This is a genomic window from Streptomyces sp. NBC_01750 (assembly GCF_035918095.1).
In the GTDB taxonomy this organism is placed as follows: domain Bacteria; phylum Actinomycetota; class Actinomycetes; order Streptomycetales; family Streptomycetaceae; genus Streptomyces.
This window is the reverse complement of the sequence record NZ_CP109137.1, coordinates 7,373,273-7,834,645: the sequence shown is the minus strand read 5'-3', so window position 1 is coordinate 7,834,645 and position 461,373 is coordinate 7,373,273. Positions and strand designations below refer to the sequence as shown.

The window sequence follows — 461,373 nt, the reverse complement described above, 5'->3', positions numbered from 1 at the left end:
AATCCGCCGAAACTCTGGCCGAGTACGGTCCACGGTGCGCCGCCGGTGAGCCGCGGCCGGATCGTCTCGCAGTCGCGCACGATGCTGTCGGCCCGGAAGTTCGCAAGGTAGCCGGCCTGGGCCTGCGGTCCGCCCCGCAGCGGCAGGGTCTGGCGGTTCAGCGGAGTGGAGCGGCCGGTGCCACGCTGGTCGAGAAGCAGCACCCGGTACTCCTGCACGGCCCGTCCCAGCCACGCCTGTCTGCCGATGAAGCGGCGGGCGCCGAAGCCGGGTCCGCCCTCCAGATAGACCAGCCACGGCAGATCCGCGCCGGCCCGCGCGCTCGCGACGAACTCGCGGCCGTACAGCTCGAGCTGCTCCCCCGCCGGGTCGGTGTGGTCGAGCGGGACGGTGAAGTGCCGGTCGGTGAGAACGATTCCCGGCTGGCGATAACTGGTCACTGCTGCTCCTGCTCCTGTCATTCTGCGCCCCCGCCCGCCCATGGGATCACATGGGCGGGCGGGGGACATACGGAGCCGGTGTCAGCCTGTCGGGAAGTCGTCCGGGGGTCCTGGTCCGGTTGCGGACCCAGGCACCTGCGGCCTTGAGCGGCCCGGTGCCGCCGGAAGCTGTCTGGGTGCCGAACTCGGTGACGAACATGGGGAGTCTGTCCGCCGCACGGGAGAGCGTGCCCAGGTACTCGGCGCCGTGCGAGGCGGCGCAGAGGTGGAACGTGTACATGATGTGGGAGGCGTTGACCGGGTTGTTCACGATCTCCGTCCCGTCCGAGTCCTCGGACACACCGAGGGAGGACCAGGCGCGGGTGCCGACCAGAATCGGGGCCGACCGCACAAAAGCCTTCGGCCAGGGTGTATCGCACCCCGAGGGCGGCTTCGGACACGGCGGCGTCGGCTACGGTGCTGGGTGTGGTGATCAACGGAGGGCACACAGCAGAACCGGGAACCGCGCTGCTCATCGCAGCCGCCCCGGTCGGCAAAGGCCGTCTCATCGACGCGAGTTCGGTGCTGCCCGCGCTCGCCGCCGTACCCCCCAGCGCGCTGACGGGCACGCCGACCGCGACGGTGATCGAGCTCGCCGATCCGCTCGACCCCCAGACCGTGCTCACCCGGATCCGGGCCGCCGCGATCGCGGAAGGGCCGCTGTACCTGTACATCGCCGGACAGCTGCAGCTGGACCGCAGGCAGCGGCTCCTGCATCTCGCGCTCGCACGGACGACGCCGACGACCGTGCGCTACACGGCACTTCCCTGGCACTGGCTCGCGGGCGAACTCGCGGTGCGGCGTCCGGACACCACGACCGTGGTCGTCGATCTGGTCGCCGACCACGAGGCGTGGCAGCACATCGTGACGGAAGGCCTCGCCCTCGGACATGGTGTCCGTCTCTACGGCCGTATCGCGCCGGCGTCCCCGCGCCGCGGTACCGCGGTCCCCGCCTATCTGAAGGCGTGTGCGGCGATCTGGCGCAGCGGCGCACGGCCGGACCGTGCCGCGCTGCACGAACAGGCCGCGGCGCGGGCCGGCGCCGACGACGCGCTGCTGCTCACGGTCGGACCTCCGCCGCTCGTGGGCGTCCCCGCCGCGGAGACCGTGGCGGCCGTGGCGGTGGCCGACCCGCATCCGGCGATCCTTGCCGCCGCACAGGCGGGCCGGCACGGCGAGGCCGCGGCCGCGGCGGCGGCCTGGGAACAGCAGGAGCTACGGACCCACGGCCCCGGCTCGGTGCAGGCCATCCACTGGCTGGAGGTCCGGGCGGATCTCGCCCGGCTCGCCCACGATCCTGGTCTGAGCTGCGAATTGTGGATGGCCGCCGCAGCAGCCCGGCTCACACGCCGGCAGGCCCCGGACGATCCCGATGTCGAAGGGGCGGTCGACCGGGCCCACCACCAGTGGGAGCAGATCCGCGATCTGCCCCGGGCACGCTCACTCGCGCCGGCGCTCGTCAGGCTGCGCCAAAGTGTCCCGGGCCGTCAGCGAGGGGCACTGCAGGTGCTCCAGCGGCGCCTGGAGCACCTGCACGCCGGCCAGGCGTAGCAACCCTGGCGAGAGCGGGACGGGCCGGGCCGGGCCGGGCCGACGGTCGGAACTGACCCATGTGGCGGGCGGCCTCCGTCAGGCCCACGCTGGAGAGGGAGAGGTCTTCCACTGGCCGCCTGGTCACGCCCCGGAAGCGCTCGTGGACTGCGAGTGCATCCTCTTTCTTCCCGATTTCTTCCCGACAAAGGAGTTCAACGAGGTGATCGATCACATCGAAGCCCAGGTGGGATGTCCATCTCAGCCGGGACGTGTCATGTGATCATTTGAGAATTGTCTTGTTCTTGCACGAGTGGTGGAAACCCGCCGCCGAGGGTGTGCCATGAGCGCACCGAAGGCGGGTACGGGAAATGACATCCGCCCGGGTACCGGGCAAGCCTTTCCGCCCGTTCCCGAGCGGCCTGTTGGCCACAACAACGGGATACATGATGCACAACTCCTCGGACAACACCCCATCCGCGGCTCAGCAGGCTTTGCATGCCCTGGCCGAGAACGCTCAGGACGAGACGGCACTGGACACGCTGGCCGACAGCGATGTGCTGATTCCCGTTCCCGGTGACCCGGCCGCCGAGCCGGAATCGGATACCGGAGCCGTGACACTGCCGGTCCTTGAACAGCCTGGCGGTGAAAGCCTGGTACCCGTCTTCACCTCGGAACTGCGCATGGCCGAGCTGCTGCCGTCCATCTCGCGCTACCACCTCGTGCCTCTGGGCACGCTCGCCGCAGGGTGGCCGACCGGCGACCTGTCACTGACCATCGACGCCAGTTCCCCCGACGCCTTGACCCTCAGCGCCGAGGGCGTACGTACCTTGCTGGCCGGGCGCCACAGCTGAGTCCCCGGGCGGAGCCTGGGGCACCGGATCGGGTCAGGTGCTGGGTTCGGCCGCACTGATATCGGCCAGTGCTGACATCCATTCACGCTCGATGGCGAGATCACCCAGCGTCACGACACCCACGGGGCGGTCGTCCTCGGTGACGGGCAGTCGCCGCAGGGCGTGCCGGCGCATGAGGTCGAGGGCATCCTCCGGGCTGTCGCCAGGGTTGATGCTGATGACTTCGGTGGTGCAGATGGCGTGCACGGTCGTCTCGTCGGGGTCCTTCTGGTCAGCCATGGCACGAACGACCAGATCTCGGTCGGTGATGATGCCGCACAGTCGGCCGTCCTCGACGACGAGGGCATCACCGACGTTCTCGTCACGCATTCGGCGAGCAGTCTCCGTAAGAGAGGTCAGCGGGCCGACGGTGACCGGATGCTTGGTCATGAAGTCGCGTACTCGCTGGGTCATGGCTACCTCCGGAAGGTTGGCCTCGCCCCGCCGGCCGCAACAATTGCGCCGCACCAGCAGCAGCGGGCGCCACATCGGCTCGGCCACCCACGCCGACCACAGGCCACAGAATCGGGTCTCCTCGGTTCCGCTTCAACCCTGGCACTGGGCACGCTGTTCTGCACCCTGACCGAACGTTACCGTTCGCACCCATTTGCGCACTGTGAGCGATGGACGCAAGGTGGTTACGCAGTCCATCACCAAGCACGAAAGGACAACTGTCATGGGTAAGGCAAAGGCCAAGGCAAAGCAGGTCAAGGGCAGGATGAAGGAAACCGCCGGCAAGACCATGAACGACCGGGGCATACAGGCGGAAGGCCGTGGCGAGCGGATGGCGGGCAAGACCCAGGAAGCCGCGGAAAAGACTGCCGAGCGGATGAACAAGCCGTCCGGGCTGTAGGCGGCATTATTGCAAGGGGCTGGGCATGGGGCGGCGAGCCTCGGCCCAGCCCCCTTGTTCGCCGCCAAGGCAGCGGGGGGTACCCCGAGTTCCGTGGTCACCCCGGCTGACCTGGCGCCAAATGGGCGACATCACTCAGGCAGAGCAGGGGCCCGTTGATCCAGGCCGCTGACGGTGGAGGCCCGGCGGAAGACGTGGACGAGCATGGGGAAGGTGATCCGCCCCGTCGAAGTGTTGCGCCGGCTCGGGTGGTAGCAGCCGAACAGATGCAGCTCCTTCTTCGCGCCGCTGCCGGGCAGGGTCACCTCGGCACCGTGCCCGAAGGCGGGCCGTGGACGCGGCAGTTGCCACCCCGCGTGGCCGAGCACGGGCAGCAGCGCCTGCCAGCCGAAGGCGCCGAGGACGACCACCGCGCGCAGGCTGGGGCCGAGGAGTTCCAGCTCGGTCGCGAGCCACGGCCGGCAGGCGTCACGCTCCGCCGGAGTGGGCTTGTTCTGCGGCGGAGCGCAGTGTACGGGCGCCGTGACACGGACTCCTCGCAGCTCCAGGCCGTCACCGCGGTGCGTGGAATTCGGCTGGGAGGCGAGACCGACGGCGTACAGAGCGGCGAAAAGGATGTCGCCAGAGGCATCGCCGGTGAACATCCGGCCGGTCCGGTTGCCGCCGTGGGCGGCGGGGGCCAGACCGACGACGGCCAGCGCCGCGTCCGGCGGCCCGAATCCCGGCACCGGCCTGCCCCAGTACTCCCATTCCTGGAAGGCCGCACGCTTCGTGGCGGCGACCTCCTCGCGCCAGGCCACCAGCCTGGGGCAAGCCCGGCACTGGACCACGTGCGCGTCCAGCTCGCCCAGTTCTCCGCAGCGGGACGCGCTGCGCGCGGGAAAGTCAGCCTCAACAGGACTCGGCGGTGAGCCTCCCACTAGGCGGCGTCCTGCATCACGGCGTCGCGCAGTTGGCTACAACTGCGGCTGATCAGGCGGGACACATGCATCTGCGATATACCGGCCTTCTCCGCGATCCTGCTCTGCGTCATGTCCTCGAAGAACCGCAAGTAGAGGATCTCCCTTTCGCGTGCGGGCAGTTGCCGCAGCCGTGGCCTGATCGCCTCCCGGTCGACGACAACATCGAGTGCGGGGTCGAGGCCACCGAGGGAGTCGCCGAGGCTGTAGCCGTCCTCGCTTCCCCGCTGTTCCGCGTCGAGGGAGAGCGCGGTGAAACTGTCGAGCGCCTCAAGACCGGACAGCGCTTCCTCTTCCGTCATGGCGGCCTGCTCGGCGATCTCGGCGACAGTCGGCGCGTGGCCGGCGATCGACACAGTGAGCTCCTGCTGTGCGGTCCGTACCCGATTGCGCAGATCCTGGACACGACGCGGGACATGCACGGTCCACATGTAGTCGCGGAAGTGCCGCTTTATCTCGCCGGTAATGGTCGGCACGGCGTAGCTGGCGAAGGCGGTCCCGCGCTCCGGATCGTAGCGGTCCACGGCTTTCACCAGGCCCAGCGCGGCCACCTGTCGCAGGTCGTCGAGACTCTCACCGCGGCTGCGGAACCGGCCGGCGAGCCGGTCCGACATGGGGAGCCAGGCGGTCACCACTTCTTGGCGCAGCTTCTCTCGTTCGTCTCCCGGCGGCAGCCCGGCCAGCCGGGTGAACGCGGCGGCGGTGTCGGGTGCGTCGTCGTGCGGGTGCTTTCTGGCTTCCTGAGTGCGCATGATGCGTTTCAGTTCCCTTGACGGTACTGACGGAAGTGGTCGACCCTCGGGAGTCCGGATCGCACAGGGACGGACCCACACCTGGGGCGTCGAGCCGCTCCCCGGGAGTGCCTCCGGTCCGAAGCACATAAAGCACGTGCCCGCCGCCCAATTGGCCAAACGTATGGTTCCTGGAGAATTCGTCAAGGCCTTTCGGAACCGCCGAGTTCCACCGAGTCGCCGGCCCCGATCTATGCGTCCACGTGGCGCCGCGTCATCCGCAACGCGGCATCCGACGAATCGGGGTGGATATGGGCGACGGCGTCATCTGTAATGCTCACATTCAGGTGACGTATATCAGCGATCGCACCCCGACCTCAATTCCCGGTCACTACCAGCCTGACCTCGGGAGCCCGCCCACGCAACATACGCGTACCACCGCCCTCTGCCCGATCGCATCGTGGGCACGAAGACCACATCGTGAGCACGAAGAGGCAGCGCGCCGACCTGAGGGTTCCGCCGCGAGGTGGGGCCCGCCGGAGGTCTCCGGCGGGCCCCACCTCGGTATCCGAGTACGGTCAGGCGCGGTGGCTGCCGTAGTAGCCACCGATCTGTTCGAGGTAGCCCGGGTCGCTGGTGTGCTTCTCCTTGTCGAACTCGGGCGCGTCCTTGATCTGGGCCTTGGTGCGGCCGACGTGGATCGTCTCGGCGGCCGTGTCGACACGGATGACCGTGCCGGCAGGCAGCAGGACGTGCTTGCCGAAGATCCACGGCCCGGTGTCGACGACAAGATAGGCGGATCCGACCTCGTCGGAGTGCTTGTCGACCTTGCCGATGCTTCCGTCGGTTGCCTCGACCTTGAACCCGGCCAGAGTGGTGCCGGCGGTGTAACCGCTCGTCGGCTGGTAACCCCAGATGTTCTCGCTCATGAAATGACTCCTCATCGACTGCGGACGGCGAGGAAAACAGCCACCATTTTCCCGCGACTGTCACCCTCGACCTGCCGAGTGCCCCGGTCCGCTTTCGTTACACACCTTGATCGTAAAATGCGCTGCCGCGTCGGCGTGATTCAGCCGCCGAGTGACGCGTCGGATTCGGGCCGGGCGGCGCAATGATTTCGGGGCAATCGAAGAACACGGAAGTCGATGAAAATGGTTCCGCTCCGGTTTCGAGTCGAACAGCCGGCGGCGCACAGCGGCTTCCTCCGGCTGGACACGCCGGCGCGCCAGGACCGGTGCCCGGCTTGCACCACGGCAGTCAGGAGCTGGCCGCTCAGCGCGTCGACACCGCTGCCGGGCCGGCCGTCACCCCCCAGCGGTGTGCCGAGCGGCTGAACTCTGATGAAATCGTGTGCACGATGACGACCGGCGGGTACCCGTGTCCTGTCCGCACCCCCATGCGACAAGAAAGGGCGTTCTGCACCGTGGCCGACTTCCTCATCGACATCGAGACGATTCGCGCACGCGCCCGCGAGGAGATGGGTAAGGGGCCGGTGACGGACGCGTACGGCGCTGATCTCGCGCGTGTGCTCCAGGTACTCAATGACGCGCTGGCCACCGAGATCGTCTGCACCCTGCGCTACAAAAGGCACTACTACACGGCTTCCGGGATCTACTCGGAGCCCGTGGCAGCCGAGTTCCTGGAGCATGCGCAGGAGGAACAGCAGCACGCCGACAAGCTGGCTCAGCGGATCGTGCAGCTGGGCGGCGCGCCGGACTTCAATCCGGACACGCTGACCACGCGGGCCCACGCCGAGTACGACGCCAGTTCCGACCTGATCGAAATGATCAAAGAGGACCTGGTGGCGGAGCGAGTGGCCATCGCGTCGTACACCGAGATCATCCAGTGGCTCGGCGAGGACGACCCCACCACGCGTCGTGTGTTCGAGGACCTGTTGGCGCAGGAGGAAGAGCACGCGGACGATCTCCGTGGACTGCTGGCGCGCATCCCGCCGGACGGTGGCTCCGCGGCGGGCAGGACGCGCTGACCCCACCAGCACGACTGCCGTCGATCCGCACCGGCATACGGGTACCGCGGCCGCCCCGGCCCCGCCCCCAGGAGCGGGCGCGGGCAATCGCGCTCGGCAACGGGCCGTACTCACCGCTTCCCCGCAGCCGTACCCGCTCCTACCGCCGGGCGGCGGCGCGGGAGGTTCGGCAAACCGCTGGAGCGGCGGGGCGTCGCGCGCCGAAGGCGGATGACGGCCCTGAGGCCGCCGCCCGGGGCAGGGAGGAGCAGCGCCTCGCCGCCGCCGGCCAGCGTGAGGCGCTGAACGATGGCGAGGCCGAGGCCGGTGCCACCCTTGGGGGCGCCGGGGGCGCGCCAGAAGCGGTCGAACGCGCGGCCGCGTTGTTCGTTGGTCATGCCCGGGCCCTGGTCTTCGACGTGCAGTTCCGCCCCGGCGGCCGAGAGCCACCGGGAGACGGTCACCACGCTGCGCGTGGGGGCGACGCGCAGGGCGTTGGAGAGCAGGTTGTCCAGAATCTGCTCCAGGGCGCCAGGCACCGCGAGGACGGTGCCGACCGGATTGCCCTTGAGGACGAGTCGGACGCCTTCCCGCGCGTACAGCCCGGACCAGGCGAGGGTTCGGTCCCGCAGAACCCGGTCCAGGTCGACGGGTTCGGGCGTGAGCGCGGTCTCCTCCATCAGGGCGAAGGCGAGGAGGCCCTCGACCATTCGGGCCAGCCTGTCCGTCTCGGTCATCGCCGCGTTCAAGTTGCCGCGCACGGTTGGCAGGATGTCGGGTTCCATGTTGTCCAGGCGCAGCCGCAGCGCGGCGAGCGGGGTCTTCAACTGGTGGGACACCTCGCCCGCGAAGGCGCGCTGTGAAGCGAGCAGATGCTCCAGCAGGGCGGCTGTGCGGTTGAAGGTGGCGGCCAGGCTGCGTACTTCGGGCGGTCCTGTGGTGACGGAGGCAGGGGTGGTGAGGCTGCCACCGGCCAAGGTACGCGCGGCACGCTCCAGTTCGAGGATCGGGCGGCCGATCCAGCGGGCCAGCGCGAAGGCGGCCAACGCGACAACGGCCAGCACCCCGAGCCCGCCGAGTCCCAGCACCAGCCATACACGGTGGACGTTGCTCGCTATCGCGTCGGTGGGGACGGTGAGGTGTACGGCGCCGTGAAGCGTCGCGCCGTGGCGTACCGGAACGGCGACCGACAGCCACTGGACACCGCCGATGGTGGAGGTACGCGCGTTGGCTCCGTCACCGCCGAGCAGCGCGGCAGCGATCTCCGGGCGCCGGGCGAGGGCGGCCTGCTGATCGCGGCCCAGCGGGTGCGAGGTGACGAGCAGGGTGCCGCTGCTGTCCACGACCAGGATTCGGCCACCGATGCGTTGTGCGCAGACGCCGACCCGTTCGGCGAGTTCGCCGGGGCGGCCGTAGGTGAGGGAGAGAGCGGCGTAGTCGGCCACCGATTCCGCCTCTTCCGTGGCTGCGTTGGTGGCTCTCTCACGCTCGGCCCGGGTGTAGACGTAGCCGAGGGGGAACTCCAGGCAGACGAGGACGAGGGTCGCGATGGTCAGATAGCTGAGCAGCAGTCGGCGTGTCATCGGGGCTGTGATTCGGGGTGGTTGGTGTCGCTGCGGGGGCGTACGGCGAGGCGCAGGCCCACCCCGCGCAGGGTCTGGATCCAGGCCGGGTCGCCCAACTTGCGCCGCAGGGTGGCGACATGGACGTCCAGGGTCTTGGTGGGACCGTGGAAGTGCAGATCCCAGACCCGGTCGAGGATCTCCTGACGCGAGTAGACAGCTCCGGGGTCCTCGGCCAGCAGGGCCAGCAGGTCGAACTCCTTGGGGGTGAGGATGATCGGCCTCTCCCCGATCCAGACCTCGCGGGTGCGGCGGTCGACGACCAGCGCCCCGGTCGGGGAGGACTGCGGCGCTGTGCGTCCGGGTTCGGGCACGGGTTCGGGGCCCTGCCACTCCAATGCCCCCGGGGCCCGGTCGGGTGCTGTCGCGGGCAGAGCCGCCGCAGCCGCTCGGGGTAAGGCCCTGAGACGGTTGGCGGCTTCCGCGGCACCCGACCATGCCGCGGTGCGGCGGGTCACCGCCCGGATGCGTGCGATCAACTCCCGGATGCTGACCGGTTTCGCCAGGTAGTCGTCGGCACCCAGCTCCAGGCCCAGCACCCGGTCGGCCTCCGTACTACGTGCGGTGAGCATGATGATCGGCACCTCGGAGACCTGGCGGATACCGCGGCAGACGTCGATGCCGTCCATGTCGGGCAGTCCCAGATCGAGCAGGACGATGTCGCCGTAGGGGCCTTGCAGCCCGGCGGCTCCGGTGGACACATGGCTCACCGTCAGGCCGTAGCGGCCGAGGCCCTCCACCAGGGGTTCGGCGATCGTGTCGTCGTCCTCGACGAGCAGGGCCCGCAGTGTCATTGAGTTCCGTCTTCCCGTGAATGCAGAGTAAATCCTGAGTAAATCCTCACGACATGAATTCCCGATAGTCCGCACCCGGGACGATCACCGTACATTGATTGAAATCAACGGCACGCGGGTCCAGGGACATTGGGAGACAGGTCACAGCGCCTTGCCCGATTCTGAGGTGGCTCTAGCGTTCCTCTAACCTCCGCCTTGCATCCCCCTCTCTACGGTGTTGAGCCAGGTCCAGGCCACAACCCACCCACCGAGGAGGCACCATGAAGGCTCTGCTCGAACGCGCCCGATCGTTCCGGCGCCGGGTAGATTTTGAAAGCCACACATATCGGAAACTGGCCGAGGGGCAATTTCCGCAGGCACTCTTCATCGCCTGTTCCGATTCCCGCGTCATACCTGCATTGATCACGGGGGCACGGCCCGGTGAAGTCTTCGAAATACGCAATGCGGGCAACATCGTGCCGCCGCACGGACAGCATCTGGTCTCCGGGGAGGCCGCCACGGTGGAGTACGCGCTGGAGGTGCTGGACGTCCGTGACATCGTCGTCTGCGGGCACTCGCACTGCGGCGCGATGGGCGCACTGTCCTCCGGCAAGGACTTCTCCGCACTGCCCCGCGTAGGGGCGTGGCTCGAGGTCGCCAGGCCGGGGCTGGCCCCCGTGCTGGAACGCGAGCCGACCGGTCCGGTCAACTCCACCGGCGAGAGCGAAGATGCGCGCCTGACAGAACTGGCGCAGCTCAACGTGCGGGTACAGCTGGCCGCGCTGCGGGAGAACCCGGCGATCCGGCGAAGGCTGGCGCAGGGCGTGCTGCGGCTGCACGGCTGGTACTACGAGGTGGACACGGGCGAACTCTGGGAACTGAGCGAGGACGGCGACACCTTCCGGGTGCACGCATGCTGAGCCCCGGTCAGGAGCGGGACTCCGGTTACGGCCAGGACCACGGCGGCCGACGGCGCCAGGGCGGGACCCGAGGCGGCAGGCACCGGGCTCGGCGCTCCGGGCGCGGACCGAGTCCTGCGCAGGCGATGCCGTCCACGCCCGGCATCGCAGGGCCGCCCGCGTACGACGCCGACGGTTCGTACGACTCGTACGGCAACGCGCCCCCCTCGTACGGAACACCGGCGCCGCAACCACCGGACCCGCAATCACCGCCCCCGCCGGAGCGGCCGCGGCCGCAGGGCGGAAACAAGCGTGAGACCCGTCAGAAGGTGGATCTCGCCACCGAGATCACCGCCTCCTTCGTCGTCTTTCTCGTCGCCCTCCCCCTGTGCATCGGCGTGGCCGTGGCCTCTGGCGCGCCGCCCGAGCTGGGCATCATCTCCGGGGTCGTCGGCGGCCTGGTGGTCGGCATGGCGCGCGGCAGTACGCTTCAGGTGAGCGGCCCCGCGGCCGGTCTGGCGGCACTGGTCGCAGAGGCGGTGCTGGAGCACGGCCTGGCCACGCTCGGGGTGATCGTGTTGGCGTCCGGGGTCCTGCAGATCGGGCTCGGGCTGATCCGGCTGGGCCGGATGTTCCAGGCGATCTCCATCGCCGTGGTGCAGGGCATGCTGGCCGGGATCGGGCTGCCGCTGATGTTCAGCCAGGCGTACCCGCTTGCCGACGCCAAGGCCATCGGCAAACCGGTCGAAAATATCCTGGGAATACCGGAGTTGATCGCGAACACCGCCGCTGATCCGCAGAAGTCGATCGCGGCCGGGCTCGGTCTCGGCACCGTCGTGCTGAGCTTCCTGTGGAAGAAGTTGCCGGGTCCGGCGAGGAAGGTGCCGCCCGCACTGGTCGCCGTGGCGGGCGGTATGGCGGTGGCCTCGCTGCCAGGGGTCCGGATCACCACCCTTCAGGTCGGCAACCTGCTGGCCTCCGTACAGATTCCGGGACCGACACAGTTCGCGGCGCTGGCCAGTGGCTCGGTACTGACCACCGTCGTCACCTTCACCATCATCGCCTCGGCGGAGAGCCTGTTCACCGCAGCTGCCGTGGACCGCATGCACACCGGCCAACGCACCCGCTACAACTCCGAGTTGATCGCCCAGGGTGCAGGCAACACCCTCTGCGGCTTCCTCGGCGCGCTCCCGATGACCGCGGTGGTCGCACGCAGCTCGGCCAATGTGCAGGCAGGGGCCACGACCAGGCTGTCCCGCACGCTGCACGGCCTGTGGCTGCTCGCGTTCGCCCTGCTGCTGCCGAGTGTGCTGGCTCTCATCCCGATCTCCGTACTGGCGGGTGTGCTGGTGCACAGCGGCTGGAAGTTGTTCGCGCCTGAGGAGTTCCCGAAGATGTGGCGCCAGGACCGCGGCGAGTTCGTGGTGATGACCCTCACCACGGTCGCGATCGTCGCCACCGCCCTGCTCGAAGGCGTACTGGCGGGTCTCGCCGCGGGGATCGTGCTGGCCGCGCTGCGCATGTCACAGACCTCGGTACGCACCAGCGTGGAGGGCGACACCGCGATATTGGTCATGGCGGGCAATGTGACCTTCCTGCGGCTGCCGAAGCTGATCGACGCTCTGGAGACGGTCGCCGCCGCAGGGACGCCGGGGATACGGCTCGATCTGACCGGCGTGGCGCACTGGGACCACGCCTGTCGCAGCCAGGTGGACGAGTTCGTGGCCCAGCACCGAGGATCGGACGTACGCGTGGAACTGCTGCGCCCGGACACCCCGAACGCGCCGCCCCCGCCGGCCCCGTCGGCATCCGGGGCGGAGCCGCTGCCCGACAGCGGCCCGGCACATGTGCCGGGGCCGACGGCGCAGTGGTCCTACCGCGACCCGACTCCGGTGGAGGACCCATTGACCTCAATGAACTCAATGAACTCAATGGACTCGACGGTTTCGACGGTTTCGACGGGCTCATCGGACGCATACGCGGCCCGGGTGCGTATGCGCTGAGACCCGGTCGACTCAGCCGAAGGCGCCGTCCGCTTCCCGGACGGCGCCCTCGGTGTGCGGCGCGGGCTCGCACCCCGACGAGGCCGGCGGCACGCCTGGGCGATGGTCCTCGTTCGTGCACCTGAATTTCGGGCCGCCCAGGTCCAAGTCGAGGACCTGCCGCGGACACACGGGCAGGTGCTTGCTCAATGCTGTCCGAGCAGGCGGTGGAAGAACGACCGATACTGCCGTAGGGCCATACGCAGATCTTCGGTATCCGCTTCCTCGCCCCGCTTCCACTGTCCCTCGAGATCCTGCTTGTGCTGAGCGAACGTCGCGGCCAATGTCTGCATCACGTCTGCGACCAGGGAGTCGGCCGCATGCACCGCGTCGCGTGGGTCGTCGACGAACCGGTTCTGAATCTCCTGCCAGCGCACGCGGAAGCTCTCTTCGTCCTCCGTCGTCAGCAGCTGCGGTGATTCATCTTCGGCTGGTCCTGCCGCCTCCTGAGCCGGGGATTCAGCGGGTTCACTTGCCACTGGCGCGGCCTCGCCAGGAAACGAAGGGGCCTGGGACCCGCGTTCGGGCTCGGCCACGTCCCGGTCACGCGGCGCTGCGAGGTCCTCGGTGGACAGGCCGCTCTCGGTGGATTCCGGTCTGGGTTGGCGTTCCATCTCTCCTCCGTTCGGCCAGTCCATCGCGTCGAAGGTCTTCGGCACCTGGGAGCGGTCAGGCCGGGGCATGACGGGCCTGACCGCCATCGGTGAGCAGCTCGTCGAACAGAACGCGGTAGTGCACCATGGCGCCCCGCAACTGCTCGGTGGTCGCCTCGTGTTTCACTCTGAGCTCGTTGACCTGGTGAGCGGCGCGATAGTGCTCGATCGTGCGGCCGTGCTCGACAGAAAGATCGTCGAGCCGCTGCGCCAGGCCCTCGGTCGGGTAGCCGCGCTCGTGCATCAACGAAGTGACCAGCAGGTCCGCGTCATGCACGGCATCCTCCGGGCGGTCCACGAACTCTCCCTGCACGCTTTCCCAGTCCCGGGCGTACCGATCCCGGACACTGCTGGGCAGTGGCTTGATGTCCAGAGAGTCATGGCGCTTCTCGCGTGCGCTCAATTCACGCTCGGCGGCACGCCGACTGCCGGTGTCCTCGACCGTGCGTTCATACTCCGGGCCGAAACGCTCGCGCAGGTGCCGACGGCGCCGGACGAAAGCGGCTGCCACGGCAAGCACAGCGACAACCACGACGATGGGAATGATGATCGCTAGGAGGGTTCCTGTTGACATCTGACGAACCTCACAAAATGCCGATTATCCTCCTTTTTAGAATATTTGATTATCGCCACGGTGGCGAGCTGACGGGCCCAGCCGGCCGGGGGGCCACCAGGTCCCGGTAGTCACCGGCCCGGGACACAGCCCCCCATGGGAACGCTCCGGCGAAACGGGTGCCGGAGGCGACTACCTACCACCGCGGGAATTCGAGGCAAAACACAACCGCGCCAAGCCCCGGACGCCGCCGGAGCACGCGCAAACCGGCCGACCGAACTCATGGGCGGGTTCACCATCTGTCCGCTGGGCAGAAGTAACCAAATCAATAACCTTGTTCAAAGGTTAACTTGACACTCCCGTCACTCAGTTGCACACGCCATCGAGGGAGCGAGAACAGGAAAGCAGAATACGCCGGTGGAGTTCTGGAGCACGTTTGGTCTTTCCAGTGCTTCGAGCGCCGCCTCCTCAGCTCATCGGTAACAGACCTTCCTCACGATAAGCTGAGTACAGATTCGCAGGATGAACCTTTGGTAGGACTTTCTCAGGTCGCGGCGCGCAGGAACACCGGACCGTCCCGCCACCCGCCATGACCAGACTCCAGATGCGTTCGGCAGGTCACGGCGGCGAACCGGGCCACTTCTCGCGCCTCCTGCGGTTTGGGTCCGGACGGACCAAGCCCCAGTAGCGGTGTGGTGATTCGCCATGCCATCCACGTGCTCGGAGGTGGGATATGAACGGTCGAGCGGCGGCAGCGCAAAGTGGCGTCGGAGCAAGCGCACGGGATGTCGTGGTGACCGGTATGGGATTCTGCCTGCCGAGTGACGGACGGCCCGTCTTCACCGCGGCGGAGGTCTGGGACATCGCCTCGCACGGACGCTCATGCCTCTTGCGTGATGGCGTCTACCACGGCCCGGTAAACCTCACGAATGAAATGTTCGAGGAACGTTTGCCCGATTTACCGGGAGTTTTCTCCCGCACTTCACTGCCGCACATCGATTCGGTCTGGTGTCACTGGCAGAGGCGTGCGTGGACGCCGAGTTGAACCTTAATGCCGGGGATCTGGCGGCTTCAGCGATTCTGGCCGGGCGGGGCGGGGTGGACGCCCAAGTACACAGCTATCTGGCGGTATTGGAGGCCGACTCCGAAAAGATCACCGCCCGGCAGGCGACGGACTTGTTCATCGGCACCGAATTGGCCGTTTCCCCCTCCGACGTAGCCCTGGTCCAAGGAGCCCTGACCCGCTCAACCGGTCCTTGCTACACGGTGCTCCGTGTCGCCCAACGAGCGAATACGTCGATCGGGCCGATGGGCAAGCCCGCCGCCGTCGTTCGATCGCCTCATGCGGCCCTATGACCGGCGCGCGGACTGCGTGAACTACGGCGAGGGTTCAGTGACTTTGATCCTGGAAAGCCGCGACCACGCACACCGGCGCGGTGCGCATGCCTACGGCCAGATCCTGGCACAGGCCACGACCCGGGACGGTCTCGCCAACCCGTTGTCGAGCGACGAGAGCGGCTCCGGGCTGGTGGCCGCTGTCCGTAAGTGCCTCGGAGACCGGTGGTCCATCGACCAGGTGCCCTACATCCACGGCGGCAGTGACGGTGACGCGCTGGTAACCGCCTTTGCCGCCGGTCCTCGCTCCTGACCCGGATCGCCGGAGCGGGAGCCATGGCAACCGTGGGCCTGGACTGCGCCACGGCAGAAGACGAACTCATCGCCGCCGGGTCCACCGGATCGGTCTCGGTGGCTGTACTTGCCGCCCCCGGCTCAACCGTCGTCGCCGGCGAGAGGACCGAGGTGGAACGGCTGGTTGCCGCCTGGGGCCTGCGAGGTATTCCCGCGCATCTGATCGCCGTGGACGTCGCCTCGCACTCCCCCCAGGTGGATCCGCTGCTCGACGACCTCGCCGCGGCTCTGGCCGGCTTGACACCCCAACAGCCCCAAGTCCCGTTCTACTCAACGGTCCTGCCCGACCCACGAGGCATTCCGGACTTCGACGCCGCCTACTGGTGCGCGAACCTGCGTCGCCCCGTCCGGTTCAGCAACGCGATCGGCGCCGCAGCAGCGGACCGGCACAACGTCTACGTCGAAATCTCTCCGAACCCGGTCGTCACCCGCTCCATCACGGACAGCCTGCCCGGTCTCATCGACAACCCTGTCGTCCTGCCCACCCTGCGCCGTGGTGAGTCGGAACTGGCCACCTTCCGGACCCAGCTCGCGGCCCTGCACTGTGCCGGCGTGAACGTCGACTGGTCGAAGCTCTACGCGGACGCTGACCTCTCCGACGTACCCTCCATCACCTTCGACCGCCAGCGTCACTGGGCGGACCTCACGGCCGATCCGGGCACTGCCGCGGCAACGGCCGGCAACCTGCCCGGCACACATGCCGAGGTCCCCGGCGAACAGGTGCGCCACTTCTGGCGGGGAGACGCCGGGACCGCCGCGCTGCCATGGCTGGCCGACCACCGGGTGCACGACAACCCGGTGTTCCCCGGCGCCGCCTACTGCGCCCTCGCGCTGACCGCGGCCTGCGCAGTGTTCGACGCACCTGCGCAGGAAACCGAGGTCACCGATATCCGGTTCCTGGAGTTACTGCAGCTGTCCGACCACGCCGAAGTGGTCACCACCGTGACCGTGACCGCCCCGGACCACGCCTCGTGTGAAATCTTCGGTCGCGGTGGCGACGGAACCTGGGTACGACAGGCGACGGCCGAACTGCGGCATGCCGCCGTACCACAGCAGCCTCCCACGGCAAGGCTGACCGCCCTGCCGGGACAGCATCCGGTCGCCCTCGACCCGGCTTCGCTGTACGCGAGCATGCGCGCCCGCGGCATCGAACACGGCCCGGCCTTCACCGGCATCACGAACCTTCGCATCTCGCGCGACGGCGAGAGCACCTGGGCCCGCGTCGAGATACCCGCCGCGGCGAAAACAGCGCCACACGCCTTGCGTATCCACCCGGTCCTGGTCGACTCCTGCGCGCAAGCCCTGGTGGCAGGGCTGACCCGTGGGCCCGGCCAGGGCCTGGTCCTCCCGGTCGGGGTCAAGGCGGTACGCATCCTCGGCGATCCCACGACCGCCGTGTACTGCCACGCCCACATCGAGGAGGAGAAGACCGACAGTGTCACCGGACATGTCAGCCTGCTGGACGAGGCGGGCAAACCCGTGTTCAGCATCGACAGCCTCCAACTGGTACGCCACGAGGTGACCGACGCCGCCGACGTCGACAGCTGGTTCCTCGAGACGCGCTGGCAACCCGGACCCCGCTCGGAGACGACGGGGACGATTCCGCCGGGAAGCTGGCTCGTCGTCGGCGAGGCGGACGGGTCCGCCCAGGCGCTTGCGGCCGTTCTGCACGCGGCAGGGGCGACGGCCGACGTACTCGACACCCCGATCGGCGACAGCCCGCTCGGGTCGCACAAGGACATGCTCGTCGAATACCTGGACGCCCACCCCGCGTCCCCGCACGCGCTGGTGCTGCTGTGCGCGCCACCCACCGCAGGCGGAGATCCGGCAACGGATGCGCTGGGACGCACCCGACGGTTGCTCGACACCGCCCCAGCGGTCGCCTCCGGCTGCCCCGAACCTCCTCGCCTGTACGTGGTGACCCATGGCGCCCAGACCGTCGAACCCGGCGAGACAGTGGATCCCGGGCAGAGCGCCCTGCGTGGACTGGTGCGCGTCCTCGCGTTCGAACACCCGGAAATCCGCGCCACCCATGTGGACGCCGACCCGGACGACGCCGGGCTGCACGACGTGGCGGCCGAACTCCTCGGGACAGCCCCCGAGGACGAGGTCGCCCTGCGTGGCGGCACGCGCCACATCGCCCGGCTGGACTACGCCCCGCTTACGGACGCCGAACGCACCCGGGCCGGCACACGCACAGTGCGCTACGGAACGGACCGCTTCCGGCTCCGGGTCGGCCGCTTCGGAGACCTCGACGCCCTCGAACTCACCGTCGGCGACCGACGCGCCCCGGGACCGGGAGAGGTCGAAATACGTGTCCACGCCGCGGCCGTGAACTTCCGGGACGTGCTGACGGCCATGGGCCTGCTTCCCGGCGACAAGGACGTCCGATACCGGATGGGCTTCGAATGCGCAGGGACAGTGACCGCGGTGGGGCCGGATGTCGAGGCCGTCCACGTCGGTGACCCCGCGCTCGCCATCGACCTGCGGGGCGGTGCCTTCGGCTCGTTCGTCACCGTGCCCGGCGCTGCCGTCGTGCCCGCGCCGGCCGGAATCGACCGCACCGCAGCGGCAGGGCTCCTCGCCGTATACCTCACCGCCTGGTACGCCTTGCGTCACGTCGCCCGGCTCTCCGCGGGGGAACGGGTACTGATCCACTCTGCCACCGGCGGGACCGGCCTGGCCGCCATCGGCGTCGCCCGGCTGCTGGGCGCCGAGGTACTCGCCACAGCCGGTAATGAGGAGAAGCGCGGATATCTGCGGGGCATGGGAATCGAGCACGTCATGGACTCCCGGTCGCTGGACTTCGCCGAGCAGACCCGCGCCGCCACTGCGGGCGAAGGCGTCGACGTCGTCCTCAACTCCCTGTCGGGCAAGGCGATCCGGGCCGGACTGGAGACTCTGCGTCCTTTCGGGACTTCGTCGAGCTCGGGGTTCGCGACATCCTCTCCGACGCTTCCCTCGGGCTGTTGCCGTTCCGGCACAACATCACTCTGAGCACCGTCGACCTCATCGAACTCCAGCAGAATCGTCCAGAGCTGTTCGCCCTGGTACTGCGCGAAGTGCTCACCGAGATCGCCCGTGGACGGCTGGAGCCCCTGCCCTGCCAAAGCTTCCCGCTCGCCGACGCCGCAGCGGCCGCCCGGCGGGTGCGGCGAGCCGGTGAAGATCTTGCACCACAACGCCTACGAGCATTTCGAGTTCACGCACGAGTACTGCGACCTGCACGGTGTAACACTGCCGGTCTACCGCTGGTCCTACCGCACGTACATCGCCGAGTGAGCGCCGGGGACGCGAACCGCCACCGACAGGCCGGGGCGGTTCCGCTGCACCGGACGCCAGGGAATCGCCGGCCAACTCGACACCGTGGAGCCGGCGTTCGACAGCCGCGGCGTTCAACGCAGCTCCGGCACCGAGGAATTCAAAACCGACGACCGGCAGCGCCGGATCGGTCTCAACCTCACCGGCTGCTGTGCGTCGGGCTACGGCCCCAGGATGGTCCGGGTCGCCGGCACCGGACCGGGCACCACGGTCGACACGGAGCTGCCCTCTTCCTCCGTCCCGGCGCGGACCGCCGCCCCACGGGGCGTGCGCACTTGAAGCGTCGGGCCGGGGCGCATCACGTCTCCCCCGGCTGTTCGTACTCCGGGATGAGCCGGCGTCGCGACAGCCTGGCCGCAATTGATCGTCAAGGGGTGGGCGGGTCCACGTCGATGGGGCATGAGGCGTCCACGACCGCCTCGGGAAAGGGTCCTTCAACTCTCACTCGTACGGGCTAGAAACCGAGTGAGAGCCCTTGTCCCCGTTGGGCTCTCCCCACGTCGGAGTTGCGTGGCCGCGGGAGCCATGAGTCGGTGGGAATCGGGTTCTGTCAGATCTCACCACCAGGAGGAGACATGAGCACTGCGCAGAAGGGCCAATCGGCCGAGCGGCTGTCCGTCGTGTACGCGGTCCACGTCATCGAGGGCGGCGAGCAAGGTTTTCTGGACGTGTATGAGCGAATACGCAAGTCCGTGGCCCGCGTCCCCGGACACCTCATAGACCGGCTGGGAAAGCCCCTCGACGGCTCCCGGCAGTGGGTGATCACCAGCGAGTGGGAGACGCCCGAGCACTTCTTCGCGTGGCAGCAGGGTGAGGACCACCGCGCACTGGTGGCTCCGCTGCGCGAGTGGGTCGACGAGACCCAGTCGCTGCGGTTCCGGGTCATTCAGGAGACCGTGGGAGGGAAGGCATGAAGCGCCCCGACGGCCCGGTGGCCGTCCTCGGTCTCGGCACGATGGGAACCGGCCTTGCCACCCGCCTTCTCGACCAGGGCATCCAGGTGCGGGTCTGGAACCGCACCGCGGAGCGGGCCGGGCCGCTCGCCAAGGCGGGCGCCTTCGCCGCGGCCCATCCGGCCGATGCCGTCGAGGGTACGAGCGCTGCCATCTGCACCGTGGCCGACGGCGAAGCCCTCGAAGCCGTGCTGCGCGGACCGGACGGGGTGCTGGCCGGGGGCCCGTACCCCGGATCCCTGGTGTGCGCCAGCACAGTCGCCCCGGAAGAGGTCGTCCGCCTCGCCGGTAACGCACAGTCCGTTCTGGACGTCGGCATGCTGGGAAACCGGGAGCACGCCCGCACCGGCGAGCTCCGGCTGTTCGTCGGCGGCGAGGAGCGGGTCTTCACCGCGGGCCGGCCGCTGCTCGAACTGCTGGGCAAGGATGTGGTCCACCTCGGCGAACTCGGTTCCGGCATGCGGATGAAGCTGCTCCTCAACCTGCTGATGGGGATCGAGGTGCAGGCTCTGGCCGAGGCCGTCGAGTTGGCGGTGGCCGCCGGACTCGACCGGAAACTCGTCCTCAGCACGATCGCGGGCAGCGGCTTCGCCTCGCCGGTCATGGCATTCAAGTCGAAGCGCCTGGCAGCCGGTCGCTTCGACAAGCCCGACTTCCGGCTGCGCCTGATGGCCAAGGACCTCATGCTCGTCGCGGACCAGGCCGCGGAGGCCGGACTGCGACTTCCGCTCGCCGCCGCAGCCGCGGAGACCCATGTCCGCGCCACCGAGCAGGGATTCGGCGACGAGGACTGTGTCGCGGTCACCCACGCACTCACACCGAAACCGGGAACTCACACATGATCATCGATATCCACGGGCACCTGTCCCCACCGGAGGCCGCCCGACGCTTCCCCATGCCCCCCAGCCTCACCGACGTCGACGGCATGCTCGCCGCCCGCGCTCAGGCCGGGATCGACCTCACCATCATCGGCAGTCCGGTCGGCGCCGGCGCGATGGCGCGGGTCCCGGGCGTCGACAACTACGCGCAGCCACGAGACCGGCTGCGGGGCTTCCACGACTGGATGTCGGGCCTGATCGCCAACTTCCCCGACCAGTTGCGCGGATACGTGTACGCCAACCCGTTCGGCGACGACGATCACCTGGAGGGAGTCCGGGAGACGCTGGCGGATCCCGCCTTCGTCGGCCTGATCACCACCTCCAGTGTCCACGGCGAGCTGCTCGGCTCTCCGCGAGCCGACTCCTTCTTCGCGCTGGCCGCCGAGACGGGAGTGCCCGTCCTGGTGCACGCCCCGGCCGAACCGATCGGCACGGAGCGGGTCGACGACTTCGGCTTCGTCGAGCAGATCGGCCGGTTCGGGGACATCTCGATGGGCATGGCGATGATCGCGTTCGCGGGGTGGCTGGACAAGTATCCCGGCCTGCGACTGATCGGTGCCACCGGCGGCGGCTCGATGGCACTGCTGACGGAACGCCTGCAGACGGCGGCGCGTCCCCGGCACTGGGGCGGGAGCGGGGGCGCGCCGACGGCGCCGCCCTCCGCCCCGCCGGCTGCGGACCCGGGTGCGGCGCTGCAGCGGATGTACGTCGACACCAGCACGTTCAGCCCGGCGCACCTGGGCCTCAACGCGGAGGTGCTCGGGCCGGAGCGGATGCTGTTCGGCACTGACTCGCCGCCGATGTCCGTGCCCCTGGAGGAGTTCATGCGCATGATCGAGAAGCTGCCGATCGACAAGGCGTCCCAGCAGCTCATCCTCGGCGGCAACGCCGAGGCCCTCTTCGACCTCAGGAGCCGTCCGTGACAACAGTGGATGACCCAGCCGCCGCAGCCGAGCGGTGCACCCCCGAGTTCCGGCGGAACCCGCACCCGGTCTATGCCAACCTCAGGGATTCGGCGCCCGTCTGCCCCATGCGGCCGCCGCACGGCATCGACACGTACCTGATCACGCGGTACAAGGACGCGCGGGCCGCCTTGACGGATCCGCGGCTGAGCAAGGACATGTACGGGGCCATGGACGCGTACCGAAGGATCTTCGGTGACTCGTCCGTGGCTCTCGACGACCACATGCTCAATGCCGACCCGCCCAAGCACACCCGGCTGCGCAAGCTGGTCAACTCCGAGTTCACCCCGCGTCGTGTGGAGGCGCTGCGGCCCCAGATCCAGGACATCGTCGAGACACTGCTGGACGGATGCTCGACCCGGGAACCGGTCGACCTGCTGCCCGCGTTCGCGTTCCCGCTGCCGATCACCGTGATCTGCGAGCTGCTCGGCGTGCCGTCGGACGAGCGGTCCCAGGTGCAGGGCTGGTCCACCACGGTGGCGCACACCGGGTTCAGCAAGGAATCCAGGCAGGCCCAGCAGAAGGCGGAGGAGAGCCTGCACGCGTACTTCGCGGATCTCCTCACGCGTAAGCGCAGCCGTCCGGGTGACGACCTGCTCAGCGCCCTCATCGCAGCCCGGGACACGGACGGCGGCCTCACCGAGCAGGAGCTGATCTCGACAGCGTTTCTGCTGATGTTCGCCGGTCACAAGACGACCGCGTACCTCATCGGCAACGCCGTCTACCATCTCCTCTCCCATCCCGCTCAGCTCCGCGCCGTGAAGGAGAACCCGGAGCTGGTGGGCCAGGCGGTGGAGGAGCTGGTGCGCTACGACGGCTCGGTGGAGAGCGCGACGTTCCGTTTCGCGACCGAGGATGTGGAGATCGCCGGGACGCGGATTCCGAAGGGCGCCCTGGTTCAGATCGCGCTCAGTTCGGCCAACCGCGACCCGCAGAAGTTCGACTCCCCGGACCAGTTCGATGTGACGCGCCCGGAGAACGCGCAAAGCGCCCACCTGGGGTTCGGGCACGGCATTCACTACTGTCTGGGAGCGCCTCTGGCCAGACTGGAGATGCAACTCGCTCTCACCGGTCTGTTCAGCCGCTTCCCAATGGTGGCTCTGGCCGACCCCGCGCGTGAGGCGCCGTGGATGGAGGTTCCGTTCCCGGCCTTCCGCGGCCTCGCTGAGCTGCCCGTCGTGCTGGAGCCTGCTGCGCTGTAACCGACAGCGGGGGGGATGTCGGCATCCTCGTGCCGTCGCGATGCCGTCGCCGAGGAGTCCCGTGGTGTGTCGCCGGTGCGTACGGGGCGTCGGCGGCGGTCGGGGCGCCTGTGAGTCGTCCAGGCACCCGGCGTCCAGGGCTCTTGCAGGGCTCAGGCGACCCGGGCCGCGGCACGACAGAGCGGGATCAGCGCCGCGCCGAGGCCGAGCCAGGCCAGGGCGAACAGCCATCCGCCGAGGACATCGCTGGGCCAGTGCACCCCGAGGTAGACGCGGCTCAGGCCGACGGCGATGGCCCAGCTCACCAGGAGCACACAGCCGGCGTGCGCGAGGGCGGGACGGGCCCTGCCGGCGATGGCCCAGGCCAGCAGTCCTGCCACGAGTGCGGACGTGGTGGCATGACCGGAGGGGAAGGCGAAGCTGGAGGCGTGGGTGGCCCAGTCCGCCGTGGCGGGCCGTGGTCGCCCGATGAGGTGGAGGAGGCCGGAGCGGGCGGCCTGGCCCAGGGCGAGGAATCCGACCGTGCCGACCACCGCGTATATGCGCCCGCGTGTGTCGCGTCCCGCTATGAGTCCTGCGGCCACGGCGCACGCATACGGGAAGACACCGGTGCCGGTCGCGGTGATGCCCCTCGCGAGGGAGACAGCGAGAGCGGGGCGGTGGCGTACGGACCAGACGTGCATGCTCCGGTCCAGGGGCAACGGCAGACCCTGGTGGAGGGTGACGACCATGGCCAGCGCCGCGAAGAGCGTGGCGCAGAGCACCGTGACACCCAGCGCGGCTGTGCGGCTGATGTGCTTGGCCGTCAGAGATGTTTCGTTCATCGCGGTGCCACCAGCGGGCGCAGTGGGGTGTCGCGGAGGCGGTCGACGAGTGGGCCGGTGCGGCGTGCCGCCAGTGCCAGGGGCCCGGCGACAGCGGCTCCGACGATCAGGCCGAGGATGACGTCGTGGGGATAGTGGGCTCCCACCCACACACGGGAGAACGCCATCAGCAGCGCCGCGGGAATGGCGATGGCTCCGAGGCGGCGGTGGGTGAGCCAGATGGCCACGGCTGCCGCGGCGGCGATGGCGGCGTGATTGCTGGGGAAGGACCAGTCACCCAGGGCAGGACACGACTCCAGTGTGACGGTGTGCAGTGTCCGGCAGGGCCGCTGCTCACGCACCAGCGACTTGATCACGGTGTCGGCGGTGAAGGCTGCGACCACGACGAGGGGGGCGGCCAGCGCCATGGCGGTCTGCGGCGAGGCACCGGGCCGTGCGCGCCACCAGGCCACCAGCATGAGCACGGCGAACAGCGCGAGGCCGTAGGTGGACCAGGCGGAGAGCACGGAGTCCAGCCAGGCAGGCGCGTTCCTGGCGACGTCGGTGATGGACATGTACGCGCCGCCGTCGAGGGAGCCTCCGTCCATGGCAATCGGCATCAGCGCGAACCGCCCTCGGATGTACGGCGGGAACGGCCGCGCAGCGCTTCCACGGCCAGCGGGAGGAGGGAGATCATCACGACCAGGCCCACGATGGGCAACAGATAGCGGTCGACGCCGGCGACCGAGGAACCCAGCGCGTATCCGGCGAGCACGAGACCGACGGTCCAGATGAGGCCGCCGACGACCTGCCAGAGTGTGAACAGACGGGCGGGCACGTTCAAGGCTCCGGCCAGCGGATTCAGCACCGTGCGCACCACAGGAACGAAGCGGGCCAGCACGATCGCCTTGGCATACCCGTAGCGGTTCAGCAGGCCCTCGGCCCGCTCCGCGCCGTCGTGGAGTTTGCGACTGCGGCTGCGGGCCAGCAGCGTCCTGCCGCCGCGGCGGCCGATCCAGTAGCCGGCCTGGGCTCCCAGCAGGGCTCCGACGGCAGCGGCGATGAGGACCTGGGGAAGCGAGAGGTGCACCGGGCCCTGCCCATCGGGCACGCACAGCAGGCCCGCGGTGAAGAGCAGGGAGTCCCCCGGCAGGAAGAAGCCGACCAGCAGTCCGGTCTCGGCGAAGAGGACGGCCGCGATACCGAGAGCGCCGAACGCGGACAGCAGTGATCCCGCGTCGAGGAGGTTCACGGCCTGCGGCACTGCCACGAGGACGGATACGGCCATGGTGGGCTGCTCCCATAATGGTGGGCAGGGCCGGTCGTGGCGACGGCCCGATTGACTACAGCAATGTAGACGGTCTACTTCACTGTAGACGAATGATGGGGGAGGATCGTTCCCATGAGTGACAAGAACACGGATCGGCGACCCGCCGGAGAACTGGAATCCGGTGTGCTGGCGGCCCTGTGGGCCGCCGAAGGCCCGCTGACCCCTGCCCAGGTGCAGAGCGCGCTGGGCACGTCACTCGCGCGGACCACCGTCACGACGATCCTTTCCCGCCTCTACGAGAAGGGCACCGTGACCCGTATCCGCTCCGGTCGCGGATACGCCTACACGCCGACCGCGGATGCCGCCGGCCTGACGGCCCGGCGAATGCATTCGGAGCTGGCCAAGGACGACGACCGAAGCGCCGTACTGACGCGCTTTGTCTCCCAGCTCAGCGACGACGACGAACAGCTGCTGCGCTCCCTCCTGGATGGGGGCGCCGCATGATCTACATGGTGTGGGTGCCGCTGCTCGTGCCGTTCCTCGCGGGCCCCGCGGGCCGACGACTCGTCTCCTGCCTGCCCCCGCGGCAGTCGGCCTGGCTGCTCACCCTCACCGCGGCGGGTCTTGCCGTGAGCAGTACGGCCGCTCTCGCCCTGCTCGTCGTCCCCGGCGCCACCCACGTGCACGCCGTCGCCGCTATCGGTGAACTTCTCACGCCCCTCTCGACGGGCTCACCCGACGCGGTCGTGGCCGTGGCGATGGTGGCCGCGGTCCTCCTGCTGTGGTGCGCCGCAGTGCTGGCGCGCCGGCTGCACCGGCGCGGCGCCCAACTGCGTCAGGCGAGGCGGCTGGCAGCCGGCGCGGACGGTGAACTGGTCGTACTGAAGGACGACAGCCCGGACGCGTACGCGCTGCCCGGGCGCCCCGGCAAGGTGGTGGTGACCTCCGGCATGCTGCGCGCTCTTTCCGCCGCCGAACGGGAGGCTCTCTTCGCCCACGAGCGCGCCCACCTGACCGGCCGTCACCACCGCTTCCTCACCGTGGTGGAGCTGGCGGGCCTGTGCCATCCCGGGCTGCGCGCCCTGCGTGAGCCCCTCAGCTACGCGCTGGAGCGCAGCGCCGACGAAACCGCGGCCCGGGCCGTCGGCGACCGCCACCTCGCAGCCCGGGCCGTCGGCAGAGCCGCCCTGGCTGCCCGCGCCACCCGGTCACCCGGCGCGGGACGCCCCGGCTTCGCACTGGCTGCCACGACGGGCCCCGTCCCACGCCGCGTGGCCGCCCTGCTGAGCAGCGGTGCGCCGACGCGCGGTCGGCGAAGGACCAGCCACGTCATTGCCGCTGCGCTGCTGGCGTGCCTTGTGCTCTCGGCCGCTGCCGCGCTGGAAGCCGCCGACGACCTGCACGCCGGCATCGAAATCGCCCAGGGCGAAAGCCCCCGGGACTGAATCCCCGCACGGGGTGTGGGCTCGTCGGCGGCCCTGCGGGTTCGCTCAGGCCGGGACCGGCTCACTCCTGCGGCTGCCCAGTGCTTGGTTGTACCGGCGCAGCAGGAGTACTGCGGTGGTGGCCAGGCCGGTGAGCAGGCCGAGCCAGATGCCGAGAGTGTCGACGCCCAGGGGGTAGGCGAGGAGCCACGACGCCGGGAGCCCCACGGCCCAGTAGCCGATGAGGGTGATACGGAATCCGCTTTTGGTGTCGTCGAGACCGCGCAGGAGCCCGACGCCGATGTTCTGCGCGCAGTCGAAGAACTGCAGGAGGGCGGTGACCATGAGCAGCTGGGTGGCGATGGTGAGTGCCTGGTCGGAGCCGGAGTCGAGGAAGGGCCGCAGGACGAGTTCGGGCACCGCCAGGTAGGCGATGCCGACGACGGTCATGACGGCGCCGGCGCAGGCGAGTGCGGTGTTCTTGATGCGGCGTGCGTCGTCGTGGCGGCCGAGGGCGAATTCGCGGCTGACATTGATGGATGCGGCGTGGGAGAGGCCGACGGCTACCTGGAAGACGATGTAGACGAGCTGGTTCACGGCGGTGTGCGCGGCCAGCGCGGCGGGCCCGAAGGATCCGGCCATCAGCGCGGTGATGGAGAAGAACCCCGCCTCCGAGCCGTATGTGGCCGCGATCGGCACGCCGAGACTGATGAGCCGCCTGACGGTGGCCCGGTCGGCCTTGGCCACGTTCAGAGTGAGCAGCGGCGCCAGCTCGCTGTCCCTCTTCGCCGAAATGTACAGAGCGAGGAAGGACAGGAGGTAAACGGTGGAGGTCGCGATGCCGATACCGGTCAGGCCGAGACGCGGCAGCCCCCATGTGCCGTGGATGAGGACCCAGTTCAGGCCCGCGTTGACGGCGATGGACGCGATGGTGATCTGCAGCAGGGCCTGGGGGCGCCGCATGCCGACCGTGAACTGGCGGATGGCCTGGAACCACAGGCAGGGCAGCAGACCGGGAGCCAGGGCCATCAGCATGGTCCGGGTGCGTTCGACGACGGCGGAGTCCTGCCCGAGCCAGGTCAGGGCGGGGCCGATGAGGATCATGAGGATCGCTCCGGCGATACCGGCGAGAGTGGCCACCGCCAGGCTCGCGCGGACGATCGCCCGGACCTCCTCGCCGGCTGCCCCGCCGTCGTCTGCGTCCTTTCCAGCGGTGGCCACGGCCTGCTCGGCGCGGGCAGCGGCGGCGGCTATCTGGTTGCCGACGGAAGTGACCAGGCCGACGCCCATGGTGCGCAGCTGGTTGAAGATGACGATGGCCAGGCCACCGGCCGCCAGTTCCCGGGTGCCGAGCATGCCCATCATCACGGTGTCGGTGGTGGTCAGGGCGACCTGCGCGAGCTGGGTGAGGATGAGCGGTACGGCGAGGGTGGCCAGCGCGCGGCTGTCGCGGAGCAGAGTGGTCAGCATGGGGGTTATCGGTTCCTGCGGAGTTTGGTGAGGAGCTCGTCGATTTCCCGTTCCGCTGCGGGATCGAGGAGGTCGCGGGCGTGCATCCACTCGTCGTTGAAGACGGTGTCCATGTACTTCTCGCCGCCGTCGTTCACGAGCGCGACCATAGTCGTGCCAGGGGGAAGTGAGGACAGTCGGGTCAGAGCCTCGTGGACGACACCGCCTCCGGAGCCGCCGATGAGGAGTCCGGTGCGGGCGACGGCGCGGCAGGTGGCGAACGCTTCGACGTCGCCGACCTTGACACCCTCGTCGATGAGGCCGAAGTCGACCAGCGCGCCGATCTCGGCGCCCTCGGGGGTGCCGGTGCCGGACTGGTAGTAGTCGTGGGCCGGGCCGCCGAACGCGATCGACCCCTTGGGCTCGACCCCGATGGTGGAGAAGTCGGGTATGAGCTTGCGCAGTTCGCGGCTGGTGCCGCACAGGGCCCCGCCGGTACCGACCGCGCCGATCAGGACATCGATACGTCCGTCGAGGGCCTCGTTCAGTTCATGGGCGACGGGGAAGTAGCCGACGCCGTTGCTGGGGTTGTTGTGCTGCTCGGTGAAGATGGTGTTGTCCTGCCCCCGGGCCATGTCCTCGGCCAGCTCTTCGCGGGCAGCGGTGGCCAGCTCTTCGGTGCCGTCGTCGACGACGTAGACGAGTTCGGTACCCAGGGCCTTCATGCCGCGCAGCTTGTCGGTGCAGGCGTGGTGGTCGACCACGGCCGTGAAGGTGTAGCCGCGTTCGGCGGCGATGACGGCGAGTCCGAGGCCGGTGTTGCCCGAAGTGGACTCGATGATGCGGCCGCCGGGCCGCAGCTCGCCCCGGTCCTCGGCATCGGTGACCATCTGGCGGGCCATGCGGATCTTCGCGGTGCCGGTGGGGTTGAACATCTCCAGCTTCAGCAGCAGACGGCTGCCGGTCTCTGTGGCGGCCAGTTCGAGCAGCGGGGTGTAGCCGATGAGGTCGGACACGCGGGAGACCACGGCGGGGCGCTGAAGTGCTCCGGGCATCGAATGCTCCTGTGAGGGGGGGTCGGTGGTGAGACGGCTCAGGGTCAGCCGAAGTGACGGTCCAGCCGCCAGCGCGGGCGCGGGCGCTCGGTGTGGTCGATGACGACCTTCGGCGGAAGGGCCAGGTCGTGGAAGGGCGACTCGTTGGAGTCCATCTGGTATCCGGCCGTGTTGGGGTAGACCAGCAGGTCGCCGGTGCGCGGCTGTCGGGGGAAAGGGATCTTCCGCCAGGTGAGCATGTCCGACTCGAGGCAGGTCGCGGCTCCGACAGCGGCGGGGTACGTGCCCGTTGACGCGTCCGGGCTCCGGGAGAGCAGGTACGGGTCGGGCAGGTACTCGCTGTTGAACCACTGCTCGGACAGGCTCAGGCTGGTGCCGTCGACGGTCAGGAGCTGATAGCCGTCGCGGTCCTTGACACCCTGGATCCGGAACACGGTCGCGCCCGCCCGGTCGAGCAGAGCCCGGCCGGGCTCCATCAGCACGACGACACCGGCTTCCCTCAGCAGCTCGGCGAGGCTCTCGCCGTGTCCCTCGGGCCGCGCGGCGAGCAGCGCTCGCAGCGCCCCGGCTCCGGCGGCCGGCGAGTGATACGGATAGAAGTCGCCGGTGCTGAACGACTTGCCCGCGTGGTAGTGGCCACTGTTCTGTTCGCCGAGGAAGGTGTGCCAGGCGTCGGCGTCCGTGTAGCTGACCGCCAGGCCCCCGCCGATGCTGATCCGGCTCGCCTCCAGGCCCAGGACGCGGGCCTTGAGACACAGTTCGACCAGGTGTCCGGCGAGGTCGGCGCGCGGCTGGATGGCATAGCCGGACAGATGGAAGCTGAACCCCTCCATGCGTACGGCATCGCCCGCACGCACGCAGCGGTCCATGGCGATGGCCAGTTCGGCGTCGTTCATGCCGAAGCGGCTGTGCGGCTGAGCCGGCGGCAGACAACGCAGGAGCAGCCGGGCCGGGCGCACCCTGCCGGCCAGAGCGGCCGAGATGAGGTTCTCGAGTTCGTCGAGCGCGTCAACGGCGATCAGCGCCCCCTGCTGCACCGCCAGGGTCAGCAGGTCCTGCCCCTTGGCCGGGCCGGTGACCACGATGTTCTCCCCGCGCACACCGTGTCCCAGGGCCTCACGCAACTCACCGAGGGATGCCACATCGACGCCCGCGCCGCCGGCCGCGCACCGTTCGATCCACACCGCGGCCTTGTTGGCCTTCTTCGCGTAGTACACGACACCGTCGGCGCCCGCTTCCGCCAAGGCGGCCCGCATCGCTACCAGATTGGTGTCGAAGGCGTCGGGCAGCAGGAAGTGGAAGGGGCCGCCGAAGGCGTACGAGAGTTCCTCGACGAGCCCACTGGCCAGAACCGCGTCGGTGGCGGTGTCCGGCAGCGCGGGGAGGGTGGGCAGACCGGTGTCGCTCACTGCCACAGCGGTACCTCGGTGCCCAGGCCCTGAGCCAGCGCGAGCTGCGCGAAGCGGTGACCGAGGGCGATATCGGTGACGACCAGGCCGCTGTTGTAGGCGAAGATCCGCTCCTCGGCCGAGTGGCGGCCTGCCACGACTCCCGCGATCACGGGCGGGAACTCGCTGTCGACTGCCGGGAGTTTGCCGTCGGCATCGGCCATGTCGGTACCGGTGACGTTCATCTGCGCCTCGCTCGTGGCGATGACCCGGTCGGCCTGGTGGAGGGTCGAGGGGGCGAGACCGTGGCCGACCAGGATGGACAGCGCGCCGGGCCCCAGCCAGCCCGCCTCGACGGCGGCAGATGTGTGCCCTCCGGCCGTGGCGACGATGACGTCGGCGTCCGCGGCCGCGGCCCGCAGATCGGTGACGATCTCCAACTCCCGCTCCGGGAAGTATGTGTGCAGCTGCTCGCGGACCGCTGTGATGCCCTCGGCGTGGGAGCCGAACAGCATCAGCCGGTCGAGTTCCGGGAGCGTGGTGAGCAGGAACGGCAGAGCAAGGCGGCCCTGAGTCCCGGTGCCGATGACCAGCGCACTGCGGGCGCCGGGGGCCGCGCATTCGCGGGCCAGCAGCGCGGACACGGCCGGGGTGCGCAGAGAGCCGATACGGGAGCAGTCCATCATCGCCACCGGCAGGCCGGTGACATCGTCGTAGAGGGTGAGCGACGTGTAGTAGTGCTGTTCCTCGCGGCCCTTGTCCAGGCCGTGCTTGTAGGAGGTCTTGATCGCGACGACGTTGCGGGAGCCGTCCCGGCCCAGCATCGCGTACGAGACCGAGTGCCCGTCCCGCGGCTTGACGGTCAGCTTCCGGGGGTTGTCGGACTGACCGGCGTGGAGGGTGCGGTAGGCGTCCTCCACGGTGGCGACCACGTCGGCCAGGGATATGTCGATCCCGGCCAGGTCGGTGGTCGAAAGGATCCGCAGGTGCTTGTCATCCCCGGATACGGGGGCGCCGGCGGCGGGCGAGGTGTCGGTCATGGTATTCCTCCGGTCCGTGGGCGGGTGTTCAGCCGACGTGCGCTTCTAGGGCGGCCTGGCCGTAGCCGTGCTCATCGGCTTCGGCCAGAGGGCGGCTGCGCCGCCCGGGGACACGGATGGAGGCCCGCTTGAGCCACCGGTCGGTTCCGTCGTAGCGGGCCTGGAAGGGCACCCGGCCGTGGACCACGAGGTCGTTGTCGACAACGAGAACCTCGCCCGGACTGAGGCTGACCGCGACCGATACGCGGGCGAGTTCGGCCTCCAGGCGCCGGTAGGCAGCCCGGTAGGTCTCGTCGGCGTCTTCCACCGGCGTGTAAGCCGGGTCGAAGCGCAGTGTCACGCCCTCCTCGGTCGCGAACAGGGTGGGCACCGCGGGAGGCGCCTGGTCGGCGTAGCCCTGTGCTTCGGCGTAGGCGTCGTCGGGGAGGATCGGCAGCGCGGGCCGCGTCAGGATGTCGAAGTCCTCGTCCGCGAGGCGGGTCCTGCGGATGCTGGCGGCGGTGGTGGCGATGTTGTCGTGATTGCGCATGCAGCCGAGCATCAGCAGATGCGCACGGCCGGGGTGGAAGGCGTCCTCGGTGTGGGGGCTGAGGAGCACCGTGCTGCTGGCGCCGGTCTGTGCGGTCTCGTGCCCGGGCGAGGGAACGATGTTGTGGACGAACCGGCCGTCCTGCTGGCCCTCCCAGGCGATGGGGTTGCCCATCACGGTGGCGAGCAGCAGCAGCGCGATGTCGTAGACCGCCCCGCTGTCGCCGGCGGTGGCCCAGCCCGAGGGCGTACGACCGACCACTTCGTCGTCGACATCGAGGCCCCGCAGGACGAACAGTCCGTCGGCGGTGTCGACGGGGCGGCAGTGGTGGCGAAGGGCGTCGCTGAACTCGTCGGCGCTCTGCGCAACCCGCTCAAGGAGCTGGGGAGATGTGGCAGATGTGCCGAATTCGGCAAGTATTTTCTCTGCGGCCTGGCGGAGTTCGCCCACTGCGTGGGCGTCGAGCTGGCGGACAGGTGCGGCTGCCGTGCTCATGGCGAAGTAGTCCGTTTCCGTCGGATGGCAGGGATGGTCGAGCCTGCTGCGACACCTGGCGTCACCCGCAACCGGCGCCGCGGTTGCGTAACGGGCAGGCCTGAGAAGCCGCTTGTACAGCGACTGAAGGGCTGGGGGTTGTCGGCGACTCGAACGCTTTCATATTACTTAGGTAAGCCAAACCTTACTCCACTGTGCCCGGTCCGACAATCTCTCAAGTCATGGCCCACGCCGAGCAGTTCGCCCCACGCAATACGCGCTGCACTATTCGCTCATGTGTCCACCAGCAGCCCGGGGACTTGCGGAAGCGATTGTCATTAGGATAGGCAAACCTAAGGACATCCTAATGACTCTGATCGTGGATCGAGGACGTACGTGGACTTCAACAGGCGTCAGGTGTTGTGGGCCGGCGGAGCGATAGGCGCGGCGGCACTGCTTGCCGCTTGCTCAGGGGACGGAGACACCTCGGCCAAGGCCAACGCCGCGGGCACCAAGCCGAAGAAGGGCGGCACCCTCCGGGTCGGCGCGCTCGGCCGCGCTTCGGCCATCACCAGGGACCCGCACGGCACACAGGCCAACGAGAGCGACTACCTGATCATCTCGCTGGTCCACGACACCCTCACCACCCCGGGCGCCAAGACCAACACCGCCCCCCGGCTCGCCTCCGGCTGGCAGGCGTCGGACGATCTCAAGACCTGGCGCTTCACCATCGCCAAGGGCGCGAAGTTCCACGACGGCGCTCCGGTCACCGCCGAAGACGTCGTCTGGTCGCTGCGCCGGCTGCGCGGCACTCCTTCCGGCGCCTCCCGGCTGCCCGGTATCAAGGCCGAGAACATCAAGGCCGATGGCCCGGCCACCGTCGTCCTGGTCTCCGACTACGCCAACGCCGAACTGCCCCTGCTCACCCGTCTGACGACCTTCGTGCTCAAGAAGGACACCAAGGACAAGGAGATCGAGAAGGCACCCGGCACAGGCCCGTTCAAGCTGGAGTGGTTCCGCTCCGGCAATGCCCGTCTCGTACGCAACGAGGACTGGCACGGCGGTGAGGTTCTCCTCGACGCCATCGAGGTCAAGATCTTCGAATCCCCGCAGGCTATGGCCAACGCCCTGCTCGCCGGGCAGATCGATGTCGCCTCCAACGTCGGTGCGGTCGCTGCCCGTACGGCCGCGAGGCGCAAAGACATCCAGATCGTCCGGCGCCCCAACGACATGGCGATGCCGATCGTCATGCGCACCGCGTCCGGCCCGTTCGCGGACCCGAAGGTGCGCGAGGCGCTGCGGCTGGCCGTGGACCGTGAGGCCATGGTCAAGCAGGTGCTGTCCGGTTACGGCACCGTCGGCAACGACATCCTCGGCACCGGCGACCCCGCCTACGCAAAGGACATACCCCAGCGCGTCCGTGACCTCGCCAAGGCCAAATCACTGCTCAAGGAGGCGGGCTTCGACACCTCCAAGACGTACAAGCTGCTGACCACCGAGGACATCTCCGGCCTCGCCGAGTCCGCGACCCTGTTCGCCACCCAGGTCCGCGAGGCCGGTGTGAAGATCGAGGTGGTCAAGCAGGAGTCCGCCACGTTCTGGGACAAGACCTGGCTCAAGGGCGACCTCTACACGACGTACTGGGGCACCAACGACTCCGTGGTCTTCCTGGCCAGCAAGACGATGGTCTCCGACTCCGGCCAGAACGAAGCCGGCTGGAAGAACACCGCGTTCGACGCGGCGTACCGCAAGACCATCGGTACCAAGGACGCGGCCGCACGCGCCAAGGTGCTGCGCGGCCTTCAGCAGATCGAACACGACGCGTCCGGCTACCTGTTGTGGGGTGTGGCCGACGGCATCGACCTGGCCGCAACCGCGGTGCGCGGCCTGCCCACGCTGCCCGGCTACGGACGCGTGCAGCTCGAGCGGGCATGGCTGGCTCGCTGAGCAGTCCGGCGACGCAGTCCCCGACCGGGTCGGCCGCAGGAGAAGACCTCCGGCCGACCCGGCCCGTGCTGTCCTGGGTCCTCCGGCTGGGCGGCCTGCTCGCCCGCCGGGCGCTGCTGCTCGCCGTACTGCTCGCCACCGTTTTCGCCGCCGTCGAACTGCTGCCCGGCGACGCGGCCAACGCGACCTCGGAACGCGGCGAGAGCGCGACCGATCTCGCACAGCGACGCGAGCTGCTCGGTCTCGACCGCCCCGTCCTCACCCGCTTCACCGACTGGATGACCGGCCTGCCCGTCGGCGATCTCGGCACCTCCGCCCGCGGCGAGTCCGTCGCCGACCTGCTGTCCCGCCCCTTCCCCAACACCCTTCTCCTCGGCGGTCTTGCCCTGCTGACGACTCTCGCCGTCTCGCTCGCACTGGGCTGCTGGGCGGCACTCAAGCCCGGCGGTAAAGCCGACCGCGCCGTCTCGGCCACGGCCACCGGCGTCCTCGCGCTGCCCGAATTCGTCGTCGCCGTCGCCCTCGTCCTGGTCTTCGCGCTGTGGACCGACTGGCTCCCCGCCGTCACTCTCACCGATGCCGACGGCTCGCCCGCCTCCTGGCAGATGCTCGTTCTGCCCGTACTGGCCCTGTCGATCCCGCAGATCGGCTGGAACACCCGCATCGTGCGCGCCGCCCTTGCCGACGAGGCCAAGGCACCGCATGTGGAGACCGCGGTGATCGACGGACTGCCGCGGCACCGCGTCCTCATTCACCATCTGCTGCCCGGGGCGACGCCCACCATCGCGGCGGGCATCGCCACCTCGACCGGCATGCTGCTGGGCGGTGCCGTCGTGGTGGAGACCATCTTCAACTACCCGGGTATCGGCTCGGTGCTGGCAGGGGCCGTCACCGACCGGGACAGTCCGGTCGTCGCAGGCGTCGTCGCCGTCACAGGGGCCGTCATCACCGGCGTACTCCTGCTCGCCGATCTCGTACGGGCCTGGGCTTCCGGAGGCCGCATATGACCGTCCCCGAACGGGCTGTACGCCACCGCCCACGACAAGCCGTCGCCCTGCGCATCCTGCCCGCGTTCCTGCTCATCGCCCTCGCCGTCGCCGGACCCTGGCTGGCCCCGCACACCATCGACACCCCGGTCACCGCTCCGTACGCCGAACCGGGCGGAGGAACACCCCTCGGGGGCGACCAGCTCGGACGGGATGTGCTCACCCGACTTCTCGCCGGAGGTCGTGAACTCATTGCCACCTCCCTCCTCGTAGCCGTCCTCGTCACCGGGGTGGCCGCTCTGCTCGGCGCGGTCGGGGCCCTGCGTCCGGCCGTCGGGCGGATCGTCGAGCGTTCCGCCGACGTCCTCATGCTGCTGCCCGCCGTGCTGGGCATCCTCCTGGTCGCCCTGTCCTGGCCGGGCGGCGGCCGGTTCGCCGTGATCGCCGCCGCCGTCGTCATGGGCGTGCCCTATGCCGTGCGGCTCGTCGCCGGCGCGGCGGCGCCTGTCGCCGCCTCGGGCTACGTCGAGGCGTCCGCGGTCGGTGGCGAGCGGCTGTGGCATCTCGTGGTGCGCGAAGTCCTGCCCAACCTGCGCGCCACCTTGCTGGCACTCTTCGGGCTGCGCTTCGTCGCCGCCGTCTATGTCGTGGCGACCGCGGGATTCCTGCAGGTAGGCCCCCAACCACCCGCCGCCGACTGGGCGCTGATGATCCGTGAGAACGCGGGTGGGATCGTCCTCAACCCATGGGCCGTGCTGGCTCCCAGCATCGCCATCGGCCTCCTGGCCATGAGCGTCAACCTGGCGGCCTCGGCACTCGTCCCGCAGACCGGCCGGAAAGCGGTGACCGCGCTGTGAACCACATGCCCCACTGGTACCCCGAGGGCCAAGTCCCCTCCGCCGAAGCAGCGGTGAGCGTCACGGATCTGACCGTCACCGCCCAGGACGGCCGCCTTCTGCTGGAGGGCGGCAGCCTGGAGGTCCGCCCCGGGCGCGTCACCGCGCTCACCGGCCCCTCCGGCTGCGGCAAGACCACGCTGCTCCGGGCCGTGGCCGGTGTCCTGCCGCCGGGCGCGCGGCGAACAGCCGGTGGTGTCGAGGTCCTCGGCCAGGACGTGCTGTCGCTGGGCTCAGCAGAGCTGCGCGCGCTGCGCCGCCACCGCCTCGCCTACCTCGGACAGGACCCGGGCTCCGGCCTCAACCCCCGGATGAAGATACGCCGCCTCCTCGGCGAAGTCGCCGTGGACCGCAGCCCTGAAGCAGTGCGTGCCCTGCTCGCCGAGGTCCAGCTGCCCACGGACAACGGCTTCGTGGGACGTCGCTCCAAAGAGCTCTCCGGTGGCCAGCAGCGGCGCGTGGCTCTGGCCAGGGCACTGGCCCGCCATCCGGCCGTACTGCTCCTCGACGAACCCACCGCCGGCCTCGACCCGGCGCTGCGCGACGAGATCGCGGAACTCCTGCGGCATCTGGCGGTCGATCACCAGCTCGCCGTCGCACTGTCCTGCCACGACGCGGACCTGGTCGCCCGGTTCGCGGACGACGTCGTGGATCTGACCCGAGGCGCGACCGCACCGCCACCCGCCCCGCGCACGGTCGACCGGCGCCTTCCCGAAGGCGGTCCGACCCTCGAAGTGTCCGGACTGCACGCGGACTTCGTGCAACGCGGGCGCCGTGTCCCCGTCCTTCATGACGTCGACCTCGCCGTTGTCGCCGGATCCAGCACGGGCATCGTCGGTGCCTCCGGCTCGGGGAAGACGACCCTGGTGCGCGCCATCGTCGGACTCCACCGCCCCAGCGGCGGCACGGTCACTCTCGACGGAGTACGCCTCACCCCCTCGGCCCACGGCCGTACCCGCGAACAGCGCCGACGCGTCCAACTCGTACCGCAGGATCCGCTGGGCACCCTCAACCCGAGCCGTACGGTCGGCGCGGCGATCGGCCGCCCGCTGCGCCTGCACCGGCGCGCCGACCGCGAGCAGGTCCCGGCCCGCGTCCTGGAACTCCTGGACCATGTCGGCCTCCCGGCAAACTTCGCGGACCGCTACCCGCACGAACTCTCCGGTGGCCAGCGCCAACGCGCCTCCATAGCCAGAGCACTGGCGGCGGACCCCGATGTACTGGTCTGCGACGAAGTGACCTCTGCCCTCGACGCACCCACCGCCGGTGCGATCATGGACCTGCTCGAGGGCCTACAGGACAGTCGCGGCCTCGCGCTGGTGCTGATCAGCCACGACCTGCGTCTCGTCGCGAGCCGTACCGACACCCTCCTCGTCCTGTCCGCCGGCCGGGCCGTCGAATCGGGCCCCACCCAGCAGATATTCACGTCCCCGGCGCACGCGGTGACGGCCTCCTTGATGGCCGGCACGGTCCAGCCGACCTGAGGAACCGACGACCGACCGGTCTCAAGCCCGCCCGGTGTGGCGCGGTCTCCATGTGTACTGCACTTTCGCCACGGCAGGCCGGTCGAGACCGTGGTGGCCGTGGTCAGGACCGCCAGCCGAGTCGGCCCCCCGCGCCGGGCACCCGAGGACACACGGAAGCCGACCGCCGGGCCGGCCGTATGTACGTACGCCCACAGTTCCGGCGGGCAACATCGCTTTCCCGCGTCGGTCATCCTCCGGGTGAGGGGTGCATCGCGCGGATCCACGCCACGCCGGTGAAGCTCTTGGCCTCGACATGAATCTCCACGCGCCGAAATCCGGTGGCCGGCAGGCCTTCGTAACCGGTGGCGACCAGATCCTGGTACAGCGCGTCGGAGAACGCGACCACCAGGTGGGTGGAGTGGGTTTCGGCGAGTGCACTGCGTACGGGAGCGGAGTCGAGGACGCGGAAGAGGGCAACCACGGCGGAGCCCGCGTAGCCGCTGTCCGCCTCATGGACGATGCCCTGGTGCAGGCTGGCTCGCATACGGATTCTGCCGGGGGCCCGCACGTCCGCGGCACGCCCACCGGGTTTCGTCCTGCCCTGGGCGATGGCCGGCGTATTGGCCACGGCCAGGCCCGCGGCCAGGCCGTCCAGGAGCCCCGGCACGACCCGTGTCTCGTCGATGCCGGGCTCCAGCACGAGCAGATAGCCGTCGCCCTGGGCCTGCCGGCCGCAGCGCCGCCACTCGATGCCCGCCTGCTCGCAGGCGGCGCGCAGGGTTCGCAGCAGGACGCGCTGCAACCGGACCATGTCCGCGTTGTCACGCGCGCTGTACTTCTCGATGTCGACGGCGAGGCAGAGCCGCCGCAGGCCAGGCGGCAGTTCCTCGCTGTCCGGGCCCTCCTCGCCGTCCGCAGAGGCGCCGTCCTCGTATGCGGAGAGCGCCCAGGCGCCGGGGAGGGCCCCGAGTCGCGCCGGCGGGGTGGCGGCCGGCCAGATCTCGGCCACCTGGAGCCGGAACGGTGTGTCGTACGGGGTTTCCGCCTCCCTGCGCAGAAAGGTCCCGCCGAGCATGGGCTGCACGGTGACCGTGGTCAGGCTCAACCGGCCGGACACCTCGGCCGCGGTTCTCGGCAGGCGTACGACGGCCTGTGCCCAGCGGCCGTCGGGGCGGAGCGCGCCGCTGCGTCCCGGGGCCCGGAAGGTCCAGCGGAGCCTGCTGCTGCCGAGTCCGAACGCGGCAACCTCCGTGCCGTCGGCACCGGTGGTACCAGGGGCCGGATGCAGGGCGAGAGCGTGCGTTGCGCCATCGAGCCGGACGGCGACGGTCACCTGCTGGTAGCCGCGTCCGTCCGGCAGTTCCTCCAGGTCGAATGGGAAGCAGAGCAGGATGTCACGGTGCGCGGCGGCTGCCGCGGCGCCGTCGTCTGTCGCCCCGGGGAGGTCCGCCCCCGGAAGGGCATAGCCGAGAGGGCGCCCCAGGGAAGCACCGCCGATCCGGTCGTGGACGGGTTGCCCCCCCTTGGACACCGCACCGTCGACGGCGAACAGATCCGTGGTCGCCAGCACGTCGTCATGGGCCTGGTGGTCGTGGGCCTGGTGGTCGTGATCCGGGGTGACAGCCTCCACGCCGTCCTGTTCCTCGTACTCCGTACGCTCGTCCCCCACGTTCCTGACTCCCCATCATTTTCTGTGCGGTGAGCACCTCTTGTCAGTCGCCCGGCTCCGTCAGACGGGCGGCGTGGTGCAGTCCGGCCGGGGACAGGACGGTCACCCGGCTGTAGCCGACCCGGATGACTCCTTGCCCGGCCAGTGCCCCGAGCACGTGGTGCACGCGGCGTTCCTTGGCGCCGACCAGTCCGGCGATCTCCGCCTGGGTGAGCCGCGGCCCGATCAGGACGTGGCCGCGCGAGGGCTGCCCGTAGTCCTCGACCAGGTCGACGAGCACCCGGGCGACCCGGGTCGCCACCGGACAGCCGCTGAAGTCGCCCCGGCGCCGCACCGACCACCGGTTCTTGCGCACCAGCATCCGGCTGACCGCGAGGGCGGTGGCGGGCCAGCGGTCGAGGCAGCCGAGGAAGTCCTGTTGCCCGATGCGGCGGGCGGCCACCGCGCTCGCGGCGGTGACCGTGGCCGACCTGGGGCGGTTGTCGAAGGCTGCGAACTCTCCCACCAGATCACCGCCGAGCCGGACGGCCAGCAGTGCGATGTCGCCGTTCTCCGTGACCGCGGTGACCTTGGTGACACCGCTCAGCAGCAACAGGACGAAGGTCTCGTGCAGCCCTTCGGCCAGCAGGATCTCGCCCGGTTCGTACAGGCGTGGAGTCCCCAGCGAGAGCAAGGTCTTCGCGGCCTCCGGGGAGCCGGCCAGCTCCGCCAGGAGGGTGCCGTGCGGCCATCGGTCGGCGGAGCCCGCGCCTTCCGCGTACTTCTCCGGCATCACGGCCACCCCCCGGGCCTCTCGGACTTCTCCGGCACTTACGGCAAACCGATCGTAGCCGTTGAGACATGGTGAACACCCCTTTTCCCACAGGAGAGTTGTGGCTGGCGGCCTTCGGAATTCCGCACCGCTGCGGAGTGGGCGACACCGCGGTCGGTGCATGCTGTCGGCACGGGGGACGGCACGGGGACCCAGGCCGTCGGCGGCCGACCGGGTCCCCGTAGTCCCCTAGCTCGCACCGCGGGCCGCGCTACTGGCGGAGTTCAGGACCTCGGCTCCCGAGCCAGCCGCACATCCGGGGAGCCCAGCAGGGTGAACCCCGCCCAGTCCACCGGCCGCGTGTGACGGCGCCTGGTCTCCCGTACGGCATGGCGCAGCGCTTCCCCGGTGGTCGCTCCCGCCGCGAGGTGCTGGTGGAAGGCGGTCATCAGGCGGGCCGTGGCCGTGTCGTCGACGGGCCACAGGGATACCACCGCACAGTCCACGCCTCCTGCCAGAAAGGTCCTGGCCAGGCCGAGGTTGCCTTCCGGCGAGAGCCGGCCCCAGCCGGTCCGGCAGGCGCTGAGCACGACGAGGTGACAGCCCGACAGGTCGAGCGGCTGGATGTCGTCCGCCCGCAGGTACGGACCGCCGGCGCCGCTGTCCTCCGCGCCGGCGGGGTCCGCCGGGGCGCTCGGCGAGAGGCAGAGCGCGCCCGGGATCCGCAGGGTGTCCTCGCCGGGAAGGGCGTGCGTCGCGAAGTGCGCGAACCGGGCGTACGGCAGCCGGTCGAGGACGGCTTGCCGGGTGGCCCGCGCGCCGAGCAGCGCGGGGGCGTCGTACAGCTCGGCGATGGCCCGGGCCTCCCGTTCGGCGGCGGGCAGGGCGGGCAGCACGGGTGTGGACAGCCCCGGCAGCAGAGGTTCCGTGGGCGGGTCGGGGTTGCCGACAACGAGCGCCTCGGACGGGGCGACCGTGACGGGCACGGTGCCCTGCCTGCCCGTGGGCTGCAGACGGACGGAGGGCGCCATGGCGACGGTGTACCGGTCCACCAGAGGTGTGTTGTCCTTCAGCGGCAGCGCGTTGAACGGCACGTAGTGGAGAGATCCGTCGGGCACGACCACCAGCCGCCGCGTCCCGGCCGCTCGCAGGTCTTCCTCGACGGGCCGCAGAAGGGTATCGGCGAGCAGGCGCAGGTCCGCGTCGGTGATGTAGCTCCGGTCGGGGTCGGCGAGCGGGCGGCTGTCCCGTCCGGCGGCCGGGACCGCGGCTCCCTGGGACAGTGCCCGCAGAAGCCGGGACTCCGGAGCTTCCGCCGCCGGAGCCCGTTCGCCGCCGCCGGCGACCTGGCCGAAGGGGATCCCGCGGGCATCGGGCGAGTCGGTGAGAATCTCGTCGGCAGGAGCCCCGTCGGCGGACACGGCGCCCGGCATCGCCGAGCCGGTGCCGGAGAGGTCGACTTCGTGGTGCCGCCGTGTGCCACTTGGGGAGATGACCCAGACATAGGCGGTGGTGGCGCCGCTTGTCACGCTGGGGCGGGCGGGCCCGAGCAGGCTGTAGACCAGAGTGACCGTGTTGTGCCGCGTGGCCAGTTCGGACAGCTGCTGTGCCGTCCGTGCTCCCGGCGATGCCGGGGCCTGCGCGGTGGTGTCGGCCCTGGAGGATCTTGTTACCAGAAGACGCTGTTCGAGCAGAAGGCCGCGGACCCGCTCCGCGGCCTCCAGCGCGCCGTCGGTGTCGTGACGTGCGACCCGGCAGCGCTGGAGGGCCCGGTACACCTGGGCCTGTTCTCCGAGCAGGTCGATGTGCTCCCTCTCGCTGCGGGTGGTGGCCCGCACCCGCTCCCACAGCGTCACCGCCTCCAGCAGGTGGCCCTCGGCGTCGGCATGCTCGCCCCGTACGTGAAGTACGGTCCCCAGCGTCAGCAGCGCGACGGCGACGAAGCTCGGCCCCTGGCCGCCGCGCGCCGTGTGCACAGCTCGTTCCGCCCAGGCGAGCGCCTCGTCCATGGCATCCATCACCGCATGGGCATTGGCGAGATTGACGGCGCCTGAGGTCATGACGATGGCGTCGCCGCGCTCGGCGGCCTCTGTGTGAGTGCGGGTCAGCAGCTCCACCGCCTCCGACATCTGCGTCGGCTCACCGCAGAAGACCAGGGAGATGGCGAGTCCCTCGCGAATCTGCGCGAGCCCGGGATCGTGCTGCTGAGCTGCGCCCGACATCAGGGAGAGTGCCTCGCGACCCTTCGACACCGCCTCTTGAAGGCGGCGCTCGCGTCGCAGCACAAGTCCCTGAAGTCTGAGGGAGGAGGCAAGCAGCCGTATGCGATCGGCCTCGGAGGATGCCCGGGCCAGCCGCTCGGCCTCGGCGGCGCAGTCCCGGGCGGTCGCGCCGTCGCCCACCGTGTTGGCGGTGATTCCGAGGCTCAACAGCTCCTGGGCGAGCTCCAGCCCGGTCCCGGAGGTCCGTGCCGTCTCGGCGGCACGGGCGAAGGCCGTGAGGGCGCCTCCGATCTCTCCCTGGAGCAGCTGGCACTGTCCGAGCCGGTGGAAGCAGTCCGCGGTGAAGTCGGAGTCGTTCTGGGCAACCAGCTCGAAGACCTGCCGCACGACGTGCTCACCACCGGTGAGGTCACCGGTGCGGTAGAGCGCCTCGGCCAGAGCGAGCAGTGCCCTGATCCTGGTTCTGCGCACCAGAGGGGTGTTGCGCTTCATGCCGTGCAGGAGGGAGAGGCTGAACCTGCTGCATTCGGCCTCGTCGGAGTAGCGGGCGAGCTGTCCGGCGGCGGCCGCGGCGTCCTGCCAGCAGGCGGCGGAGAGCAGCCGGTCCGAGAAATTGACGGCGGCCTCGCGGTACAGCGTGTACGCCTCCGCCCAGCGGCGCTCCTCGGCCATGCGGTCCGCCTTCCTCATACGGACCATCGAAAGCAGCTGTCTCACGCCTCGGACTCCCGCGACTGCGGCAGCGCGTCCGCGTGCACGGTCCACACGCGGTAGTGGAACTCCTCGCCCACGTCCAGCAGTTGGTCCCGTACGCCGTACCAGAGCTCCTGCAGCAGCGCGCCCAGGGCAGGATCGGTCGTGCACGCGGACCGGGAGGGGGCCTCCCGCGAGGCCAGGCCCCTGAGGTCCATCGGGCGGTCGCCGACGAGGAGATGCACGGTCTCCGGCCGCGGACCCTGCGCGGGCACGTCGGAGGGCCAGTAAATCCTGACGGAGGCCGTGGTGCGGGTGCTTCGGTGCTCGTCCCCGTAGGGTTCGAGCCGGTAACCGCTGGGCTGGTCGTTGGTCACCAGGGCGGTGCGGCCGCTCAGCCCGACCCCGATCACCCAGAAGTACAGGGGCACACCGGAGAGGTTGGCCACCGTGACGCGGTAGCTGTCACCGCCGTACAGCCGCTCGCCCACCGGGCGCAGCATCCGCCAGTCGCCGCTCCCGGCCGGATGCTCGGCCTCGAACCGCACCTCCAGACCGGCGTCCAGACGGCCGGCGCCCTCCGGATCGCGCAGGCTTCGTACGCGTTCGCCCCGGGCCAGCTCCTCCAGCAGGGCGGTCAGCCGGGCCGGATCCGAGTGCGCGGTACCGGCGGGCTTCCGGAAGGGATGCCCCTCCGCGTTCAACACTTCACACCTCCCGGGCTGCGTCGCGCGCACGGTGGCGAAGGCATCCCGCTCGTCGTCGGTCTCGGCCAGCCGTGGGCAGCGGGCGAGTTCCTTGCGCAGCGCCTCGGCGAAGGGGGCCCGGGCGTCTATGAGCACATTCCGGCGGTCGTGGACCCGCACCACGAGCGCGTACGCGCCGGGCGGAAGCGCCGCCGTGCGCAGGTCGCCCGCCAGGGACGGGGAAGCGGCGGACGGCGTCGTACGCAGCAGCGCGTCCCCCGCCTTCATCGCGTCCACGGTCGCCGGTACGGAGAACTCGTGGCCGGCGTCCTTTTCGTGACCGCCGGGGAACATCATGCTGACGCTGTCCTCGAGGCCGAGCCCGAAGACGGCGCCGCCGGGAACGACGAACCGGCCGTCCCGACGCACCAGCGGGAGCCGTTCGGGCTCGGAGGGCTCCTCCAGGGAGAACGGCAGCCGCCCCGAAGGTCCTCCGGCGTCGGGCCACTGCCGTACCTGCTGTTGTTTGATGCGGTCGCGGGCGTGTGCGACCAGCACCGACCAGGGCACACGTGGGTGCCGTCGTGGATCGAGCACCTTGGCCAGGGCCGCGGTGAACACGCCCTGCCGCCCGGCTCCGGGGCGGAGTTCGGCCTCGTACGCCGAGTCGTGCTGCTGGCATGCCGTCAGCCGTACGACATCCGGGACCAGCGGGTCGCCCGGCCGGGAGAGAGCGGCCGCGCGCTCGAGCCCGGCGCCCCGGGCGACCCGGGGCAGCTCCACCGACTTCAGCGCCCACCGGCCGGACTCCTGCGCCGCCTCCCGTACCGCGCCGCCGGAGTGACAGCAGTCGAGGATGACGGTGACATTGGGGGTGACATCGGTGAGGGTACGGACGGCGGCGGTGAGCTCCTCGGCCAGATAGCCGCGGAAGTCGGTGGGAGTGCTGTCGGCCATGTCGACGGGCACCAGGTACTGCAGTTCGCCCAGCAGTGCGCCGTGCCCGGAGTAGTACACGACCACGCCGTCGCCCGGCCTGGTGGCGGCCCGGAGCCGGCTCAGGGCCTCCTTGATACCCGCGTAACGGGCCAGCTCTTTCGTGCGGGTCACGATGTCCGTGAAACCGTGTTTCCGCAGCACTTCGTGCATCAGCCGCACATCGGCGTGCACCCCGGTCAGCCCATAGGTCTGGGCGCCGATCAGCACCGCTCGCAACGTCATCTCATACCCCCACATGGATGAAGGGCGCCCAGTGGTACGGGTGCCGGTCGTCTGCGTCCGGATTGCGCAGCGGTTCGCTGTCCCGGGCTGCGGCCCAGGACCGGGCGCGGGACGCAGGCCCCGGCGGGACTCCGGCCCGGTCGGTCAGCGCCCGGAACTCCTCGTCCCTTTCGGCGCCGGACAGGTCGCGCACCTCCCGCTGTGCGCGGGCCAGCGCCCCCCCGACGGATGCTGCCGGGTCCTGTACGAGGTGCCGGTATGCCTTGGTGACGACCAGACAGCCCGTGCTGTCCCGGACCGGCCAGAGCGAGACCACGGCATGCCGCGCCCCGGTGATCAGGGCGGCCCGGGTCAGCCCGAGGACATCGCCGCCCGCGGTGGCACTGCCGCGCCCGGTGTCGCAGGCGGACAGCACCAGCAGCCGCGGCTCATGAGCGGCGGCCAGCAGGTCGGCGAGGCCGAGGTGGTCGTCCCCGGCGAGCGGCAGCCGGCTGCGGTTCGGGGCCAGTTCGTCCACCAGACCGTGCGCGGCGAGATGCAGCACCTCGCAGCCGGGCGCCGCGTCCAGCACGTTGGCACGGGTGGCGTCGGCCCCGGTCAGCAGTCGGTGACGGGGCAACAGCCGGGCGATCTCGGCGGTTTCGGCGGCGGTGCCCGGCAGCTCCCGAAGCCCGTGCCGGGGGTGGCAGGCCGGGGCGCCCACCAGGAGAGCGCCGAGCTCCGACCAGGGCCCCTCCGGCGCCTGGTGCCGACGCCGGGTGAGGAGCGAGGCCGCGGGAAGGTACGACATCTCGTGGGTGGCACCGAGTGCATCACCGTTCCAGGGCAGGACGTGGAAGGGCAGCAGCGAGAGCGCGGCCGGGGGAACCACGATCACCCGCCGGTAGTGCTGGAGTTGAACGGCGAAGGGCCGCAGCAGCAGCTCGGCCAGCTCCCGGCCGTCGGCTTCGCCGGCGCTCCCGCCCGCCGTGGAACACCAGTCGTGGAAGCGTCGCGCGGCTGCCACCAGGGCGTGGGCCCACCGTGTGTGGCGCTCGGCGAGCAGCTTCTCCCGGGTCATCGCCCAGGCGACGAGGGCGTCGTCGAACAGGTGGTAGGCGAGGAGCAGCGTGTCGGGAGGCAGTGCCGCGGCCACGGCGGCGGCGTCCGGAAGCGCGCTGCCGCCGGACGCGGTGAGCGCGGCCGGAACCAGCCTCCGTACCTCCGCCTCGGCGACATCCAGCGCCCGCTCCGCCGTCTCGATGCGCCCCCGCCGCACTTCCTCTTCCGTCCCGCCGGCCCCGTGCGTCCACGCACCGGGTTTCCCGAGCGCCTCGTCTTCCGCGACCGCCTCCTCGTCTTCCGCGACCGCCTCCGGCCCGCTTCCCGCGGCCCCGGCCTGGCGTCGCGCGCCCACGGGTGCCGTCGCACCGGCGGCGGGCCGTCCGCCGCCTCGGTCGGACGCGCCGGCCGGGCCCGGCGGGACCGGCCGGCTGCGGATGGTGGCCGCGTGTTCCTCGAACTCCGCGGACCAGCGCACCTCCGCTGCCAGCCAGTTCCTGACGGCCGCGCGGGCGGCCCGGTCCGTGCCCGCGGCGTCGAGGGCGTGGACGGCGCCGAGGAAGCCGGCGCGGCTCCGCTCGGCCCGGTCGAAGGCGGCGGCGGGCGCGGCCGGGCCGCCGAGTGAGAGGAGGGAGAGCACAGCGGTGTGCTGCAGGCCTGCCACCACTTGGTCGTCGGCGAAGGAGGCGCGCAGCGCGTCGCGGGCCAGCCTGACGTGATGTTCCTCGTAGGCGTCGAGTCCCAGCACGGCGTGGCCGGCGGCCTGGCCGTACGCACCCCGCGCCAGGGCGAGGTCGGCATGAATCCCCGGCCGTTCCCAGGGGTGGTCCTGGTCCGGGCCCCCTGCACCGATGAACGGCACATGAGGCGCGGCGCGTTCGGGCCGGCGCAGACGCAGCCACAGTCCGGCGGCCTGGATGGCGGAGAGCTTCGGCTCGACCGCCTCCATCTCGGCCCTTGCCCTGCCCCATTCGCGCAGATCGACGTGAACGGCACAGCGCAGGACGCGCCGGATCATCTCGTCCGGGATCCGCCCGGCCTCCCCCAGGGCCTGCCGGGCGAGGCGGTCGGCCTCTTCCTCCAGACCTGCCGAACGGGAGCGGCGGGACCGGAAGAAGGTCTCCTGGGCCGGGCAGGACGCGAGGTCGGAGCGGAGCACTTCGAGGATCGTCCCCACCGATTCGACGCCCGCCGGGAAGCGGGTTCCCACGTCGATCGCGAACTCGATACGGGATCGCGAGGCGGCCATCATGTCGGGGTCCCGCAGGGCGGACGCCTGGTCGTGGAAGATCTTGGCGCAGTGGATGACGCCGAGGCAGTCCGCCAGTTCGGGCGGCGCGCCCCGTTCGGTGCCGCGCCGGAGCCGTGCGAGACGGTCCTTCTGCTCCAGGTCGGTCAGGACGATGCCGGCCAGCCGGTGCCGGGCCCGCAGGTAGGTGCCCGCCACCGGGGCCGCCGCCGTGCCCTCGGCGGTGCCGTCCGGCTCCGGGGTCAGGCGGTGAGCCAGCAGTGCGGCCCGCCTGCTCCGGACGACGTCCCCGTGCGCACCCCAGAACTCGGCTCGCTCCAGGACGAGTTGCCGCAGGCCGCGCAGCCAGGACGTGCTCCCCGCCGTACTCGCCCAGCTCACGACGGACTCGACGGTCCCGGCCTCCGCCCCCGGATCCGTGTGCGCCCCGGACTCGGCGCCGGCCGCGATGAGGTCGAGCTCCTGATGGACACCGAGTAGCGCGGCGTACGCTCCGTCACCCGCCGCGACCGCCAGCTCCCGTGCGCGGACGACGGTTCTGCGGCATTCATCCAGGTCGTCCCGGAGGCGATGGATGTGTGCGAGGCGCAGCAGCACCGCGGCCCGGCCGCGCAGCGATTCCGCCTCCTGGTACGCCGCGCCGGCCCGCTCGTAGTGCCCGGCAGCCAGGGACAGCGTTCTTGGGTCCGGCGGCTCCGGTACGGCGGCGCACTGTTCCGCCGTACCCGGCGTTCCCAGACACCAGTCGCCGGAGAGAAGCGCGGCGAAGCCGGCGGTCGCGGGGCTCAGGGCGCTGTGCCCCGCGTGCTGCAGCAGTGGTGCGGCCGCCTCCCGGTCGCCGGCCCGGACGCGGAGGTCCGCGGCGAGCAGCAAATGACAGGCCACGGCATCCGCGTGGCCGGTGGCGGCGATCTCCTCGTACAGGCCGTCGAACCACTTCAGCGGTTCCAGGGTGCCGGCCGAGAGATCCCGGTCCGTCCGGCGGACGCGCATTCCGTACTGAACCGCTCGCGCCTGGGCGTCGGCCGCCCGCGCGGCGTGTCCGAGCGTCATACGGGAGGAGAGCAGGACCGGAGCGAGCCGTCCCGCGAGGTGCGCGCAGAGCCGCAGCCGCGGGTCGGTGACCGCGGTCGTCCCTTCCTCGATTCCCTGCGCGGCCCTGAACCGCGCGGCCTCCGCCTCGGGCCGCAGGGGCACCAACGAGGTGCCGGGCTGCCAATTGCAGTCCATGGCGACAGCGGCGGTCCGCAAGGCCCGCGAGAGCGGCGACCGCTGTGACGGCCGCACGTGATCGTGAGCCCGGGGCGGGGCGGTCCCTCCTGAGCCGCCCGGGGTCGGTTCCTCCAGGAGGGCCAGAGCCCGCTTGGGTTCGCCGCCCGCGAGTGCGGCCGCCGCCGCGAGCCATGTGCCCAACGGCTCGTCGTCCTGGGGGGCCACCTCGGCGGGCCGACGAACGAAGGGATCGGTTCCCCGCTGCTCGATGAGCAGCAGAGCGGTCAGCCGTCCGACGGCATCACCGTTCCCGCCATCTCCCGCCGCGATACCCGGCCCGGTTTTGGCCATGGCTTACCCCTCCCCCTCACCCCCCGCATTCCGCGTCAGACGGAACGCCAGGTCGCCGACCGTAGCGGCAGATACGCGGAATGGGCCATGCCCGCGGATTCCACAGACCGCCCCTAACAATTCCGATCACTCAATCGGTCATTGAACGACACGTTCAGAATCAATTCGCAGGCAAAGCAAATAGAGACCTGACATCGCCCGAACCACCTGCCGAGCTGCGTACATCTGTGCCACATGAGACGTCGGCCGCCACACGATTCCTTGCCACCCTGGATATCGCAGATCCCCACTACCAATTCCGCAATACGACTGGTTGTCCCCCGCCGACCGATGGCATATTTCAGACCCGGTCAAGGCCCGGCGGGGGGAGCACCATGGGTTGGCTGGAACAATGGCGCGGGCCGTCGGCCCGCGCTCGCGGCCATGGCACCACCACGGTCGCCGGGCACTTCACAGCGGGCCCCACACACCACGAACCCAAGCGCCTCGCGGCCGAGTTGCGCGATCTGGCCGGCCACCCGCTCTGCGCGGTGCACGGCGATGCGCTGCGCCGTCTCGCGGACGCGGTGAGCAGCGGCAGCGAGGACGAACTGCGCATGTGGGCGGGCGGCGGACTGGTCGCCGCGTACTGCGGACCGGACGCGCTCACCGCCGTGACCTCGCCAACCGCCACGGAGTCCGGCCGAGCACGGCGGCTCCTCCATGCGCTGCCCTCGGTACTCGTCTTCACCCCGCTGCTGGTCACCTGGGCAGGGCTGGGGGCTGCCGCGTACGCATACCAGCGGATGCGGGACTCCGGCGGAGGCACGGGCGCCGGAGCCGGCCCGTCCGAGTCGTTCCTCACCCTGTGGCAGCAGGGCTTCGACGGCCATCTCTGGCCCGTCCTGCACTTTGACATGATGATCGTCTACACCGTCGTCGCCCTGCTGGCGCTGATGGGCACCACCGTGCTGAGCCGCCTCAGGGACGTGGCGGAGGAGACGGAACGGCGGCTGATCGTCCCACGCCTGTCGGGGGCACTCGCCCAAGTCGAGGCGCTGGCCGCACGAGCCGCGCACTCCTCCCCCGCCCTCTTCGCCCAGGAACTCCAGGGCGCGGCCGCGGGATTGCGGGCCCTGCTGCTCCAGACGGCCGATGTCCAGGAACGCGCACACGACCTCCTCAGCGAGGCCGGTACGGCCACGGAGCAGCACCTCGCCGCCGTCAAGGCCCTGGAGTCGGCCGTGGCGGAGCTGCGGGCGGGAACATCGGACGTACGGGAGTCCGTCCACTCCGCCACACAGGCGGCCGGCGAGGTGGCGGCCGGTACTCGGCTGCTGACCGACGAGCTGGCCAAGTCGGGCACCGCCATGGCGGAAGGCGTGGACCGCGCCGGCCGGCTCGCCGCGGAACGGATAGGCGGCGCCGGGCAGCTGACGGCCGACCGGATCGACCAGGCCGCGCGCGAGGCACGGGAACGGGAGACCGCGGCGGCCGGCCGCACGGCGGAGTGGATGCGCCAGGCCGTGCAGGAGGTGACCGGCGCCCTCACCGCCGTGCGCGGCTCGACAGCCGAGTCGGCCCAGGTTCTGACCGCGACACTCGGCGGTCTCGACCGCACACTGGCGGTCCTGCCGGCCGCCCTCGAACGCGCGGCCGCGGAGGGCGCCGAACGCATCGGCACCGCGTACGACCTCGCGGTCGCGGCCCTGGCCGTCTCCCTGCGCGAGGAAGTGCGCACCGTCACCACCGAACTGGCGGCGCGCATCGCGGAACTGCGCGAAGCCACGCTCACCCAGCAGAACGGCCAGACCCGGGCGCACACCCGGCTGCTGGAAACGGTCGAGAAGTTGCACGGCGCTCTCCGGTCCCTCGCGGACACCCTGGCCGCGGGGCCGCCCGGCCGGCCCTCAACGCCGACGCTGAGCCTGCCCCTGCCCGGACTCCGTCCACCCGCCGGGCAGGGACCGGGCTCCGAACGGAAGTCGGCCCACCCCGAACCCGCCGACGATCCCCGGAGCGCGCGGGTGGCCGGCGAGGGGGGCCGATGAGGAGGAACGGCATGTCGGGGGCGCGGGTGGCAGGGTGGCTCTTCGCCGATCTGCTGCTGGTCATGGTGGTCGTGGCGCTGGGCGGCGAGACGACGACAAAGGGCGCCGGTGCGCACATTCGTCCGGAGCTAACGGCAGGGCCCACCGGCACGCCGGCGCCCGCGGTCTCCACCCCGGCGCCGGGCACCCCGGCCGGCGGGCTCGATCCCCACACCAAGTCCATCTCCGTACGCACCGACCCGGGAGACCTCGTCGGCGGCTCGGACGCGGCCGCCGCGAGCATTCGACGCCAAGTCGTCCGGAAGGCCGAGCAGTTCCAGGGCGAGCGGGCCGCCTTCGTCATCGTCTTCGGCAACGCCGGCCGGCTGCCGGGCGGCGCGGTCGACACCCGGTCCAGCACGGAGTACGCCGAGGCCGTCGCCAGACTGCTGCCCTCCGCCAAGCCGGATTTCTTCCCGCCCTACGACGAGAAGATCATCCGCAGCTACCACAACACGGACCCCCGAGTTCCGTCCGGCACCGCCGAGATCGAGCTGTTCTTCCTGCTCCACTGACCCACTCACCGCACTCACCGCGGAGTCGCCGTGCCTCACTCATCCGCATCAGCCGCCACAGGTCCCCGCGCGTCATCGCCCACCGCTCTCGCCGACCTGCGGCGGTACGCCGAGGACGCCCAGGCCATGCTCAGGGACCAGGAGATACCCGACACTCCGGAGTGCCACGCCGCCCGGGACCGGGTCCGGGAAGCCGCCCAGGAGCTGCTGGACCGGGCCCTCTCCCCCGTCACCATCGGCGTCGTCGGGGAGTACAGCGTGGGCAAGTCCCTGCTGCTCGGCACCCTTTTGGGCTGCCCCGACCTGCTGCCGGCCGAGGAGCGCCCCACCACCGGCAACATCACCGTGCTGTCGCTGACCGCGGGCGAGCGCGGCAGCCCCACCAGGGCGGCAGAGGACACCGAGATCCGCTATCTGAGCGAGGCTCAGCTCAGCCGCTGCGTACAGGACATCCTCTCCAGTCTGATCACCAAACTGGACAAGAGGCACCCGGAGCTGGGCGCGGGCACCGCCCTCGCCGGCTACGACCCGGTGACCGATCCGCGTGGCTGGGCGCCGTTCGACAGCTGGTACCCGTCTCTGTGGCCGGCGCCACCGGGCGGGGGCACCCGCCCGGTGGCGCCCGAGGTCATCGACGACACCCACCGGGACACCGTGGTCGAGCTCTGCCGGATCAGGGACGCCCTGCTCAGCCAGCAGGGAGAGCTGAGCGTCCTCGGGCAGAGCGTCTCCGTCAAACGGCGGATCGTCAGCGAGGCCCTCAAACTCCCGGCCGAGAACGTCACTCCTCCCACACCACCGAAGCTCACCATCCAGCCGTTCAACCGCGAGAGCGTCCGCAGCGAGAAGGGTGATGCGCTCAGCCGCAGTTTCCCGCTGATCGAGCGGGTGATCCAGGACGTCGCGGTCTCCCCCGACCACTGGGCCCTGGGGGGTCTGCTGACCGAACACCCGCTGCGGTTACTGGACTTCCCCGGCATCGGAGCGGCGGGCTCGTACGGCAGGGACAAGTCGCTGAGCCGGCGCGTGCTCGTCGACGTGCACACGATCCTGCTGGTCATTCTCTCCGCCCGCCCCCAGTCCAAGGGCGCCTCCGAATTCTGGGACATGCTCCTGGAGGACGGCCGCTCCCCGGAGGCCCTGGGCCAGGCCGCGCTGGTCGCGGCCAATATCTTCGACAGGACGCATCTCCCGTCCCTCGCCGCCCTCCCGGGCTCCGAACTGCCGCTGCCCCAGCTGCTGCGGCACGCGGACGAGCTCAACGGAATCCATGTCTACGGGAGCAAGTTCGTCCGGGGACGCCAGGACGGCATCGTCGTCACCTCGGCGATCCCCGCGATCCGCCGCTACGAGCTCTCGTACACCAACCTCTCCGACCACACCCGCGACCGCGTCCGCGCCGCCATCGGCAAACTTCCGCCGCCCGGCGAACGTCCATGGGAGCCGATCTCGGTCCGCCTGGAGGCCACTGAGCCCGCCAATGCCTGGACGCCACGGCTGCGCGCGTACGACGACGACGGCGGCATCGGCCGTCTGCGCACGCTGATCGAGGAGCATGTACGGAAGAACGGCGTGGCGCAGAAGCTGGAACGCGCCGAGCGCTCACGGCGGAGGCTGGACGCGGCGCTGCTCACACTCCAGCGTCAGATACACCGCTCGGCGGCAGGCGAGAACGCCGCGTACCGGGAGATCACCGAGATGTTCGCCGAGCTGCGCTACCTGCTGGACAAGCGAGTGCGCCCCGCCCTGCACGCGCTGCACAGCCCCGACCCGCTCGCCGAGGACGGCGGGGAGGAGTACGGCGAGACCGGTGGCGCGGGGACCCTGGCCCGGCCGCCGGGTCTGGCGGCGACCGCCGCCGCCGTGCACCAGGACGTCTTCCAGTGGACGCAGTGGCACCAGCTGATGGAGCGCGCCGACCGGGACCAGCAGCATCTGGTCACCAAGAGCAGGCCGGCCGCGACCGACACGAACGCCATCTGGGAGGACTACTTCGACGTCACGGACGTGGTCTCCGACGCCCCGGACGACATCTTGGGGGACGCTGACCCGGCGGAGGACTCGTCCGGCGTCTTCGTCGAGAACTTCCGGCAGACGGTTCAGGAGTGGAGCAGGAACGGCAACGACGGGCTGCGGGAGTGGTGCCAGGACTGGGCTGCCCACTGGCAGCAGGAGTTCGCCGCGCTGCGTGAGTGGTTCGCCGAACCCGCTACCCGCTCGCTGCTGATCGAGCTCTACTCCCGGCGGCGCGGTGGAGCGGCGAAGGCCCGCCGGCAGCTGGGGCATCTGTGGACCTGTCTCGACCCCGAGAAGACGGTCGGAAAGATCATGCCGAGGCTCGATCACCGGGAGTGGGACAGGGCCGAGCTGGACCGCCGTTTCCCCGCCCGGCCGCACCACGCACTGGCCTGGCACCACCTGATGCGGGACCTCGAGGAGCACATCGAGGAGCGGGAGAGGCATCCGCTGCGGGTGGTGGAGCTGCGCCAGCACACGGCGGTGGCCGCGGCCCGGACGGTCACGGACCATCTGGACGAGCTGCTCGGTGCGGTCACCGAGCAGCTCATCCCGGTGTACGACCAGGCGTCCGCGGCCCTCCTCAAGGAGAACGACGTCGTGCCGCCCCGTCAGGACCCGCCCGCCGACGGCCCCTTCGGCGGGCCGGCCGGCCACCCGCCCGGCGGCTCACCGGACGGTGGCGCGCCGGACGGCGACGGCGGAGCGGGCGAGTACCGCGAATACGTCGAGCAGCCGATCGACCACCTCATCAGAACCTGGAGCGTCGACTGACCATGAGCAGCGCACTGGAGATCTCCTTCCGTGTCCCGCCGCGCACCGGGACCGACGCCGGCACCACGCCCCACCCGGGAGTCGTAGCGCTCGGCCGGCGGCACTTCCGCGTCTACGCCGACCAGGACGGCTTCGCCCTGCCCGAAGTACTGGTGGAGCGCGAGCCCGGCAACTTCGGCTACCTCACCGTCCATCTGCCGCCCCGTGTCGAGGTCCGCGCCGAACCCGGGGAGCCCATACCGGCCCAACTGGCGCACGCCCTGGAGACGGTCTGGGTCCCGCAGGAGTACACCATCGTCAGCGTGGACGGGCTCCGTGTCCTCTCATCGAACGGCCGGCTGCCGGTGAGCCTGGTGTACGGCGATCCTCGTACGGCGACACCGGGTGCTCCGTTCCCCGGGAGGCACCTGCGGGTCGATGTGCACTGGTCCCTCGACTACACGGGCCCGGCGGGCAACTACACCGCTCCCGGCAGCGTCACCGTGGACTTCGCGCCGCCGGGTGAGCAGCCACCGACGACGGCGGAAACGGCCTCCGGGTTCGCCTCCGGCTTCGAACCCGAGGACGACGGCGAGTTCCTGGCACTGCGGACCCCGCAGCCGGCGGGCGACCACTTCCAGCAGTTCGTCGTCGTCGATCTGGGCTCGACAGCATCCACGGCGACGCTCTGGGACCTGGGCAACATCACCCACCGGCTGGTCGACCCCGATCAGACGGCGGCTCTCGCCGAGCTGATGGGAGAGCTGCTGGAACCGCCGCCCGGCGCTCCCGCCGAGTGGCTCAAGGTGGTCGAGTCGATCATGTCCAGCCGACTCGTACTGGGCCGCCGGGGCGGACAGCGGATCACAGGGCGGGAGGCCCTCGCGCGGCTGAACGACGCCGATGTCGTCGACGCCCTGTTGGTGAAGGTGGAGCAGAGCCTGCATCAGGACAGCCGGCCGGCGCTGCGGGACTGGCTGGTGTCGCGCCTCTACGACGGTTACGCCCGCGTCATGAGCACCCCGGCGCTGGACCGCCACAAGCTACGGCCGGTGGACTACGCGGATGTCACCGGCAAGCGCACCCATGCCCCGGCGAGCGCCCTGATCGAGCAGCTGAAGCCGGCCGAGGACGGGCCCGGCGTCGATCCGCTGCCGCAGGACCGGCGTTTCGAGCTCTGCGGGGAGAACTCCGACGGCGCCATCACCGGTATCAAGCGCGCCCTCCTGGAGCATCCGCCGCGCCCTGTCGGCGGCACCGACATGAGCGCCGTCCATCTGGCCCAGCACATGTATCTGCGGCTGGTGGAACGGGCGGAGGAACTGACCCGCCGCGAGGGGGACCGGTCGGAGCCACGGCTGCGCACCGCCGTCATCACCTATCCGACGAGCATCCTGCCGGAGATCAAGCTCCGGCTGGAGACGCTCGTACGCACCGGGCTCGGCATCCCGCAGGTGGTGATGGACTACGACGAGGGGCTGGCCGCCAGTCTCTTCTTCGTGATGCGGGAGCTGTCCGACAACCAGAACCTCGGTCTGGAGGCGCTGCGTTCCCGGTCGCGGCACGTCAGCGACGACCCGCCGACCTGGCATCGCATTCTGCTGGCCATCGACATCGGCGGCGGCACCACGGACATCGCGCTGCTGCGGCTGGCGCTGGTGGACCAGACGCCGGAGCTGGCGGCGGAGGAGGAGTTCGTCTCCGGCCGGGACTACCGGCTCGAACCGCAGCTGCTCGGCTCGACGGGACACGGTCAGCTCGGCGGCGATCTGCTGACTCTCCAGGTCTTCTACTGGATCAAGGCCTGCTTCGTCGACCAGTTGCGCTCCGGCGGCAGCAGCCCCGGCACGGCATCCGGTACCGGCACGGACGGTGAATCCGTAACCCGTGCCCTCTCGACCCGGATCGCCGACCAGGCCGCCGAGATGCTCAATGTCATCGTCGCCCCGGACGTCCACCGCACACTCGACGAGTACCTTCCGACGCGCTGGGACAATGTGCGCGACGAGGCGGAGCGCGATCGGCGACGGCGCCGTTTCACTCTGCTCTGGCAACAGGCCGAACTGCAGAAGCGCGCGCTGGGCAAGGGCGCGGACATCGACGGGGGCGAGGGCACTGCGGCTGCCGGGACGATCAGGACCGATCATGTCCAGGCGATTCTCGATGCCTGCTCGCACGGGCTCGGCCAGGCGAAGGAGGTCCGGCTCGACCCCGCCGACTTCCGGAAGCTGCTGCAGCCGGTACTGAGCCGGGCCGCGGAGATGGGCGGCGACCTCGTACGTACGGTCTTCACCCGCATCCACGAGGAGAACACGAAACGCGTCGCCAAGGGCCTGGACCCGCATCCGGTGCCGGCCCTCGACCAGGTGGTGCTCTCCGGCCGCAGCAGCGCTCTGGAGCAGGTGCGGGAGAACGTCATCGACGTACTCACCAAGGTCGACGCGGACTCGCAGGTCCGGCTGGGCTGGAACCCCACCGCCCTCGCGGTCGAGAAGGGGTTCATCGCCAAACAGGCGACCTCGCTCGGCGCGGCCTGGGCCCATTCCACCCACGCCCTCGCCGGCGTGCTGGGCGGACAGCGGACGCGGCTGCGGGCCACGGACGCGGTGATCCGGCTGAGCGATCTCGACATCAGGACCCAGGGGCTCTTCTCCGCGCTGCCGAGCGATTTCGGTCCGGTGACCGGCGAGGCCAGGGTGCTGCCCGTGCTCCGCGCCGGTACCCCCTTCATCGAGCTGGACGCGCGGGGCACCCGCGGGGTCCGTACGGACTGGCAGCCGCTGAGCGACCTGGTGCTGCTGTATCGGGCCGTCTCGTCGAAGGACTCGATCCAGTGGGGAAGCTTCAATCTGTTCCTGGCCGCCGACGCGGAGTCGATGAAAGAGCCGCTGAGCGAGGTCTGGCGGAGGATGGACGGCAGTGGGGTCAACTACCAGCTGGAGATGGACCACCGGCTTTTCTCCTACATTCTGCTCTGCAACGGCACACCGCATCTGCTGGTCACCGGCCAGTACCTGGAACTGAACGACGCACTGCCGGGTCTGGCCTTCAACGCCTCGCTCGGTCAGTGGTCGCTGCCCGGCAGCCTGTGTGTGTCGCTGGGCGCGCCGGACGCGGGCCCGCCGGACCTGGTGGAGGTGTTCCCGGCCCCTCAGGCGTCCGGTGCGGGCGCTGGTGCGGGTACAGGCGCAGGTGCGGGCGCTGGTGAGACGTATCTGGGCGAGCTCTTCCACGACACCACCGATTCCGAGGAGCCACCGGTGCCGGGCCGGGTGGCGGTTCTCGACGCGCTGCCGGTCCGGGGCAACTACCACTTCCATCTGCTGCGCGACGGCAGCGGCCAACCCGAATATCTGGGCCGGCTCCCGGCTCCGGGCCAGGGCGAACACTCGGCGACGCTGGACGCCCACGGCCGGCTCCGCGTGCACCGGGGCACCGTCCCCTATCTGCCCGCGGAGACACTGCGGCAGGTCGAACAGCGTCCCGGCCGGGTACTGCACCGGCCGATGAACCGCGGTGTCAGCAACTTCAACAAGCACTGGGACCCCACGAACGGGAGCCACTGATGCCCGCCACCAGCACCGCCACCGACCACTGGCACACATTCGCCGAAGCCGTCGCCGACACCTTCAGGGCGGGCCCCTCGGCGAGCCGCGACACTCTGCTGGACGCTCTGCGCCGCTGCGAGGAGACGCTGAAGGAGGTGACGCCGTCTCACGAACGGTACGACGGCGACTCCGACGAGGTGATCTCCCGCGTACTGGAGGCCCGCAACGCCCTCGGTCTCGCGATCCGGGCCGCCACAAGGCCGCCGGCCACGGACGGCCACGGGGCGGACAACCGGACCGGGGCCGCCCGGCGCACGAGCGAGGACGGTAGCGGCACCGGCACCGGGACCCAGTCCCAGGGCGCGACCGCAACGCCGCCCGATCCCGGTCCGGTCCTCGACCGGGAGGCCCGGTGTGCCGCCCGCCTGGTCGAGTTGGGCGATGAACTGCACAGGGACCGCGACATGTATGTCGGCACATGGCGGCGCCGCCCGCCAGGGCCCGTCACCGGGAAGGACATAACCGGTGCCTGGGAGTCACTGCACATCGCCCTGCTGCGCCTGCCCGAGAAGGACGTCGCCACCTGGCGGAACAAGTTGGCCGCGGCCGCACGCGAGTACCTCGGCACCGACTGCGCCGCAGCGGCCGCTGAGCCGGACGACCAACCCGTTCCCGCGCTCGGTGATCTGCACAGCGGGGTTGTCCTGCCGCTCGCCCTCACCACCGAGGGGGCGCTGAGAAGGGCCGCCGCCGAGGCGCCGCCGGACGTTCTCGACGCACTCGGCATCGGCGACGTCGCGACCGGGGACGTGGGCGGCCCGAGGCTCCAATGGGCCGCACGGGCGGCACAGGCACTGCTGCTGGCGGAGCTCGACCCTGAGCTGCGAGCTGTCCTCGGCCCCGACGGCGCTCCTGCCGGCCTGCGGCACGAACGGCGGGACCGGTACCGGAACGCGCTGGTGACCAGCTTGAAGACCGCCGCCAGCGCACTGAGCGGCGGGGCAGGCTGGACCCCCTCGACACAGTTGGGCCCCGCGCTGCAACTCGACCTCGTGCTGGGCGGACTGCACCACGAACCGGCGGCCGCCGCCCCGGACAGCTGGTGGTGGCGGTGGCGCAGGCAAGTGTCGGGCATCCTTCAGCCCCTGGCCCAGAAGGCGGGCCATGAGTTGGTCTTCGACGAGACCCACACCTGGCACGAGCCCGAGCTCTCCGCATTCACCAGGAACAATGTGGGCGGCGACAAGAGGCGGGACGAACAGTTGGTGCACTGGGTGCTCCAGACCCCGCTGCGCCGGCGCGGTGGAAAGGGGACGGAGTGCCCGGGCCGGGTGGTCTGGCGCCCCGACCCGCCGAACCCCGGCGGGCTGTGACATGGCGGAGCCGGCGGGGATCCATCGCCACATGGGGAGCGGCCCATGGTGGGTGCGCGCGAGCGCGGTGCTCGCCGCGTCCGAGGTGGGACGCGCCGCCGGACTGTCCCGGCAGCTCGCGGCCGATGTGGCGATGCTCGGTGCACAGGACGGTGCCGCGAGGCGGGTTCCGCTCCGGGTCGTGGTACCCCGTACCGGCGACGGCCCTGGGCTGGTTCCGCTGCTGACCGGGCTGCGCATCGCCGATCCGCCCTTCGCCACGGACCTTCTTCCGGTCTCCGTGCTCCACACCGCCGTCGACCGCCCCCAACTCCGTTTGTCGCCCGCCCAGTCGACGGCGCTCGACCGTCTGGCCCGGCTGCTGACCGCCCGTCCTGAGCTGCTGGGCGAGGCACTGCGCGCCTCGCCCGGCACGATGGCCTGGCTCCGCGTCCGTGCGTCGGAGGCCGGCGCCGGTCCCTACTTCCGCCCGGGCTGCGCGGGCGCCGAAGCGGTCGCCCGTACCTGGCGCCGCTGCCAGGACCTCACCGCCGCCGGTCCCGTGTCGGCGGTCCTGGACGCCTCCGTGGCATCGGTGCCGACCGCGCCGGCGGTGATCCACGCGCCGTTCCGCGCCGCTCTCCTGCCCTGGCCGGCTCCGGGCGAGCGCGGCGGGGACGGCCTGTGCATCGAGATCGTCGATCTACCCGTCGTAGCGCCGGACAGGGCCGGACCCGCGACCCGGCGCGCGCTGCGCCTACTGACGCTCGAAGTGCTGCAGACCGCGCACCTCGTGCTCGCCGCGCTGCCGGCCGACGAGCTCGGTGGGGACGCGAAGCCCTCGCCCGCAGTCGCAGTGCTCGGGGGACTGCTGGACCGGGTCCGGCGGGCGCCGCACGCGCCGCCGGTCGTGCTGGTCGCGACCGTGGCCGGGCTGCGCGGGAGGCATGGCATGACGGATCTGGGCAGCTGGTTGCGCGGGCGCGGCGGCCGGACCGTCGGGCCCGCGGCCGAGGGGCTGCCGGTGTACGCATTGGCCTTGCCGGAGGCCGGACTGGCGGCGCGGCTGCTCGACGGGACGGTCCGGCGGCCCGGGTACGCCGTGCGGCAGGCGGAGGCGGACTGGGCTGCCTCCGGGCTGGCCGCGTTGAGCGATGGCGTTCTGCGTCCGCTGATCGGCGAGGTGCCTCGCGAGGTTCCCGTGCTGACCGTGCGGCGGTTGCGGGCCGCGTGCCGGGACGTCCGGCTCGGCTGTCACGACCTGACGGCACGCCATGAACGGCCCACGGCCGACCCCGCACTGTCGCCCGGGTCCGGGGAACCACTCCGGCCGGGCGACGGACGCGAGCTCTGGGACCGTCTCGAAGCATTCGCCGCCTCCGCGCTCGCGGAGCGAACCGTGCGTCGGCTGGCCACGGAGGAAGGTCGGCCGCGTGGAGACTGAACCGGTCGTTCTGGTCGCGCTGTTCGTCGCGCTGTTCGTCGCGCTGTTCGTGTCCCTGGTCGCGTGCGGCGTACTGGCCGTCGCGGCCCGTCGTCGCGGATCGCGCCACACCGTCCTGCCCGCCCAGCGCCAGAAGAAGCTGTTGGCCCCGGAACTGGAGCGGACTCGCGGGGCCTACGAGGTCCAGCTCACCAGGGTCCTGGGAGAGCGGGAACAGGCGCTCGTGGAAAACCGTGCCCTGCGGTCGCGGCTCGCCGAGGTGGAGGGCGGCGTGGAGGCGGCCGTCGCGGCGCAATTGAAGGTGCGACTGGCTGCCGCGCTGGAGGCAGAGGTGGAGGCGAGAGTGGCTGCCGCACTGGAGGCACGGGTGGGGGCGCGGCTGACCGCCGCCTTCGAGGCGAAGGTCGAGAGGGGAGTGGCTGCCCGGATCGCCGAGGCGTCGGCGGCCACCGCTCGGAACCGCTCGCAGGACGGAGCCGAGGTCGCCGACCCGCCCGGCGGGCCGCCGCTTTCCCCGGCCGTACCCAGCCGACTGCCGCTGGGCAGGGACTCCGGGGCCGACAGCACCGTCGACGGTGCGGACCTCGGTCCGCTGATCGTCCGGTCGGCCTCCGTCCGGGGCGACCGGCAGCGCGAGGACGGTGAGCACCGGCGGGACGCGGTCCACCTCGGGCTGGTGGAGGAGATCACCTCTCCGACGCTGCTCAGCGTGGTGGCCGCGGGTGCACCGCGCGGACCGTGGTCGCGTTCGGCCGCGGAGCGGGCCTGCCGGAGTCTCGCCGCGCAGCTCGGCCACTACGGCGAGCGGCTCGGCACCGAGCTGTATCAGGCTGCGTACGCCACCACGCGTGTCCCGGCCGATGACAGCGAGCTGGGGGGCCTGCTGCGCACCGCCGTTCAGGGTGTGGCTCACTCCGTGCGTCTGGTGGCTCGCAACGAGACGGGCGGCATGAGTACCGGTACCGGCAGCACCGGTGCGGCCGGTGACGCTGCGGTCGAGCTCGCGCTCACCGGACTGCTGTCCCGCCTGGGCGACCATCAGCTGCGTGAGCATGTGGCTTTCGGTATCGGCGACGGCTCCGTACTGCGGTTGCGGGAAGGCGTCTGGGACGGGGTCTTCACCGGCGCTCGGCAGGCGCGGCTTCCCACCGGCTCGCAGGAGCTGCGCTGGGCCCGGCTGGAGACCCGGCCGGGTGACCTGCTGGCGGTGTGCAGCGCGCCCATGGCGGAGTTGCTGCTCCGCGAGGATCTCGGTGACTGGTTCGCGGAGCGCTGGGTGGACCGGCGGCCGTTCCTCACGACGTTCTTCTCCGATGTGAACGTTCGGGTGAGGTCGGCCGGGGGCGACCGGTCGGTTGTCTGTCTGTGGGATTTCGGGGAGGCCCGCCGCACCCGCGATCAGCCATGAGCGTCCGGAGTGTTGATGGTTCGCGGGCCGGCTCGCGGGCCGACCGGGGTCAGAGGCGGATCCTCCAGCCGGTGGTGGACTTCAGCGTCCCGGCGATCTTCGGGTCTCGCACCGCAGGCGTACGGTCCTCGGCGGTGACCGACAACGTGTGCGTGCGCAGGTCGAGCAGCCATAGGGCCAGGTCCGACACCCGCACCCGGGTACGGCCCGCGAAGGGCTTCAACTCCCTGCCGTCCAGATACCAGCGGATCCTGAGCTGACGCCCGTCCGCGCCCCTCAGCCGGGGTACGGCGGCCTTCGCGGTGTCTGTGAGCCGGAGGGTGCGATCGGTGGGCGTGACCGCGGTGACGACGTTCGCGTGGCGGTAGAAGCCGGCGATCATCGCCTCGATACCGGGCAGGTTGAAGGGCTTGCCGAGAGTACGCATCAGGGAGTTGTCGGTGGGCCGGTACAGGCCCGTGACGTAGTACCCCCCGCCCTCGTATGTGCCGACCGAACCGCCGTCGGGCGATTCCTCGCCGAGCCAGCGGTGCCACTTGGCACGCTGTCCGGACATGTCCCCGGCGGCCAGTGTGGAGCTGTTGGACTCGGCGGGCTCGGGGCCCGTGTACTCCTCGTAGCCCGGGTAGCCGGGGTAGTAGTACTCGTCGGCGAGCTTGCCCAGCGAATGGCCGGTCTCGTGGATGGCGACCTGGCCGGACTTCTCGTTGCCGGCCGAAGCGGTGGAGATGCCCTCGTAACCGAGGGTCCCGCTCGGCTCGTTGTAGCCCGCGCCGCCGTACTTGGCGCTGTTGGCGAGGACGAGCACCAAGTCGGCCTCGGGCGCCTTCGCCACATACCCGTCGACCTTGTCCTGGTCGACGCACAGCAGCCGCTCGATGTCGTCGCACCAGAAGTACGAGCCCAGGGCGGTGTCCCGGACGATCTCCGGACCGGGGTCGCCCGAGACGCCGGACTGGTTCGACACGGCGTCGACCGCCCATACGTTGAAGAGTCCCTGGTACGTCGTGTACGGCTCGACGGCCGCCACCTCAGCCCATTTCTCCCTGGCGTCGGTGTGGAACCGGTCGAGCTCGGCGGCGGTATAGCCGTCCCCGACGACGACGATGTCCAGCCGGTCGGCGGTGGAGCCGTTGTCCATCAGCTTGGTGACCTCGCCGTCGGCGGCCTCCTCGGCCGCCGAGAGCCGGGAGGAGGGCCGGGCCCGGCCCTCCTGTGGTACGCGTGTGCGGCCGGATCCGGCGGCTGTGCCGTGTTCCGGCCCGGGTATCTCGACCTCGACCCCGGCCCTGCCGGGCGTCGCCGGATCCGCTGTCGCGCTGCCGGGTGTGGCGGCCAGTACGGCCGCGAGGGCGGCGGCCGCGCCGACCGCCGCCATGACTCTGCGCCGTGCTGAACGCATGAAAATTTCCCCCTGACACGGAAGTTAAGTAACTAAGTAAGCGTGATGAACGAGTTGCTTAAACTAGGCGGAGGTACAGGAGGTGCGCAATCCCTACTGCCCCTGAATACTGGGGAGTTCGAGAACCAGGGGGTTCCCATGGACGAACCGGCCGAGATCGGCCTCCGGGTGCAGCGACTGCGTAACCAACGCGGGCTGACGCAACGGCAGTTGGCCGAACCCTCATACACGCCCGCGTACGTCTCGACACTGGAGTCCGGCAAGGTCCGGCCCTCCGAGACCGCGCTGCGCTTCCTCGCGGAGCGGCTCGGGACATCGTTCGAGGAGCTGGCCACCGGACGCCCCGCCCATCTGGCGACCGAGCTGCGGCTCGCCCTCACCGACGCCCAGCAGCAGCTCGCCACCGGCTCCGCCGACGAGGCCGCCGTCCGCTACCGCCGTCTCCTCACCGACGCTGAACACCTCGAACTCGCTCCCGAGCAGGCCGAGGCGCTGCTCGGACTCGGCGACTGCGCTCTGGAAACCGGTGAACTGGCCAATGCGGGGCGGCACTTCGAGGCGGCGGAGCGGCTCCTGGCCGGTGAACCGCTGCCCCGCCGCGCCCGCGCGATCCGGGGCCGCGCCATCGCGCACCTGCTGGCCGGGGAGCTGCGCTACGCCTGTTATCTCCTTGAGTCCACCATCGCCGAGCTGGGCGCGAGCGGCCTGGCCGACCCCGAGGCGCTGGTGCTGCTGTACGCGGCCGTCATCGGCCCGTACATCGACATGGGCGCCCACGCCCGCGCCGCGCACGCCGCCGAACTCGCCCTGGCCCTGGCGCCCCAGGTCAACGACCCGGCGCTGGTGGCGAGCATGCACCGGCAGGTGGCCCGTACGTTCCTCGCCGAAGGACGCACCGCCGACGCCGACGCCTCGCTCGCCAAGGCCCAGGCGATCTACCGGCAGCTGAGACTGCGGACCGACCTCGCGCACTGCCACTGGATGCGCGGCTACGTACAGGCACAGAACGGCGAACTCGCCCTCGCCGAAAAGGAGTTGCGCACAGCACGCGACATGCTGGCCGCCAAGCGCGCGGTGCTCTACACCGCCCAGGTGGAGGTGGAGCTGGCCGATGTACTGCGCCGGCTGGGGCGGCACGACGAGGCGGCCGGCCTGCTCTCGGCGCTACTGGAACTCGGCGACCGGCACGGTGCGGTGCACGCGGGCGGCGCGCACCGGCTGCTCGGGCTGATCGCCGAGGAGCGGGGAGAGGCCGAGGCCGCCGAGGAGCACTACGTCCTGGCGCTGGCCCTGCTGGAGCGCAGCGGGGCCAGCGGTGATCTCGCCGACCTGTGCCGCCTGCTGGGCGACCTACTGCGCCGCGGCGGCCGCACCGAGGCCGCTCTGGACGCGTACCGCACGGGACTGGGCCATCGGGCAGCCCCCGGCACGACGACCCTGGGGCCGGCCCCGGCGGGTCCGTCGATCCCGCAGCACTGAGAGCGGCCCCGCGGGACCGGTCGCAGCCGTGGCCCCGCGCGCAGCCGTGGCCCCGGCGTGTCCCGGCGTTCACGTGAACGTGCCCGGTCACGGTCCGCCGGGACAGCGCTCAGCGCTCCGACCCATGTCGTCCTGCGCCGCCCGGCAGAGGTTCACCGGCGTACCTGGCCACCCCCGCATCGCGCAGGCGGCGGGCCCGTAACACCAGCTCCAGTTCGAAGCGCCGGTCCGGATCGTCCACCTCGTCGCCCAGCAGTGCGCGGATCTGGCGTAATCGGTAGCGCACCGTCTGCGGATGGACCCCGAGCCGTGCCGCGACCTCGGGGGCGCCGCCACGTGTCTCCAGCCATGCGAGCAGCGTCTCGACGAGCCGTCGGCTGTGCGCGGGGGCGCACTTGTCGAGCGGCGCCAGGCAGCGACGGGCCAGGTCCTCGATCAGCTCCTCGGGCGGCAGCAGGACCAGCGCCTCGGTGTGCTCCGTGCACCGCAGGACCTGGCCGGCCGGGAGCAGGCCGCGCTCCATCAGGCGTACGGCGGCGCAGGCCCAGTGCAGCGACTTGGCGGCCTCGGCGAGCGGAACCGGCGGTCCCATCGCGCCCGACCAGCCCGTCATCGCGCGCCCCAGGAGTTCCGGCCGGCCTGCCGCGTCCGGCTCGGGGACGACCATGCGCGGCTGCTCGTACTCCATGTCCAGCAGCACGTCCTGACCCACGGCCGGGGCGACAGACTCCGGGGCCGGCCGCAGCAGTACTCCGACGGCGACCTGTTCGGGCAGTGGCCAGCCGATGCGTTCGGCATGCCCGGCGAGGGCATCGGTGGGATCCGTGCGGTGCTCGCTGAGCATCAGGCCGATCAACCGCCGCTGCAGCCACAGCCGTTCACCGGCCTGGCGGGCGGCGGCCTCGACATAGCCGCGTACGGACTGTGCGACGAGCCCGTCGAGATACTCGAATCCCGACTCCACCAGCTCGTACATGGCCGGCGGCGGGATCTCGACCTGCTGGCCGATCTCGGCGAGGCGACGCCACGCAAGCCGTACGCCGAGCCGGTAGATGGCCTGGAGGGAGTCCAGGCTGCGGCCTTGCAGCACCTCCCCGCGGCCGAACTCCCGGAACACCTCCATCTGACGCCTGTGCGGCCGTTCCTCCTCCACCACGAGGTGGTCCACGAAGTCCTCCAGCGCGCCGCGGATGCCGATCAGGGCCATGGGCTCGCCCGAGTCGTCGACGACGAGCGGCAGGCCGGGAAACTCCTTGCGGATCTCGACCAGGATGACCTGGGCGAGTGCGGGCACCTCGGCCATAGCCAGGGACGCGAATCTGCGTGCCCGCAGGCGGGGTACGTCCCGCCAGGCCGTGCGCACGGGCATGGGTTCCTCCCTCGCTGCTGGTCGGCTACGGCTGCGGGGACGATGTCGGCCGACCCGTCTCGAAGGAGACGAGAGGCACATTGGGCTGCTCGGGTGTGGCGTTCAGGGCGGCAACGATGCCGAAGGCCGCCCCTACGGCGAGGACGGCGGCGGCCATGGTGGTCAGCACGGCGGCGATCAGTCTGTGCATGGTTCAGCGAGCCTTTCGGTCGGAAGGCACCCCGCCCCACGGCTCCGGCTCGGCGACTGCTCAGTCTGCGAGTGTCATTGACACTCCGTCAAGAGGACGCATACGGTCCCGGGCCGTACAGACGCGCACCGTCCTGAACCCGTCCTCGCTCCCAGGGAGTGCCCCCATGCGTCGTACCGCTTCGCCATTGTCGCTGGTCCTGTTGGGTGTCGGCGTCTTTCTGCTCGTACTGGCGCCGATGCTCGCCCGGTATGTGGAGCCACGCGCCGAACGCACCCCGACCGATACCAATGTCACGACGGTGTTAACCGGCACCGGGGAATATTTCGACACGACGAGCCTGCGAACCGTCCGGGCCCAGCCGATCACCATCACGCGACGGGTGCTGGGGGATGTCGCCGCGAGCGAGCGCAGCGGGCGGGCCGTGTGGGACGTGTCCACGGCCATCGACACCCCCCGGACGCTGGCCTTCCGCGACCCCCGCCGCTCCTACCAGTGGACGCTGGAGCGCTGGGTGACCGACCGCAGGACCAACGCTCCGGTGCACTGCTGCGGGGAGACGCCGGAGTATCAGGGCGAGGCCTACCTCAAGTTCCCCTTCGACGTGCAGCAGCGCGACTACCTCTGGTGGGACAGCACACTGGGAGCCACTGTCCGGCTGGAGTTCAAGGGCACCAAGAAGGTCGCGGGCTACGAGGGTTACCGGTTCACCGGATCCGTGAAGGACACCCGGACGGGCACCCGCCAGGTACCGGGCCGGCTGGTCGGCCTGCCGAAGCGGAGCCAGGTGCACGCCGAGGAGTGGTACGCCAACCAGGGCATCGAGCTCGTCGTCGACCGGCGGACCGGCCGCATCATGAACGCCAGGATCGCTCCCCGCAAGACGCTGCGCGCACCCGGTGCCGATGAGGCGAAGGTGGTCCTGCTGGACAGCCCGGGGCTGGAGTTCACGGCGGACACCCAGCACCAGCAGGTGGCACTGGCGAAGTCGGACAGCGGCAGACTGCGGGCGCTTGGTGACACCGCGCCGATCGGCGCGGGAGCGGCCGGACTCGTACTGGCGGCCGCGGGTGGCGTACTCGTCGCGCGCGGCAGGAATCCGCGAATCCACAGCAATGCGAACAATGTGATGGAACGTCAGTCCGAAAGCAGGCCAAATTTGTCACCGCCGTGAGTAGCGGCATCGAACACCGGGGCGGACACTACCAACCCCACCCCGTCCCAGACCGCTCGCGCACCAACACCCCCCACCGTCCCGCACCCCGAGGCGAGTTGGAGCTCGAATGCCCCAGCACGTACCCCCCATGCTGCGCGCGCCACTCCCCCACCACCGTCCGAAATCCCCGCAACACGAACCTCCCTCCGGCCCTCCGCCGCATCCCCGCCGGATCGTCTTCCTCGCCCGCCGCGACCTCGGCAACCCGGCCGCCGGCGGCTCCGAACTGCTCATCGACCGTATCGCCGACGGGCTCACCGCCCACGGACACCAGGTCACGCTCCTGTGCGGCGGTCCCGCCGCCTTCCGCGACTACCGCGTGGTCTCGGCGGGCGGCGACGCCGGACACTTCCTACGCGCCCGCCGCGCCTTCGAACGGCAGGTCGGTGACTGCGACCTGTTCGTCGAGGTGTGCAACGGCATGCCGTACCTCGCCCCGCTGTGGCACCGCGGACCGACGCTCTGCCTGGTCAACCATGTCCACACCGACATCTGGACCGAGCGTTTCCCCGGCCCCGCCGCCCGGCTCGGCAGAAGGCTCGAGCGCTGGGCACTGACCCGCGCCCACAGCGGCAATCTGCTGGTCGCCGTCTCCCCTTCCACGGCCGATGCCCTCCATGGCCTCGGTGTCCCGCGCGAGCGGATCCGGCTCGTCCACAACGGTGTCGAGGAACCGGGTCCGCTCGCCCCCACATCGGCGGAGCCGCTGTTCCTGGCTGTGGGACGCCTCGTCGAGTACAAGCGGATCGAGCTGCTGCTGCGTCTGTGGGAGAGAGTCAGACCGGTCACCGGAGGCCGGCTCGTCATCGTGGGTGACGGGCCGGAACGGGCCAGGCTGCAAGCCCTCGCCGGGCCCGGCGTGACCTTCACCGGCCGGGTGTCGGAGGCCGAGAAGCACCGGCTGCTGTGCGCGGCCTGGATCTTGTTGCACCCCTCGCTCGTCGAGGGCTGGGGACTGGTGGTGACCGAGGCGGCGGCCCGGTCCACACCCGCCATCGGCTTCGACGTGCCCGGGCTCAGAGACTCGATCGACGACGGAGTCACCGGTGTGCTGGCCCGCGGCGAGAGCTCGTTCGCCGCTGCCTGGTGCACGCTGGCACTCAGCCCCGAGCGACGCGAGACGCTCGGCCGGGCGGCCGGGCAGCGCGCCGCGCACTTCCGCTGGGGCGCCACGGTCCGGCAGTTCCGGGCGGCGGCCGCGGAGGCCGCGCCGCAGCGGAGTGACCGGCTGTGAAAGACCCCTCCATCCGCAGGTCCCTCACTCTCTTCCGGGCGTTCATGGGCGAGCGGACCGACCCGGACCGGTGTTACACCCTGCTCGCCCATGACGCGGCCGACCAGCTCGAGCGGCACATGCCCCTGAACGACCGGCTGGTGGTGGATGTGGGCGGCGGAGGCGGCCACTTCACCGAGGAGTTCAGGCGGCGCGGAGCACAGAGCTATCTCTTCGAGCCCGATCCGCGGGAACTGGGCGCGCGGGGCACCATTCCCCTGGGCTCGGTGGTCGCCGACGGCTATCTGCTGCCCCTGGCCGACGGCATCGCCGACATCTGCTTCTCCTCCAATGTGCTGGAACACGTCGCGGACCCGCAGACCTTCCTCAGCGAACTGATCCGCGTCACCCGGCCGGGCGGGCTGATCTACGTCTCGTTCACCAACTGGCTCTCCCCCTGGGGCGGTCACGAGTGGGCTCCCTGGCACTATCTGGGCGCGGACCGCGCCCGCGCCCGGTATCTGAGGCGAACCGGGCGCCCCGCCAAACATGCCCTCGGCGACAACCTCTTCGCGATCCACATCGGTCCGACCCTGCGTCAGGTACGCGCCCGCGAGGACGTGTCCCTGATAACGGCCCGCTCACGGTACTGGCCGTTCCTCGTGCAGGCCGTCACCCGTGTTCCGGGCCTGCGCGAGATCGCCACCTGGAACCTCCTCCTCATCCTCCGGCGCCGAACAGAAACGGCAGCAGCGATGGACAGCCAACTGCGAGCCACCCGTGGCTGAGACGACGTTGACCCTCCCCCCGGGCCGGCCCGGCCGGCCCCGGCCCACCACCCCGCCGCCCCCGCCGCCGGCCGGCGGACCGCGCCGCAGAGCGTGGCTGCTGGCCTTCTGGGCGGCGGTCCTCGTCGCGTTCCTCTCCGTATCACCGGGCAGGATGACCTTCGAGACCAAGCTCGGGGTGGTCGCCGACCCATGGAAGTTCATCGGTGATCTCGGGGAGCTGTGGCAGAGCCGCGCCGGTTTCGGCGGGCTCTCCAACCAGTACGCCGGATACGCCTTCCCGACCCTCCCCTACTACGCACTCACCGACCTCGCGCACATCCCGGTGTGGCTGGCCGAGCGGCTGTGGCTCTCGCTGATCGTGGCCTGCGCGTTCTGGGGCGTCCTGCGGCTCGCCGAGCGCCTGGACATCGGCAGCGCACGGACCCGGCTGCTGGGCGCCGTCGGCTACGCGCTGTGGCCCACCTTCACCATCGTCGTCGGCTCCACCTCGGCGGCCGCGCTCCCCGGCGCGCTCCTTCCGTGGGTGCTGCTGCCGCTCACCGGCACCGGCACCGGCCCGCGGGTGGCCGCGGCCACGTCGGCGCTGCTGATCCCCTTCATGGGAGGGGTCAACGCGGCATCCACGCTCGCCGCACTGCTGCCCGTGGGGCTCTATCTGCTCAGCCGTCCGGCAGGTCCCCGCAAGCGCGCACTGATCGCCTGGTGGGTTCCCGGTGTCGTGCTCGCCACTGCCTGGTGGGTCATCCCGTTGCTGCTGCTCGGCGTCTACGGCGACGACTTCATGCCGTACGTCGAACAGGCCGACACCACCACCGGCACGATGTCGGCGACCGAGCTGCTGCGCGGTACCGGCAACTGGGTCGCCTACCTGCACTTCGGCGAAGCCTGGCTGCCCGCCGGCTGGACCGTGGTGACGGCGACTGTCACCATCCTCGGCTCGGCCTTCGCCGCCGCGCTGGGGCTCGCGGGCCTGGCCCGGCGCGATCTGCCCGAGCGCCGCTGGCTGCTGCTCACCGTGCTGGCCGTCGTCCTGATCGCGCTGGCCGGATACGCCGGTTCCTTCGGCGCCCCCTTCCACGACACGGTCCGGGACTGGCTGAACGGGCCACTGCGGCCCTTCAGGAGCATCTACAAGTTCCAGCCCGGGCTCGCTCTCGCGCTCGCCTTCGGCCTGATGCACCTGGTGGCGACGGCGAGCGAGAGCCGCGGTGCCCGGCCGTTCCCCCTGCGGCGTCACGCCCCCGCACTCGCCGCGTTGCTGATACTGCCGGGTCTGGCCTGGCCATACGCGAACGGGACGATCCTGCAGCCCGGCGCCTTCAAGAAGCTGCCCGGCCAGTGGACGCAGGCCGCCGACTGGCTGGCGAAGAACTCCCCCGACAGCCGCGCCCTCGTCGTCCCCGCCACCGCCCACGGCCTCTACACCTGGGGCTCTCCCATCGACCAGCCCTTCGACGTGCTCGCCGACTCCCGCTGGGCCCAGCGCGACTTCGTGCCCTTCGGGACGCCGGGCTCGCGGCGTGCGATGGACGCGGTGGATCAGGCACTCATGAGTGGCGGCGAAGTGCCGGGCCTGCGCGACTACTTGTCCCGCGCCGGCCTCTTCTTCGTCGTCGTACGCAACGACCTCGACCCGGACCAGATCGGATACGTCCCGCCGATCACCGTGAAGCGCACCCTGGAAGCCTCCGGGTACCGAAGGGTCGCCGGGTTCGACCCGGTGCTCACCGGCGGCCGGATCCCCAGCGGCACACCACTGCAGGTCCAGGGCATCTTCCCGCGTATGCAGGCCGTCGAGATCTACGAGCCGACCGGCATCCGGCGGCCCGGCCAGGTCGGCCTGCAGGCGGTCGCGGACACCGCGGTGGTCAGCGGCGGCCCCGAGGCACTGCTGCAACTGTCCGCCGATCCCCGCCTGCGGAACAGGCCCACCGTGCTCACCGGGGACAACCACCCGGGGCTCGGCACACCGGCGGCGCAGTACGTCGCGGACGGGCTGCGCCGCGCAGACACCCGCTTCGGACTGGTCAACAGCAACACCTCGTACACCTATACCGCGGAGGAACGGAACCCCACCGGGAGCCTGCAGGACCCGGGCGAGCGACCCCGGCAGATCCTGCCGGTGAAGGGCACCGGTCACCAGACGACGGCCGTGTTGCGCGGCGCGGCCTCGGTGACCGCCTCCAGCAGTGGCAACTGGCTCTTCCACCTGCCGCAGTACGACCCGGTGAACGCCTTCGACGGCAACCCGGGGACGGCGTGGGCCGAGGGCAGCGCCGGGGACGCCGCGGGCCAGTGGCTCCGTATCCGCTTCTCCTCGCCCACCGACATCCCCGCCTCGCTGCGGCTCACCCCGCTGCCCGGCGACGGAATGCGGGCCGCCCCCACATTCGTACGGGTCGAGACCGACCGGGGCCTCGAGGACAGCCCACTGGCACCGAACGGAAACCCGCAGCCGGTCAAGGCGCCTGCGGGACGGGCGACTTGGCTGAAGATCACCGTCCTGGCGGCCCAGTCCCCGAAGGCCGGACTGGGCGGCGCAGGATTCAGCGAGGTCTCCCTCCCCGGCGTCCAGGTGACCCGGCTGCTCCAGCTGCCCACCGACGCGCTCGGCACCGGGGCCCGGGCCGAGGTCCTCTCGCTCCATCGTGGCAGCGACCCCGGCGGCCTTTCGCCGGTCTCGGCCGAGGAGGGCCTGCACCGCCGGCTCAGCGTCGGCAGGGGCGCGGATTTCGCCGTCACGGTACGGGCGCTGCCGGTGCCGGGCGAGGCGCTGGACCGGCTCGTCACGGGCGCCGATCCGCGTCGGGGGCGGCGGATCACGGCGACCGCCGACTCGACCAGCCGGCTGGGGAACGGCCTCAGCCCGCGCAATCTCGTCGATGAGGATCTGACCACCGCATGGATCGCCGGCGACCGGCCGGTCATCCATCTGCGCTGGCCCGGCCGCAGGACCATCGACGAGATCGTCCTCGCAGCCGCCGGCGGACTCTCCACCCGGCCCGAACAGATACTGATCAGCACCCCGAACGGCGCCGTGACGGCCGCCGTCGACGAGAACGGCGTGGCACGCTTCGAGCCGGTGACCACGGACCGGCTCGACATAACCGTCAGCCGGGCCGCGCCGCTGACCGTCCACAACCCCGTTGCCGGCAACCGGATGCAGTTGCCGGTCGGCCTCAGCGAGGTTTACGTTCCGGCACTCGCCGATCTGCGCACACCGCCGCCGGCCTCCTACCTGAGGTTCTCCGTGCCGTGCGGCGAGGGGCCGCCCGTCGCCGTCGACGGCACGCTGCACGCGACGAGCGCGTCGGGAACCGTGCGCGATCTGACCGAGCGCCGGCCCGTCGACGTCACGCTCTGCCGGACACCTGGCGGCACTCTTGCGCTGGGCCGAGGGCCGCACCAGGTAGAGGCGGGCGACGAAGGGCCCCTCGCACTCACCGACATCACCCTGACCCGCGGCGAGTTCCGGCCGACCGCCGCGAAGGAACAGCGGGAGGCGACCGCGGTCGACTGGCGCGGCGACCGGCGGTCCGTGACCGTCGGTGCGGGCGAGGCCGGCTACCTCCAGATGTACGAGAACGCCAACGACGGCTGGAAAGCCACCCTGAACGGCAAGCCGCTGATCCCGTTGCGGATCGACGGCTGGCAGCAGGCCTGGCTGATCCCGGCGGGCGAGGGTGGCAGGGTCGAGCTCGAGTACGCACCCGTGCTGCTCTACGACATCGGGATGATCGGCGGCGCGGTGGCGGTGGCGCTGCTGGCGGGTCTCGCACTCGTGCGCCGTCGGGGCGGCGGCCCGGCCTCCGTCGCGATGGTCCCGCCTGCGCCCGGATGGGTTCTGGGCTGCGTCGCGCTGACCCTCGTGGTCGCGGCCGTCGCGGGTCCCTTCGCGCTGATCGTCCCCGCGCTGGCGGTAGTTGCCCGGCTGCGGCACTCCCTGCTGGTGCCGATCGCACTGGTGGCGATGGCTGGTGCGGGGATCGCGGCCGCGACGGGGGCGGGCGATCCGGTCTCCGCCGGGCGGGGCGCGTTCGGTCCGGTGGCCCAACTGCTGGCGCTCATCGCACTGTGCGCGGCCGTGGTCACCGTAGGCCGGCGGGTACGGGCGGTACCTGCCTCCGCGGCACCGGACCCGAAGCCCCTGCCCCAGCGGGTGCGGCCGGCGAACCGTCCTGCCGGGCGCCTTGTTCCGGGCCCGGCGCCCCACCCTGATCCGCCCGGCATCGCACCGCCCGACCTGAGGGAGGCCCCGCCGAGATGACCGCCCTGCAACCCGCCAGGCCCGGGCCTCCGGCCGAACCCCCTCCGGGTCGCATTCCGTTTCCGGTCGTCGATGAGATCTCACGGCACTGTCTCCGTGCGGAGGAGCCCGAGACCGTGCACATAGAGGTGCACCTGCCCCGGCAGCCGGATCCGCAGCGGCTACGGGCCGCGTTCGGCGAGGCGCTGCTACGGCACCCGCGGATTCTGGTGCGTGAGGCACCCGGCCCCTGGTACCGGCGGCGCTACGAATGGGAGCTGACGGGCACCCCGGACGTGGATCCGGTCGGCTTCCCGGAACGGGGGCCCGGTGCACTGGAGCGGGCCAGGGCCGGAGCACTGGCCGAGGCTCCGCCGCTGTCGGTTTCCCCACCCGTCCGGCTGGAGGTGGTGAGACCGTCGTCGGCGGACAGCTCGTGTGTGCTGCTGCTGACGCTCAACCACACCGCCCTGGACGGGCCCGCCTGTCTGCGCGTGCTGGCCACGGCCGCCGAGTTGTACGGCGGCGGCGCCGCCTCCACGCCGCTTGTCCGCGATCCGGTCGGCGGGGCGGGGCGGCCGGGGCCACCGTCGCCCCTCCGCACCGGCGGGCCCGGCCGGCCCGCCCGTGTGGCACCGGCGACCGATGTCCGGGGCGCGGGCGGAAACGGACTGCTGCTGGCCGAGCTGCCGGTGCCGCGCCGACCGGCCGGGGCCGGCTACACCGTCAACGACCAACTCCTCGTCGCCACCTGCCTGATGATCGTCCGCTGGAACCGGCTGCACGGTGCCCCGCTCCGGCCGGTGCGTATCACCATGCCCGTCGACGACCGGCCCCGCGGCGCCGAGATGCCCATCGGCAACGGCACCCGGCTCGTGGAGGTCGGATTCGGCGCGCGGGAGTGCGCGCGGGAGCCCGGCCCCGAGACTCTCGCCGGCCTGCTCCACCGCACCGCCGCACGCACCCGCGCCCTGAAGTCGGCACCCCGCCCGCAGCTCGGCCACGCCGCCACCCTCCTCACCACACCCGCCCTGCCCGTCGGGATACGGGCTGCCCTGACCCGTGGCGTGCGGCGGGCTGCCGCTCCCTGGACCTCGACGACGCTGCTCAGCAACATCGGGCGCATTCCGTACCCGCTGGACTTCGCGGAGGCGGGCCGGGCGGAGGCGGTCTGGTTCTCGGCTCCCGCCGCGATGCCGCGCGGGCTGACCGTGACCACCGCCAGCACGCAGGGACGGCTGCATCTGGCGCTGCGCTGGTCGCGCGCCCTCCTCGACGACGCTGCAGGGCAACAGCTGTCCGACTTCTTCACGGAGTATCTGGCTGCGATGGCGACCCTGCCGGCCGTTTCAGGAGGCGACGGGTCATGACGGGAACTCTCCCCGCGGGGCTGCGCGAGTTCTACGAGAACCCGGCCGTCCCCGTCGCCTCCGGAGTCGAGCGCAGCCGCCGCCAGGCAGTGATGCTGGCCCGGGTGCTGCCCCCCGAGCCCTCCCTCGTCATCGACGTCGGCTGCGGCGACGGCTCCGCGGCGGCCACCGCCGGCCCGCTCCTGGGCAATCACCGGATTGTCGGTGTCGACTGGTCCCAGGACGCGCTGCGCCGGGCCGCAACCCGGATGAACCATGTCGTCCGGGGCGAACTGACCGCGGGCGGGCTGCCATTGGCCGACGCGAGCGCCGACGCCGTGCTCTTCAGCGAGGTGATCGAGCATCTGGTGGACCCCGACAGTGCCATGGACGAGCTGCGCCGCATCCTCAAACCCGGCGGCCATCTGATGCTCTCCACCCCGAACCTGGCCGCCTGGTACAACCGGGCGCTGCTGGCCGCCGGTGTGCAGCCGGTGTTCTCGGAGGTCAGCCTGCGCGGTATTCACGGCCGTCCCGGATCACAAGTGGTGGGTCATCTACGCCTGTTCACCGCCCGCGCCCTGCGGGGATTCCTCACCGCCGCGGGCTTCGAGGTGGTCACCCTGGCCGGCGGGCCCTTCCACGGTGTCCCCCGCCCGCTGCGCCTGATCGACCGAGCCGCCTGTGCCGCGCCGTCCGTGGCCTCCATCCTCCTGGTGCACGCCAGGCGGGTGTAGCGCCATGTGGTGGGGTGTGGCCTCGGCTCTGCTGGCCAACGTCTTCTACAGCACCGGCTTCGTGCTCGAGAAGCGGGCGCTGTCCGGCCTGCCGCGACTGAGTACGGGACAGCCGGCCCGAGTCGTGCGGTTGCTCATCGGCAGCCCGTTGTGGGTCGGCGGTTCGCTCGCGCTCGCCGCCGGCTTCGCGGCACAGCTCGCTGTCTACCGCACCCTTCCCATCGCAGCCGCGCAGGGCATCTTCGTCTCCGGCCTGGTGCTGTTCGTTCTGCTCTCCTCCGTCGTGCTGGGCGAGCGCCCCAGCGGCCGTGAGCGACGCGGCGTGGCTGTGATCACCCTCGCCCTGCTGATGGTCGTGGCCTCCCTCAAGCGCTCCGACGCCGTGAGCGGTCATGCCTCGCCCGGCCGGTTGCTGCTGGTGTGCCTGCCCGCGCTCGCGGCCGGGCTGTGGCTGTACCGGTCCGTGGAGCGCCGGACCCGCCGCCGTCACCGGCTGCCGACCGCGGGCGTCGAATACGGCGTCGCCGTCGGCCTCCTGTACGGCGTCAGCTCACTCGCCATCAAGGGCGTCTCCGGTCATCTGACGACCAGCGGTATCAAGGACGCGGTTTTCGCCCTGCTGCGGTCTCCGTATCCGTACATCCTGCTCTTTACCTCGGCCACCGGCCTGATCCTGTCCCAGACCGCGCTGCAGCGCTGCCGGGCATCTCTGATCGTGCCCGTATGCACCACCGTCACCTGCCTGTTCACAGCCGCGCTCGGCACATTCGTCTTCGGCGAGTCCCTGCCGCAGGACCCACTGCGACTCGCGCTGCGGCTCGGCGGCACCGCACTGGCCGTCTCGGTCCTGCTGATGCTTCCGCGTCATGACGAACCCCCCGTACCGGCAAAGGAGTCGGCCCATGAAGCCTGACGATCCGCTGCTCCGGATCATCGCCTGCCCGATCGACAAGGGGCAGCTGACGCTGCTCCTTCCCGAGGAGGTCCTCTACAACCCGAGGCTGCGCCGGCGCTATCCGATCATCGATGGAATCCCGCAATTGCTTCCCTCCTCCGGTGCCCGGGTCCCCGACGAGGAGCACGAGCGGATCCTCAGGCGAATCGGGCCATGACACCCGCCGCCGCCGGGACGGCGTGCGACTTCACCACGCGTGTGCTGCTCTTGATGGAGTGGACGACCCGCGGCGCTACCCGGGCCCGCCCGCCTGCGGGCCCGGCCCCGCGGGCGCTCTCCGCGCAGGAGCGGAGACGGGCTGTGAGAAGGAGGAGCCATGTCCCACACGACGAGAGCCTCCCGGCACCTGAGCGGTCTGCGCGACGCGCGCTACGGCGAGATGCTTCTCATCTCGCCGGGCGAGGACGGTCATCTCAAAGCGGCCGTCTATAACACCTTCGGTCTCAACGACTGTCCGCCGGAGCAGTGGAACGCGCTCGACGCCCGTGCGCTGGCGGAGCAATTCCAGGTGCCGATGGTGTTCCTGAACGGACCCCGCTTCTGGACGATCGACGAGGTCACGACGTTCCAGTGGGGGGACACCGAGATGTTCGGCGGCCTGGAGGCCCGCTGGGTGGCCGAGGTCCGCATCCCGGCGGAGATCGACCTCACCGGGGCGACGGCCAAGAAGTTCTACGTCGATTCCACGGTGAAACGGGACACCGAGTACATCCTGTCCGGTGGCCGACCGGTGCATGCGCTGAGCGCCCCCGGCGACCGCACATACATCCTGCAGGCGTACTCCCACACCGTGGACGACAGCCAGACGATGGAATCACTGGCCACGCTCGGCCGGCGCCTGCGACTCCCGCAGGGCTGGCAGTATCAAGTCCACACCCCGCAGGACGACCTTGTCGTGCGGACGGTCGCGGGAGATGCCCACGTCGTGCAGGACGAGCTGGAGAACACGTACATGCTCCTCGCCCACTGAGTAGTGGCCCACCCACCGTGCTGCCTGCGGCATGCGGCAGGATGACAGGTCGCGCCGAGCGGACTCCGTTCCGCCCGACGCGACCGCACAACCGCCCTCCCAGACTGCACAGGTGGCATGGTGACGACACATCACATCCGGCTCACAGCGGCAATCCCCGCCGTCCGCACTCTTCGCCGCGCAACGGGAGGGAAGCGGTGAACCGGGACCTCACGCTGCACGACGTGATCGTCGCCGGAATCGCGGTGGCGGCAGGCATCGCGGCCGCCCTGCTGCTGCTCGTGATCCTCAAATGGCTCGGCGAACGGGCCGGCAGAACGCGTTGGAGCGGCGACGACATCCTTGTTGACGCGCTGCGGGCACTGGCCCCCTGGGCAGCGATCACCGGTGGCGTGGCGATCGCGGCGTCGGTGCTGCCGCTGAACGCCAGGGTCGGACGCAACGTCACCATGACGCTCACCGCCGTGCTCATCATGGCCGCGACCCTCACGGCCGCGAGGATTGTCGCCGGGATGGTGCAGGCCGTGGCGCAGTCCAGATCCGGTGTCGCCGGATCGGCCACCATATTCGTGAACATCACGCGCGTCGTGGTGCTGGCAATGGGCTTCCTCGTCGTACTGGAGACCCTGGGCGTCTCGATCGCCCCGCTGCTCACCGCGCTGGGCGTGGGAGGCCTGGCAGTCGCCCTGGCCCTGCAGGACACTCTTGCCAACCTCTTCGCAGGTGTGCACATCCTCGCTTCCAGAACGGTGCAGCCCGGTGACTACATCAGGCTCAGCAGCGGCGAGGAGGGCTACGTCGTCGACATCAACTGGCGCAACACCGTGGTGCGCCAGCTCTCCAGCAACCTCGTGATCATCCCCAACACGAAGCTGTCCGGCACCAACATGACCAACTTCCACCGGCCGGACCAGCAGATGACGCTCAACGTCCAGGTGGGAGTCGGCTACGACAGCGACCTGGACCACGTCGAGCGGGTCACCACCGAGGTTGTCGAGAGCGTGATGGCGGACATCGTCGGCGCACTGCCCGACCATGAACCGGCGGTCCGTTTCCACACGTTCGGCGACTCCAGGATCAACTTCACGGTGATCCTGGGGGTCGGCGAGTTCAGTGACCAGTACCGGATCAAGCACGAGTTCATCAAGCGGCTGCACCGGCGCTACCGTGCCGAGGGCATCAGCATTCCCGCTCCGACGCGGACCATTGCCGTGCAGCAGGGAGACCTGCCGATCCCCCACCGGCCCTCCGCCGAGGAGCCGATGACCGCACCGACGTACCGGGTCCCCGTGGTGTGAGGACGGCGGGCAGGTCACATCCAGTCGTCGGGACCCGGATCTCCGCCCGCCCCGAGTGTCGCGAGCCGCTCCACGTAGTGCACCCAGCCCTCCCTGTGCGCGGCGCACGCCTCCGGGGAGGGCAGGCCACGGTGGATCAGGCGCAGCAGGGTGCCGTCGGCGACCGGTTCCAGGGTGATTTCCACCGTTGTCGAGCCGGGCGGTACGGCCAGGTCGCCGCCCTCCCAGCCCCAGGTGAAGACCAGGCGTTCGGGCGGGGCGATCTCGAGGAAGCGGCCGGAGGCGATGTGCTCGCCGGTGACTCTGGTGCGGTAAGCGCCGTCACGGGTGAAGTCGAACTCGCCGTCCCGGCCCATCCAGGACAGCCACTTCTCCCGGTCTGTGAAGAACGAGAACACGGTCTCGGGCCGGGCTGCGATGTGCCGTTCCAGCGTGACCACGTCCGTGTTCGGGGGCTGGGATTTCCGGGCCTCGTCACTCACGGGCTCGTCCCTTCGGACTTCTCGGCGCGTTCCGCCGCTTCCGCCAGTTCAGCGAGAGCGTCGATCCTGGTGGCCCACATGGACTGCAGGTAGTCGGCGAGCGGGCCCATGCCCTCACGGTCGGCCCGGTAGAAGCGCTTCTTGCCGTCCTGGCGCAGCGTAACCAGACCGGAGTCCCTGAGCACCTTGAGATGCTGTGAGACCGCTCCGAAGGTGACGTCGAACCGCTCTGCGATCTCGCCCGCGGACAGCTCTGTGTCCCAGACCAGGCGAAGAATCTCGCGCCGTCTGGGCTCGGCGACCGCCCGTACCGCATCCATGGACTCATTTTAGCCGCCACTTCAACTTGCCATCGAGGCGAAGTCATTTTAGTGTCGACTAAAACGACTGAAGAGGAGCAAGGGCCATGGCGGACATCGCGATGCAGCTGCACATCGAGGCCGACGCGGACACCGTGTACACGGCGATCTCCACGACCGAGGGCATCCGGAGCTGGTTCACCACGACCGCCACCGCGGACAAGGAAGTGGACGGTCTGCACGAGCTGCGGTTCCCGGGCGTGCCGGAGGCGTGGCGGCTGCGCATCACCGAGGCAGAGCCCGGCAAACGGCTCGTCCTGGCGGCCGAGAACGGCCCCTGGACCGGCACCCTGCAGACCTACGAGGTTCTGGCTCGCCCCGAGGGCGGCGTCACTCTGCGCTTCACGCACAGCGGCTTCCCGGCCGCCGACGACGCCTACCGGGACTTCACGTACGGCTGGGCGACCAAGTTCGCACAGCTGAAGGCATACGCCGAGACGGGCAAGCCCGCGCCCTTCTTCACCGGCTGACCCTGCACCGACCCCCGCCGGAAGCACCGGCGAACCGAGGGAGAGATCTCATGAACACCCGGCACAGCACACTGTCCACCGCCATCCGGGACTGCGCCGACGCCGTCGCGGCGACGGCCTCCGGCATCTCTGCCCAGCAGCTCGGCGACCGCACCCCGTGCGAGAAGTTCACCGTCGCCGAGCTCCTCGACCACCTGGGCCAGACCCTGTCCTCCTCCGCCCGCGCCGCCCGGAAGGAGCCGCAGTCCGCCGAGGCCGCCGCCCCGGGCACATCGCCGGCGTCCGTCGCCGAGTCCGCCAACCGGGCCGCGGCGGCCTGGGGTGACCCCGGGGCGTACGAGGGCACCACCGAGTTCGGCCCGGGCGAGATGCCGTCCGGCTTCGCCGCCACCATCACACTGGAGGAACTCGCCCTGCACGGCTGGGACCTGGCCCGCGCCACCGGGCAGGAATTCGCGATTGGCGAGGACGCCGCGCAGGCCGCCCTCGGCGCGGTGGAGCAGATCGCCGAGCAAGCCCGGACGAACGGCGCCTTCGGCCCGCCCGTCCCCGTATCCGCCGACGCACCCGCCTTCCACCGCGCGCTCGGCGCCAGCGGCAGGAATCCCGAGTGGAGCGGCTGACCGCCCGGCGGGAGACGACCGGCAGGGGGTGACACCTGCGCGAACTGGAACGCAAGCCGCTGGAGCCACCGCAGTCCGCAGCGTCCGAGCGGCGGATCCAGCGATCGCCGTGCGTGTTCGGGTTCGGGTTCGGGTTCGGGTTCGGGTTCGGGTTCGGGTTCGGCGGCAGGGTGCGGGCATGGGCCCGGCCCGTGCCGCCCACTCTTCGAGCCCAGGCCCCACCAGTGCGCCGGGCGCCACGAACACGGTGGAGGCGCAGCCGCCCGCAGCACCGGAACTCGTACCCGACCCTCCCGAGCTCACCGTGCCCGTCCCCGCGGGCCCGATGCGGTCCGGGGGTGCCGTCGGCACTGAACTCGCTGCTGAAACACCACCCCCAAGTCTCCGAAGTCTCCGACATACCGAGCGTAACGGACAGTTACCAGGTGGTAGCGCCTTGTTGAACTCCATTTGTTCCCGTGCAGAGCTTGAAGCCTCCCGTCGGACCTAGGATGATCAGGCACTCCAACGCCCCTTGGTGGACGTGGGTGATCCCTGGCATCACCAACGCCACGGTGCCGCGTCCGGCCCGGGCCGATCGAAATCCGATGGGTCCTCAGAGCCGGTTTCTGCGTGTCCCGCTTCCTCCGGGCCTGCCGCCCCCTTCATGAGGACCTGATGACACAACACATACCGGAGGCGGCGTTCTGGTGCCTTGTCGCGGTCACGCTCGCCGGACTGTTGCTGCTGGTACGCCAGCACCGGATCGCCGCCACCCTGCGCCGCCGGCTGACTCTCCACGAAGCCGGCCTGCTCGCCCGTGAAGAGGAGGCCCGGCACCTCGCCGAGGTTCGGCTTCCCGCTCTGGTCGAGGCACCCCAGGGCACCGCACTCGTGCCCGGGCCGGTCGACGCCGATCTCGCCGGAACGACATACGGAAAGAACCTGCTGAAGATCGTCGAGCAGTTCACCGGGGTCGCCGAAACCGCACAGTCCCGGGCGGACAAGTCGGCGAGGGCGACGCTGAAGGCGACGATGCGCGCCTTGCAGGCCTTGGCCAACGAGCAGCAGTTGTCGATCTCGAACATGCAGGACCGGCACGACGACCCCGATGTACTCCAGGATCTCCTGGAGATCGACCACGCCAACTCGCAGTTCGGCCGGAGGGCACAGGCCATCGCCGTGCTCTGCGGCTCATGGCCAGGACGCCAGCGGGCCGCGTCACCGCTGCTCGACGTCGTACGCGGTGCGACGTCGAGGATCAGGGACTATCGACGCGTCAAGCTGCACTCCCGGGTCGACATGGACGTGGTGAGCCGAGCCGTCGAGCCGGTCGTCCTCGCGGTTGCCGAGCTGCTGGACAACGCGGCGCGGCACTCCCAGCCCAACACCACTGTCGAAGTCGGCATCCAGCCCGCCCACAACGGCGTCAGCATCGTCGTAGACGACGCCGGCGTCGGCATGGACGCGCGCGAGACCGAGGAAGCCGCTCGGCGCCTGTCCGGCCGGGAGGCCATCGACATCAACCGGCTGGGCGACCCGCCGCAGTTCGGCTTCGCTGTCATCGGCGTACTCGCCGCCCGGTACGGATTCCGCGTCTCGGTCGACACGGTGTCTCCGTACGGCGGTGTGCGAGCCGTGCTCTTTCTCCCCAACCCGCTCCTCAACCGGGTGCGTTTCAAGGGCCCGCCGATCCCCCTGCTGGGGGCCGGGACGCCGCCTGCCCCGGAGCCGGCCTCCCCCGGTGTGCCCGAGGCCGAAACCGTCGGGGACGCAGCGGCCCGGACGGGTGCCGCCGAGGCACCTGCCCACCCCCCGGCGTCCGCCGAATCGTCGCCCTTCCCCGAAGCGGAGGCAGCACCGTCGTCCACCGCGGGAGGCCTGCCCAAGCGCCGCCGACGTACGGCGCAGCACCAGGCATCCGGCGACCCCGAGGCCCCGGCCCGCTCCGATCCCGCGTTGGTCCGCCCCGCCGCCGAGACCGCCTCCCGCATGAGCGCGTTCGCCCGCGGCACCCGCTCCGGCCGCGACACCTCCCCCGACAGCGAAGGGAATACCCAGGAATGACCGGCCATTTGACCAACGAGCTCGGATGGATGCTCGATGAGGTCCTGAAGGTCCCGGAAGCCCGCCACGCGATCCTGCTCTCCGCGGACGGCATGCTCCGCGCACACTCCCAGGGCATCAAGCGCGACGAGGCAGAACGGCAGGCCGCGGCGTTGTCCGGACTGCAGTCGATCAGTCGTAGTACCGCCGAGTTCTGCGCACAGGAGACTTCGCCGTGGCAGCAGACACTGGTCGAGTTCGTCGACGGGTATGTCTTCCTGGTGGCCGCCGGCACCGGCGCCTATCTGGCGGTCTCCGCCGGCCAGGACGTCGACATGGAAGCCGTCACCTACAGCATGCACAAGCTCGTCGACCGGCTGGGCAAGGAGCTGACCAGTCCGCCGCGGCGGAACTCCGTACCCGGCGGGCCAGACGACTCCGGTACGGCATGACCCCGCCACGCCCCCGGCGTGAAAAAGGACTTGTAAGGCCGTACGTCGTCACGGAGGGCCGCGCCCATCCGACGCGCAACACACTGGACCTCGTCACGCTGGTGACCGCTGTGAACAACCGTCCTCTGAACGGGCTGAGCCCGGAGAAGCGCGGCGTCATGGAACTGTGCCGAGGGGGAGCGCTGTCGGTCGCCGAAGTGGCCGGCCACCTCAATCTGGCGATGAGCGTCACCAAGGTTCTGCTCAGCGACCTCATCGACAGCGGTCATGTCACCGTCCGGCCTCCCGTCCCCAAGGCACAACTGCCCGACGCCCAACTCCTGCAGGAGGTGCTGAATGGGCTCCGCTCCCGTTTCTGACCCGGTCTACGTCGCGGACACGGTCACGACCGCCGTCAAGATCCTCGTCGTCGGCCACTTCGCCGTCGGCAAGACCACGTTCGTCGGCACCCTCTCCGAGATCCGGCCGCTGCGCACCGAAGAAACGATGACGCAGGCCGGCGAACTCGTCGACGACCTTGCGGGGATCCCGAACAAGACCACGACGACCGTGGCCATGGACTTCGGCCGCCTCACCCTCAGTGAGTCCCTGGTGCTCTATCTCTTCGGCGCCCCCGGGCAGAAGCGCTTCACCCAGTTGTGGAAGGACATGCTGTACGGAGCGCTCGGCGCACTGGTGCTGACGGACACCCGCAGGCTCGACCAGTCCTTCGACATCATGGGTCTGCTGGAAGAGCACGGTTTGCCGTACGCGGTCGCCGTCAACCAGTTCGACGGCGCGCCGGTCTTTCCCGAGGCGGAGATCCGCGAGGCTCTCGACCTGCTCCCGGAAACCCCCATGGTCACATGCGACGCGCGGGAAGCCACGTCCTCCGCGAAAGCGCTGATCTCTCTCATCGAGTACCTCCAGACCCGCACCCATCAGGAGCAAGGATGACGACACCTGGGCCCGCGAGCGACGCGGTACCTCCTCCCGGCTGCCCGGCGCACGCCGGTGCGCGCACGGTTGAGCCGCTGTACGGCCCGGAGTTCGCCGCCGACCCCATGGCGTCGTACACCCGACTGCGCTCCTACGGATCCGTCGCGCCCGTGGAAATAGCACCCGGCGTACGCGCCAGTCTGGTCACCGGCTACGAGACCGCTCTGGAAGTGCTGCGCAGTCCGGAGCGCTTCTCCAAGGACCCACGCCGATGGCGGGCCCTCGCCGACGGGACGGTGCCGGCGGACAGCCCGGTCGTGCCGATGATGATGTACCGGCCGAACGCCCTGTGGACCGACGGGGACGAGCACAGCCGGCTGCGCGGTGCCATCACCGACAGCCTCGGCCGCGTGGACCCCAACGCGCTCAGGGGCTACGTGGAGCACAGCGCCGACACTCTGATCGACCGGATCGGGCCCAACGGGCGAGCGGATCTGCTCAGCGAGTACGGTGCCGTCCTGCCCCTGCTGGTCTTCAACCAGCTCTTCGGCTGCCCGCCCCGGACCGGGGACAAGCTGGTCGAGGGCATGTCCGGGATCTTCGATGCCAACGCCGACTCCGAGAAGGCGAACGCGGTGCTGACCGAGGGCGTCGCCGAGCTGGTCGCACTCAAGCGGAGTCAGCCGGGGCCGGACGTCACGTCCTGGCTGATGGCCCATCCCGCGCAGCTCACCGACGAGGAGATGATGCATCAGCTCGTGGTCCTCATGGGCGCAGGCACCGAGCCCCAGCAGAACCTGATCTGCAACGGGCTGCGGCTGCTGCTGTCCGACGACCGGTTCGGCGGTGATCTCGCAGGCGGCAGCATGCCCGTCGAGGACGCCATCGACGAGGTGCTGTGGACCGATCCGCCGATCGCGAACTACGCCATCCACTACCCGATCCACGACCTGGAGCTCGACGGAACCCTGGTGTGCGAGGGCGAGCCCATTCTGATCAGCCTGGCGGCCGCGAACACCGACACCGGCCTCGCCGGCGACCGCCGGACCGGCAACCGCGCGCACCTCGCGTGGAGCGCGGGCCCGCACACCTGTCCGGCGAAAAGCCCTGCCCGGTTGATCGCCGCGGTCGCCCTGGAGAAGCTCCTCGACCGGCTCCCTGACATTGAACTGGCCATTCCCGCAGCGGAGTTGAGGTGGCGGCAGGGACCCTTCCACCGAGCTCTGACCGCCCTGCCCGTCCGCTTCCCGCGGATCAGCCCCGCTGATCGGCCTTCCGAAGGCAGCGAAGGGAACACACACCCGGTCCTGTCGCCATCGGTCCCTCCGGCGCCGACATCCGCGGCGAGGGAACCCGGATCCGCGGACATGGCCCGGCAGCGCTGGTGGAGCCCCCTGGCAAGGTGGTGGCATGGGCGATAGGCGCTCGTGCTGAGTTCTCTCATCCACTCGGCCACGTCGGTGATCGGACAATGTCCGCACGGCTCCGCGGTCACGAGGCACCCCGGGACCCCCTGGCATCGCCCCACGTAGCCAGGGGGTCCGAGCACGACACCTCAAGGCATGTACGCAGTTCAGCGCACCCTGCCTCGCGGTTTCAGCGCCACCGGCGGCAGTTCGGGAGCAGACAGCCGGTCGCCGTCGTACCCCTTCACCTCGCCGAACCGGGAGCCGGTCATCCAGTCCGAGCGGGCCTGCTCGATCTCCTCATGCGAACGGCCCACGAAGTTCCACCACATGACGATCTCCTCCTCGAAGGGCTCACCGCCGAGAAGCATCAGACCCGCGTCGGATTCGGCACGCAGGGGCAGTTCGGTGCGGCCGCAGCCGAGGTAGAGCATCGAACCGGGCAGCACGGGCACGCCGTCGACATGGGCCTCGCCGGACATGGCGAGCACGGCGTACTCGAAGTCGGGGTCCAGCGGCAGGCTCGTCGCGGCGCCCCGGGCGAGCGCCAGGTCGGCGCCGACGAGCGGGGTGTAGGTGGCGCCGGGCGAGACGGCGCCGTCGAGCCGACCGAGGATGACGGTGGCGGTCAGACCGGGGCCGCTGACCGTCGGCAGGTCCGTGTGGTGCTGGAAGTGCGGCTCGACGTTCCGCTCGGCGCCGGGGAGTGCGACCCAGAGCTGGGCTCCGTGCAGAAAGCGGGCGTGCGGCTTGGGGCTCTCCTCGGAGTGGCTGATCGCCCGGCCGGAGGTCATCAGGCCGAGTTCGCGCGGACGGATCGTCGCCAGGCTGCCGGTGCTGTCACGGTGCAGCACCTCGCCCTCGTGGAGCCAGCTCACGGTCTGGAGTCCCATGTGCGGGTGGGGCGGGACCTGCATGCCGGGCTCGTCGGCGATGTCGTCGGGGCCGTAGTGGTCGACGAAGGCCCAGGCTCCCACCATGCGGCGGCCGAGGTTGGGCAGCAGCCTGCGGACCGCGGTTGATTCGCCGAGCTGGACGTGGCGCGGGCTGAGGAGTTCGCGAACGGGTTCGGCGACGACGAAGCCACGACCGCCGCAGACGGACAGGGCGGCCTGACGATCGAGATTGCTCATGGCGCTCAACCTATTCCTGTACGGGCGCGCGCCGTCAGCCTTCCACGCCCGGAAACGATAGTGGAATATTCAACCACTGGCGTATGTTGAGAACACCGCAGGAAGCAGGCCGAGTCCTTGAGAAGGAGGACAAGTGAACGACACGTACTACGAGTTCGGCACCGCCGCCGAGCGGTGGGACCGCGCACAGCTGTTCTTCGAGGCCAAGGAGTACGTCACGGCGGTCCGCATCCTCGGCGGTCTCGTCGACGAGGCGCCGGAGCAGATCGCGCCGCGGCTGCTGCTCGCCCGTGCCTACTACCACTCCGCGCAACTGCGCAGGGCCGAGGCCGAGCTGCGCGCCGTACTGGAGCTCAGCCCGGTGGAGCACTACGCACGGCTGATGCTGGGCCGCACGCTGGAGCGTCAGGGGCGCGCCGACGACGCCGCGCCGCATCTGCGGCTGGCCGCGGCCATGTCCGGAGAGCTTGTGCCGGAGGCGGTCGACCGGTAGCGCGGTGGCCGGGGCCGTCCGGCGTATCAGACTGGGGTGTTGGTGGGCGGAGGCCGTGATGCCACACCTTCCGAGAAACTCATCAACTCGCCTAACCTTGACGGCATGAAGACCTCCGCCAGGGACCGTGTCCACCGCGTCGGCATCTAGAGCCTGTTGTGAAAGTAGATCTTGGTCGTGAAATGATCACGTGCTGTGGCACGTGGCGATCTGACGGACGAACAATGGGCCCGGTTGGAGCCGTTGTTGCCGAAGGGCAAGAAGTCAGGCCGACCGCCGATATGGCCGAGGCGGCAGCTGATCAACGGCATACGGTGGCGGACCCGGGCAGGAACGCCGTGGCGGGACGTGCCCGAGCGGTACGGGCCGTGGGACCGGGTCTACGACGTGTTCCGGCGCTGGCAACGGGACGGCACCTGGAAGCGCATCTTCACCGCGCTGCAGTCCCAGGCGGACGCGAAGGAGCTGATCACCTGGGATGTCAGCGTCGACTCGACGGTGTGCCGTGCCCATCAGCACGCCGCCGGGCGGTAAAAGGGGGATCTCCAGAGGGAGCCGCCCGGGGGCATCGAGACCGAGCCGGACGACCACGGCCTCGGGCGCTCACGGGGCGGGCTGACCACCAAGGTCCATCTCGCGGTCGAGCAGGGGCAAAAGCCCATGTCGATCGTCATCACGGCCGGGCAGCGCGGGGATTCCCCACAGTTCGAGCCGGTCCTGGAGCGGATCCGAGTGCCCCGGCAGGGGCTGGGGCGTCCACGCAAACGGCCCGACAAGGTGCGCGCCGACAAGGCATACGGATCCCGGAAGAACCGCTCCTACCTGCGCCGACGCGGGATCCGCTGCACGATCCCGGAGAAAAAGGACCAGATCCGCAACCGCAAGAAGCTCGGCTCCCGCGGCGGTCGGCCACCGAGCTTCGACAAGACCCCCTACCGCGAGCGCCACGCGGTCGAGTGCGGCATCAATCGCCTCAAACGCCACCGTTCTGTGGCCACCCGATATGACAAACTCGCGGTCCGCTACGAAGCGACTGTGCTGGTCGCGGCCATCAACGAGTGGCTGTAACCAGCACGGCTGCACCACTGCCTACAGAGTGATCCAGTAGCGGCGCTTGATGCCCGCGTCGGTGGTGCGGACATCCTCCAAGACGCCACCGTTGCGCTCGATGCTGCGCGCCGATCCGACATTGTCGTCGTCGCAGGTGACGAGGACCCGCCCCAGACCGAACGCACGGGCCTCGAGTAGAACCGCCCCAAGGGCCCACGTGGCCAAGCCGCGTCTCCGGGCGGAGGGCCGGATGCTATAGCCGATGTGCCCGCCGACATCGAGCAGAAAGGCGTTCAGATAGTGCCGCAGATCGATGGCTCCCAGATAGCTGTCGCCCTCGACGATCCACCAGTGGGTGGCGTGGACGCGCTCTTCTCCCACGGCAACTGACCTGTCCGACTGCTGCTGCAGTTGCTCAACCCACGCCGAGAAAACCTCGGGGGTGTCGAGGCCGGCTTCAGGTGCGAGACGCAAGCCGGTCCCGTCCTGATGGGCACCTGGAGACCACTCGTCACGCGCCGCGAGCCATGAGGACTGGAGCCGACCTGTGGGTGTGATCAGTTCAGGCATGCGGGCGACGATAACACTCGTTCGTCCCCTGTGATCAGGCATTTTGCGCTGGTCCGGGCCCACGACTGCTCGCGCATCACACCCGCATGACGCGTGATCATCCACAACCAAGATCTACTTTCACAACAGGCCCTAGTCCGCATCTCAGATGACCGTGAGGGAGGCGGACTTGGCGTGAAGCGCCAGGAGGACGACTGCCGCCTCCTCGCCGCCTCGCTCGGCTGGAAGGTCGTGGAGGTGTACGTCGACAACGACGTGACTGCCGCTGACCGCCGGAAGAAGCGTAAGGACTACCTGCGGATGCTGGAGGACGTGAAGTCCGGCCACATCGACGCCATCGTGTCCTGGCACCCGGACCGCCTGTACCACCAGCCCGCAGAGCTGGAGGACCTGATCATCATCGTGGAGGAGCACAAGACCGAGATCGCGACCGTCAAGGCGGGCGACCTCGATCTGAGCACCCCCACAGGCCGCCTCGTGGCCCGGATGCTCGGCGCCATCGCCAGGCGCGGGGTGGAGCACAAGCAGGAGCGCATCCTCCGCAAGGTCCAGGAGCTGGTGGCGACCGGGAAGACGGAGGCGTTGCGGCAGCGGCGCTTCGACAGCCTTCAGGAGAGGCGGGGCCCCCGCTCACAGGCATACGCGGAGTTCGTCACGGCTGGCCAGGAACTGGTGGACTCTTTCTACGGGCAAGCCGATGAGTTCCACGCTCAGTTCGACGCCCTCTACACAAACATCCGCAAGCGCCGTTCCACCGTCGCCGTTGCGGGGCCAGAAGCTGTGGTCCAGGCAGCGGCCGAGCTTGCCAACGAAGTCAGGATGCTGCGGAACAACCTGATGCACGCAAGGGTCGGCCATTTTTTCAACGAAAAGGGCAAGATCGAGAAGCGCCTGGATGCATTCACCAAGGCGGCGCGGACAGCCCTCGAAGACGAGGGCCACCAGACGTAGTCAGTCGTCCAGGTCGATTACGAAGTCCACCACGGTGGAGTCGCCCCGCCGGACGATCGGATAGGCAACCTCAACGATCCTGCCGTTGTCGGCAATGTGGCGCCGGGTGAGACGCAGCACCGGGACTCCGGACCCGATCCGGAGCGTCTCGGCCTCGTGTTCGGTCGGCATGCCGCAGATGAAGGACTCGGTGATCCTCGTGACCCGGATGCCGAGGGAGGCCATCTGGGCCCTCGTCCCTCCCGGCCACGGCTCATGGATCGGGTCTGCGACGGGAGTCCCGTCCACGTCGCTCCAGCGGACGTACGAGGTGCTCATCTGGGTGGGCTGGTCGCTGTCATAGAAGATGAAGTGGCGGGCCAACAGCCGCTCCCCCACCTCGCATTCGAAGAGAGCCGCCAGCTCCGCCGTGGCCGCCACCCGCTCGAACCGCTTGTCGAGCCGGTACTCACTCCAGCCGATGCCCTGGTCCTTGGTGAACGGCGTGGAGGGCGCCCCGACCTTGTTCCGGTACCGGTCGGCCGCCATCCGGTGCACGGGAGGCGTCTTGCGTACGAGGGTTCCGGCTCGGGCCCTGGTCTCGATCATGCCCTCATTGCGGAGCAGGGCAAGGGCGTTGCGGATCGTCGTCTCCGACACCCGGTACTGCTCGGAGAGCGCCGGGAGGGTCGGGAGTTGGTCGCCGGGCCTGAACTCGCCGGAAGAGATACGGCGACGGAGCTCGGCAGCGATCCGCAAGTACTCGGGCTGGGCCACTGAACTACCACCGTTTCGAGTGATCACCGCAATCTGTGCACACATATTGCCCCGTCCCGCTTGACCCGCGCCAACCCACCCCGTTGACACCGACCGGACCGGGATCGTCACGGACGTGAGCGGCGGGACGTACATGCTTCGGCCGCTCACCGGCTTCAGAGAGTGGACCCAGAGCGACTCCGACCGCCTGACGGTCATCGTGCCGCGCGCCAGTCGGCGTGACTGAGCTGTCCCCACCGATCGCCTCGTGAGGAGTTGCCCGTGGAGAGCAGCACGTTCCCCTGGTTGAGCAAACTGACGGACGAGCAGGCGTACGAGTTCCTTGACGAGGTGGTCGAGGCTGCTGAAGGGGCCGAGACCCGCACCGCATTCCTCCGCCCCCTGGACGCACTCGTCCCTCGCTGGGCGGTCACCGCCGAGGCGCTTGCTGTCGTCCAGCAAGCGATGGAGGAGGCCGACCCACCGCAGGAGCCCCCGCCATAGGGAGAGGAGCCCCGGCTGTCCACTCAGGCGGTCGGGGCTCTTTCGTGTGTCAGCCCTGCCCCTGCTCCGCGACGTCATTGCCATCCCGCTCGAACCGGACGTGCCGCCCGTAGTCCCACCGGTAAGACCAGTCCATCTCAGTCGTGATGTTCTTGACGCTCCCTTCGGGCAGATGCTTCATGGCGGCCACGATCGCCGCCTTCGCGGCTGCCTCGTACGCAGCCCGGACCCTCGCGGCCCCTACCGTCGATCCTGCGGTCTGGAGGTCGAAATCCATCGTGATCGTCAGATGCTTCGGTGCGGGTTCCTCGGCCATCGGTCCCCCTTGGTGAATGACAGGGCCGCCAGTATCAACCGCACCACCGGACCGTCGCCATCGAACAGGCGAAAACCCCCAAGTAGACGTGCTTTTCCAAAACTGTGGTGGGCGACTTTGAGGACGTCGACCGGCGGAAGTGATGGGTGGGCCGACAATTGCCGGTCCGTCCTCAGTCGCCGGACGCCGCGGTCACGCCAGCAGCCAGGCGATCAGCGACAGGGAACCCATGGACAGCAGCGTGGACAGCAGGACAGTGTCCCTGGCGAGGTCGGTGTTGAGCCGGTACTCGGACGCGAAGATGAACGCGTTCTGTGCCGTCGGCAGGCCCGCGCACAGCACCACCGCGAACAGCTCGTGCCCGCCGAGACCGAACGCCCAACGGGCGAGTGCGTAGGCGAGCACGGGCTGGACCGCGATCTTGAGCGCGACCAGCACCCGCCGTTCGGTACGGCCTGCCGAGTCGGGCCGCTTCGCGGGTGCGTTGAGAGACATGCCGAGTGCGAACAGGGCGGCGGGCACGGCCGCGCCGCCGAGCATCTGGACCGGCGCGGTCACCTCGGCCGGCAGTCGCCAGCCAAGGGCCGCGACGGTCACCCCGGCGGCGGACGCCGCGATGATGGGGTTGCGCACAGGCAGCTGCAGGATGCGGCCCCATCGGTCGGGCGCCCCGCGCCGTACGTCGAGATCTATGAGGACCAGGATCAGTGGCGTGATGAACAGCGTCTGGAACAGCGCCGCGGCTATGAAGAACGTGGTGTCGTTCAGGACGTGCACGGCCACGGGGATGCCCAGATTGGCCGAGTTGACGTACGCCCCCGCCATCGCGCCTATGGCACGGTCGGCCTGGCGCCGCCGGAACACCCACCGGCCGAGCACCAGGCCGAGCGCGAAGACGATGAGCAGGCTGGCGGCGAACACCGCCACACCCGGACTGGCGAGATCGGACACCCGTGCCCTGGAGAGTGTCAGGAACAGCAGCGCCGGCATGGCGAACGCGAAGGCGAACCGCCCCAGCACGTGCTGCGCCTGAGCGCCGAGCACATCGAACCGGCCGGCGGCCCAACCGACGGCGGTGATCGCCCAGATGGGCAGGAAGCCGGAGAGCACGGTCACCCGGCCAGCATGCATGATCGCGATCATCGCGCCGCGGCCGCCCCCGGCGGCGCTCAGGCATCCAGGAAGTGGAAGCCCGGCCGTGGATGCATCAGGAAGTCGTGGTGCGAGATGTTCCACGCGTACGCCCCGGCCAGCGCGAACACCACACGGTCAGCCGCCCGAAGACCCCCCGCCGGGACCCGGCGGGCCAGGACGTCCTTGGGCGTGCAGAGCTGGCCGGCCAGGGTGACCAGCTCCTGCCTGGCCGCGGCCCGCGGCCAGGGGTGCGGCCAGTCGTCCACCGAAAGCACCGCGCAGGGCTGGTCGTGGCCCTTTGTCGCCGGGGTGCGCAGATGGTGTGTGCCGCCCCGGACGACCGCGAACTCCTCGCCGTGGCTCGGCTTCACGTCGAGCACCTCGGTGGCGTACCAGCCGCAGTACGCGGTCAGCGCGCGGCCCGGCTCGATGCGCAGCGTCAGGCCGGGGTGGGCGGCAGTGAGGCGGGCGAGGCCCGCGCCGTAGGCGGCCCAGTCGAATCGGGCGTCGGGGTCGGTGTAGTCGACGGTCATGCCGCCGCCGACGTTCACCTCGCGCAGGTCGATGCGGTGGCGGGCGGCGAGGTTCGTGGCCCAGGTCACGATGGACTCGGCGGCGGCGAGCTGCTGCGGAGCCCGAAGACCGCTGGCCAGGTGGGCGTGGATGCCGAGCAGCTCGAGGTGTGGGCAGCTGCCGTCGGTGAGGAGGCGGACCGCGTCGTCCGCCTGGGACGGGTCGAGACCGAACGGCGTCGGCCGGCCACCCATGGACAGGGCGCTTGCCTCCAACGAACCGCCGTCCAGAGGAAGATTGAAGCGCAGCAGAACTCCGACGGGCGCGTCACAAGCCCGCCGGGAAGCGAGCTCCGCCAGCATGCGGAGCTCGTACGCGCTCTCGACATGGAAGCGTTCCACGCCCATGTCCAGCGCCGCGGCGATCTCGTCAGGCGTCTTCCCCGGGCCGCCGAAGGCCAGCGGACGCCCTGGAACAGCCTTTGCGACATGGGCGAGTTCGCCGCCCGACGAGACCTCATAGCCGTCCACATACGGGCCGAGTGCGGCCAGGATCTCCGGTTCCGGGTTGGCCTTGGCGGCGTAGTACAGCTCGACTCGCCCGGGCAGCGCCGACCGGATGGACGCGGCATGCTCCCGCAAGGCGCCGAGGTCGTACAGGTAGGCGGGCAGACTCCGGGCCGGGAGGGACAGGGCCCGGTCGCGCACCGGCTCGGTGGGGGCGGTCATCGGGCACTCCGGACGTCGTCGGTTCGGGTCGCTCTGGACAGCATGTCCTCGGCGAACGGGGAAGGAAGGCGGACATAGCCCGCCTCGCGGTCGGCCGTGCGCTCCCAGCGGGTGAGCAGATTGGCCTTGGCGGGCAGCGGCGCGCCGGCCAGCAGGGCGCCGAGGCGGGCAGGGCAGCCGTGCTCGTCCGCGTACTCCTGGAGCGCCCGGCGGACCTGGGCCCACAGCTCTGGTTCGGTCTGTGGGTGCAGATCGGCGAGCGCGGCGAGCATGTCGGATACGTGATTCACCACAAGGCAGTAGACGACTCGGTCCCAGCCGCGCTCGGCGTCGTACGTCAGCGGGCCCGCGACCTCGGGCGACAGCGCGGCGAGGGTCTCGGCGTGGTGCTCGGGGAGGAGTTTGGTGCCTTCCAGATCACGGAAGAGGACCTTGGCGGGTCTGCCGTCGGCGTCGACGCAGACGACGACGTTCTGAAGATGCGGTTCGAGGACGAGGCCGTGGTCGAAGTAGGCGGCCAGGACGGGCGGGAGGAGCAGCGCCAGGTAGTCCCGCCACCATCTCAGGGCGCTGCCGGGGTCCGAGTCCGCAAGAAGCCGGGAGACCTGGGCGGGGCCCGTGGGGTACTCATCGGCGATGGCGGCCGCCAGCAGAGGTGTCGTGCCGGGCCGGAGATGGCCGTCGAGCCCTTCGCGGACGATCACGCCGAAGCCTTCGAGGAGAGTGAGGTCGGGCCGGCCGTCCGGGCCGGGGATGGCGAGGCTGCGGTAGGCGGGCTCGCGGAGCACGCCGCTGCCGGGGAAGCGGGTGGCCAGCTCCGCGAGGGCCGGTCCGAGCAGGCGGGTGAGGGCAACCGCGCCTGCCAGTTCGTAACTGGCGTTCTTGCGCAGGCAGTTGGTGATGCGGACGTTGAGGCTGAACTTCAGGAAGGTCTCCCCGTCGTACAGGGTGCGCACGGACGCGGTGGCGGTGAACAGGCTTCGGCCGCGGCCCAGGTCGAGGATGTCGCGCCGGGCGACGGCCGCCCGCAGCGACGGGTGCCCGTGGAGCAGTTCGTACTGCCAGGGGTGTGCGGGCAGCAGCCGGTATCCCTCGGGCACCGGGTGCAACCGGTCCAGCGGGTCGGTGGCGCCTGGTTCGGCCGACTCCTGGACGGTCAGATGCTCACGTACGGCGAGCATGAGCAGTGGGAAGGCCGCCGCGGCTTCAGGGGCGTAGGCGGACCAGAGGGCCGGGTCGCCGCTGCGGGCCTTCGGGGTGGGGTGGAAGCGGTGGCCGAGTCTGAGGGACTGCTCGGACGCCAGGTAGGTGGCGAGCCGGCCACCGTCAAGGGCGGGACGCGGCGCGGCCAGGGCGGCACGGACGCCCTGATGGCTCGCGTCGACCTGGGCCAGGAATTCGTCGTTGCGCGCGCCGGTACGGAGCGTGAGCTCGGCATGCGTGTACTCGGCGAGGCGGCGCCAGCCGAGCTCGGACCATCCTGTGCGGGTCTGTTCGGCCACCGGGCCCGTGAAGCGGTGCGCTCCGATGAGGGACGTACGGCGCAGGGCCACCCTCAGCAGCACCCCGCGGCGTGGCAGGCGCAGCAGCAGATGGCCGTCGATGACGGCCGTCTCGTGCTCGGGGCCGCAGACCTCGCGGAGAAGACAGTTGAGGAGGGTGTGGGCCACGGCGTCGTCGGCGCCGGGCAGCCCGGTCCGGGCGGCGGAATGGGGGGCTGCAGTGCCCATCGGCAATGACATCAATGGCTCCGGCGGATGCGGCGAGCGGCAGGTGTGTTGTGTGCCGGGCATCGCCCCTCACACCTCCCGCAACAGGTAGTTGGGACCCGTGGTGTAGTGCTTGTTGATGTCGGACGCCCCCGAGCGCTCCTTGGTGAGCAGCGTGCCCGCGGTCACCATCGCCTTGACCGGCAGGCGCGCCGCGTCCAGGACGTGTTCGCGCAGTACGGCGCCGGGCTGCCCCGGCCGGGCCCCGAGCCGCGCCACGGCCTCACCGAGCCGGTCGCGCACGAGACTTAGCAGCCGGTCGAGCGGGGCGCGGCCATGGCGGGCGAGCCCGAAAGCGTACGCCCCCGCGCAGAGATGGACCGTGATGGTGGTGAACAGGTCGACGACCGGCGCGTCCTTGTCCCCGAAGATCCGCGCGTCGTCGAACTCGGACGGATCGGGCGCGTCCGCGCCGAGGGCGGCGCGCATCCGGACGGTGTTGATGCGCGGTCCGTCGTTGTCCTTGAGCAGCAGTCTGAGCCGGGTGCGGCCCGCGTGCTCGTCCAGCACCAGCGAAATGTTCTGCTGGTGGGACTCAAGGGCGATCCCGTACCCGAACAGCGTTGTCTGCCAGTCGAAGAGCAGGCAGAGTACGTCGTCGAGAAGGGCGAGTGGCAGGCCGCCGTGGAAACGGTCGGCGAGATGGTCGATCAGCAGCCGCCCACCGGGGGCTTCGCTCAGCAGGGCCGCCATCGGCACGACGACCGCGTCGTCCAGACCGGCCGGCCAGCGCCGGACCAGTACCGCGAGGAGTTCATGACCGGCGTGGGCGAACCGGCTTTCGTCGGCGAGCAGGATGCGGTCCCGGAAGCGGGGCTCGTGGGCGATCACGGTCTGCAGCAGGCGCTGCACCGCCGCGCCGTCGACGAGTGTGCCGGGCTTGATCGTGCGTCGGTTGCGCATGCCCAACGTGGCTGTGGCCAGGGGCAGTTTGAGATGAATGCGGGGATGCTCGGCCAGGGCCACGGTCCGCATCGACAGGGTCGGCAGGGCCTGAAGGTACGGCCGCTCGGACAGCACCGCCCGGCTGTCGAGTCCGGTGGTGCGCAGTGCCTGCCGCAGTGGTTCGCCCACGGTCAGCGGATGGACGGGGAGGGCGAGGTGGCTGTCGTCGAGGTCCGGCAGACCGAGCGCCGAAGGTGTGGGCCATGGGCCGGCCGGGTCCGCGGAGCCGTTCACGCCCCGTGCGGTGACCGCGTCCTTGGGAAGGGTGATCCAGCGCAGGGCGAATCGGGGGTGGAACTCCGGTGCGTACGCGTGCAGTTGTGGCGCCTTGAGTCCCAGGCGGCCACGCGCCGTGGGGTAGACGGGGTGGTCGAGGCGGGCGGCGAGGGTGTCGTGGGCGAGTCCGCCCGCCAGTCCGGTCCAGTCCGCGGGATCGTTGCCGTACCGGGCGCCGAGCATCGCGATGACCTCGTGGTGCGTGACGGCGTGCAGCCGCAGGGTTGCGAGCGTCTGGCGGCATTCGTCGGCGAGGGCGTCATAACCGTCACGGTCCACGGGATCGGCGAGCGCGCCGAGGGCGGCCAGGATGCCGTCGGCGGTGCTCAGTTCCACGCCGTCGGACTCCCGGCGCAGCAGGGGCAGCCGGGCGCCGGTCTCGTACTGGAATCCGTCCTCGCGAATGGGCAGCTCAAGCGCGTCCCCGTCCGCGGTCCCCAGACGCAGCCAGGCCCCGTCCGGGTGCTCCAGCGCGGTGGAGCGGCTGCGCAGGCCGACGACGTCCTCGCGCAGGAGGGCGCTGAGCAGACGGAGGAGGAGTTCCCTCTCGGCCGGGCCGGCGACTGTGTTCGTCACCGTCACGGGGTGATCTCCCAGCGGTGGGCGGAGACGAAGTCGGTCACGACCCGGTCCACGGTCTTCTGATCGCCGCCGATGGCCCGGACGACGCCGAGGAGATCGCGGTTGGTGCGGTGGAGTTCGTGCCGTTCACCGGTCCGGCGCAGCGGCCGGTAGGTCAACTGAACGTCGCCGAGCGTCAGTTCGGTCGCGGCAGGTGCGGCCGTGAGTGTTCCGGAGCGCTGGGCGCACGGGTAGTCGAGCCGCGCCGCGCCACCGGTCCGTGCCTCCAGGTCCGCCGGCAGCGGCACGCCCAGATGCGTACGGAGGATGTGCTCGAAGAGCGGGACGTCCAGCAGCCGGGCGAGGAGCAGGTCGCACTGATCCCCGATGGCACGGTAGTTGACCTCGATGATGCGCGCGCGTCCTTCGTGCACGACGAACTCGGTGTGGCAGGCGCCGAGTCCGACGCCGAGGGCGTCCAGCCGGGCAAGGACCTGCGCGACGACGGGCTCCGGGTGGGCCTCTACGTAGGTCAGGCGCTCCTCGATGAAGTACGGCGGTGGGGACAACGCGGTATGGAAGCCGCCCAGCACATGAAGGACACGGCCGTCGCCGAGTGTCTCCAGGGTGTACAGCTCCCCGGGCAAGTACTCCTCCACCACCAGGGAGGCTCCCGGCCGGTGTGCCCGGATCTCCTTGCACCGCAGCACAAGGTCCCCGGGCCCCTCGACCAGGACGACGTCCTCGCTGGCCACACCCTCGCGCGGCTTGATGACGCACGGGTACGGCAGATCGAGTGCGGCCAGGGCGGTTACCGGGTCCTGCCCGGCGGCGAGTTCCACCGACCGGACGGTGTCCTGGCCGGCGGCGGCGAGGTGGCGGCGCATCTCCGCCTTGTCCTTGGTGCGCAGCGCGGCCTGCCAGCTTTTGGCGGGGAGGCCGAAGTAGTCGGCTGCCAGGGCGGTCTGGGTTTGCAGATGGTCGCTGTTGCTGAAGACGGCGTCCGGCGGGCGGTGGGCCGAGATCCGGGTGATGACCGCGCGGAAGTCGCGCACGTCGCACTCGAGGAGCTCGATGTCCGGGCAGGCGGCCCGGTGCGCCTCGGGCTGGTCGGTGAGCAGCGTGATGTCGAGGCCGAGCCGGCGGGCGGCGGGGAGGAATCCCTCGGTGACCGAGTCGGTCGGGTTGAGGGCAAGCAGGTACAGCTGCATGAGGGGATCACTTCCGCGCACAAGGTGGGACCGGCCGAGAAGGTGACCCATTCTTCCGGGACACGACGGAGAGCCTAAGTTAGGCATACCTAACTCTGTCAATTCGTCGCCACGCGGCCCCGGTTCACAGTCAAGCACTTCATTGTGGTTAAGGTGAGCCTTGCCTTATTTCCATGTGGCCTCCCCTGTGATCTCTGTGTCCGCTCCTGGTGTTGAGGAGTACCCGTGACCCTGGCCCCGGCATTTCCCCTGGCCGGACCCGCCGTGAGCTGCTCCGCCCTGCTCTCCTCGACATACCGGGGGCTTACCGCGCTCTGCGAGGCGTTGAGCGTGGACGTCGTATCCCCCTCCTCGTCGGCCGCCCAAGGGTGGGCCGACGGCGCCGAACTGGCGGAGCGTCCGGAGTTCCTCGACGCTTTTCTCGACGCCGAGGCTCGGCGTATCCAGGAACGTCACGGACACACGGCTCGGCAGGATGTCGCCGCGTCCCGTGCGCTGCACGACTACCTGTGGTCCGTCTGCCTGTTGATGAGCGGCCCCTGGTACCTGGAGCGGCGTGTGCCGCGGATCCGCCCGCGCGACGTCCGGATCAGTCTCACCACCGGAGCGTTCGGCATTGTCCCCGGCGGCTTCGCCTGTCTCCCCGACGACCCGGCGGCCTCTCTCCCCGGGGCCCGGGTACTGGCACACGAGGAGGCGCTGCGGGCGGAGTTGCGCTCCGCGGTCGCCGACCACGTACGGCAGCTGCTCGCCGCGATCGGCCCGCAGGCGCGGCGCGGGCCGCGGGCGCTGTGGGGCATGGTCGGCGACGACCTGGTCTCCGGCATCTGGTACCTCGGCCGCATGCTGGACCAGGAGGAGCGTGCCGTGCGGGCAGCCGGCGAGTTGCTTCCGGGACCCGTGGCACCCTTCCCCGGCGGCGCCGGCTTCCGTCGGCTGACGGGCCGGGAAGGGCAGTCGTATCCCACCCGGACCCGTCTCGGCTGCTGTCTCTACTACTCGATCCGCCCTGCCGAGGCGTGCGGCACCTGCCCGCGAACCTGTGACACCGAGCGGCTGCGCAGGCTCGAGGGCGACGCACCCGCCCATGCCGGTGCGTCAGTGCCGGTATGAACGCCGGTGTCGGTGCCGGCGTGTCTCCAGCGGCGCGAAGGGCCGTGAACAGCCCGTTCAGGACGTACTGCGCGGTCTTGCGAGGCAACGGGCTCAGCCGCGGTACGTCTCCAGCAGCCGCAGCCAGACCTCGCTGATCGTCGGGTAGGCGGGTACGGCGTGCCACAGCCGGTCGATCGGTACCTCGCCCGCGACCGCCACCGTCGCCGAGTGCAGCAGTTCCCCGACTCCCGGACCCACGAAGGTGACGCCGAGCAGGATCTCGCGGTCCAGATCGACGACCATCCGGGCACGGCCGCGGTAGCCGTCGACGTACAGGCCCGCCCCGGCGACCGATGCGATGTCGTAGTCGACGGCGCGTACCCGGTGGCCGGCGGCCTCGGCCTCGGCGTACGAGAGGCCCACGGCAGCGGCCTCCGGGTCGGTGAAGACGACCTGCGGGACCGCCGCACGGTCGGCGGTCGCGGCGTGCGCACCCCAGCGGTCCGTCTCCAGCAGCGGAACCTTCCGGGCCCTGGCCCCGATGGCGGCTCCCGCGATACGGGCCTGGTACTTGCCCTGGTGGGTGAGGAGCGCCCGGTGGTTCACATCACCGACCGCGTACAGCCAGTTGCTGCCGTCGACGAGGCAGCTGTCGTCGACGGGCAGCCATGAGCCAGGCTCCAGGCCCACCGTCTCCAGGCCGAGGTCATCCGTGCGCGGAGCGCGGCCGGTCGCGAAGAGCACCTCGTCGGCCTCGATCCGTTCACCGCCGTCCAGGACGAGGGTGACGGGGCCGGAGCCGTCGGAACGTTTCACGGAGGCGACGGAGGTCCGTGTACGGATCCGGGCGCCGGCCTCGGTCATCGCGTCGGCCACATGCTCGCCGACGAAGGGTTCCATCCGGGGCAGCAGGCCCCCGCCGCGCACCAGCATGGTGATCTGCGAGCCGAGTGCCTGCCAGGCGGTGGCCATCTCCACTCCGACCACTCCCCCGCCGACGACCGCGAGCCGCGGCGGCACGCGCTGGGCGCTGGTCGCCTCGCGGCTGGTCCAGGCCTTGGCGCCGGCCAGGCCCGGGACGTCGGGCAGGACGGCGCGGCTGCCGGTGGCCACGGCGACGGCATGCCGGGCGGTCAGCACATGGTGCTCGCCCTCGGGGCCCTCCACGACGACCTTCTTCGGTCCGTTCAGCCGGCCCTGTCCGCGGTAGAGGCGGGCGCCGATCGAGTCCATCCAGTTGACCTGGCCGTCGTCCTTCCAGTGGGAGGTCTCCTCGTCACGGTGGGCGAGGACGGCTTCCGCGTCGAGCGGTCCCTGTACGGCCTGGCGCACACCCGGGACCCTGCGCGCGTCGGCGCGGGTGATCACCGGGCGCAGCAGCGCCTTGCTCGGCATGCACGCCCAGTACGAGCACTCACCACCGACGAGCTCGCTCTCCACGACCGCGGCACTCAGTCCTGCCGCTCTGACCCGGTCCGCAACGTTCTCCCCGGCGGGGCCGCTGCCCACGACCACAACGTCGTACTCCACAGGTTCCGTCATAGAGCCAGTCTGGTGCCGGGTGTGCCTCCTGGCCACATGGGCAGAGGAGGAATAGCACGGCCCTGGGCACCGTTGTCGGGGGCGAGTCCGTCGGACATCAGGAAGAGGTAGTACGTCATGAGCACTGTTGAGCTCACCAAGGAAAACTTCGATCAGGTCGTAACCGACAGCGACTTCATTCTGATCGACTTCTGGGCTTCCTGGTGTGGTCCTTGCCGACAGTTCGCCCCTGTCTACGAAGGTGCTGCGGAGCGCCACACCGACCTGGTGTTCGCGAAGGTCGACACGGAGGCTCAGCAGGAGCTCGCCGCCGCCTTCGAGATCCGCTCCATCCCCACCCTGATGATCGTTCGTGACAATGTCGCGGTCTTCGCCCAGCCCGGCGCGCTGCCCGAGGCCGCACTCGAGGACGTGATCGGTCAGGCGCGCGCGCTGGACATGGACGAGGTCCGCAAGACGATCGAAGAGGCACAGCCCGCCGCTGCCGAGACGGAGCCCTCGGCCGAGGCCTGACAGAGTCCGGCCCTGACAGAGTCCGGCTCAGCGCTCGAGGACCAGGGCGAGACCCTGGCCCACGCCGATGCAGAGGGCGGCGAGGCCGGTTCCGGAACCCGCGGCCGCGAGCTGATGGGCGACGGAGCCGGCCAGTCGCGCGCCAGAGGCGCCCAGCGGGTGACCGATGGCGATGGCGCCGCCGCGCGGGTTGACCAGGGACGGGTCCAGCTCCGGCCATTCGGCGAGGCAGCCGAGCGACTGGGCGGCGAAGGCCTCGTTCAGCTCAAAGGTGGTCAGGTCGGCGAACGACGCGCCGGCCTTGGCCAGCGCCCGGTGGACCGCCTCGACCGGGCCGAGGCCGAAGAGCTGCGGCTCGATACCGGTGACGGCGGACGTACGGATCCTGGCGAGCGGCTCACGGCCGGTCGCGCGCAGCCCCTCCTCGTCGACGAGAAGCAGGGCGGCGGCCCCGTCGTTGAGCGGCGAGGAGTTGCCCGCCGTCACAGCGCCGTCCGCACAGAAGGACGGCTTCAGCCTGGCCAGCGCCTCCATGGACGTGGAGTCGCGGATGCACTCGTCGCGTGCCAGGTCCACTCCGTCGTACGGGACGACCTCACCGTCGTACAGCCCCTTGTCCCAGGCCTCGGCGGCCTTCTGGTGGCTGGCGAGCGCGAAGGCGTCCTGCTGTTCGCGGGTGATGCCGTGTTTCCTGGCAACGAGTTCGGCGCTCTCACCGAGCGGAATGGTCCACTCGGCGGGCATTCGCGGGTTGGTCATACGCCAGCCCAGAGTGGTCGAGTGCAGCTGCTGGTGGGCGGCCGGGAAGGCCCGCTCGGGCTTCTGCAGCACCCAGGGCGCGCGGGACATCGACTCCACGCCGCCCGCGATCGCGATCGACGCGTCGCCGAGCGCGATCGCGCGCGCGGCTTGAATGACGGCCTCCAGGCCAGAGCCGCACAGGCGGTTGACGGTGACGCCGGGGACGGAGACGGGCAGCCCGGCGAGGAGAACTGCCATACGCGCGACGTCGCGGTTGTCCTCTCCAGCGCCGTTGGCGTCGCCGAAGACCACATCGTCGATACGGGCCGGGTCCAGCTCCGGGGCACGGTCCACCAGTGCCCTGACGACACGCGCCGCCAGATCGTCGGGACGTACGGAGGAGAGCGCGCCCCCGAACTTGCCGATCGGGGTGCGGACGGCGTCGACTATGTAGACGTCGCGGATGCTCATCGGATGTCTCCCAGTGCCCGGGCTGTTCGGCTATTGCCTGGTGAACGATGGTTCACACATGCCTCGCCCGAGTCTCTGCCGGGTGCTGTCCGCTGTCAACGGCCGGAGGAAGCGCTGCCAACGGCTGGAGGAACCGCTGTCGACGGCCGGAGGAACCCGCCGTAACGCGGCCACCGGCAATGGCGGGATGTCAGGTGTCCCGCGCGTCGAGAACTCTCGCCGAGAGCCCGTAGTCCAGCTCGAACCCGTCCACCAGCAGCGCCTCGACCGTGCGCGTCGCCGGATCGATGTCGGCCTCCACGCCGTCGCCCGCGTAGCGCGGGTACCCGGAGGATCCGTACTCGCCCGTCGCGGCCACGACCGCCGAGCGGATGGCACTCCGGGCGAGCGATGCCACATCGTCGCCCTCGATGTGCTCGGGCACCAGCAGGATCTCGAAACGCTGCGGATCAGTACTCATGCAAGCGACGCTAGACACGCCCCGCCCGGCCCGCATGTCGTTCTTGGCGGACCGGACGACGTCCTCGGCACGCGGGGTCAGCTGGACTCGCGGTGGACGGCCCGCGTCACCATCAGATCGTGCCGCTCCGGCTCGGCGCCGGGGTCCCGTACGACCCGGTCGACGAGTTCGGCCAGGCGCTGACCGGTGACCAGGTCGATCTGCACCGTGCTCAGACGCGGCCGCAACAGCCTGCCCAGCAGCAGATCGTCGGCGCCCACCACCGCGGTCTCTCGCGGGACCTCGATGCCCGCGTCCTGGAGGGCACGCATCAGGAGCATGGCGTACTCGTCGTTGTAGGCGTAGACCGCATCGAGGCCCAGTTGCCGCCAGCGGGCGGCGAGTGCGCCGGCCGACGCCTCGTCGTACGCCAGGGACAGCGGTTCGATCCGGGCGCCGGTCCGCACGGCGGCCTCGGTCGCACCCACGAGCCGGGGTTGGGAGAAGAGCTTGCGGCCGGGTTCCTCGGGCATCACGACACCGATGTCGCGGCAGCCACGGCCGATCAGATGCGTGGCCGCGCAGCCGCCGATCTCCCGCTGGTCCATGACGAGGGAGTGCGCGCCGTCGACGCGTTCGGGTCCAAGCGTTATGACGGCCTTCGCGCCGGAGCGTTTGAGGAGGTCTACGCCCTGCGAGGTGAGCGCGACCTCGCCGAGCGAGACGACCGCGACGGGCCTCAGTTCGGCCCAGGCGCGGGCGGCCTCGTCGCCCTCGAGGCCGAGGCTGCCGTACTGGACGACGGTGTAGTCGAGACGGCGCAGCGCCCACTGGAGTTCGTTGAAGAAGCGGTTGTAGAGCGGGCTGACCGAGACATGGGCGGTGGGCAGCAGGACCATCCGGGTGTGCCCGGCGCGCAGGCTGCGGGCCGCGGCGTGCGGCACATAGCCCAGTTCCTCGGCGGCCTCGCGGACCCGCCGCCGGGTGGGCTCACTGATCCGGACGGCCGATGTGTTGTTGAGTACGTACGAGACGGTGGCGCGCGAAACTCCGGCCAGCCGGGCGACATCGGCACTGGTGGGGACAGGGCGTTCTGCGGACTGCTTGGGTGTCTGGCTCATCGCCCTCGGCATCCTTCCAGACCAGTTCCGCACCGGATTTCGCGGATGGCCGGAAACGAGTGCCGTACCGTGTTTACACGAGTCATCACCACCTGTCGCACGGCTCGCCGCGTCACCTCCCTCCGGGTACCGGGCCATGCGCCCTGAGCCCGGTCCCCAGGCCCCGGTTCGCCGGGCGCCGCCGCGTATCGGGGGACCACAGGGGGAAAACACGGCGGACGGGCACCACCGCGCAGCTGCACGCCGCCACTTGGGACAAGGGCGACCGCGTCGCGAAGGACTTCAATGACCTCGCTCGACGGCTGGATCCGAGGTGCTCCCGCGTGGGTAGGCTCCCCACCATGGACGACGAGTCGATGGTGGGGCTGCTCGGGCGGGTGACCGGCACGGTCGGACCCGGGCTCGTCGGTGAGGTCATCGTCCGCATCCGCGGCGGCGCCGAGCACTTCCTCGCCTATCCGGCCTCCGCGAAGGACCGCATAGAGACCGGCACGGTGGTGACGGTGGTGGAACATCTGCCTCCGCGCACCGTCTATGTCACGTCCGCGTACGGCAGTTGAGACCCGTCCCGATCAGGAGGACACTCCCGGTCATCCGGTGCCGGACGGCACCGGGCGAAGGGGGCTGTGCCGATGGTCGTCGGCGTCGCGGCGGGACTCGTACTCGCTGCCATCATCATCCTGATCGGTCTGTTCAAGCTCATGTGGCGAGTCGCCGAGCCGAACGAAGCGCTGATCATTTCTGGCTCCACGCACCGGACCGAAGGGCTCGGCGAGGGCATGGGGTTCCGTATCGTCACCGGCCGCGGAACGCTCGTTCTGCCCGGCATCCAGGCGGTACGCAAGATGTCGCTGGACCTCAACGAGACCGAACTGTCCGTGGACTGCGTGACACATCAGGGAATTCCGCTGAAGGTGCGCGGGGTGGTCATCTTCAAGGTCGGTGACGACTTCGTGTCCATCGCCAACGCCGGGCGCCGCTTCCTCGATCAGCAGAAGCTGATGGCGGAGCGCGTCCACAATGTCTTCGCGGGCCATCTGCGGTCCATCGTCGGCGGGTTGACGGTCGAGGACATGATCCGCGACCGGGAGAAGCTGACCGGTCAGACGCGGGCGGCGTGCGGCACCGAGATGGAGAAGCTGGGCCTGATCGTGGACTCGCTGCAGATCCACGAGATCGAGGACCCGACCGGTTACATCAAGAATCTCGCGGCACCGCACGCCGCCGCGGTGCAGCGGGACGCCCGCATCGCACAGGCGGAGGCGAACCGGCGGGCCACGGAGGCCGAACAGCAGGCCGCGGCCCGGATGTCGGAGGCGACGAGGGACAGCGAGATCCTGCAGGCCGGCTACCAGGCGGAGCGTGACAAGGCGTCGGCGAAGGCGAAGCAGGCCGGCCCGCTCGCGGACGCGGCCGCGCGCCAGCAGGTCGTGGTCGAGATGACCCGGGTCGCCGAGCTGGAGGCGCACCGCCGCGAGCAGCAGCTCCAGGCGGATGTGCGCAAGCCCGCGGACGCCGCGGCGTACGAGAAGCGGACGCTGGCCGAGGGCGAGCGCGACGCCCGTATCTCCGCGGCGCAGGCAGCGGCGAAGGAGACCGAACTGGCGAGCGCGGCGAAGGCCACGGCGACCCGGGTGACCGGTGAGGCGGAGGCCGCGGCGAACCAGGCGCGCGGGCTCGCGGTGGCCGCGGCGGTGAAGGCGAAAGGTCTGGCGGAGGCCGATGCGATCAAGGCACGTGCGGCCGCGCTCGCCGAGAACCAGGAAGCCGTCGTCGCCCAGCAACTGGCCGAGAAGTGGCCGGAGATCGTCGAGGCGGGCGCCGGAGCGTTCAGCAATGTGGATCACATGATCCTGCTGAACGGGGCCGACGGGATGTCGGACATGTTTGCAAAGGCACTCACCATGGGCGGTACGGGTCTGGGTCTGGCACGCCAGCTGCTGTCGAACATGAACCACAACGGCAACCAGAACGGTGGCCAGAGCGCTGTGGGCGGCGCGGTGAACGGCATGGTGCCGCCCGCACCACGCACCGAGAAGATCCCGGTGACGGACGACCCGAAGAACTGAGTCCCGCCGGGTAACGGCACCCGCCCTACGGATCGGACCGCACAGGTCCTACCGTGTGGCGGGTGACGATCTTCTCCGGCGCAGCGGGCGTCTCCGATGCATCCGACGCCGTTCACGGCCCCTCGGCCCTTCCCGGCAGCAGCGGCCCCGCCGCCACCGCCGAGGCCGATCCCAACGACGTGGGCCCGGTCCGTACCTCGTACGCTCCGGATCGCGACGGCGATCCCGATCCCGGCGAAATCGTCTGGACCTGGGTGCCCTTCGAGGAGAACGACGGTCGCGGCAAGGACCGGCCGGTGCTCGTGGTGGCCCGTGAGGCGGCCGGCACGCTGCTGGCCGTACAGCTCTCCAGCAAGCGCCATGACCATGACCGCGAGTGGGTGGCGATCGGTGTCGGGCCGTGGGACCGCGCGGGACGCGAGTCCTGGGTCGATCTCGACCGGGTGCTGCGGGTGCACGAGGACGGTATGCGCCGCGAGGCGTGTGCGCTGGACCGGCCGCGTTTCGACGCGGTCGTACAGCGCCTGCGGGAGCGCTACGGCTGGAGCTGACCGGCGAAGGTGCGCCGGAAGGCCTCGAGTGCCGGCCCCTCGGCCGTACGGTCCAGTACCGCGAAGACGACCTCCTCGAAGTGTCCTGCGAACCGTCCGCTGCCGGTGAGCAGGGCGCGGAAGGCGCCGGCGACATCGGCAGGGTCGTTACGGAAGACCCCGCAGCCCCAGGCCCCCAGCACAAGGCGCCGGTAGCCGCCCGCCACGGCCGTCTCCAGGACCCGCTCGGCCCGCGCGGCCAGGGCTGCCGGGATGCGGTGCGCCCGGTCGGGGCTGCGGCTGGTGATCACTCCGGCGTTCGGCGCGGGCGAGGTCAGAAAACCCACGGTGTACGGCGCGTCCAGCAACCTGCCGCGGTCGTCGCGGAAAACCGGGACACCGGGCGAGTGGATCACCCGGTCTGTGTAGAACGGGTCGCGCTCGGCGCGGTGATGCTCGTAGAACTCCGGTGCGCGCAGCAGTGTGGCGTAGAGCGCGGAGGCGCGGCAGAGCGCCTCCTCCTGGGCCTGTGCGCCGTTGAGATAGCCGCCGCCCGGGTTGCGCGCGGAGGCGAAGTTCAGGACGGCGACCGGCGCCGGGTCCGCGGCAGTCAACCGGCGGGCCGCTTCCGTGCTGCTCTCGGCCGTGACCTCGAAGGCTGTCGTACGGTCCGTGTCGGGCGTCACTCGAACGGCCTCAGGCCCGTACATCCTGGTGCCCGCCAGGGCGGCGGTCACCGCACGCCCGATCCGGACCTCGCGTCCGTCGGACCCGAGGTAGTTGCCTGTATCAACGATCGCCTCGGTCTGCTTCGCGATCCCCCGCAGTCGTGCACTCATGAGGAACATCGTCAGTGACCGGCGACAGACGCGGCAAGCGTATTTCCGACTGTCAAGGGCACTCTTGTGCGGAGCGGCGGCCGTGGCCTTAGGTTGGCAGAGTGCCTTCTACAGGAGGATCCGATCATGCAGCCACCCGATGCCGGCGACTACAGCCGGCCGATATCCGAGGATGAAGCGGAGGACCTGCTCCGATGTATTTGCTTCAAGAACGGCCCGCCCCGCACCGTGGGTGTGGAGGTGGAATGGCTCGTTCTTGACCTGCAACGACCCGAGCGCCCGGTCCCGGCCGACCGCCTGACAGCCGCCTTCGACCAGGTGCGTTCCCTGACCCTCAACTCGGCTCTCACCTTCGAACCAGGCGGCCAGCTGGAGCTCAGCTCGCCACCCGCCGCCTCCCTGATGGAGTGCATCGACTCCACCGCCGCCGATCTGGACGCCGTACGCGCCGCGCTCCGCCCGGCAGGCCTCACTCTCACCGGACTCGGCCTCGACCCCTGGCATCCGCCGCGCCGGCTTCTCCATGAACCTCGTTACGACGCCATGGAGGCGTTTCTGGACCGGACGGGTCCGGCCGGCCGCGCCATGATGTGCAGCTCCGCCTCCGTCCAGGTCTGCCTCGACGCGGGCCACGAGGAGCCGGGACCGCTCGGGCACGGCAGGCGCTGGCAGCTCGCGCATCTGCTGGGCGCGGTGCTGACGGCCGCCTTCGCCAACTCCCCCGCACGGGAGGGGCGCTACACCGGCTGGCGATCGACCCGGCAGGCCGTGTGGGCCGAGCTCGATGCCGCGCGGCCGGTGGCACCGCCCCTGGACATGGAGCCGCGCTCCGCCTGGACCGCCCACGCACTCGACGCGCCGGTGATGTGTGTCCGGGCCGCCGACGGGCCGTGGGACCTGCCGGAGGGACTCACCTTCCGGCAGTGGATGCGTTCAGGGGTGCCGCGTCCGCCGACCCGGGAGGACCTCGACTACCACCTGACCACGCTCTTTCCACCCGTGAGACCGCGCGGCCATCTCGAGCTGCGCATGATCGACGCCCAGTCGGGAGAGGACGGCTGGATGGTGCCGCTCGCTGTCACCACGGCCCTGTTCAACGACTCCGAGGCGGCGGAGACGGTCTATCGCGTCGTCAAACCGCTGGCGGAGACGGCAGGTCCGCTGCCCCCGCCGCGCAATCCGCTCTGGATGGTTGCCGCCCGGGACGGACTGGCCGATCCCGAACTGCACGCGGCCGCGGTGACCTGCTTCTCCGTCGCGCTGGAGGCACTTCCCCGGATAGGCGCGTCGGACGCCGTGCGGGAGGCGGTCGCCGCCTTCAATGAGCGCCATGTCCTGCGGGGCCGATGTCCCGCCGACGATCTGCGCATCCCCTCCCTCGGGAAGGAACTCCGGACATGACCGAAGAACTCCGGCGGCGCGCCCTCGACGCGCTGACCGCCGCCAGAGCCAGGACGGCCACACTCACGTCGTGCGTCGACGACCATGAACTGACCTCCCAGCATTCTCCGTTGATGTCCCCCCTGGTCTGGGACCTGGCGCACATCGGCAACCAGGAGGAGCAGTGGCTGCTGCGTACGGTCGCCGGGCGTGAGGCACTGCGGCCCGAGATCGACTCCGTCTACGACGCCTTCGAACACCCGCGCGCACTGCGGCCCACGCTGCCGCTGCTGGCCCCGGCCGAGGCGCGTGCGTACGCCTCCGACGTACGCGGCAGGGTCCTGGACGTCCTCGACCGCACTCCGCTGGAAGGCGGGCGTCTCATCGATGCCGGTTTTGCCTTCGGGATGATCGCGCAGCACGAACAGCAGCACGACGAGACCATGCTGATCACCCATCAGCTGAGGAAGGGGCCGGCCGCGCTCAGCGCGCCCGAGCCGCCGGCGGGCAGCGTCGAGGGGATGCCGTCCGAAGTCCTGGTCCCCGGCGGCCCGTTCGCCATGGGCACCTCCACCGAGCCATGGGCGCTGGACAATGAGCGGCCCGCGCACCAGCGTCTCGTACCGGCGTTCTTCATCGATACGGTGCCGGTGACCTGCGGCGCATACCAAGCCTTCATCGAGGACGGCGGCTATACCGACCGCCGCTGGTGGGCGCCCGAGGGCTGGGACCAGATCCGGCAGCACGACATCACCGCACCGCTGTTCTGGCGGCGTGAGGGCGGTCAGTGGCTGCGCCGCCGTTTCGGCGTGACGGAGCCGGTGCCGGCGGACGAGCCGGTACTGCATGTGAGCTGGTACGAAGCCGATGCGTACGCCGGCTGGGCGGGACGGCGGCTGCCCACGGAGCCCGAGTGGGAGAAGGCCGCGCGGCATGATCCGGACGCCGGCCGTTCGCGCCGCTTCCCGTGGGGCGACGACGACCCCACGCCGTCTCACGCCAACCTCGGCCAGCGCCATCTGCGGCCGGCTCCCGCCGGCAGCTATCCGGACGGTGAATCACCGCTCGGCGTACGGCAGTTGATCGGCGATGTGTGGGAGTGGACGGCGAGCGACTTCCTCCCCTATCCGGGCTTCGCCGCCTTCCCGTACCGCGAGTACTCCGAGGTCTTCTTCGGGGGCGCGCACAAGGTACTGCGCGGCGGTTCGTTCGCCGTGGACTCGGTGGCCTGCCGCGGCACCTTCCGCAACTGGGATCTTCCGGTACGCCGCCAGATCTTCTCCGGGTTCCGCACGGCGCGGGACGCGGCTCCGCAGGAAGGCGGCCTCGCCTGATGTGCCGGCATCTCGCCTTCCTCGGACCCGCGCTGCCGCTCGGGCAGTTGCTCGTCGAGCCCTTGCACGGGCTGTACCGGCAGTCCTGGGCGCCACGTCACCAGCGGCACGGCACGGTCAACGCCGACGGTTTCGGGGTCGGCTGGTACGCCGAGGACGATCCCGTGCCCGCCCGCTACCGGCGTTCCGGCCCGATCTGGGCCGATCTCTCCTTCGCCGACCTGGCCCGCGTGGTGCGCAGCGGGGCACTGCTCGCCGCCGTCCGCGACGCCACCGAGGCGGGCGCGGACGGCGAGGCGGCGGCCGCGCCGTACGCCGCCGGGCCGTGGCTGTTCAGTCATAACGGCGCGGTGCGCGGCTGGCCAGGCTCCCTGGAACCGCTCGCCCTGACGCTGCCCGCGGCCGAGCTGCTCTCGCTCGAGGCCCGCTGCGACTCCGCGCTGGTGTGGGCGCTGGTGCTGCACCGGCTGCGCGACGGCGACGAACTGGGCCAGGCGCTGGCCGACACCGTCCGGGAGATCGCCGCGGCCGCGCCGGGTTCCCGGCTCAATCTGCTCCTCACGGACGGCGAGACGATCGTGGCGACCGCATGGGGCGACACGCTCTGGTATCTGGCCGAGCCGGGCCGCCGCACGGTCGTGGCCTCGGAGCCGTACGACGACGATCCGCACTGGCGCGAGGTTCCCGACCACAGCCTGCTGGCCGCGACCCGCTCCGATGTCCTGCTGACCCCGCTCAAGGAGCCCACCGCGTGAGCCCGTTCCTGCTGACCCGAACCCTGCCCGAGGACGCGACGGACGCCGCCCTGCGCGCGGATGTGCTGCACGGCCTGACCCGTACGCCCAAGACTCTGCCGCCGAAGTGGTTCTACGACGCCCGCGGCAGCGAGCTGTTCGAGGAGATCACCCGGCTGCCCGAGTACTACCCGACGCGTGCCGAGCGGGAGATCCTGGCCGCCCGCGCATCCGAGATCGCCGCGGTGAGCGGGGCACGCACCCTGGTGGAGCTGGGCTCCGGCTCCTCGGAGAAGACCCGGCATCTGCTGGACGAGCTTCACACTCTGCACAGTTATGTGCCGGTCGATGTGAGCGAGAGCGCTCTGACGGGCGCGGCTCAGTCGCTGCTCGCCGAGCGGCCCGGGCTGAACGTCCATGCCCTGATCGCCGACTTCACGCGCGGCCTTGTGCTGCCCGGCACCCCGGGGCCGCGGCTGGTCGCCTTCCTGGGCGGCACGATCGGCAATCTGCTGCCCGCCGAGCGCGCCGTGTTCCTGCGCTCCGTGCGGTCACTTCTCGCACCCGGCGACAGTCTGCTGCTCGGCACTGATCTGGTGAAGGACGAGGAAGTCCTGGTCAGGGCGTACGACGACGCGTCCGGTGTGACGGCCGCGTTCAACAAGAACGTGCTGTCCGTCATCGCCCGGGAGCTGGGCGCGGACGTCGACCCCGCCGACTTCGACCATGTGGCGGTGTGGGACCGCGAACAGGAGTGGATCGAGATGCGGCTGCGGGCCCGCTCCGCGCTGACCGTGAAGATCCCCGAGCTGGATCTGGCGGTCTCCTTCGCAGCGGGCGAGGAGATGCGTACGGAGGTGTCGGCGAAGTTCCGTCAGGAGGGTGTACGCACCGAACTGGCCGAAGGCGGGATGGAATTGACGCACTGGTGGACGGATACGGAAGGCAGGTTCGCGCTCTCTCTCGCGACGGCGCGCTGAGCCGCGCGGGCCAGTGAGCGGCGGTCGGGGCAGCTCCCCGCCGGGATGACCGGCAGCAGCCGGATCTCCGCGGTGAGGCCGCCGGCCGCCGCGACCCGCCACAGGGACGCGGCCAGCGGGTCGTCGCCGACGAACGCGGCCGCTCCGGTGGGCAGATAGGTGATGCGTACGGGCTGGACTGCGGCGCCCGCGTCCAGCGCGGCCTGGAAGACGGCGGGCCGGAACCTGCCCTGACCGCGTCCGCACCAGGTGGACCCTTCGGGGAAGGCTATGACGCGTGCCCCGCCGTCGAGCGCGGACGCCATCTCGCGGACGGTGGCGGGCAGCGCACGGAGCCGGTCGCGCTCCAGGAAGAGGGTGCCTCCCCGGGCGGCCAGCGGCCCGAGGACGGGCCAGCGCCGCACCTCGGTCTTGGCAAGCATCCGTCCGGGCAGGGCCGCCGCGATCAGCGGTATGTCCAGCCAGGAGATGTGGTTGGCAACGACCAGCGAGGCCCGGGGGCCGTGCGGCCTGCCGACGATCCGGACGCGCACGCCGAAGGCGCGCAGCACCGCACGCGCCCAGCTCCGGGTCATGACGTCCCGGACCCGGGCGCCGAACAGTGCGCCGAGCAGCGCGGCCAACGGCGCGAGCAGCAGACCCGCGACGACGGCCAGCGTCCCGGCCAGCAGCCGGGCAGCCGCCCTGAGCGCCCCGGCCGCCGGGCCGTGGTGTGTCGCGCAGCCCCGCGGGGTGCAGGGCGCGCTGGGCAGCCAGACGCTCATCGCACCGGGGCGAGGGAGAGGAAGTGCCGCAGGTATCGGGGGTTGGTGCGGCGCAGCGAGAGCAGGACGTAAAGGTCCGCGACACCGAAGTCGGGGTCGTGGGCGGGCGCTCCGCAGACCCAGGCGCCCAGTCGCAGATAGCCGCGGAGCAGGGCGGGCAGCTCGGTGCGCCCGGCGGGCCGCTCGACGGAGTCGGGGTTCCAGAGCTTGTGGGGCGTGACCCAGTACTCCTCGGGGGCGAGGTTCTTGGCCTTCACGGTGTCCCAGGTGGCGGCCGCGAGGGTGCCGCCGTCGGCGAGCGGGATCGAGCAGCAGCCGGCCAGCCAGTTGTGTCCGGTGCGGACCATGTAGCGGGCGAGTCCGGCCCAGATGAGCGCGATGACGGCGCCGTTGCGGTGCAGGGGGTGGACGCAGGAGCGGCCGACCTCGACGAGGTCGTCGCGGATCGGGGAGAGCCTGGCGAGATCGAACTCGCCCTCGGAATAGAGGCGTCCGGCGACCCGGGCGCGGTCGGGCGGGAGCAGCCGGTAGGTGCCGACGACCTCACCGGTGTCCGCCTCACGGACCAGGAGGTGGTCGCAGTACGCGTCCAGGGCGTCTATGTCCAGGCCCGGCTCGGGGCCGTCGAGCCTGGCTCCCATCTCCCCGGCGAAGACCTGGTGACGCAGCCGCTGTGCGGCCCGTACGTCCTCCTGGTCGCGGGCGAGGGAGACGACATAACGGGGCTGGTCGGTTTCCTGGCCGGGAGCGGGGAGGGGTGAAGGCAGGGGCGCGGAGAGCTGTGTGTGGAGAGGGGCGGGGACGACGGCTGGCGATGCGGTCATGGCGGTCTCCTGTGCCGGACGGTGAGGGACGGACCGCGGGTGCGGCGGCCCGGCTCCTTACTTCTTCCGTGGCCGGCTGGATTCGACATGACCGCTCGGCGGAGAGGGGATGTGCGACGGCTGAATGCCGGGGAATGCGGTGCCACCGAGCGTGCACAGACGGTAGGGACGGCTACCGGCTCAGTGGGGCGCGAGTGCGGCGGTGATGCGCTCGGACGCGGCTCGCGCCGCCCGTCCGGGCTCCTTGCCCTGGAGTACCGCCGTCATGTACGGCTTGATCGGGTTGTCGGCCTCGACGCTCGCCCACTGCGGGGAATTGGGTGTGGCCCTGCCGTGTGCGGCTCCCGCGGCCATCGCCGCGGTGCTCTCCTCACCTGTGAGGACAGCCGCGAGGGTGGTTTTGTTGGGCACGTAGTGCATCGTCCTGGCGAGGTCCGTCTGCCACTTCGCGCCCGCCAGCGCCTTGACGACGTCGAGCGCGGCCGACCGCTCGCGGGCGTTCTCCGGGATGATCAGATCGGAGCCGCCGGTGAAGACGGCGCCCGGCCGGCCGGCCGTCTTGCCCGGCACGGGAAAGAAGCCCAGCTTTCCCTTGAGCCGGGGATTGCGCTTCTCGATGACGGTGGCGGCGCTCGGCACCGCGATCATCTGGGCGACGTCACCCTTGGCGAAGACCTCGGCCTGCGGTGGTGTCTCCTCGTCCGCGTCCTTGGGTCCTTCGCCGTACGACTGCAGCTTCTTGTAGAACGCCATCCCTCTCAGCGCCGCGGGAGTGTCCAGGGCGCCCTCCCATTCGCCTCTCTCGACGGCCAGTTCCCCGCCCTCGTCCCAGATGAAGCCGGCCAGGCTGTACCAGTCCTGGCCGGAGAGGTAGATGCCCTGGACGCCGCCGCGGTTGAGTTTCCCGGAGTCCTCGAGCCACTGGGAACGGGTCGTGGGCGGCTGTTTGATCCCGGCGCCGGCGAAGAGGTCCTTGTTGTAGATGACGACACGGTTGGCCGCGTACCAAGGGATGCCGTACTGCGAGCCGTTGATGCTGCCCGGCTCCGCGAGGCCGGGCAGCCAGTCGTCACTGCCGAGGTCTCTGACCGATTCGAGCGTGAGGTCCCACAGTGCGTCGCTCTCCGCGTACTGCGCGACCTGGGTGTTGCCGACCTCGATGACGTCCGGCGCCTTCTTGCTCTCCAGCGCGGCGGTGACCTTCTTGCCGATGCCGGTCCACTCCTGGAAGGTGAATTCCAGCTTCACGGACGGGTTTTCCTGCTTGTAGGCGCTGGTGAAGCGTTTGAGGAAGTCGTCGGTGACGCTGTCCTTCATCAGCCAGATCCTGACCGTGCGGGTCCCGGATCCGCCACCCGGGAGAAGCCCGCAGCCGCCGACTGCGGCGGCGGAGACGAGCGCGACGGACACGGCGAGTGAGCGGTTCTTCACGAGGGCCACCTTCTGCGTGAGAGCACGGGAGCATGAACCCGACATGGGGGGAAGCGCGCTCCGCGCTTGCACGGGTGTGGCTGGAGTTTGGTATGTACCAAAGAGCCGGTCAAGACCGGGAAAATGTGACCGGGTTACTTCGGCGGACGGATGCCCGCCCGGAGTGCGCCCCTTCGGGCATGGTCACCGGCCGCCCGGCACGGTGTCCTCGACAGCCGGTCCGGCCGCCCGGTGGGCGGCGATCCGGGCGGTGACCTGAGCCGGCGTCAGCACCTCGTCCCGCCCATGCAGTCCGCACCGCGCCACCAGGCACACCTCATGGACGCGTCCAGTGGACGCTGTGCCGATGCGCATACCCATGTTGATCATGACAGCCATCGCGAGACGCCTCCCCGTGGGACCGTGCGGGTGATGGCCGCCACGCCGCGGCACGCCACCAGTAGGGCGGCTGGGCTCGACCGGGTTCAATGGCTCGCAGCATCAAGCTGGTCTTTTTGCACCGGGCACCGGACACCTTGTGGCGCGGCGAAGTGACCGGTCCGGGTGAGCCACGCCAGTCCCGGTCGCGCACCAGCACCAGTGGGAGAACATCGGCAGCCCAGTAGAGGTGGTGTCCGTCAGTGGACCAGCGGGTGACGGTGCTCAGCGAGAGCCGGGATGATCCGTTCGCGCTGCACCTGGCCGCATCGGCGGTGCTCGACGACCGGGGAACCGTGGTCGGCTGGAGCCGGCTGGCCCAGGACCTGCTCGGCTACCCGGAGACAGCTGTGCTCGGCCGTCCGGCGCTCGAAGTCCTGATCGATCCCCGCGACCTGCGGGCCGCCAAGGACGCCGCGGCGACGTGCAGGAGAGCGGGAGGCTGGTTCGGTGTCCTGGCGGTGCGGCACCGCAGCGGGCGGCTCGTCGAGATGGCGTTCAGGGCACGTGCCCTCCTGCGCGGTGGCGATGTCCACGAGTGGTTCCTTGTCGGGGCGCCGGCGACGGAGGTACTCGAGTGGCAGAGGGATCGCGCGGTTCTCGACGGGCTGTTCCGCCGGTGCCCGATCGGCCTTGTCGTCCACAGTCCCGAGATGACGATTCTCCGGGTCAACCGGGCCGTCGAACGGTTCACCGGCGTTCCGGCCGTCTCATTTCGGGGAATGCCCACCGGCGCGTTGCTGGTCGCCGAGGACGCCCGGAACTCCGTGGACCGGGTGCGCCGGGTGATGCAGACCGGAAGATCACTGGTCTCCACCGAGCAGTACGCCCGCCTCGAGCGGGATCCGGCACGAGAGCGGGCCGCGTCCGTCTCGGCCTTCCGGCTGGAGGATCCCGCGGGCCGGGTCCTGGGAGTGGCCGAGACCGTCGAGGACGTCACCGAACGTCATCGGGCTCGACTTCGGCTGGCGCTCCTCGCCCAAGCCGGCGCCCGCATCGGAACCACGCTCGATGTGGGAGAAACGGCCTGGGAGCTCGCTGATGTGATGGCCCCTCAGCTGGCCGACCACGTATCGGTGGACGTGGCGCAACCGGTGACGCGCGGTGAGGAGCCGGCGCAGGGCTCGATGGATCCTGTCGTACGGGTGGCGGTTCGCAGCGTTCTGGCCCAGCAGCCCGGACTGCCGCAGCCGGGAGGGGAGCCCGTCGAGTTCCCACCGGACACCCCACAGGCCAGGTGCCTGGCCGACGGGCAGGCCGTCCTGGAATCCGTTCTTCCCACTGACTGGTTCTCCATGGAACCGCGCCAGGGTGAGCACATTCCCGACCCGGATGTCCATTCCCTGATCGTGGTGCCCCTGGCCGCACGGGGCATGGTGCTGGGCACGATGAGCCTGTGGCGCTCGCGGCGCCCCGACCCGTTCGAAGCGGACGACCTCACCCTGGCCCAGGAAATCGCCTCGCGCGCCGCCGTGTGCATCGACAATGCCCGGCGCTACACCCAGCAGCAACAGACCGCGCTCACCCTGCAACGCAGCCTGCTGCCGAGGGCGGTTCCCCACCAGCAGGCCGTTGAAGTGGCCCACCGCTACCTCCCCTCCAGGGCGGCCTCGGGGCCGGGCGGCGACTGGTTCGATGTCATCCCCCTGTCCGGGGCCAGGGTCGCGCTGGTTGTCGGCGACGTGGTCGGCCACGGCCTCCACGCCGCAGCCACCATGGGCCGACTGCGTACCGCCGTGCACACCCTGGCCAGCCTCGACCTGGAACCGGACGAGGTCCTCTCCCGCCTGGACGACCTGGTCAACCTGCTGGCCGCCGAACAAGAAGCAGTCGGTGAACAGTCCGTGGGCGACCAGGTCATCGGCGCCACCTGTCTGTATGCCCTCTACGACCCGGTCTCCCGGCTGTGCTCCGCGGCCCGCGCCGGCCACCCGCCACCTGCGGTGACCACCCCGGACGGTCAGGTGAGCCTGCTCGAGCTGCCCGCCGGCCCACCGCTCGGCCTGGGCGGCCTGCCGTTCGAGGCCCGGGACATCGAACTGGCCGAGGGAAGCCTGCTCACCCTCTACACCAACGGACTCATCGGTGAACGCCACATCGACGTCGACACGGGTCTGGCACGGCTGTGCGCGGCGCTCACCCGCCCCGCCGACCCCCTGGAACGGACCTGTCAGGCGGTGGTCGACTCGCTCGTACCCGCTCACCCCGCCGACGACATCGCCCTGCTCATCGCCCGCTCCCGCGTGCTCCCCCCGCAGAACGTCGCCTCCTGGCAACTTCCGCTGGAGCCGACCTCCGCCGCCCGGGCCAGGACACTGACGACAGCTCAGCTGACCGAATGGGGCCTGGAGCACCTGGCCTTCACCACCGAGCTCGTCGCCAGCGAGTTGGTCACCAACGCCTACCGGTACGCCAGCGGTCCGGTGACCCTGCGGCTCATCCGTGAACGATCCCTGATCTGTGAGGTCACCGACACCAGCCACACCTCGCCGCATCTGCGCCGGGCACGCACCACTGACGAGGGCGGGCGTGGCCTGTTCCTGGTCGCCCAGCTGACCGAGCGCTGGGGCACGCGCTACACCCGCGAGGGGAAGACCGTCTGGACCGAACAATCGCTGCTGGGGCAGTAGATCGTCCGGCACGACGGAGACGCACCGACGAACGCGACAAGGTGACCGGGGTGCCGTCAGGTGGACGTCACGGGACGGAGGGGTGATGCCCTGATCAAGCCCCCGGCCCGGCCGCGGACGCCCCTCGCCGCTCCCGACGCCTCGCGCAGCGCCTCCTGGTGGGGCACCGTTGAGTGAACGTATCGAGAGGAGTGCGGCACCCATGTCGAATCACACCTACCGGGTCACCGAGATCGTCGGCACCTCACCGGAGGGCGTCGACCAGGCCATCCACAACGGCATCACCCGTGCGGCCCAGACCCTGCGGGGACTGGACTGGTTCGAGGTGACCCAGGTCCGCGGCCAGATCGTCGACGGGCAGATCCAGCACTACCAGGTCGGCCTCAAGGTGGGCTTCCGCCTCGAGGACGGCGAGTGACCGGCTGACAGGAGGACGGTCCGCCGGCCGTCGGGATCAGGGCGGGTCAGGTACGGCCCTCGCGCTCCTGCGCGTCCTTCAGCGCCTCGGTCGTACCGGTCGCCCACCGGGCCCGTACGACCGGGAAGCCGGCCCATTCGGCTTCGTCGCACACCAGCTCGTCGTCGTCCACCAGCATCCGGATCTCCCGGTCCCGGCCCAGCCGCCGCAGGATCTCCAGCTTGGTGGTGCGGGCCGGCCGGCGGTCGTCGTTGCGCCGCATGAAGACCCTCCCCTCCGGCAGCCCCTGCGCCGCCAGCCAGTCGAGGGTGTCCCTGCGGCACCGTTCCGGCCTGCCAGTGAGGTACCTGACCTCGCATTCCTCGGCGGCCTGCAGGCACAGCTCGACGCCCTTCGCCAGCGGCGGGTCGTCGGGGGCGGCCCTGAAGAAGGCGTCCCAGTCCCGCGGCCTGCGCTCCAGGAAGTGCTGGCGGTGCCCGGAGTCGGCGAGCGTCCCGTCCAGATCGAATACGGCCAGTGGCCTGCTGCTTCGTGTCACGGCCCCAAGCGTAGGCAACGCCGGGGAATCCTCGCGTGGCGAGAGCGTTGTAACCGGTTGTGAGCTCAGTGATCGCGTCCGTCCGCCTCTCCGTACTCGACCGTTCGCGCACCCGCGAGGGGCACGACGGGCCCGAGGCCCTGCGCGACACCGTCCGGCTCGCCCAGCAGCTGGAGACGCTCGGCTATCACCGCTTCTGGGTCTCCGAGCACCACAGCGTGCCGGGCGTGGCGGGCTCCGCGCCGACCGTCCTGGCCTCGGCCGTCGCCGCCGCGACCGCCACGATCCGCGTCGGCACGGGCGGCGTGATGCTCCCCAACCATCAACCGCTGGTCGTCGCCGAGCAGTTCGGGGTGCTGGAGTCGCTCTTCCCGGGGCGGATCGACATGGGTCTGGGCCGCTCGGTCGGCTTCACGGACGGGATACGCCGGGCGCTGGGCCGCGACAAGAAGGACGCGGAGGACTTCGCCGGGCAGCTGGAGGAGCTGCTCGGCTGGTTCACGGGCGAACAGACGGCACATCCGCAGGTGCACGCCCGTCCGGCGGAGGGCCTGCGTGTCCCGCCGTACCTCCTGGCCACCGGCGGAGGGGCGGGGATTGCGGCCGGGGCCGGGCTGCCGCTGGTCGTCGGCGACATCCGGGGCCGAGACCGGATGCTGGCCGCCATCGACCGCTATCGGCAGGAGTTCCGTCCTTCCGCCTGGTCCGAGCGGCCCTATGTCGTCATCGCGGGCACGGTCGCGGTCGCCGCCACGGAGGATGCGGCCCGCAGGCTGCTGATGCCGGAGGCATGGTCGCTGGCGTACTCCCGTACGCACGGCGAATTCCCGCCGCTCGCCCCGCCGGAGCGGATCGAGGAGCTGACGATGACGGCGAAGCAGCGCGAGTCCTACGAGGCCGGGCTCACCGGCCATATAGCGGGGACCGAGCAGCAGGTCACGGACGCGCTGGAGGCGGTGGTGAAGGACAGCGCCGCCGATGAGGTGCTGGTCACGACGAGTACGTACGACCGCGGGGCTCTGCTGGACTCGTTCCGGCGCCTCGCCCGGATCACGGGGGCTGACCAGCGCGGACGCCTGGAATGATCCGTCGTGCGCAGGCGTCACGACGAGCCGGCGACCGGGCCGGGTCCCGCCGCTGCCGAGGGGCTGATGCGGCGCCGGGCCGGGCGGCGACGAAGGGTGGTCGCATCGCCGCCGCCGGCGGACCGGGCGAAGGGACGGCACGGCCCGCAGCCGTACCGCCGCCCGCCTCGTGCGGTCCCTTCGCTAGGCCACTGTGTCGAATGTGTAGTGGGGGGTGTGGTCGAGCATGTCGGCGGGCGTCACATCGTTCCACGGGCGCATCGTGTCGTGGAGGTCCACGACATTGGCCGTCCCGGCGGCCGGCAGATAGGCGGAACCCGGGTGGCGGGCCTGCCAGTCGGCCCAGAGCTTGTCGATGAAGGCGTGGTGCAGCCAGAACACCGGGTCGTTCGGGGAGACCCCTGTGGCCATCTGACCGCCGACCCACACATGCACCCGGTTGTGCAGGTTGACGCCGCGCCAGCCTTCCAGGTGATTGCGGAAGCTGTCCGACGCGCTGTTCCACGGCGGTGCGTCATAGGTGGCCATGGCCAGCACGGAGTCGACCTCGGCCCGGGTCGGAAGCTGCCGCCCGCCCGCGCCGAGGTCCCGGCGCAGATAGCCGCGCCCGTCGACGCGTACGGACACCGGCCACTTGCCGGAGACGGACGCGAACGGGCCGTCCATCACCTGGCCGTCTCTGCTGCGGCCGGTGCCACCGAGGAAGTCGGCCGCCCAGAGGGAGGAGCCAGCGGTGCGGTCCGCCGTCCAGTCCCAGTACGGGAGCGCCACGGACGGGTCCACGGCCTGGAGTTGCTGCTCGAACTGTATGAGGAACCTGCGGTGCCACGGCAGGAAGGACGGCGAGCGGTGTCCGACCCGGTCGCCGTTGTCGGTGTCGCTCATGATGAAGGCGTTGTGGGTGGTGACGAAGGTGTCGTACCGCCCATTGCGCTTGAGCTCGAGCAGCGCGTCGACGAAGCGGCGCTTCTCGGTGGCGGTGAGCAGGGCCTGGTTCTTGCGTACGGTCATGGTGGTGCTCCCGGATCAGGCGAGGACGAGGGGGACGAGCTCGGCGCCCTGGAGTTCCACCACGGCGGCGCGGGCCACCGCGCGGGGCGTGGCGAACGGCTCGTAGTGGTTGACGACGCTGATCCAGGTGCCATCGGCGTTGCGCATCACATGCAGCTCATCGCCGTCTATGCGTACCGCGTAGCCGCCGTGTTCTCCGTTTCCGTGGTGGCCACCGCCGTGGTGGCCACCGCCGTGCGAGAGCGCGCCCTGTATACGGCGTCCCTGGTAGACCTCGTCGAACGGCGCGGGGTCGGAGGCGTTCGGGGCGGCCGCCGCCGGCTGTGCCGATGCTGCGGTCGCGAGATCCGCGACGGCGAGTCCGGCGAGTGCGCTCGCGGCGGCGCCCAGGGCGCGTCGGCGGGTGAGTTCAGGCATGGCAAACCCCCAGAGATGGCAGTGCTTCGGTAGGTGGCGGGCGTGGTCGGCGCCCGTTACCCGGCCATACCTACCGGCTCACCCGAACACCGCGGAAATCTCCGGGTACTGGTTGGCCGCTATGCGGACATGTCGCGATACACAGTGCAGAGTTGAACGAAGTTGATCTTGCTGTCCTCGCGCTCGATCAGCCCTCAGGACACAAATCCTGCGGCCAATATGACAGTTTCATGAAAAATTTGTTGCCCGGGGCGAGGAAGCGTGGGCGGCCTCACACAGGAAAGCTGTCCTGAATCTCCCGTCCCGGGCGCAACGGCGGCCTCAGCGACGAACTTTCCGGGTCGCCCGCAGCCACTCCTTGTTCATCGCCGCGATCGACGGCAGCGGGATCCCCTTCGGGCACGCCGTCGCACATTCGCCGGTCAGCGTGCAGCCGCCGAAGCCCTCCTCGTCCATCGCCGCGACCATGTCGAGCACCCGGGTCTCGCGCTCGGGCGCGCCCTGCGGCAGCACACTGAGGTGGTTGATCTTCGCCGAGGTGAAGAGCATCGCCGAGCCGTTGGGACAGGCGGCGACGCAGGCGCCGCAGCCGATGCACTCCGCGTGCTCGAAGGCGAAGTCGGCATCCGGTTTCGGAACCGGCGTGGCGTGGGCCTCGGGCGCGGAGCCGGTCGGGGCGCTGATGTAGCCGCCGGCCCGGATGATCCGGTCGAAGGCCGAGCGGTCCACGACCAGGTCCTTCACCACCGGGAAGGCGGAGGCCCGCCATGGCTCGACGTCGATGGTGTCGCCGTCCTTGAAGGACCGCATATGGAGCTGGCACGTGGTGGTGCGCTCCGGACCGTGGGCGTCGCCGTTGATGACCAGGCTGCAGGCGCCGCAGATGCCCTCGCGGCAGTCGTGGTCGAAGGCGACCGGCTCGTCGCCCTTGAGGATGAGCTCCTCGTTGAGGGTGTCGAGCATCTCGAGGAACGACATGTCCTTTGAGATGCCGTCGACCTCGTACGTGGCCATGGCGCCGGTGGCGTCGGCGTTCTGCTGGCGCCAGACGCGCAGGATGAGCTTCATGCGTAGCTCCGCTGAGTGGGGTGGACGTACTCGAAGACGAGGTCTTCCTTGTGCAGGACGGGCGGCTCGCCGGCCCCGCCGCCTCCCGGGGCCCGCCCCCCGGCTGCCCCGTATTCCCAGGCGGCCACGTAGCCGAACTCCTCGTCCCTGCGGGCGGCTTCGCCGTCCGGGGTCTGGGACTCCTCGCGGAAGTGGCCGCCGCAGGACTCGGCGCGGTGGAGTGCGTCGAGGCACATCAGCTCGGCGAGCTCCAGATAGTCGACGATCCGGTTGGCCTTCTCCAGCGACTGGTTGAACTCCTCACCCCTTCCCGGCACCTTGATGCGGCGCCAGAACTCCTCGCGGATCTGCGGAATCCGCTCGAGCGCCTTGCGCAGCCCCTCGTCGGTCCGGGCCATTCCGCAGAACTCCCACATGAGTTGGCCGAGTTCGCGGTGGAAGGAGTCGGGCGTGCGGTCGCCGTTGACGGCCAGCAGGAGGTTCAGCCGGTCCTCGGTCTCGGCGAGCACCTCCGCCACGGCCGGGTGCGAGGCGTCGACAGTCTCCGGGTGCGGATTGCGGGCGAGATAGTCGTTGATCGTGGACGGCAGGACGAAGTACCCGTCGGCGAGGCCCTGCATCAGCGCGGACGCGCCCAGCCGATTCGCGCCGTGGTCCGAGAAGTTGGCCTCGCCGACTGCGAAGAGCCCCGGGACGGTGGTCTGCAGGTCGTAGTCGACCCACAGGCCGCCCATCGTGTAGTGCACCGCCGGGTAGATCCGCATGGGGACCTCGTACGGATTCTCGGCAGTGATCCGCTCGTACATGTCGAAGAGGTTTCCGTACCTCTCCGCGACCCTGTCCCGGCCCATCCGCCGGATGGCGTCGGCGAAGTCCAGGTAGACACCCTGGCCGCCGGGGCCGACGCCGCGGCCCTCGTCGCAGACGTTCTTCGCGGCGCGCGATGCGATGTCGCGTGGGACGAGGTTGCCGAAGGAGGGATAGATCCGCTCCAGGTAGTAGTCGCGCTCGTCCTCCGGGATCTCGTTCGGCGGCCGCTCGTCGCCGTGCGCCCTGGGCACCCAGATACGGCCGTCGTTGCGCAGCGACTCGCTCATCAGGGTCAGCTTGGACTGGTGCTCGCCGGTGCGCGGGATGCAGGTGGGGTGGATCTGGGTGAAGCAGGGGTTGGCGAAATACGCGCCGCGCCGATGGGCCCGCCAGATCGCGGTGGCGTTGGAGTTCATGGCGTTCGTCGACAGATAGAAGACATTGCCGTAACCGCCGGAGGCGAGCACCACCGCGTCCGCGAAGTGGCTGGAGACCTCGCCGGTGATCAGATCGCGTGCGACGATGCCGCGGGCCCGTCCGCCGACGACGATCAGATCGAGCATCTCGGTCCTGGCGTGCATCTCCACGGTGTCGGCGGCGATCTGCCGGGAGAGCGCCTGGTAGGCGCCGAGCAGCAGCTGCTGCCCCGTCTGGCCGCGGGCGTAGAAGGTGCGGGAGACCTGGACACCGCCGAAGGACCGGGTGTCGAGAAGGCCGCCGTACTCGCGGGCGAACGGCACACCCTGCGCCACGCACTGGTCGATGATCTCCACCGAGATCTGGGCCAGGCGGTGGACGTTGGACTCGCGGGCGCGGAAGTCGCCGCCCTTGACCGTGTCGTAGAAGAGGCGGTGGATCGAGTCGCCGTCGTTGCGGTAGTTCTTGGCGGCGTTGATTCCGCCCTGGGCGGCGATGGAGTGCGCCCGTCGCGGTGAGTCCTGATAGCAGAACTGGACGACGTGGTAGCCCTGTTCGGCGAGGGTCGCGCCGGCGGCGCCGCCGGCGAGGCCGGTGCCGACGACGATGACGGTGTGCTTGCGGCGGTTGGCCGGGTTGACCAGTTTGGCCTCGAAGCGCCGCCGGTCCCAGCGCTCTGCCACGGGTCCTTCGGGGGCCTTGGTGTCGGCGACAGGAGCGCCCGTCCTGTAGTTCAGGTAGTTCATGTCAGCTCACCACTCCGGTCATGACGGCGACGGGTACGGAGATGAAGCCCGCGGTCAGCACCAGCGCGAGGACTCCTGCGACCGCCTTGAGCACCCGGTCGCGGGCGGCGTTGCCCACGCCGAGGGTCTGGGCGGCGCTCCAGAAGCCGTGCCGGATGTGCAGTCCGACGGCGAGCATCGCGACGATGTAGATGACGTTGCCGTACCAGGTGGAGAAGGTCGCGACGACGTTCTCGTACGGATGGCCCGGCTGCGCGTTCTCGTTGACCGTGAGCGTCGTCAGATCCAGCAGATGCCAGACGATGAACAGCGCGACGATGACGCCGCCCCAGCGCATGGTGCGGGTGGCGTAGCCGGCCCGGCGCCGCTTGTGCGCGTACTGGACGGGCCTGGCCTTCAGATCCCGCTTGCTGAGCTGGTACGCCGATATGCCGTGGCCCACGACGGCCGCGAGCAGCACCAGGCGGACGATCCAGAGCGCCCAGGAGTAGTGCAGGACGGGCTCGCCCATCGTGCGCAGCCAGTGGCCGTAGGCGTTGAACTCCCCCGCCCCGAAGAAGACTTTGAGGTTGCCCATCACATGCGCGACCAGATAGCCGAGCATGATCAGGCCACTGACGGCCATGACCGTCTTCTTGCCGACGGTCGATCCCCAGAACGTACGCGTAAGAGACGGTTTTCGATCCGTCCGCTGTACCAGAGCCATGTACAGAGACGCTAGGGCCGGAGGACCCAAGAGGTCCAAGACATGATTCGGCTCATTTCCATAGGCATGCCCTATCGTGAGGGGATGCAGTTCCAGCAGCTTCTGTACTTCGTGGCGGTCGCCGAGACGCGCCACTTCACCCGCGCCGCCGAGCGGGTGCATGTCGCCCAGCCGTCCCTCTCACAGCAGATCCGGGCGCTGGAGAAGGAGCTCGGGGCGGAGCTGTTCAGCCGGGCCCGCGGCAATATCGCGCTCACGGACGCCGGGGAGGCGCTGCTTCCGCTGGCCCGCCGCATCCTGGCCGACACCGACACCGCACGGCATGAGGTCCAGGAGCTCGCGCAGCTGCGCCGCGGCCGGGTCAGGCTGGGCGCGACGCCCAGCCTCTGCACGGGTCTGCTGCCGGATGTGCTGCGGACCTTCCACGATCGGCACCCGGGCATCCAGCTGCTGATCGAGGAGAGCGGTTCGCACGATCTCGTACGGGAGCTGGCCCGCGGGTCTCTCGATCTGGCCCTGATCGCGCTGCCGCTGCCGCCCGCCTCCCCCGCGCTGACCACGGTCGAGCTGCTGCGCGAGGATCTGGTCGTCGTGTCATCGGCCGCGGCGAAGGCCCCGCACCGGCCGGTGCGTATCGCCGATCTGCAGGACGAACCGCTGGTGATGTTCCGGCACGGCTACGACCTGCGCGAGCTGACGGTCGCCGCATGCCGCGCGGAGGGCTTCGAGCCGGCCTTCACCGTGGAGGGCGGCGAGATGGACGCCGTACTCGGTTTCGTACGGGCCGGGCTGGGCATCGCGGTGGTGCCGAGCATGGTGGCGGAGCGCGCCGGGCGCGATCTGCGGGTCACTCGGCTCGCCCGGCCGGGACTGCGCCGTACGATCGCGCTCGCCCACCGCAGCGATGTCGCCCCGCCGCGCGCCGCCCGGGAGCTGCAGCGGGTGCTGCTGAGCTCGCGGGCAGCGGTGCTTTAGCAGTGCGGCCGGTGGCGGGTGCGGGAGCGCCTGCCACCGGCCGCCGCGTCGGGGCGCGGTCTTCGGCTGTTGACCTCAATCGCCTCACGGACTTGATGGCGCGGCCGTGGCCCACATTTCAAGCCTCGTGGGGTTCCCCGGACGAAGTCTGGGGGGAGATTGAGGCGCGGGGTCCGGGGCGGAGCCCCGGGAAAACTACACCGCGTCGGCCAGCACCAGGGCGTGGATCCGGTCGGGCGCGCCGGGCCGGGCGTAGTACCAGCCCTGTGCGGTGTCGCAACCGAGCTCGCGCAGTTGCTCGGCCTGGGCGCCGGTCTCCACGCCCTCCACCGTCACGGCCAGCTGCAGACTGTGCGCCAGCGAGACGATCCCCTCGACGATCTTCAGATCGACGGGGTCGGCCGGGTGCCGCTGCATGCCCTGGGTGAAGGAACGGTCCAGTTTGAGCACGCTCACCGGCAGTCGGCGCAGATTGGCGAGGTTCGAATAGCCGGTGCCGAAGTCGTCGAGCGCTATGTCCACGCCCATCTCGGCGAGCTGGCGCAGCGGCTTCAGCAGATCCTCGTCGGCTCCTATCAGCGCGGACTCAGTGACCTCCAGGCACAGGGCGCCCGGTTCGAGGCCGGAGCGCTGGAGGACGTCGACCGTGTCCGCGACCAGTCCGGGGTGGTGGAGCTGGGCGGGCGAGAGATTGACGTTGATCCGCAGCGGGCCGCCGTCGGAATGGCGCTTCTGCCAGTAGCGGGCCTGGCGTACGGCCTCCTGGAGCACCCAGCGGCCCAGCGGCACGATCAGTCCGGTGTGCTCGGCGAGCGGAATGAAACGGTCCGGGCCGAGTACGCCGTGCTGCGGATGGCACCAGCGCACCAGCGCCTCGGCCCCGTGCACGCTCCCGTCACCCAGGTGCACCAACGGCTGGTACTCGATGAAGAACTCACCGCGGTCCAGGGCCGCCGGCAGCGCGGTGGTCAGTCCGTGCCGGGTGATGGCGCGGGCGTCCGCCTCCGGGTCGGCGAGCTCGAAGCGGTTGCCCCCCGCCGACTTGGCGCGGTACATGGTGATGTCGGCGCTGCGCAGTACTTCGGCGGTGGTGCGCTCACCGGCGGGCCCCTCGACGATGCCGATGCTTCCGCGGACGGTGAACTCCCGGCCGTCGACACGGATGGGCGAGGCAAGCGCGCCGAGGATACGGGTGGCGAGATCGTCCACCTCGCGCTGGGTGTCGGGTCCGGTGGTCAGCGCCACGAACTCGTCACCGCCGAGCCGTGCCACCATCTCGCCGGGCGCGGTGGCGCAGCTCTGCAGCCGGTCCGCGACCTCGACCAGCAGCCGGTCGCCCGCCGCGTGGCCCAGACTGTCGTTGATCGCCTTGAAGCCGTCGAGGTCGAGGTAGCAGAGGCCGAAGCGGGCGCCGTCGCCGGTGGCGGAGAGCGCCTTCTCCAGCCGCTCGAAGAAGAGTGTGCGGTTGGGCAGCCCGGTCAGCGCGTCGTGCGTAGCCTCGTAGCGCAGCCGCAGATTGAGCAGCCGGCGCTCGGTCGTGTCCTCCATGAGCGCCAACTGGTACTCCGGCCGGCCGTCGGCATCCCGCAGCAGAGAGACCGTCAGATTGGTCCACAGGACCGTGCCGTCGTTGCGGAAGAAGGGTTTCTCCACACGGTAGTCGTCGCGCTCGCCGCTCACCAGCTCCCGGTACAAGTCCCAGACGTGCGGCCGGTCTTCGGGATGGGCCCAGTCGGTCACCTTCCTGCCGCGCACATGGTGCTCGAGCCCGCCGAACATCCGCAGCAGGGTCTCGTTGACCTCGAGCACATTGCCTTCGAGATCGGCGATCCCGATGCCGATCGCGGCGCCCTCGAACACGGCGCGGAAGCGTGCCTCGGTGGCGTGCAGCGCCTGCACCGCGTCGCTGCGGGCCACCAGCGACGAGCGCGCGATGGCCTCCTGCTCGGCCAGCGTGCGCTCGCGCAGCCCCTGGGCGAAGCCTGCGGCCACCGCGTGCTGCAGCCGGGCACAGCGGGCCCGGCTCTCCTCGGCCGACTGCTCCGGGGCGCCCACACCGCAGTACAGGACCAGATACGCGTCGACGACGCCGAGCGTGCGGCTCAGCGCCTCGGGGTCCGTGCAGTGGGCCTCTACGAGGGCCGCTCCGGCCCGCTGCGCGGCCTGCGGGTCGAAGGGCCGCGCGTGCAGCGATTCCCTCAACCGCCGGGCCAGCGGCAGCAGATGCTTCTCGAGCTCGACCCGGGTCATCGATGTGGCCGTCACCGGGAAAATGGCCCGGCTCCAGATCGTCGCGAACCGGCGGAGTCTGTCCTCCAGTCCGTCCGGGTCCACCGCGGAACCCGTCACCTCCGGCGCCATCACGCCTTGCGCCCCACCCCGGCGAAGCCCGAGAAGGCATATGGGTCCTCATGCTCGGCGGGAGCGTCAGGCCTCCAGTGGGGCATGGACACCAGACCGGGCTCGATCATCTCGTACCCCTCGAAGAAGCGCGCGATCTCCTCGCGCGAGCGCATGACCAGCGGGTTGCGTATGTTCCTGTAGACGCCGACCGCGCCGCCCGCATGCTCCTCGGACAGCGGTATTCCTTCGAACGAGGCGTGGGTGACGATGATGAGGCTGCCGGGCGCGAGTGCGTCACGGAGCTGAGCCACGGCGCTCCGTGGATCGTCCTGGTCCTCGAGGAAGTGGAGTACCGCGACGAGGAGCAGCGCCACCGGCCGCTCCAGGTCGAGCAGTCCACCGAGCTCGGGACTGTCGAGTATCTGCTGCGGCTTGCGCAGATCAGCGGAGACGACGACGGCCTGCTCGTCGCCGTCCAGAACGGCCCTGCTGTGCGCGACGGCGACCGGATCGTGGTCGACGTAGACCACGCGGGAGGCGGCGTCGGCCTTGTGCGCCACTTCATGGACGTTGCCGAAGGTCGGAATGCCGGAGCCGATGTCGAGGAACTGCGTGACACCCTCGCTCACCGCGTAATTCACGGCCCGGCGCATGAACGCCCGGTTCGCCTGCATGATCTTCGGGAGGCCCGGCATGAACTCCATCGCCTTGCGTGCGGCTTCCCTGTCGACCTCGAAATTGTGCGAGCCGCCCAGGTAGTAGTCATAAATGCGAGACACGCTCGGCACCGATATGTCGATGCCTTGCGGGGCCCAGGCGGGACGCTCCATCGATGTCTCCAACAAGTCGCCACGGGGGAGTTCGGCCATGTTCATGGCCAGTGTTCGAGCCGAGGCTACTGATCGCCCGCCAAGAGAGCGAGCCCAAACGGAAATTAGCGGTCCGTTCTTGGTCACACGCCGGTGGCATAGCAACCGGCCCGCCATCACGCGGGGGGCGTGAGACGGGCCGGCCGGGCCGGACGCGCAGCGTGGGGACTACTTGGGCGCTCCGACCAGCTTGGCCTGGGGCGAGACGACGTACCAAGTGCCGCCCACACCCTGGCCGTTGGTGTCGCCCGGCTTGCTGTCGCCCGAGAAGGTGTAGATCGGCCAGCAGTCGATCGACTGCTGCTTGATGCCGTCAGGACGGCTGAAGGTGACGAAGCCCTTCTTGATGATTCCCTCGGTGTCGTTCTTGTCGACCGGAGCGACAACCGGCCATTTCTTGAGGCACTCTCCAGTGCACGCCGACTTCATCGGCCAGGCCGAGTCCTTCTTGAACCGGTAGACCGTCATGCCGTTCTTGTCGACGATGATCTCGCCGAGCTTGGGGTCCTTGCGGACGGAGAGTCCGGCGAGGTCCGCGGCCTGGCCACCGGCCTCTTCACCACCGTCGCCGTAACCCGATCCGGACCCGGCGCCTTCGCCACCGCCGAGTGCCTTCTTGCCGTCGGGGGCCGACGCGAACCAGGTTCCGCCGACGCCCTGGCCCTTCGCGTCACCGGGCTTGGCGTCCTTGGCGTAGCGGTACATCGGCCAGCCACCGATGGTGAGTTGCTTGGAACCGTCGGCGCGGGTGACCTCACCGATCAGCGAGGCGTCGGTGCCGGGCGCGGCCGAGGCGCCGCCGGCGGCCACGGCGGGCCATGCCTTCGCGCACTCGCCTTCGCAGTTCGACTTCGGCGGGCTGGCGGTGTCCTTGTCGAAGCGGTAGAGCGTGAAGCCGGCGCTGTCGGTGACGACCTTGCCGAGTTCCTTGCTGTCCCAGACCGCGAGTTGACCGGCCGGCTTGGCCGCCGCCTGCTGCGCCGCACCGGCGCCGTAGTCCGAGCCGTAGCCACCGTTCCCGGGCTGGGCCGGATTGGCCGCACCGACCGCCTGGCCATTGGGTGTCTCAGTGCCCTTGTCCTGACCGCACGCCGTCGTCAGCGCGAGTACGGCCGCCGCAGTCACCGCGAGCGAGGCGTTACGCCAGGTGTTCATGTCCACTCCTGTTATCCATCGAACCCGTTGCGACGCCAGGTGCGCCGTGTTCATGGCCCTAGGTACGGACAGGGGGGCGCCGTGTGTTCAACGCGCTGGAAAAAATCTTCGGAGCGGCAAACGCGAATCGTCGAAATCCGGCTTCGATCAGGGGAATTCACCCCAAGACGGAATGGCTTGATCTCATCCGCACCACTGGCTCCACCAGTCACTTCGTCCCTCCGTCCTCCGTCCTCAGTCGCCAGCCCTCAGCCCTCAGCCCTCAGTGAGGGAACCGAGGGGGTCAGATGCGCCGCGCACTGGAGGCGATCCGTGCCGGCGCGAGCGCGCGGGGCGCGGATGGTCGCGGTAGGGATGGGGCTGACGTTCGGCTCCTGGGACAGCACGGCGTCCCCCGGACGCACCAGTCCTCGGCGGCTTTCTCCCGTCTGCGCGGGCGAGGAGCAGCGTCGATCCCCACGATCGGCCGACCGGCCCGCCGTGGACGACACCTGCGGGCTTGCCGTTGGGGATGCCGCGGACCTCCCGGTACAAGAAGTCGACGCCGCCCACATCGATCGTCCGCCGCTCGTACGGCTCAATCGGCGGGAAACGCGCATCCATGCTCCATTGCCCCGCCATACCGCCCTCGACCCGGGAGGGCTCCGGCGACGCCGCAAGGCGTCGCCCCACCTCATCCACCGCCGGAACCCGGCACCGCGACACGACTGACTGTCCGCCGCATGGGGGACATCGATGCCCCATTCGCGCGACAGCGATCGCGGGCGATCCTGCCCACTCCTAGCGTTTCGGTCATCGAGGTGCATTCCCCGACCTTTGTGGAAACCAGTTCCGCAGCTGCTCCTCGGAGACCCGGAGGATTGACCATGCGCGCGATTCGTGTCGCATCCGCCGCTCTGCTGGGAGTGGCCTCACTCGCACTGACCGCCCCCACCGCGGCGGCGAACGACAGCAGACTGACTCAGCCCTTCTTCACCGTCAGCCCCTCGACCGTCGCGCCGGGCGGCCGGGTCACCCTGTCCGCCAGCGGATGCACCACCCCGGCCACTGCGACGTCCGGGGTCTTCGACCCCGTCACCATCAACCCCGGCACATCCACCTCGACCATGGTCGACGCGGACGCCAACCCGGGCACCGTGTACACGGTGCGCTTCACCTGCGGATCGCAGGTGGGAACGTTCGATCTCACCATCACCGGCAGCACTCCCACCATCAGCTCCACCGTCAGCGTCTCGCCCGGAGCCGTCCGAGGCGGTCTCGGCGGCAGCATCGGCGGACTGAACGGCGGGGAGCTGGCCGCAGGCACCGCGTTGATCGTCGCCGCGGCCACCGCCACCATCTATGTCGTACGCCGGCGCTCGTCGAGCCGTCAGCACTGACGCAACCGCCTGCAACCGTCGCTCGTATGCCCGTCGCCCCGAGTCCTGGCCAGGACTCGGGGCGACGGGCGTGGGACCGACCGGGAGGTTCGGCCGGTCAGAGCTTTCCATTGGCCATACGGCGGCGGCGGGCGATGAACAGGCTGCCCCCGATTGCCGCCGTGGCGACCAGGCCGGCGCCGATCGCCATCTCGGTGGTGCTGGGAGCGACCGAACCGCCAAGACCGCCGAGCGCGCCACGGCCCGGCAGCACGGTGAACTGCGCGGTAGCCACCGTCCCGGCGACGTTCCCGACGCCGTTGGTGCCGAGACCGTTGTTGATGACGCCGTTGTTGATGATGCCGTTGTTGTTCCCGAGACCGTTGTTGTTCCCGTCCCGGCAATCCCGGCCGTTGTTGTTGCCGTCCCGGCCGTTGTTGTTGCAGTTCCGGCCGTTGTTGTTGCCGAGACCGTTGTTGTTCCCGTCCCGGCCGTTGTTGTTGCCAAGACCGTTGTTGTTCCCGTCCCGGCCGTTGTTGTTGCCAAGACCGTTGTTGTTCCCGTCCCGGCCGTTGTTGTTGCCAAGACCGTTGTTGTTCCCGTCCCGGCCGTTGTTGTTGCCAAGACCGTTGTTGTTCCCCTCCCGGCCGTTGTTGTTGCCAAGACGGCCGTTGTTGTTCCCGAGACCGTTGTTGTTCCCGTCCCGGTCGTTCTGGTTGCCGTTCAAGCCGATCTGGTTGCCGTTGCACCTGACCGCCAGGTTGTACTGACCCGGCGCCGCATTGTTGTGGATCCGCGCGATGGCGTTCGAGATGCCCGAGCGCTGATCGGAGAGGTTGGCCTGCGGGAAGGCGTTGGACGCGACCGTGCCACCGCGGCTGCAACCCCGGACCGTGATCGTCAGGGTGCCGCCCTGGTGGATCGACTGCGGGCCGACATTGACACTGATGGGATCGTTGTTCCGGGTATCGCCGCCCGCGGCGGCCAGCGGGGCAGAGAGCCCGACGGCCACGCAGGTGGCGCCGGCCACTGCGAGAGCGCGTGAAGCACGCATCGTTGAACCTCCAGCGGAAGACGCCCCAAAGCGGGCGCTCCGGGAAATTCGACGAGTACGTCTTCCATGACGAACCCTCACTGGGGCGCGCAGCCACCGCATTTCGGCGCTGGTCCACCATGGTGAGGCGACACGCCGACGACACGCCGAAAGATCTGATGGAGTCGCAGGTCACAGACTGTCGGAATTATTATCCGCCGATTACTCGGATGGGCCATCACCGCAGGCCCACCACCCGTTCGCCTCTCCCTCCTCGCAGGTTGTGCCGAGCCCACTTAGCGTGATGACAGATGCCACGGAGGGAGAACTATGGGCCAGCAGTACGGCGGCTGGAAGTCGAGGAGGCGCTCACCCTGGGGCGTACTGACGCTCGCCCTGCTCAGCGGGATCGCCATGATAAGGAATGGCGCGGACGTCACCCTCGGGCCGCCGCAGCCTGCCGCCGCGGCCGCGCTGGCCGGCCGCGCGGCCGGCGAGACGTTCATCCCTGTCTCCGTCGAGCCGCTGACGTACGCCCCTGCCGCACGGGTGAAGATCCCGGCACTCAACGTCGACGCCCCGGTCGTGGATGTGGGCGCCGACCAGGACGGCTGGATCGCCGCGCCGCCGCCACAGGACCCCAATCTCGCCGGCTGGTACCAGAACGGCGTCTCCCCCGGCCAGCGCGGCACCGCGGTCATCGTCGGCCATGTCGACAACCTGTCGGGACCCGCCGTCTTCTACGGTCTCGGCTCCATCCAGAAGGGCCATCACATCGAGGTGGACCGCTTCGACGGCAAGACCGCGATCTTCGAGGTGTACGGCGTCGAGGTCTTCCCCAAGGATCAGTTCCCCGGCGCCAGGGTGTACGGCGACACCGGGCAGCCGGAGCTGCGTGTGATCACCTGTGGCGGCGGCTACTCGAAGGCCGGCGGGTACACCGGGAACGTCGTGGTCTTCGCGCGCATGGTGAAGACCCGCTGAACCAGGATCGGCGGCCGGCGGCCGCCGGTTCAGCGGCGCGGGACGGTGATGCGGTATCCGGCGGCCAGCAGCTCGGGCAGAAAGCTGCGCAGCGCGGCGACGCTCTGCGAGCGGTCTCCGCCCGCGTCGTGCGAGAGCACGACGGCTCCGGGACCCGCACCGTCCAGCACGTTGCGGACGATCGATCCGGTGCCCGGCTCCGTCCAGTCGAGGGAGTCGACGGTCCAGCCCAGCGGCTCCATGCCGAGCTCCGCGCCGATCTCGAAGGAGAGTTTGTTCCAGGCGCCGTACGGCGCCCGGTACCACAGCGGCGCGGAGCCCAGCGTCCGCTCGATGACGTCGCTGGTACGGCCCAGTTCGTCGCGGATCTCGGACGGCGGAAGCTTGGTGATGAGCGGGTGCGACCAGGAATGGTTGCCCACGACATGGCCGTCGTCGGCCATCTGCCGGAGCAGGTCGCGGTTGTCCCTGGCCAACTCGCCGCAAACGAAGAACATCGCCCGCACCTCGTGCTCGCGCAATGTGCTCAGGATGGCGGGGGTGTATGTGGGGTTGGGCCCGTCGTCGAAGGTGAGCACCATGGTGCGGCCCGCCTCCGACATCCTGAGGAACGGGCGCTGTCGCACCGGTGGCAGTGCCCGCCTGAAGCGCGGTGGTGTGTACGCGGTCATGGGCTGCAGCCGGTAGGACGAAGTGTAGACCGGCGGGCTCGCGGCGACCCGGGAACCGCCGGCCGGGTGTGGGGTCTGAGCGGGAGGCTGTGTCCGCTCGGTGCAGAGCAGCCCGGCGGTGACGGCCGCACCGAGGCAGGCGGCGATACGGAGTACCGACCGGCGCCCCGGCGACATCTGATCCCTTTTCATGACCAACTGCTCGCACGACTGTCACTCCGGGTGCCCCATCCACACCGGTTCCGCAGGCGAAACCACCCGATGGGAGCAGCGGAAGGAGACATGCGACGGAGCTCAGTTACGGCGGACCAGGGGGAAGGGCAATGTCTCGCGGATGGTCAGCCCGGTGAGGAACATGACGAGCCGGTCCACCCCGATGCCGAGCCCACCGGTCGGCGGCATCGCGTACTCGAGCGCGTCGAGGAAGTCCTCGTCGAGCTCCATGGCCTCCGGGTCGCCGCCCGCGGCGAGCAGCGACTGAGCGGTGAGTCTGCGGCGCTGCTCCACTGGATCGGTCAACTCCGAGTAGGCGGTGCCCAGTTCCGTTCCGAAGGCGACCAGGTCCCAGCGTTCGGCGAGCCGTGGGTCACGGCGGTGCTGGCGGGTGAGCGGGGAGACGTCGGTCGGGAAGTCCTTGTAGAAGGTGGGCATCTTGGTCCGCTCCTCGACGAGACGCTCATACATCTCGAGAACCACATCGCCGCGGGTGTCGTCCGGGGTGTGCGGGATGCCCGCCCGGTCGCAGAGTGTTCTGAGCATGGTCTCTTCGGTATCGGCGTCGACCTCCTCGCCGAGCGCTTCGGACACCGCCCCGTACAGCGTCTTGACCGGCCAGTGTCCCGAGATGTCATGCTCGACGAGCTTGCCGTCCGGGCCCGCCTTGTGCGCGATCGCGGAGCCGAAGGCGGCGGTGGCCGCTCCCTGGATCAGTTCGCGGGTCAGTTCGAGCATCACGTCGTAGTCGGCGAAGGCCTGATAGGCCTCCAGCATCGTGAACTCGGGGTTGTGCTTGTACGAGACGCCTTCGTTGCGGAAGGTGCGGCCCATCTCGAAGACCTTCTCCAGGCCGCCCACGCACAGCCGCTTGAGATACAGCTCGGGGGCGATGCGCAGATACAGGTCGAGGTCGTAGGCGTTGATGTGGGTGGTGAAGGGGCGGGCGTTCGCGCCGCCGTGGATCTGCTGCAGCATCGGCGTCTCGACCTCGAGATAGCCGCGCTCCAGTAGCCCCTGACGCAGCGCCTGGACGGCGGTGGAGCGGTGGCGTACGACATCGCGGGCGGCGGGACTGGCGACCAGGTCCAGATAGCGCCGGCGCACCCGTGCCTCGGGGTCGGCGAGTCCGCGCCGTTTGTCGGGCAGCGGGCGCAGGCATTTGCCCGTCAGCTGCCACTCGGTCACGAAAACCGAGAGCTCGCCCTTGTCGCTGGCGCCGATCTCGCCGGTGGCGGTGATGTGATCGCCGAGGTCGACGTCGGAAGTGAATCCCCTGATGACGTCCGGGCCGGAGCCGTCGCGGGTGAAAGCGAGCTGCAGGTCGCCCGACCAGTCGCGCAGTACGGCGAAGACAACGCCGCCGAGGTCGCGTACGACCATCACGCGCCCTGCCACGGTGGTCTGCCGGCCGGTGCGGGTGCCGGGGGCGGGCGTGGGGTGCGCGGCGCGGATCCCGGCGAGCGTGTCGGTGCGCTCGGCGATGCCCACGGGATACGGGTCGGTGCCGTCCGCGCGCAGCCGCTCCAGCTTGCGGTGGCGGATGAGAACCTGCTCCGGCAGCCGCTGTTCCCCCGTCGGCGCGCCCGGCTCGGGCCCCACCAGGCCGAGCGAGTCGATGGGCGGCAGCCCCTCCGTGGTGACGGGAGTGACGACGCCCGGCCGGCTCCTGCCCTTCCCCCAGAGCTTGCGCAGGCTCGGTACGGAGACGAAGCCCTCGGCGATTCCGGAGGCGAGGCCGATCCGGGCGAGCGAGCCCGCATCGCCGTAACAGAGGAAGCGTGGATACCACTCGGGCTGATATTTGACGTTGGACCGGTAGAGGGCCTCCAGCTGCCACCACTTGGAGAGGAAGAGGAGCAGCTTGCGCCACATCCTCAGGACCGGGCCCGCGCCGATGCGGGCGCCCTCCTCGAACGCCGAGCGGAAGACGGCGAAGTTGAGTGAGACACGGCGGACGCCGAGTTTGGGCGCGTGGGCGCAGAGATCGGCGACCATGAACTCCATGACGCCGTTGGGGGCGGTGCGGTCACGGCGCATCAGGTCGAGCGAGATGCCGTCCTTGCCCCAGGGCACGAAGGAGAGCAGCGCCATCAGATTGCCGTCGCCGTCGAAGGCTTCGACGAGGAGGCAGTCGCCGTCGCCCGGGTCGCCGAGGCGGTCGAGCGCCATGGAGAAGCCGCGTTCGGTCTCGGTGTCCCGCCAGGCGTCGGCCCTTTCCACGATCTTCCGCATTTCCTCGTCCGTGAGGGCGGAGTGCCGGCGGATCTCGGTGCGCGCCCCGGTCCGCTTGACGCGGTTCACGGCCTGCCGGGTGACGCGCATGTCGCGGCCGTCCAGGTCGAACCGGGCGACGTTCAGGATCGCCTCGTCACCGAGCTGGATGGCGCCGAGGCCGGAGCGCGCGAACACTTTGGCGCCCTCCTCGGACGCGCCCATGACGGCGGGGGCCCAGGCATAGCGCTTGGCCACCGCCAGCCAGGCCTCGATGGCGGGGGTCCAGGCCGCCCGGTCGCCTACCGGGTCGCCACTGGCCAGGCAGACACCGGCCTCGACACGGTAGGTGACGGCGCCCCTGCCGCTGGCCGAGAAGACGACGGCCTTGTCGCGGCGGGTGGCGAAGTAGCCGAGGGAGTCATGGGAGCCGTACGCGCCGAGCAGTGCGCGGATACGGGGCTCCTCGTCGCCGTGCAGGGCGGCTTCCAGACGCTGCGAGCGGAACAGTGTGCTGGCCGCGCTGAGCAGGGCGATCGCGCCGAACAGTCCGAGGAGGAAGAAGAGCAGGCGTGGCGGGCGACCGTCGAACTGGTCGCCGGAGACCAGTCCGCCGAGCACCCGGTTGGCGGCCCACAACAATCGCTGCCCCTCCGGCAGCGAGCCGGGGAAGAGCTCGACCAGACCCCAGCCGACGAGTACACCGACGGCGAGCCCGAGAACCAGGACGAGCAGCGCGCGGCGCAGCGCACCGCGCCGGGTCTGGGCGTAGAACTCCCGGCGCGCGATGACCAGCACCACCAGGACGATCACGCACAGCACCAGGTTGGGGATCCAGGACACGTCCCCGTCGAAGATCACCACCAGTACGTCCGCGAGCAGCAGCAGTACCAGATAACCGACGACCAGCCACCACGCGGCCTTCTTGCGGGCGCCGATGGCCGCCGCGAGCAGCAGAAGGAAGACCGCGTAGGCGAGGTTGGCGCTGACCGGGACGGCGACGCGGTCCAGGAACAGGGTGACAGGACTCAGCAGACGCCGCAGTGGAGGGACGAGCGAAATGATGACGCAGAACACGCCCAGTGCGGCGAAGAACATCGCGAACGCCCCCGGCACCCTGCTGAGCCGGCCGCCGCGGGCGGACGTGGGGGCCTCCACGGTGACAGTCATATTTCGCACTCTAAGGAGACCACCGGCGGGCCGCCTGTCGGGAACGGATAGCCTCATTGGTGTGACAGAGCAGCAGCCACACCAGTTCGAACGCGGTACCGACGGCCCCAAGGTCATCGTCGTCGGTGTGGACGGATCCGACTCTTCACTGCGTGCGGCGTCGTATGCGGGCGGCCTCGCGCGACGGCAGAACGCTCTGCTCGCCATCGTGTATGTCCAGCCGGTGATGCCGGCGGGTGCGGCGCTCGGGGTCCCGGTCCCGCTCGGGGACATGACCGGCGAGATCGCCGAGGGGCTGGTGGCCGAGATCCGCTCTGCCACCGAGCGGGTCAAGGGCATATGGGAGGTCCGCTGGGAGTTCCACACCTTCCGCGGTGATCCCTACAGCGGTCTTGTCACGGCGGCCGACGAGCTGAAGGCGGACGCCGTGGTGGTCGGGGCTTCGGAGTCGGCGGGCCACCGGTTCGTCGGTTCGGTCGCGGTCCGGCTGGTGAAGGCGGGGCGCTGGCCGGTGACCGTCGTTCCGTAGCGGACGAGCCGCCGCGATGGCCCGGCCCGTGATCGGTACCCTCGCCGGCGGCGCATGGTGAGACCTTGCCCCGGCGGGGCGGATGATCGAACGCGCGGGAGTACGCCCGCGGAGCGACTGCCTCCATTTGCTTCCGGCGGACCGTTCACCGCACCACTCGTCGCTCCGTGCGACCGCTCGCCGAAGACAACTGTGCGCCGTCTGTCCCTGCGCGCCCTGATGCGTTCGTATACGCCACGTGGCATCGACCTCAGCGCGAAAGGGTGTTGGCAATGGCGACGGCGACCGCGACGACCGACGATCGAGCCATGGCGGAGCTGCAGCGTGAACACGGCCCCGCGCTGCTGAGCTTTCTGCTCGGACTGACCTACGGGGACCAGCAGCGCGCCGAGGATCTGCTGCAGGAGACGCTCGTACGCGCCTGGCAGCACCCTGAGGCGTTCGACGGTCCGTACGAGTCGATGCGGCCCTGGCTCTTCACGGTCGGGCGCCGCCTCGCGATCGACGCCCGCCGGTCCCGGATGGCCCGTCCCACCGAGATAGGCGACGGCGTACTGGCCACCACGCCTGACCCGGCGGACGTCACGGAGAGCGCTGTCGCCTCTCTCGACGTCCGGGCTGCGGTCGGATCGCTCAGCCCCGAGCACCGCGCCGTGCTGGTGCAGATCTACTTCCACGGGCTGAGCGTCAACGAGGCCGCGCAGGCACTCGGCATACCCGCCGGCACGGTCAAGTCGCGTTCGTACTACGGGCTGCGCGCGCTCGCGCGCTGCCTCCCGGGCTACAGCAGGCCCACCTCGTCGGCGACCGGCGGCCGCTGAGAACCAGCGGTCGGCCTGCCCTTGGGCAGTCGACCGCGCACCGTCCGCGGCACCACTTGTCGTGCCGTTCGACCGCTCGTCGCCGTTCGACGCCGCACTCACCCGGGTTGCGGTCACTCGCGACACCCGAAGGCGACTGACACCGATGAGTTTCCGCGGCCACCGCGGTCTCTTCAGTCAGTCTCCCCCGCATGCGGAAGGAACCCCGGCCATGAACGCGATCGCCGATCGTTACCGCAGACACGCCGATGCCTTCGAACTCAGGATTGCCGCGGTACGTCCCGAACAATGGGCCGACCGGTCTCCTTGCGCGGCGTGGAACGCCCGCGACGTGGTGGACCACATCGTCACCATGCACCAGGTCATGCTGCGCCCCGTGGACCGCAGTCCCAGTCCGGCGCCTTCGGTGAAGGACGATCCGCTGGGCGCCTTCCGGGCCGCACGTGCCGATGTGGAGGCCGTGCTCGACGATCCCACGCTCGCCGGCACCGACTGCGACACGCCCACCGGACCCATGTCGGTCGAACGGCACATCGACCTGGTCGTCAGCGACGACCTCGTACTTCATGGGTGGGACCTCGCCCGGGCCACCGGACAGGACGAGACGATCCCGGCCGACGATGTGGCGCGGCTGTGGGCGAGCACCACAGCCATCCCCGCCGAGCTGATGCAGAAGTACCGGACACCGGGCGCCTTCGGTCCGGGGATCGAGGTGTTCGGACCGGAGGTGAAGGTCCCCGAGGACGCCTCGCTGCAGGACCGTCTGCTCGGGTTCATCGGGCGAGACCCTTCCCACTGAGCCCGGAGGCGCGGCCGGGCGGCCGTACGGCGCAAGGGTTCGGCCGCCGCTGTCGCGCGGGGCCCTCTGCCAGGTCTTCCTCAGGAGCCAACGGTGAGTGTGGTGTGCTCACGGGACGCTGCGGCTGAACCCGGGCCCGGTGGTGCGCGTACTGACACGACGTACGGACTGACACAACGTACGGACTGCCTGTTCCGAGCCACCCGAGGACGGTACCTGTGACCGAGACGCCCCCAGCACGGCGGTCGGCGATCGCCGAGACGGCGCTGGCCTGCCTGGCGTTGAGCCGCTGCCCCGACACCGCGGCGGCCCGCGCGGCCCGGCGCGCGCGCCGCTGGCTGCGTGGCGCGGGGCCCCAACCCGGCGCCCCTGTGACCGAGTTGATGTTGATCCAGTCGGCACTGCGGACGCTGGCGCTGCGCGAGGGGGAGCGCGTCGATCTGAGCCATCCGCTGCTCGCCGCGCCCGGGTACGCGGCTCTGTCCCGGGTCGTCCAGGCGGTGGCCCTCCATGTCGATCTGGCGGTCGTCGGCGGTGCGCCGCCCGGCAGGCTGGCCGGGCTGCTCGCCCACGACATCGCGACCGCCACGCCCTGCCCGTTCACCGGGCGGTCCGGCTCCCCCGCCCTGTGGGCGGCGCGGCTCCTGGTGGAGCATCCGGCGGCCGGCCGGCAGCCGGTGCGTGAGGCGGTGGCCCGTATCGCGGCGGCGCGGCGGGACGACAGCCGCATCGAGGACGAGCCGCCCGCCACCGCGCTCGCCCTCCTCGCGCTGAGCGCGGCGGACGCGGGCAGCCCCGCGTGGCGGCGGTGCCGCGCGGGGCTGTTGCGCTTCCAGCTCCACGACGGCAGCTGGCGGTCCGGATGGGGCAGCCGTGGCGGCCTGACGTCGCGGCTCACTCCGGACAGTGCCGAGTTCACGTCCACCCCGGCCACCCCGGTGGTAGCCAGCTCCCCCTAGGACCACGACGAAGGGGTGACCGTATGCGAAACCTCACGCTCAAGTTGAGTAAAGACGGGCCCTCAGCCGTGTTTCTCGGTGGAGGCTCGTGGTCGAGTCGGCATACGACGTCGTCCGGAAGGCAGGTGAGAAGAGTGCAGCCCGAGAGTTCGAACGGCACCAGCAGCGGCGGGCTGGCAGTCCCCATGGCATGGCTCTGCGCCGAGTACATCGCTGACGAGATGCTCCGCACCGGCGCTCTCGTCGAAAGTGGCTCGCTCGAGTTCCGCGCGGGAAGACAGACGCTGGCACTCACCATCTATCTCTGCCACAGCGCGGACGAACTCGCGGGTGTCCGGGTGGTCTCCCGGATCGACGAGTGGCTGTCCCTCACCTCGTACGGCCATCCCTGGCAGGAGTGGGTGCAGGAGCGGCTGGCCGCCCAGGAGGACGGACGGCGCGACCTCGGCGACGGGGCCGATGTGGATCTCGCGCTCGCCAGGGACGCCTGGAGCTGGCTGCGGCAGACGGAGCTGCTGGCCGCAGACCTGGGCAACAGCGGACCGTGGGCCCCGGCAGGTCCCCTGGACCTGCCCGTGGACGAGTACGAACAGATATGGACTCCGGCCTGGCAGTTGGGTCTGCCCCTGAGCCATCTGGCCATCCACCTCTTCTGAGGGCGACCGCTCCCCCGCGGCTCAGGCGGCGTCGAGCTCCACGACTGAGCAGCCGCACCGCGTGCGCGCCCCGCAGGAGGGCCCCAGGGTGCTCATCTCTCGTACACCTACGCATCGTCGCTCAACGTCACCGGTTCCTACGAAACAGGTGGTGGGGCGACCAAACGCGGAGCGGCCATCTCATCCGCCGGCCCGGCGGCCGGCCGACCAGTGCACACCCGCCCGGTACTTGGGGATCCGCATCGTGATTTTCATGCCCGCGCCGACGCCTGTCTCGATGACGAGTCCGTAGTCGTCCCCGTACACCTGGCGCAGCCGGTCGTCGACGTTGGACAGTCCGATGCCCGACGAGGGCGGCCGCTCCCCCGCGAGGATCCCGCGCAGCACTGCCGGGTCCATGCCCACACCGTCGTCCTCGATGGTCACCACGGCCTCGGCCCCGGCGTCCCGCGCCGCGATGGTGACCCGGCATTCGTTCCTGGAGTCCTCCAGACCGTGCTTGACGGCGTTCTCGACGAGCGGCTGCAGACACAGGAACGGCACGGTCACCGGCAGCACCTCCGGTGCCACCTGGAGCGTCACCTTGAGCCGGTCGCCGAACCGGGCCCCGGCGAGCGCCAAGTACTGCTCGATGGAGCGCAGTTCATCGGCGAGATTGGTGAAGTCACCGTGCCTGCGGAAGGAGTAGCGGGTGAAGTCGGCGAATTCCAGAAGCAGTTCGCGGGCACGCTCCGGGTCGGTGCGGACGAACGAGGCGATCGCGGCGAGCGAGTTGAAGATGAAGTGCGGCGATATCTGGGCGCGCAGGGCGCGGATCTCGGCCTCGATCAGCCGGGTGCGGGAACGGTCGAGCTCCGCCAGTTCCAGCTGTACGGAGACCCAGCGGGCGACCTCCGTCGCGGCCCGCACCAGGACGGCCGACTCCCGCGACCCGTAGGCGACGAGCGCGCCGAGCACTCCTTCCTCCCCGGTCAGCGGGGCGATTACGGCCCAGCGCAGCGGGCACTCCAGGTCCTCGCACTCGGTGCGCACGCTCTGGCTGCGCCCGGAGTCCAGCATTTCGGCGACGCGCACCATCACCCCCTGGCCATGGTGGTCGGCGCCGGGGCCGTCCCAGGCAAGCACCGATTCACGGTCGGTCAGGCAGAGTGCCTCGGTTCCGAGCAGTGAGCGCAGCCGGCGGGCGGCCTTGCGCGCGGTGTCCTCGGTGAGGCCGGCGCGCAACGGGGGCGCGGCCAGCGAGGCGGTGTGCAGGGTGTGGAAGGTGGCCCGTTCCACGGGCGTACCGAGATCGAGGTCGGCTTTGGCGCCCCGTCGTGCGGTCAGGCGTCCGATGGCGATGCCCGCCGCGAGCAGTACCGCTCCTGCCGCGGCGAGTGCGGCCATACCGATCCCGGTCATCGTTCGGCTCCTTCGGGCTGCGGCCTGCCGGCGAAGTCTTCCGGCAGATGCAGCCGAGCGAGGATGGCGGCGGCTCCGGGAGGTACGTGTCCCGGGGTGGCCAGTGACACCACCACCATGGTCAGGAAGCCGAGGGGCACCGACCACACGGCGGGCCAGGCCATCAAAGTGTGCGGCCAGCCCGCCGGCGCGAGACCCGCGCGGGTGGCCATCACCGCGGTCAGCGCGGCGCCCCCGCCGGTCACCAGTCCGGCGGCGGCACCGGGCGGCGTGAGCCCGCGCCACCAGATGCCGAGCACCAGCAGCGGGCAGAACGAGGAGGCCGAGACGGCGAACGCCAGCCCCACCGCGTCGGCGACCGGCACATTGGTGGCAACGACGCTCACTCCGAGCGGCACCGTCATGGCGAGGAGAGTCGCGAGCCGGAAGCTCCGCACACCACGCGCGGGCAGCACATCCTGCGTGATCACACCGGCGACGGACATGGTCAGTCCGGAGGCGGTGGACAGGAATGCCGCGAAGGCACCGCCCGCGAGGAGCGCCCCGAGCAGATCCCCCGCGATGCCCCCGATGATCCGTTCGGGCAACACCAGCACGGCGGCATCCGCGTCGCCGGTGAGGGCGAGTTCGGGTGCGTAGATCCGCCCGAGCGCTCCGTAGACCGGCGGCAGCAGATAGAACGCGCCGATCAGTCCGAGGACGACCAGCGTCGTGCGACGCGCGGCGCGTCCGTTGGGGCTGGTGTAGAAGCGGACGGCGACATGCGGGAGTCCCATCGTGCCGAGAAAGGTGGCGAGGACAAGGCCGTACGTCGCATAGAGGTGGTAGCCGTCGCGGCCGCCGGAAAGGGGCTGGGACCAGCCGGCCGGATCGGACCCGGAGGTGGCCCGCGCGGGCACTTCGGCACCCTGCGGGAAGCGCAGCGTGGTGCCCGCCTCGACACGGTGGGTGCCTTTGCCGAGGGTGATCCGCCGCTCCTCCTCGTACGGTGTGCCGTCGATGTCACCGGAGACGGCGAGGGTGAGCGGTCCCTCGAGATCGATCCGGACGGTGTCGTCGACGCGTACGACGGTGTGTTCGCGGAAGAGCGTGGGCGCGTCGAAGCGGGCGCGGGGTGCGTCGTCACCGAGCCAGGCCGCGACGAGAAAGAGCGCGGGCACCAGCAGCGCGGTGAGCTTGAGCCAGTACTGGAAGGCCTGGACGAAGGTGATACTGCGCATGCCGCCCGCGGCGACGGCCCCCGTGACGACAAAGGCGACAACTAGGCCGCCGACCCAGTTCGGCGCGCCGGTGAGGATCTCCAGGGTCAGTCCCGCGCCCTGGAGTTGGGGCAGCAGATAGAGCCAGCCGATGCCGACGACGAAGAGGCTGGCGAGCCGGCGTACGGCGGCGGACTCGAGCCGGGCCTCGGCGAAGTCGGAGAGGGTGTACGCCCCCGAGCGGCGCAGCGGTGCGGCGACCAGCACCAGCAGAACGAGGTGGCCGGCGGTGTAACCGACCGGGTACCAGAGCATGTCGGGGCCCTGGAGGAGCACCAGGCCCGCGATCCCGAGGAAGGACGCGGCGGAGAGGTACTCGCCGCTGATGGCGGCGGCGTTGAGGCCGGGCTTCACCGTGCGGGACGCGACGTAGAAGTCGGAGGTGGTGCGGGATATTCGCAGGCCGAGCGCGCCGATGAGCACAGTGGCGAGCACCACGACGGTGACAGCGGTCACCGCGTAGGTCTGGTTCACGTCGTATCCTCCGGGAGCGCCCTTCAGCGCCCTTCGACGAGCCTGGTGAAGTCCTGCTCGTTGCGCTCGGCCCGGCGTACGTACCGGCGGGCGGTCAGCCACATCACGGGGTAGACCGCCACGCCGAGCGCTGCCCAGACGAAGGGCTCGGGCGAGGAGAGGGTGCCGTCGAACGCGGCAGGGAGCGCGAAGAGCAGCGGCAGTGAGCCCACGAGCAGAGCGAGTGTCCCCAGTGCGTAGAGCGCGGCCCGCAGCTGGCTGCGCATCAAGGAGCGTACGTAGGTGGCGCCGAGGGTGGTCTGCTCGCTGATCTCGGACCGGGCGGGGGCGTGTCCGGGCGGCCGTTTGGCGCTGCGCGGCACACCGGTGACGACCTCGCGGCGGGGTGGTTGCTCTGCAGACATCGTCGTCCGCTCCAGCGTCTCTCGGCGAACCTCGGGGCGTGTGGAGTCTACGCAGGCGCGATTACCGACGGTAGACGCCGGCCGCTCAGTGGCTCGTCCGCCGGGCGGCGCAGTCGCTCAGGGCGATCTCGAGCTCGACGTACGACTCCTCGGCCCTGCGAAAGGCGACTTCGAGGGCGGCTTCGGCGCGGGGGCCGACGAGTCCCTGGGCCGATTCCTGGATCTCGTAGAGCACATCCGCCCAGCGGCCGGCCGCGCTCCTCACTGTCGCCAGGAGCGCCTCGAGGTCACGAGGGCTGGACACCCGGGTGGCCGGAAGGCTTCTGAGCTCCTCCAGCAGTGCTTCGATATCGGACATCAGGCCCCTTCGCCGCTTGCCCGATCAAGGCTAGGCGGCGGACGGGGGCGGCTGCCGCCGAATCCGGTGGCAGCGCTGTCAGTGGATGACGCCCGTCGCCGTACGGCCACGCCGGGACGACGAGCGGCTCTCCACGACCGTCGAACGGTCGTCGCGCTGTCGCGGTCGGGGACGGAGGCCTCGAGGGCGGAGGCCGGTCGGGATCTGGGGCCGGTCGAGGGCGGGGATCGGCCGCGGCTCAGCCCCTGGCGTGCCGCATCAGCAGATCACGCAGCTGACGCGCATGGCGGCGGCTTACGGCGAGTTCGGCGGCGCCCACGCGGACGGTGGTGGCCCCGGCGTCGAGGCGCAGTTCGTCGATGCGTGCGAGGGCGACGAGATGGCTGCGGTGTATCCGTACGAAGCCGCGGGAGGCCCAGCGCTCCTCCAGAGTGGAGAGCGGGATGCGCACCAGGTGGCTGCCGTCCTTGGTGTGCAGGCGTGCGTAGTCCCCCTGTGCCTCGACGTAGGCGATGTCGTCGATCGGCACGAAGCGCGTCACACCGCCGAGCTCGACCGGGATCTGTTCCGCGCCGGCGACTGTGCCCGGCAGGTCGTGCTGTGCCACGGCGGATGCGGTGTGCGGTACATGGGCGGGTACGGCAGGTCCCAGCGGGTCGGGCTGCCGCGCCTCGCGCGCCGCGACGACCAGGTCACGGACGCGCCGTACCGCTTCGGCCAGCCGTTCCCTGCGCACCGGCTTGAGCACATAGTCGACGGCCTTGAGGTCGAAGGCCTGGACGGCGAATCCCTCGTGCGCGGTGACGAAGACAATGAGCGGCGGCCTGGCGAAGCCGGCCAGCAGTCTGGCGACGTCGAGTCCGGTGAGCCCGGCCATGTGGATGTCGAGGAAGACGACGTCGATGCCGTCCTCGCCGTCCGGGCCCGCGTCCAGGGCGCGGCTGATGCGGCGCAGCGCCTCGGTGGCGTCCGTGGCCCCTTCCGCGCTCCTGATGCGTGCGTCCGAGCGGAGGAGGTAGAGCAGTTCTTCGAGTGCCGGTTTCTCGTCGTCGACAGCCAGTACGCGCAGCATGCTGCGGAGTGTATGCGCGGCTCGATTCCGGGACTACGGGCTGTCGTCGCCGTGACCGTCGAGCAGGTCCTCCGGCGAGAACATCGCCGCCATCGCTGGTGCGTCGGGCTCGTCGAGGTACGCGGTCCGGTACGGGTCGCAGAGCTGCGGGTGGCCTCGGGAGTTCGGCGATCGAGCCCCGTCGCACACCCCCACGACCCGAACCACAGGGGCGGTTGCGCTCATCGCGCACAAAGTTGAGCAGAGCGGCGGCCTGATCCGTACTCCTGGGCGACAGACCGCGTCAGACGCACCACCGCAAGTGACGAATCGAGGACCCATGAGCATGCAGGAGCGGCACCGGGACGTGGCCGCCTATGCGCTGGGCGTCCTGGAGCCCGCGGACGCTTTCCGCTTCGAGGAGCATCTGTCCGACTGCGTCACCTGCACCGTACAGCTCTCCGACTTCGCCTCCCTCGCCGCGTCCCTGTCCGAACTGGGCGGTCCCGGCCGGGTCGAGCCCCCCTTGCCCTCCGGGCAGCTGCTCGAGCGGCTCGCCGCCGAGGTCACGATGGTGCGGCGACGGAGCAACGGGCGCCGGCTGCGGCTGGTCGCGGCGGCCGCCGCGCTGATCGTCGGGGCGCCCGCCGCGGTGGTGGCACTCCAGGACGCCGCACCCCCTGCCGGGCGGCAGGTGGCGGCGAAGGACGCCACGACCGGTGTCACCGCGTCCGCCGCGATCCAGGACCGTGCATGGGGCACTTCCGTCGCACTGCGGCTCGCGGGCCTGACCGGACCGAGCAAATGCCGGCTGATCGCCATCGGAAAGGACGGCATCGAGCATCCTGTCCTCAGCTGGGCGGTGCCGGCGGGCGGTTACGGGAATCCGGACACGCCGGGGCATGAGCAGCCGCTGGACATCCAGGGAGGTACGGACGTGCGGATCGGCGAGATCGGCCGGTGGGAGGTCCGTACCCTCGACGGACGGCCTGTGGTCACACTCAGGGGATAGCTCCGGAACTCCAGGGACTCCGAATTGCCGGAGTCAGGATTTCGGCACTCCGAATTGCCGGAACTCGGAATTGCCGGCCGAACACGGGGTTTTCGGGCCGGGCGGTGCTACTTCAGCAGCCGGGAGAGCCTGCGGTCCGCGAGCGGCTTGCCGCCGGTCTGGCAGGTGGCGCAGTACTGCAGCGAGGAGTCGCTGAAGGAGACCTCGCGGATGGTGTCGCCGCAGACGGGGCACGGCTGTCCGGTACGCCCATGGACCCGCAGGCCGCTCTTCTTCTCGGCCTTGAGCCGGCCCGCCGCCACGCCGCGCGAGCGCTCGACGGCTTCGCGCAGGGTGGAGCGCAGCGCCTCGTACAGCACGGTGATCGCGTCCTCGTCGAGGTTCTGCACGGGCTTGAACGGCGACATCCTGGCGACGTGCAGGATCTCGTCGCTGTACGCGTTGCCGATGCCGGCGATGAGGCTCTGGTCGCGCAGAGCACCCTTGATCTGCCGGCGTTCCCCGGCGAGCAGCGCGGCGAAGGCGTCACGGTCGAAGTCGTCGGCGAGCGGGTCGGGGCCGAGCCGGGCGATGCCGGGCACCTCTACCGGGTCGTGCACGAGGTGGACGGCGAGGCGTTTGGTGGTGCCGGCCTCGGTGAGGTCGAAGCCGCCGCCGCCCGTCAGGATGGTGCGCAGGGCGAGCGGGCCCCTGCCCGGGCGTGGCGGCGCGGCCGGGAATTCGTCCTTCCACTGGAGCCAGCCCGCCCGGGCGAGATGGGTCACGAGATGGAGGCCGCCCGCGCCGATGTCGAGCCATTTCCCGTGCCGGTCCACGGCGGTGACGGTGGCGCCTTCGACGGCGGTGAGTGGCGGGTCGTACGTCTTGAGGACGCTGATCGCCAGCGGCAGGACGCGGGCGATCTCCTGTCCCACCAGGTGGCTGTCGAGGAACTCTCTCAGCGCTTCGACTTCGGGCAGTTCCGGCATGCATCCAGGGTGCCGCAGGGGCACGGCGGCCGCAGGTTCACACCTCCCGCAGACCGTAGACGCGGCTCGCCGTGGTCCCGAACACCGCGCCGCGTTCGCCGTCACCCAGCCGCCGCGTGAGCGCGCGGGCCGCGGCGACCACCTCGCCGTAGCCGGCGGCCAGCCGGCACACCGGCCAATCGGATCCGAACATCAGCCGGCCGGGGCCGAAGGCGTCGAGGACCGTGTCTGCGTACGGACTCAGATCCGGCGTTGTCCAGGTGGACCACGCCGCTTCGGTCACCAGGCCGGAGAGTTTGCAGACGGTGTTCGGCCGGGCCGCGAGGGCGCGCACATCGCTCGCCCAGGGCTCCAGTTCCTTCGAGGCGATGGACGGCTTGCCGAGATGGTCGAGTACGAAGGTGAGCCCGGGCAGCCGGGCCGCCGCCTCCGACGCCGCGGGCAGCTGCTTCGGCAGCACCACAAGGTCGTAGACGAGTCCGGCGGAGGCGACGGCGGAGAGACCGCGCAGTACGTCGGGGCGGAGCAGCCACTCGGGGTCGCTCTCGCCCTGGACCTGGTGGCGGATGCCGACCAGCCGGTCCCCGCCCGGGCGTTCGCGCAAAGCCGCCAAGGTGTCGGCGACATCGGGAGCGGTGAGGTCGGTCCAGCCGACGACTCCCGCGACGAGGTCGCTGCCGTCGGCGAGGGCGAGGAACTCCGGGGTCTCCTCGGCGACGGCGACCGTCTGGACGAGGACGGTGGCGCGTACGCCCGCGGCGTGTGCCTCGGGCCTGAGGTCGTCGAGGGTGAAGTCGCGGCGGATGGGCGCCAGGTCGGGACCGGTGATCCAGTCCTGGTCCCGTACGGACAGGTCCCAGACGTGGTGGTGGGCGTCGATGATCGCCATGGCTCACAGCTCCCAGACGACGGGGAGTCCGGCCGCGGCGCCGTCCGCGGAGTAGTCGTGTACGACGTCGAGCAGTTCGGCCATCCGCGCCTGCCAGGCGATATTGGCGGGGAGCTCTTCCAGTTCGGCCAGCAGCCGGGCGTAGTCGGCGCAGTCGAGGAGGTGGAAGAGGTCGGTGCCGCTGCGCCAGATCGTCCAGGAGGTGACGCCGGCGGCACGGATCGCGGCGGTCAGCTCCTCTGGGACCTCTCGGTGCGCCGCCTCGTACGCGGCGATGCGGTCGGCGCGGACCGTGGTGTGCAGGGCGACTCTCATCGGGCATCCCCGTCCTTCGGCAGCAGTCCTTCGGCGCGCAGTTCGTCCCAGAGCCCGGGCGGGACAGAGCGGCCGAGCAGCTCGGCCGCGTCCCGTACTTCGTCGGCGGACCGGGCTCCGACCAGCACGCCGGCGACGGCCGGATGGCCGAAGGGATAGTGGAGCGCGACGGCGCGCAGCGGTACGCCGTGCCGCTCGGCAACGGCCTTGAGCCGCAGGGCCCGCCGCAGGACCCCGTCGGGCGCGGCCGTGTAGTCGTACCGGGCACCGGGGCGCGGATCGGCGAGCAGCCCGGAGTTGAAGACCCCGCCGACGACGACGCTCTTGCCGCGGGCGGCCGCTTCGGGCAGCAGGTCGTCCAGCGCGCTCTGATCGAGCAGGGTGTAGCGGCCGGCGCACAGGACGGCGTCGACGTCGGTGTCGCGGAGGAAGCGGGTGAGCATCGCGGTCTGGTTCATCCCCGCGCCGATAGCGCCGACCACGCCTTCGGCGCGCAGCTGTTCCAGCGCCGGGTAGCCGTGGCGGAAGGCGGCTTCCTCGTGGTCGTCCGGGTCGTGCAGATAGACGATGTCGATCCGGTCGAGACCGAGCCTGACGAGGCTCTCTTCGATGCTGCGGCGCACGCCGTCGGCGCTGAAGTCCCATACGCGGCGGTGATCGGCGGTCACGGCGAAGCCGTCCGCGAGGTCGTCGCCGCGGGCCTCGCAGGGTTCGAGCAGCCTTCCCACCTTGGTGGACAGGGTGTACGCGTCGCGGGGCCGGGTGCGCAGCGCCTCGCCGAGCCTGCGTTCGGAGAGGCCGAGCCCGTAGTGCGGCGCGGTGTCGAAGGTGCGGATTCCCGTGTCCCAGGCGGCGTCTATCGCAGCCGCGGCCGCCGCCGGGTCGACAGGGGTGTACAGATTGCCGATTCCGGCCGCACCGAAGGACAGTTCGGTGATGTCGACGCCGCTGCGTCCGAGCGTGCTCCATCGCATCCCGCTGCTGCCCCTCGCTCAGGCCTTCACCGATCACGACGAATATTCATCGGATCACTTCAGGGCGTCAACACCCTTGAGGCCGCGAGATGTTGTACTCGGCCTCCGAGCTGTCCGATCTCTTGCATCCATCCTGTCGGATCCACCGGAGAGACTTCCGGGGTCTACCCGGTGACGGCGATGCCGAGAAGTTCTTCGAGCTCCTCACTCAGACTCTCCGCGAGCCGGTCCAGATCGGGCACGGCCTTACCGTCGGCGACCAGGCCCACATGCACCTGACCGCCGTAGGTCGACATGGCGATCGCCAGGGACTGTCCGCGGGCCAGCGGCGCCATCGGGTAGACCTCGCGCAACGGGCAGCCGCCGAGCGAGAGGGCCGAGCGCGGCAGCGGCACATTGGTGACCAGGACGTCGAACAGCATCCGGGCCGCACCTCCGGCCAGAGGCGCACCGAACCGGTGGGCCAGCGGCGGCAGTTGATCGGCGAGTACGGCCAGCGCCCCGGCGCCGCGCGATGGGCCCGCCGCCTTGTTGCGGTCCATGGCGGTGCGTACGGCGTCGAGCCGCGAGCGCGGGTCGGGGTCGGAGACGGGAAGCGGAAGCAGATACGCGGAGAACTTGTTGCCGGAGCCGGACGGACTGCCGGGCCTGCGCCGGGAGACAGGCACCAGGGCGCGCGGATCGGCGGCGGGCAGCCGCTCGTCCCGGGCTCCCATCCAGCGCCGCAGCGCGCCCGCCACGGTGGCGAGCAGTACGTCGTTCGCCGTGCCGCCCACCGCCCTGCGCACCTGCTGCACATCCGCCAGGTCGAGCACTGCGGTGCCGAGCCGTCGCGTGCCGCTGGAGCCCGCGGAGAGCGCGGGCAGACCCCGGGGGTCGAACCTGCTGGCCCGTACGACGGAGGCACCGACGCCGACGGCGCGGCCCAGCTCCTCGATGCGGGCCCGGGCGAACCCGGCCACCTGCCAGGCATCTCCGGTCCACGACCGGGGCGGTACTGTGCGCGGCCGCCGTACGCCGACGGTGCGAGCGTCGGCGATCTGATCGAAGATGCCTGCCCCGATGGCGACCGCGCGCATACCGTCGGCCAGCGCGTGGTGGAGCTTCACCAGTACCGCGAACGGCCCTTCGCCTTTGTCGTCGGCGCCCGTGAGGAGGTACATCTCCCAAGGCGGCAGGCCGCGCTCGAGGGGCCGCTCCATCAGCTCGGCGGCGATGGCGGTGGCCTCGGCGGCGAAGTCGCCCCCGGGGAGGCGGACGTGGTGCACATGCCGTCGTACGTCGAAGTCCTTGGCCATGGCCCAGGCGGCGCCGCCGACGGGCAGCAGGACGTCCCGCACTCGCATCCGCAGGCGGGGGATCGCCGCTGCACGGCCGGCGAGCAGTTCGAGGAGGCGGCCGCCGCCCCGCGCGCCCGGCCCGGCGGCCGCCGCGGAAGCGGAAGCGGGAACGGAAGCGGGAGCGGGAGCGGGAACGGGAACGGAAGCGGGAGCGAAGAATGCCAGGGCGCCGAGATGCATCGGGTGCCCGGCGGACTCAAGGTGCCAGAACGCCAGGTCGAGAGGTGCGAGAAGCTCGCTGCTCAATGGTTCCTCATGTCCTAGAAGGCCAGTTGTGCGAAGTCAATCGCCTACGGTCGGTTACGGTCAAGTACGATCAGTTCACGGACAGTTAACAACTGGTAATAATCAAGATTTCGGCCTCTCCGGAATCATGAACTCGCACCACACGCATTTGCCGCTTCCTCGCGATTCCACGCCCCACGCCTCAGCCAGCCGGTCCACCAGCATCAGGCCGCGCCCTGACACACCCGACTCTCCCGCATCGCGCCTGCGCGGCAGCGCACTGGAGCGGTCCTCGACCTCCACCCGCAGCCGCCGCTCCGCCCCGGACAGCACCCGGATGGTGACGATCGCCCCGCCGTCGGTGTGCATCAGCGCATTGGTGATCATCTCGTCGGCGGCCAGCTCGATCTCGTCCGACCGTTCGCGCGCTCCCCAGGCCCCGGTCGCCGCCCGGATCATGTGCCTTGCCGAGCGCAGCGCCTCGGGGTCGTTCTGCGCGACATGCTGCTGCAGCCGGCCCCCGGTCTGCGGGGTGTACGCGCCCTTGCGGCGGAGCAACAGGATCGCCACATCGTCGTCGCCGCTCCGCTCGTCCACCACATCGCACAGTTGGTCGGCCAGCAGCTGCAGATCGCGCGGGCCGGCGCGCACCAGCGCGGTCAGCAGCTGCATCCCGTCGTCGAGGTCCGCGCCGGGCACCTCGACCAGTCCGTCGGTGTAGAAGAGCAAGGTCTGTCCGGGGTCCAACTCGATGGTGGTGACGGGGTATTCGAGTCGGCCGAACTCCGCGGAGAGCCCCAGCGGCAGCCCGCCGTCCACCGGCAGCCGACGGGTGCTGCCGTCGTTGTCCCGGACCAGCGGGTCCACATGCCCCGCGCGCACCAGCTGCATCACCCCCGTCGACAGATCGACCTCGGCGTACATACAGGTCGCGAACCGTTCGGTGTCGAGTTCATGCAGGAAGACGGAGGCGCGTGCCATCACGGTGGCCGGAGTGTGCCCCTCGGCGGCGTACGCCCGCAGCACGATGCGCAGTTGCCCCATCACCGCGGCCGCGTGGGTGTCATGGCCCTGCACGTCGCCGATGACCGCGCCGACGCGCCCGCCCGGCAGCGCGATGACGTCGTACCAGTCGCCGCCGATGTCCCGGCCCAGCCGCGCGGAGCGGTAGCGCACGGCGATCTGCGACCCGGGCACGGCGGGGATCCGGCGCGGCAGCATCGCCTGCTGCAACCCCTGGGCGAGATCGTGCTCCTGGTCGTAGAGCACGGCGCGCTGCAGGCTCTGCGCGATGCTGCTGCCGAGCGCGACCAGCACATTGCGCTCCTCGGAGCTGAAGCCGGTCTTGTCGCCGTAGAGGAGGCCGAGGGCTCCGATGGGGCGGGCCTGGGCAATCAGTGGCAGATAGACGGCGGAGGAGATGCCGAGTCCTTCGATATGCGGCCACAGCAGCGGATAGGAGTCGGCGAAGTCCTGCTTGGACTCGATGAAGCGTGGCGTGAGCGTACGGACGACCTCGCTCATCGGGTACTCGTCGTCGACCCGGGTGTAGCGGGTGCCCGGCACGAAGGAGCCCTCGGGGCCGTCGGCGACCAGATGGATCCGCCCGCCCGACTCCAGCAGCCCCATGACCAGACTGGTCGCGCCGAAGTGCTCCAGACCGTGCGAGTCCCTGAGTACGTCGATGACTTCCTGCACGGTCCTGGCGTGAGCGAGGGCGGCCGTCGTGCTCTCGACGACGCTGGTCTGCCGGCGGCGCTCCACATCCGCTTCGAGACGCGCGGAGGAGTCGGCCAGCTCGTCGGTGGCGTCGCGGATGATGCCGATGATCCGCAGCGGCCGACCCGCACTGTCGCGCCGGATGAAGCCCTGGGTGTGGGTCCAGCGCAGACTGCCGTCGCGGCGGCGGATGCGGAAGTACGCGCCGTAGTGCTGGCTGCCGCTCTTGAGCGCCTGCGCCACCAGACTGTCGAGCCGGCTCGCCTCGTCCGCCGGCACCCGGCGCGCCAGGCTCGCCGGGCGGCCGTCGTACTCGCCGGGGCGCAGATCGAACACTTCGTGTCCGGCCGGGTCCAAGTTCATGAGCCCGCTGGCCAGGTCCCAGTCGAAGCTGCCCATGCGGTTGAGGTTCAAGCTCAGATCCGGTCGGGCCGGCCAGTCGTCGGGAAGCGACAGGGCACCCGCTGCCCGATCAACCATGGAGCCACTCTGCCATCATTTGTCGGATTCTTCGACCGTTCGAACGATCAGTTCAGCCCTGGAACGTGTCCGGCTTCCTCACCCCCGAAGAGGGGTGAAGAGCTCCGGCCGGGAGGGCATGAGCCAGTCCACCGGCGGCACATCGCCGGATACGGACGGGTCATCCACAGGGTCGACGGGCGGACCCACGGGCGGGTCGACCGGGGCGTCGCCGGGCGAGTCCAGCGACGGATCCACCGGCTCCGTCAGGGTCGACGTGGAGCAGCCGGGCTCGATCGCCTCGCCGGATGCCGGCTCCTCCCCCGGCGCGAGGGCGGCCGGTGCCGGGCAGTCCGGAGTCGACGGGTCGCCGCCGAGCTGCGTGTCGAGGCCCTGCCCGGTCGGGTTGCCCGGCTGGGACTGGTCACCCGGTTGCACCTGATCACTCGGCCTGGTCGGGTTGCCCGGCTGGGACTGGCCGCTCGATGGGGACCGGCCACTCGATTCCGGCGGATTGCTCGGCCCGGTCAGTTCGATGGACGGCGGGTTCGTGAAGACGGCGTCCGGGCTGACGGGCGGGAGCACCTCGGGCGACCTGTCCTCTTCACCGTCGGTTCCGATCCTCCGCTCGATCCACGAGTTGTTGAGGACGCTGACGATCACAAGGTTGTTGATGGTCGTGGTGGTGGGCTTGATGACGATGACCTGATCGGGCCGGTAGCCCGCCCACGGCCGGCCTTTGTGCACCACGGTGCCCTTGACGGCGACCGGCGGTTTCAGCGGGTTCCCGCCGGCGCACCGGACGCGCGGCGCGCCGTACTGGTCCACCAGCACGGCCGTGCCCGCCTGCAGCACGGACTGGTAACTGGTGGCGGAGCCGTCGCGGAACCCGTGGCCGGTCACCCGGGTGTCGGCGCGCAGGACGACGGGCGTCAGCCCGCGCAGGAAGTTCGGGACGTCGGCTTGAGCGACCCCCAAGCCCTGCGCAAACGCACGCACCTTGGCCCGGTCACCACTGACGAGGGCGATCTGCTGCCCCACGTCGCAGCTGCCGATGGCCTCGGTGCCGCCGTAGAGACCGGGCGTCGAACCCAGGAACGTGTTCATCGCCGGCCCCGCGCCCGCCGGGTTGGCCGGCGCGCTCGACCGGGGCGGCGGAGGCGGCGGCTGCTGCGCCACGTTTCTGGCCGTCGACGCCGTGTACGGGTCCGGCCCCTGGGCTGCGACCGGCTGGAGAACGATCTCCCGAGAGCCGGAGTCCGAGCCCGCGCCCGAAGAAGCCGCACCGCCGACGACGCCGCAGCCGGCAGCGAGAAGCGCGACGGACGGTGCGGCGACTGCCGCGTACCAACGTCGAATTGGTGAGCGCACGTTAGTCTCCCGACTCTTCACCCCGAGATGTCACTCAAGTTCTGCCGGATTCCCGCAACCCCCGCGACTTGAACGCGTTCAAGTAAGGGCATAGTCTCGCCCCCAGGGAATTGAACACGTTCAAGACCGGGGGTGGGGTGCGATGTCCGTACTGGTCAACCTGATCGTGATGCTCGGGATGCTCGTGGTGGTCCCCACGGGACTGCGTCTCATCGACGGTGACGAACTCACGTCCATTCGGCGGACATGGCTCCTGTTCGCCGTTCCGGGAGCGGTCGCTCCATGGCTGCCCCGCTCGGCTTCAGCCGCGGCACTCGCGGCCGTCTACGCGCTCGGCACACTGGCCCTCGCTCTGCAGGCACCACGGCGGCTGAGCCGTACGCGCTCTTTCGCACCCGCCGAGATCGCGGTGCTCACCGCGCTTGCGACACCCTCGGTCGCCGGCCTGGCACTGGTCGCGGAACGCTCGGGACACGAGCTCTTCGGCTTCAGTCTGCCGATCCTGGCGCTGACCGTGCCGCACTTCCACTTCGCCGGGTTCACCGCCGCGCTGGTCGCGGGCCTGCTCTGCCGGGCGGCAGCGGGACCGGCCGGGCGCTTCGCGGCGCTCAGTGTGCCGCTGGGCACCCTGCTGGTCCTCGGCGGCTACTTCGTCGACGACTGGGCAGAGCTGCTGGGGGCACTGGTGCTGACCACGGGTATGTGGGCCGTGGCCCTGCTGACGTGGCGGGATGTCCGGACCGGCAGTCGGGACCGGTTCACCCGCATGCTGCTGACCGTCTCGGCCGCCGTACTGGGGGCGACCATGCTGCTCGCCCTGAGCTGGGCGCTCGGCGAGGCCACCGGACTCCCCCACCCCACTCTGACCTGGATGGCCGCCACCCATGGCCTCGGCAACGCCCTGGGCTTCGCACTCTGCTCGGTGCTGGCCTGGCGACAACTAAAGGAGAAAGCCGCATGAACAGCGTCCGCAGACAGACCGGCCGCACGCTCAACTACCCGGAGACCGGTGCCACCCGGCTCGGCCCGCTGCCCGCCGGCTACCACCACCTCCACCACACCACCCGGATCGGCCGGGGCCGCGCCGCCTTCGAGGCGGCCGGCACGGCCGTCACCACCTGGCGGATGCACCGGGGGACGGGCGCCCGGGTGCACACCGCCGCGGGGCGGGCGGAGCCGGGCGCCCGCCTCACGGTCTCGGCCGGTCTGGGACCACTGCGATTCACCGCGCCCTGCGAGGTGATCTGGACGGCGTACGAGAGGGACCGGACGGGCTTCGCGTACGGGACGCTGACCGGGCATCCGGAGTGCGGCGAGGAGTCGTTCATCGTCGACATCCGGGACGACGGCTCGGTGTGGTTCACGGTGATGGCGTTCAGCCGCCCGGCGACCTGGTACACCCGGCTCGCCGGTCCGCTCGTGCCCGTACTGCAGAAGGCGTACGCCGGACGGCTCGGTCACACACTGCGGGAGATCGCCGCTCCCTGATACTGGAGGTAATGGAGTGGTTCAGCGACAGTGACTACTGGCTCAGTCGGCTGGTCTTCCAGCGGGCTCTGGCCGGCGTGTATCTGGTCGCCTTTCTCACCGCCGCGCTGCAGTTCCGGGCGCTGATCGGCGAACGGGGCATGCTGCCGGTGCCCGCGTACGTACGGGAGATATCGCTGCGCCGCGCGCCGAGCATCTTCCAGCTGCACTACTCGGACCGCTTCTTCGCCTGCTGCGCCTGGGCCGGCTGTCTGCTCTCCGCGGCCCTGGTCGCGGGCGCCGCCGACCGGATCCCGCTGTGGGCGGCGATGGCGTGGTGGGCGCTGCTGTGGGTGCTGTACCTGTCCATCGTCAATGTCGGGCAGACCTGGTATGCCTTCGGCTGGGAGTCACTGCTGCTCGAGACGGGCTTCCTCGCCGTCTTCCTCGGCAATGACCGCACGGCCCCGCCCGTGCTGGTGCTGTGGCTGCTCCGCTGGGTGCTGTTCCGGGTGGAATTCGGCGCGGGACTGATCAAAATCCGCGGCGACGAGTGCTGGCGCAACCTCACCTGTCTCGACTTCCACCACGAGACCCAGCCGATGCCGGGGCCGTTGAGCTGGTTCTTCCACCATCTGCCGAAACCCTTCCACCGGGTCGAGGTGGCCGCGAACCATGTGACCCAGCTACTGGTGCCCATCCTGCTGTTCACACCGCAGCCGGTGGCGAGCGCCGCGGCCGGCTTGATCGCGCTGACCCAGCTGTGGCTGGTGCTCTCCGGCAACTTCGCCTGGCTGAACTGGATAACGATCACGCTCGCGCTGGCCGCCGTGGATGGTTCGATGCTCGCGGATCCGCCCGCGCTGCCGGCGCCACCACTCTGGTACGAGATCGTCGTGATCGCCGTAACCGCCCTGGTTCTGGTGCTGAGCTACCGTCCGGCGCGCAATCTGCTCTCCAAGCGGCAGTCGATGAACCGCTCCTACGACCCGCTCCATCTGGTCAACGCCTACGGCGCGTTCGGCACGGTCGGCCGGGTGCGCCATGAGGTGGTGATCGAAGGCACGGAAGAGACGGTGCTCCACCAGGACACGGTGTGGCGGGAGTACGGTTTCAAGGGCAAGCCGGGCGACGTCCACCGGATGCCACGCCAGTTCGCCCCGTACCATCTGCGGCTCGACTGGCTGATGTGGTTCGCCGCGCTCTCCCCCGCCTATGCACGCGCCTGGTTCGGCCCGTTCGTGGAGCGCCTGCTCGACGGCGACCGGGACACGCTGCGGCTCCTTGCCCACAATCCGTTCCCGGACGCCCCACCCGCGTATGTCCGCGCCAGGCTGTACCGCTACCGGTACACGACCTGGCGCGAACTGCGGGAAACCGGCGCCTGGTGGCACCGGACCTACCTGCGCGATTACCTCAGGCCGACCAGGCTATTTTGAACACCCACACGTGCTTGCCGGCCCGGCGGGCCGCGACGGGCACGTCGATCACCAGCCTGCCGCCGGTCGTACGCCAGGTCAGCGGCCGGCCGTGGCCGAGCATCGTCACCTTGTCGCCGGGCCGGACGGGCACCGGCGCCTCGACGGTGAGCGTGCCGCCGGGCGCGGCGAGCGAGTGGATGTAGAAGGCCTTGTCCGGGCGGATCGTGAAGCGCAGATCCTCGCCGAGCTGCGGCATCCTCGCCCAGTACGTACTTCCGTAGATCGCCTCGCCGTTGACCTTCAGCCACTCCCCTGTTTCCCGGAGCCTGCGCTCCATGATCTCCGGGATGGTGCCGTCGGCGCGCGGACCGATGTCGAGGAGGCAGGCCGCGGTGGAGCTCCGGGGTGTAGCGCCGCGAGGCGTCGAAGAGCTCCTTGATGAGGTCCCGCTTCGGACCCATCTTCACCGAGTTGCGGTCGCTGACCTTGGTGTCCCAGAGCGCGAATCCCTCATGGTGCTTGGAGGTCAGTACGTGGTACCGCGCGCCGGCGTCGCGGAACAGCTCGACCCAGGAGCGCGGGTTGAAACGTTCGGCCGTGAAGCGCGGGATGAAGTCGTCGTAGGCGAAAGACTCTCCGTACCTCTGGCGGTGATAGGCGTACGTCGGGTTGTCCGGGGCCTGCAGATGGCTCCAGTACCACTCGGCGTACTGCTTGCCGACCGGCGCCCACGCGGGCACGGAGTAGACGCCCCAGTGGATGAAGATCCCGAACTTCGCGTCCTGGAACCAGTACGGCGCCTGATGGGTGCTGAGCGAGGCGTCGGTGGGCCGGTAGTCGGGCACCCCGAGGGTGAGCGCGCGCCGCGTGCCACGACGGCACAGTCCTGGCTGGTGCCCGGCGGGGTGCCGGGACTGCGGCGGATGCCGATACGGACCCTGGCCTGCTCGCCGGGGGCGAGGCGGGCGACCGGGGCGGGAGCGACCGTGCGGGCTCCGGGCACGTCCACGGAGAGGGTGAGGTGGTCCGGGGCGAGGATGCCGATGGTGCCCGCGTTGATCACGGTGGCCTCGACGCTCTGGGCGCCCGAGTCGAGCAGGGAGGTCGTGGCGTGCGCCGCCCGTAGCGTCAACGCCCGTCCCTGGGCGGCTGGTTGGAGCGTGAGGGCGAAGATGTGGAGTGCGCTCTTGTTCGGCTCGGCGGGGTTGGTGACAGGCAGGGTGAGTGCCACCGCGTCCTTGGCGGGGTCCATGGCGACTTCGGCGGTGGCGATGACGACCTGGTGCGGATCCTTCTGTCCGGCCGGGTTGCGGCGGTACGGGGCGGTGAGCGTGCCGCTGCCCGAGTACCAGTCGGGGCCGCCGAGGGCCGCGGTCTGCGTGGTGCCGTCCGCGTAGTGCACGGTCGCCTTGCCGGACGCGGCCCCATAGCTGCCGGCGACGAGGAACAGGCCGGAAAGATAGCGGCCCTCGGGGAGTTCGACGCGCTGTCCGAGGGCGACGATGTTGTTCCTGGTGCCCGCTGTGGCGGCGGGGAAGAGATAGGCGATGCCGTCGATCTCCAGCCGTCCGGCAGGGAGTTCCTCGCCGGGGAAGGTGTAGCCGGAGCCGTCGAAGTCGCCGCCGGGGGCGTCCGCGGTGTCGATGCCGTCGTTGTCGAACCAGCGCTCCAGCGGTACGGGAACGGCGGCGGGGACGGTGCCCCAGTCGCCGTCTCCCGCTTCCTCGTTCACGTGTGCCGCCGCGGTCCGGGGGCTCGCATCGGCCGTGGCCGGGTGGATGTGGGCGGCGCCGACAGCCGCCCCCGCCGTCATTCCGAGTACATGGCGCCTGGGAAGTTCGGTCATGAGGTCCGATGATTGAAGCGTGACAGTCACCTGTCAATGCTCTCAACCGGACACAAGCGAAACCATTTCCCCGACCCATCGGATGAATCAGCGTGACCTGCGGGATCGTCCACGGAGCGCGAACCGCCCCCGAACGCCCCGTACCCCCTGCCGGGTGCGGCAGGGGGTACGGGGCGAAGCGATCCGCTCAGTCGATGCCGGGCAGGATGTGCGGCTCGGCCAGGTCGTCCTCGTAGCCGGCCAGCCTGATCGGGGCCGATCGAGCCCAGACTTCCAGACTGCCGAGTTCATCGGGCCGGCCGGCCCGTTCGCCGCCGCGTTCCGGCGGTCGCTTCTCGTGCTTCTTCACATCTGATGTCACCGCGCACTCCTCTGTGTCGCGCAACTGGGACAAGGGCAATTCGGTCGCGGTGGCGCCGGTGGTCGGGCGGGACCGCAGCCTGGTTGCAGACCTGTCCCAGGACGGCCAAGGGGGTTTCGTGGGCCCTTTGGTGGCGTCCGTTCACCCCAGAGTAACCAAATGAGCAGAGCTCCGCTCGATGGGGCCTGTAAATCTCCTGTAAACCAACTCAATTCCGGCCAACGATCTTTCCCTGTACGGGGCTTCGTGGGATCGTGCACAGATGGTTTCCGGGCCCGCGCAAAACTGCCTCGAAGGCAGGACAGCCCTGGTGACAGGGGCTTCCCGTGGCATCGGCCTCGCCGTCGCCGGAGCACTGGCCGGGGCGGGGGCAGATGTGGTGGTCACCGCGCGGGACCCGGATGGAGTAACAGCGGCCGTTGCCGAGCTGCGGGACGCGGGAGCGCGGGCGGCGGGCTGCGGGCTGCGCGGGCAGCGTGGCCGACCCGGCCCATCTCGATCGCTGCACCGCCTTCGCCGTGCGGGAGTTCGGGCGGACATTCTGGTCAACAACGCCGCCACGAACGCGCCCTACGGTCCGCTGATGGATGCCGATCCCGACGAGTGGCGGCAGGCGTTCGCGGTGAATGTGGAGGCGGCGCTGCGGCTGGTGCAGCTCGCCTGGCGGGCCTGGATGCGCGAGCACGGCGGGGCCGTGGTCAACATCTGCACCGAGGGCACCCACGGAGTGGGCCCGCGGGTCGGCGCCTACGGCACGAGCAAGGCGGCACTGCTGCATCTCACGCGTCAGCTCGCCGGCGAACTCGCCCCAACGGTACGGGTGAACGCCGTCTCACCGGGTCTCGTACGTACTGAGATGGCACGCTTTGTCTGGGAAGGCGCCGAGCGGCGGATCGCCGACGGGATGCCGCTGGGCCGGATCGGCGAGCCCGGCGATGTGGCGCGGGCGGTGCTGTGGCTGGTCTCGGACGAGTCGGCGTGGGTGACCGGGGCCGATCTGCTGGTGGACGGCGGTACGCGGGTGCGCGCGGCAGCGGACACCGGCTCGTACGCCGTCCACCAGCAGCTGCGGACTACCAGTTCGCCGGAGCGTAGTCCTTGAGGAAGCAGCCGTAGAGCTCCTCGCCGTCCTCGCCGCGCACGATCGGGTCGTAGACGCGAGCGGCGCCGTCGACCAGGTCGAGGGGGGCGTGGAAGCCCTCGTCGGCGAGGCGCATCTTGTCGGGGTGCGGGCGCTCGTCGGTGATCCAGCCGGTGTCGACGGCGGTCATCAGGATGCCGTCGGACTCGAACATCTCCTGGGCGCTGGTGCGGGTGAGCATGTTCAGCGCGGCCTTGGCCATGTTGGTGTGCGGGTGGCCCGCGCCCTTGTAGCCGCGGCTGAAGACGCCCTCCATGGCGGAGACGTTCACCACGTAGGTGCGCTTGGCCGCGGCGGCGGCCATCGCGGGGCGGAGCCGGCTGATCAGGATGAACGGCGCGGTGGAGTTGCAGAGCTGGACCTCGAGCAGCTCGACCGGCTCGACCTCGGAGACCGTCTGGACCCAGCTGTTGGTGTCGTGCAGATCGGGAACCAGGCCGCCGGCGTCGATGGCGGTGCCCGCCTCGATCCTGGCGAGCGAGGCGGATCCTGTGACCAGCGCCAGTCCGGTGACGTCCTGGGCGGTCAGGGCCTCGCCGCGGCCGACGGGCAGCGCGGCCTGGGAGCCGCTGCCGAACGCGCCGATGACGTGGGAGGTGGGCAGCTCACCCGCGGGCAGCGGTGCGGACTCGGCGGCGAGGAGTTCGCTGTACGCCTGCGGGGAGCGGCGTACGGTCTGCGCGGCGTTGTTGATCAGGATGTCCAGCGGGCCCTCGGCCGCCACCGAGTCGGCGAGCGCGACGACCTGCGCCGGGTCACGGAGATCGATGCCGACGATCTTGAGGCGGTGGATCCACTCGTCGCTGTCCGGCATCGCCTTGAAGCGGCGGATGGCGTCGCTGGGGAAGCGGGTGGTGATGGTGGTGTGGGCACCGTCGCGGAGCAGCCGCAGCGCGATGTACATGCCGATCTTGGCCCGGCCGCCGGTGAGGAGAGCGCGCTTGCCGCTGAGGTCGGTGCGGGCGTCGCGGCGGGCGCGGTTCTCGGCCGCGCACTTCTGGCACAGCTGGTGGTAGAAGGCGTCGACCTCGACGTAGCGGGTCTTGCAGATGTAGCAGGACCTGGGGCGCTGGAGTATTCCCGCGATCTCGCCGGTGACCGACGAGGACGGCAGCAGGCCTTCCGTCTCGTCGTCGATCCGTTCGGCGGAACCGGTCGCGGTGGCCTCGGTGACGGACTTGTCGTGGGCGGTCTTGGCGGCGCGGCGCTCCTGGCGGCGGCGCTGCTTCACCGTCCGGTAGATCCCGGCCGTGGCCCGGCGTACCGTGATCGCGTCCGGGTGGTCGACGTCCAGCTTGTCGAGCTCGTCGAGCACGCTCAGGCAGACGGCCAACCGTTCCGGGTCGATGCCCGGGCCGAACACCGGGCTGTCCTCTGTCACCGTCATCGCTTTGCCGTTCCTCGATCACTCGTACGCAGTAGCGCCCACGCAGCAGTTTCAAAAGCGCAACTTTACTGAGTGATGAGGCGTGGGCAAAATGCCGGGACCCGCACCGGTCCGTGGCACGGCGAGGGGCCCGGCCGGGTGCGCCCCGACCCGGCCCCTCCTTCCCGGGTCACACATACCGGGCCCCTTCTCCCCGGGCCCCTTCTCCCCGTGTCACGCAAAGAGGCCGGCGAGCCAGGTTCGCCAGGCTTCCTCGTTCTGCCCGGCGTCCGCGCCACGGGCGAAGTCGTGCACGCTGACGCCGACCGGAGCACCGAAGTGGTTCCGGCCGAAGACGCGGTACATCGCCTCGTCCGTGCGCAGCCCGACGAAGTAGGGGTTGCGGAAATCGAGGACCGCGTCGACCTCACCGGCGCCGGGCACCTCGACCCGCACCGTGGCGCCCTGGGCCGCGTCGTCCGGCAGTCCGAGCCCGCGGCTGACGACCTCGAGCCCGCCCGGGGTGTTGGAGGCGGCGGGAGCGTCCAGGGTCACGAACGTGGCAGTACGGCCGGTGAAGTGCTCGAGGTACTGCCGCAGGGTGTGCAGATAGAAGTCGGTGTGCTTGTCGGCACCGTCGTACTGGTTGTCCCAGTCGTCGACGAAGACGCCGCTGTGCACATAGCGCACCCAGGAGCCGCCGCCCTCGCGCGGCTCGATGACATGGTCGAGCTGGTTGAAGGACTGCTGAGGCACGTCCTCCAGGCTCTCGGTGCGGCCGGTCAGATGCCGCGGCGGGTCCCATGCGGTGACGGTCCCGCCGAAGGGCGCGGCGCCGCCCTCCCTCGGCTCGTACTCCATGGGCCAGAGCCAGCCGGCCGTGCCGGTGGTGATCGCGTCCCACACCTGCTCGGGACTGGCGTCGACCTCGAACTCGCGGACGATCTCGAATTCCTTGGACATGATGACTCCTGATGTTCAGGCGCCCCTGGGCGCGTGGATCACGTGGTGGACGCCCGGGCCGAACGTCCTGGACCGGACGACCTCGAGCGGGGTCGGGGCAAGCCCCTCCTGGAAGAGGCGCTTGCCACCGCCGACGGCGGGGGCGACGAGCAGCTCGATCCCGTCCACGAGGCCCTCGTCCAGCAGCCGGCGCACGAGTGTGACCGGCTTCCTCATGACGACTCCTCGATGGCCTTGGCGGCAGGGGGATCGGGTTTGACGGTGGGGTGGAGCGCGACGACGATCCGGTGCTCGCGGCCGCCCTCGGCGTTCTCGTCGTGGTACTTGGCGATCAGGGCGCCGACGCCGTGCGTCAACTCCTCGACGAACGCGGCCCGGTCGGCGGCCGAGGCGAAGCGCACCTCTCCGTCCAGCGCATAGGTCGCGAGCCTCTTGCGGGCCTTGGCCGCCCCGGTGATCAAGGTGCCGACATCACGTACGAGACGGGCGGCGACGGCGAGCATCCAGCGCGCCGAGAGCTGGTCGCGGAAGCGGGCCGGATCCGGCTGCACCGCGGCCAGGGCGAGCGGCGAGATCACATACGAGGCCGCCGTGGCCCGCATCAGCCGCTCGGTGACATTGCCTTTCCTGCGTTCGCCGGCCAGCTCGACCAGACCGTGCCGCTCCAGCGCCCTGAGGTGGTAGTTGACCTTCTGTCGGGGCAGTCCGACACGGCCCGCGAGCATGGCCGCCGACGCGGGCCCGGTGGCGAGCTCGGCGAGCAGCCGGGCACGCATGGGGTCCAGCGAGACGGCAGCAGCCGCCGAGTCCTCGATCACGGTCACGTCCAACATGACTCCACCCTCCCACCGACAAATAAATTTGTCCAGACTGAATCTCTTGTCGGTTACGCGCGCCTCCCACCGGCGCAGGTGCCTCTGATGCCGCGCGGAGTGCGTGGGGCGAGGCGCACCGGGAGAACCGCCTGCGGGCAGTGCCCGAATAGCGCGGCGCACCTCTGCCTTGGCGGCCGGTGATCGACGCGGCCTTCCTCGCCAACACCGTCGACGGCCGTCCGCGCGCCAAGTACCAGGCCGTGGTGCTGCCCGGCGACAGTCCCGCCGGAGTGGACGCCGCCGAGCTGGCGGCGCCGGCCTCGTACGAGCAGAGTTTCGCGATCCCGCAGGTCGACGCGTACACCTACGCCCGTCCCCAGGTCGGTCTGGACCACCCGGTCAACGGCGGGTACAGCGGCCCGCTGGTAGCGCGCGCCCCGGCTGCGGACCCTGATCCCCGGTCCCGCTCTCCTGCTGCCGGCCGCCTGCTCGGCCCCGCCCCCGGACCCCACTCCGGCACCGCGCCGGCTGCCGCGGCCCGGTACCGCCTGGCAGTGGCAGCTCGACGGGCCGATCGACGACCGCGTCGACGTACCGGTCCATGACATCGACGGCTTCGAGAACGACGCCTCGACGGTCCGCAGGCTCCACCGGGCCGGCCGCAAGGTCATCTGCTATCTCAACGCCGGCGCGTGGGAGTCCTTCCGCCCCGACCACAAGAACTTCTCCAGCGCCGTCCTGGGCTCCCAGAACGGCTGGGAGGGCGAACGCCGGCCGGACATCCGCCGGCTCGACACCCTCCGCCCGCTGATGGCCGAGCGCATGGACATCTGCCGGTCGCCAGGCTTCGACGCGGTCGGGCCCGATCTGCTGGACGCCTGTCTCAACGACACCGGCTTTCCGCTGACCGCCGCGCATCAGGTCGCGTACAACCGCATGATCGCGCGTCTCGCGCACGACCGCGGCCTGTCGGTCGGACTGAAGAACGATGTGCCTCAAGTGCCCCAGCTGGTGGACGATTTCGACTTCGCCGTGAACGAGGAGTGCGCACAGTACGACGACTGCGCGGAGCTGACACCTTTCGTGAAGGCCGGCAAGGCGGTCTTCCATGTCGAGTACGCACTCCCGGTCGACAAGTTCTGCGAGCGGGCTCGCCGGCCGGGGCTCGGTTCCATGCGCAAGAGGCTCGATCTGGGGGTGTGGCGCCAGCCGTGCTGAGGGCGCGACTCGAGGGAGAGCCGCGGTCTCTCAGCTCGAGGCGAGCACGGCCTGTACCGTCTTGCCGCCGCCGGGTCCGCCGCGGACGGCGAAGTGCTGCGCGAGGTGACGCACCATCGCGATGCCCCGCCCGCCCTCGTCCGCCTCCTGCGGTGAACACAACCGCGGCAGTACCGGACTGCCGTCCTCCACTTCAACGGTGACCAGTCCCGTGTCGACGCGCAGCCGCAGCCGGCAGCCGCTGCGGCCGTGCCGGGTGGCATTGGTGACAAGCTCCGAGACGACCAGCGTCACGTCTTCCACCTGGTCCCCGGACACCTCCTCGACGCGTCCGCTGGTGAGGAAGGCGGTCGTCAGATGCCGCGCCCAGCGGGCCGATGTCTCTGCCTGCGGCAGGATGTACGTCGCGCGTGCGGCTCGCCGACGGGCTTGCCTGTGCGCACGCATGGGATCACTCCGTTCTGACTAGGCAGCCGGTTCCGGCCAAGAAAACCGGGTGGGAGAGCCGTTGGCGGCATCCACGCAACGACAGGCCCCTCACCCCTGTGATTCCCGCGCGGCACGATCGGCAACCGGCCGCGGGCCCAGTCTTCGGGCCGGCAAGCCTCACAGCACGTGCCGGCCCTTCCCCAGCGCGATGACTCCGTTCTTCGAGACGGTGTAAAGCTCCTGGTCGCGCTCGGAGTTGACGCCGATCGTCGCGCCGGGCGGCACATCCACGTTCTTGTCCAGGATCGAGCCACGCACCACCGCGCCCCGGCCGATACGAACGTTGTCGTGGAGGACCGATCCCTGCACCACCGCTCCCTCCGCGACGACGACGCCGGGCGAGAGTACGGACCGGGTGACCTGACCGCGGACCACACAGCCGGGGCTGATGATCGACTCACTCGCGATGCCCGCGCCGGTGAAGCGGGCGGGCGGCAGCTGGCCGGAGTGGGTGTAGATGGGCCAGTGCCGGTTGTCGAGGTCGAAGACCGGACGGTCCGGAATCAGATCCATATGGGCTTCGTAGTAGGTGTCGATGGTGCCCACATCACGCCAGTAACCGTGCTCCCGCGCGTTCTCACCGGGCACATGGTTCTCATCGAAGTCGTAGAGCTGCGCCACCCCGCGCTCGGTGAGCATCGGCAGGATCGAGCCCCCCATGTCGTGGACCGAGCGATCGTCCTCGGCATCCCGGTGGAGAGCGTCCACGAGCACCTTGGTGGAGAAGAGGTAATTGCCCATGGAGGCGAAAACCCGGCCCGGGTCGCCCGGCAGCCCCGGAGGGTCGGTGGGCTTCTCCAGGAACCGCTCGACCCGGGCGCCGTCGGACGCGGGGGTGATGATCCCGAAGGAGGACGCTTCTGCGCGCGGCACCTTGATCCCGGCAACGGTGACCCCGGCGCCGCTCTCGATATGCCGCTGCAGCATCTGCCGCGGGTCCATCCGGTAGACATGATCGGCACCGAACACCGCGATGTAGTCCGGCTGTTCGTCGTTGACGAGGTTGAGTGACTGCAGGATCGCGTCCGCACTGCCGAGATACCAGCGCCGGCCGAGCCGCTGCTGGGCCGGTACGGGCGTGACGTAGTTGCCGAGCAGACTCGACATCCGCCAGGTGGTGGTCACATGCCGGTCCAGCGAGTGCGATTTGTACTGGGTCAGTACGCAGATACGCAGGATGTCGCCGTTGACGAGGCTGGAGAGGACGAAATCGACGAGCCGGTACATGCCCCCGAAGGTCACCGCCGGTTTTGCCCGGTCGGCGGTGAGCGGCATCAGCCGCTTGCCCTCCCCGCCGGCCAGTACGATTCCGAGCACCGAAGGTCCACCGCGCATCGCGCCCCCTCTATGCGTGCCATGCCCGCTATGGCTGCTATGACTTTTCGAGCAACTTCTCGTACACCTCGTACGTACGCCGGGCCACCTGATCCCAGCCGAACTCACGTACCGCGCGATCCCGCCCGGCCGCGCCCATCCTCGCGGCCTCCCCGGCGTCGTCGAGAACCCGGTTCACCGACTGGGTGAGACCCGACTCGAAGGCTTCGGGGTGAGCCTCGTCGTAGGGCACGAGCAGACCCGTGCGGCCGTCGTCCACGACCTCGGGAATGCCGCCGACCGCCGACGCGACGACGGCGGTTCCGCAGGCCATGGCCTCCAGATTGACGATGCCCAGCGGCTCGTACACCGAAGGGCAGACGAACACCGCGGCATGGCTGAGGAGTTGGATGACCTGGGGGCGCGGCAGCATCTCGGGAATCCAGTGCACCCCGTCGCGTGCGTCCTCCAGCTCCTCGACCAGCTGCCGGAATTCACGTCCGATCTCCGGGGTGTCGGGGGCGCCGGCCGCCAGCACCAGCTGGGCGTTCGGGTCGAAGGAGCGGGCGGCACGCAGCAGATGAGGGACGCCCTTCTGCCGGGTGATGCGGCCGACGAAGAGGACGAACGGGCGGTCCGGGTCGAGGCCGATCCGCTCGAGTACGGCCGTCTCGTGGTCGGGGCGGTACATGCGGGTGTCGATGCCGTTGTGGACGACACGCACCCGGTCAGGATCGAGGGCCGGATAGCAGGCGAGGATGTCGGCGCGCATACCGCGGGAGACGGCGATCACCGCGTCCGCGGCCTCGATGGCCGTACGTTCGGCCCAGCTGGAGAGGGCGTAGCCGCCGCCCAGCTGCTCGGCCTTCCAGGGGCGCAGCGGCTCCAGCGAGTGGGCGGTCATCACATGCGGTACGCCGTAGAGCAGCTTGGCGAGATGACCGGCGAGATTGGCGTACCAGGTGTGCGAGTGGACCAGTTCGCGGCCCTGGAGCTCGGCGGCCATCGCGAGGTCGACGGAGAAGGTGCGCAGTGCCTCGTTCGCGCCGTCGAGTCCGGCGAGCGCCTCGTGGCGCAGAACGCCTTCGGCGGCGCCCTCGCCCCAGCAGTGCACCTCGAGGTCGGCGAGAGCTAGTAACTCCCGGGCCAGAAACTCCACATGGACCCCGGCGCCCCCGTAGACGTCCGGGGGATATTCGCGCGTGAGCAGTCCCACCTTCACGAAGATTCACCTCGCGAAGGCCGTCGGCCCAGCACCATCGGCCTGTTTTTCAGCCGGGGGTCCGGCCCGCGGCAGAGCCGCAATCGGGGACAGCGTCCCCCGGGAAGACACAGCACCCCATGATGGTCACTCACATACGGCGTGCGCGGAAGACCGCGGTCAGGACCGCTGCGCGGAGCGCCGCGGCGGACGGTCGAAGACGCAGTCGCCGCACAGCCCGGCAGTCGGGCAGCGATAGTAGAGACAGCAGGTGCGGCGCCGCAGCGCGGGACCGTGGACCGTGCCGGACAGATCCGGATGGGCGAAGAGTCCGGCGGCGAGCGCCGAGGCCCGTTCGCCCACTTCCGGCCGGCCGCTGCGCCGCCCCCAGGCGTGGAGTTCGCGTACGGCCCCGGCGAGTGCGGAGCCCGCGTTGCCCCACAGCAGCTGCCGTGAGAGCCGTACATCGCCGCGGACCGCGTCCGCCAGGGGTACGAGATGGCCGTACTGCACCACCTCGCGGACCGTCTCCGCGGTCGCGGGCAGCGGATCTGCGGCGGTCAGCCGGAGATCGTCGGGCGCGCTGCGGTCCGGGTCCCAGTGCAGCCGCGCGGGGTCTAGGTCGGGCAGCTGTCCGTGCAGCACGGCGGAGCCGAGCGCGACCGACCAGAGCCGGGAGGCGAGCCCCAGGTGGGCGATGGAGGCGGCGACCCGTCGCTCGGGGGTGCGCAGGCGGGCTGCGACCGTGTCGATACGGGCCGTGAGCGGCGCGGTGTCGCCCGCGTACAGCCTCGCGAGTGGGAGCTGCCGCTCGCCGGGCGCGCCGATCCGCAGGGCGAAGAAGCCGCCGACCGAGCCCACCTCCTCCAGATCCACGCCCACGCTCCGCTCTCTGTCATCCCCCGTACGGGCTGTCATCACCCGTACGGGCTGTTTCCTTCCGGGCGGCCGGGATGTCCGCACCAGGTCACCGTAGCCACCGCTCGCGATGCACGGGCCTGACGAGGAAACTGGGTGGGGAACGCTGTATGCGTCCATATGGGCGCGTACGTCCCGGACCCGGGCGGGTCGGTCTCCACCTCACCGGCCCGCGCCCCCGCCGAGAGGGGGACTTCAGACCTACGCGCGTACTACGTCGGCAGTAGGCCCAAGTGCCTGCTCAAGGACGACGACGTAGACGCTGAAGAGGGAGATCGTGGTCTCTATGAGTTCCCTCGCACTGGCCGTGGTGCTGTCACTGGTCTCCGCGGTCGCCTATGCGGCCGGGGCGATCATGCAGGAGCATGTCGCTGCCACCACTTCGGCCAGGCCTTACGCCCCGCTGCACCACGCCGCGTGGTGGGTCGCCGTCGCTCTCAACACGCTCGGCGCCGTGCTGCATGTGGTGGCGCTGGCGTACGGGCCGCTGAGCCTGGTCCAGCCGCTCGGAGCCCTGACGATCGTCTTCGCGCTGCCGATGGCGGCGCTGTTCGTGCGGCGCAGGGCCGGGGCCGCCGCCTGGCGCGGCGCGATCCTGGCGACCGCCGGGCTCGCCGGGCTGCTGGCGCTGACCGGCACCTCCGCTTCCCATTCGCTGGACGGCGGCCAGCGTGGGGTGCTGGCAGCCGCGACGTTCGGCGGGGTGGCGCTGCTCTTCCTGGTCGCCCAGACCGTGAACCGGCCGATCATCCGCAGTGTGCTGCTCGCCGCCGCCGCGGGTGTGGCGTTCGGTATCGCCTCGGTGTTCACCAAGACCGTCGCGGTGGACTGGACCTGGTCCGCGCCGCTCGACCAGTGGCCGAGCCTGCTGGTGATCGCCGCCCTGGCCTGCGGTGGTCTGCTGCTCTCCCAGTCCTCGTACCACGGCGCGGGCCTCGCGGCCCCGTTGGCCACCGTCACGGTCGTCAATCCGGTGGTGGCAGCCGTTGTCGGCATCACGATGTTCGGCGAGACCTTCCGGTACGGCGTGCCGGGCACCGTGTTCGCGATCGGCTTCGGGGTCGTGGCGGCGGGCGGGCTGATGCTGCTGACGACGGAGCGGATCAAGGCGACGCGCGCGGAGGCGGAAGCACGGTCGGAGTCGAACGCGCAGGCACGCCCCTCGCAACAGCCGGTGCGCCGCTCGGAACCTCGGATGCGCCACGTGGAACCCCGAGGGCGCCACGTCCCTTTGCGCGGGCGTCCGTCAGACGGAGACGCCGCCCGACCTGAGGTAGGCGACGGGGTCGATGTCGGACCCGTATCCGGGCCCCGTACGCACCTCGAAATGGAGATGCGGCCCTGAGCTGTTGCCGGTGGACCCCGAGCGCGCGATCCGCTGTCCGCTGCTGACCTGCTGGCCGGAGCGCACAGTGAGCGCCGACAGGTGCGCGTACTGGCTGTACTTGCCGTCCGCGTGGCGGATGACGACCTGGTAGCCGTACGCACCGCCCCAGCCGGCCGAGACGACACGGCCGGAGGCGACGGCCTGCACCGCGGTGCCGGTGGGAACCGGGAAGTCCACGCCGGTGTGGTAACCGCTGGCCCAGGAGGAGCCGGGCTTGCCGTAGGGGGTACCGGGGCTCGCTTGTACGGGTGCGCTGAGTCCGGTCCTGTGCGCGGGCTTGGTCGCGTGCGCCTGCTTGGACGCCGGCTTCCTGGGCCGCTCCTGCTTCTTCTTGGGCGGCTCGTGCTTCGGCGCCTGCTGCTTGGGCTGGGCCTTCGGCTTCTGCTCGCCCGGCGCAGGGGACGACGGGTTGGGCCTCGGGTCGGGCTTGGGAGCCTCGACGCGCAGGATCAGCTTCTGGCCCGGATGGATGAGGTCGGGATCGGGGCCGACGACGGTGCGGTTCTGTGCGTACAGCTGATGCCAGCCGCCCCTGACCTGCTCGGAGTCCGCGATCTTGGAGAGTGAGTCGCCGCGGGCGACCGTGTAGCCCTCGCGATGCGTGGGCAGGGTGGTCGGCGTGGCCTTCTTCGGCGCTGCCTTGCGTTCGTACCGGTGCTCGCTCTGCGGCGCTAATCGCCCGGCCGGTGCGATGTCGGGGGCTTCACCGCCACGGGCGAGCCCGGCGCGGGCGGAGCAGGCGGGCCAGGCCCTCGGCCCCTGGCTCCCAAGGACCCGCTCGGCGACGGCGATTTGCTGGTCCTTGCTGGCGAGATCCGCGCGCGGGGCGAATTTCCTGCCCCCGTACGCCTCCCAGGTGGACTGGGTGAACTGCAGGCCGCCGTAATAGCCGTTGCCGGTGTTGATCTTCCAGTTACTGGTGGACTCACAGGCCGCGACCTTCTCCCAGACATCCACGGAGGCCGCGTGGGTCGTGCCCGCGCCGATGAGCGGCAGAGCCATGCCCGCACCGCCCGCGGTGACAGTGAGCGAAGCACGGTTGATGCGGCTCGGCTGGTATCGACGGTGCCGACCGGTTGCGGCCATCTTGAGACTCCCCCACTGATCTGCAGGTCACATCGCAATCGGCCAAACTAGGCGCAGGGCAGGCGCCATGACAAGAGGTCAGCTCCCGCGCACTGTGGCGCGGGCTGCGGCCGGGGGCCGGCTGCCGCCGCGCGCCAGGAAGTCGGCGAGCGGCAGTGTCGCGGCGCCGACGGTGACCGCGTCCGGACCGAGCCGCCCGAGTTCGATGGTGGTGCGGGCGCCCGCGTGGCGCAGGGCGTACTCCCCCGCGTACCGGCGCACTTCGGGGAGGAGATGCGGGCCGAGCAGCAGTCCGGCCCAGCCGCCGAGCAGGATGCGTTCGGGCCGGAAGAGGTTGATCAGGTCGGCGACGGCCGCACCCAGGTACTCGGCGGTGTCATCGAGCAGTGAGAGTGCCACCGCGTCGGGCTCGGGTCCGTCCGGGCCGGGGAAGGCCGCGGCGAGCAGCGCGGCCAGCGCGGTCTCGTCGTCGGCGTCGGCCGCCGGCGGTCCGCCCGCCTCCTGCCAGCGCTCGCGCAGCGCTTCCGCGCCCGCGTACGCCTCCAGACAGCCGAGAGAGCCGCAGCGGCAGCGCCGCCCCCGGATCCGTACGGTCGTATGGCCCCATTCGAGCGCGCTGCTGCGGGCATGTGCGTCGGGCGTGGCGGCATGCACGACACAGGCGCCGACTCCGGAGCCGATGAGTGCCACGGCGGCCTCGCGGGCGCCGCGGCCGCCGCCGAACCACATTTCGGCCTGGCCGAGCGTCTTGGCACCGTTGTCGATGAACAGCGGCACTTCGGACGGCAGTTGGACGGAGGCACGGAGGAGCTTCTCGAAGGGGACAGCGCTCCAGCCGATGGTCTGGCCGTGCACGATCGCGCCGTCGGGGGTGTCCTGTTCGATGATTCCGGGGACGCCGATCCCGACGCCGAGAAGGCTCGTCGCGTCGGCGCCCGCGTCCCGCAGGACGTCGGCGACGCCGGTACGGACATGGGCGACGATGCGCTCGACGTCGTAGCCGTGCTGGGCCAGCGGGCGCTCGGTGCGGGCGAGTTCGGTGAGGGAGAGGTCGAAGAGTTCGACGCGTACGCGCGTCTCGCCGATGTCGATGCCGATCAGCAGTCCGCCACCCGGGGTGACGCGCAGCAGTGTGCGCGGCCGGCCGCCGTCGGAGTCGACCACTCCGGCTTCCTCCAGCACTCCCTCGGCGATGAGTTCCGATACGACGTTGCTGATGGATCCTGAACTCAGCCCGGTGGCGGGTCCGAGTTCCTGGCGGCTCAACGGGCCGTGGAAATACAACCGTTGCAGTACCCGGGCGCGGTTGCCGCGCCGCAGGTCACGCACTGTCCGTCTGCTGCGCTCCGCCATGGTGCTCCTTCCGTGGACGCAACATACCCCGGCCGCAGCCCTTGACGCGACCTTCCCTCACCTCTTAAATCACGACATGAATTAAGCCAGGGAGACCGTTCGGGAACCGAACGCAGCCACCCCCGGGAAGGGGCCACCTCTCATGCGCACGAGCAGAGCCGCAGCAGCCGTCACCGTCGTCACCGCACTCGCCGCCGTCACGGGTTGCGGCGGAGGCACCTCCACCGACGGAGGAGGCAGCAACGAATCGCCCAGGACGCTCACGTACTGGGCCTCCAATCAGGGCCCGAACGTCGAGGCCGACAAGAAGATCCTCACGCCCGAACTCAAGAAGTTCGAGAAGCAGACGGGCATCAAGGTCAAGCTCGAGGTGGTCCCCTGGTCCGATCTCCTCAACCGGATTCTGGCCGCCACCACCTCCGGCCAGGGCCCCGACGTCCTCAACATAGGCAATACCTGGTCGGCCTCCCTCCAGGCGACCGGCGCGCTGCTGCCCTGGGACCGGAAGAACTTCGACGCGATCGGCGGACGTGACCGCTTCGTCGGTTCGGCTGTCGCATCGGCCGGAGCCCAGGGCAAGGACCCCGCGGCCGTACCGCTGTACTCGCTCGCGTACGCGCTCTACTACAACAAGAAGATGTTCGCCGATGCGGGGATCTCGCAGCCGCCGGCCACCTGGGACCAACTGATCGCGGACGGCAAGAAGCTCTCGAAGAACGGGAAATGGGCGCTGGGCACCGAGGGCGGCAACCTCGCGAACAACATCCACCAGGTCTTCGTGCTGGGGAAGCAGCACGGCGCGGACTTCTTCGACTCCTCGGCCAGGCCCACCTTCACCTCGGACGGCGCGGTCGCCGCGGTGAAGCAGTACGTCGACTTCATGGCCAAGGACAAGATCATCGCTCCGGGCAACGCGGAGTACGCCCAGAACCAGTCCCTCCAGGACTTCGCGCGCGGCATGACGGCCATGGTGCTGTGGCAGGCCGCCGCCTCGACGTTCGCCGCACAGGGTATGAAGCCCGCGGACTGGGGCGTGGCGCCCGTACCGGTCCCGGCCGGCGCTCCCGGCACCGGCCGGAACACCAACTCCATGGTCGCGGGCATCAATATGGCGGTCTTCAAGAACACGAGGAACATCGACGGCGCCAAGAAGTTCGTGAAGTTCATGACGAGCGACGCGGAGCAGAAGCTGCTCAACAAGACGTATGGATCCATTCCGCCGGTCAAGGCCGCCCAGCAGGACCCGGCGTTCTCCGCACCCGATCTGAAGATCCTGCGCGACACGCTGACCGCCAGCGCCGCACCGCTGCCCCAGGTGCCGACCGAATCGCAGTTCGAGACGGCCGTCGGCACCGCCGTCAAGGAGCTGTGGGCGGATGCCGCGGCCGGACTGCCGGTGACGACCGAATCCGTCAAGGCACACCTGGCCAAGGCCCAGCAGCAGATGCAGCAGTGAGGGCCGCCGGATGACCACCGTGGCTCCCGGCCGGACTGACCGGGCCGACAACGGTGCGAGCTCGGGCAAGGGGGATCCGCGCGGACGACTGCCACGTATCCCGGACCGGATCCGCCACGGCGGCCTGCCCTATCTCCTGCTCCTGCCGGCCGTCGCACTCGAACTGCTCGTCCATCTCATCCCGATGGTCATCGGCATCGTGATGAGCTTCCGCCGGCTCACGCAGTTCTACATCCGCAACTGGGGCGAGGCACCGTGGGCCGCGCTCGACAACTACAAGGTCGCCGTCGACTTCGACGCCCCGATCGGCCGGGCCCTGCTCCACTCCTTCTACGTCACCTGCCTGTTCACCGTCTTCGCCGTAGGACTGTCCTGGCTGTTCGGCGTCGCCGCGGCGATCATGATGCAGGAGAACTTCCGCGGCCGCGGCTTCCTGCGGGCGGTCTTCCTCACCCCGTACGCCCTGCCGGTGTACGCCGCCGTCATCACCTGGGCCTTCATGTTCCAGCGCGACAACGGCCTGATCAACCACGTCCTGCACGACCAGCTCGGCCTCACCGACCAGCCGTCCTTCTGGCTGATCGGCGACAACAGCTTCGTGGCGCTGGTCGTGGTCGCGGTCTGGAAGTCCTGGCCGTTCGCCTTCCTCATCGTCATGGCGGGGCTGCAGAACATCCCGCGCGAGCTGTACGAGGCCGCCGCGATCGACGGCGCCGGCGTCTGGCAGCAGATCCGCAAGATCACTCTGCCGTCGCTGCGCCCGGTCAACCAGGTACTGGTGCTCGTGCTGTTCCTGTGGACCTTCAACGACTTCAACACGCCGTACGTGCTGTTCGGCAGGGCTGCTCCGGAGGCCGCCGACCTGATCTCGGTCCATATCTACCAGTCGTCCTTCGTCGCCTGGAACTTCGGCTCGGGATCCGCGATGTCCGTCCTGCTGCTGCTGTTCCTGCTGCTGGTGACCGCCGCCTATCTGCTGCTCACCTCACGTGGAAGGAGGGGCGCCGATGCCTAGGCCACCCAGGTCTCCGAGCGCGCCGCCGCAGTCGTTCCTCTGGACGCGCCGCGTCGTACTGACGTTCCTCGCCGCGTTCGCGCTGCTGCCCGTCTATGTGATGGTCAGCAGCTCGCTCAAACCGCTGCAGGACGTGTCGGGGAAGTTCCGGTGGATTCCGTCGACATTCACGATCCGGCCGTACTTCGACATCTGGGACACCGTTCCGCTCGCCCGCTACTTCCTCAACTCGCTGATCGTGGCGGGCGCGGCGACAGTCCTGTCGGTGGTGATCGCGGTGTTCGCCGCGTACGCCGTGAGCCGCTACCGATTCCGCGGCCGGCGGGTCTTCACCATCACCGTGCTGTCCACCCAGATGTTCCCCGGCATCCTGTTCCTGCTCCCGCTGTTCCTGATCTTCGTCAATATCGGAAACAGCACCGGCATCGCCCTGTACGGCTCACGCGGCGGGCTGATCCTCACCTATCTGACGTTCTCGCTCCCCTTCTCCATCTGGATGCTGATCGGCTACTTCGACTCGATCCCGCGGGATCTGGACGAGGCGGCGACGGTGGACGGCTGCGGACCGCTCGGCGCGCTCTTCCGGGTCGTGGTGCCGGCCGCTGTCCCGGGCATCGTCGCCGTGGCCGTCTACGCGTTCATGACGGCCTGGGGCGAAGTTCTGTTCGCCTCCGTGATGACGAACGACGTCACCCGCACGCTCTCCGTCGGGCTCAAGGGCTACGCCACCCAGAACGACATCTACTGGAACCAGGTCATGGCCGCCTCGCTCGTCGTCAGCGTGCCCGTGGTCGCCGGTTTCCTGCTGCTCCAGCGCTATCTCGTCGCCGGCCTCACCGCGGGCGCCGTCAAGTGATCCGTCCCCCGAGCCCAGCAGAAAGGCAGTTCGTGAACGACCTCAACGCCCTTCCGGCCGATTTCACTTGGGGCGCCGCCACCGCCGCGTACCAGATCGAGGGTGCCGTGGCCGAGGACGGCCGCTCCCCGTCGATCTGGGACACCTTCTCCCACACGCCGGGATCGGTCGCGGGCGGCGACACCGGCGATGTGGCGTGCGACCACTACCACCGCTGGCCCGAGGACATCGCTCTGATGAAGCAACTCGGCATCGGCGCCTACCGGTTCTCGATCGCCTGGCCGCGGGTCGTGCCCGGCACAGACGGGCAGGTGAACAGGGCGGGCCTCGCCTTCTACGACCGGCTGGTCGACGGTCTCCTCGACGCGGGCGTCACGCCGTTCGCGACGCTCTACCACTGGGACCTGCCGCAGGCGCTCCAGGACCGGGGCGGCTGGCCGGCCCGCGAGACCGCGGAGCACTTCGCGGCGTACGCCTCCGTCGTCGCCGAGCGGCTCGCCGACCGGGTCAAGGACTGGGCGACACTCAACGAGCCGCTGTGCTCCGCGTGGATCGGCCATCTGGAGGGCCGGATGGCGCCGGGTCTGACCGATCTCAGGGCCGCGGTGCACGCCTCGTACCATCTGCACCTCGGTCACGGTCTGGCCGTCCAGGCGATCCGCGCGGCCTCGTCCGACGCGCGCGTGGGCATCGTCAACAATCTCAGCCCGATCGAGCCGGCGAACGACCGCGCGGAGGACCACGCCGCCGCGGTCCGGGCGGACGGCCACACCAACCGCTGGTGGCTCGACCCGATCCACGGCCGCGGCTATCCCCAGGACATGCTCGAGCTGTACGGCGTGGAACTGCCGGAGCGGGCAGGCGACTTGAAGAGCATCGCGACGCCGCTGGACTGGCTGGGGCTGAATTACTACTTCCGCCAGATCGTCACCGCCGACCCGACGGGCCCCGTGCCGTACGCCAAACAGATCTATCTGCCGGGAGCCCGCCACACGGCCATGGACTGGGAGGTCCACGCGGACGGCCTGGAGCTGCTACTGCTGCGGCTGACCGAGGAGTACGGCGCGCGGCGCATCTACGTCACGGAGAACGGCTCGGCCTATCCGGACGTCGTCCGCGCGGACGGCACCGTCAACGACCCCGAGCGCGTCCAGTACCTGGAGGAACACCTGGCCGCCTGCGGACGGGCCGCGCGCCGGGGAGCGCCGGTCGCGGGCTACTTCGCGTGGTCGCTGCTGGACAACTTCGAGTGGGCGTACGGCTACGACAAGCGGTTCGGTCTTGTTCATGTCGACTACGCGACGCAGCGCCGCACGATCAAAGGCAGCGGGCACAGGTACGCGGAGATCATCCGCGGCGCGTCGCGCAGGGCACGCAGGGCGGCGTGATCGGGTGCCTGTGCGTTCTCGAGCTCTCCCGAGCCGTGGCGCTGACCTGGCTGTTCAGCGGCCCGAGCAGCGATCCCCCTGCATCTGCAGGCCCATTGCAGGGGGTCATCGCGGCGCTCACATCGTCAGGGACTGCTGGTGTCGGCGGCGCCGAGGTGGGCGGTTTTCGTGCGCCTCTGCCCGGCGCTGCGCCCGATCCCTCGGCTCTCGACGACATACGCGAGCGCGTTGAGGGCCAATATGGCCGCGGCGAGTGCGGGCTGAGGGGCGAAGGTCCTCGGCGGGTCGACGAGCGCCGTGCCGGGGTAGAAGATCGCTGACAGCTGGGTGATCCAGTACAACGATGCGGCGCCGGTGGCGAGTTGAAGCCGGGAGTGCGACCAGGCGCCGCGGCGCATCCACAGGACGTACAGACCCACCAGACCGAGCGCAGCGCCGACGCTCATGGTCTGGGCGTTGTGGAACTTCGCGTGCGACGTCCAGTCGGGGTTGTAGATGTGCGTTTCATTCCAGTCCGCCACGTACGCGAGGCACATCGTGGCGAGCGAGGTCAGGGTCAGCAGGGCTCGCCCTGTACTTGTCTTGGGCATGGGATTCCTCCGCGGGGATGCGGCAGGCCGGCCAGTAGGCTGCCTGCCGGGCAGGTGCCACTTCACGTGGTGTGCGCCGATGAGCGCCGGCCGCGCTGCTGTTGTCAGGCGGCCCGGGCGGTCAACGCGCGGCCGCGGGCGTAGATGAGTGCCTGTTCGGCGACGCGACGGCCGAGGTGGGTGGCGGTGCTCAGGTCGGCGCCGTGGACGGCTTCGATGCCCTGGTCGATGTGGGTCGCCGCTCCCGCGCCGAGGTAGAAGCCCAGGCGGTTGTTCTCGTGCTCGGTGGAGGTGCTGGTGTTCCAGCCCGAGGGCAGGTCCAGGTTGACCCAGTGCATGCCATGCTGTGCGGCCAGGATGGTGAAGTACTGGAGGGTGTGAAGCTTGTCGCCGCTCTTGGAGCCGGAGTTGGTGAAGCCCGCGGCGAGCTTGTCCTGCCAGGCGCGGCGGATCCACCGCTTGCTGGTGGCCTCGGCGAAGACATGGAAGGCGCCGGAGGCGGTGCCCATGTAGGTGGGGGAGCCGAAGATGATGGCGTCGGCTTCGTCCAGGAGCGCCCACTGCGCGTCCGTGAGCGCGGTGATGTCGAGCAGGTGGACCTCGCTCCCCTCAACGGAGGCGGCGCCGGTCCGGACGGCGGTGGCGAGCTGGGCGGTGTGGCCGTAGCCGGAGTGGTAGGCAATGGCGATCGAGACAGCGGACACGGTCAATTCTCCTTGATGAACGAACTCGGGGGTTGGGGTGGCGGCGCCTTCAGCGCGCCGCCGGGCAGGCAGGGGCCACGGTCAGGCCGCAGCGGTCGTGACGGTCGGAGCGCGGCCGGTCGCGTACTGGTAGGAGGCGGCGATGGCCTTCTTGGCCACCTCGAGCTCGGCCTGGTCGCGGGGGGCGTAGAACATGACGACGTTGACGCCGCGGTCGTACAGAGGGTGCTTCTCGCCCCACCCGGAGGCCAGGAACGCGGCGTGGTCGGCCGGGTCCAGCGCCAGGTGGAGGCTGCCGTCGGCGTGCAGGTGCGCGAACTCCGCGTTTCCCCGGGGCAGGAACAGCCGGGCGCCCTCAGCCGGGGCGACGCCGCTGAGGAACACCGCCCAGGTGCTGGGGACGGATATCTCGCTGCGGCCCGGGACGATGCCGGGCAGCGCGGTGGTCATCCACTGCCGCAGTTCTTCCTTGATCTGCGGCGGGCTGGTCTGGGTGTACTGCAGGTGAGGGACCTCGGGCCCGGTCTCGGGCCGGTCACCCTCACGCGTGGGGAGTGCTGGGTACGTCATGGTGGTGCCTTCTTCGCGTCGGGGATCATGCCCCACAAAGCTGGGCTTGATCCGGTTCGGCGGGAGTGCCGGGCTGCTGTCTTCAGCAACACCACCAGGCTACTTTCCTCGATATAGTGGTTACCTCGGAGATAGTGCCCGCCAGGTTCGCGGGCCCAGGGCGGTAAGGAGACGGCCATGGCCGAGCCCGTGGAGCAGGCATGCCCGATCAATCCGGTGGTTGACCTGGTGTTCAGCCGCTGGACCACCCCGATCCTGTGGGTGCTCGAACACCATGGGCGGCTGCGTTTCAATGAACTGCAGCGGCTCGTGCCGACCATCACCCCCAAGGTCCTCACCCAGCGCGTGCGTCAGCTGGAACGTGACGGCATGATCGTGCGCACCTACCACGCGGAGATCCCGCCCCGGGTGGAGTACGAGATCAGCGACCTGGGCCGCACCCTGGTACCGGTCTTCGACACCCTCGTGGGCTGGTCCGAGGCGCACCTGCCACAGGTCGCCGCCGCCCGACGCGCCTATGACGCCGCCCGGGAGGAAGAGGAAGCCTGGGCCGAAGGCTGACTGCGGTCCCGCTCCAACCTGGACTCCCCTGCCCGCCGGCCCGGATCACGGGACGAACCGGCGCGGCGAGCCGTCAGGCATGGGCCGGCCCCGGGGGTTCGGTGCCCGGCCCGCGCGAGGCATGGGCGGCGAAGGAAGCGCGGTACGCGCGCGGGCTGGTGGCGAGGCGCGAGGCGAAGTGCTGGCGCATCGTGATCTCGCTGCCGAAGCCCGTACGGCGGGCGACCTCGGGCATCGGCAGGTCGGTGTGTTCGAGGAGCTTCTGGGCGGCGGCGATGCGCTGGTCCAGGAGCCAGCGCAGCGGCGTCGTGCCGGTGGCCGCGGCGAAGTGCCGGGCGAAAGAGCGTGCCGACATGCCCGCGCGGGCGGCGAGGTCGGCGACGGCGAGCGGTTCGCCGAGGTGGTGGAGGGCGTATTCGCGTACGGATGCGAGTGCGTCGGCGTCGCGGTCGGTGCGCGGGGTGGGGTGCTCGATGAACTGGGCCTGGGTTCCGGTGCGGAAGGGAGCGGTGACCATCGAGCGGGCGATCGACGCGGCCGCCTCGGCACCGTGGGCCGTGCGGACCAGGTGCAGGCACAGGTCGATGCCGGCGGCCGTACCGGCGGCGGTCCAGATGTTTCCGTCCTCGATGAAGAGGGCGTCGGGTTCGACGGTGACGCGCGGGTGCTCGGCGCGGAGCAGATCGACGAGGTTCCAGTGTGTGATCGCGCGGCGGCCGTCGAGGAGGCCGGCCTGGGCGAGGGTGAAGGCGCCGCCGCACAGGGCGGCGATGGTGGTGCCGCGGGCGTGTGCCCGGCGCAGGGCTTCGAGTACCGGCTGCGGTGCGGGGGTGAGGTGGTCGTCCAGGCCGGGGATCAGGATCAGGTCGGCACGGGCCAGCCAGGCGAGGGTGCGGTCGGGGGTGAGGCTGAGGCCCCCGCGCATGGGGACGGGCGTGGCGTCGGCGGCGGCGCGGCGCAGGTCGAAGGCGGGGACGCCGCGGTCGGTGCGATCCGTGCCCCAGACCTCGGTGATGACGGAGACGTCGAAAGCTCGGATGCCCGGGAAGCTGACGAGGGCGACACGGTACGGAACGGAGTCGGTGGCCACCGTGGCAGTAAATCATCGATCGCTGACTTGTACCCCTCTGGGGTCCGGCCGACCGGGGCGGCAGCATCGTAGGCATGGAGATCGCAGAGAACGCAGCACTGGTCGTGGTGGACGTACAGAAGGGCTTCGATGAGCCGGACTTCTGGGGTCGGCGGAACAACCCGGAGGCGGACGAGAACATCGCCTCGCTCATCGACGCCTGGCAGGCCACGGGGCGGCCGGTCGTCTTCGTCCGGCACGACTCGTCGAAGCCGGACTCGCCGCTGCGACAGGGGCATGAGGGAAACGGCTTCAAGGAGTACGTCGAGCAGCGGCGAGGAAAGGGGCCCGGGGCGGAGCTGTTCGTGACGAAGACCGTGAATTCGGCCTTCTACGGGACGCCGGACCTGGACGCGTGGTTCAGGGCTGAGGGCGTCTCGCAGTTCGTGGTGGCCGGGATCCAGACCAATATGTGTGCGGAGACGACGGCGCGGATGGGTGGAAACCTCGGGTACGAGGTGCTTTTCGCCCTGGATGCGACGTACACATTCGATCTCGAGGGTCCGTTCGGCTGGCAGCGGTCCGCGGACGAACTGGCGCAGGCGTCGGCCGTGTCGCTGCACGGCGGAGGTTTCGCGACGGTGGTGACGACCAAGGAGATCGTGGCCGCAGCGGCCTGACCCCGGCCCCGCACACGGACGCATGGGCGGGACCGGGACCGTACCTGACCCGCCGGACCGGATCCGGGGACGGGTCAGGTACGGGCAAGTGCCGTCAGACGTGGGCAGGCGCCGAGGGCTCCGTGCCGGTCTGGGTGACCACGGACGCGGCCACCTGGGAGGCGAAGGTCAGCATGTGCTCAATCCGGCCCGGGGACAGCGCCCGCTCCCAGCCTCGCTCCCGGCCTCCTGCCCTGCCGAGCCAGGCGAGGACTCCCGCCATGAACGCGTCTCCGGCGCCGATGGTGTTGACCACGTCGACCGGGACGGCCGGTACGGACACGGGAGGGGCGCCGGGGGTGTAGCCCGTACTGCCCCGGGCTCCCCGGGTCATGACGACGAGTCGTCCCTCCGCGGCCAGCCGCCGGCAGCTCTCGTCCGGATCCCTGTCCGGCCACAGCCGCAGCAGATCCTCGTCGCTGGCCTTCACCACATGGGCCGGCGCGCACAGGTCACGGAGCAGCCCGAGGCCCCGGCGGGGATCGATCGTGCGGTCCTCGCGCACATTGGGGTCAACCACCAGGAGCGAGTGCCGGGCGGCGGCCCGCGCCGTCGACGCGACTGCCTGGGCCGCCGGTTCGACGACGGCGGCCAGGCCTCCGACGTACACAGCCCCGAAGCGTCCGGCGTCGGCCGCCCGGTCCGGGAACCGGAACGTCGCCGTGTCATGGAGGTGGAAGTGGTAGCCGGTCCCCGTCTCCCCCGGATCGGCGACCGCCAGCGCCGTGGGGAGTTCGGAGCGGGCGCAGAGGCTGAGATCCACACCGGCGCCCGCGAGCCGCCGCTCGATGCTCCGCGCGAAGCCGTCGCCGCCGAGCGCTCCGGCGAAGGCGACAGACGTGCCGAGGCGCGCGAGGCCGACCGCCACATTGGCCGGTGCGCCGCCGGGCTGCGCGCGCCTGGCCTCCGGCTCACTCGGCACGGGGACGAGATCGATGAGCGCCTCGCCCAGTACCAGGACTCCGCCGGGGCCGCCGGGGCCGCCGCTCACGGTTCCACCACGATCTTGCGGCCGATGCCCGCCTTGAACCGGTCGACGGCCTCGGGGTACTGGTCCAGCGGCAGCCGGTCGCTGATGAAGACGGACGGGTCGAGCACCCCGGTCGCGAAGAGCGCGGCGGCCCGCTCATAGCTGTGCAGCACCGCCATCGAGCCGGTGATGGTGATCTCCTGGTTGTAGATCCGGTACGGCTCGACCACCGCTGTCGTCGCATAGTCGGCGACCCCGAACTGCAGGAAGGTGCCTCCCTTCGCGACCCGTCCGAGGCCGTCCTGGATGGCGCCCGCATTGCCGGTCGCGTCGATGACGAAATCCCAGCCGCCCGGCTGCTCCAGCTCCTCGGCGCCCGCTGCCGAGCGGGAGCAGCCGAGCAGAGAGGCCGTCGCGAGGCGGTCCGGATTGATGTCGAGTATGTCCACGCCCGCGGCGCCCGTGCGCTTGGCGAGTTCCAGCATCATCAGGCCCATGGTCCCCGAGCCGTATATCAGCACGCTGGCGCCGAGGGTGCTGCTGTTCAGCACGTCGTATCCGCGCACCGCGCAGGACAGCGGCTCGATCAGCGCCGCGTCCTTGACGTCGATATGGCCGGGCAGCCGTACGCAGTTGGCGACGGGGGCGACGGCGAACTCCGCCGCACCACCCGGCACGGTGACGCCGATGGCGGCCCACCGGTCGCAGAGATTGCCGCGTCCGGCCCGGCAGTACCGGCATTCGTGACAGTGCAGGGACGGGTCGACCGCGACCTTGTCGCCGACGGCCAGTTCGGTGACGTCGCTCCCGATACCCACGATCTCACCGGCGAACTCATGACCGGGCACGATCGGCAGCGTGGGCGCGAACTCGCCCCGCAGAATGTGCAGATCGGTGCCGCACAGTCCGCACGAGGCCACCGAGACGACGACCTCCCGCGGCCCCGGGGTGGGGTCGGGAACCGTCGTGACGGAGACCTTGCCGGGGGCTTCGACGATCGCTGCCCTCATTTAACAGCTCCAAGGGAAAGGCCCTGGACGAGCTTGTCCTGGGCGGCGTATCCGGCGGCGAGCACCGGCAGGGAAACAACGACGGAGGCGGCACACAGCTGGGCCAGGAAGAGGCCCTGACTGGTGACGACTCCGGACAGATAAACCGGAGCGGTCTGGGCCACGACCCCGGTGAGCACCCGGGCGAAGAGCAGCTCGTTCCAGCTGAAGATGAAGCAGATCAGGGCGGTGGCCGCGATTCCGGGACCGGCCACCGGCGCGACAATCCGGGTCAGCACAGTGGGCAGCCGGGCGCCGTCCACCTGGGCCGCCTCGATGATCGAGACCGGCACGTCCGCGAGGAAGGACTGCATCATCCACACCGCGATCGGCAGGTTCATCGAGGTGTAGAGGATGACGAGGAGCCAGATGTTGTCCAGCATCCCGGCGTTCTTCGCGAAGAGGTAGACGGGCAGCAGACCCGCGACGACCGGCAGCATCTTGGTGGACAGGAAGAAGAACAGCACGTCCGTCCACTTGCGTACGCGCCGGATGGAGAGCGCGTACGCGGCCGGCAGCGCGAGAAGGAGCACCAGCACTGTGGAGAAGACGGAAGCCGAGAGTGAGTTGATCAGCGAAGGCCAGGGGCTCGGACCGCCGTCGGCGCCGAAGAACTGCCGGTAGTTGTCGAGGGTGAGCGCCGCCGCGAGCGGGGGCGGGTTGGTGGCCGCGTCCGCCTCCGAGTGCAGGGAGGTGAGCAGCATCCACATGGCGGGCAGACAGAAGCCGAGCCCTGCCACCCAGGCCACCAGGCCCAGTGCGGCGGAGCGTCGCCGGGCGCGGCGCGCGGCGGGCGGCAGCAGTTTCGAAGGAGCCAAGGTGGCTGTGGTCGCGGTCATGCGCGGTTCGCCTCCTCACGGAAGAGGGACGAGACGACCCGGAGAGCGAATGTCGCGATGATCATCGTGCCGATGACGACGACGACTCCCGCGGCGGACGCCAGCCCGTACTCGTGAGCGTTGTAGAAGGTCTGGTAGATCGTGTACGGAAGGTTGGCGGTGTCCAGCCCTCCGGCGGTGATGGTGAACACCGCGTCGAAGTTCTGCACGATGTACACCGAGCCCAGCAGCACGCCGAGCTCGAGGTACCGGCGCAGATGCGGCAGGGTCAGATAGCGGAAGGTCTGCCAGCTGCCGGCGCCGTCCAGGCGTGCGGCTTCCATCATCTCGGCGGGCCGGCTCTGCAGTCCCGCGAGCAGGATCAGCATCATGAACGGCGTCCACTGCCACACGAGCGCGGCTTCGACGGCGATGAGAGGCATCCCGGAAATCCAGTCCGGCTGCGGCGGGGACGTATCGCCGAACAGCTCACCGATCCAGGTCAGCGCCCCGTTGAGCAGTCCGTACTCCGGGTTGTACAGCGCGTGCTTCCACAGCAGCGCCGCGGAGACGGGCACGATCAGGAAGGGCGTGATGAGCAGGGTGCGCACCATGCCGCGGCCGAAGAAGGAGCGGTCGAGGAGCAGGGCGAGGAGCAGCCCGAGCACCACGGTGGCGACGACGACACTCGCGGTGAGCAGGACGGTGGTGCAGACCGAGTCGCGCAGCTCCGGGTCGGTGACCACGGAGGTGTAGTTGGAGAATCCGGCGAAGTCGCGCTCGTCCGGGCTGAGCGGGTTCCAGTCGAAGAGCGATATCACCAGCGTTGCCACGAACGGCAGTTGGGTGACCGCGATCAGGAAGACGAGGGCGGGCAGGAGCGGAGCCCGGGTGGCCCAGGCCCGTACTCCCCGCTTCCGCTCCTTCGGCTGCCGCGCCTGCTCCGAGCGGATCTGCGGGGACAGCGGCCGGCCGGTGACGGATGTGCTCACTGGTACTCCTTGCCGATCTTCTCGGCCAGCTTCTGGGAGGCGGCCAGGGCCTGGTCGACGGACTGGCGGCCGGCGATGGCCGCACTGATCTCCTGCGAGACCTTGGTGCCGAGGTCGGTGAACTCGGGGATGCCGACGAACTGGATTCCGGCCGCGGGGCGGGGCTGGGTGCCGGGGTTCTCCGGGTTGGCGCTCGCAATGGCCTTCTCGGTGATGCCGGCGAAGGCGCCCGCGGCCTTGCGGTACTCCGGGTTGGCGTAGGTGGAGGCGCGCTTGCCCGCGGGCACATTGGCCCAGCCGCTCTTCTCGCCGACCAGCGACTCGTACTTCTTGCTGGACGCCCAGGAGATGAACTTCCAGGCGCTGTCGGCCTTCTTGGACGCCTTCTGCATGCCCCAGGCCCAGGTGTAGAGCCAGCCGGAGCTACGGGTCTTGTCCACCGGCGCCGGTACGTATCCGATCTTGCCCTTGACCGGGGACCCGGCCGCCTCCAGGGAGCCGGCCCCGGCGGTGGCGTCGTACCACATCGCGGTCTTGCCCTGGGTCATGTTGTTGAGGCACTCGGCGTACCCGGACTGGGCCGCACCCGCTTCACCGTGCGCCCGTACCAGGTCGACATAGAACTGGGTGGCCTTCTTGAACTCCGGGGAGGTGAGCTTCGCCTGCCAGTCCTTGGTGAACCAGGTACCGCCCATGGTGTTGACGACGGTGGTGAGCGGGGCGATGACCTCCCCCCAGCCGGGGAGCCCGCGCAGACAGATGCCCTTCATGCCGCTCTCTGCGCCGTCCGCCTTCGCCGCGAGATCGGCGACCTGCTGCCAGGTGGGCTGCGCCGGCATCGTCAGCCCCTTCCTGGCCAGGACGTCCTTGCGGTACATGAGGAAGGACGACTCGCCGTAGAAGGGCTCGGCGTAGAGCTTTCCGTCCTGGGCGGTGAGCGATTCCCGCAGCGGCTTGAGGATGTCGTTCTGGTCGAACGCGGTGTCCTTCTTCGCGTACTCGTCGAGCTCGTGCAGCCAGCCGTTCTTGGCGTAGAACGGCACTTCGAAGTTGCTGATGGTGGCGACGTCGTACTGGCCCGCCTGGTTGGAGAAGTCCTGGCTGATCTTGTCGCGGACGTCGTTCTCCGGGAGCACGGTGAAGTTGACCTTGATCCCGGTCTCCTTGGTGAAGTTGGCAGCGGTCAGCTTCTGCAGTTCGGCCATCTGCGGGTTGTTCACCATGAGTACGTTCACCGCCTCGCCCTCTCCGGAGGAGGAGGCGCCTGCTCCGCTGCACCCCGTGAGCAGGGCCATGGCGGCCGTGGCCGCCCCCGCACTCAGGCGGATTCCACGTGGTCGTCGCTGAAGGGGCATGATTTCTCCTGATCGGTCGTAGCGGCTCGGTGATCGGTGGTTCAGGGCATGACGACCCTGCCCCGGCCGGGCGGCCGGGGATCAATGCGCTTATGGGGTAAGGAAGTCGGGCGTCGGTGGGGCGTCGGGGTTCAGACGCGGATCATCTGGGGGCCGAGGAGGGAGTAGCGCTGCGCCTCGGCCGAGGGCAGGCCCGCGTCGGTGACGATGGCCTCGAAGTCGCCGACGTCGGCGAAGCGGCAGAAGCTCACCGCGCCGAACTTCGGATGGATCCCGGCGAAGATCCGCCGGCGGGCGCTCCGCACGGCCTGTGCCTTGACCTCGCTGACCGCGGGGTCGGGCGTGGTCAGTCCGTATTCACGGGAGATGCCGTTCGCGCCGATGTACGCCAGATCGATGACGAAGCCGGCGAGCATCCGGGTGGCCCAGTGGTCCACCGTGGCCATGGTGCCGCCGCGGACACGTCCGCCCAGCAGCAGCACGGAGGTCTTCTCGGCGTCCGCCAGGACGGTCGCCACCGCCAGGGACGCGGTGACGACGGTCAGCGGCCGGTCCCGCGGCAGCGCTTCGGCGACGAGCTTCGGGGTGAAGCCCTCGTCGACGAAGACCGTCTCCGCGTCACCCAGCAGATCGGCGGCGGCCGCCGCGATCCGGGACTTCTGCGGCACGTGACGGGTGGTACGAACGGCGAGCGTGGTCTCGAATCCGGCGGACTCGACGGGGTAGGCCCCGCCGTGCGTGCGCCGGACCAGGCCGTGCTCCTCCAGGGCGTGCAGATCCCGCCTGATGGTCTCCTTGGCCACCCGGAACCGGCCGGCGAGCCGGTTGACGTCGACCGACCCGTCCCGCCGGGCCGTCTCGAGAATGCCTCGTCGGCGTTCCTCGGTGTCCACGACACACTTCCTTGCTTCTGCTGGTGCTGCGAGCCCGGCGTCCGTTCGGGCTCATGCGTCGTTTGTACAAGCAGGCACGGCCGCTCGACCAGGCTCTTCACAGGATCTGCTGTGCCCGTATCTGCCCGTTTCCGCGAAGCCGTCGGCGCTGGTCGGGCCCCATCGGGCTGTCATCGCGGTGGATGGCGCTGCCCGCTTCCCGCCCTGGCGGCGTCCGAACCCTGCCCGCGGGCGGACACTTGGGCCCCGGCGCGATGCGGGCGGCCCGGAATGCGGAACAATCCGAAGGGCTTGAGGATCAATGAATGGCTGACTCCGTCCCTACGTATGCGTAGAGGTGGAGATGGATTTTCCGACGGACATCCAGGAGCACACGTATGAGTGGTACAGCCCAGATCGGCGTCACGGGGCTCGCGGTGATGGGCCGCAATCTCGCCCGTAACTTCGCCCGCAACGGCTTCACGGTGGCCGCGCACAACCGCACAGCGGCGAAAACACGGGCGCTGGTCGAGGAGTTCGGTCACGAGGGCACATTCGTGCCCGCGGAGTCGGCCGAGGAGTTCGTCGCGGCCCTGGAGCGCCCGCGCCGCCTGATCATCATGGTCAAGGCGGGCGATCCGACCGACGCCGTGATCCAGGAGTTCGCGCCGCTGCTGGAGGAGGGCGACGTCATCATCGACGGCGGCAACGCCCACTTCGCCGACACCCGGCGCCGCGAGAAGGAACTGCGGGAGCGCGGCATCCACTTCGTCGGCGCGGGCATCTCGGGCGGCGAGGAGGGCGCGTTGCACGGGCCGAGCATCATGCCGGGCGGCTCCCCCGAGTCGTACGCTTCCCTCAGCCCGCTGCTGGAGAAGATCGCCGCGAAGGCTCCCGACGGCACACCGACCGTCGCGCACATCGGCCCGGACGGCGCCGGCCACTTCGTGAAGATGGTGCACAACGGCATCGAGTACGCCGATATGCAGCTGATCGCCGAGGCGTACCACCTGCTGCGCGCGGTCGCGGGCTACTCCCCCGCGCAGATCGCCGAGACCTTCCGCACCTGGAACACGGGGCGGCTGGACTCGTATCTGATCGAGATCACGGCCGAGGTGCTCGCCCATACGGACGCTGCGACCGGAAAGCCCTTTGTCGACATCGTCGCCGACCAGGCGGAGCAGAAGGGCACGGGCCGCTGGACCGTCCAGATCGCGCTCGATCTGGGTGTGCCGGTCTCCGGTATCGCGGAGGCGGTCTTCGCCCGCTCGCTGTCGGGCCACGCGGAGCTGCGCAACGCCTCGCACACCCTGCCGGGCCCGACGGCCGAGCCGCTGAACGAGGCCGAGGCCGCACGCTTCGCCGACCAGGTCGAGCAGGCGCTGTACGCGTCCAAGATCGTGTCGTACACCCAGGGCTTCCACCAGATCCAGGCGGGCAGCGAGGAGTACGACTGGAACATCGACCTCGGCTCGGTCGCCGCGATCTGGCGGGCCGGCTGCATCATCCGGGCGGCGTTCCTGGACCGGATCCGCAGCGCTTACGACGCACAGCGTGATCTGCCCAGCCTGCTCTCGGACAAGCAGTTCGCCGAGGAGATCGGCGCGGCGCAGGACGACTGGCGCGAAGTGATCGCGTCAGCCGCCCGGCAGGGCGTCCCGACGCCGGGCTTCTCGGCGGCCCTCGCGTACTACGACGCCCTGCGTGCCGAGCGGCTGCCCGCGGCGCTCACCCAGGGCCAGCGCGACTTCTTCGGCGCGCACACCTACCGGCGGACCGATCAGGAGGGTTCGTTCCACACCCTCTGGGGCGGTGACCGCTCGGAGGTGCGCACCGACTGATTCCGCGTCCACGGCGGGCGGGCCACCGGCGGGCGGGTCAGCCCGCCGCCGGTGGCCCGCGGGCGATTCAGCCCGCCGGTCCCGGCGCGGGCTCCGGCTCCGGTACGGGGTCGGGGTCAGGGCCCGGCGGCCTCGGAATGGGGTCGGGCGCGGGTCCGGGCGGGGGCGAGGGAGTCGGCACCGGGCCGGGCAGCGGGCCGGGATCGGGTCCGGGCGGGCCCGGCGTCGGGACCGGCGAAGGGGGTACGGGCGGCTGGGTCATGCCTGCCTCCAGAACGGTACGGAGTGGTGCGTTCCCAATGTCTCCCGTTGCGCGTGCCCACGCGCGCCACGTCCACGCGTCATGATCCGTTCGCGACTGCCTCCGCGGCCGCCCGCAGCCCTTGCCGGGGACTGGAGAGGACCGGGACAGCCGTCCTCGTACGGTCGGCGGCGCCCGCCATCGATGCCTGGGCCAGAACGATGACATCCGCCTCGCGCACCGCGTCGACGGCGGCTGCCACCGCGTTCAGAAAGCCGTCACGGTCGCCCGCCTCGAAGCGCTCCCAGGCACCGTCGACGAGCAGCGTGCGCAGGTCGACATGACGGCCTGCGGCCTCTTCGCGGATCAGCGCGGCTGTCGGGTCCAGGGTGCTGTGCACAGTCGCGACCACGACGACACGCCCCTTTCCGGCCGCCGCCGCGGCCATCGGACGGTCGACCCGCAAAACCGGTACGCCCGGGTCGGCGACGCATGTCTCGGCGACGCCACCGATCGTGGAGCAGGTGCACAGCACCGCGGTCGCACCCTCGGCGACGGCTCCGGCGATCACGGCCGCGACCGCGGGTGCGACCGCCGCGGGGCCTTCCTCGCGAGCCCTTTGCAGTAGTTCCTCGTGGACGAGGTGACGCAGCGCGAGCCCCGGGTGGTCCTCGTCCCGCAGGACTTCGAAGACGGGGACATGGACCGGGGAGGTGTGCAGCAGCGCCAGCATGACCGGCATGCTAACGCCGCTGCTGCGGTCACCAGAGCTGCGGATTCGCCTTCAGCTGCTCCTGCGCGGCCCGTACCGGTTCGGCCGGGGCCTCGGGGGCCTCGTCGGGGTGACGGAGGGCCCACTCGGCGGCGTACGGACACAGCGGTACGACGGGAACGCCCGCACGTGCCGCCATCGCGTAGAACTCCCGTACCAGCGCGCTCGCGATGCCCTTGCCCTCGTGCCCCGGCTCCACCACGGTGTGCACGGCGACCAGGGCGGCCGGGGTCGCGTCGAGGGTGAAGTAGACGATGCGACCGGCGACCTGGCCGTCCTCGTACGCCTGGAGGAGTCCCTCCGGACGGTTGTCGCGGATATCGGGATCTGCCATGGCGGGTGCCTCCTTCGGTCGGGCCCGGACTTCGGGGAACGGTCACACGGCGGCATACGGCGACGCGTCGCGTACGGCGACACCTCGGCGTGCTGATCGGACACCGGCGTGAGGTCAGACGACGGCGTGCGGGCTGCGTTCCGTCCGGCTGCCGGGCACCGGTGCGGAGGCGTCCGAGCCGAGGGCGACGATCCGGTTCTCCGCGTCGACATGGACGACGCTGGGCACCAGGGTGCGCGCCTCGGCGTCGTCGACCTGGGCGTAGCTGATCAGGATCACCAGATCGCCGGGGTGCACAAGGTGAGCGGCCGCGCCGTTGATACCGATGACTCCCGAGCCGCGCTCGCCCTCGATGACGTACGTCTCCAGCCGGGCGCCGTTGGTGATGTCGACGATGTGGACGAGCTCGCCGGGGAGCAGATCGGCGGCTTCCATCAGCGCGGCGTCGACGGTGACCGAGCCGACGTAGTGCAGGTCGGCCTGGGTCACGGTGGCCCGGTGGATCTTGGACTTGAACATGGTACGCAACATCGAGGCACTCCCGAATCTATGCTCCCTGCCTGCATTTTTGCAGGTCAAGGGCGGTTTCCATACCCAATCACGAGTCGCGTCCTCGGGCAGATTCACGAGGTTTTCAGGACTCATGCTGACCGATTGCCGACTTGTCCGACACCACGTCAGTTGGGTGCGGAGGCGCTGTCGGCAGCCTTCCGCCCCACCCCACGTGGACCGCCCCAGCCTACGCAACCACTCCTGGGATGCCCAGCCGTGGGTGGGAGCGGGCGACCGGGGTAGGGGTGTGACCGAGAGGCGCCCCCGCCTCCGTGGCCGAACCCGCCATCGAACCCGCCATCGAACCCGAGCGTGTGTGCGCCTGACCCAGGCTTCTGCCGTCAGGCGCCTTTGCTCAGCCTGCTATCGGCCGGGCCTGCCGGCAGGTCCCCAGCCCGGCACCGTGCAGGGTTCCCAGGCGGGCGATGACCGGCACGAAAACGCGGGCACGGACCTGGTCGCGGTAGATGTCGTGGACGTGTCTGCGGAGCGCGGCTCGATCAGCGGCCCGGCCGAAGTGCCGACGCCTCCCTCCACGGCTTCCCCGCCCCTGGGCCTCAGGGGGCGATCTTGTCCAGGCGGGCAGACAATGAGCGCCAGGGACCCGCTCGCGGCTGTGGCGGGATGTGTGGTTCTGCGGTCTGGAGGTCGTGGGACATGGGTTCGGTGGGGCCATGACGGTCGAAGGGCAGACTCCTCAAGTCGGCGCATGCCTTCCCGTCGAGGGCTTGAGTCGCCGCCCCGGGCCGGTGGAGCGCGCCGATCCCACAGCACCGCCGAACCTCCCGTCACCCGGCTCGCACGACGAACTCGCGTCCGTCCGGAACATGGTGGCACGGCTGAGTGCTGCCTACCCCTCGGTCGACGCGGTCACCGTCGAGGCGACGGTCAGGACCGCGTACGACTCGTTCCACCAGGCCAGGGTCAGAGCCTACGTCCCGATCCTGGTCGAACGCCGGTCCCGGAGGGTGCTCAGTGCCGCCTGCCGCACCGCTCCCGGTCAGGCCAACGACGGCAGGGCGGCTGCGGCCGGCCCAGAGCCGGACGCAGCCGCCCGCGCGGGTGGTGGAGGTCGTGAACGCTCCGACGGCCCCGGAAGCGGTGAGGAGCGGGCCATGACCGTCCTGGCCCCCGAAACGCGCCGTGCTCACCCCCGACCAGCGAAGGACTGATGGGCGATGTCGGACGAGAGAGCCGAACGCATCGCGGATTTCATCGAGCCACTACGGGTGGAACCGGGGTCGAAGGTGCGCCTGGACCGGGACTTCGATCCTCGCTACAAGGCCGGCCTGAAGAAGCGGGACGGGATCGAGCTGCTGCGGACCGGGGTGTCGTTGCTGGCCGAGTACCAGGAGCGGCTGGCTGCCCAGGACACGTACGGCGTGCTGCTCTGTCTCCAGGCACTCGACGCCGGAGGCAAGGACGGGACGATCCGCCACGTGATGAGCGGCGTCAATCCCCAGGGCGTACGGGTCAGCAGCTTCAAGGTGCCCTCCGCCGAGGAACTCGACCACGACTACCTGTGGCGTTACGCCCGGCGGCTGCCCACGCGCGGCGAGATTGCCATCTTCAATCGCTCGCACTACGAGGAGGTTCTCGTCGTGCGGGTCCACCCCGAGAACCTGGTCCGGCAGAAGCTGCCGGAGAACGCACGTGGGCCGGGCCTGTGGGACCGGCGCTACCGGGAGATCAACCACTGGGAGCGCTACCTCACGGACAACGGGTTCAAAGTGGTGAAGATCTTCCTGAACCTGTCCAAGGAGGAGCAGCGCACCCGCTTCCTGAAGCGGATCGACCTGCCGGAGAAGAACTGGAAGTTCTCTGCGGCCGACGTCCGGGAGCGGCGCCGGTGGGACGACTACCAGGACGCGTTCTCCGAAATGCTGTCGGCCACGAGTACGAAGTGGGCGCCGTGGTACGTCGTGCCGGCGGACCGGAAGTGGTTCGCGCGGATCTGCGCGGCGGCGGTCCTCGCGCACGCCCTGATGGACATCGATCCTCGGTACCCCGACGTGGGGGAAGAGGCGCGGAAGGATCTGCTCGTCACCAAACGGGAGCTGGAGCAGGAAGCCCCAGCCGGGGCCCCGGCCGATCCGTACGCCGACCGGCATCCGTCGGCCGCGCGAGCCACTGGGCGCAGCGACGGGCCGACGGGGACCAGAGGCACGTCCGGCGTCGGGCGGCCGACGAAGAAGAAGCGCGGCTAGGTGTACTGCCCAGGCAGGTTGGTTGAGTTTGTGCGACGACACGCATACGGGCCTCACCATTCGCGTGCCGCCCTTCGCCGTGCACGAACTCCCGACTCCCGTGGTGCCGGCCGGAGAGGACCGGGAGCAGCGAGGCAGAACGGAAGGACGGTCTGTGACAAACCAGCACAAGAGACGCAAGCTTCTCTCCCGGTTGCGGGCTGTTCCCGGGATCCGTGCGGTGTCGTCCTACCGGCGCGAGTGGCTGGTCAAGGACCTGGTTGCGGGAGTCGTCCTGACCACGCTGCTGGTGCCGCAGGGCATGGCGTACGCCGAGTTGGCGGGCCTGCCGCCCATCACCGGCCTGTACACGACGATTCTCTGCCTGCTCGGATACGCGGTGTGCGGGCCGTCCCGGATCCTGGTGCTGGGCCCGGATTCCTCGCTGGGGCCGATGATCGCCGCCACCGTGCTTCCCCTGGTGGCGGCCGACGGGGATCCTGACCGGGCTGTCGCGCTGGCATCGATGCTCGCGCTCATGGTGGCGACCATCATGATCCTGGCCTCGGTGGCGAAGCTCGGTTTCATCGCCGATCTGATCTCCAAACCGACGATGATCGGCTACATGAACGGCCTGGCCCTGACCATTCTGATCGGTCAGCTGCCCAAGCTGCTCGGCTTCAAGGTCGAGGCGGACAACCTGATCGGCGAGTGCGTCGGCTTCGTGCAGAAACTCGCCGACGGGGCGGCGGTGCCGGCCGCCGCCGCGGTCGGCGGCTGCGGGATCGTCCTGATCCTGGTCCTGCAGCGCCTCGTGCCGAAGGTCCCCGCGGTGCTCGCGATGGTGGTCCTGGCGATCGCCGCGGCCACTGTCTTCGACCTGGGTGAGCACGGCGTCGGATTGGTCGGAGAACTACCCGAGGGTTTCCCGCCGTTCACGATCCCCGATGTGCGGCTCGCCGACCTACCGCTGCTGCTCGGCGGTGCGCTGGGCATCGCTCTGGTGTCCCTGGCCGACACGATCTCCAACGCATCGGCCTTCGCGGCCCGCACGGGGCAGGAGGTCCGCGGCAACCAGGAGATGGCGGGGGTCGGTGCGGCCAACCTGGCGGCCGGTCTCTTCCAGGGCTTCCCGGTCAGCACGAGCGGATCCCGTACGGCGGTGGCGGAGCGCGCGGGGGCCAGGAGTCAGCTCACCGGGGTCGTCGGAGCGGCGCTCATCGTCCTCATGCTCGTGCTGGCTCCGGGCCTGTTCCGCAATCTCCCCCAGCCGGCCCTTGCCGCCGTGGTCATCACCGCGTCACTGTCCCTGGCCGACGTCCCGGGGGCAGTACGGCTGTGGCGACAGCGCCGGACGGAGTTCCTGCTGTGCTTCGCGGCCTTCGTCGGCGTGACCCTGCTCGGCGTGCTGCTCGGGATCGCCATCGCCGTGGCCCTGTCCGTCCTCAACGTCTTCCGGCGCGCCTGGTGGCCGTACAACACCGTGCTGGGGCGGGTGCAGGACCTGGAGGGCTACCACGACGTCCGCTCCTACCCGCAGGCCGAACAGCTGCCGGGCCTGGCGATCTACCGGTTCGACGCCCCGCTCATCTTCGCCAACGCCAGGGCCTTCCGCGACGAGATCCTGCGACTGGCCGACGCGGACCCACGGCCGAGCTGGATCGTGGTCGCGGCGGAGCCCATGACCGACGTGGACACCACCGCCGCCGACGTTCTGACGGAGCTCGACGAGACGCTCAACGCAGACCACGTACACCTCGTGTTCGCCGAGCTCAAGGACCCCGTGCGGCGCAAGATCGAACGGTACGGGCTCACCCGCACCATCGACCCGCGGCACTTCTTCCCCACCGTGGAGGCCGCCGTCGCCGCCTTCCGCCTGCACACCGGAGCGGAGTGGACGCCCCTCACCACCGCCGAACAGCCCGCCCGGCCCAAACCCGACGCCCCTGCTCCTCCGCCCGCCAACGAGTAGTGACCGCCCTCCGGATGGGAGAAATCCGGTGGTCTCCCGGACGACGAACCCGGGCGTCGCCGCACCCGTAGCGCACCCGTACCGCACGCCGTTCGTCCGCCGGACCGACACCAGCCGTTGATCAAGCGGCACCGCGCCCTGCCGCGACCCGCCCCATCGTCAGCGCCAGACGCCGCACCCGGCGCCAGTCCATCGGCGGCGCGCCGTGCGGCACGCCGGGCCGGTGCCGGGGCACGCGCACGCGCAGAGCGCCGGACGCGAGACGACAGTGCACCGGAGTAGGCAGCATCAAGGCCTCGCCGTCGACACCGACCGGGATGACGGGAGCGTCGGCGTCGACGACGACCTCTCGGGCGGTGACCTCCGTCAGCCCGCGGCCCTGCCCGCCCCGCATCAGGAGCTCCGTCGCTTCGGCGGCGTTGCCGACGGCGACACCAAGCACCCCCAGCTCGCCGGAGTCCAGACGCTCTCGGCGCCCCAGTCCCGCCGGGTCGCCACTCTCATAGGGGTTGTTGCTCACCAGCACGGCCTGGGTACCGTCCATGGTCACCGAACCGGCACGGACACTCAGCCGCGCGCCGCTGCGGCGAGTCAGCAGATCCGGCAGCATCTCCAGGATGGTGCGGGCCTTGTCGTCGCGATAGGCGGGACTCTGCACGATTTCCGCGTACACGCCGAACGAGGCGTTGTTGATGAAGGCGCGCCCCGCGCTTCGGTCCGCAGGCTCTCCCGCATGGAGGTAGCCGAGGTCGACGCGCAGCTCGACGCCGTCGGTCAGTGCCTCCAGACACCTGGAGGGATCCTGCCGGTCCAGGCCCAGATCCATGGCGAAGTGGTTGCGGGTGCCGGCGCTGATCACCATGAAGGGAATGTCGTGCTCTGCGGCCACACGAGCGACCAAGGCCTGCGTACCGTCACCACCCGCGACGCCGAGCAGGTCGGCTCCATCCTGGACGGCCCGCCGCGCCAGCTCGGCCACATCCTGCCGCCGGTCCGGATCCAGCACGACGACCTCGGCCCCCAGTGCCCTGGCTCGCTCCGCCAGATGAAACCTCTCGACCTTTCCGCCACCTGAGTGCGGATTCATGATCAGGAACGGTCGCGCGGCCCGGCTGACGGAGCACTCCGGCATGCTCGGTGCGGTGTCTTCGACAAGTGCAGCCCTGCCTGCGGAAACGGCCAGCGCCCACAGGCCGAGCGAGACCAGCACGACCCACAGCAGCCCGGCGGCCGCGTACAGAACCAGGACACCGAGCGGCGCGACGACCACCAGCAGCACGGCCAGCACCCTGATCCAGCCGGTGTGGGTGAGCATCCACCACCCGCCGGCCGCCGTGAGCGCCAGCCCTGCCCACCCCACCCCCATGAGCACGAGGCTTCCGAGCCCGGCGAAGACCACCAGCACCAGAAGCGCCGCTGCGCCCGCCGCCAGGGCCAGTCGCGCGGTCCAGCGCCTGCTCATGGGACAACCTCCCGCCGCTTCACCGAGTACCGGACAGGAATCTCGACCACTGCGCGCCTGGTGAGCCGACTTCCCGTGGAGATGGACGTCCGCAGGCATCCACTTCAGGATACGAGCGGTCACCCTGCGCGGCATGCGGCCTGAGCAACAACGAGGCGTGCCGGATCATCGGTATCAACCCGAAGACCGGGCGGCGATGGCGCCACGGCCGCAGCGCCGACCACAAGCAGAAGGCGAGCGCGGGCTTCTTCAGCCACCCCGGGTACGGGCTACTCCCCGGTGGCGTCCGCGCGGGCCTCGCCGGACTGCGCGGCGGACTGCCTCGAGGCCCGCTTGCCCAGCACCGCGGCCGCGGCGAGCGCGCTGCCGAGGAAAGCCACGGCCACCACCCACGGCTGGTCGAGGCGGTGATCGGTCGCGTGGTCGAGGGAGTAGCGGCCGGCCCCGGCGAGTCCGATGGCGGCCGAGGTGAAGCCCAGGAAGGCCGGGTACTCAAAGCCTCCGGCCTGGTTGAAGAACCCGGCGGGCACGTGCACCGCCACCGCGCCGGCCATGGCGCCCGCGGCCGCGGCACCGGCCGCCGGGGTGGCCAGGCCCAGCGCGAGCAGTGCGCCACCGCCCGCCTCGCCGAGCCCGGCGGCGACGGCGCTCTCCCGGCCCGGGTGGAATCCCATGGCCTCCATGCCCTTCGCCGTGGCGTCCAGCCCGCCACCCCCGAACCAGCCGAACAGCTTCTGCGAGCCATGTGCCGCGAGGACCGCGCCGGTGCCGACGCGCAGTACGAGCAGTCCGAGGTCACATCGGTTGATGCAGGCCATGGGGTCTCCCGGATCGGACACGGTGGGGTGGACGGCGTACGGGATCCACTCTCGCCCGGTTCGGGCCGCCGTACCCCGTGCTGCTGCGCCGTACGGGTGATGCGGGCTCGTGATCCACTGGCCGGAACCATGCGGTAGATTTTGCGCGCCCTTGACCAGCGTCAACTACTCGACATGGAGACCGGCCCCTCAATGAGTGACATCGTCAACGGACTTGGCCGCGCGAGCGCGTACGGCGCCCTCGGTGTGGTCCTCCTGATCCTCGGCATAGTCCTGATCGACGTGCTGACGCCCGGGAAGCTCGGCAGGCAGATCTGGGAGGACCGCAACCGCAACGCCGCGCTGCTGCTCAGCTCGGCTCTGCTCGGTATCGGCGGCATCGTGTTCACGTCGATCTGGACGACGTACGACAACTTCGGCAAGGGTCTCGCCTCCACTGCCGCGTTCGGTCTGCTGGGCCTGGTGATGATGGCTGTGGCGTTCCTGGTGGTGGACCTGGTCACGCCGGGCAAGCTCGGCGCGACGCTGGTCGAGGTGGAGCCGCACCCGGCGGTGTGGGTGACCGCCTCCTGCAATCTCGCCGTGTCCGCGATCGTCTCGGCGTCCATCGCCTGAGGTCTGCAAACAGAGCGGATACACACCGCGATCAGCAGGCCGGTTGATATTCTCGGAGCTCGCCCGGGGCACCCGGGCGGGGGCTTTCGGGGGGAATCATGAAGCCGCGTCTGGTGTTTGTGCACGGCATCGGCGGTCCGCGGGACGCCGCCGCCGAACTCGACGCCTGGTTACGCGCGTTGGCCGACGGCGCCCGCTCCGCGGGCCATTCGCGCCGGGTCCTGGATCTGGTGCGGGGCTGGGCGGCGGATGCCCGATTCGCGTACTACGCCGATCTGTTCCCTTCGAGCGGCGCCCAGGGTGCGAGGGGCGGCCCCGAGTCGGACGAGGAGACGCGGCTGGTCGGCCAGTGGCTGCTGGAAGCCGTCGCCGAACGGCTGGCCGAGCCCGGCACCGACGAAGAGGTGCGCATGCTGCGCCACGCCCGGGCCCAACTCGTCCCCGAGGGCGCATCGCAGGGCCTCGGTGAGGCCGGCCGGCATGTGCTCGACGCCGCGAACACGCTGCTGTCGCTGCCCGGGCTGCGCACCTTCGGCGGCTGGGCCGGCGCCCAGCTGATGGTCCTCCAGCTGCGCCAAGTGGCCCGCTATCTGCGCCGCGCCGAACCGGACGAGGAGGGCCTGACCCTCGACACACGCATCCGCCGCCGCGTCGAGGAGGCACTGGACCCCGCCGGGCTCACCATCGTCGTCGCCCACTCTCTGGGCACCGTCGTATCGCTGGAGACGCTGCACACATACCAAGGGCGCGTGCCGCTGCTGGTCACCCTCGGTTCGCCGATGGGGATGCGCACGGTGGTGCAGCCCAAGGTGCGCCCGCAGCCGTTGCGGGTGCCCGGCATTGTCGAGCGGTGGCTCAACTTCTGGGACCGGGACGACTTCATCGCGGGACGGCCGCGGCTGGAGAAGTTCGTACGGCCCAACGACCGGTCCGTACTGCCCGTCAGCAGGCGCATCGACTCCGACGGCGTGTGGGTGCACCCCGCCGCCAAATATCTCGCGCAGCCCGCCATCGCCGGACCGGTCGTCGAGGCGATCGAGGCAGCCACGATCGCATGACAGCGCCCACTCCCCGCCGCCACACTCTGGTCATCGCGCCGCAGTGCGCGGAGTTGGGGCTGCTCGACGGTCTGGAGGAGGTGGCGCGGTCTCTGCACGGCTCGTTCACGGACCGCTGGACGGGCGGGTGCACTCCGGCCACCGCGTCGTCACTGCTGTACGGCCCGACCGTCGGCCAGGCGCAGATCGAGGCCGCGATCCGCGGCGCTGCCCAGCGGGCGGGCGAAGCGGGTGCGGTGCTCGTCCTCGCATTGATCGGCCACGGCATCACGCCCGGCCAGAACCCCACGCTGTATCTGATGGCGGGCGACTCGCGGGCCGATGTGATCGGCTCCGCGGTCAACGTCGGGGAGCTGCTGACCCAGGTCCTTGAGACACCGGGACTGCCCGGCGTGATCGCGCTTGTCGACACCTGCCACGCCGGGGGCGCCACGCCTGACCTCAAAGCGCTGGACGCCGGGTTGCGCCAGGGCGCGACCCGGTTCTCGCTGCTGATGTCCGTCGGTGCCGCGCAGACCGCGTACCGGCTCGGCTTCACCCGGGGCCTCGTCCATGTGCTCGCCGAAGGCGTCAGCGGCGCGGGCGAGTTCCTGCGGCCCGCGGTTGTGCTCGATGCCGTACGGGACGCCGTCCCGGGCCAGGACGCGCGCCTCGTGGAGTACGACGGCGCGCAGTTCGGCGAACGCCCCTGGCTCGCGCGCAACGCCGGCCACCTCCTGCGGTCCGGGTCGGTGCTCGGGCCGCTGGCGACCGAGGAGCTCGACCAGGCGCTGGAACCGCTCGGCGGCGCTGCCCTGCTGACCGCGCCCGTCACCGGTGCCGATGTGCTGGAGCGGCTGCGCGTCAGCCTGCGCGAGCGTGCTCCAGGGAGCGCCGCCGAGCTGGCCTGGGCGCTGCGCGTCGTCGACGGTCTGCTCGACGGCCTGCGCACCATTGACCTGCTCACTTCCTGGCCGGGCCGGCCGCTTACGTCCGAGCGGCTGCGGCGTGCGATGTCGGCCGCGGCGGGCCGGTCCGGTGCACGGCTGCCCGACGCCTCGGGGAGCGAACTGCTGCGGGACGCCGTGGAGTACCTGCGACTGCGCGCCCCGCGTGTCGACGAGACGCGCACCACTCCCCTGGCGGCCTTCGTCGCGGCGCTCGCCACCGAGGACCAACCGGCCCCGGACAGTCCCCGGCTCACCGCCTGGGCGCACTCCGTCGGCGCCGAAGTCGAACTCAACGACGCCTTTGAGGCGTTGCGGCAGCAGGGCACCAGATCGCGACTGCGACTGGTGGTCAGCCTGCATGCCGCAGTGGCCGACGAATGGCCTGAGACCCTCGACGCCTGGCTTCTCGACCGCGGCGATGTGCACGCACACAAGGAGTTCGGCTGCACCCCCGACCAGACCGGGGTCGAGCAGCGGCTGGTCGGCGTGCTGAAGTGGGCCTCCCTGCAGGCGAGAAGGACGGGAGTACGGCTGCAGCGGGTCGAGGTCGCCGCCTCCGCCGCGCTGCTGCTGCGCTGGCGGCCCGAGGAGACGGACTTCGGCGAGCGGCTCGGTGTCGCGTACGACGTCGTACTGCGCTGGAGCGAGCGGCTGTGCCCGCCGGACCATCTGTGGTGGATCAATGAACGGGCCAGGGAGAAGCTCGAGGCGATGAGCGCGTGCGGAGCGGGCGGCGCGCCCGTGGACTGGCTCGGCGAGCAGGAGACCGGACAGGCCCAGGAGCTCAGGAAGCGGCTCGGGCACGGCGCGTACGCGCGAGCGGTCGCTCTGGAGCACCGGCCGGCGCGGTTCGAGCAGGTGATGGAGGTGCTCCTGGCGTACGCCCCGATCGTGCTGTGGCCGGGCGGCGACGGCACAGTGCCCGACAGGTCCCGGGACAGCCTCGACAGGTTCTGGCATCTGCTGCCCACGGAATTCAGCGAGGCCTACCGCCGCAGCTGGGGAAACACGCCGGCCGAACCGGACGGCCGGGAACATCTGGCGCAGTGGCGCTCGGTGTGGCACGACGCCGAATGGCTCGACTTCTGCGACTGGTTCGAGCAGTTCACTACCGAGGGGGAGAACTCCGCATGACCTGGCAGCCTTTCTACGTCGGGGACGGCACGCCGCGCGATGTCGACCTCGGCGAGCCGCCTCCGTGGCGGAGCTTCCCCCGGCAGGCCCTGCACAAGCAGTTCCAGCCGCCGCCCGGTCTGGTCAAGGCGGTCAACGCCGCGCTGGCGCTGCGCCGGCCGCTGCTGGTGACGGGCGCGGCGGGTTCCGGCAAGTCCACGGTGATCGAGCAGGTCGCGACGGAGCTGAAGCTCGGCGACGTACTGCGCTGGCACATCACCTCGCGAAGCACCCTTACGGAGGCGCTGTACCGGTACGACGCTCTGGGCCGCATCCACGCCCAGCGGCTCGACGGCCCCGGCGGCAGCGACGACATCGCGCCCTTCCTGCAGATGGGCCCGCTGGGCACGGCACTCCTCCCGGCCGGGCGTCCGCGGGCGCTGCTGATCGACGAGATCGACAAGAGCGATCTGGATCTGCCGAGTGATCTGCTCGACGTGCTGGAGCGCGGAGAGTTCGAGATCCCCGAACTCGCCCGGTACAAGAGTGAGATCGTCGAGGTGCGCGAGTGGGACGGCGAGGCTCGCCGCCCGGTGGAGCGCGGGCTCGTCCAGTGCGACAGCTTCCCGTTCATCGTGATGACAAGCAACGGCGAACGGGACTTCCCCGCGGCCTTCCTGCGGCGCTGCATCCGCTACACCATGCCGCAGCCGACGGTCGACGCGCTGCGCCGGGTGGTCGAGGCGCATCTGCGGATCGGTACGGATACGGAACGGTCCGGGGCGGTCGACCTGCTGATCGAGGCCTTCGTCGGGCGTGTAGCGGCGGGCGAGAGCCTGGCGATCGACCAGCTCCTCAACGCCGTACACCTGCTGAGCGGCGGCAGTGCTCCTGCCGGAGAGGACAAGCAGGAGGTCATGGACCTGGTCCTGCGCGAGCTGTCGCGTGCCTGAGGAGGCGTCGCTGGCGCGGGCGGTGGCGGCGCTGCGGGCCGCGGCGCCGGAGCTGGACGGGACTGCGTTGGCCGATGCGCTGTGGCTGGCGTCCCGGATGGCGGAGAACGGACAGGCGGAGGCGGTGTCCGGTGCGCCTTCGCCGGAACAGTCCACCGACGCGGCTCGCGCACCGGAGCCGGTGGCGGAGGCTGCCGCGCCGCCGTCATCGGGTGCGGGAACCACTGCCCCCGAGCGTCCCCTGCACGAGCGGCTCGCCGGCGCGAGCTCGCGCATCCGGGGCGACGCGGTGGCCGCGCCACGGGCCGCGGGCCTGCCGCTGGCGCTGGAGGTGACCCGCGCCCTGCGGCCGTGGAAGCGAACGTGGCGTCAGGGCCGTCGGGCCGCACTGGACATCGACGCCACGGTGGACGGCTATGCGCGCAGCGGGGAACTGATCCCGGCGTTCAACGCGGCGCCGGAGCGGTGGTTCGACCTCGTACTCGTGGTGGACCGCTCCCCCGCGATGCAGGTGTGGCAGGAGACGATCGCCGACTTCGCCGCCGTACTGGACCGCCTCGGCGCGTTCCGTACGCTTCAGGTGCGCTATCTCGGCTTCGGGGACGATGGTCCCGAACTCCGGGACACAAACGGTCGGTTGACCGGCCCGGGACAGCTCCGGGCGCCCGACGCGCGTCGGCTGGTGGTAGCCGTGTCCGACTGCGCGGCACCGGGCTGGCGAGAGCCGACGGTGTGGCGGCAGCTGCGGGAGTGGTCGCTGTCGACGCCGGTCGCGCTGCTGAATCCCCTGCCGACGAAGCTGTGGCGCAGGACGGGTCTTGATCTGCCGACGGTGCGGGTCGCGCCGGGCGCTCCGGGATCGGTCAATTCACATCTGGTCTTCGATCCACCGCCATTGCTGCCCGACGGGGACGAGGGCGCCTGGCTGCCCATCCCCGTGCTGTCGCTGTCCCCGCACTCACTGGACCGCTGGTCGCGGACACTGATGCGCGCGGCCCCGGAGGGATGCGGTGCGGTACTGGTCCCGCCCGGTGGCCGCACGGCGACTCGTCGCCGAGCTTCTCGTTCGGCGGCTGCCGACGCCCGTGCCGATGGCTTCCTGCGTACGGCTTCGCCCGCGGCGGCGCGCCTGGCTGTGCTGGGCTCCGCCTTCGACAGGCTGAGCATGCGCCTGCTGCATCTCATCCGCCAGGAGCTGGTGCCCGAGGCGGCAACGGCGGATGTCGCGGAGCTGCTCACCAGCGGGCTCTTCTCGCTCGGCACGGATCTCGGAGGAACGGTCGAGCTGGCCCTGCCCGAAGAGGTACAACGACGGCTGAGGCGGGAGCTCGCGGAGCACGACGTGTGGCGTATCAACCGGGCGCTGAGCCGGCATGTGTCGTCCCAGGGGGACGGGGGCGGGCAGCTTCCGTCGGTGGCGCACGACCCGGACGGAAGGACAGAACTCCCGGCGGAACTCCAGCCGTTCGGGCAGGCGTCGCGGCGGACGCTGGAGCTGCTGGGGCTGCCGGCGGAGGTCCGCGAGCCCCGTCGGGCGGGATCGGGACGTCCGATGCCCACTCAACTTCCGGCAGAGTCGGCTGAGTTCTTCATCGACCGGAAAAGACCTCTTCAGGAACTGCTGCGCATCCTCACACCGCACCAGTCCCCGGTGGTGTGCATCGGGGCCGCCGGCGGTGCTCCCGGCGCCGGGAAGACCACGCTCGCCATCCGCGCTGCGCATCTGGTGAAGCAGCACTTCCCGGACGGCCAGCTCTTCGTGGACCTGCGGGGTTCAGGTTCCCGTCCGTTGGATCCGTCGTCCGTGCTGGTCGGCTTTCTGCAGGCCTTGGGCGTTCCGCTCGAATCGCTTCCGGCGGACCGGGACGAGCTCTCCGATCTCTACCGGACGACCATGGCGGGGCGCCGTGTGCTGGTCGTACTCGACAACGCCCACGACGCCTCTCAAGTCGCTCCGCTGCTGCCCGACGCCGGAACTCCCGGCTGTGCGGTCGTCGTCACCAGCAGGACGGCGATGCCTGACTGCGCCACGCATGTGGTCCAACTCGGCCCGCTGACTGACCAGTCTGGGGTAAGCCTGCTGAGCCACCTGATGGGGAAGAGGCGGAACTACCTGGCACTCGACGACGGCGTCGAAATTGTTCGGGGTTGTGGCGGATGGCCGCTGCCCATTGCGCTGATCGCCAAGTGGATCGCCGTCGGACGTACACCTCCTGCGAACCGGATCGCCCCGGGGCTCAAGAGCACCGACCCCACCGATTCGGCCTTGGACGCCGCACTCAAGCTGCACTTCAGCCATCTGGACCCCGGGCTCGCGCGGGCTTTGATGCAGCTCGCGCTGATAGACACCGCGCAGCTGACGATTCAGGAGATCGCCGCCGTGGTCGACATGCCTCTCCGGTCGGCCGTCGAGACCGTCAACGAACTTGTCCTTCAGGGGCTGCTGGAGCGCTCCGGACTGCCTGATCGATACCCGTACCAATTCCACGACGAAGTACAGCGCTTCACCCGGCAGCGGGCCTGGGGCGAGTCGGATGCCATGGAACGGCTCCTCAGCCTCTACGGCAGGGAGGCCGTGCGTGCCTGCACGGCGGACCGCCCGGGTGATCTGCTCGCCGACCGCCTGGGGCTCGTCGGCTCCGACAAGGCCGCCGTCGCGAGGGGCACCGGCCTGGAGCGGCTCCTTGAAGAGTTGCCCCATGTGCTGACCGTGCTCTCCGCCGACGACGTCGGCCGCAGCGTCGCCCCGCGCATCCGGGCGAATCTGCTCCTGCTGCTCAAGGGTCTCGCAACCTCCCCCCTCCACGCGGCGCAGTACCGCGGCGCCGCGCTCACCATCTCCGACGACGCCATGACGGCCGGGGACGACGTGAGCCGTGCGAGGGCTCAGGTCGCCCTCGCCCACAGCCTTTTCTCAGCGGGGCTGATGTCGGAGGCGCGGGCCGCCCTGGAGACGGCGGTTGGTGTGGAAGATCCCGCGACAGCAGGGACCGTCGCCCATCTCTTCGGGGCCATCGCGCAGCGGGAGGGCGACTACGCGCGCGCGGCGGACCACTACACACGGGCGCATGCCATCGCCGGTTCCTGCCGTGACCGGTTCGCGGAGGCGGCGGCGCTCGACAGCCTTGCCCGGCTCCACCTGGAGCACGGGGCGGCCGCTCACGCGGTCGATGCGGCCACCGGCGGGCTGGAGCTCCTGCGAGCATTGGGCATGTCGCTCCGCGTCGCCGAGCTGCTGGGTGTGCTGTCCGACGCACACCACCGACTCGGCCATCACACTGAGGTGTTGGAGTGCCTCTCCGAGGCCGTGAGGCTGTTCCGGGAACATCGCAGTCACCAGGCCGTAGGCCTGGCGCTGCTGCACATGGCCCAGACCCACCTGGACGTGGGCGATCTTGAGTCGGCGCACAGTGCCGCCCAGGCGTCGGCGTTGACACTCGTGCAGACCGGCAGCGCCTCACAGGAGGCGGAGGCCCTGACCGTACTGGGGCATATCCTCCATCGCTCGGGTGACACGGACACCGCCCGACAGCGCTGGCGAGAGGCGCTGGCGCTCCTCCTGACGACCGGTGACAGCGGCCGGGTAGCGGAGCTCCAAGAACTGCTGGGGCTCGAGCAGGCGGAGCCGCCGCCAGTCGCCGTCCCGGAACAACCCCGGCCCACGGTCGTCGCCGTCGACGTCCAGGACTTCGCCACGTTCCGGAGCGCGGACCGACCGATCCTGCTCGATACGCTGGACGAGGTCCTGGCCGCTGTCGGCGTGGACACGAGTCGGCGCAGGCCACGCTTCTGGGACGGCACGGTCGTCCTCGCCGTCGACGCGGACGTACCGATCGCTCATATCCTGACCGGGCTGGTGGACGACCTGCCGAGGGTTCTCGACGCCGTCAACGAACGGCGGGGCTCTCCCCGGCTCAGCCTGCGGGTCGCAGTACACGCCGGTGGGGTGAGGAGCGGGGTGACGGGGCTTGCCGTGGACACGGCACTCAAGCTGCTCCGCTGCGATGACCTCGACAGCGTTGCACGAGCGTCGGGCGCTCCCCGCACGCTGTGTGTCTCAGCGACAGCCATGGAGGACGCTCTGCGACACCCCGGCACCACCTTGTCGACGGAGCGTTTCGCGAAGCTTCGCATCAACGACGAGAGCGGCACGCTGAAAGCGTGGCTCCAAATCCCGGACCCCGGACCGCCGATGGACGAAGAACTCCAGCGCCTGCGCGAAGCGTTGCAGGCCGAGGATCCGGACGGACGCCGCCTGGCGAATGTGCTCAGGGACTGCATCGACAAGGCCCTCGACGGCCCCCGGACCGGTCGCTTCGACGTCGAAGAGCTGACGTCCTCCGAGCACGGCCGCCTTTCCGAGTCCGTGGAACTGGCCGTACGCGCAGGGTTCGACCTGCCGGACATCCCATTCGACGTCCACTTCACGCTCTATGGGCCCCAGGGGTTGTTCTTGCCTGAGGCGCAGGCCGGGCTCTCGCTCGCCCTGTACGCCAACGAAGGGAATTCCACGTGGTGGGCCGGGCTGATCCGGGCAGGACACGGGTTGCCGGCAGACGTGGTCGACCAGGACGGGAAGCGAGCCCTCCCCCGTGATGCCGACCCTCACGTGGAATGGCTCCATCGCAGAGCCGAGCTCCCTGAGAACCTCCTGTTGCACCTCCCCGAAGCAGACCGTACGGCGATCCTGTCCATGCCGACCGGCACCACCCGGACGTCCGAGCTCTTCAGGCGGGTGACTGGCCGCAGGATCACCACCGCCACGCTGCGTACGGTGACCGGACTCCGCGACATCTCCCGGCGGGTCCGCGAGGCGCGCCGCTTGCTCGACAGCGAAGGCATGGTGATCCTCAGCCATCTGCCGGATGACCGTGAGCTCTGCCGCGAGTGGGGACTTCCGGTCGCCGAACCGGGCGAGTGGGTGAGCGTTCGAAGGCCCTGACCGGGACAGCCTCACGTGTTCCAGAAGTGATGCATGGCGTACGAACTCCACGGCCGCCACCTCTCCGCGTCCTGCGCCGCCACCCCGGCGCGACGCATCCCCTCCCGGACCGCCACGTCCTCCGCCAGGAGTACATCCGGGTCGCTGAGGGCCCGCATCCGGATGTAGCCCGCCGTCCAGGGGCCGATGCCCGGCAGGGCGAGCAGCTGCCGCTCGGTCCCGTCCCGGTCGGCGCCCGGGTCCAGTACCACCGTGCCCTTTGCGAGCGCGGCCGTCAGCGTACGGAGCGTGGCCCGCCGCGCGTCGGGCGTGCCGAGCTCGTCCAGAGAAGCCTCCGCCAGGCTCTCCGCCCGCGGGAACAGATGCGTAAGACCGCCGCTCGGCTCGGGGAGCGGCTCCCCGTACGCCGCGACCAGCGCGTCGCCGGGCTTTTGCCCCGCGGACACCGAATCCTGCTGCCCGAGCACAGCCCGTACCGCGAGTTCGTGCGGGTCGGCCGCGCCCGGGGCGCGCAGCCCTGGACGGGCTGCGACCAGCGGGGCCAGCGCCGGGTCCGTACCGAGGCGTTCGGCGACGGCGCACGGGTCGGCGTCCAGGTCGAAGAGGCGGCGCATCCGCTGTGTGGCCGTCGTCAGATCACGCAGGTCCGCGAGGTGCAGCCGGCACTCCAGCCAGCCGCCCGCGCCCGGCTGTTCGCCCACCTCGGCAATGCCGGGCCCGCACGGCAGCCGCAGGGTGCGCCGGTAGAAACGGGAGCCGCGCTCGCCGACGATCTCCTCAATGCCCGTGATCGCGCGGCTGCCCAGATAGTCGAAGACTTCCACGGCGGCGTACGGACCGCGGTAGGCCAGCCGCAGCGGCACTCCGGCGGCGGCCCCGTTCTCCTGGGCGACCGGGCCGAAACGGGAGGTGCGGCCGGGCCGGGCGGAGCGGAGTTCGCTGGGCGTGGCCGCGTAGATCTCCCGCATGGTGTCGTTGAACTGCCGTACGCTCGCGAACCCCGAGGCGAAGGCGATCTCCGCCGCCTGCATGGTGGTGGTCTGCAGCAGGACCCTTGCCGTGTGGCCGCGCTGGGCGCGCGCCAGCGCGATGGGGCCCGCGCCGAGTTCTGCGTTCAGCTGCCGCTGCACCTGCCGGGCGCTGTAGCCGAGCCGGTGGGCAAGGCCTGCCACACCTTCCCTGTCCACGATCCCGTCACCGATCAGACGCATGGCACGCCCGACGACATCGGCGCGGGCGTTCCATTCCGCGGAGCCCGGCACGGCGTCGGGACGGCAGCGGCGGCAGGCCCGGAAGCCCGCGCCCTGGGCCGCCGCGGCCGTTCGGTAGAACGACACGTTCCGGCGCTTGGGTGTGATCGCGGGACAGCTCGGCCGGCAGTAGATCCCGGTGGTGGACACGGCGAAGAAGAACACCCCGTCGAACCGGGCATCCCTGCTGCTCACCGCCTCGTATCTGCTGTCCTCGATCGTCATACGGCCAGTATGGGCACCGCGCCGGGCACCCGCTGGCGGAAATCGGACGTAGCGTCCGGCCGTCCCGTGCGGGCGCCGGGTCCGGGGTCCCGTGCGGCCGTCGCGTCCCGTGCGGCCGTCGCGTCCTGTGCGGCCGTCGCGGCCCCGGGTTCGGACGTCGCGTCCGGCTACCGGCGGCGGAGGAACCGTCCGGCTACCGGCGGCGGAGGAACGCGGACACGCCCAGCGCGAGAAGCGCGAGCACGGCGGCCACCCCGCCGAGGAGGACGGCCGTGCTGCCGCCTTCCGCCGACGCCGCGGCCGGCTGCCCGACGGGCTCGTCGGCAGGCGCCGAACCCGGCGCGGTGACCGGCTGGGAGGCCGTCGGCTCCGCGGGGGGATCGGAGGCAGGCTGCGAGGCCGGATCTGCGACCGGCTCGGAGGACGGCTCGGCAGCGGGCTGAGAACCCGGCTGCCGAGCCACAGGCTCACCGCCCCGCTCCTTGTGACCCGCAAACTCCACGTCGGAGCATGAGTAGTAGGTGTCCGGCGTGCTCGAGTTCCGCCACACCGTGTAGAGCACATGGCGGCCCGTCAGTCCGGCCGGGAGCCGACCGGAGATCCGGTACGCGCCGTCCACGACCTGCGGATCGGTGGCCGTGGCGAAGGGCTTCGCCGACAGATCGGCCCACCGCAGCGGCGCTGCCGGGTCGTAGCCCTCCTTGGTGAGATACAGGTCGAACGTCCCCTCGTGCGGGATCGTCGTCCGGTAGGTGAGGGTGAACCGGGCGCCGGCCTTCAGGGCCGTCGCCGGCCAGTCCGCGCGGGCGATGTCCAGGCCCCTGTACGCGTCGAGGCCCGCGCTGCACAGTTGCCCGTCCGGGACGACCTCGCGGTCTCTGCCCCGTACGTCGGCCACACGCAGGTTGTCCCACTGGTCGAACGCCGATCCCCCGTTCGCGGCAACGGCGGCGCGGCAGGCGGCCGACGCACCCTGGGCACCCTCGGGACCGCATGCGGCCACCCGGCTGACGGGATCGGTCGGCGCCCCGTGCGCCTGCGCAGTCCCGGCGGCCACGGCCGTCAGCAGGAGCGGCAGGGCACCGGCGAGCGCAGCGGCGGCGGCAGTTCGATGGGCAGTCATCCGCGGCAGACCTCCTTGATGGGCTCAACAGCCTGCCGTGTATTACGGCTTCTCCGGCCCGAGCGTTCACCGCGGCCGGTCCCACGGCCTCAGTAGGCGGTGATCTCCACCGGGCCGCCGCCCGGATCAGCACTCCCGATCCAGTCGGCGCGGAGGTGGAGTCCGCCGCCGGGCAGTGCGGTACGCAGCAGACGCTGCCGGCGGAGCACCCGGCCGTCCTGGCTGACGACGAGGACAGGCCGGGCGAGGGGCTCGCGGATGCGCAGGAGGAAGCGGCCCCGCAGCGGACGGGGGCCGTCCGGGGCGATGCGGTTCGGCGCCACCCACTGCAACGGTCCGGCAACCTGGACCCGCAGCCCGCCGTCCGGCCACGCGTCCCCGCTCAGGTGCCGCAGCACCCGGTCCGCGACGTACCGGCCCTCCTCGGACGCGGTGCCGGCCGACTCGACTCCGTGCAGCAGGTTGCCGGCGGCGAAGACGCCTGCCCCGGCGGTGCGGAACGCGGTGTCGACGGCGGGGCCGCGGGTGCCGGGGTCGAGCGGGATCCCGCCGCGTCTGGCCAGTTCATGGTCGGGGATCCAGTCGCCGGTGAACACGACCGTGTCGCAGCCGACGGTGGTGCTTCTGCCGTCCCGGTGCCGCAGTCCCACTCCCGTCAGTCTGCCGCGGCCGGTCAGTTCGGTCACGGTGGCGCCGGTGAGCAGCGGGACACGGCGCTCCAGCAGCGGGCGCGGTGGCCGGCGCTCCTGGTCGGTCACCATGGCGAGGACCTCGACTCCGGCGGCCCACAGAGTGCGTACCGCGGAGAAGGCGATCGGCTCCGCTCCCACGACGATCGCGCGGCTGCCGACCCGCCGGCCGTGGAGGTGGACCGCCTGCTGCAGTTCGCCCGTGGTGAGCACACCCGCCGGCCGGGTGCCGGGCACCAGCCGGGCGCTGCGCGGCCGTTCGCGTGCGCCGGTGGCGAGCACGACGGCACGCGCGGTGATCCGTTCCAGCCCTGCCGGGCTTGTGGTGTCCAGGGTGCGCGGGCCGGACCAGCCGGTGACGGTGACGCCGGTGCGCAGGTCCGCTCCGGCACGTACGGCGTTGTCGACGAGCTGGCGGGCGTACTGCGGACCGCTCATCGCACGGCGCTGTTCGCGCGGCCCGAAGCCGCCGTGGCCGCAGTGGCGCGGGATGCCGCCGGCCTGTTGCTCGCGCTCGACGATCTCGACGGCGCCCGCTCCCGCCCGGCCGAGCCGGGCGGCTGCCGCGAGACCGGCCGGTCCCGCGCCGACGACGAGGACGTCGACGGTACGCGCGGGCCGGCTCATCGGCGTGCCTCGAAGAGCTCGCGCACCGCGGACCCGCAGTAGAAGCCCTGGCAGCGACCGCCGCGTGCGCGCGTACGGCGCCGGAGTCCGTCGAGCGAGCCCGGCGGGACCGTACTGGCCAGCGCGTCGCGGATCTCTCCGCGGGAGACGTGTTCGCAGTGGCAGACGAGCGTGCCGTACTCGGGATCCGCGGCGATGAGATCGGCACTCCGGTACGGGCGCGGGAACGCCTCCCCGAGGTTCGGCATACGTACGGGCTCCGGTTCACCCGCGTCCCCGAGGTCGAGGCCGACGTCTCCGAGCAGGTCGGTGACGTGGGCGGCGATGGCCATCGAGGCGGTCAGTCCCGTGGAGCGGATGCCGCCGACGGCTATGTACCGCTGCCGCGCGTGGGCCCGGATCCGGTAGTCGTCGTGCTCGGTGGCGGCGCGCAGGCCCGCGTAGACGGCAGTGATCTCCTCATCGAGCAGCTCCGGCACGATCCGTCGGCCCTTCTCCCTCAGGAAGTCGAGTCCTTCTGCGGTCGATCCGGTGGCTTCCTTGTCGCTGAGGTCCTCGGCCGTCGGGCCGAGCATCACATTGCCGTACACGGTGGGCGCCACCAGTACGCCTTTGCCGAGCGCGGTCGGCACCGGCAGCAGGATGTGGCGGACCAGCTCCCGGGCAAGCTTGTCGAAGACGATGAGCTGACCCCGGCGCGGAGTGACGGTGAAGTCGGTGTGGCCGAGCTCCCGGTCCAGTTCGTCGGCGTACAGTCCGGCCGCGTTGACGAGGTAGCGGGTGCGCAACAGGCCGCGGTCGGTTGCGAGTTCATGGTGGCTGCCGCCACTGGTCACGCTCTCCACCCGGCAGTTCAGATGCAGGTCGACGCCGCCGCGGACGGCTTGGGTGGCGTACGCGAGTGTGGTGGTCCAGGGACAGATGATGCTCTCGCCCGGGACGTCGAGCGCGCCGAGCGCCCCCGGCCCGAGGTGCGGCTCGCGTGCGCGTACCTCGTCCGGGCCGATGAGCCGTGCGTCGTGGTAGCCGTTGCGCTCCGCCTTGGCGGCGAGGGCGGGGAGCGCGGCGAGCTGCTCCTGGTCCCAGGCGACGAGGAGCGCACCGAGCGGTTCGACGGGGATGCCTGTTTCCGCGGCGTACGTGGCGAGCCGCCGCTGTCCCTCGCGTACGAGCCGGGACTCCAACGAGCCGGGGACGGCGTCGAATCCGGTGTGCAGGATCGCCGTGTTCGCTTTCGACGTGCCGTTGCCGACGTCGTCACAGGCGTCCACGAAGGCGGCACAGAGCCGGTGGCGGGCGAGTTCGCGGGCGATGGCCGAGCCGACCACGCCGGCGCCGACCACGATCACGTCGTGCATGGCGTCCGGCAGCGGCCCGGCGGTCGTGACGGTCATGGCGCTCCTGGTCCTGGTCGTGCGTACGGGCCCCGGCGCGGCTTCATGGAACAGGCGGGATTCATGGGGCAGTCGGCGTACGGTCCAGCAGCGCGGCCACCTCCGCGCGGAAGGCCGCGAGGCGCTCGGCCGCCTGTGCCGCGCTGATTCCCGGCTCATAGACGGCGGACGGTTTCCAGGCGGGTACCGCCTGCTCGACGGTCAGGCCCGGTTCCAGGCCCAGCCGCGCCACCGCTCCGACCCCGAGTGCGGTCACATCGGGCAACGCCGATACCTCGACGGGCAGTTGAAGCAGATCGGCCTGTGTCTGCATCAGCAGGGCCGAGCGGGTCAGGCCTCCGTCGACGCGCAGACCCGTGAGAGGCGTCCCGAGGTCCGCGGCGACCGCGTCGGTGAGCCCGACGACCTGAGCGGCGATGCCTTCGCACAGCGCACGCACCAGATGTCCGGGGCCGGTGTCCAGTCCGAGGCCGGTCAGCGAGCCGCGCAGATCGCCGCGCCACCAGGGGGCCGCGAGGCCGGCGAGGGCCGGGACGAAGGTGACTCCGCCACTGTCCGGCACGGCCGAGCCGACGGGGTCCAGGTCCGCGGCCCCGGAGATCACTCCGAGCTCGGTCAGCCAGCGGACGGCGGAGGCGGCCGTATAGACCTGTCCGTCCAGGCAGTAGCTGGTGCGTCCACCGAGCCGCCAGGCGACACAGCTGACCAGGCCGTTGCTGGTACGGCGCGGGCGGGACCCGGTCTGGGCGAGGAGGAACGCACCGGTGCCGTAGGTGCACTTGGCGGTGCCCGGTTCGGTGACGCTCTGGGCGAGCAGCGCGGCCTGCTGGTCGACCAGGAGTCCGGTGAGCGGGATTTTGGTGCCGAAGGCTTCGGTGATGCCGACGGGGCCGTCCGAGTCGACGATCTCCGGCATCCGTTCGCCGGTCAGGCCGTGGATGTCGAGTGCCCGCGGCGACCAGGCGACACGGTCGAGGTCGAGGAGCTGGGTGCGTCCTGCGGTCGCCGCATCTGTGACGAAGGCGCCGGTCAGCCGGTGGATCAGCCAGGCGTCGCTGGTGGTGACGACGCCTTCACGGGTGAGCTCGCGGCGCACCCAGGCCATTTTGGGTGCGGCGAAGTACGGGTCGAGCGGCAGTCCGGTCAGCTGCGCCAATTCTTCGGCGTGCGGGGCGAGTTCCGCACAGATCGGCTCGGCCCGCCGGTCCTGCCAGACGATCGCCTCGGTCAGCGGTTCGCCCGTGTCCGGATCCCAGGCCAGGACGGTCTCGCCCTGGTTGGCGAGGCCGACAGCAGCGACCGGCTCTCCGGCGCGGGAGAGGGCCTGGCGTCCGGCCTCGACGACCGAGGAGAGCAGCGAGGCGGGGTCGACTTCCACGCGCCCGCCGCTCTGGTAGCGGGGGTTCACCGGCGCGGAGCCGGTGCCGATGACACCGCGCTCGGGGCAGATGACCAGTGCCTTCGTGCCCGACGTGCCCTGGTCGACGGCCAGCACTGGGCCTGTCATCGGGCCACCCCTCTTCGGTAGAAGGAATCCGGCAGAAGAAACGCAGAGAAACCTTGATCGCTTACGGAAAGCGTGGAGCAGGTCCGGGCCCGCAGTCAAGTGTCCCCCGGCGGACCTGCGACCCCCCGACATGTCCAATCCTCAACCGGTTCCTGATACATCATCAACTGCTTGCCGCCACCCCATGGTTGAGTAAGATCACCGCAAAGAACCGCCTCAACTGCTCACCGTCACCAGAGGGCTTATGACCACCATGACGAGACCTGTAGCGGGCTGATGTCCGACGACGAGTTACGCCCGGTGTACCACCCGGCGGGTCACGACAGTGAACTGCGCACCGTCATGCAGGACTTACGCACCGGCCGGTGGATGTCGATGCGGAACCTGCTGACCGCCACCTCCGACTGGGCGCTGTGGACCCAGCGGACCCAGGTGCTCGCTGCGGTGGCCGCCGGTTCCGACGCGGTGCAGGCCTGGCGCACGGAGGAGCCCCGCTCGCTCGCGGCGACCGTGATGCACTGCCGGGTCGTGGTGGAGCGGGCACTGCGCGCCCACCGTGAGGGCCACCGGCGCACTCAGGAGCTGTGGCACGAGGCCTGGGAGGCCTGCCGGATCGCCGCTCACCAGGCTCCGGAGGATCCGGTGCCGTGGGTCTGTCTGCTGGCGCTGGCCCAGCTGGACGAGAAGCAGCTGATGGAGGAGCACCGTACGGCACCGCCGGGTCCGATGCTGTTCCCGGGCCCGTGGGGTCTGCTGGCGGAGGCCGACAAACGCGATCCGTTCAACCGCGAGGCGTACCACCGGATGCTGCAGTTCGTCTACGCACGCAGGTCCGGCGGGCAGCTGTCCGAGGCAGTCAACTTCGTTCAGTGGGCGGCGTCTTCCGCACCATCCGGTTCACCGCTGCACGCGCTCCCGCTCTATGTACGCGTGGAGCGCTACCGCCGGGAGCAGGGTCAGGAGAAGGCGCTGGATCTCCACTGGGTGACGGAGGACGCGGCCCGGGACGCCCAGCGCGCCCTGCACAGCTGGTTCAACCAGGTGCGCCCGGCCTGGCGTTCGCTGCTCGATCTCAACTACCTGTCCCACGCCCTGTGGGGCGCGCTCCAATTCCTCGACGCCGCACCGGTCTTCGAGGCTCTGGGCCCGTACTACACCACCCTGCCGTGGGCCTACCGCACTCACACCCCCGCTGACGCGGGCCTGGCGGAAGAAGTATTCCTGCGCGCCCGCGGCCGTTGTCTCGCCGCCGCGCGCGGCGCGGGCCCCTGACCGCGCACCGGCCGCACGGCTGATCCACCGTCCTCCCGGCACGCGTACGAGAGACGGGCACCCGTACCCCGTACCCCGCACCTCGCCCTGCCCCTGCCCCTGTCCGCTCAGTGCATCACCCTTTCCCCGGAGGTTCTTCGATGTCCATATCCCCGCCGAAGTGGTCGAGTCCGGACCGGACTCCCCCCAAGGACGAGGAGGAACGCCTGCGGGAGCTCGGTTATCAGCCGGTTCTCGCGCGCCGTATGGGTGGCTTCGGCAATTTCGCCATCAGTTTCTCCGTCATCTCGATCCTGTCCGGCTGCATGACCCTGTACGGCTTCGGGCTGAACACCGGCGGCCCCGCGGTGATGCTCTGGGGCTGGGCGGGCGTCGGCCTGTTCGTCCTGTGCGTCGGCATGGCGCTCGCCGAGGTGACCAGCGCGTACCCCACGTCGGGCGCGCTGTACTACATGGCCGACCGGCTCGGCGGCCGCAAGTGGGGCTGGTACACCGGCTGGCTGAATCTCCTCGGCCTGCTGGGTGCGATCGCCGGTATCGACTACGGCTGCGCCCTGTTCACCGGCGCGTTTCTGAATCTACAGTGGGGATTCCACCCCACACCCGGCTCCACCATGATCATTTTCATGTGCATTCTGCTGCTCCACGCCGTCCTGAACCTGTTCGGGGTGCGGCTGGTCAGCCTGCTCAACTCGGTCAGCGTGTGGTGGCACCTAGGCGGCGTCGCCCTGATCGTCGGCGCACTGGCCATCGTGCCTTCCGACCACCAGTCGCCCGAATTCGTCTTCACCGAGTTCGTCAACGGCACCGGCTGGAACAGTCCCATCTATGTGGCCGCGATCGGTCTGCTGTTGGCGCAGTACACCTTCTCCGGCTACGACGCCTCCGCGCACCTTTCGGAGGAGACCTCCAACGCGTCCGTCTCCGCCGCCCGCGGCATCGTGCGATCCATCTGGGTCTCCTGGATCGCCGGTTTCGCCCTGCTGGCCGGTCTCACCTTCGCCATCCAGGACTACGAGGGCACCCTGACGAGCGCCACCGGCGTACCCCCGGCCCAGATCCTGCTCGACGCGCTCGGCACCGGAGGCGCGACGGCCCTGCTGCTCGTCGTGATCGTGGCGCAGCTGTTCTGCGGCAACGCCGAGGTGGCAGCGGCCAGCCGCATGGTGTTCGCGTTCAGCCGCGACAACGCGCTGCCCGGTTCCGCGCTGTGGCGGAAGGTCAGCAGCCGTAGCCAGACCCCGGTCCCCGCGGTATGGCTGTCGGTCGTCTTCGCCTGCCTGCTGGCCCTGCCGTCCCTGTACTCCACGACCGCGTACGGCGCGGTGACGGCGATCAACGTCATCGGCATCACGCCGGCGTACGCGATCCCGATCTATCTGAAGCTGCGCGCCGGAGACCGTTTCGAACCGGGCCCGTGGAGCCTGGGCCGCTGGAGCAAGCCGGTCGGCTGGGTAGCCGTGGTGTGGGTGGCGTGTGTGACGGTGCTGTTCTGCCTGCCGCAGTCCAACCCGGTCACCGTCGACACGATGAACTACGCCTCGATCGCGCTGGTCGCTGTGCTGGTGCTGGCCACCGTGGGGTGGTTCGTGGCACGCCGCTCGTACGGCACGCCGTCCGCGTACGGATCCGCCCGTGAGCAGGCGGAGATCGCGGAGAACATCGTCTGACGCGTCACTCGGCACCACGCTCGACTGCCACGCCGTCAGGGCCCGTCCGAAGAGGGGCCCTGACGGCGTGGTGCCACTTGCCGGCAGGCTTCCCGGTGACCTTGAGGTCGCGCAGGCTGCCCACGTTGTCGCACGAGCCGAAGCCACGCGCCTCCACCTCGATGCCGCCGGCTTCCGTCCTCCCCGAACAGGCTGTGGCAGTCCCGCTCAATGACCCCCAGCGCTGGGTGAACGATGCGCCCGTGGTCCACCCGGCGCCGCTGCCGTGGCAGTTGGCACGACCGAGCCAGTCGAGCGACACATCGGCCGCCGTGCCGGCCGTCGCCCGTCAGTCCAGCCGGAACGCGTCCGCGAGTGCGTCGACCTGGGCGTCGAGCAGAGTCCCCGGATCGTGCCCCATGCCGGTGAACTGACCGGCCACTTCGAGGCTGACCGCGCCATGCATCTGGGACCAGGCGAGCACGGCTCCCGCCAGCGCCCGGCCCACACCGCCGGCTGACACCGGCACCTCTGTGTACTGCTCCGCCCACGACGCCACGGCGGGCTCCCGCTCCGCCCAGGCGGTCATCTGCTCGACGAGCTCAACCGCCGGTCCCGACGGCTCCCCCGCGACGAAGACACTCAGGAACGGACCGAGCGCCGCCCGCGCCCGCGTCACCGTGTCGGCCGGTGCGCTGTAGCCGGGCAGGGGCGGCCCGGCGATCAGCAGATAGCGGTGCGGCTGCTCGACGCCCCAGGCCCGGAACGCGGCGGCCAGCGCGTGCAGCCGTACGCGCGGCAAGGCGTCGGCGCAGGCCTCCGCGGCGACACCGATGGCCGCGGCGAGGTCGTCGTACGCATCCCGGATCAGCGCGCTCAGCAGGTCGTCACGGTTGGCGAAGTAGCGGTAGAGAGCGGGCCCCGACATGCCCATTTCCTTGGCGATACGGGTCAGAGCGATGGCCGCCAGGCCGCCTTCGGCCAGCTGTCGCAGCGCGGCTTCCTTGATCTCCGCACGGGTCTGCTCCCGGTAACGAGCCCGGGGGCCCTGCGTGGTCGGCGCCACAGCCACGTCCTTCCCTCGATGACGCAAATCATCCTAGCGTCTGTTACGGTGCATAACTAACGCGATGACGCCTGACAACGAGTCGCTCGAGGCCTGGCTCCGGCAGCTGAAGACAGCGGCGGAGCAGGCATAGAGACCCGACCGCCGCAGGCGCCTCACCCGGTCGCGGCGGCCTTGGGGCGCAGCGGCGAGAGCGGGACCGAAACGATCACGGCCCGACCGGCCGGTCCGCGGCCCGTGGTTCCGCCGGGCCCGCGGGAAGTCTTCGAACGGCTGTGACATTTCCGCAGGTCCAGGCGCTGTCATCTGTGGGGGACATCGGCAAGGGTCTGCCGTGCGGCGCGACGAAGAGGAACGAGTGGGCAAGGTGGGGAGCGGCCGCCGTGCGGAGACGTACGACGCGGATCTCGGTGAATATGTCGCGCGAGCACAGGAGGGGGACGAAGGTGCTTTCGCCGCTGCCTACAGACTCGTACACCCTCCTCTGCTCGGCTATCTGCGTGGCCTGGTGAGGGACGATGCCGAGGACGTTGCGTCCGATGCCTGGCTCGAGATCGCGCGTGACCTGGGGCGGTTCCGAGGGGACGGTGCCGGTTTCCGTGCGTGGACGGCGAGCATCGCGCGCAACCGGGCCATCGACCATCTGCGACGGCTGAAGAGCAGGCCGCGCGGCACGCTTCTCGAACAGGATCTGCGGGAGCTGCCGGCCGCGCAGGACACAGCCGGAGAGGCCTTCGAAACCATCTCGACGGAGCATGCCCTCGCGCTGATCGCGACCCTGCCCCGACAGCAGGCGGAAGCGGTGCTCCTCCAGACCGTCATCGGACTTGACGGGGCGGCGGCCGCGCGGGTGCTGGGCAAGCGGCCCGGCGCGGTACGGTCCGCCACGCACCGCGGGCTGAGGCGGCTGGGGAAACACCTGGCGACGCGCGAACGAAACCGTGTGACAGATTCGGACTCCCGTGCGCTGGGAGATGCGACATGACCGAAAACCGATCCAGAGGTGCCATGGACTCCGGGGACGAGCCGCCGACGCCAACTCCGACGCAGACGCAGGCGCAGGCGCTGGATGAGCTGCTCGCTGCTGCCGCCCGCCCGGCACCCGCCGCACCGGAGGCCGAGGAGCGAGCCGTCGCCGCCTTCCGGACGGCGCGCGACGAAGGTGGGCCGACAGCGCCCACCCGGCGCATGGACGACTGGCGGCCCGTGGCGCCGCGGATCGGCACCCGCTGGATCAAGGTGGGACTCGGCACTCTCGTGGCCGGGCTGGCGCTGGGCGGGGTGGCGATGGCGGCCGGCGCGATCCCCACGCCGTTCGGCGATACGCTTGAGAAGCCTGGACCGAGGCCGGGCGCTTCCTCGCCCCAGGACATGGAGAGCCCGGGCCGGGTGCGCCCCTCCGGCCCCGTGCCGTCGGCGGCCGGACCGGCCGCGCGCCCTCCCGGCGAGCGTCCACCCACCGCGCAGGACCAACTGGCTCAATGCCGTGTGTACGGGTCGAAGCAGGGACCGGGCCGGGCGCTGGACAGTACTGCGCGGCAGCGTCTCGAAAACGCCGCCGGCGGTCCCGGCGCCGTTGCCGCGTACTGCGCGCGGCTGTTGAGCGAGCAGCCTCTCAAGCGGCCACCCCGCACAACTCCGTCCCCGGACGAGAAGAAGGACCCGCCCGTGCCTGCCGGGCAGCCGAAGGGACCGGAGCAAGGTGGCGCTCCCGGGCAGAGGCCGCCCTGGACCCGGGCGAACTGACGAACTGACGCAGGCACCCTGTGCCCGTGTGCGCGCGGCCGGGATCCCCTTCTCCGTGGGACCCCGGCCGCAGTCCATGAGCGGCCGTCGGGCTACGGCGTCAGTACCAGGCCGACGCGTGCGCCTGTCGGCGCGCCGAGAACCGTGACGCCGTAGTAGACGCCCGACGAGGGGATCACGCCGGACGTACCGCTGTTGTCGATCTGAAGGACCGCGCCGTCGTTCGCGTCCTCGCCGTCCGCGCCGATGGCCAGATCCGCCCGCGTGTAGCCGGACAGGTCAGTCAGTGAAACGGATGAACCGAGACGGTCGTTGGTCTCGGTGTCACCCGGCACACCGGCGGTGTCCTGGTGATACGCGACCGAGCCCGTGGCCGTCGGTCCCGTGGCCGAACCGCGGAGCAGGATCACCTGGCCCGCATTGGTCCGGGCGACTCCGCCGCGGGTGATGTCCTCGCCCGGAAGTCCGGTGAGGATGTCGCCGTATCCGTCGAGGTTGACGTCGCCGATGGAGATCGACGCACCCATGTCGTCGCCGGTCTCGCCGGTGTCCGGGACGCCGGTGGTGTCCTGGCTGAATGTCAGCCTGCCGGTCGAGGTCAGCCCGGTCGCCGAGCCGAACACCGCGGTGACCGCTCCGCCCTTGGCGGTGTGACCGGACTCGGCGGCGACGGGCTGGCCCACGGCGAGATCGGCATAGCCGTCGCCGTTGAGGTCACCGGCGGCGAGGGAGCGGCCGCCCTTGGCGTCCAGGATGCCGACCCGCTGCAGACCGGTGGAGGAGCCCTTCAGCCAGAGCAGGCGTGCGATACCGCCCGGATCGCGGAAACTGATCGCCACATCGGCATAGCCGTCCCTGTTGAAGTCACCGGTCACGGCGGAGGAGAGGCTCGTCGCAGCGGTGTACGCGGAGGTGCCGAGGAAGCCGGCCTTCGTGGCGTACTCGGACTTGTCCTCGAACACCCACCAGCGGCCGGGCTTGCCCGGAGCGACGGTCAGAACGTCGGCCCTGCCGTCCGCGTTGAAGTCGCCCACGGTGACGGCGGAGCCGAGCTTCTCGCTGATCAGCCGGTACGCGGGAGAGGTCATGTACTGCTTGCCGGTGTCGAGCCCCGGACCGTACATGACTGTGACCGAACCGGTGTCTCCATGGCCGGAGTCGTCGTCCTCACCGAGCGCGCCGATGGCGAGGTCGGCGTAGCCGTCACCGTTGACGTCGCCGTACGCCGACGAGGAACCGAAGTTGTCGCTGGTCTCGTTCTCGCCGGGGACGCCGGGTGAGGCCTGGGTGAGGGTGCGTCGGGCCGTGGCGACCGGCCCGTTCGTGCCGCCGGGCAGGACACTCACCGTGCCACCGGTGGCAGCGATCTTCGGCAGGCCGACAGCCAGGTCCGTGATGCCGTTCCGGTCGAAGTCGGAGGTGGGGATCGCGGAGTTGCGGCCCGCGCTCACAGCGAAGTCACGGATCGACGAGAGCTTGGCGTACAGGTTCTTGCCCGGGCACGCGGTCGCGAAGGCATCGCGGTGGCCGGAGATCACATTCATCGTGGCCTGCTGGCCCTCGGTCCACTTGCCGGTGTTGCCCTGGGCCGTGAGCGTGACCGTGGCCTTCGGGTTGCCGCCGTACTGGCCGAGCTTCCAGGCGGCGAGACGGGCGGCCGACTGCAGAGCGGCCGTGGTCGGCTTTCCGGCAGGCTTTGCGGTGGCCGTATCGCCCTCGAAGTCACCGAGCAGAGCGATGCCGGTGGAGTAGCTGTTGAATCCGTAGGTGTGCGCACCCTTGACCGGCAGGTCGACGCCGCCGGCCCGGCCCTCGAAGATCTGGCCGCACTTGTCGACCAGGAAGTTGTAGCCGAGGTCGTTCCAGCCCTCGGTCTTGACGTGGTAGGTCATGATGCCCCGTACCAGGGCGGCCGACTCGGCGCAGCTGTAGTTGTTCGTGCCGACGGTGTGGTGGATGAAGACCGCCTGCACCTTGTCGATGTACTCGGCGGGGTCGTCGACCATCGCCTCGTCGGCACCCCACTGGGCGCGGCCGATGATCGGCGGCTGCTTCACCGTCGACGGCGGTGCGGTCGGCTTGGTGGGCGTCGGGCTCGGCGTCACTGTGGGAGTCGCGGTCGGTTCGGCCGTGTCGGTCGGAGAACTCGTCGGCGTGGCCGAGTCTGTGGGAGCCGCGGTGTCCGTCGGCGACGCGGGAGCCGTCGGGGTGACCGGATCGCCCGGGGATGCCGACGGAGTCTCGTCCACGGCGAACGCGGCGTTGTCCATGACCGTGGCGGCGGGGTTCTTGGCCTCGGTACCGCTCACACCGGGGTCGACCATGTGCAGCTTCAGGTTCTTGGGCAGCGCCTTGCCCGAGTCGACGCGTACCTGCACCCCTGTGGACGGTCCGACCCACAGCGGCTCGGACGCTCCGTGTGCCGTGGCCTCGGCCCCGTCCGGTCGGTGTGCGTCCAGTTCGAGCGCCTGCCAGCCGGACCACTTGCCGGTCTCGGCATTGCGCGTACGGACCTGTGCCGTGCCTTTGACCTCGACCGTGGCACTGTCCCAGCCGATGCCGACGAGGGAGAACGGATCGGTGCCGGTGGCCGGCAGCTCCCGCTCGGTGACTCCACCCTTGTCCAGCTGGAGCGTACGGAGTTTCGCCGCACGCTCCTGCTGATGCGGCTTCTTGGGCGGGTCGGACGGGTTGGCCACGGCGATCGTGACCACCCCCGCCCCGCCCAGCACGACGGCGCCGACGGTCAGCCAGGCTCGGCGCTTCATGCTCAATGGTCTGTACGCATGCGACGTACGCGGGCTCAAGTGCCCCACCTCTCCAGAAAGTTCACTTGCGGCGCACCCGTCACATGGGCGGCCTGAGCTACCCAGCGCACCGAGCTGACGAAACATCACGGGTCAGCGGTTGAATGTGATGTGGATCACGCATTACTGGTGTCAGGGCGTCAGGCGCGAGAAGTCCGGCGCCGGCCGCCAGTTCGCCTTCGCCTTCGCCACCGAGCGGGCGGGAACACGGCCCGCCACTGGTCCGCAAAACGGTCAGAGGCCGCATCGAATCTCTTCGATGCGGCCTCTGACCTGCGACTTCGAAAAGTCGGGACGACAGGATTTGAACCTGCGACCCCTTGACCCCCAGTCAAGTGCGCTACCAAGCTGCGCCACGTCCCGGTGTGCGTTTCTTCCGGATTTCCGGCCGAGCACGCAAGAGAACATTACCCCACTCCGCAGGGCCCCCCGACGTCCCGCCTGCGGTCATGCGGCCCGCACAGGCCACGCCAGTGAGGGCCCCACCCCCGCTCCTCGGGGGGCCAGGGTTCGGCGGGCCACTCGACAACCGGCGGCTCGACCGGCCGAAGCGCGGAGGGTGCTCGCTGTACGGCAGCCGGACGAGGACGCCGGCGGACTCCGGATGACGCAGGCGCACGGCGAGAACATCGCGGGGAGCGCCGACGTTGCGGGCGATCGCGGCGCACCGGCGATTGCCGAAGCCGATCTCCCTGATGGCCGGCAGCGCCCACTTCTCAGCGACGACCTGCAGCGATGCCGCGATCGCACACGGCCTGCCGCGCGAGTCCGGCGGCAGCGCGGGAAGCGTGCCGTCCTCTCTGGTGCACGCCTTCACACCCACTGGGTTGCCACACACTGCCTCCGGCATCGCGCCCGGCGCCCGGCAGACGTCGGACGCCCGACGGCAGGCGTCCGACGGACCACGGTGGACAATCGATCCGACGGACCACGGTGGACAATCGAGGTGTGGACAACGCACCGAGGGACCGCGACCCCGAAGGGCGCGCACGCAACGCCCGTCCTCGCGATGGACTGGGACGCCCACTCCCCTACGGAACACCGGGGGTGGAGCGGCAGCCCGAGGGTGTGGTGCGTACACCCGGTCAGACACTGACGGAGGCGCAGCGGCTGCTCGACGCGGGCATGCCCTTCCACGCGCACGAGGTCTTCGAGGACGCCTGGAAGTCCGGTCCCGAGGCCGAGCGTGAGCTGTGGCGAGGACTCGCGCAGCTGGCGGTGGGGCTCACCCATGCCGCCCGCGGCAATACGGCGGGCGGCGCGCGGCTGCTGCTCAGAGGCGCGGACCGGATCGCCGGCTACCGCGACCCGTACGACATCGATGTGACCGGGCTGACCGCCTGGGCGCGTGAACTCGCGGCCCGCGTCCAAGGACCGGTGGACGCGGGCGCCGAGGCACCCCGGCTGACCTCAGCCCTGTAGCAGGACCACTTCAAGGGTGCGCGGGCCGTGGACGCCCTCGACCCGGTCGAGTTCGATGTCGCTGGTCGCCGAGGGTCCCGAGATCCAGGTCAGCGGGCGGGTCGGGTCGAGGCGGGACATCGCCTGCGGTACGGACGCGACGACCTGGTCCGGGACGCGTACGACACAGATGTGATGGTCGGGGATGAGCGTGATGCGCCGACGGCCCTGTCCGGGGCCGGCGTCCAGCACGATCGTGCCGGTCTCGGCGATGGCGAGCGCGCATCCTGTGACGACACTGTCGACGGCGTCGAGTTCCTGTGCGGTGGAGACCGAACGGTCGTGGATCCGGGTCGCGTCGGCGGCGGAAAGCCACTCGGGCGGGAGTCCGGGCGGTACGAGCACGGTCGCTGAGCCCCGCTCCGCGAGCAGCCGCATGAGCAGCCACGGCATTTCGTCCGGGGTGGTCCGGTGGACGATGGCCCGGTAGTCCGCGAGGTTCTCGTGGAGGAGGTCGAGGACCGCGGCCGGGTCGTCGGGAGTGTGGGTGGTGAGGTAGTCGCGGGCCGGCTCGGGGGCCTCGGGCGCGTCGGCGACCGCGCTGCGCACTCGGGCGAGGATGCGGTCGCGGGAGCTCGTACGGGAGTAGGGTCCGGCGCTCATGTGCGGTTCTTCTTCCACCAGTCACGGAAGGATTCGGCGGGCAGTTCGGGCAGTTCGCGGGCGGCGGTCCAGGCACCTGCGCCCGGCAGTCTCTTCGGGTGCAGCTTGCGGGTCCTGGACGCGGCGCGTTCCCCGGCGGCGAGCGCGGCGGGATGGTCGAGGACCCAGCCGGCGGCCTTGATCGCGGCCTTCTCCAAGCGGTGGCCCTTGCCTCCCTGGTCGGCGACCTTCTCGCGGAGGTGGACGAGGACTTCGGGAATGTCGATGGCGACCGGGCACACCTCGTAGCAGGCCCCGCAGAGGGTGGACGCGTACGGCAGCGAGGCGTCGATCTCGCTCTGGATGCCGCGCAGTTGGGGGCTGAGGATGGCGCCGATCGGGCCGGGGTAGACCGAGCCGTACGCATGCCCGCCGGCCCGCTCGTACACCGGGCAGACATTGAGGCAGGCGGAACAGCGGATGCAGCGCAGCGCCTGCCGGCCGACCTCGTCGGCGAGTGCGTCGGTGCGGCCGTTGTCGAGGAGGACCAGATGGAAGGTCTGCGGTCCGTCGGTATCAGCGGTGCCTGTCCACATGGAGGTGTACGGGTTCATGCGCTCGGCGGTCGATGAGCGCGGCAGCGTCTGCAGGAAGACTTCCAGATCGCGCCAGCTCGGCACCACCTTCTCGATGCCGACGACCGAGATCAGCGTTTCGGGGAGGGTCAGGCACATCCGGCCGTTGCCCTCGGACTCGAAGACCACGAGCGTGCCGGTCTCGGCGACCATGAAGTTGGCACCGGAGATACCGACCTTCGCCCGCAGGAACTTCTCGCGGAGGTGCAGGCGTGCGGCCTCGGCGAGTTCGGCGGGGCTGTCGGAGAGGCCGTCGGGGGCGGGCCGTCCCCAGTTCGCCATCTTCTCCGCGAAGATGTCGCGGATCTCGCCACGGTTGCGGTGGATGGCCGGCACCAGGATGTGCGAGGGCCGGTCGTCGCCGAGCTGCACGATGAGTTCGGCGAGGTCGGTCTCGTAGGCCGAGATGCCTTCGGCCTCCAGGGCTTCGTTGAGCCCGATCTCCTGTGTGGCCATCGACTTGACCTTGACGACCTCGCGCTCTCCGGTCGCCTTCACCAGATCGGCGACGATCCGGTTGGCCTCCTCCGCGTCGGCGGCCCAGTGCACGGTGCCTCCGGCCTCGGTGACCGCCGTCTCCAACTGCTCCAGATAGCGGTCGAGATGCCGGAGTGTCCGGTTCTTGATCTGCTTTCCGGCCTCCCGCAGCTCGGCCCAGTCGGCGAGTTCCGCCACCGCACGGGCCCGCTTGTCGCGGATGGTGTGGGTGGCGTGCCGCAGATTGGCGCGCAGCGTCACATTGTGCAGGGCCTCCCCGGCCGCCTCGGGGAAGGACGGCATCCCTAGATACGTAGCGCTCATACGTAGGGCTCCTCTTCGGTACTGGCGAGGATGTCCGCGATGTGCAGGGCTCGCAGCGGCACACCCTGCGTGGGCACAGCCTGGCGGCGCAGGATGCCGTCGATGTGCATCAGGCAGGAGTTGTCGGCTCCGCACAGCACATCCGCTCCGGTGGAGACCGCATTGCGGACCTTGTCCCGCCCCATGGCGGCGGAGACCTCGGCATTCTTGACGGCGAAGGTGCCGCCGAAACCGCAGCACTCCTCGGCGCCGGGCAGTTCGCGCAGCTCAAGGCCCTTCACCGCGTCGAGGAGCTTTCGCGGCCGGTCGCCGAGGCCGAGCATCCGCAGACCGTGACAGGAGGGGTGGTAGGTGACGGTGTGCGGGAAGTAGGCGCCGACGTCGGTGACGCCGAGGACGTCGACAAGAAACTCGGTGAGTTCGTACGTACGGGAGGGGAGCGAGGTCTCACCGAACTTGGGGTAGTGGTCACGCACCATGGCCACGCACGATCCCGACGGCGTCACGACGTACTCGTACCCCTCGAAGGCCCGCGTCGTCCGGCGTACCAGGGGCTCGGTCTCGCGCCGGTAGCCGGTGTTGAACTGCGGCTGTCCGCAGCAGGTCTGCGCGGCCGGGAAGTCCACCTCTACGCCCAGCCGCTCCAGGAGTCTCACCGTCGCGATGCCCGTGGCCGGGTACAACGCGTCATTGACGCAGGTGACGAAGAGTGCGACACGCATGGTCGGAGGATATGCCGCTTCTGACGGACCCGGTAGCTCCCACGAACAGCCGGGTACGGCAGACTCGACAGGGTGAGAAAGATCTATGTGATCGGCATCGGCGCGGGTGACCCCGACCATCTGACGCTGCAGGCAGTCAAGGCGCTGAACAAGGCGGATGCGTTCTTCATCCTCGACAAGGGCGAGGAGAAGTCGGATCTGACGCGACTGCGGCGCGACATTCTGGACGCGCACATCGAGGATCCTTCGTACCGTCTGGTCGAGGCGCGGGATCCGGAGCGGGACCGGAAAACATCGGACTACTCCCCCGCGGTCGACGACTGGCGCCACCGCCGGGCCGACCTCTATGAGCGGTTCATCGCCGAGGAGCTGGGCGAGGACGAGTGCGGGGCCTTCCTCGTCTGGGGCGATCCGGCGCTGTACGACTCCACCCTCGGCATCCTGGAGGAGATCCTCGAACGCGGCGCGGTCGCCTTCGACCATGAGGTGGTTCCGGGCATCAGCAGTGTCTCGGCGCTGCTGGCCAGACACCGTACCGGTCTCAACCGGGTCGCGCGTCCTGTGCAGATCACCACAGGCAGGAGGCTCGCCGAAGGCTGGCCGGACGGCGTCGACGATGTGGTCGTGATGCTCGACGCCCGGCAGGCCTTCACCCGCCATCTCGACCAGGACCTCTTCATCTACTGGGGCGCCTATGTGGGCACCGAGGACGAGATCCTGGTGTCGGGGCGGCTGGCGGAGGTCTCCGGCCGGATCGAGGAACTGAGGGCCGAGGCGCGCGCCCGGAAGGGCTGGATCATGGACACCTATCTGCTGCGGCGCGGCTGAGCGGTCCGAGCAGCTCGAGCCGTCAGAGCTGTCCGAGCCGTCCGAGCAGCTCGAGCCGTCAGAGCTGTCCGAGCTGTGCGAGGAACTCGAGTACGCCCGCCACGTCCGGCGCGAAGGGCACCTCGGGCGGCGCGGACGGACGCCGGACCACCACCACGGGCACGCCGAGCTCACGCGCGGCGACGAGCTTGGCGGAGGTGGCGGGTCCGCCGCTGTCCTTCGTCACCAGGACATCGATTCCCTGCGTACGGAGCAGCTCCCGCTCGCCCTCGACGGTGAACGGTCCGCGGTCCAGGAGAACCCGGGTGTGGCGGGGCAGCGGCGGCTCGGGCGGCTCCACCGACCGCACGAGAAATCGCAGCTGGTCGAGGCCTGCGAAGGCGGCGAGGCCGAGGCGACCGGTGGTGAGGAAGACGCGCCGGCCCAGCGCGGGCAGCTGCGCGGCGGCGTCGGCGAGCGAGAGGGCCGAATGCCAGAAGTCCCCGGGGCCGGCGCTCCAGCCGGGCCGCCGCAGCATGCAGAGCGGGATGCCGACGGCTGCCGCGGCCTGCGCGGCGTTGGCGCTGATGACGGCGGCAAACGGGTGCGTGGCATCGACGACGGCATGGACGCGGTGCTCGCGCAGCCAGTCTGCGAGACCTTCCGGCCCACCGAAACCGCCGATGCGTACCTCTCCGGCGGGCATCCGGGGCTGCGCCACCCGACCGGCGAGCGAGGTGGTGACACGGAGGCCACCGCGCCCGGTCAGCTCGGCGGCGAGCTGCCGGGCTTCGGCCGTGCCGCCGAGGATCAGGATGTACGTGCCGGGCATGGCGTCGAGGCTACTTCGCCCACAGATCGCGTACGTGCGCGAGGTGACGGGTCACGACCGCGCGTACCGCCCCTTCGTCGCGGGTCAGGAGCGTTTTCGGCAGCTCGTGATGCTCCTGGGCGGAGTGCTGCGGCAGCCCGAGTCCGGCCGCCGCCGTCAGTGCGTACAGCGGTGAGGCCGCCCGGCATCGGCCCGGTGGGATCAGGGGCGCTCGCAGGGTGCCGACACGCTGCCGGCCGACACGCACCGTCCGAGACGGATCGTCCGAGACGGATCGGTTCACCAGGTCAGATGGAGTGCTTCGGGCGAGCGATGGATCAGGGTGGGCCGCATCGCGACCGGCAGCCTGTCCTCCTCGACCCGCAGGCCGGGCAGCCTGCGGGCGAACAGCCCAATGGTCAGCCGGAGCTGCTCACGGGCGAGCTGGGAGCCGGGGCAGCCGTGGGCCCCGTGGCCGAAGGCGACATGCTGCCGGGAAAGGGGCCGGGTCATGTCGAAGACCTCGGGCCGCTCGTAACGTTCCTCGTCGCGGTTGGCCGATCCGTACGCCACGAACACCGTTTCCCCGGCGGGGAGTTCGGTGCCGGCGATCGTCACAGCCCGGGTGGTGGTCCGCCTGAAGCCCTGGACCGGACTGTCGAACCGCGCGGCCTCCTCCACGGCTGCCGGTATCAACTCCCGGTCGGCGCAGACCAGTTCCCACTGCCGTCGGTCGCTCAGCAGATGAAGCAGCGTCGTACCGATGAGCGCGGTGGTCGTGAGATGTCCGGCGATCAGGAAGTTCTGGAGGTTCGACACCAGCTCGTGGCGCTGGTCGAGGGTGAGATCGCCGCTTCCGGGCGCGAGCGCGGCGACCATCGCCGAGCAGAGGTCGTCGCGCGGGCTCATCCGCCGGTCCCTTACATAGGTGTCGAGGAGCTGCTGCAGCGCGACGACATCCTCGGCGGCCCGGACCTGCTCGTCCGGGTCCAGCGGCCGGAACAGCAGTTCTTCGGCGCGGTAGCCGCCGTGCACCGCGGCCGGCACGTCCGCCGGGTCGAGCCCGATGAGCCGCCCGATCACCTGGCCGGGCAGCTGTCGGGCGTACGCCTCCATCAGTTCGACTCCGCCGTCCTGCGCGAAGCCGTCGACCAGTGCCTCGGCGCGCTCGGCGGCGTACGGCACCAGCGCGGCGATCCGGACGGCGGACAGGCCGCTGTTGAGCGGAGCCCGGTGGCGCTGATGGGCGGGGCCGTCGGTGGAGACGACGGTGGGGCGCTTCCCGTAGCCCTTGGCCAGGACCTCCAGCGCGGCGGGCGAGGGCATGACATCGGGGAGCAGCGCGCGCACCGACGAGAACTCCTCGGGCCGGCGCAGCACTTCCCGTACGTCCGTGTCCCGCGCGACGAGCCAGGCATCCAGCTCGGGAACGAAGGTCAGGCCCTCGGCCCGGCGCGCCCGCGCGTAGAGCGGATAGGGATCGCGTTGCAGCTCGTCGAGCCTGGCGTGATCTTTGCTCGCCACGCGGCGCCTCCGGGTCGGAAGGAAGGTTCCTGCACTGGGCGCACCGGTCGTCCGGATGTCCGGCCAGGGCACGTCCGGCCATGGTGCCGGAGCCCCGCCGCATCGGGAAGGGGCACTGCCGGTCTGTGGCATCGTCCGCGGCGCGCATGAACTGCCGAAGCAGACACGGTAGTTGGTCGCCGAGCCGGCCGGGCGACGAAGTCGTCCGTGATCGGCTGCCGCATCGACCACTCCGAGAACTTGCGACTGACCGACCGGCTCGGCGAGCTCCACGGCCCCTTCCGACCCTGCGGTTGAGGGGCTACCGCCCTGGGGCCCGCCCCCACCTGTCGCACAAGCTCCTCGGCGCGCCGGGCTAGGGGGGCGGCGGGACCGGGCGGGCGGACCACATGCGGGCCAGCAGCAGGAGAGCGGAGAGGCCGAACAGTACGGCGGTGATCAGTAGCCAGCGGCCGAGGAACACGTCATCGGGGAGGCCGGTGTAAGCGGTGAAGTTGTCCACCTGTCCCAGGATCAGGGGAAAGTAGGTCAGCAGCAGGATGCCGGAGAGGAAGACCGGCACCCGGACGTAGTTGATCCATCCCCGCATCGGCGGGTTGCCCTCAACCGCCGGTTCCCGACGGCGGCCCAGTACGGTCTGGGCGGCGCGGTCGGTGACCGTGTAGAGGGGCAGCAGGACCAGATCGTGCAGGAGAGCCGCTCCGACGAACCACACCACGACCATCCAGGGTTGGTCTCCGGCCAGCAGCCGGATTCCCGCGTAGGCGGTCAGAGCGAAGGAGCAGAGCACCAGCAGCAGGTGCAGGGGGGAGGCTCCGTAGCGCGCCCGGAAACCGCTCATGCGCTCTCCCCGAAGGTCAGCCGGGTGACCCATTTGGTGTTGTGGACACCCGGGTTGGCCGGGACGATGACGCGCGCCGGATACCCGTGATCCGGCGACAGGTCGGCTCCATTGACCCGCAGGGCCAGCAGCGAGCGCACATCGCGGACCTGGTTGTCGCGCAGCATGGCCGAGCGGAAGGCCCCGCTGCGCTGGGCGGATTCGACGAACACACCCGGCACTCGGTCCGCGAAGCCGACAAGTGCGGCCAGGTCGGCCAGCCGCACCCCGCTCCACTCCTGGTCGTCGGTGGACCACCCTTCCACGCAGGCGATGGGCAGCGCCGCGCCGTGTTGCGGCAACGCCAGCACCTGTTCGCGGGTGAAGATCCGTTCGCGGCCCCCGCCCCGTACGACCAGGCGCCACCCGGGGCCGATGTCGCGGGCACGAATTCCCACGCCTGCCGCGGTCTTGTTGATCTGGAAACCGTTCGGACCGGGCCCGGGCTCCTGGCCGTGCGGGGCAAGCAGGGCGGTGGATCTGAGGGAGCCGCCGATGCTCTGCCCGGCCGTCACTGCGAGCAGTACCAGGGAGCCCGCGCCCACCATGCCCAGAGCACCCCGCCGCGAGATTGTCGGCGGGGTCTGGTTGGGGCTCACGAGACCGGTTTCGTCCCCTGGTGCTGCGTTCGTGCGGCCGGGCATGCGCAGCTCATTGCGGAGGGCGCGGCTGCGCAGTGTCCGGATCACCAGGGGCACGCGGAAGGCGATATGCACGACGAAGGCGCCGATGAACACCCAGGCCCCGTAGAAGTGCAGAACGTAGAAGGAGCCGGGGAAGATGTAGTCCAGCTGGATATTGAGCACACCCGTGGCGAACTCGAACAACACCCCGCCCACGAGCAGGAGCAGCGACAGGCGTTCGAGCGCCTGGCTGACCGAGCTCACAGGAGGCCAGGCGAACAGTCGGGGGATCACCGACCACAGCTTCGCCAGGAGCACTGGGATCAGGACGATGCCGAGCGTGACATGGACGCCCTGGTTGAGGCGGTAGAGCCAGTACGGATCGGTCGGCCAGGCGAACAGACAGAAGCCCAGCCACCCCCTGTCGGGGGTCTGGTCATTGCCCGCAAGATCCGGGTTGTAGGCGGCGTAGGAGAGCAGCCCGGTCACGAACAACACCGGGATGCCGACGAGCAGAACCGCGCCGAAAACAGAGGTCAGCCACGGCCCCCGCAGAGGACTGCGCCAAAAGCCCGGCCGTGACGGACCGGTCGGCGGGCCTTCCCGCAGCAAGTCCGCAAGGCGCGCCCTCGACACTGTCGGGCGCGAACCGGCCGCCGGAGTCGCCGGGGAGCGGGCACCTCTTTCGGGCCCGTCGGGCCCGTCCCCCGCGGCGGGACCGTGACCCCGGCCGCCGGATCCCTCGTGTCCCGCAGACGACGCGGCGCCGCTCACCCCGCCCGGGTGCACGTTCGTCGCCTCCTCTCGCCGCGTTGACCTCTCGTCCGCGCCGCGCGCACCCGGCTCGCCTGTGCTCGCGGCCGGCTCATTCTTCGGGGAAGGCTCGTCCTTGCCGTGTGTGTCGCCCATGGGATCCCTTGTGCGGTTCACGGAACGGCAGGCCGCCGCCCGACGTCGAACACTAGGCCCAAATATCACGTATTGATGGTATTTGGTCGGATGGAGTGCCTGGGGCCCAGATGCCGACCGACAGTCCGCGAGCAGACCGCCCGGACGCAGCCAACTCGCCGCTCGAACCGGCCAAGACCGCGCAGCCCGCCGACCGGTCCACCTCCCACGGGAAGGAGTGGCTCACACCCGGGGCGACAGCGGCGTCGGCACCGCCGGCTTCCTCGACGAGTCCCCGCACGACGCTCGCTCCAGGGCTCGGAGCCCAGAGTGGACCACGTCGGTGCCCATGACTCACCACGTGCACGGCCAGGGGACGACCGCTTTGAGTTGGCGGAAGATTGGCCAATTCACGGGGGGAGCGGTGACGCACGGAGACCCTAGGGTCGGCCGCATGCCCCCACACCCCCCGCGGACCCCGGCGCTCCCGGTACTCCCCTACCGCAAACCCACACCCGGCCGGGACTATTGGGTGCTGAACGATGTGCTGCCCGACGTGGATGCCGTCCGGGCCCGCTGCCTCGCCAAGGAGGACTGGGTCGAGGGCCACCCGCACAAGCCCCAGAGCTGGCCCGGCCTGCGCACGATGCCGGGGCTCGAACCGGAGGAACTCTCCCAGGTCGAAGAACTGGTGAAGAGGGCCATCGGCGCGCGCCGGATATGGCAGCAAACGAACCCTGGTGGCGGCACGCTCAACCACAACTGCATCCAGATCGTCGGCAAGGACGAATGCGAGCCGCGCCCACACACCGATTCACGTGCGCTGTGTCGTTACGCCGCGGTGCTCTATCTCAATCCGAACGTGCCCAAGGGCTGCGGAACCAGTTTTTACCGGCAGAGTCTGCCTGGCGGACGACTCGGCGGAAACCTGGTGACAGCGCCACACAACGACCTTGTCGACGCCCTGGGCACACGCTTCGTCCCGCCCGACTCTTTCACCGAGGATGTGCGCGTGCCGCACCGGTACAACCGTCTGCTCCTCTACACCGCAAACATGATGCACAGCGCCACCGGTTACTGGGGCAGGGCCTTGGAGGACAAGCGCATGACAGCGGTCTTCTTCTGGATGGCCTGACACGTCGGTCCGGACCGGCGGGAGGCGCCCGCGGCAGCCACGGCACTGCCCAAATCCGGTACGCCCACCCACCCTCGCCCCGCCGTAGGGACCCTATGGGGAGTGCCTGTCCGACCTCGCTGTCGCCGGCGTCCGGACTGGACATGAGCGACACACCCGACCCGACATCCGGAGCCAGGACACGAAGAGAGGGCCTCCACAGGCTCTGACCTGTGAAGACCCTCAGCACCGTCGGGACGACAGGATTTGAACCTGCGACCCCTTGACCCCCAGTCAAGTGCGCTACCAAGCTGCGCCACGTCCCGGTGCCCGTCTGACCTGGGGTTTCCCCCGGCCGAACACGCATGAGAACAATACCGCACTTCGGCGGGTGGTCACGAACCCCATTCCGCCGGCCGGACCGGATGATCACCGTCGGCGAGCAGCCACTGGTCGGCTCGGGTTTCCACCGCCCTCACGTGAGGCTATCGAGCACGCACGGAGAGTGGTCAGCGAACTGATGGGCCCCGGGCCATCACGGCCCGTACGGACCAGGCGCGGTCACCCTGCGGAAGGCCGTCCGAGCTCGGGGTGTGCGTCGACCAGTCTGCGAGGTGCGGCCTGGCGCCAGGAGTCGAGCAGGATCGCGTACAGCTCCTCATCGTCCTCCACGGCGGCCAGCCGCACCCGCAGCCAGGCGTAGTTGTCGTCATGTCCCGCGCGCATGAAGAACTTCTCGGGCTCGGAGGCGATCAGCTCCTCCCGGTCCTCCTGGGGGCACTTCACGCCCATCACCCTGTCGTCGTCATCGAGCGAGGCGAAGATCTTGCCGCCGCCCTCCAAGCGGAACGTGGGCCTGCCCCAGGCGAGCTTCTCCACCGCGCCGGGGAGGCCGAGCGCGAGCCTGCGCACATCGTCAGCAGTGGCCATGCGAAGACGGTACGACGCGACACTGACACTCGCCCCCATTGCCACACAGGACCCCTCAGGCCCTTTGACCCCCTGTATAGCCGCAACCTACGCTGCGCAACGTTACAGATAGCGCTTTCTGCACCACGTTCCGGGCTGCCGGGCGGCAAACCGGTGACATACGCCTGGGACTCCGACGGGAAGGCCACCGTCGACTCGACGGAGGCGAACCCGACCCATGTCATGCTCAGCTTCGGCGACACCATCCCCTTCACCGTGGAGCACCGGGCGTGACAGCGCCCGCCTGTTGTACGCGCCGGGGCGCGCGCCTCTGGCACCCTCTTGTGCTCCGAGCGCCGGACGGGCGCGTATGAGCGCCGGTGCCCAGCCGGTCCGCCGGGCCGGAGTGCGTTCTTTTCGGTCCAGGTCTGAGCCGTATCGGTTCTGCTGGTGTTCCCGGATGTCACCGCTGTGCAGGTCCGAGGTGCCTTCTTGTCCCTCAGTGCCATATACCCACGAAACCTTTGCCGTTGGCATGTGGCAGAAAGACACAGACGGGGAATGCCGTACGGCAGGACCGGACGGGCCCGTACCACACGGAAAGCAGCCTCAATCAAACGTCAACGGTCCGCAATTTGGCCAGAGTTGGCGTCGATCTTGTGCCACCCTGAAACGATCAACACCATGATGTGGTCGGCCTGTTCGGGACGGGACCACTGCCGATGCACCACCTGCTCGAACAACCGCCCGAGCAGGCGTTTCGCAGAGGAGGGCTCGCGATGGACGGTTACTTCGCCAGTCGACTACATCAGCAACTACGTGATCATGTGCGTGACTTCGCAGAGAAGGAGATACGTCCGCGGATCCCAGCGATGGAGGCAGCCCGTGCCGTCCACCACGAACTGTCCCGGCTCATCGCCCGGCAGGGCTGGCTCGGCGCCACGATCGGCAAGGAGCACGGCGGGATGGGGATGGGACACCTCGCCAAGACCATCATCATCGAGGAGCTGTCCCGGGTCAGCGGCGCGATGGGCGCGATGGTGCAGGCCTCCCAGCTGGGCGTTGCCAAGATTGTCCACTTCGGCAACGACGAGCAGAAGAAGACCTGGCTCCCCTCCATCGCCGCCGGCGACTGCCTCCCGACGATCGCGGTCACCGAACCCGAGTCGGGCGGCCATGTGCTGGGCATGAGCGCCACCGCCGTACGGGACGGCGACGACTACGTTCTCAATGGCCGAAAGGTGTTCGTCGGCAACAGCCATATCGGTGATCTGCACGGCGTGGTGGTCAGGACCGGACCCGGATCCAGGGGGTTAACGGCCTTCCTGGTCGAGTCGGACCGGCCGGGCTTCGGGATCGGCGAGCAGCGGCCGACCATGGGTCTGCACGGCTTCAGCTTCGGCGAGTTGCACTTCGACAACTGCCGTGTCCCCGCGCCGAACCGCCTCGGCGAGGAGGGCGACGGGCTGGCCGTGGCGTACTCCTCCAGCGTGCTCTACGGACGCGCCAATCTCACCGCCGTATCGCTCGGCATCCACCAGGCGATCCTGGAGGAGACCACGAGGTTCTGCTCCGATCGGCGGCGTTACGGCAAGCCGCTCCATGAACTTCCGTCCGTCAAACTGAAGTTGGGGTCGTTACAGTCCCGGTTGATGACCTCCAGGCTCGCCGCGTACCACGCCGTGCATCTGCTCGACGAGGGGCTGCCGTGCGATGCGGAGCTGATGAACGCAAAGCTGGTCAATGTCGAGTCGGCGATCGACTCAGCGCGTAACGCCATGGAGATCCATGCCGCGGCAGGGCTCTTCACCGACCGCCCCATCGAGCGGTATCTGCGGGACGCGCTCCATATGTTCGCCCCGGCCGGCACGTCCGACGTACAACTGCTGCGCCTGGCGGAGGTGGCGCTGGGCACGGCGAAGGGCCAGTGGTCGCAGCAGCTGTCCGACGTGGTCCGGCTGGACGCCGCCGTCTGACCGACCCGCAGCGGGTGACGTCCCCGGGAGCGCGTCGGGCAGCCCGGGGACGTCACTTCACCAGAATCGGTGGGACTTCAGATACTGCCGTCCTCACGCCGGTGGATCTGGTCGATCAGTTCCGCGGCGAGCGACTTGATGGTCTCGAGCCCCGCCCGGCCCCAGGGCCGCGGCTCGGTGTCGACCACACAGATCGTGCCCAGTGCGATCCCCGTGCGGTCGATCAACGGCGCACCGAGATAGGAACGGATGCCGATCTCGTCCACCACCGGGTTTCCCGCGAACCGCGGATAGTCGCAGACGTCCTCCAGGACCAGCGCCTTGCGCCGTACGACCACGTGCGGGCAGTAGCCGTGGTCCCGCGCCATGAACCGGCTGACACCACCGTCGCCCGTCGCGGCCGTCGCACCCAGGTCGGTGCCGGAGTGCGCACCGGACGGGGTGTGCAGACCGGCGAAGAACTGCTGGTTCTCGTCAATGAAGTTGACCATGGAGTACGGCGCGCCGGTCACCTCGGCGAGTTTGTGCGCGAATTCGTCGAAGGCCGGGTCCGGCCGGTCCCCGAAACCCAGCTGACGCAGCCGCCTTACGCGGACGGGCGCTTCGCGGTCTACGGGCGTGAGCAGCAGATGGCCGGTCGGGTCGTACGTCATGTTGGTGCTCCGTAGCTCGGTGCCATGGCCGGCACCGCGGTGGTGGTGAGCAGATGCTGGACGAGGGTGACCAGGGTCCCTATCCCCGAGCTGGCGATCCGCGCGTCGCACAGCACGACCGGCACCTCCGGTTTGAGGTCGAGCGCGGCCCGTACCTCTTCCGGTTCATAGCGGTAGGCGCCGTCGAACTCGTTGACGGCGACGACGAATCCGATGCCGCGCCGCTCGAAGAAGTCCACCGCGGAGAATGAGTTCTCGAGGCGGCGCGTGTCGGCGAGAATGACCGCGCCGAGCGCGCCTTCGGAGAGCTCGTCCCACATGAACCAGAAGCGCTCCTGGCCGGGTGTTCCGAAGAGATAGAGCACATGACTGCGGTCCAGGGTGATCCGGCCGAAGTCCATGGCGACGGTTGTGGTGGTCTTGGACTCAATGCCGTCCAGGCTGTCGGTCGCCACGCTGACCTGGGTCAGGAGCTCCTCCGTACTCAGTGGTTCGATCTCACTGACCGCTCCCACGAAAGTCGTCTTGCCGACCCCGAATCCGCCCGCGACGAGGATCTTCAGTGCGGCGGGAAAGGGGTCGGCAAGCTCACAGTCGTCGTCGTAGGCCATCCAGCACCGCCTCCAGCAAAGATCGGTCGGTGGGTGAGTCGTGGTGGCGGCGGGGTGCCCGCGCTGTGACCGCCCCGCAGTCCACGAGATCGGAGAGCAGCACCTTGGTGACCACCGCCGGGAGCCTGAGGTGGGCCGAGATCTCGGCGACCGAGGTCGGCCCGTCGCACAGCCCGAGCGCCAAGGCGTGCTCGGGGCCGAGATGCGTCTGCGGCACGCTTCCCGTGGCCATCACCAGGGAGAGCAGATCCAGCGTGGCCGTGGGGCGGGTGCGACCGCCGCTCACCGTGTAGGGGCGGATGAGCCGGCCGGCCGCGTCGTCGAGCAACGGCCCGTCCTTGGGGACCGGCACGTTCATTGCCCCGCGGCGCTCGGCGCCCCCGCCGATTGTCTGGCCGGGGTGGTCAGGTACGGCCGTACGCTCTTGACCAGCATCGCCATCTCGTATCCGAGGACCGCTGCGTCCGCCTCGCGCCCGGCGAGCACGGCGAGACAGGTGCCGGAGCCGGCGGTGGAGACGAACAGCAGCGTGGAATCCAGCTCCACGACCACCTGACGCACCTCGCCGCCGTCGCCGAAACGCGCTCCGGCGCTGCGGCCCAGTGAGTAGAGGCCGGAGGCAAGTGCCGCCATATGGTCGGCGCTGTCGGCATCCAGGCCGTGCACCGATTTCACCAGCCCGTCGGAGGAGAGCAGCACCGCATTGCGTGTGTACGGCACACGCTGGACCAGGCCGCTGAGCAGCCAGTCGAGGTCCGAGACATGGCCGTTAGGCGCATCGCTCACCATGGTGCATCTACTCCTTGGGGGTGTTGTCGCGGCGCTGTGGGGCGGGATCCGCGACGGACTGGGACTCGGCCAGGCCGATGCCGCGCTGGAAAGCCGCCATCAGGCCCGGGTCGTGGAGGGTGTTCTCGTCGTCCTTGCGGGGCGTTGGGGCGTCCCTGAGCTGGGGCACGAGGTGTTCCTGGCTGCGGCGCCTGGGCAGCTGGGGGCGGCCCATGGGGCCGGGCACCGTTCCGCCGGAAGGCGGTCCTGCGGTGGTGTGGACAAACTGCTCGGCGGACGAGGTCTCCGCGGGCGCCGTGTGGTTGACGCCGGGGCGGGCGGCGGCAGGGTTGGGGCGGTCGCTCTGTTCTCCGCGTACGTTGAGCAGGCCCGCGCCGAGCGCGGCGTGCACCGGTGCGCGCTGCGGCTGTTGAAGTGGCGGTTGCGGTTGCGACTCCGGTTGTGAGTGCGGTTGCGGTTGTGAGTGCGGTGGATGTTCGGGTGGTTGAAAGGCCGGTGGCTGGTGAGGCGTTGAGTGAAGCTGGTGCGGGATCAGCGGCGGGGCCACGGCCGCCTGAGCCGCGTCGGGCTGGGCCGCGAGGTGGTTCGCGCTCTCGTGCGCCGCGGCGGCCTCGGACTGCGGGAGTCCATCGGGCTCGGCACCGAGAAGTCCCTGCGGCAGTACGAGGATGGCCTGCACACCGCCGTAGATATTGGTCTGAAGCCGTACCGCGATGCCGTGTCTGCGGGCGAGCGCGGAGACGACGAACAGGCCGATCCGGCCGTCCTGCAGCATATGGGCGACATTCACCTGGTCGGGGTCGGCGAGCAGGGCGTTCATCTTGTTCTGTTCGGCGGCGGGCATACCGAGGCCACGGTCCTCGACCTCGACGGCGAGCCCGGCCGTGACGTGCTGGGCGCGCATCAGCACCTGGGTGTGCGGGGCGGAGAACAGCGTGGCGTTCTCGACCAGTTCGGCCAGCAGGTGGATCACGTCGGCGACGGCGTGGCCGCGCAGGGTGCCGTCGATCGGCGGTACCAGTTTGACTCTCGGGTACTGCTCCACCTCTGCGATGGCAGATCGGAGCACCTCGGTCATGGTGACCGGGTTGGACCACTGCCGGCGGGAGATGGCGCCGCCGAGTACGGCGAGGTTCTCGGCGTGTCTGCGGATGCGGGTGGCCAGGTGGTCGACGTGGAAGAGGCCCTTGAGCAGCTCGGGATCCTCGACCTCGTTCTCCAGCTCGTCGAGCAGCTGGATCTCGCGGTGGACCAGTGACTGCAGCCGGCGGGCCAGATTGACGAAGACTTCGACCTTCTGTTCGTTGCCGACGCTGCTGGAGAGCCGGGACGCCTGCACCACCGCCGCCACAGCGGCCTCGTGGGAGCGGCTCAACTCCTCCGTCAGCAGATCGAATTCGTCCCCGCCCGGCGCTGCGGGCTGTGGTGTCCGGCGAGCGGGCGGCCCTTCGCCCCGTCTGAGCTGCTCGACCACGGTGCGCAGCTCGGTCTGTCCACGGACGGTGGACCGGCGCAGCTCGGCGCAGCGGTCGTGTACGGATCTGGCCATGCGGTCCGCGCCCATCGCCGCCGCCACCACGGAAGCGATGGCCAGCACGGCGGAACCGGTGAGCACGGCCCACAGGTTGGTGGAGGGCTGGGAATCGTCGTAGCGGATCGCGAAGATCACCGCGATCGTGCCGCTGAGCGCGGTGACGACCGCGGGCAGGACTGCGGTGCGCAGGAGTCGAGGGCGTATGCGGGCTTCCGGTGACGACGGCACGGAGTGCGGCCTCCCCGCCGATGACAGGGAGCGGGCGCCTGGCCGGTGGCGCCCGCCCTCACGGCGGTCCGGCCGCGCGGCGGGTGCGCGTAGTTGAGACATCAGCGTCCTTGGTACGTGGGCCCCAGGAATCGGCGTACTGCAAGTGGTCAGCTTCGGCTCCCGGAGGACTCGTCATGCACAACATGAGCCCACCGCTGATCACCGGCAACACACGGTAGTCGCCAAGCGCGCACGTGCGACGGGCAGTTGACAAACTTGCCCGTCATTCGTCCCGCTCTGGTATGAGGCCTCGTACGCCAGCCCGAAAATGCGGAGTGCCCCCTCTGGTCGCTACGGCGGCCAAAGGGGGCGGATGCCGCGGGACGGACGCCACGGGGTCCGTCCCGCGCGTCGAACGCGCAGAATCGGGCGCTACGGCTCGGCCGCCGCGGCAGGGTCGGACGCCGCGCGTCGGAGGCCGCGGCAGAGTCGGACGCCGCGGTGCCAGGCGTCGCGGGTCGAGGTCCGCAGGGCCGGGCGTCGCGGGTCAGGCGCTCGGTGCCACCTCGTGGCTGCCCGTACCGGCCGACTCGGTCCAGCCCGTGGCGGGCGCGGTCGCCACCGCGCGCCACCACGGCTCGGACGGAATGCCCTGGACCGTCGGCTCGAACGGCTCGCCGGGCCGGGGCAGCGCGATGCGCGCCCCCTCCACGGCCGCTGCCGCGACCGTGCCCTCGCCGGGCTCTGCCCACGGGTGCGGCGCGAGATTGAACGTCCCCCAGTGGATCGGCAGCATCGCACCGGACGCCTTACCGCCCTGCAGATCGAGATGGGCGCGCATACCTTCGGCGGGTGTCATATGGATGTCGGGCCAGTACTCGCTGTACGCACCGATCTGGATCATGGTGGCGTCGAACGGGCCGTGCTCGGCGCCGATGTCCTTGAAGCCGGGGAAGTACCCGGTGTCGCCGCTGTGGTAGATCCGGTGCTCGGGACCCGCGACGGCCCAGGACGCCCAGAGGGTGTGCTGCTGATTGCGCAGACCACGACCGCAGAAGTGGCGGGCGGGGGTGGCGGTCAGCCGGAGACCGGCCACCTCGGTCGACTCGTTCCAGTCCAGCTCGCGCAGCCGGTCGGCGGGGACACCCCAGCGCTCCAGGTGCGCGCCCACGCCGAGCGGCACGGCGAAGACCGTGTCCGTGGATGCCAGAGCGCGGATGGTGGGCAGATCGAGGTGGTCGTAGTGGTCGTGGGAGATCACGACGATGTCGACCGGGCCGAGGGCGGCCAGTGGTACGGGCACGGGGTGCAGCCGCTTGGGGCCCGCGAAGGGGAAGGGGGAGCAGCGCTCGCCCCAGACCGGGTCGAAGAGCACCCGCCGGCCGTCGATCTCGGCGAGAACGCTCGAATGCCCCATCCACGTGAGCCGCAGCCCCGAGGCCGGAGGCTTCGCGATATCGGCGAGAGTGGTGGCGTGGATGGGCACGAGCCCGATCGGGGACCGGTGCGCCCGCGCTTCCTTCCGGAAGTAGATCTTCGCGAATTCGATCATGGAGGCGCCGGACGGCCTGGTCCTGGCCCCTACAGGGTTCTGGAAGACGCCGTCCACGAAGTTCGGCGAGCGGCGGATCCGCTCCCACCGCTCTCCGGACGGGTCCGCGCCGAATGCGGCGGGCCGCAGCGCGCGCAGCCGGGAGCTCAGCGGATGGTGGGGGGATCCAGTGCCGGTCACGGCACCTCCTGGTGTCGGTGTCTTGTTCATTATGAGCGGGGGGTACGTCAGGACGGGAACGGGCCCGTTACGGGCCTCGGCGCCATCGGCCTCCCTGACGGGACATCGCAAGTGTCGAGGCCGGAGCGCGGGCGCCATGACCGGCTCAGCCGCGGGGCTGGCCATAGGCCCGTTCGACGCGCAGCCGGAGAACGAGGCGCTTGTCGCGGACCATCGCACGCCGGTAGTCGTCCCAGTCCGGGTGTTCGCCCACGACGTCCCGGTAGAGGGTGATCAGCTCTTCGACGGTGGCGTCGTACGGGTCTGCCGCGACCGGCGAGAGCTCCGCGGCGCCCTCGACGACGGTCCATGCCCAGCGGTCGCCGCTGGTGACGTGGTACCCGGCGCGCGGGTCGCGGCGCAGGTTCCTGGTCTTGGCCCGGTCATCGGTGACGGACACCCGGATGGTCCGCTCGTCGGGGTAGTACGCGTGGTTCACATTGGAGAGCTGGGGCCTGCCGTCCCGCTTGAGCGTGACCAGTACCCCTCCGTCGCACTCGGAGACCAGCTTCAACAGGGCTTCCTGCTGCGGGTCTCTTTCGGGGTCCTGCGGAGCGCCGATGTCCGTCATGACCACAGCAACGTCTCACCCGGCACGGGTGTTCCTGAAGATCTTTCCTCTCCGATGTCACATCCGGGTGCACCCGGACCGTCGTACGCGTGCAAGGACATTGTCCAAACTTCTGGAGGCCCGTCATGGCCCGTATCTCACTCACCCCGCGCCGTTCGCTCCTGTTCCGCGCAGTGGAGTGGTACTCCAGGCGCGCGTACGGAAAAGTCATCGACCCCGCGAGGGCGCTGGCTCACAACCCACGGGTGCTGTGGAGCGATCTGCGTTTCGAGCAGTCGCTCGCCAAGTGGAAGGAGCTCGACTCCGGTCTGAAGGCACTGGCCGTGATGGCCTCGGCGGCGTCGATCGGGTGCAGCTGGTGCATGGACTTCGGGCACTGGGAGAGCCAGGAGCGCGGCATGGACGTGCGCAAGCTCCGCGATGTGCCGGTGTGGCGCGACAGCGACGTCTACACCCCGCTGGAGCGCGATGTCATGGAGTACGCGGAGGCGATGACCGCCAATCCGCCGGAGGTCGGGGACGAGTCGGCGGCCAGGCTGCTCAGCGCCCTCGGCGAGGCCGCGTTCGTCGAGCTGACCGCGATGGTGGCGGTGGAGAACCTGCGCTCGCGGATGAACGCCGCACTGGGTCTGACCAGCCAGGGCTTCAAGGATCACTGCGACATTCCGGCCGGTGAGGGAACCCCCGCCCGCTGAGCCGCGTGCCGCGGGACCCCCGCTCGGCAATCTGTTGACGATCATGTTGACAGGGGAGCTCCCAGCTCCGGATACTGACTGACGATTCAGTTAATCGTCGTCGCGTCCGGAGGCAGCATGTCCGAGCTCCCCACCGAGCTGGTCCCGCCCATCGCAGAACAGCGCGACATCGCCGAAGCCGGCCGCACCTTCGCATCGAGCAGGCGCGGCCGATGACCTCGGAGACGACGGCCTCGGACATCGTGCGGCTGGTCCTCTCGAGGAGCATGTGAGATGGCGTCGACGGTTCTGACGGGCGGCGAAGCCGTCGTAGGGGCGCTGGCCGCGCACGGCGTCACGCAGGCCTTCGGGATTCCTGGCACACACAACCTGGAGATCTACCGGCATCTCGCGGTCTACGGCGTCGCGCATGTGACGCCGCGCCATGAGCAGGGCGCGGGATACGCGGCGGACGGGTACGCCCGGGTGACCGGCCGGCCCGGCGTCGCGATCACTACTACCGGGCCCGCGCTGCTGAACATCGCCGCCGCCGTCGGCCAGGCGTACTCGGACAGCGTGCCACTGCTCGTCGTCTCTCCCGGGATGCCGCTGCGCCACCCCCGCCAGTCGACCGGGCTGCTGCACGAGATGCGCAGCCAGACCGAGGCGCTGCGCGGTGTCGCGGCGTTCAGCCACCGGGTGTCGACGGTCGAGGAGATAGGTGCGGCGGTCGCCCGCGCCTTCACACTCTTCGGCTCCGAGCGGCCGCGGCCCGTGCACATCGAGATCCCGCTCGATCTGCTGGAGACGGCGGAGCCGGTGGGAGACGTACGGATCGCCGCACCGACCGGGCCGGCCGGGCCCGCGCCCGGCGAGCTCGGGCGGGCCGTCGACGCTCTGCGTACGGCGAGCCGGCCCGCGCTCGTACTGGGCGGCGGCGCGCGCACCGCCGCCACCGAACTGCTCGCTCTGGCCGAGGAGTTGGCCGCACCGGTGGTCACCACCGCCAATGGCAAGGGCATCGTGGACGAATCCCATCCGCTGTCGCTGGGCGTCTCGCTGCACAGCCCGGCCGTACAGACATGGCTGGCGGACAGCGATCTGGTGCTGGCCGTCGGCACCGAGCTGGCCGAGTCCGATCTGTGGTCCGCACCGCCGGAGTTGAGCGGCACACTGGTGCGCATCGATGTGGATCCGGCGCAGATGTACGCGGCGGTGCCGGCGGATGTGTCGCTGGTCGGCGACGCACGGCACTCGGTGCGCGAGCTGCTGGCCGCGTATCGGAACGTCGGACCGGTTCCGGACCCGGGCTCGGCCGCCGCCGGCCGTGGCAGGGCCGAACCGCACCCAGCCGGGGACACCCACGCCGCAGCTGTCCTACCGCGTGCCGCGGGTCTGCGGCTCGTACGAAACGTCGAGGCCGACGACCGGGACCTCCGCATCCGGGCCACGGGCTCCGCGGACCACGCCGTCAACGAGCTGCACTTGGCCCGCGACGTCCGCGCGGAAGCCCTGGGTTCCGCCCACCGGACCGTCGCCGAACTGCGGCGCGCCCGCGACGCCGAGACCAGTGACAGGGACGCCCGCTGGCTGCCGTACCTCCGGGCCATACGTACCGTCCTCGACAGCAACGCCGTCATCACCTCCGACAGCGCCCAGTGCTGCTACTACGGCGCGCTCCCGCACCTTACCGTCGGCCCGGACGCCCGCTATCTGCATCCGACCGGGTTCGGCACGCTCGGCTATGCGCTGCCCGCGGCGATCGGCGCCAAGACCGCGCACCCGGACCGGCAGGTGATCGCGCTCAGCGGCGACGGCGGGCTGCAGTTCTCCATACAGGAGCTCGGCACCGCCGCCCAGCTCCGGCTTCCGCTGCCCGTCGTGGTGTTCGACAACGGCGGCTACGGCGAGATCCGCGACGAGATGGCCGCACGCGGCGACACTCCCGCCGCCGTCGATCCGGCGCCCGTCGACCTGCCCGCCCTGGCCCGCGCGTACGGCGGGCACGGCGAGCACGCCGGAACCCCCGAAGCGCTCGCAGCCGCCCTCACCCGGGCCCTCGCCGCACCCGGCCCCACCGTGATCACCGTTCCCGAGGAGACCACCAGATGACCACTCCCCTGCTGTCGCTCACCTGGACAGACCATGTCACCGGCCGCCGGGGCCACCTGGTGATCGACCGGCTGGTGCGCGGGGTCTCCAGCGGCGGCCTGCGGATGCGCGAGGGCTGCACGCTGGACGAGGTGGCCGGGCTGGCCCGCGGGATGACGATGAAGGAGGCCCTCCACTACAACGCTGACGACCCAACGGTCAGATACATCCCGCTCGGCGGCGCCAAGGGCGGCATCGACTGCGACCCGCAGGATCCGCAGGCGTACGGAATCCTGGTCCGCTATCTGCGCGCCGTGCGCCCGTACATCGAGACCATGTGGACCACCGGCGAGGACCTCGGGCTGACTCAGGACATCGTCGACAGGGCCGCGGCCGAAGCCGGTCTGGTCTCCTCCATCCAGGCGGTCTATCCGCTGCTGGACGACGAGGCGACGGCCCGCCGTCGCCTCGCGGACGCGTTCGCCGTCGAGGTGGACGGCATCGGTCTCGACGAACTCGTCGGCGGCTGCGGTGTCGCCGAGTCGGTACTGGTCGCACTGGACCGGGCGGGCGTGGCGTACGAAGGGACCCGCGTCTGTGTCCAGGGCCTCGGCACGATGGGCGGGGCGACAGCACGGTTCCTCGCCCGCGCCGGGCTGAAGATCGTGGCCGTCGCCGACATCAAGGGTACCGTCGCCAATCCGGCCGGGCTGGATGTCGATGCGCTGCTCGCGGCCCGTGACTCGTACGGGACGGTCGACCGTACGGCGCTGCGCCCGGACGATCTCGAGCTGCCGGGCGACGCGTGGCTGTCGGTCGACGCGGAGGTGCTGGTGCCGGCCGCGGTCTCGTACGCCGTGGACACCACCAATCAGGCGCAGATCACCGCGCGTTGGATCGTCGAGGCGGCGAACATGCCGGTGCTGCCGGACGCGGAGGAGCTGCTCACGCGGCGCGGCATCACCGTACTGCCCGACGTCGTCGTCAACTCCGGTACGAACGCCTGGTGGTGGTGGACCCTGTTCGGGGACATCGGGGCCGACGCGGACGAGGCCTTCGCGTACACCCGTCAGTCGATGCGCGCGCTGATCGGCCAGATGCTGGCGCGCGCGGAGGCTGACGGGACCACGGCGCGGGCCGCCGCGCACGCGATCGTCGCCGAGCGGCTGCCGGTCATCGCCGAGCGCTTCGGCTGGTACAGATGACGGCTTCGCTCGCCGAGGCGGCCGCCGAAGCCGCTCGCGGCACCGGGTATCCGCCCGTCCTCGAGGCGATGGGACCGGCTCACAGGACCAAGGCGGCGGCGGGGCCGTGCAGATCGCCCACGTGGGCGGGCCACCGTCACCGGCGGTGAGGGATGATATCCAAGATCGCCTGTGTAGGGTGACGATGTGACAAGAGTCCGGTTGAGCGTGGCGGAGCGGCGGGAAGAGCTGCTGAGGGCTGCCGTCGAACAGATCGAGGAACACGGTGTGGCGGCCGTGCGGATCGCCGACGTCGCGTCGGCCCTCGGTGTGAGCAATGCCCTGGTGCTCTACCACTTCTCGACCAAGGAGAAGCTGGTCGCGGCCGCCTTCGCCTACGCCGCCGACGGTGACCTCGCGCATCTGCGCAAACTGCTGGGCCGCCGCACCTCGGCACTGCGCCGGCTGCGCGCCGCGGTCCGCTGGTACGCGCCGACCGGACAGGCCAAGGGCTGGCGGCTGTGGATCGAGGGCTGGGCGGCCGCGCTGCGCGAGCCGGCGCTGCGGGACGTCGCCCGCGATCTGGACCAGCAGTGGAAGGCGGCCCTGACCGAGGTCATCGCGGAGGGTGCGGCGGCGGGCGAGTTCCCGTGCGAGGACCCGGCGGCAACGGCCTGGCGGCTGACGGCATTCCTGGACGGGCTCGCCGTGCAGATGACTTCGTACGCGGGGTCGCTGTCGCGCGCCGCGATGCTGCAGTGGACGGACGACGCGCTCGCCCGTGAGCTCGGCGTCCACCGTGACGCACTGACCGCCGCGGCACGCTGAACGCCTGAACGACGAACGGCTGAACGCCCGGGCCCGCAGCCCCCATACTGGGCAACTGTGTCTCACCAGTCGCAGCATCAGACGTATCAGCAGCCCGAACAGCCGACGGATCGCCTCCCGCACGATGTGCTGGTGGTCGGCGGCAGCGGTGTGGACACGGTCGTCCGTGTCGACTCCCTGCCGGTCCCGCTCGCGGATTCGGTCGGCGTCGGCCCGATCCGTGAATGGCCGGGCCACACCGGTGGCAATGTGGCCCTCGGCTGCCGGGCCCTCGGGCTGAATGCCACCCTCATCGACTACATCGGCGACGACTGGCCGGGCCGTCAGGTCAGGGAGCAACTCGCCTCGGGGGGCGTGAATTTCGAGCCTCTGATCTCGCCGGCGGGGACGCGGCGCGCGGTCAACCTCGTCGACCCGGCGGGCCGTCGGATGTCCTTCTACGACGCCCGGGATCCCGGCGAGCTGCGGATGCCGCGCGACTTCTACCTCCCTCATCTGCGTCGCGCTCGCCACATCCATCTCTCGATCATGAACTTCGCGCGGTTCCTCTACGACGACATCGAAGCGCTGGGTGTGCCGGTCTCCACCGATCTGCACGACTGGGACGGACTGGCCGACCACCAGAAGGAGTTCGCACTCCGCTCGGACCTGGTCTTCCTCAGCGCTGCCGGCGCGGGCGAGCGGATAGCGTCGGTGATGCGGGAGATCCTGCGCGACGGCCGGGCGCGGGCGGTGGTCGCGACGGCGGGTGCCGGCGGCTCGTATCTCCTCAGCCGCGACGGGGGAAGCACCCCGCGCCCGGTCCCGGCGGTCGTCCCGCCCGCTCCGGTGGTCGACTCCAACGGCGCGGGTGACGCCTACGTCTGCGGCTTTCTGTACGGGCAGCTGTCGGGCCGCGATCTGGAGGAGAGCGCGAGGCTGGGTGCGGTGGCCGGTGCCCATGCCTGTACGGGCGAGGGCAGTACGGCGCTGATCGGACCGGCCGAACTGTTGTCGTCGGTCGTGGTCTGACGCACCGGTTCGTACGCCACCGAGCCTCATTCGTCGCACGGCCTCAGTCGTCGTACGGGGCGGGAAAGGCGAGCCCTGTCAGCCTCGCGCCACACCTGTCACAGCCGGCGCGCGACCGCGGGATCCTGTGCGCGCGGAGAACGTGGTGTGCTTCGGCGCGCCTTCGAAGGAGCCGAGGCCGGAAGGGCCGTAGTGCTCCCCGGCCCGCGCGTCCGGGTCGGCGGCGGCCCGCAGCGCCGGGAGGGCGCCGCCCGCAGCGTCCGAACCGAAGGTGCGCACCGCGCAGTTGATGATCCGGTGCGGCGGCGGGGCGGCGCGATCACTGCCGGTGCGGCCGCTCGACGGCGGCCGCACCGCGCTCCGGGTCGCGGGCGCAAAGGAGCAGCCGCGCTCCTGCTCCGGCGAGTCCGTGGCGACCGCGAGGCCGATCCCGCGGCGGGCACCGGTGACCAGGGCCGTACGTCCGGTGAGCCGGGGCAGGTCCGCTACGCCCCAGCCGTCCGCTGTCACAGAGGCAGCAGGTCCGGGCGCTTGGCCTCGACATGGTCGCCGGAGCTCTCGCCGCGCAGCCGTCGTCCGATCCACGGCACCAGGTGCTCGCGCGCCCAGTTGATGTCGTCGCGGCGCACCTCGAACGGTCCGCGCGGCGGCAGGGGCGGCCACGCCTGGTCGGGGTCGGCGGGCACCTCGAGTCCGAGCACCTGGGCGGCACGCAGTGCGACCCGGGTGTGGCCCTCGGGCGACAGATGCAGCCGGTCGGCGTCCCAAGCCCGCCTTTCCTGGATGGACTTGAGCGACCACAGGTCGAGTACGGGGCAGTCGTAGCGGTCGGCGATGGCCCGTACATGCGCGGTGTACGTGGCGATCTTGCCGCGCAGATGACGCAGTACCGGCACGCCACGGGTGTCGAAGCCGGTGGTCACCATGACGGTGCCGACCGAGCTGGTGAGGTCGGCGACGGCCCGCTCGAAGCGCTCGGCCACGTCGTCGGGGTTGCTGCCGGGCCGGATGATGTCATTGCCGCCTGCGCAGAAGGTCACCAGATCCGGGGCGAGTTCCTTCGCCCGCGGGACCTGTTCCTCGACGATCTGGTCAAGGAGACGGCCGCGTACGGCGAGATTGGCGTACCGGAAGGTGTGCTCCGGCATCCGGTCGTCGAGCAGGACCGCGAACCGGTCCGCCCAGCCGACGTACATCCCGTCGGGGCCCGGGTCGCCGACGCCCTCGGTGAAGCTGTCACCGATCGCCGCGTACGACCCGAATACGCCACTGTTCTCTGTTCTCGAATCGTCTGCCACGAGACCTCATTTTTCCCTTACGGATGTGACCTACGCGACCGTAAGGAGGGGTTGACGAGGGGTGATATAGACCACCGGTCAAGATTCGTCCAACCCGGAATACGCCGACTCCCCCCACGCCGCGGGCGGCGGCACGAGGGGAGGAAGGGCGACGACGCGCATCGGCCGGATCAGATGGAGACACCGTGCTGGCGCAGGTAGGCCACCGGGTCGATGTCCGAGCCATAGCTGGGGCCGGTGCGGATCTCGAAGTGCAGGTGCGGGCCGGTGGAGTTGCCGGTGGTGCCGGAGAGGCCGATCGGCTGGCCGCCGCTCACGCTCTGGCCGGAGGAGACGGCGAGGGAGGAGAGGTGGGCGTACTGCGAGTAGGTGCCATCGCTTTGCTGGATGACGATCTGGTTGCCGTACGCACCGGCCCAGCCGGCGGAGACGACGGTGCCCTGGCCGACTGCCTTGACGGTCGTGCCGGAGGATGCCGCGAAGTCGAGACCGGTGTGGTAACCGCTGGACCACATGGCGCCGGCGAGGTGGTACGGGGTGATGACGGTCGCGCCGTCGACGGGGGTGGTGAAGCCGGAGGCGCTGGTCTGCGTGGCGGCGCCGCTGCTCGCCGAGTCGCCGGACGAGGACGGCGCGGAGGACTGCACGGCCGAGCCCGAGTCCGAGGAGCCCGAGTCCGAGGACGGCTTCGAGGAGGACGGCTTCGAGGAGGACCGCTCCGGGCTTGCCGGGCTCTGCGACTTCTCCGGAGCCTTCGCCTTCGCGCCGAGGGTGAGCTTGAGCCCGGGGTGGATCAGCGACGGGTTGTCGCCGACCCGCTCCCGGTTGTCCGCGTACAGCTTCTTCCAGCCGCCGCGGACATCGTGCTCGTCGGCGATCTTGGCCAGATAGTCGCCGGGGACGACTGAGTACGTGGTGGGAGAGGCCTTCTTCTGCGCCACGTGGGTCGCGGCGGCGGACCCGGCAGAGAAAGGAGAGGATGCGGCGGCGGTCACAGCCTTTTCCGGGGCCACGGCCGGAGCGGCCTTTTCCGCCGCGTGGGCGCCGGCGGCGCCTATCAGCGGAAGTGCGATGGCGGCGCCACCCGTACCGGCGGTGACGAATCCGCGCGTGATCGGGCTGACCTTGGGGCGGCGGTGCTTGCCCTTCTTGGGCATGGCGAATTCCTCTCCGGCGCCGGCGTGGTGAGCTGTCGGGTTCGGGCTGGAGATGCCCGGCCGCGCAGTTGCGCGACTTCACCCCAAGCCGTCCGGAAGTCCGGAATCGGCGTACTACCTGGGTCCCCCGCTCCTGCCGCACGTTGTTGGGTGGAATTCCGGACGGCGGCAGGATTAGGCGGTCCGTCCGGATTGGTCGTGACCGTAAACGAATGGGTGGACCGGGACAAGCTGTCGCTTTCGCCCGCCAATGATCCGTCTGATATCGCCGCGAAATTCCCGTCACCCTCCGTAAATAGATGATCTTCGCCGTCCGCCCAGGCAACGGAATTAACCCCCGTCGCACCGTCGCGCACCGTCACGAATATGATCCCGCTCACGGGCCACGCCCCCACTCCCCTACAGGCGGGGCACGTTATGCCTAATCGTCCAATTCGGACATAACAGGCATTTAATGGAAATGGTCTGTTTATAGCCTGCGATCCCCCTTACTGCCCAATTCATGCCACGCCCATCGGAATTTCGTCGGGGATTGAGCCGGAGCAGCCACCGGAATGCGTTGTAGCCGGGTCCGCTCCTGTCAGCCGGGCCGAAGCGGCCGCGCTCACTCAGCGGCGCCGGAGCCGGATCACCGTGGCGTCCATGTCCCCCTTCAGTCCGGTGTGCAGCCCCTGGTGCAGCAGCAGGGATCCGCGATGCGCAGCACCGGAGTCCGGGCACTCGTACACGGCTGCCGGATCGAGCCCGCGCAGCCTGAGCCTGGGCGGCTGTTCGCCGTAGTGCTGCGCCTGGAGCCAGGCGAGGACGACTGTCTCGTCACCTCGTAGGTACTGCACGGCACTCAGTCCGCCCTCCGGCGCCCGCAGCCGGTACAGCTCGCCGTGCTGCACCACAGGCCTGATCTTCTTGTAGAGCTCCACCCAGACGTGTGCCTCGGCGAGCTCCTCCGCGCTCCACTCGGTGAGATCGCCGCCGACTCCGAGCACTCCTGCCATGGCGCTCACAAAGCGGAAACGGAGTGTGCTCACGCGGCCATTGAGCTGGACGTTGGGGCTGTCGGTCACCCAGGCCGCCATGGCCCGTACCGGGTGCAGCTGGGTGAAGCCCTGCTGGATGGCGAGCCGGTCCAGCGGATCGGTGTTGTCGGAGGTCCACACCTGATCGGTGCGGGAGAGGATCCCGAGGTCGATCCGGCCGCCGCCGCCCGAGCAGGACTCGAAGGCGACCGAGGGATGCGCGGCGCGCAGCCTGTCGAGGAGCGCGTACAGCGCGTGCACATGCTCGACCCACAGCCTCTGCGGATATCTCTCGCCGGGCCAGCCGGCGTCCGTGAAACAGCGGTTGAAGTCCCATTTCACATAGTCGATGGGCGCGCCGGCGAGCAGTCCGTCCAACTGCTCCCAGAGGTGGGCCTGTACGTCCTCGCGCGCCAGGTTCAGTACGAGCTGGTTGCGGAACTCCGTCCGTGTCCGGCCCGGGTGGTGCTGGACCCAGTCCGGATGCGCGCGGTAGAGATCGCTGTCGGCGTTGACCATCTCCGGCTCGACCCAGATCCCGAACTGCATGCCCAGCGCGTGCACTTCGTCGGCGAGCGGCTCCAGCCCCCGCGGAAAGCGCTCGGCGTTGGGGGTCCAGTCGCCGAGTCCGGCGCGGTCGCTGGTGCGCTGCCCGAACCAGGCGTCATCCACCACGAACAGCTCGACGCCCAGGGCCGCGGCCCGCCGCGCGAGCGCCCGCTGCTGCTCCTCGGAGATATCGAAGCCGGTGGCCTCCCAGGAGTTGTAGAGCACGGGCCGGTCGGCCTGGGCGTCCGGGATCACATGCGCCAGCTGCCAGGCGTGCCAGGCCCTGCTGGATCCGCCGAACCCTCCTTCGCTCCACAGTCCGGCGAAGACGGGCGAGGTGTACGACTGGCCCGGTGCGAGCCGCAGCAGCCCGGAGTCGTCGTAGCCGGCCCCGCCGGTTATCTGTACGAGTCCGTCGGGCAGCCGCGCCACGGAGATCCGCCAGGACCCGGACCAGGCGAGGGCGACGCCGTACACCTCGCCCCGCTCCTCCGTGGCCCCTTCCGCGTCCAGCGCGACCCAGGGCAGATGCTGGTGGCCGGTGTGGCCGCGCCTGCTGCTCAGCACTTTCTCGCCGTACGTCAGCTCCGAGCGTACGAGCAGCGACTCGGCCGCCCACCGGCCGTGCAGCTGGCTGAGCCGCCAGCTGTCGCGCTGCGGGAGTGTCCACGTGGCGGCGTCGGCGCGCAGGAGTTCCAGGTCGGGGCCTTCGCCCTCATGTGTGAGGGTGACCCAGCGCTCGATGACGTCCGTGTCGTCGCGCATCCGGTGATGCAGGGTGAGGCCGAGGCCGTGTACGGCGTCGGTGAAGCGGAGCCTCAACTCGTCGCCGGCCACCTTCTCCGCGCCGGCGAAGGTCCACTCGGTGCCGCGCACCGTGTCCGTACGGATGGAGAGCGCCGGTCGTACGAAGCGTGGCCCGCCCTCGACGGGATACTCCTCGTGTCCGTCGAGCTGTGACTCGAACGGCCAGTAGGGCGGCAGGCTCTGGGCCGCGAGGGCCTCCGCGTCGGCGCCGGAGATCCGTGGCCCCCAGTGGAGATGGAGCAGTTCGTCGGCTTCTGTGAGGCACAGCGCATAACTGCTCGTCGGTCCGGAGAGAACCCACGTACGGCCCTTGCCAACGCTCTCGATCATCCCAACCCCTCAGATTCTCACAGGTCCGCACAGGCCCGAACATCATCCGACGGAAGCCGCCGCCGGTGCAACGCCCTTGCGGGAACGGACCGAGATGATTGCCCGATGAAGCAATGTCGTATCGTCGGGAAACGCGCCATCGTCGGCGAGCAGCGCCGACGGCTGTCACTTCAGGAGCCCCCGTGACACAGCAGCTGCCGCAGGTCCCGTCGACAGAGCCTGAGCTGTCCGGAGTGCGCAACTTCCGGGATGTGGGCGGCCTGCCGACCGTGGACGGCCGACGGGTGCGGTTCGGACAGCTCTTCCGCAGCGGCCATCTCGCCAGCGCCACGGCGGGCGACACCGCGTTCCTCTCCACCCTTGGCCTGCACACGATCTTCGACTTCCGCAATGCCGCGGACCAGAAGCTGGAGGGCCCGGACGTCGAGCTGCCGGGCGTGCGCAATGTGAATCTGCCGCTCACCGACCCGGCCGACGGCGCCCAGTTCTGGAAGATGGTCCGGGAGGGTAATCTCGACGAGCTGAAGTCGATCCTCGCGGACGGCAAGGCGGCGGGCCGGATGTCGGCGTCGTACCGGGCGATCGTCAAGCAGCGCACCGCCGAGCACAGCCGCGTACTGCACGCGCTCGCGGAGGACAGCGTTCCGGCACTGATGCACTGTGCGGCGGGCAAGGACCGCGCCGGCATTTCGATCGCCGTGTCGCTGCTCGCGGTCGGCGTTGAGCGCGAGGCCATCGAGGCGGACTACCTCAAGTCCAATGACCCGCACCGCCGTTACCTGGTGCGCCGCAGCGACAACTCCCCGGCCGGGATGTCCCCCGAAGTGATGGAGCTACTGAGCCCGCTCTTCGACGCGCGCGCCGAGTACCTCGCGGCGGCCTTCGAGACGATCGAGCAGACCTGGGGCACGACGGAGCGGTACCTCACCGAGGGCCTGAAGGTCACCCCGGAGACACGCGAGCGCCTGCGCCTACGCCTCATCGACGAGGCGTAGGCGACCGCGGAGCCGGAGAGCTAGCTCTGACCGCCCAGCGTGAACAGAAGGTAGAGAAACCCGGCGAACAGATGGCCCGCCACCAGATAGGCGAAGAGCCGGATCACCAGCCCTCGGGGAAACTTCCGCTCTTCATTGTCACTTTTGGTCATCGCGGTCTTACGTTCGGACATCGCGGGCCTCTCTGAAGTCAGTTGTGCGCATGGAGGTCGGGGCTCTGCAGCAGTGTGTGGACGAACAGCAGCTCGGCCCCCTCACGCCCGGCCGCCGCGAGGCGGTGCGGGGTCAGTGAGTCGAAGTGCGCGCTGTCCCCGGGAGCCAGCTCGTGGACAGCGTCACCCAGACTCAGGCGCAGTCGGCCCTTGAGGACATGGAGCCACTCCTCCCCGGGGTGCACCCGGACGAGCTCGCCCTGGCTGCCGTACGGGACCACCAGCCGCAGGGCCTGCATCGCCCGGCCGGCGCCGCCGGTCTGGTGGTAGGTCCAGCCGTCCGCCTCGGAGGGCTCGCGGCTGCCGGCGCGGATGATCGGCTCGCGCTCCGGCGCGAGCTCGCCGAGGAGCTCCGCTACTGTCGAACCGTAGAGTCTGGCGAGACCGAGCAGCATCGGCAGCGACGGCTGACGATGGCCTGTCTCGAGCCGGGAGAGGTGGGCGGGAGAAAGCCCCGCACGCTGGGCTGCGGCTTCCAGGGTGAGGCCGCGGCGGCGGCGCAGATCTCGAAGCCGCGGCGCGACATCCGGCAGCGGGGTGGCTGCTTCTTCGGGAGAGCTCATGCCTCCATTGCGCCAGGGACTTTCCTCCGAGGCAAATTTCTTGCCCCGGAGGCAAAAGTCAGCGGTTGGCGACTGCCTGCTTCACCAGCGTCTTGCCGAAGTCCCACATCAGCCCGCCACCCCCGTGCGCATCGTCCATCACCGCGGTGAAGGCCACCACGAACCGCTCGACCTCCCGCTCTCCGATGGTCAACGGCGGAATCAGCTTGATCACTTCCATGTGGTCGCCCGAGACCTGGGTGAGGATCCGGTGCTTCTGCAGCAGCGGCACCACCACCATCTGCGCGAAGAGACCCTTGCGGGCCGCCTGCAGCATGGTCCAGCGGCTGCGCAGCTTGATCGAGTCCGGACGGCCGAACTCGATGCCGATCATCAGGCCCCGGCCGCGCACCTCGTGCAGCAGCTCGTAACGGTCGACGAGCGCGGCCAGCCGTGACCTGAGCAGCTCTCCGGTCACCCGCGCGTTCGCCACGACATGCTCGTCCTCCAGCACCGAGAGCACTGCGAGCCCGGCAGCCATCGCCTGCGCGTTGGAGCCGAAGCTGGCGGAGTGCACCAGCACCCGGTCCATCGACGAGTAGACCTTCTTGAAGATCCAGTCCTTGCCGAGGGTCGCACCGACCGGCACATACCCGCCCGAGAGCGCCTTCGCCACACAGACCAGATCCGGCTCGACCCCCGCCTCGTACTGGTACGCGTAGAAGTCACCGGTCCTGCCGAGGCCGGTCTGCACCTCGTCGGCGATCAGCAGCGCCTTGTGCTTGTGCAGCAACTCCTGTGCGGCGTAGAGGAATCCGGGAGGCGTCGCATGCACGCCCTTGCCCTGGATCGGCTCCACCACGAGGCCCGCCACATCGCCCCGCGTCAACTCCCGCTCCAGCGCGGCCAGGTCGCCGAGCTCGATCGCGGTGTCGGGCAGCAGCGGCGCGAAGCCGTCCCGGAAGCCGGCCTCCCCGTTGACCGACAGCGACCCGGTGGTCAGTCCGTGGAAGGCGTGCGAGCAGTAGAGGATCCTCGGCTTCCCGGTCGCGTACCGGGCGAACTTCAGCGCCGTCTCCACCGCCTCCGTACCGCTGTTGCCGAAGAACACCCGCTCCAGGTGCGGACTCTGCCTCAGCAGCTTCTCCGCCAGCAGCCCCGGCAGCGGCTGGCAGTCGAAGCGGGTCAGGTCCGCGAGCGAGGCATCGAGCACGTCGTGCAGCGCCTTGCGTACAACGGGATGGTGCCGCCCGAGCCCCATCACCCCGAAGCCCGCGAGCATATCGAGGTAGTCGTTGCCGTCGGCGTCCCAGAAGTACGCCCCTTCGGCTCGCTCGTAGACCTTGTCGAAGCCGATGGTGTGCAGCATGCGCGGCAGCTGGTGGTTGAGATGTCGCGCATGCAGCTCGTAGCGCTCGGCTCCGCGCTCCGCGAGGAGTCTCGCCAGATCGAAGCCCTTGAGCGGCTCGGTCATTCCTCAGCTCTCCTTGACTGCCATGGCGGCACTGATCCGTCCCGCGATCTCGACCGGGGTGAGTCCGATGTCGGCCAGCACCTCGCCGCGTTTGGCGTGCGCGAGGAACTGTTCGGGGATGCCGAAGGTGCGCAGCGGCACATCCACGCCGGCGTCGCGCAGCGACTGCCCGACGGCCGAGCCGACACCGCCGTTGCGGCTGTTGTCCTCGACCACCGCCACCAGCCGGTGCTGGGCGGCGAGCGGCGCGAGCTGTTCGTCGACGGGCTTGACCCAGCGCGGGTCCACCACGGTGCAGCGGAGACCGCGGCCCCTGAGCAGCTCCACCGCCTGCAGACAGACGGCGGCAAGCGCGCCGACCGAGACCAGCAGCACCTCGGCGTCGTCGGCCCGGTGCAGTACGTCCATCCCGCCGATCCGCCCGATCGCCTCGATGGGCTCGCCCACCGACTCCTTGGGGAAGCGCAGCACCGTCGGGGCGTCATCCACGGCGACGGCCTCGCGCAGCTCCTGGCGCAGCCGGTCGGCGTCGCGCGGCGCGGCGATCCGCAGCCCTGGGACGACCTGCAGGATCGACATGTCCCACATGCCGTTGTGGGAGGGCCCGTCGACCCCGGTGACGCCGGCCCGGTCCAGCACGAAGGTCACCCCGCACTTGTGCAGGGCGACATCCATCAGCAGCTGGTCGAAGGCGCGGTTGAGAAAGGTGGCGTACACGGCGACGACCGGGTGCAGTCCGCCGGTGGCCAGCCCTGCCGCCGAGACTGCGGCGTGCTGCTCGGCGATCCCGACGTCCCACACCCGCCCGGGGAACCGCTCGGCGAACTTGGTCAGCCCGACGGGATGCAGCATCGCGGCGGTGATCGCCACGACGTCCGGCCGTTCCGCGCCGATCTCGGCGATCTCCTCCCCGAACACCGATGTCCAGGAAGGCCCGTTGGAGGGTGCGAGCGGTTCGCAGGTGAGCGGGTCCATCATCCCGACGGTGTGGAAGCGGTCGGCCTCGTCCTCCAGCGCCGGCTGGTAGCCCCGCCCCTTCTCGGTCAGGCAGTGCACCAGCACGGGCCCGTGGAAGCGTTTCGCCCGGCGCAGCGCGGACTCGACGGCCGCTATGTCGTGCCCGTCGATCGGCCCCACGTATTTCAGGCCCAGATCCTCGAACATCCCCTGCGGCGCGAAGGCGTCCTTGAACCCCTTCTTCGCGCCGTGCAGCGATTCGTACAGCGGCTTCCCGACCACGGGTGTGTGCTGGAGGACGTCTTTGCCCCAGGCCAGGACCCGCTCGTAACCGTCGGTGGTACGCAGTGTGGCGAGGTGGTTGGCGAGACCGCCGATGGTCGGCGCGTAGGACCGCTCGTTGTCGTTCACCACGATGATCAGCGGCCGGTCCCTGGCGGCGGCGATGTTGTTGAGCGCCTCCCAGGCCATACCGCCGGTGAGCGCGCCGTCGCCGATGACCGCGACGACATGGTCGCTGCTGCCCAGCACCTGATGCGCCTTGGCCAGGCCGTCCGCCCAGCCGAGCACGGTCGAGGCGTGGGAGTTCTCGATGACGTCGTGCTCGGACTCCTCGCGGGAGGGGTAGCCGGAGAGACCGCCCTTGCCGCGCAGCTTGGAGAAGTCCTGCCGGCCGGTGAGCAGTTTGTGTACGTAGCTCTGGTGCCCGGTGTCCCAGAGGATGCGGTCGACGGGCGAGTCGAAAACCCGGTGCAGGGCGACGGTCAGTTCCACCACCCCGAGGTTCGGTCCCAGATGGCCCCCGGTTCGGGCCACCGCCTGGACCAGGAACTCTCTGATCTCCTTCGCGAGTTCTTCGAGTTCCGCATCTGTCAGCGCCTTGAGATCGCGCGGCCCCCGGATGCTCTCAAGAATCGTCACGGTCCGTCCCCCTTCACATGCTGTTCAGCTCACGGTGACGGCGGGCTGCCCGGAGGCAACCCCCGCGTCCTCCATGGATTGGGCGATCTTCATCGCCTCTTCGATGAGGGTCTCGACGATCTTCGACTCGGGGACGGTCTTGATGACCTCGCCCTTCACGAAGATCTGGCCCTTGCCGTTTCCTGAGGCGACGCCGAGGTCGGCCTCGCGGGCCTCGCCGGGGCCGTTGACGACGCAGCCCATGACGGCGACGCGCAACGGCACCTCCATCCCCTCGAGACCCGCCGTGACCTGGTCGGCGAGCTTGTACACATCCACCTGCGCGCGGCCGCAGGAGGGGCAGGAAACGATCTCCAGACGGCGCTGCCGCAGATTCAGCGACTCCAGGATCTGGATACCGACCTTGACCTCTTCGGCGGGCGGGGCGGAGAGCGAGACCCGGATGGTGTCGCCGATACCCTCGCTGAGCAGCGCGCCGAAGGCGACGGCCGACTTGATGGTGCCCTGGAACGCCGGTCCCGCCTCCGTGACGCCCAGATGCAGCGGATAGTCGCAGGCGGCCGCGAGCTGCCGGTAGGCGCCCACCATCACCACCGGGTCGTTGTGCTTGACCGAGATCTTGATGTCGCGGAAGCCGTGCTCCTCGAAGAGGGACGCCTCCCACAGCGCGGACTCGACGAGCGCCTCAGGCGTCGCCTTGCCGTACTTGGCGAGAAGCCGGGCATCGAGCGATCCGGCATTGACCCCGATACGGATCGGGGTGCCGGTCTCGCCGGCCGCGCGGGCGATCTCCTTGACCTTGTCGTCGAACTGCTTGATGTTGCCCGGATTGACCCGGACCGCCGCGCAGCCGGCGTCGATCGCGGCGAAGACGTACTTCGGCTGGAAGTGGATGTCCGCGATCACCGGGATCTGCGACTTGCGCGCGATGGTGGCCAGCGCGTCCGCGTCGTCCTGGGTGGGACAGGCGACCCGTACGATCTGGCAGCCGGACGCGGTCAGTTCGGCGATCTGCTGCAGCGTCGCGCCGATGTCGGAGGTGCGCGTGGTCGTCATCGACTGCACCGATACGGGAGCGTCCCCGCCGACGGCCACGGTGCCGACCTCGATGCGCCGCGACGTGCGGCGCACCGCGATCGGCCTGGCCGGCAGCTCGGGCAGCCCCAGTGCGACTGGCTTCCCTGCAGACATCACGTCACCCGCGGTTTCCCGAGACGGTGTCGCGCGCCGCCCGGAGAGACTCCTTGAGGGAGCCCATGGTGGCGAGGACGGCGGTGGGCTCGTAGCCGCAGTGCGCCATGCAGTTGGCGCAGCGCGGGTCTTTGCCGCGGCCGTACTTGCTCCAGTCGGTGTCCTCGATGAGCTCCCGGTAGGTGGGGACGTATCCGTCGGCCATCAGATAGCAGGGGCGCTGCCAGCCGAAGAGTGAGTAGTTGGGGATCGCCCACGCCGTGCACGGGAAGTCCGCCTTGCCCTCGAGGAAGTCGAGGAAGAGCGGCGAGTGATTGAGCCGCCAGCGTCGCCGATTGCCGCCCGCGAAGGACTTCTTGAACAGCTCACGGGTCTGCTCTACGCCCAGGAAGTGCTCCTGATCGGGCGCCTTCTCGTAGGCGTACGCGGGCGAGATCATCATCTCGTCCACCTTCAGGTCGTCATTGAGGTAGTTGAGTACCTCGATGACGGTCTGCGGCGTGTCGGTGTTGAAGAAGGTGGAGTTGGTGGTGACCCGGAAACCGCGCTTCTTGGCCTCCTTGATCGCCTCCACCGCCTCGTCGAACACGCCTTCCTTGGCGACCGACTCGTCGTGCCGTTCGCGCAGCCCGTCGATGTGCACGGCAAAGGCGAAATAGCGAGAAGGAGTGAAGTTCTCGATCTTCTTGCGCAGCAGCATGGCATTGGTGCAGAGGAATACGTACTTCTTCCTGGCCACCAATTGCCGGACGATCTCATCGATCTGAGGGTGCATCAGCGGCTCGCCGCCCGCGATCGAGACCATCGGGGCCCCTGACTCGAGCACCGCCCCGACCGCCTGCGCGACCGGCATGCGCTGCTTCAGAATCCCGGCCGGGTGCTGGATCTTCCCGCAGCCCTCGCACTTCAGATTGCAGGCGAAGAGCGGCTCCAGCTCGACGATGAGCGGAAACTTCTCACGCTTGCGGAGCTTCTGTTCAAAGAGGTACGTCCCGACCCTGATGGTCTGACGGAGCGGCATGGCCATCTAGCTCACCTCCTGGGGAGCAGCAAAGAACGGTGCCATTCATAGAAAGCGGGAAGGACGGCGCGAAGAACGCGGAAGGCTGATATTCCACCGCGCACCGTGCTGATACGGACCAGTTCATGCTCCGGAGCGTCCACGACCACCCGGACGGCCGCAACCGGGCGGGGCCCGGTGCTCAGAGCGCCGCGCAGCGTGGCCGCGGACTCCATGTCCACCGCAATCGCCCCGGTGGCACGCAGCTCGGCACGCTCCTGACCGCGTACGACATGGTCGGACCCGGTCAGCGTGCCGGTGTGCACGGCGCGTCCGGGCACGGCCCGGGCCACCGCCTTGACCAGCACGTCCGTGTTTGTGCAGGCCGTGACGCCGGTAGTGTCGCGAGTCTCGTCGGCCACGACGAGATCCCCCGGGTGCATGCCCGGGGCGAGGCCCGCACAGAAACCGGACGCGACCACGGCCGCTCCGCCCAGCAGACCGTCGCGCAACGCACCGAGAACCGCGCGCTCCGCGTTGTCCGGCCCCATACCCGTACGGAGCACGGTGACCGGGCCGCGCGCGCCACCGCGGTTGCCACTGTGGTCGCCGCTGCGAAGGGCGAGCTTCTCGATGCCGAGCGCACAGGCGATCAACAGCGGCACGGCGGAGCCGGACAGCTCCGAGGACGCTTCCATCAGCCCCCCTTGCGGCTGTCCGTAAGACCGGTGAACAGCTCTCCGTGCACATAGCGGCCGAGCGCCGTGAGCGGGAAGACCTGGCGGTAGAGGTGGTAGTTGATGGAGAAGTCCCAGGGGAAGCCGGTACCGGTGAAGTGCGGCTCGTCCCAGGAGCCGTCCGCCTGCTGGGTCTCGACGAGCCAGGCCACTCCCCGCTCCACCGACGTGCTCTCCCGCTCCCCCGCCGCGAGCAGGGCGAGCAGCGCCCAGGCGGTCTGGGACGCGGTGGAGGCGCCGTGGCCGATCCCCTGCTCCATGGGGGTCCCCCCAGGACGAAGTCTCTGGGGGAGGTAGGAGCGCAGATCCTCGCCCCAGCCTCCGTCGTCGTTCTGAACGGATGTGAGCCAGCGGACCGCACGGCGGACGGCGGGGTGCGCGGCGGACATTCCGGCCGCGATCAGCGCCGGCACCACCGACCCTGTCCCGTATACGTAGTTGACACCCCAGCGCCCGAACCAGGCGCCGTTGGTCTCCTGTTCGGCGAGCAGCCACTCGATGCCACGCCGGGTACGGGGGTGGTGGGCCATGCCCTCGTGGGCCAGCATCTCGACGACATGCGCGGTGACGTCGGCCGACGGCGGGTCGATGACCTCGCCGAAGTCGCAGAACGGCAGCCGGTTGGGGAACGCGCTGGTGTTGTCGGCGTCGAATGCGGCCCACGCACCGTTCCTGGACTGCATGCCCATGGTCCAGCGCGCGCCCCGCCCGATCACCACATCGACCTGCGCCGGGTCGGGGTGCTTGACCCTCCTCAGGGCGAGGATGACTTCGGCGGTGTCGTCGATGTCCGGGTAGTTGTCGTTGTGGAACTCGAACGCCCAGCCGCCCGGGGCGAGTCCGGGCCTGCGTACGGACCAGTCGCCGGGCCGTACGATCTCCTCGCCCAGCATCCAGTCGGCCGCCTTCACGAGCGCGGGGTGGTCCGCTGTCACCCCGGCGTCGGCGAGCGCGATGGTGGCGAGGCAGGTGTCCCAGACCGGTGACTGGCAGGCCTCGATCATGCGGGCGCCGTCCTCGCGCCACACGGCGAAGCGGTCCAGCGACTCCAGACCCGCCCGCATGACGGGATGCTGGAGGTCGTAGCCGAGGAGATGCAGGGCGATCACGGAGTACACGGCGGGGGGCTGGATTCCGCCCCAGCAGCCGTCGTTCTCCTGACGCTCGATGATCCAGCGAGCGGCGGCGTTCATAGCGACGCGCCGCAGCCGGCGCGGTGCGAGCTTGTGGTACGCGTGCAGCGCCTTGTCCGCGCGCTGGAAGAACCCGTCCCAACTCGCTGCGGGCGCAAGCGGTTTGGGCGGGTTCGGCACCCGGGCGTCGATGTGCAGCTCATCGAGCGCGAACGGCGCGGGCCGCACCGGCCGCTTCGCGGAGACCACGGTGAGCGGAACGATGGTCTGCCGGGCCCAGCAGCCGAAGTCGTAGATGTTCAGCGGGAACCACTTGGGCAGGAAGATCAGCTCGGGCGGCAGCTCGGGCAGGTCGTCCCACTTCCACCAGCCGAAGAGGGCCAGCCAGATCCGGGTGAAGACCCTGCTCGCGGCGATGCCCCCCTGCTCGCGGATCCAGCCGGAGGCGCGAGCCATGTGCGGGGCCTCGGGCAGGTCGCCGGCCAGCCGCAGGGCGACGTACGCCTCAATGGTGGTGGAGAGTTCACCGGGACCGCCGTAGAAGGTGGCCCAGGTGCCGTCCTCGCGCTGCTCGCCGCGGATGAAACGGGCGGACGCCTCGGTGGTCAGCGCGTCCTGGATGCCGAGGAACTGACGGAGCAGCAAATCCTCCGCGTCCATCGTCACATTGGTTTCGAGGTCGCCCTTCCACCAGCCCTGGGCGTCCTGGCGACCCAGCAGATGCTCCACTGAGCGCTCCGCGGCCCGCCCGGCGGCTTCGAGAATGCCGCTCGCTGCGGATGTCGTCCCGGTTGTTTCACTGGCCGCGGTTACGGCGGCCCCCGCGGGCCCGCTGCTTCCGTCGGTCGTCGCTGTCATGGCTTCCCCTTCGATGCAGTGGTTCTCTGCCGTGCTGGGGTCTCCGTCGGCCGGTGCACGGATGCCCGTGCACCGGCCGGCGACTGCGATTCATATGAGGCAGGCGATATCGATCATCTCTTCCGTACAACGACGAAGTCCGCGAGCGCGACGAGCTGCGCACGCACCTGTTCCGGCATGTCGACACCGCTGAGGGCCTCGATCGCGACGGCGTGCTGTCTGCGGGCCTCCTGCGAGGTCCACTCGCGGCCGCCCGCCTGCTCGATCAGGGCCGCCCTGGTGGCGAACTCCTTCTCGGAGAAGCTGTCGAAGTCATGGCTCTTGGCGTCGGCCGCGAGCAGCTCTCCGAGACGCTGTGAGGCCGGACCGCCCGCGGCGAGCGCGGCGACGACCGGCAGGGACTTCTTGCGCTGGCGCAGATCGCTCCAGGTCTGCTTGCCGGTGGAGACGGGGTCGCCCCAGATGCCGAGCAGATCGTCGACGGCCTGGAAGGCGAGGCCGAGGTGGTAGCCGTACGCCTCCAGCGTGTCCGCGGTCTTGTCGTCCGCCCCGCCGAGCACCGCGCCGATGGAGACGGCACAGGCCAGCAGCGCGCCGGTCTTGTTGCCCTCCATCTCCAGGCACTCCTCGACGGTGACCCGCTCGCGGTGCTCGTAGGAGATGTCCTGGGCCTGGCCGTCGATCAGCTTGCGCGTGGCGGTGGTCAGCCTGCGTGTGGCGCGCCCCGCCTCGACCGTGCCGAGCTCGAGCAGGACCTCGTTGGCGAGCGCGAAGAGCGCGTCGCCGACGAGGATCGCCTGGGCCGGGCCGTGGACCTTCCAGACGGTGTCGCGGTGGCGGCGCTGCTCGTCGCCGTCCATCAGGTCGTCGTGCAGCAGCGAGAAGTTGTGCACCAGCTCCACGGCGACCGCGCCGGGCACGCCCACCTCGGGCGCTGCTCCGGCCGCCTCCGCGGAGAGCAGTGCGAGCGCCGGCCGTACGGCCTTGCCGCCGTCCCCGGCCGAGGGACGTCCCTCCGCGTCGATCCATCCGAAGTGATAGGCCGCGACGGTGTCCATGGGCGGCGCGAGCCGGTCCACGGCGGCGCGCAGCACCGGGGTGGACATGGTCCGCCCGCGTTCGAGCAGCGCAAGGGTGTCCAGGCTCTCTCCTCCGGCTGTGGTGTCACAGGCCGGATTCGCCGAGGGCACAGTCGGCACGGTCTCTCCTCTTGTTCCAGTACTCAGGCTCACGCCGCCTCCTTGAGCGGATGTTCATGGGGGCGGCCGAGCGCGGAGAGTGCGGCACCCGCGGCACTGAAGCCGCTGCGCACGGCACTCTCCATGGTCGCGGGCCAGCCGGTGGCGGTCCACGAGCCCGCAAGGTACAGGCCGGGGGCGCGGGTCCGCGCGCCGGGTCGCAGCCTGCCGACTCCCGGGGCCGGGGCGAAGGTTGCCGTCCGCTCCCGGGTCACGAAGAAGTCGCGTACGCCCGCGCCTCGCGCGGCGGGCAACAGCCGTTCCAGCTCGGGAAGATACCGCTCGCGCAGTACGGGTACGGGCGTGTCGATCTCGGCCTCGGCGGCGGACTGGGACAGCGCCAGATACTGGCCGTGCCGCAGCCCCGAGGCTTCGGTGCGGTCGAAGACCCACTGGACCGGAGTACCGAGCGCGGCGAAGAAGGGCCGCCGCAGCACCTTGCGGTCGTACAGGACATGGATGTTGAGGATCGGCGCGGTGCCGATGTCGAGCAGCCGGTCGGGGTCCTCGAGGGCCCCTTCGGGCAGCAGCGCGTGGGTCTCACGCTGCGGTACGGCGAGCACGACGGTGTCCGCCTCCAGCTGCTCGCCGTCCACTTCGACGTGCCAGCGCCCGTGCCCCGCCCGGGAGATGCCCCTGACGCGGGTCGACAGTTCGGTACGTACTCCTGCCGAGTCGAGGGCCTTGCGCGCCAGCGTGTCATGGAGTTCGCCGAGCGGCACACGCGCCCAGCCGATGTCGGCGGCGCCGGGCTCGGAGAGCAGCCCGGTCTTGAAGACCATCGCGGCAAGGCCCATCGAAGCGTTCGGCGCGGTGGCGTTCAGGGTCGCCACGCCGACGAGGTCCCAGAGGGCGTCGATGGTGCGCTGGGACTGGCCGTGGCGGCCCAGCCAGGTGGCGAAGTCGATACCGTCCAGCGCCGGGTCGGCCGGGTCGAGCTTCCCCAGGGCGAGCGCGGCGCGCCCGACACTCGCCCGCTCGGCGAGCGAGAGGTGCGGGTAGGAGGCAAGGCCGGCCGCCAGGTGCAGTGGCACGGGCAGCCCGGTGCGGCGCAGCCGTCCGAGCCGCGGGCCGCGCGCGGGCGCGACATCCAGTACGGGTACGTCCAACCGGTCCTGGAGCGGGGCGAGATGAGCACCCCCGACCCGCTCGAGAAACCAGCGGTACGCGGTGCAGCAGCGCAGATACACATGCTGGCCGTTGTCGACGGTGAGGTCGCCGCGGCGGAAGGAGAAGGCGAGGCCGCCCAGACGAGGACGGCCTTCGACCAGCGTGACGCGGACTCCCGCGCCGGCGAGCTGCAGTGCCGCGGTGACTCCGGCGAGTCCCCCGCCGACCACCACCGCGTGCCGGGACCGCATGTTGTCGTCGTCCGTCATGCGACCTCCCCTCCGGCCGTTGCAGTCAGGGACGCCGCGCCGCGGCGGACGGTTGCCCGCCGTCTGTGCGCGTACGCCGGCATCAGGAACGCCCCCTGAGGGTCCGCCGGGTGATGTGGCGGGCGTCGAGTCCGGACAGGCCGCGCACGGCGACGTACGCCTTCTCGCGTCCGGGCAGGGACACGCGGCCACGCAGCACCGCCTCGGGGTCGCGCTCGATGCGGTCGAGCAGGCGGCGGTAGATGCCCGCCATCGCCGCTACACAGGCGCCGCTGCGCCGGTCGAGCATCGGCAGCAGCCGGTAGCCCTCGGCGAAGAGTGTGCGGGCGCGCCGGACTTCGAAGTGCACCAGGCCGACGAAGTCGGACCCGGGCGGCGGGGTCGCGGTGTGGAAGCCCACGGAGCAGCCGAACTTGGCGAGGTCGTCGGCGGGGAGGTAGGTGCGTCCGCTGCCCGCGTCCTCGCGAATGTCCCTGAGGATGTTGGTGAGTTGGAGGGCGAGTCCGAGGGTGTCGGCGTACTCGGCTGCGCGCTCGGCGCCGGGCGCACCGGGCTGGGTGCCGAACACGCCGAGCGAGAGCCGCCCGATCGCACCCGCGACACACCGGCAGTAGACCTTGAGGTCGTCCCAGGTCTCGTACGTCCCGCCGTGCACGTCCATCAGCACGCCGTTGATGAGTTCGTCGAGCCCGCCGAGCGGGATCGGGAAGCGGCGCGCCGCGTCCGCGAGCGCCACGGCGACCGGGTCGATGTCGTCCTCGTCGACCGCGTCCTGCCGGATCCGGTCCAGCAGGTCCCGGGTGCCCTCGAGCCTGTCCTGCTTGGCCTTCGGCTCGAGCGAGCCGTCGCCGATGTCGTCGACGCGTCGCGAGAACGCGTACAGCGCCGACATCGCCTGGCGCTTCTCGGTCGGCAGCAGCCTGATGCCGTAGGCGAAGTTACGCGCCTGCTGTCCGGTGACGGCCTCGCAGTAGCTGTACGCGGCCTGCACCGGTGCGGACACCTCCGTCGGTCCCTCCATCGTCCGGCTCACCCCTCTCTACGCGCTCTTCGCAAGACCGCTCCCACTTCACGCAGCAGATTCGCCTTGGTGGGCTTGGGCGGTCCTGGCAGGACATCGTGTCCGGCGTCCGCGATCGCGGTGAGGGCGGCGCGCCCGCCGGCCACGAAACCGGCAAGCAGCAGCCGCAGCCTGCCGTGGACGCTACCCACCAGCGGGGTGCCTTCATTCAGCAGGCGCCGGGCGCGTTCGGCTTCGTATGCGACCAGGACGCGCACCGACGCGCTCCCGGTTCCCGCGGCCAGGTCGGCCTCCGTGACGCGGAACCGCTGCATGTCCTCGGCCGGCAGATAGACGCGGTCGCGCCCCAGGTCCTCGGTCACGTCCTGGAGGTGCTCGATGATCTGGAGCGCGGTGCACACGGCGTCGGAGCGGCGTACACGCTCGGGGGTCGCGGTCCCGGTGATCTGCAGCACCAGGCGGCCGACGGGGTTGGCGGACAGCTCGCAGTAGGCGACGAGCTCGTCGTACGTCTTGTAGCGCCGTACCAGCTGGTCCTGGCGGTTGGCCTCGATCAGGCCGAGGAAGGGCTCGGCGGGGAGCGAGCTGCGGCGCACCGTCGGCTGAAGGGCACGCAGCAGGGGGTGACGCGGCGTGGCGTCGAAGACGCGCCGCAGATCGGCCTCGAAGGCGTCCAGCACGGCCAGCCGGTCCTCGGCCAGTGCCGGGTCCACGCCTAGGTGACGGGCGTCCGCGCCGCCGGGAGCGAGGTCACCGTCGCCGATGTCGTCGACGAGGCGGGCGTAGCCGTACACGGCCATCAGGTCGTCGCGCCAGGCGCGCGGCAGGAAGAAGGGGGCCACGGGGAAGTTCTCGTCCGCGGCCTTGTCGAGTGTGGCGCGCGCGGATGTCTCGGGGCGCGCCTCCCGGGTGCCAGTCATGGCGCGCTGCCCGGTGCGGGGACGGCGAAAGCCTCGCGGAGCTGGAGATTTTCCGTCATTGCCGTCACATCTCCCGTTCTACACTGCCGACCCAATACATCCTATTTCGGACACGCCGCCCGTCCTCCCCGCTGAGAGACCGCCCGGCGGACAGGATTCCTAGGGAGTATCGCCCTACTTGCCGCAATTCAGCACCGGTACAGCTTACGTTGTACAACGCCCAGTGATACGTCGGGGTGTTGCGCGCGTTACAAGAACACGTCAATCCCGTCCAACCATCCCTGGCACCCCGGAACTTGACCTTGATGTGACGGTCCCCGCCCGGTGCCGTCGACGGCTCCTGTCCGGCCGTCGCCTCGAAGGACGCGAAAGGCCCCCGCCTGGATGTCACGACGGGAGCCTTTGAACGCGACTGTGAACGGAACGTCGGGCGGAACCTTGATCGAGGCTCCGGGGCCGGACTACTTGCCGGTCTCCTTCTCGTACGCCCTGATGACCTCATCGGTCGGGCCGTCCATCAGGAGTTCGCCCCTCTCCAGCCACAGGACGCGGTCGCAGGTGTCCCTGATCGACTTGGCACCGTGAGAGACCAGGAAGACCGTTCCCGCCTCCTGGCGGAGCTCCCGGATCCGTTCCTCGGAACGGATCTGGAACTTGCGGTCACCGGTCGCCAGAGCCTCGTCGATCATCAGGACGTCGTGGTTCTTGGCCGCGGCGATGGAGAAGCGGAGCCTCGCTCCCATGCCGGAGGAGTAGGTGCGCATCGGAAGGGTGATGAAGTCCCCCTTCTCGTTGATACCGGAGAAGTCCACGATCCCCTCGTAGCGATCGCGGATCTCCTCACGCGTCATACCCATGGCCAGTCCACCGAGAATGACATTGCGCTCGCCGGTCAGATCGCCCATGAGCGCGGCATTGACGCCGAGCAGGGACGGCTGACCGTCGGTGTAGACCTTGCCGCTCTCCGTCGGCAGCAGACCCGCGATGGCCCGCAACAGGGTCGACTTGCCGGAGCCGTTGGTGCCGATCAGACCGATCGCCTCGCCGCGGTACGCGGTGAAGGAGACACCGCGAACCGCGTGCACCTTGCGGATGCCGCGGGCCTCGCCCTTTTCGCGGCGGAGAATGCGGCTCAGCGCCGCGGTGGCGCTGCCCTTGCCGCCGCTGCCGCCGCTGACCCGGTAGACGATGTGCACATCGTCGGCGATGACGGTCGGGATGCGTCCCTGGTTGTTGTCAGCCACGGCCGTACCGCTCCTCAGCCTTCCAGAAATACACAAAGCCGGCGATGCCCAGCAGCACGGCCCAGAGGGCACCTGCCAGCCAGACGTGCGACGGCAGGTTGGACGAGTCGTACCCGTCGATCAGCGCGAACCGGATCAGGTCCATGTAGATGGCCGCCGGGTTGTACATGAGCACCTCGGCGATCCAGGGCGGCTTGCCCTCGAGCATCACCGAGATGGAGAACATGACGCCCGAGGCGTACATCCAGGTGCGCATGATGAACGGCATCAGCTGCGCCAGGTCCGGCGTATTGCTGCCCAGCCTCGCCATGATCAGGGCCAGTCCGATGTTGAACACGAACTGCATCGCGAGCGCGGGCACGATCAGCAGCCAGCTGAGCGACGGATAGCTGCCGAACGAGGCCGCGATGACGAACAGCACGATCATCGAGAACATCAGCTGCTGCAGCTGCTGCAACGCGAACGAGATCGGCAGCGCCGCGCGAGGGAAGTGCAGCGCCCTCACCAGCCCCACATTGCCCGAGATCGCCCGGACACCGGCCATCACCGAGGTCTGGGTGAAGGTGAAGACGAACACACCCGTCACAAGGAAGGGGATGAAGACGGCCTTGTCCATCCCCCGGCCCGAGTTGAGGATCAAGCCGAAGATCATGTAGTAGACCGCCGCGTTCAGCAGCGGGGTCGCCACCTGCCAGAGCTGGCCCAGCTTGGCCTGGCTGTACTGCGCGGTCAGCTTCGCCGAGGAGAACGCCAGGATGAAGTGGCGTCGGCCCCAGAGCTGCCCGATGTATTCGACGAGCCCCGGTCGGGCACCGCTCACCGACAGGCCGTACTTGGCCGCGAGCTGCGCCGAGGTCAGGCCTTCGTCGGGAGATGGCGGGGCGCTCATCGCAATCGCACCGTCATGGGTTGTGTCACTCACAAGTTGAAACTTTCGTGTTCAAGATGCGCGGCAGGTCGTGCTCTGCTTCGGACGTCCCCGGTCCTGGGAGTACGCCCGATGGTCCCAGACCCGAGCTTGTCAGACGATGGGAGGTCGGCCCAGTCGGGTGAGCCGCCATACCGTACGCCACTTCATGGGCCGACGGGGACCGCAGGGCGTCCGCCAGCCCTCTCCGAAGCCGCGGAACCAGGCCTTCAGCGCGGACACCGAAGGGCGCCGGGCCAGCGTGAGAAGCACCCAGACACCGAGATAGACGGGGACCAGCGGCGCCGGGAGATTCCGGCGGGCGAGCCAGACCCGGTTGCGGGCCACCATGCGGTGGTATACAGCGTGCCGGGAGGGCGGCATCGTCGGGTGGAACAGCACCATGTCCGAGCGGTAGTCGATCGCCCAGCCGGCATCCAGCGCCCGCCAGGCGAGATCCGTCTCCTCATGAGCGTAGAAGAACTCGTCGGGCAGTCCGCCGACCTCGGCGAGGACCTCCGTACGCACGGCATTGGCGCCGCCCAGGAAGGTCGTCACCCGCGAGGAGCGCATCGGGTCGGAGGCACGCAGCCGCGGGACGTGGCGGCGCTGGGTGAGCCCGGTCTCCGGGTCGGCGATCCGGAAGCTGACGATGCCCAGCTTCGGATCGGCCTCGAAGGCCTGGCGCACCAGCTCGCCGGTGTCGCTGTTGGGCAGCAGTCCGTCGTCGTCCAGGAACAGCAGTACGTCGACGCCTGAGCCGGACGGGCCGAAGGCCTCGATGCCGACGTTGCGACCGCCCGGGATGCCCAGGTTGTCGGGCAGGTCCACGGTGCGTACACCCTCGGGGACATCGGTCACCGGGGCGCCGTTGCCGACGACGACCACCTCGATCGGGTCGCCGTCCTGCTTGGCGACCGAGTCGAGGAGAGCGCGCAGATCGTCGGGGCGGTTACCCATCGTGATGATGACCGCGCCGAGCTTCATGGGCGTACTCACTTGAGCCTGCTCGAGGCCAGGATGGACACCAGGTGCAGCAGCGTCTGGAGCAGCGCGATGCCGGCCAGCACGGCGACGCCGAGGCGCGAGAAGAACAGGTCGCCCCGGACCGCGTCCAGGACGGCGAGCACCAGGATGAGCAGGGACGCCTCGATGCCGAGGACGAGCCGGTGGAACTTCAGCGCGCCGGCGGCCCGGCGGGCCAGTGCCATGCCGGACGAGCGGGGCTCGGACGCCGCCTCCTTGACCGGCGGCAGCCCGCCCTGGTGGCGGGCGACCCCGACCAGGTCGGTCTCGGCCTTGATCAGGATCGCGCCGAGCGCGGCGAGGGTGCCGAGGAAGGCCCACAGCCAGTCGATCCGCCCGGGGCCCCACAGGTCGGAGGCGCGCAGGCCGAAGCCGACCAGGACCGCCGCGTCGCACAGGTAGGCGCCGACGCGGTCCAGGTACACGCCGGAGAGCGAGAACTGCTTCTTCCAGCGGGCGACCTCGCCGTCGACGCAGTCGAGCAGCAGGTAGAGCTGGACCGCCACGACGCCGAGGACGGCGCCCCAGACGCCCGGGACGAGCAGGGCGGGGGCCGCGAGGACGCCGCAGAGGGTCATCAGGTAGGTCAGCTGGTTCGGCGTGACCTTCGTGGTGACCAGGCGGCGGGTGATGCGCAGGGAGATCTCGCGCATGTACAGGCGGCCGCCCCAGTGCTCGCCGCTTCGCCGGTCCTTCACTCCCTCCGGGTGAACGACCGGACGGAGTTCAGCTACTGATGGTCTTGGCATAGTCGGCGTACGCGTCCCTGATCTGATCGGTGGTGAGGTCAAGGTGCTCGAGGATGGTGAAGCGGCCCGGACGGGTCTGCGGTGCGTACTCCACGGCCTTGACGAACTCGTCCGTGGAGAACCCGATTTCCTCGGGCAGCACTGGCAGGCCGTGTCTGCGCAGCACCTCGGCGAAGAGTCCCGCGTCCTCGCGGGCACCGCGCAGATGCATCGCGAAGGCGGCGCCGAGGCCCACCTGCTCGCCGTGGAGCGCTGAGCGCTTGGGGTACAGCAGGTCGAAGGCGTGGTTGATCTCGTGGCAGGCACCGGAGGCGGGCCGGCTGTCGCCGGCTACCGACATCGAGATACCCGTCAGGACCAGCCCTTCGGCGAGGACGGTGAGGAAGGCGTCGTCACCGATGCCACCGGGATGCCGGAGCACTGCCTCGCCGGCCTGACGGGCCATTGCGGCGGCCAGTCCGTCGATGGATTCGCCGGTCAGCCGGTGGGAGAGCTCCCAGTCGGCGACACACGAGATGTTCGAGATCGCGTCACCGATGCCGGAACGCACGTAGCGCACCGGGGCGTCGCGGACCACATCCAGGTCGATGACGACGGCGATCGGCGTGGGGACTCCGTAGGAGCCCCGGCCGTTGTCGTTGTCGAGCGTGGCGACCGGGGAGCAGAGCCCGTCGTGCGCGAGGTTCGTGGCGACTGCGACCATCGGCATGCCGACGCGGGCCGCGGCGTACTTCGCCACGTCGATGATCTTTCCGCCGCCGAGGCCGACGACCGCGTCGTATCGCTTGCCCTTGATGTCGTCGGCCAGCTGTACGGCCGAGTCGATCGTGCCGTCGGCGACCGAGTACCAGTCGGCGCCGGGCAGGACCGGTGCCAGCCGTTCGCGCAGCGCCTTGCCGGAGCCGCCGCTGATCGCGACGGCGAGCCGGCCGGAGCTGGAGATCCGCTGGTCGGCGAGGAGACCGGCCAGGTCGTCCAGCGCCCCTGGTCCGATGTCGACGACGACGGGGGACGGGATCAGTCGGGTCAGTACAGGCACGCGATCTCACGGCCCTTCGCGAGGTCGTCGTGGTTGTCGATCTCGACCCACTTGACGTCGCCGATGGGGGCCACGTCGACGGTGAAGCCGCGGTTCACGAGCTCCTGGTAGCCGTCCTCGTAGTAGAGGTCGGGGTCCCGCTCGAAGGTGGTCTTCAGCGCGTCCGCCAGCTCGTCGGCGGCCTCGGGCTCGATGAGGGTGACGCCGATGTACTCGCCGGTGGCGTCAGCCGGGTCCATCAGCTTGGTGATGCGCCGAACGCCCTTGTCGCCGTCCGTGATGACCTTCATCTCCTCGTCGGCGAGATGCTTCACCGTGTCGAGGGCGAGGATGATCTTCTGGCCGTTGCCGCGGGCGGCGAGCAGGGTCCGCTCGACGGAGACCGGGTGGACGGTGTCGCCGTTGGCGAGGATGACGCCCTGCTTGATGACGTCACGGGCGCACCACAGGGAGTAGGCGTTGTTCCACTCCTCGGCCTTGTCGTTGTCGACGAGAGTCAGCTTGAGGCCGTACTTCGCCTCGAGGGCGGCCTTGCGCTCGTACACGGCCTCCTTGCGGTAGCCGACGACTATGGCGGCCTCCATGAGTCCGATCTCCGCGAAGTTACCCAGGGTGATGTCGAGGACGGTGGTGGACCCGACTCCCGCGGGGTCCACGGGCACGAGGGCCTTCGGGAGCGTGTCGGTGTAGGGGCGCAGACGCCGTCCGGCACCGGCTGCCAGTACAAGGCCGATCATGCGGGTTCTCCTTCGTCATGTACGGCGGGTGCTCCGGAGGACACCCAGAAGCGGATGCTCTCGACGAGCACCACGAGTGCCACGGCCACAGCAAGAACCGTCAGCGCGGTGGTGAAGTCCGAGTTGTTGAGCAGGGCGGCCAGCAGCGCGACTGCCAGGATCCGTCCTTCGTGCCCGCCGGTCGCCCGCACCAGCCAGTGCGGGGGCGCGCCCGTACCGCCGCGGATGCGGTACACCGTGTCGTAGTGATGGTAGGCGACTGCCGCCACCAGCCCGAAGGCCGCGGGCAACGCCCCGTTCACGTCGGCGCGGGCCGCGAGCACCAGGATGGTGCCGTATTCGGCGGCCCTGAACACCGGTGGGACGAGCCAGTCGAGTGCGCCCTTGAGGGGGCGGGCGACGGCGAGGCCCGAAGTGATGACATACACCACAGCGGCGAGGACGGGCCATACGGTGCCGTAGCCGGTGAAGGCCGCGGTCGCCACGAGAACGGCGCCGCCGGTCACGGCGGTCGCGAGCGGCAGGAACCCGGGAAGGCTCCGCGCGCGCGTCGCGGAGGAGCGCGCGACGGCTTCGGCGAGCGGGCCCGAGTCGGCGAGGTCCGCGAGCGCCCGGGCGGCGCGGTCGGTCCTCTGTGCCTTGCGGGTCAGCGAGCGCAGGACGCGGCCGGCGGTGGTGTAGCAGGCGGCCAGTCCGCAGCCGATGAGCAGCGCGTAGAAGACGATCCGAGGGGTGGTCACGGCGGTGAGCACGGCGATCATCGCCCAGCGCTCGCCGATCGGCAGCACGATCATCCGGCGCACCCAGACCGTCCAGCCGACGCTGTCGAGCTTGTCTGAGAGGGCAGCCGTGGGACTGGTGTTGGCCGTCGCGTCGTGGTTCGCCTCGTTGAAGGAGAAGTCGACGACGTGCCGACAGGTCTGCAGCACCATCGCGCCGAGCGCCAGCGCCCAGACGTCATCACCGCTGCGGGCGGCGCCGAGGGCGAGGCCCGCGTAGTAGGCGTACTCCTTGGCACGGTCGAAGGTCGCGTCCAGCCAGGCGCCCATCGTCGAGTACTGCAGCGAGTAGCGGGCGAGCTGCCCGTCGGTGCAGTCCAGGACGAAGGAGAAGAGCAGCAGCAGGCCGGCCGCGATGTATCCGGCGCGGGTGCCTGTGGCCGCGCCGGCTGCCGCTATCAGTGCGGTGAGCAGCGAGGCGGTGGTGACCTGGTTGGGGGTGAATCCGCGGCCGGCGCACCAGCGGGCGAGGTAGCGCGAGTACGGGCTGACGCAGAAGGTGGTGAAGAACCCGTCGCGGGCCTTCACGGCCGAGCGCAGGCGTACGGCTTCGTCATCGACCGAGGCGACGGCCTGCCTGGCCTCGTTCCGGGCCTGGGGGTCGCCGGGGACGGTCGCGACGAGCGACCCGAGCTCGGGCCGGTGCACGGCCGGGCCGTCGGCGTCGAGGGCGGCGGCGAGCACATCGGGCAGCACCGCGGTCTGGACGGCCGACAGGGTGTCGCTGTCGTCGCTCACGCCGTCGGCCCGTGCGGCGGCCGACAGGGCGCGGCTCAGGGCAGTCCGCGCCTCGGGCCGCGCGGTGAGCGCGCCCGGGACCGCGGCAGCCGGGAAACGTGGATCGGTCAGTGCCAGCCGCAGGGCGTGGACATGCCCGACGAAGTGGGGATCGACGACGGCGACGCGGTCGGCGACCGGTACGGCGTCGATCAGCGCTGCGGCGCCCTCGGCGCCGGAAGCTACCCGTACGTCAAAGCCCAGCGACCGCAGATCGCCCTCGAGCGACGATCCGGGTACCGGCGGACCGGTGAGGATGGCGGTCGACAGACGAACTCACTCCTTGGAACTGACAGTGCGGGTGCGCGGCGGCTCGGCCCGGCCTACCCGGGCGGCGGCACGTCGGCAGAGGCTATCGGATGTACGGAAGCGGGATTTCACTGGCCGTTTACGTTCCGCTCGGCATGGACCGGACCCGAAGGGCCCGCCGCGATCATCATCGTCGATCCATGCCTCGCCCGACAAACCGCGGCAGGGCAGGGCCTAGGGTGGTCGGCATGACGTGGCTGATCACAGGTGGGGCGGGGTACATCGGAGCGCATGTGGCGCGGGCCATGACGGCGGCAGGTGAGCGGGTCGTGGTCCTCGACGATGTCTCGTCGGGCGTCGTGGAGCGGCTGCCGGAGGGAATCCCGCTGGTGCGCGGGGCGGTCCTGGACCGGGAGCTGCTGGACCGCACGCTCGCCGAGCACGCTGTGACCGGTGTCGTACATCTCGCGGCGAAGAAGCAGGTGGGAGAGTCCGTCGAGCAGCCGCTGCACTACTACCGGGAGAATGTGCACGGTCTGACGGTGCTCCTGGAGGCGGTCGTCGAGGCAGGCGTGAAGCGGTTCCTCTTCTCGTCCTCGGCCGCCGTGTACGGCGTACCGGAGATGGACCTGATCCCCGAGTCCGCTCCGTGCGAGCCGATCAACCCGTACGGCGAGACCAAGCTGGCGGGCGAGTGGCTGGTCCGGGCCGCCGGCCGGGCGCACTCCCTGTCCACCGCCTGCCTGCGTTACTTCAATGTCGCGGGCGCGGAGCGGCCGGAGCTGGCCGACACCGGGGTGTTCAACATCATTCCGATGTTCTTCGACCGGATCACCCGCGGTGAGGCTCCGCGGATCTTCGGCGCCGACTACCCGACCCCGGACGGCACCTGCATCCGCGACTACATCCATGTCTCGGATCTGGCCGACGCCCATCTCGCGGTCGCGCGCAGGCTGGCCGAGCAGGAGGGCGGCGGAGATCTGACGGTCAACATCGGCCGTGGGGTCGGCGTCTCGGTGCGCGAACTCGCCGATCTGGTGGCCGATGTCACGGGATACGCCGGCGAGCCGGTCGTCGAGGCGCGCCGTCCCGGCGATGCCGCGAAGGCCGTCGCCTCGGTCGATCTGATCGCCAAGGAGCTGGACTGGACGTCCTCGCGAGGGGTGCGCGAGATGGTCGAGTCGGCCTGGGACGGCTGGTGCCTGCGGCACCCTGAGGCCCGGATCAAATGATCTTGTCAGCGCCCTGACCTGCGGTCATTTCCGCAGGTCAGGCGATATGACAACGGTGTTCAGTGCCGTGTTTGCCCGATACCCCCCACCCGTAGTTCACTGAGGTCTCGGCAGATCGTTTCGACGACCAGGAGGCGTCCTCATGGGGGCTGGGCACGACCACGGGCACTCGCACGGCGGACCGCCGCCGACCGGCACCGCGGCCGCGGCCTACCAGGGACGGCTGCGCATCGCGCTCGCCATCACACTGAGCGTGATGGTCCTGGAGATCGTCGGCGGCTTCCTCTCCGACTCCCTCGCCCTGATCGCCGACGCCGCCCATATGGCGACGGACGGGGTCGGCCTCGCGATGGCGCTGCTGGCGATCCACTTCGCCAACCGCCCGGCCGTACAGAACCGCACCTTCGGCTTCGCACGGGCCGAAATCCTCGCGGCCCTCGCCAACTGTCTGCTGCTGCTCGGAGTCGGCGGGTATCTGCTGTACGAGGCGGTGCAGCGCTTCATCACGCCGGCCGAGACCAAGGGAGGGCTGACCATCGCCTTCGCCCTCATCGGTCTCGTCGCCAACATGATCTCGCTCTCCCTGCTGGTGCGCGGCCAGAAGGAGAGCCTCAATGTGCGCGGGGCGTATCTGGAGGTGCTCGCGGACACCCTCGGCTCGCTCACGGTGCTGGTGTCGGCCGGCATCATCCTCGCCACCGGCTGGCAGCCGGCCGACCCCATCGCGTCGCTGGTCATCGGCCTCATGATCGTGCCGCGCACCTGGAAACTGCTGCGGGAAACCCTCAACGTGCTGCTGGAGGCGGCTCCCAAGGGCGTCGACATGGGTGAGGTGCGGGCGCACATCGTCGCTCTTCCCGGGGTGGAAGACGTGCACGATCTGCACGCCTGGACGATCACCTCCGGCATGCCCGTGCTCTCCGCGCATGTGGTGGTGAGCCAGGACGCCCTGGACACGGTCGGCCACGAGAAGATGCTGCACAATCTGCAAGGCTGCATCGGAGATCACTTCGATGTCGAGCACTGCACCTTCCAGTTGGAGCCCATCGGTCACGCGGAGCACGAGGCCAGGCTCTGCCACTGAGCGCTGCCAGTCTTGCCGCCACGCTTGAGAGGAGCTGAGTTGATGACCGTCGCGGTGAAGGCTGCCCCGCGCAGCGCCCGGCCCATCCTCGCTTCCGGGCTCTCGGCCGACAGGTGATCCCGCGTCACGCGATCACGTGCGTCTGACCCGATCGGGCACTTCCGGCCTGATCCGGTACTTCCGACCTGATCGCGTAGGCCCGACCTGATCTCACATGTCGGCCGGAGCCCGCACACATCAAGGATTCCCACGTTGTCCGACAACGCTCTCCACAACGCTTTCTTCGCCCTGCACCACGGTCTTCCGCGGCAGGGCCCCGGTTCCGACGACACCTCCCGTCGGCTGCTCGCCCTCACCGGGCCGCTGCCGGCACGTCCACGCGTGCTCGATCTGGGCTGCGGCCCGGGCCGGTCCGCCCTGCTGCTGGCCGCCGAGGCCGGTGCGCAGGTGACCGCGGTCGATCTGCACGAGCCGTTCCTCGACGAGCTGCGGCACACCGCCGGGGCCCGCGGGCTCGGTGACGCGATCCGTACCGTCAACGCCGACATGGCAGAACTTCCCTTCCCCGACGGCTCGTTCGACCTCGTCTGGGCGGAGAGTTCCGCGTACGGGATCGGCTTCGACAACGCTCTGCGGCAGTGGCGGCGGCTGCTCGCGCCGGGCGGCTCGCTGGTTCTCACCGAGTGCGAGTGGACGGCCGGGGACCCCTCCGCCGAGGCCCGTGCCTTCTGGGACCAGCACTACGCGCTGCGCACCACCGTCGAGAACACCTCGGCGGCGGTCGTGGCGGGCTACACCGTCCTCGGGGTACACCGCCAGCCCGAGAGCGACTGGGACGAGTACTACGGCCCGCTCGCCGAGCGGGCCGACACCGCGGACGCCGCGGTTCCCGGCATGGCGCAGGCGCTCGCGGCCACCCGGGCGGAGATCGCCATGCGCCGTGAGCACAGCACCGAGTACGGCTACACCGGCTACGCGCTGCGTCCCACCGACACACGCTGGCGCACCCGGCCGGAGACCGCGGCCGACATCCCGGCCGTGCACGCCGTCAATTCCGCGGCGTTCGGGACCACGGAGGAGGCGGCCCTGGTGGACTCGCTGCGTCTGGACAGTGCGGCGTGGCTGCCCGGGACGTCGTACGTCGCCGAAGCGGCGGACGGCACGGTGGCGGCGTACGCACTGCTCACCCGGTGCCATGTGGGGGACGTTCCCGCCTTGACGCTCGCGCCGGTCGCGGTGGCTCCCGAACACCAGCGCAAGGGCGCCGGGCAGGCGGTCGTCCGGGCCGTGCTGGATCTGGCCAGGGTGCGCGGGGAACGGCTCGTCCTGGTCCTCGGACATCCCGGCTACTACCCGAGGTTCGGTTTCGAACCGGCCGAACGGTACGGAATCAGGCCAACCTTCGAGGTGGCCGAGGAGGCGATGATGGTCCTCGTGCTCGACGGCTCGGGGGGCGTGCCGCGCGGCACGATCCGCTATCCGGCGGCCTTCGGGGTCTGATGAGTTCTGATGAATTCTGGTGAGTAGGGTCGCCCTCGCCGCGTGCACGCGGCGAGGGCGGACATGCCCGACCTGCCGAAGTGCGGACAAGCCGCTTTTGTACGGCAGACTGGGCAGGCCCCGCAGGGCCGAGGACCACAGCGAAGGATGGGTATGCCGACCACACCAGCCACCGCGGCGAACAGCTCGTCGAACGGCGCACCAGAAGCGATCCTGCTCGAACTGGTCGACGAGTACGGCACCACCATCGGCACCGCGGAAAAGCTCTCCGCACATCAGGCGCCCGGACAGCTGCACCGGGCGTTCTCCGTGTTCCTCTTCGACGAGCAGGGGCGGCTGCTGCTCCAGCGCCGTGCGCTGGGCAAGTACCACTCCCCCGGCGTCTGGTCGAACACCTGCTGCGGCCACCCGTACCCCGGCGAGGCCCCGTTCGCGGCCGCCGCCCGGCGAACGCACGAGGAGCTGGGCATCTCGCCCTCGCTGCTCGCCGAGGCGGGCACGGTCCGATACAACCACCCGGACCCGGACTCGGGCCTGGTCGAGCAGGAGTACAACCACCTCTTCGTCGGGATGGCGCAGGCTCCCCTGCGGCCGGACCCGGAGGAGGTGGGCGAGACGGCCTTCGTGACGCCGAAGGAGCTGACCGACCGGCACGCGGAGGCGCCGTTCTCGGCGTGGTTCATGACCGTGCTGGAAGCGGCGCGGCCGGCGATCAGGGAGCTCACAGGGCCGTCCGGGGGCTGGTGAGGCAAGCCGGTGCGGCGGTCTACAGCGGCGCGCTGTCGCCGACCGGCTTCAGCGGCAGCGCGACCCAGATGATCTTGCCGCCGCTCGCGGTGTGCTCGACGTCGCACGATCCGCCCGCCTCCAGGGTGATCTCCCGTACGAGCAGCAGTCCGCGGCCGCCCGTCTGTGCGTAGTCCGTCTCCAGAGCCTTGGGCCGGTAGGGGTGGTTGTCCTCGACGGAAACGCGGATCCACTCCGCGCCGATGGCGACCTCGACGGCGACCTCGGGCGAGAGCAGCGCCGCGTGCCGTACGGCATTGGTGACCAGCTCGGAAACGATCAGCAGCAGTCCCTGGACGAGATCGTCCTGGGCCGGTACGCCCTGGCGGTTCAGCAGATCACGTACGGCATGCCTGGCCTGCGGAACCGATACGTCGACGGCAGGAGCGGTGAATCGCCAGACGCCCTCGTACGACAGTGGCCGGGCCGGGACGCTCCCGCGGCTCTCCATAGGCCGGCACCCACCCTCGGATCGATTACCGCTGACCATCGAGTAATAAGTGTTGGGAGTCAGTTGGTCCGGACCGGGTCGCTGAACGGAAGTCAGCGCCAATCGACGGTTTTTGACCGGGTGCGTATGACAGCGTCAGGAGTGCGACTGTTCCTGATCTTCTTCTGGCCGCTTCGCCGGCTCCGTGACGACGCTCTCCAAAGGATCATAGGTTCGGGTCCGGCGGATAGCATCCGGCTCATGGAGCCGCCCCAGTCGTCCGAGCCGCACGCGCACTCGCACTCGCACTCGCACTCGCACTCGCCGCAGTTGACGCACACCGTCGCGGACGGTGTCGCCACCGTCCGCATCAGCAATCCCGCCAAGCGCAATGCCATGACCGCCGGGATGTGGCGGGCGCTGCCCGAGTTGCTCGGACAGCTGGCGACGGACGAGGCGGTACGGGTGCTGGTGCTGACAGGCGAGGGCCCGACCTTCTGCGCCGGCGCCGACATCTCCTCGCTGCGTGAGCCCGGCGAGGCCCCCCAGTCGCTGGCCGTACGGGCCGAGGAGGCGCTGGCCGCGTTCCCGAAGCCCACGCTTGCTGCGGTGCGCGGCTACTGCGTGGGCGGCGGCTGCCAGCTGGCCGCGGCGTGCGATCTGCGGTTCGCGGAGGAGGGCGCTCTGTTCGGCGTGACGCCGGCGAAACTCGGAATCGTCTACCCGTCCTCCTCCACCCGGCGGCTGGTCTCGCTGGTGGGTCCGGCCGCCGCCAAGTATCTGCTGTTCTCCGCCGAGTTGATCGATACACAGCGGGCGCTGCGGACCGGTCTGGTGGACGAGGTGCTGCCGGGCGCCGAACTGGGCAAGCGGGTGGCGGAGTTCACCAGGATCATCGCGTCGCGCTCCCAGCTCACCCAGGCCGCGGCGAAGGAGTTCGCCACGGGCCGCACCGACCGTGACACGCACTGGGAGGAGCAGGCGCGCGGCAGCGGCGACCCCGCGGAGGGGGTCGCCGCCTTCCTGGAGCGCAGAGCGCCCCGGTTCACCTGGACCACCTGATCGCCCGGCCGATGGTCCGGCCGATGGTCTACCGGAGGATGAAGCGGCTCTTTGTACGGAACTCCTCGACCAGCGCGGCCGGGGCCTTCTGCGGCGATCCGGCGTCGTACGGCGGCTGAGGGTCGTACTCGGTGAGCAGCTGTACAGCCTGCGCGTGCTCCTTGTCCGCGATCCTGCCGACCAGCGTCAGCCCCATGTCGATGCCGGACGAGACACCCGCGGCGGTGACGTACTTGCCGTCGGTGACGACACGCTCGCCGGTGGGCTCGGCGCCGAACCGGCGCAGGAAGTCCAGCGCCAGCCAGTGCGAGGTGGCCGGGCGGCCCTTGAGCAGGCCGGCCGCGGCGAGCAGCAGCGAGCCTGTGCAGACCGAGGTCGTCCAGGTCGTGGTGGCGTCGACGGCGCGCAGCCAGCCCAGCAGTGTCTCGTTCTCCATCTGGTCGCTCTGGCCGGGGCCGCCGGGGACGACGACGATATCCGGGCTGTTCACCTCGGCAAACGTCTTCGTGGCGACGAGCGCGAGGTCGCCGCGGTCGTTGCTGACCGGTCCGGTGTGCTCGGCGACGAAGACCACCTCGGCGCCGGGAAGGCGGCAGAGCATTTCGTAGGGCCCCACGGCGTCCAGGGCGGTGAAGCGGTCGAAGAGGACAATGGCGATCTGCATGCTGGTCGGTCCCTCTCGGTTCGGGTTCTTACCGGTCTTCCGGACTGCTTCGGCTCTTCCGGCTGCTTCGGCTCTTCCGGCTACTTCGTGGTCAGGGCGCGGAAGCGGCGCCGGTATTCGGCCGGTGCCGTGCCCAGCGCCTTGACGAAGGCGCGGCGCATGGCTTCCGGAGTGCCGTAGCCGCAACCGCGCGAGATCTCTTCCACGCCGTCGGGGCTGTCCTCCAGTAGCCGGCGCGCATGCTCCAGACGGACCCGCTCGACGTAGCGACCCGGTGTCGTACCCGTCTCCTCCTGGAAGGCGCGGGCGAAATGGCGGGGCGAGAGCCTGGCGCGGGCGGCGAGTGCCTCGACCGAGAGATCCCCTTCCGGATGCTCGGTGATGTGCTGCTGCACATCACGCAGCGGCTCGCGGCGCGCGGTCTGTACGGCGAGCTGGACACTGAACTGCGCCTGGTTTCCCGGTCGCCTGAGGAAGACGACGAGATGGCGGGCGACGGTCAGCGCGATGTCCCGGCCGAGATCCTCCTCGACCAGGGCGAGGGCGAGGTCGATGCCGGAAGTGACACCGGCCGAGGTGGCCAGCTTTCCGTCGCGTACGAAGATCGGATCCGGTTCGACGTCGACGGCCGGATAGCGGCGGGCGAGATGGTCGCAGCTGGCCCAGTGCGTGGTGGCCCGGTGGCCGTCGAGCAGACCGGCCTCGGCCAGCAGCAGGGCTCCGGTGCAGACGGAGACCAGACGCTCGGCCCGCGGGGCGTGGACGCGCAGCCAGTCGACAAGGCGCGGGTCCGGGGTACGCGTGCCGTTGCCGCCGGGTACCAGCAGCGTGTGGGGGCCGACGGCGTCGGCGAGGCTGGTGTCCGGGACGAGCGTCAGCCCGCTGGAGGTACGGACCGGGGCACCGTCCAGGGAAGCGGTTCGGATCCCGTACGCGCCGCCGGCCGCCTGGCTCGCGCCCGCGAAGACTTCGACCGGGCCGGTCACATCGAGGCTCTGCAGGTCGTCGAAGAGAACGACGAGTACGGATCGCTGGGTCATGGTGTCCATGCTTGGCCGTGGCGGAGATGTCCGCAATGACGAGTACCCCACCTTTCCTGCCATGGGCCTGGACTTCACTACGTACCGACCAGTCGGTAACGTTCTTCTCATGAGTTCTCCGACATCGCGCGCCGGACGCCGCTGCCACAATGCCCTCAACCCGCTGCACTCGACGGTCTACTTCTCGCCCGACTTCACGCAGCAGCTCGCGCAGCTCGGCATCGAGGACGCGAGTGCCGCCTACTTCGCCGGGCGCGGCGCCGCGATGGGCGCCGTGGGGCCGGGTGTGGTCGCCGCGGCCTTCTACAACTTCAACCACGAGCTGATCGCCCGGCATCTGCCCGCAGTGTGGGACACCGCATCCCCCGGGGCCGTGCTCGAGGCGCGGCTGCGTGCCGTGGACAGCACGCTGCGGCGGCTGCTCGGCGACGATGTCGTCGCGTCGAAGGAGCTTGCGGAGGCCGCGGAGCTGGCGCTGCGCGCCGCCGAGGCAGGCACCCGGCACGCCCGGCCCCTGTACGCGGCGCACGCCGATCTGCCCGTGCCCGAGGAGCCGCATCTCGCCTACTGGCATGCCGCGACCCTGCTGCGCGAACATCGCGGGGACGCCCATCTCGTGGCGCTGCTCTCCGCGGAGCTCGACCCCGTAGAGGCCCTGGTGAGCCACACCGCGACCGGCAAGGGCATGGCGCCGCGCTGGATTCTGGCCACGCGCGGCTGGCGGCGTGCGGACTGGGAGGCGGCCGAGGGACGTCTGCGCGAGCGCGGGCTGCTGGACGGCGATGGCGAGTTGACCGAGGCGGGCGCGGGACTCCGGGCCGAGCTGGAGGAGCACACGGACCGCCTCGACCGGGCACCGTACGAGCATCTGGGCGCCGAGGGCGTCGAGCGGCTGACCGAGCTCGGGCGCGGCTTTCTGATGGCCGCGGTGAGCGCGGGCGCCTTCCCCGCGGACATCAGTGGCGGCAAGGGCTGACGATCACCGAGGAGGGCTGACGTTTACCGAGGTCCCGCGGGGTACCCGAGCGGTGACAGACACCCGTCTTCGGAGGTTCCCTTGTTCAGCGCCATCGCAGATGTACTCCGGCAGATCGGCTCGGCGATCGCCACCGTGGTCACTCTGCCCTTCCGGGCACTGGCCCGGCTCTTCGGCGGAGCCTCACATGGCGGCGGCCGGACGCGCCACGGCTGAGGCTACGGGCGACACGGCGCCCGGCCACCCGGCACAATGCACTTTCCAGCACAGCCAGCATGAGAAGGCGAGTCGGGGAACCGTGACGACGTCCATCGAAGGCAGGATCGCCGAGGAGCTCGGCGTACGCGAGCGGCAGGTGAAGGCGGCCGTCGAGCTGCTCGACGGCGGGTCGACCGTGCCGTTCATCGCGCGCTACCGCAAGGAAGCGACCGAGATGCTCGACGATGCGCAGCTGCGCACGCTCGAGGAGCGGCTGCGGTATCTGCGGGAGCTGGAGGAGCGGCGGACCGCGATCCTGGAGTCCGTACGCGAGCAGGGCAAACTGGACGAGGCGCTCGAGGCGCAGATCCGGGGCGCCGACACCAAGGCGCGTCTTGAGGACATCTACCTGCCGTTCAAGCCGAAGCGGCGGACGAAGGCGCAGATCGCGCGCGAGGCCGGTCTCGAGCCGCTCGCCGATGGCCTGCTCGGCGACCCGTCGGTGGAGCCGCTCGCGGCCGCGGCGGCCTTCGTGGACGCGGACAAGGGTGTGGCGGACGCCGCCGCGGCGCTGGACGGCGCACGGGCGATTCTGACCGAGCGTTTCTCCGAGGACGCCGACCTGATCGGCGAGCTGCGCGAACGGATGTGGACGCGGGGCCGGCTCGCGGCGAAGGTACGCGAGGGCAAGGGCGACGCCAAAGAGGGGCCGGGCGCCAAGTTCGCCGACTACTTCGACTTCGCGGAGCCCTTCACCAAGCTGCCCTCGCACCGGGTGCTCGCCATGCTCCGTGGCGAGAAGGAGGAAATCCTCGACCTGGTGCTGGAGCCGGAGGAGCCGTCCGAGCAGCCGGGCCCTTCGGCGTACGAGGGCATGGTCGCCCGGCGCTTCGACGTCGCCGACAGGGGGCGGCCCGGCGACAAGTGGCTTCTGGACACGGTGCGCTGGGCCTGGCGAACCCGGATCCTGGTCCATCTGGGGATCGACTTGCGGCTGCGGCTGCGTACGGCCGCCGAGGACGAGGCGGTACGGGTCTTCGCGGCGAACCTGCGGGATCTGCTGCTGGCCGCGCCGGCGGGTACGCGGGCGACGCTCGGACTCGACCCCGGTTTCCGTACGGGTGTGAAGGTCGCCGTCGTCGACGCGACGGGCAAGGTCGTCGCGACGGACGTCATCCACCCGCACGTCCCGGCGAACAGGTGGGAGGAGTCGCTGGCGAAACTGGCGCGTCTGGCCAAGGAGCACGCGGTCGATCTGATCGCGATCGGCAACGGCACGGCGTCCCGGGAGACCGACAAGCTCGCCGGTGAACTGTGCGCCAAGCACCCGGAGTTGGGCCTCACCAAGGTGATGGTCTCGGAGGCCGGCGCTTCGGTGTACTCCGCGTCCGCGTTCGCCTCGCAGGAACTGCCCGACATGGATGTGTCGCTGCGCGGAGCCGTCTCCATCGCGCGCCGTCTCCAGGACCCGCTCGCGGAGCTGGTGAAGATCGACCCCAAGTCGATCGGTGTCGGCCAGTACCAGCACGATCTGTCCGAGGTGAAGCTCTCCCGCTCGCTGGACGCGGTCGTGGAGGACTGTGTGAACGGCGTCGGCGTCGACGTCAACACCGCGTCCGCACCGCTGCTCTCACGGGTGTCGGGCATCGGCACCGGCCTCGCCGAGAACATCGTCGCGCACCGTGACTCCAACGGTCCGTTCCGTTCGCGCAAGGCGCTCAAGGAGGTGGCGCGGCTCGGCCCGAAAGCGTACGAGCAGTGCGCGGGCTTCCTGCGGATCCGGGGCGGGGACGACCCGCTGGACGCCTCCAGCGTGCACCCGGAGGCATATCCGGTGGTGCGGCGGATGGTGAAGGCCGTGGGTGACGAGGTGGCCTCGCTGATCGGCAACGCACCGGTGCTGCGCTCGCTGAAGCCGGTGGAGTTCGTGGACGAGACGTTCGGTCTGCCTACGGTGACGGACATCCTGCGGGAGCTGGAGAAGCCGGGGCGCGACCCGCGGCCTGCGTTCAAGACCGCCACCTTCAAGGAGGGCGTGGAGAAGCTCGGCGACCTTGCGCCGGGGATGGTTCTGGAGGGCGTGGTGACCAATGTCGCTGCGTTCGGCGCGTTCGTGGACGTCGGTGTCCACCAGGACGGTCTGGTCCATGTGTCGGCGATGTCCAAGACCTTCGTCAAGGACCCGCGGGATGTGGTGAAGCCGGGCGACGTGGTGAAGGTGAAGGTCATCGACGTCGACATCCCACGCAAGCGGATCGCCCTGACACTGCGGCTGGAGGACGAGGCCACGCCGAAGGCGGGCGGTGGCCCGAAGCAGCGTGAGCGGGGTGAGCGGGGCGGCCGTCCGCCGCAGCAGCGCCGTCAGCAGGGCGGGCAGGGCGGCCAGGGCGGCCGCGGCGGGGACCGTGGCGGCGACCGCCAGGCCCCGGCGCCGGCGAACAGCGCGATGGCGGACGCGCTGCGGCGCGCAGGCCTTGCGGATCCCAAGCGGCGCGGCTGACCGCGTACTCGGGTCCCGCCACCGTCCGGTGGCGGGACCCTTTTGCGTCGTCCTGCGTCGCTCAGCTTTCCGGCGAGCCGTGGAAACCCACGTCCACGCCCGCGCCCCCGCCTATGCCCACGCCCACGCCGAGCAGCTTCAGCGGCTTCTTTCCCGTCCAGGTCCAGGAATGCCGGAAAGGCCGCGCTCAGTGCTCCGTGATCTTTCCTCCGGACACCTCGATACGGCGCGTGGTGTGGACCGCATCGAGCATCCGGCGATCGTGCGTGACCAGCAGCAGTGTGCCGGTGTACGAGTCGAGCGCGGACTCCAGCTGCTCGATCGCCGGCAGGTCGAGGTGGTTGGTCGGCTCGTCGAGTACGAGGAGATTGACGCCGCGGCCCTGGAGCAGCGCCAGCGCGGCGCGGGTGCGCTCGCCCGGGGAGAGCGTGGTCGCCGGGCGCATCACGTGCTCCGCCTTGAGGCCGAACTTGGCCAGCAGGGTGCGGACTTCGGCCGGTTCGGTCTCCGGGACGGCCGCGCAGAAGGCGTCGAGCAGGGTCTCGGTGCCGTAGAAGAGGCCACGGACCTGGTCGACCTCGCCGACCACGACGCCCGAGCCGAGCGATGCGTGGCCCGCGTCGAGGGTGAGGCGGCCCAGCAGAGCGGCGAGCAGTGTGGACTTGCCCGCGCCGTTGGCTCCGGTGATGGCGACCCGGTCCGCCCAGTCGATCTGGAGGTCGGCCGGGCCGAAGCTGAAGTCGCCGCGGCGGACCTCCGCGCCGCGCAGCGTCGCGACGACCGATCCCGATCGGGGGGCCGACGCGATCTCCATACGGAGTTCCCACTCTTTGCGGGGCTCGTCCACCGTGTCCAGGCGTTCGATCATGCGCTGCGTCTGGCGGGCCTTCGAGGCCTGCTTCTCGCTGGCCTCGCTGCGGAACTTGCGGCCGAGCTTGTCGCTGTCGGTGGCCTTGCGGCGGGCGTTCTTGACCCCTTTGTCCATCCAGGACCGCTGCATCTGCGCCCTGCCCTCGAGCGCCGCCTTCTTGTCGGCGTACTCCTCGAAGTCCTCGCGGGCATGCCTGCGGGCGGTCTCCCGCTCCTCCAGGTATGCCGCGTATCCGCCGCCGTACAGGGTGATCCGCTGCTGCGCGAGATCGAGTTCCAGGACCTTGGTGACGGTGCGGGTGAGGAACTCGCGGTCGTGGCTGACGACCACGGTGCCGGCGCGCAGGCCCTTGACAAAGGTTTCCAGGCGATCGAGACCGTCCAGGTCGAGGTCGTTGGTCGGCTCGTCGAGCAGGAAGACGTCGTAACGCGACAGAAGAAGCGAGGCGAGACCGGCGCGGGCAGCCTGGCCGCCGGAGAGGCCGGTCATCGGCTGGTCGAGCCCGACGGTCAGACCGAGCGAGGCGGCGACCTCCTCGGCCCGCTCGTCGAGGTCCGCGCCACCGAGGTCCAGCCAGCGCTCCAGGCTGGTCGAGTACGCGTCGTCGGCGCCGGGCGCGCCGTCGACGAGCGCCTGGGTCGAATCGTCCATGGCGATCTGGGCCGCGGCGACGCCGGTACGGCGGGCGAGGAAGTCCCGTACGGTCTCCTCCGCCCGCCGCTCGGGCTCCTGCGGCAGATGGCCCACCGCGGCGGTGGGCGGGGAGAGCTTCAGCTCGCCCCGCTCCGGACGGTCGAGTCCGGCGAGCAGACGGAGCAGGGTCGATTTGCCGGCGCCGTTGACACCGACGAGGCCGATCACATCGCCGGGCGCGACGACGAGGTCGAGCCCGGAGAAGAGCGAGCGGTCACCGTGTCCTGCGGCGAGATCCTTGGCGACGAGGGTTGCAGTCATCAGATGGGTGATCCTAACGGGGCCCTTCACAGGAGGCCCGCCAGCCGGTACAGGGCAAGGGATCCCGCGACCGCGACATTGAGGCTGGCGCCGGTGCCGACCATGGGGATCTCGACGCATTCGTCGAGCAGATCGAGCGCCTCGGGCGGGATGCCTCTCTGTTCGTGGCCCACGACCATGACGGTGGGCTGCCGGGCGGCGGGCAGGTCACCGAGTCGTACGGCTTCGTCCGCGAGCTCCACCCCGATGATCCGCACGCCCCGCTCACGCTGCCGGGCGAGCCAGCCCAGCGGGTCGCCGGTCCAGTGCACGCAGAGCGGTTTGCGCAGGGTGTTGCCGCGGGCCAGGGCCTCGGGCACCCACGGGAAACGCGGCACGGTGAGACAGGCACCGACGGCGTCACAGGTACGGGCGAGGGTGCCGAGATTGGCCCCGTGCAGCGGCCAGAGAGGGGCGGCGTAGAGGTGATCCCAGCAGGAGTGGGCGCGGGGACGACGGGTGCGGCGCAGTTCCTCGCGGGTACGGGTGCGGATGGAGGGTCCGCCGCGGCCGCTCATCGCCTCCACGGCTCTGGTTGCCACCCCTGGCCGGGTCCGCGCTCACCCCGGTCGACGGAAGGAGTCCGGTGCGAGGGCCTCGCCCCGGAAAAGTCGGTGGGCCTTCGGTTCAGTCGGTACATCGTGCGTGGCGATTCGCGGCTCGCCCGGGCCATCGTCGTCAGTGCACCATCGGTGCGACAAGCACGCTCCCCGTGGTGCGTGCCACAAGGAAGGATTGCCCCTTCACCGCCCGCGCGTCCACCGGAATTCGCTGCTTGCCCGGCTCCAGCATCCCGTGGAACAGCTCCCGTGTATGCGTGCGGTGGAGCCGGTCCAGGCGGTACGCCACCAGCCGCACCCGGCATGTCGAGGTCACCTCCACGTCCGCCGCGCCGTCCGACACCGTCAGCCGGGTCAGTCTGCGGCACACCGACGGACCCCGGTCCAGAGCGTGTTCGATCTGCGCGACCAGCAGCGGAATGATCGGGGCGAGCCCGTCCACGTACGCGACCCGCACCTGCGCCCGCTCGAACGCCGTACGCACCTCCGCGCGTTCCCGCTCGTCGATGGCGCGCCCGAAAGCGACCGCGCCATAGGTGCGCAGTTCCTCTGCGGGGACGCCGGCGGCATCGCTCGTGATCTCCGCGCCGATGCCGATGGTCCTCAGCGCGGCGGCGAGTTTCGCGAGCAGGGCCACCCGCGCACCGATCAGGAGCACCCTGCGGCGCACGGGCCCGGCGTCCCCGACGTCCGTCAGCAGGCGTTCCAGCTCGGCCCGGTACTCATCGCCGCGGAAGCGGAACGGCCCCATCCCGTGGTAGCCGTTGAGCTCCAGGTCCGCTCTCCCGTCCGTCTGCCAGGCGAAGTCCCGCCACACGATGTCGTCCCCGTCGCGCTCGATGACGGCCGTCACCGCTCCGCATTCGATGCCTTCGCACTCGGGACAGCCGTAGATCACACAGCGGCCTCCCTCCAGCGGCGCCGGTGCCTGAAGCAGCAGCACGCGTACGTGGGCGGTGAAGATCGCCGGCGGTATGTCCGAGGCCAGCGGCGAGACGGCGTCGAGGTCGGAGAGCTGGAACAGCAGGGGCCGCCCGTCGACGATGAAGTCAGTGAAGTCCCGGTGCACTTGGTGGCCACCATCGGCGAGAACTCCTCCGGCCCGCATCGCCGGCGCCAGCCCGAAGGTCGCGTACTCGGCAGACATGTCCTGAGTATCCCCAGTTATGAGGTGATCTGAGCACAGCAGCCGGTATTGGGCTGCGGTCCCGCCGTGCGCGGCGATGTGATGGTGGCGGGCGCGGGGTCATCGGCCTGACGACGGCCGTTGTGCCGGCGGAGAGCGGACGCCGCGTACGGGCGTGACACGGGACGCGGCACAGTGGCCGACCACACCTCGCGAAGGACGATGTACTTCTTTCCGCGGCCGGGGCGGCTGATCCTCGGCGGCACGGCGGACGAGGACGACTGGCGGCTCGCGCCCGATCCCACGACGCGGAGGAGATCGCCGCGCGTGGGCGCTGTTCCGTCCCGAGATCGCGGATGCGCGGATCCCGGACACCCGGGTGGGTCGGCGCCCGGCCGGAGCGGCAGGGGCGCGGATGGAGGCGGAGCCGCTGCCGGGCGGCGGGCTGCTGGTCCACAACCACGGTCACGGCGGCGCGGGCGTGACGGTCGCCCGGGGCCGCGCGGAGGCGGCCGCGGCACTGGCCTCCTGAGAACCAACGGGCGTCGCCCGCCCCGACGCGTATCGGAGCGGGCGACGCCGGAACGCGAGAGACTTACGCGTTGTTCTCGGCGTCGAGGCACGCCTGGATCCGGCGCTGGAGCGCGTCGGCCTGCGCGCGGGCCTTCTTGGCCTCGGCGTGGGCACCCAGGTGGTCCAGCTGCGCGGCCTTCTGCCTGAGATCGGCGACCTGGGCACGCATCTTGTTGTAGTCACAGATGACGACACCGCGGGTCGCCGCGCCCGACTTGGCGGAGGCGGTGACCGCCTGCGCGGGGGCGGCGGCGAACAGCAGGCCGCCGGCCATCGCGGCGGTCACGGCGAGTGTGGTGATACGGCGCATTCATTCTCCAAGTGCAAGGTTGTGCGCCCCCGTTGAGGGGGTGGTTGGTCAGTACCAGCGGGTAACTTTACCCGACTGATCAACACACCTTGCCTCCTGCCGGCTCACCTCCGCCGCACCGGGCCCGATGCGCATCTCGCAGTCCCGTCGTACTGTTCATGGCCCGCGATCACCGCCGGGAGGGGCTCAGCAGGAGTCGACCAGCTGCCCCGATGTGAGGTGATACGTGGCACGCGAGTCGAGCAGCAGCGGGATCAGTTGGCGCCGGGACTGCCACAGCGGTACGAATACCCCGTCCCCGTCCGGCCGTGACGCGACGCCGTGCAGGGCCAGTTCGTCTTTCACCTCCGCGTACTGCCCGGCATCGAGGCGGTAGCCGCAGGGCGGATCCGTCAGGGTCTCCTCCGCCGTCGCGGGATCATTGTCGGCGCCACCCAGATAGACGGGCCCGCGGTCCTTGAACCCCACCAGCCGGGCTCGGGTGGTCGCGGCCTCGATCCGGGCGCGCCGTTGGTCGGCGAACGAGAACAGCCCGCCCAGAGCGTCGAGTTGACTGGTCACCCGGCGCCGGTTGTTGAGCGAGGGATCGGCCTTTTCCGCATCGGTCATGGCATCGACGCGGCTCTCGACGAGGAGACCTACGGCGTTCTTGACGCCGGCGGCATTGCGCAGGATGCGCTCCTGACCGTCTCCGGCGGTCTGCTTGATGGGATCGCCGGTGACCGGGTCGGTCCAGATGCCGTAGGTGCCGGTACTGAAGCCGCTTTCGTGCGCGGCCGGGCGGACGTAACGGTCGGAGAGGGTCTGCGACTCCTGGTGGACCCTGGCGTCGGTGTTGAGATTGCGCGGCCAGAGGTCGAAGAGATCCTTGTCGTAGTACGGCGGGGTGGCGCCGTACTCGTGCAAGTCGTAGACGATGTCCGGGCGTTGGTCACGGATGACGGCGGCCATCGCCCGCGCCTCGGCGGTCCGCAGGGCGATGTGGTCGCGGTTGATGTCGACGCCGTCGGAGTTGCCGCGGGTGTTCGCGGCCCGTCCGTCCGGGTTGGCGGTGGGGACGACGAGGATCCGGGTCCGGGACAGCAGGTGCCGGGTCTCGCTGTCTCTCGCGTACGCCAGATCGCGGATCCGGCTCAGACAGGCGTCGCGGCCGGAAGGCTCGTCGCCGTGCTGACTGCAGATCAGCAGCACCGTGTTCGGGGTGTGCCGTGCGCCGATCCGTACGAGCTGGAGCGGACGGCCCTGCTTCGTCGTCCCGATCCGGTCGACCGACATCCGGTCGCTCCCCCGGTCGACGGCGGCGAGAAACTCCTGCTCCTCGGGCCGGCTGGTCCACCGCGCGCCATCGCTGGTCTCGAAGCCGGTACGGGGCAGAGTGTGCGCCGCCTCGGCCGGCGCCGTCACCAGCGGCACTGTCAGCGCCGCGGCCGTGACGGTGAGGACGAGCGTGCGGATGCGAAGCTTCATCGGCCACCTTCCGGGATCGGGCGGATCGCTCGCGGCTCGGCCACACCGCTGAGCCGGGACGGGCTCGGGGAGACTGCCGCGGCGGACCCTGCGGTGGCACGTACAAAGGCGGCCGTACCGCCGACGATCGGCAGCCGCGCCGATGTCCGGGCCAGATCGAGGCTGAGAGTCGGCGTGGTGGCCGGCGGGTCGATGAGGTCCTTGTCGGTGCCGCCGACGATCAGGGCGAGCCGGTGGCCGGCCGGGACGACATGGTCACTGGCGTGCAGATCGAGGGTGATGGTGTACGCCCTGCCGGGGGTCAGCGGGCGGCCCTCGGCGTCCGAGGCGTAGTTGCCCAGATCGGCCCAGCCGCGGCTGAAGACCGTGTAGTCGACGGCAGCCGTGCGCGCCCGCGTCACCTTGAAGCAGGGGCTGTCGCCCTGGGTGCTCGCGCCCCAGCACGTGCGTTCGGTGAGGGTGGTGATGCCTTCGCCGGCGGCAGCGTAGTCGCGGATGGTGTCGGGGCCGAGATCGACGAGCACCGCTGAGAGATGGGCGCTGGAGGTCGACGGGGTGGCGGTGATCGTCACCTTGGAGGAACCGGACAGACGAAGATCACGGCCGAGCGGTTTGGAGATGAATCCGGCCTTGGCGGAGGTCGAACTCCCGACCTGGGCGGCCCAGTCGGTCTCGTCCAGCCCCGGGTCGTCGGTGAACGTCTCGACGGAGCCGGGGCGCGCGGGCTTCAGACCGAGGGTGCCGACACCGGCGGCCGTGCCGTTCCCCGGGCGGAGGACGGTGATGCCGGTGGCGCGTGGCGGCCAGGCGCGGTCGGTGGACCACTGGTCGGGAGCGCGCTCGATGTCGGCCATCGGCTCACGGTCGATGCCGTTGGCGTAGCCGAGGAGGTAGTGGTCGAACCAGCGGTGCAGGGTCGCCACCCAATCGGCGCGCCGGAAGTCGAACGGGTCGACATGCCCGGTCTGCGAGAGCCAGACCTTGCGCTCCACGCCTTCGTCGGCGAGCGCGTCCCACCACTGACCGAAGTGCTTGGTACGGACGTTGAGGTCCTGCATACCGTGGACGGCGAAGACGCTCGCCGTGACGTTGTCCGCGTTGCGCGTATAGTCCCGCTCGCTCCACAGCCGGGTCAGGTCACCGGTGCGCGGGGCCTGGTCGACCAGTCGCTGCTGGACGGCCTGGCAGCGGGCGCGGGCCTCAGGACTCTCGACATAGCCGGAGAGCCACTCGGGGCCCGAGTCGTAGAGCGGGGCTCCCTTGGCGAAGTAGTAGTCGTACCAGGAGGAGATGGCGGAGATCGGGACGATCGTCTTGAGCCCCTCGACCCCGGTGGCGGCAACGCCGTTGGCGATCGTGCCGTCGTAACTCTTGCCGATCATGCCGGTGCGACCGTTGGTCCAGCCGGCGCGGGCGGGTTCGCCGCCGGTGCGGGTGGTGTAGCCGCGGGCACGGCCGTTCAGCCAGTCCACCACAGCCTTGGCGGACTGGACGTCGGAGCGGCCGCCGACGTCGACGCAGCCGTCGGAGCGGTTGGTTCCGGCCAGGTCGACCGCGACGAAGGCATAGCCGCGCGGAACGAAGAAATTGTCGTAGAAGAGCGGGAACTGGACGACATTGCCGTTCGCGTCGTACGTCTTCTTCTGGCTCTCGTTGCCGCGACCGCAGCAGGAGTAGTACGGACTGGCGTCCATGATCACTGGGATCTTCCGGCCCTGCCGGGCGGGCTCGCGCGGCCGGACGATGTCGACGGCGACGCGGTCGGTCCTCCCGTCGCCGTCGCCGTCGAGCCGGGTGTCCACCCACACGGATTCACGGATCGCGTGCTCGTAGGAGTAGACGGGTCTGCTCTCGCGTACCGGGGCGCTCTGCGCTCCTGTCGGCGAGAGAACCATGGCCATCAGAGCGGCCGAGGCCGCAACCACCAGCGATCTGTACGTCAAGCGGGTGACCCGCGCACGTATCGGCATGGGCGGAAGGTACTCCGGCCAACTCCCCTGCAACAGAGGGCAATCAGGGCATCAAAGTGACCGAAGGGACACCAGGGTTCATGTCGACCGAATGGCGATCATGTGAAAGGCCGAGCTTCGCTCCTGACTGTGAGCACCGGGCCTGAATAGGGTTCAGGAGATCGTTCGCCCCTACGATTTGGAGCATCCGTGCACCGCAGACTCATCGTCCCGAGCGCGCTCGCGGCCTCTCTGCTGCTGGCGATCCCGGCATCGGCCGCCGACTCCTCTCCGGGCGCCCCGGGCATCGGCGACCCCTACTACCCGGCCAGCGGAAACGGCGGATACGACGTATCCCACTACGACTTGAGGCTCACTTACGAGCCCACGACGGATCTGCTTGCGGGTACGGCGACGATCCTCGCCACCGCCAAGCAGAACCTGAACCGCTTCAACCTCGACTTCGGTCTGAAGGTCAGCGAGGTACGGGTCAACAACAAGATCGCGAAGTTCGCCAAGGAGGGCGACCAGGAGCTGGTCATCACTCCGGCCACGCCGCTGGAGAAGGGCACATCCGTCCCGGTGGTCGTCCGGTATGCGGGCAAGCCCTCCGAACTGAGCATCGGCGGCTACACAGCCTGGCACCGCACCCCGGACGGGGGCGTCGCCGCCCAGGAACCGGACTCGGCGGTGTGGTGGTTCCCGAGCAACGACCACCCGCTGGACAAGGCGACGTACGACATCTCGGTCTCGGTGCCGGACGGCACCCAGGTGATCAGCAACGGCGTGCTGCAGTCGCAGAGTTCGAAGCTGGGCCGGACACGGTACAACTGGCGGTCCAACAAGCCGCAGGCGTCGTATCTCGCCACACTCGCCGTCGGAAAGTTCGACATCACCACCGACAAGACGGCCGGCGGGCTGCCCATCCTCAACGCGTACAGCAAGGATCTCGGCGACAACGCGGGCGCGGCGCGGGCGAGCGTCGAGCGGACCGGCGAGGTGGCCGAGTGGCTCACCGGGGTCTTCGGCCCGTACCCCTTCAACGCGCTCGGCGGCTATGTTCCCAATGTGACCAGCGGCTATGCGCTGGAGACACAGACACGGCCGTTCTACAGCCCGCGGCAGTTCGCGAACGGCGCGAATGTCTCCGTCGTCGTCCATGAACTGGCCCACCAGTGGTACGGCGACAGTGTCTCCGTCGACGGATGGAAGGACATCTGGGTCAACGAAGGCTTCGCCCGCTACAGCCAGTGGCTGTGGTCGGAGAAGGAGGGCGAGGGGACCGCGCAGGAACTCGCGGACTACGTCTACGCCCAGCACCCGGCCGACGACGCGTTCTGGACGGTCAAGCCGGGCGACCCGGGTCCGGACAACCAGTTCGACATCGCCATCTACGACCGGGGCGCGCTGGCGCTGCAGGCGCTGCGCAACAAGGTCGGCGACGAAGACTTCTCGGCCATCCTCAAGGGCTGGCCGCAGGAGCACGCCTACGGCAACGCAAAGGTCGGCGACTTTGTGAAGTACGCCGAGAAGATCTCGGGCAAGCCGCTGGCCGGGCTCTTCGACACCTGGCTCTACCAGCCCTCGAAGCCGGGCGCTCCGGCGGCTGCCGGAGCGCGGATCGCCCGGACGGACGTCGAGCACGGCCGGCCGGCGTCCTGGAAGAAGATCGCCGCGACGAACACCATTCACGATCACTGAGATGCAGGCCGAGGCGCCGCCGCCCCGCGAGGGACGGCGGCGCTCTGCCATTCCCCTCCTTCTCCTGCCCCTCCCTCTCCCCTTCCGCCTACTGCGGGGGAGCGCTCTCAGAAGATCGCCGGGACCCGGATATCCTGTACCCGGCAGCGTTCGCCCCCGCTGTCGTCTGAAGCAGCCGACTGAAGCAGCCGAGGAGCGCCCGCCTTGCCCGAGCAGACCACTGGGTCCCGCCCCACTCTGGAAGCCGTCGCGGCCCGCGCCGGCGTCTCCCGGGCCACGGCCTCCCGGGTCGTCAACGGCGGTGCCGGTGTCCGGCCGCCGCTGGTCGACAAGGTGCGTCAGGCGGTCGAGGAGCTCGGATACGTACCGAACCACGCGGCGCGCACCCTGGTCACCCGGCGCAACGGCGCGGTGGCCGTGATCATTGCCGAACCCGAGTTCAGGATCTTCTCGGACCCCTTCTTCGAGCAGCAGGTGCGCGGCATCAGCCGTGAGCTGACGGCGTACGACTCCCAGCTGGTGCTGCTGTGGGTGGAGGGGCCCGGTGACTACGACCGGATCGCCCGCTATCTCGGCGGCGGCCATGTCGACGGCGCGCTGGCCTTCTCACTGCACGACGACGACGAACTGCCGTCGATCATCCGCCGGGTCAAGGTGCCGACCGTCTTCGGCGGCCGCCCCGGCTGGCCCGGTGCCGCCTCCGAGCTCGCCGTCCCGTATGTCGACTGCGACAACCGCGGCGGCGCCCGGGAGGCCGTACGGCATCTGGTCTCTCTCGGCCGCGAGAACATCGCGCACATCGCGGGCCCGCGCGACCAGACCTCCGCGCTCGACCGGATCGACGGCTACCGCGACGTCCTGCTGGATGCCGACCCGGAGCTGGTCTGCCAGGGCGACTTCACCGCGGACAGCGGCGCCCGCGCGATGGCTGAGCTGCTGGCGCGCCGCCCCCAACTGGACGCTGTCTTCGCCGCGAACGACCTGATGGCATCGGGGGCGTTGCGGACACTGCGCGAGCAGGGTCGGCGGGTGCCCGAGGATGTTGCGCTGGTCGGCTTCGACGACATGCCCTCGGTCGTCGAGTCGACCGATCCGCCACTGACGACGATCCGTCAGGACATCGAGGGAATGGGCCGGTTGATGGTCCGGCTGCTGATGCGCGTACTGAACGAGGACGAGCCGAGCGCCGGGGCCCCCGCTTCGGTGATCACCCCGACGACGCTGGTGCGGCGTGCCTCGGCCTGACGTCCGTGCCCCGTCCCGTGCTGGGTGTCGGCCGGGCCGTCTCGTTCGGATCTCCGCTCATTGGCCCGCCGGTTCCAGGCGGACGCAGCACCTGCCGGGGGCGGGGTCCAGGCACGCCCGGAGCCCGGTCTCGTGCAGTCCGTCGAGGAAGCCGCCCAGCAGGTGCAGGTTCATGCCGCACACCGTCTCGGTGTGCTCACGAGCCAGCGCATGGAACGGACAGTTCCGCAGGATGACGGTGTCCCCCTCGGCGCGCGGTTCGAAGCCGTACCGCTCCAGGAGTTCGAGAGTGTCGGCGCCGCCCTGCGCACCCAGTTCCCTGCCCGCCTCATGGGCCTTGCGGTGGAGCACCTCCCGTGGCGGCTCACCCGTGGCCTCGGATCCTTCCAGCGCCTGCGCGAGCAGCCGCCCGGCAAGGTCGTAACGGCGCCCCGGCAGGCTGACGGTGACCTGCTTCGAAGAACGCCGGTAGAGCTTGGCGGGCCGTCCCGCGCCTGGTCCGCTCCGTCCGCTGCGCCGTTCGTACACCACATCGAGCAGACCTTCGTCTGCGAGACGGTCCAGATGGAACGCGGCGGTCTGCCGCGCGAGGCCCAGAGCCTCGGCAGCCTCGTCGCGACCGACCGGTGCCACCTGCCGTATGACGTGGTCGTACAGCCGTCTGCGGGTGGGCTCGTCGAGGGCGGCGACGGCGGAGAAGTCTGAGTCACGGGGATGGTCCACGGCACAAGTGTAAAACCCACGGCCATTGACTTAAGAGAACCGGCGCTTCTATCGTTAATGAAAGTTGTTGATAGAAGAGAAGAGAGAAGGAGGGGCCATGTCCGCATCCCTGTCCGCGCAGTCCGTCACCCCCCGGCGGGACGCGCTGTCCGACCCCGGCTACCAGGCGTTTCTCTGCCTGCGCATCGTGTTCACGGTGGCGCCGGTCCTGTTCGGCCTGGACAAGTTCGCCAATCTCCTCGTGGACTGGCCCGGTTACCTCGCGCCGTGGATCGACAACATCGTTCCGGGCAGCGCCCAGGCAGCGATGTACGCCGTAGGCGTGGTCGAGGTCCTGGCGGGCGTCGTCGTCGCGGTCGCGCCGCGATTCGGAGGATGGCTGGTCGCCGGATGGCTCGCCGGCATCATCATCAACCTGCTGAGCATTCCCGGCTATTACGACGTCGCGCTGCGCGACTTCGGACTACTGGTCGCCGCGGTGGCGCTGGCCAGGCTCGCCGCCAAGTACGCCGGCGGCAGGCAGGGGCCGCGCTGAGGCCCGGCCAGGGATCAGGCAGGGGCCGGACTGAGGCCCGGCCAGGGACCCGCATCCGCCGGATCGGTGGCAGGTTTTCCGGACTGCGGCCGGCGGGGCGCACCGTCCCCGGGCAGCGGCGGCGGCTCCGGCCGCACCACCGCCCGGGGGAGTCCCCCGGCCCCGCCGTACCTCCGGCGAAGGAAGGTCGCTAGCCGAACGGGATCACCAGCACGGACTCGTCCGTGCCCGTCCGGAGCCGGGACGTACCGTTGCCGATGGCGTTCCACACCTCCAGACGTACCGTGCCGCCCCTGAGGTCGCCGAGAATGCCGGTCGCCGACTTCAGACCGCGGGACTGCGTGTACTCCTCCCAGCCCGCCACCGGATCGGTCGCGAAGTACTGATAGGTCTCCGCCCGGTCGAAGGTGCCGTCACCCGTGAAGTCGTAGCTGATACGGGCCTGCTGGCCGAGCCCGACGGTGCTGCCGGCGTCCAGCCGGAGGCGGAACGCGGTGGCCGCGCCCGGCGTGAGTGTGCCGTTGACCTGCTTGACCTCATAGACGAGCGGCTGATGCGGAGTGCCGTCGTAGTTGACGCCGCCCGCCGACGCGATCGTGTCGCTGCCCGCCGTACCGCCCGTCGCGGTGGTGAGCACCCCTCCCGTCCGGAGCTGGAAGGTGTTGCCCGTCGACGGCTCCGGATCGGGATCCGGGTCCGGGTCGCCTCCCCCGCTTCCGGTGCCGGTCGCCGTCGAGCGCGCCGGGACGGTGAGCGTCTTGCCGTCGGAGAAGGTGACCGTGCGGGCGGTTGCGCCGTAGTTGTGCGCGGCGTACGTACGTACCGTGCCCTTGGTGAAGACCGCGGAGCTCGGGATGTCGCCCGTGACCGTCGCGTCGGGGGCGCCGAGCGCGTCGAGTGTGCTGATCCAGTGGTAGGTATGCGCCTTGGACTCGCCCTGCTCGGGGGTGTAGCCCTCGCCGCCGGCGTCCCACTTGGACTTCGCCGCCGCGGGGTCCGCCAGTGCCTGGAACTCCCAGAGGATGTCGCGCCATTCGACGGCCGGGCCGCCGTTCTCCCGTTCCATCTCGGCGATATTGCGGCGGATCGCGGCCTTCTCACCGCCCAGGTGCAGTGAACCCCCTGTGAGCGGAAGGGCGTTGATGCCGTGGATCTCCTCGGGGTTGGCGGTCCACCAGGTGGCGTACGCCGCGCCGCTGCCCCACACCATGCCGGCCGTGTCATGCCCGAAGGAGGACGGGAAGACCTGCTGGTCGGCGTCGAACCAGTACTGGGCGATCGCCTCGGACTCGGTGGTGAGCAGATAGGTGCCGAGGTCGCGCAACGCGGTGTCGCCGGTGGCCGAGCCCCACAGCACGAGGCCCGCGCTGAGGTTGGTGGACTCCGACGACGACTCCTGGTTGTTGCCGGCCGCGAAGCCCTGGTGCCCGGAGGCCCAGCTGTGGCCCGCGTACACGTCGAAGCCGCGCAGGAACGGGAAGGCGGTGTCGGTGCGGCTGGGGTTCGCCGCGTCCCGCACCAGGGTCTTCACCATGCCGCCCCAGGCCGATTCGGCGGCCCAGGACTGGTCGTACTGGGCGACGACGGCGGCCGCGTAGACGTAGTAGCTGTAGTGGAAGTGGTGGTCGTTGAGCTCGGTGTCGCTGCCGTACGAGGCCGGGTAGCCGGTGAGGGTCTTCCAGACCTGGTCGTACGAGAACTCGTTCGCGCCGCCTGCCGTGAACCAGTCCTGGAGCCGGCCCTTCATCAGGGCCAGCAGTTTGTCCCTGGTCGCGGTCTCACCGATCTGGTCGGCGACGGGCACGAGCTGGGCGAGCTGGCCGAGCACCTTGCCGGTCCAGTAGGTGTCCGTGTAGCCCTTGAACGGGTCGGGGTCGTTCGCCACCGCGTCGAGGTAGCCCCTGAGCCGTGCCGTGTCGACCGCGTTCGTCTTCGGCAGTGCGGGCAGCACCGCGGACGCCTTCTGGCTGGTGGTGAAGGAGGTCGCCTCACGGACCTTCATGGTGCCGCGCGGCGAGACATAGGTGTATGGAGTGAGCGCGTCCGTGGTGTTCAGCCACTGATGCCGGTAGAGCGCCTGGAGCGTGCCGCGCTCGGTGCCCTCCATGGCCTCGGTGGTCAGGGTGTAGGTGGCGTTCACGGTGCCACCGGTGTAGCTCCAGCTCGCCTTGGAGCCGGTGACGAAGCTGTACGCGTACTTCTTGTACGTGGCCAGCGCGTCGGTGGAGGGCAGTACGGCCAGCGAGAAGTAGTCCTTGGTGCCGAGTCCCGCGGTCACGGTGGAGCCGGAGACCGTCCAGTCGCTGCCGCTCGGCGCGAACAGCGCGTAGTGGTGCCCTGCGACGGTGATACCGAGGACATTGCCCTGGTCGGCGAAGACGGTGGGCGCGGCAGCCGTGGTGATCTGGGCATCGCCTCCGGAGCCCTTGGCGTATACGAACGGCAGGCCGTGGCCGATGGTGGTGCGCAGCGTGCGGGCTCCGTCGGACCAGTAGGGGGTCACGGTCCAGTCGGACCAGTCGTCGGCCTTGGTGTCCGGTGAGTTGAGCCCGGTGAGGCCGAGGGTCAGGTCCCCCTGGTGGGCGTACTCGTACTGGCGGCCTTCGCCGACGATGGCCGGGGCCGTCGGGTAGCCGACCTCGAGTCCGCCGGCGGTGGCCCGGTAGGTGAGCGGGTGGCCGTACATGGGGGTGGAGTACGGGTTGTCGCCGTACCGCTGAAAGGCCAGCGAGGACCACCAGTCGTTGGTGGGGACCGGCCTGTCCTTGGCTGCGGGGGTGACCTTGGGCGTGACCGGCACGCCGGTGTTGGTGGTGGGGCCCGACGTACCGGCGGGGCGGGTGTCGGAGTAACTGCCAGAGCCTACGGGGACGGTGGCGGCCGCCGCGGGGATGGCGGCCGGGCCCAGACCGAAGGCGGCCAGGGCGGAGACCAGTACCAGCGCGGCAGCTGGTCTGGTGCGGGTGGCTGGCATGGACGGCACCTCGAAGTCATCACGGGAAGGGGCGTCCGAGAGCGCTCTCAGATGATGGGAACGTAAAACTCCTGAATCAGAAGTGTCAATACGCGGGACACAGGCAGTAGTTCGCGCCGAGTCCAAGCCGTTATCCCTTCGAGTCTTGACGGGGCGGACACCTCCGGGGCACGCTCCAGTCGCATCTCTGAGAGCGCTCTCAAGCGCTCTCGCTCCACCGAAGCCAAGGGAGGCTTCCCATGCCCAACGCCCGAGCCGCCAAGAGAGCCGCGGTCCGCCTGGGTGCGGTCGCGCTCGCGGGGGCACTGCTCGCCGCCTGTGGATCCGGATCGTCGGACGGCACGTCCGACAGTGCGGGCGGCAAGGTCACGCTCACCGTGGACCTCTTCGGATCCTTCGGCTACAAGGAGGCCGGGCTCTACGCGGAGTACGAGAAGCTCCACCCGAACGTCAAGATCAAGCAGACCGACACCGAGGACGAGCAGGACTACTGGAAGTCGCTGCAGACACGACTCGCCGGCGGTGGCGGACTGGCGGACGTGCAAGGCATCGAGGTGGGCCGGATCGCCGCGGTCACCCAGCAGCAGGCCGACAAGTTCGAGGACCTGAAGCAGTACGGCGCCGACAAGCTCAAGGACCAGTTCGCCGAGGCCAAGTGGTCGGCGGCGACAGGCAAGGACGGCCAGGTCCTCGGCCTGGGTACGGATGTCGGCCCGGAGGCCATGTGCTACCGCTCCGACCTCTTCAAGCAGGCCGGTCTGCCCACCGACCGTGCGGAGCTGGCGAAGAAGTGGTCCACCTGGGACGGCTATCTGGCGCTCGGCAAGGAGTACAAGAAGAAGGCTCCGGCCAAGAGCGCCTGGATGGACAGCGTCGGCAGCCTCTACACGATCATGATCGGCCAGGAGAAGGAGCGGTACTACGACGCCTCCGGGAAGCTGATCTACGAAGACAACCCGGCGGTCGAAGCCGCCTGGGCCGCCTCCGCCGAGGCGGCGAAGTCGGGCCTGAGCGCCAAGCTCGACCAGTGGTCACCGCAGTGGAACCAGGCGTTCTCCGCAGGCTCGTTCGCCACCATGCCCTGCCCGGCCTGGATGCTCGGCTACATCAAGGGCCAGGCCGGTGACGCCGGCAAGGGCAAGTGGGACATCGCCAAGCTGCCCGCGGGCGCAGGCAACTGGGGCGGTTCGTATCTCGCGATCCCCCGTGCCGCGAAGCACAAGAAGGAGGCGTACGAGCTGATCCAGTGGCTCACCGCCCCCGAGCAGCAGGCGAAGCTCTTCACCAAGCAGGGCAACTTCCCGTCGTCGACCGGCGCCATCGCCAAGGTCGCGGCCGCCAAGGACCCGTACTTCTCCGACGCGCCGATCGGCCAGATCTTCGGCGACGCCGCCAAGGCGGCGCCCGTCCAGGTCCTCGGAGTGCACGACAAGAGCGTCGCCGACCAGATCACCAACGCGCTGAGCGAGGTGGAGCGCAAGGGCACATCGCCCGACAAGGCCTGGTCGACCGCGAAGAAGAACGTGGAGAACGCCACCGGCTGACCCGGCGGTCCCGGGGAGGTACGGGACGCCACCCGAACTTCCCCGGGACCGCTCGACTCCCTCAGGCCGGTCCTGATTCCCGGCAAGCCGGTCCTGGTTCCCGGCCGGACCGGCCTCCGGCTGCCGGTCTTCCGCGACTTCCCGTTCCCACTCCTCGAAGGGCCGCACCGTGACCCTCACCGCCGGCGCGAAGCCGGTCTCCAACCGGCCCTCGGCCGCACACCGCACCTGGCGCACGCTCTCGCCGTACGCCTATATCGCTCCGTTCTTCACCCTGTTCGCCGCCTTCGGGCTCTTCCCGCTGATCTACACGGCCTTCGTCTCCCTCTATCGGGTAGAGCTGCAGACGCCCGGCGAGATGGAGTGGCGTGGCCTCGGCAACTACACCGCGCTCTTCGACGACGAGATCTTCTGGACCGCACTGGGAAACACATTCACCATCGGGGTGCTGTCCACCGTCCCCCAGCTGGTGATGGCGCTGGGCCTGGCCCATTTGCTCAACTACCGGCTGCGTGGCCGGACTTTCCTGCGTACGGCGATGCTGCTGCCGTACGCGACCTCCGTCGCCGCCGCGACCCTGGTCTTCGCGCAGCTCTTCGGCCGCGATTTCGGCCTGATCAACTATGTACTGGGCCTTGTCGGTTTCGATCCGGTGGACTGGCAGGCCGGCACGGTCTCCTCGCAGATCGCCGTATCGACCATCGTCATCTGGCGCTGGACCGGCTACAACGCGCTGATCTATCTGGCCGGCATGCAGTCCATCCCGAGCGAGCTGTACGAGGCCGCCGAAATGGACGGGGCCTCGCGCTGGCGGCAGTTCATCCATGTCACCCTGCCGGGCCTGCGTCCCACGATCCTGTTCACCGTCGTCGTCTCGACGATCGGCGCCACCCAGCTCTTCGGTGAACCGCTGCTCTTCGAAGGCTCCATCTCCGGCGGTATCTCGCACCAGTACCAGACGCTCGGCCTCTACATGTACGAGCAGGGCTGGGGCTTCTTCCATCTGGGCCGGGCCGCCGCCATCGCCTGGGTGATGTTCCTGCTGATCCTGGTGCTGGTCGGGGTCAACGCCCTGATCGCGCACCGCCGTTCCCGCAAGGAGGCCGGCCGATGACCGCGCTCGCCGCTCCGCCGACCGAGCCGCCCGCCGCGGGCGCACGACCCGGGCCCACGCGCCCAAGGAGAAACCGGGCCGGCCGCACGATGCAGGGCGGCAGGCTCGCCCACGCGATCCTGATCGCCGCCGTCCTCGTCTCGGCGTTCCCGTTCTACTGGACGATCGTCGCCGCCAGCCGCTCCAACGCCGATCTGGCAAAAGTGCCGCCGACGCTGCTGCCGGGCTCGAATCTGTTCCACAACTTTCAGGCGGTGATGGAGGAGGCCGATATCGGCAAGGCTCTTCTCAACTCCTTCATCGTCTCCGGCTCGATCACCGTCGGCACAGTGCTCTGCTGCACGCTCGCCGGATTCGCCTTCGCCAAGCTGCGCTTCCGCGGCCGCGGCGCGCTGCTGGCGATCACGGTGGGCACCATGATGATCCCGCCGCAGCTCGGTGTGATCCCGCTCTTCATGCTGATCGCCGAGCTGCAGTGGGTGAACCAGCTGCAGGCCGTGATCCTCCCCGGTCTGGTCTCCGCCTTCGGTGTGTTCTTCATGCGCCAGTACCTGGTGCAGTCGCTGCCGGACGAGCTGATCGAGGCGGCCAGGGTCGACGGCGCGTCCACCGCCCGCATCTTCTGGTCGATCGTGGTGCCGATCGCCCGGCCCGGTATGGCCGTGCTGGGGATGCTGACCTTCATGGCCGCGTGGAACGACTTCTTCTGGCCGATCGTCGCGCTCTCCTCGCAGGAGCCGACGGTGCAGGTCGCCCTGCGCCAGCTCGGCGGCGGCTATGTCCACGACCAGTCCGTGATCATGGCGGGCACGCTGCTCGGCACTCTCCCGGTGCTGCTCGTTTTCGGTCTGCTCGGCCGGCAGATCGTCGGCGGCATCATGCAGGGCGCCGTCAAGGGCTGACCCCCCTCCCCCGCACCGCTCCGTCTCTATTCCTGGGAGTTCCACCTCATGACCGCTGTCGACGCACGCCCCAAGACGACGACGGACCTCCGGTTCCCGGCCGGATTCCGCTGGGGCACCGCCACCGCCGCGTACCAGATCGAGGGCGCCGCGGCGGAAGACGGCCGTACGCCGTCCATCTGGGACACCTTCAGCCGTGTGCCGGGCAAGGTCCGCAACGGCGACACCGGCGACATCGCCGCCGACCACTACCACCGGATGCGCGAGGACGTCGCGCTGATGAAGCAGCTCGGCGTCACCGACTACCGGTTCTCGGTGGCCTGGCCGCGGGTGCAGCCGACCGGGCGCGGTCCCGCCGTACAGAAGGGACTGGACTTCTACCGCCGGCTCACCGACGAGCTTCTCGAGGCGGGCATCCGGCCGGTGGCCACGCTCTACCACTGGGATCTGCCGCAGGAGCTGGAGGACGCGGGCGGCTGGCCGCAGCGCGAGACCGCCCGGCGCTTCGGCGACTACGCCGGGATCATGGCGGATGCGCTCGGCGACCGGGTGAAGACCTGGACCACGCTGAACGAGCCGTGGTGCGCCGCGTTCCTCGGCTACGGCTCCGGTGTGCACGCCCCGGGGCGCACCAGCGCGAGTGCCTCGCTGCGCGCATCGCACCATTTCAACCTGGCGCACGGGTGGGCCGCGCGGACGCTGCATGCCGCGCTGCCCTCGACGTCGGAGATCTCGCTGACGCTCAATCTGCATGTGGTGCGGCCGCTCACGGACTCCGAGGACGACCTGGACGCGGCTCGCCGGATCGATGCCGTCGGGAACCGGATCTTCCTCGATCCGGTGTTCCACGGCCGGCTTCCTGAGGATCTGGTCCGCGACACGGCTTCGGTCACCGACTGGGCCTTTGTACAGGACGGCGATCTGGACATGATCTCCACGCCGATCGACACGCTGGGCATCAACTACTACTCCCCCACGGTCGTCGCTGCCGGGTCGTCGGACTCACCCTCGCCGTGGGCCGGCGCGGAACAGCACGTCCGCTTCGTGCCCGCGCCGGGCCCGCGTACCGCGATGGACTGGCCGGTCGATGCCGACGGTCTGCACGAGCTGCTGATCCGCCTGCGTGACGACCTTCCGGGCGTACCACTGGTGATCACCGAGAACGGCGCCGCGTACGACGACTACGCCGATCCGTCGGGCGCGGTCCATGACCCCGAGCGGGTGGCGTATCTGCGGTCCCACCTCGCGGCGGTGCACCGGGCCATCGCGGACGGCGCGGATGTGCGCGGCTACTTCCTGTGGTCGCTGCTGGACAACTTCGAGTGGGCCTACGGCTACAGCAAGCGGTTCGGCATCGTTCATGTCGACTTCGCGACCCAGCGCCGTACGTTCAAGGACAGCGCCCGCTGGTACGCGGACGTCATCGCACGGGGCGGGCTGACCGGCTGAGCCGGGCGGCCCGTCGCGCCTCGCGCGCGAGCGGGAGGTACCGCAGTCGCTCGGGGAGCACGGGAACCACGGCCCGTACGAACCGGGCGACTCTGCGCAGCCGCCGCTCCTGCTCATCCGTCCACTCCAGGCCGATCGCCTGGCGTGCGTCGGGCGGCATCAGCCCGATCGTGATGAAGCGGCGGAAGCGGGCGAGCGGAGGGAGCAGCAGCGGCCACGCCGTCCTGAGCAGCAGTCTCACCGCGAGCGGTCCTCGGTCGGGCGGCGGCACCGGCCGGTCGGTGGCGATCAGTTCGCGTACGACGACGGTCGCCTCGATCTCGTCGGCGAGCACCTTGCGGTAGTACGGCCAGAACTCCTCGATCGTCTGCGGCATGTCCCGGTCGTGGATGCCGAGGATCCGGCCGACCTGGAGCCACTCCGCGTACAGCTGCCGCTCCTGGACCTCGGTGAGCGGAGGCGCCAGATAGCGCAGCGCGTGCTGGTAGACGGGGAAGCCGGTGGCGTGCACCCAGGAGTAGCAGGCGGGGCTGAGCGCGTGGTAGCGGCGGCCGTGGGCGTCCGTGCCCCGAATCGTCTTGTGGAGCTCGCGGAGTCTGCGGCCCTCCTCAGCCGCCGCCTCACCGCCGTACACCCAGAGCTGGAGCGAGTGCAGGGAGCGCTCCCCGCGGCCCCAGGGGTCGGTACGGAAGACGGAGTGGTCGTCGACGCCCGCGCCGACTGCGGGGTGGGCGACCTGCAGGGTGAGGGCGGCGGGCAGCATCAGCAGGGCCCGGATGTCGCCGGCGTAGGTCCACAGCACTCCGCCGGGCGGGAGCGGTACGGGTTCTGCTGCGACCCTGTTCATCGGTGCGCTCCTGGCGGGTCCGAGCCCGGCCTGAATCAGCGTCAGCGTTGTCGACAAGGCCGGTGGAACAACTCGATATCAATTGTAACTTCGGCTCTCCGGCGAGGGGAGGGAACAGGGGCCGGTTACAGCCCGTTACGCGAGATCCGCAGGATCGACCCCGCCGGGCGACCACCCCTCCACGTGCGCGAACAACCGCGCGGATTCCGGGGAGTTGGCGTGATCGTGGGGCTGCGGAAAGAAAGTAGGCACCTGGTCATTACCAGGAGGTAACTCCGGCTGATTTGATGTGCGGCGCCGGTCGTACCCCCCACCACCTTCGGGAGTCCTTGTGCCGCACGCCGTGCTCCGCCGTATCCCTGGCGCAGCCCTGTCCACCGCGCTCGCCGCAGCCGTCCTCACCGGGACGGCTCCGACGGCCTCCGCCGCACCCGCGGAGGCAACGCCGTCCCTCAAAGTGCTGACGTACAACACCTTCCTGTTCAGCAAGACGCTGTACCCCAACTGGGGCCAGGACCACCGGGCCGCGGCCATTCCGGCGACCACGTTCTTCCAGGGCAAGGACGTCGTCGTCGTGCAGGAGGCCTTCGACAACTCTTCCTCGGACGCGCTGAAGCAGAAGGCCGCGGCCCAGTACCCGTACCAGACCCCGGTGATGGGGCGCAGCAGGGACGGCTGGGACGCGACCGGTGGGTCGTACTCGGCCGCCACACCGGAGGACGGCGGGGTGGCGGTGCTCAGCAAGTGGCCGGTCGTCCGCAAGGAGCAGTACGTCTACAAGGACGCCTGCGGCGCGGACTGGTGGTCCAACAAGGGCTTCGTCTATGTCGTGTTGAATGTGAACGGCACAAAGGTCCATGTGGTGGGGACACATACGCAGTCGACCGACCCCGGCTGCGCCGCGGGCGAGGCGGCGCAGATGCGCAGCCGCCAGTTCAAGGCCATCGACGCCTTCCTCGACGCCAAGAACATCCCAGCGTCCGAACAGGTCCTCGTCGCGGGCGACTTCAACGTGGATTCGCGGACGCCGGAGTACGCGACGATGCTCGCCGACGCGGATCTCGTGGGGGCGGACGCCCGCACCGGGCACCCGTACTCCTTCGACACCGAGGAGAATTCGATTGCCTCCTACCGCTACCCGGACGACCCGCGCGAGGACCTGGACTACGTCCTGCACCGCGCCGGGCACCCCAAGCCGGCCGGCTGGACGAATGAGGTGATCAAGGAACAGAGCGCGCCCTGGACGGTCTCCAGCTGGGGCACGAAGTACACCTACACCAACCTCTCCGACCACTATCCGGTGACCGCGTCCGGGCAGTAGGCGCAAACCCTTGGCAGCTGGTCAGTGGATGCTTTTCGGCAGTGGCTGCAAGGGATTTGATGCGTCAGGGTGGTGACCATGACGGGTCACGGGCACGTTCATGGTCACCACCATCACCACACCCACGACCGCATCGACGCCGCCCTCGAACGATCGGCCGAGGGACTGCGGACGCTGTGGTTCTCCTTCGGTGTGCTCGCCGCCACCACCGCCGTCCAGGCGGTGATCGCGAGCGCTTCGGGGTCGGTGGCGCTGCTCGGTGACACCGTCCACAACGCCACCGACGCGCTGACCGCTCTGCCGCTCGCCCTCGCCTTCGTCCTCGGCCGGCGGGCGGCCACCCGCCGCTACACCTACGGCTTCGGCCGGGCGGAGGATCTGGCGGGCGTCTTCGTGGTGCTGGTGATCGCCGCGTCGGCGGCCTTCGCCGGGTACGAGGCGCTGCGGCGGCTGTTCGAGCCGCAGGATGTCAGCCATCCGGCCGCAGTGGCTGTGGCCGGCCTGGTGGGTTTCATGGGCAACGAGTGGGTGGCAAGGGCCCGGATCCGTACAGGCCGCAGGATCGGGTCGGCAGCGCTGGTGGCCGACGGACTGCATGCCCGGAGCGACGCTTTCACTTCACTGGCCGTACTGCTGGGCGCGGGCGGAGCTGTACTCGGATGGCGGTGGGCCGATCCGCTGATCGGACTTGCGATCACCGGGGCGATCGCGCTGGTGCTGCGCGGTGCGGCGCGCGAGATCTGGCACCGGCTGATGGACGCGGTGGACCCGGCGCTGGTCGACGAGGCGGAGCACGCGCTCTCCCATGTCGAGGGCGTACGGGCCGTGCGGGAGGTGCGAATGCGCTGGCTCGGGCACGATTTGCGGGCCGAGACCTCGATCGTGGTCGACCCGGCGCTGACGGTGCGGCAGGCGCATGCCGTGGCCCTGGCCGCCGAGCACGCGCTGCTGCACGCGGTCCGGCGGCTGACCGCGGCCACCGTTCAGGTGGGTCCCTGACTCCCCCGAACGGGTGGGTGGTTCGACGTTCTCCCGGCTTCTGGGTGCCTGGCGGGGGCATGCCACGTCGCGTCCGCATGCCGGACCGATCCGGTCCAAACTTCTTCTCGAATCCCCCCACCGCGGACTCGTTCGAAGGAGAAGTCCCTATGAGACGCACGCTCCGCGCGCGCATCTGCCTTTCCGTCATCCTCGCCCTGCCCGCCGCCGGTCTGGGCTCGGGCACCGCCGAGGCCGGCCCGGATCCGGTGTCGGGCGTCACCGCGTCCCCGACGCAGTACAGCCTCAACAGCATGCTCGAAAGCTCCCTCGGCGACCACAGTGCCGGTTCGTATCTCGACGCCAAGACGGGCGAACTGGTCGTCACCGTCACCGATGCGGCCTCGGCCGACCAGGTAGAGGCCGTCGGGGCACGCGCCGAGCTCGTCAAGCGCAGCACGTCACAGCTCGAAGCCGCCATGGACACCCTCGAGGCCGAGGCGAAGATCACCGGCACCTCCTGGGGCATCGACCCCTCGACCAACCAGGTCGCGATCGAGGCCGACGAGTCGGTCTCCGAAAGCTCCATGGCTCAGCTGGAGAGGGTGGCCGCGAGTCTCGACGACGCTGTACGGATCAAGCGTGTGCCCGGAGTCTTCAAGAAGGAGGTGGCCGGCGGCGCCGCGATCTACGGCGGCGGCTTCCGCTGCTCGGCCGCCTTCAACGTCCTGAAGGGCACGGCCCGTTACTTCCTGACGGCCGGTCACTGCACCAACGACGCCATCAGCTGGTCAGCGACATCCGGCGGCTCGACCATCGGGCTCCGCATGGGCACCAGCTTTCCGACCGACGACTACGGCATTGTGCAGTACACGGGTGGCGCCCAGCCCGCCGGGAACGTCAACCTCTACAACGGCAGCTTCCAGGACATCACGTCCGCGGCCGACGCCATCGTCGGCCAGGCCATCCGGAAGAGCGGCTCCACGACACACGTGACCAGCGGCACGGTCACCGCCGTGAACGTCACCGTGAACTACGGCGAAGGGCCGGTGTACGGCATGGTCCGCACCACCGCCTGTTCGGCCGCCGGCGACAGCGGCGGTGCGCACTTCGCGGGTTCCATCGCCCTGGGCATCCACTCGGGCAGCGCCGGCTGCTCGGGCACCAATGGCTCGGCCATCCACCAGCCGGTGCGGGAAGCGCTCAGCGCATACGGCGTTGCTGTGTACTGATCGGCTGACCGCCCCCGGCCGACCGACCGACTGGCTGCGTGCGGGCGTGCCCTCGATCGGGCACGCCCGCCGCCATTGCCGGTCGGTGCGGATCCCGTGCCGCCATGACGCGCCTTCTCACCGACCAGCCGCTCCAACCGGCCGTATTCCGCCCAGCGCCGCACCGCCGCGGGACTCTCAGCCCTCGTGGTCGTACACCGTCACCGATATACCCCGCGCCGTCAGCCGCCCCGCTATCAGCGGCTCGATCCGCGACCACTTGCCGCCCGCAAGCCCGCATCCGATCCGCGGCATATGGACGGACGCCCCCAGCTCCTCCGCCTTCCCGGCCAGGGACCCGAGCGCCGCGTCGATCGCCTCGTACCGCACCGGAACCCCCTTGCTGCCGGTCCGTGTCCCTCGCTGCCCCACCATGTTCGCGACCCACAGATACGGCGCCACCTGGACGTACTGCACGGCGCCGAGTCCGAAGTCATTGCCCGCACGCTTCCGGTGCCAGCGGCGGTACGCGGCCTCCGGCTCCGGCCAGCGCCGCGATATCGCCAGCACGAAGCCCTTCCCCCAGCCGCCCAGGTCGTTGCAGACATGCGCGATCAGCTTCACCCCCTTGCCCTGCGGCGCGGTGGCGTCCCCCCGTACGTACTCGATCTCGGACATGCACCCACCGTAGGGACCACCACTGACAATCGGCGGACGCTTTCACAACAGTGGTGAGACAGCAATACTGTTGCACTGCACGGAGATCAGGAACGGGCAGCGGGAAGCGAGGCGTACAGATGGCGACCGGGACCGAGGAGCCGACGCTCACCGTCGACGAGCTGGCCGCGCGCGCCGGGGTCACCGTGCGCACCATCCGCTTCTACAGCACGCGCGGGCTCCTGCCGCCCCCGGCGATCGGACCCCGCCGCGTCGGTCACTACGGACCGAGCCATCTCTCCCGGCTGGCCCTCATCGAGGAGCTCCAGCACCAGGGCATGACGCTCGCCGCGATCGAGCGCTATCTGGAACAGCTGCCGCCGGATCTGAGCGCGCACGACCTGGCGATCCACCGGGCGCTGGTCGCCTCCTGGGCGCCGGACTCGGCCGAGGAGGCGACCCGCGCCGATCTGGAGCGCCGCGCGGGCCGCACCCTGAGTGAGCAGGACATCGACCGGCTCGCGGCCATGGGTGTCCTGGAGCGCGCGGACGTCTCGGCGGGCTCGGACGCCTACCGGCTCGACCCTGGCCTGCTGCGGCTCGGTGTACAGCTGCTGGACGTGCCGATTGCGCACGAGACCATTCTCGCGGCCCGCACGGTCCTGCTGGAGCACACCCGCTCGGCGGCGCGCGAGCTCACCAGGCTGTTCCGGGACGAGGTGTGGAATCCGTACCGGGAGCGGGAGCCGGACCCCGAACAGGTGGCGGCGATGAAGTCGTTGTCCGCCCATATGCAGCCGATGGTGGTGCAGGCGCTGGTGACCGCCTTCCAGCGGTCGCTCAAGGAAGAGCTGCGGGCCGCGTTCAGCCAGGAGGACTGAGCACCGGCCGCGGCCGCACGGGAGAGCGGACCACGCCCAGCCGGCAGAGCTGAGCGCGGCCCGGGCCGGGCCTCACGCGTCGGTGAAGACCTCGCCGCGCTCCGCCTTCTCGACCAGCAGCGCCGGCGGGTTGAACCGCTCGCCGTAGCGCACGGCAAGTTCACGGGCGCGCGCCACGAAACCGGGCAGCCCGCCCTCGTACCCGTTGATGTACTGCAGCACACCGCCCGTCCATGCCGGGAAGCCGATGCCCATGATCGAGCCGATATTGGCGTCGGCGACCGAGATCAGCACGTTCTCCTCCAGGCAGCGCACGGTGTCCAGCGCCTCGGAGAAGAGCATCCGCTCCTTCATGTCCTCGAAGGGGACGTCCACGCCCGGCTTGGTGAAGTGCTCGCGCAGCCCCTGCCACAGCCCGGCCCGCTTGCCGTCCTCGCCGTACTCGTAGAAGCCCGCGCCGCCACCGCGGCCCGTGCGCCCGAACTCGTCGACCATTCGGTCGATCACCACGTCCGCCGGATGCCCGGTCCAGCTGCCGCCGGCCTCCTCGACCGCGCGCCTGGTCTCGTTGCGGATCTTGCGCGGCAGGGTGAGGGTCAGCTCGTCCATCAGCGAGAGCACCTTGGCCGGGTAGCCGGCCTGGGCCGCGGCCTGCTCGACGGACACGGGATCGACGCCCTCGCCGACCATCGCCACCCCCTCGTTGATGAACTGACCGATCACGCGCGAGGTGAAGAAGCCGCGCGAGTCATTGACGACGATCGGTGTCTTGTTGATCTGGCGGACCAGGTCGAAGGCTCGGGCCAGCGCCTCGTCTCCGGTGTGCTCACCCTTGATGATCTCGACGAGCGGCATTTTGTCGACCGGCGAGAAGAAGTGCAGCCCGATGAAGTCGACGGGCCGCGACACTCCTTCGGCGAGGACGGAGATGGGCAGCGTCGAGGTGTTGGAACAGAGCAGCGCGTCCGGCTCGATGACGTCCTGGATCTCCTGGAACACCTTGTGCTTGAGGCCGGTGTCCTCGAAGACCGCCTCGATCACGGCATCGCAGCCGGCGAGGTCCGCCGCGTCGGCGGTCGGCGTGATGCGCGCGAGCAGTGCGTCACGCTTGGCCTCGGTCGTACGGCCCCGGGAGAGCGCCTTGGCGAGCAGCTTCTCGGAGTACGCCTTGCCCTTGGCGGCCGCCTCGGCGGAGACGTCCTTGAGGACGACCTCGATGCCCGCGCGGGCGCAGGAGTAGGCGATGCCCGCGCCCATCATCCCGGCGCCGAGAACGGCGACCTTGCGGACGGGGCGCGGCTCGATGCCCTTGGGGCGGTTGGCGCCGGAGTTGACGGCCTGGAGGTCGAAGAAGAAGGCCTGGATCATGTTCTTGGCGATCTGCCCGGTGACCAGCTCGGTGAAGTACCGGGCCTCGATGGTCTGCGCGGTCTCGAAGTCGACCTGGGAGCCCTCGACGGCCGCCGCGAGGATATTGCGCGGGGCGGGGTAGGGCGCTCCGGCGGTCTGCTTCTTCAGGTTCGCGGGGAAGGCGGGGAGGTTGGCGGCGAACCGCGGGTTGGACGGGGTCCCGCCGGGGATCTTGTAGCCCTTGACGTCCCAGGGCTGCTGCGATTCGGGATGGGCGTCGATGAAGGCGCGGGCCTTGGCGAGCATCTCCTCGTCGGTGGCGGCCACTTCGTGGACGAGGCCGTTCTCCAGAGCGCGCTGCGGGTTGTACTGGGTGCCCTGCAGCAGGACCTTCAGCAGCGCGTCCGCGATACCCATCAGCCGTACGGTACGGGTGACGCCGCCGCCCGCGGGCAGCAGGCCGAGGGTGACTTCGGGAAGGCCGATCTTGGACCCGGGCGCGTCGAGGGCGATGCGGTGGTGACAGGCGAGGGCGATCTCGTAACCGCCGCCCAGGGCCGCGCCGTTGATGGCGGCGACAACGGGCTTGCCGAGGGTCTCGATCCGGCGCAGGGCGCGCTTGATGCCCATGCCGGCCTCGAAGGCGGCCTCGGCGTCCTCGGGACCGGCCTTGATCATGTCCTTGAGGTCGCCGCCCGCGAAGAAGGTCTTCTTGGCAGAGGTGAAGATGATGCCGCGGATGGAGTCCTTCTCGGCCTCGGCGCGGTCGGCGATCGCGGCGATGGACTCCTTGAAGGCCTGGTTCATCGTGTTGGCGGACTGATTGGGGTCGTCGAGGACGAGGGTGACGACGCCGGTCTCGTCCTGTTCCCAGCGGATGGTGGTGCTCTCGGTCATTGCGGAGTCTCCAGGAGGTCTTGGTCAGGTCGTTTCGGGCGATGGCGGTGCGGGCGCGGAGGGTGTGGGCGCTGCCGTTCGGGCGCCGGCCGTTCGGGAAGCCGGCCCTGGGGCGCGCCGCCGCACCGCTACACGCGCTCGATCACCGTGGCGATGCCCATGCCGCCGCCCACGCAGAGCGTGACGAGGCCGTACCGCTTGTCCTGGCGCTCCAGTTCGTCGATGACGGTGCCGAGGATCATCGCGCCCGTCGCACCGAGCGGATGGCCCAGCGCGATCGCGCCGCCGTTGACGTTGATCTTCTCCAGCGGGATGTCCAGATCGCGGGCGAAGCGCAGTACGACACCGGCGAACGCCTCGTTGATCTCGACCAGGTCGATGTCGTCCATCGTCAGTCCGGCCTTGGCGAGCGCCTTGCGGGTGGCGGGCGCGGGGCCGGTGAGCATGATGGTGGGCTCGGATCCGGAGACCGCGGCCGACACGATCCGGGCGCGGGGCGTGAGTCCGTACCGCTCGCCGACCTCCTTGGTGCCGATCGCGACGAGCGCCGCGCCGTCGACGATGCCGGAGGAGTTGCCCGCGTGGTGGACGTGGTCGATCTTCTCCACCCAGTGGTACTTCTGCAGCGCCACGGCGTCGAAGCCGCCCATGTCGCCGATGCCGGCGAAGGAGGGCTTGAGCGAGGCGAGGGAGTCCGCGGTGGTGCCGGGGCGCATGTGCTCGTCGTGGTCGAGGACGACCAGGCCGTTGCGGTCCAGGACCGGTACGACGGAGCGCTCGAAGCGGCCGTCCTTCCAGGCCGCGGCGGCGCGCTCCTGGGAGAGTGCCGCGTACTCGTCGACATCGCGGCGGGAGAAGCCCTCGATGGTGGCGATGAGGTCGGCGCCGATGCCCTGCGGTACGAAACCGGTGTCGAAGTTGGTCATCGGGTCGGCGAACCAGGCACCGCCGTCGGAGGCCATCGGCACCCGCGACATCGACTCGACGCCGCCGGCGAGCACCAGGTCCTCCCAGCCCGAACGGACCTTCATCGCGGCCATGTTGACGGCTTCGAGGCCCGAGGCGCAGAAGCGGTTCTCCTGGACGCCGGCGACGGTGTCGGGCAGTCCGGCGGCGATCGCCGAGATGCGGGCGATGTCGGAACCCTGGTCGCCGACCGGACCGACGACTCCGAGCACGATGTCGTCGATCGCCGCCGGGTCGAGACCGGGGAAGCGGCTGCGGAGTTCGTGGATCAGACCGACGACAAGGTCGATCGGCTTGGTGCCGTGCAGGGCGCCATTGGCCTTGCCGCGCCCGCGCGGGGTGCGGATCGCGTCGTACACATACGCTTCGGTACTCAAGACTGCAGCCTTTCGAGGGTTACGTCATAGGGGGTGCGTTTCGAGGGTCACGCCATGAGGGTCGGGCGAGTCCGGGAGGTCAGCCGAGGATCGAGCGGCCGATGATTTCCTTCATAATCTCGGTCGTACCGCCGTAGATAGTCTGGATACGGCCGTCTGTGAACGCTTTCGCGACGCGGTATTCAGTCATATAGCCGTAGCCGCCATGCAGTTGGAGGCAGCGGTCGGCGACCCGCTTCTGGAGCTCGGTGGCCCACCATTTGGCCATCGAGGCATGGACCGCGTCGAGTTCCCCGTCCGAGTGATCGACGATGCAGCGGTCGAGGAAGGTACGGGTGACGGCGCACTCGGTGGCCATCTCGGCGATCTCGAAGCGGATGTGCTGGAGCTTGGAGAGCGGCCGCCCGAAGGCCTCGCGCTCCTTGACGTACTCGGTGGTGATCTCCAGCAGATACTCGGCGGCGGCGATCCCGGCGACGGCTATGCCCATCCGCTCCTGCGCGAGATTGGTCATCAGATGGATGAAGGCGCCGTTGAGTTCACCGAGCAGGTTCTCCTTGGGAACGCGTACGTCGTTGAAGAACAGCTCTGCCGTGTCCTGCGACTTCTGGCCGATCTTGTCGAGATTGCGGCCGCGCTCGAAGCCCTCGGCGCCGCGCTCCACGACCAGCAGCGACAGCCCCTTGGCCCCGCCCCCGGGTGTCGTCCTGGCGACGACGACCACCAGGTCGGCGAGGATGCCGTTGGAGATGAAGGTCTTGGAGCCGTTGAGGATCCAGTGATCGCCGCGGTCCTCGGCGGTGGTACGGATGCCCTGGAGGTCGGAGCCGGCGCCCGGCTCGGTCATCGCGATGGCGGTGATGATCTCGCCGCTGCAGAAGCCGGGCAGCCAGCGCCGCTTCTGCTCCTCGGTCGCGAGCCCGGTCAGATACGGGCCGATGATGTCGTTGTGCAGTCCGAGCGCCAGCCCGGCGGCGCCCGCCCGGGTGAACTCCTCCGCGAGGACGGCGCTGTATCGGAAGTCGCTGTTCCCCCCGCCTCCGTACTCCTCCGGCACGGCGAGGCCGAGCAGCCCCTGCCTGCCCGCGGCGAGCCAGGCCTCCCGACTGACGATGCCGTCCTTTTCCCACTGCTCGTAGTGCGGCAGGACCTCCTTGGCGAGGAAGGTACGGACGGTCTCACGGAACGCGTCGTGCTCGGCGGTGAAGATCTGGCGCTTCAACGGTCTTCCTCCTTGGCGGTGCCGGCGAGGCCGGGAATGTCCCAGTCGAGAGCGACCTCCGCGGTGTCCGCGCCCGGCTGGGCGGGCGGACGCACCACGGCGCCCGGCGTGGCGGAGAAGCGGGGCGCGGGTGCGGGCTGGGTGAGTCCACTGTGCTCGACGAAGGTTCCACGGGCGGCGAGATGTGGATGCGAGGGAGCCTCTCCGAGCGAGAGGACCGGCGCCACGCAGGCGTCCGAACCCTCGAAGACGGCGGTCCACTCGTCGCGGGTCTTCGTCCTGAACCGGGCGGCCACGACGTCGCGCAGCTCGCCCCAGCGGGCGAAGTCCTTACGGGCCGGGGCCTCGTCCTTGATGCCGAGCAGTTCGATGAACTCGTTGTAGAACTGCTGCTCCAGGGCCCCGACCGCCATGTACTCGCCGTCGGCGGTCTCGTAGTTGCCGTAGAACGGGCAGCCTCCGTCGAGCAGATTCGCTCCACGCCGGTCCTGCCAGCCGCCGGCCGCCATCATTCCGTGGATCATCGTGGCCAGATGAGCGGCTCCGTCGACGATGGCCGCGTCGACGACCTGACCGGCGCCGCCCTCGGTGCGCGCGTGCTGCAGCGCGGCGAGCACACCGATGACGAGATAGAGCGAGCCGCCCGCGTAGTCGCCGACGAGGTTGGCCGGGACGGTGGGCGGCTCGTCGGCCTTGCCGATCATGCCGAGGGTGCCGGTGATGGCGATGTACGCGATGTCGTGTCCGGCGCGCTGGGCAAGCGGGCCTTCCTGGCCCCAGCCGGTCATCCGTCCGTACACGAGCCGCGGATTGCGCGCGTGGCACTCCTGCGGGCCGACCCCGAGGCGCTCGGCGACTCCCGGCCGGTATCCCTCGATGAGTACGTCGGCGCGTTCGACCAGGTCGAGGACCTGGTCGGGGCCGCCATCGGCCTTGAGGTCGATGAGCACCGAGCGCTTGTTGCGGTTGGTGAGGTCGTAGGCCGGATCGATGTTCAGCCCCGAGCCGCCGGGCCGGTCGACCCGTACGACATCGGCGCCGAGGTCGGCCAGCACCATGGCGGCGAACGGGCCGGGCCCGATACCCGCCAGCTCGACCACACGCACCCCGGCCAGTGGGCCGTTCCCTGTCGCCGCCATTGAGCCCCCAGCACTGTGACACAACTGATGTAACACCAGAGATGGTAAGAACGCGTTCCACTCCACACAAGGGTCTGGGCCGAGCAAGCGCTTAGAATCGGACGCCGCCGACTCCCGGAATTACCGCCCAGACCATGTGTTTACGGTCAATATAGGAGGCGTCCCCGGTACGTCGTCACAGGCCCGGCCTCCACCGAGCGGGCCGACCCCTTGATGTCCTCCGCGCCGGCCACGCATGGCCGCACGCTGGATCCGTGCTCCGGGGCCCGGCATGTTACCGATGGGGAACACATCTACTGCCGAGCTCGTTCGCACGCTAGCCTCAGCCACCGACAGGACCGCGGGGGCAACGGCGGAGGGGCCATTGAACAGGCAGAACGGGACCGATCGTGCACAGCGCCCGTACGACATCGTGCTCTTCGGAGCGACGGGATTCGTCGGTGTGCTCACCGCGAAGTACCTCGCGGCGCACGCACCGGACGATTGCCGCTGGGCCATCGCGGGCCGCAGCCGCCAGAAGCTGGAGCAGCTGCGTGAGCGCCTTGCCGCCGTGAATCCCGGCTGCGCCGAGCTGCCGCTGATCCAGACGGACGCGGACGACCCGGACGCGCTGCGCGAACTCGCCGAGTCCACCCGTGTGGTGGCGACGACTGTTGGTCCGTATGTCTGGTACGGGGAGTCGCTGGTCTCCGCCTGCGCCGAGGCCGGGACCGACTACGCCGACCTGACCGGCGAGCCCGAGTTCGTGGACCTGATGTACGTGCGCCACGACGGGCGGGCCCGGGAGACCGGGGCGAGGATCGTCCACGCATGCGGCTTCGACTCGATTCCGCACGACCTCGGCGCGTACTTCACCGTCCAGCACCTTCCGCAGGACGTGCCGCTGCGCGTCGACGGCTTCGTACGCTCCAACGCCACGTTCTCCGGCGGTACGTTCGCCTCGGCGCTCACCGCGATGAGCCGGGGACGGCAGATGCTGCGGGCGGCGCACGAGCGACGGCTGCACGAGCCGCGGCTGATGGGACGCCGTGCGCGGGCTCCGCTGGCCGGGCCGCGGTTCAGCGGGGAGACCGGCGCCTGGGCGCTGCCACTGCCCACGATCGACCCGCAGATCGTGGCCCGCTCGGCGGCCGTGCTGCCCCGCTACGGCCCGGACTTCCGCTACCGGCACTATGCGGCGGTCCGGACGCTACCGATGGCGGCGGGCGGTGTGGCGGCATTGGGCGCGCTCTTCGGTCTGGCGCAACTGCCGCCCGTCCGGCGCTGGTTGTCGGACCGCCTCAAGCCGGGTGAGGGGCCGGGCGAAGCACGTAGGGCGAAGAGCTGGTTCTCGGTGCGCTTTGTGGGCGAGGGCGGCGGCCGCCGGGTCTTCACCGAGGTCTCGGGTGGCGACCCGGGGTACGACGAGACGGCGAAGATGCTCGCCGAGTCGGCACTCTGCCTCGCCTTCGACGCACTGCCGAAGACATCGGGACAGGTCACGACGGCCGTCGCGATGGGTGATGCGCTGCTGGAGCGCCTGCAGGCGGCGGGGATCACCTTCCGGGTGGCTGCCACGCGCTGAGATCAGGAGCCGACCGCGAACACGGCCGGCCGGCCGTCAGCCGGACAGTACTGTGCAGACCATCGACCCCACCCAGCCGAAGCCCGTCAGCGCGGCGAGGATGAGCACGGCCGTCACGATGCGCTCAACTGGGTGGGTGGTCTCGGTGGCGCTGTGCGTCGTCTGTGTCGTCATGCGAGGGAGCATGCCGGTCACGGCCGGCTCCTGACATCCGCTCGGATACTCAGTTCCCCTGCCTGGTTCCCGGCCCGGATACCTGAGTAGCCTCCCCCAGTGCGCGCCGGCAGAGCTGGTCGGCCCGGCGCGTGCTCTCGGGGAGCCGGTAGCGGGACGCGAGGTGGAGGGTGTGCGCGCAGGCGTTGTCGAGCGTCGTGCGGTGGCCGACGGAGACGAAGACCGGCCTGACTCCCTCCTGGGTGCGCAATGCCCGGCCGACCTCCTCGCCGTCGCCGGCGAGCAGCGGGGCGAAGTCACCGCGGTGCGGGCCGAGTTCGCCGTAACTGAAGACGAAGGGGTTCTTGGCGACGCCGATGACCGGCAGCCCGGTCAGTACGCCGAGGTGGGAGGCGAGTCCGAAGCGGCGGGGGTGGGCCAGACCGTAGCCGTCGCAGACGACCAGACCGGGGCCTGCGGTGAGGGATTCCAGGGCGGCCAGTACGGTCGGGATCTCCCGGAAGGCGAGGAGACCCGGGACGTACGGGAAGGCGACCCGGCCGACCGCGGTGGCCTCCTCGACGACGGTGAGCGTCGCGGCGTCCAGCACGACGGCCGCCGCCGCGACGACATCGTGCTCGTCGTCGTACGCCACATCGACACCCGTCACCAGGCCGGTGGCGGCCGGCGGCCCCGGCTCGTCCAGGGCGACGCGGGTGCGCAGTTCGTCCTGGACGGCCAGGGCCGCGGCCTCGTCGGCGGGCCAGCCGGGGGGCGTCTCGATGATCTTCATAGTGCCGACCAGCCTACGTCCGGGCCGGTCCGGTGGAATGGGCGCGATTCCCGTCCGGCGTAACCTGGCGATCATGTTCGTACTGGAATTGACCTACACCGCACCCGTCGAACGTGTCGACGAGCTGCTCGAGGCACATGTGGAGTGGCTGGACGCGATGTACGAGGAGGGCGTGTTCATTGCCTCGGGCCGCAAGAACCCGCGCGACGGCGGGGTGATCCTGGCCGTCGGGGACGACCGCGCGCGGATCGAGGCGATCGCGGCGGCCGACCCCTTCACGGTCGGCGGCGTGTGCGCGTACCGGATCACGGAGTTCATCGCGACCAAGACGGCGCCCGGACTCGCCCCGTACCGCCGGCAGCTGCCCTCATAGGGCCGCGGCACAGCCCTGGCCCCTCATAGGGCCGCGGCACAGCCCTCAGAACTCCAGCCGCGCGACCCGGCCCTTCTCTCCCGAGGCCCAGCAGCCGAGGTCGGGTGTGCAGTCGACCGTGTCGTACGAACCGGTGTCGACGGTGCGCCAGCTGCGGCCGCCGTCCACCGTCAGATCCGTGCCGGTGGGACCGACGGCGAGCGCGGCCGACCGGCTGTGCGGCAGCCAGGCGATGCCCGAACGGTAGGCCGACGGCGGCGTGTTGGACTGCTGCCAGCTGCGGCCGCCGTCCCGGCTGACCGCGCCGGCGCGCGGGGATGCCTGGTCGGCGCGGTAGTCGCCGCCGACCGCGATGCCGTGGGTACGGTCGCGGAAGGCGAGTGCGAAGACTCCTCGTGCCGGATCCCCGGCGGGGATGGTCGACTCGGCGACGGTCCAGTTCCGACCGCGGTCGGCGGAGTGCAGTACGCGCGCCGTGGCGCCACCGCCGGTCGCCAGCCACACGTCTTTGCCCCCCGAACTGACCAGGCACTGGCCGCTGGCGGCGAAGGCCGCCTCGCCCGGCAGCGCCGCCGGCATCCCGGCGGTCGGCAGCACCTTCCACGACGCGCCGCCGTCGCCGGTCGACAGGATGCGGTACTTGCCGTCCACCGGGTCGCTCATGGCGACACCGTGCCGACTGTCGAAGAAGGTGATGCAGTCGTAGAAGGCCTTCGTGTCGGTGTTGCGGAAGGACTCGGTCCAGCTCGATCCGCCGTCCTCGGTACGGAAGACCCGGGACGCCTCGCCCTCGCCGATGGCCAGCACCACCGCTCGACGGCCGTCGAAGGCCTCGATGTCGCGGAACTCCAGCTCGCCCGCACCTGGCGGGGAGACGTTCCGCCAGGTGCGTCCGCCGTCCGCGGTACGCAGCACGGTGCCCTTCGAGCCGGCGACCCACGCGGTCTTCCGGCTGACGGCCGCCAGGCCCCGGAACCGTACATCCGTACCGGTGTCCTTGAGGCTCCAGCTCGGCCCCGTGCCGTCTGCGCCGTCTGCCGAAGCACTGCCCGACGGCTGGGCCGCCTGCGCCGGCGCGGCCAGGGCCGCGGCCACCGCCGCGGCACAGAGTCCCACCGAAACCATTCGTCTCGTCTTCCCCATGGACGTCATGGCGCTGGAAGCTAGCCCACGGGCGGTACCCCGTCCAGGGTGCGGCGGACGGCGCCGGTTACTGGGCGGGGGCCTGAGCAGAACGGTCGGGGGCCTGAGCAGAACGGTGGCGACGTGACGCGGTGACGTCGCCACGCGGCGCGCGGAGCGCGGTGACGCAGGTCACGTCGGCTTCCGATGCACGCAATCGCTCGTTCTGCCGTCTCCTTCGGTGTCAGGGAGACATCAGCGAGCCGCGCACGAAGGAGCAGGCCTTGTCCACCGTCATCGAGCAGGCCGTGCAGGCCCGCCTGGTCGCCGCGGCACCCCAGATGGAGTCTGTTCCGGCCACGCTGCGTTACGACCGCGAGGATCCCTTCGCCGTGCAGATGGCCTTCCCGCCCCCGGCGACGCTGGAGGGCAATGAGGTGTCGTGGGCGTTTTCGCGCGAGCTGCTCGCGGCGGGTCTCGACGGACCGGCCGGCGTCGGCGATGTACGCATCAGGCCGTTCGGCTACGACCGCACGGTGGTGGAGTTCCGCGCACCCGAGGGCATCGCGATGGTGCACATCCGCACCAGCGAGGTGCGCCGCTTCCTCAAGCGTGCCCAGTGCATGGTGCCCACCGGCCGCGAGCACGTCTATCTGGACCTCGACCACAATCTCGCCGAGCTGCTGCGCGACGCCTGCTGACACCCGACGCCCGGCGGCGCGTCGAGCAACGGCGTCAGCCGCCGGACGCGCCCGTGGCTGACGCGGACGTCACCTCGACGATCAACGCCGCCCGTACCTCCTGGAAGACGTTCTTCAGCGTGGGAGCGGCCGCACCGCTGCGTTCCGTCAGCGCCTCGATCCGGTCCCTGTGGCGCCTGCGCTCATTGCCGGTGGCGAGCGTTCGCACGTCAGCCGCGGCCGCGAGTGCGACGAGCGCTGCGTCGCGGTCGGAGATGTCCTCCACCGGCACCGGACCTCCGAGCACAGCCCGCGCCTCCTCGCGCAGCGACTTCACCACGTCAGCACGGTCGAGTTCGTACTGCGCGGCGGAGAAGAGGCCGAGCAGCCGCCCGCGTCTCCTGCGCAGGCAGCCGGCTCCGGCCAGCTGCGTACCGACGGCGTCGAGGGTGTAGGTCGCGTGGTATGTCACCCACCTGGTCCATGTACGTGGCCTGGACTCCTCGACAAGCTCAAGCAGTCCGTCCAGGACCGGGTCACCGGTGCGGTTGTCGCCGAGGGGCCGGGCAATGCCGTCAGCGTCGGCGAGCATGCCGCGCTGGGCCAGCTCGGTGAGCGCGCCGGCCCGTACGAGAGGGCCGAGACACGAAGTGCCGGTGAGCTCCATCCGCTCGGCGTCCCAGCACAGGAGATAGAGCCGGGCGGCGAGCGAAAGTGATCCATTGGGCACGGGCGAAGCCTCCTTGTTCCCGGTGCGCCCGGTCTCGGTCCTCGCCCGGTCGCGGCTGTCCGGGTCGCGTTCCTGTCCCGGTCGCGCAGGGCCCGCCCACGATAATTCGTTGACAGTGCCCAAGCGCCCTCGTACGGTGTACAGCGGTCCTGTTGTCGTCGATCGGAGTAGGACGTTGCTCGTCTGAGGTCCTGAGACACCGTGCGATGCAGCTGCTTCCAGCATGCTGCGCGCGTCGCGTGCGACCTCGGCCCTCGAGCCGCCCTCCCGACCGGGACCTTTCCCGTGTTCCCGGCGATCGTCGCCGCACTCCGGTGTCTCCACCCGTTGCCCCTACCTTCCTCCACGCAACCGGAGACCCTTATGTCTACTTTTCCCACCCATGTCACCTGCTCCTCGCTCACCTTCGCCTGGCCTGACGGCACCGGGGTCTTCGACGACTTCCAGCTCGCGATCGGCCCGGGCAGGACCGGCCTCATCGGCCTCAACGGATCCGGAAAATCAACGCTGTTGAAGCTGATCTCCGGTGAACTCACGCCGTCCGGCGGGGCGGTACGCATCGCAGGCCGGGTCGGCGCTCTGTCGCAGAACCTGGTACTCGACACCGCTCTGCGGGTGGACGAGGTGCTCGGCATCGCCACCACGCGCGCCGCGCTGCACAGAATCGAGGCGGGCGATCCGAGCGAGGACAACTTCACAGCGGTCGGCGACAACTGGGACGTCGAGGAACGGGCACGCGCCACCCTCGACCAGCTCGGTCTCGGCCATATCGGGCTCGACCGCACCATCGGCGAGGTGTCCGGCGGCGAGGGCGTACTGCTGCGGCTGGCCGCGCTTCTCCTGGCCGCGCCGGATGTGCTGCTGCTCGACGAGCCGACCAACAACCTCGATCTGTACGCACGTCGGCGGCTCTACGACGCGGTCGCCGCCTGGTCGGGCGTGATGGTCGTGGTCAGCCACGACCGTGAACTCCTCGAGCTGGTGGACCAGATCGCCGATCTGCGTGACGGGGAGGTCCATTGGTACGGGGGGAACTTCACCGCGTACGAGGAGGCGCTCGCCGTCGAGCAGGAGGCCGCGGAACGCATGGTGCGCGTGGCCGAGGCCGACGTACAGCGCCAAAAGCGTGAACTTTCTGACGCCCACGCCACGTTGGCCCGCCGCAAGCGGTACGGACAGAAGATGTGGGACTCCAAGCGCGAGCCGAAGATCGTCATGGGGGCTCGCAAACGCGCAGCCCAGGAGTCGGCCGGCAAATACCGCATCATGCACACCGAGAAGCTCGCCGAGGCGAAGGAGCGACTCGAGGAGGCCGTGGACGCGGTCCGCGACGACGACGAGATCCGTATCGAGCTGCCGTTCACCAAGGTCCATCCGGGCCGTGGTGTGCTGCGTCTGAGCGAGCTGACGCTGCGCTACGGGGCCGAGGTGAAGGGAGAGTTCACGGTACGCGGCCCCGCACGGATCGCGCTCGTCGGGCGCAACGGAGCGGGCAAGACCACCCTGCTGCGTACGATCGCCGGCGAGCTGGAGCCGGTCGCCGGCGAGGCGGTGGCCGAGGTCCCCCTCCGTCTTCTGCCGCAGCGCCTCGACGTGCTCGACGACGGCCTGAGCGTGGTGGAGAACGTGGCGCGGTTCGCACCCGACGCGACCAACAACCGGATCAGGGCACGGCTCGCCCGCTTCCTGTTCCGGGGCGCGCGTGCCGACCAGCCGGCCGGCACGCTGTCGGGCGGAGAGCGGTTCCGTGCGGCGCTCGCCGCGCTGCTTCTGGCCGAGCCGGCGCCGCAGCTGCTGATGCTCGACGAGCCGACGAACAACCTGGACATGGCGAGCGTACGGAAGCTGACGGCGGCGCTGGAGTCGTACGAGGGAGCGCTGATCGTGGCCAGTCACGATGTGCCGTTCCTGGAGTCGATCGGCATCAATCGCTGGCTGCTGCTGGACGGCGAGCTCCGCGACATCACCGCGGACGAGGTACGGGAGGGGGAGCTTCCGGCTATGTGAGCGTGCTGCGCCCGGATCCGCGGCCGGGCGGCGCGGCCCCGACGACCCGGCACCACCGGCACCGCCCGCTCCCACGGGCGGCTCATCGGGGATTCCATCGTCGCGGCACGGCGGGCCATGATGGGCGCGACCAGACCCCGGACAGACCTGGAGAGCGCCCGTGCCCAGCAGGAAAGCCCTGATCCGCCGCCCCAGCCCGCGCCTCGCCGAGGGCCTGGTCACCCATATCGAGCGGACCACGGTCGACGCCGCGCTGGCGCTCGAGCAGTGGGAGAAGTACGCCGAGACGCTGCGCGAGCACGGCTGGGAGACCGTCGAGACGGAGCCGGCCGACGACTGCCCGGACGGCGTCTTCATCGAGGACACGGTGGTCATGTACCGGAATGTCGCGCTGATCGCCCGCCCGGGGGCCGAGTCCCGCAGGCCGGAGACGGCGGCCGTCGAGGAGACCCTGGCGCGGCTCGGCTGCTCGGTGAACTGGGTCTGGGAGCCCGGCACCCTCGACGGCGGCGATGTCCTGAAGATCGGCGACACGATCTACGTGGGCCGCGGCGGACGTACGAACGCGGCGGGGGTGCAGCAGCTGCGCGCCGCCTTCGAGCCGCTCGGCGCGCGCGTGGTGGCCGTACCGGTGAGCAAGGTGCTGCACCTGAAGTCCGCGGTGACCGCACTGCCGGACTCCACCGTCATCGGATACCCGGCACTGGTGGACATCCCGACGGTCTTCCCGCGGCACCTCCCGGTGCCGGAGGAGTCGGGTGCGCATGTGGTGCTGCTCGGCGGCGGGAAGCTGCTGATGGCGGCGAGCGCCCCGAAGTCGGCGGAACTGTTCACGGATCTCGGCTACGAGCCGGTCACGGTGGACATCAGCGAGTTCGAGAAGCTCGAAGGATGCGTGACGTGCCTGTCCGTACGCCTTCGCGACCTGTACGCATAACAGAACGTAACGGGACATTGTCATACCGGGCTTGGCCAGAGCCTTACTGCCGCCTTAACCTACGGTCTCGTAACCTACGAATCCGTAAGTAACTCTCCCGTCCCCCAGGAGCACCCGTGACGATCACCTCTCCCCACCTCGGCAGTTCGGAAGCGTGGACAGACGCCCGACTGCTGTTCGCGCTGGAGGAGGTGGTGGAGAAGGAACTCAACCGCCATCTCAAGGTCGCCAAGGACTGGATGCCGCACGAGTACGTCCCGTTCACCGACGGCCGCAACTTCCCCGGTTACTTCGAGGACGGCCTGTCGTGGGAACCGGAGCAGTCCAAGGTCACCGACATCGGCAAGATCGCGCTGGTCGTGAACCTGCTGACCGAGGACAACCTCCCCAGCTATCACCACGAGATCGCCTCCCTCTTCGGCCGCGACGGAGCCTGGGGCACCTGGGTGCACCGCTGGACCGCGGAGGAGGGCCGGCACGGCATCGTGATGCGCGACTACCTGCTCACCTCGCGCGCTGTCGACCCGGACAAGCTTGAGCAGTTCCGGATGGCACACATGGCCGAGGGCTTCGAGTCCGACAACCGTCACTCGATGCTGCACTCGGTGGCGTACGTCGCCTTCCAGGAGCTCGCGACCCGCGTATCGCACCGCAACACCGGCCACCAGTCGGGCGACCCGGTCTGCGACCGCATGCTGGCGCGTATCGCGACCGACGAGAACCTGCACATGGTCTTCTACCGCAATCTGCTGGGCGCGGCCTTCGAGCTCGCCCCGGATCTGACCATGCAGGCCGTGCGCGACGTCGTGGTCAACTTCCGGATGCCGGGACACGGCATGCCGGGCTTCGAGCGGGCCGCGGCGCAGATGGCGATCGGCGAGATCTACAACATGCGGATCCACCACGACGACGTCCTGCAGCCGGTGCTGCGCTTCCTGAAGGTGCTGGACATCGACGGGCTGGGCCCGGAGGGTCTCAAGGCGCAGGAGGAGCTGGGTCTGTACATGGGCGGGCTGGACTCCGAAGCGTCGAAGTTCGACGAGAAGCTGGCTGCGCGCAAGGCGCGGATGGCGGCGCGGGCGGCGGGCTGACCGTACCGGCCCCGCCCGGGCGTCCCGGCTGACGGCCCACACGGACGCTGGGGGCGCCCTGCGGGCCGTCAGGGCGCCCTTCCGGCCATTCGTACGCCGTCAGCGCGCCCATGGCCGCATCACGCACGCCCGCGTCCCTGGCCCGGTCGACGGGCCTTCGCCGCCGCCGTGCCCGAGCTGATCGCCACCGCCCGGACCATCGGCGCCCCGTCACCCCGGCGCCGGTGGTTCTGGCGAGCCCGATGTGTCCGCCGGGGGGACGGGTTCAGCTCCGCCCGCGCTGGAGGCGGTGCCGCTCCTTCTCCGACAGCCCGCCCCACACCCCGAATCGCTCGTCATGCGCCAGCGCGTACTCCAGGCACGCCACCCGGCCCTCGCAAGCCCCGCAGAGCTGCTTCGCCTCCCGCGTCGACGAGCCCGGGGCCGGGAAGAAGAATTCCGGCCCCGTCTGGGCACACAACGCGGTCTCCTGCCAGGAGAGTTCATTGTCAGTGATGGTGTTGATCGGCATGCAGGACACCGTGCCCCGCGCCGATAAACGCCCGGTCAATGAAGGATCAACGACCGCACCGCCACCCGCACCGACCTGCCAAGAGCACTCGCACGAACGGTACAGATCCTCGAGGCCGCCGCCGATACGGCGCGCCCCGTGCGGGCTCGTCAGCCCTGCGGCTGCGCCCCCTGCATCACCGCGAACTTCGCGCCCGCCGAATCCGCCAGTTTCGCGAACCGGCCCACGCCCTCCAGGTCGACCGGCGCCATCCTGACCTTGCCGCCCAGCGCTTCCGCCAGGGCGACCGCGGCGTCGCAGTCCACGACCTCGAAGTACGGCAGCCAGCACGGCCCGTCCGCCGCCTCCACCGGGTCCGACGCGAGCGGGGCGACGCCGCCGAACATCGCGTCCGGGGTCGTACCGGCGGGGTTGATCATGATGTACGAGCCGCTGCCGTCGGGCAGCGGCATGGTGTTCGTCTCCCAGCCGAAGACACCGGTGTAGAAGCTCAGGGCCGCGCCCGTGTCCGGCGTGTACAGCTCCGCCCAGCACAGCGAGCCGGGATCGTTGACGAGGTCCAGGCCTTTGTTCCGGCCGGGCTGCCATGTCGCGAAGCCGGCGCCGGACGGATCGGCGAAAACCGCCATACGACCCATATCGAATACGTCCATCGGTTCGACTGCGACCGCGCCGCCGCCCTGCTCGACCGACTTGGCCGTGGCGTCGGCGTCGGGCGACTGGAAGTAGACGCACCAGTCGGGGGCGCCCTGCTCCGGAGCGACCGTCATGCCGCCGGCGACGGTCTTGCCGTCCTGCTGGAACATGCCGTAGCCGCCGGCATCGGGTCCCGCCGACCGGAAGGTCCAGCCGAACAGGCCGCCGTAGAAAGTGCGCGCCGTCTCGATATCGGGTGTGCCGAGGTCGATCCAGTTCGGGGAGCCTGTGACAAAACGGGTCGTGAGCATTGTGCGCTCCTTCTCGGAGTCCCGTTGCCTGTCGTCCGAGTCTGCTCCCGATCCCGTGGCAGCGCATCCAGGACGACCGGTTTCCGCAACAGCGTCGTACACCGTAGAAGCCTCGGCGGCCGACACCGTCAGTGGCTGTGCCCGCCCTGCGCCGCGCCCTGGCTCACCCCCGACCCCGCCCCGGCCCCGCCTCAGCACCCGCCGCGACATGGTGCGGCTCGTACCCCGGAATCGTGCCGTCCGGCTTCGCCACCAGGAACAGTCCCGCCATTCCCATGTCGGAGTGGCTCTGCACATGACAGTGGTACATCCACGCACCCGCCCCCACATGTTCTCCCGCGATGATCTGGAAGCCGAAGGAGTCCGCCGGGCCCGTGATCTTGTTGTCGATGACGCGACTGACGTCGGCGGGCCCCTCCAGCAGGCCCGTCCTGTTGTCCGCCCAGCGATGACCGTGCATATGGAACGTGTGGTAGTACTCGCCGTGCGTGATCATGATGATCTCGACCCGGTCCCCCACCGTGGCCAGGAAGTCGGGGCTCTGGCCGCCCGGCCGGTTGTTGATCGTCATATCGTTGAAGACGATCGTGAACTGCTTGTCCGGGAGGATGTCGCCCTTCCTGCGGACCACCACAGGACCGTAGAGCCCCTTGCGAATACCACCGGTCCCGTGATCCGTGCCCACCACATGGTCGTGGTAGTGCCAGTAACCCGCGCTGCCCGCGCGCCAGGTGCCGTCGGCCCGCTTGCCCGGGGCGTGGGTGCGCCAGGTGTACGTACGCGTGCCGCCGGGTTCGACATGGCTCCTGCTCATCCTGGTGCCGTCATTGGCGATGTCGTAGTCCACCCCGTGGGCGTGCAGGCCGGCCGCCACGTCCATCGCGTTCTCGAACTCGATGTGCAGCGTGTCGCCCTCGATCAGCTCGATCAGCGGTCCCGGGACCACCGCCTTGCCCTTCTCCAGCCCATAGCCCATCCGGCCGTCCGCCAACTTCTCCGCGTACAGCTTGAGATGGCGTACGCGGCCTCCGGCCGGCGCGGTTCCCGGTGCGCTCTCCGCCGAGGTCGCACTGGTGGCGGAGGTGAGGGACAACGATGTCACACCCGTCGCCGCGACCGCGCTCCCGGCCAGCAGGCGCCTGTTGAAGCTTCGTCTGTCCATGTCGAACTCTCCAGTCGCGTACGGAGGTTGACGGGTCGGCCGACCCCGGAATCGGCCACACGGTAGCCGGGCGATCTTTGTTTATCCACAGTCAGGACAAAGTTCGTGCCATTGAGGTCATTCCTATTGGCGAACCGCGAAAAGAGGTCTAGTTTCCAAGGCTGTTGTTGTGACCTGAGAGGGGTGGGTGACCACATGAAGCGCGCACCACATCACCGGTCGAGATCCCGAAGAGGCGGTCTGGCGGCGGCCCTTGGGGTCGGCGCACTGACTGCGTCCCTGCTCGGCGGCGGGACCGCGGCCTCCGCCAAGCCCTATCCGGAGCCCCCGTCGACAACGTTGTCCCTGCCGTCGCCGCCGGGCGGCCCGAACGTACGGGTGCTCGTCTTCCACGCCTCGGCCACCGAGGAGTCGCCGACCGTCGACGCCGGTATCGCGGCCATCGAGACCATCGGCCAAACCGGTCCAGCCGCGGGCCGTTTCCGTACCGAGGCCACCGAGGACGCCTCCGTCTTCACCAATGCCACCAAGCTCGGCAGGTACAACGCGGTCGTCTTCCTCACCGGCGGCGGCGATGTGCTCGACCCGGAGCAGGAGGCCGGGCTCGAGTCGTACTTGGAGGCCGGCGGAGGCTTCCTCGGCATCCATGACGCGGCACGCACCGAGCCGTACTCCGACTGGTTCACCGGGCTGATCGGCGCCCGGCCTGCCGGTGCCGCGAGTACGGTCCAGCGCGCGGTCGTCGAGGTCGGCGACCGTCAGCACCCGGCCACCACATCGCTGCCGTTGCAGTGGAAGCGGCCCGACAAGTGGTTCAACTGGGCGGTGAACCCCTCCGGCAACGTGCACACCGTGGCGCGCGTCGAGGAGAACTCCTACACGCCGGGCACAGCCGCCAACGGCTGGGACCACCCGGTCTCCTGGTGCCGTGACTACGACGGCGGCCGCTCCTTCTACACCGGCATGGGCGGCACGGTCGACAGCTTCGCCGAGACCGACTTCCGCGACCATCTGCGCGGCGCGCTCGCCTGGACCACCCGGCTCTCGCGCGCCGACTGCAAGGCCACCATCGCCGCCAACTACACCGCCGAGCGCGTCACCCAGCCCAACCAGGCCGGGCAGAACGACCAGATCGGCGAGCCGCACGGCCTGGTCACCGCCCCGGACGGGCGGGTGCTCTACATCGGGCGCGGCGGCGCCGACTCGAGCAAACCCGTCGTCACCGACTGGAACAACCCCGACGTCGGCAAGGGCCAGGGCGAGATTCATGTCTACGACCCGAAGACCAAGAAGGTCACCCTCGCCGGGGCGCTCAGCGTCTTCGGCAACAAGGGCGGCGGCGACGAGCTGACCAAGGTCGAGGAGGGGCTGCTCGGTATCGAGCTCGACCCGGACTTCATGACCAACGGCTGGGTGTATCTGCACTACACACCGCACTCGCAGATCAACCGCGACACGCAGATGGCGGAGCGGCGGGTCTCGCGCCTCACGCTCGATCCGGCCGCCGACAAGCTGGACCTCGCCTCCGAGAAGGTCCTGCTCAAGTGGCCTGTGCAGATTCACAGTTGCTGTCACGCGGGTGGCGGGATGGCCTGGGACTCCCGGCAGAATCTCTATATCGCCACCGGTGACAACAACTCCTCCGGTTTCAGCGGTGGTTACTCCGGCAACAACCCGGAACCCAGCTTCAAGGGCGTCTCGTTCGCGGACGCGCGCCGTACCGCCGGCAACACCAACAACCTCAACGGCAAGATCCTTCGGATCCACCCCGAGGACGACGGGACGTACACGCTCCCTGCGGGCAACCTCTTCACGGGCAAGGAGCAGGACGAGGGCGGCGGCAAGACCCGCGGCGAGATCTACGTCATGGGCGTGCGCAACCCGGCACGTATCTTCATCGACAAGTCGACGGACATCCTCTACGCGGGCTGGGTCGGCCCCGACGCCGGTACGCCGAGCACCACCTGGGGCCCGGCCAAGTACGACACCTTCTCCGCCATCATCAAGGCGGGCAACCACGGCTGGCCGTACTGCATGGGCAACAAGCAGCCCTACCGCGACCGCAATCTGCCCGATCCGGGCAAGCCTCTCGGCTGGTACAGCTGCGACGCCCCGAAGAACGAGTCCCCGAACAACGACGGCCTGGTCAATCTGCCGCCGGTCACCGCGAACACCATCTGGTACTCGCCGCAGGGCGGCGGCGTGGACTATCCGCGCGACGCGGGCGGCATCCCGAGCTACAAGGTGGAGGAGCAGAAGATCCTGATGCCGTGGCTCAAGGGCGGCGGCCAGGCGACCATGAACGGTCCGGTCTACCGCTACGACGCGGCGAGCGCCGGCAAGGACAAGTGGCCGTCGTACTGGGACGGAAAGTGGTTCGTCGGCGACTTCTACGACGGCGACCAGCCGCGGCACGCGGTGCTCACCGACCCCAGGACGGTCGGCAAGGGCGGCATCCCGGTCCACGCCGAATCCCTGAAGAAGCTCATCCCGGTCGGGACCAACGGCATCCGCAATCTCATGGACTGGAAGTTCGCGCCGGACGGTTCGCTGTACGTCCTGGACTACGGGCGCGGATTCTTCACCTCCGACGCCAAGTCCGCGCTCTGGCACATCACCTACAAGGGCGGCGAGGCGACACCGCCCGCCGGCGACCTGGCACGGAAGGCGGCGCAGTGAGACACGTGAGGCACAGAACAGCAAGGCTGTGGGCGGCCCTGCTCGCGTCGCTGGCGCTGGTCCTCGGGCTGATGTCCGCGGTCGCCCACGGCCAGAGCGACGATCCGGCGGCCGATCAGATCCTCACCTGGACGGCAGGTGATTCGATCGAGAAGTACGCGTCGTTCCCGGCCACCGCGGTGGCGGGGAAGACGACGATCGTCTTCGAGAACAGCGCGGCGACCGGAAACACCATGGGGATGCCGCACACGTTGACCTTCGACGTGTCCGATCCCGAGTACAACAACGACGTACCGCTGAACATCCTCGCCAATCCCGGCGACGACCAGGGCGGCAGGCACACCGCCGAGGTCACGCTCACTCCGGGCCGGTACCGCTTCCACTGCACCATCCCCGGCCACGGCGCGATGCAGGGGATCCTGACCGTCACCGAGGGCGGCGGCGAGGACACCACTGCGCCCGACACGACCGCGAAGGTCGACGGCGACAAGAACGCCGACGGCGCGTACGTCGGTCAGGCCACCGTGACCGTGTCGGCGAGTGACGCCGGCTCGGGTGTGGACAGGATCGAGTACGCGGTCGGTGCGGCCGGCGCCTGGCGGGCGTACACCACGCCGGTCGTGGTGAACGAGGTCGGCACGCACAAGCTCCGCTATCGGGCCAGTGACAAGGCCGGGAACGTCGCCGCGGAGAAAGCGGTCGACTTCTCCGTCGTCGCCCCGCCGACCGACGACAGGACCCCGCCGGAGACCTCGGCGACGGTGAGCGGCGAGAAGGACGACCAGGGTCGGTATCTCGGCATGGCCACGGTCACGGTGACCGCGTCCGACACCGGCTCGGGCGTCAACACCATCGAGTACGCGATCGGTACGAGCGGCGCCTGGCAGCGGTACACGGCCCCGGTGACGGTGCACGAGGCGGGCACCCACACGGTCCGCTACAGGGCGACCGACAAGGCGGGGAACGCGGCCGCCGAGAAGTCCGTGGACTTCCGCGTGGTCACGCCGCCCGCCGAGGACAAGACCCCGCCGGAGACCTCGGCCGGGGTGACCGGTCGGAAGAACTCCGACGGCGCGTACATCACCAGCGCGGAAGTGACGCTCACCGCGACGGACCCCGGATCGGGTGCCTCCGGGGTCGACAAGGTCGAGTACTCCCTCGACGGCGGGCCGTACCTCGCGTACACCACACCGGTCGTCGTCGACCGGGTGGGCTTCCACACCGTCCTGCACCGGGCGACGGACAAGGCGGGCAACACCTCCCTGGCGCAGAAGGTGACGTTCACGGTCGCGGAGGGCGGCGGGGTCCCGGCGCCCAGTTGTCCCGAGTGGGACGAGCGGTTGACGGTGATCGTCGGCACGGTCGACACGGGTGTGCCCAACCGCATCACCCGCAGCCGCTGCACGATCAACGAGCTGATCGAGGACGAGAAGGACTGGTCCTCGCACGCGCTGTTCCTCAAGCATGTGGACAAGGTCCTCGACCAGCTGCTCGCGGACGGCGTCATCGATCAGCGCGAGCACAAGAGGATCTACAAGGCGGCCAAGCAGTCCGGCATCGGCAGGCCGGGGCAGCACACGGGCTACCGCGATCTGTTCGACGGCACGCAGGCTTCGTTCAGCAAGTGGCAGCATGTGGGCGGCGGTTCCTTCGGCCTGGGCGCCGACGGATCGATGACCAGCGGCACCACCAAGGGCGGACTCGGCATGCTGTGGTTCCCGCAGCGGCAGTACGGGGACTTCTCATTGAAGCTGCAGTGGCGCGACGACGCTCCCGGCCCGGGCAACGCCAACAGCGGTGTCTTCGTCCGCTTCCCGTACGTCCACGACAATCCGGAGGAGCCGCGTCCCGAGTGGGTCGCCATCAAGTACGGCCATGAGGTGCAGGTTCTGGACCGGCCGGACGGCGACATGTACAAGACCGGCTCGATCTACGGCTTCGACCGGGTGGGACTCGGCGGCGCCGGGGTGACCCCGAAGGGCACCTGGAACGACTATGAGATCCGGGTGGTCGGACAGCACTACTCGGTCTATCGCAACGGCGTCCTGATCAATGAGTTCGACAATGCGGGCGGCCAGGAGTTCGTACCGCCGCGCGCCGACGACCCGGGCACGGACGGCCGTCGGTACGCGTCGGGCTACATCGGCCTCCAGGTCCATGGCACGACGGATGTGATCTCGTACCGCAATATCCGCATCCAGGAGCTGTAGCGCCCGGGCCGGCTCGCCGAGGGCCACCTTCCCACGGGCGGGAAGGTGGCCCTCGGCTGCTCAATCGCTCTCTTTCTTCTTCTCCGTGTCCTTGTCCTTCTTCGCGCGGCTCGGCTGCACCCGCTTCGGCTCGCCCGGCATCTTCGGGTAGTCCGGCGGGTACGGCAGATCGCTCAGGCCGTGATCGCGCTCGTCCTTGCGGGCGAGCTCCAGCAGGCTCTCCAGGGAGAAGGCGTGGTCGTCCATGTCGGCGTGCACATCGCCGAGTTCGGCGTAGCGGGCGGGCATGGTCACCAGGTCGAAGTCGTACGGCGACACATCGTCGAGTTCGTCCCAGCGGAGCGGGGCCGAGACCGGGGCGTGCGGCTTGGGACGTACGGAGTAGGCGGAGGCGATGGTGCGGTCGCGGGCGGTCTGGTTGTAGTCGACGAAGATCCGCTCGCCACGCTCCTCCTTCCACCAGGCCGTGGTCACCTTTCCCTCCATCCGCCGCTCCAGCTCGCGGCCGACGGCGATGGCCGAGCGCCGCACATGCGTAAAGTCCCAGCGCGGCTCGATCGGCACGAAGACATGGAGGCCGCGACCGCCGGAGGTCTTGGGCCAGCCGCGCAGGCCGTGTTCGTGAAGGATCACGCGCAGTTCGTGTGCGGCCCTGACGGCGTCGTTGAAGTCGGTGCCCGGCTGCGGGTCCAGGTCGATGCGCAGCTCGTCCGGGTGGTCGACGGCGTCTCCGCGTACCGGCCAGGGGTGGAAGGTCAGCGTCCCGAGGTTGGCCGCCCAGATCACGGCAGCGACCTCGGTAGGGCGCATCTCGTCGGCCGTCCGTCCGCTGGGGAAGGAGATATGGGCCGTGGGAATCCAGTCGGGGAGGTACTTGGGCACGCGTTTCTGGAAGAAGGACTCACCCTCGACGCCGTCCGGGTAGCGCTCCAGAGTGGTGGGTCGGTCGCGCAGGGCGCGGGTGATCCCCTCCCCCACGGCCAGGTAGTACTGGGCCACGTCCAGCTTGGTGAGGCCCCGCTCGGGAAAGTAGATCTTGTCCGGATTGGACAGCCGTACAGTGCGCCCGCCGGCCTCCAGTTCCACCGCTGCACCCATGTGCGCCACGGTAGGCCGAGCGCAGATATGCCGCATATCGTGCAGAATCAATGCATGGATCTTCCTGTGATGCCGCCCGTCAAGCCGATGCTGGCCAAGTCGGTGAAGAAGATCCCGCCGGGTATGCAGTACGAGGCCAAATGGGACGGCTTCCGCGCGATCGTCCACCGGGACGGCGATGAGCTGGTGATCGGCTCCAGGACCGGCAAGCCGCTCACCCGCTACTTCCCCGAGCTGGCCGCCGATCTGCTGGCCAACCTCCCCGACCGCTGCGTCGTCGACGGAGAGATCGTCATCGCCCACGAGGGGCGGCTGGACTTCGACAGGCTCACCGAGCGGATTCACCCGGCCGAGTCCCGGGTGAAGCTGCTCGCCGAACAGACCCCGGCGAGCTTTGTCGCCTTCGATCTGCTCGCCATCGGTGACGAAGCCCTGCTGGACGCGCCGCTCTCGGTACGGCGCACCACCCTGGCCGCCGCACTGGCCGACGCCGAACCACCCGTACATCTCGCGCCCGCCACCACCGATGCCGAGCTGGCGCAGGAGTGGTTCCAGCGTTACGAGGGCGCCGGGCTCGACGGGATCATCGCCAAGCCGCTGGACCTGCCGTACCGGCCGGACGCCCGTCTGATGTTCAAGATCAAGCACGAGCGCACTGCGGATGCCGTGGTGGCCGGCTATCGCTTCCACAAGAGCGGCCCGATTGTCGGCTCACTGCTCCTTGGCCTGTACGACGACTCGGGCGCGCTGCAGCATGTCGGCGTCTGCGCCGCGTTCTCCATGAAGCGGCGCGAGGAGTTGATCGAGGAGCTCGAGCCGCTGCGGATGGATGCACCGGACGACCATCCATGGGCCGCATGGACGGACGAGAGCGCCCATGAGAGCGCCCGGCTGCCCGGTGCGACCAGCCGCTGGACCGGCAAGAAGGACCTCTCCTGGGTGGCGCTGCGGCCCGAGCGGGTGGTCGAGGTCGCCTACGACCACATGGAGGGCGACCGCTTCCGGCACACCGCCCAGTTCCGCCGGTGGCGGCCGGACCGCGATCCCTCCGGCTGCACCTATACGCAGCTTGAGGAACCGGTGCGGTACGACCTGTCCGAGGTGCTGTCACCCCCCGGAGAATGAGCAGGGTCCGTCACCCCGGCTGCCGCTCCGCAACGGGGAAGGGCCCGGTGAGCGCCTACGGACACCCGGGAGACCGGCCGCGCGGCCTCGAGACCGTCTTCGGGGATCAACCCACCGGCCCCGGGGGCCGGTTCGCGACCGTGGGCGTACGGTGCGCCCGTCCTCTTCGCCCGCACACCGACGGCTCACTGCCCCGACACCCCCGGCTCCACGAGTCGTTCGCGCGGCGGCGCCCCGATCTTCCTCGCGCAGGCGGCCCGGACGGCATGACACTTGATCCTCGAGGACAGGGTCGGCGACCCGATCAACCCCCTCTGCCACAGCGGCCACTTCACACGCAATGGGCCAGACGGTAACGGGCCGCCACCGTCCGTCACTCCGTTCGCTCCGCAGGACCACCGATGGGGAGGCGTCGACCGCGTTCGCGTAAGGTATGTCGGCGGTGCCGCCGGAGGCGTACGGCCGGGCGAGCCGGGCAGTGCGCACTTCTCGTACGAGCCGTCGTTCCTGACCAGTTCGGCCGGGACACGCTCGGCAAGTACGAGCCGTCGTTCCTGACCAGTTCGGCCGGGACACGCTCGGCAAGATCGCCGCGCTGTTCCGCCCCTTCAGAACCTTGCGTACGCCCATGGCCGGCCCCTCAAGGGGTGATCCGAAACGGTTGCCGCACAGAGACATCCCCGCCGCCAAAGCCGGCAACCGGTCCGGTACGTATGGAGGGGTAGGGCGCCGACCGCCGGCACCCGACGGAAGAAGCAGAGAAGGACTACACGTGACCGCGTCACCCCTCATCCCCGTACCGATCCCCGACAGCGTCGCCGCGCTGATCGGGTCCTGCATGCCGATCCACATCCTGCAGGCGGAGATCGACGCCGAGTGCGCCGCGCGTGAGGCGTACCGGTTCCGTAGCCCGCTGTGCGCGGAGGACCGGGCGGACCGCGAGCACGCACTGTCCACGCTGGCCATGTCCAACAAGATCCTTGCCGCATACAACCCGCGACTGATCATCAAGCCGGGCCGCACCTACTGACCGCCGCGTCCGGTCGATGATCCCGGGACGTCAGATCCGCTGAAGCGCGTCCGAGCCCTGGAAAGCGCGGCGGTAGGCGTGCGGGCTGGTGCCGACCTGGCGTTTGAAGCGGTCCCGGAACGCCGTCGGTGAGCCGAAACCGACCTGGGTGGCGATCCGGTCCACCGAATACCCCGTCGTCTCCAGCAGATACTGCGCCTGGCGGACACGGGCCCGGTGCAGCCACTGCACCGGCGTGGTCGCCGTCTGTTCGCGGAAGCGGCGGTTGAGCGTGCGGGTGCTCAGGCCCGCGTGCGCCGCGATCTCGCCGACGGTGAGCTCGCGCCCGGCGTTCTCCTCCATCCAGCGCAACAGAGGCTCCAGGGTCGCGCCGTCCGGGTTCGGCGGCCGGTCGTGAACGATGAACTGCGCCTGTCCGCCCTCGCGTTCCAGCGGCATCACCGAAAGCCGCGCCGCGTCGGCCGCCACCGCCGAGCCGTGGTCCCGGCGGATCATGTGCAGACAAAGATCGAGTCCTGCGGCGGCCCCGGCCGAGGTCAGGAACTGTCCGTTGTCCACGTACAGCACATCGGGGTCCACCTCGACCTCGGGGTGCAGTGCGGCGAGCGCGGCAGCGCAGAGCCAGTGGGTGGTGGCACGCAGGCCGTCCAGCAGACCGGTGGCGGCCAGGACGAACGCGCCGGCGCAGATCGAGGCGATACGCGTACCCCGAGCGGCAGCTGCCCGCAGCGCGTCGAGCGCCTCGGGCGCGACCGGCACGGTCGGATCGGCGCAGCCCGGCAGGATGATCGTGTCCGCATCGGCAAGTGCCTCCAGGCCCCAGGGCGCGCGCAGCGTGAACGCTCCCGCGTCGACCTCCTCCGCCGGAGCGCAGACCCGGACCCGGTACGCGGCCCGGCCGTCGGGCAGCCGGGTGCGGGCGAACACTTCGAGCGGCGTGGACAGGTCGAAGGCGATGACCCCGTCCAGGGCGAGTACGGCCACAGTGTGCATGGCCATAACCTAAGCGCCCGGCACTTTCCGGCCAAGGGGCTGTGAGCTGTGGTCCTGTGCCTGGAGCTACGGCAGGAGAGCCTGGCGAGAATCCGTTGATAGGTGGCTTTCGTGCCACTGTCGGCCGCCGTCGGCGCTCAATAGCGTCGGTTCGGCCGCCCCGCCGGGCGCGGCTCTTCACGAGAGTCCCGGGACATCGGGATTCCCGAGATCCCGAGACATGAGGACTGGTGCCGGATGCTCGCCCAGATCGTTCTGTTCGACGGCTTCGACCCGTTGGACGTGATCGCCCCGTACGAAGTGCTCGGCGCCGGCGGCGCACTCACCGTCGAACTCGTCTCGGCCGAGGGCCCTCGCGAGGTGCCCGGCGGCCTGGGCATGCTCACGCTGCGGGCCACCGCCGCGCTGGACCCCGAGCGCGCGGATCTGGTTCTGGTGCCGGGGGCCGCGGGCCGCATCTCGGACGACGGCGGCGCCGACACCGTCCCGGCGGTCCTCGGCCGGAGTCTCGAGACGCCGCTGCCCGGCCTGCTCAAGGCCGCCTGCGACCGGCCAGGCGTGACCATGACGACCGTCTGCGGCGGCTCCATGGTGCTCGCGATGGCGGGGCTCATCACGGGCCGCCGAGCCACCACCCATCACATGGGTCTCGACGCGCTCGCCGCGGCCGGGGTCCACGCGATCGATGCCCGGGTCGTCGACGACGGCGACCTGGTGACCGGCGCTGGCGTCACCTCGGGTCTGGATCTCGCGCTCCATCTGCTGGAGCGGGAGCTCGGACCCCGTATCGCGCACGAGGTCGAGAAGCTCTTCTCCCATGAGCGCCGTGGCACGGTCTGGAGTGCCCGCGGCACGGCCCCCGTCCTCGAAGGACTGCCGGCGTGACCAAGTTCCTGCTCATCGTCCATGTCCTGGCCGCGATCATCGCGATCGGCCCGGTGACCGTCGCGGCCAGCGCGTTCCCGGCCGCCGTCCGCAGGGCCCGGGCCGAGCCCGAGAGCGAAGGGGCGCTCGGTGTCGTACGCAATCTGCACCGCATCTGCCGGGTGTACGCCGTTGTCGGTGTCGTCGTGCCGGTGTTCGGCCTCGCCACCGCCAACAGTCTGCATGTCCTCGGCGACACCTGGCTGATCGTCTCCATCGTGCTCACCGCCCTGGCCGCCGGCATCCTCGGACTGCTGGTGCTGCCCGGGCAGAGCGCGGTCCTGGACAACCTCGGCGCGGTCACCTCCGCCAGGCTCGCCATGTCCACGGGGGTGTTCAACCTGCTGTGGGCGACCGTCACGGTCCTGATGATCGTGCGGCCCGGGTCCACCACCGGGGCGTGACCCGCCCCGACCGGCGCCACATACGTCCGGCCCGGGGTGAGCGCCCGCCGGCGCTCACTCCAGGAAGACACCGTCGACGTACACCCAGGCGCCGGCGTGCCGTTCGAAGCTGCTGCGCTCGTGCAGTTCGCCACGCTTGCCGTGCTGCCGGTAGCGGACGCGGAAGGTGACCGTTCCCGAGGAGTGGAAGGGGCTGCCCTCCGTGGTCTGAAGGATCTCCAGCCCCTTCCAGTGCATACCGGGGTCGAGTTCGAGGTGCGGCGGCCGGGTCGCGGGGTGCCAGGTGCGCAGCAGATACGCGGCGTCCTGTGCGACGAAGGCGCTGTAGCGGGAGCGCATCAGCAGCTCGGCGGTGGGGGCTGCGTGCTCGCCCGAGTGGAAGCGGCCGCAGCACTCGCCGTAGGTGGCGGCCAGGCCACAGGGGCAGGGCGAGGTGCCGGTCAGTGCGGGGGCGTGACCACGCCGGGAGCGGGAGCTGCGTCGGGACATGGGTCCATTTTCCAGCCATTGAACGAATAGGCCCACGCCGGGCTTCCGGGTCGCAGGGGATCTCCGTAGGCTCCTGCGCCGGACGCGACAGTTACCGTCGGTAAGGGGTGGGGATGGACCGGGTCGGCAACACACGACGCACTTTCATGGCGGCGGCGGCCGCGGCCGGCGGCACCGCGGCGCTGACCTCGGCGGAAACGGCCACCGCGGCCACCGCTGCGGAACGCACCGCCGTCCACGGCGCGCAGACCGCTCCGGCCGCGCGGTCCGTCGCCGTACTCGGCGGCGGGGTCGCCGGACTCACCGCCGCGCACGAGCTGGCCGACCGCGGATTCCAGGTCACCGTCTACGAGCGCAGGGCACTGGGCGGCAAGGCCCGCAGCATGGACGTCCCGGACAGCGCGAAGGGCGGCCGCCGACCGCTGCCCGCCGAACACGGCTTCCGCTTCATCCCCGGCATCTACCACAACCTGCCGGACACGATGCGGCGCATCCCGTACCCCGGTAACGCCAACGGGGTCTGGGACAACCTGGTTGCGCCACCCGAGATGTCGTTCGCCCGCACCGGGCGCGAGGACTTACGGATCCCGCTGCCCTGGCCGGGCCACAAGCCGGCCGAGCTCACTCTCGACGAGATCCGCCGCGCGCTGACCGCCGCGCTGGACACGGTCCTGGGCATCCCGGCCCATGAGACGGCCTACTTCGTGGGCCGCGGGCTCGTCTTCCTCACCAGCTGCGATGAGCGGCGCGACGGGACGTGGGAGCGCACGCCATGGTGGGAGTTCATCCGGGCCGAGCGGATGAGTTACGACTACCAGCGCGTCCTGGCCGTCGGACTCACCCGGAACATCGTCGCGACCAAGGCCGAGGAGGCCAGCACGCGTACGGTCGCCACTCTCCTCGAGGCCTTCGCCTTCAACGCGCTGGGCCGGGGCGCTGACGGACCACTCGACCGGATACTCAACGCGCCCACCAACGAGGCGTGGATCGATCCCTGGGTGACCCATCTGGAAGGGCTGGGCGTCCAGTTCAAGATCGGCTGGACGGTGCGGGAGGTGAAGTACGGCACCGGCCGTGTCACGGCCGCCGTGATCGAGGACCCGCAGGGCGTACGCCGGTCGGTGACCGCCGACCACTATGTATCGGCGATGCCGGTGGAGCATGCCCGGCGGACCTGGGGCGCCGAGCTGCGCGCGGCGGACCCGCAGCTCGGGCGCTGCGACACCCTTCGGACGGACTGGATGACAGGCATTCAGTTCTATCTCACCGAGCGAGCGCCGCTGCTGCACGGGCACCTCAACTGCATCGACTCACCCTGGTCCCTGACGGCCATCCAGCAGGCCGGGCACTGGCCCTCCCGGAACTTCCCGGCCGACTACGGCGACGGCGTCGCGGTGGACTGCCTCTCCGTGGACATCTCCGAGTGGGACAAGGTCGGCATCCTGTACGGGAAGACCGCCAAGCAGTGCACCCGTGCTGAGGTCGCCCGGGAGGTGTGGGCCCAGCTCAAGGCGAGTGTCAACGACACGGGCCGCACGGCGCTCAAGGACAGCGCGCTGCACTCCTGGTTCCTCGACCCGGGCGTGTCCGGCCTCGGCACCCCGAACCCGGCCAATGAGGACGAGCTCCTCATCCACCCGGTCGGCACCTTCCACAACCGCCCTAAGGCGGCCACCCGGATCCCCAACTTCTTCCTGGCCGGCGACTATGTCGCCGTCGACATCGACCTGGCCACGATGGAGGGAGCGAACGCCTCGGCCCGCGCGGCCGTCAACGCCCTACTGGACAACGTCGGTTCGTCGGCGCCGCGCTGCACGGTGCAGCCGCTCTTCCGCGCGCCCGAGGTCGAGCCGCTGAAGCGCCACGACCGCATCCGCTACCGGCTGGGGCTGCGCAACGCTTTCGACCTGGGGTGACGGGTCAGGGGGCGTCGGGGGGTGGTGGGGCGTGGCGGTCGAGCAACCTGAGTGCCCTGTCGACGAGTTGCGCCGGGACTTCCGCGCTCAGGTCGTCGGCCGGCACACGGTCCAGCAGCCGGGAGACCGCGTCGGCGAGCGCCGCCTGCGTCGGCGCGGAGCCCGCGCTCTCGGAGTACAGAGTCAGCAGCCGTTCGTGGGAGGCCCAAGCGAGGGCATCGAGGGACTCCCCCGCACACATCTGGAGTGCGGCGTCGTCTCCGTGCACCTCCAGCGCCGTGATCGCCGCCCGCGCCCTGAGTTCCCTGCACGCCGTATCGAGCGGCCTTGAATCCGGTGCGTTCAGCACCTTGCACACGACGGTCGCCGGGAGCCGCGCGGCGTCGGCGACCAATTGCCGGAAGACCAGCCTGATCACGCGATCCCGGGATTGGTCGTCGAGACCGTTCCGAGGTTCGATCAACGCGGCGCAATGGTCGTACAGAACCGCGAGTCCCTCGTCCGGCGCGCCCAGCGCGCTCGCCAGCCACAGTGACGTCAGGCCGTTGGCGATCGAGGTCGCCACGCCTTCCGCCGTCCCCACGAAGGTGGTGACGGCGGGGGCCAGCCAGTGGAAGACCGGGTCGACGGCGTGCAGGACCATGGCGTCGTTGGTGCCGCCCGAGACTGCCATCTTGTGGCGGATCTGATCCGGATAGGGCCGCACCCAGCTGATCCGTCTGCTGCGGTCCTCGCTGCCGGGAGGGCGTTCGTACAGCCAGTACGCGTCCACCGGCTGCGGAGAGTCGACCAGGTCCCGCGCAGGCCGGATGTCGACTTCCTGGCCGTCTCCGTTCCAGGTGTGCCGGATGCTGAGGGCCAGCGCGAAGTCGGTCCACTCGGGTTCCGTGAAGGCCGCCCGCCACAGCATCACACGCCGATGCCAGGCCCCGGCAGGCTTGCCCTCCCAGGGGGGAAACAGCTCGCTCGCCTTGAGGCCGCCGGTGACCAGGAGGGTGACCAGCAGCAGGTTCGCGGAGTAGATGCCGTGCCGCGACGACGTGGCACGGACCGCGGGCCGATAGTCCGCGAACCGGTGCTCGGTGCGGTGGCGGTGGTCGGTCATCACGGCGATGAGGAGCTCACCGAGGCGCCTCCGGTCCTCCGGGGCGATCTTCCCGATCCGCGAGGCCACAAAGCGGAGCATCTGACGGGAGGAGAGTGGCGCGTACGACAGCAGTACGTACAGCAGGTCGTCGTCGATGCTGGTCCGGCCGACGGAGAGCGCCGGACGCTGGCCGATCAGTCCGCCGAGCAGATGTACGGCGAGCCGGGCGGCGAGGTACTCGCCGAAGGTGGCGTGCAGGAACTCGTAGGTCGCCAGCCGCTGTTCGTCGCGCAACGCCTGGGCACGCTGGACGAAGAAGAACCGCCCGAGCGCGATCTCCCCCTGGTCCAATGGTGCCCGGAATCCGTCTCGTACCGGTTCCGGACGTCCGAGCAGCACGGCCAGGTCCTGTTCCGCCTCGGCCGCGGTGATCCACTGGCGACGCCGGTTGAGCATGCCGAAGGAAATGAGGGAGAGCCTTTGCAGCTCCTGCTCGGCGCGCTCGGCCAGCTCGCGTTCCGTGCATGACGTGGCCGACTTGCCCACCTCACGGACAGCGAAGGACGCCAGCAGTTCCTCGTACAGCTCGGCCTCGCCGAGCTGTTCCTCGCCGGCGGCCTCTCGCTGCAATGCGTTTTCGGACGCGTCGTACAGGGCCAGCATCATCAGCAGCAACGGCTGGGAGGCAAGGACCTGGTGGCGGACAGCCACGGCGGCGGGCAGTGGCCGCAGGCCGCGCGCGGTGAGGTAGGGCTCGTTGAGCTGGTTCCACAGATCGAGCCAGCGCTCGATCTGCTGCTGCCTGAACGGTTCGAGCCGCAGCGCCACCGCGCCCTCCGGGTAGCGCGCGCGGTCGGCGACGGCGGTCCGGCTGGTGACCAGTGCGAAGACCGGCCGCCCCTGGTCCGCCTCACGCTCCTGGAAGCGGGACACCCGGACCAGGAAGTCGGACTGGTTGACGCCGGTGGCCTGAAGGAGTTCGTCGAAACCGTCGAAGAGCAGAACGGGCACGGCACCGTCCGCCGCCCGCACCAGCTCGGGCCAGGAAACCCGCTCCCCGGTCGCGGCCCGTATCGCGTGCTCGATCTGGTCCTGGATATCGGCATCGGCGGGCACTTCACGGAGAACGATCCGCACGGGCAGATAGCCCGCCGAGGGGAGCCGGGCCGCGAGGATCTTCGTCAGTACGGACTTTCCGGCGCCCGGCTGGCCGAGAACGACCAGCGGCACATTGGTCGAGGCGACCGAGGTGAGGACGCCCGCCAGATACTCGGTGAGGTCGGACCGTACGATCTCGTGCTCCCACCAGCCCTCCTCGGCCGGGCCGAGAGCATTGTCGAGTACCGCACGGACGCGGAAGTCGGGGTCGACGTAACCCTCGCCGAGAGTGGGCAGGCGCATGCCGGTGGGGGCTTGGCCCTCGGAGAGGATCGGCCGCACCAGAGCTGCCTGGTAGCCGGTGGCGAGGGCCGCGGCGGCGTGGCTGAGGGGACGGAGTGCACTCAGTCCGGCGAGGACGGTCTCGATGCCAGTCAGTGCCTGCCGGATGGAGACGCGGGTTGCCTGGTGCTCGATCTGGCCGGACCATAAGCCGAACTCCGGTACCTCAGTGGCCAGTTGCGTGTAGAGCTCCTGATAACGCTCCACGGCACGCCGCCACACCGTCACGCCGAGCGTGTCCGCGACTGCCTGCTGCTGTGTGTCGTCAAGTCGCTCGTAGACGGCGAGCCCGAAGATGAACTCAAGCAGTCGAGCGGTGACCGAGAGGTACCAGCCCCGCAGCTCCTCCACGACATGCTCGTAGGGCACGTGCGGCGCGGGCTGCGGTGCCCCGGTGCCGACCAGCGCCCGCACGAATTCCTGCCCGGAATCCCCACCTCCCGCGATACCGATCTGCTCACGGCGCGTGAGCTCCAACTCCTGCAGACGGAAGGGCAGTTCCGCCTCGTCCAGCGCCTCGAAGTAGGCGGTGACGACGAGCACCGCATGCGCCGCTGCCAGCCGCTCCGTACGCGACGCCCGATCCGCAGACCCCAAACTCGCCCGCAGCCCCGACGTCAGATCGCGCCCGAGCCGCAGGATCCGCCCCTGCGCGTCGAACACGCTCAGCACCGTGTCGCTGACTCCGCCCGTCGCCAGCGACAGGGCTCCGCCGAGCGCCCGGTCGGCCGCCGCCAGACCCGCACTGCCCCCCGTCAGAATCGCCACCGCATCGCTGTAGCTGAGCAGTTGTCGTCCCCGCACCGATCCCCCCGGCTCTCTTCCGCCCTGTCCGCGTCGTGTCTACCACGCGGCTCACGGCCCGGGCGGCGGAAGCGGTCACGTGACAGGGCGGGCCGGTGTGGACCTGTGCGTCCGAGTCACCGTGACCGTCGCCGCCGACGGGGCACACCGGTTCGCGACCGGACGCGTCGGCCTGCGACAGCCGTACGGCCGAGCATCCCGGCCCCGACCATCCGCGCTGGACCGTGGCCCGGGGCGGAAGTCCTTACGGACCTGTGACGGCACGGCGCGCGACGCTGGTCAGCGGGGTTTCGGCCCGTAGCGTCGCAGTCATGCGTGTACTAGTCACAGGAGGCGCGGGCTTCATCGGCTCGCAGGTCGTCGCGGCTCTCGCCGCTCGCGGCCATGACCCGGTCGTGCTCGATGCCCTGCTCCCGGCAGCCCATCCGGAGCCCCCGCCGGTGCCGGACGCCGAATGGATCCACGGGGACGTCCGCGACCGGGCGGTGACGGCGCGCGCGCTGCGCGGCGTGGACGCGGTCTGCCACCAGGCGGCCATGGTCGGCCTCGGCATGGACTTTGCGGACGCACCGGAGTACGTGGCCTGCAATGACCTGGGCACGGCCGTCCTGCTGACGGCCATGACCGAGGCCGGTGTCCAAGAACTCGTGCTGGCCGGCTCCATGGTGGTCTACGGCGAGGGCCGCTACGACTGCCCGCTCCACGGGCAGGTTCGGCCGGGACCGCGTGCGGGCGGCGATCTCGCGGCCGGGCGCTTCGAGCCCCGCTGCCCCGGCTGTGGAGCGGAGCTGACGTCCGGTCTGGTCGGCGAGGACGCTCCGACGGACCCGCGCAATGTGTACGCGACGACAAAGCTGGCGCAGGAGCATCTGGCCGCGGCGTGGGCCCGGGTCACGGGCGGGCGGGCCGTGGCGCTGCGCTACCACAACGTGTACGGGCCGGGCATGCCGCGCGACACGCCCTATGCGGGCGTGGCCTCCTTCTTCCGGTCCTCGCTGGAGCGGGGTGAGGCGCCGCGGGTCTTCGAGGACGGGCGCCAGCGGCGGGACTTCGTCCATGTACGGGACGTCGCGGCCGCGAACGCGATCGCGCTGGAGGCGGTACACGGGCGCGCGCCGGGAGTGCTGACCGCGTACAACACGGGCAGCGGGACGCCCCACACGGTCGGCGAGATGGCGGAGGCGCTGGCCGCGGCGCACGGTGGTCCCGCGCCCCTGGTAACTGGGGAGTTCCGGCTGGGCGACGTACGGCACATCACCGCGGACTCGCGACGGCTGACGGCCGAGCTGGGCTGGAAGGCGCGGGTCGGCTTCGCGGAGGGGATGGCGGAGTTCGCCGCGAGCGGGCTGCGGGGTGCGGTGTCATGACGGTCGGCGTGGATGTCGTACTTCCGTGTCTGGACGAGGCCGAGGCGCTGCCGTGGGTGCTGGAGCGGATCCCGGACGGATGGCGGGCGATCGTGGTGGACAACGGCTCGACGGACGGCTCGGACCGGATCGCCCGCGGGCTGGGCGCGAAGGTCGTGTACGAGGGGCGACGCGGCTTCGGGGCCGCGTGCCATACGGGGCTGCTGGCGGCGGAGGCGGAGTATGTCTGCTTCTGCGACTGCGACGCCTCGCTGGATCCGGGACTGCTGACGGGATTTGTACGCCAAGTGGCGGACGGAGACAGTGACTTGGTACTGGGCCGGCGGCGGCCGCAGACCCGTGGGGCGTGGCCGCCGCATGCGCGGGCCGGGAATCTGGCGCTGTCGCGGATGCTCCGCCGTCGCACCGGGCTGCGTCTGCGCGATCTGGGCCCACTGCGCGCCGCACGCCGCAAGGACCTGCTCGCGCTGGCCCTGACGGACCGGCGGAGCGGCTACCCGCTCCAGATGGTGGTCCGCGCGGCGGACGCGGGCTGGCGGGTCACGGAGGTGGATGTCCCGTATCTGCCGAGATCGGGGAAGTCGAAGGTGACCGGGACGTGGCGGGGCACGTGGCAGGCGGTACGGGACATGCGTGCGGTCCTCGCGGAGCCGGCGGCTAGCGGGGTCGGGGGTGGTGCGCGATGAGCTCCCGCTCCGCGGGCACGCTGCTCGTCATCGCCAAGGCCCCCGTGCCCGGTCGGGTGAAGACGCGGCTCACTCCCCCGTTCTCCCCCGAAGAGGCCGCCCGTCTCGCCGAGGCCGCGCTCGCCGACACCCTGGATGTCGTGCTGGCCACGCCCGCACGCCGCAGGGTTCTGGTCCTCGAAGGCGTTCCCGGTGACTGGCTGCCGGCCGGTATCGAGGTCGTTCCGCAGTGCGCGGGCGGGCTGGATGTACGGCTGGCGCATGCCTTCGGGCTGGGCGAGGGGCCGGCCCTGCTCATCGGGATGGACACTCCTCAGGTCAGCGTCGAACTCCTCAGCCTCGGCCTGGAGTTGGGCAGCGCAGGCGCGTCCTTCGGTCCCGCCCACGACGGCGGGTTCTGGGCGCTCGGGCTGGCCGAGCCGGATCCGGCGCTGCTGATCGGGGTGCCGATGTCCGTGGCCCGGACCGGCGCCGTCCAACGACAGCGCCTCACCCGCGCCGGGCTGACCGTGCGGGATCTGCCGCCGCTGCGGGACGTCGACACTGCGGAGGACGCCCTGCTGGTCGCTGCCGAGGCCCCGCACACCCGGTTCGCCGCGGCCCTCGCCGCGCCGACCGGCACCGGGGCCCGATGACCGCGCCCGCCTGGCAGGCCGATCCGTACACCGACGCGCTGCGCACCGGCCGCGGCCCGCTCTTTCTGCGCCGCCCCGACGGCTGGTTGCTGCCGCTGGAGGTGGAACGCTGGTGCGCCGCGCCGGACGCCGCGGACCTGACCGTGCTGGAACGCTGCCGCGGCGCGGTGCTCGACATCGGCTGCGGTCCCGGCCGTCTCGTCGCGGCGCTCGCCGAGCTGGGGCGGCCGACGCTGGGCATCGATGTGAGCCCGGAGGCGGTGGCCCGTACGGTACGCACCGGCGGCAGCGCGCTGCACCGTTCCGTCTTCGATCCGCTTCCCCGCGAGGGGAGTTGGGGTACGGCGCTGCTCATCGACGGCAATATCGGCATAGGCGGCGACCCGCGCGCCCTGCTGGTCCGCGTGTCCCGCCTCGTCGCCGATGACGGCGTGCTGATCGTGGAGACCAACCCGCTCGATGTGGACGAACGCGTCCAGGTCCGGGTCGTCGACGGCGGCAACGCACAGGGCTCGGCGTTCCCCTGGGCCCGCCTCGGCACTCCCGCGCTGCTCCGGTATGCGCGAGAGGCCGACTGGGCGGTGCCCGCGTCGGGGGTCGGTCGCTGGACGGTCGCCGGCCGGACCTTCGTCGCACTGCACCACGCATAGCCCGCGGCCGCCGGGCCCGCGTCGGCCGGACCCGGCCGCCGGACCCGCGTCGGCCGGACCCGCGTCGGCCGGACCCGCGTCGGCCGGACCCGGCCGCCGCACCCGGCGGCCGGGCCGCGTCCGTTGGACCGGCTGCCGGGCCGGGGCCGGGCCGCTCGGCCGCGGCGTGGTGGGGACGCGCGATCGAGGACGGTGCCCATGTCCCGTGGACCGGCGGCCGGTTCACCGGAGGTTCAACCGCCTGGCGCGCTGCGGTGGGCCCCCCACCGGCGCACTACCCGCATCCCCACCAGCAGTACGCCCGTGAGCACCGCCACCGCCGCCAGTGCGATCAGCCAGTTGCGCACATAGTCCAGCGGCAGCACGGAGGCGTTCTTCGGCGCCCCCGGCCGCAGCAGTACCGGCAGCGCGATCACCGTCAGGCAGCCGGCCACCACCAGTGCGCCGCGGACCGTGCCGCGGGCCGGGACGGCCGCCATCAGCAGGCCGATGCAGAGCACCAGCGGGGCAACGATCCCGTCGTGCAGGACAATCGCGCCCGCCAGCCACAGGGCCACGTCCTTCAGCTGCCCGCCCGTCACCAGGAGCGACGCGCCGAAGGCCATCAGCGCGAGGCCGAGCGCGCCCGTCACGATCCGCATCAGATGACCTCCATCCTGGCGACCCATTTCGTCTGCAGTACGCCCGGTCGGTTCGGGGCGATGATGCGCGCCGGGTAGCCGTGGTCGGGCGAGAGCTCCTGGCCGTTGAGGCACAGGGCGAGCAGAGTGAGCGGATCACGGGCGTAGCCGCTGCCCATCTCCATGACCCGGTAGGCGCCACGCCGCTCCAGCGACACCACCCGCACCGCGGCGTCCGGCCGCGCTCCGGCCCGTTCCAGCAGGTCACCGACGCGTACGCCGGTCCACTTGGCGGATTTGCTCCAGCCCTCGACACAGGCGATGGGGAGGTTCACGGTGTACTGGGGCAGCGCGCCGAGTTCGTCGAGAGTGAGTTCGTAGGAGTTTCTGCCGAGCACCGTGAGCCGCCAGTCCCGTGCGGACAGTCGCGACACCCCGGCCGCGGCCGCCGTCCTGTTGACCGGCAGGCCCTGCGGGCCGTGGTCCGGGTGTCGTGGTGCGAGCAGGTCGAAGCGTTTCAGCGGGGTGAGGGACTGGCCGGCGGTCGTCAGCGTGACCGCGCCGACCGCCGCAGCGACGCCCGTCAGCAGAGAGCGGCGGTCCGGTCCGTCCACCGCCGGGAGTTCCAGTGTCCCGGGCGAGCGTCTGCCCCAATGCTGCCTGATCTCGGGATACTTGACCGCCACATGCAGGACGACCGCACCGAGCAGCAGCCACCCGACCGCGAAGTGCACGGGCACGAAGGAGAACGGCCAGGGGTACCACTGCACGGTGTTGAGCAGCCCGGTGAACAGCTCGAAGACGGCGGCCGCGACGAGCACCGCCACGGACAGCCGCTCCAGCGCATGGCGCACCGACCGCAGCGGCGGCCGTACGAACAGCCGCGGATAGACCGTCCAGAGCTTGGCGAGCAGCAGCGGGATCGCCCCGATCCCGCTCGCCACATGCAGGCCCTGGGTCACCCGGTAGCCCCATGACGGCCGGCTCGGCAGCTCGTCCGCGAGCCAGTCCGGTGGGTGCTGCAGATAGTGGCTGAGCACCCCGGTCACGAAGCACAGGGCTATCGCCCCGCCCAGCCAGCGGCCGATCGAGGTGGCCGTGCGGGCGTCGTGCAGCCTCCCCGAGAAGGACGGCAGGACCGGTGCGGGGATGCGGGGCAGTCGAAGCGGTCGGGGCAGTCTGGGTGGTCGGAGCTTCATGTCCCCATAAGACCTCCGCGACGGGCCGCGCGGACGGGTCCAACACCTTACGGAATGCGGACGTCAGAGGGTGGCGCGCGGTCCAGGCCGGTTCCGGCTGCGACGCTGGGCCTGTGATCAACCCGCGTACTCCCACCGCGATCAACCCGCGTACTCTCACCGCCGGCACCCTGCTTGCCGCCCTGACGGCCGTTCTCGCCCTGACCATCCGCAAGGACGGCTATATCGCCGACCCTGCCGGTCTCTGCTGGTGGTACGCCGCCTGCTGGGTGCTGTTCGCCGCGGCGGTCTTCGCGGTACGCAGGACTCCGGTGCGCCATGCCGTGGTCCTCGTCCTCGCGGGCGGTGTCGCGGTGGCCGCGACCGGGCTCCTCGCTCCCCCGCGCACCAGCACCGACTCGTACCGCTATGCCTGGGACGGCAGGGTGCAGGCGGCCGGCATCTCGCCGTACGACCACGCACCCGCCGATCCCGCGCTCGCCGGACTCCGCGACGACTGGCTCTTCCCGACCGGGGCGGCGTGCGAGCTGCCCGAGCGGGTGCGGATCCCCGGTCCCACGGGCGAGATCCACTGCACCCGGCTCAACCGGCCGCAGGTGCACACCATCTACCCGCCGGTGGCGGAGGGGTACTTCCTGCTCGTCCACGCGCTGTCGCCGGACGGCGTACGGCACAAGGCGCTGCAGACGGGCGGCGCTCTGCTGGCGCTGGGCACCACCGCCGCGCTGCTGCTGGTCCTGCGGCGGCGCGGCGATCCACGGCACGCTGCCTACTGGGCCTGGTGCCCGATCGTGCCGATCGAGGCGGTGAACAACGCGCATGCCGATGTGCTCGGCGCGCTCCTAACGGTGGTGGCACTGGGTGTCCTGGTCCGGCGGCGGGTCCTCGGCGGGGCGCTGCTCGGCGCGGCGATCGTGACCAAGCTGCTGCCGGCCGTGGTGCTGCCGGGCGCGCTGTCCGGCGTTCGGCGGGTGCGGGACGCGGCGGCGGTGCTGCTGCCGGCCGCCGCGGTGGTGGCGCTGAGCTATCTGCCGTACGTCCTTGTCTCCGACGGCTCGGTCTTCGGTTTTCTGGGCGGCTATATGGAGGAGGAGGGGTACGACGACCCCTCCGCCCGCAACCGCTATGCCCTGCTGCGTCTTGTGCTGCCGGACGCCTGGGCGCCTGCCGCGGTGCTGGTCGTGATGCTGGTGGTCGTCGTGCGGGTGCTGTGGCGCGGGGATCCCGAACGCCCTTGGAACGGCGCCCTGTTGGTCACCGGCACGGCCTTTCTGCTGCTGACCCCGGGCTATTCCTGGTACGCGCTGCTGCTGGTGGCGCTGGTCGCCCTCGACGGCCGGTGGGAGTGGCTCGCCGTCGCCGTCGCCGGAGCGGCGAAGTACGTCGGTGTGTACATGGGCGACAGGCCGGACGGCCTGGGCACCACGGTGTACGCGGTCGCAGCCGGCGTGGTGCTCGCCGGCTGCGTACTGCGTCGTCGTGCGCCGCGTCGTCGTTTCGACCAGCAGGTCGGCACGGGTGTTACCGCCCAGTCGATACGGTCTTGACCTCGACCAGCGCGACCTGAAGGTCCGTTCTGCGGGTAGCTGCCGCCGATCCTGATGCCCCGAGGGCCGGTCGGCGAGGCGGCGTCGGGTGTACACAGCGGCCGAAGGCGGCGAGTGCAAGGCCGAATTCCCGGACTGCAGCGGCACCGATCCGCGACGGGCGGCATTGCGCCGCCACCGCGGCCACATGGCCAACTCGGCTGTCTTTACGGCCCGTTGGGCAGAGCCGTACGCTCCGGCCCCATGACCTCACCCGGTATACGCCCCCGAAGAGCGGCCACCCTGCTCGCCACCGTGGGGACCCTTGTCGCCGCCTGCCTTCTGGGCACGGCAACCCCGTCCGGCGCGGCCGAGGAACCAGTGACCGCCCGGGCCACCGTCGTCCCCGTGCAGACCACAGGACCCGCCGACAAGCGCTTCAACATCATTGTTCTGGGCGACGGTTACACCGCCGACGAGATGCCGGCCTTCCGCGCCGATGTCGAGAAGCACCTCAATGTGCTCTGGTCCACGGAGCCGTTCGCCTCGTACCGCTCCTACGTCAACGTGTGGGCGGTGGAAGTGCCCTCCGCCGAGTCCGGTGTGGACTGCGATCCGGGGCTGGACTCACCGCGCCGCGACACGGCCCTGAACATGGGGTTCTGGGGCGGCTGCGACGCCGGCAGCGTGCAGCGTCTGCTCACCGTCGACAGCGGGTCGGCGACGGCGCTCGCCGACCTCGTCCCCGGCTCCGCGAACGCGAACCGGCAGATCGTGGCCCTCGCCAACAGCGACACCTACGGCGGCGCCGGCGGTACCTACGCCACGGCCTCCGGAGGCAACGCACTCTCCTCGCTGATCACCCCGCACGAGATCGGCCACTCGCTGGGCAAGCTCCAGGACGAGTACGACTACTACGCCCGCGGGGTCCCCGGCGGCGCGTACAGCGGCGGCGAGCCCTCGTCCGTCCACCACACCCTGCTCACGGAGGAGCAGATGAAGCAGCAGCGCGCCAAGTGGTGGCGCTGGCTCGGCGAGAGGAGTGAGTCCGGCGGGGTCATCGGACGATTCGACGGCGGGATGTACAGCACCAAGGGCGTCTGGCGGCCCAGCAAGCACTCGATCATGAAGACCCTCGGCTACCCCTTCGACCAGGTCGAGCGCGAGGTGATGGCGCAGAAGATCTCCGCCAAGGTGGACCTTGTACAGGGACACACACCGAACACCGCCGCGATCGGCGACGACCGGACGGTGTGGGTGGACACGCTGCATCCGGTCGGCGGCGAACTGGATGTCGTATGGCGGCTCGACGGCAGTCCGGTGCGCTCCACCGGCAACGCCCGCACGCTCGATCTACGGCGGCTCCGGCCGGCCCGCGGGACGCACACGCTGACGGCCACGGTCACCGATCCCACGCCGTTCGTGCGCGACCCGGCGATCCGCGCGTCCGCCGCGCTGACCCGCACTGTCGCCTGGACCCTGGACACTGCCGTCACCACCCCGCGCGAGCCTGTGGGGGCCGCCTTCACCGGTCACACGGACACCACGGCTCCGGCGGGGTCGGCATCGGTCGTGTACGCCGACACCACGCACCCCGTCGACCGGACCCTGGCCGTCGGCTGGAAGCTCGACGGCCGGCCGCTGGCCAATCCGGGCAACGACCGCGATCTCGACCTGGGCGCGCTGCGACTGCGTCACGGCACGCACCGGCTCACGGCACGTATCGCCGGTACGCAGTCCACGCTGAGCTGGACGGTGGACGCGGTCCCGGCGACGGCGGCATACGCGCTCTCCAAGCCCCTGCGTACGGTGGAGCGGCCCGGCAGGCCGGTGGAGTACGTCTACGACGGACCCTTCACCATGAAGCTGACGGCCGGCGACGACCGGGCCGGCTCTGCGGTGACGCAGTTCAGGGTCGACGGTGACGGCTGGCAGACGTATTACGGCTGGCCGACCGACGCCGACGCGCCCTTCCTCTTCACCCCGAGCGGCACCGCCATCGACGGCCTGGTCTACGGAAAGCTCGGAAGGACGCGCGCCGTGCCGTGGGACGAGGCCACTCCCGACTACGGAACGCACACGATCGAGTACCGGACGGTCGACCCGGCCGGGAACGTCTCGGCACCGAAGTCGTTCCTCGCGACACTGCTCCGGCCGGCAGCCGCGAAGGGGGCAGCGACGGGCTGACTAGGCCACGCGGGGGATGCCCGCAGGTCCCGGGGCCGGATCGGCCGTACGTCCCGGGGCCGGACCGGCCTCAGATCCTGGGAGGGGATCGCCCGCACGTCCCACGACCGGATCGTCGCCGGCGGTCCGCCCCACGCCCGGCTCCTGATGCCCATGGGCGGCCGGGAAGACCCGCCAGGCGTACTCCCGCGCCGGATACGGCTCGGCGGTGTCGATCCGGACTGCGGTGTGGTCGTGACCGGTCATCTCTCGCTCCATATGTCGCGGTGGTGAGGTGCGGTTCAGGAATCAGGTGAGAAGAAAGTCCGCCTTCCCGGACTTGGCCCCCTGGATGAACGCGGCGATCTCGCCGGAGGTGTAGATCAGCGCGGGGCCGTCGGGGTCGGCGGACTGACGCACCGCGACCCTGCCGTCGGCGAGCTTCATGGTCTCGAAGCAGTTGCCGCCGTTGCCGCCGCTCCACGGCTTGTGCCAGCCCTCGGCACCCAACTCCGCTGCGGGCATGCCGTTGTATATGCGATCCATTCACAGCTCCTCGCGGAGATCCCTGAGGATCTCCTTCGTACGTTGTGCAGTCGCGGCCTGCGCAGCCATGCGGTCCAGGACCTCAAGATGCGATGCGACCTCGGGGCGCGCGTCCAGATAGACGGCGCCGGTCAGATACTCGCTGTAGACCATGTCCGGGAGTTCGGGGACGGCGAACCGGAAGAGGACGAACGGCCCATAGGTGCCGGCGTGGTGTCCGGTCGCGAACTCCGCTATCTGCAGAGTCACATGGGGCAGTTCGGCGCCTTCGAGCAACCGGTCGATCTGTGCTCTCATGACACCTGGACCGCCGACGGGTCGGCGGAACACCGTCTCATCCATGATCACCCAGAGTCTGGGTGCGCCGGGTTTGGTGAGCAGGGACTGACGTTCCATCCGCAGCGCCACATGGCGCTCGATGTCCGCCGGATCCGTCTGGCCGACGGCTCCGGCGAGCATGATCGCCCGAGCGTAGTCCTCCGTCTGCAGCAGACCGGGTACGAACTGCGGTTCGTACGCCCGGATGAGGGCGGCCGCACCCTCCAGGCTGACGTACATGCTGAACCAGCCCGGCAGCACGTCATGGAAGCGCTGCCACCAGCCCGGCTTATTGGCCTCTTCGGCCAGCTCGATAAAGCCGCGCGCCTCGTCGTCCGTGATCCCGTACGCGTTCAACAGGAGCTGAACATAAGGGATTTTCAGCGCGACCTCGGCCGTCTCCATCCTGCGGATCGTGCCCGCTGCGACACGCAGCACTTTGGCGGCCTCTTCACGCCTGAGACCGGCTCGCTCCCGCAGATCCTGCAAGCGCTTACCGAGAACGACCTGACCCACGGTTGGGGCGGACCGCGGTTCGCTCACTCCCAGACCTCCCCTGTGCTGTTGCGAGCAGTGTGCCACGCCCCCACAGCGATGAATATGCCCACTCTGCAATTTTCAGAGTGGCTCTTGCCAATGTGCGCCCTCCGGGGAGAGAGTGGCCGTGTGAACCGTGACGCGCTCACCCCCCGGCACCTGAACCCGTGCTTGGGGACTCCTCATCACCGGTACGGCTTCGAGCTACCGGCCCGCGTCGAATTTGTCTCCAGTGCCAGAAAACTCGCCCGCCGGCGGCTGCACCACTGGGGCATAGGCGGCGATGTTCACGATACGGCGATGCTGGTCGTCTCCGAACTGGTCACCAACGCGGTCGTGCACACCGACGGCCATCTGGTCGCCTGCGAACTTCTCAACGGCATTGAGCGCCTGCGCATCACCGTGCACGACCAGGGTTCCGCACCCACCGACCCGCATGTGTGCCGCGCCATCGACGAGGAACGGGGACGCGGGCTGCTGCTGGTCGAGTCCCTCAGCAGCGCTTGGGGCTCGCACGCGTCGCACCTCGGACCCGGCCGCATCGTGTGGGCCGAACTGCCGCACCAGGACGAACTGCCGTACGGAACACAAGTGCCGTACTGGTCGGAGAGTCCATGATGAAACATCTGGCCACCCTCCTCCTGCGGGGCGGCCGCCGTGCCGGCGAGTGCCGGATGACCAGGCTCGTTCCGCCGCCCGCGCTGCCGGCCACGCTGGGCTGCGACGCCGTGGGCGTGCCCGCCCGGTACGGATTCCGGCTCCTTGGCCGTCTGCCGCGGAACGGCTGCGTATTCGCGGACAGTGACTGGTGGTGGTGGATCGTGCCCGCCGGCTCGGACCTCGAACTGACCTGGCCGCTGCCCTCGCACTACGCCCGCGGCGCATACGTACCGGCGACGAACCCGCGGCTGATCCGCTGGCCCGACGGCACCAGCCCCTACACTCCGCCGATCCCGCTCTATCTGATGGCCTGCCAGCTGACCGGCACGGCACCGCTGTGGACGGCCGAGGTCGGCAGCGCACGCCGTGCGTGACCTGAGCGGATCACAAGTCGGCCCGGTGCGGCCCACACAGGGACTCGACGGCTAGTCTTCGGGCATGTCAGAAGCCAATTCGAGCCCGGAGCGGCAGGGGCTCACACCACGTCAGGCGCGCCGTATACGGATAGCCCTCTCCGCGGTCATCATGATCGCCGTGGGCGCCACCCTGGTGCTGCGGCTCGGCAGCACGCACTCGGTGCTGACCATGGGCTTCTACGGCATCGCGCTGATCCTGTCCGGCAGCGCGCTCGTACTCAGCCGACAGGGGCGTACGCGCGTGGCCACGGCGGTGCTGGGGGTCGGCGTCGCAGTGGCAGTGGCCTCGGAGTGGGCCGTCGCGTCGATGCGCTGACGGCCGGTGAGAACATGGGCCGGGCGCGGGAACGGGTCAGGCCCCGGCCTGGCTTCTCGCCGGGTGAGCGCAAGCTCCTGATCGCCTGGACCTGACGAGGCGCCATACGCACGCCCCTGACCTGCGGAGAGCCGCCGGGATGCCCGGAAGCCGCTGCTCCGAGGCCAAGGGGGCGCGCTCAAGGCCCTGTTGAGAAGTCAGAGGGCAGCCCTGGGGTTTTCCCTCGGGGACACTCCCCGGGGGCGTCGACGGTGGGCAGAGTGCCGTCGCGGTGCGCCGTACGGCAGCCGCATGTCCTTGCCCTCGGAGCGGCCGGCGTACGGCGAAATCCGCGCGCTCCGGACGGCAGTCGACTCCTTCGACGCCGCGGCCGCCCCGCTACTGGGAATCAACCGCACGGATCCGCGCTGCCTGGACATCCTCATAGCGCGAAAGCGCCGCACCCAGCGAACTGGGTGCGGCGCTCGGGCTCACCACGGGCAGTGTCACGGCCCTGCTGGACCGCCTGGACCGGCCCGGCTATGTGACCCGCTCCCCCGATCCCGGGGACCGGCGCAGGTCGGTGGTGCGGCCGGCGCCCAGAGCCGTACGGGCTGTGGAGGAGATCTTCGGCCCCTCACCCAGGACGGGTTCCGGCATGTCGCGCGCTGCACCACCGAACAGCTGGAACTACTGCTGGACTTCATGCGCAGCAGCCGGGAGCTGCAGGAGCGGCACCTCGACCGGATCCGGTCGTGACGTCGTCGGCCTCTCGTCGTCAGCGGCCGTCACCGGGTCCCGGACCAGAAACGCCCACCGGGCCGAACAGACTGAGATATTCCTGGCTGTCCTCGCGGGGGAAACTGTCCCGCGGCATGATTTCCTCATGGCTGACGTCCGGGATCCACACCCAGTACATCCCGTAGGCGATCAGCGCCCGGCCCACCGGACGCAGCACATCGACGAGGACAAAACTTCTCAGGGACGGCATGGCCACTCTCCTCAGCGCGGAAGTGCAAGTGCCGTACGACCATGCGCCCGGCCGGTCGACTCTCGCTCCAGGCGCGGGCGGCGGACCTTCGTTCGGGGCAGCCGCTCAGCTCCGGCCACGGCCCGCGGCAGTCGCTCCCGTCGGCGGCGGGCTTCCTTCGCGGTAGCCGGCCGGCCGCCGGATCAGCGCTGGGGAGCGGGGAATGCCACCGGGCTGCGCAATCCGGCCCGGTTCACGGCACGGACGCCGAAGAAGACATTGTCCTTGGAGAGATCGACCGTGTGACTGGTCGTATCACCGGCCCGGATGACATGGGTCCACTCGGGCGCGGTGGTCTCGCGCCACACCACCTCGTAGCCGGCGAGATCGGCTTCGCCCCCGCGCTGCCACACCAGCTCCGTCGCGTTGGTCAGCGCGCTGGTGAGGATCTTCGCTCCCTTGGGGGTGCCGGGCGCCTGGGCGAGGGTCCACAGGGCGGCGCCGTTGACCTTGGCCACGCGCGCGACGTAGCCGAAGTCGCAGAACTCCGGCAGATCGCCGTACTGCTTGCCGTCGACCACCTTCACATCCTGGTGCTGGTGCGCGAAATCCTCGGCGGGCTCGGTGAACCGGGCCGCGGGGAAGCCGCGTTCGAGGTAGGGGATGTGGTCGCCGCCGCGCAGATAGCGGTCGCGGCGGTAGACGACGCGGACGTGCATACCGGTGGCGTCGTTGTCGGCCACATCGCGTACGAAGCGGGCGAGCTGGCGGGACGGGGAGTCGTTCTCGCCGCCCACCGAACGGCGGGTCGCGGCCTCTTCGGGGGTCTCGGAGGTGGGGACTCCCTCGGCGAACAGGCGGATGGTGTACGGATCCCGGGTCCCGTCGTCGGCCGTGGGGCTGCCCACGATGTCGTCGGTGAACATGCCCTGGAGGTCCACGCCGGCCGTCTTGAAGGTCTGCGCCATGTGTGCGGCGCCGAACAGGCCCTGCTCCTCGCCGGCGACGGCCGCGAAGACGATGGTCGCGGCGGGACGGCGGGTGGCCATGACCCGGGCGAGCTCCATGGCGACGGCCACCCCGGAGGCGTCGTCGTCGGCGCCGGGCGCGTCGCCGGTGGCGTCCATGACGTCGGTGGCGCGTGAGTCGTAGTGCCCGGAGACGACATAGACACGCTCGGGGGCGGTGGAGCCGCGCAGGGTCGCGACGATGTTGGTGATCCGGGTCGCCACGGGGATACGCGGCACCGGCTGCTGGACATAGGACTGCAGCTCGACCGTCATCCGGCCGCCGCTGCCCGCGGCGTACCGCTTCAGCTCGGCGAGGATCCAGTCGCGGGCCGCGCCGATCCCGCGCTCCGGGTCGTCCTGGCTGGAGAGAGTGTGCCGGGTGCCGAAGGAGGCGAGCTTGCGCACCGTCGCTTCGATTCGGTCGCGGTCGATCTCCCGCAGGAGCGCGCGCAGTTCACGGGTGGGCGGCTGGGCGGTGGCGGGAGTCTCGCGGTCGGGGGTGCGCGCCGCGGCGGCCGCGGGCGGTATGCCGGCGCCGGACAGCGCCGCGCCGAGCGCGGCGGTTCCGGCTGCGGCCGACAGAACCGTTCTCCGGCCGGTGCCACGGGGGTTGATGGGGCCGCCTGCGTTTCCTGAGGTCTGCTGCGACATGAGTTCATCGTCATGGACGCGCCAACCCATGACAAGGGTGAGGCTGCTGCCGGCGGCATCGGCCTCCGGGTCCCGGTTCAGCCGCTGGAGACGGCCCTCAGATGCGACTTGCCCCTCCGCAGCACCGGTTCGGCGACGCGGGTTTCACGCAGTACCAGCGTCATCCGGGTGAATCCCCGGTCCTGAAGGCTCGCGGGGGTCTCGTCGACGATCCGGCACTCGGTGCGTCCCCAGCGGGGATCGGGGTGATGGAGCGGCCGTAAGACCCCGTCGTGGTGGACAGCGGCCGCGCCTGCGGCACGCATCCAGTGCGGAAGTCCGCACCGGTAGGCGGCGTCCATGATCGGGTCCTCGGCGATGTCGCGACGAATGGCCTGAAGGACACGGTCCTCGGCGTCGGCCTCCAGGGCCGACTCCAGCCGCGCCAGCAGGGGCAGGCACCAGCTTGTCTCGCGGTCGGCGAGCACCGTGCCCGCATCCGGGTGGAAGAGCACGAACCGGAGGAAGTTCTGGTCAGGCATGGCCGTGGGGTGCGGCCCGACGCCGCGGAAGAGCGCGTCGAAGGCCGGGTTGGCGTGCGCCACCTCCCAGCGCCGGTCGAAGAGCACGGAAGGCAGCGGCACGGCGTCCATCATCGTCGCGTAGTCACGCAGATAGGCACGTGTCTCGGGGTCGGAACCCTCCGTGGGATCAGCCGGATCCGCGGGATCGGACGGGCTCGCGGGCAACGACGGGGGCACCGGGATGTACGGGCGCACGGGACCGGCCGGAAACGCGGGACCTGACGGTCGCGCGGGCCCCAGCGGCGGCACCGGAACGGACGCCCCGACAGGCGTCGTCCAGGGTGGCGGCGGATCACGGTCGACCGCGAGGCGGAAGAGCCACCCGCCCTGCTGATCGCTCATCTCGAGAGCCTTGACCAGGGCACAGAGCATTTCGTCGGTCCACTCCTTGGCGGGTGCCCGCTCCCAGCTGCCGTACGCGCCCGTGCTGATCTCGAGCCGCGCGGCCACGTCCGCCACGCTCAGGCCGAGTTCCTCCCGGCGCCGTCTGAGGACATCGGTGACCCGCCTCGCCCGCACCGCGCCCCGCACCGTTCCGGCACACCCTCGGCGCCCCTGGACACCAGGACGTTCCACGCCTGCCTCATGTGTCATCGAGAACGCCACCCTTCTCGAAGTCCCGCTGCGGCAGGGCCATTTGGATCATCATCACCGCGTGGCGATCCTGCTACCGCAACAACGGCCATGTCAACTATCGTGGCATTGCCTGCCGTTGACCGCTCAATTCGCGCCACAGCTGTGGCAAGACCTGGCTACGCTGTCCCGAAACAGATAATCTCCCGGCAGCCCAATGTGTGCGGGGCTACCTCGCGTGATCTAGGAGACCTACTGGTGACAGACGGCTTCTCGGTTCCGGGTTCGACGGCCACAGTCCCTCTGGCGGCATCCGTTGCCCGTGTCGCCGAGCTTGCGGACAAGCTCGGGCTGAGCCACAGCGAGGTATTCGACGTTCATAACCTCTCCGAGGCCTCGGGCGTCCCCGCCGAGGTGGTCGGCGCTCTGCTCGCCGGGCAGCGGGCCGGCGAACCCGACCTCCAGGCACGCTTTCTGCAGCGCTTCGACCTGTTGCGCAGGACACGGCTGAAGCCCAATGGCCGCCGCTACACCCAGCAGGAGATCGCCGACGGCGCGGGCATGTCACGGCAACAGGCGGGGGCCCTCATCAACGGCGACCGCAGACCGACCATGGAACACTGCGACGCGATCCAGCGGTTCTTCAAGGTCCACGCCGGATTCCTGACCGCCGAGGACGCCGACGCACTCGACGGTGCGCTGCAGCGCACCGAGCAGACCTTGCTGCAGGACTTCGCCGGTGACGGCGATCCGCTGGAGCGTCTGCTGCAGGACCACGGGGTACGGGGCATCGCCTGGCGGGCGGCTCAGCTCCCCACCGACAAACACCGGGACAAGGTCACCGAGTGGCTCGACATGCTCCTGGAGAGCGTCAAGCCGACGGAGTCCTGAAATGCACCCTGCGCCGACGGGAGAACGGTGAGCATAGGCAAAGAGATGCGGCGGTTGTGCGGCGAGCTCATCGCCGGAATCGACCTGCCCGTCCCTGCGGAACCGGCAGACCTCTATGCGGCGCTGTGCGGGAAGATGGGCAGCCGCCGGGGCCGGCCGGTCCAGTTCCGCGTGGCCTCGTTCCCGCCGGGAACCGCCAGCGGACTGTGGCTCGACATGGCGGACCAGGACCTGATCGTCATCGAGGAACGCACCGCACCCGACCACCAACTCGTCATTCTGGGCCATGAGCTGTGGCATATGCAGGCCGGCCACAGCAGCCATCACGTCGAGGGCGCGGCCGTCGCGGCACGGCTGCTGACGGACGGCGCCGATCTGCAGGACACCGTGCTCAAGGTCGCCGCCCGTACGAGCTTCGACGCGGCCGAGGAGAACGAGGCCGAGAGCTTCGGACTGCTGCTGAGCACTAAATGCCGTTCCTGGCTTACGGGTTCGCACACACGCGGTCCCGTTCTCGGCCGGGACGCGATCGAAGGCCGGATCGAAGCATCACTGGGATACCGAAAGCCGCAGGGCTGATGCGTGGAGGGTCTGGACTTCTACATACCCGGGGCCGCGCTCGCCGTCGCGTTCGCGTTCCGGCTGCCCGGAATCAGCCGCACCTGGCGTGATCCGCTGCTGCGGTCCGTCAGCGCACTGCTGCTCGTGGCCGTCTCGGTGTTCTTCTTCGCGGCGCCGCCCACCATCGCTGCGGTGAACCGCATCACCGGTGTACCCAACTTCTCCGCGCCGCTCGTCTACTGCATCCTCACAGCCTTCAGCGCTTCCTGCCTCGTGCTCATCATCAACTGGCGCGGAGGCCCGCCCGAAGTCACCCGGAGTGCGTCCCGCCGCTGCATCACCGCGTACGGCACGGTCATCGTGGCGATGATTCTCCTCTTCGCCCTCGGTGACGCTCCCGTCGAGCGGCTGCGGGACCTGGACACGTACTACGCGAACACTCCGTACATACGCGAGATGATCGTCCTCTATCTTGTGGCGCACACGGTGGCGGCGGTCGTGATGACCGTCCTGTGCTGGCGCTGGTCGATGCGGGTCCACGGCTGGCTGCGGACCGGTCTGGTGCTCATCATGATCGGCTACTTCCTCAACCTCGGCTTCGACGCCGCCAAGTACTCCGCCGTGTCCGCCCGGTGGGCCGGGTACAACTGGGACGCCCTGAGCACCCGCGTGGCACCGCCGCTGGCGTCGGCCTCCGCCCTCATCATCGCCGCCGGGTTCATTCTCCCGGTGGCCGGACAGCGCCTCTCCGAGTCCTGGCGGAGTTGGTCCACGTACTGGAAGCTGGGCGCCCTCTGGCACGAACTTCGCTCCGTCGCTCCTCAGGGGGCCATGGCGGTCCCGATCTCCCGCTGGTCGTCCCTCGACCTTCGGCTGACCCAGCGGGAAGCGTTCATCCACGACGGCATCCTCGCTCTGGACCCGTACTTCGACCACGGCCTGCGGGCGGAGTCCCATGCCGCGGCGCTCGCTTCGGGGACCGACGCGCACCAGGCGGAGGCCGTCGCCGAGGCGGCGATGCTGGCCGCCGCGGTGATCGCGCGGGACGCCGACCCGCAGGGGACGATCATCACCGCGGCGGACACCCGCTCCGCCACAACCGAGCAGACCCAGCGCGATCTCGTCGGCATGTCCCGGGCGTTGCGTCACTCGCCTGTCGTTGCAGCAGCCCGCCGTTGTGCGGCCAGGTCAGAGAGCAGCCACCCATGAGCGAACCACACAGACCCGACGCTGACCCGGCACTCCGTCGCGCCGTCGTCGTCGGCGGAGGACTGGCCGGGATGCTGGCGGCCGCCGCCCTGGCCGAGTTCGCCGACGAGATCACCGTCGTGGAACGCGACTCCCTGCCGGCCGGCCCCGAACCCCGTAAGCACCTGCCTCAGGCAGGTCATGCCCACATTCTGTGGTGCGGAGGAGTCGAGGCGATCGAGTCCCTGCTGCCGGGTGCCACCGCGCGCTGGCTGGCGGCCGGGGCCCGCCGCATCCCGCTGCCGACGGGCATGGTCGGACTGTCTCCGCAGGGCTGGTACCGCCGCTGGACCGAGACGCACTACCTGATCGCCTGCAGCCGCGATCTGCTCGACTGGGTCGTACGCGAGCAGGTCCTGGCCCAGCCGCGCATCACCGTTCTCGAGCACACCAAACTGCTCGCGCTCGAAGGAAGTTCCGCCCGAGTGACGGGGGTGCGGGTACGGACATCCGAGGGCGGTGAGCGTGTCCTGGCAGCCGATCTGGTCGTCGACTGCAGCGGCCGCGGCACTCGCGCGCCGGAGCTGCTCCGGGCGCTGGGCGTCGGCGCTGCGCGCGAGGACCAGGTGGACGCAGGCCTGGTGTATGCCAGCCGCCTCTTCCGTGCTCCACGGGGCACGGCGGCGGAGTTTCCCATCGTCAATGTGCAGTCCAACGCGCGCGAGCAGCGGCCCGGGCAGGCCGCCATCGTCCTGCCGGTCGAGGACGGGCGCTGGCTGGTGACCCTGTCCGGCACCCGGGGTGGGCAGCCCACCAAGGCGGCCGACGCCTTCGAGGCCTTCGCGCGCGGAGTGCGGCACCCCATCGTCGGTGAGCTCATCTCGCGTGCGGAGCCGCTCAGCGACGTGGTCACGTTCGGTAACACGGCGAATCGTCGCCGGTACTTCGAGAAGGTCGCCGGCTGGCCCGACGGTTTTGTCGCGGTGGGCGACTCGGTGGCCACCTTCAATCCCGTCTACGGCCACGGGATGTCCGTGGCGGCACAGGGTGTACGGGCCCTGCGCGACCAGATCCGGAAGCACGGGCTCACCTCGGCCGGGCTGGCCCGGCGGGCACAGCGGGCCGTATCCAAGTCCGCGGGCACGGCCTGGGACCTGGCCACGGGACAGGACATCTTCTACCCGGGAGCGACCGGCAAGCAGCCGGGCGCGGTGGACCGGCTGCTCGGCCGCTACGTGGACCGTCTGATGCTGACCTCGACCGGAAACTTCCTCGTCACCACCGCTCTGACGGATGTGATGACGCTCTCGGCACCGCTCACATCGCTGGTCAGGCCCCGGGTCATGCTGGCCGCGCTGCGCGGACCCGGGCTGCCGCGCCTGCCGGGGCCGCCGCTGACCGACGAGGAGCTGCACAGGGCGGAGGAGCCCCGGGGCGAGCCGGAGACCGATCCGGCGGACGCGTGAGACCGGATATCGCCTAGGCTCGGCCGCGATATGAACGGCAATCACACGGGCGGCTCCGCAGGCAGCTACACACCGCTGGAGCCCAAGGCCGACCGGGAGACGGTGCGACGGCACAATCTCAGCCTGGTGCTCCGGGCTGTCCGCGACGAGGGCGAGGTGACCCGGGCCGGTGTCTCGGCACGGGTCGGGCTGACCCGTGCGGCCGTCTCCTCGCTGGTCGAGCAACTCCTGGAGAGCGGGTTCCTGTCAGAGTCCGGGAAGACGTTCAGCGGTCAGGCGGGCCGGCCCGGCACCGTACTGAAAGTGGCCCGTACCGGCGTCGCGGGCATCGGGGTCGAGATCAATGTCGACTATGTGTCGGTGTGCGTGGTGGATCTGGCGGGCACCGACCGGGTGCGTCTCGTCGAGCACCTCGACAACCGCGGCGCGCCGCCCGCCCAGGTGCTCGCCCGGGCGGCCCGGATCGCCGCCCGGGCGCTGACGTCGGCGGCCGAGCAGGAGCTGCGGCCGGTCGGCGCGGAGCTGGCGCTGCCGGGGCTCATCTCCGCGGGTACGGTCCGGCAGGCGCCCAATCTGGGCTGGGCCCAGGTCGCGGCCGAGACCCGGTTCGCCGAGGCACTCGCGGCACTGCGGCCCGGCCTGCCCGCGCTGCCGGTGCATTCGGAGAACGAGGCCAATCTGGCGGCACTGGCCGAGCTGTGGTTCGGCGGCTTGGGCGAGGTGCGCAGCTTTCTGTATCTGACGGGCGAGATCGGCGTCGGCGGCGCCCTGGTCCTGGACGGCGAACTGCTGCGCGGGGCACATGGATTCGCCGGGGAGATCGGCCATGTCGTGGTGTCGGCGGACGGCCCCGAGTGCCGCTGCGGCTCGCGGGGCTGTCTGGAGCAGTACGCGGGACAGTCGGCGTTGCTGCGGGCCGCGGGCATCGACGAGTCCACCGGTGCGGCGGGCGTGGCCGAGCTGGAGCGGCGGGCCGGCGCGGGCGACGAGCGTGCGGTGACGGCGCTCGGACAGGCCGGGCTGATGCTGGGCCGGGTGCTGTCCGGCGCGGTGAACCTCTTCGACCCGGACGCGGTGGTGCTCGGCGGGATCTACCGGCCGCTGAAGCCCTGGCTGTCGCCGCCGGCCGGCGGCGAACTGGCCGGCCGGGTGGTGTCGGGGCTGTGGCCCGAGGACAGCGGGCGGCTGCGCGCCTCGTCCCCGGCTGCGGACGCGGCGCGCGGCGCGGCGGCTCTCGTGGTGCAGGACGTGCTGGCCGACCCGGTGGCGTACGGCATTTCAAGCCCGTCCGGCGATTGAGGACAGGACGGGGCTCCCACGCCCGCAGGGGACAGGGTCCTGGGCAGCCCCGGGCCGTCAGCGAACGCCCAGCAGATGATCCATGGCGAGCTGGTCGAGGCGCTCGAAGGCCATCCCCCGCTCGGCCGCGGCGTCCAGGTCGAACTCCTCGAACGAGGCACGGTCGGCCAGCAGACCGGACAGCCCGTCCGCGGCGGTGGGCAGAGCGAGCTGGTCCAGACGCGCGGCCCGCAGCGCCTCCTGTGCGCGCGGATTCGCGCGGAAGGCGGCGGCCCGCTCCTTGAGGATCAGATAGTTGCGCATACAGCCGGCCGCCGATGCCCACACCCCGTCGAAGTCCTCGGTACGCGGCGGCTTGAAGTCGAAGTGCCGCGGCCCTTCGTAGCCGCCCGTCTCCAACAGGTCGACCAGCCAGAACGCGGCGCGCAGGTCGCCGGCGCCGAAGCGCAGGTCCTGGTCGTACTTGATGCCGCTCTGCCCGTTGAGGTCGATATGGAAGAGCTTGCCTGCCCACATCGCCTGGGCGATGGAGTGCGTGAAGTTCAGCCCGGCCATCTGCTCGTGGCCGACCTCCGGGTTCACGCCGTACAGCTCGGGCCGCTCCAGGCGCTCGATGAAGGCCAGCGCATGGCCGACGGTGGGCAGCAGGATGTCCCCGCGCGGCTCATTGGGCTTGGGCTCGATGGCGAACCGCAGGTCGTAGCCCTGCTCGGTGACGTACTCCCCCAGCAGGTCGAAGGCTTCCTTCATCCGGTCCAGAGCGGTGCGTACGTCCTTCGCCGCGCCCGACTCCGCGCCCTCGCGGCCGCCCCAGGCGACGTAGGTACGGGCTCCGAGCTCGGCGGCGAGGTCGATGTTGCGGATGGTCTTGCGCAGCGCGTACCGGCGTACGTCCCGGTCGTTGGCGGTGAAGGCGCCGTCCTTGAAGACAGGGTGGGTGAAGAGATTGGTGGTGGCCATCGGCACCACCAGACCGGTCGCGTCCAGTGCCTGCCGGAAGCGCTTGATGTGCGATTCACGCTCGGCCTCGGTGACGCCGAAGGGGATCAGGTCGTCGTCGTGGAACGTGACGCCGTACGCGCCGAGCGAGGCGAGGTACTGCACGGACTCGATGGGGTCCAGTGGCGGCCGGGTCGCCTCTCCGAAGGGGTCCCTGCCCTGCCAGCCAACCGTCCAGAGGCCGAAGCTGAACCTGTCGTCGGGGGTCGGCGTGAAGCGTTCCGACATCACCTTGACCACCTTCCATCCGGAGTTTGTTTTCTTACCGTACTAATAAAGCATCTCGCCATGTGATCACAGAAGTCCATCAGTACCTGTTCCCGATCTGGTCGCGCAGGACCGGGTGACGTAATTTGTTTGCTGTCGGCCAAAATAGGCCGGGAGGGAGAGGTGAGGCAATGCCGACCCAGACGGTCGTCATCGGCGTGGACAGCTCGACCCAGTCCGCCAAGGCCGCGTTCATCGACGCCGACACCGGCCGGACGCTCGCCGTCGGCCGGGCCCCGCACCAGGTCACCGGCGAGAACGGCGCACGCGAGAGCGACCCCGAGGTGTGGTGGCACGCGCTGCGCGACGCCGTCGCCATGGGACTCAAGGAGTCCGGTCTCGCCGCGTCGGCCGTGAGGGGCATCGCGGTCGCCGGGCAGCAGCACGGCCTGGTCGTCCTCGACCGCGCCGGGCAGCCGGTGCGTCCCGCCCTCCTCTGGAACGACACCCGCTCGGCGCCGCAGGCCGCCGCCCTGACCGAGGCGCTGGGCGGCCCGGACGCCTGGACGGCACGTACCGGATCGGTGCCGGTCGCCTCGATGACGGCCGCGAAATGGCAATGGCTGCGTGAACACGAACCGCGCGCGGCCGAGGCGGCGGCCGCGGTCCGCCTTCCCCACGACTTCCTCACCGAACGGCTCGCGGGCGTCGCGGCCACCGACCCCGGCGACGCGTCGGGCACCTGCTGGTACTCCACCGCCACCGGAGCGTACGACCCCGGACTTCTCCGACTGATCGGCCTCGACGCCGACTTGCTGCCCGAGGTGGCCGCCACCGGCGGGGTCCGTGTCGGCTCGCTCACCGCCGCGGCCGCCGCCGAACTCGGCCTGACCGCCGGCATCGCGGTCGCCGCGGGCACCGGCGACAACATGGCCGCCGCGGTCGGCCTCGGGCTCGGCGGCGCCGGTCTGCTGGACCATCCCGCTCTCAGCCTCGGCACCTCCGGCACGGTCTTCGCCGCCAGCCGCACCCGGCCGGCGTCCACGGCACTCGCCGGGTTCGCCGCAGCCGACGGTACGTACCTCCCGCTGGCCTGCACACTGAACTGCACGGTCGCCGTCGACAAAATCGCCGGCCTGCTGGGCCTGCACCGCGACACCGCCGAGGCGGGCGGTGAGGTCGTGCTGCTGCCCTACCTCGACGGCGAGCGCACGCCTGATCTGCCGGCCGCCTCCGGTCTGCTCACCGGCCTGCGCCACACCACCAGCCGGCAGCAACTCCTCGGCGCAGCCTACGAAGGCGCGGTCGTCACAGTGCTGCGCGCCCTCGACGAGGTGCTGCGCGCCTGCGGCCTCGACCCGGCCGACGGGGAAGTCGCCGCCCGCCCGCTGCGGCTGGTGGGCGGCGGGGCCAAGGGACGGCACTGGGTGGAGACCGTGCGCCGCCTCTCCGGCCGTCCCCTGCTGATCCCCGGGAGTGGCGAACTCGTCGCCCTCGGCGCGGCGGCACTGGCCGCGGGCGCGGCGACCGGCGAGGACCCGGTGGCGCTGGCGGGCAGCTGGCAGGCCGGAAGCGGTGCCGAACTTGCCCCGGTGGAAAGGGACATGGAGACATGGGAGCGGGTCTCCGCCGTACTGGAGCGGGCGGCGCCGACGCTGCTCGGCTGATCGGGGACGGTCAATGACCGATGGTCGACGGCCGGTAGCCGATATCCGGTTGCCGACGAGGAAGCGGACGCCGTTCCGGCTCTTCCGGCTCTTCGGCTCTTCCGGCTGGACAGCGCCATGGAGCGCGGTCACCGTGGCAGACTCGCGGGGACCGCGCCACCCCTCATCACGCCCGGACTCGAGCTCGATCGGCACTCAGGAGGCCGCTCCCGATGACCCCGCCCGCCCGGACCGCGAAGCAGCGCAAGCAGGACGTACTGAGCCGGCTCGAGCAGGACACCGACCTATGGGTGGCCACGGCCGACGCAGACAGCGGGACCCCCTATCTGATTCCGCTGTCGTTCCTCTGGGACGGCACCACCCTGTTGGTGGCCACAGCGGCTTCCAGCCCGACCGCCCGCAATCTGCAGGCCACCCGGAAGGTCCGTCTCGCCGTCGGGCCCACCCGCGATGTCGTCCTCATCGAGGGAGCGGTGCAGACACTCGCGGCCGCCGAACTCCCGGACGGAACCGGCGACGCCTTCGCCGACAGAACCGGCTTCGACCCGCGCCGGCTCAGCAGTACCTATCTCTACTTCCGCATTCACCCGCAGCGACTCCAGGCCTGGCGCGAAGAGAACGAACTCAAGGGCCGCGAGCTGATGCGCGACGGACACTGGCTCGTCCCCGAATGAGCGGCGCGAACGGGTCCGAGCAGCCGTACGTGCTGCAGCCCATCGGCCGGGTCGAGTCTCCCCTGCTGCATCGCCGCGATGCTCCGAAGCAGGGTGACGAAGGTTCGCCCGAGGCGTCTCTGGTGTTCGAGCCGGGCGTGGCCGAGGGCCTTCGCGACCTGCAGGCCGGGACCGAGGTGCTCGTGCTGACCTGGCTCGACCGCGCCCGCCGGGACGTGCTGGCGGTACGCCCGCGCGATGATCCGTCGCGGCCGGAGACCGGTGTGTTCAGCACCCGCTCCCCCGACCGTCCCAATCCGGTCGGGCTGCACCGCGTGGAGATCGTCTCCATCGACGGACTCCGGGTCCGCGTGCGCAACCTGGAAGCCCTGGACGGCACGCCCGTCATCGACGTGAAGCCGTTGCTCGGCCGAGGCTCCGAACGCTGACCGGCCGACCGGACGCGAGGCGAGGCGCACACGGCGGCTTCACAGAGCATGTCCGGGCGACGGGACGGTCAGGCCATCACGAGCAGCACTCCCGCGTACGAAACCCCCGCCACCACCGCCCACGCGCAGAGTCCGAGCGCCACGACCCGCCCGCCCGTGCGCGTCAGCGACGGCAGGTCGACCGCACTGCCGAGGCCGAACAGCGCGGCGGCCAGCAGCAGTTCCTGCACCCGCTGTGCCGCGTCGATCCCGGCCGTCGGGAGCAGGCCCGTGCTGCGCAGTGCCACCATCGCCAGGAAGCCGACCACGAACAGCGGGACGAGCGGAAGCCGCTTCCTGCCCGCCGTAGCCGAGCCCGATGCCGTACCGGATCTCGATGCCGTACCGGAGCCCGATGCCGCGCCGGCCCGCCGTCGGCGGCGCACCGACACGGCCACGGCGGCGACGAGCGGCGCGAGCAGTGCCACCCGCATCAGCTTGACCAGGACCGCCTCTCCGAGCGCGCCGGGACCGGCGGTCTGCGCGGTGGCGACGACCTGGCCCACGTCGTGCACGCTCGCGCCGACCCACCGGCCGAATTCCGCGTCGCTCAGCCCCAACGGCTGCTGCAACAGCGGCAGTACGGCGATGGCGAGCGTCCCGCACAGGGTCACCAGCGCCACCGATGTCGCCGCGTCGCACTCGTCGCTCTCCGTCGCCTCGCTCACCGCGCCGATCGCGGACGCACCACAGATCGAGTACCCGGCGGCGATCAGCAGCGGCTGATCGCCGGGCAGCCCCATCCGCCGGCCCAGCCACCAGGTGCCCAGGAAGGTCGCCGTGACGACTCCGAGGACCATCGTGACCGTCGCCCAGCCGAGTCCGAGCACATCGTCCAGGCTCAGCTTCAGTCCGAGCAGCACGATGCCGGCGCGCATCAGGCGTTTCGCGGCGTACGAGAGTCCCGGGCGGGCCGCTCCCCGGACGATCGAGCGCGCCACCGGCAGATGCGCGGCCACGATGCCGAGTACCACGGCGACGGTCAGCATCGGTATGTCCGGGACCAGTTGATGCACGGACCAGGCCAGGGCGACGCCGAGCACCGCGAGCGCGAGGCCGGGCAGGCGGGCCGGCGCCGAGGCGGAGCCGGAGCGTGAGCGTGAGGATGTGGCCGCCCGTTCCCGGAGCAGCGCCATCAGCGGTCGGCCGGCAGTTCGTAGACCCGGCGGACGCTGGTGCCGAGACGGGAGATGTCCGCGCCGTAGATGTGGAGCGAGATCGCCCGGTCCGTGCCCGCGTTCCAGACCCGGTGGATGTCGCCGGGCGGAGCGAAGCCGCACACCGCGCCCTGCGCGTTGATCACATCGCCGGTGGCGACCAGCCGCGCGGCCGTGCCGGTCGCCTGGGACGGAAGGAGACGGTAGCGCCGCTCGCGCTCCTCCCCCTCGTGAACGCCCGTCGTGCACCAGGACACGTGATCGTGCACCGACGTGCCCTGGCCGGGCAGCCAGACCAGCGCGACGACCGAGAAGCTCCCGTCGTGCTCGGCGTGCAGCAGATGCTGGCGGTAGCGCGCCGGGTCGCTCTCGCACTGCTCCGGTGTGAGCAGATCGTCCGCGCCGAGATGCGGCGCCAGGCGCTCACCGACCAGATACGCCGTCAGGTCCGGCGGCAGTCCCCGCCCGACGACCTCGCGCACCTCGGCGATCAGCACGTCGAGTCGGTCGGTCGTGGGCGCCGCCCGGAAAGCTGCGGACGCGCTCGAGGCACTCGATGCGGTCGAAGTGGTCATACGGGCAGCGTCGGGCCGCCCGATCCATCACGTCCAACGACGGTTTCTTCGAGACTTCCCAAGCACCGCTTATGAGTTCAGCCCATGACTTCCGCTCACTGGTTCAGCAGCCGATCTTGTTCGCCGCGACCGTCTTGAGCTCCTCGAGAACCAGCGCCGTCGCCGGAATCCGCAGATGCTCCCGCAGGACGTACGCCGATATCTGCCGCTTCGAAGCGGGCTGCAGCACCCGCCCGGTGACCTTCCGGTGGCAGAGGAAGTTCAGTACGAGCGCCGGGATCATGGCGACGCCGAGACCTTCGGCGACCAGGCTCTGCACCACGAGATTGTCGTCCGTGGTGAACGCGATGTCCGGCGCGAAGCCCTGTTCGGCGCACTCGTGGAGGAGGTTGGCCCGGCAGCGCAGACACCCCGCTATCCAGCGCTCCTCCGCCAGATCCGCCAGCTGCACCGCCCGCCGCCGCGCCAGCGGATGCCCGGTCGGCAGCAGCACCGTCAACTGGTCCTCGAGGAGCGGGATCTCCACCAGCTCATCGGGTACGTGTTCGTGCAGGCCGGGATAGGTGAACGCAAGTGTGATGTCGCACTCGCCGCGCGCCAGCCGCTGCAGCGACTCCGGCGGCTCGTTCTCCAGCAGTTCGACGCGGACCCCGGGATGGCCGGCGGCCAGCCGGGCCATCGCCTCGGGGATGAGGGTGGCGTTGGCGCTGGGGAAGGCGCAGACACGGACGCGTCCGGCGCGCAGCCGCGTGAGGGCGCCCAGCTGCTGCTGGGCCGCGGACATGCTGTCGAGGATGACCGTGGCATGCCGCGACAGCGCCTCTCCGGCCTCGGTGAGGCGCATGCCGCGGCCGACCCTGATGAACAGCGGTGTGCCGACGTCCCGTTCGAGTGCCTTCATCTGCTGCGTGATCGCCGGCTGCGTATAGCCGAGCGCGCGAGCGGCCGCGGAGTACGAACCGGTGCGGACCACTTCATGGAACGTCTTGATGTGCCGGGAATCGAACACCCACGCATCATAAGCAGAATTTGGGTACCACGGGTCGGGCCCTCTGGATCCCGCCCGACCGGGCTGCGGGGCCTCCCGATCCCGTCCGACCGGCTACGGCTACGGCTACGGCTACGGCTTGCGTGCCACTCCCGCGTACAGCGAGGCAGCCTCGTTTCCTTCGGTCACTTCGTCCACGCCGAGCTCCGGGTGCCACTGCGTCAGCTGGACGATGCCGGGCTCTGTCGGCTCGAGACCTTCGAAGAAGCGGCCGATCTCGGCATACGAGCGCGGCACCAATGTGACGCCGCCGGCCGCGTACATGTCGACGCCCCGCTGGACGGCCGGCGGGTCGAAGTCGGCGGTGAGCTGTGACAGTACGAGGTAGCTGCCGGACGGCAGCGCGTCCACGAGCCGGCGCACCAGCTCGTACGGACTGTCGTCGTCGCTGACGAAGTGCAGCAGCGCCACCAGGGAGAGGGCGATCGGCCGTTCGAAGTCCAGGATCTTCCTGGCCTGTTCGAGGATGCGGCCGGGGTCGCGCACATCCGCCTGGATGTAGTCGGTGACGCCTTGCGGGGTGCTGCGCAGCAGCGCCTCCGCGTGGGTGAGCACGATCGGGTCGTTGTCGGTGTAGACGACGCGTGACTCGGGGGCGGCGGCCTGGGCTATCTGGTGCAGATTGGGCTCGGTGGGGATGCCGGTACCAATGTCCAGGTACTGGCGTATGCCTGCCTCGCCGGACATCCATCGTGTGACGCGCTGCATGAACCACCTGTTGGTCCGGGCGACATGCTTGGCGCGCGAGTCGATGCTCATGATGTGGCGGCCGAGTTCCTCGTCGACCGGGTAGTTGTCCTTGCCGCCCAGGAACCAGTCGTACACCCGGGCCGGATGCGGCTTGCTGGTGTCGATCCGCGCGGCAGCCGGCTCGGTCCCGGTCATTGGATGCTCCCTGGGTGCTCAGGAATTCTGGTTCGACGATCTTGTGATCCTCGCAGGAGGAGGGAGCGCGAGCAAGCAACTGCTCATCCGTGCATGGGGAGTTGGGAGCAGGCAGGAACAAAGACAGCGGAGTTGGGACGCGTCCTCCATCCGCACGGCGGCCGGCCGAGGGGGGAGGTACACGCACTGGTCAAGCTGCCCTGCAAGATGTGCGCCGACAGGAGTAGGAACAGGAGGAGGCTGCGGCGCTGTCGTCCGTCGCACGGGCGCCGTGCAGTCCGTGCCCCTCCCAACTGAAGGGCGATGGGAATGAACGAACAGCGTCTACGCTGCTGCGTGTGCGGCTGCGACACCGACGATGCCACCGACTACGTGGTCCTGGAATTGACGGCGGAACACGTCGACACACGACAGTTCCTCGGCGCTCACGCGGAATGCCTGAACGGTGTCATGGCTCCAGCCTTCACCGTCGAGGTGCACCTCATGTAGGTCCGTCGTACGGGCCCCGCCAAGTGTTCGCAGAAGCTGTCAGCCGCCCAACACACCAGGACAACCCGCCCACGACACGGACGGGGCTGCTGGCCAGCTGAACCGATGTTCGACTGCCGGGCTGCTTGGCTACTCACCCGGGTCTGAGTAGCGACACCCACGCGCCACGCCTCCCCGGCGCTCTAATCTCCGCATCATGAGTTCCGATCAGCCTGCCACCTGCACCTTCCGCCCCGCATCGATGTTGCGCATCTCTCGCGTGGCCACCACTACGGCCGGCGTGGGGGCCGACGGATGTTGAAGAAGCACCCCGTTCGTTCGATTCTGTGGCTCATCGGCGTCATGCTCGTCGTGGCCATGTCCGTGGGCTGTTACCGCGTGTGGAACGGGGAGCCATATCCGGCGACCGACCCTGACCAGGTCGCCACTCGGCTCAAGCAGGAAGCCCAGCGGGTGTACGACGAGGTGGCCCTGCCCGGGCCCCCGGACGTGAGCTCCAACGGCGTGGAAACGGGCACCTGCTACTACCGCGGGCTGCAGTCGATCGCCCACATAGACGAAGGCCGCAGCGACGTGCGCAGCTTCGGACTCGAATGGCGTGTGACGGACGTCCCGAGGAACACCGCCCGCACCGGCCAGGAGCGCGTACGCCGACGGCTGGAGAAGGAGGGCTGGAAGCTCACCGGCGAGAACATCTCCGACATGGGCTTCAGGTTCGAGCGCCCGGCCACCGACGACATAGTCGATGTGGACTGGTACCAGCCCACCGGAACGCTCGCCGTCAGCATCTACGCCCCGTGCGGGAAGCTCCCGGACGGCTTCGACGCGTACGTATGGCCGGAGTCCGAGTGGAGTCCCAAGTGACGGCCCCGCAGGGGCGCACTGGCACCTGCTCGCTGCTCCTGGGCGTCGGCGCCCTGGCCATGTTCGGATGCCCTTGGCTGCCGTCCGCCGTCTCGCCATGGATCCGGTTCTTCCCCGTTTACCTGATCGTGCCTGTCGGGATCTGTGCCGTTGTCTCTGGCGTGGGGGTTCTGCGCGACATGCGGGGAGAGGAGAGGACTGACAGCCACCGCGCGCGGGCCGGAATTGCTCTCGGCTCGGTGGCCATCATCGTGCCGGTGGCCGTCGTCGCCTGGGCCTGCTGGGTGCTCAGCGACACGTATGGATGACTGGGCGGAGAAACCTGAGTAACCCGAAGCCCCGGACCCACAACGGCGGTCCAGGCCAACTCTCCTTGTCCACGCTCTGTAATCCCGTCTGATGTGCCGACGCGGTGGCTCTTACCGTGCGAACCGACCCAATCCCCGCGTCGTCGCGCATGACGTACTACGAGCTGGCCGCACGGGCCCCTCACGAACCGCACCTCGGCTACCAAGGGGAGAGTGAACCACCATTTGTTGCGCATGATTTCCCGTCAGGTGCTGCGCGTGGGTAGCACGTGCCTGATCTCCCCTCGGGCCGGCTCAACTCATATAGCGATGAGGACGAACATGCACGACCCAGACGACTCGTTTCAGCTCCTGCCCGGCGCCGCCGACTCGCCGGTCATCCTTCACGTTCCGCACTCCTCGCGAGCCATACCGACAGACGTCCGTGGCGGCATCGTGCTGGACGACCGTGCGCTGGAGTTGGAGCTGGACCACATCACCGACTCACACACTGCGGAGATCGCCGCAGCAGCGGTGGAGGCGGCCCCGATCGCGCCGTGGCGGTTCGTCAACGGCCTGTCCCGCCTGGTGATCGACCCTGAGCGGTTTCCCGACGAGCGCGAGGAGATGCTGGCCGTCGGCATGGGCGCGGTCTATACGCAGACCACGCATCGCGAGCGACTCCGCCCGCCGGGCGCGGACCCCCGGCCGCTGATCGACCGTTACTTCCATCCCTACTCGGAGGCGATGACCGCTGCGGTCGGCGCGCGGCTGGAGGCTGTCGGCCGTGCCGTCGTCATCGACGTCCACTCGTATCCGACCGAGCGCCTGCCGTACGAGCTGCACGGCGATGGCCCGCGGCCGCCGGTCTGCCTGGGTACGGACGACTTCCACACCCCTGAGGAGCTGCTCGCCCACGCGGAGGAGGCGTTCGCCTACTTCGGCGGTACGGGGGTCGATAGCCCCTTTGCCGGGACGTATGTGCCGCTGAAGTACTACGGCAAGGTCCCGCGCGTGAGCGCCCTGATGATCGAGATCCGGCGGGACACGTACATGTCGGAACCGGGCGGGGCGGCGGGCCCCGGACTCGTCTCCCTCGCCGCCGCGCTGGCGGGTCTGGTCGACGCACTGTCGGCCTGAGTCGGAACCTGGTCCGAGTCAGGACCACGTCCGTCCCGCCGCCCACGCCGCGGGTTCGTCCTGCGGGCCCTTCAGCAGGGCCGCCGAAGGTACTGTCGCGCCGTTCGTCACCATGGCGTGGTGCACGCCCCCGCGTGCTGCTGCGGTGAGCAGGAGGCGGCGGCTGCCCGTCCGTCCCACCCAGCTCTGGAGCCACGGCAATGGGGGTGGTGCTGTCAGCGACCAGCCCCCCTGCCCGGCAACCGCCTGTCCGCAGTCTCAGGCTCCGTCGCGGACGGCGGAGAGCAGACGGGCACACCGTGCGCTCATGTCGTGCGCGGACAGGTCGGGATGGCAGACCCACCAGCCGACGAGGGCGCTGACCGTGCCCGTCCACACATGCTTGAGGGCGTCCGCGTCGAGGGCGTCGTCATTGCCCCGGCCGCGCAGCAGCGCGGCGGTGCCGGAGGCCGCCAGGTCGTCGATGGCCTCGCGGTGGCGGTGCGCGGCGCGCCATGGTTCGGAGCCGGGCGGCAGGGTCCGGTCGTACAGCACGAACCAGGCGTGCCGCTGTTCCTCCAGCGTTTCGAAGACCGCGGTGAGGACCGCGTGGGGCAGCCGGTCCCCCGGCGGGCTCGACGCCATGGCCGCGTTGATCGCCGCGAGGAGGCGGTGGCCGATGTGTTCGAGACAGGCCGCGTAGAGGCCGTCCTTGGAGCCGAAGTACGTGTACAGCATCGGTTTGGTGACGCCGACGCGCCGGGCGATCGCGGCCATCGACGCCGCGGCGTGGCCGTGCCTGCCGAACTCCTCCAGGGCCGCGGCCACGATCTGTTCCTCGCGGCGGGCGCGCGGGACGCCCTTGGTCCCCGCGCCGCGGCTCCGGCCCTGGGTCCCTTGCGCACCGCCACCGGCGGACGCGACGGGGTCTGCCGGATCAGGTGCGGCCGAGGCTCTTGCAGTGGTCATGGCGGAGACTATACGTTGCGGTAACTTACCAAGAGGTAAATTACCGAGAGGTCAATACACGTGGTCGACAGCACTTCACCCGTGACTCCGCCCGTGTCCCGCTCCAACTCCTCGCGGAACCGCTCCTGGTGGGGCTGGGGTACCGCGGACAAGGCACTGCCGGACACCGAATGCACCGCACTCGGCAGGCTGGTCCAGGGCTCGGCGGCCACCCCGCTGCCGGTGCCGGACATCTCCGCCCTCGAACTGCCCAAGGTGCGCATCGAGCCGCCCTCCGCGCTCGCCCCTCTGATGTCGGCCGATCCACGGGACCGGGCATCGCACACCTACGGCAAGGCGTACCGCGATGTGGTCCGGGCCCTGAACGGAGACCTCTCGGCGGCACCCGACCAGGTCGCCCACCCGCGCATCGAGCAGGATGTGACCGATGTCCTCGACTGGGCGGCGGACGCGGACATCGCCGTCGTGCCGTACGGAGCGGGCAGTTCGGTCGTCGGCGGGGTCGAGTACCGCGCGGACCGGCACCGCGGTGTGGTGTCACTGGACCTCTCGTCCCTGGGCCGCGTACTGGAGATCGACCCTGTCAGCCGGGCCGCCCGGATCCAGGCCGGCGCCCTGGGCCCCGACCTCGAAGCGCAACTGCGGCCGCACGGACTCACCCTGCGCCACTTCCCGCAGAGCTTCGAGTTCTCGACCCTGGGCGGCTGGCTGGCCACCCGTGCCGGCGGGCACTACGCCACGCTCTACACCCACATCGACGACCTGGTGGAGTCGCTGCGCGTGGTGACGCCCGTCGGGGTCAACGAATCGCTGCGGCTGCCAGGTTCGGGAGCGGGCCCCTCCCCCGACCGGATGTTCCTGGGGTCCGAGGGCACACTCGGCGTGATCACCGAGGCCTGGATGCGGCTCCAGGACCGCCCGCGTCACAAGGCGTCGGCCACGGTGCTGTTCAGCGACGTCCACGCCGCGATGAACGCCGTACGCGCCATCGCGCAGGCGGGCCTGCACCCGGCCAACTGCCGGCTGCTCGACCCCGGAGAGGCCGCTCTGGCAGGTGTCGCGCGGGACGGTGAGAGCGTGCTCGTCCTCGGTGTGGAGTCGGCCCATTCCCCCGTCGGCGAGCGCCTCGCCGAACTCGTCACCCTGGCCCGTGACCACGGCGGCTCACCCGCTCCGGCTGCCACCGACGCCGAAGACTCCGCCGCCGGCACCTGGCGCTCGGCGTTCCTGCGGATGCCGTACCTCCGTGACGCGCTCGCCCGGATGAGCGTGATCACCGAGACGTTCGAGACGGCCTGCACCTGGGACCGTGCACCGGGACTGTACGAGTCGGTGCGCAGGGACCTGGGGGACGTCGTACGGGAGGTGACGGGCACCGCAGGCACGATCAACTGCCGTTTCACCCACGTCTATCCGGACGGGCCCGCGCCGTACTTCACCGTCATCGCGCCGGGGCGGCGCGGCAAGGAAGTCGCGATGTGGGACGAGATCAAGTCCGCGGCGATGCAGATCCTCACCGACCACGGCGCGACGGTCACCCACCATCACGCGGTCGGCCGCGACCACCGGCCGGGCTATGACCGCCAGCGACCGGAGCCGTTCGCCCACGCCCTCCGGGCCGTGAAGAAGTCGCTCGACCCAGCCGGAATTCTCAACCCGGGCGTGCTCTTCGATCCGGCTGTTGCCGGCTGACGGGGGCGTTCGCGGGAGTTCAGCGTGCGGCCGGCGCCGCGGCGACGGCCGGGAGGGTGGTTCGAACCCGGGCGACGACGAGCGTGCGGACAGCGAGCATGCGGACAGCGCCGCCCGGCCGAATCCCATGCGCGCACGCGACATCGGCGGCCAGTCCCGCATGTCCGCTGCCGAGCAGGCATGTTGTTGCCGCCGTGCTCATGCTGCTGTCGGTGATCCCGATCCACGTCGCCCAGCGGCTCTCGAGCGACACGGCCCCGGGCAGCCGGATCCGAGCGGCACAGAACCCGGCCCGCCGGTCGGCCGCCGACATCGCCGCGCGGCGGAACTCCTGCCTTCCGCCGCACGCTCGAGTCACTCGCCCCACCAGCGGCCGACCGCCCACGCCAGGGCATAGCCGGCGCTGTTGAGGGCGCAGTGCAGCGCCACCGGCGGGATCAGGCTGCCCGACCGGCGGCGCAGCTCGCAGAACACCACACCCGCGAGGGCGGTGCCGCCGACCGCCGCGGCCACCGACAGCGCGACCCCGGTCCCACCCGTACCGAAGACCGCTTCCGCCGCCGCGTTCGAGCCTGTGAGCCCGCGGGACGGCTGAATGTGCCACAGCCCGAAGAGCCCCGAGGAGACGGCGGTGGCCCAGGAGGCGCCCCACCGTCTCCGCATCATGGCCCACAGCACTCCCCGGAACGCGATCTCCTCCAGCAGCACGGTCCCGAACGGCACCCGCACCAGCACGCGGTACACCAGTTGCCCGCCCGACAGTTCCGCGACGCGCTCGTCCTGGAATGCCTCACGGGTGAACGGCAGGGCAAGCGCCACCAGATAGACCAGAACGACGGCTCCGGCCAGGAGAAGTCCCCAGCGCAGGCCTCTCCGCGCCGACGCACGGCCGAGCCCCAGCTCGTCCCAGGTGATCCCGGCCCGCCGGGCGATCAGCACGAGCGCGGCGGCCGTGGTCACGCAGACAGGGACGTACAGGTCGGGCCCGAGCCGGTTGACGAGCGTATTCGCGGCCGCGAGCACCACCACGGCCAGAAGGAGCATCCGCATGGTCACGCCAGAATGCCCGATCCCCCAGGGGGTCTTACCGCAACGCGCCGCTCAGCGGACCACCGCGGTGATTGACGCGCCGGACCCGGTCTCACCGCGCTCGCCCCGGCGCCTGCCGAGTCGGTCACCGCCCCCGGCACCCTGTCCCCGGCCGTGGGACATCAGGAATTCACCCGCGGCCCTTGGACCACGCTGCCAGTTCCTCTCGCGCCGCTTGCAGCAGTTCGGCGGAGGGCGCCGCCGCGCCATTGGTGATCAGGGCGTAGTGGAGCGCCGTCGCGTTCGGTGCGGTGAGCAGGAGGCGGCGGCTGCCGGGGCCGCCGGGTTCGGGAGCCGCGGCGATGGGGGTGCCCCGGTCGTACGACGGGAGGCCGTGAGCCTTGCCGAGGTCGGAGACCACCGTCGTCCGGGCGGGGTCGAACGAGGCGGGGAGGTGCAGCTCCGTGGGGGCCGCCGAGGCGTTCGACTTCCAGAGGAGCAGGGCGTACTGGCCCGAACCGACGAGCTCCGAGACCCGCGGGAGCGATTTCGGGACGGGGTTCCAGGTGAGTGTGGTGGAGCCGTCGCGGGAGCGGTCCTCGTAGGTGAAGGCGACGGTCTGCCCCGCCGTGGCACTGGGGTAGATGCGGTCCAGCAGCCGGCCGTCCTGGCGCAGCACGGCGGTGCCGGAGTCGTCGAGGCGGACGGCCGACAGGTCCTCGTCGTTCCACGCGTCGGCGGCGGTCAGGACCTTGCCGGGGTTGCCGTTCATGAGCTCGTGGTGGCGGCCGTGGTAGATGTCCCACTGCCATTGCGTACCGGACAGCACCGGCCCCGACCGCTCCGGCTTCGACCACCAGCCGGCGCCGGGCAGCCGGGAGTCCAGGGCCTGGTACATCGCCTTGCCGACCGTCAAGGCCTTGTCGGAGACCGTCCCGGTCAGCGGATGGCCGAACTCGCTGACGACGGCCGCTGTTCCCGCTCCCGCCGCGCGGTCGCGGACCGTACCGAAGTCGCCCGCGTACTGGCCGTCCTTCGCCTTGCCCCACATGAAGACGCCGGAGATCGCCTTCTGGTCGTAGAAGTGGGTGTTGAAGACATACCGCGGGCCGATGGCGCCCGCGTCGAGGAGGCCGCCCTCCTGCTTCTGGAAGGAGAGGTTGGAGTTCCAGAAGAGGTTCGGCTCCACGAAGGCGGGCTTGCCCTGCCACCCGGCCGCGTCCATGCGCGCCCGGAACCTCGTGTAGAAGGGCCAGAGCACGTCCCGCTCCCACATGCGGCTGGTCTGGCCGGAGTCGTACGTGCCGGCGTGCGGCTCGTTGTACGGGTCGAAGCCCGCGACCGCCGCGAACTCGGCGGCGTCGAGGTGCTCGGCAAAGTAGGCCATCGTCGCCTGAGCCGTCGCCAGGAAGGCGTCCTGGACGCCGCCGCGGTTGTGCCAGAAGTCGTACGTCGCCCGCTTCACGGCCTCGTTCTGGGTGATGTTCTGGCCCCAGAAGAGGCAGATCCCGCACGACTCCCGTGGATAGCCGCCTGCCTCGACGACCCACTTCGGGGCGCCGTCGCCCGTGTACCAGCTGCCCTCGTTGAAGAGATACCGGGAATAGAGGTCCTGGTGGAAGTCGGGATGGACGCGGATGCCGGCCTTGATGAAGGCCCGCATCTGTGCGGTGGCGGCGGCAAGATACACGCGGTCCACCTGGCCTCGTACGGGTTCGGCGTGGGCCCACGACAACAGGAAGCGCGCGCTGTTGCCGCCGCCGAGCGCACGCAGCGCGGTCGCGGACTTCTCGGCGTCGGCGACGGAGGCGAAGGGCAGTCCGCCGTTCTCCTCGAGCTTGGTCTCTCCGGAGACGTTGTAGCCACGGAGTACGACCTCGCGGCCGAGACCGTCGGTGAAGCGGCCGTGGTCGACGGTGAAGGCGGTGGCGGCCTGCTCGTCGAACCAGAGCGAGCCGGGGGGCGCGGCGGCCACACCTTCGGCGGTCGGGGACGCGGCGGCGGACGGCGCGCCTCGGGTGGTCAGGGACGCGGTCAGCAGGATGAGGACACCGATGAGACGCGTGCGCATCTTCGCCATGCGCACACGATCCTGACGGTCCGTCAGGTTGTCAATGGTGCCGAGACGTCACACACCGCACTTTCCCCCGGAATCGACCATTCCACTCGGATCAGGCGCGACTCCGTTATACGGCTATTTCACTTCCCCGGACGCCCCTTCCAGCCTCTCCGAAATGAGGCACCCATAAGACCGAGTAACACCTTCTCAACACCCGCCGGAAACACTCCCTACACACTGACGCCCGCGGCGCGTACGAGACCTGACGCGCGGAGGAGTTCTTCAGTAAATCTGCACACGTAATACGCAGGCGTCACACGGCCTCAGCGAGCCCCTCCCGCGCTGACCTGCCCGTCTGTCGTTTGATGTAGAAATGTCCACTTCCCTGGCAAGAGGGCGCCGGTCCAGCGGAATTGAGCTGTGCGAGTACGTGAAGAAGTTGGCACCAACTCATGGATACACGTGCACGCGACGTAATTCGGTGGCCTCATACCGCCCTGGTTGAAAGCTGTCCGATTCGCTGCGCAACGCGCCTGCGTGCTTTGATCCTTCGCACTGCCGGAGTTGAAAGACTCCATCGCAGCAATTCGAGTTAGTCATGCGAAGGGAAGCTCATCATGAACTCCACCCCCCAGGTTGAGACCCAGGTAATCTCCGACGCCGACCTGGACAACGTGTCCGGTGGTCTGGTGAGCCAGGCTGCGGGCGCCCTCACCGGCACCGTCGACTCCGTCGTCCCGGTCTCGGGTGTCATCGGCGCCACCTCCGGCACCGTCGGCTCCGTCGTCGGCACCGCCGAGGGCCTCACCGGTCTCAACACCGCCGGCATCACGGGCCTGGCCGCCGGTCTCTGAGCAGGTTCTGTGCCGTTGAGCGGCACAGCCAGCTGCGGTGACTACGGTCCGTCGACTTCCCCTCCTTGTCGACCGGCCGGGTCTCATGCCCCGGATTCCCCCACGGGTCCGGGGCATGCGGCCGCCACCCGCGCGGTCACGAGAGCCGCGCTGATACCCCATAGAACCAGTGCAGTTGAGGGAAGAGTGTCGTGCAGTTCCGCCAACAGGCCCTTTCCAAGCTGCAGTCGCCGGAGGACATCGATCTGCCGGTGCGTTTCGCCCGGCCCCAGGGCTGGCTCGTCCTGACTGTCACGGTCATCGTCATGATCGCGGCAACCGTCTGGGCCCTGACCGGCTCCGTGTCGTCCACCATCGGCGCACCCGGAATCCTCACTCACGCGCAGGGCAGCTACGTCCTGCAGAGCCCCGTCGCCGGCCAGGTCACCGAGGTGCTCGCCGAGGAAGGCCGGCGAGTTCCCGCCAACACCCCTCTCATCAAGGTCCGTACGGCACAGGGCAGCACCGTCGTCCGCACGATCGCCGCGGGACGGCTGACCACACTCGCCGCCACGATCGGCTCCGTGGTCACGACCGGATCGGACGTGGCGGCCGTGGAGCGGGTCGACAAGGCCGACGATCCCCTGATGGCGATGTTGTACGTGCCGGCCGACAGCGGATCGACAGTGCCGGTCGGCGCCACGGTGGATCTCACCGTCCAGTCGGTGCCGACGCAGCAGTACGGCGTGCTGCGCGGCAAGGTGAAGGCCGTCGGCCGGACCGCCCAGACCCGCCAGCGGATCACCGCCCTCCTCGGCAGCAGCCAGCTGGGCGAGCAGTTCTCGCAGCACGGCCAGCCCGTCTCGGTCCTGGTGCGCCTGGACCGGTCGTCGCGGACCAAGTCCGGTTACGCCTGGTCCTCTTCGGACGGGCCGCCGTACGCGGTCGACTCCATGACCCTGGCCACCGGCGCCATCCACCTGGCCGAGCAGCATCCGATCGATTGGCTGCTTCCATGACCGCGCAGCAGCAACTGCCGCCGGCGGGCCGCGGGCGGCACCGCCCCGAAAACGCGCCGGCCCCTCGCCGCGCGCGCCGTGCCCCCTCCCCCGCCCCCAAGGTCAAGAAGCGGAGGGCCGTTCGCACGCCCACCGTCCTCCAGATGGAGGCCCTGGAGTGCGGTGCCGCGTCGCTGGCCATGGTGCTCGCGCACTACGGGCGGCATGTCCCGCTCGAGGAGCTGCGCATCGCGTGCGGCGTCTCCCGGGACGGCTCGCGGGCCAGCAATCTGCTGAAGGCCGCCCGCAGTTACGGTCTGCAGGCCAAGGGCATGCAGATGGAACCGGCAGCGCTCGCCGAGGTGCAGGCGCCGGCCATCCTGTTCTGGGAGTTCAACCACTACGTCGTCTACGACGGCATGGGACGCAAGCTCGGCCGCCGGGGCGTACACATCAACGACCCCGACAAGGGCCGCCGCTTCGTGGCGATGGAGGACTTCGACACCAGCTTCACCGGTGTCGCCCTGGTCTTCGAGCCCGCCGACAACTTCCGCCGTGGCGGCCGCAAGCCGGGAGTCATGGGCGCCGTGCCGGCGAGGATGCGCGGCACAAAGGGAACTCTGCTGGCCTCGCTGCTGGCCAGCCTCCTGCTCGTCGCGGTCGGCGCGGCCCTGCCCGCGCTGAGCCGTACGTACATCGACATGTTCCTGATCGGCAATCAGACCTCGCTGCTGGGACCGCTCTTCGCCTCGATGGCCGCGATGGTCGTACTCACCGCCGTACTGACCGGTCTCCAGCAGGCGAACCTGCTGCGTGGACGCATCATCTCCTCCACGCTCAGCAGCGCCCGGTTCCTGCGGCATCTGCTGAGACTGCCGGTCACCTTCTTCGCCCAGCGCAGCCCGGCCGATCTGGTCCAGCGTCTGCAGTCCAACGACGCGGTGGCCGAAACACTGGCGCGAGACCTCGCCGCCGCGGGTGTCGACGGGGTCGTGGTGATTCTCTACGCCCTGCTGCTGTGGACGTACGACCCTCAACTGACCGTCATCGGCGTGCTGATCGCGCTGCTCAACGTGGTCGCGATGCGCATCGTCATCCGGCTGCGGGCCACCCACACCCAGAAGCTGCGCGCGGACAGCGCCCGGCTGACCAATACCTCGTACACCGGCCTTCAGCTGATCGAGACCATGAAGGCCACCGGCGGTGAGAACGGCTACTTCCGCCGCTGGGCGGGTCAGCACGCCACCACGCTGGAGGAACAGCAGCGCCTCGGCGTGCCGAGCGCCGCACTGGCCGTCGTCGCCCCCACCCTCGCGGCGCTCAACAGCGCGCTGATCCTCTGGATCGGCGGACTGCGGGCGGTTGACGGCCATATCTCGATCGGTCTGCTCGTCGCCTTCCAGGCGCTGGTGACCCGGTTCACCGCGCCGATCACCCGGCTGAACGGAGTGGCGGGCAGAATCCAGGACTTCGCCGCCGATGTGGCCCGGCTGAAGGATGTCGAGAGCTTCCCGGTCGACTCGCTCTACTCGCGCCGCGAACGGGACGCGAGCACCCGCAGGCTCAAGGGCCATGTGACGCTGGAGAACATCACCTTCGGCTACAGCCCGCTGGACAAGCCGCTGCTCACCGGTTTCTCGCTGACCGTCGGTCCGGGCCGGCAGGTCGCGCTCGTCGGTGGATCCGGGAGCGGCAAGTCCACCGTCTCGCGGCTGATCTCAGGCCTCTACAGCCCGTGGGAGGGGACGATCCGGATCGACGGGCAGCGCCTGGAGGACATTTCCCGCAGCACGCTGGCCGCCTCGGTCTCCTTCGTCGACCAGGACGTCTTCCTCTTCGAAGGCACGGTCCGGGACAACGTGGCGCTGTGGGACCCGTCGATAACCGACGAGGCCGTTGTCACCGCCCTGAAGGACGCCGCCCTGTTCGACGACGTCATCGCACGGCGGCCGGACGGCATCCACAGCCGGGTCGAGCAGGACGGCCGTAATTTCTCGGGCGGGCAGCGGCAGCGTCTGGAGATCGCGCGGGCACTGGTCCGGCGGCCGAGCATCCTGGTCCTCGACGAGGTGACGAGTGCTCTGGACGCGCAGACGGAGCAGACCATCATCGACAATCTGCGGCGGCGCGGCTGTGCGTGCGTCGTGATCGCCCACCGGCTGAGCACGGTGCGCGACAGCGACGAGATCGTGGTCCTCGACCACGGTTCGGTCGTCGAACGTGGCCGGCACGAGGACCTGGTCGCGGCCGGGGGCCCGTACGCCGAGCTGGTCAAGGAGCACTGACGTGTCATCCGTACATCCGTCCGCTCACCAGTCCACTCACCAGCCCGGGGTCGTGGGGCCGGGCTGGACCGACGCGGTGACGTACGCGCTCGGTGGCCTCGGCACGCCCGTCGACTGCAGCGGCCTGCGCAGCGTGCCTCTGGAGGGGCCGCAGGTGTTGTGGCTCGTCGTGGGCGGGTCGCTGGATCTGTTCGCGGTCGACACCGCTCAGCAGGGGCACTGGCACTTCCTCGGCCGTCTCGAGGCGGGAACCCTGCTGCTCGGCCCGGTCGAAGGCCCGCAGCACACGCTGCTCGGCAGACCATCGCAGGACTGTCTGCTGCGCCGGATCGCACTGCGGGAGCTGTACCGGCCCGAATACGGCGAGTACGGCGGGTACGGCGGGTACGGCGAGCACGGGGGGTACGACCCGTACGCAGCGCAGTACGACACCCAGCACCAGGCACCGACTCCGCTGGAACATGCCTTCGCACTCGGCATCGGCCGCAGCCTGGGCGTCCTGTTCGAGGCTCCGCTGGAGGACCGCCCGGCCATCGACGAGGCCGTGGCCGACGACGACATCCTGTGGATGCCGGTTCTGCCCGGCAGTGTGCAGTACGGCGCCTCCTACAGCGCCGAGGCGGCGGGCGACCTCCTGGTCGACGGCGCGCTGTGGCAGCGGATGGTCAACCAGCAGTACCGCCTGCTGTCCGCGGTGGACCGCTGGATCGAACGGCTCGAGCGCGCTCACGAGGACCGTACGGCGGCCGGCATCAAGGCGGGCGAAGCCGTCCGCGCACGGGCCGACCAGGCGCTGCTGGCCTCCATCGGCAAGCAGGACCGGGCCGGGCGGGCAACCGCCGCTGTGGACCGGGCCACCGACGACGCCACGTTCGCCGTCTGCCGCCGGGTCGCGGAGGCGGCCGGGATCACCCTCTCCGAGCCGCCGAAGAGCGGTGCGGTGGGCGACCGCGTCAGTCCGGTCGAGCGGATCGCGGTCGGCTCGCGGATCCGTACCCGCGCGGTCAGGCTCGACGGCCGCTGGTGGCGCACCAACGCCGGTCCCCTGGTGGGCCATTGGGCCAAGTCCGGAGCACCGGTGGCGCTGCTGTGGCGCCGGGGGCGGTACGAGGCGGTGAACCCGGCATCGGGTCTGCGACGGCGCATCGGCAGTGACAGCGCGGACGAGTTCGAGCCGCGCGCAGTGATGTTCTACCGCCCGCTGCCGGAACGTCCCATGACCCCATGGCGGCTGCTCCACTTCAGCCTGCGTGACTCCCACAGGGACCTGCGCAATCTGGCGATCGCCGGGCTGGTGACGGTCGCTCTCGGCGCGCTGGTGCCGATCGCGACCGGCCAGGTGCTCGGTGTGTACGTGCCGACGGCCGAGCGGAGCCTCATCGTCCAGGTGTCACTGGCCGTCATGATCGCCAGCATTGTGTCCGCCTCTTTCATGCTGCTGCAGAACCTGACTCTGCTGCGTATGGAAGGGCGTATGGAGAGTACGCTCCAGCCGGCCGTGTGGGACCGGCTGTTGCGGCTGCCGACGAAGTTCTTCACCGAGCGCTCCACCGGAGAGCTGGCCAGTGCGGCGATGGGGATCAGCGCCATCCGGCGGGTGCTGGCCGGTATCGGCCCGGTCGCCGTACAGGCCGGCACCGTCGGTGTGATGAACCTCGTTCTGCTGCTCTGCTACAGCGTGCCGCTGGCGCTGGCGGCGATCGGCATGCTGGTCGCCATCGGACTGGTGTTCTACGGAATGGGTCTGTGGCAACTGCGATGGCAGCGGCAGCTGGTCGAGCTCGGCAACAAGCTCAACAACCAGGCGTTCCAGACCCTGCGCGGGCTGCCCAAGCTGCGCGTCGCCGCGGCGGAGAGTTTCGGGTACGCCGCCTGGGCCCGGGAGTTCGCCCGCTCTCGCGAACTGCAGCAACGGGCGGGCCGGATCAGGAATCTGACAACGGTCCTGGACGCGGTCTACCTGCCGCTCTGTTCGCTCACCATGTTCATGCTGCTGGCCGGTCCTGCCCGCGGCAGCATGTCGGCCGGCGAGTTCCTGACCTTCAACACCTCCGTGACGATGCTGCTGACCTCGGTCACACAGATCTCCGGGGCACTGGTCTCGGCCGCTGCCGTCCTGCCCATGTTCGAACAGGTCAAGCCGGTCCTGGACGAGGAGCCGGAGGTCCGTGGCAGCAGCGCTCAGCCCGGGCCGCTCTCCGGCGGGATAGCGGCCCGGAAACTGTCCTTCCGGTACACCGACGACGGCCCGCTCGTCCTCGACGACGTGTCGCTCGAGGTGCAGCCGGGCGAGTTCGTGGCGATCGTCGGCCCCAGCGGCTGCGGGAAGTCGACGCTGCTCCGGCTCCTCATCGGCTTCGACAAGCCGGCCTCGGGCAGCGTGCTCTACGACGGTCAGGATCTGGCCGCTCTGGACCAGTCCGCGGTACGCCGTCAGTGCGGAGTGGTCCTGCAGAACGCGCAGCCGCTCACCGGATCGATCCTTGACTGCATCTGCGGCGCCGAGGCCTTCAGCCAGGAAGAGGCCTGGGAGGCCGCCGAGATGGCCGGCCTGGCCGAGGACATCAAGCGCATGCCGATGGGTCTGCACACCATGATCGCCGGCAGCGGTGCCATCTCCGGCGGTCAGCGCCAACGCCTGATGATCGCCCAGGCCCTCATCCGCCGCCCGCGCATCCTGTTCTTCGACGAGGCCACCAGCGCGCTGGACAACGAGACCCAGCGCATCGTGATCGAGAGCACCCGCAGGCTGAGCGCGAGCCGACTGGTGATCGCCCACCGGCTGACCACCGTCATGGACGCCGACCGCGTGATCGTCATGTCGGACGGCCGGATCGTGGAACAGGGGCCTCCGGCGCAGCTGCTCGCGCACGCGGGCGGCCATCTGCACGAACTGGTGCACCGTCAGATGGCGTGATGGTCCGCCCGCGCGGGCGGTGTCGGGCGGCCTAGTCGAGCGCGCCGTCCAAGTGCGGCAGGTAATGATCGAGGCGGTCCCGCTTGGTCCACAGGTACGACCTGTTCTCTTCGCGCGGCGGGATCAGCAGCGGAACCGGCTCGGCGATCTTGATGCCGTGCCGCAGCAACGCTTCGCTCTTGAGCGGGTTGTTCGACAGGAGCCGCACGGAGTGCACGCTGAGGTCGTGCAGGATGTCCGCCGCGACCCGGTAGTCGCGGGCGTCGGCCGGGAACCCGAGGGCCAGATTCGCCTCCACCGTGTCCAGCCCCTCCGCCTGGAGCTTCATCGCCCGGAGCTTGCCCAACAGACCGATTCCCCGCCCCTCGTGACCCTGGAGATAGACGAGAATGCCGCGCCCCTCCGTCACGATGGCGTGCAACGCCGCGGACAGTTGATCGCCGCATTCACAGTGCTTGGACCCGAAGACATCCCCGGTCAGACACTCGGAATGCACACGGGTCAGCGCCCCGTCCCTCTCGATATCGCCGTATACCAGCACCATTTGTTCATCCCCGCTTTCGCGGTCCAGGTAGCCGATAGCGAGAAACTCGCCGTGCATGGTGGCCAGCCGTACTTCCACCACTCGTTCGACACCTGATGGACGAACACTGTCGCTGAGCACGCCATCACTTTCTGTCATGCCCCGATCCTATCTGGCAAACTCCCGACAGTGTGAGAGAAAATGACGAAGAAGTATCAACGGGCTGCCCGTTTCGTCACGTTCGACCATGAGCGCGCGGAGCGAACAACGAAAGGCCGGAAAGACATGAGCGGTTGGGGAACGCCACAGGCATCGGATCTGCTGCCACCGGACTCCACGGAGGACGTGAGGACCCGGCGGCCCGGTGTCGCCGTCCTTCCCATCGGCAGCTTCGAGCAGCACGGGGCATTCCTTCCCCTGGTGACCGACACGGTCATCGCCTGTACCATCGCCCGGGAGGTCGCTGCCGCCCATCCGGTTCACCACCTTCCTCCGCTGACGTTCTCGTGCTCGCACGAGCATGCTGCGTGGCCCGGAACCGTCAGCATTTCGGCCGCGACCCTCTACGCCGTCGTACGTGACATAGCCGACTCGCTCCGCCGGTCCGGTATCGGCGCCCTGGTTCTGGTGAACGCGCACGGCGGAAATTACGTACTACGCAATGTCGTTCAGGAATCTGCCGGCAGCGGGATCCGTATGGCGCTTTTCCCGGGCTCGGCGGACTGGGATGCCGCACGGGCAAGGGCAGGTGTGCAGACCCCGTCGCACAGCGACATGCACGCGGGCGAAGTGGAGACATCGATATTGCTGCACGCCCATCCCGAACTCGTCCGATCCGGTTATGAAACCTCCGACTTCATTGCCGACGACCGCAAGCACCTGCTCACTCTCGGTATGCCTGCCTATACGGAATCCGGTGTCATCGGCCGCCCGTCAATGGCGACCCCCGAGAAGGGAAAGGAGCTGCTGACCGGACTTGTCGAATCCTTCGGTGAGTACGTCTCCCTGCTCACCCGGGAGGGGACCCGATGACCGGCCGCGGCGGCGAACTCGATGCGGCAGAGGCCTGGGAGCGACTGCGCGGCATCCGGTCCGAGGCGGACGCCGAGGCCGCCGGGCTGGTCCGGACCACGGACGGCGGCCGGCGCTGGAGGCAGGACGCCTCACCCGAGGCGGTGATGCTCGCCGACCGCTATCTGCCGCTGTGCCTGGCCGGTCCGCACCTCACCTTCGCCCAACTCGGCCAGAGCCTGGACGGGTTCATCGCCACCCGTACCGGCGACGCCGACTACGTCACCGGAGAGGAGGACCGCCGCCATCTGCATCGCCTGCGTGCCCTCGCCGACGCCGTGGTCGTCGGGGCAGGCACCGCCGTCGCCGATAACCCCCAACTGACGGTGCGCGCCTGCCCCGGTCCCAACCCGGTGCGCGTCGTCGTCGATCCGCACGGCCGCGTACCGCTCGAGCACCGGGTGTTCACCGACGGGTCGGCGCCGACTCTATGGGTGGTGGGGGCGGGCAGTGACACCGACAAGGCCGTTCAGGAGGGCGTCGACATCCTGACGCTGCCGGACAGCGACGCGTTCGCCCCGAACCGCCTGGTGCAGACGCTCACCCGGCGCGGCCTGGGCCGGGTGCTGATCGAGGGCGGCGGCGTCACCGTGTCGCGCTTCCTGGACGAGGGAGCACTGCACCGGCTCTACGTCACCGTGGCACCGGTCCTGCTCGGCGACGGTGTTCCGGGGCTCCGCTTCGCCGGTCAGCCGGTGATGCGGGACGCCCTCCGCCCTCCCGTACGACGCGCCACCCTCGGCGAGGACACCCTCTTCGAGCTGGAGCTGCGGGCGCCGCAGCCGGGCGAGCCACTGACCGGCGATCACGCCGGCACCGGGCAGGCTCGCGGCGAAGGTGAGCACTCCGTAGACCACGGCGACGGTCAGCCCCTGGGCCGCGCCCAGGCCGGCGGCTCCGAAGGCCCACGCGGTGACGCCTTCTCTGGGCCCCCAGCCACCGACGTTCAGCGGCAGCGCCATGGCGAGCAGCGCCAAAACCATCAGGGGCACCAGCTGGGCGAACGACGCCGTTGACCCCGCTGCCCTGGCGGCGAGAAGGAACGTCCCGAGGTGCCCGGCGAGCACCACGACGGACGAGATGATCACTCCCGGCCAGCTCCCGCGGGCGAGCAGTCCGAGCCGCGCTTCGGCCAGCGCGGCCCGGACTGCGCGGCGCCATCCGGACGTAACCGGCCTCCTGCCGAGCCGGACGGCGACCGTGATCATCAGCCCGCCCAGCGCGGCGAGCGCCAGAGCGATCACCGGTGACGTGGCGAGGCTCAGGGTCTCCGTCAGGGCCGGGGACGGGTGGGCGAGCAGCACCGTCACACCGACCGCGATCAGCACCACCTGGCCCGCGGTCCGTTCGAGGACGACCGCGCGTACGCCGCGTCCGATGTCACCCGTGCTCTGCCCGTGCCGTACCGCGCGGTGCACATCGCCGAGCACGCCGCCGGGCAGCGCCGCGTTCAGGAACAGGGCGCGGTAGTAGTCGGCGACGGCCCGGCCAAGCGGCAGCCGGATGCCCAGGCCACCGGCGACGATGCGCCAGCGCCAGGCGCTGAACACGGTGGTGAGCAGGCCGAGTCCGAGGGCGGCCAGCAGGGTGGGGCCGTCGATCCTGCTCAGCCCGTCCAGGAAGGCGCCGGTGCCCAGCCGCCACACCAGTACGGCGAGGATGCCCGCTCCGGCGATCGTGCCGACGCGGGCCCGGACCGTCTGCGCGCTCATGGTGTCACGCCCGCGGGCCGGGGCAGCGCCAGAAGGTCACTGTGGTAGACGACCACCCGCAACTCGCCCGCCGCGCACGCCTCCAGGCGTCGGCGCAGATACGCGTCGGCGCGCTCCGCCAGGTCCGGGCGATGCTCACAGGCCGCGCCGACCCAGCCCCGTAGCCACTCCGCCGTCAGCGCCGACTCATCGGCACCGAGCCGCCACGGGCTGGTCTGCACCCGTACCATCGCCCCGTGCCGTGCGAAGGCCACGGAGGCCACCGAGACGGCATCGGGGCCCAGCAGCCCGCTGCGGCGCTGGTGGGCGTCGAACGCGTCGGCGAACTCCGCATCCAGCGGTTCGGCCGGTGTCAGCTCGACCCGCCCTACCACGGAGAGCGACAGCAGGGCCGGGCATCCGGCTTCCGCGCAGGCGGCGGCGACCCCTTCCACCTCGTCGCGGGTGAGCACGTCCAGCAGAGCGGAAGCCGTCAACAGAGAGGCGCCGCGCAGGTCTTCCGCGGTCAGGCCGGCGATGTCACCTCGTTCTGTCGCGACCGTCACGTGGCTTCCGTCGGCCGCCCTACGAGGCGTTCGCACGGCGGCCAGGTCGAGCAGAGCCGGGTCGCGGTCGTGCAGGATCCAGTGCTGGGGGCCGTTCAGCCGGGGTGCGAGCCAGCGTCCCATGGAGCCGGTGCCGCAGCCGAGATCGCGGATCACGATCCCGGAGGCCCGTCGCTCCTGAGCCGCCAGCCAGTGCTGGAGCGGCTCGATGAGTTCGGGTGCCCGGGCGGCGGCGTCGGCGCCCTCCCGCAGCTCCAGCCACTCGGGCGCATAACCAGGCGCGTCGGTCGTACTCATGCGGCCCTCCGGGGCTCGAGTCGGAGTTGTTCGAGCGCGCCGGCCAGATTGCGCGCCGTCGTCTGCCACCCGTCCAGCGCGGTGCGCCGGTCGCGTGCGGCCGTCTTCAACCGGCGGCGCAGGCCTGGCTCGCCGAACCAGCGCCGCAGCGCCGTCGGGAGTGCCGCCGGGTCCTCCGACGGTACGAGCATGCCCGGCACGCTGCCGTCGGGCGCGCGCCCGACGGCTTCCGGGAGTCCGCCGACGGCCGTCGCCAGCACGGGAATGCCGCGCGCGAGCGCCTCGGTCACGGCCATGCCGTACGTTTCGGCGTACGAGGTGAGCACCATGAGGTCGGCGGCGGCGTAGCTCGCGTCCAGCTCCGCGCCGGAGCGCGGTCCGACGAGGTGGACCCGGTCGCCGAGACCTGACTGCTCGATCAGCTCCCGCAGACCGGCGACATATCCCGGGTCGTGGTCGAGGCCGCCGACGCATACACAGGTCCAGGGCAGGTCCGCGACGGCCGCAAGTGCCTTCACCAGCCGGTACTGCCCCTTGCGCGGGGTCACCGCGGCCACGCACAGCAGCCGCGACGCGCCATCGGTGCCGGGCGCCGAAAGCTCGATGTCGGCGCCGGGGGCGGCGACGTGGACCCGGCCCGCGGCGAGCCGGTGGTGGGCCACGAGCCGGCGGGCCGCCCAGTGGCTGGTCGCCACGACCGCCGGAACGGCGCGCAGAGTTTCGCGCTCCAGGGCGTCCAGGTCCGCCGCCCGGGCGGGGGCGAGTCCTGTCTCGTCGCCCAGCGGCAGGTGCACCAGTACCACCAGGCGCAGCCGTTCGGTCTCGGGAACGACGATGTCGGGAACGGCGCAGGCGACGAGTCCGTCGAGGAGAACGACGGTGCCGTCCGCAGACTCCGCCAGGATGCGGGACAGTTCGGCGCGCGCCGCCGCTCCGGGCTGCGGCCAGGTGCCCGCGACGGTGTGTTCGCGGACCTGCCAGCCGGTGCCGGGCAGGTCCTGGCACATCCGGCGGTCGTAGACATTGCCGCCACTCGGGGCGGTCGGATCGTCGACGCCACCGGGCATCACGATGTGCACCGAGCGTACGGGCGTCGCGGTGACGTCGGCGCGGTTCGCCACGCCTCGGTTCACGGGCCCGTGGTTCACCGGCTCGCGGCCGGCGGGCTCGCGGTTCACGGGTTCGCGGCCGACACACTCGCGGTTCACAGCGTGCGCTCGTAACTCGCCCAGGCGATGTGCGACTCATGCAGGGTCACCGCGATGCCGGCCAGGCCGCGTGCGCCATCGCCCAGCGCCCCCGCATGCACCCGGTCGGCCAGACGGTCCGCGATGACCTTGGCCAGGAATTCCGTACTGGTATTGGTGCCGGCGAAGTCGGGGTCGTCGTCGAGATTCCGGTAGTTCAGCTCGCCGACGACGGTCCCGAGCTCCTGGGTGGCCAGCCCGATGTCGACAACGATGTTGTCGGCGTCCAGCTCGGCACGGCGGAAGGTGGCGTCCACGAGAAAGGTCGCTCCGTGCAGGCGCTGCGCGGGTCCGAAGACCTCTCCGTGGAAGCTGTGAGCGATCATGATGTGATCACGGACTGTGATGCTGAACAACGGGCGACCCTCCAGGTACGGCGCGTCTGGCCCTTTGCCGGGGCCTGTCGAGTAGTACGTCCGACCTGGTCTCCTTGTTCAGGCCGGATCAGCAGCGTCGTACAGAACGCGGTGGCACAACGCCGGGAGGTCGCCCGAGGCGAGCCTCGGCAGCACCTCCGGCAGTTCGCCGAAGGAGCATTCGCCGGTGACCAGCGCGTCGAAGGCGGGGTCGGCGAGCAGGTCGAGCGCGAGCGCGAGCCGGTCGGCGAAGGTCCGGCGGGAGGCACGGGCCGGGGACACCGTCCCCACCTGGCTGCTGCGCACGACCAGGCGCCGGGAGTGGAAGGCCTCGCCCAGCGGCAGGCTGATCCGCCGGTCGCCGTACCAGCTCAGCTCGAGAACCGTCCCCTCCGGGGCAAGGAGTTCCAGTGAGCGCGCGAGTCCTTCCTCAGTGGCGCTGGCGTGGACGACAAGATCGCAGTCACCTGCGGCTTCCCCTGGGAGCGCGAAGTCGACACCGAGCGCCTTGGCGATGGCGGCGCGCCGGGGCTCGGCGTCGACCAGCTGGACGCGCACGGCGGGGTACTGGGCCAGGACCGCCGCGACGCTGCAGCCGACCATGCCCGCTCCGACGACGGCGATCCGGTCGCCGAGCAGCGGCGCGGCGTCCCAGACGGCGTTCACGGCGGTCTCCACCGTCCCGGCCAGCACGGCCCGTGGGGCGGGGACGTTGTCCGGGACGGGCGTCACGGCGCTCGCGGGGACGACGTACCGGGTCTGGTGCGGGTAGAGGCAGAAGACCGTTCGGCCTAGCAGGTGCCGCGGACCTTCCTCGACCACACCGACGTTGAGGTAGCCGTACTTGACGGGCCCGGGAAAGTCGCCGTCCTGGAACGGTGCCCGCATCGTGGCGTGCTGGCTCTCCGGTACGCCGCCACGGAAGACGAGGGTCTCCGTTCCACGGCTCACACCGGAGCAGAGGGTGCGCACCAGCACCTCGTCCTCTGCGGGTGCCGGCAGGCGGACATCCCGTATCTCGCCGTGACCGGGTGAGCGAAGCCAGAAAGCACGGGCCACGCGTTCCATTGGCGCCTCCTGAGCAATCGGGCGACGATTCGCGTACTGATCTTTTGAGAAGCCGCGCACACGGTACGCGGCACCTGATGGATCTGTCACTCGGCCGGAGGATGCACGGTGGCCTTGAACAACGCGTACGACATGAGGCCACTGCGGCACGAGACAGCCGTGGGAGCCGGCGCCCAGGTACTCCTGCTGGCCCTGCTCGGCACGGCGATAGGCCTGGGCCCGGCGGGATGGCTGACGGGCCTGGCCTTCGCGGTCGCCACCTGGGCCGTGCTCACCCGCGCCCTGCGCCGGTCGTGGCTCAAGTCCTTCGGAGCTGCCAACCGCGTCACACTGGCCCGGGCGACGCTCGTCGGGGGTGTGACCGCGCTGGTCGCGGATTCCTTCGAGAGTCCGCCGCCGGTCACCGTCCTGGTCGCCCTGACGACAGTGGCGCTGATACTCGACGCGGTCGACGGCCAGGTCGCCCGGCGCACCGGCTCGGCGTCCGCCTTGGGGGCACGCTTCGACATGGAGGTCGACGCGTTCCTCATCCTGGTGCTCAGCGTCTACGTCGCCACCTCGCTGGGCCCGTGGGTGCTGCTGATCGGCGCCCTGCGATACGCGTTCGTCGCGGCGGCCCGAATACTGCCCTGGCTGCGCGGGCCGCTGCCACCGAGCACGGCACGCAAGACGGTGGCCGCGCTGCAGGGGATCGTGCTGCTCGTGGCGGGCGCGGGGATCCTGCCGCGCTGGCCGGCATTCGCGGCTGTTGTGGTGGCGCTGGGGTTGCTGGTGTGGTCCTTCGGACGCGACATCGGGTGGTTGTGGCGCGTCAGGGGAGGCGTTGCGGAGGAGACGGCCGAGGGGACAGCCGAGGAGGCGGCCGGGGAGTCTGCCGAGGCAGTGCGCCAAGCGGCCTGACAGCCGGCCTTCACGGACGACGGCGTGCCCGTACGGTCGCCGATCTACGGCGCGACGTCTACCGGGCCCTCGTACCACCGAGGTCGCGATCGGCCATGATGCCGCCATGTGTACGAACTCGCCCCGCTCGACAGGGACCTGATCACACGGTTGAACAATGAAGCGTCCGTCGGTGATGTCGCCGCAGAGGCCACCGCGATCGGCTACGTTGTCGACACCGACCTCCTGCCCCGAACGCCAGTGACATCCGCCGTCAGGCCGACGTCCCTGACGTGAGCGGAAGGCGGAGACCACGGTCGCGAGGGTTCGCATACGGCACTTGGGGCCCGGGAGCCCGCCCTCACCCCGGACGACTGACAAAGGAAGTGTCCGAAATCTAGGCAGGAACTGCCTCCAACAGGTACCTTTCGCTCCCTGAGTTGCACAGCGCGACGCCCCGAACACGGGGAAGGGAGAGGCCATATGCCAGGAAGCGGTCCTCCTTTCCGGGCCGAACCGCCGTGGTCGAAGGGCCTGGCCGAATCGGTCTACGAGACCGCCGATCGTGATCCCTCCCTGGTCCAGTTCTCCCGCCGCTCGGCGACACAGCCTGATGGCTGGGAACCGATGACCGCAGAGCAGTTCCGCGACGAAGTCCTGGCCGTGGCCAAGGGTTTCCTGGCCAACGGCATCCGCTTCGGCGACCGGGTCGCGCTGATGTCCCGTACTCGCTACGAGTGGACGGTTCTGGCGTACGCCCTGTGGTCCGTCGGCGCCGAGGTCGTTCCGGTCTACCCCACGTCGTCCATCGAGCAGGTGCGCTGGATCCTGTACGACGCCCAGGTCCGGGCCATCGTGGTCGAGCACGAGAACCATGCGATGACCGTGGCGGCGGCCACCGACGCGGAGACTCGGCTGTCCGCGATCTGGCAGATGGACCTGGGCTGTGTGGCCACCCTGATCGACCAGGGCACCGGGATGGACGACGACCTGATCCACCGTCACCATGCCGCTGTGTTGCCGGACCAGGTCGCCGCGATCTGCTACACCTCCGGCACCACCGGAACGCCCAAGGGCTGCCTCATCACCCACGCCAATCTGGCCGCCGAATGCGACATCCTCCTCGAAGGCTGGGGCGGGATCATAGCCGAGCCCGGGGTGCAGCCTTCGATTCTCAACTTCCTGCCCGTCGCCCACATTTACGGGCTGATGGTCGTCGTCGCCTGCCTGCGTGGCGGCGTCCGCCTCGGCCACCAGCCCGATCTGACGCCCGAGGCGCTGCTCCCCGCCCTGGCGTCCTTCCAGCCCACGTTTCTCTTCGCCGTGCCGTACATCTTCGAGAAGATCTTCCACAAGGCCCGCCGCACCGCCGAGGAAGCCGGACGCGTCAGCCTCTTCGACAAGGCCGCGGCCGTCGCGGTGCGCTATGCCGAGGCCGTGGAACGGCACTCCACCGGCTCGGGCCACGGCCCAGGGCCGTCCCTGAAGGTCCTGCACGCCGCCTACGACCGCCTGGTCTACAGCAAGCTGCGCGCCGTACTGGGCGGGCAGGTACGCAACGCGGTGTCCGGCGGCTCGACGCTCCGGAGGGAGCTGGGGCTGTTCTTCGCGGGCACGGGCATCACCGTGTACGACGGGTACGGCCTCACCGAGACCGCGGGCGGCATCACGGCCCAGCCCCCGGGAGCGGTCAGATTCGGCACGGTGGGCCGGCCGATTCCGGGCTGCGCCGTACACATCGCGAGCGACAGCGAGGTGTGGGTACGCGGCGACACGGTCTTCGCCGGCTACCTCAACAACCCGAAGGCCACCGAAGCGGTGCTGCGCGACGGGTGGTTCGCCACCGGGGACATGGGCCATCTCGACGGAGAGGGCTACCTCGTCATCACGGGGCGCAAGAAGGACGTCATCATCACCAGCGGCGGCAAGAGCGTGGCACCGTTGCCCCTGGAAGAGCAACTGCGCCACCACCCACTGATCTCGCAGTGCCTGATCGTGGGAGACGACCAGCCGTACATCGCGGCGCTCATCACCGTGGACCCCGAGGCGCTGGCGCACTGGCAGGCACTGAAGGGGAAGCAGCCGTTGGACATCACGGCGATGACGGACGACGAAGACCTGCGGGCGCAGATCCAGCGTGCGGTCTCCCGGGCCAACACCCGTGTTTCGAGGGCGGAGTCCATCCGGGCGTTCCGCATCCTGCCGCAGGAGTTCAGCCTGGACTCCGGTCTGATGACACCGACGCTGAAGCTCAAACGGCGGGCGATCACGGGAGCGTACGCGGCGGACATCAAGGCCCTGTACACACGCTGAGGGCGCATCAGGGATCCGGTGGAAGCGGCCCGCACACTCGTGTGCGAGCGGCTACTCTCAGTGGGGTCGGGTACAGGAGGGGGCCTTGTGTCGGACTTCGTCGGCTTGAGCGTACGGGTTCGGCCGCTTCCGGACGACGATCCGGAGGAGCTCGCCGAGATCACCGGGCGTCTGCGCGCGGAGTTGCTCGATCTCGACGTCATGGCGGTCGATCCGGTGAGCGAGGCAACCGAGCCCGAGCACGCCAAGGGGCTCGCCACCGTGGTGGGCTGGCTGGCCGTTCAGCTACGCGCCGCCGACGCACTGCGGGGGGTCGTCCAGGCGGTACGCAGTTGGACGGGGCGCACGGACCGTGTGGTCGAAGTCAGCCTCGGCGGGGACACGTTGAAGGTCACCGGCGTGACCTCGGCGCAGCAGGAGGCCATCATCAGCGCCTGGCTCGCACGCCATGCAGCCGACACCTGAGCTGTCGGCCGAGCGCCGGCTGGCCCTGGTGGTGGCGACCTCCACGTACACCGACGCCTCACTCCGCCGGCTGCGGGCGCCCGCACATGACGCCGCCGCTCTGAGCGACGTCCTCTCCGATCCGGAGATCGGCGGGTTCACGGTCACGCAGGTGATCGACAGGACGGCTCAGGATGTCCGGCTGGCCTTCGAGGAATTCCTCGCTCATCGCGCTCCGCACGATCTTGTGGTGGTGTACGTGTCCTGCCACGGGCTCGTCGATGCCCGCAGGCGCCTGTACTTCGCCGCTACGGATACCCGCAAGGACCGGCTGGCCGCCACCGGAGTGGAGGCGCAATGGCTCCTCGACCAGCTGGACGACTGCCGAGCACGACGGCAAGTGGTGATTCTGGACTGCTGCTTCAGTGGCGCTTTCGCGCAACGCAGCAAGGGAGAGACCGACCTGGGACTGGGCGAGAGGTTCCACGGCCACTCCCGCGGCCGGGTCGTGCTGACGGCCTCGCGGGCGACCGAGTACTCGTTCGAAGGCGAGCCCGTCCCCGGGGAGGTCCTGCCGGGATCCGTGTTCACCAGCGCTTTGGTGACCGGCATTCGCAGCGGTGAGGCCGACACCGACCACGACGGATACATCTCCGTGGACGACGCCTACACCTACGCGTTCGACCGGCTACGGGTCGACGATGTGGCGCAGACACCACAGCGCTGGCTCTACGGAGCCGAGGGAAAGATCCTGCTCGCCCGCAGTCCCGTCGGCGTCTCCATCCCCTCCCCCTTACTGCCCGATGCCTGGGCCACTCGCCTCGCGAGTCCCCATCCGGCCGTCCGGCTCGGCGCCGTCGCCGCCATGGGCGAATCGCTCACGGACAGCGATCCCGCCCGCGCCCTGGCCGCCCGCCGGGCGCTCGAGCAAGTCGCCGATGAGGACATTCCCCGCGTGGCGCAGGCCGCTCGCGCCCAGCTGGACAGCGTCTCGATCGGCTCCGGCACGCCGCTCGCGGAGGGTTCCTCCGAGGAGCAGCCGGAGACAGTGACCGGTCCCCCGGCTTCGGCAGCCCACGCGCGCGGCGACGCTGTGCCCGACGAGAGCGTGTCCGACGAGGATCCACCGCAGCCGGTTCTGATCAACCTGTCGTCGCCCGCCGTAGACGCGGCCCACGGACCGCCGCGCCGGCCTCACTTTCTGCGCACTCGCCGCGGTCGTGTTGTCCTCGGCGGGCTCGTCGTCCTGATCGCCGCGGCCGCGACGGTCACGCCCATGCTCGTCGACCAGTCCAACGACCCGGGTTCTCCCGGCCGTTACGACCGGCCGCGTGGATCCATTCTGGTGAACAACAAGGCAGTCACCGGCTCCTCGGACACCGGGCAGAAAATGCGCTGGAAACGCACGTACACCGACGGCCCCTTGTACGCGTCCGTCACCGGCTACGCCACCCAGTCGTTCGGCACCAGTCTGCTGGAGAACGTCGAGGACAAGCTTCTGACCGGCACCGACTCCCGACTTCACTCAGCCGGCGCAGGGAATGTGTTCACCACCATCGACGCCGCCGCCCAGCAAGCCGCGTACAAGGGGCTGAAGGGCAAGCAGGGCGCCGTCGTGGCGCTCGATCCAAGCAGCGGCAAGATCCTCGCGCTCGTCTCCGGCCCCTCCTACTCCCCGTCAACGATCGCCGGCACATCCAAGGAGGACACGGCAGCCTGGACCGCCCTGAACGGCGACACGGAAAAGCCCCTGCTCAACCGAGCGCTGAAGCGGACCTATCCGCCGGGCTCCACCTTCGAAGTGGTCACGGCCGCCGCCGCCCTGGAGAACGGCCTCTACAAGAACATCGAGGCAGCCACCGACTCGCCTGCGCCGTGGACGCTCCCCGAGTCCACGGTCCAGCTGAAGAACGAGGACGGCGCCACCTGCGAGAACGCGTCCCTTCAGTCCGCTCTCCTGAATTCCTGTAACACCGTCTTCGCCAAGATCAGCAATGACCTCGGGAACGCGAAGATGCGCGAGCAGGCTGCCGGATTCGGCTTCAACAAGGAGATCACCACGCCCGTGCTCGCGGTCAAGTCCGTCTATCCCGCGGACGATGGTTCGCTCAATGCCCTTGATGGCATCGGCCAGGGCAGCACCAGCGTCACGCCTCTGCAGATGGCCATGGTCACGGCAGCCGTCGCCAACGAGGGCGCGCTCATGCAGCCGTACCTGGTCGCCGGCCTGCAGACCGCCGACGGCAAGATCGTCGAGCAGCACAAGCCCAAGGCGATGAGCCGGTCGCTCAGCGAACTCAACGCGAGGAAGCTGCAGCAGATGATGGAGTACATCGTCGGGGACGGACCAGGATCCGGGGCCAAGATTCCCGGGAGCACGGTGGGCGGCATGAGCGGCAGCGCCCAGCTCCCCACCGGAACCAGCAACACCGCCTACGCCTGGTTCGTCTCCTACGCCAAGAGGGAGGAATCCGGATCCCCGGCGGTTGCCGTCGCCGTTGTCGTCGAGTCCTCCGGCGGGACCGGGGAGAAAGCCTCGGGGGACAAGATCGCCGCTCCGATCGCCAAGCGCGTCATGGAGGCGGTCCTCAAACGGTGACGCACACGGCCGGACAGCAGAAAACCCCACACGAAAGTGGGGTTCTCATTGGTGTCCGAGGGGGGACTTGTACCGGGAGCCCACGGATCGCGCCACTCAGCGCCGAATTGGAGCTGGCTCTGCCGTAGCTGCCGACCGGAGTCTGGGTGAGGGGAAGTGTTGGTCGTGCGTCCGCGCAGGTGCGAATCCCCGGCGGGGGACACGGAACATGGGAACGGGGGGAGCCGGTGGTCGGGGGTGGGCAGGTCGTGATCCAGACGGTCGTTCGGCTCAATCGGTAGGCCGTCAGCGCTTGGCCGCAGGTTCGAGTCCCTGGCGGGAGCCGCCGTCAAGGGCTGGTCGTGCCGCATCCGCCGTGACCTGCGGAGATTCGCTGGTCGTGCAGATGGCGACGCATCTTCCTAAGACGGGCGTTGTCTGATCGCGACCGCAAGATGTGGCTTGTCGGGTCTACGACGCTGACTGATCACTCGGGCCGGGGGCGGGCTGAGGGGCGGTCCCGGCCGGTGCCGGTTGGCCCCGGACCGAGGGTGTGCGTGGCCGTTGCTTCGTCGATCGCGGCGGGTGAGGGACTCCAGAATCCTGTCACTTCTCCCGGGCGGCCGTGAGGTGGGTCGTGAGCTGTTGGAGGGCGCCCCAGGTGGTCGCGCTGTCGCCGAGGGGGTAGTGCAGGGCGGGCGCTGCGGTGGGGCCGAGCTGTATGGGGTGCAGGTTCAGGGGTGGGCGACTGGCGTGGGCGAACCCGATGTCGCTGACGGGACCGGCGCCCAGAGTGAAGGTGACCGGGACCGGTGGCTTCTCGAAGTGCGGGGGGACAGTGAGGTCGCGGCGCCCCGGGCGGAGGGAGGTGAGCATCGAGGTCAGGTTGTGCCTGCTCACGAGCACCTCGGCGAGGGGCTGGATGGTGTCGAGGGGCGGGGTTTCGACGGGGCCGTAGCCGAGGGCGAGGGTGATGTCTTCTTCGACTCCGGCGGTGGTGCGGGTGATGCGCTGGGTGGCGATGGCGGGGCGGTCGGGGTGGCCGACGGCGATCAGCCAGGTCGGGCGGGGGGCCCGGGTGCGGGCCAGGTCGGTCAGCTGGCGTGTTGACCAGGGGAGGTTGACGGGTTCGGCGGTGCTCCAGCCCGTTGGGGGCGCGCCGGTGAGTTGTTGCCAGGTGGTTTCCAGGGCGCCGCCCAGCAGCAGGCCCGCGTCCGGGGCGTGCTGTGTGCGCAGGGAGACGATCAGCTGGCGGTCACCGGACACGGGCTGCTCGGTGAAGGCGGGGACCGGGCCGGGATGCGTACGGATGGGGGTGAAGGCGCCGTTGTGCCAGCGGAGTGCGGCGCCGGAGAGGCCGTCGTAGTAGCCATGCTCGGGGTCCTGGACGATCCAGCGGTTGGGGTGGCCCTGGAGTGCGGTGCGGGTGGGGACGGTGAGGCGAGTCGTGTGGGGGGTGACGATCTGCAGCGCGCGGCTGGTGGTGGCTGCGGTGCGCAGGGCGTCGGAGAGCCAGCTGCTCATGGCGACGACGGGCCGGTCCTGGATGACCACGGCAGCCTGATCGGTGAGGACGTCAATGCCAGGAGGCGAGGTGTCCGTTGCCGGGGCTTGGGCGTTGTCGGAGGTGAGCGGGACGATATCAGTGGTCACGGGGCCGGGGGGCCAAGTGGTGCCGCCCAGGACGGAGACGAGTCGGCCGGCGAAGGCGCGGGCGAGGGATTCGGCGTCGGGGACGGCGGTGGTGGACCGCGTCTCGGTCCACCAGAACGGACCTTGGGCGTCATCGATGGCCGTGCCGAGGAGGCGTGAGGCCTCGCCGGGGACCTGGACGAAGATGGGGGCCTCCACTGAGATGAGGGGATGTCCGCCGGGTGCGCGGAGCTGGACGACCGCGCCGTCGCCCGCGGAGTCCACCCGCACGTCGGGGCCGCCCGCGTAGAGACCCGCAAGCAACGTACGGATGTCCGGCATCGTGGGCGTGAGGGCGATGACGTCTTTGGTCACAGAGTGGGTTCCTGGTCTGCGAGAGCGGTCTGGATGAGCTGGTGGGGGCGGCCGCGCCGGACCAGCACACCGCGGCCCGGCGGCTGGGCGGATGCGTACAGGCCGGGGAAGAGCTGGCCCTCGGTGCGGTCCCCGGTCATGACCAGGGCCGCGGTGCCGGTCTCGCGCAGGGCGGTGAGGAACGGTTCGTACATGGCGCGGGAGGAGCCGGCGGTGCGGCGGGCGACGACGAAGTGCAGGCCGATGTCCTGGGCGGAGGAGATGTAGGGCAGGAACGGGGCCAGCGGCTGCTGGCTGGCGGTGGTGAGGATGTCGTAGTCGTCGACGAGGATCACGATGCGGGGGCCGGTGAAGCCTGAGTGGTCTGCCAGCGCGTCGAAGTCCACGCTCCCGTCCGGCAGCCGCTTTTCCAGTTCGGCGGCGATGCCGGTGGCCAGCGCCGCGGCGAGTTTCGCGTTGTGGGCGTAACCGCCGCGATACGGCTCGGGGACGACGGCGCGCAGTCCCCGGCGTGGGTCGAAGACGGCGAAGACCAGTTCGTCTTCGCTGTAGCGGGCGGTGAATTGCCGGGCTATGAGCCCCAGCAGGTTGGTCTTGCCGCATTCGTTGTCGCCGAGGATCAGCAGGTGCTGGTCCTGCTCGAACAGGTGCAGCAGGACGGGTGCGAGGGTGTCCTGGTCGACGCCGATCGGGATCTTCTTCGGCTCGGCGGCCACCGACGGGAGTCGCTGTGCGGGCAAGTGGGTGGGCAATACCCGTACGGGGGCGGCGAGGTGGCCGTTCCAGGTGGCGCGAATGGTGCGGGCCGCGTCTTCCAGTGCCGGGCCGAGGCCGTCGGCGGTGGGGACGGTATCGATGCGGGGCAGGGCGGCCTGGGCGAAGAGTTTGCCACCGGTGAGGGCGCGGCCGGGGGTGTCGGGGCTGAGGGTCTCGGAGAGTTTACGGTCGATGGAGGAGTCGGTCGGGTCGTTGAGCCGGAGCTCCAGCTGGGTGCCGAACAGGGACTGGGTGGCGATGCGGACGTCGTTCCAGCGGAGCATGCCCGCGACGATGTGGATGCCGTAGCCGCTGCCGCGCTTGAGGAGATCCACCACCGCGTCGTCGAGATCCGCGAACTCGTCGCGCAGAGCACCGAATCCGTCGATGAACAGGACGATGTCGGTGGCGCCGAGCTCGGGAAGTCCGCCCTGGGCGCGCAGGTGGCGGAGCTGGTCGAGGGAGTCGATGCTGTGCGTGCGGAAGGCTTCTTCACGGGCGCTCAGCATGGCGCGGACCTCGGCGACGGTGCGGGCCGCGCGTTCGCGGTCGGCGCGGCCGGCGATGCCGCCCACATGCGGCAGACCCGCCAGGGCGGCAAGCCCGCCTCCCGACAGGTCCAGTCCGTAGAGAGCGACTTCGGTCGCTGTGTGGGTGAGGGACAGGGAGAGCGCGAGGGTGCGCAGCAGGGTGGTCTTGCCGGACTGCGGGCCGCCGATGACCGCTATGTGGCCACCGGCCACGGTGAGGTCGAGGATCCACTGGCCCTGCGACTGGCGGCCTGGATCGTCGAGCAGCCCCAGGGGTACTCGCATGGTGCCCGCCCGGCGGGTCAGCTGCATGCCGCGTTCGGAAACGTCAAGGGGGCCTGCGGCCGCGTCCAGGGAGATCGCGTGCGGCAGCGGGGGCAGCCAGATGCGGCGTACCGGCTCGGCGGCGTCGCGAAGTTGGTCGACCAGGGTCGACATCACGGTCGGTCCGGTCTCGCGTTCTCGCATCGCGGGCGCGTCGACCGCTGCATCCGAAGCGTCCGCCTGCGTAGGGGAGTTGAAGGCGGGATAGGACAGGGCGAGCGGTCGCTCTTCCGCAGATTCGGGCAGGGCAGGTCCTCGGTAGGCGCCGGAGACGTAACCCGCCTTGAAGCGTTCGTATGTCGAGGTGTCGACCTTGAGGTAGCCGAAGCCCGGCAGTGGCGGCAGGTGGAAGGCGTCTGTGGTCTCCAGGACCGTGCGGGACTCATCGGCGGAGAAGGTGCGCAGGCCGAGCCGGTAGGAGAGGTAGGTGTCCAGGCCCTTGAGCTTGCCGCCCTCGATGCGCTGGCTGGACAGGAGCAGGTGTACGCCGATGGAGCGTCCGATACGGCCGATGGAGAGGAACAGGTCGATGAAGTCGGGTTTGGCGGTGAGGAGTTCGCCGAACTCGTCGATGACGACGAACAGGTGTGGGAGCGGCTCCAGTTCGGGGCGCTGGGCGCGCAAGGCTGCGTAATGTCCGATGTCGGCGACGTTGCCGGCGTCCTTGAGTACTTGCTGGCGGCGCTTGACCTCGCCGGCGAGGCTGGTGTGGACGCGTTCGACGAGCCCGGCCTGGTTCTCCAGGTTGGTGATCACTCCGGCGACGTGGGGCAGGCCGGCGAAGGGGGCAAAGGTCGCCCCGCCCTTGTAGTCGACCAGGACCATCGCCAGATCCTCCGGCGGGTGGGCGGCCATCAGGGCCAGGACCAGGGTGCGCAGGAGTTCGCTTTTGCCGGAGCCGGTCGCGCCCACACACAGGCCGTGCGGGCCCATGCCGAGTTCTGAGGACTCTTTCAGGTCCAGCAGTACCGGTTCGTGGCGGTCGTTGAGGCCGATGGGTACGCGCAGGAAATCCCGTTCGCTGCGGGGCGCCCACAGCTCACCGAGGTCGAGGGCGGCCGGGTCATCGATACCGAGCAGGGCCGGGAAGTCGATGGGGCCGGACACCGGGGTGCCCTCGGCCACTGACTCGGCTGACAGACGCAGGGGGGCCAGCATCCGGGCGATGCCCTCGGCCCCGGCAATGCCGATGTTGTCCGACGTGCCGGAGGTAGTGGGGGCATCGGGGGTACGCAGGTCCTCGACCACGACCTGGTCGCCGTCGACCGTGATCCGCACCGTCACCTGGTCGGGTTCGTGCACCTGATGCTCCAGCAGATGCAGCACGGTCACACCCATGTCCGTGAGGCCAACTGCCACGTCGGGGCGGGGCAGTTCATCGGCGTTCTGCCCGTACTCGTCGCTGACGACCAGGAGCCGGTCGATGAGCGCGAGCGCGTTTCTGTCGGACAGCCCGCGCCGCACCTCGGCCGCGTACGAGGCGCGCTGCCGCAGATCCGGTCCGATGAACCGCGCCAGCTGCGGCAGACTCGGTGCGATACGGCGCGCCGCGACCGGCCCGTCGTCCGTCTGCGTATCCAGGATGTGGGGCAGCCACTTGACCCACTCCCACTCCTCAAGCCGCTCGCCGGGCACGCCGAGCGCGAGTGCCAGGTCGTCGGGCGCGTGGGTGACGGCGGCCTGGATCAGCAGGGCGCGGGCGACGCGTAGCACGCCCTCCCGGTCCCCGACGATGCTGACATTCCCGGCCCGGTCCAGGGGGAGGGTCAGGGGGAAGTCGGTGGTCGTGGTGAACCGGGCCACCAGCGCCCGCGCCTCGTTTAGCATGAACGGATCCGGCGGGGTGAGGACACCCCCGGTGCTGTTGCGCCCCACCGACAACTCCTGGGTGAGCACGTTCCCGGTGCCGATACGCACCCGCAGGAAATCGGAATCGCTTCGACGCCGCTCCCACAGCCGTGCCGGATCCTGCACCAGGTCGTACAAGGCCTGCGGTGGTGGATTGAGCAGCCGCGCGTGCCGCCTCAGCTCCCGCTCCCCGCTGCCCAGTTCTTCGCGCTGCTCCTCCAGATACTCAAGGTAGCGCTCGCGCTGAGTGCGGCGGGTGCGCTGGGCCTTGCCGCGCTGGGACAGAAACAGCGCCACGGCACCGAGCAGCGCGACGACGAGGACGATGGCGCCCAGGCCGGCGAACTGGCTGTTGCGGATCACGGTCATCATCACGACCGAGCTGAGGACACCGGCCATCGGCAGCAGCGCGGTCGCGGGGGTGCCGATCTTTCCCTCGGGAAGGTTCGGCGGCGGCTCGACCGTATGGGCCTGGGGCGGGGCGAGGGGCCGGGTGGAGCGGGCCGGGCGGTGGATGAGCTGCTGGGTCATCGCACGCGTACCGCCCGTTCCATCGCCTCGGCGGCCAGCCGCATGGCTGACTGCCGGACGGCCTCGCCCAGTTGTGCGGTGTGGATGGGGCCTCCCTGGGCCAGATGCCGGTCATAGGGCAGCGGCACGACCGTGACGCCGGTCTCCCGCAGATGGGCGGTGGCCGCCTTGAGATCAAGCGTCATGTCCGGAGAGTGGGAAGTGAGGGCGACCACTGTGGTGGCGAGCGCCGAGTGCGGCAGCTGGGCCAGCCAGTCGAGCACCAGGCGGGTGCCGCCGACGCCTTCCGCGGTCATCGGGGCGACCACGATCCGCGCGTGCGCGGTATCCATCGCGGTGCGGGCCACCTCCCCCGGCAGGCTCTCGCAGTCCACCACCGTCACCGCGAAGTAGCGTCGCAAGGCGAGGGTCACCGTCCGGTACGTCGGCATGTCCAGCGGTGCGCCGACGCGCCCCTGGCTCGCTGGCAGCAGCCACCCCCCATCCGCCACCGGGACCAGGTACCCGGTGATATCGGTCAACTGCATGGCCGGGGTGAGAATTTCCGCGAGCTCCCGGCACGACCAGCGCACCGACTCGGCCCCGAGCCGCACCGGCAATGTGCCGAGCGCTGCGTCCGCCTCCAGGGCGAGAACGGGGTCGTGCCGGTAGTGGTTGAAGGTACGGGCAAGCAGCGCGGAGGCGGTGGTCTTGCCGACCCCGCCGCGGATCGCGGTGACGGCGATGACCCGCCCGGTTGTCACCGGCTGCTGGATCTCCCGGGCAAGGTGCGACCGGGCGGTCACATCCTGCGAGGCGGACGCGGCGAGCTTGCGCAGCGAGCGCCCGGTGCGGCGGGTCAGTGAATCCCCGTGCTGGGCGCGGCCCAGGGCAATGGCCAGCCGCGGATCCACGGTCGGTACGGACTCGGGGGTGGTCATCGGGAGCCGGGGCGCCGAGGAGGCGCGCGGCGCAGGTGATGGGGTGCTCGGGTCAGGCGTGCGATACGCGGGCCGTGCCTGGGCCGGTCCCGATACGGGTTCGGGTGACAGAGGCGGCACGGCGGCCCCGACTTCCGGTCCCGCGCTCTCTGCCGGGCCCCCTGCGGCGGGCATCACTGGGGCTGTCTGCTGTTCCAACTCCCGCACCAAATCCCGCTGCCAGTCGCCCTGCCCCATGCCCGACCCCTACTCGAAGGTGCCGAGCAGACGCCCGTACACACCGAACACCCCGAGCAGCAGCGGGAACAGAGCGATCACGCCGACCGACTCCACCGCATCCCCGAACCGCCGCAGCCGCACCCTGACATGCTCGGCCGGCTGCACGGACAGCATGACTAGCGGCATGACGACCAGTGCCACCAGAAGTACCAGGGCCGCCACTGTCCCTGAATGCTCCAGCCACACCCAGGCCAGCCGCCCGGTCACCGCAGCCGCGGCCACCAGCAGCGCCACCACCTCGGCGACCAGCGGGAACGCCCGTGCCCGCAGCGCCAGTACGACACCGAGGACCACCGCGAGCGAAACCGTCCACACGGTCGGCTCGCGCAGCACCAGAACCCCGGCCATGGCCGCGGAGAGCGCCAGGACAATGGTGGCGAGTGCCAGCCCGCGATGGGTGGCTGCCAGCGCGGTCGACACCTCATACCGGCTCACCGAAGCCCCGCCCGAACGCCGGTCATCCAGCCCCGACAACCCCGAAGACATCAACGCGAGCCGGGGCAACAATCCCAGCAGCATCGCCGACACGACAGCGAGCACCGTACCTGTACGTGCCTGCCCCATGGCTGTTCCGGCTCCCGACTGCGCCGCGAGGGCGATTTCCCAGCAGACCGTGGTCACGGTCACCGCTCCGGCGCCGGCAATCCCGCCCCGCCCGAGCGGCGAGACCCAGCCGAGCAGTAGCAACGCCACAGCCACAGACCCGGCCACGCCCGCGAGCCGCAACCCGCCCTGCCAGCCGTGCGCGTCTGCGAGGGTCCAAGCGCCGAGCACCCCGAGTGCCCCGCCCATGACAAGGAGAGGGGTGGCCAGCGCGCCCCGACCGGCCTTCCCCAGCAGGGCCCCGACCAGCGCAGCCACCGTGGCGACGGCCACGAGCGCACCACCCACAGTCGGCAGCTCGAACTCGCCGCGGGCCAGCACACCGGCGGCCAGCGCCCACAGCACGGCAGCCGTTCCGGCCACCACCCGCCGCGCCGCGGGCCGCCACCGCCAGGCTCGTACATCCAGATCATCCGCAGCCTCATCGGTGACGTCATGCACGACCGGCGCCGACGGCGCATCCTCCGCCCGCACCAGCCGCAGCACCGCACCATCTGGCACACCCGCCGACTCCAGCGTGGCGTCATCGGCCAGCGCCGAACCGTCCGCCCTCACGAGATGCCGCAACTGCGGCCGGGCCGAGGTCTGATCGTCCAGGACCCGGATCACTTCGGGCAGCAGCAGACCGACCGGCTCCCGGGAAGGCAGTACGAGATCCACCCGCCGCCGCTCGCCGACCAGAGTGACCCGACTCAACGCTGTACGGCTCAACGATCCCGCAGATATCACGCGTTCGAACCTATCATCGAGAAGAAGACGCCTTACTGGGCGCGGAAGTCTGCTGCACCGAGGGCCCGTACGGACTCTTCCCGATGAGCCGATGCGAAACGAACGACCACCCCACACAACCCGCACACAGCACAGCCGCGATCACAATCCCGGCAAACGCCTTGCCGAGCCGCTCATCCAACGACCGCCGCTGGCGCTGCCCACCGAACAGCAGGGCATCCCGCAACCGCCGACGCCGAACGGACACCGACTCCAGCAGCTGGCTGTCGTAATCCTGGGCTGACATGCCTCAATTCCGAATCGATGACGTCGAGAGACCCATAACGACGATCGTCGTCTTCCGCCCGCCTACCACCACACGTGCCACGTTCTGGCTCCCGAGACGGGTATGTCTCTGACTCATCAGGTGGGGAATTCGCCGACCCATGTGCGCTCCAAGAGATGCTTGGACAGGTACTCGGACTCGACTTCGACTGGGATGTCCGCGTCAAAGGCCATGCAGGCGATGGCCAGAGGGCCGAGAGCCACCAGCCCCTCGCTACTCTTGGACCGGGCCTCATCGCCAGTCCAGTACTCGCGGTGCCAGGTGAGCGCTTCTGCCAGGGCGGCGTTGAACGGGGCCGGCTCTTGCCGCTGGTACCGATGGAAGACTTCCAGCGGCGGGTAGAGGATCTTCAGCATGAGTTCGGCACTAGCGATATGGGGGGCCGCAGGGTCCGTGCCGTTGATGGCGGTGACCAGTGTGTCCCAGGCCTCCCGACGGCCGAACCAGGCATTCTGCAGGGTCTCCACCCATGCGTAGATGTACTCGTCAAACTCCACACCGGATGCGCGAAGGAACGGGACGGGCACACGGGCCAGTTGATCGAGGCGTTCGTTCTCCCGGCAGATCGCTGCCAGGTAGTAAGCGGTGAGCCAGTTGCCCGCGTGCAGGTATTCTTTCGGGCCGGTCGCGGGAAGATTCTTGATCTCCCCCTTGCTCCCGATACGGCACTGGACGGGCCCATCCGCAGCCGCCCCCGAGATGAACAGGCCCGAGCCGACCTGCATCGCGGTAACCCATGCCTCCCACGTCGAGAACTCCCCAGCCAGGGGATCCGCCAGGCAATTCCACTTGGCGACGGTGAGTGAATAGTCCAGAGCGTCAAAACGGTCGAACTCTGACGTCTCAAGTTCAGAGAGAGCCTCTTCGGCGCTCTGGACGATCGGTGCCATGGCTTCAGCCACGTTGTCCACGGGGAAGTCGTGCCGGGGAATGCGGGTGACCACGTGCCCCCCTCTCTCTCAGTAGATGTGCATATGTTCCACTACAGCGCCAGCATAGAGGGAACCGTCGGGCTCCTTAGCCTTGACCAAGACATACTTCAACTTCCCTGCCTTCAGTGCATTCCGGAACTCCCGCGCAAGCACGGCATCACGACCGCCACGTTTCGTCATCTCGGCCATGATGGTCCGCAGGTACAGAAGCGTCCCCTGCTTCACCCTCATGCCCGCAGCTCCGCCGTCGTCACCGAGGTGCGGATGGACGGGGTCCTCGGGGTCGGCGCGCCCCTGACGCCAGTCGAGGTCGTTCCCAGGCGCCTTGTCCTCGACGATCAGGATTCCATCGTCCTCGATCCTGTACGCCCCGTCGAACATATTGGCCCCGTTGGGCGTCTTCGGAAGCTCAATTACCGTGGCGCCCGGGAACTCGTGCGGAATCGCGTGGAGCCTGGAGGCTCGCTCGCCCAGTTCCTCGGAGATCTTACTGTTGGGCGGTACATCACCAAGCTGCTTGGCGTACGCATCTTGAGCAGCGGTGAGGGCCTCCTGATGGGGCGCGGAGGGCGTCGACTCAAACGCCTTCTGCGCGTTCATGAGGTCCCGATAGACCTGACGATTCGCCGCCGATCTGTCGAGCGTGGGCAGAACGTCATCCGGCGCAGTGCCTCGCGCGAGCGGCTTCGCACCGAACCGGACTTCGGACGGGCCGCTCGGCATATTGTGTTTGGCGATCCAGCGTCCCTGCGGATCTTTCACGAGCTGAGGGAGCTCAACCCCTTCCACCAGCCCGACGTTGGGCTTCCGTCGACCGAGGGTGTCGTAGTGCTCCTTCAACCAGGCAGGGTCTTCGTTAGCCTTCCGGATGTGCTCGTCCTGGATCCGCTTGCGTTCCGCAGCGGTGAATTCGCGCTCGCCGCCGGTACCGTCGTGGGCTGAACCGTGTCCCCCTCCCGAACCACCACGCCCAGACGTACCCGCGGGGCTGTCGGTCGTCCACCCGCGCCCACCGTGCTCCGACTGACCGGCCGTGCCGCCGCTGCGAGGGCGCACGGCGCCGCTCTCATGGGCGGCTGGAGGCGGGAGGGGGCCATGCGTCTGGGGGGTGGCGCCGTGCGCGTGAGCGCCGACGACAGCGGGTTCTCTGCGTGTGGGGTTGGTCTCCGGTGTCGTTGCCATGTCGGCTGGCTTCTCCGCATGCGGCGCCGCCGTGTTGACCTTCCCGTCGGCGCCGACGGGGATGAACTTGCCGTCCTTGATGAGGACTTTGGAGCCGTCGGGGAGTTCGATGACGCTGTGCAGACGCTGCGAGCTGGCGGTGGTGTCGAAGACGTTACGGATCCCGGCCGTGACCTCGGACAGCTTGGGCAGAGCACTGATCGCCTTCCCCCCGACCGTGAGACCAGCTGAGAGCGGGTCTAGGTAGGTGCCGACCTTGGAGGCCGTACCGGCTGCCTTGGCGAGCGCGCCGGCCTCGCCTCCCTTGGCCGCCACTGCGGCCGGCCCCGCGCCCAGGGTGAGGAGGTTGAAGGTGACGGTCGCCGACGCGCGGGCGGGGTTCTCGCCCCACATGTCCCAGGCGACCAGGCCCTTGCCGAAATCCTTGGCAGCGTGCTTCTGCCGGACCTCGTCAGCGCTCTCCTCGTCCGGGCCGATCGTATGGTCCATGACCCAGTCGTAGGGCTTGGCGGTGTACTGGCCGATGCCCCCGACCATGTCCCAGATGTGGCCCCAGGCGTCGCTGGTGTCTTCCGGGCCTATACCGACCAGGGTCCCCAGGCCCTTGATGCCGCCCCAGATGTTGTCGACGACCAGCCCGTCCCACACGTAGCTCTTGGCCCAGTAACCGACCTCCCAGGCGTGGTGGGACTCGGATTCGGGCGTGCCCCAGGGCAGTTCCTTTGCATGCTTGAGGGCTTCGAGGCCGTAGCCGTACATCACCGACTTGTCGTTGACGGTGTGGCTGCCGTCGTCGACCACGAACCGCGGACCGCCCACGAGCGCCGAGATCTTGCCGGCGGCTCTGCGCTCGGCGTCCCGAAAAGCGCTCTCCGCAGCGCTCACGCCATCGATGAGCTTCTGATGGCGGTCGATCTTGTCCTCGTCGTACGTCCAGTCGTCGTCGCCCGCGACACTGTCGACGAACGCGAGGGCATCCGCCTTGAGATGGGCCAGCTGCTTGGCCAGCGGCCGGGCCTCGATGGAGAAGGTGTCCAGTGCGTCGGCCACCGTCTCCAGCTTCGTCGCGAACGCCTCGGCCTTGTCCATGACCGGACGTGTGGTGTCGAACAGCTGGGTGTCCTCGGGCGCCTTGTAGACGCCGGCCAGTGCCTGAAAGCGGGAATGCACGTCCTTGCCGCCGTTGCGGACGCCGATGGCATCACTGCGCAGTGCGGAGACGTCCTTCTCCAGCTGGTCGAGGTTGCCGACGAACTGGGGTATGCCAGACGGCTCGATCATCGCTACTTCTTCCCGCCCTGCGAGCCATCCGGCTTGGGCAGTTTGACCTCCGGCGCGGCCAGGGCGAGATGCTCCGCGTTCGCGGCATGCTCAAGATCCCCAGCAACGTAGTACGCGGTGGCCTCACGCGCGCCGTTCACGGACTTCGCCGCACGCGCCCCGAGAAACAGCACATCGACAGCCGTCTTCTCGACGAACAGCGCCAGTGCCGCCCCGATCGGACCGGTCGGCGTCGGCCCGCAGTACGCCTCACTTATCGTGCCCGCCGAGCTTGCCGCGCTGTCGATGTTCGTCCCGTACGACTTGGCGCTCTTGGCCACGTCGTCCATCGCCAGCCCGACCAGCGACGTCACCGACGAGACCCCGGACGGCGAGATGTCCCACCCCGACATGCCAATCCCCCATTTGCTGTTCTGCCCCCGTTACCCTCGCCCGCCGATTCGGTCAGCCGATGGCGTCGACCGCAGCCTTGGCCTTGGCCAGCGTCGACTGCGCCGTGCCGTCGTTCTGCTCCAGCGTCGTGCGTACGAGTCGGATGATCTCCCGTACCTGGTGCGCCGCCTTGTTCCAGCGGATTTCCTTGCCGTGGTACTCGTCGGAGACCCCGTCGGCCTGGAACTCGGTCATCGCGGCCTTCACCGCACGGTCCCGATCGCCTAGCACGGCCTCCAGCTGCCCGACGATCCCGTGCAGCCCGCCCTGCACCTCGGTGGAGGCGCCGGTGTCGTAGCTGAGCCGGTCCAGGTTCTGCCCCATGCTTAATCCCCCTATCGCCCGGAGAACCGGGCCGCGTCGAAATTCGCCCCAGCCATGCTCTGGTGGGCGTTGGACTCTTGCTCCTGGTCGCCGGTGCCGAACGCGGTGTTCATGCCGGACTGCCCGCCAAGGATGTCGTGCAGCGAACCGTTCAGATCCGCAGTGATCTCGTCCGCATGAATCTTGAAGGTGTCGAACGCGACCTTCCCGGCCCCGTTGAACTTCCCCTCCAGCGGCTCCGCCGCCGCGATCAACTGCCGGATCAGCGTGCCCAGATCAGTACCGGACCCCTCCGTGGCCTTGCCGAGGTCGGACAGCGTCGTACTGCCCATGTCGAACTTCATGCACCCACCCCCGAATCGTCGTATGCGTAGCGGCCGGGCATCCGTCGCTGTGTGCACAAGTGCCCCGCGCGCCCCACTGCGCAGAACTCATGTGTATCGAAAGCATGTTGCATACGCAATGAGGTTCAGCGCCTATTGACAGGAATCCGGCCACGTGTGTGTGGTCAGGGCAGCGGATCGTGGTCGATCAGCTTGAGTAGGTTGAGAAGCTGCTTTGTTGCGGCGAGGGCTTCGGTCTTCTCCTCGGGAGCGTCAACATCCCAGTGGGCCAGCTCGTTGCGGTAGTCCTTGACGACCGTGACACGGTGGACCATGTCCTGCTGCTCGTACGGCCATCTCAGCTTGACCCAGCAGGCGGCGTCGTTCAGGACAGCCGGGTACTGGCCGAGCGTGAGCTTCTTGCCTTTCATGCGCGCGTCACGCACCCCCGCCCCCTTGGGGAGTTCGTCGGCGGTGAAGTGGTCGGTCATGCGGCGCAGTCGGCGTTCCCCTGTCCGCGATCACCCACGCGTAGGCCAAGGCAGAGGAGAACCGTCGTGCCCTCCCCCCTCTCGGTGTGGAACACCGCCCCCACCTCCGCTCCCGCCCAGCGCGCTGACCGCTACGTGCCTGGCTCCGCCGCCCACCCCGCCAAGATGCTCCCGCAGATCGCCGCCCACGCCATCACCGCCTACTCCCGCCCCGGGGACCTGGTCCTGGACCCCATGTGCGGCATCGGCACCACCCTCGTCGAGGCCATCCGCCTTGGCCGTCACGCCCTCGGTACCGAGTACGAGGCGCGCTGGGCCGACGTGGCCCGCGACAACGTCATCCACACCCTGCAGGCAACCGGACGCGGCAGCGGACACGTCGCGTGCGGCGACGCCCGCCGACTCACCGAGCTCATCGACGAACGCCACCACGGCAAGATCGCCCTCGTCGTCACCTCACCGCCGTACGGCAACTCGGTGCACGGACAGGTCCGCTCCACTCGCGAGACCGGCGAGCGCGGCGTGCTCAAGAAGGACTACCGCTACAGCCACGACCCCTCCAACCTGGCCCACGTCTCCACCGACCGGCTCCTGGACGCCTTCACCGAGATCCTCACCCAGTGCCGACGCGTCCTGCGCCCCGGCGGCACCGTGGTCGTCACCACCCGCCCCTGGCGCGAGCGCGGCGAACTCGTCGACCTGCCCTCCGCGGTCCTCGCCGCCGGCCAGGTGGCCGGACTCATCGCCGCCGAACGCTGCGTCGCCCTCCTCGCGGGCATCCGCGACAGTCAGCTCATCGCCCGCCCGTCGTTCTTCCAGATGAAGAACGTCCGCGACGCCCGCCGCCAGGGCATCCCCCTCGCGGTAGTCCAGCACGAGGACGTACTCGTCTTCACCCGACCCGGACAGCACACCGGTACGAGAGACGCGAGATGGACGACGGGCGAGCCGAGGTGCACGGCCAGGGCCGCCTGCAGGCCGGCAACCCCGGCTGCCGTCCACTCCCGCACCTGTGCCCGAAGGGGCCGCTGTGGCGGTCACTGACCTACCGATCGGCAGCCTGTTCTCCGGAGTCGGCGGCCTGGACCTGGGCGTCCAGGCCGCACTCGGCGGCCACATCGCCTGGCACGCCGAGACCGACCCACACGCCGCCCAAGTCCTCGCCCGCCACTGGCAGGTGCCCAACCTGGGCGATGTACAGGCCATCGACTGGCACCAGACCGAGCCCGTGTGCGTCCTCACCGCCGGCTTCCCCTGCCAGGACCTCTCGGTCGCCGGACCCCGCACCGGACTGGCCACCGGCACCCGATCCGGCCTGTGGCGCCATGTCGTCGACGCCATCGAAGCCCTCAACCCCTGCCTGGTGGTGATCGAGAATGTCCGCGGCCTGCTCTCCACCCGAGCCGGAACCCACGCCCTTCGCCACCTGGAACCCTGCCCGCGGTGTCTGGGAGACCTATCCGATCAACCCTGCATGCGGGCACTGGGCGTGCTACTCGCGGACCTGGCCGACCTCGGGTACGACGCGAGCTGGACATGCGTACGCGCCTGTGACGTCGGCGCCCCGCACCGTCGCGAGCGCGTCTTCCTCACCGCCTGGCCCACAACACCACGGCTGCGAGCTGCTGTTGAAGACGCCGACGTCGAATCTGGGCCGCAACGGCGGCTCTCAGCATCCCGACAAACGGAAGGCCGGAGGTCACGGCCCCACCCTGGCCGACGAGGTAGAGCACCTCTTGCCCACCCCGAAAGCCAGCGACGGTGCCAAGGGCTCACCGAACCAGCGACACGGCGACGGCAGCCTCACCCTTGCCTCCACAGCGGCAGCGCTCACCGCTCCGAACGTCACGATCACGGAGACCGAGCGCCTGTTGCCCACCCCGACCTCATCCGACGGAGTCGGCGGTGCGGGCACGACCCCGAAACGCCAGGGCGGCATGAACCTGCGAACAGCCGTCACTCACCTTCCCACTGGTGGGGCGCCTACCGGCCCGCCATCCACAGATGGGAGCGCGTGACCGGAAGGGCCGCACCCTGTCCCACTCAGCCCGGCACGCGGCGCCTGTCTGCCGCATTCGTCGAGTGGATGATGGGCCTCACCGGTCACGTCACCGGCACCCCGGAACTCTCCCGCGCTGCCCAGCTCCGTCTCCTCGGCATCAGCGTCGTCCCCCAGCAAGCTGACCACGCCCTCAATACCCTGCTGGCCAGGGCCGGCGATTGCGCTCCCGGCCGCCAGGAGATCGCGCGGGACCGCTGCCCGGGGGCCAGCCCATGAGTCCACGTCACCACTGCGAGGAAGCAGCCGCTGGCTTTCAGGTCGTCCTCCCCGGGCAGGGCCCCGAGCTGACCCCGTCGGCTGCCGCAGTGCTTCTTCGCATGGTGAGGCGTCATCTCGCACGGACTGGCTCTCTTCCAAGAGCTGAGCTATCCCTGGACGACCACATCGGCCACCAACAGGAAGAACACCACGGTGACGCCCCACGATGACCTCCCCTCCTGGCTGCTTGCCTGGAACCAGACCCTGCCCGTTCCACCTGCAGCCGTGGGCCGCGGCCTGAGATTCGCCTTCTACGGGCGGGTGTCCACCGAAGACCAGCAGGACCCCGAGGCGTCGCGTCTGTGCCAGCTCGGCCGGGCCCGCACCCTCATCGAGCCGATCGGGGGCATCATCACCGCCGAATACTTCGACATCGGCGAGACCCGCGCCCTGCCCTGGAAACGGCGGCCGAGGGCCTCGGCGCTCCTGGCCGCGTTGGCCGACCCTCGGCGCGGCTTCGACGCCGTCGTGATCGGTGAACCGCAACGTGCTTTCTACGGAACGCAGTTCGGTAACACGTTCCCGCTCTTCACTCACTACGGCGTCATGCTGTGGGTGCCGGAAGTCGGCGGAGCCATCGACCCAGACAACGAAGCACACGACCTGATCATGTCCGTCTTCGGCGGCATGTCGACGGGCGAGCGCAACCGCATCAAGATCCGTGTGCATTCCGCCATGGCTTCGCAGACCCTCATCGAGGGCCGCTACCTCGGCGGACGCCCTCCTTACGGCTACCGGCTCGTTGACCTGGGCCCGCACCCCAACCCCGGCAAGGCCGCCACCGGCAGGCGTCTGCACGGCCTGGAACCCGACCCTGTGGCCGCTCCCGTCGTCGTACGGATCTTCACCGAGTACCTGTGCGGGCTCGGGATCTTCGCCATCGCCGAAGGCCTGACCCGCGACCAGATCCCCAGCCCCTCCGCACACGACCAGGCCCGCAACTCGCACCGCGACACACGGGCCTGGTCCAAGAGCGCCGTCCGCGCGATCCTCACCAACCCCCGCTACACCGGCCGACAGGTCTGGAACCGACAGCACAAACACGAAAGTCTGCTGGACATCGAGGACGTCACCCTCGGCTACACCACCACGCTGCGCTGGAACAGCAAAGACAAATGGCTCGTCTCCCAGCGCATCGCGCACACCCCCCTCATCGACGACGAGACCTTCGCCCAGGCCCAGGACATCCTCGCCTCCCGCACCCGCACCGGACCCGCCCACGGAGTCAAACGAACCCAGAACCTCTACGTCCTGCGGGGTGCACTCACCCACGCCGTGTGCGGGCGCAAAATGCAAGGGCACTGGGCGCACGACGAGGCGTACTACCGATGCCGCTTCCCTGAGGAGTACGCCCTCGCCAACCACATCCAGCACCCCCGCAACGTCTACCTGCGGGAGACGTGGATCCTCCCACCGCTCGACGACTGGCTGAGCAAAGTGTTCCTGCCGCACCGCCTCGACGACACCATCGACCTGATGGCCGGTGCCGCGCCGCGCCCCCTCGCCAGCGATGAAAAAAGTACCGCTGAAGCCGCCCGGACAGTGATCGCCGACTGCGACGCCAAGCTCGCTACCCACCGCGCAGCGCTCGAAGCCGGCGCCGACCCCGCCCTCGTCACCCAATGGATCGCCGAGACACAGGCCCGCAAAGCCCGCGCCGTAGCCGAACTGCGCACCGCGACCCATGGCCCCGGCTCACGGATGCCCCGTGACGAGATCGCCCGGCTCGTACGCTCCATCAGCGACCTGGCCGCCGTCGTACGCCAAGCGGAAGCCGCGGACAAGGCGGAGATCTACCGGCAGCTCGGGCTCGCCCTCACCTACGACTCCGGGAAACAGAAAGTGCTGGTCGAGATGAATCTCAACCAGCACTCTGGGGCAACCCGTGGGCTACCAGTCGGTGTCCGAGGGGGGACTTGAACCCCCACGCCCGATAAAGGGCACTAGCACCTCAAGCTAGCGCGTCTGCCATTCCGCCACCCGGACTAGGTGATCGGCCCCGGTTTCCCGCGGCGACGTGGACAACAATACCAGGGCTTCGACGTGCCCCTCACCTGCATATCCGGTGGTCAGTGGGGGCAAGCGGAGCCGATCGGGGCCCGCGGGCTCCGCCGCCTCCCCCTCCGCACGGTGTGTATCCGTGCCCACACAAAGGGTGATACCGCCGTCGCTGCATGGGTGCTCGCAGCCATCGAGGGCACGAACGCTCTCGCAGCTCGTGAGCATCCGCGGGACACCTTCTGGTCGGCCCCGGCTACCGGGCCGGCCCCGTCCGTCGCGCTGTGCTTGGCGGCCCAACCGCTGGATACCGAGATCCTCCGGTACCTCCAGCACGAGCGCCGGGGTCGGCCGTCAGTCGCTCCCGCGGTCTTCCTGGCGTCGGCCGCCGGTGATCAGCCATGTTCCGCCGACTATCAGCGTGCGAAGAGCGCCAGGCCCGCGCCCTCCTGCGGCCACCCCGCTCCCGCGACGGTGATCACTTCGAACATACAGGCCTGAAAGGGGAGTTGAGCGCCGAGGCCGGCCGCCCCGGAGCACCTCGCGGCCAGTGGACTGCGCGCGGCCGGGTCGCGTGACGTCGGCGGCGCAGGCGGACCGTCGCCGGCTGACCTCTTCTGCCACTGGACGGCTGGGAGGTGGACGCCGAGCATCCCGGTGTCGCGGTTCCTGGTCAGCTCAAAGCTGCGGCCAGAATTCCGGCCGTCTTGGCGACCAGGGGGTTGTCGGCGGGGGCGTCCCGGTCGGGCTTGGTGGTCATGACGGCCAGGACGACCGGTGGGCGGCCTGGAGGCCAAGCGATTCCGGCGTTGTTGTTGCCGCCGTAGCTGCCGCCGGCGGTCTTGTCGGCGACCCTCCAGTCGGCGGGAAGCCCGGCTCGGAATCGCTCACCGCTGGTGGTGTTGGCGAGCAGCCAGTCGGTGAGCAGCCGGCGGTCGCAGGGGACGAGTGCGTCGCCCAGGACGAGGCGGGCGTAGGTCCGCCCGATGGCGCGAGGTGTGGTGGTGTCCGTCTCGCGCCATGGCTCCGCCGAGTTCAGCTCGGGCTCCCAGCGATCGAGGCGGGTGACCGGGTCTCCGACGGAGCGGCAGAAGCGGGTGATGGCGGTGGGGCCGCCCAGTTCGCGGAGGAGGAGGTTGGCCGCGGTGTTGTCGCTGTGTGTGATGGAGTACGCGCACAGCTCGGCGACCGTCATCCCGTGGGCGAGGTTCTCGGGCCGGCCGGTGATCGGCGAGTGGCCGGAGTCCTTGACATCCTTCGCGGTATAGCGGATGCGGCGGGCCAGGAACTCACCGTCGCGGTCCAGGTCCCGCAGGACCGCCGCCGCGCCGATGGTCTTGAACAGGGAGCACATGGGGAAGCTTTCGTCCGCCCGGTACACCACCCTGCGTCCCGTGGCGGTGTCATGGGCGTAGGCGCCGAGCCGGGCGGAGTGCTCCCGCTCCAGGGCGCGCAACTGCCGGGTGACCCGGGCCGCGCCGGGCGCGGCTAAGGCCGCGTGCGCCGGGGTTACCCGGGATACGGCGGCCAGAGCTGCCCCGGCCCCGGCCCCGGTGGCCAGGATCGTCCGTCGGGTCGGGCGAGCTCCGATAGGTCGCATAGTCGTGTGCCTTTCCTTCGTGCGGCAGTTCGTGCGGCAGAACGTCTGGCATGACGTCACTTCCGGCCCAACTGGTTGCAATGACCTCATCAACCGCGCGCAGTGGGCCCTTGAGCCGCTTCCGCGCGCTGTCGGGGAACGTCGGCGGCCGGGGTACCATTCGACTCGCGGCCACCACCTTCACGGACCGTCTTCAACACGGCCAACCGGTTCTCCGCGCGGCGGTTCGCGACCGTCTGATCTCCCACAACTCCCGCACCCGACGCGACGCTACCTCCGTACTGCTGCCCTGACCGAGGCGCGACAAGGTCGTCCGCCCGGTTCCCCGTGGCGGACGGCCTGCGTCGTGGTGTTCAGAGATCAAGATCGGCGGCGGCAACGTAAGCGTCCTGGGCCGCTGGACGACACCGGCCGGGGCCGGCGGCGGGATTCGAACCCGCGTTGCTCTCTTGACAGGAGAAGTAGCCGCAGCCTGCGCACCTGAACGAGGCCCACCGTAGCCGGGGCCGATGAGCCGAGCACCTGAATTACGCCGCGACGCCCACCCACAAGCGGTGCGGTTACTCGCCGCGGCGGGCGAAGAAGTCGCGGACGCGGTCGACCAGCCCGGCTCCCGGCGCAAGGAGCTTGTTGGCGGGCGGCGCGTCGGGAGTGTCCGGGCGCGGTCGCGCGGGGGCGAGCCTCTTCGCCGATCGGACCTTGTCTCCGAGCCGTTCCAACTCGCCGGGCGTGCAGGCGGCTTGCAGCTGGACGAAGAGGTGGGTCTCCTCATCCCTGACGTGAGCTTCCACCTCGGTCCTGAGTTGCGCGAGCAGGTAGTTGAACTCGGGATCAGCGGCGTCACGCCCCTCCAGGTCCTTGAGCAGCTCCTCGACTCGTCCGTGGTCGGCGATCTCCTTGTCGGCGAGCGTGTTGCCGTCCTGCAGATGCCTGCGTACCGCGGGATACAGGTACTCCTCCTCCGCGACGGAGTGCCGGACCAGTTCGATGGTCAGCTGGTCCGTGAGATTCCTGCGCTCCGGGCTGCCGGGCTCGGCCCGTTCGATCTGGTCGAAAAGGTCATCCACCTCGCGGTGGTCGGTGGTCAGTTCGTTGATGACATCTCCGCCGTGGGCCATGGCCCGTCCCTCGTCTCTTCCCGTGTGACCAATCAGGTCAGCCATGACACGGGTTCCCGAGGGTGGCAGCGGATAACAGTTCCCGGCTCCCCTTGGGCCGGGCGGCATACACAGGAGATGTACCCGGGGCGCACCCGCGGCGCTGCCGTCCGAGCTGTGGGGCATCGTCGGCCAAGTGAGCCGGAAGGTAGAGAGCGCGTACGCCGGTGAGGTCGTTGGGCTGTCGACGCGGGACGTCATACTGACCTCCGGCATGCGTCATGAGCACCTGTTGACGATCCGTGCCGACCACGGCCAGGAGATCAACGTGGAGGTCGCCTCCTGGGTGTACTCGTCGTTCGCCGTCGGCGACCGCATCGTCAAGCAGGCCGGGGCACGTTGGCCCAGACAGGCCGCATAGCACTCCTGTCCCAGTGGCCATTCCGGCTCACCCATCGCCCAGCTCACCCGCGTCAGTGGACCACCACTCGGACCAGGGCCGAACGGGTGTGGCGGAGAACCTGGCGCCGTAACAGCGGTTCAAGGTGCCCCTCATCCGTATATCCGGTGGTCAGTGAGGTGCGGCCGACTCGTTCGCGGCGGGCTCGACCACATCTCCGCACCCCGCTCACGGCCTGTTGCGGCCTGCGCCGGCACAGTGCAGGACGTACCTTCGCGTGCGTGAGTGATCGCCGCTATCGACCGCCCCGCGCGCTCTCGCTGCTGCGCGAGCATCTGCGGGACACCTTCTGGTTCGCGCCGGCCGCCGGGCTGCTGTGCGCCTTGGCGCTGTGGTGGGGGGCCTCCGCGCTGGATACGCAGATCATCGCGTATCTGCAGCGCGAGCAGGCATACGAAGCGATCAGCGACCTCATCTCGATCGCCGACGACAGCAAGACCATCGTGACGACGGTCAGCTCCGCGATGATGACCTTCATCGGTGTCGTCTTCAGCATCTCGCTGGTCGCCGTCCAGATGGCGAGTGGCCAGCTCACCCCGCGGGTCGTGCGGATCTTCGTCAGAAGCCGGATCAGCAAGCTGACGCTGACCGTGTTCCTGGCGACCTTTCTGTTCTCGCTGCTGGTGCTGACCTCGTACGAGAGCGAGACCGATCCCAAGCTGGTCACCTCGGTGCCGCTCGTGCAGAGCCTGCTGACCATGGCGATGGTCGGGCTGAGTCTGCTGCTCTTCATCGCCTATGTGAGCGCCATGCTGCGGCTGATGCAGGTCGGGCCGGTCGTCGACCACATCGCCCGGGAGTCCTTCCATATGCTGCGCAGGCAGCCGGCCGGCGGCCAGGACATGGCGCCGCTCGCTCCCGAGACCGCGTGGGTCGCGCATCATGGGCGGGCGGGCGTGCTGCGGGATGTGAACGTCGCGCGGTTGGTACGGGTGGCCGGGCGGCACGGCGTCGTGCTGCGGCTGATTCCGCGGATCGGGGACTACGTGGTGCCCGGGATGCCGGTGCTGGCCGTGCACGGGGAGGGTTGGCCGCGACAGGCGCTCAGGTCCGCCGTGTCCGTGGGGGTGGAACGTTCCTTTCACCAGGATCTCGGGTTCGGGCTGCGGCAGCTGTCGGACATCGCGCTGCGCGCGCTGTCGCCCGCCGTGAACGATCCGACGACCGCCGTGCAGTGCCTGGACCGGATCGTGCAGTTTCTGGCGGCGGTGGTGAGGATGCCGCTCGGGGCGGTGCAGCACCGGGACCGGCAGGGCGACGTGCGCCTGGTGCAGGACGTGCCCGGGTGGACCGATCTGGTGGATCTTGGGCTGGCGGAGGTACGGCTCTACGCGCCGGGGCATCCGCAGGTGACCCGGCGGCTGGTGGCCGGGATCGACGATCTCTTGCTGCTCACGCCCCAGGAGCGGAGAGAGCCGCTGCTCAGGCACCGCACGCTGCTGGTTCAGGCCGTGGAGCGCACGGTGCCCGAGGCGGCCGAGCGCGCGTTCGCGCTGGAGCCCGACCGCCAGGGCATCGGCTAGGCGGTCACGCCATCAGGTGGTAGTCGGGGAAGTTGCCCGGCAGACGCTCTCCCGCCGGGCCGTCCGTCACAGCCCGGATCAGTAGCTCGCCGCCGACGAACGCGCCCCGCCAGGACGCCCCGAAACCGCCGAACAGCTCGTCGCGGTCACCGCGCGAGCGCGGCTTTCCGTGGCCGACCTTGAAGGCGCGGATCTGCGGGGCGAGTCGCTCGTACGTCGCCGGGTCGTCGGTCGACAGCGTCGCGACGAGCGCGCCGTTGGAGGCGTTCATCGCGGCGAGCAGTTCCGCCTCGGTGTCGACCAGGACGATCGTGTCGACCGGGCCGAACGGTTCCGCGTGGTGCAGTGGCGAGGACGGCGGCGGGCCCAGGAGGGTGACCGGCGGGAGGTAGGCGGAAGTGTCCTGGCCCGGCAGGAAACGGCCTTCCGCCAGGGTGCCCCGGTGCAGGGGCACGGCCCCGCGGTCGATCGCCTCGGCGACCTGGTCGCCCAGTTCCTTCGCCTTCGCCGCGTTGATCAGGGGGCCGAAGTCCAGGGTGGGCAGCGGGTCGTCGGGGTGCTCGACCGCCAGCGGGTGACCCGTACGGACGGAACGTACGGCGGGCAGGTAGGCCGCGAGGAAGTCGGCGAACAGCTCGCGCTGGACCACGAAGCGCGGATACGCCGTGCACCGCTGCTTGCCGTAGTCGAAGAGCTTGGGGATCACCGCGGTGAGCGCGTCCCAGTCGCTGTGGTTCCAGATGCCCCAGGTGTTCAGGCCCTCCTGTTCCAGGATGTGGCGCTTGCCGAGGTCGGCCACGGCGGTGGCGATACGGGCTCCGGTGTCGCGGCCGCCGACGAAGGAGACGCAGCCGATCTCCGGGGAGCGGACCAGGGCCTCGGAGAGCTCGCCCCCGCTGCCGCTGACCAGGGTGATCGGGATACCTTCACGGGCGGCGAGAGCGGAGGCCAGGGTGAGGCAGGCGACACCGCCGTCGGTCGGGGTCTTCGCGATCACCGCGTTCCCGGCCAGGGCCTGCGCGAGCATCGCGTGGACCAGGACGGACATCGGGTAGTTCCAGCTGGCGATGTTGGAGACCGGGCCCGGCAGAGGCGCACGCCCATCGAGCATCGACTCGGCACCGTCGACGTACCAGCGCACTCCGTCGATCGCACGGTCGACATCGGCCTGTGCGAGCCGCCACGGCTTGCCGATCTCCCAGACCAGGAGCAGGGCGAGCAGTTCGCGGTGTTCGGTGAGGGAGTCGAGGGTGGCGGCGACGCGCGCCCTGCGCTCGCTGAGAGGAACGTGTCGCCAGGTCCGGTGCTGGTCGAGTGAGGCGCGTACCGCCTGCTGCGCGGTTGCCTCGTCCAGGCGCGGCGGTCCCGCGACAGGGCTGCCGTCGACCGGGCTGGTTGCGGGCAGGGGGCGGCCGTCGGCCTGCCACTGGGCGGCCCAGAGGTTCAGTACGCGGTCGTCACGGAAGGACTCGGGGGCGACGGCCAGGCAGCGCTGCCAGGCGTCGGCCCATGCGGTGCCGGGCTTGAGGGTGAGGATGGGTGCCATGGAAGGTCTCCGCTCTCGGTGCACAGTCGGGGCGGGAGGTGCGATGGCTCATGTCTCGTACTGGACGGTAGTGAGCGTGCGGCCGGCGGTCAGCGCACACGGTCTCAATTGTGGGTGACGTCACGTGATGTCGCGTGATGTCGAGAGCCGGTCGTGGGCGAGCCTCGCCGTCTCGGTGGGCGTCGAGCCGGCCCCTGCACCCCGGGATGAGCACCATGAGCGCGGGGTGGCCGTCACGACCGTTGACGGTCGTGACGGCCACCCCGCTGCTGTGCCCGGTTGTGCCGACGACTACGAGAGGTCGCCGTTGTAGTCGGGCAGCTTGAACGTCTTCTCGGCGTGGCCGCCCACGAGATCGGTCGTGTTGTTGCCGATGTTGGCGATGATCGTGTAGCCCCTCGCCTCGATCGCGGCCCGCTTGCCCGTCTTGTACGCGCTGACCTCGCTGAAGAGGTCGGGCAGATCCCGTACGTAGAGGCCGTCGACCGGGTACCCGACCTTCTTCAGGTTGTAGTCGGTGAGCGAGTAGATGATGCCCGGGCGGGCGGTGACGAAGAAGATGTCCACACCGCGGGACTTCGCGTAACGCACCAGGTCGAGAACGGGCTTGACCGCGGGGGTCGGGTACTCCCAGAAGGGGTGGAAGTCCGTCTCGAGCGAAGTGTTGTCGATGTCGAGGACGATCGCCTGCTTCGCACCGGAGGTGTTGACGGTGCGCTGCTCGACGTAGGGGCGAGCGACGGCGATGACGTCGGCGACATCACGCTGCCAGGTCCCGTAGTCGACGTCGGCGAGCAGCGCACCGGCGCGGCCGGACTGCTGCGGCGCGGCGGCGGCCGGGGTCGCCGGGCGGTCCGACCCGGTCGAGTCCGCGGCCGTTGCCACCGGGGCGGCCATGGTGAACGCCAGCGCGGCGGCGGTGGCCACCGACCGGATTCTCCACTTGCCTGCATGCATGGGGGGTCTCCTGCGTCTCGGAACAGCTCAGGGAAAGCCCTCCGTCCCGTACGGACGGAGGGCCTTTGACATGTTCGCGTTCCATGATGGACGGAACCTTACGTTCCCTCTACTGGCCGGTAGCAGGATTCCCGCGCCGACGCGGGATCGGCGCCGCGCGGACCCGAATCGGTACTGCGCGGACCCGAATCGGTGCCGTACGGACCCGAATCGGGTCCGTACGGGCCCTCAGCAGCCCTTCTCGCGCAGCGAGTGGAGGTGCGCGCTGGATTTGCGGGCAAACGCGAACGACTCGACCGGGTTGTCGTGTTCGGTCTGCCAGTGGTGGTCGTGGTAGCCGCCGTGAGTCTTGTTCACCGCGGAGATGAAACGCTTGTAGTCGATGTCTCCGTCCCCGACGTCCACCATCCGGTAGCCGTCGCGGGCGGACTCGTCGTGCGTGCCGTCCTTGACGTGGAACAGCGGGTAGCGGTGGGGCTGCTTGAGGACATATCGCAGAGGGTCGAAGGGAGCGGGGGTGCCGTCGGCGCGCTTGCCGAAGCGGAACTGGCCCACGAACGCCCAGTAGATGTCCATTTCGAGGTAGACCAGATCGGGGTCGGTCTCGGCGAGCAGCACGTCGTAGAGGCGGACGTCCGGCTGGTCGGTGGCGAAGGAGAACTCCTCGGCGTGGTTGTGCTGGTAGAACTTCAGACCACGCTTCTTGGCGGCGGCTCCATAGGTGTTGAACTCTTCGGCGGCCCGCTTCCAGGCATCGACGGTGGAGCCGTAGCGGAAGGGTCCGGATGCGGTGCCGATGTGCGGGAGGCCGAGCGCCTGGGCGTCGTCGAGGACCTTGTCGAGGTTCTGCGCGAAGGTGTAGGCGTTCGGGTCGCCGGAGTAATAGCCGACGTGACTGCCGATGCCGCGCAGCCCGTGGTCGCGGGCGAGCTGCTTCAGCTGGGCGAGGCTGATGGGGCCGGTGCCCTGGGTGTAGCCGGCGTACTCGATCTCGTCGTAGCCGTAGCGTTCCAGCTCGGCGAAGACCTTGGCGAAGCCGAGGCTCGAGACCTTGTCGCGCAGGGAGTAGAGCTGGGTGCCGAGGCGGCCGGGGGGAAGGACGGGGCGGCCGCGGCCGGGGGCGGCGGCACTCGTCGCGGCCGCGGCGGCGGCCGGACCTGCCGCGGCGCCGACGATGGCCGCCGCGGTCGCGCCGGCGGCGACGCCGAGCATGCCGCGTCTGCTGAGCTTGTGGGCGAGTTCGGGGTCGTTGGCCTTGCTTGTGCGGCTCATGGGATCTCCCGGGATCGGATTGTCAGTGGTGTCTGCTTCAGTGGAGACCAGCGAGTTGAAGCAGCAGGGACTTCACATCGGTGGCCGCGACGCGGCCGCTGACAGCGCGGGGGGTGGAGCAGAGGATGAGCGGTCCGGTGTCACTTTCGCCGCTCGGGGGCAGGCGGCCGTGGCTGCCGCGAATAGGTGACGGGTCGAGGGGGACGACCGCGAGGCGGTAGCGCATGCCGAGCTTCTTGCGGGCGACGGCCTTGGCCGCCTTGAGGCGTACGTAGGGGTCGAGAGGGTCCATGAAGAGCTCGGCGGGGTCGTAGCCGGGTTTGCGGTGGATCTCGACGAGCTGGGCGAAGTCGGGGGCCCGGTCGTCGTCGAGCCAGTAGTAGTACGTGAACCAGGCATCGGGCTCGGCGACGGCGACGAGTTCACCGGAGCGGGGGTGGTCGAGGCCATGGCTCTTCTTGCCCTCGTCGTCGAGGAGTTGCTCGATGCCCGGCAGTCCGTCGAGTACCGCACGGGTGGCTTCCAGGTCTTCGGGGCGGCGTACATAGATGTGCGCGAGCTGGTGATCGGCGACGGCGAAGGCGCGGGAGGCCATCGGGTCGAGGTACTCCATACCGTCCTGGGTGTGGACCTCGAGGAGATCCGCTCGGCGCAGAGCACGGTTGATGTCGACGGGGCGGCTGACGCGGGTGATGCCGTACTCCGAGAGGGCGACGACGGTGCGGCCTTCCTGCCCGGCCTCGTCCAGCAGCGGGGCGATGACGGCGTCGAGGTCGGCGGCTGCCCGGTACGAGCGGGGATCGTCGGGGCCGTAGCGCTGTAGGTCGTAGTCGAGATGGGGGAGGTAGCAAAGGGTCAGGTCGGGGTGTCGGGTGCGCATGATGTGGCGGGTCGCGTCGACGATCCACTGGCTGGAGACGATGTCGGCGCCCGGGCCCCAGAAGTGGAACAGGGGGAAGGTGCCGAGTTTCTCGGTGAGTTCGTCGTGCAGCTCGGGGGGCCGGGTGTAGCAGTCGGGTTCCTTGCGGCCGTCGGCGTAGTAGACGGGACGGGGGGTGACGGTGATGTCGGTGTCCGCGCCCATGGCGTACCACCAGCAGATGTTGGCGACGGTGTAGCCGGGGTGGGCGCGGCGGGCGGCGTCCCAGATCTTGTCTCCGGAGACGAGGCCGTTGTGCTGGCGCCACAGCAGGACCTCGCCGAGGTCGCGGAAGTACCAGCCGTTGGCGACGATGCCGTGCTCGGCGGGGAGGACGCCGGTGAGAAAAGTGGACTGGGCGGCGCAGGTCACGGCGGGGAGGACGGTGGAGAGGGGTGCCTGCGAGCCGGACCGGGCAAGGGACTTGAGGTGTGGCATGTGCTCGAGGAGCTGGGAGGTGAGGCCGACGACGTCCAGGACCAGGAGCGGGGTGGGCGTGGGGTGCGTCATGGCAGCTCCTTGAGGCCGAGGTCGATCAGCAGGTCGCGGGCGAGGGTGAGTTCGGCGGCGATCCCGTCGGTGAGCTGGGTGCGGTTGCGGGGGCGCAACTCGGGCGGGAGGGCCTGCCAGGTGTAGGTCTCGACCTCGAGGTGCCGGGTGAGCGGGTTCGGGCCGCCGACGAGCCGTTTCAGCGTGTCCAGGAGCACGGAGAGGGTGGAGGTAAGCGGAGGCGCGGGCGGCGCGTGCAGGGGGACGTGGAAGTGGGCGCGCCAGGGGGCGCCGTCGGGCAGCGCCGTGCCGCCGAGGGCTTCGTCGAGATCGTCGGTGCCGACCAGTCCTGTGGCGGACGGGGTCTCCCCCGCTCGGGGGGCACGGGGAAGGGTGCGGGTCTGGTGGAGGAAGCGAGGCTCGGCGAAGGCGGCCAACGCCGCGCGTACCTCGGGGAGATGAGGTTCCTCGGCGTGCAGGGCGGCGGACAACTGCGCCTTGGGGATGGTGACGCCGGCCGCGACGAGGGCTGCGAGGGCTGCGCCGGCGTCTTCGAAGGAGGTGGCGAGATGGCAGGTGTCGACGCAGATGCCGATCCGCCCCGGGGCAGTTGCCGCCGCGATGGTCGTGAGGGGTGCGATCGCGTCGGCGGTGATCTCGATCGTGCATCCGGGCTCGGGCTCCAGGCCGATGCGAATCGACTTGCCGGTGAGTTCCTCGAGTGCGTCGAGGCGCTCGGCGAGGGTGATCAGGGCGGTGTGGGCGTTCCCGGCTGCCGTGTCGTCGAAGGAGGTGCGCCAGGCGAGCGGGAGGGTGGAGATGGTGCCCTCGGTGATGTCGTCGGGGAGGAGAGCGGCGAGGAGACGGGCCAGGTCGGTGGTGTGGGCGAGGCGTTCGGGGTCGGTCCAGTCCGGCTTGTAGACGCGGTACTTGACCTCTGCGGCGCCGAATCCCTGGTACGGGAATCCGTTGAGGGTGACGACCTCGAGGCCGCGGTGTTCGAGTTCGGCGCGCAGGCCGCGCAGCGCGGCCGGGTCGGTGATCAGGGAGTGAGCGGCGTCCTTGGCGAGCCAGAGGCCGATGCCGAGCCGGTCGCGGCCGAGTCGTTTGCGTACCGGCTCGCAGTGGTCGCGGAGCTGGGCGAGTACGCCGTCGAGGGTTTCCGCGGGGTGGACGTTGGTGCAGTAGGAGAGGTGGACGGTGGCGCCGTCGGGATGGCGGAAGCGCATGTGTCTGCCTCCTCATTCCCCGCCGCGGAGTATGGAGTTGCCCTCGTGCAGGGTCCGCGGTCCCGGGATGTCGAGCTGGAGGCGGCCGCTGAGGCCGTAGAAGGCGACGGGGTTGCGCCACAGAACCTGGTCGACGTCGTCCTCGGTGAAACCGGCGGCGAGCATCGCTTCGCCGACCTTGCGGGTCTTGAGCGGATCGCTCTTGCCCCAGTCCGCGGCCGAGTTGACCAGGACCTTCTCCGTTCCGTACGCCTTGAGAACCGTGACCATCCGGTCCTCGTCCATCTTGGTGTCGGGGTAGATGGAGAAGCCGAGCCAGCAGCCGCTGTCAGTGGCGTGCTTTACGGTCGTCTCATTGAGGTGGTCGAGCAGGACGCGTTCCGTGGGCAGGTTCGATTCGCCGATGACGTCGACGGTGCGGTGCAGTCCGGCGAGCTTGTCCCGGTGCGGGGTGTGGACCAGGGCGGGCAGTCCGTGGTCGGCGGCGAGCTGGAGCTGGGCGGCCAGCGCGATGTCCTCGGCGGGGGTCATCGAGTCGTAGCCGATCTCGCCGACCGCGACGACGGAATCCTTGACGAGATAGCGGGGCAGGGCATCGAGGACGGGTGTGCAGCGGGGGTCGTTGGCCTCTTTGGGGTTGAGCGCGAGCGTGCAGTGGTGGGCGATGCCGTACTGGGCGGCTCGGAAGGGCTCCCAGCCCAACAGGGCGTCGAAGTAGTCGAAGAAGCTGGCAGGCGAGGTGCGGGGCTGACCGAGCCAGAAGGACGGTTCGACGAGGGCGCGGACACCGGCGGCGTACATCGCCTGGTAGTCGTCGGTGGTGCGGGAGGTCATATGGATGTGGGGGTCGAAGATGCGCATCAGGACTCCTCGGACTGCTCGCCGGTCAGGGTCAGCACGCGATTGAGGTCGGGAGGCACGTCGCGGCCGGCGGCGGTGCGCTCGGCGGCGTAGTCGGCCAGCATCCTGGCCAGCTCGCCGTCGCCCGCGGCGCGGCTGCTCAGGCCTGCGACGGCGTCCACGGGCACGCCGGTGAACAGGCACTTGAGGACAGCGTGCCGCCAGGAGTGCGGATCGAGGTGAGCGGCGGCGTACGGTCCGACGGCCGCCGCCACCAGCCGGGGATCGTTGGTGCGCAGGGCGTCCTCGACGAGCGGCAGGACTTCGGGGCCCACGACCAGGTGGTGCAGGGCGAGGATCACCGCGCGGCGTTCGGCGGCGGTGCCCTGCCGGTAGAGGCGGGTGAGGGTGTCCAGGTCGGCGCGGGCCTCGATGAGAAGCAGGGTGCGTACGGCGTCGGCCCGGTCCTGGCCGCAGTGCCGGCCGGCGGCGGCGAACCGGAGCTCCCAGGTGTGTGCGGCGTACGGGGAGGGGGCGACCGGCGGCGCAAGGGCGGCCCGGGCGGCCTCGGCGAGTGCGTCGGAGAGCCAGGTGCGGGCGGCTCCGTCGAGCTGGGCGTCGAGTTCCTTGCGGCTCGGCGTCACCATTCCGGTGCTCCCTTCGGCAGGACCTGTGAGCGGAGGAACTCGATGGAGTCGCGGGCGAGTTCGGGCCCCGCGTGTGAGTGACGGGGCAGCTCGACAACGGTGAGGCCCTGGTAGCCGGTGGCGGCGAGGGCTTCCAGGACAGGCGGGAAGTCGATCTCCCCGTCTCCGAACGGAAGGTGTTCATGGACGCCGCGGCGCATGTCCTCGATCTGGACGTGCCGCAGCCAGGGCGCGGCATTGCGGACGCAGTCCGCGGGTGCGCCGGGTTCCAGGCACTGGCAGTGACCGATGTCAAGGGTGAGCCCGAGGGGGTCGGGGTCGCCGAGGAGGCCGCGGAGGTGGTGGAAGTCGGCGAGCGTGGCGAGAAGGTGACCGGGCTCGGGCTCGACGGCGAGCGGGATGCCGGCGTCCGCCGCGGCGTCGAGGACGGGGGCGAGAGCCCCTTCCAGCCGCTGCCATGCGGTATCGGTGGGGGTGTCCGCGGGGGTGATGCCGCTGAAGCAGTGCACGGCGTGGGCGCCGAGGTCGGCGGCGACCCGCACGGCGGTGATCAGCAATGTGGTGCGGGCGGCGCGGCCTTCGGGCTCGGGGTCGAGGAGCGAAGGCCCGTGTTTGCGGCGGGGGTCGAGGACATAGCGGGCGCCGGTCTCGATGGTGACGCCGAGGCCCGACTCGCCAAGTTTCCTGGCCACATGGCGGGTGCGGGCGGCGAGGCCGGGGGCGAGCGGGTCGAGGTGCATATGGTCGAGGGTCAGTCCGACGCCGTCGTAGCCGAGGTCGGCGAGGAGCGCGAGGGCATCGTCGAGGCGGAGGTCGGTGAGACCGTTGGTGCCGTAGCCGAGGCGCAGATCGGTGTGTCTGGTGTCGGGGCTCATGTCGGGCTCACCTTCCGTGCGAGCTTGCGGGCGAGCGGTACGAGTCCCATGAGCGCGAGGGCGGTCGCCCCCGCGCCGGTGCGGGCTGCGAGGGCGGCCTGGAGCGGGATCACGGCCCGGATTCCGCCACCGACGGCGCGCTGGGTGAGCTGTGGGGACGGGTTCAGGGCCGCGTGGAGGAGGGGTTTGGCGGCGGTGCGGATGTAGGCGGCGGCAAGCGCGGTGGCCAGGACGCGGGTGGGGGTGAGGGGGTCCATGAGTGCGGGGGGCCGGGATGACCGCGAGGTGCTTTCCCCTGACCCGCCCCTTGCGGGCTGTATCGATATACGGCTCCGCCGCGTTGGGGGCAGGCCCCCGGACCCCGGGCCCGGGACGGGCAGCTGGGGGCCAGGCCGCCCGGCGGGCGCTCCTCGCGGCGCGAGGACTGAGACTCGCTGGACGCGGGACACGAGGGCGCCGAGCCCCAGATTCGCCGCAAGTGCGGCGAGGGGTACGGCCGTTGAGCCGCCCTGCGCCTCGTGGCGCGATACGGCGGTGACGGCGTAGGTGTGTCCCGCGAGCACGGCGGCGGACGGCAGCGCGACGAGGGCCGCACCACGAGCACCACGCGCACCACGCGGCGCCGCGCCCGTCGCCACCGCACCCAGCACCAGGTCCAGCCCCCTCGCCGCAGCCATCGCCGCCGGGCCGCCTGCCGTGTGCTTGAAGTGGAGGTCGTACGACCAGACCGTCGCCGACAACGCTGTCGCCACCGCCAAGGCGGGGCACCCCGCGCGGGACGCAAGCGCCAGGCCGGCCGCCGTCAGCGCGCCGGCCGCCGTGAGCGCCGCCGCCGGGGTGATGCGTCCCGAGGGGATGGGCCGGTGCGGGCGGTCCACCGTGTCCTCTTCGCGGTCCGCCCAGTCGTTGAGGGCCATGCCCGCCTCGTAGAGGCACAGCGAGGCTCCCACCGCGAGAGCCGTGCCGCGGTTGGGGCGGATGCCGAGAGCGGCCGCGCCGGCCAGCGCGTCGCCCGGGACCGTGAACAGTGCGGAGACGCGGAGAAGTTCCGCCCAGGCCCGCATCGCGCCGGACCCGTCCCGCCCGGGAGTCCGCCGGTAACCGCGACCTGCGGGCGGAGTCCGGCGCAGCGGCTCGCGGCTGGGGAGGGGCTCCGTCGCCGAGCCCCGCGGGAAGCGCATCGAGAGGAATCCCGTCACCGGGCCTCCCGCAGCCGGTCGGCGAACGACAGCAGTGCCTCGAACTGTTGGGACAGGCCCGCCGGGCCGCCGTCCGGGTCCTTGAAGTAGAAGCCCAGTTCGGGGAGCGGACCCGAGATGCCCGCCTCATGGGCGCGGGCCACCAGCCTTACCAGGTCCAGGACCAGCGGGGCCGCGAGCGCCGAGTCGCAGCCCTGCCAGATGGTCTGGAGGATCATCCGCGAGCCCAGGAAACCTTCGAAGGCGATGTGGTCCCACGCGGTCTTCCAGTCGCCGAGCGCCGGCACGTCGTCGATATGGACCTCGCCCTCGGGGGCGTGGCCCAGCGTGTCGGAGAGTACGCGCTCCTTGCCGGCGTTCTTCGCGGCCGCCGCGCCCGGGTCGGCCAGCGCCGCTCCGTCCCCGCCGCCCAGCAGGTTCGTGCCCGACCAGGCCCGTACGGACAGGGCGCGTTGCACAAACATCGGGGCGAGCACGGAACGGAGCAGCGTCTGGCCTGTCTTGCCGTCGCGGCCCGCGTGGGGAAGTCCACTGGCCACGACGGCGTCGGTGAGGGCCGCGGTGCGCAGCCCGGTGGAGGGGGTGAAGTTGACATAGGGGCAGCCGGCCCCGAGCGCGGCGGCCGCGTAGAGGGAGCTGGGCGGCAGCCGTACCGCGTCCGGCGCGGGCTGCGGTTCGGTGGAGGAGACATTGACGACGACGACCCGGGCCAGCCCCTGCCGCTCCCGGAAGTCGGTCAGGTCCGCGGTGAAGGCGCCGATGAGCTCCTCGTCGGTCCGGGTGTCGCCGGACGACTGCGGTCCACCCGTTCGTATCTCCTGGTCGACTGCGGTCAGTTCACCGCGTACCGCTGCCGCGAGGCCGTGCGGCAGCACGCCCGCCGCGGTCAGTTCCTCGGCCCGCTTGGGCAGCGGACAGTGGGCGGTGTCGTGTCCGCCGAAGACGAGCGAGGACAGGGCGGGCAGCCTGGCCCCGGCGAAGGGCGGGGTTTCGGTCACCATCCCGGTCGGCGGGTGCAGCCCGGCGGTGACGGCCGCGCATCCTGCCACCGCGGTGGTGGCGACGGAGCCTCGTGCTCCGACGAACCAGACTCCAACACTGCCACTTGTTTCAGCGGACACGGGCTGCCTTCCTGCCATTCGGTGTGGTGGACGGCGGGCGGGGGGTACGGCGCCTCCCCGCCCGCCGCCGTCTGACGGGATGCGCCTAGGAGGGCAGCTCCCTGAGCTGGATGTCGCGGAAGGACACCTGATCGTCGGCGCCGTGGTTCTGGATGCCGATGTAGCCGTCCTTCAGGCTGCGCACCGGGTCGGTGTTGGTGAAGTCGTTGACTTTCACGCCGTTGAGAAAGATCTGCAGGCGTTCACCCTGAACCCGGATCTCGTAGCTGTTCCACTGGCCCGGGGGCCGCAGGACGCGGTCGCGGGCCTTGATGTCGGCGGACTTGAAGCCGTAGACGGCGCCGGTGGTGCGATCGGCCGCGTCGGTGGCGTCGATCTGCACCTCGTAGCCGTTGTTCACCGCTGACCAGGGATCGTCGGAGGCCGGGAAGCCGACGAAGACACCGGAGTTGTCGTCGCCCGCCATCTTCCAGTCGAGCTTCAGCGAGTACGACTTCAGCTCCTTGGCCTGGTACCAGAGCATGCCCATGCCGCCCTCGGAGCGCAGTTCGCCGTCGACGACACCGAACTTCCCGGGCCCGGCCTGCTTCCAGCCCTCCAGTGTCTTCCCGTTGAAGATCGGCCGGTATCCCGTCTTCGGCTTGCAGTCGGCCTTGACCTGCCCTGCCGCGTAGCGCAGTCCGCCCAGCAGGTGTGTGCGGAAGGCCGGTTCGGCGTACGACTCCTTGGTGTGGCCGCCGCCGGTGTAGAAGGCTCGGCCGCCCTGGTAGGTCTGGCACCAGGCGATCGGGTGGTCGCCCTTCATGGTGCCGCCCTGGTAGCTGGTCTCGTCCAGGGTTGCCAGCACGCGGGCCTGCGTACGGGGATTGGTGCGGTAGTTGTACCACTCGTCGGTGCGCTCCCAGGCGTCGCCCAGGTGCGCGGTCGATGGATGGGTGTGGTCCTCGACCCGCACGGTGGCGGGCTGGATCTGCGGGTGGGAGGCGAAGTAGGCGCCGACGAGCCCGCCGTAGAAGGCCCAGTCGTACTCGGTGTCGGCCGCGGCGTGCACACCCATGTAGCCGCCGCCGGTGGAGACGTAGTTCTCGAACGCCTTCTGCTGGTCGGCGCCCAGCACATCACCGGTGGTGGAGAGGAACACGACGGCGTCGTACCTGGCGAGGTTGCCGGTGGTGAACTGGGCTGCCTCCTCGGTGGCGTCGACCGTGATGTTGCTGGTCCTGCCGAGTTCCTTCAGCGCGGCGATACCGGTCGGTATGGAGTCGTGGCGGAAGCCGGCGGTCTTGGAGAAGACCAGGACGCGCTTGGCGGTCCTGTCCGGTGCGCTGTTGGAGAGCTCGAAGTCGTCGACGTCGTAGAGCGCCCCGTCGCCGCCCTTGAAGACCAGGAACAGTTCGGTCGTCTTCTTCGGGACGGCCCGCAGGGGTATGTCGATGTCCTGGAAGGTCTCCCAGCTGCCGGTGACGGGCACGGGCGCCGAGCCGAGGATCTGACCGTTCGCCGATCCGGTGCGCACCTCGAGGAAGCCGCCGGTGCCGCCGGAGGAGATCCGGGCGGTGAGCTTGGTGGAGCCTGTCAGGTTGTACGGCTTGAAGGAGATCCAGTCGTTGTTGTTGATGTCGCCGACCGTCCTGCCTCCGTGGGCGCTCGCCTTGTCGTAGACCTTGATGCCCAGGGAGTTGTTGTAGTGCTCGGCCTGCCGGTGACGCGGCTGCAACTGTGCCTGGTCGTGGCTGGTGAGCGCGGCCTGGCCGCCGCCACCGCCGTCGGTGTACTCGGCGTCGAAGACTCCGAAGATATTGGCGTCCGCGTCGTGGCCGCCGTCGGCGGAGGTCTTGATGGTGCCGGTGCAGCCGCCCGCGGAGGTGATGGGATGGCCGTGGCTGTCGTGACCCAGGATGTAGGTCACCTTCACCTTGGCGCAGTCGATGGCCCCGTCCTCGGGGTCGGTGACCGTCACCTTGAACGGAATCTCGTCACCGAAGCTGAAAAGGGCTCCCTCCGCAGGGAGTTCCAGGGTCACGTTGGGCGCGGTGTTGCCCACGACCACATGGACGCCGGCGGAACCGGTGCGGCCGCTGGGGTCCTTGGCGGTCACCGTGGCCGTGTAGGTGCCGTTCTTCTTGTACGTGTATGTGGGGTTCGCCTCGGTGGACGTGCCGCCGTCGCCGAAGTCCCAGGCGTAGGTGAGGGTGTCGCCGTCACCGTCGCCGGTGCCGGCGGAGGAGAAGGCGACCTTGAGCGGCGCCTTGCCGGAGGTCTTGTTCGCGGCGGCCTCGGCGACCGGGGAGCGTCCGCCGGTGGCGTTCTCGATCCGGTAGAGCCCGGAATTCTCGTCGCCGCCGAACCAGGCGGTGCCGTAGTCGAGTACATACAGCGCACCGTCCGGGCCGAAGGCCATGTCCATGATCTGGGTGCCGGTCCACGGGACGGGGTTGATGGACTGGACCGCGCCGTCCTCGCCCTGCTCGATGCGCTTGATCCAGCGCCGGCCGAACTCACCGGCGAAGAAGTCGCCGTCGTACGCCTGGGGAAACTTCACCGGGGAGGTCGAGGCGGCGTCGTAACGGTAGACGGGTCCGCCCATCGGGGACTCGGATCCGGTGCCGAACTCGGGCACGGAGCCGCCGTCGTACGGAATCCAGGCCGGCTGCGCGGGCGGCAGGTCGACCAGGCCGGTGTTGTACGGCGACTCGTTCTTGGGCGCGGCGCAGTCGAAAGTCGCCCCCGAGGTCTTGGTGGCGAAGTCGTAGTCGATGTACGGGTCGTTCTTGCCGGTGCAGAACGGCCAGCCGAAGTTGCCCGGCTTGGTCACCCGCGCGAACTCGACCTGTCCGGCCGGTCCGCGCTCGGGGTCGGCCGCGCCCGCGTCGGGGCCGTAGTCACCGACGTAGACGATGCCGGTCTTCTTGTCGACGCTGAACCGGAAGGGGTTGCGGAAGCCCATGGCATAGATCTCGGGCCGGGTCTTGTCCGTCCCCGGCGCGAAGAGGTTGCCGTCGGGGACGGAGTACGACGCGTCGTCATTGACCTTGATCCGCAGAAGCTTGCCGCGCAGGTCGTTGGTGTTGCCGGAGGTGCGGCGGGCGTCGTAGGCCGGGTTGCGGCCGGGCGTCTCGTCGATCGGCGTGTATCCGTCGGAGGCGAAGGGGTTGGAGTCGTCACCGGTCGACAGATACAGATTGCCCTGGGCGTCGAAGTCGATGTCGCCGCCGACGTGGCAGCAGATGCCGCGGGTCGCCGGGATGTCGATGACCTTCTTCTCGCTGGCGTTGTCGAGGGTGCCGTCGGCCTTGAGGACAAAGCGCGAGAGACGGTTGACACCGTCGAACTTCGCGAAGTCCGCAGGTGTGCCCGTGTTCGGGGCATCGCCCGCGGGGGTGTTCAGCGGCGGTGCGTAGTAGAGGTAGACAAAGCGGTTCTCGCTGAACTTGGGGTCGAGGCCGACGCCCTGGAGACCTTCCTCGTCGTGCGAGTAGACGGGGATGGTGCCGACGACGCGGGTGTTGCCGGCGCTGTCGGTCATCCGCAGCTCGCCGTTGCGTGAGGTGTGCAGCACGCTGCGGTCGGGCAGTACGGCCAGCGACATGGGCTCACCTGTCTCCTCACCGCCCTTGGCGAGGGTGACCTGCTGGAATTCCTCCGCGGCCGCGGCCGCGGCCGGTTCGGGGTCGGCGGCGGCCGCGATCTGCGGCGCGGTGAGGGCGAGCGAGGTGACGGCGAGAAGAGTGCCGGTGAGGAGTGCGAGCGCCTTGCGGGCTCTGAGCCTTTTCCTGTGCACGAATGTCCTCCGGGAGTGGCCGGTCGAACGGGCGGGGCGGTGCTCTGCCCTCAATCGCCGGGCAGGCTGCGGGTGGAGCGCGCTCGGTCCGCGCTCTGGGTGCGCGGTCTCGGTGGGGTGCGCGCCTTGCACCGCGCACCGGGCTGATCACCGTGGGATCCGGAGTGCGCCGTCACACCGGGGACCACCTATGTCCTGTACACCTCATGGACCGTATCCGGGTTCATCCGGGACGGAAAGCCCTTGTGCGGCAGGGAACTTCAACTTTTTCCCACCGCAGGACAAAGACAGACATGGGCAGGCCGGACCGGCCCGGCGGCTTGTCCGCCGCCGGGCTCGGAGCAGGCCTGATGAGCTAGTCGCCGCCTCCGAATGCCGCGTCGAAGGAGGCCGTTGGCGGATCGAAATCGAACCGCTTCAAGTCGGCAAGCGCTTGTGGAGCGCCTGTCAGCCGGTCCATGCCCGCGTCCTCCCACTCCACCGAGATCGGGCCGTCGTAGCCGATCGAGCGCAGCATCCGGAAGACGTCCTCCCACGGGACCTCGCCATGTCCCGCCGACACGAAGTCCCATCCGCGCCGCGGATCGCCCCACGGCAGATGGGAGCCGAGCCGGCCGTTGCGGCCGTCGAGACGCTTACGGGCTTCCTTGCAGTCCACGTGGTAGATCCGGTCCCGGAAGTCGTAGAGGAAGCCGACGGGGTCGAGGTCCTGCCATACGAAGTGGCTCGGGTCGAAGTTGAGCCCGAAGGCCGGCCGGTTGCCGACCGCCTCCAGCGCCCGCTTCGTGGTCCAGTAGTCGTACGCGATCTCACTGGGGTGCACTTCGTGGGCGAAGCGCACGCCCTCCGCGTCGAAGACGTCGAGGACGGGGTTCCAGCGCTCGGCGAAGTCCTCGTAGCCGCGCTCGATCATGCGCTCCGGCACCGGCGGGAACATCGCCACCAGATGCCAGATCGACGAGCCGGTGAAGCCGATGACGGTACGGACCCCGAAGGCGGCCGCGGCCCGTGCCGTGTCCTTGATCTCGGCCGCGGCCCGCTGACGTACGCCCTCGGGTTCGCCGTCGCCCCAGATCCGCGCGGGCAGGATCGCCTCGTGGCGTTCGTCGATGATGCTGTCGCAGACGGCCTGCCCGACCAGATGGTTGGAGATCGCCCAGCACGTGAGCCCGTACTTGTCGAGCAGTGCGTGCCGCCCGTCGAGATACGAGGGGTCGGCGAGCGCCTTGTCGACCTCGAAGTGGTCCCCCCAGCAGGCCAGTTCAAGACCGTCGTAGCCGAAGTCGCGGGCGAGCCGGCAGACCTCCTCCAGCGGCAGATCGGCCCACTGGCCGGTGAAGAGCGTGAACGGACGTGGCATCGGACCTCCTAAGCCTGTGCCTGTACGGGTGTCTCCACGGGTGACTTCGCGCCAGTCTCCGCGGGTGCCTTCGCAGGTGTGTCAACGGGTGTCCTCGGGGATGTCTCCAGCGGCGTCTGCACAGGCGTGTAGACCGCGTTCTTCGCGGCGCTCTCCTCCACCGCGGCGAGCACCCGCTGCACCTGAAGCCCGTCGGCGAACGACGGCTCGGGGTCGGTGCCCGCTGCGATCGCCTCGACCAGATCGCGCGCCTGGTGGGCGAAGGTGTGCTCGTAGCCGAGGGCATGACCGGGCGGCCACCACGCCGCCAGGTACGGATGCTCCGGCTCGGTGACCAGGATCCGCCGGAAGCCGGATGAGGGGGCCGGCTCGGTGTGGTCGTGGAACGACAGCTCGTTCAGCCGCTCCAGGTCGAACGCCAACGACCCCAGCTGACCGTTGATTTCGAGGTGCAGGGCGTTCTTGCGGCCCGAGGCCATCCTGGTGGCCTCGAAGGAGGCGAGTGCCCCCGAGGCCAGCCGCCCGGTGAACAGCGCCGCGTCGTCGACGGTGACCGGCCCCCGCTCGAGGCCGCCGGAGGCGGAGAGTCCGGCCGAGGCCCCTGCGAGCAGGGGCCGCTCCCGTACGAAGGTCTCCGACAGCGCCGAGACACCGACCAGCGGCTCCCCCGCCAGATACTGCGCGAGGTCCACAATGTGCGCACCAAGGTCACCGAGCGCCCCGGAACCGGCGTGCTCGCGCTCGAGCCGCCAGGTGAGCGGGAATTGGGGATCGACCAGCCAGTCCTGCAGATAGGTGAAGCGCACATGCCGCAGTGTCCCGAGCCTGCCGTCGGCGATCAGCCGCCGGGCGTACGCGATGGCCGGCACCCGCCGGTAGTTGAACCCGACCATCGCCAACTGGCCTCGCGTGCCAGCCTGTTCTGCCGCCGCGACCATCGCCTCCGCCTCGGTGACGGAGTTGGCGAGCGGCTTCTCGCACAGGACGTGCTTGCCCGCCTCCAGCGCCGCGACCGCTATCTCCGCATGGCTGTCACCCGGTGTGCAGATGTCGACGAGCTGCACATCGTCCCGGGTCACGAGAGCGCGCCAGTCGGTCTCCGCCGCGGCCCAGCCGTGCTTGGCGGCCGCGGCCCGCACGGCGGTCGCGTCACGACCGCCGATCGCCGCGAGGACCGGCCGCATCGGCAGATCGAAGACGCGTCCCGCGGTGCGCCACCCCTGTGAGTGGGCGGCGCCCATGAACGCGTAACCGACCATGCCGACGCCCAGCGTCGGCGGAGCGGCCTCACTGTCCCTCTGTTCCATACGGGTTCCTCCTCATCGGATGCTCGGTGGGGGCGGGCAGGCCGGTCAGCTGAAGCCGGTGGGCAGGTACTCGCCGACGTTCTCCTTGGTCACGACGGCTGAGTAGAGGGTGATCGAGGCGGGGATCTCCAGTTCGGACATCCCGCTGACTCCCTTGGACTGGCCCAATGCCCGGGCGAGGTCGATGGCGGAGGCGGCCATCGTGGGCGGGTAGAGGACAGTGGCCTTCAGTACGCTGTTGTCGGCCTTGATGGCGTCCATCGCGGACTTGGCGCCGGCGCCGCCGACCATCAGGAAGTCCTTGCGGCCGGCCTGCGCGATGGCGCGCAGCGCGCCCACGCCCTGGTCGTCGTCGTGGTTCCACAGGGCGTCGAACTGCTTCTGTGCCTGGAGGAGCTGTGCCATCTTCGCCTGACCGGACTCGACGGTGAAGTCGGCCGCCTGACGGGCGACCTTCTTGATGTTGGGGTAGTTCTTCAGCGCGTCGTCGAAGCCCTGGGTGCGCTGCTTGGTGAGCTCCAGGTTGTCGAGCCCGGCGAGCTCGATGACCTTGGCGTTCGGCTTGTCCTTGAGCTGCTCACCGATGTAGTTGCCGGCGTTGAGCCCCATGCCGTAGTTGTCACCGCCGATCCAGCACCGGTAGGCCTGCGGCGAGGCGAAGATCCGGTCCAGGTTGATGACGGGGATGCCGGCCTTCATGGCCTGGAGACCGACCTGGGTGAGGGCCTTGCCGTCGGCGGGCAGGATCACCAGGACGTCGACCTTCTTGTTGATCAGCGTCTGGACCTGGCCGATCTGGGCCGCGGTGTCGTTGGATCCCTCGGTGATCTCGAGGGTCACCTCGGAGTACTTCTTCGCCCGCGAAGTGGCGTTCTCGTTGATGGCGTTGAGCCAGCCGTGATCGGCCTGCGGTCCTGCGAAGCCGATCGTGACGGCCTTGCCCGGCTTGTCGTCGGCGGCCGGCGCATTGTTCGTCGCGGCTGCCGACTGCTTGGGCTCGTTGCTCGTGCAGGCGGTCAGCAGCGCGCCGGCGGAGACGGCGGCGGTCCCGAAGAGCAGACCTCGGCGGCTGGTGGCTGGGATTTCTGGCATGACGGATCAACCCTTCGGCTGGGCGGTGCGACAGATGGGGGGAGGCGGGAGGGGACGGCGTGCCTGGTCAGGCCTCGCCGCCCCGCAGCGTGCGGTGCTGCACCAGGACGGCGGCGACGATGATCGCGCCCTTGGCGATCTGCTGGACGGCGCTCTCCAGGTTGTTGAGAGCAAAGATGTTGGTGATGGTGGTGAAGACGAGGACACCGAGTACCGAGCCGACGATGGTGCCGCGGCCGCCGCTGAGCAGTGTGCCGCCGATGATCGCCGCGGCGATGGCGTCGAGTTCGTAGAGATTGCCGTTGGTGTTCTGTCCGGATCCGGCGAGAACGATCAGCATGAAGGCGGCGATTCCGCAGCACAGTCCGGAGAGCAGATACAGATACAGCCGCTGCCTGCGTACATCGATACCGGCGAGCCGGGCGGCCTCCGCGTTGCCGCCGACCGCGACGGTCCGCCGTCCGAAGGTCGTACGGTTCAGCAGCAGCCAGCCGATGACCGTCACCGCCGCGAAGACCAGGACCAGCGGCGGAACGCCGAGGATGTTGGCGTCCTTGATACCGAGGTCGAGTACGGAGTTCACGGTGACCATCTGGGTCTTGCCGTCCGTGATCTGGAGGGCGAGTCCGCGGGCGGAGGCGAGCATGGCGAGTGTCGCGATGAACGGCACCATCCCGCCGTACGCGATGAGCAATCCGTTCACAAGACCGCAGCCCAGCCCGACGACGACCGCGGTGAAGAGGATGCCCGCGAAGCCGTACTCCTGTGTTGCCAACGTTGTCGCCCATACCGAGGCGAGCGCGACGATCGCGCCGACCGACAGGTCGATGCCGCCGCTGGTGATCACAAAGGTCATGCCCACGGTGACCACGCCGATGATGGAGGCCTGGGTCAGCACGAGCTGAAGGTTGCTCGAATCGAGGAATGCGTCGGGCTTGGTGATGCCGCCGACGGCGATCAGGACGGCGAGGACGCCGAGCAGCGAGAGATTGCGGACATCGGCGCGCAGCCCAAGGGATCGACGCCAACTGCCATTGAGTGGCGCCGACTTGGCGGCTGCTGTCGGCGCGTCCTGCTGCGCCGGAGAGGCTGGCTGCGTCATGCCGTCGGGCTCCCTTCCATCACAAGGTCGAGTACGCGGTGCTCATCGAGCTCCCGAGCGTCGGCCGTGTGCACGACGCTGCCCTCGCGGAGCACCAGCACCCGGTCTGCGAGGCCCAGCACCTCGGGCACTTCGCTGGATACGAGAAGTACGGCGAGGCCTTCGTCGGCCAGCCGGCGGATCACGGCGTAGAGCTCGGCGCGCGCACCGACATCGACGCCCCGGGTCGGCTCGTCGAGCAGCAGTACCCGGCAGCCGCGCAGCAGCCAGCGCGCGAGCACGGCCTTCTGCTGGTTGCCGCCGGACAGGGTGCGAATACGGGCGTCGGGGTTGTCGGGACGCAAGGAGAGATCCCTGGTCGCCCGCTGTGCCGCCGCGCGTTCCTCCTTGCGGTCGAGCCAGCCGCCCCGGGAGAAGCGGGAGAGAGTGGAGACCGAGACATTGCGGGTGACGGACTCCAGCATCAGCAGTCCCTGCGCCTTGCGCTCCTCGGGGGCGAGCCCGATTCCGGCGCGAACGGCGGCGCGGACACTGCCGGGCCGCAGGGGGCTGCCGTCGACGAGGACACGTCCCCCGCTGGGTCTGCGGGCGCCGTAGATCGTCTCCAGGATCTCGGAGCGTCCGGAGCCGACAAGTCCGGCGAGACCGACGATCTCGCCGGGCCGCAGTTCGAGGTCGACAGGGGCGAACTCGCCCTTCCTGGTGAGCCCTTCGACCCGCAGAACCGGTTCCCGGGCCGCCCTCCGTGCGTTCCGGGTCCGCTCGGGGAAGACGTACTCGACATTGCGGCCGGTCATCATGGCAACGATGTCGCGGGTGGGGGTGTCCCGTGCGGGCAGACCGACGGCGACCGCCCGGCCGTCCTTGAGTACGGTCACCCGGTCGCCGATGCGCCGGATCTCCTCGAGGCGGTGGGAAATGTAGACGACGGCCACCCCGTCGTCGGTCAGGCTCCCGACGATACGGAAGAGATTGTCGACTTCGTCGGGGTCGAGTGCGGCCGAGGGTTCGTCCATGACGATGAGGCGTACGTCGTGGGAGAGGGCGCGCGCCATGGAGACGATCTGCCGCTGGGCGGCCGAGAGGTCGCCGACGCGGCGGGCGGGATCGATCTCGAGGTGGCCAAGTCGCTTCAGCAGTTTGCCTGTTGCCGACCTGGCCTCGCGGCCACGTACGACGAAACCGGCCGAGGTCGGCTCGTGCCCGAGGAAGACGTTCTCGGCGACCGAGAGCCCCTCCACGAGGTCGAGCTCCTGGTAGATGGTGGCGATCCCGAGCCGCATGGCGGCGATGGGCGACTTGAGGGAGACCGCTCCGCCTCGCCAGGTTATCTGTCCGCCGTCCGGCTGATGGGCTCCGGCGAGCACCTTGATCAGGGTGGACTTGCCGGCGCCATTCTGGCCGAGGAGGCAGTGGACCTCGCCGGGCCGGACCTCGATATCCACGCCGTCGAGGGCGCGGACGCCGGGGAAGGACTTGGTGATGCCGGACATGGTGAGCAGGGGTGGTTCTGGTGCCATGACAAATCCCCTCGGCGGGTGCGGCCGGTGAGCGGGCAGGGCGTGGTGGTCGTGCTGTGCGGTGGCACTCGTGGTGCTGGTGGTGCTCGCGCCTTTCGGCACGTCGGGCGTCGTGCGATCGACCGGCCCGGTATCAGGCCGGCGAGAACAGGTGGTCGCTGATGAGTCTGGCCGCGCCGATCACTCCGGCGGCCGGCCCCAACTCGCCCAGCACGATGGGGAGATTGCCGGTGGCCAGCGGCAGCGACTGCCGGTAGACCTGGGTGCGTACGCTGGCCAGCAGCGTGTGGCCGAGGCCGGTCACCCCGCCGCCGATCACCACGAGCCCCGGGTTGAAGAAACTGACGAGTCCGGCGATGACCTGGCCGACGCGGTTGCCGCCCTCGCGGATGAGCTCGAGCGAGGTGGCATCACCGGCGGCAGCTGCGGCGGCCACGTCGACGGCAGTCAGTCTCCCGGCCGCCTCCAGCCGGGCGGCAAGCTCCTCCGACCGGCCGGTGCGCGCCGCGTCCTCGGCGTCACGGGCGAGCGCGGCACCGCTGAAGTGGGCCTCCAGGCAGCCCTTGTTGCCACAGGCACAGGCGCGGCCGTCCGGTTCCACCTGGATATGGCCGATGTCGCCGGCACTGCCGGTCGTACCGCGGTAGACCTCACCGCCGACGACGATGCCGCAGCCGATACCCGTGCCGATCTTGACGCAGAGGAAGTCGCCCACGGAGCGCGCGACGCCGGCGTGCTGCTCCCCCATCGCCATCAGGTTCACATCGTTGTCGACCATGACGGGGCAGCCGAGGTCCTGGCTGAGCGCCTCGCGCACCGGGAAGCCGTCCCAGCCCGGCATGATCGGGGGCGCGACCGGCACGCCCTCCGGGAAGCGGACCGGACCGGGGACACCGATGCCCGCGCCGTCGAAGCCTTCGGCGAGCCCGGATGCCCTGAGCTTGGCCGCCATCGACAGCACCTGCTCGAAGACTGCGACCGGGCCCTCCCGTACGTCCATGGGCTGGTTGAGGTGGCCGAGCACTTCGAGCTCGGCGTTGGTGACGGCCACGTCGATCGAGGTGGCGCCGATGTCCACGCCGAGGAAGCGGAGCGCGGGCGCGAGCCGGATGTTGTGCGAGCGGCGCCCGCCGCGCGAGGCGGCCAGGCCGTCCGCGACCACGAGCCCGGTCTCCAGAAGACGGTCGACCTCCACGGCGAGCTTGGAGCGCGACAGATCGACCTGATCGCCGAGCTGGGCACGGGAGTTGGGCCCGCCGTCGCGCAGCAGCCTGAGCAGTCGCGCCTGGTGCGCGTTCGCGGGTCGAGCGGTCATACGTCTCACGTGCCCCTCCCCGCCTTGTGGCCGTCTCCGTCGGGCTTTGGTGGGGAACGTAGCAGCGCTTTCCCCAACTGGGAAGAACTTGCGCGCAGTTCCGACTCAACTTTCTCCACACTCGGGACAAAGCCCTGATCGTCGCCGGAGGTTGTGCGCCAAGCGTTCCATCGAGAGGGGCGCGAGACCCGTGAGGTGTTCACGCGTGCACCGGGTTCTGCCCTGGCGTACCTGGTGCGGTGTCCGGTGGAGCAGGTATTCAGGATGGGTGACTCCGCAACAGAGAAAGGGGCGCCTCGATGCGCGCACGTGATACCGACGGGCACTCGGAGGCCGAGGCATCCCGGCGCACGACGGCCCCTGCTGCCACGAGGGCACCGGACCTGGGCGGGCCGGAGCACACGGCCATGTCCCCGCAGGGACTCCTCGCCCTGCAACGCACCGCCGGGAACGCGACGGTGGCCCGCCTGATCGAGGAGGCACGGCATCAGCACGGTGCCGACTGCGGCCACCAGCACAACGAACCGGCCCCGGTGCAGCGTTCCGCCGTCCACGGCGTGCTGCGCACCTCCGGGAGTCCGCTGGAGGAGCCGGTGCGTCAGGAGATGGAGGCCCGTCTCGGCGCCGACTTCTCCGACGTGCGCCTGCACACCGACGGCGCGGCCCGTGCTTCCGCGGCCGAGGTCGGTGCCCGCGCCTACACCTCAGGAAGCCATGTCGTCATCGGTGACGGCGGGGCCGACAAACACACCCTTGCCCATGAGCTGACCCACGTGATCCAGCAGCGCCAGGGCGCTGTCGCGGGAACCGACAACGGCAGCGGGCTCAGGGTTTCCGATCCGTCGGACCGGTTCGAACGCGCGGCAGAGGCCAACGCCACCGAAGTGCTGAGCCGGCCGTTGCCCGGCACGACGAACAGCCGGCCGGAAAAGGATCGAACGCCGGTCAGCAGCACGATGACGGCCCACGACGGGAACGCGACCGTGCAGCGTGCGCCCGCCTCCGGCGCGGCTCCGGTGCTGAGTGCCTCCCACTTGGCCGCAGACGATCTCGAGGGTGAATGCGGGTTCTTCGAAAGGAGGCGGAAGTGGAACGTCAACAACCCCCAACAGGGATTGATCATCCAGAAAATCACCAGGCGCTTCGCCGTGGAGAATTTTGAGGCCGACGCCTGGACCCCCCTGCAGGGCGGGGCCATCGACTCCTACATCACGTCCAAAGGGTCCAACGCGTTCGCCACTGTTACTCAGTACTGGGAGCTGTGGCAGGTGGATGCCGAGGGCAATGTCGCCGATCAGGGCGACGACACCTTTTCGCTCTGTTCCGTGATACCTGGCAGGAAACGAAAGAACACGACGCGCGGCTCCTTCACGATGACCGGTGACGCGGTTTTCTATCCCACGACCGTGACGCCGGACCAGCTCGGCTTTGCCCGTTACGCGGCGGCTCCCGCCGGCGGCCTTTTCAGCACCCTGACCGATCCGGCTGCGGCCATCAGCGCGAACGGGCTTGTCGCGTCCGGCACACCGATCCGGTACAGGACGAACGTGACCTGGGACAGCTCGGCAGAGGACAGGCACAGCGACGTACAGGAGAGTTGACGTCCACGGCGAGGCCTCACCCACGACGTCGCAGGCGTTCCGACCGGGCCGTCTCCCGCCGGGCACAGGGGGCGGCTGAACTCTCAGGACTCGCCGCGCCGGTGGTACGTACCGGCGCACCGGCGGTGCACCTGTCCGGCCGGCTCGGCCAGGAGGAGCACCGTCCCTTCTGGCCGGGGCCGGTCGCCCCTCCTGCGCCGGAGCCCGGGTCACCTCCGGCCGGAGTCCAGGAGCTCAGCCAGCCGGTCGACGAAGACCCGCTGACCGGTGACCAGCTTCTCCCCCGCCTCTTCGAGGCCGAACCACTCGGCTCGGTCGATCTCCGGGAACTCCTGTACACGGCCCGATCCTCGCGGCCACTCCATGGTGAAGGTGCCCGGCACGACGAGGTCCGTGTCGAGGTCGCCCTCGAGCGCCCAGACGGTGACGATCTTGCCACTCGGCTGGCGGGCTTCGCCCAGCGGCAGCCAGCTGCCGTCGGGAGGCGCCAGACCGAGCTCCTCCTCGAACTCACGCCGCGCGGCGGCCATCGGCTCCTCGTCCGGGTTGTACTCGCCCTTCGGCACGGACCAGGCGCCATCGTCCCGGCCCCGCCAGAACGGTCCTCCCATATGACCGATGAGGACCTCGACGTCCGTACCCCGCTCGCGGAACAGCAGCAGGCCCGCGCTTCGCTTCGCCGTCATGCGGTTCAGTGTGCCCCGCTCCGGCTACCGTCGGCGCGCCCTCTTCGGCCACAGCTATGCGCGCCGCCGGAGCCGGACGTCATGCACGGCCACAACCACTGTCGTCAGGAAGCCGCACCCCCTGATCAGGGGCAGCGAATGACCTGACCCGCGTAGGAGAGATTCCCGCCGAAGCCGAAGAGCAGTACCGGATCGCCCGACTCGATCTCGCCGCGTTCGACAAGCTTGGAGAGCGCCATCGGGATCGAGGCCGCCGAGGTGTTGCCGGACTCCACCACATCGCGGGCGATCACGGCGTTGACGGCGCCGATCTTCTGGGCGACGGGCTCGATGATCCGCAGATTCGCCTGGTGCAGGACGACCGCGGCGAGCTCCTCGGGGGTGACGCCCGCCCGCTCGCAGACCTTGCGGGCGATGGGAGGGAGCTGGGTGGTGGCCCAGCGGTACACGGACTGACCCTCCTGCGCGAAGCGGGGCGGGGTGCCTTCGATACGTACGGCATGGCCCATCTCCGGGACCGAGCCCCACAGGACCGGACCGATCCCGGGTTCCTCACCCGGCCCGGTCGCCTCGATGACCGCGGCGCCCGCGCCGTCGCCGACGAGCACACAGGTGGTGCGGTCGGTCCAGTCGGTGATGTCGGCCATCTTGTCGGCGCCGATGACCAGGGCGCGGCTCGCGGCACCGGCCCGTACGGTGTGGTCGGCCGTGGCGAGCGCGTGCGTGAAGCCCGCGCAGACGACATTGAGGTCCATGACGGCGGGCGAGCCCATGCCGAGGCGTGCCGCGACACGGGCCGCCGTGTTCGGGGAGCGGTCGATCGCCGTGGAGGTGGCGACCAGCACGAGGTCGATGTCGGCGGGTGTCAGACCCGCCGAGGCCAGCGCCTTGGCGCCGGCGTGCGCGGCCAGCTCGTCGACCGGCTCGTCGGGACCCGCCACATGCCGGGTCTCGATCCCGACGCGGCTGCGGATCCACTCGTCGCTGGTGTCGACCATGGCCGCCAGGTCCGCGTTGGTGAGCACCTTGGCGGGCTGGTAGTGCCCGAGCGCGACGATCCGTGAACCGGTCATGGATGGCGTTCTCCTTGTACAGAAGTCAGGAGCTACCCAGTCTTAGCTGCTACCACCCGGTACGGCGGCATGTGATCCCACAGCTTCGGGGCCCGGACTTTGGAGCTTCCCAAGGGTGCGACGATCCTTGACCTCCCGTTCCGCCCGACCGGCTCGCGCTCTCCTTCACGAGGGAATAACTGTGCGCGAGGCCCGGACCTGGGACGATTCCGCCCAGACCGGGACGATTGCCGTCCGCGCCCACTGCGGCGGCGCCTGCAATCGCACTCTCCCTGTGCAGGAGAATGAGATCGTCAAGGTCACTTCGCCGCACCGACCGGGTGACCAACGACACCCTCCGCGTCAAGGGCCGCTTCGGCTTCCAGCACGTACAGAATCGGATGTGATCGCCATGGGACGGGTCACCGAGCGCCGCCGCACCATCCGCATCAGGGACGGCGCGGTATCGACCCGCCCCGACACTCTCGTGGCCGAGGAGCCGATGGAGATCCGTCTCAACGGCAAGCCGCTCGCCATCACCATGCGCACACCGGGCGACGACTTCGCGCTCGCGGCGGGCTTCCTGGTCAGCGAGGGTGTGCTCGGTTCCGCGGACGAGCTGCAGTCGATCGTGTACTGCGCCGGGGCCCCGGTGGGGGTCCCCCCAGCGGTAGCCGGCGGAGGATCCAACACCTACAACGTGGTCGACGTCCGGCTCGCGCCGGGAGTGCAGGTCCCGGACATCACCCTCGAGCGCAACGTCTACACCACCTCGTCCTGCGGACTGTGCGGCAAGGCCAGCCTCGACGCCGTACGGACCACCGCCCGCTTCCCGATCGCCGACACTCCCCCCGTCCGCGTCAAGCCCGCTCTGCTCGCCGGCCTCCCCGACCGGCTGCGGGCGGCCCAGCGGGTCTTCGACAGGACCGGGGGTCTGCACGCGGCCGCGCTCTTCTCGGAGGACGGCGGACTGCTCGACGTACGGGAGGACGTCGGCCGGCACAACGCGGTCGACAAGCTCGTCGGCCGGGCGCTGCGGGACGGCAGGCTGCCGCTGTCCCGGGCGATCCTGCTGGTGTCGGGACGGGCGTCGTTCGAGCTGGCGCAGAAGGCGGTGATGGCCGGTATCCCGGTCCTGGCCGCGGTCTCCGCGCCCTCCTCGCTCGCCGTCGATCTGGCCGCCGAGACGGGTCTGACCCTGGTCGGATTTCTGCGCGGCGCCAATATGAACGTATACGCGGGCGACGAGCGGATAGCGCTGAACACCGGAGTCTGAAGCCCCCCCCGCCGCACGGGATACGCACCCGGCCGGCCGGGAGCCCCCCAGCGCCGGCCGGGTCCTTCCGTGACAGCTCAGTGCACGACGTCCACGAAGACCGGGTTGGTGTAGCACCAGGTGTCCAGCCACGGGTCGCCGTTGCCGGGCTCGTGCGGGACGGGCCCGTGCGGGTCGATCGCCGCGCCCAGGAAGCCGGGACCGTTGCGCTTGCCGTCGCTGCCGCGCAGCCGCAGGTAGAAGGACTCCTCGGCCTTCCCCACCGGAATGCGCAGCGTGTAGCGGCCGGTGCGGCCATCGACATCGGCGGTGTGGACGACACGGGTGTCCGGTGCGCGCCATTCGTCGCGGTCGGCGACCGGGCCGCGTACGGCGCCACGGATCACGTCGAGGTGTGCCAGGCGCGGCACCTCACCGTGGTGGTTGGGGCGGGACGCGGTGGTGACGGTGACATTCAGGACGATCTTCTCGCCGCGGCGCACGCGCAGCCGTCCGCCGAGAGTGACGCCTCGCCCGCCGCCGTGCTCCCTGTCGACCCGTACGTCGATGCCGTCGATGAGCTGTCCGTGGTCGACCCAGACGCGGCCGGCCCTGAGGCCCGCCATCACGTGCCGGTAGCCGTAGCGGGTCACACCGACATGCGTACGGCTGAACTGGCCGGGCCAGAAGTCGCCGCCGGGCTGCGGCTCCGCGGTGTTGACGGGGTCGGGCAGCCGGCCGGTGTTGTCGAAGTTCCGGCCGGGCAGCCAGTCGCCGTTCTTCCAGGTGTCGTACGCGACGCGGTGCACGTCCGAATTGGTGGTGATGGAGAACAGCCGACCCTCGGCGAGCATCGCGTCCCACAGGCCGCCGACGGTCGCGGTCGCCCAGTCGAAGCCGCCGTACGTCACATAGGCCGCGGCCGGGTAGCCGGGCCAGGAGTTCTCCGAAGGCTTGTTGACGTACTCGCCACGGATGCTGTCCGGTCCTGCCCAGCCGGGGAACGCGCCTGCCTGGGCGCCTGGCGCGCCCTCCATGCCGATCATGATGCCGGGGGCCGCGTCCCGCCAGGCACGCATTTCGTGGGGAGAGTCGATGCCGAGGCGCAGCGGGTGGTTGGCGAGGACCAGCACGTCGTCGACGTATCCGCAACGGCGCTGCTGGTCGAGCCATTGGAGCGCCTTGACGGCGTGGGCCTCGTTGCGCGGGGTGTCGGGGTGGTGGGGTCCGCCCGCGGTGTAGCCGAGGAGTTTGCCGTCGTAGGCCTGCTCGAAGCGGGTGAGCAGCTCGACCTCGTGGCGTCCGGGCGGCGAGAAGACCGTGCAGTGCTCGGCACCGGGGATGTACCACTCCAGGCCCTGGAAGATCAGCATGCGCTTGTTGTCGGCGCGGGCCTTGAGGATCTCGCCGTGCTCGGCCTCGGCGCCACCGGCCCGGGCGTGGCCGATGTTGCTGTGCTCGGTGAGGACCATCCAGTCCAGGCCGTACCGCGATGCGGCGCCGGCCAGCTGGGAGAAGGTGTACTTCGCGTCATGGCTGTAGACCGAGTGCACATGGTGGTCGCCGACAAGGTAGACGAGGTTGGGGTCGCCGAAGGCCGGGGTGTGCGCCTCGGCCGCGGTGGGCGCGAACGGGGCGGTGCCGGAGAGGGCGGTGCCGGAGAGGGCGGTGCCACCCGCGAAGGCGGCGCCGAACAGGCCCGCGCTGCGGAGCAGTCCGCGCCGCGAGAGTCCCTGCGGGTCGAGCGAGCCCGCCGGTACGCCGGGGTCCGCCCAGCGCGGCAGGGGCTGTACCGGTCTCGGCATGCTGTCTTCTCCTTGAGGCATGGTGCTGTCGGGACGGTGGCAGCGGGTCAGGCGTTCATGAAGTCGCGTACGGCCAGCGGGCGTTCGACGATCCTGATGTCGCCGAGCCAGCCGTGCATCAGCTGGTCGAGGGTGCCGCCGTACTCATAGGCGCCCAGCAGCCAGGGCAGGCCGAGGGTGACGAGTCCTGTGGTGCGGGTGGCGGGATTGCGGGCGACCTGACAGCCGTCGACGTACATCGTCGTGTGCTTTGCGTCGTTGACGACGGCGACATGCCACCACCTGTCACGCTCCAGCTCATGGCTCCAGTTGGTGATCAGGCCGGGCTGGTCGAGCGGGGCGGCGGCCCACTGGAGGCCGGGTCCGTCGGAGAGGGAGAGGGTGGCGACGGGTTCTTCCGGGTCGCCCCCGGTCTTGCCGGCGGAGCCGAGCGTGCCACGGCGGCTGAGGACCGACCCCCAGGCGTGGCGTCCGGCGTCCCAGTCGGCGGGGAGCTTGAGGAAGGCCTCGATGGTGTAGCCGGAACGGAAGGTCTTGGCATTGAGCAGGGCGTCCTTGGCCGTACGCAGATACGCGCCGTGCAGCGGTGGCTTGCCGCCGTCGAAGTACAGGCTGCCGTGTCCGGGCTGGTCGGGGTGGTGGCTGTCGGACCAGCGCAGGGCGTCGGCCGGGGAGCCGGGGACGGGCTCCCGCGTGAGGTCGTTGCGGTGCCCGGACAGGTCGGGCACCCGGAGGGTGGCGTCGGCCGGCGAGCCGTCCTGGTGCGAGCCGTCGAAGCGCCAGTACGCAACGGTGCCGGGGACGAGCATCCTGGCGGCGGGGCGGGGGCCGCGCGCGGGGACGGGCGCGAAGCCCGCGAAGCGCTTCCCGAAGTCGATGGGGACGGAGAAGAGGTCTTCGGGGCCGGTCAGTTCGATCTCCCGGCGTTCCAGGTCGTTGAGGTCCTCGCCCGCACGGCCCAGGATCCACGGGGAGATCGTCTCGACGTCGATGGTGTTCCTGGCGAGGTCGAAGCGGTACAGACGGATCATCGCGCTGCCGCCGTAGTAGCGGTTCTGGTAGTTCGTGATGTGCAGATGTACGTCGCGGCCCGCGTTGTTCTTACGGGTGGTGCGGGCGGCGGGCCAGTAGTGGCCGTTGAGCGTGAGGAATATCTGGTCGTGGCCGGCTATCAGCTCCTCCCAGAGGTGCTTGCCGTGCGGGGAGAAGTCAGCCTCGTCGCCGTACTGGTCCGCGTACACGAGCTCGTGCGTGGTGAGGATGACCGGCGTACTCGGATGCTTGGCAATGACGTCCTCGGCCCAGGCGAGACCGGCTGCCGACGGTCGCCAGTCGAGCGCGAGCACCAGCCATTCGCGGCCGGCGGCGCGGAAGAGGTGGTACGTGTTGTAGCCGTCCGCGGTGGCCCCGCCGAAGGTCGGCAGCCGGCGCAGCCGCTGCGGGCCGAAGGCGTCCAGGTAGGGCGTGCGGCCGCGCCGGTCGTCGGTCGAGGACGTGACGTCGTGGTTGCCGGCGACGACGCTGTAGCCGATACGCCGCCGGTCCAAGAGCTCGAAGGCCTCGCTCAGCGGCCCGAATTCGCCCGGCTGACCGTTCTCGGTGAGATCGCCCAGATGGGACAGGAAGACGATGTTCTCGTCGCGCCCGTGATCGAGGATATAGCGCAACGAGGCCTTGACGGGCGCGGTCCGGATGCTCGCGCCGTCGAAGAGGTACTGGGTGTCCGGCATGACGACGAGCGTGAATCTGGGGCTATCGGGGTCCGGGCGCCAACTGGCAACGTTGTCACGGGTCTTCTGGTGGGGAAACGCCGCGGCGGGCGAGGCGGCGCCCGCGAGTCCCGTGGCGGCGGCCGCGGTGGCGGCGCCCGCGAGTCCGGTGGCACGCAGAAACGTACGACGGCCGGCGGCGAGGAACGGGCCGGCGGGCCGGTGGAGCGGACTGCACATGGACTTCTCCGCGGGACGATCGTCGGGGGGACCGAGTGCACGGTAGCGGGGAGTGTCGGGCGGGGCGGGGCAGAGTTGGCGACTACTGAACGAAGAATCAGTGAATGCGGGTGGCTGGATTCGGTCGGCCGGGCCGGGCGGCCCCGCCGGGGCCGTAACGGGCAACGTTCGTGACGGGCGCGCCACTCGGGTCCCGTTCCGGATCAGCGCGTGGCCGTCGGGCTGTGCTCCTGCAGGCCTGCCGGGAGCCGCTCCCGTACCCCCGGCGGTGAGCCGGCATGCCGCTGATCCGGCGTCAGGAACCGGTCGACCTTCTGCTCAGGCGGCGCGCGGCGCGGCTTCCCGACCTCAGTCGGCGGTGGCGGTAGCCGCCACGGGACGGGCATGGGGCGGAGGGATGCGGACGGCGATGAGTGCCACATCGTCGTCGCTCGCCTGTGCGAGGCCGGCGAGCAGCTCGTCGCAGAAGGACTCCAGGGGTTCCTGAGCGAGGGCGGCCGCGTGCTGGCGCAGCCGGGCGCCGCCGCGGTCGAGGTTCTCGTTGCGCCGTTCGATGAGGCCATCGGTATAGAACAGGAGGGTGGAATCCCACGGCAGGACCTCGGTGGCGTCAGGACGCAGTTGGGTGGACTCCACTCCCAGCAGAATGCTGCGGCCATCGGTCAGGAACCGCGTGTCGCCTTTCGCGGTGATCAACAGTGGAGCGGGATGTCCGGCGACGGCGTAATGCACCCTCCACTGCTGATGCGGGCCAGGCTTCTCGACCAGTGCGTAGATGCAGGTCAGCGTCTGGTGCGGGTAGAGAATGTTGATCGCCGCGTCCAGCCGGCCCA

The 461,373-nt window shown here is 70.1% G+C and carries 406 protein-coding genes, 3 tRNA genes, 7 pseudogenes and 1 riboswitch (2 of these 417 only partly in view); of the genes and pseudogenes, 181 read left to right on the top strand and 235 right to left on the bottom strand.

All coding sequences use genetic code 11. The features are described from left to right. Both OG966_RS35395 and OG966_RS35390 read right to left on the bottom strand, forming a co-directional pair. Positions 1–440, bottom strand: partial view of an alpha/beta fold hydrolase gene (locus OG966_RS35395; RefSeq protein WP_326654159.1) — the 5' end (the start) only. 859 nt of this gene lie to the left of the window's left edge; the window shows 440 of its 1,299 coding nt (coding positions 1–440); it begins with the start codon at positions 438–440; the stop codon falls past the left edge of the window. Between the two features lie 46 nt (positions 441–486). Further along, on the bottom strand, positions 487–831 hold the full coding sequence (locus OG966_RS35390) for a cellulase family glycosylhydrolase (protein WP_326654158.1): 345 nt from the start codon (positions 829–831) through the stop codon (positions 487–489). A gap of 65 nt (positions 832–896) precedes the next feature. Here OG966_RS35390 and OG966_RS35385 point away from each other — a divergent pair, with 65 nt between their 5' ends. Together OG966_RS35385 and OG966_RS35380 are read left to right on the top strand one after the other, a co-directional pair. Further along, the gene (locus OG966_RS35385) at positions 897–2,030 is read left to right on the top strand and encodes a hypothetical protein (RefSeq protein WP_326655502.1); all 1,134 of its coding nucleotides are present in this window, start codon (positions 897–899) and stop codon (positions 2,028–2,030) included. Positions 2,031–2,455: 425 nt separating this feature from the next. Next, a complete protein-coding gene (locus OG966_RS35380) occupies positions 2,456–2,863 on the top strand; it encodes an SseB family protein (protein WP_326654157.1) in 408 nt (135 codons plus the stop codon). A 33-nt stretch (positions 2,864–2,896) separates the two neighbouring features. Here OG966_RS35380 and OG966_RS35375 read toward each other — a convergent pair whose 3' ends face one another. Continuing rightward, the gene (locus tag OG966_RS35375; RefSeq protein WP_326654156.1) at positions 2,897–3,403 is read right to left on the bottom strand and encodes a CBS domain-containing protein; all 507 of its coding nucleotides are present in this window, start codon (positions 3,401–3,403) and stop codon (positions 2,897–2,899) included. A gap of 175 nt (positions 3,404–3,578) precedes the next feature. Between OG966_RS35375 and OG966_RS35370 the strand changes: the two genes are divergently transcribed. Beyond that, entirely contained in the window at positions 3,579–3,755 is a 177-nt protein-coding gene (locus tag OG966_RS35370) for a CsbD family protein (protein WP_326654155.1), read from the top strand. Positions 3,756–3,886: 131 nt separating this feature from the next. Here the strand turns inward: OG966_RS35370 and OG966_RS35365 are convergent, their stop codons facing one another. The 3 genes from OG966_RS35365 to OG966_RS35355 all read right to left on the bottom strand — a co-directional run bounded on the left by OG966_RS35365 (position 3,887) and on the right by OG966_RS35355 (position 6,374). After that, the gene (locus OG966_RS35365) at positions 3,887–4,675 is read right to left on the bottom strand and encodes a uracil-DNA glycosylase (protein WP_326654154.1); all 789 of its coding nucleotides are present in this window, start codon (positions 4,673–4,675) and stop codon (positions 3,887–3,889) included. Continuing rightward, the gene (locus OG966_RS35360) at positions 4,675–5,466 is read right to left on the bottom strand and encodes a SigB/SigF/SigG family RNA polymerase sigma factor (protein WP_326654153.1); all 792 of its coding nucleotides are present in this window, start codon (positions 5,464–5,466) and stop codon (positions 4,675–4,677) included. The genes OG966_RS35365 and OG966_RS35360 overlap by 1 nt, the downstream gene beginning before the upstream one ends. 557 nt (positions 5,467–6,023) lie before the next feature. After that, positions 6,024–6,374 carry a PRC-barrel domain containing protein gene (locus tag OG966_RS35355; protein WP_326654152.1) on the bottom strand — a complete coding sequence of 117 codons (351 nt, stop codon included), beginning with the start codon at positions 6,372–6,374 and terminating at the stop codon, positions 6,024–6,026. A gap of 467 nt (positions 6,375–6,841) precedes the next feature. Between OG966_RS35355 and OG966_RS35350 the strand changes: the two genes are divergently transcribed. Continuing rightward, positions 6,842–7,432 carry a ferritin-like domain-containing protein gene (locus OG966_RS35350; RefSeq protein ID WP_326654151.1) on the top strand — a complete coding sequence of 197 codons (591 nt, stop codon included), beginning with the start codon at positions 6,842–6,844 and terminating at the stop codon, positions 7,430–7,432. 110 nt (positions 7,433–7,542) lie between these two features. Here the strand turns inward: OG966_RS35350 and OG966_RS35345 are convergent, their stop codons facing one another. Then, a complete protein-coding gene (locus OG966_RS35345) occupies positions 7,543–8,994 on the bottom strand; it encodes a sensor histidine kinase (protein WP_326654150.1) in 1,452 nt (483 codons plus the stop codon). Next, positions 8,991–9,827, bottom strand: coding sequence for a response regulator transcription factor (locus OG966_RS35340; RefSeq protein ID WP_326654149.1), 837 nt, complete (start codon positions 9,825–9,827; stop codon positions 8,991–8,993). Before OG966_RS35340 ends, OG966_RS35345 begins: the two co-directional genes overlap by 4 nt. Before the next feature lie 260 nt (positions 9,828–10,087). Between OG966_RS35340 and OG966_RS35335 the strand changes: the two genes are divergently transcribed. Together OG966_RS35335 and OG966_RS35330 are read left to right on the top strand one after the other, a co-directional pair. Next, positions 10,088–10,726 carry a carbonic anhydrase gene (locus tag OG966_RS35335; RefSeq protein ID WP_326654147.1) on the top strand — a complete coding sequence of 213 codons (639 nt, stop codon included), beginning with the start codon at positions 10,088–10,090 and terminating at the stop codon, positions 10,724–10,726. After that, positions 10,720–12,708: a SulP family inorganic anion transporter gene (locus OG966_RS35330; protein ID WP_326654146.1), complete on the top strand. Its 1,989-nt coding sequence runs from the start codon at positions 10,720–10,722 to the stop codon at positions 12,706–12,708. Before OG966_RS35335 ends, OG966_RS35330 begins: the two co-directional genes overlap by 7 nt. A 185-nt stretch (positions 12,709–12,893) precedes the next feature. Here OG966_RS35330 and OG966_RS35325 read toward each other — a convergent pair whose 3' ends face one another. After that, positions 12,894–13,406: a hypothetical protein gene (locus tag OG966_RS35325; protein WP_326654145.1), complete on the bottom strand. Its 513-nt coding sequence runs from the start codon at positions 13,404–13,406 to the stop codon at positions 12,894–12,896. Between the two features lie 10 nt (positions 13,407–13,416). Continuing rightward, a complete protein-coding gene (locus OG966_RS35320) occupies positions 13,417–13,974 on the bottom strand; it encodes a hypothetical protein (RefSeq protein WP_326654143.1) in 558 nt (185 codons plus the stop codon). A gap of 1,008 nt (positions 13,975–14,982) precedes the next feature. On the opposite strand from OG966_RS35320, the gene OG966_RS35315 reads away from it, so the two are divergent. The 9 genes from OG966_RS35315 (at position 14,983) to OG966_RS35275 (ending at position 22,958) form a co-directional block, all read left to right on the top strand. Further along, positions 14,983–15,309: a hypothetical protein gene (locus tag OG966_RS35315; protein WP_326654142.1), complete on the top strand. Its 327-nt coding sequence runs from the start codon at positions 14,983–14,985 to the stop codon at positions 15,307–15,309. Beyond that, positions 15,296–15,601: a hypothetical protein gene (locus OG966_RS35310; RefSeq protein ID WP_326654141.1), complete on the top strand. Its 306-nt coding sequence runs from the start codon at positions 15,296–15,298 to the stop codon at positions 15,599–15,601. Before OG966_RS35315 ends, OG966_RS35310 begins: the two co-directional genes overlap by 14 nt. A gap of 23 nt (positions 15,602–15,624) precedes the next feature. Beyond that, positions 15,625–18,639, top strand: coding sequence for an acyltransferase domain-containing protein (locus tag OG966_RS35305; protein WP_326654140.1), 3,015 nt, complete (start codon positions 15,625–15,627; stop codon positions 18,637–18,639). 165 nt (positions 18,640–18,804) lie between these two features. Beyond that, on the top strand, positions 18,805–18,924 hold the full coding sequence (locus OG966_RS35300; RefSeq protein WP_326654139.1) for a DUF5988 family protein: 120 nt from the start codon (positions 18,805–18,807) through the stop codon (positions 18,922–18,924). Positions 18,925–19,008: 84 nt separating this feature from the next. Further along, positions 19,009–19,242 (top strand): hypothetical protein, encoded by a 234-nt coding sequence (locus OG966_RS35295; RefSeq protein WP_326654138.1) that lies wholly within the window; start codon positions 19,009–19,011, stop codon positions 19,240–19,242. A 296-nt stretch (positions 19,243–19,538) separates the two neighbouring features. Further along, positions 19,539–19,877: an antibiotic biosynthesis monooxygenase family protein gene (locus OG966_RS35290; protein WP_326654137.1), complete on the top strand. Its 339-nt coding sequence runs from the start codon at positions 19,539–19,541 to the stop codon at positions 19,875–19,877. Then, positions 19,874–20,758: an NAD(P)-dependent oxidoreductase gene (locus tag OG966_RS35285; RefSeq protein WP_326654136.1), complete on the top strand. Its 885-nt coding sequence runs from the start codon at positions 19,874–19,876 to the stop codon at positions 20,756–20,758. The genes OG966_RS35290 and OG966_RS35285 overlap by 4 nt, the downstream gene beginning before the upstream one ends. Beyond that, positions 20,755–21,717, top strand: coding sequence for an amidohydrolase family protein (locus tag OG966_RS35280; RefSeq protein WP_326654135.1), 963 nt, complete (start codon positions 20,755–20,757; stop codon positions 21,715–21,717). Before OG966_RS35285 ends, OG966_RS35280 begins: the two co-directional genes overlap by 4 nt. Next, on the top strand, positions 21,714–22,958 hold the full coding sequence (locus OG966_RS35275; RefSeq protein WP_326654134.1) for a cytochrome P450 family protein: 1,245 nt from the start codon (positions 21,714–21,716) through the stop codon (positions 22,956–22,958). Before OG966_RS35280 ends, OG966_RS35275 begins: the two co-directional genes overlap by 4 nt. Positions 22,959–23,110: 152 nt before the next feature. On the opposite strand, the gene OG966_RS35270 is transcribed toward OG966_RS35275, so the two are convergent. From OG966_RS35270 to OG966_RS35260, 3 genes are read right to left on the bottom strand one after another with little or no spacing between them, the layout of a single operon-like run. After that, positions 23,111–23,782, bottom strand: a complete 672-nt coding sequence (locus tag OG966_RS35270; protein ID WP_326654133.1) for a phosphatase PAP2 family protein — start codon at positions 23,780–23,782, stop codon at positions 23,111–23,113. Continuing rightward, positions 23,779–24,369, bottom strand: coding sequence for a phosphatase PAP2 family protein (locus OG966_RS35265; protein WP_326654131.1), 591 nt, complete (start codon positions 24,367–24,369; stop codon positions 23,779–23,781). The genes OG966_RS35270 and OG966_RS35265 overlap by 4 nt, the downstream gene beginning before the upstream one ends. An 11-nt stretch (positions 24,370–24,380) precedes the next feature. Beyond that, complete coding sequence (locus tag OG966_RS35260) at positions 24,381–25,049, bottom strand: DedA family protein (RefSeq protein WP_326654130.1); 669 nt, start codon at positions 25,047–25,049, stop codon at positions 24,381–24,383. Between the two features lie 114 nt (positions 25,050–25,163). On the opposite strand from OG966_RS35260, the gene OG966_RS35255 reads away from it, so the two are divergent. Together OG966_RS35255 and OG966_RS35250 are read left to right on the top strand one after the other, a co-directional pair. Next, positions 25,164–25,535 (top strand): BlaI/MecI/CopY family transcriptional regulator, encoded by a 372-nt coding sequence (locus OG966_RS35255; RefSeq protein WP_326654129.1) that lies wholly within the window; start codon positions 25,164–25,166, stop codon positions 25,533–25,535. Further along, on the top strand, positions 25,532–26,476 hold the full coding sequence (locus tag OG966_RS35250; RefSeq protein ID WP_326654128.1) for a M56 family metallopeptidase: 945 nt from the start codon (positions 25,532–25,534) through the stop codon (positions 26,474–26,476). The genes OG966_RS35255 and OG966_RS35250 overlap by 4 nt, the downstream gene beginning before the upstream one ends. Positions 26,477–26,521: 45 nt before the next feature. Here OG966_RS35250 and OG966_RS35245 read toward each other — a convergent pair whose 3' ends face one another. Genes OG966_RS35245 through OG966_RS35225 form a run of 5 tightly spaced genes read right to left on the bottom strand, consistent with a single transcriptional unit; the run spans position 26,522 to position 32,411 of the window. Beyond that, positions 26,522–27,925 (bottom strand): MATE family efflux transporter, encoded by a 1,404-nt coding sequence (locus tag OG966_RS35245; RefSeq protein WP_326654126.1) that lies wholly within the window; start codon positions 27,923–27,925, stop codon positions 26,522–26,524. 5 nt (positions 27,926–27,930) lie between these two features. Further along, positions 27,931–28,959: a cysteine synthase family protein gene (locus OG966_RS35240; RefSeq protein WP_326654125.1), complete on the bottom strand. Its 1,029-nt coding sequence runs from the start codon at positions 28,957–28,959 to the stop codon at positions 27,931–27,933. Positions 28,960–29,003: 44 nt separating this feature from the next. After that, positions 29,004–30,368 carry a Y4yA family PLP-dependent enzyme gene (locus OG966_RS35235; RefSeq protein ID WP_442806781.1) on the bottom strand — a complete coding sequence of 455 codons (1,365 nt, stop codon included), beginning with the start codon at positions 30,366–30,368 and terminating at the stop codon, positions 29,004–29,006. Next, positions 30,365–31,387 carry an ornithine cyclodeaminase family protein gene (locus OG966_RS35230; RefSeq protein ID WP_326654123.1) on the bottom strand — a complete coding sequence of 341 codons (1,023 nt, stop codon included), beginning with the start codon at positions 31,385–31,387 and terminating at the stop codon, positions 30,365–30,367. The genes OG966_RS35235 and OG966_RS35230 overlap by 4 nt, the downstream gene beginning before the upstream one ends. 28 nt (positions 31,388–31,415) lie before the next feature. After that, a complete protein-coding gene (locus tag OG966_RS35225; RefSeq protein WP_326654122.1) occupies positions 31,416–32,411 on the bottom strand; it encodes a TauD/TfdA family dioxygenase in 996 nt (331 codons plus the stop codon). 375 nt (positions 32,412–32,786) lie between these two features. Between OG966_RS35225 and OG966_RS35220 the strand changes: the two genes are divergently transcribed. From OG966_RS35220 to OG966_RS35205, 4 genes are read left to right on the top strand one after another with little or no spacing between them, the layout of a single operon-like run. Further along, complete coding sequence (locus OG966_RS35220; protein ID WP_326654121.1) at positions 32,787–34,337, top strand: ABC transporter substrate-binding protein; 1,551 nt, start codon at positions 32,787–32,789, stop codon at positions 34,335–34,337. Continuing rightward, a complete protein-coding gene (locus OG966_RS35215) occupies positions 34,322–35,344 on the top strand; it encodes an ABC transporter permease (protein WP_326654120.1) in 1,023 nt (340 codons plus the stop codon). The genes OG966_RS35220 and OG966_RS35215 overlap by 16 nt, the downstream gene beginning before the upstream one ends. After that, on the top strand, positions 35,341–36,180 hold the full coding sequence (locus OG966_RS35210; protein WP_326654119.1) for an ABC transporter permease: 840 nt from the start codon (positions 35,341–35,343) through the stop codon (positions 36,178–36,180). The genes OG966_RS35215 and OG966_RS35210 overlap by 4 nt, the downstream gene beginning before the upstream one ends. Next, the gene (locus tag OG966_RS35205) at positions 36,177–37,703 is read left to right on the top strand and encodes an ABC transporter ATP-binding protein (protein ID WP_326654118.1); all 1,527 of its coding nucleotides are present in this window, start codon (positions 36,177–36,179) and stop codon (positions 37,701–37,703) included. The genes OG966_RS35210 and OG966_RS35205 overlap by 4 nt, the downstream gene beginning before the upstream one ends. 229 nt (positions 37,704–37,932) lie before the next feature. Here the strand turns inward: OG966_RS35205 and OG966_RS35200 are convergent, their stop codons facing one another. From OG966_RS35200 to OG966_RS35180, 5 genes are all read right to left on the bottom strand, one after another. Further along, positions 37,933–39,354: a hypothetical protein gene (locus OG966_RS35200; RefSeq protein ID WP_326654117.1), complete on the bottom strand. Its 1,422-nt coding sequence runs from the start codon at positions 39,352–39,354 to the stop codon at positions 37,933–37,935. A gap of 43 nt (positions 39,355–39,397) precedes the next feature. Beyond that, a complete protein-coding gene (locus tag OG966_RS35195; RefSeq protein ID WP_326654116.1) occupies positions 39,398–40,126 on the bottom strand; it encodes a Crp/Fnr family transcriptional regulator in 729 nt (242 codons plus the stop codon). A 263-nt stretch (positions 40,127–40,389) separates the two neighbouring features. Then, positions 40,390–43,044 carry a CHAT domain-containing protein gene (locus OG966_RS35190; protein ID WP_326654115.1) on the bottom strand — a complete coding sequence of 885 codons (2,655 nt, stop codon included), beginning with the start codon at positions 43,042–43,044 and terminating at the stop codon, positions 40,390–40,392. Continuing rightward, positions 43,041–44,927, bottom strand: coding sequence for a caspase family protein (locus OG966_RS35185; protein ID WP_326654114.1), 1,887 nt, complete (start codon positions 44,925–44,927; stop codon positions 43,041–43,043). Before OG966_RS35185 ends, OG966_RS35190 begins: the two co-directional genes overlap by 4 nt. Before the next feature lies 1 nt (position 44,928). Then, positions 44,929–48,780, bottom strand: coding sequence for a CHAT domain-containing protein (locus tag OG966_RS35180; RefSeq protein ID WP_326654113.1), 3,852 nt, complete (start codon positions 48,778–48,780; stop codon positions 44,929–44,931). A gap of 374 nt (positions 48,781–49,154) precedes the next feature. On the opposite strand from OG966_RS35180, the gene OG966_RS35175 reads away from it, so the two are divergent. From OG966_RS35175 to OG966_RS35145, 7 genes are read left to right on the top strand one after another with little or no spacing between them, the layout of a single operon-like run. Further along, complete coding sequence (locus tag OG966_RS35175) at positions 49,155–50,810, top strand: hypothetical protein (RefSeq protein ID WP_326654112.1); 1,656 nt, start codon at positions 49,155–49,157, stop codon at positions 50,808–50,810. 11 nt (positions 50,811–50,821) lie between these two features. Continuing rightward, complete coding sequence (locus tag OG966_RS35170) at positions 50,822–51,364, top strand: hypothetical protein (RefSeq protein WP_326654111.1); 543 nt, start codon at positions 50,822–50,824, stop codon at positions 51,362–51,364. Between the two features lie 30 nt (positions 51,365–51,394). Next, a complete protein-coding gene (locus OG966_RS35165; RefSeq protein ID WP_326654110.1) occupies positions 51,395–54,154 on the top strand; it encodes a hypothetical protein in 2,760 nt (919 codons plus the stop codon). A gap of 2 nt (positions 54,155–54,156) precedes the next feature. Next, positions 54,157–57,699 carry a hypothetical protein gene (locus OG966_RS35160; protein ID WP_326654109.1) on the top strand — a complete coding sequence of 1,181 codons (3,543 nt, stop codon included), beginning with the start codon at positions 54,157–54,159 and terminating at the stop codon, positions 57,697–57,699. After that, the gene (locus OG966_RS35155; RefSeq protein WP_326654108.1) at positions 57,699–59,054 is read left to right on the top strand and encodes a hypothetical protein; all 1,356 of its coding nucleotides are present in this window, start codon (positions 57,699–57,701) and stop codon (positions 59,052–59,054) included. Before OG966_RS35160 ends, OG966_RS35155 begins: the two co-directional genes overlap by 1 nt. Before the next feature lie 31 nt (positions 59,055–59,085). After that, on the top strand, positions 59,086–60,477 hold the full coding sequence (locus OG966_RS35150; protein WP_326654107.1) for a hypothetical protein: 1,392 nt from the start codon (positions 59,086–59,088) through the stop codon (positions 60,475–60,477). After that, entirely contained in the window at positions 60,467–61,885 is a 1,419-nt protein-coding gene (locus tag OG966_RS35145) for a hypothetical protein (RefSeq protein WP_326654106.1), read from the top strand. The genes OG966_RS35150 and OG966_RS35145 overlap by 11 nt, the downstream gene beginning before the upstream one ends. Positions 61,886–61,934: 49 nt before the next feature. On the opposite strand, the gene OG966_RS35140 is transcribed toward OG966_RS35145, so the two are convergent. Beyond that, the gene (locus OG966_RS35140) at positions 61,935–63,287 is read right to left on the bottom strand and encodes a M64 family metallopeptidase (protein ID WP_326654105.1); all 1,353 of its coding nucleotides are present in this window, start codon (positions 63,285–63,287) and stop codon (positions 61,935–61,937) included. Between the two features lie 138 nt (positions 63,288–63,425). Here OG966_RS35140 and OG966_RS35135 point away from each other — a divergent pair, with 138 nt between their 5' ends. Further along, positions 63,426–64,766 carry a helix-turn-helix domain-containing protein gene (locus OG966_RS35135; protein WP_326654104.1) on the top strand — a complete coding sequence of 447 codons (1,341 nt, stop codon included), beginning with the start codon at positions 63,426–63,428 and terminating at the stop codon, positions 64,764–64,766. Positions 64,767–64,875: 109 nt separating this feature from the next. Here the strand turns inward: OG966_RS35135 and OG966_RS35130 are convergent, their stop codons facing one another. Beyond that, on the bottom strand, positions 64,876–66,135 hold the full coding sequence (locus tag OG966_RS35130) for a helix-turn-helix domain-containing protein (protein ID WP_326654103.1): 1,260 nt from the start codon (positions 66,133–66,135) through the stop codon (positions 64,876–64,878). A 25-nt stretch (positions 66,136–66,160) separates the two neighbouring features. Continuing rightward, on the bottom strand, positions 66,161–66,325 hold the full coding sequence (locus OG966_RS35125; protein WP_326654102.1) for a hypothetical protein: 165 nt from the start codon (positions 66,323–66,325) through the stop codon (positions 66,161–66,163). 166 nt (positions 66,326–66,491) lie between these two features. On the opposite strand from OG966_RS35125, the gene OG966_RS35120 reads away from it, so the two are divergent. The 10 genes from OG966_RS35120 (at position 66,492) to OG966_RS35075 (ending at position 79,100) form a co-directional block, all read left to right on the top strand. Continuing rightward, positions 66,492–67,499, top strand: a complete 1,008-nt coding sequence (locus OG966_RS35120; protein ID WP_326654101.1) for a DUF3068 domain-containing protein — start codon at positions 66,492–66,494, stop codon at positions 67,497–67,499. A gap of 109 nt (positions 67,500–67,608) precedes the next feature. Continuing rightward, complete coding sequence (locus OG966_RS35115) at positions 67,609–68,775, top strand: glycosyltransferase family 4 protein (RefSeq protein WP_326654100.1); 1,167 nt, start codon at positions 67,609–67,611, stop codon at positions 68,773–68,775. Then, positions 68,772–69,542, top strand: a complete 771-nt coding sequence (locus OG966_RS35110) for a class I SAM-dependent methyltransferase (protein ID WP_326654099.1) — start codon at positions 68,772–68,774, stop codon at positions 69,540–69,542. The genes OG966_RS35115 and OG966_RS35110 overlap by 4 nt, the downstream gene beginning before the upstream one ends. Continuing rightward, positions 69,535–73,812, top strand: coding sequence for an alpha-(1->3)-arabinofuranosyltransferase domain-containing protein (locus OG966_RS35105; RefSeq protein WP_326654098.1), 4,278 nt, complete (start codon positions 69,535–69,537; stop codon positions 73,810–73,812). Before OG966_RS35110 ends, OG966_RS35105 begins: the two co-directional genes overlap by 8 nt. Further along, the gene (locus OG966_RS35100; RefSeq protein ID WP_326654097.1) at positions 73,809–75,161 is read left to right on the top strand and encodes a condensation protein; all 1,353 of its coding nucleotides are present in this window, start codon (positions 73,809–73,811) and stop codon (positions 75,159–75,161) included. Before OG966_RS35105 ends, OG966_RS35100 begins: the two co-directional genes overlap by 4 nt. Continuing rightward, on the top strand, positions 75,158–75,877 hold the full coding sequence (locus OG966_RS35095) for a class I SAM-dependent methyltransferase (RefSeq protein ID WP_326654096.1): 720 nt from the start codon (positions 75,158–75,160) through the stop codon (positions 75,875–75,877). Before OG966_RS35100 ends, OG966_RS35095 begins: the two co-directional genes overlap by 4 nt. Positions 75,878–75,881: 4 nt before the next feature. Further along, positions 75,882–76,790 (top strand): hypothetical protein, encoded by a 909-nt coding sequence (locus OG966_RS35090; protein ID WP_326654095.1) that lies wholly within the window; start codon positions 75,882–75,884, stop codon positions 76,788–76,790. After that, entirely contained in the window at positions 76,780–76,989 is a 210-nt protein-coding gene (locus OG966_RS35085; RefSeq protein WP_326654094.1) for a Trm112 family protein, read from the top strand. The genes OG966_RS35090 and OG966_RS35085 overlap by 11 nt, the downstream gene beginning before the upstream one ends. Before the next feature lie 159 nt (positions 76,990–77,148). Beyond that, a complete protein-coding gene (locus OG966_RS35080; protein ID WP_326654093.1) occupies positions 77,149–77,802 on the top strand; it encodes a hypothetical protein in 654 nt (217 codons plus the stop codon). A 197-nt stretch (positions 77,803–77,999) separates the two neighbouring features. Next, the gene (locus OG966_RS35075) at positions 78,000–79,100 is read left to right on the top strand and encodes a mechanosensitive ion channel family protein (RefSeq protein WP_326654092.1); all 1,101 of its coding nucleotides are present in this window, start codon (positions 78,000–78,002) and stop codon (positions 79,098–79,100) included. Positions 79,101–79,114: 14 nt separating this feature from the next. Here OG966_RS35075 and OG966_RS35070 read toward each other — a convergent pair whose 3' ends face one another. Next, a complete protein-coding gene (locus OG966_RS35070; RefSeq protein WP_326654091.1) occupies positions 79,115–79,582 on the bottom strand; it encodes an SRPBCC family protein in 468 nt (155 codons plus the stop codon). Next, the gene (locus OG966_RS35065; protein WP_326654090.1) at positions 79,579–79,902 is read right to left on the bottom strand and encodes an ArsR/SmtB family transcription factor; all 324 of its coding nucleotides are present in this window, start codon (positions 79,900–79,902) and stop codon (positions 79,579–79,581) included. The genes OG966_RS35070 and OG966_RS35065 overlap by 4 nt, the downstream gene beginning before the upstream one ends. Positions 79,903–79,988: 86 nt before the next feature. Between OG966_RS35065 and OG966_RS35060 the strand changes: the two genes are divergently transcribed. The 7 genes from OG966_RS35060 to OG966_RS35030 all read left to right on the top strand — a co-directional run bounded on the left by OG966_RS35060 (position 79,989) and on the right by OG966_RS35030 (position 85,850). Continuing rightward, a complete protein-coding gene (locus OG966_RS35060; protein WP_326654089.1) occupies positions 79,989–80,411 on the top strand; it encodes an SRPBCC family protein in 423 nt (140 codons plus the stop codon). A gap of 50 nt (positions 80,412–80,461) precedes the next feature. Further along, positions 80,462–81,034, top strand: a complete 573-nt coding sequence (locus OG966_RS35055) for a TIGR03086 family metal-binding protein (RefSeq protein WP_326654088.1) — start codon at positions 80,462–80,464, stop codon at positions 81,032–81,034. A 657-nt stretch (positions 81,035–81,691) separates the two neighbouring features. Further along, entirely contained in the window at positions 81,692–83,080 is a 1,389-nt protein-coding gene (locus OG966_RS35050) for an ATP-binding protein (protein WP_326654087.1), read from the top strand. Continuing rightward, positions 83,077–83,511 (top strand): roadblock/LC7 domain-containing protein, encoded by a 435-nt coding sequence (locus OG966_RS35045; protein WP_326654086.1) that lies wholly within the window; start codon positions 83,077–83,079, stop codon positions 83,509–83,511. The genes OG966_RS35050 and OG966_RS35045 overlap by 4 nt, the downstream gene beginning before the upstream one ends. Continuing rightward, positions 83,508–83,870, top strand: coding sequence for a DUF742 domain-containing protein (locus OG966_RS35040; protein WP_326654085.1), 363 nt, complete (start codon positions 83,508–83,510; stop codon positions 83,868–83,870). The genes OG966_RS35045 and OG966_RS35040 overlap by 4 nt, the downstream gene beginning before the upstream one ends. After that, positions 83,848–84,447 (top strand): GTP-binding protein, encoded by a 600-nt coding sequence (locus tag OG966_RS35035; protein WP_326654084.1) that lies wholly within the window; start codon positions 83,848–83,850, stop codon positions 84,445–84,447. Before OG966_RS35040 ends, OG966_RS35035 begins: the two co-directional genes overlap by 23 nt. Continuing rightward, positions 84,444–85,850, top strand: coding sequence for a cytochrome P450 (locus OG966_RS35030; protein WP_326654083.1), 1,407 nt, complete (start codon positions 84,444–84,446; stop codon positions 85,848–85,850). The genes OG966_RS35035 and OG966_RS35030 overlap by 4 nt, the downstream gene beginning before the upstream one ends. 152 nt (positions 85,851–86,002) lie before the next feature. Here OG966_RS35030 and OG966_RS35025 read toward each other — a convergent pair whose 3' ends face one another. Beyond that, the gene (locus OG966_RS35025; protein WP_326654082.1) at positions 86,003–86,968 is read right to left on the bottom strand and encodes a pirin family protein; all 966 of its coding nucleotides are present in this window, start codon (positions 86,966–86,968) and stop codon (positions 86,003–86,005) included. Between the two features lie 133 nt (positions 86,969–87,101). Here OG966_RS35025 and OG966_RS35020 point away from each other — a divergent pair, with 133 nt between their 5' ends. Together OG966_RS35020 and OG966_RS35015 are read left to right on the top strand one after the other, a co-directional pair. Then, positions 87,102–87,461, top strand: a complete 360-nt coding sequence (locus OG966_RS35020) for a tetratricopeptide repeat protein (RefSeq protein WP_326654081.1) — start codon at positions 87,102–87,104, stop codon at positions 87,459–87,461. Between the two features lie 195 nt (positions 87,462–87,656). Next, positions 87,657–88,529, top strand: a pseudogene (locus OG966_RS35015) (IS5 family transposase). Positions 88,530–88,550: 21 nt separating this feature from the next. Here OG966_RS35015 and OG966_RS35010 read toward each other — a convergent pair. Continuing rightward, positions 88,551–89,081, bottom strand: coding sequence for a GNAT family N-acetyltransferase (locus tag OG966_RS35010; protein ID WP_326654080.1), 531 nt, complete (start codon positions 89,079–89,081; stop codon positions 88,551–88,553). Positions 89,082–89,174: 93 nt separating this feature from the next. Between OG966_RS35010 and OG966_RS35005 the strand changes: the two genes are divergently transcribed. Next, complete coding sequence (locus tag OG966_RS35005) at positions 89,175–90,032, top strand: recombinase family protein (RefSeq protein ID WP_326654079.1); 858 nt, start codon at positions 89,175–89,177, stop codon at positions 90,030–90,032. Here OG966_RS35005 and OG966_RS35000 read toward each other — a convergent pair whose 3' ends face one another. After that, on the bottom strand, positions 90,033–90,788 hold the full coding sequence (locus OG966_RS35000) for a GntR family transcriptional regulator (protein ID WP_326654078.1): 756 nt from the start codon (positions 90,786–90,788) through the stop codon (positions 90,033–90,035). A gap of 261 nt (positions 90,789–91,049) precedes the next feature. On the opposite strand from OG966_RS35000, the gene OG966_RS34995 reads away from it, so the two are divergent. Further along, a complete protein-coding gene (locus OG966_RS34995; RefSeq protein WP_326654077.1) occupies positions 91,050–91,271 on the top strand; it encodes a hypothetical protein in 222 nt (73 codons plus the stop codon). Between the two features lie 49 nt (positions 91,272–91,320). Here the strand turns inward: OG966_RS34995 and OG966_RS34990 are convergent, their stop codons facing one another. From OG966_RS34990 to OG966_RS34965, 6 genes are all read right to left on the bottom strand, one after another. Further along, positions 91,321–91,587, bottom strand: coding sequence for a hypothetical protein (locus OG966_RS34990; protein ID WP_326654076.1), 267 nt, complete (start codon positions 91,585–91,587; stop codon positions 91,321–91,323). 192 nt (positions 91,588–91,779) lie between these two features. Further along, positions 91,780–92,718: an AEC family transporter gene (locus tag OG966_RS34985; RefSeq protein WP_326654075.1), complete on the bottom strand. Its 939-nt coding sequence runs from the start codon at positions 92,716–92,718 to the stop codon at positions 91,780–91,782. Between the two features lie 38 nt (positions 92,719–92,756). Next, positions 92,757–93,962, bottom strand: a complete 1,206-nt coding sequence (locus OG966_RS34980; RefSeq protein WP_326654074.1) for a type III PLP-dependent enzyme — start codon at positions 93,960–93,962, stop codon at positions 92,757–92,759. Beyond that, positions 93,959–95,692, bottom strand: coding sequence for an IucA/IucC family protein (locus OG966_RS34975; protein WP_326654073.1), 1,734 nt, complete (start codon positions 95,690–95,692; stop codon positions 93,959–93,961). The genes OG966_RS34980 and OG966_RS34975 overlap by 4 nt, the downstream gene beginning before the upstream one ends. Before the next feature lie 69 nt (positions 95,693–95,761). Further along, a complete protein-coding gene (locus OG966_RS34970; protein ID WP_326654072.1) occupies positions 95,762–97,528 on the bottom strand; it encodes an IucA/IucC family protein in 1,767 nt (588 codons plus the stop codon). Between the two features lie 2 nt (positions 97,529–97,530). Further along, positions 97,531–98,724 carry an ATP-grasp domain-containing protein gene (locus tag OG966_RS34965; protein WP_326654071.1) on the bottom strand — a complete coding sequence of 398 codons (1,194 nt, stop codon included), beginning with the start codon at positions 98,722–98,724 and terminating at the stop codon, positions 97,531–97,533. A gap of 225 nt (positions 98,725–98,949) precedes the next feature. On the opposite strand from OG966_RS34965, the gene OG966_RS34960 reads away from it, so the two are divergent. Then, a complete protein-coding gene (locus tag OG966_RS34960) occupies positions 98,950–99,837 on the top strand; it encodes a (2Fe-2S)-binding protein (protein ID WP_326654070.1) in 888 nt (295 codons plus the stop codon). A gap of 93 nt (positions 99,838–99,930) precedes the next feature. Here the strand turns inward: OG966_RS34960 and OG966_RS34955 are convergent, their stop codons facing one another. Then, the gene (locus OG966_RS34955) at positions 99,931–101,361 is read right to left on the bottom strand and encodes a dihydrolipoyl dehydrogenase family protein (RefSeq protein ID WP_326654069.1); all 1,431 of its coding nucleotides are present in this window, start codon (positions 101,359–101,361) and stop codon (positions 99,931–99,933) included. Between the two features lie 117 nt (positions 101,362–101,478). On the opposite strand from OG966_RS34955, the gene trxA reads away from it, so the two are divergent. Further along, a complete protein-coding gene (gene trxA, locus OG966_RS34950) occupies positions 101,479–101,874 on the top strand; it encodes a thioredoxin (RefSeq protein ID WP_326654068.1) in 396 nt (131 codons plus the stop codon). A 27-nt stretch (positions 101,875–101,901) separates the two neighbouring features. Here trxA and OG966_RS34945 read toward each other — a convergent pair whose 3' ends face one another. From OG966_RS34945 to OG966_RS34935, 3 genes are all read right to left on the bottom strand, one after another. Next, positions 101,902–103,086, bottom strand: a complete 1,185-nt coding sequence (locus OG966_RS34945; protein ID WP_326654067.1) for a thiolase family protein — start codon at positions 103,084–103,086, stop codon at positions 101,902–101,904. Positions 103,087–103,276: 190 nt separating this feature from the next. Continuing rightward, a complete protein-coding gene (locus OG966_RS34940) occupies positions 103,277–103,546 on the bottom strand; it encodes a hypothetical protein (RefSeq protein ID WP_326654066.1) in 270 nt (89 codons plus the stop codon). Between the two features lie 77 nt (positions 103,547–103,623). Then, positions 103,624–104,646 (bottom strand): LacI family DNA-binding transcriptional regulator, encoded by a 1,023-nt coding sequence (locus OG966_RS34935; RefSeq protein WP_326654065.1) that lies wholly within the window; start codon positions 104,644–104,646, stop codon positions 103,624–103,626. Positions 104,647–104,987: 341 nt separating this feature from the next. Between OG966_RS34935 and OG966_RS34930 the strand changes: the two genes are divergently transcribed. The 3 genes from OG966_RS34930 (at position 104,988) to OG966_RS34920 (ending at position 107,266) form a co-directional block, all read left to right on the top strand. Then, positions 104,988–105,206: a hypothetical protein gene (locus OG966_RS34930; protein WP_326655501.1), complete on the top strand. Its 219-nt coding sequence runs from the start codon at positions 104,988–104,990 to the stop codon at positions 105,204–105,206. Positions 105,207–105,278: 72 nt separating this feature from the next. Then, positions 105,279–106,715 (top strand): flotillin family protein, encoded by a 1,437-nt coding sequence (locus OG966_RS34925; protein WP_326654064.1) that lies wholly within the window; start codon positions 105,279–105,281, stop codon positions 106,713–106,715. 68 nt (positions 106,716–106,783) lie between these two features. Next, positions 106,784–107,266, top strand: a complete 483-nt coding sequence (locus OG966_RS34920; protein WP_326655499.1) for a type II toxin-antitoxin system PemK/MazF family toxin — start codon at positions 106,784–106,786, stop codon at positions 107,264–107,266. Here OG966_RS34920 and OG966_RS34915 read toward each other — a convergent pair. Then, on the bottom strand, positions 107,251–108,084 hold the full coding sequence (locus OG966_RS34915) for a TIGR02452 family protein (RefSeq protein ID WP_326654063.1): 834 nt from the start codon (positions 108,082–108,084) through the stop codon (positions 107,251–107,253). The two genes, OG966_RS34920 and OG966_RS34915, sit on opposite strands and share 16 nt — an antisense overlap. Positions 108,085–108,210: 126 nt before the next feature. Between OG966_RS34915 and egtA the strand changes: the two genes are divergently transcribed. The 4 genes from egtA to egtD are packed head-to-tail and all read left to right on the top strand — an operon-like array spanning position 108,211 to position 112,512. Then, positions 108,211–109,485: an ergothioneine biosynthesis glutamate--cysteine ligase EgtA gene (egtA, locus tag OG966_RS34910; protein ID WP_326654062.1), complete on the top strand. Its 1,275-nt coding sequence runs from the start codon at positions 108,211–108,213 to the stop codon at positions 109,483–109,485. Further along, positions 109,482–110,798 carry an ergothioneine biosynthesis protein EgtB gene (gene egtB / locus OG966_RS34905; RefSeq protein ID WP_326654061.1) on the top strand — a complete coding sequence of 439 codons (1,317 nt, stop codon included), beginning with the start codon at positions 109,482–109,484 and terminating at the stop codon, positions 110,796–110,798. The genes egtA and egtB overlap by 4 nt, the downstream gene beginning before the upstream one ends. Beyond that, positions 110,798–111,553 (top strand): ergothioneine biosynthesis protein EgtC, encoded by a 756-nt coding sequence (egtC, locus tag OG966_RS34900; protein ID WP_326654060.1) that lies wholly within the window; start codon positions 110,798–110,800, stop codon positions 111,551–111,553. The genes egtB and egtC overlap by 1 nt, the downstream gene beginning before the upstream one ends. After that, entirely contained in the window at positions 111,550–112,512 is a 963-nt protein-coding gene (egtD, locus tag OG966_RS34895) for an L-histidine N(alpha)-methyltransferase (protein WP_326654059.1), read from the top strand. The genes egtC and egtD overlap by 4 nt, the downstream gene beginning before the upstream one ends. Here the strand turns inward: egtD and OG966_RS34890 are convergent. The 4 genes from OG966_RS34890 to OG966_RS34875 form a co-directional block, all read right to left on the bottom strand. Continuing rightward, a complete protein-coding gene (locus OG966_RS34890) occupies positions 112,407–113,276 on the bottom strand; it encodes a lysophospholipid acyltransferase family protein (protein WP_326654057.1) in 870 nt (289 codons plus the stop codon). The genes egtD and OG966_RS34890 overlap by 106 nt on opposite strands. Then, the gene (locus OG966_RS34885; RefSeq protein ID WP_326654055.1) at positions 113,273–114,100 is read right to left on the bottom strand and encodes a GNAT family N-acetyltransferase; all 828 of its coding nucleotides are present in this window, start codon (positions 114,098–114,100) and stop codon (positions 113,273–113,275) included. Before OG966_RS34885 ends, OG966_RS34890 begins: the two co-directional genes overlap by 4 nt. Positions 114,101–114,280: 180 nt before the next feature. Beyond that, the gene (locus OG966_RS34880) at positions 114,281–115,531 is read right to left on the bottom strand and encodes an extracellular solute-binding protein (protein ID WP_326654054.1); all 1,251 of its coding nucleotides are present in this window, start codon (positions 115,529–115,531) and stop codon (positions 114,281–114,283) included. A 183-nt stretch (positions 115,532–115,714) separates the two neighbouring features. Beyond that, on the bottom strand, positions 115,715–115,909 hold the full coding sequence (locus OG966_RS34875; RefSeq protein ID WP_326655586.1) for a hypothetical protein: 195 nt from the start codon (positions 115,907–115,909) through the stop codon (positions 115,715–115,717). 242 nt (positions 115,910–116,151) lie between these two features. On the opposite strand from OG966_RS34875, the gene OG966_RS34870 reads away from it, so the two are divergent. Together OG966_RS34870 and OG966_RS34865 are read left to right on the top strand one after the other, a co-directional pair. Continuing rightward, entirely contained in the window at positions 116,152–118,578 is a 2,427-nt protein-coding gene (locus tag OG966_RS34870; protein ID WP_326654053.1) for a SpoIIE family protein phosphatase, read from the top strand. 202 nt (positions 118,579–118,780) lie between these two features. Then, a complete protein-coding gene (locus OG966_RS34865) occupies positions 118,781–118,996 on the top strand; it encodes a dodecin (RefSeq protein WP_326654052.1) in 216 nt (71 codons plus the stop codon). A gap of 46 nt (positions 118,997–119,042) precedes the next feature. On the opposite strand, the gene OG966_RS34860 is transcribed toward OG966_RS34865, so the two are convergent. After that, positions 119,043–119,534: a phosphatase domain-containing protein gene (locus OG966_RS34860; protein WP_326654051.1), complete on the bottom strand. Its 492-nt coding sequence runs from the start codon at positions 119,532–119,534 to the stop codon at positions 119,043–119,045. A 59-nt stretch (positions 119,535–119,593) separates the two neighbouring features. Here OG966_RS34860 and OG966_RS34855 point away from each other — a divergent pair, with 59 nt between their 5' ends. Then, complete coding sequence (locus tag OG966_RS34855) at positions 119,594–120,619, top strand: MsnO8 family LLM class oxidoreductase (protein WP_326654049.1); 1,026 nt, start codon at positions 119,594–119,596, stop codon at positions 120,617–120,619. A 183-nt stretch (positions 120,620–120,802) separates the two neighbouring features. Here the strand turns inward: OG966_RS34855 and melC2 are convergent, their stop codons facing one another. The 5 genes from melC2 to OG966_RS34830 form a co-directional block, all read right to left on the bottom strand. Beyond that, on the bottom strand, positions 120,803–121,630 hold the full coding sequence (gene melC2, locus OG966_RS34850; RefSeq protein WP_326654048.1) for a tyrosinase MelC2: 828 nt from the start codon (positions 121,628–121,630) through the stop codon (positions 120,803–120,805). A gap of 15 nt (positions 121,631–121,645) precedes the next feature. Further along, a complete protein-coding gene (gene melC1 / locus OG966_RS34845; protein ID WP_326654047.1) occupies positions 121,646–122,047 on the bottom strand; it encodes an apotyrosinase chaperone MelC1 in 402 nt (133 codons plus the stop codon). A gap of 321 nt (positions 122,048–122,368) precedes the next feature. Then, positions 122,369–123,115, bottom strand: a complete 747-nt coding sequence (locus OG966_RS34840) for a succinate dehydrogenase/fumarate reductase iron-sulfur subunit (RefSeq protein WP_326654046.1) — start codon at positions 123,113–123,115, stop codon at positions 122,369–122,371. Beyond that, the gene (locus OG966_RS34835) at positions 123,112–125,088 is read right to left on the bottom strand and encodes a fumarate reductase/succinate dehydrogenase flavoprotein subunit (protein WP_326654044.1); all 1,977 of its coding nucleotides are present in this window, start codon (positions 125,086–125,088) and stop codon (positions 123,112–123,114) included. Before OG966_RS34835 ends, OG966_RS34840 begins: the two co-directional genes overlap by 4 nt. 1 nt (position 125,089) lies before the next feature. Next, a complete protein-coding gene (locus OG966_RS34830) occupies positions 125,090–125,794 on the bottom strand; it encodes a succinate dehydrogenase cytochrome b subunit (protein WP_326654043.1) in 705 nt (234 codons plus the stop codon). Positions 125,795–125,878: 84 nt separating this feature from the next. Here OG966_RS34830 and OG966_RS34825 point away from each other — a divergent pair, with 84 nt between their 5' ends. Then, complete coding sequence (locus OG966_RS34825; RefSeq protein WP_326654042.1) at positions 125,879–126,769, top strand: LysR family transcriptional regulator; 891 nt, start codon at positions 125,879–125,881, stop codon at positions 126,767–126,769. Between the two features lie 195 nt (positions 126,770–126,964). Here the strand turns inward: OG966_RS34825 and OG966_RS34820 are convergent, their stop codons facing one another. From OG966_RS34820 to OG966_RS34810, 3 genes are all read right to left on the bottom strand, one after another. Continuing rightward, the gene (locus OG966_RS34820) at positions 126,965–129,130 is read right to left on the bottom strand and encodes a putative bifunctional diguanylate cyclase/phosphodiesterase (RefSeq protein WP_326654041.1); all 2,166 of its coding nucleotides are present in this window, start codon (positions 129,128–129,130) and stop codon (positions 126,965–126,967) included. Then, positions 129,130–129,942: an SAM-dependent methyltransferase gene (locus OG966_RS34815; protein WP_326655497.1), complete on the bottom strand. Its 813-nt coding sequence runs from the start codon at positions 129,940–129,942 to the stop codon at positions 129,130–129,132. The genes OG966_RS34820 and OG966_RS34815 overlap by 1 nt, the downstream gene beginning before the upstream one ends. A gap of 207 nt (positions 129,943–130,149) precedes the next feature. After that, a complete protein-coding gene (locus tag OG966_RS34810; protein WP_326654040.1) occupies positions 130,150–131,136 on the bottom strand; it encodes an SCO0930 family lipoprotein in 987 nt (328 codons plus the stop codon). Between the two features lie 866 nt (positions 131,137–132,002). Here OG966_RS34810 and OG966_RS34805 point away from each other — a divergent pair. Beyond that, positions 132,003–132,515 (top strand): hypothetical protein, encoded by a 513-nt coding sequence (locus OG966_RS34805; RefSeq protein WP_326654039.1) that lies wholly within the window; start codon positions 132,003–132,005, stop codon positions 132,513–132,515. Between the two features lie 97 nt (positions 132,516–132,612). Here OG966_RS34805 and OG966_RS34800 read toward each other — a convergent pair whose 3' ends face one another. After that, complete coding sequence (locus OG966_RS34800; RefSeq protein WP_326655584.1) at positions 132,613–133,548, bottom strand: hypothetical protein; 936 nt, start codon at positions 133,546–133,548, stop codon at positions 132,613–132,615. Positions 133,549–133,857: 309 nt separating this feature from the next. On the opposite strand from OG966_RS34800, the gene OG966_RS34795 reads away from it, so the two are divergent. Beyond that, positions 133,858–134,511, top strand: coding sequence for a class F sortase (locus OG966_RS34795; RefSeq protein WP_326654038.1), 654 nt, complete (start codon positions 133,858–133,860; stop codon positions 134,509–134,511). Between the two features lie 29 nt (positions 134,512–134,540). Here the strand turns inward: OG966_RS34795 and OG966_RS34790 are convergent, their stop codons facing one another. Together OG966_RS34790 and lysX are read right to left on the bottom strand one after the other, a co-directional pair. After that, positions 134,541–135,374, bottom strand: coding sequence for a polysaccharide deacetylase family protein (locus OG966_RS34790; protein WP_326654037.1), 834 nt, complete (start codon positions 135,372–135,374; stop codon positions 134,541–134,543). A gap of 102 nt (positions 135,375–135,476) precedes the next feature. Further along, a complete protein-coding gene (gene lysX, locus OG966_RS34785) occupies positions 135,477–138,779 on the bottom strand; it encodes a bifunctional lysylphosphatidylglycerol synthetase/lysine--tRNA ligase LysX (RefSeq protein WP_326654036.1) in 3,303 nt (1,100 codons plus the stop codon). Between the two features lie 61 nt (positions 138,780–138,840). Here lysX and OG966_RS34780 point away from each other — a divergent pair, with 61 nt between their 5' ends. The 5 genes from OG966_RS34780 to OG966_RS34760 all read left to right on the top strand — a co-directional run bounded on the left by OG966_RS34780 (position 138,841) and on the right by OG966_RS34760 (position 142,543). Beyond that, positions 138,841–139,308 carry a universal stress protein gene (locus tag OG966_RS34780; protein ID WP_326654035.1) on the top strand — a complete coding sequence of 156 codons (468 nt, stop codon included), beginning with the start codon at positions 138,841–138,843 and terminating at the stop codon, positions 139,306–139,308. Positions 139,309–139,580: 272 nt separating this feature from the next. After that, positions 139,581–140,129 (top strand): sigma-70 family RNA polymerase sigma factor, encoded by a 549-nt coding sequence (locus OG966_RS34775; protein ID WP_326654034.1) that lies wholly within the window; start codon positions 139,581–139,583, stop codon positions 140,127–140,129. A 211-nt stretch (positions 140,130–140,340) separates the two neighbouring features. Next, positions 140,341–140,928, top strand: a complete 588-nt coding sequence (locus tag OG966_RS34770) for a TIGR03086 family metal-binding protein (protein WP_326654033.1) — start codon at positions 140,341–140,343, stop codon at positions 140,926–140,928. A 218-nt stretch (positions 140,929–141,146) separates the two neighbouring features. Continuing rightward, a complete protein-coding gene (locus OG966_RS34765; protein ID WP_326654032.1) occupies positions 141,147–141,887 on the top strand; it encodes a hypothetical protein in 741 nt (246 codons plus the stop codon). Between the two features lie 134 nt (positions 141,888–142,021). Next, positions 142,022–142,543 carry a hypothetical protein gene (locus tag OG966_RS34760; protein ID WP_326654031.1) on the top strand — a complete coding sequence of 174 codons (522 nt, stop codon included), beginning with the start codon at positions 142,022–142,024 and terminating at the stop codon, positions 142,541–142,543. Between the two features lie 180 nt (positions 142,544–142,723). Here OG966_RS34760 and OG966_RS34755 read toward each other — a convergent pair whose 3' ends face one another. The 6 genes from OG966_RS34755 to OG966_RS34730 all read right to left on the bottom strand — a co-directional run bounded on the left by OG966_RS34755 (position 142,724) and on the right by OG966_RS34730 (position 147,736). Further along, the gene (locus OG966_RS34755; protein ID WP_326654030.1) at positions 142,724–143,944 is read right to left on the bottom strand and encodes a sensor histidine kinase; all 1,221 of its coding nucleotides are present in this window, start codon (positions 143,942–143,944) and stop codon (positions 142,724–142,726) included. Beyond that, positions 143,941–145,677, bottom strand: coding sequence for a sodium/solute symporter (locus OG966_RS34750; RefSeq protein ID WP_326654029.1), 1,737 nt, complete (start codon positions 145,675–145,677; stop codon positions 143,941–143,943). Before OG966_RS34750 ends, OG966_RS34755 begins: the two co-directional genes overlap by 4 nt. A gap of 23 nt (positions 145,678–145,700) precedes the next feature. Further along, the gene (locus OG966_RS34745) at positions 145,701–146,081 is read right to left on the bottom strand and encodes a hypothetical protein (protein ID WP_326654028.1); all 381 of its coding nucleotides are present in this window, start codon (positions 146,079–146,081) and stop codon (positions 145,701–145,703) included. 85 nt (positions 146,082–146,166) lie between these two features. Continuing rightward, positions 146,167–146,439, bottom strand: coding sequence for a hypothetical protein (locus tag OG966_RS34740; RefSeq protein ID WP_326654027.1), 273 nt, complete (start codon positions 146,437–146,439; stop codon positions 146,167–146,169). A 238-nt stretch (positions 146,440–146,677) separates the two neighbouring features. Further along, positions 146,678–147,511, bottom strand: coding sequence for a LytR/AlgR family response regulator transcription factor (locus OG966_RS34735; protein ID WP_326654026.1), 834 nt, complete (start codon positions 147,509–147,511; stop codon positions 146,678–146,680). Positions 147,512–147,544: 33 nt separating this feature from the next. After that, complete coding sequence (locus OG966_RS34730; protein WP_326654025.1) at positions 147,545–147,736, bottom strand: hypothetical protein; 192 nt, start codon at positions 147,734–147,736, stop codon at positions 147,545–147,547. Between the two features lie 94 nt (positions 147,737–147,830). Between OG966_RS34730 and OG966_RS34725 the strand changes: the two genes are divergently transcribed. Continuing rightward, complete coding sequence (locus OG966_RS34725) at positions 147,831–148,502, top strand: anti-sigma factor family protein (RefSeq protein WP_326654024.1); 672 nt, start codon at positions 147,831–147,833, stop codon at positions 148,500–148,502. Positions 148,503–148,609: 107 nt separating this feature from the next. Here OG966_RS34725 and OG966_RS34720 read toward each other — a convergent pair whose 3' ends face one another. The 7 genes from OG966_RS34720 to OG966_RS34690 all read right to left on the bottom strand — a co-directional run bounded on the left by OG966_RS34720 (position 148,610) and on the right by OG966_RS34690 (position 156,762). Then, complete coding sequence (locus OG966_RS34720; RefSeq protein ID WP_326654023.1) at positions 148,610–149,470, bottom strand: Fpg/Nei family DNA glycosylase; 861 nt, start codon at positions 149,468–149,470, stop codon at positions 148,610–148,612. 37 nt (positions 149,471–149,507) lie between these two features. Beyond that, positions 149,508–150,359: an amidohydrolase family protein gene (locus tag OG966_RS34715; RefSeq protein ID WP_326654022.1), complete on the bottom strand. Its 852-nt coding sequence runs from the start codon at positions 150,357–150,359 to the stop codon at positions 149,508–149,510. A 3-nt stretch (positions 150,360–150,362) separates the two neighbouring features. Next, positions 150,363–150,674 carry an L-rhamnose mutarotase gene (locus OG966_RS34710; RefSeq protein ID WP_326654021.1) on the bottom strand — a complete coding sequence of 104 codons (312 nt, stop codon included), beginning with the start codon at positions 150,672–150,674 and terminating at the stop codon, positions 150,363–150,365. After that, positions 150,671–151,648, bottom strand: coding sequence for an aldo/keto reductase (locus OG966_RS34705; RefSeq protein ID WP_326654020.1), 978 nt, complete (start codon positions 151,646–151,648; stop codon positions 150,671–150,673). Before OG966_RS34705 ends, OG966_RS34710 begins: the two co-directional genes overlap by 4 nt. A 164-nt stretch (positions 151,649–151,812) precedes the next feature. After that, entirely contained in the window at positions 151,813–153,234 is a 1,422-nt protein-coding gene (locus OG966_RS34700) for a wax ester/triacylglycerol synthase family O-acyltransferase (protein WP_326654019.1), read from the bottom strand. Between the two features lie 102 nt (positions 153,235–153,336). Next, positions 153,337–155,412, bottom strand: a complete 2,076-nt coding sequence (locus OG966_RS34695; RefSeq protein WP_326654018.1) for a SpoIIE family protein phosphatase — start codon at positions 155,410–155,412, stop codon at positions 153,337–153,339. A gap of 78 nt (positions 155,413–155,490) precedes the next feature. Further along, the gene (locus OG966_RS34690; RefSeq protein ID WP_326654017.1) at positions 155,491–156,762 is read right to left on the bottom strand and encodes a DUF6777 domain-containing protein; all 1,272 of its coding nucleotides are present in this window, start codon (positions 156,760–156,762) and stop codon (positions 155,491–155,493) included. Between the two features lie 142 nt (positions 156,763–156,904). Here OG966_RS34690 and OG966_RS34685 point away from each other — a divergent pair, with 142 nt between their 5' ends. The 3 genes from OG966_RS34685 to OG966_RS34675 are packed head-to-tail and all read left to right on the top strand — an operon-like array spanning position 156,905 to position 159,668. Further along, a complete protein-coding gene (locus OG966_RS34685) occupies positions 156,905–157,723 on the top strand; it encodes a YndJ family protein (RefSeq protein ID WP_326654016.1) in 819 nt (272 codons plus the stop codon). Beyond that, on the top strand, positions 157,720–158,250 hold the full coding sequence (locus OG966_RS34680) for a DUF1990 family protein (protein ID WP_326654015.1): 531 nt from the start codon (positions 157,720–157,722) through the stop codon (positions 158,248–158,250). Before OG966_RS34685 ends, OG966_RS34680 begins: the two co-directional genes overlap by 4 nt. A gap of 11 nt (positions 158,251–158,261) precedes the next feature. Beyond that, positions 158,262–159,668 carry a lipase maturation factor family protein gene (locus OG966_RS34675; RefSeq protein ID WP_326654014.1) on the top strand — a complete coding sequence of 469 codons (1,407 nt, stop codon included), beginning with the start codon at positions 158,262–158,264 and terminating at the stop codon, positions 159,666–159,668. Here the strand turns inward: OG966_RS34675 and OG966_RS34670 are convergent. The 3 genes and pseudogenes from OG966_RS34670 to OG966_RS34660 form a co-directional block, all read right to left on the bottom strand. Further along, positions 159,646–159,987, bottom strand: coding sequence for an alpha-L-fucosidase C-terminal domain-containing protein (locus OG966_RS34670; protein ID WP_326654013.1), 342 nt, complete (start codon positions 159,985–159,987; stop codon positions 159,646–159,648). The genes OG966_RS34675 and OG966_RS34670 overlap by 23 nt on opposite strands. A 133-nt stretch (positions 159,988–160,120) precedes the next feature. Next, positions 160,121–161,575 (bottom strand): annotated as a pseudogene (locus OG966_RS34665) (alpha-L-fucosidase); the annotation flags it as partial. A 108-nt stretch (positions 161,576–161,683) separates the two neighbouring features. Further along, positions 161,684–161,857, bottom strand: coding sequence for a hypothetical protein (locus OG966_RS34660; protein WP_326654012.1), 174 nt, complete (start codon positions 161,855–161,857; stop codon positions 161,684–161,686). Positions 161,858–162,167: 310 nt separating this feature from the next. Between OG966_RS34660 and OG966_RS34655 the strand changes: the two genes are divergently transcribed. Then, positions 162,168–162,959 (top strand): SDR family oxidoreductase, encoded by a 792-nt coding sequence (locus OG966_RS34655; protein WP_326654011.1) that lies wholly within the window; start codon positions 162,168–162,170, stop codon positions 162,957–162,959. Here the strand turns inward: OG966_RS34655 and OG966_RS34650 are convergent. The 4 genes from OG966_RS34650 to OG966_RS34635 form a co-directional block, all read right to left on the bottom strand. Beyond that, positions 162,931–164,385 (bottom strand): SDR family NAD(P)-dependent oxidoreductase, encoded by a 1,455-nt coding sequence (locus tag OG966_RS34650; RefSeq protein ID WP_326654010.1) that lies wholly within the window; start codon positions 164,383–164,385, stop codon positions 162,931–162,933. The genes OG966_RS34655 and OG966_RS34650 overlap by 29 nt on opposite strands. 213 nt (positions 164,386–164,598) lie before the next feature. Continuing rightward, positions 164,599–165,327, bottom strand: coding sequence for an SRPBCC family protein (locus OG966_RS34645; RefSeq protein ID WP_326654009.1), 729 nt, complete (start codon positions 165,325–165,327; stop codon positions 164,599–164,601). Positions 165,328–165,342: 15 nt separating this feature from the next. Further along, a complete protein-coding gene (locus OG966_RS34640) occupies positions 165,343–165,543 on the bottom strand; it encodes a dihydrofolate reductase family protein (protein ID WP_326654008.1) in 201 nt (66 codons plus the stop codon). Next, on the bottom strand, positions 165,540–166,160 hold the full coding sequence (locus tag OG966_RS34635; RefSeq protein WP_326654007.1) for an ArsR/SmtB family transcription factor: 621 nt from the start codon (positions 166,158–166,160) through the stop codon (positions 165,540–165,542). Before OG966_RS34635 ends, OG966_RS34640 begins: the two co-directional genes overlap by 4 nt. A 423-nt stretch (positions 166,161–166,583) precedes the next feature. Here OG966_RS34635 and OG966_RS34625 point away from each other — a divergent pair, with 423 nt between their 5' ends. Then, positions 166,584–167,360, top strand: coding sequence for an endo alpha-1,4 polygalactosaminidase (locus OG966_RS34625; protein WP_442806824.1), 777 nt, complete (start codon positions 166,584–166,586; stop codon positions 167,358–167,360). A 30-nt stretch (positions 167,361–167,390) separates the two neighbouring features. Here the strand turns inward: OG966_RS34625 and OG966_RS34620 are convergent, their stop codons facing one another. The 4 genes from OG966_RS34620 to OG966_RS34605 form a co-directional block, all read right to left on the bottom strand. Beyond that, a complete protein-coding gene (locus OG966_RS34620; RefSeq protein ID WP_326654006.1) occupies positions 167,391–167,807 on the bottom strand; it encodes an ATP-binding protein in 417 nt (138 codons plus the stop codon). Positions 167,808–167,966: 159 nt separating this feature from the next. Then, positions 167,967–169,184, bottom strand: coding sequence for a glucose-1-phosphate adenylyltransferase (glgC, locus tag OG966_RS34615; protein ID WP_326654005.1), 1,218 nt, complete (start codon positions 169,182–169,184; stop codon positions 167,967–167,969). A gap of 37 nt (positions 169,185–169,221) precedes the next feature. Then, entirely contained in the window at positions 169,222–170,385 is a 1,164-nt protein-coding gene (gene glgA / locus OG966_RS34610; protein ID WP_326654004.1) for a glycogen synthase, read from the bottom strand. Between the two features lie 159 nt (positions 170,386–170,544). Further along, positions 170,545–171,240: a (2Fe-2S)-binding protein gene (locus tag OG966_RS34605; RefSeq protein ID WP_326654003.1), complete on the bottom strand. Its 696-nt coding sequence runs from the start codon at positions 171,238–171,240 to the stop codon at positions 170,545–170,547. A 328-nt stretch (positions 171,241–171,568) separates the two neighbouring features. Here OG966_RS34605 and OG966_RS34600 point away from each other — a divergent pair, with 328 nt between their 5' ends. Next, positions 171,569–172,627 carry a DMT family transporter gene (locus OG966_RS34600; RefSeq protein WP_326654002.1) on the top strand — a complete coding sequence of 353 codons (1,059 nt, stop codon included), beginning with the start codon at positions 171,569–171,571 and terminating at the stop codon, positions 172,625–172,627. Here the strand turns inward: OG966_RS34600 and OG966_RS34595 are convergent. Both OG966_RS34595 and OG966_RS34590 read right to left on the bottom strand, forming a co-directional pair. Next, positions 172,529–173,755 carry a transglycosylase family protein gene (locus OG966_RS34595; protein ID WP_326654001.1) on the bottom strand — a complete coding sequence of 409 codons (1,227 nt, stop codon included), beginning with the start codon at positions 173,753–173,755 and terminating at the stop codon, positions 172,529–172,531. The two genes, OG966_RS34600 and OG966_RS34595, sit on opposite strands and share 99 nt — an antisense overlap. A gap of 78 nt (positions 173,756–173,833) precedes the next feature. Then, positions 173,834–175,108 carry an ROK family transcriptional regulator gene (locus OG966_RS34590; RefSeq protein ID WP_326654000.1) on the bottom strand — a complete coding sequence of 425 codons (1,275 nt, stop codon included), beginning with the start codon at positions 175,106–175,108 and terminating at the stop codon, positions 173,834–173,836. Between the two features lie 142 nt (positions 175,109–175,250). Between OG966_RS34590 and OG966_RS34585 the strand changes: the two genes are divergently transcribed. Genes OG966_RS34585 through OG966_RS34570 form a run of 4 tightly spaced genes read left to right on the top strand, consistent with a single transcriptional unit; the run spans position 175,251 to position 179,823 of the window. Beyond that, positions 175,251–176,564 carry an ABC transporter substrate-binding protein gene (locus OG966_RS34585; RefSeq protein WP_326653999.1) on the top strand — a complete coding sequence of 438 codons (1,314 nt, stop codon included), beginning with the start codon at positions 175,251–175,253 and terminating at the stop codon, positions 176,562–176,564. Between the two features lie 10 nt (positions 176,565–176,574). Beyond that, a complete protein-coding gene (locus OG966_RS34580; RefSeq protein WP_326653998.1) occupies positions 176,575–177,579 on the top strand; it encodes a carbohydrate ABC transporter permease in 1,005 nt (334 codons plus the stop codon). Further along, entirely contained in the window at positions 177,572–178,435 is an 864-nt protein-coding gene (locus OG966_RS34575) for a carbohydrate ABC transporter permease (protein ID WP_326653997.1), read from the top strand. Before OG966_RS34580 ends, OG966_RS34575 begins: the two co-directional genes overlap by 8 nt. 32 nt (positions 178,436–178,467) lie before the next feature. Continuing rightward, complete coding sequence (locus tag OG966_RS34570) at positions 178,468–179,823, top strand: GH1 family beta-glucosidase (RefSeq protein ID WP_326653996.1); 1,356 nt, start codon at positions 178,468–178,470, stop codon at positions 179,821–179,823. A gap of 125 nt (positions 179,824–179,948) precedes the next feature. On the opposite strand, the gene OG966_RS34565 is transcribed toward OG966_RS34570, so the two are convergent. The 3 genes from OG966_RS34565 to OG966_RS34555 all read right to left on the bottom strand — a co-directional run bounded on the left by OG966_RS34565 (position 179,949) and on the right by OG966_RS34555 (position 181,687). Then, positions 179,949–180,413: a DUF6640 family protein gene (locus tag OG966_RS34565; RefSeq protein WP_326653995.1), complete on the bottom strand. Its 465-nt coding sequence runs from the start codon at positions 180,411–180,413 to the stop codon at positions 179,949–179,951. A 104-nt stretch (positions 180,414–180,517) separates the two neighbouring features. Continuing rightward, a complete protein-coding gene (locus tag OG966_RS34560) occupies positions 180,518–181,117 on the bottom strand; it encodes a flavodoxin family protein (protein ID WP_326653994.1) in 600 nt (199 codons plus the stop codon). Positions 181,118–181,198: 81 nt separating this feature from the next. Next, a complete protein-coding gene (locus OG966_RS34555) occupies positions 181,199–181,687 on the bottom strand; it encodes a luciferase domain-containing protein (RefSeq protein WP_326653993.1) in 489 nt (162 codons plus the stop codon). Positions 181,688–181,864: 177 nt separating this feature from the next. On the opposite strand from OG966_RS34555, the gene OG966_RS34550 reads away from it, so the two are divergent. Next, on the top strand, positions 181,865–182,248 hold the full coding sequence (locus OG966_RS34550; protein WP_326653992.1) for a winged helix-turn-helix transcriptional regulator: 384 nt from the start codon (positions 181,865–181,867) through the stop codon (positions 182,246–182,248). Between the two features lie 73 nt (positions 182,249–182,321). Here the strand turns inward: OG966_RS34550 and OG966_RS34545 are convergent, their stop codons facing one another. Then, positions 182,322–183,338 (bottom strand): GlxA family transcriptional regulator, encoded by a 1,017-nt coding sequence (locus OG966_RS34545; RefSeq protein ID WP_326653991.1) that lies wholly within the window; start codon positions 183,336–183,338, stop codon positions 182,322–182,324. A gap of 74 nt (positions 183,339–183,412) precedes the next feature. Between OG966_RS34545 and OG966_RS34540 the strand changes: the two genes are divergently transcribed. Next, a complete protein-coding gene (locus tag OG966_RS34540) occupies positions 183,413–183,997 on the top strand; it encodes a cysteine hydrolase family protein (protein WP_326653989.1) in 585 nt (194 codons plus the stop codon). Between the two features lie 94 nt (positions 183,998–184,091). Here the strand turns inward: OG966_RS34540 and OG966_RS34535 are convergent, their stop codons facing one another. The 6 genes from OG966_RS34535 to OG966_RS34510 form a co-directional block, all read right to left on the bottom strand. Further along, a complete protein-coding gene (locus tag OG966_RS34535) occupies positions 184,092–185,027 on the bottom strand; it encodes a PfkB family carbohydrate kinase (RefSeq protein WP_326653988.1) in 936 nt (311 codons plus the stop codon). Then, positions 185,024–186,016: a zinc-dependent alcohol dehydrogenase family protein gene (locus OG966_RS34530; RefSeq protein ID WP_326653987.1), complete on the bottom strand. Its 993-nt coding sequence runs from the start codon at positions 186,014–186,016 to the stop codon at positions 185,024–185,026. Before OG966_RS34530 ends, OG966_RS34535 begins: the two co-directional genes overlap by 4 nt. Beyond that, positions 186,013–186,894 (bottom strand): carbohydrate ABC transporter permease, encoded by an 882-nt coding sequence (locus OG966_RS34525; protein ID WP_326653986.1) that lies wholly within the window; start codon positions 186,892–186,894, stop codon positions 186,013–186,015. Before OG966_RS34525 ends, OG966_RS34530 begins: the two co-directional genes overlap by 4 nt. Beyond that, positions 186,891–187,838, bottom strand: coding sequence for a carbohydrate ABC transporter permease (locus tag OG966_RS34520; protein ID WP_406733677.1), 948 nt, complete (start codon positions 187,836–187,838; stop codon positions 186,891–186,893). Before OG966_RS34520 ends, OG966_RS34525 begins: the two co-directional genes overlap by 4 nt. A 23-nt stretch (positions 187,839–187,861) precedes the next feature. Beyond that, complete coding sequence (locus OG966_RS34515; RefSeq protein WP_326653985.1) at positions 187,862–189,220, bottom strand: ABC transporter substrate-binding protein; 1,359 nt, start codon at positions 189,218–189,220, stop codon at positions 187,862–187,864. A gap of 131 nt (positions 189,221–189,351) precedes the next feature. Next, on the bottom strand, positions 189,352–190,113 hold the full coding sequence (locus OG966_RS34510) for a DeoR/GlpR family DNA-binding transcription regulator (protein WP_326653983.1): 762 nt from the start codon (positions 190,111–190,113) through the stop codon (positions 189,352–189,354). A gap of 377 nt (positions 190,114–190,490) precedes the next feature. Between OG966_RS34510 and gndA the strand changes: the two genes are divergently transcribed. Next, the gene (gene gndA, locus OG966_RS34505) at positions 190,491–191,933 is read left to right on the top strand and encodes an NADP-dependent phosphogluconate dehydrogenase (RefSeq protein WP_326653982.1); all 1,443 of its coding nucleotides are present in this window, start codon (positions 190,491–190,493) and stop codon (positions 191,931–191,933) included. A 341-nt stretch (positions 191,934–192,274) separates the two neighbouring features. On the opposite strand, the gene OG966_RS34500 is transcribed toward gndA, so the two are convergent. The 3 genes from OG966_RS34500 to panD all read right to left on the bottom strand — a co-directional run bounded on the left by OG966_RS34500 (position 192,275) and on the right by panD (position 193,811). Continuing rightward, positions 192,275–192,907, bottom strand: a complete 633-nt coding sequence (locus tag OG966_RS34500) for an aspartate/glutamate racemase family protein (RefSeq protein ID WP_326653981.1) — start codon at positions 192,905–192,907, stop codon at positions 192,275–192,277. Positions 192,908–192,935: 28 nt separating this feature from the next. Then, positions 192,936–193,280, bottom strand: a complete 345-nt coding sequence (locus OG966_RS34495) for a GNAT family N-acetyltransferase (RefSeq protein WP_326653980.1) — start codon at positions 193,278–193,280, stop codon at positions 192,936–192,938. Between the two features lie 114 nt (positions 193,281–193,394). Beyond that, the gene (panD, locus tag OG966_RS34490) at positions 193,395–193,811 is read right to left on the bottom strand and encodes an aspartate 1-decarboxylase (protein WP_326653979.1); all 417 of its coding nucleotides are present in this window, start codon (positions 193,809–193,811) and stop codon (positions 193,395–193,397) included. A gap of 749 nt (positions 193,812–194,560) precedes the next feature. Here panD and OG966_RS34480 point away from each other — a divergent pair. From OG966_RS34480 to OG966_RS34470, 3 genes are all read left to right on the top strand, one after another. Further along, positions 194,561–195,004, top strand: coding sequence for a three-helix bundle dimerization domain-containing protein (locus OG966_RS34480; RefSeq protein WP_326653978.1), 444 nt, complete (start codon positions 194,561–194,563; stop codon positions 195,002–195,004). 6 nt (positions 195,005–195,010) lie between these two features. Next, the gene (locus OG966_RS34475) at positions 195,011–196,039 is read left to right on the top strand and encodes a polyphosphate kinase 2 family protein (RefSeq protein WP_326653977.1); all 1,029 of its coding nucleotides are present in this window, start codon (positions 195,011–195,013) and stop codon (positions 196,037–196,039) included. 154 nt (positions 196,040–196,193) lie between these two features. Then, on the top strand, positions 196,194–197,990 hold the full coding sequence (locus tag OG966_RS34470) for a SulP family inorganic anion transporter (RefSeq protein WP_326653976.1): 1,797 nt from the start codon (positions 196,194–196,196) through the stop codon (positions 197,988–197,990). 121 nt (positions 197,991–198,111) lie between these two features. Here the strand turns inward: OG966_RS34470 and OG966_RS34465 are convergent, their stop codons facing one another. Then, positions 198,112–199,452 carry a diacylglycerol/lipid kinase family protein gene (locus OG966_RS34465; RefSeq protein ID WP_326653975.1) on the bottom strand — a complete coding sequence of 447 codons (1,341 nt, stop codon included), beginning with the start codon at positions 199,450–199,452 and terminating at the stop codon, positions 198,112–198,114. Between the two features lie 269 nt (positions 199,453–199,721). Continuing rightward, positions 199,722–200,270 (bottom strand): DoxX family protein, encoded by a 549-nt coding sequence (locus OG966_RS34460; RefSeq protein ID WP_326653973.1) that lies wholly within the window; start codon positions 200,268–200,270, stop codon positions 199,722–199,724. A 192-nt stretch (positions 200,271–200,462) separates the two neighbouring features. Here OG966_RS34460 and OG966_RS34455 point away from each other — a divergent pair, with 192 nt between their 5' ends. From OG966_RS34455 to OG966_RS34435, 5 genes are all read left to right on the top strand, one after another. Further along, a complete protein-coding gene (locus OG966_RS34455; RefSeq protein WP_326653972.1) occupies positions 200,463–200,885 on the top strand; it encodes a DUF350 domain-containing protein in 423 nt (140 codons plus the stop codon). 98 nt (positions 200,886–200,983) lie between these two features. Then, the gene (locus OG966_RS34450) at positions 200,984–201,943 is read left to right on the top strand and encodes an alpha/beta hydrolase (protein WP_326653970.1); all 960 of its coding nucleotides are present in this window, start codon (positions 200,984–200,986) and stop codon (positions 201,941–201,943) included. Continuing rightward, entirely contained in the window at positions 201,940–204,006 is a 2,067-nt protein-coding gene (locus tag OG966_RS34445) for a hypothetical protein (protein WP_326653969.1), read from the top strand. Before OG966_RS34450 ends, OG966_RS34445 begins: the two co-directional genes overlap by 4 nt. Further along, positions 204,003–204,938: an AAA family ATPase gene (locus OG966_RS34440; RefSeq protein ID WP_326653968.1), complete on the top strand. Its 936-nt coding sequence runs from the start codon at positions 204,003–204,005 to the stop codon at positions 204,936–204,938. The genes OG966_RS34445 and OG966_RS34440 overlap by 4 nt, the downstream gene beginning before the upstream one ends. Further along, positions 204,931–209,880, top strand: coding sequence for a NaeI family type II restriction endonuclease (locus OG966_RS34435; RefSeq protein WP_326653967.1), 4,950 nt, complete (start codon positions 204,931–204,933; stop codon positions 209,878–209,880). The genes OG966_RS34440 and OG966_RS34435 overlap by 8 nt, the downstream gene beginning before the upstream one ends. 11 nt (positions 209,881–209,891) lie before the next feature. On the opposite strand, the gene OG966_RS34430 is transcribed toward OG966_RS34435, so the two are convergent. From OG966_RS34430 to OG966_RS34410, 5 genes are all read right to left on the bottom strand, one after another. Beyond that, positions 209,892–211,355, bottom strand: a complete 1,464-nt coding sequence (locus tag OG966_RS34430; RefSeq protein ID WP_326653966.1) for an AlkA N-terminal domain-containing protein — start codon at positions 211,353–211,355, stop codon at positions 209,892–209,894. Positions 211,356–211,548: 193 nt separating this feature from the next. Beyond that, positions 211,549–212,478 carry a lytic polysaccharide monooxygenase auxiliary activity family 9 protein gene (locus OG966_RS34425; RefSeq protein ID WP_326653965.1) on the bottom strand — a complete coding sequence of 310 codons (930 nt, stop codon included), beginning with the start codon at positions 212,476–212,478 and terminating at the stop codon, positions 211,549–211,551. Between the two features lie 89 nt (positions 212,479–212,567). Beyond that, on the bottom strand, positions 212,568–213,794 hold the full coding sequence (locus OG966_RS34420) for an NAD(P)/FAD-dependent oxidoreductase (protein WP_326653964.1): 1,227 nt from the start codon (positions 213,792–213,794) through the stop codon (positions 212,568–212,570). After that, positions 213,791–215,188, bottom strand: a complete 1,398-nt coding sequence (locus tag OG966_RS34415) for an FAD-dependent oxidoreductase (RefSeq protein WP_326653963.1) — start codon at positions 215,186–215,188, stop codon at positions 213,791–213,793. The genes OG966_RS34420 and OG966_RS34415 overlap by 4 nt, the downstream gene beginning before the upstream one ends. A gap of 61 nt (positions 215,189–215,249) precedes the next feature. Next, on the bottom strand, positions 215,250–216,695 hold the full coding sequence (locus tag OG966_RS34410; protein ID WP_326653962.1) for an FGGY family carbohydrate kinase: 1,446 nt from the start codon (positions 216,693–216,695) through the stop codon (positions 215,250–215,252). Between the two features lie 276 nt (positions 216,696–216,971). Between OG966_RS34410 and OG966_RS34405 the strand changes: the two genes are divergently transcribed. Both OG966_RS34405 and OG966_RS34400 read left to right on the top strand, forming a co-directional pair. Next, on the top strand, positions 216,972–217,967 hold the full coding sequence (locus tag OG966_RS34405; protein ID WP_326653961.1) for a hypothetical protein: 996 nt from the start codon (positions 216,972–216,974) through the stop codon (positions 217,965–217,967). Between the two features lie 140 nt (positions 217,968–218,107). Further along, complete coding sequence (locus OG966_RS34400) at positions 218,108–219,637, top strand: amino acid permease (protein ID WP_326653960.1); 1,530 nt, start codon at positions 218,108–218,110, stop codon at positions 219,635–219,637. 328 nt (positions 219,638–219,965) lie between these two features. Here OG966_RS34400 and OG966_RS34390 read toward each other — a convergent pair whose 3' ends face one another. Beyond that, complete coding sequence (locus OG966_RS34390; protein ID WP_326653958.1) at positions 219,966–220,682, bottom strand: TetR/AcrR family transcriptional regulator; 717 nt, start codon at positions 220,680–220,682, stop codon at positions 219,966–219,968. A gap of 358 nt (positions 220,683–221,040) precedes the next feature. On the opposite strand from OG966_RS34390, the gene OG966_RS34385 reads away from it, so the two are divergent. Both OG966_RS34385 and OG966_RS34380 read left to right on the top strand, forming a co-directional pair. Continuing rightward, positions 221,041–221,667, top strand: coding sequence for an RNA polymerase sigma factor (locus tag OG966_RS34385; protein ID WP_326655494.1), 627 nt, complete (start codon positions 221,041–221,043; stop codon positions 221,665–221,667). Next, a complete protein-coding gene (locus OG966_RS34380; RefSeq protein WP_326653957.1) occupies positions 221,664–222,428 on the top strand; it encodes a hypothetical protein in 765 nt (254 codons plus the stop codon). The genes OG966_RS34385 and OG966_RS34380 overlap by 4 nt, the downstream gene beginning before the upstream one ends. A 92-nt stretch (positions 222,429–222,520) precedes the next feature. Here OG966_RS34380 and OG966_RS34375 read toward each other — a convergent pair whose 3' ends face one another. From OG966_RS34375 to OG966_RS34365, 3 genes are all read right to left on the bottom strand, one after another. Beyond that, a complete protein-coding gene (locus OG966_RS34375) occupies positions 222,521–225,196 on the bottom strand; it encodes an FG-GAP-like repeat-containing protein (RefSeq protein ID WP_326653956.1) in 2,676 nt (891 codons plus the stop codon). Between the two features lie 328 nt (positions 225,197–225,524). Next, positions 225,525–225,598: transfer RNA gene (locus OG966_RS34370), tRNA-Pro, on the bottom strand. Next, the gene (locus OG966_RS34365) at positions 225,576–226,085 is read right to left on the bottom strand and encodes a winged helix-turn-helix transcriptional regulator (protein ID WP_326653955.1); all 510 of its coding nucleotides are present in this window, start codon (positions 226,083–226,085) and stop codon (positions 225,576–225,578) included. Before OG966_RS34365 ends, OG966_RS34370 begins: the two co-directional genes overlap by 23 nt. A 98-nt stretch (positions 226,086–226,183) precedes the next feature. On the opposite strand from OG966_RS34365, the gene OG966_RS34360 reads away from it, so the two are divergent. Further along, positions 226,184–226,657, top strand: a complete 474-nt coding sequence (locus OG966_RS34360) for a DUF309 domain-containing protein (RefSeq protein WP_326653954.1) — start codon at positions 226,184–226,186, stop codon at positions 226,655–226,657. On the opposite strand, the gene OG966_RS34355 is transcribed toward OG966_RS34360, so the two are convergent. Genes OG966_RS34355 through OG966_RS34345 form a run of 3 tightly spaced genes read right to left on the bottom strand, consistent with a single transcriptional unit; the run spans position 226,646 to position 229,436 of the window. Continuing rightward, complete coding sequence (locus tag OG966_RS34355; protein ID WP_326653953.1) at positions 226,646–227,299, bottom strand: LutC/YkgG family protein; 654 nt, start codon at positions 227,297–227,299, stop codon at positions 226,646–226,648. The genes OG966_RS34360 and OG966_RS34355 overlap by 12 nt on opposite strands. Continuing rightward, positions 227,296–228,714 carry a LutB/LldF family L-lactate oxidation iron-sulfur protein gene (locus tag OG966_RS34350; protein WP_326653952.1) on the bottom strand — a complete coding sequence of 473 codons (1,419 nt, stop codon included), beginning with the start codon at positions 228,712–228,714 and terminating at the stop codon, positions 227,296–227,298. Before OG966_RS34350 ends, OG966_RS34355 begins: the two co-directional genes overlap by 4 nt. Next, a complete protein-coding gene (locus OG966_RS34345; protein WP_326653951.1) occupies positions 228,711–229,436 on the bottom strand; it encodes a (Fe-S)-binding protein in 726 nt (241 codons plus the stop codon). Before OG966_RS34345 ends, OG966_RS34350 begins: the two co-directional genes overlap by 4 nt. Before the next feature lie 72 nt (positions 229,437–229,508). Here OG966_RS34345 and cobF point away from each other — a divergent pair, with 72 nt between their 5' ends. Then, positions 229,509–230,264, top strand: coding sequence for a precorrin-6A synthase (deacetylating) (gene cobF, locus OG966_RS34340; RefSeq protein WP_326653950.1), 756 nt, complete (start codon positions 229,509–229,511; stop codon positions 230,262–230,264). A 58-nt stretch (positions 230,265–230,322) separates the two neighbouring features. On the opposite strand, the gene OG966_RS34335 is transcribed toward cobF, so the two are convergent. The 5 genes from OG966_RS34335 to OG966_RS34315 form a co-directional block, all read right to left on the bottom strand. Continuing rightward, entirely contained in the window at positions 230,323–231,075 is a 753-nt protein-coding gene (locus tag OG966_RS34335) for a cobalt-precorrin-6A reductase (protein ID WP_326653949.1), read from the bottom strand. A gap of 10 nt (positions 231,076–231,085) precedes the next feature. After that, positions 231,086–231,358 carry a hypothetical protein gene (locus tag OG966_RS41000; protein WP_406730491.1) on the bottom strand — a complete coding sequence of 91 codons (273 nt, stop codon included), beginning with the start codon at positions 231,356–231,358 and terminating at the stop codon, positions 231,086–231,088. Next, a complete protein-coding gene (locus OG966_RS34325) occupies positions 231,355–232,578 on the bottom strand; it encodes a cytochrome P450 (RefSeq protein WP_326653947.1) in 1,224 nt (407 codons plus the stop codon). The genes OG966_RS41000 and OG966_RS34325 overlap by 4 nt, the downstream gene beginning before the upstream one ends. Positions 232,579–232,933: 355 nt before the next feature. Further along, positions 232,934–233,419, bottom strand: a complete 486-nt coding sequence (locus tag OG966_RS34320) for a hypothetical protein (RefSeq protein ID WP_326653946.1) — start codon at positions 233,417–233,419, stop codon at positions 232,934–232,936. Then, on the bottom strand, positions 233,416–234,690 hold the full coding sequence (locus OG966_RS34315) for a molybdopterin-dependent oxidoreductase (RefSeq protein ID WP_326655493.1): 1,275 nt from the start codon (positions 234,688–234,690) through the stop codon (positions 233,416–233,418). Before OG966_RS34315 ends, OG966_RS34320 begins: the two co-directional genes overlap by 4 nt. A 733-nt stretch (positions 234,691–235,423) precedes the next feature. On the opposite strand from OG966_RS34315, the gene OG966_RS34310 reads away from it, so the two are divergent. Beyond that, positions 235,424–236,104 carry a DUF6445 family protein gene (locus tag OG966_RS34310; RefSeq protein WP_326653945.1) on the top strand — a complete coding sequence of 227 codons (681 nt, stop codon included), beginning with the start codon at positions 235,424–235,426 and terminating at the stop codon, positions 236,102–236,104. 231 nt (positions 236,105–236,335) lie between these two features. On the opposite strand, the gene OG966_RS34305 is transcribed toward OG966_RS34310, so the two are convergent. Beyond that, a tRNA-Pro gene (locus OG966_RS34305) sits at positions 236,336–236,409 on the bottom strand. A 235-nt stretch (positions 236,410–236,644) separates the two neighbouring features. Beyond that, the gene (locus OG966_RS34300) at positions 236,645–237,013 is read right to left on the bottom strand and encodes an MmcQ/YjbR family DNA-binding protein (RefSeq protein WP_326653944.1); all 369 of its coding nucleotides are present in this window, start codon (positions 237,011–237,013) and stop codon (positions 236,645–236,647) included. Between the two features lie 758 nt (positions 237,014–237,771). Here OG966_RS34300 and OG966_RS34295 point away from each other — a divergent pair. Next, positions 237,772–238,968 (top strand): acyl-CoA dehydrogenase family protein, encoded by a 1,197-nt coding sequence (locus OG966_RS34295; protein ID WP_326653943.1) that lies wholly within the window; start codon positions 237,772–237,774, stop codon positions 238,966–238,968. 77 nt (positions 238,969–239,045) lie between these two features. Here OG966_RS34295 and OG966_RS34290 read toward each other — a convergent pair whose 3' ends face one another. The 7 genes from OG966_RS34290 to OG966_RS34260 all read right to left on the bottom strand — a co-directional run bounded on the left by OG966_RS34290 (position 239,046) and on the right by OG966_RS34260 (position 245,107). After that, positions 239,046–239,621: a GAF domain-containing protein gene (locus OG966_RS34290; RefSeq protein WP_326653942.1), complete on the bottom strand. Its 576-nt coding sequence runs from the start codon at positions 239,619–239,621 to the stop codon at positions 239,046–239,048. Further along, positions 239,618–240,232, bottom strand: a complete 615-nt coding sequence (locus tag OG966_RS34285) for a GTP-binding protein (RefSeq protein ID WP_326653941.1) — start codon at positions 240,230–240,232, stop codon at positions 239,618–239,620. Before OG966_RS34285 ends, OG966_RS34290 begins: the two co-directional genes overlap by 4 nt. After that, on the bottom strand, positions 240,210–240,590 hold the full coding sequence (locus OG966_RS34280; protein WP_326653940.1) for a DUF742 domain-containing protein: 381 nt from the start codon (positions 240,588–240,590) through the stop codon (positions 240,210–240,212). Before OG966_RS34280 ends, OG966_RS34285 begins: the two co-directional genes overlap by 23 nt. Next, the gene (locus OG966_RS34275; protein WP_326653939.1) at positions 240,587–241,021 is read right to left on the bottom strand and encodes a roadblock/LC7 domain-containing protein; all 435 of its coding nucleotides are present in this window, start codon (positions 241,019–241,021) and stop codon (positions 240,587–240,589) included. Before OG966_RS34275 ends, OG966_RS34280 begins: the two co-directional genes overlap by 4 nt. A 7-nt stretch (positions 241,022–241,028) precedes the next feature. Then, complete coding sequence (locus tag OG966_RS34270; protein ID WP_326653938.1) at positions 241,029–242,885, bottom strand: sensor histidine kinase; 1,857 nt, start codon at positions 242,883–242,885, stop codon at positions 241,029–241,031. Between the two features lie 427 nt (positions 242,886–243,312). Beyond that, positions 243,313–244,497 (bottom strand): MBL fold metallo-hydrolase, encoded by a 1,185-nt coding sequence (locus OG966_RS34265; protein ID WP_326653937.1) that lies wholly within the window; start codon positions 244,495–244,497, stop codon positions 243,313–243,315. A gap of 145 nt (positions 244,498–244,642) precedes the next feature. After that, positions 244,643–245,107, bottom strand: coding sequence for a PPOX class F420-dependent oxidoreductase (locus OG966_RS34260; protein ID WP_326653936.1), 465 nt, complete (start codon positions 245,105–245,107; stop codon positions 244,643–244,645). A 125-nt stretch (positions 245,108–245,232) separates the two neighbouring features. Here OG966_RS34260 and OG966_RS34255 point away from each other — a divergent pair, with 125 nt between their 5' ends. The 5 genes from OG966_RS34255 to OG966_RS34235 all read left to right on the top strand — a co-directional run bounded on the left by OG966_RS34255 (position 245,233) and on the right by OG966_RS34235 (position 250,895). Next, a complete protein-coding gene (locus tag OG966_RS34255; protein WP_326653935.1) occupies positions 245,233–245,802 on the top strand; it encodes a carboxymuconolactone decarboxylase family protein in 570 nt (189 codons plus the stop codon). Positions 245,803–246,075: 273 nt separating this feature from the next. Further along, positions 246,076–247,893, top strand: coding sequence for a thiamine pyrophosphate-dependent enzyme (locus tag OG966_RS34250; protein ID WP_326653934.1), 1,818 nt, complete (start codon positions 246,076–246,078; stop codon positions 247,891–247,893). Continuing rightward, positions 247,890–249,077, top strand: coding sequence for a Glu/Leu/Phe/Val dehydrogenase dimerization domain-containing protein (locus tag OG966_RS34245; RefSeq protein WP_326653933.1), 1,188 nt, complete (start codon positions 247,890–247,892; stop codon positions 249,075–249,077). The genes OG966_RS34250 and OG966_RS34245 overlap by 4 nt, the downstream gene beginning before the upstream one ends. Before the next feature lie 186 nt (positions 249,078–249,263). Next, the gene (locus OG966_RS34240; RefSeq protein ID WP_326653931.1) at positions 249,264–249,884 is read left to right on the top strand and encodes a TetR/AcrR family transcriptional regulator; all 621 of its coding nucleotides are present in this window, start codon (positions 249,264–249,266) and stop codon (positions 249,882–249,884) included. Positions 249,885–250,013: 129 nt separating this feature from the next. Continuing rightward, complete coding sequence (locus tag OG966_RS34235; RefSeq protein ID WP_326655492.1) at positions 250,014–250,895, top strand: carbohydrate kinase family protein; 882 nt, start codon at positions 250,014–250,016, stop codon at positions 250,893–250,895. A gap of 78 nt (positions 250,896–250,973) precedes the next feature. Here OG966_RS34235 and OG966_RS34230 read toward each other — a convergent pair whose 3' ends face one another. The 4 genes from OG966_RS34230 to OG966_RS34215 form a co-directional block, all read right to left on the bottom strand. Next, entirely contained in the window at positions 250,974–251,405 is a 432-nt protein-coding gene (locus OG966_RS34230; RefSeq protein WP_326653930.1) for a hypothetical protein, read from the bottom strand. Next, the gene (locus OG966_RS34225; RefSeq protein ID WP_326653929.1) at positions 251,402–252,193 is read right to left on the bottom strand and encodes an SGNH/GDSL hydrolase family protein; all 792 of its coding nucleotides are present in this window, start codon (positions 252,191–252,193) and stop codon (positions 251,402–251,404) included. The genes OG966_RS34230 and OG966_RS34225 overlap by 4 nt, the downstream gene beginning before the upstream one ends. 170 nt (positions 252,194–252,363) lie before the next feature. Beyond that, on the bottom strand, positions 252,364–253,350 hold the full coding sequence (locus OG966_RS34220) for a M23 family metallopeptidase (protein ID WP_326653928.1): 987 nt from the start codon (positions 253,348–253,350) through the stop codon (positions 252,364–252,366). 4 nt (positions 253,351–253,354) lie between these two features. After that, positions 253,355–253,528, bottom strand: a riboswitch (cyclic di-AMP (ydaO/yuaA leader). Positions 253,529–253,958: 430 nt separating this feature from the next. After that, the gene (locus OG966_RS34215) at positions 253,959–256,052 is read right to left on the bottom strand and encodes an alpha-galactosidase (protein ID WP_326653927.1); all 2,094 of its coding nucleotides are present in this window, start codon (positions 256,050–256,052) and stop codon (positions 253,959–253,961) included. A 182-nt stretch (positions 256,053–256,234) separates the two neighbouring features. Here OG966_RS34215 and OG966_RS34210 point away from each other — a divergent pair, with 182 nt between their 5' ends. After that, positions 256,235–257,047, top strand: coding sequence for a tyrosine-protein phosphatase (locus OG966_RS34210; protein ID WP_326653926.1), 813 nt, complete (start codon positions 256,235–256,237; stop codon positions 257,045–257,047). 20 nt (positions 257,048–257,067) lie between these two features. On the opposite strand, the gene OG966_RS34205 is transcribed toward OG966_RS34210, so the two are convergent. The 19 genes from OG966_RS34205 to OG966_RS34115 form a co-directional block, all read right to left on the bottom strand. After that, on the bottom strand, positions 257,068–257,220 hold the full coding sequence (locus OG966_RS34205; protein ID WP_326653924.1) for a DUF6126 family protein: 153 nt from the start codon (positions 257,218–257,220) through the stop codon (positions 257,068–257,070). A 17-nt stretch (positions 257,221–257,237) separates the two neighbouring features. Further along, positions 257,238–257,822, bottom strand: coding sequence for an XRE family transcriptional regulator (locus OG966_RS34200; protein WP_326653923.1), 585 nt, complete (start codon positions 257,820–257,822; stop codon positions 257,238–257,240). 58 nt (positions 257,823–257,880) lie between these two features. Beyond that, positions 257,881–259,275, bottom strand: a complete 1,395-nt coding sequence (locus OG966_RS34195; protein WP_326653922.1) for an aspartate aminotransferase family protein — start codon at positions 259,273–259,275, stop codon at positions 257,881–257,883. A 3-nt stretch (positions 259,276–259,278) separates the two neighbouring features. Continuing rightward, entirely contained in the window at positions 259,279–261,153 is a 1,875-nt protein-coding gene (gene dxs / locus OG966_RS34190) for a 1-deoxy-D-xylulose-5-phosphate synthase (protein ID WP_326653921.1), read from the bottom strand. Between the two features lie 24 nt (positions 261,154–261,177). Further along, entirely contained in the window at positions 261,178–262,344 is a 1,167-nt protein-coding gene (ispG, locus tag OG966_RS34185; protein WP_326653920.1) for a flavodoxin-dependent (E)-4-hydroxy-3-methylbut-2-enyl-diphosphate synthase, read from the bottom strand. Positions 262,345–262,348: 4 nt separating this feature from the next. Continuing rightward, entirely contained in the window at positions 262,349–263,371 is a 1,023-nt protein-coding gene (gene hpnH / locus OG966_RS34180) for an adenosyl-hopene transferase HpnH (protein ID WP_326653919.1), read from the bottom strand. Between the two features lie 5 nt (positions 263,372–263,376). Next, a complete protein-coding gene (locus tag OG966_RS34175; RefSeq protein ID WP_326653918.1) occupies positions 263,377–264,042 on the bottom strand; it encodes a phosphorylase family protein in 666 nt (221 codons plus the stop codon). Continuing rightward, entirely contained in the window at positions 264,042–266,072 is a 2,031-nt protein-coding gene (shc, locus tag OG966_RS34170) for a squalene--hopene cyclase (protein WP_326653917.1), read from the bottom strand. Before shc ends, OG966_RS34175 begins: the two co-directional genes overlap by 1 nt. Positions 266,073–266,185: 113 nt before the next feature. Then, a complete protein-coding gene (locus tag OG966_RS34165; RefSeq protein ID WP_326655491.1) occupies positions 266,186–267,262 on the bottom strand; it encodes a polyprenyl synthetase family protein in 1,077 nt (358 codons plus the stop codon). A gap of 38 nt (positions 267,263–267,300) precedes the next feature. Continuing rightward, positions 267,301–268,689 (bottom strand): hydroxysqualene dehydroxylase HpnE, encoded by a 1,389-nt coding sequence (gene hpnE, locus OG966_RS34160; protein ID WP_326653916.1) that lies wholly within the window; start codon positions 268,687–268,689, stop codon positions 267,301–267,303. Positions 268,690–268,771: 82 nt separating this feature from the next. Further along, complete coding sequence (hpnD, locus tag OG966_RS34155; RefSeq protein ID WP_326653914.1) at positions 268,772–269,710, bottom strand: presqualene diphosphate synthase HpnD; 939 nt, start codon at positions 269,708–269,710, stop codon at positions 268,772–268,774. A gap of 8 nt (positions 269,711–269,718) precedes the next feature. Then, positions 269,719–270,630, bottom strand: coding sequence for a squalene synthase HpnC (hpnC, locus tag OG966_RS34150; RefSeq protein ID WP_326653913.1), 912 nt, complete (start codon positions 270,628–270,630; stop codon positions 269,719–269,721). Positions 270,631–271,091: 461 nt separating this feature from the next. Further along, on the bottom strand, positions 271,092–271,874 hold the full coding sequence (locus OG966_RS34145) for an ABC transporter ATP-binding protein (protein ID WP_326653912.1): 783 nt from the start codon (positions 271,872–271,874) through the stop codon (positions 271,092–271,094). Next, on the bottom strand, positions 271,867–272,796 hold the full coding sequence (locus tag OG966_RS34140; protein ID WP_326653911.1) for an ABC transporter permease: 930 nt from the start codon (positions 272,794–272,796) through the stop codon (positions 271,867–271,869). The genes OG966_RS34145 and OG966_RS34140 overlap by 8 nt, the downstream gene beginning before the upstream one ends. 99 nt (positions 272,797–272,895) lie before the next feature. Further along, a complete protein-coding gene (locus OG966_RS34135; protein ID WP_406733680.1) occupies positions 272,896–273,768 on the bottom strand; it encodes a glycosyltransferase family 2 protein in 873 nt (290 codons plus the stop codon). 8 nt (positions 273,769–273,776) lie between these two features. Then, positions 273,777–274,556 (bottom strand): CDP-alcohol phosphatidyltransferase family protein, encoded by a 780-nt coding sequence (locus OG966_RS34130; protein ID WP_326653909.1) that lies wholly within the window; start codon positions 274,554–274,556, stop codon positions 273,777–273,779. Continuing rightward, positions 274,534–275,595, bottom strand: a complete 1,062-nt coding sequence (locus OG966_RS34125; RefSeq protein ID WP_326653908.1) for an iron-containing alcohol dehydrogenase family protein — start codon at positions 275,593–275,595, stop codon at positions 274,534–274,536. Before OG966_RS34125 ends, OG966_RS34130 begins: the two co-directional genes overlap by 23 nt. Then, on the bottom strand, positions 275,583–276,332 hold the full coding sequence (locus tag OG966_RS34120; protein ID WP_326653907.1) for a phosphocholine cytidylyltransferase family protein: 750 nt from the start codon (positions 276,330–276,332) through the stop codon (positions 275,583–275,585). Before OG966_RS34120 ends, OG966_RS34125 begins: the two co-directional genes overlap by 13 nt. Beyond that, the gene (locus OG966_RS34115; protein ID WP_326655490.1) at positions 276,329–278,101 is read right to left on the bottom strand and encodes a DUF5941 domain-containing protein; all 1,773 of its coding nucleotides are present in this window, start codon (positions 278,099–278,101) and stop codon (positions 276,329–276,331) included. Before OG966_RS34115 ends, OG966_RS34120 begins: the two co-directional genes overlap by 4 nt. Here OG966_RS34115 and OG966_RS34110 point away from each other — a divergent pair. From OG966_RS34110 to idi, 5 genes are all read left to right on the top strand, one after another. Beyond that, a complete protein-coding gene (locus tag OG966_RS34110) occupies positions 277,982–278,389 on the top strand; it encodes a hypothetical protein (protein WP_326653906.1) in 408 nt (135 codons plus the stop codon). The two genes, OG966_RS34115 and OG966_RS34110, sit on opposite strands and share 120 nt — an antisense overlap. After that, on the top strand, positions 278,386–279,369 hold the full coding sequence (gene galE / locus OG966_RS34105) for a UDP-glucose 4-epimerase GalE (RefSeq protein ID WP_326653905.1): 984 nt from the start codon (positions 278,386–278,388) through the stop codon (positions 279,367–279,369). The genes OG966_RS34110 and galE overlap by 4 nt, the downstream gene beginning before the upstream one ends. 142 nt (positions 279,370–279,511) lie before the next feature. Beyond that, positions 279,512–280,453, top strand: coding sequence for a cation diffusion facilitator family transporter (locus tag OG966_RS34100; protein ID WP_326653904.1), 942 nt, complete (start codon positions 279,512–279,514; stop codon positions 280,451–280,453). Between the two features lie 252 nt (positions 280,454–280,705). Further along, positions 280,706–281,953, top strand: a complete 1,248-nt coding sequence (locus tag OG966_RS34095; protein ID WP_326653902.1) for a bifunctional class I SAM-dependent methyltransferase/N-acetyltransferase — start codon at positions 280,706–280,708, stop codon at positions 281,951–281,953. Between the two features lie 153 nt (positions 281,954–282,106). Then, positions 282,107–282,700 carry an isopentenyl-diphosphate Delta-isomerase gene (gene idi, locus OG966_RS34090; protein ID WP_326653901.1) on the top strand — a complete coding sequence of 198 codons (594 nt, stop codon included), beginning with the start codon at positions 282,107–282,109 and terminating at the stop codon, positions 282,698–282,700. 19 nt (positions 282,701–282,719) lie between these two features. Here idi and OG966_RS34085 read toward each other — a convergent pair whose 3' ends face one another. Then, positions 282,720–283,190, bottom strand: coding sequence for an ATP-binding protein (locus tag OG966_RS34085; RefSeq protein ID WP_326653899.1), 471 nt, complete (start codon positions 283,188–283,190; stop codon positions 282,720–282,722). 240 nt (positions 283,191–283,430) lie between these two features. Here OG966_RS34085 and OG966_RS34080 point away from each other — a divergent pair, with 240 nt between their 5' ends. Further along, positions 283,431–284,231: an enoyl-CoA hydratase/isomerase family protein gene (locus tag OG966_RS34080; protein WP_326653898.1), complete on the top strand. Its 801-nt coding sequence runs from the start codon at positions 283,431–283,433 to the stop codon at positions 284,229–284,231. A gap of 28 nt (positions 284,232–284,259) precedes the next feature. Here OG966_RS34080 and OG966_RS34075 read toward each other — a convergent pair whose 3' ends face one another. Continuing rightward, positions 284,260–284,895: a DJ-1/PfpI family protein gene (locus tag OG966_RS34075; RefSeq protein WP_326653897.1), complete on the bottom strand. Its 636-nt coding sequence runs from the start codon at positions 284,893–284,895 to the stop codon at positions 284,260–284,262. An 80-nt stretch (positions 284,896–284,975) separates the two neighbouring features. Further along, complete coding sequence (locus OG966_RS34070) at positions 284,976–285,935, bottom strand: GlxA family transcriptional regulator (RefSeq protein WP_326653896.1); 960 nt, start codon at positions 285,933–285,935, stop codon at positions 284,976–284,978. 109 nt (positions 285,936–286,044) lie between these two features. Here OG966_RS34070 and OG966_RS34065 point away from each other — a divergent pair, with 109 nt between their 5' ends. The 3 genes from OG966_RS34065 (at position 286,045) to OG966_RS34055 (ending at position 289,609) form a co-directional block, all read left to right on the top strand. Beyond that, positions 286,045–286,911, top strand: a complete 867-nt coding sequence (locus OG966_RS34065; protein ID WP_326653895.1) for an SCO6745 family protein — start codon at positions 286,045–286,047, stop codon at positions 286,909–286,911. Between the two features lie 81 nt (positions 286,912–286,992). Next, positions 286,993–287,127, top strand: coding sequence for an LPFR motif small protein (locus OG966_RS34060; protein ID WP_326653894.1), 135 nt, complete (start codon positions 286,993–286,995; stop codon positions 287,125–287,127). 82 nt (positions 287,128–287,209) lie between these two features. Continuing rightward, complete coding sequence (locus tag OG966_RS34055) at positions 287,210–289,609, top strand: Tex family protein (RefSeq protein ID WP_326653893.1); 2,400 nt, start codon at positions 287,210–287,212, stop codon at positions 289,607–289,609. A 187-nt stretch (positions 289,610–289,796) separates the two neighbouring features. Here OG966_RS34055 and OG966_RS34050 read toward each other — a convergent pair whose 3' ends face one another. The 3 genes from OG966_RS34050 to OG966_RS34040 all read right to left on the bottom strand — a co-directional run bounded on the left by OG966_RS34050 (position 289,797) and on the right by OG966_RS34040 (position 293,180). Beyond that, positions 289,797–291,434, bottom strand: a complete 1,638-nt coding sequence (locus OG966_RS34050; protein ID WP_326653892.1) for an ABC-F family ATP-binding cassette domain-containing protein — start codon at positions 291,432–291,434, stop codon at positions 289,797–289,799. Positions 291,435–291,460: 26 nt separating this feature from the next. Further along, on the bottom strand, positions 291,461–291,991 hold the full coding sequence (locus tag OG966_RS34045; RefSeq protein WP_326655489.1) for a TrmH family RNA methyltransferase: 531 nt from the start codon (positions 291,989–291,991) through the stop codon (positions 291,461–291,463). 160 nt (positions 291,992–292,151) lie between these two features. Then, a complete protein-coding gene (locus tag OG966_RS34040) occupies positions 292,152–293,180 on the bottom strand; it encodes an oxidoreductase (protein ID WP_326653891.1) in 1,029 nt (342 codons plus the stop codon). 171 nt (positions 293,181–293,351) lie between these two features. Here OG966_RS34040 and OG966_RS34035 point away from each other — a divergent pair. Continuing rightward, positions 293,352–293,691, top strand: a pseudogene (locus tag OG966_RS34035) (FAD-dependent oxidoreductase); the annotation flags it as partial. A gap of 63 nt (positions 293,692–293,754) precedes the next feature. Here the strand turns inward: OG966_RS34035 and OG966_RS34030 are convergent. The 3 genes from OG966_RS34030 to OG966_RS34020 form a co-directional block, all read right to left on the bottom strand. After that, complete coding sequence (locus OG966_RS34030) at positions 293,755–294,042, bottom strand: hypothetical protein (protein WP_326653889.1); 288 nt, start codon at positions 294,040–294,042, stop codon at positions 293,755–293,757. A gap of 186 nt (positions 294,043–294,228) precedes the next feature. Continuing rightward, the gene (locus OG966_RS34025) at positions 294,229–295,509 is read right to left on the bottom strand and encodes a M14 family metallopeptidase (RefSeq protein WP_326653888.1); all 1,281 of its coding nucleotides are present in this window, start codon (positions 295,507–295,509) and stop codon (positions 294,229–294,231) included. After that, complete coding sequence (locus OG966_RS34020; RefSeq protein ID WP_326653887.1) at positions 295,506–297,479, bottom strand: Xaa-Pro dipeptidyl-peptidase; 1,974 nt, start codon at positions 297,477–297,479, stop codon at positions 295,506–295,508. Before OG966_RS34020 ends, OG966_RS34025 begins: the two co-directional genes overlap by 4 nt. A gap of 189 nt (positions 297,480–297,668) precedes the next feature. Between OG966_RS34020 and OG966_RS34015 the strand changes: the two genes are divergently transcribed. Further along, positions 297,669–299,159 carry a M1 family metallopeptidase gene (locus OG966_RS34015; protein WP_326653886.1) on the top strand — a complete coding sequence of 497 codons (1,491 nt, stop codon included), beginning with the start codon at positions 297,669–297,671 and terminating at the stop codon, positions 299,157–299,159. Positions 299,160–299,363: 204 nt separating this feature from the next. Next, on the top strand, positions 299,364–300,404 hold the full coding sequence (locus tag OG966_RS34010; protein ID WP_326653885.1) for a LacI family DNA-binding transcriptional regulator: 1,041 nt from the start codon (positions 299,364–299,366) through the stop codon (positions 300,402–300,404). A 57-nt stretch (positions 300,405–300,461) separates the two neighbouring features. Here the strand turns inward: OG966_RS34010 and OG966_RS34005 are convergent, their stop codons facing one another. Then, positions 300,462–301,127, bottom strand: coding sequence for a helix-turn-helix transcriptional regulator (locus OG966_RS34005; protein ID WP_326653884.1), 666 nt, complete (start codon positions 301,125–301,127; stop codon positions 300,462–300,464). 97 nt (positions 301,128–301,224) lie between these two features. Between OG966_RS34005 and OG966_RS34000 the strand changes: the two genes are divergently transcribed. Next, positions 301,225–301,662, top strand: a complete 438-nt coding sequence (locus OG966_RS34000; protein WP_326653883.1) for a hypothetical protein — start codon at positions 301,225–301,227, stop codon at positions 301,660–301,662. Positions 301,663–301,852: 190 nt separating this feature from the next. Here the strand turns inward: OG966_RS34000 and OG966_RS33995 are convergent, their stop codons facing one another. Then, complete coding sequence (locus OG966_RS33995) at positions 301,853–304,636, bottom strand: glycosyl hydrolase (protein WP_326653882.1); 2,784 nt, start codon at positions 304,634–304,636, stop codon at positions 301,853–301,855. Positions 304,637–304,875: 239 nt separating this feature from the next. Between OG966_RS33995 and OG966_RS33990 the strand changes: the two genes are divergently transcribed. The 4 genes from OG966_RS33990 (at position 304,876) to OG966_RS33975 (ending at position 309,645) form a co-directional block, all read left to right on the top strand. Then, complete coding sequence (locus OG966_RS33990) at positions 304,876–306,180, top strand: ABC transporter substrate-binding protein (RefSeq protein WP_326653880.1); 1,305 nt, start codon at positions 304,876–304,878, stop codon at positions 306,178–306,180. Between the two features lie 169 nt (positions 306,181–306,349). Next, positions 306,350–307,294, top strand: coding sequence for a carbohydrate ABC transporter permease (locus OG966_RS33985; RefSeq protein ID WP_326653879.1), 945 nt, complete (start codon positions 306,350–306,352; stop codon positions 307,292–307,294). After that, a complete protein-coding gene (locus tag OG966_RS33980) occupies positions 307,291–308,196 on the top strand; it encodes a carbohydrate ABC transporter permease (protein WP_326653878.1) in 906 nt (301 codons plus the stop codon). Before OG966_RS33985 ends, OG966_RS33980 begins: the two co-directional genes overlap by 4 nt. 48 nt (positions 308,197–308,244) lie before the next feature. Next, the gene (locus tag OG966_RS33975) at positions 308,245–309,645 is read left to right on the top strand and encodes a GH1 family beta-glucosidase (protein ID WP_326653877.1); all 1,401 of its coding nucleotides are present in this window, start codon (positions 308,245–308,247) and stop codon (positions 309,643–309,645) included. Here the strand turns inward: OG966_RS33975 and OG966_RS33970 are convergent. After that, positions 309,617–310,492: an oxygenase MpaB family protein gene (locus OG966_RS33970; protein ID WP_326653876.1), complete on the bottom strand. Its 876-nt coding sequence runs from the start codon at positions 310,490–310,492 to the stop codon at positions 309,617–309,619. The genes OG966_RS33975 and OG966_RS33970 overlap by 29 nt on opposite strands. Positions 310,493–310,823: 331 nt before the next feature. Here OG966_RS33970 and sph point away from each other — a divergent pair, with 331 nt between their 5' ends. From sph to OG966_RS33955, 3 genes are all read left to right on the top strand, one after another. After that, positions 310,824–311,813, top strand: a complete 990-nt coding sequence (sph, locus tag OG966_RS33965; RefSeq protein ID WP_326653875.1) for a sphingomyelin phosphodiesterase — start codon at positions 310,824–310,826, stop codon at positions 311,811–311,813. Positions 311,814–311,891: 78 nt separating this feature from the next. Further along, positions 311,892–312,812 (top strand): cation diffusion facilitator family transporter, encoded by a 921-nt coding sequence (locus tag OG966_RS33960; protein WP_326653874.1) that lies wholly within the window; start codon positions 311,892–311,894, stop codon positions 312,810–312,812. A 149-nt stretch (positions 312,813–312,961) separates the two neighbouring features. After that, positions 312,962–314,023 (top strand): S1 family peptidase, encoded by a 1,062-nt coding sequence (locus OG966_RS33955; protein ID WP_326653873.1) that lies wholly within the window; start codon positions 312,962–312,964, stop codon positions 314,021–314,023. A gap of 177 nt (positions 314,024–314,200) precedes the next feature. Here the strand turns inward: OG966_RS33955 and OG966_RS33950 are convergent, their stop codons facing one another. Next, the gene (locus OG966_RS33950) at positions 314,201–314,680 is read right to left on the bottom strand and encodes a macro domain-containing protein (RefSeq protein WP_326653871.1); all 480 of its coding nucleotides are present in this window, start codon (positions 314,678–314,680) and stop codon (positions 314,201–314,203) included. A gap of 119 nt (positions 314,681–314,799) precedes the next feature. On the opposite strand from OG966_RS33950, the gene OG966_RS33945 reads away from it, so the two are divergent. Continuing rightward, positions 314,800–315,540, top strand: a complete 741-nt coding sequence (locus OG966_RS33945) for a MerR family transcriptional regulator (RefSeq protein ID WP_326653870.1) — start codon at positions 314,800–314,802, stop codon at positions 315,538–315,540. Between the two features lie 72 nt (positions 315,541–315,612). Here OG966_RS33945 and OG966_RS33940 read toward each other — a convergent pair whose 3' ends face one another. The 4 genes from OG966_RS33940 to OG966_RS33925 form a co-directional block, all read right to left on the bottom strand. Continuing rightward, on the bottom strand, positions 315,613–317,787 hold the full coding sequence (locus OG966_RS33940) for a 3-hydroxyacyl-CoA dehydrogenase NAD-binding domain-containing protein (protein WP_326653869.1): 2,175 nt from the start codon (positions 317,785–317,787) through the stop codon (positions 315,613–315,615). A gap of 128 nt (positions 317,788–317,915) precedes the next feature. Continuing rightward, entirely contained in the window at positions 317,916–319,130 is a 1,215-nt protein-coding gene (locus OG966_RS33935) for an acetyl-CoA C-acetyltransferase (RefSeq protein ID WP_326653868.1), read from the bottom strand. Between the two features lie 79 nt (positions 319,131–319,209). Further along, positions 319,210–320,352: an acyl-CoA dehydrogenase family protein gene (locus OG966_RS33930; RefSeq protein WP_326653867.1), complete on the bottom strand. Its 1,143-nt coding sequence runs from the start codon at positions 320,350–320,352 to the stop codon at positions 319,210–319,212. Beyond that, positions 320,349–321,491, bottom strand: a complete 1,143-nt coding sequence (locus OG966_RS33925; protein WP_326653865.1) for a CaiB/BaiF CoA transferase family protein — start codon at positions 321,489–321,491, stop codon at positions 320,349–320,351. Before OG966_RS33925 ends, OG966_RS33930 begins: the two co-directional genes overlap by 4 nt. A 364-nt stretch (positions 321,492–321,855) precedes the next feature. Here OG966_RS33925 and OG966_RS33920 point away from each other — a divergent pair, with 364 nt between their 5' ends. Beyond that, the gene (locus tag OG966_RS33920) at positions 321,856–323,055 is read left to right on the top strand and encodes a saccharopine dehydrogenase family protein (protein ID WP_326653864.1); all 1,200 of its coding nucleotides are present in this window, start codon (positions 321,856–321,858) and stop codon (positions 323,053–323,055) included. A 36-nt stretch (positions 323,056–323,091) separates the two neighbouring features. On the opposite strand, the gene mmpA is transcribed toward OG966_RS33920, so the two are convergent. Beyond that, on the bottom strand, positions 323,092–323,229 hold the full coding sequence (gene mmpA, locus OG966_RS33915) for a morphogenic membrane protein MmpA (RefSeq protein WP_326653863.1): 138 nt from the start codon (positions 323,227–323,229) through the stop codon (positions 323,092–323,094). A 49-nt stretch (positions 323,230–323,278) separates the two neighbouring features. Continuing rightward, positions 323,279–324,001 carry an endonuclease V gene (locus OG966_RS33910; RefSeq protein WP_326653862.1) on the bottom strand — a complete coding sequence of 241 codons (723 nt, stop codon included), beginning with the start codon at positions 323,999–324,001 and terminating at the stop codon, positions 323,279–323,281. Between the two features lie 73 nt (positions 324,002–324,074). Here OG966_RS33910 and OG966_RS33905 point away from each other — a divergent pair, with 73 nt between their 5' ends. Then, positions 324,075–324,374 carry a YciI family protein gene (locus OG966_RS33905; RefSeq protein WP_326653861.1) on the top strand — a complete coding sequence of 100 codons (300 nt, stop codon included), beginning with the start codon at positions 324,075–324,077 and terminating at the stop codon, positions 324,372–324,374. Positions 324,375–324,419: 45 nt separating this feature from the next. On the opposite strand, the gene OG966_RS33900 is transcribed toward OG966_RS33905, so the two are convergent. Further along, positions 324,420–325,526: a WD40/YVTN/BNR-like repeat-containing protein gene (locus tag OG966_RS33900; protein ID WP_326653860.1), complete on the bottom strand. Its 1,107-nt coding sequence runs from the start codon at positions 325,524–325,526 to the stop codon at positions 324,420–324,422. Positions 325,527–325,780: 254 nt separating this feature from the next. On the opposite strand from OG966_RS33900, the gene OG966_RS33895 reads away from it, so the two are divergent. Further along, the gene (locus OG966_RS33895; protein ID WP_326653859.1) at positions 325,781–326,197 is read left to right on the top strand and encodes an SsgA family sporulation/cell division regulator; all 417 of its coding nucleotides are present in this window, start codon (positions 325,781–325,783) and stop codon (positions 326,195–326,197) included. Between the two features lie 34 nt (positions 326,198–326,231). On the opposite strand, the gene OG966_RS33890 is transcribed toward OG966_RS33895, so the two are convergent. After that, a complete protein-coding gene (locus tag OG966_RS33890) occupies positions 326,232–326,906 on the bottom strand; it encodes a GOLPH3/VPS74 family protein (RefSeq protein ID WP_326653858.1) in 675 nt (224 codons plus the stop codon). Positions 326,907–327,269: 363 nt separating this feature from the next. On the opposite strand from OG966_RS33890, the gene OG966_RS33885 reads away from it, so the two are divergent. From OG966_RS33885 to OG966_RS33875, 3 genes are all read left to right on the top strand, one after another. Further along, entirely contained in the window at positions 327,270–328,913 is a 1,644-nt protein-coding gene (locus OG966_RS33885) for an ABC-F family ATP-binding cassette domain-containing protein (protein ID WP_326653857.1), read from the top strand. 160 nt (positions 328,914–329,073) lie between these two features. After that, positions 329,074–329,850: a dimethylargininase gene (gene ddaH, locus OG966_RS33880; RefSeq protein WP_326653856.1), complete on the top strand. Its 777-nt coding sequence runs from the start codon at positions 329,074–329,076 to the stop codon at positions 329,848–329,850. A 116-nt stretch (positions 329,851–329,966) separates the two neighbouring features. Next, on the top strand, positions 329,967–330,941 hold the full coding sequence (locus OG966_RS33875) for an acyl-ACP desaturase (RefSeq protein ID WP_326653855.1): 975 nt from the start codon (positions 329,967–329,969) through the stop codon (positions 330,939–330,941). Positions 330,942–331,206: 265 nt separating this feature from the next. Here OG966_RS33875 and OG966_RS33870 read toward each other — a convergent pair whose 3' ends face one another. From OG966_RS33870 to OG966_RS33860, 3 genes are all read right to left on the bottom strand, one after another. After that, complete coding sequence (locus tag OG966_RS33870) at positions 331,207–331,452, bottom strand: WhiB family transcriptional regulator (protein WP_326653854.1); 246 nt, start codon at positions 331,450–331,452, stop codon at positions 331,207–331,209. Between the two features lie 149 nt (positions 331,453–331,601). Beyond that, positions 331,602–332,399: a VOC family protein gene (locus OG966_RS33865; protein ID WP_326653853.1), complete on the bottom strand. Its 798-nt coding sequence runs from the start codon at positions 332,397–332,399 to the stop codon at positions 331,602–331,604. A 163-nt stretch (positions 332,400–332,562) separates the two neighbouring features. Then, positions 332,563–333,561 (bottom strand): multicopper oxidase domain-containing protein, encoded by a 999-nt coding sequence (locus OG966_RS33860; protein ID WP_326653852.1) that lies wholly within the window; start codon positions 333,559–333,561, stop codon positions 332,563–332,565. A gap of 195 nt (positions 333,562–333,756) precedes the next feature. Here OG966_RS33860 and OG966_RS33855 point away from each other — a divergent pair, with 195 nt between their 5' ends. Both OG966_RS33855 and OG966_RS33850 read left to right on the top strand, forming a co-directional pair. Next, positions 333,757–336,240 carry a ThuA domain-containing protein gene (locus OG966_RS33855; RefSeq protein WP_326653851.1) on the top strand — a complete coding sequence of 828 codons (2,484 nt, stop codon included), beginning with the start codon at positions 333,757–333,759 and terminating at the stop codon, positions 336,238–336,240. A 71-nt stretch (positions 336,241–336,311) separates the two neighbouring features. Then, entirely contained in the window at positions 336,312–338,450 is a 2,139-nt protein-coding gene (locus tag OG966_RS33850; protein WP_326655488.1) for an OmpL47-type beta-barrel domain-containing protein, read from the top strand. A gap of 60 nt (positions 338,451–338,510) precedes the next feature. Here the strand turns inward: OG966_RS33850 and ligD are convergent, their stop codons facing one another. After that, a complete protein-coding gene (ligD, locus tag OG966_RS33845) occupies positions 338,511–339,548 on the bottom strand; it encodes a non-homologous end-joining DNA ligase (protein WP_326653850.1) in 1,038 nt (345 codons plus the stop codon). A 54-nt stretch (positions 339,549–339,602) separates the two neighbouring features. Between ligD and OG966_RS33840 the strand changes: the two genes are divergently transcribed. Both OG966_RS33840 and OG966_RS33835 read left to right on the top strand, forming a co-directional pair. Continuing rightward, entirely contained in the window at positions 339,603–340,673 is a 1,071-nt protein-coding gene (locus OG966_RS33840; protein WP_326653849.1) for an ATP-dependent DNA ligase, read from the top strand. A 772-nt stretch (positions 340,674–341,445) separates the two neighbouring features. Next, a complete protein-coding gene (locus OG966_RS33835; protein ID WP_326653847.1) occupies positions 341,446–341,703 on the top strand; it encodes a hypothetical protein in 258 nt (85 codons plus the stop codon). Between the two features lie 30 nt (positions 341,704–341,733). On the opposite strand, the gene OG966_RS33830 is transcribed toward OG966_RS33835, so the two are convergent. Further along, a complete protein-coding gene (locus OG966_RS33830) occupies positions 341,734–342,696 on the bottom strand; it encodes a GlxA family transcriptional regulator (RefSeq protein ID WP_326653845.1) in 963 nt (320 codons plus the stop codon). Between the two features lie 237 nt (positions 342,697–342,933). Here OG966_RS33830 and OG966_RS33825 point away from each other — a divergent pair, with 237 nt between their 5' ends. After that, positions 342,934–343,581 carry a DJ-1/PfpI family protein gene (locus OG966_RS33825; protein WP_326653844.1) on the top strand — a complete coding sequence of 216 codons (648 nt, stop codon included), beginning with the start codon at positions 342,934–342,936 and terminating at the stop codon, positions 343,579–343,581. Beyond that, the gene (locus tag OG966_RS33820) at positions 343,578–344,024 is read left to right on the top strand and encodes a hypothetical protein (protein ID WP_326653843.1); all 447 of its coding nucleotides are present in this window, start codon (positions 343,578–343,580) and stop codon (positions 344,022–344,024) included. Before OG966_RS33825 ends, OG966_RS33820 begins: the two co-directional genes overlap by 4 nt. 54 nt (positions 344,025–344,078) lie before the next feature. On the opposite strand, the gene OG966_RS33815 is transcribed toward OG966_RS33820, so the two are convergent. After that, the gene (locus OG966_RS33815) at positions 344,079–344,513 is read right to left on the bottom strand and encodes a YchJ family protein (protein ID WP_326653842.1); all 435 of its coding nucleotides are present in this window, start codon (positions 344,511–344,513) and stop codon (positions 344,079–344,081) included. A gap of 113 nt (positions 344,514–344,626) precedes the next feature. Between OG966_RS33815 and OG966_RS33810 the strand changes: the two genes are divergently transcribed. Next, positions 344,627–346,429 carry a hydroxysqualene dehydroxylase gene (locus OG966_RS33810; protein WP_326653841.1) on the top strand — a complete coding sequence of 601 codons (1,803 nt, stop codon included), beginning with the start codon at positions 344,627–344,629 and terminating at the stop codon, positions 346,427–346,429. A gap of 4 nt (positions 346,430–346,433) precedes the next feature. Here the strand turns inward: OG966_RS33810 and OG966_RS33805 are convergent, their stop codons facing one another. After that, a complete protein-coding gene (locus tag OG966_RS33805; RefSeq protein ID WP_326653840.1) occupies positions 346,434–349,724 on the bottom strand; it encodes an NACHT domain-containing protein in 3,291 nt (1,096 codons plus the stop codon). Positions 349,725–350,071: 347 nt separating this feature from the next. Between OG966_RS33805 and OG966_RS33800 the strand changes: the two genes are divergently transcribed. The 4 genes from OG966_RS33800 to OG966_RS33785 are packed head-to-tail and all read left to right on the top strand — an operon-like array spanning position 350,072 to position 353,098. Continuing rightward, a complete protein-coding gene (locus OG966_RS33800; RefSeq protein ID WP_326653839.1) occupies positions 350,072–351,127 on the top strand; it encodes an NAD-dependent epimerase/dehydratase family protein in 1,056 nt (351 codons plus the stop codon). Further along, complete coding sequence (locus OG966_RS33795; protein ID WP_326653838.1) at positions 351,124–351,813, top strand: glycosyltransferase family 2 protein; 690 nt, start codon at positions 351,124–351,126, stop codon at positions 351,811–351,813. The genes OG966_RS33800 and OG966_RS33795 overlap by 4 nt, the downstream gene beginning before the upstream one ends. Continuing rightward, positions 351,810–352,448, top strand: coding sequence for a TIGR04282 family arsenosugar biosynthesis glycosyltransferase (locus OG966_RS33790; RefSeq protein WP_326653837.1), 639 nt, complete (start codon positions 351,810–351,812; stop codon positions 352,446–352,448). The genes OG966_RS33795 and OG966_RS33790 overlap by 4 nt, the downstream gene beginning before the upstream one ends. Next, entirely contained in the window at positions 352,445–353,098 is a 654-nt protein-coding gene (locus OG966_RS33785) for a methyltransferase domain-containing protein (RefSeq protein WP_326653836.1), read from the top strand. Before OG966_RS33790 ends, OG966_RS33785 begins: the two co-directional genes overlap by 4 nt. A gap of 233 nt (positions 353,099–353,331) precedes the next feature. Here the strand turns inward: OG966_RS33785 and OG966_RS33780 are convergent, their stop codons facing one another. Then, complete coding sequence (locus OG966_RS33780) at positions 353,332–353,739, bottom strand: hypothetical protein (RefSeq protein WP_326653835.1); 408 nt, start codon at positions 353,737–353,739, stop codon at positions 353,332–353,334. Next, positions 353,739–354,917: a molybdopterin-dependent oxidoreductase gene (locus OG966_RS33775; protein ID WP_326653834.1), complete on the bottom strand. Its 1,179-nt coding sequence runs from the start codon at positions 354,915–354,917 to the stop codon at positions 353,739–353,741. The genes OG966_RS33780 and OG966_RS33775 overlap by 1 nt, the downstream gene beginning before the upstream one ends. Positions 354,918–355,030: 113 nt before the next feature. Between OG966_RS33775 and OG966_RS33770 the strand changes: the two genes are divergently transcribed. Together OG966_RS33770 and OG966_RS33765 are read left to right on the top strand one after the other, a co-directional pair. After that, positions 355,031–356,464 (top strand): glycosyltransferase 87 family protein, encoded by a 1,434-nt coding sequence (locus tag OG966_RS33770; RefSeq protein ID WP_326653833.1) that lies wholly within the window; start codon positions 355,031–355,033, stop codon positions 356,462–356,464. A gap of 243 nt (positions 356,465–356,707) precedes the next feature. Further along, positions 356,708–358,630, top strand: coding sequence for a M64 family metallopeptidase (locus OG966_RS33765; RefSeq protein WP_326653832.1), 1,923 nt, complete (start codon positions 356,708–356,710; stop codon positions 358,628–358,630). Here OG966_RS33765 and OG966_RS33760 read toward each other — a convergent pair whose 3' ends face one another. Genes OG966_RS33760 through OG966_RS33750 form a run of 3 tightly spaced genes read right to left on the bottom strand, consistent with a single transcriptional unit; the run spans position 358,631 to position 360,016 of the window. Then, positions 358,631–358,876 carry a hypothetical protein gene (locus OG966_RS33760; RefSeq protein WP_326653831.1) on the bottom strand — a complete coding sequence of 82 codons (246 nt, stop codon included), beginning with the start codon at positions 358,874–358,876 and terminating at the stop codon, positions 358,631–358,633. A 42-nt stretch (positions 358,877–358,918) separates the two neighbouring features. Next, positions 358,919–359,155 carry a DUF397 domain-containing protein gene (locus tag OG966_RS33755; RefSeq protein WP_326653830.1) on the bottom strand — a complete coding sequence of 79 codons (237 nt, stop codon included), beginning with the start codon at positions 359,153–359,155 and terminating at the stop codon, positions 358,919–358,921. Next, positions 359,156–360,016 carry a helix-turn-helix domain-containing protein gene (locus OG966_RS33750; RefSeq protein ID WP_326653829.1) on the bottom strand — a complete coding sequence of 287 codons (861 nt, stop codon included), beginning with the start codon at positions 360,014–360,016 and terminating at the stop codon, positions 359,156–359,158. A 51-nt stretch (positions 360,017–360,067) separates the two neighbouring features. Between OG966_RS33750 and OG966_RS33745 the strand changes: the two genes are divergently transcribed. The 4 genes and pseudogenes from OG966_RS33745 to OG966_RS33730 all read left to right on the top strand — a co-directional run. Next, a complete protein-coding gene (locus OG966_RS33745) occupies positions 360,068–360,628 on the top strand; it encodes an ATP-binding protein (RefSeq protein WP_326653828.1) in 561 nt (186 codons plus the stop codon). Then, positions 360,628–361,044 carry a hypothetical protein gene (locus OG966_RS33740; RefSeq protein ID WP_442806823.1) on the top strand — a complete coding sequence of 139 codons (417 nt, stop codon included), beginning with the start codon at positions 360,628–360,630 and terminating at the stop codon, positions 361,042–361,044. The genes OG966_RS33745 and OG966_RS33740 overlap by 1 nt, the downstream gene beginning before the upstream one ends. A gap of 64 nt (positions 361,045–361,108) precedes the next feature. Further along, positions 361,109–361,402, top strand: a complete 294-nt coding sequence (locus OG966_RS33735) for a hypothetical protein (RefSeq protein ID WP_326653826.1) — start codon at positions 361,109–361,111, stop codon at positions 361,400–361,402. A gap of 451 nt (positions 361,403–361,853) precedes the next feature. Next, a pseudogene (locus tag OG966_RS33730) lies at positions 361,854–361,904 on the top strand (hypothetical protein); the annotation flags it as partial. A gap of 255 nt (positions 361,905–362,159) precedes the next feature. On the opposite strand, the gene OG966_RS33725 reads toward OG966_RS33730, so the two are convergent. The 3 genes from OG966_RS33725 to OG966_RS33715 all read right to left on the bottom strand — a co-directional run bounded on the left by OG966_RS33725 (position 362,160) and on the right by OG966_RS33715 (position 365,169). After that, positions 362,160–362,372, bottom strand: coding sequence for a hypothetical protein (locus OG966_RS33725; RefSeq protein ID WP_326653825.1), 213 nt, complete (start codon positions 362,370–362,372; stop codon positions 362,160–362,162). Between the two features lie 182 nt (positions 362,373–362,554). Further along, positions 362,555–364,012: a M28 family metallopeptidase gene (locus tag OG966_RS33720; RefSeq protein WP_326653824.1), complete on the bottom strand. Its 1,458-nt coding sequence runs from the start codon at positions 364,010–364,012 to the stop codon at positions 362,555–362,557. 77 nt (positions 364,013–364,089) lie between these two features. Continuing rightward, complete coding sequence (locus OG966_RS33715) at positions 364,090–365,169, bottom strand: helix-turn-helix domain-containing protein (RefSeq protein ID WP_326653823.1); 1,080 nt, start codon at positions 365,167–365,169, stop codon at positions 364,090–364,092. A 237-nt stretch (positions 365,170–365,406) separates the two neighbouring features. Between OG966_RS33715 and OG966_RS33710 the strand changes: the two genes are divergently transcribed. The 5 genes from OG966_RS33710 to OG966_RS33690 are packed head-to-tail and all read left to right on the top strand — an operon-like array spanning position 365,407 to position 370,553. Next, positions 365,407–366,039, top strand: a complete 633-nt coding sequence (locus tag OG966_RS33710; RefSeq protein ID WP_326653822.1) for a helix-turn-helix domain-containing protein — start codon at positions 365,407–365,409, stop codon at positions 366,037–366,039. A 45-nt stretch (positions 366,040–366,084) separates the two neighbouring features. Further along, complete coding sequence (locus OG966_RS33705) at positions 366,085–366,618, top strand: toxin-antitoxin system, toxin component (RefSeq protein ID WP_326655487.1); 534 nt, start codon at positions 366,085–366,087, stop codon at positions 366,616–366,618. A gap of 3 nt (positions 366,619–366,621) precedes the next feature. After that, positions 366,622–367,809: an MAB_1171c family putative transporter gene (locus OG966_RS33700; RefSeq protein WP_326653821.1), complete on the top strand. Its 1,188-nt coding sequence runs from the start codon at positions 366,622–366,624 to the stop codon at positions 367,807–367,809. Then, positions 367,806–369,254, top strand: coding sequence for an FAD-dependent oxidoreductase (locus tag OG966_RS33695; protein WP_326653820.1), 1,449 nt, complete (start codon positions 367,806–367,808; stop codon positions 369,252–369,254). Before OG966_RS33700 ends, OG966_RS33695 begins: the two co-directional genes overlap by 4 nt. 30 nt (positions 369,255–369,284) lie before the next feature. After that, entirely contained in the window at positions 369,285–370,553 is a 1,269-nt protein-coding gene (locus OG966_RS33690) for an ROK family transcriptional regulator (RefSeq protein ID WP_326653819.1), read from the top strand. A gap of 57 nt (positions 370,554–370,610) precedes the next feature. On the opposite strand, the gene xylA is transcribed toward OG966_RS33690, so the two are convergent. Continuing rightward, entirely contained in the window at positions 370,611–371,780 is a 1,170-nt protein-coding gene (xylA, locus tag OG966_RS33685) for a xylose isomerase (RefSeq protein ID WP_326653818.1), read from the bottom strand. Positions 371,781–371,950: 170 nt separating this feature from the next. On the opposite strand from xylA, the gene xylB reads away from it, so the two are divergent. The 3 genes from xylB to tsaA all read left to right on the top strand — a co-directional run bounded on the left by xylB (position 371,951) and on the right by tsaA (position 374,528). Further along, complete coding sequence (gene xylB, locus OG966_RS33680; RefSeq protein ID WP_326653817.1) at positions 371,951–373,426, top strand: xylulokinase; 1,476 nt, start codon at positions 371,951–371,953, stop codon at positions 373,424–373,426. 212 nt (positions 373,427–373,638) lie between these two features. Continuing rightward, entirely contained in the window at positions 373,639–374,100 is a 462-nt protein-coding gene (locus tag OG966_RS33675; RefSeq protein WP_326653816.1) for a pyridoxamine 5'-phosphate oxidase family protein, read from the top strand. Further along, positions 374,097–374,528, top strand: a complete 432-nt coding sequence (tsaA, locus tag OG966_RS33670; protein ID WP_326653814.1) for a tRNA (N6-threonylcarbamoyladenosine(37)-N6)-methyltransferase TrmO — start codon at positions 374,097–374,099, stop codon at positions 374,526–374,528. The genes OG966_RS33675 and tsaA overlap by 4 nt, the downstream gene beginning before the upstream one ends. 68 nt (positions 374,529–374,596) lie before the next feature. On the opposite strand, the gene OG966_RS33665 is transcribed toward tsaA, so the two are convergent. The 4 genes from OG966_RS33665 to OG966_RS33650 form a co-directional block, all read right to left on the bottom strand. Beyond that, on the bottom strand, positions 374,597–375,703 hold the full coding sequence (locus OG966_RS33665; protein ID WP_326653813.1) for a YeiH family protein: 1,107 nt from the start codon (positions 375,701–375,703) through the stop codon (positions 374,597–374,599). Then, positions 375,703–376,299, bottom strand: a complete 597-nt coding sequence (locus OG966_RS33660) for a cysteine dioxygenase family protein (RefSeq protein ID WP_326653812.1) — start codon at positions 376,297–376,299, stop codon at positions 375,703–375,705. Before OG966_RS33660 ends, OG966_RS33665 begins: the two co-directional genes overlap by 1 nt. Before the next feature lie 103 nt (positions 376,300–376,402). Further along, complete coding sequence (locus OG966_RS33655) at positions 376,403–377,308, bottom strand: LysR family transcriptional regulator (protein WP_326653811.1); 906 nt, start codon at positions 377,306–377,308, stop codon at positions 376,403–376,405. Between the two features lie 111 nt (positions 377,309–377,419). After that, positions 377,420–378,232, bottom strand: coding sequence for an SAM-dependent methyltransferase (locus OG966_RS33650; protein ID WP_326653810.1), 813 nt, complete (start codon positions 378,230–378,232; stop codon positions 377,420–377,422). A 309-nt stretch (positions 378,233–378,541) separates the two neighbouring features. On the opposite strand from OG966_RS33650, the gene OG966_RS33645 reads away from it, so the two are divergent. The 4 genes from OG966_RS33645 to OG966_RS33630 all read left to right on the top strand — a co-directional run bounded on the left by OG966_RS33645 (position 378,542) and on the right by OG966_RS33630 (position 381,012). Then, a complete protein-coding gene (locus OG966_RS33645; RefSeq protein ID WP_326653809.1) occupies positions 378,542–378,721 on the top strand; it encodes a hypothetical protein in 180 nt (59 codons plus the stop codon). A 294-nt stretch (positions 378,722–379,015) separates the two neighbouring features. Beyond that, positions 379,016–379,585: a hypothetical protein gene (locus OG966_RS33640; protein ID WP_326653808.1), complete on the top strand. Its 570-nt coding sequence runs from the start codon at positions 379,016–379,018 to the stop codon at positions 379,583–379,585. Continuing rightward, the gene (locus OG966_RS33635; RefSeq protein WP_326653807.1) at positions 379,582–379,893 is read left to right on the top strand and encodes a hypothetical protein; all 312 of its coding nucleotides are present in this window, start codon (positions 379,582–379,584) and stop codon (positions 379,891–379,893) included. The genes OG966_RS33640 and OG966_RS33635 overlap by 4 nt, the downstream gene beginning before the upstream one ends. A 321-nt stretch (positions 379,894–380,214) precedes the next feature. Then, positions 380,215–381,012: an N-formylglutamate amidohydrolase gene (locus OG966_RS33630; RefSeq protein WP_326653805.1), complete on the top strand. Its 798-nt coding sequence runs from the start codon at positions 380,215–380,217 to the stop codon at positions 381,010–381,012. A gap of 258 nt (positions 381,013–381,270) precedes the next feature. Here OG966_RS33630 and OG966_RS33625 read toward each other — a convergent pair whose 3' ends face one another. Then, on the bottom strand, positions 381,271–381,960 hold the full coding sequence (locus tag OG966_RS33625) for a TetR/AcrR family transcriptional regulator (protein WP_326653804.1): 690 nt from the start codon (positions 381,958–381,960) through the stop codon (positions 381,271–381,273). Positions 381,961–382,020: 60 nt separating this feature from the next. On the opposite strand from OG966_RS33625, the gene OG966_RS33620 reads away from it, so the two are divergent. Then, positions 382,021–383,652 carry an FAD-binding oxidoreductase gene (locus OG966_RS33620; protein WP_442806780.1) on the top strand — a complete coding sequence of 544 codons (1,632 nt, stop codon included), beginning with the start codon at positions 382,021–382,023 and terminating at the stop codon, positions 383,650–383,652. A 19-nt stretch (positions 383,653–383,671) separates the two neighbouring features. Here OG966_RS33620 and OG966_RS40995 read toward each other — a convergent pair whose 3' ends face one another. The 3 genes from OG966_RS40995 to OG966_RS33605 all read right to left on the bottom strand — a co-directional run bounded on the left by OG966_RS40995 (position 383,672) and on the right by OG966_RS33605 (position 386,761). Further along, positions 383,672–383,905 carry a hypothetical protein gene (locus tag OG966_RS40995; RefSeq protein ID WP_442806779.1) on the bottom strand — a complete coding sequence of 78 codons (234 nt, stop codon included), beginning with the start codon at positions 383,903–383,905 and terminating at the stop codon, positions 383,672–383,674. Positions 383,906–384,006: 101 nt separating this feature from the next. Beyond that, the gene (locus tag OG966_RS33610) at positions 384,007–384,702 is read right to left on the bottom strand and encodes a CPBP family intramembrane glutamic endopeptidase (protein ID WP_326653802.1); all 696 of its coding nucleotides are present in this window, start codon (positions 384,700–384,702) and stop codon (positions 384,007–384,009) included. A gap of 169 nt (positions 384,703–384,871) precedes the next feature. Continuing rightward, entirely contained in the window at positions 384,872–386,761 is a 1,890-nt protein-coding gene (locus tag OG966_RS33605) for an endoglycosylceramidase (RefSeq protein ID WP_326653801.1), read from the bottom strand. 596 nt (positions 386,762–387,357) lie between these two features. On the opposite strand from OG966_RS33605, the gene OG966_RS33600 reads away from it, so the two are divergent. The 4 genes from OG966_RS33600 (at position 387,358) to OG966_RS33585 (ending at position 393,773) form a co-directional block, all read left to right on the top strand. Then, positions 387,358–387,594 (top strand): type A2 lantipeptide, encoded by a 237-nt coding sequence (locus OG966_RS33600; RefSeq protein WP_326653800.1) that lies wholly within the window; start codon positions 387,358–387,360, stop codon positions 387,592–387,594. 191 nt (positions 387,595–387,785) lie between these two features. After that, positions 387,786–388,592 (top strand): HlyD family efflux transporter periplasmic adaptor subunit, encoded by an 807-nt coding sequence (locus OG966_RS33595; RefSeq protein WP_326653799.1) that lies wholly within the window; start codon positions 387,786–387,788, stop codon positions 388,590–388,592. Then, entirely contained in the window at positions 388,589–390,856 is a 2,268-nt protein-coding gene (locus OG966_RS33590) for an NHLP family bacteriocin export ABC transporter peptidase/permease/ATPase subunit (RefSeq protein WP_326653798.1), read from the top strand. The genes OG966_RS33595 and OG966_RS33590 overlap by 4 nt, the downstream gene beginning before the upstream one ends. Before the next feature lies 1 nt (position 390,857). Continuing rightward, positions 390,858–393,773 carry an NHLP bacteriocin export ABC transporter permease/ATPase subunit gene (locus OG966_RS33585; RefSeq protein WP_442806778.1) on the top strand — a complete coding sequence of 972 codons (2,916 nt, stop codon included), beginning with the start codon at positions 390,858–390,860 and terminating at the stop codon, positions 393,771–393,773. Between the two features lie 31 nt (positions 393,774–393,804). Here the strand turns inward: OG966_RS33585 and ribA are convergent, their stop codons facing one another. Beyond that, positions 393,805–394,455 carry a GTP cyclohydrolase II gene (gene ribA / locus OG966_RS33580; protein ID WP_326653797.1) on the bottom strand — a complete coding sequence of 217 codons (651 nt, stop codon included), beginning with the start codon at positions 394,453–394,455 and terminating at the stop codon, positions 393,805–393,807. A 126-nt stretch (positions 394,456–394,581) separates the two neighbouring features. On the opposite strand from ribA, the gene OG966_RS33575 reads away from it, so the two are divergent. Continuing rightward, complete coding sequence (locus tag OG966_RS33575) at positions 394,582–395,328, top strand: creatininase family protein (protein ID WP_326653796.1); 747 nt, start codon at positions 394,582–394,584, stop codon at positions 395,326–395,328. Further along, positions 395,325–395,975: pseudogene (locus tag OG966_RS33570) on the top strand (RibD family protein); the annotation flags it as partial. The gene OG966_RS33575 and the pseudogene OG966_RS33570, both read left to right, overlap by 4 nt. 273 nt (positions 395,976–396,248) lie before the next feature. Here OG966_RS33570 and OG966_RS33565 read toward each other — a convergent pair. The 5 genes and pseudogenes from OG966_RS33565 to OG966_RS33545 all read right to left on the bottom strand — a co-directional run. Further along, positions 396,249–397,079 (bottom strand): annotated as a pseudogene (locus OG966_RS33565) (lysylphosphatidylglycerol synthase transmembrane domain-containing protein); the annotation flags it as partial. Then, positions 397,076–397,921 (bottom strand): class I SAM-dependent methyltransferase, encoded by an 846-nt coding sequence (locus OG966_RS33560; RefSeq protein ID WP_326653795.1) that lies wholly within the window; start codon positions 397,919–397,921, stop codon positions 397,076–397,078. The pseudogene OG966_RS33565 and the gene OG966_RS33560, both read right to left, overlap by 4 nt. Continuing rightward, positions 397,918–398,988, bottom strand: coding sequence for a glycosyltransferase family 4 protein (locus OG966_RS33555; protein WP_326655484.1), 1,071 nt, complete (start codon positions 398,986–398,988; stop codon positions 397,918–397,920). The genes OG966_RS33560 and OG966_RS33555 overlap by 4 nt, the downstream gene beginning before the upstream one ends. 137 nt (positions 398,989–399,125) lie before the next feature. Next, complete coding sequence (locus OG966_RS33550) at positions 399,126–399,524, bottom strand: 6-pyruvoyl trahydropterin synthase family protein (protein ID WP_326653794.1); 399 nt, start codon at positions 399,522–399,524, stop codon at positions 399,126–399,128. Between the two features lie 78 nt (positions 399,525–399,602). Continuing rightward, positions 399,603–400,592 carry a zinc-dependent alcohol dehydrogenase gene (locus OG966_RS33545; protein ID WP_326653793.1) on the bottom strand — a complete coding sequence of 330 codons (990 nt, stop codon included), beginning with the start codon at positions 400,590–400,592 and terminating at the stop codon, positions 399,603–399,605. Between the two features lie 108 nt (positions 400,593–400,700). On the opposite strand from OG966_RS33545, the gene OG966_RS33540 reads away from it, so the two are divergent. From OG966_RS33540 to OG966_RS33525, 4 genes are all read left to right on the top strand, one after another. Further along, positions 400,701–401,492 carry a CDP-alcohol phosphatidyltransferase family protein gene (locus tag OG966_RS33540; protein ID WP_326653792.1) on the top strand — a complete coding sequence of 264 codons (792 nt, stop codon included), beginning with the start codon at positions 400,701–400,703 and terminating at the stop codon, positions 401,490–401,492. Between the two features lie 462 nt (positions 401,493–401,954). Then, complete coding sequence (locus tag OG966_RS33535; RefSeq protein ID WP_326653791.1) at positions 401,955–403,784, top strand: AMP-dependent synthetase/ligase; 1,830 nt, start codon at positions 401,955–401,957, stop codon at positions 403,782–403,784. An 87-nt stretch (positions 403,785–403,871) separates the two neighbouring features. Beyond that, positions 403,872–404,249, top strand: a complete 378-nt coding sequence (locus OG966_RS33530) for a hypothetical protein (protein ID WP_326653790.1) — start codon at positions 403,872–403,874, stop codon at positions 404,247–404,249. Further along, complete coding sequence (locus OG966_RS33525) at positions 404,233–406,827, top strand: caspase, EACC1-associated type (RefSeq protein ID WP_326653789.1); 2,595 nt, start codon at positions 404,233–404,235, stop codon at positions 406,825–406,827. Before OG966_RS33530 ends, OG966_RS33525 begins: the two co-directional genes overlap by 17 nt. 585 nt (positions 406,828–407,412) lie before the next feature. On the opposite strand, the gene OG966_RS33520 is transcribed toward OG966_RS33525, so the two are convergent. The 11 genes from OG966_RS33520 to OG966_RS33470 all read right to left on the bottom strand — a co-directional run bounded on the left by OG966_RS33520 (position 407,413) and on the right by OG966_RS33470 (position 420,623). Then, on the bottom strand, positions 407,413–408,813 hold the full coding sequence (locus tag OG966_RS33520) for a DUF6177 family protein (protein ID WP_326653788.1): 1,401 nt from the start codon (positions 408,811–408,813) through the stop codon (positions 407,413–407,415). Then, positions 408,810–412,802: a type VII secretion protein EccCa gene (gene eccCa / locus OG966_RS33515; RefSeq protein ID WP_326653787.1), complete on the bottom strand. Its 3,993-nt coding sequence runs from the start codon at positions 412,800–412,802 to the stop codon at positions 408,810–408,812. Before eccCa ends, OG966_RS33520 begins: the two co-directional genes overlap by 4 nt. Further along, a complete protein-coding gene (locus OG966_RS33510) occupies positions 412,799–413,722 on the bottom strand; it encodes a type VII secretion protein (RefSeq protein WP_326653786.1) in 924 nt (307 codons plus the stop codon). Before OG966_RS33510 ends, eccCa begins: the two co-directional genes overlap by 4 nt. A gap of 246 nt (positions 413,723–413,968) precedes the next feature. After that, entirely contained in the window at positions 413,969–415,300 is a 1,332-nt protein-coding gene (gene eccD / locus OG966_RS33505; protein ID WP_326653785.1) for a type VII secretion integral membrane protein EccD, read from the bottom strand. Positions 415,301–415,346: 46 nt separating this feature from the next. Further along, on the bottom strand, positions 415,347–415,619 hold the full coding sequence (locus OG966_RS33500; protein ID WP_326653784.1) for a hypothetical protein: 273 nt from the start codon (positions 415,617–415,619) through the stop codon (positions 415,347–415,349). Between the two features lie 116 nt (positions 415,620–415,735). Beyond that, complete coding sequence (locus OG966_RS33495; protein ID WP_326653783.1) at positions 415,736–416,602, bottom strand: immunity 49 family protein; 867 nt, start codon at positions 416,600–416,602, stop codon at positions 415,736–415,738. Positions 416,603–416,617: 15 nt separating this feature from the next. Continuing rightward, entirely contained in the window at positions 416,618–419,053 is a 2,436-nt protein-coding gene (locus OG966_RS33490) for a hypothetical protein (RefSeq protein WP_326653782.1), read from the bottom strand. A gap of 2 nt (positions 419,054–419,055) precedes the next feature. Next, a complete protein-coding gene (locus tag OG966_RS33485; protein WP_326653781.1) occupies positions 419,056–419,445 on the bottom strand; it encodes a DUF6507 family protein in 390 nt (129 codons plus the stop codon). Between the two features lie 52 nt (positions 419,446–419,497). Next, complete coding sequence (locus OG966_RS33480) at positions 419,498–419,809, bottom strand: pore-forming ESAT-6 family protein (protein ID WP_326653780.1); 312 nt, start codon at positions 419,807–419,809, stop codon at positions 419,498–419,500. Between the two features lie 11 nt (positions 419,810–419,820). Further along, positions 419,821–420,153: a hypothetical protein gene (locus OG966_RS33475; protein ID WP_326653779.1), complete on the bottom strand. Its 333-nt coding sequence runs from the start codon at positions 420,151–420,153 to the stop codon at positions 419,821–419,823. A 164-nt stretch (positions 420,154–420,317) separates the two neighbouring features. Further along, positions 420,318–420,623: a hypothetical protein gene (locus OG966_RS33470; RefSeq protein ID WP_326653778.1), complete on the bottom strand. Its 306-nt coding sequence runs from the start codon at positions 420,621–420,623 to the stop codon at positions 420,318–420,320. Positions 420,624–420,689: 66 nt separating this feature from the next. On the opposite strand from OG966_RS33470, the gene OG966_RS33465 reads away from it, so the two are divergent. The 4 genes and pseudogenes from OG966_RS33465 (at position 420,690) to OG966_RS33450 (ending at position 424,863) form a co-directional block, all read left to right on the top strand. Beyond that, positions 420,690–421,667: a TRM11 family SAM-dependent methyltransferase gene (locus tag OG966_RS33465; RefSeq protein WP_326653777.1), complete on the top strand. Its 978-nt coding sequence runs from the start codon at positions 420,690–420,692 to the stop codon at positions 421,665–421,667. Next, positions 421,636–422,163 (top strand): annotated as a pseudogene (locus tag OG966_RS40990) (DNA cytosine methyltransferase); the annotation flags it as partial. The gene OG966_RS33465 and the pseudogene OG966_RS40990, both read left to right, overlap by 32 nt. A gap of 474 nt (positions 422,164–422,637) precedes the next feature. After that, positions 422,638–422,901, top strand: a complete 264-nt coding sequence (locus OG966_RS33455; RefSeq protein ID WP_326653775.1) for a hypothetical protein — start codon at positions 422,638–422,640, stop codon at positions 422,899–422,901. A gap of 195 nt (positions 422,902–423,096) precedes the next feature. Next, on the top strand, positions 423,097–424,863 hold the full coding sequence (locus tag OG966_RS33450; protein WP_326653774.1) for a recombinase family protein: 1,767 nt from the start codon (positions 423,097–423,099) through the stop codon (positions 424,861–424,863). Here OG966_RS33450 and OG966_RS33445 read toward each other — a convergent pair. The 3 genes from OG966_RS33445 to OG966_RS33435 form a co-directional block, all read right to left on the bottom strand. Then, a tRNA-Leu gene (locus OG966_RS33445) sits at positions 424,845–424,929 on the bottom strand. The genes OG966_RS33450 and OG966_RS33445 overlap by 19 nt on opposite strands. A 685-nt stretch (positions 424,930–425,614) precedes the next feature. Next, a complete protein-coding gene (gene bla, locus OG966_RS33440; protein WP_326653773.1) occupies positions 425,615–426,541 on the bottom strand; it encodes a class A beta-lactamase in 927 nt (308 codons plus the stop codon). A gap of 560 nt (positions 426,542–427,101) precedes the next feature. Next, positions 427,102–427,659 (bottom strand): hemerythrin domain-containing protein, encoded by a 558-nt coding sequence (locus OG966_RS33435; RefSeq protein ID WP_326655482.1) that lies wholly within the window; start codon positions 427,657–427,659, stop codon positions 427,102–427,104. Positions 427,660–427,834: 175 nt separating this feature from the next. Between OG966_RS33435 and OG966_RS33430 the strand changes: the two genes are divergently transcribed. Together OG966_RS33430 and OG966_RS33425 are read left to right on the top strand one after the other, a co-directional pair. Further along, on the top strand, positions 427,835–428,059 hold the full coding sequence (locus tag OG966_RS33430; protein ID WP_326653771.1) for a DUF7489 domain-containing protein: 225 nt from the start codon (positions 427,835–427,837) through the stop codon (positions 428,057–428,059). Between the two features lie 260 nt (positions 428,060–428,319). Further along, complete coding sequence (locus tag OG966_RS33425) at positions 428,320–429,621, top strand: DUF2254 domain-containing protein (RefSeq protein WP_326653770.1); 1,302 nt, start codon at positions 428,320–428,322, stop codon at positions 429,619–429,621. A 4-nt stretch (positions 429,622–429,625) separates the two neighbouring features. On the opposite strand, the gene OG966_RS33420 is transcribed toward OG966_RS33425, so the two are convergent. From OG966_RS33420 to OG966_RS33340, 17 genes are all read right to left on the bottom strand, one after another. After that, positions 429,626–431,167 carry an aldehyde dehydrogenase family protein gene (locus OG966_RS33420; RefSeq protein WP_326653769.1) on the bottom strand — a complete coding sequence of 514 codons (1,542 nt, stop codon included), beginning with the start codon at positions 431,165–431,167 and terminating at the stop codon, positions 429,626–429,628. Positions 431,168–431,458: 291 nt separating this feature from the next. After that, a complete protein-coding gene (locus OG966_RS33415) occupies positions 431,459–432,124 on the bottom strand; it encodes an HAD family acid phosphatase (RefSeq protein WP_326653768.1) in 666 nt (221 codons plus the stop codon). A gap of 228 nt (positions 432,125–432,352) precedes the next feature. Beyond that, a complete protein-coding gene (locus OG966_RS33410) occupies positions 432,353–433,396 on the bottom strand; it encodes a sugar phosphate isomerase/epimerase family protein (RefSeq protein ID WP_326653767.1) in 1,044 nt (347 codons plus the stop codon). A gap of 37 nt (positions 433,397–433,433) precedes the next feature. Continuing rightward, positions 433,434–434,825 (bottom strand): nucleotide pyrophosphatase/phosphodiesterase family protein, encoded by a 1,392-nt coding sequence (locus OG966_RS33405; RefSeq protein WP_326653766.1) that lies wholly within the window; start codon positions 434,823–434,825, stop codon positions 433,434–433,436. Next, positions 434,822–436,033, bottom strand: a complete 1,212-nt coding sequence (eboE, locus tag OG966_RS33400) for a metabolite traffic protein EboE (RefSeq protein WP_326653765.1) — start codon at positions 436,031–436,033, stop codon at positions 434,822–434,824. The genes OG966_RS33405 and eboE overlap by 4 nt, the downstream gene beginning before the upstream one ends. 12 nt (positions 436,034–436,045) lie before the next feature. Continuing rightward, positions 436,046–436,894, bottom strand: coding sequence for a TatD family hydrolase (locus OG966_RS33395; protein ID WP_326653764.1), 849 nt, complete (start codon positions 436,892–436,894; stop codon positions 436,046–436,048). After that, positions 436,894–437,517: an EboA domain-containing protein gene (locus OG966_RS33390; RefSeq protein WP_406733689.1), complete on the bottom strand. Its 624-nt coding sequence runs from the start codon at positions 437,515–437,517 to the stop codon at positions 436,894–436,896. Before OG966_RS33390 ends, OG966_RS33395 begins: the two co-directional genes overlap by 1 nt. Further along, positions 437,514–438,395: a sugar phosphate isomerase/epimerase family protein gene (locus OG966_RS33385; protein WP_326653762.1), complete on the bottom strand. Its 882-nt coding sequence runs from the start codon at positions 438,393–438,395 to the stop codon at positions 437,514–437,516. The genes OG966_RS33390 and OG966_RS33385 overlap by 4 nt, the downstream gene beginning before the upstream one ends. Continuing rightward, complete coding sequence (locus OG966_RS33380) at positions 438,392–439,576, bottom strand: SCO3242 family prenyltransferase (RefSeq protein WP_406733690.1); 1,185 nt, start codon at positions 439,574–439,576, stop codon at positions 438,392–438,394. Before OG966_RS33380 ends, OG966_RS33385 begins: the two co-directional genes overlap by 4 nt. 14 nt (positions 439,577–439,590) lie before the next feature. Then, positions 439,591–440,733, bottom strand: a complete 1,143-nt coding sequence (locus OG966_RS33375) for an inositol-3-phosphate synthase (RefSeq protein ID WP_326653761.1) — start codon at positions 440,731–440,733, stop codon at positions 439,591–439,593. Between the two features lie 67 nt (positions 440,734–440,800). Continuing rightward, positions 440,801–444,496, bottom strand: a complete 3,696-nt coding sequence (locus OG966_RS33370; RefSeq protein ID WP_326653760.1) for a ThuA domain-containing protein — start codon at positions 444,494–444,496, stop codon at positions 440,801–440,803. A 355-nt stretch (positions 444,497–444,851) separates the two neighbouring features. Further along, on the bottom strand, positions 444,852–445,856 hold the full coding sequence (locus OG966_RS33365) for a sugar phosphate isomerase/epimerase family protein (protein WP_326653759.1): 1,005 nt from the start codon (positions 445,854–445,856) through the stop codon (positions 444,852–444,854). Between the two features lie 8 nt (positions 445,857–445,864). Beyond that, entirely contained in the window at positions 445,865–447,163 is a 1,299-nt protein-coding gene (locus OG966_RS33360; protein ID WP_326653758.1) for a Gfo/Idh/MocA family protein, read from the bottom strand. Positions 447,164–447,208: 45 nt separating this feature from the next. After that, positions 447,209–448,246 (bottom strand): substrate-binding domain-containing protein, encoded by a 1,038-nt coding sequence (locus OG966_RS33355; RefSeq protein WP_326655480.1) that lies wholly within the window; start codon positions 448,244–448,246, stop codon positions 447,209–447,211. 76 nt (positions 448,247–448,322) lie between these two features. Further along, positions 448,323–449,357 (bottom strand): ABC transporter permease, encoded by a 1,035-nt coding sequence (locus OG966_RS33350; RefSeq protein ID WP_326653757.1) that lies wholly within the window; start codon positions 449,355–449,357, stop codon positions 448,323–448,325. Then, positions 449,354–450,877 carry a sugar ABC transporter ATP-binding protein gene (locus tag OG966_RS33345; protein WP_326653756.1) on the bottom strand — a complete coding sequence of 508 codons (1,524 nt, stop codon included), beginning with the start codon at positions 450,875–450,877 and terminating at the stop codon, positions 449,354–449,356. Before OG966_RS33345 ends, OG966_RS33350 begins: the two co-directional genes overlap by 4 nt. A 133-nt stretch (positions 450,878–451,010) precedes the next feature. Next, on the bottom strand, positions 451,011–452,192 hold the full coding sequence (locus OG966_RS33340; protein WP_326653755.1) for an ROK family transcriptional regulator: 1,182 nt from the start codon (positions 452,190–452,192) through the stop codon (positions 451,011–451,013). A gap of 299 nt (positions 452,193–452,491) precedes the next feature. Between OG966_RS33340 and OG966_RS33335 the strand changes: the two genes are divergently transcribed. Next, a complete protein-coding gene (locus OG966_RS33335; RefSeq protein WP_406730547.1) occupies positions 452,492–453,793 on the top strand; it encodes an eCIS core domain-containing protein in 1,302 nt (433 codons plus the stop codon). Positions 453,794–454,002: 209 nt separating this feature from the next. Here OG966_RS33335 and OG966_RS33330 read toward each other — a convergent pair whose 3' ends face one another. After that, positions 454,003–454,479, bottom strand: coding sequence for an NUDIX domain-containing protein (locus OG966_RS33330; RefSeq protein WP_326653754.1), 477 nt, complete (start codon positions 454,477–454,479; stop codon positions 454,003–454,005). Between the two features lie 125 nt (positions 454,480–454,604). Next, positions 454,605–455,552: a beta-ketoacyl-ACP synthase III gene (locus OG966_RS33325; RefSeq protein WP_326653753.1), complete on the bottom strand. Its 948-nt coding sequence runs from the start codon at positions 455,550–455,552 to the stop codon at positions 454,605–454,607. A gap of 391 nt (positions 455,553–455,943) precedes the next feature. Here OG966_RS33325 and fdhD point away from each other — a divergent pair, with 391 nt between their 5' ends. Then, the gene (gene fdhD, locus OG966_RS33320; RefSeq protein ID WP_326655477.1) at positions 455,944–456,807 is read left to right on the top strand and encodes a formate dehydrogenase accessory sulfurtransferase FdhD; all 864 of its coding nucleotides are present in this window, start codon (positions 455,944–455,946) and stop codon (positions 456,805–456,807) included. Positions 456,808–456,884: 77 nt separating this feature from the next. Here the strand turns inward: fdhD and OG966_RS33315 are convergent, their stop codons facing one another. From OG966_RS33315 to OG966_RS33305, 3 genes are all read right to left on the bottom strand, one after another. Next, the gene (locus OG966_RS33315; protein ID WP_326653752.1) at positions 456,885–458,591 is read right to left on the bottom strand and encodes a PHP domain-containing protein; all 1,707 of its coding nucleotides are present in this window, start codon (positions 458,589–458,591) and stop codon (positions 456,885–456,887) included. Positions 458,592–458,638: 47 nt separating this feature from the next. Continuing rightward, positions 458,639–460,540, bottom strand: a complete 1,902-nt coding sequence (locus tag OG966_RS33310) for a LamG-like jellyroll fold domain-containing protein (protein ID WP_326653751.1) — start codon at positions 460,538–460,540, stop codon at positions 458,639–458,641. A gap of 348 nt (positions 460,541–460,888) precedes the next feature. Continuing rightward, positions 460,889–461,373, bottom strand: partial view of a PP2C family protein-serine/threonine phosphatase gene (locus OG966_RS33305; protein ID WP_326653750.1) — the final stretch only. 880 nt of this gene lie beyond the right edge of the window; only the last 485 of its 1,365 coding nucleotides appear in the window; its start codon lies beyond the right edge, outside the window; it ends in the stop codon at positions 460,889–460,891.

Coding starts and splice junctions, on each gene's coding strand:
- OG966_RS35380 (WP_326654157.1), top strand. CDS start 2,456: ATGATGCACAACTCCTCGGACAACACCCCATCCGCGGCTCAGCAGGCT.
- OG966_RS35370 (WP_326654155.1), top strand. CDS start 3,579: ATGGGTAAGGCAAAGGCCAAGGCAAAGCAGGTCAAGGGCAGGATGAAG.
- OG966_RS35360 (WP_326654153.1), bottom strand. CDS start 5,466: ATGCGCACTCAGGAAGCCAGAAAGCACCCGCACGACGACGCACCCGAC.
- OG966_RS35355 (WP_326654152.1), bottom strand. CDS start 6,374: ATGAGCGAGAACATCTGGGGTTACCAGCCGACGAGCGGTTACACCGCC.
- OG966_RS35350 (WP_326654151.1), top strand. CDS start 6,842: ATGCGACAAGAAAGGGCGTTCTGCACCGTGGCCGACTTCCTCATCGAC.
- OG966_RS35345 (WP_326654150.1), bottom strand. CDS start 8,994: ATGACACGCCGACTGCTGCTCAGCTATCTGACCATCGCGACCCTCGTC.
- OG966_RS35340 (WP_326654149.1), bottom strand. CDS start 9,827: ATGACACTGCGGGCCCTGCTCGTCGAGGACGACGACACGATCGCCGAA.
- OG966_RS35335 (WP_326654147.1), top strand. CDS start 10,088: ATGAAGGCTCTGCTCGAACGCGCCCGATCGTTCCGGCGCCGGGTAGAT.
- OG966_RS35330 (WP_326654146.1), top strand. CDS start 10,720: ATGCTGAGCCCCGGTCAGGAGCGGGACTCCGGTTACGGCCAGGACCAC.
- OG966_RS35320 (WP_326654143.1), bottom strand. CDS start 13,974: ATGTCAACAGGAACCCTCCTAGCGATCATCATTCCCATCGTCGTGGTT.
- OG966_RS35310 (WP_326654141.1), top strand. CDS start 15,296: ATGCGGCCCTATGACCGGCGCGCGGACTGCGTGAACTACGGCGAGGGT.
- OG966_RS35305 (WP_326654140.1), top strand. CDS start 15,625: ATGGCAACCGTGGGCCTGGACTGCGCCACGGCAGAAGACGAACTCATC.
- OG966_RS35290 (WP_326654137.1), top strand. CDS start 19,539: ATGAGCACTGCGCAGAAGGGCCAATCGGCCGAGCGGCTGTCCGTCGTG.
- OG966_RS35285 (WP_326654136.1), top strand. CDS start 19,874: ATGAAGCGCCCCGACGGCCCGGTGGCCGTCCTCGGTCTCGGCACGATG.
- OG966_RS35280 (WP_326654135.1), top strand. CDS start 20,755: ATGATCATCGATATCCACGGGCACCTGTCCCCACCGGAGGCCGCCCGA.
- OG966_RS35270 (WP_326654133.1), bottom strand. CDS start 23,782: ATGAACGAAACATCTCTGACGGCCAAGCACATCAGCCGCACAGCCGCG.
- OG966_RS35265 (WP_326654131.1), bottom strand. CDS start 24,369: ATGGACGGAGGCTCCCTCGACGGCGGCGCGTACATGTCCATCACCGAC.
- OG966_RS35260 (WP_326654130.1), bottom strand. CDS start 25,049: ATGGCCGTATCCGTCCTCGTGGCAGTGCCGCAGGCCGTGAACCTCCTC.
- OG966_RS35255 (WP_326654129.1), top strand. CDS start 25,164: ATGAGTGACAAGAACACGGATCGGCGACCCGCCGGAGAACTGGAATCC.
- OG966_RS35250 (WP_326654128.1), top strand. CDS start 25,532: ATGATCTACATGGTGTGGGTGCCGCTGCTCGTGCCGTTCCTCGCGGGC.
- OG966_RS35245 (WP_326654126.1), bottom strand. CDS start 27,925: ATGCTGACCACTCTGCTCCGCGACAGCCGCGCGCTGGCCACCCTCGCC.
- OG966_RS35240 (WP_326654125.1), bottom strand. CDS start 28,959: ATGCCCGGAGCACTTCAGCGCCCCGCCGTGGTCTCCCGCGTGTCCGAC.
- OG966_RS35230 (WP_326654123.1), bottom strand. CDS start 31,387: ATGACCGACACCTCGCCCGCCGCCGGCGCCCCCGTATCCGGGGATGAC.
- OG966_RS35225 (WP_326654122.1), bottom strand. CDS start 32,411: ATGAGCACGGCAGCCGCACCTGTCCGCCAGCTCGACGCCCACGCAGTG.
- OG966_RS35215 (WP_326654120.1), top strand. CDS start 34,322: ATGGCTGGCTCGCTGAGCAGTCCGGCGACGCAGTCCCCGACCGGGTCG.
- OG966_RS35210 (WP_326654119.1), top strand. CDS start 35,341: ATGACCGTCCCCGAACGGGCTGTACGCCACCGCCCACGACAAGCCGTC.
- OG966_RS35195 (WP_326654116.1), bottom strand. CDS start 40,126: ATGCCGGAGAAGTACGCGGAAGGCGCGGGCTCCGCCGACCGATGGCCG.
- OG966_RS35185 (WP_326654114.1), bottom strand. CDS start 44,927: ATGACGTTGCGAGCGGTGCTGATCGGCGCCCAGACCTATGGGCTGACC.
- OG966_RS35180 (WP_326654113.1), bottom strand. CDS start 48,780: ATGGCCAAAACCGGGCCGGGTATCGCGGCGGGAGATGGCGGGAACGGT.
- OG966_RS35175 (WP_326654112.1), top strand. CDS start 49,155: ATGGGTTGGCTGGAACAATGGCGCGGGCCGTCGGCCCGCGCTCGCGGC.
- OG966_RS35170 (WP_326654111.1), top strand. CDS start 50,822: ATGTCGGGGGCGCGGGTGGCAGGGTGGCTCTTCGCCGATCTGCTGCTG.
- OG966_RS35160 (WP_326654109.1), top strand. CDS start 54,157: ATGAGCAGCGCACTGGAGATCTCCTTCCGTGTCCCGCCGCGCACCGGG.
- OG966_RS35155 (WP_326654108.1), top strand. CDS start 57,699: ATGCCCGCCACCAGCACCGCCACCGACCACTGGCACACATTCGCCGAA.
- OG966_RS35150 (WP_326654107.1), top strand. CDS start 59,086: ATGGGGAGCGGCCCATGGTGGGTGCGCGCGAGCGCGGTGCTCGCCGCG.
- OG966_RS35140 (WP_326654105.1), bottom strand. CDS start 63,287: ATGCGTTCAGCACGGCGCAGAGTCATGGCGGCGGTCGGCGCGGCCGCC.
- OG966_RS35135 (WP_326654104.1), top strand. CDS start 63,426: ATGGACGAACCGGCCGAGATCGGCCTCCGGGTGCAGCGACTGCGTAAC.
- OG966_RS35130 (WP_326654103.1), bottom strand. CDS start 66,135: ATGCCCGTGCGCACGGCCTGGCGGGACGTACCCCGCCTGCGGGCACGC.
- OG966_RS35125 (WP_326654102.1), bottom strand. CDS start 66,325: ATGCACAGACTGATCGCCGCCGTGCTGACCACCATGGCCGCCGCCGTC.
- OG966_RS35120 (WP_326654101.1), top strand. CDS start 66,492: ATGCGTCGTACCGCTTCGCCATTGTCGCTGGTCCTGTTGGGTGTCGGC.
- OG966_RS35115 (WP_326654100.1), top strand. CDS start 67,609: ATGCCCCAGCACGTACCCCCCATGCTGCGCGCGCCACTCCCCCACCAC.
- OG966_RS35100 (WP_326654097.1), top strand. CDS start 73,809: ATGACCGCCCTGCAACCCGCCAGGCCCGGGCCTCCGGCCGAACCCCCT.
- OG966_RS35095 (WP_326654096.1), top strand. CDS start 75,158: ATGACGGGAACTCTCCCCGCGGGGCTGCGCGAGTTCTACGAGAACCCG.
- OG966_RS35090 (WP_326654095.1), top strand. CDS start 75,882: ATGTGGTGGGGTGTGGCCTCGGCTCTGCTGGCCAACGTCTTCTACAGC.
- OG966_RS35085 (WP_326654094.1), top strand. CDS start 76,780: ATGAAGCCTGACGATCCGCTGCTCCGGATCATCGCCTGCCCGATCGAC.
- OG966_RS35080 (WP_326654093.1), top strand. CDS start 77,149: ATGTCCCACACGACGAGAGCCTCCCGGCACCTGAGCGGTCTGCGCGAC.
- OG966_RS35065 (WP_326654090.1), bottom strand. CDS start 79,902: ATGGATGCGGTACGGGCGGTCGCCGAGCCCAGACGGCGCGAGATTCTT.
- OG966_RS35060 (WP_326654089.1), top strand. CDS start 79,989: ATGGCGGACATCGCGATGCAGCTGCACATCGAGGCCGACGCGGACACC.
- OG966_RS35055 (WP_326654088.1), top strand. CDS start 80,462: ATGAACACCCGGCACAGCACACTGTCCACCGCCATCCGGGACTGCGCC.
- OG966_RS35050 (WP_326654087.1), top strand. CDS start 81,692: ATGACACAACACATACCGGAGGCGGCGTTCTGGTGCCTTGTCGCGGTC.
- OG966_RS35045 (WP_326654086.1), top strand. CDS start 83,077: ATGACCGGCCATTTGACCAACGAGCTCGGATGGATGCTCGATGAGGTC.
- OG966_RS35040 (WP_326654085.1), top strand. CDS start 83,508: ATGACCCCGCCACGCCCCCGGCGTGAAAAAGGACTTGTAAGGCCGTAC.
- OG966_RS35035 (WP_326654084.1), top strand. CDS start 83,848: ATGGGCTCCGCTCCCGTTTCTGACCCGGTCTACGTCGCGGACACGGTC.
- OG966_RS35030 (WP_326654083.1), top strand. CDS start 84,444: ATGACGACACCTGGGCCCGCGAGCGACGCGGTACCTCCTCCCGGCTGC.
- OG966_RS35025 (WP_326654082.1), bottom strand. CDS start 86,968: ATGAGCAATCTCGATCGTCAGGCCGCCCTGTCCGTCTGCGGCGGTCGT.
- OG966_RS35010 (WP_326654080.1), bottom strand. CDS start 89,081: ATGCCTGAACTGATCACACCCACAGGTCGGCTCCAGTCCTCATGGCTC.
- OG966_RS34990 (WP_326654076.1), bottom strand. CDS start 91,587: ATGGCCGAGGAACCCGCACCGAAGCATCTGACGATCACGATGGATTTC.
- OG966_RS34985 (WP_326654075.1), bottom strand. CDS start 92,718: ATGCATGCTGGCCGGGTGACCGTGCTCTCCGGCTTCCTGCCCATCTGG.
- OG966_RS34980 (WP_326654074.1), bottom strand. CDS start 93,962: ATGACCGCCCCCACCGAGCCGGTGCGCGACCGGGCCCTGTCCCTCCCG.
- OG966_RS34975 (WP_326654073.1), bottom strand. CDS start 95,692: ATGGGCACTGCAGCCCCCCATTCCGCCGCCCGGACCGGGCTGCCCGGC.
- OG966_RS34965 (WP_326654071.1), bottom strand. CDS start 98,724: ATGCAGCTGTACCTGCTTGCCCTCAACCCGACCGACTCGGTCACCGAG.
- OG966_RS34955 (WP_326654069.1), bottom strand. CDS start 101,361: ATGACGGAACCTGTGGAGTACGACGTTGTGGTCGTGGGCAGCGGCCCC.
- trxA (WP_326654068.1), top strand. CDS start 101,479: ATGAGCACTGTTGAGCTCACCAAGGAAAACTTCGATCAGGTCGTAACC.
- OG966_RS34945 (WP_326654067.1), bottom strand. CDS start 103,086: ATGAGCATCCGCGACGTCTACATAGTCGACGCCGTCCGCACCCCGATC.
- OG966_RS34940 (WP_326654066.1), bottom strand. CDS start 103,546: ATGAGTACTGATCCGCAGCGTTTCGAGATCCTGCTGGTGCCCGAGCAC.
- OG966_RS34935 (WP_326654065.1), bottom strand. CDS start 104,646: ATGAGCCAGACACCCAAGCAGTCCGCAGAACGCCCTGTCCCCACCAGT.
- OG966_RS34930 (WP_326655501.1), top strand. CDS start 104,988: ATGGACGACGAGTCGATGGTGGGGCTGCTCGGGCGGGTGACCGGCACG.
- OG966_RS34925 (WP_326654064.1), top strand. CDS start 105,279: ATGGTCGTCGGCGTCGCGGCGGGACTCGTACTCGCTGCCATCATCATC.
- OG966_RS34915 (WP_326654063.1), bottom strand. CDS start 108,084: ATGAGTGCACGACTGCGGGGGATCGCGAAGCAGACCGAGGCGATCGTT.
- egtA (WP_326654062.1), top strand. CDS start 108,211: ATGCAGCCACCCGATGCCGGCGACTACAGCCGGCCGATATCCGAGGAT.
- egtB (WP_326654061.1), top strand. CDS start 109,482: ATGACCGAAGAACTCCGGCGGCGCGCCCTCGACGCGCTGACCGCCGCC.
- egtC (WP_326654060.1), top strand. CDS start 110,798: ATGTGCCGGCATCTCGCCTTCCTCGGACCCGCGCTGCCGCTCGGGCAG.
- OG966_RS34890 (WP_326654057.1), bottom strand. CDS start 113,276: ATGAGCGTCTGGCTGCCCAGCGCGCCCTGCACCCCGCGGGGCTGCGCG.
- OG966_RS34885 (WP_326654055.1), bottom strand. CDS start 114,100: ATGACCGCATCGCCAGCCGTCGTCCCCGCCCCTCTCCACACACAGCTC.
- OG966_RS34875 (WP_326655586.1), bottom strand. CDS start 115,909: ATGGCTGTCATGATCAACATGGGTATGCGCATCGGCACAGCGTCCACT.
- OG966_RS34865 (WP_326654052.1), top strand. CDS start 118,781: ATGTCGAATCACACCTACCGGGTCACCGAGATCGTCGGCACCTCACCG.
- melC2 (WP_326654048.1), bottom strand. CDS start 121,630: ATGACCGTACGCAAGAACCAGGCCCTGCTCACCGCCACCGAGAAGCGC.
- melC1 (WP_326654047.1), bottom strand. CDS start 122,047: ATGCCTGAACTCACCCGCCGACGCGCCCTGGGCGCCGCCGCGAGCGCA.
- OG966_RS34840 (WP_326654046.1), bottom strand. CDS start 123,115: ATGAAGCTCATCCTGCGCGTCTGGCGCCAGCAGAACGCCGACGCCACC.
- OG966_RS34835 (WP_326654044.1), bottom strand. CDS start 125,088: ATGAACTACCTGAACTACAGGACGGGCGCTCCTGTCGCCGACACCAAG.
- OG966_RS34830 (WP_326654043.1), bottom strand. CDS start 125,794: ATGGCTCTGGTACAGCGGACGGATCGAAAACCGTCTCTTACGCGTACG.
- OG966_RS34825 (WP_326654042.1), top strand. CDS start 125,879: ATGCAGTTCCAGCAGCTTCTGTACTTCGTGGCGGTCGCCGAGACGCGC.
- OG966_RS34820 (WP_326654041.1), bottom strand. CDS start 129,130: ATGGCGCCGGAGGTGACGGGTTCCGCGGTGGACCCGGACGGACTGGAG.
- OG966_RS34815 (WP_326655497.1), bottom strand. CDS start 129,942: ATGGAGCGTCCCGCCTGGGCCCCGCAAGGCATCGACATATCGGTGCCG.
- OG966_RS34810 (WP_326654040.1), bottom strand. CDS start 131,136: ATGAACACCTGGCGTAACGCCTCGCTCGCGGTGACTGCGGCGGCCGTA.
- OG966_RS34805 (WP_326654039.1), top strand. CDS start 132,003: ATGCGCGCGATTCGTGTCGCATCCGCCGCTCTGCTGGGAGTGGCCTCA.
- OG966_RS34800 (WP_326655584.1), bottom strand. CDS start 133,548: ATGCGTGCTTCACGCGCTCTCGCAGTGGCCGGCGCCACCTGCGTGGCC.
- OG966_RS34795 (WP_326654038.1), top strand. CDS start 133,858: ATGGGCCAGCAGTACGGCGGCTGGAAGTCGAGGAGGCGCTCACCCTGG.
- OG966_RS34790 (WP_326654037.1), bottom strand. CDS start 135,374: ATGAAAAGGGATCAGATGTCGCCGGGGCGCCGGTCGGTACTCCGTATC.
- lysX (WP_326654036.1), bottom strand. CDS start 138,779: ATGACTGTCACCGTGGAGGCCCCCACGTCCGCCCGCGGCGGCCGGCTC.
- OG966_RS34775 (WP_326654034.1), top strand. CDS start 139,581: ATGGCGACGGCGACCGCGACGACCGACGATCGAGCCATGGCGGAGCTG.
- OG966_RS34770 (WP_326654033.1), top strand. CDS start 140,341: ATGAACGCGATCGCCGATCGTTACCGCAGACACGCCGATGCCTTCGAA.
- OG966_RS34755 (WP_326654030.1), bottom strand. CDS start 143,944: ATGACCGGGATCGGTATGGCCGCACTCGCCGCGGCAGGAGCGGTACTG.
- OG966_RS34745 (WP_326654028.1), bottom strand. CDS start 146,081: ATGTCTGCAGAGCAACCACCCCGCCGCGAGGTCGTCACCGGTGTGCCG.
- OG966_RS34740 (WP_326654027.1), bottom strand. CDS start 146,439: ATGTCCGATATCGAAGCACTGCTGGAGGAGCTCAGAAGCCTTCCGGCC.
- OG966_RS34735 (WP_326654026.1), bottom strand. CDS start 147,511: ATGCTGCGCGTACTGGCTGTCGACGACGAGAAACCGGCACTCGAAGAA.
- OG966_RS34730 (WP_326654025.1), bottom strand. CDS start 147,736: ATGAGCGCAACCGCCCCTGTGGTTCGGGTCGTGGGGGTGTGCGACGGG.
- OG966_RS34725 (WP_326654024.1), top strand. CDS start 147,831: ATGAGCATGCAGGAGCGGCACCGGGACGTGGCCGCCTATGCGCTGGGC.
- OG966_RS34720 (WP_326654023.1), bottom strand. CDS start 149,470: ATGCCGGAACTGCCCGAAGTCGAAGCGCTGAGAGAGTTCCTCGACAGC.
- OG966_RS34715 (WP_326654022.1), bottom strand. CDS start 150,359: ATGGCGATCATCGACGCCCACCACCACGTCTGGGACCTGTCCGTACGG.
- OG966_RS34710 (WP_326654021.1), bottom strand. CDS start 150,674: ATGAGAGTCGCCCTGCACACCACGGTCCGCGCCGACCGCATCGCCGCG.
- OG966_RS34705 (WP_326654020.1), bottom strand. CDS start 151,648: ATGCGATGGAGCACGCTCGGACGCAGCGGCGTCGACATCACCGAACTG.
- OG966_RS34695 (WP_326654018.1), bottom strand. CDS start 155,412: ATGGTTGATCGGGCAGCGGGTGCCCTGTCGCTTCCCGACGACTGGCCG.
- OG966_RS34685 (WP_326654016.1), top strand. CDS start 156,905: ATGTCCGTACTGGTCAACCTGATCGTGATGCTCGGGATGCTCGTGGTG.
- OG966_RS34680 (WP_326654015.1), top strand. CDS start 157,720: ATGAACAGCGTCCGCAGACAGACCGGCCGCACGCTCAACTACCCGGAG.
- OG966_RS34675 (WP_326654014.1), top strand. CDS start 158,262: ATGGAGTGGTTCAGCGACAGTGACTACTGGCTCAGTCGGCTGGTCTTC.
- OG966_RS34670 (WP_326654013.1), bottom strand. CDS start 159,987: ATGGAGCGCAGGCTCCGGGAAACAGGGGAGTGGCTGAAGGTCAACGGC.
- OG966_RS34650 (WP_326654010.1), bottom strand. CDS start 164,385: ATGACGGTGACAGAGGACAGCCCGGTGTTCGGCCCGGGCATCGACCCG.
- OG966_RS34645 (WP_326654009.1), bottom strand. CDS start 165,327: ATGTCCAAGGAATTCGAGATCGTCCGCGAGTTCGAGGTCGACGCCAGT.
- OG966_RS34640 (WP_326654008.1), bottom strand. CDS start 165,543: ATGAGGAAGCCGGTCACACTCGTGCGCCGGCTGCTGGACGAGGGCCTC.
- OG966_RS34635 (WP_326654007.1), bottom strand. CDS start 166,160: ATGTTGGACGTGACCGTGATCGAGGACTCGGCGGCTGCTGCCGTCTCG.
- OG966_RS34620 (WP_326654006.1), bottom strand. CDS start 167,807: ATGCGTGCGCACAGGCAAGCCCGTCGGCGAGCCGCACGCGCGACGTAC.
- glgC (WP_326654005.1), bottom strand. CDS start 169,184: ATGCGCGGTGGACCTTCGGTGCTCGGAATCGTACTGGCCGGCGGGGAG.
- OG966_RS34600 (WP_326654002.1), top strand. CDS start 171,569: ATGAGTTCCCTCGCACTGGCCGTGGTGCTGTCACTGGTCTCCGCGGTC.
- OG966_RS34595 (WP_326654001.1), bottom strand. CDS start 173,755: ATGGCCGCAACCGGTCGGCACCGTCGATACCAGCCGAGCCGCATCAAC.
- OG966_RS34590 (WP_326654000.1), bottom strand. CDS start 175,108: ATGGCGGAGCGCAGCAGACGGACAGTGCGTGACCTGCGGCGCGGCAAC.
- OG966_RS34585 (WP_326653999.1), top strand. CDS start 175,251: ATGCGCACGAGCAGAGCCGCAGCAGCCGTCACCGTCGTCACCGCACTC.
- OG966_RS34580 (WP_326653998.1), top strand. CDS start 176,575: ATGACCACCGTGGCTCCCGGCCGGACTGACCGGGCCGACAACGGTGCG.
- OG966_RS34575 (WP_326653997.1), top strand. CDS start 177,572: ATGCCTAGGCCACCCAGGTCTCCGAGCGCGCCGCCGCAGTCGTTCCTC.
- OG966_RS34565 (WP_326653995.1), bottom strand. CDS start 180,413: ATGCCCAAGACAAGTACAGGGCGAGCCCTGCTGACCCTGACCTCGCTC.
- OG966_RS34555 (WP_326653993.1), bottom strand. CDS start 181,687: ATGACGTACCCAGCACTCCCCACGCGTGAGGGTGACCGGCCCGAGACC.
- OG966_RS34550 (WP_326653992.1), top strand. CDS start 181,865: ATGGCCGAGCCCGTGGAGCAGGCATGCCCGATCAATCCGGTGGTTGAC.
- OG966_RS34540 (WP_326653989.1), top strand. CDS start 183,413: ATGGAGATCGCAGAGAACGCAGCACTGGTCGTGGTGGACGTACAGAAG.
- OG966_RS34530 (WP_326653987.1), bottom strand. CDS start 186,016: ATGAGGGCAGCGATCGTCGAAGCCCCCGGCAAGGTCTCCGTCACGACG.
- OG966_RS34525 (WP_326653986.1), bottom strand. CDS start 186,894: ATGACCGCGACCACAGCCACCTTGGCTCCTTCGAAACTGCTGCCGCCC.
- OG966_RS34515 (WP_326653985.1), bottom strand. CDS start 189,220: ATGCCCCTTCAGCGACGACCACGTGGAATCCGCCTGAGTGCGGGGGCG.
- gndA (WP_326653982.1), top strand. CDS start 190,491: ATGAGTGGTACAGCCCAGATCGGCGTCACGGGGCTCGCGGTGATGGGC.
- OG966_RS34500 (WP_326653981.1), bottom strand. CDS start 192,907: ATGCTGGCGCTGCTGCACACCTCCCCGGTCCATGTCCCCGTCTTCGAA.
- OG966_RS34495 (WP_326653980.1), bottom strand. CDS start 193,280: ATGGCAGATCCCGATATCCGCGACAACCGTCCGGAGGGACTCCTCCAG.
- panD (WP_326653979.1), bottom strand. CDS start 193,811: ATGTTGCGTACCATGTTCAAGTCCAAGATCCACCGGGCCACCGTGACC.
- OG966_RS34475 (WP_326653977.1), top strand. CDS start 195,011: ATGTCGGACGAGAGAGCCGAACGCATCGCGGATTTCATCGAGCCACTA.
- OG966_RS34465 (WP_326653975.1), bottom strand. CDS start 199,452: ATGAGCAGGCGCTGGACCGCGCGACTGGCCCTGGCGGCGGGCGCAGCG.
- OG966_RS34460 (WP_326653973.1), bottom strand. CDS start 200,270: ATGGCCTGCATCAACCGATGTGACCTCGGACTGCTCGTACTGCGCGTC.
- OG966_RS34455 (WP_326653972.1), top strand. CDS start 200,463: ATGAGTGACATCGTCAACGGACTTGGCCGCGCGAGCGCGTACGGCGCC.
- OG966_RS34450 (WP_326653970.1), top strand. CDS start 200,984: ATGAAGCCGCGTCTGGTGTTTGTGCACGGCATCGGCGGTCCGCGGGAC.
- OG966_RS34445 (WP_326653969.1), top strand. CDS start 201,940: ATGACAGCGCCCACTCCCCGCCGCCACACTCTGGTCATCGCGCCGCAG.
- OG966_RS34440 (WP_326653968.1), top strand. CDS start 204,003: ATGACCTGGCAGCCTTTCTACGTCGGGGACGGCACGCCGCGCGATGTC.
- OG966_RS34430 (WP_326653966.1), bottom strand. CDS start 211,355: ATGACGATCGAGGACAGCAGATACGAGGCGGTGAGCAGCAGGGATGCC.
- OG966_RS34425 (WP_326653965.1), bottom strand. CDS start 212,478: ATGACTGCCCATCGAACTGCCGCCGCCGCTGCGCTCGCCGGTGCCCTG.
- OG966_RS34420 (WP_326653964.1), bottom strand. CDS start 213,794: ATGAGCCGGCCCGCGCGTACCGTCGACGTCCTCGTCGTCGGCGCGGGA.
- OG966_RS34415 (WP_326653963.1), bottom strand. CDS start 215,188: ATGACCGTCACGACCGCCGGGCCGCTGCCGGACGCCATGCACGACGTG.
- OG966_RS34410 (WP_326653962.1), bottom strand. CDS start 216,695: ATGACAGGCCCAGTGCTGGCCGTCGACCAGGGCACGTCGGGCACGAAG.
- OG966_RS34405 (WP_326653961.1), top strand. CDS start 216,972: ATGTCCGACGACGAGTTACGCCCGGTGTACCACCCGGCGGGTCACGAC.
- OG966_RS34400 (WP_326653960.1), top strand. CDS start 218,108: ATGTCCATATCCCCGCCGAAGTGGTCGAGTCCGGACCGGACTCCCCCC.
- OG966_RS34380 (WP_326653957.1), top strand. CDS start 221,664: ATGACCGAAAACCGATCCAGAGGTGCCATGGACTCCGGGGACGAGCCG.
- OG966_RS34375 (WP_326653956.1), bottom strand. CDS start 225,196: ATGAAGCGCCGAGCCTGGCTGACCGTCGGCGCCGTCGTGCTGGGCGGG.
- OG966_RS34365 (WP_326653955.1), bottom strand. CDS start 226,085: ATGCCGGAGGCAGTGTGTGGCAACCCAGTGGGTGTGAAGGCGTGCACC.
- OG966_RS34355 (WP_326653953.1), bottom strand. CDS start 227,299: ATGAGCGCCGGACCCTACTCCCGTACGAGCTCCCGCGACCGCATCCTC.
- OG966_RS34350 (WP_326653952.1), bottom strand. CDS start 228,714: ATGAGCGCTACGTATCTAGGGATGCCGTCCTTCCCCGAGGCGGCCGGG.
- OG966_RS34345 (WP_326653951.1), bottom strand. CDS start 229,436: ATGCGTGTCGCACTCTTCGTCACCTGCGTCAATGACGCGTTGTACCCG.
- OG966_RS34335 (WP_326653949.1), bottom strand. CDS start 231,075: ATGCCCGGCACGTACATCCTGATCCTCGGCGGCACGGCCGAAGCCCGG.
- OG966_RS34320 (WP_326653946.1), bottom strand. CDS start 233,419: ATGAGCGGTTTCCGGGCGCGCTACGGAGCCTCCCCCCTGCACCTGCTG.
- OG966_RS34310 (WP_326653945.1), top strand. CDS start 235,424: ATGCCCCCACACCCCCCGCGGACCCCGGCGCTCCCGGTACTCCCCTAC.
- OG966_RS34300 (WP_326653944.1), bottom strand. CDS start 237,013: ATGGCCACTGCTGACGATGTGCGCAGGCTCGCGCTCGGCCTCCCCGGC.
- OG966_RS34295 (WP_326653943.1), top strand. CDS start 237,772: ATGGACGGTTACTTCGCCAGTCGACTACATCAGCAACTACGTGATCAT.
- OG966_RS34290 (WP_326653942.1), bottom strand. CDS start 239,621: ATGACGTACGACCCGACCGGCCATCTGCTGCTCACGCCCGTAGACCGC.
- OG966_RS34285 (WP_326653941.1), bottom strand. CDS start 240,232: ATGGCCTACGACGACGACTGTGAGCTTGCCGACCCCTTTCCCGCCGCA.
- OG966_RS34280 (WP_326653940.1), bottom strand. CDS start 240,590: ATGAACGTGCCGGTCCCCAAGGACGGGCCGTTGCTCGACGACGCGGCC.
- OG966_RS34275 (WP_326653939.1), bottom strand. CDS start 241,021: ATGGTGAGCGATGCGCCTAACGGCCATGTCTCGGACCTCGACTGGCTG.
- OG966_RS34270 (WP_326653938.1), bottom strand. CDS start 242,885: ATGTCTCAACTACGCGCACCCGCCGCGCGGCCGGACCGCCGTGAGGGC.
- OG966_RS34260 (WP_326653936.1), bottom strand. CDS start 245,107: ATGACGGACATCGGCGCTCCGCAGGACCCCGAAAGAGACCCGCAGCAG.
- OG966_RS34255 (WP_326653935.1), top strand. CDS start 245,233: ATGGCCCGTATCTCACTCACCCCGCGCCGTTCGCTCCTGTTCCGCGCA.
- OG966_RS34250 (WP_326653934.1), top strand. CDS start 246,076: ATGGCGTCGACGGTTCTGACGGGCGGCGAAGCCGTCGTAGGGGCGCTG.
- OG966_RS34245 (WP_326653933.1), top strand. CDS start 247,890: ATGACCACTCCCCTGCTGTCGCTCACCTGGACAGACCATGTCACCGGC.
- OG966_RS34220 (WP_326653928.1), bottom strand. CDS start 253,350: ATGCCCAAGAAGGGCAAGCACCGCCGCCCCAAGGTCAGCCCGATCACG.
- OG966_RS34215 (WP_326653927.1), bottom strand. CDS start 256,052: ATGATCGAGAGCGTTGGCAAGGGCCGTACGTGGGTTCTCTCCGGACCG.
- OG966_RS34205 (WP_326653924.1), bottom strand. CDS start 257,220: ATGTCCGAACGTAAGACCGCGATGACCAAAAGTGACAATGAAGAGCGG.
- OG966_RS34200 (WP_326653923.1), bottom strand. CDS start 257,822: ATGAGCTCTCCCGAAGAAGCAGCCACCCCGCTGCCGGATGTCGCGCCG.
- OG966_RS34195 (WP_326653922.1), bottom strand. CDS start 259,275: ATGACCGAGCCGCTCAAGGGCTTCGATCTGGCGAGACTCCTCGCGGAG.
- ispG (WP_326653920.1), bottom strand. CDS start 262,344: ATGTCTGCAGGGAAGCCAGTCGCACTGGGGCTGCCCGAGCTGCCGGCC.
- hpnH (WP_326653919.1), bottom strand. CDS start 263,371: ATGGCCATGCCGCTCCGTCAGACCATCAGGGTCGGGACGTACCTCTTT.
- OG966_RS34175 (WP_326653918.1), bottom strand. CDS start 264,042: ATGGAAGCGTCCTCGGAGCTGTCCGGCTCCGCCGTGCCGCTGTTGATC.
- shc (WP_326653917.1), bottom strand. CDS start 266,072: ATGACAGCGACGACCGACGGAAGCAGCGGGCCCGCGGGGGCCGCCGTA.
- hpnE (WP_326653916.1), bottom strand. CDS start 268,689: ATGACGGACGACGACAACATGCGGTCCCGGCACGCGGTGGTGGTCGGC.
- hpnD (WP_326653914.1), bottom strand. CDS start 269,710: ATGGAGGGACCGACGGAGGTGTCCGCACCGGTGCAGGCCGCGTACAGC.
- hpnC (WP_326653913.1), bottom strand. CDS start 270,630: ATGACTGGCACCCGGGAGGCGCGCCCCGAGACATCCGCGCGCGCCACA.
- OG966_RS34135 (WP_406733680.1), bottom strand. CDS start 273,768: ATGAAGCTCGGCGCGGTCATCATCACGATGGGTAACCGCCCCGACGAT.
- OG966_RS34130 (WP_326653909.1), bottom strand. CDS start 274,556: ATGCCAAGACCATCAGTAGCTGAACTCCGTCCGGTCGTTCACCCGGAG.
- OG966_RS34120 (WP_326653907.1), bottom strand. CDS start 276,332: ATGATCGGCCTTGTACTGGCAGCCGGTGCCGGACGGCGTCTGCGCCCC.
- OG966_RS34110 (WP_326653906.1), top strand. CDS start 277,982: ATGCCCGACGAAGTGGGGATCGACGACGGCGACGCGGTCGGCGACCGG.
- galE (WP_326653905.1), top strand. CDS start 278,386: ATGACGTGGCTGATCACAGGTGGGGCGGGGTACATCGGAGCGCATGTG.
- OG966_RS34100 (WP_326653904.1), top strand. CDS start 279,512: ATGGGGGCTGGGCACGACCACGGGCACTCGCACGGCGGACCGCCGCCG.
- idi (WP_326653901.1), top strand. CDS start 282,107: ATGCCGACCACACCAGCCACCGCGGCGAACAGCTCGTCGAACGGCGCA.
- OG966_RS34085 (WP_326653899.1), bottom strand. CDS start 283,190: ATGGAGAGCCGCGGGAGCGTCCCGGCCCGGCCACTGTCGTACGAGGGC.
- OG966_RS34080 (WP_326653898.1), top strand. CDS start 283,431: ATGGAGCCGCCCCAGTCGTCCGAGCCGCACGCGCACTCGCACTCGCAC.
- OG966_RS34075 (WP_326653897.1), bottom strand. CDS start 284,895: ATGCAGATCGCCATTGTCCTCTTCGACCGCTTCACCGCCCTGGACGCC.
- OG966_RS34070 (WP_326653896.1), bottom strand. CDS start 285,935: ATGACCCAGCGATCCGTACTCGTCGTTCTCTTCGACGACCTGCAGAGC.
- OG966_RS34065 (WP_326653895.1), top strand. CDS start 286,045: ATGAGTTCTCCGACATCGCGCGCCGGACGCCGCTGCCACAATGCCCTC.
- OG966_RS34050 (WP_326653892.1), bottom strand. CDS start 291,434: ATGACTGCAACCCTCGTCGCCAAGGATCTCGCCGCAGGACACGGTGAC.
- OG966_RS34045 (WP_326655489.1), bottom strand. CDS start 291,991: ATGAGCGGCCGCGGCGGACCCTCCATCCGCACCCGTACCCGCGAGGAA.
- OG966_RS34040 (WP_326653891.1), bottom strand. CDS start 293,180: ATGTCTGCCGAGTACGCGACCTTCGGGCTGGCGCCGGCGATGCGGGCC.
- OG966_RS34030 (WP_326653889.1), bottom strand. CDS start 294,042: ATGCGCCGTATCACCACACTCGCCGTGACCGCCGCGATGGCCGGCGGC.
- OG966_RS34025 (WP_326653888.1), bottom strand. CDS start 295,509: ATGAAGCTTCGCATCCGCACGCTCGTCCTCACCGTCACGGCCGCGGCG.
- OG966_RS34020 (WP_326653887.1), bottom strand. CDS start 297,479: ATGCCGATACGTGCGCGGGTCACCCGCTTGACGTACAGATCGCTGGTG.
- OG966_RS34000 (WP_326653883.1), top strand. CDS start 301,225: ATGTCCGCATCCCTGTCCGCGCAGTCCGTCACCCCCCGGCGGGACGCG.
- OG966_RS33995 (WP_326653882.1), bottom strand. CDS start 304,636: ATGCCAGCCACCCGCACCAGACCAGCTGCCGCGCTGGTACTGGTCTCC.
- OG966_RS33990 (WP_326653880.1), top strand. CDS start 304,876: ATGCCCAACGCCCGAGCCGCCAAGAGAGCCGCGGTCCGCCTGGGTGCG.
- OG966_RS33980 (WP_326653878.1), top strand. CDS start 307,291: ATGACCGCGCTCGCCGCTCCGCCGACCGAGCCGCCCGCCGCGGGCGCA.
- OG966_RS33975 (WP_326653877.1), top strand. CDS start 308,245: ATGACCGCTGTCGACGCACGCCCCAAGACGACGACGGACCTCCGGTTC.
- OG966_RS33970 (WP_326653876.1), bottom strand. CDS start 310,492: ATGAACAGGGTCGCAGCAGAACCCGTACCGCTCCCGCCCGGCGGAGTG.
- OG966_RS33960 (WP_326653874.1), top strand. CDS start 311,892: ATGACGGGTCACGGGCACGTTCATGGTCACCACCATCACCACACCCAC.
- OG966_RS33955 (WP_326653873.1), top strand. CDS start 312,962: ATGAGACGCACGCTCCGCGCGCGCATCTGCCTTTCCGTCATCCTCGCC.
- OG966_RS33950 (WP_326653871.1), bottom strand. CDS start 314,680: ATGTCCGAGATCGAGTACGTACGGGGGGACGCCACCGCGCCGCAGGGC.
- OG966_RS33945 (WP_326653870.1), top strand. CDS start 314,800: ATGGCGACCGGGACCGAGGAGCCGACGCTCACCGTCGACGAGCTGGCC.
- OG966_RS33940 (WP_326653869.1), bottom strand. CDS start 317,787: ATGACCGAGAGCACCACCATCCGCTGGGAACAGGACGAGACCGGCGTC.
- OG966_RS33925 (WP_326653865.1), bottom strand. CDS start 321,491: ATGGCGGCGACAGGGAACGGCCCACTGGCCGGGGTGCGTGTGGTCGAG.
- mmpA (WP_326653863.1), bottom strand. CDS start 323,229: ATGACGACACAGACGACGCACAGCGCCACCGAGACCACCCACCCAGTT.
- OG966_RS33910 (WP_326653862.1), bottom strand. CDS start 324,001: ATGAAGATCATCGAGACGCCCCCCGGCTGGCCCGCCGACGAGGCCGCG.
- OG966_RS33905 (WP_326653861.1), top strand. CDS start 324,075: ATGTTCGTACTGGAATTGACCTACACCGCACCCGTCGAACGTGTCGAC.
- OG966_RS33900 (WP_326653860.1), bottom strand. CDS start 325,526: ATGACGTCCATGGGGAAGACGAGACGAATGGTTTCGGTGGGACTCTGT.
- OG966_RS33885 (WP_326653857.1), top strand. CDS start 327,270: ATGTCTACTTTTCCCACCCATGTCACCTGCTCCTCGCTCACCTTCGCC.
- OG966_RS33870 (WP_326653854.1), bottom strand. CDS start 331,452: ATGCCGATCAACACCATCACTGACAATGAACTCTCCTGGCAGGAGACC.
- OG966_RS33865 (WP_326653853.1), bottom strand. CDS start 332,399: ATGCTCACGACCCGTTTTGTCACAGGCTCCCCGAACTGGATCGACCTC.
- OG966_RS33860 (WP_326653852.1), bottom strand. CDS start 333,561: ATGGACAGACGAAGCTTCAACAGGCGCCTGCTGGCCGGGAGCGCGGTC.
- OG966_RS33855 (WP_326653851.1), top strand. CDS start 333,757: ATGAAGCGCGCACCACATCACCGGTCGAGATCCCGAAGAGGCGGTCTG.
- OG966_RS33850 (WP_326655488.1), top strand. CDS start 336,312: ATGTCCGCGGTCGCCCACGGCCAGAGCGACGATCCGGCGGCCGATCAG.
- ligD (WP_326653850.1), bottom strand. CDS start 339,548: ATGGGTGCAGCGGTGGAACTGGAGGCCGGCGGGCGCACTGTACGGCTG.
- OG966_RS33840 (WP_326653849.1), top strand. CDS start 339,603: ATGGATCTTCCTGTGATGCCGCCCGTCAAGCCGATGCTGGCCAAGTCG.
- OG966_RS33830 (WP_326653845.1), bottom strand. CDS start 342,696: ATGCACACTGTGGCCGTACTCGCCCTGGACGGGGTCATCGCCTTCGAC.
- OG966_RS33825 (WP_326653844.1), top strand. CDS start 342,934: ATGCTCGCCCAGATCGTTCTGTTCGACGGCTTCGACCCGTTGGACGTG.
- OG966_RS33815 (WP_326653842.1), bottom strand. CDS start 344,513: ATGTCCCGACGCAGCTCCCGCTCCCGGCGTGGTCACGCCCCCGCACTG.
- OG966_RS33810 (WP_326653841.1), top strand. CDS start 344,627: ATGGACCGGGTCGGCAACACACGACGCACTTTCATGGCGGCGGCGGCC.
- OG966_RS33800 (WP_326653839.1), top strand. CDS start 350,072: ATGCGTGTACTAGTCACAGGAGGCGCGGGCTTCATCGGCTCGCAGGTC.
- OG966_RS33795 (WP_326653838.1), top strand. CDS start 351,124: ATGACGGTCGGCGTGGATGTCGTACTTCCGTGTCTGGACGAGGCCGAG.
- OG966_RS33790 (WP_326653837.1), top strand. CDS start 351,810: ATGAGCTCCCGCTCCGCGGGCACGCTGCTCGTCATCGCCAAGGCCCCC.
- OG966_RS33785 (WP_326653836.1), top strand. CDS start 352,445: ATGACCGCGCCCGCCTGGCAGGCCGATCCGTACACCGACGCGCTGCGC.
- OG966_RS33780 (WP_326653835.1), bottom strand. CDS start 353,739: ATGCGGATCGTGACGGGCGCGCTCGGCCTCGCGCTGATGGCCTTCGGC.
- OG966_RS33775 (WP_326653834.1), bottom strand. CDS start 354,917: ATGAAGCTCCGACCACCCAGACTGCCCCGACCGCTTCGACTGCCCCGC.
- OG966_RS33765 (WP_326653832.1), top strand. CDS start 356,708: ATGACCTCACCCGGTATACGCCCCCGAAGAGCGGCCACCCTGCTCGCC.
- OG966_RS33760 (WP_326653831.1), bottom strand. CDS start 358,876: ATGACCGGTCACGACCACACCGCAGTCCGGATCGACACCGCCGAGCCG.
- OG966_RS33755 (WP_326653830.1), bottom strand. CDS start 359,155: ATGGATCGCATATACAACGGCATGCCCGCAGCGGAGTTGGGTGCCGAG.
- OG966_RS33745 (WP_326653828.1), top strand. CDS start 360,068: ATGAATATGCCCACTCTGCAATTTTCAGAGTGGCTCTTGCCAATGTGC.
- OG966_RS33740 (WP_442806823.1), top strand. CDS start 360,628: ATGAAACATCTGGCCACCCTCCTCCTGCGGGGCGGCCGCCGTGCCGGC.
- OG966_RS33735 (WP_326653826.1), top strand. CDS start 361,109: ATGTCAGAAGCCAATTCGAGCCCGGAGCGGCAGGGGCTCACACCACGT.
- OG966_RS33725 (WP_326653825.1), bottom strand. CDS start 362,372: ATGCCGTCCCTGAGAAGTTTTGTCCTCGTCGATGTGCTGCGTCCGGTG.
- OG966_RS33720 (WP_326653824.1), bottom strand. CDS start 364,012: ATGTCGCAGCAGACCTCAGGAAACGCAGGCGGCCCCATCAACCCCCGT.
- OG966_RS33715 (WP_326653823.1), bottom strand. CDS start 365,169: ATGACACATGAGGCAGGCGTGGAACGTCCTGGTGTCCAGGGGCGCCGA.
- OG966_RS33705 (WP_326655487.1), top strand. CDS start 366,085: ATGCGGCGGTTGTGCGGCGAGCTCATCGCCGGAATCGACCTGCCCGTC.
- OG966_RS33695 (WP_326653820.1), top strand. CDS start 367,806: ATGAGCGAACCACACAGACCCGACGCTGACCCGGCACTCCGTCGCGCC.
- OG966_RS33690 (WP_326653819.1), top strand. CDS start 369,285: ATGAACGGCAATCACACGGGCGGCTCCGCAGGCAGCTACACACCGCTG.
- xylA (WP_326653818.1), bottom strand. CDS start 371,780: ATGTCGGAACGCTTCACGCCGACCCCCGACGACAGGTTCAGCTTCGGC.
- xylB (WP_326653817.1), top strand. CDS start 371,951: ATGCCGACCCAGACGGTCGTCATCGGCGTGGACAGCTCGACCCAGTCC.
- OG966_RS33675 (WP_326653816.1), top strand. CDS start 373,639: ATGACCCCGCCCGCCCGGACCGCGAAGCAGCGCAAGCAGGACGTACTG.
- tsaA (WP_326653814.1), top strand. CDS start 374,097: ATGAGCGGCGCGAACGGGTCCGAGCAGCCGTACGTGCTGCAGCCCATC.
- OG966_RS33665 (WP_326653813.1), bottom strand. CDS start 375,703: ATGGCGCTGCTCCGGGAACGGGCGGCCACATCCTCACGCTCACGCTCC.
- OG966_RS33660 (WP_326653812.1), bottom strand. CDS start 376,299: ATGACCACTTCGACCGCATCGAGTGCCTCGAGCGCGTCCGCAGCTTTC.
- OG966_RS33650 (WP_326653810.1), bottom strand. CDS start 378,232: ATGACCGGGACCGAGCCGGCTGCCGCGCGGATCGACACCAGCAAGCCG.
- OG966_RS33645 (WP_326653809.1), top strand. CDS start 378,542: ATGAACGAACAGCGTCTACGCTGCTGCGTGTGCGGCTGCGACACCGAC.
- OG966_RS33640 (WP_326653808.1), top strand. CDS start 379,016: ATGTTGAAGAAGCACCCCGTTCGTTCGATTCTGTGGCTCATCGGCGTC.
- OG966_RS33630 (WP_326653805.1), top strand. CDS start 380,215: ATGCACGACCCAGACGACTCGTTTCAGCTCCTGCCCGGCGCCGCCGAC.
- OG966_RS33625 (WP_326653804.1), bottom strand. CDS start 381,960: ATGACCACTGCAAGAGCCTCGGCCGCACCTGATCCGGCAGACCCCGTC.
- OG966_RS33610 (WP_326653802.1), bottom strand. CDS start 384,702: ATGCGGATGCTCCTTCTGGCCGTGGTGGTGCTCGCGGCCGCGAATACG.
- OG966_RS33605 (WP_326653801.1), bottom strand. CDS start 386,761: ATGGCGAAGATGCGCACGCGTCTCATCGGTGTCCTCATCCTGCTGACC.
- OG966_RS33600 (WP_326653800.1), top strand. CDS start 387,358: ATGAACTCCACCCCCCAGGTTGAGACCCAGGTAATCTCCGACGCCGAC.
- OG966_RS33590 (WP_326653798.1), top strand. CDS start 388,589: ATGACCGCGCAGCAGCAACTGCCGCCGGCGGGCCGCGGGCGGCACCGC.
- ribA (WP_326653797.1), bottom strand. CDS start 394,455: ATGACAGAAAGTGATGGCGTGCTCAGCGACAGTGTTCGTCCATCAGGT.
- OG966_RS33575 (WP_326653796.1), top strand. CDS start 394,582: ATGAGCGGTTGGGGAACGCCACAGGCATCGGATCTGCTGCCACCGGAC.
- OG966_RS33560 (WP_326653795.1), bottom strand. CDS start 397,921: ATGAGTACGACCGACGCGCCTGGTTATGCGCCCGAGTGGCTGGAGCTG.
- OG966_RS33555 (WP_326655484.1), bottom strand. CDS start 398,988: ATGCCCGGTGGCGTCGACGATCCGACCGCCCCGAGTGGCGGCAATGTC.
- OG966_RS33545 (WP_326653793.1), bottom strand. CDS start 400,592: ATGGAACGCGTGGCCCGTGCTTTCTGGCTTCGCTCACCCGGTCACGGC.
- OG966_RS33535 (WP_326653791.1), top strand. CDS start 401,955: ATGCCAGGAAGCGGTCCTCCTTTCCGGGCCGAACCGCCGTGGTCGAAG.
- OG966_RS33525 (WP_326653789.1), top strand. CDS start 404,233: ATGCAGCCGACACCTGAGCTGTCGGCCGAGCGCCGGCTGGCCCTGGTG.
- eccCa (WP_326653787.1), bottom strand. CDS start 412,802: ATGACCCAGCAGCTCATCCACCGCCCGGCCCGCTCCACCCGGCCCCTC.
- OG966_RS33510 (WP_326653786.1), bottom strand. CDS start 413,722: ATGACCACCCCCGAGTCCGTACCGACCGTGGATCCGCGGCTGGCCATT.
- OG966_RS33500 (WP_326653784.1), bottom strand. CDS start 415,619: ATGTCAGCCCAGGATTACGACAGCCAGCTGCTGGAGTCGGTGTCCGTT.
- OG966_RS33490 (WP_326653782.1), bottom strand. CDS start 419,053: ATGATCGAGCCGTCTGGCATACCCCAGTTCGTCGGCAACCTCGACCAG.
- OG966_RS33485 (WP_326653781.1), bottom strand. CDS start 419,445: ATGTCGGGGTGGGACATCTCGCCGTCCGGGGTCTCGTCGGTGACGTCG.
- OG966_RS33480 (WP_326653780.1), bottom strand. CDS start 419,809: ATGGGGCAGAACCTGGACCGGCTCAGCTACGACACCGGCGCCTCCACC.
- OG966_RS33475 (WP_326653779.1), bottom strand. CDS start 420,153: ATGAAGTTCGACATGGGCAGTACGACGCTGTCCGACCTCGGCAAGGCC.
- OG966_RS33470 (WP_326653778.1), bottom strand. CDS start 420,623: ATGACCGACCACTTCACCGCCGACGAACTCCCCAAGGGGGCGGGGGTG.
- bla (WP_326653773.1), bottom strand. CDS start 426,541: ATGCGACCTATCGGAGCTCGCCCGACCCGACGGACGATCCTGGCCACC.
- OG966_RS33435 (WP_326655482.1), bottom strand. CDS start 427,659: ATGGCCCACGGCGGAGATGTCATCAACGAACTGACCACCGACCACCGC.
- OG966_RS33420 (WP_326653769.1), bottom strand. CDS start 431,167: ATGGCACCCATCCTCACCCTCAAGCCCGGCACCGCATGGGCCGACGCC.
- OG966_RS33415 (WP_326653768.1), bottom strand. CDS start 432,124: ATGCATGCAGGCAAGTGGAGAATCCGGTCGGTGGCCACCGCCGCCGCG.
- OG966_RS33410 (WP_326653767.1), bottom strand. CDS start 433,396: ATGAGCCGCACAAGCAAGGCCAACGACCCCGAACTCGCCCACAAGCTC.
- OG966_RS33405 (WP_326653766.1), bottom strand. CDS start 434,825: ATGACGCACCCCACGCCCACCCCGCTCCTGGTCCTGGACGTCGTCGGC.
- eboE (WP_326653765.1), bottom strand. CDS start 436,033: ATGCGCTTCCGCCATCCCGACGGCGCCACCGTCCACCTCTCCTACTGC.
- OG966_RS33395 (WP_326653764.1), bottom strand. CDS start 436,894: ATGCGCATCTTCGACCCCCACATCCATATGACCTCCCGCACCACCGAC.
- OG966_RS33385 (WP_326653762.1), bottom strand. CDS start 438,395: ATGAGCCCCGACACCAGACACACCGATCTGCGCCTCGGCTACGGCACC.
- OG966_RS33380 (WP_406733690.1), bottom strand. CDS start 439,576: ATGCGCTTCCCGCGGGGCTCGGCGACGGAGCCCCTCCCCAGCCGCGAG.
- OG966_RS33375 (WP_326653761.1), bottom strand. CDS start 440,733: ATGGCAGGAAGGCAGCCCGTGTCCGCTGAAACAAGTGGCAGTGTTGGA.
- OG966_RS33365 (WP_326653759.1), bottom strand. CDS start 445,856: ATGCCACGTCCGTTCACGCTCTTCACCGGCCAGTGGGCCGATCTGCCG.
- OG966_RS33360 (WP_326653758.1), bottom strand. CDS start 447,163: ATGGAACAGAGGGACAGTGAGGCCGCTCCGCCGACGCTGGGCGTCGGC.
- OG966_RS33350 (WP_326653757.1), bottom strand. CDS start 449,357: ATGACGCAGCCAGCCTCTCCGGCGCAGCAGGACGCGCCGACAGCAGCC.
- OG966_RS33345 (WP_326653756.1), bottom strand. CDS start 450,877: ATGGCACCAGAACCACCCCTGCTCACCATGTCCGGCATCACCAAGTCC.
- OG966_RS33340 (WP_326653755.1), bottom strand. CDS start 452,192: ATGACCGCTCGACCCGCGAACGCGCACCAGGCGCGACTGCTCAGGCTG.
- OG966_RS33335 (WP_406730547.1), top strand. CDS start 452,492: ATGCGCGCACGTGATACCGACGGGCACTCGGAGGCCGAGGCATCCCGG.
- OG966_RS33330 (WP_326653754.1), bottom strand. CDS start 454,479: ATGACGGCGAAGCGAAGCGCGGGCCTGCTGCTGTTCCGCGAGCGGGGT.
- OG966_RS33325 (WP_326653753.1), bottom strand. CDS start 455,552: ATGACCGGTTCACGGATCGTCGCGCTCGGGCACTACCAGCCCGCCAAG.
- fdhD (WP_326655477.1), top strand. CDS start 455,944: ATGGGACGGGTCACCGAGCGCCGCCGCACCATCCGCATCAGGGACGGC.
- OG966_RS33315 (WP_326653752.1), bottom strand. CDS start 458,591: ATGCCGAGACCGGTACAGCCCCTGCCGCGCTGGGCGGACCCCGGCGTA.
- OG966_RS33310 (WP_326653751.1), bottom strand. CDS start 460,540: ATGTGCAGTCCGCTCCACCGGCCCGCCGGCCCGTTCCTCGCCGCCGGC.